The 447973-nt window shown below is 68.4% G+C and carries 443 protein-coding genes, 1 tRNA gene, 1 other RNA gene and 4 pseudogenes (2 of these 449 cut by a window edge); 251 read left to right on the forward strand and 198 right to left on the reverse strand.

Features of this window, described 5'->3' with window-relative positions; all coding sequences use genetic code 11:
• The 6 genes from ACGFIF_RS14770 to ACGFIF_RS14795 all read left to right on the forward strand — a co-directional run.
• A protein-coding gene (locus tag ACGFIF_RS14770; protein ID WP_393154786.1) for a type II secretion system F family protein crosses the window boundary here: on the forward strand, window positions 1-153 show its end. It extends 786 nt beyond the left edge of the window; only the last 153 of its 939 coding nucleotides appear in the window; its start codon lies beyond the left edge, outside the window; its stop codon occupies window positions 151-153.
• A 14-nt stretch (window positions 154-167) separates the two neighbouring features.
• Complete coding sequence (locus tag ACGFIF_RS14775) at window positions 168-365, forward strand: hypothetical protein (RefSeq protein WP_393154787.1); 198 nt, start codon at window positions 168-170, stop codon at window positions 363-365.
• Between the two features lie 53 nt (window positions 366-418).
• Window positions 419-772: a TadE/TadG family type IV pilus assembly protein gene (locus tag ACGFIF_RS14780; RefSeq protein ID WP_393154788.1), complete on the forward strand. Its 354-nt coding sequence runs from the start codon at window positions 419-421 to the stop codon at window positions 770-772.
• Window positions 773-864: 92 nt separating this feature from the next.
• Entirely contained in the window at window positions 865-1278 is a 414-nt protein-coding gene (locus tag ACGFIF_RS14785; RefSeq protein WP_393154789.1) for a hypothetical protein, read from the forward strand.
• A gap of 77 nt (window positions 1279-1355) precedes the next feature.
• Complete coding sequence (locus tag ACGFIF_RS14790; protein ID WP_393154790.1) at window positions 1356-1754, forward strand: pilus assembly protein TadG-related protein; 399 nt, start codon at window positions 1356-1358, stop codon at window positions 1752-1754.
• Between the two features lie 50 nt (window positions 1755-1804).
• Complete coding sequence (locus tag ACGFIF_RS14795; protein WP_393154791.1) at window positions 1805-2599, forward strand: SDR family NAD(P)-dependent oxidoreductase; 795 nt, start codon at window positions 1805-1807, stop codon at window positions 2597-2599.
• A 44-nt stretch (window positions 2600-2643) separates the two neighbouring features.
• Here the strand turns inward: ACGFIF_RS14795 and ACGFIF_RS14800 are convergent, their stop codons facing one another.
• On the reverse strand, window positions 2644-3471 hold the full coding sequence (locus ACGFIF_RS14800; RefSeq protein WP_393154792.1) for an SDR family oxidoreductase: 828 nt from the start codon (window positions 3469-3471) through the stop codon (window positions 2644-2646).
• Window positions 3472-3542: 71 nt separating this feature from the next.
• Here ACGFIF_RS14800 and ACGFIF_RS14805 point away from each other — a divergent pair, with 71 nt between their 5' ends.
• Genes ACGFIF_RS14805 through ACGFIF_RS14815 form a run of 3 tightly spaced genes read left to right on the forward strand, consistent with a single transcriptional unit; the run spans window position 3543 to window position 6107 of the window.
• Window positions 3543-4163, forward strand: coding sequence for a TetR/AcrR family transcriptional regulator (locus ACGFIF_RS14805; RefSeq protein WP_393154793.1), 621 nt, complete (start codon window positions 3543-3545; stop codon window positions 4161-4163).
• Between the two features lie 35 nt (window positions 4164-4198).
• Window positions 4199-5320 (forward strand): peptide chain release factor 2, encoded by a 1122-nt coding sequence (gene prfB, locus ACGFIF_RS14810; RefSeq protein WP_393154794.1) that lies wholly within the window; start codon window positions 4199-4201, stop codon window positions 5318-5320.
• A 7-nt stretch (window positions 5321-5327) separates the two neighbouring features.
• Window positions 5328-6107, forward strand: coding sequence for a pentapeptide repeat-containing protein (locus ACGFIF_RS14815; RefSeq protein ID WP_393154795.1), 780 nt, complete (start codon window positions 5328-5330; stop codon window positions 6105-6107).
• Window positions 6108-6119: 12 nt separating this feature from the next.
• Here ACGFIF_RS14815 and ACGFIF_RS14820 read toward each other — a convergent pair whose 3' ends face one another.
• On the reverse strand, window positions 6120-7550 hold the full coding sequence (locus ACGFIF_RS14820) for an MFS transporter (RefSeq protein ID WP_393154796.1): 1431 nt from the start codon (window positions 7548-7550) through the stop codon (window positions 6120-6122).
• A 102-nt stretch (window positions 7551-7652) separates the two neighbouring features.
• Between ACGFIF_RS14820 and ACGFIF_RS14825 the strand changes: the two genes are divergently transcribed.
• On the forward strand, window positions 7653-8540 hold the full coding sequence (locus ACGFIF_RS14825) for a helix-turn-helix transcriptional regulator (RefSeq protein ID WP_393154797.1): 888 nt from the start codon (window positions 7653-7655) through the stop codon (window positions 8538-8540).
• 36 nt (window positions 8541-8576) lie between these two features.
• Here ACGFIF_RS14825 and ACGFIF_RS14830 read toward each other — a convergent pair whose 3' ends face one another.
• From ACGFIF_RS14830 to ACGFIF_RS14840, 3 genes are all read right to left on the reverse strand, one after another.
• Window positions 8577-8741: a hypothetical protein gene (locus ACGFIF_RS14830; protein WP_393154798.1), complete on the reverse strand. Its 165-nt coding sequence runs from the start codon at window positions 8739-8741 to the stop codon at window positions 8577-8579.
• 343 nt (window positions 8742-9084) lie between these two features.
• Window positions 9085-10323, reverse strand: a complete 1239-nt coding sequence (locus ACGFIF_RS14835; RefSeq protein ID WP_393154799.1) for a cellulase family glycosylhydrolase — start codon at window positions 10321-10323, stop codon at window positions 9085-9087.
• Between the two features lie 139 nt (window positions 10324-10462).
• Window positions 10463-11371 carry a LysR family transcriptional regulator gene (locus ACGFIF_RS14840; RefSeq protein WP_393154800.1) on the reverse strand — a complete coding sequence of 303 codons (909 nt, stop codon included), beginning with the start codon at window positions 11369-11371 and terminating at the stop codon, window positions 10463-10465.
• A 73-nt stretch (window positions 11372-11444) separates the two neighbouring features.
• Here ACGFIF_RS14840 and ACGFIF_RS14845 point away from each other — a divergent pair, with 73 nt between their 5' ends.
• Window positions 11445-12353, forward strand: a complete 909-nt coding sequence (locus ACGFIF_RS14845; RefSeq protein WP_393154801.1) for an EamA family transporter — start codon at window positions 11445-11447, stop codon at window positions 12351-12353.
• Here ACGFIF_RS14845 and ACGFIF_RS14850 read toward each other — a convergent pair.
• Window positions 12339-12974 (reverse strand): flavin reductase family protein, encoded by a 636-nt coding sequence (locus ACGFIF_RS14850; RefSeq protein WP_393154802.1) that lies wholly within the window; start codon window positions 12972-12974, stop codon window positions 12339-12341. The genes ACGFIF_RS14845 and ACGFIF_RS14850 overlap by 15 nt on opposite strands.
• Window positions 12975-13007: 33 nt before the next feature.
• On the opposite strand from ACGFIF_RS14850, the gene ACGFIF_RS14855 reads away from it, so the two are divergent.
• Together ACGFIF_RS14855 and ACGFIF_RS14860 are read left to right on the forward strand one after the other, a co-directional pair.
• Window positions 13008-14015, forward strand: coding sequence for a proteinase inhibitor I4 serpin (locus ACGFIF_RS14855; RefSeq protein ID WP_393154803.1), 1008 nt, complete (start codon window positions 13008-13010; stop codon window positions 14013-14015).
• 106 nt (window positions 14016-14121) lie between these two features.
• Window positions 14122-15240 carry a serpin family protein gene (locus tag ACGFIF_RS14860; protein ID WP_393154804.1) on the forward strand — a complete coding sequence of 373 codons (1119 nt, stop codon included), beginning with the start codon at window positions 14122-14124 and terminating at the stop codon, window positions 15238-15240.
• Here ACGFIF_RS14860 and ACGFIF_RS14865 read toward each other — a convergent pair.
• A complete protein-coding gene (locus tag ACGFIF_RS14865) occupies window positions 15212-15925 on the reverse strand; it encodes a TIGR03943 family putative permease subunit (RefSeq protein WP_393154805.1) in 714 nt (237 codons plus the stop codon). The two genes, ACGFIF_RS14860 and ACGFIF_RS14865, sit on opposite strands and share 29 nt — an antisense overlap.
• Window positions 15922-16947, reverse strand: a complete 1026-nt coding sequence (locus ACGFIF_RS14870) for a permease (RefSeq protein WP_393154806.1) — start codon at window positions 16945-16947, stop codon at window positions 15922-15924. Before ACGFIF_RS14870 ends, ACGFIF_RS14865 begins: the two co-directional genes overlap by 4 nt.
• A gap of 106 nt (window positions 16948-17053) precedes the next feature.
• Here ACGFIF_RS14870 and ACGFIF_RS14875 point away from each other — a divergent pair, with 106 nt between their 5' ends.
• Window positions 17054-18241: a serpin family protein gene (locus ACGFIF_RS14875; RefSeq protein ID WP_393154807.1), complete on the forward strand. Its 1188-nt coding sequence runs from the start codon at window positions 17054-17056 to the stop codon at window positions 18239-18241.
• Here ACGFIF_RS14875 and ACGFIF_RS14880 read toward each other — a convergent pair.
• Together ACGFIF_RS14880 and ACGFIF_RS14885 are read right to left on the reverse strand one after the other, a co-directional pair.
• A complete protein-coding gene (locus ACGFIF_RS14880) occupies window positions 18222-18770 on the reverse strand; it encodes a TetR/AcrR family transcriptional regulator (protein ID WP_393154808.1) in 549 nt (182 codons plus the stop codon). The two genes, ACGFIF_RS14875 and ACGFIF_RS14880, sit on opposite strands and share 20 nt — an antisense overlap.
• Window positions 18760-19176 (reverse strand): SRPBCC family protein, encoded by a 417-nt coding sequence (locus ACGFIF_RS14885; RefSeq protein ID WP_393154809.1) that lies wholly within the window; start codon window positions 19174-19176, stop codon window positions 18760-18762. The genes ACGFIF_RS14880 and ACGFIF_RS14885 overlap by 11 nt, the downstream gene beginning before the upstream one ends.
• Window positions 19177-19259: 83 nt before the next feature.
• Here ACGFIF_RS14885 and ACGFIF_RS14890 point away from each other — a divergent pair, with 83 nt between their 5' ends.
• The 5 genes from ACGFIF_RS14890 (at window position 19260) to ACGFIF_RS14910 (ending at window position 23532) form a co-directional block, all read left to right on the forward strand.
• Complete coding sequence (locus ACGFIF_RS14890) at window positions 19260-19454, forward strand: hypothetical protein (protein ID WP_393154810.1); 195 nt, start codon at window positions 19260-19262, stop codon at window positions 19452-19454.
• Between the two features lie 21 nt (window positions 19455-19475).
• On the forward strand, window positions 19476-20153 hold the full coding sequence (locus tag ACGFIF_RS14895) for a PhzF family phenazine biosynthesis protein (RefSeq protein WP_393154811.1): 678 nt from the start codon (window positions 19476-19478) through the stop codon (window positions 20151-20153).
• Window positions 20154-20242: 89 nt separating this feature from the next.
• A complete protein-coding gene (locus ACGFIF_RS14900) occupies window positions 20243-21085 on the forward strand; it encodes a nitrilase-related carbon-nitrogen hydrolase (RefSeq protein WP_337005540.1) in 843 nt (280 codons plus the stop codon).
• Window positions 21086-21116: 31 nt separating this feature from the next.
• Entirely contained in the window at window positions 21117-22523 is a 1407-nt protein-coding gene (gene hydA / locus ACGFIF_RS14905; RefSeq protein WP_393154812.1) for a dihydropyrimidinase, read from the forward strand.
• A 13-nt stretch (window positions 22524-22536) separates the two neighbouring features.
• Window positions 22537-23532 carry a TIGR03842 family LLM class F420-dependent oxidoreductase gene (locus tag ACGFIF_RS14910; RefSeq protein WP_393154813.1) on the forward strand — a complete coding sequence of 332 codons (996 nt, stop codon included), beginning with the start codon at window positions 22537-22539 and terminating at the stop codon, window positions 23530-23532.
• Here the strand turns inward: ACGFIF_RS14910 and ACGFIF_RS14915 are convergent.
• Window positions 23513-23809, reverse strand: coding sequence for a hypothetical protein (locus ACGFIF_RS14915; protein ID WP_393154814.1), 297 nt, complete (start codon window positions 23807-23809; stop codon window positions 23513-23515). The genes ACGFIF_RS14910 and ACGFIF_RS14915 overlap by 20 nt on opposite strands.
• 5 nt (window positions 23810-23814) lie before the next feature.
• Complete coding sequence (locus ACGFIF_RS14920) at window positions 23815-25101, reverse strand: ABC transporter substrate-binding protein (protein WP_393154815.1); 1287 nt, start codon at window positions 25099-25101, stop codon at window positions 23815-23817.
• Window positions 25102-25859: 758 nt separating this feature from the next.
• Between ACGFIF_RS14920 and ACGFIF_RS14925 the strand changes: the two are divergent.
• Window positions 25860-26405: pseudogene (locus ACGFIF_RS14925) on the forward strand (MFS transporter); the annotation flags it as partial.
• A 48-nt stretch (window positions 26406-26453) separates the two neighbouring features.
• Here ACGFIF_RS14925 and ACGFIF_RS14930 read toward each other — a convergent pair.
• A complete protein-coding gene (locus tag ACGFIF_RS14930; RefSeq protein WP_393154816.1) occupies window positions 26454-27497 on the reverse strand; it encodes a carbohydrate kinase family protein in 1044 nt (347 codons plus the stop codon).
• A 128-nt stretch (window positions 27498-27625) separates the two neighbouring features.
• Between ACGFIF_RS14930 and ACGFIF_RS14935 the strand changes: the two genes are divergently transcribed.
• The 10 genes from ACGFIF_RS14935 (at window position 27626) to ssrA (ending at window position 34664) form a co-directional block, all read left to right on the forward strand.
• Entirely contained in the window at window positions 27626-28006 is a 381-nt protein-coding gene (locus ACGFIF_RS14935; RefSeq protein WP_393154817.1) for a hypothetical protein, read from the forward strand.
• A complete protein-coding gene (locus tag ACGFIF_RS14940; protein WP_393154818.1) occupies window positions 27999-28163 on the forward strand; it encodes a hypothetical protein in 165 nt (54 codons plus the stop codon). The genes ACGFIF_RS14935 and ACGFIF_RS14940 overlap by 8 nt, the downstream gene beginning before the upstream one ends.
• A 106-nt stretch (window positions 28164-28269) precedes the next feature.
• The gene (locus ACGFIF_RS14945) at window positions 28270-28836 is read left to right on the forward strand and encodes a CGNR zinc finger domain-containing protein (RefSeq protein ID WP_393154819.1); all 567 of its coding nucleotides are present in this window, start codon (window positions 28270-28272) and stop codon (window positions 28834-28836) included.
• Complete coding sequence (locus tag ACGFIF_RS14950) at window positions 28833-29666, forward strand: alpha/beta fold hydrolase (RefSeq protein ID WP_393154820.1); 834 nt, start codon at window positions 28833-28835, stop codon at window positions 29664-29666. Before ACGFIF_RS14945 ends, ACGFIF_RS14950 begins: the two co-directional genes overlap by 4 nt.
• 209 nt (window positions 29667-29875) lie before the next feature.
• Entirely contained in the window at window positions 29876-30565 is a 690-nt protein-coding gene (gene ftsE, locus ACGFIF_RS14955) for a cell division ATP-binding protein FtsE (protein WP_077013482.1), read from the forward strand.
• A 19-nt stretch (window positions 30566-30584) separates the two neighbouring features.
• Complete coding sequence (gene ftsX / locus ACGFIF_RS14960; RefSeq protein WP_393154821.1) at window positions 30585-31496, forward strand: permease-like cell division protein FtsX; 912 nt, start codon at window positions 30585-30587, stop codon at window positions 31494-31496.
• Window positions 31497-31757: 261 nt separating this feature from the next.
• Window positions 31758-33014, forward strand: a complete 1257-nt coding sequence (locus ACGFIF_RS14965; RefSeq protein WP_393154822.1) for a peptidoglycan DD-metalloendopeptidase family protein — start codon at window positions 31758-31760, stop codon at window positions 33012-33014.
• 21 nt (window positions 33015-33035) lie between these two features.
• Window positions 33036-33512: an SsrA-binding protein SmpB gene (gene smpB, locus ACGFIF_RS14970; protein ID WP_393154823.1), complete on the forward strand. Its 477-nt coding sequence runs from the start codon at window positions 33036-33038 to the stop codon at window positions 33510-33512.
• 95 nt (window positions 33513-33607) lie between these two features.
• Window positions 33608-34168, forward strand: a complete 561-nt coding sequence (locus tag ACGFIF_RS14975; protein ID WP_393154824.1) for a DUF1707 and DUF4870 domain-containing protein — start codon at window positions 33608-33610, stop codon at window positions 34166-34168.
• A 119-nt stretch (window positions 34169-34287) separates the two neighbouring features.
• Window positions 34288-34664, forward strand: a transfer-messenger RNA (tmRNA) gene (gene ssrA, locus ACGFIF_RS14980).
• An 85-nt stretch (window positions 34665-34749) separates the two neighbouring features.
• Here the strand turns inward: ssrA and ACGFIF_RS14985 are convergent.
• The 3 genes from ACGFIF_RS14985 to ACGFIF_RS14995 all read right to left on the reverse strand — a co-directional run bounded on the left by ACGFIF_RS14985 (window position 34750) and on the right by ACGFIF_RS14995 (window position 36665).
• Window positions 34750-35631, reverse strand: a complete 882-nt coding sequence (locus ACGFIF_RS14985) for an amidohydrolase family protein (RefSeq protein WP_393154825.1) — start codon at window positions 35629-35631, stop codon at window positions 34750-34752.
• Between the two features lie 111 nt (window positions 35632-35742).
• Window positions 35743-35937: a hypothetical protein gene (locus ACGFIF_RS14990; RefSeq protein WP_393154826.1), complete on the reverse strand. Its 195-nt coding sequence runs from the start codon at window positions 35935-35937 to the stop codon at window positions 35743-35745.
• A 92-nt stretch (window positions 35938-36029) separates the two neighbouring features.
• Window positions 36030-36665 carry a GntR family transcriptional regulator gene (locus ACGFIF_RS14995; protein WP_393154827.1) on the reverse strand — a complete coding sequence of 212 codons (636 nt, stop codon included), beginning with the start codon at window positions 36663-36665 and terminating at the stop codon, window positions 36030-36032.
• A 162-nt stretch (window positions 36666-36827) separates the two neighbouring features.
• Here ACGFIF_RS14995 and ACGFIF_RS15000 point away from each other — a divergent pair, with 162 nt between their 5' ends.
• Window positions 36828-38276 carry an alpha-amylase family protein gene (locus ACGFIF_RS15000; protein WP_393154828.1) on the forward strand — a complete coding sequence of 483 codons (1449 nt, stop codon included), beginning with the start codon at window positions 36828-36830 and terminating at the stop codon, window positions 38274-38276.
• A gap of 27 nt (window positions 38277-38303) precedes the next feature.
• On the opposite strand, the gene ACGFIF_RS15005 is transcribed toward ACGFIF_RS15000, so the two are convergent.
• From ACGFIF_RS15005 to ACGFIF_RS15035, 7 genes are all read right to left on the reverse strand, one after another.
• On the reverse strand, window positions 38304-39554 hold the full coding sequence (locus ACGFIF_RS15005; RefSeq protein WP_393154829.1) for an aminotransferase class V-fold PLP-dependent enzyme: 1251 nt from the start codon (window positions 39552-39554) through the stop codon (window positions 38304-38306).
• Between the two features lie 48 nt (window positions 39555-39602).
• A complete protein-coding gene (locus tag ACGFIF_RS15010; RefSeq protein ID WP_393154830.1) occupies window positions 39603-40856 on the reverse strand; it encodes an RNA polymerase sigma factor in 1254 nt (417 codons plus the stop codon).
• Window positions 40853-41260, reverse strand: coding sequence for a YciI family protein (locus tag ACGFIF_RS15015; RefSeq protein WP_393154831.1), 408 nt, complete (start codon window positions 41258-41260; stop codon window positions 40853-40855). Before ACGFIF_RS15015 ends, ACGFIF_RS15010 begins: the two co-directional genes overlap by 4 nt.
• Window positions 41250-41681, reverse strand: a complete 432-nt coding sequence (locus ACGFIF_RS15020) for a hypothetical protein (protein WP_393154832.1) — start codon at window positions 41679-41681, stop codon at window positions 41250-41252. The genes ACGFIF_RS15015 and ACGFIF_RS15020 overlap by 11 nt, the downstream gene beginning before the upstream one ends.
• 26 nt (window positions 41682-41707) lie before the next feature.
• Window positions 41708-42124, reverse strand: a complete 417-nt coding sequence (locus tag ACGFIF_RS15025) for a DoxX family protein (RefSeq protein ID WP_393154833.1) — start codon at window positions 42122-42124, stop codon at window positions 41708-41710.
• 173 nt (window positions 42125-42297) lie between these two features.
• Entirely contained in the window at window positions 42298-43254 is a 957-nt protein-coding gene (locus tag ACGFIF_RS15030) for a hypothetical protein (protein WP_393154834.1), read from the reverse strand.
• A 181-nt stretch (window positions 43255-43435) separates the two neighbouring features.
• Window positions 43436-43984: a carboxymuconolactone decarboxylase family protein gene (locus ACGFIF_RS15035; RefSeq protein WP_393154835.1), complete on the reverse strand. Its 549-nt coding sequence runs from the start codon at window positions 43982-43984 to the stop codon at window positions 43436-43438.
• Between the two features lie 71 nt (window positions 43985-44055).
• Here ACGFIF_RS15035 and ACGFIF_RS15040 point away from each other — a divergent pair, with 71 nt between their 5' ends.
• Window positions 44056-44394 (forward strand): winged helix-turn-helix transcriptional regulator, encoded by a 339-nt coding sequence (locus ACGFIF_RS15040; RefSeq protein WP_393154836.1) that lies wholly within the window; start codon window positions 44056-44058, stop codon window positions 44392-44394.
• A gap of 4 nt (window positions 44395-44398) precedes the next feature.
• Here ACGFIF_RS15040 and ACGFIF_RS15045 read toward each other — a convergent pair whose 3' ends face one another.
• Window positions 44399-45493, reverse strand: a complete 1095-nt coding sequence (locus ACGFIF_RS15045) for an epoxide hydrolase family protein (protein WP_393154837.1) — start codon at window positions 45491-45493, stop codon at window positions 44399-44401.
• 42 nt (window positions 45494-45535) lie between these two features.
• Entirely contained in the window at window positions 45536-45895 is a 360-nt protein-coding gene (locus ACGFIF_RS15050) for a nuclear transport factor 2 family protein (protein ID WP_393154838.1), read from the reverse strand.
• A 127-nt stretch (window positions 45896-46022) separates the two neighbouring features.
• On the opposite strand from ACGFIF_RS15050, the gene ACGFIF_RS15055 reads away from it, so the two are divergent.
• Window positions 46023-46517 carry a hypothetical protein gene (locus ACGFIF_RS15055; protein WP_393154839.1) on the forward strand — a complete coding sequence of 165 codons (495 nt, stop codon included), beginning with the start codon at window positions 46023-46025 and terminating at the stop codon, window positions 46515-46517.
• Here the strand turns inward: ACGFIF_RS15055 and ACGFIF_RS15060 are convergent.
• The 4 genes from ACGFIF_RS15060 to ACGFIF_RS15075 are packed head-to-tail and all read right to left on the reverse strand — an operon-like array spanning window position 46507 to window position 50457.
• Window positions 46507-47457 (reverse strand): NADPH:quinone reductase, encoded by a 951-nt coding sequence (locus ACGFIF_RS15060; RefSeq protein WP_393154840.1) that lies wholly within the window; start codon window positions 47455-47457, stop codon window positions 46507-46509. The two genes, ACGFIF_RS15055 and ACGFIF_RS15060, sit on opposite strands and share 11 nt — an antisense overlap.
• Window positions 47454-47918 carry a pyridoxamine 5'-phosphate oxidase family protein gene (locus tag ACGFIF_RS15065; protein WP_393154841.1) on the reverse strand — a complete coding sequence of 155 codons (465 nt, stop codon included), beginning with the start codon at window positions 47916-47918 and terminating at the stop codon, window positions 47454-47456. Before ACGFIF_RS15065 ends, ACGFIF_RS15060 begins: the two co-directional genes overlap by 4 nt.
• The gene (locus ACGFIF_RS15070) at window positions 47908-49302 is read right to left on the reverse strand and encodes an MFS transporter (protein WP_393154842.1); all 1395 of its coding nucleotides are present in this window, start codon (window positions 49300-49302) and stop codon (window positions 47908-47910) included. The genes ACGFIF_RS15065 and ACGFIF_RS15070 overlap by 11 nt, the downstream gene beginning before the upstream one ends.
• Before the next feature lie 15 nt (window positions 49303-49317).
• Window positions 49318-50457, reverse strand: a complete 1140-nt coding sequence (locus ACGFIF_RS15075) for an FAD-dependent monooxygenase (RefSeq protein WP_393154843.1) — start codon at window positions 50455-50457, stop codon at window positions 49318-49320.
• 69 nt (window positions 50458-50526) lie between these two features.
• Between ACGFIF_RS15075 and ACGFIF_RS15080 the strand changes: the two genes are divergently transcribed.
• Window positions 50527-51294 carry an IclR family transcriptional regulator gene (locus tag ACGFIF_RS15080; RefSeq protein WP_393154844.1) on the forward strand — a complete coding sequence of 256 codons (768 nt, stop codon included), beginning with the start codon at window positions 50527-50529 and terminating at the stop codon, window positions 51292-51294.
• Here the strand turns inward: ACGFIF_RS15080 and ACGFIF_RS15085 are convergent.
• From ACGFIF_RS15085 to ACGFIF_RS15095, 3 genes are all read right to left on the reverse strand, one after another.
• On the reverse strand, window positions 51280-52491 hold the full coding sequence (locus ACGFIF_RS15085) for an epoxide hydrolase family protein (RefSeq protein WP_393154845.1): 1212 nt from the start codon (window positions 52489-52491) through the stop codon (window positions 51280-51282). The two genes, ACGFIF_RS15080 and ACGFIF_RS15085, sit on opposite strands and share 15 nt — an antisense overlap.
• A 7-nt stretch (window positions 52492-52498) precedes the next feature.
• Window positions 52499-52927 (reverse strand): MarR family winged helix-turn-helix transcriptional regulator, encoded by a 429-nt coding sequence (locus ACGFIF_RS15090; RefSeq protein ID WP_393154846.1) that lies wholly within the window; start codon window positions 52925-52927, stop codon window positions 52499-52501.
• Between the two features lie 70 nt (window positions 52928-52997).
• On the reverse strand, window positions 52998-54038 hold the full coding sequence (locus ACGFIF_RS15095; RefSeq protein WP_393155490.1) for a hypothetical protein: 1041 nt from the start codon (window positions 54036-54038) through the stop codon (window positions 52998-53000).
• Between the two features lie 563 nt (window positions 54039-54601).
• Here ACGFIF_RS15095 and ACGFIF_RS15100 point away from each other — a divergent pair.
• On the forward strand, window positions 54602-54778 hold the full coding sequence (locus ACGFIF_RS15100) for a hypothetical protein (RefSeq protein ID WP_393155491.1): 177 nt from the start codon (window positions 54602-54604) through the stop codon (window positions 54776-54778).
• Between the two features lie 463 nt (window positions 54779-55241).
• On the opposite strand, the pseudogene ACGFIF_RS15105 reads toward ACGFIF_RS15100, so the two are convergent.
• From ACGFIF_RS15105 to ACGFIF_RS15120, 4 genes and pseudogenes are all read right to left on the reverse strand, one after another.
• Window positions 55242-55448: pseudogene (locus tag ACGFIF_RS15105) on the reverse strand (FHA domain-containing protein); the annotation flags it as partial.
• 164 nt (window positions 55449-55612) lie between these two features.
• On the reverse strand, window positions 55613-56764 hold the full coding sequence (locus ACGFIF_RS15110) for a hypothetical protein (protein WP_393154847.1): 1152 nt from the start codon (window positions 56762-56764) through the stop codon (window positions 55613-55615).
• A gap of 244 nt (window positions 56765-57008) precedes the next feature.
• Complete coding sequence (locus ACGFIF_RS15115) at window positions 57009-57734, reverse strand: hypothetical protein (protein ID WP_393154848.1); 726 nt, start codon at window positions 57732-57734, stop codon at window positions 57009-57011.
• The gene (locus ACGFIF_RS15120; protein WP_393154849.1) at window positions 57731-58312 is read right to left on the reverse strand and encodes an ArsR/SmtB family transcription factor; all 582 of its coding nucleotides are present in this window, start codon (window positions 58310-58312) and stop codon (window positions 57731-57733) included. Before ACGFIF_RS15120 ends, ACGFIF_RS15115 begins: the two co-directional genes overlap by 4 nt.
• 188 nt (window positions 58313-58500) lie before the next feature.
• On the opposite strand from ACGFIF_RS15120, the gene ACGFIF_RS15125 reads away from it, so the two are divergent.
• The 7 genes from ACGFIF_RS15125 to ACGFIF_RS15155 all read left to right on the forward strand — a co-directional run bounded on the left by ACGFIF_RS15125 (window position 58501) and on the right by ACGFIF_RS15155 (window position 66328).
• Window positions 58501-60624 carry an alpha-galactosidase gene (locus ACGFIF_RS15125; RefSeq protein WP_393154850.1) on the forward strand — a complete coding sequence of 708 codons (2124 nt, stop codon included), beginning with the start codon at window positions 58501-58503 and terminating at the stop codon, window positions 60622-60624.
• 44 nt (window positions 60625-60668) lie between these two features.
• On the forward strand, window positions 60669-61613 hold the full coding sequence (locus ACGFIF_RS15130) for a carbohydrate ABC transporter permease (RefSeq protein WP_393154851.1): 945 nt from the start codon (window positions 60669-60671) through the stop codon (window positions 61611-61613).
• Window positions 61610-62491: a carbohydrate ABC transporter permease gene (locus ACGFIF_RS15135; protein WP_393154852.1), complete on the forward strand. Its 882-nt coding sequence runs from the start codon at window positions 61610-61612 to the stop codon at window positions 62489-62491. Before ACGFIF_RS15130 ends, ACGFIF_RS15135 begins: the two co-directional genes overlap by 4 nt.
• Before the next feature lie 10 nt (window positions 62492-62501).
• Complete coding sequence (locus ACGFIF_RS15140) at window positions 62502-63857, forward strand: extracellular solute-binding protein (RefSeq protein WP_393154853.1); 1356 nt, start codon at window positions 62502-62504, stop codon at window positions 63855-63857.
• A gap of 170 nt (window positions 63858-64027) precedes the next feature.
• Window positions 64028-64465, forward strand: a complete 438-nt coding sequence (locus ACGFIF_RS15145) for a DUF1707 domain-containing protein (RefSeq protein ID WP_393154854.1) — start codon at window positions 64028-64030, stop codon at window positions 64463-64465.
• Window positions 64462-64878 carry a hypothetical protein gene (locus ACGFIF_RS15150; RefSeq protein WP_393154855.1) on the forward strand — a complete coding sequence of 139 codons (417 nt, stop codon included), beginning with the start codon at window positions 64462-64464 and terminating at the stop codon, window positions 64876-64878. The genes ACGFIF_RS15145 and ACGFIF_RS15150 overlap by 4 nt, the downstream gene beginning before the upstream one ends.
• Window positions 64871-66328: a multicopper oxidase family protein gene (locus ACGFIF_RS15155; RefSeq protein ID WP_393154856.1), complete on the forward strand. Its 1458-nt coding sequence runs from the start codon at window positions 64871-64873 to the stop codon at window positions 66326-66328. Before ACGFIF_RS15150 ends, ACGFIF_RS15155 begins: the two co-directional genes overlap by 8 nt.
• Before the next feature lie 4 nt (window positions 66329-66332).
• Here ACGFIF_RS15155 and ACGFIF_RS15160 read toward each other — a convergent pair whose 3' ends face one another.
• The 6 genes from ACGFIF_RS15160 to ACGFIF_RS15185 form a co-directional block, all read right to left on the reverse strand.
• Complete coding sequence (locus ACGFIF_RS15160; RefSeq protein ID WP_393154857.1) at window positions 66333-66551, reverse strand: hypothetical protein; 219 nt, start codon at window positions 66549-66551, stop codon at window positions 66333-66335.
• A gap of 83 nt (window positions 66552-66634) precedes the next feature.
• On the reverse strand, window positions 66635-67735 hold the full coding sequence (locus ACGFIF_RS15165) for a sulfite oxidase (protein ID WP_393154858.1): 1101 nt from the start codon (window positions 67733-67735) through the stop codon (window positions 66635-66637).
• Between the two features lie 84 nt (window positions 67736-67819).
• The gene (locus tag ACGFIF_RS15170) at window positions 67820-68428 is read right to left on the reverse strand and encodes a response regulator (protein ID WP_393154859.1); all 609 of its coding nucleotides are present in this window, start codon (window positions 68426-68428) and stop codon (window positions 67820-67822) included.
• Window positions 68425-69558 (reverse strand): sensor histidine kinase, encoded by a 1134-nt coding sequence (locus ACGFIF_RS15175; protein ID WP_393154860.1) that lies wholly within the window; start codon window positions 69556-69558, stop codon window positions 68425-68427. Before ACGFIF_RS15175 ends, ACGFIF_RS15170 begins: the two co-directional genes overlap by 4 nt.
• 24 nt (window positions 69559-69582) lie before the next feature.
• Window positions 69583-70317: an ABC transporter permease gene (locus ACGFIF_RS15180; RefSeq protein ID WP_393154861.1), complete on the reverse strand. Its 735-nt coding sequence runs from the start codon at window positions 70315-70317 to the stop codon at window positions 69583-69585.
• Window positions 70314-71213: an ABC transporter ATP-binding protein gene (locus tag ACGFIF_RS15185; RefSeq protein WP_393154862.1), complete on the reverse strand. Its 900-nt coding sequence runs from the start codon at window positions 71211-71213 to the stop codon at window positions 70314-70316. The genes ACGFIF_RS15180 and ACGFIF_RS15185 overlap by 4 nt, the downstream gene beginning before the upstream one ends.
• 379 nt (window positions 71214-71592) lie before the next feature.
• Here ACGFIF_RS15185 and ACGFIF_RS15190 point away from each other — a divergent pair, with 379 nt between their 5' ends.
• Both ACGFIF_RS15190 and ACGFIF_RS15195 read left to right on the forward strand, forming a co-directional pair.
• Window positions 71593-72360 (forward strand): endonuclease/exonuclease/phosphatase family protein, encoded by a 768-nt coding sequence (locus ACGFIF_RS15190; RefSeq protein ID WP_393154863.1) that lies wholly within the window; start codon window positions 71593-71595, stop codon window positions 72358-72360.
• Window positions 72361-72494: 134 nt separating this feature from the next.
• A complete protein-coding gene (locus ACGFIF_RS15195; RefSeq protein ID WP_393154864.1) occupies window positions 72495-72617 on the forward strand; it encodes a hypothetical protein in 123 nt (40 codons plus the stop codon).
• On the opposite strand, the gene ACGFIF_RS15200 is transcribed toward ACGFIF_RS15195, so the two are convergent.
• The 3 genes from ACGFIF_RS15200 to ACGFIF_RS15210 all read right to left on the reverse strand — a co-directional run bounded on the left by ACGFIF_RS15200 (window position 72614) and on the right by ACGFIF_RS15210 (window position 73975).
• Window positions 72614-73048 (reverse strand): PIN domain-containing protein, encoded by a 435-nt coding sequence (locus tag ACGFIF_RS15200; protein ID WP_393154865.1) that lies wholly within the window; start codon window positions 73046-73048, stop codon window positions 72614-72616. The genes ACGFIF_RS15195 and ACGFIF_RS15200 overlap by 4 nt on opposite strands.
• A complete protein-coding gene (locus tag ACGFIF_RS15205) occupies window positions 73045-73254 on the reverse strand; it encodes a type II toxin-antitoxin system VapB family antitoxin (protein WP_393154866.1) in 210 nt (69 codons plus the stop codon). The genes ACGFIF_RS15200 and ACGFIF_RS15205 overlap by 4 nt, the downstream gene beginning before the upstream one ends.
• A 106-nt stretch (window positions 73255-73360) precedes the next feature.
• Complete coding sequence (locus tag ACGFIF_RS15210; protein WP_393154867.1) at window positions 73361-73975, reverse strand: TetR/AcrR family transcriptional regulator; 615 nt, start codon at window positions 73973-73975, stop codon at window positions 73361-73363.
• A gap of 213 nt (window positions 73976-74188) precedes the next feature.
• On the opposite strand from ACGFIF_RS15210, the gene ACGFIF_RS15215 reads away from it, so the two are divergent.
• The 3 genes from ACGFIF_RS15215 to ACGFIF_RS15225 are packed head-to-tail and all read left to right on the forward strand — an operon-like array spanning window position 74189 to window position 77241.
• A complete protein-coding gene (locus tag ACGFIF_RS15215) occupies window positions 74189-75652 on the forward strand; it encodes a flavin-containing monooxygenase (protein WP_393154868.1) in 1464 nt (487 codons plus the stop codon).
• Between the two features lie 57 nt (window positions 75653-75709).
• Window positions 75710-77041 carry a hypothetical protein gene (locus ACGFIF_RS15220; RefSeq protein ID WP_393154869.1) on the forward strand — a complete coding sequence of 444 codons (1332 nt, stop codon included), beginning with the start codon at window positions 75710-75712 and terminating at the stop codon, window positions 77039-77041.
• A complete protein-coding gene (locus tag ACGFIF_RS15225) occupies window positions 77038-77241 on the forward strand; it encodes a hypothetical protein (RefSeq protein WP_393154870.1) in 204 nt (67 codons plus the stop codon). The genes ACGFIF_RS15220 and ACGFIF_RS15225 overlap by 4 nt, the downstream gene beginning before the upstream one ends.
• An 81-nt stretch (window positions 77242-77322) precedes the next feature.
• Here ACGFIF_RS15225 and ACGFIF_RS15230 read toward each other — a convergent pair whose 3' ends face one another.
• The 4 genes from ACGFIF_RS15230 to ACGFIF_RS15245 form a co-directional block, all read right to left on the reverse strand.
• Window positions 77323-77541 carry a hypothetical protein gene (locus ACGFIF_RS15230; RefSeq protein WP_393154871.1) on the reverse strand — a complete coding sequence of 73 codons (219 nt, stop codon included), beginning with the start codon at window positions 77539-77541 and terminating at the stop codon, window positions 77323-77325.
• Window positions 77542-77883: 342 nt separating this feature from the next.
• On the reverse strand, window positions 77884-78699 hold the full coding sequence (locus ACGFIF_RS15235) for a dihydrodipicolinate synthase family protein (RefSeq protein WP_393154873.1): 816 nt from the start codon (window positions 78697-78699) through the stop codon (window positions 77884-77886).
• A 65-nt stretch (window positions 78700-78764) separates the two neighbouring features.
• Entirely contained in the window at window positions 78765-79394 is a 630-nt protein-coding gene (locus tag ACGFIF_RS15240; RefSeq protein ID WP_393154874.1) for a CBS domain-containing protein, read from the reverse strand.
• 64 nt (window positions 79395-79458) lie between these two features.
• Window positions 79459-80211 carry a MerR family transcriptional regulator gene (locus ACGFIF_RS15245; protein WP_393154875.1) on the reverse strand — a complete coding sequence of 251 codons (753 nt, stop codon included), beginning with the start codon at window positions 80209-80211 and terminating at the stop codon, window positions 79459-79461.
• 100 nt (window positions 80212-80311) lie between these two features.
• On the opposite strand from ACGFIF_RS15245, the gene ACGFIF_RS15250 reads away from it, so the two are divergent.
• Genes ACGFIF_RS15250 through ACGFIF_RS15260 form a run of 3 tightly spaced genes read left to right on the forward strand, consistent with a single transcriptional unit; the run spans window position 80312 to window position 84268 of the window.
• On the forward strand, window positions 80312-82135 hold the full coding sequence (locus ACGFIF_RS15250) for a hypothetical protein (protein WP_393154876.1): 1824 nt from the start codon (window positions 80312-80314) through the stop codon (window positions 82133-82135).
• Window positions 82132-83073 carry an alpha/beta fold hydrolase gene (locus ACGFIF_RS15255; RefSeq protein WP_393154877.1) on the forward strand — a complete coding sequence of 314 codons (942 nt, stop codon included), beginning with the start codon at window positions 82132-82134 and terminating at the stop codon, window positions 83071-83073. Before ACGFIF_RS15250 ends, ACGFIF_RS15255 begins: the two co-directional genes overlap by 4 nt.
• Window positions 83074-83119: 46 nt before the next feature.
• Window positions 83120-84268, forward strand: a complete 1149-nt coding sequence (locus tag ACGFIF_RS15260; protein ID WP_393154878.1) for a CaiB/BaiF CoA transferase family protein — start codon at window positions 83120-83122, stop codon at window positions 84266-84268.
• On the opposite strand, the gene ACGFIF_RS15265 is transcribed toward ACGFIF_RS15260, so the two are convergent.
• Genes ACGFIF_RS15265 through ACGFIF_RS15275 form a run of 3 tightly spaced genes read right to left on the reverse strand, consistent with a single transcriptional unit; the run spans window position 84243 to window position 86582 of the window.
• Window positions 84243-85295, reverse strand: a complete 1053-nt coding sequence (locus ACGFIF_RS15265) for a LacI family DNA-binding transcriptional regulator (RefSeq protein WP_393154879.1) — start codon at window positions 85293-85295, stop codon at window positions 84243-84245. The genes ACGFIF_RS15260 and ACGFIF_RS15265 overlap by 26 nt on opposite strands.
• A 20-nt stretch (window positions 85296-85315) precedes the next feature.
• Window positions 85316-85633 (reverse strand): hypothetical protein, encoded by a 318-nt coding sequence (locus ACGFIF_RS15270; RefSeq protein WP_393154880.1) that lies wholly within the window; start codon window positions 85631-85633, stop codon window positions 85316-85318.
• 4 nt (window positions 85634-85637) lie between these two features.
• Window positions 85638-86582, reverse strand: a complete 945-nt coding sequence (locus tag ACGFIF_RS15275) for a DUF6772 family protein (protein ID WP_393154881.1) — start codon at window positions 86580-86582, stop codon at window positions 85638-85640.
• A 199-nt stretch (window positions 86583-86781) separates the two neighbouring features.
• Between ACGFIF_RS15275 and ACGFIF_RS15280 the strand changes: the two genes are divergently transcribed.
• From ACGFIF_RS15280 to ACGFIF_RS15330, 11 genes are all read left to right on the forward strand, one after another.
• Complete coding sequence (locus ACGFIF_RS15280) at window positions 86782-87471, forward strand: helix-turn-helix domain-containing protein (RefSeq protein WP_393154883.1); 690 nt, start codon at window positions 86782-86784, stop codon at window positions 87469-87471.
• The gene (gene nikB, locus ACGFIF_RS15285) at window positions 87471-88397 is read left to right on the forward strand and encodes a nickel ABC transporter permease (RefSeq protein ID WP_393154885.1); all 927 of its coding nucleotides are present in this window, start codon (window positions 87471-87473) and stop codon (window positions 88395-88397) included. The genes ACGFIF_RS15280 and nikB overlap by 1 nt, the downstream gene beginning before the upstream one ends.
• Window positions 88398-88410: 13 nt before the next feature.
• Entirely contained in the window at window positions 88411-89286 is an 876-nt protein-coding gene (locus ACGFIF_RS15290; protein ID WP_393154887.1) for an ABC transporter permease, read from the forward strand.
• Window positions 89287-90276, forward strand: coding sequence for an ABC transporter ATP-binding protein (locus ACGFIF_RS15295; protein WP_393154889.1), 990 nt, complete (start codon window positions 89287-89289; stop codon window positions 90274-90276).
• Entirely contained in the window at window positions 90266-91306 is a 1041-nt protein-coding gene (locus ACGFIF_RS15300) for an ABC transporter ATP-binding protein (RefSeq protein WP_393154891.1), read from the forward strand. The genes ACGFIF_RS15295 and ACGFIF_RS15300 overlap by 11 nt, the downstream gene beginning before the upstream one ends.
• The gene (locus ACGFIF_RS15305) at window positions 91303-91938 is read left to right on the forward strand and encodes a histidine phosphatase family protein (protein ID WP_393154893.1); all 636 of its coding nucleotides are present in this window, start codon (window positions 91303-91305) and stop codon (window positions 91936-91938) included. The genes ACGFIF_RS15300 and ACGFIF_RS15305 overlap by 4 nt, the downstream gene beginning before the upstream one ends.
• Window positions 91935-92714: an endonuclease/exonuclease/phosphatase family protein gene (locus ACGFIF_RS15310; protein ID WP_393154895.1), complete on the forward strand. Its 780-nt coding sequence runs from the start codon at window positions 91935-91937 to the stop codon at window positions 92712-92714. Before ACGFIF_RS15305 ends, ACGFIF_RS15310 begins: the two co-directional genes overlap by 4 nt.
• 28 nt (window positions 92715-92742) lie before the next feature.
• Window positions 92743-94251, forward strand: coding sequence for an ABC transporter substrate-binding protein (locus ACGFIF_RS15315; protein WP_393154897.1), 1509 nt, complete (start codon window positions 92743-92745; stop codon window positions 94249-94251).
• Window positions 94252-94503: 252 nt separating this feature from the next.
• A complete protein-coding gene (locus tag ACGFIF_RS15320) occupies window positions 94504-96078 on the forward strand; it encodes a sugar ABC transporter ATP-binding protein (RefSeq protein ID WP_393154898.1) in 1575 nt (524 codons plus the stop codon).
• Window positions 96075-97106, forward strand: coding sequence for an ABC transporter permease (locus ACGFIF_RS15325; protein ID WP_393154900.1), 1032 nt, complete (start codon window positions 96075-96077; stop codon window positions 97104-97106). The genes ACGFIF_RS15320 and ACGFIF_RS15325 overlap by 4 nt, the downstream gene beginning before the upstream one ends.
• 12 nt (window positions 97107-97118) lie before the next feature.
• On the forward strand, window positions 97119-98126 hold the full coding sequence (locus ACGFIF_RS15330) for a substrate-binding domain-containing protein (RefSeq protein WP_393154902.1): 1008 nt from the start codon (window positions 97119-97121) through the stop codon (window positions 98124-98126).
• Between the two features lie 100 nt (window positions 98127-98226).
• Here ACGFIF_RS15330 and ACGFIF_RS15335 read toward each other — a convergent pair whose 3' ends face one another.
• The gene (locus tag ACGFIF_RS15335; RefSeq protein ID WP_393154904.1) at window positions 98227-99222 is read right to left on the reverse strand and encodes a LacI family DNA-binding transcriptional regulator; all 996 of its coding nucleotides are present in this window, start codon (window positions 99220-99222) and stop codon (window positions 98227-98229) included.
• A 118-nt stretch (window positions 99223-99340) separates the two neighbouring features.
• Between ACGFIF_RS15335 and ACGFIF_RS15340 the strand changes: the two genes are divergently transcribed.
• From ACGFIF_RS15340 to ACGFIF_RS15350, 3 genes are read left to right on the forward strand one after another with little or no spacing between them, the layout of a single operon-like run.
• A complete protein-coding gene (locus ACGFIF_RS15340) occupies window positions 99341-100771 on the forward strand; it encodes an NAD-dependent malic enzyme (RefSeq protein WP_393154906.1) in 1431 nt (476 codons plus the stop codon).
• Window positions 100771-101148, forward strand: a complete 378-nt coding sequence (locus ACGFIF_RS15345) for a VanZ family protein (protein ID WP_393154908.1) — start codon at window positions 100771-100773, stop codon at window positions 101146-101148. The genes ACGFIF_RS15340 and ACGFIF_RS15345 overlap by 1 nt, the downstream gene beginning before the upstream one ends.
• A 7-nt stretch (window positions 101149-101155) precedes the next feature.
• Complete coding sequence (locus ACGFIF_RS15350; RefSeq protein ID WP_132211073.1) at window positions 101156-101713, forward strand: YqgE/AlgH family protein; 558 nt, start codon at window positions 101156-101158, stop codon at window positions 101711-101713.
• A gap of 39 nt (window positions 101714-101752) precedes the next feature.
• On the opposite strand, the gene ACGFIF_RS15355 is transcribed toward ACGFIF_RS15350, so the two are convergent.
• The gene (locus tag ACGFIF_RS15355) at window positions 101753-102025 is read right to left on the reverse strand and encodes a DUF3039 domain-containing protein (protein ID WP_393154910.1); all 273 of its coding nucleotides are present in this window, start codon (window positions 102023-102025) and stop codon (window positions 101753-101755) included.
• Between the two features lie 139 nt (window positions 102026-102164).
• Here ACGFIF_RS15355 and ACGFIF_RS15360 point away from each other — a divergent pair, with 139 nt between their 5' ends.
• Window positions 102165-103961 carry a DEAD/DEAH box helicase gene (locus tag ACGFIF_RS15360; protein ID WP_393154912.1) on the forward strand — a complete coding sequence of 599 codons (1797 nt, stop codon included), beginning with the start codon at window positions 102165-102167 and terminating at the stop codon, window positions 103959-103961.
• Between the two features lie 199 nt (window positions 103962-104160).
• The gene (locus ACGFIF_RS15365; protein ID WP_393154913.1) at window positions 104161-107523 is read left to right on the forward strand and encodes a CARDB domain-containing protein; all 3363 of its coding nucleotides are present in this window, start codon (window positions 104161-104163) and stop codon (window positions 107521-107523) included.
• Window positions 107524-107723: 200 nt separating this feature from the next.
• Here ACGFIF_RS15365 and ACGFIF_RS15370 read toward each other — a convergent pair whose 3' ends face one another.
• Complete coding sequence (locus tag ACGFIF_RS15370; protein WP_393154914.1) at window positions 107724-108566, reverse strand: helix-turn-helix transcriptional regulator; 843 nt, start codon at window positions 108564-108566, stop codon at window positions 107724-107726.
• Between the two features lie 101 nt (window positions 108567-108667).
• Between ACGFIF_RS15370 and ACGFIF_RS15375 the strand changes: the two genes are divergently transcribed.
• Window positions 108668-109396, forward strand: a complete 729-nt coding sequence (locus ACGFIF_RS15375) for an SDR family oxidoreductase (RefSeq protein ID WP_393154915.1) — start codon at window positions 108668-108670, stop codon at window positions 109394-109396.
• 9 nt (window positions 109397-109405) lie between these two features.
• Here the strand turns inward: ACGFIF_RS15375 and ACGFIF_RS15380 are convergent, their stop codons facing one another.
• Both ACGFIF_RS15380 and ACGFIF_RS15385 read right to left on the reverse strand, forming a co-directional pair.
• The gene (locus ACGFIF_RS15380) at window positions 109406-109951 is read right to left on the reverse strand and encodes an NUDIX hydrolase family protein (protein ID WP_132211067.1); all 546 of its coding nucleotides are present in this window, start codon (window positions 109949-109951) and stop codon (window positions 109406-109408) included.
• A 69-nt stretch (window positions 109952-110020) separates the two neighbouring features.
• Window positions 110021-110674 (reverse strand): helix-turn-helix domain-containing protein, encoded by a 654-nt coding sequence (locus ACGFIF_RS15385; RefSeq protein WP_393154916.1) that lies wholly within the window; start codon window positions 110672-110674, stop codon window positions 110021-110023.
• A gap of 111 nt (window positions 110675-110785) precedes the next feature.
• On the opposite strand from ACGFIF_RS15385, the gene ACGFIF_RS15390 reads away from it, so the two are divergent.
• Together ACGFIF_RS15390 and ACGFIF_RS15395 are read left to right on the forward strand one after the other, a co-directional pair.
• Entirely contained in the window at window positions 110786-111547 is a 762-nt protein-coding gene (locus ACGFIF_RS15390; RefSeq protein WP_393154918.1) for a phytanoyl-CoA dioxygenase family protein, read from the forward strand.
• Window positions 111548-111578: 31 nt separating this feature from the next.
• Window positions 111579-112811 (forward strand): MFS transporter, encoded by a 1233-nt coding sequence (locus ACGFIF_RS15395; RefSeq protein WP_393154919.1) that lies wholly within the window; start codon window positions 111579-111581, stop codon window positions 112809-112811.
• Between the two features lie 27 nt (window positions 112812-112838).
• On the opposite strand, the gene ACGFIF_RS15400 is transcribed toward ACGFIF_RS15395, so the two are convergent.
• Window positions 112839-113639, reverse strand: a complete 801-nt coding sequence (locus tag ACGFIF_RS15400) for a hypothetical protein (protein WP_393154921.1) — start codon at window positions 113637-113639, stop codon at window positions 112839-112841.
• 55 nt (window positions 113640-113694) lie between these two features.
• On the opposite strand from ACGFIF_RS15400, the gene ACGFIF_RS15405 reads away from it, so the two are divergent.
• Complete coding sequence (locus tag ACGFIF_RS15405) at window positions 113695-114339, forward strand: IclR family transcriptional regulator (protein WP_132150562.1); 645 nt, start codon at window positions 113695-113697, stop codon at window positions 114337-114339.
• Here the strand turns inward: ACGFIF_RS15405 and ACGFIF_RS15410 are convergent.
• Complete coding sequence (locus tag ACGFIF_RS15410; RefSeq protein ID WP_393154923.1) at window positions 114336-114806, reverse strand: Lrp/AsnC family transcriptional regulator; 471 nt, start codon at window positions 114804-114806, stop codon at window positions 114336-114338. The two genes, ACGFIF_RS15405 and ACGFIF_RS15410, sit on opposite strands and share 4 nt — an antisense overlap.
• Before the next feature lie 150 nt (window positions 114807-114956).
• On the opposite strand from ACGFIF_RS15410, the gene hppD reads away from it, so the two are divergent.
• From hppD to ACGFIF_RS15440, 6 genes are all read left to right on the forward strand, one after another.
• Entirely contained in the window at window positions 114957-116159 is a 1203-nt protein-coding gene (gene hppD, locus ACGFIF_RS15415; protein WP_393154925.1) for a 4-hydroxyphenylpyruvate dioxygenase, read from the forward strand.
• Between the two features lie 205 nt (window positions 116160-116364).
• Window positions 116365-116838 carry a hypothetical protein gene (locus ACGFIF_RS15420; RefSeq protein WP_393154927.1) on the forward strand — a complete coding sequence of 158 codons (474 nt, stop codon included), beginning with the start codon at window positions 116365-116367 and terminating at the stop codon, window positions 116836-116838.
• 67 nt (window positions 116839-116905) lie between these two features.
• Entirely contained in the window at window positions 116906-118282 is a 1377-nt protein-coding gene (locus tag ACGFIF_RS15425; protein WP_393154928.1) for an FAD-binding oxidoreductase, read from the forward strand.
• A 207-nt stretch (window positions 118283-118489) separates the two neighbouring features.
• A complete protein-coding gene (locus tag ACGFIF_RS15430; RefSeq protein WP_393154930.1) occupies window positions 118490-119086 on the forward strand; it encodes a hypothetical protein in 597 nt (198 codons plus the stop codon).
• Window positions 119087-119092: 6 nt separating this feature from the next.
• The gene (gene cseB / locus ACGFIF_RS15435) at window positions 119093-119791 is read left to right on the forward strand and encodes a two-component system response regulator CseB (protein WP_393154932.1); all 699 of its coding nucleotides are present in this window, start codon (window positions 119093-119095) and stop codon (window positions 119789-119791) included.
• 42 nt (window positions 119792-119833) lie between these two features.
• Window positions 119834-121078 (forward strand): ATP-binding protein, encoded by a 1245-nt coding sequence (locus ACGFIF_RS15440; RefSeq protein ID WP_393154934.1) that lies wholly within the window; start codon window positions 119834-119836, stop codon window positions 121076-121078.
• A gap of 140 nt (window positions 121079-121218) precedes the next feature.
• Here the strand turns inward: ACGFIF_RS15440 and ACGFIF_RS15445 are convergent, their stop codons facing one another.
• The 3 genes from ACGFIF_RS15445 to ACGFIF_RS15455 all read right to left on the reverse strand — a co-directional run bounded on the left by ACGFIF_RS15445 (window position 121219) and on the right by ACGFIF_RS15455 (window position 127173).
• The gene (locus ACGFIF_RS15445; RefSeq protein WP_393154936.1) at window positions 121219-124989 is read right to left on the reverse strand and encodes an endo-alpha-N-acetylgalactosaminidase family protein; all 3771 of its coding nucleotides are present in this window, start codon (window positions 124987-124989) and stop codon (window positions 121219-121221) included.
• 121 nt (window positions 124990-125110) lie between these two features.
• Window positions 125111-126310 (reverse strand): fumarylacetoacetase, encoded by a 1200-nt coding sequence (gene fahA, locus ACGFIF_RS15450; RefSeq protein WP_393155474.1) that lies wholly within the window; start codon window positions 126308-126310, stop codon window positions 125111-125113.
• 8 nt (window positions 126311-126318) lie between these two features.
• The gene (locus ACGFIF_RS15455) at window positions 126319-127173 is read right to left on the reverse strand and encodes a hypothetical protein (RefSeq protein ID WP_393154938.1); all 855 of its coding nucleotides are present in this window, start codon (window positions 127171-127173) and stop codon (window positions 126319-126321) included.
• A gap of 74 nt (window positions 127174-127247) precedes the next feature.
• On the opposite strand from ACGFIF_RS15455, the gene ACGFIF_RS15460 reads away from it, so the two are divergent.
• Both ACGFIF_RS15460 and ACGFIF_RS15465 read left to right on the forward strand, forming a co-directional pair.
• Window positions 127248-128441, forward strand: a complete 1194-nt coding sequence (locus ACGFIF_RS15460; protein WP_393154940.1) for a homogentisate 1,2-dioxygenase — start codon at window positions 127248-127250, stop codon at window positions 128439-128441.
• 37 nt (window positions 128442-128478) lie between these two features.
• Complete coding sequence (locus ACGFIF_RS15465; protein WP_393154942.1) at window positions 128479-129093, forward strand: hypothetical protein; 615 nt, start codon at window positions 128479-128481, stop codon at window positions 129091-129093.
• 15 nt (window positions 129094-129108) lie between these two features.
• Here the strand turns inward: ACGFIF_RS15465 and ACGFIF_RS15470 are convergent, their stop codons facing one another.
• Window positions 129109-129906, reverse strand: coding sequence for a polysaccharide deacetylase family protein (locus tag ACGFIF_RS15470; protein ID WP_393154944.1), 798 nt, complete (start codon window positions 129904-129906; stop codon window positions 129109-129111).
• A 140-nt stretch (window positions 129907-130046) separates the two neighbouring features.
• Between ACGFIF_RS15470 and ACGFIF_RS15475 the strand changes: the two genes are divergently transcribed.
• The 3 genes from ACGFIF_RS15475 to ACGFIF_RS15485 all read left to right on the forward strand — a co-directional run bounded on the left by ACGFIF_RS15475 (window position 130047) and on the right by ACGFIF_RS15485 (window position 133324).
• Window positions 130047-131855: a bifunctional metallophosphatase/5'-nucleotidase gene (locus ACGFIF_RS15475; RefSeq protein WP_393154946.1), complete on the forward strand. Its 1809-nt coding sequence runs from the start codon at window positions 130047-130049 to the stop codon at window positions 131853-131855.
• Between the two features lie 87 nt (window positions 131856-131942).
• On the forward strand, window positions 131943-132491 hold the full coding sequence (locus ACGFIF_RS15480) for an RNA polymerase sigma factor (protein ID WP_393154948.1): 549 nt from the start codon (window positions 131943-131945) through the stop codon (window positions 132489-132491).
• On the forward strand, window positions 132488-133324 hold the full coding sequence (locus ACGFIF_RS15485) for a hypothetical protein (RefSeq protein ID WP_393154949.1): 837 nt from the start codon (window positions 132488-132490) through the stop codon (window positions 133322-133324). Before ACGFIF_RS15480 ends, ACGFIF_RS15485 begins: the two co-directional genes overlap by 4 nt.
• 40 nt (window positions 133325-133364) lie before the next feature.
• Here ACGFIF_RS15485 and ACGFIF_RS15490 read toward each other — a convergent pair whose 3' ends face one another.
• The gene (locus ACGFIF_RS15490; RefSeq protein ID WP_393154950.1) at window positions 133365-134342 is read right to left on the reverse strand and encodes a hypothetical protein; all 978 of its coding nucleotides are present in this window, start codon (window positions 134340-134342) and stop codon (window positions 133365-133367) included.
• A gap of 96 nt (window positions 134343-134438) precedes the next feature.
• Here ACGFIF_RS15490 and ACGFIF_RS15495 point away from each other — a divergent pair, with 96 nt between their 5' ends.
• The 4 genes and pseudogenes from ACGFIF_RS15495 to ACGFIF_RS15510 all read left to right on the forward strand — a co-directional run bounded on the left by ACGFIF_RS15495 (window position 134439) and on the right by ACGFIF_RS15510 (window position 138186).
• Window positions 134439-135134, forward strand: a complete 696-nt coding sequence (locus ACGFIF_RS15495; RefSeq protein ID WP_393154952.1) for a FadR/GntR family transcriptional regulator — start codon at window positions 134439-134441, stop codon at window positions 135132-135134.
• On the forward strand, window positions 135131-135874 hold the full coding sequence (locus ACGFIF_RS15500) for a creatininase family protein (protein WP_393154953.1): 744 nt from the start codon (window positions 135131-135133) through the stop codon (window positions 135872-135874). Before ACGFIF_RS15495 ends, ACGFIF_RS15500 begins: the two co-directional genes overlap by 4 nt.
• A 210-nt stretch (window positions 135875-136084) precedes the next feature.
• Window positions 136085-136591, forward strand: a complete 507-nt coding sequence (locus ACGFIF_RS15505) for an alpha/beta hydrolase family esterase (protein WP_393154954.1) — start codon at window positions 136085-136087, stop codon at window positions 136589-136591.
• A 219-nt stretch (window positions 136592-136810) separates the two neighbouring features.
• Window positions 136811-138186, forward strand: a pseudogene (locus ACGFIF_RS15510) (AbgT family transporter).
• Here ACGFIF_RS15510 and ACGFIF_RS15515 read toward each other — a convergent pair.
• Complete coding sequence (locus ACGFIF_RS15515; RefSeq protein WP_393154955.1) at window positions 138179-138757, reverse strand: nicotinamidase; 579 nt, start codon at window positions 138755-138757, stop codon at window positions 138179-138181. The pseudogene ACGFIF_RS15510 and the gene ACGFIF_RS15515 overlap by 8 nt on opposite strands.
• Before the next feature lie 174 nt (window positions 138758-138931).
• Here ACGFIF_RS15515 and ACGFIF_RS15520 point away from each other — a divergent pair, with 174 nt between their 5' ends.
• On the forward strand, window positions 138932-140449 hold the full coding sequence (locus tag ACGFIF_RS15520; RefSeq protein WP_393154956.1) for a fibronectin type III domain-containing protein: 1518 nt from the start codon (window positions 138932-138934) through the stop codon (window positions 140447-140449).
• On the opposite strand, the gene ACGFIF_RS15525 is transcribed toward ACGFIF_RS15520, so the two are convergent.
• From ACGFIF_RS15525 to ACGFIF_RS15535, 3 genes are all read right to left on the reverse strand, one after another.
• Complete coding sequence (locus ACGFIF_RS15525; protein ID WP_393154957.1) at window positions 140446-141225, reverse strand: SDR family NAD(P)-dependent oxidoreductase; 780 nt, start codon at window positions 141223-141225, stop codon at window positions 140446-140448. The two genes, ACGFIF_RS15520 and ACGFIF_RS15525, sit on opposite strands and share 4 nt — an antisense overlap.
• Window positions 141226-141294: 69 nt before the next feature.
• A complete protein-coding gene (locus ACGFIF_RS15530) occupies window positions 141295-141966 on the reverse strand; it encodes a response regulator (RefSeq protein WP_393154958.1) in 672 nt (223 codons plus the stop codon).
• Window positions 141963-143081 carry a sensor histidine kinase gene (locus ACGFIF_RS15535; protein ID WP_393154959.1) on the reverse strand — a complete coding sequence of 373 codons (1119 nt, stop codon included), beginning with the start codon at window positions 143079-143081 and terminating at the stop codon, window positions 141963-141965. Before ACGFIF_RS15535 ends, ACGFIF_RS15530 begins: the two co-directional genes overlap by 4 nt.
• A gap of 213 nt (window positions 143082-143294) precedes the next feature.
• On the opposite strand from ACGFIF_RS15535, the gene ACGFIF_RS15540 reads away from it, so the two are divergent.
• The 7 genes from ACGFIF_RS15540 (at window position 143295) to ACGFIF_RS15570 (ending at window position 148567) form a co-directional block, all read left to right on the forward strand.
• Window positions 143295-143753, forward strand: a complete 459-nt coding sequence (locus ACGFIF_RS15540) for a hypothetical protein (protein WP_393154960.1) — start codon at window positions 143295-143297, stop codon at window positions 143751-143753.
• Window positions 143750-144307: a CGNR zinc finger domain-containing protein gene (locus ACGFIF_RS15545; protein WP_393154962.1), complete on the forward strand. Its 558-nt coding sequence runs from the start codon at window positions 143750-143752 to the stop codon at window positions 144305-144307. Before ACGFIF_RS15540 ends, ACGFIF_RS15545 begins: the two co-directional genes overlap by 4 nt.
• A 144-nt stretch (window positions 144308-144451) precedes the next feature.
• A complete protein-coding gene (locus tag ACGFIF_RS15550; protein WP_393154963.1) occupies window positions 144452-145675 on the forward strand; it encodes an MFS transporter in 1224 nt (407 codons plus the stop codon).
• A complete protein-coding gene (locus ACGFIF_RS15555; protein ID WP_393154965.1) occupies window positions 145672-146175 on the forward strand; it encodes an AAA family ATPase in 504 nt (167 codons plus the stop codon). Before ACGFIF_RS15550 ends, ACGFIF_RS15555 begins: the two co-directional genes overlap by 4 nt.
• A gap of 425 nt (window positions 146176-146600) precedes the next feature.
• Entirely contained in the window at window positions 146601-147248 is a 648-nt protein-coding gene (locus ACGFIF_RS15560) for a FadR/GntR family transcriptional regulator (RefSeq protein ID WP_393154966.1), read from the forward strand.
• A 14-nt stretch (window positions 147249-147262) separates the two neighbouring features.
• Window positions 147263-148009 carry a sulfite exporter TauE/SafE family protein gene (locus tag ACGFIF_RS15565; protein WP_393154968.1) on the forward strand — a complete coding sequence of 249 codons (747 nt, stop codon included), beginning with the start codon at window positions 147263-147265 and terminating at the stop codon, window positions 148007-148009.
• A 42-nt stretch (window positions 148010-148051) separates the two neighbouring features.
• Window positions 148052-148567 (forward strand): NUDIX hydrolase, encoded by a 516-nt coding sequence (locus ACGFIF_RS15570; RefSeq protein ID WP_393154969.1) that lies wholly within the window; start codon window positions 148052-148054, stop codon window positions 148565-148567.
• A gap of 4 nt (window positions 148568-148571) precedes the next feature.
• Here ACGFIF_RS15570 and ACGFIF_RS15575 read toward each other — a convergent pair whose 3' ends face one another.
• Window positions 148572-149570: an ElyC/SanA/YdcF family protein gene (locus tag ACGFIF_RS15575; RefSeq protein WP_393154970.1), complete on the reverse strand. Its 999-nt coding sequence runs from the start codon at window positions 149568-149570 to the stop codon at window positions 148572-148574.
• Window positions 149571-149645: 75 nt separating this feature from the next.
• Entirely contained in the window at window positions 149646-150662 is a 1017-nt protein-coding gene (locus tag ACGFIF_RS15580; protein WP_393154971.1) for a hypothetical protein, read from the reverse strand.
• 23 nt (window positions 150663-150685) lie between these two features.
• Between ACGFIF_RS15580 and ACGFIF_RS15585 the strand changes: the two genes are divergently transcribed.
• From ACGFIF_RS15585 to ACGFIF_RS15595, 3 genes are all read left to right on the forward strand, one after another.
• Window positions 150686-151675 (forward strand): arabinogalactan endo-beta-1,4-galactanase, encoded by a 990-nt coding sequence (locus ACGFIF_RS15585; protein WP_393154973.1) that lies wholly within the window; start codon window positions 150686-150688, stop codon window positions 151673-151675.
• Window positions 151676-151747: 72 nt separating this feature from the next.
• A complete protein-coding gene (locus tag ACGFIF_RS15590) occupies window positions 151748-152992 on the forward strand; it encodes a D-arabinono-1,4-lactone oxidase (protein WP_393154975.1) in 1245 nt (414 codons plus the stop codon).
• Window positions 152993-153110: 118 nt separating this feature from the next.
• Window positions 153111-154478 (forward strand): PepSY-associated TM helix domain-containing protein, encoded by a 1368-nt coding sequence (locus ACGFIF_RS15595; RefSeq protein WP_393154976.1) that lies wholly within the window; start codon window positions 153111-153113, stop codon window positions 154476-154478.
• Here ACGFIF_RS15595 and ACGFIF_RS15600 read toward each other — a convergent pair.
• Window positions 154467-154970, reverse strand: a complete 504-nt coding sequence (locus ACGFIF_RS15600) for a MarR family winged helix-turn-helix transcriptional regulator (RefSeq protein WP_393154978.1) — start codon at window positions 154968-154970, stop codon at window positions 154467-154469. The two genes, ACGFIF_RS15595 and ACGFIF_RS15600, sit on opposite strands and share 12 nt — an antisense overlap.
• Window positions 154967-156256 (reverse strand): nicotinate phosphoribosyltransferase, encoded by a 1290-nt coding sequence (locus tag ACGFIF_RS15605; RefSeq protein ID WP_393155476.1) that lies wholly within the window; start codon window positions 156254-156256, stop codon window positions 154967-154969. The genes ACGFIF_RS15600 and ACGFIF_RS15605 overlap by 4 nt, the downstream gene beginning before the upstream one ends.
• 106 nt (window positions 156257-156362) lie before the next feature.
• Between ACGFIF_RS15605 and clpS the strand changes: the two genes are divergently transcribed.
• From clpS to ACGFIF_RS15645, 8 genes are all read left to right on the forward strand, one after another.
• Window positions 156363-156650 carry an ATP-dependent Clp protease adapter ClpS gene (clpS, locus tag ACGFIF_RS15610; RefSeq protein ID WP_132211019.1) on the forward strand — a complete coding sequence of 96 codons (288 nt, stop codon included), beginning with the start codon at window positions 156363-156365 and terminating at the stop codon, window positions 156648-156650.
• Window positions 156647-157198, forward strand: coding sequence for a DUF2017 domain-containing protein (locus tag ACGFIF_RS15615; RefSeq protein ID WP_393154980.1), 552 nt, complete (start codon window positions 156647-156649; stop codon window positions 157196-157198). Before clpS ends, ACGFIF_RS15615 begins: the two co-directional genes overlap by 4 nt.
• A complete protein-coding gene (gene ileS, locus ACGFIF_RS15620) occupies window positions 157199-160312 on the forward strand; it encodes an isoleucine--tRNA ligase (RefSeq protein WP_393154982.1) in 3114 nt (1037 codons plus the stop codon).
• A 10-nt stretch (window positions 160313-160322) separates the two neighbouring features.
• Entirely contained in the window at window positions 160323-161300 is a 978-nt protein-coding gene (locus tag ACGFIF_RS15625; RefSeq protein WP_393154983.1) for an aldo/keto reductase, read from the forward strand.
• Window positions 161301-161371: 71 nt separating this feature from the next.
• Window positions 161372-161842 (forward strand): Mov34/MPN/PAD-1 family protein, encoded by a 471-nt coding sequence (locus ACGFIF_RS15630; protein WP_393154984.1) that lies wholly within the window; start codon window positions 161372-161374, stop codon window positions 161840-161842.
• 2 nt (window positions 161843-161844) lie between these two features.
• Window positions 161845-162123 (forward strand): MoaD/ThiS family protein, encoded by a 279-nt coding sequence (locus ACGFIF_RS15635; RefSeq protein WP_393154986.1) that lies wholly within the window; start codon window positions 161845-161847, stop codon window positions 162121-162123.
• A gap of 16 nt (window positions 162124-162139) precedes the next feature.
• On the forward strand, window positions 162140-163087 hold the full coding sequence (locus tag ACGFIF_RS15640) for a PLP-dependent cysteine synthase family protein (RefSeq protein ID WP_393154987.1): 948 nt from the start codon (window positions 162140-162142) through the stop codon (window positions 163085-163087).
• A 91-nt stretch (window positions 163088-163178) separates the two neighbouring features.
• Window positions 163179-163382 (forward strand): hypothetical protein, encoded by a 204-nt coding sequence (locus ACGFIF_RS15645; RefSeq protein WP_393154988.1) that lies wholly within the window; start codon window positions 163179-163181, stop codon window positions 163380-163382.
• Between the two features lie 148 nt (window positions 163383-163530).
• Here the strand turns inward: ACGFIF_RS15645 and ACGFIF_RS15650 are convergent, their stop codons facing one another.
• Complete coding sequence (locus ACGFIF_RS15650) at window positions 163531-163890, reverse strand: hypothetical protein (protein ID WP_393154990.1); 360 nt, start codon at window positions 163888-163890, stop codon at window positions 163531-163533.
• Window positions 163891-164092: 202 nt separating this feature from the next.
• Here ACGFIF_RS15650 and murI point away from each other — a divergent pair, with 202 nt between their 5' ends.
• From murI to ACGFIF_RS15680, 6 genes are all read left to right on the forward strand, one after another.
• Complete coding sequence (gene murI / locus ACGFIF_RS15655) at window positions 164093-164896, forward strand: glutamate racemase (protein WP_393154992.1); 804 nt, start codon at window positions 164093-164095, stop codon at window positions 164894-164896.
• A 184-nt stretch (window positions 164897-165080) separates the two neighbouring features.
• Complete coding sequence (locus ACGFIF_RS15660) at window positions 165081-165827, forward strand: MBL fold metallo-hydrolase (RefSeq protein WP_393154994.1); 747 nt, start codon at window positions 165081-165083, stop codon at window positions 165825-165827.
• Window positions 165808-166653 (forward strand): alpha/beta fold hydrolase, encoded by an 846-nt coding sequence (locus ACGFIF_RS15665; protein ID WP_393154995.1) that lies wholly within the window; start codon window positions 165808-165810, stop codon window positions 166651-166653. Before ACGFIF_RS15660 ends, ACGFIF_RS15665 begins: the two co-directional genes overlap by 20 nt.
• A 114-nt stretch (window positions 166654-166767) precedes the next feature.
• The gene (locus ACGFIF_RS15670) at window positions 166768-167031 is read left to right on the forward strand and encodes a hypothetical protein (protein ID WP_393154996.1); all 264 of its coding nucleotides are present in this window, start codon (window positions 166768-166770) and stop codon (window positions 167029-167031) included.
• Window positions 167028-168953: a TOMM precursor leader peptide-binding protein gene (locus tag ACGFIF_RS15675; RefSeq protein ID WP_393154998.1), complete on the forward strand. Its 1926-nt coding sequence runs from the start codon at window positions 167028-167030 to the stop codon at window positions 168951-168953. The genes ACGFIF_RS15670 and ACGFIF_RS15675 overlap by 4 nt, the downstream gene beginning before the upstream one ends.
• 9 nt (window positions 168954-168962) lie before the next feature.
• Complete coding sequence (locus ACGFIF_RS15680) at window positions 168963-169754, forward strand: SagB/ThcOx family dehydrogenase (RefSeq protein WP_393154999.1); 792 nt, start codon at window positions 168963-168965, stop codon at window positions 169752-169754.
• Here ACGFIF_RS15680 and ACGFIF_RS15685 read toward each other — a convergent pair.
• The 6 genes from ACGFIF_RS15685 to ACGFIF_RS15710 form a co-directional block, all read right to left on the reverse strand.
• Entirely contained in the window at window positions 169751-172723 is a 2973-nt protein-coding gene (locus ACGFIF_RS15685) for an AAA family ATPase (RefSeq protein WP_393155001.1), read from the reverse strand. The genes ACGFIF_RS15680 and ACGFIF_RS15685 overlap by 4 nt on opposite strands.
• 99 nt (window positions 172724-172822) lie before the next feature.
• Window positions 172823-173302, reverse strand: a complete 480-nt coding sequence (locus tag ACGFIF_RS15690) for a hypothetical protein (RefSeq protein WP_393155002.1) — start codon at window positions 173300-173302, stop codon at window positions 172823-172825.
• A gap of 139 nt (window positions 173303-173441) precedes the next feature.
• Window positions 173442-174029, reverse strand: a complete 588-nt coding sequence (locus ACGFIF_RS15695; protein ID WP_393155004.1) for a hypothetical protein — start codon at window positions 174027-174029, stop codon at window positions 173442-173444.
• Window positions 174030-174031: 2 nt separating this feature from the next.
• Window positions 174032-174637, reverse strand: coding sequence for an RdgB/HAM1 family non-canonical purine NTP pyrophosphatase (gene rdgB, locus ACGFIF_RS15700; protein WP_393155005.1), 606 nt, complete (start codon window positions 174635-174637; stop codon window positions 174032-174034).
• Window positions 174638-174752: 115 nt separating this feature from the next.
• The gene (gene rph, locus ACGFIF_RS15705) at window positions 174753-175469 is read right to left on the reverse strand and encodes a ribonuclease PH (protein ID WP_393155006.1); all 717 of its coding nucleotides are present in this window, start codon (window positions 175467-175469) and stop codon (window positions 174753-174755) included.
• A 10-nt stretch (window positions 175470-175479) separates the two neighbouring features.
• The gene (locus tag ACGFIF_RS15710) at window positions 175480-176310 is read right to left on the reverse strand and encodes an SGNH/GDSL hydrolase family protein (RefSeq protein ID WP_393155008.1); all 831 of its coding nucleotides are present in this window, start codon (window positions 176308-176310) and stop codon (window positions 175480-175482) included.
• Window positions 176311-176456: 146 nt separating this feature from the next.
• On the opposite strand from ACGFIF_RS15710, the gene ACGFIF_RS15715 reads away from it, so the two are divergent.
• On the forward strand, window positions 176457-177629 hold the full coding sequence (locus ACGFIF_RS15715) for a Gfo/Idh/MocA family protein (RefSeq protein ID WP_393155010.1): 1173 nt from the start codon (window positions 176457-176459) through the stop codon (window positions 177627-177629).
• A gap of 167 nt (window positions 177630-177796) precedes the next feature.
• Window positions 177797-178645 (forward strand): SAM hydroxide adenosyltransferase, encoded by an 849-nt coding sequence (locus tag ACGFIF_RS15720; protein WP_393155011.1) that lies wholly within the window; start codon window positions 177797-177799, stop codon window positions 178643-178645.
• A 19-nt stretch (window positions 178646-178664) separates the two neighbouring features.
• Here ACGFIF_RS15720 and ACGFIF_RS15725 read toward each other — a convergent pair.
• The 3 genes from ACGFIF_RS15725 to bcp all read right to left on the reverse strand — a co-directional run bounded on the left by ACGFIF_RS15725 (window position 178665) and on the right by bcp (window position 181274).
• Window positions 178665-178745, reverse strand: a tRNA-Leu gene (locus ACGFIF_RS15725).
• 50 nt (window positions 178746-178795) lie between these two features.
• Window positions 178796-180433, reverse strand: coding sequence for a substrate-binding domain-containing protein (locus ACGFIF_RS15730; protein ID WP_393155013.1), 1638 nt, complete (start codon window positions 180431-180433; stop codon window positions 178796-178798).
• A 373-nt stretch (window positions 180434-180806) separates the two neighbouring features.
• A complete protein-coding gene (gene bcp / locus ACGFIF_RS15735; protein WP_393155014.1) occupies window positions 180807-181274 on the reverse strand; it encodes a thioredoxin-dependent thiol peroxidase in 468 nt (155 codons plus the stop codon).
• A 192-nt stretch (window positions 181275-181466) separates the two neighbouring features.
• Between bcp and ACGFIF_RS15740 the strand changes: the two genes are divergently transcribed.
• The 6 genes from ACGFIF_RS15740 (at window position 181467) to ACGFIF_RS15765 (ending at window position 186494) form a co-directional block, all read left to right on the forward strand.
• Entirely contained in the window at window positions 181467-182972 is a 1506-nt protein-coding gene (locus ACGFIF_RS15740) for a circularly permuted type 2 ATP-grasp protein (RefSeq protein ID WP_393155478.1), read from the forward strand.
• 16 nt (window positions 182973-182988) lie between these two features.
• The gene (locus ACGFIF_RS15745) at window positions 182989-183933 is read left to right on the forward strand and encodes an alpha-E domain-containing protein (protein ID WP_393155016.1); all 945 of its coding nucleotides are present in this window, start codon (window positions 182989-182991) and stop codon (window positions 183931-183933) included.
• Window positions 183930-184772 carry a transglutaminase domain-containing protein gene (locus tag ACGFIF_RS15750; protein WP_393155017.1) on the forward strand — a complete coding sequence of 281 codons (843 nt, stop codon included), beginning with the start codon at window positions 183930-183932 and terminating at the stop codon, window positions 184770-184772. Before ACGFIF_RS15745 ends, ACGFIF_RS15750 begins: the two co-directional genes overlap by 4 nt.
• Window positions 184773-184776: 4 nt before the next feature.
• Window positions 184777-185820: a glucose 1-dehydrogenase gene (locus ACGFIF_RS15755; RefSeq protein WP_393155018.1), complete on the forward strand. Its 1044-nt coding sequence runs from the start codon at window positions 184777-184779 to the stop codon at window positions 185818-185820.
• A 75-nt stretch (window positions 185821-185895) separates the two neighbouring features.
• The gene (locus ACGFIF_RS15760) at window positions 185896-186159 is read left to right on the forward strand and encodes a DUF3618 domain-containing protein (protein ID WP_393155020.1); all 264 of its coding nucleotides are present in this window, start codon (window positions 185896-185898) and stop codon (window positions 186157-186159) included.
• A 41-nt stretch (window positions 186160-186200) separates the two neighbouring features.
• Window positions 186201-186494, forward strand: a complete 294-nt coding sequence (locus tag ACGFIF_RS15765; protein WP_199237081.1) for a co-chaperone GroES — start codon at window positions 186201-186203, stop codon at window positions 186492-186494.
• A 3-nt stretch (window positions 186495-186497) separates the two neighbouring features.
• On the opposite strand, the gene ACGFIF_RS15770 is transcribed toward ACGFIF_RS15765, so the two are convergent.
• The 4 genes from ACGFIF_RS15770 to ACGFIF_RS15785 all read right to left on the reverse strand — a co-directional run bounded on the left by ACGFIF_RS15770 (window position 186498) and on the right by ACGFIF_RS15785 (window position 189814).
• Window positions 186498-187580, reverse strand: a complete 1083-nt coding sequence (locus ACGFIF_RS15770) for an amidohydrolase family protein (protein ID WP_393155021.1) — start codon at window positions 187578-187580, stop codon at window positions 186498-186500.
• A gap of 35 nt (window positions 187581-187615) precedes the next feature.
• Window positions 187616-188701, reverse strand: coding sequence for an FAD-dependent oxidoreductase (locus ACGFIF_RS15775; RefSeq protein WP_393155022.1), 1086 nt, complete (start codon window positions 188699-188701; stop codon window positions 187616-187618).
• On the reverse strand, window positions 188698-189351 hold the full coding sequence (locus tag ACGFIF_RS15780; RefSeq protein WP_393155024.1) for an FMN-binding negative transcriptional regulator: 654 nt from the start codon (window positions 189349-189351) through the stop codon (window positions 188698-188700). Before ACGFIF_RS15780 ends, ACGFIF_RS15775 begins: the two co-directional genes overlap by 4 nt.
• A gap of 85 nt (window positions 189352-189436) precedes the next feature.
• Window positions 189437-189814, reverse strand: coding sequence for a DoxX family protein (locus ACGFIF_RS15785; protein WP_393155025.1), 378 nt, complete (start codon window positions 189812-189814; stop codon window positions 189437-189439).
• Between the two features lie 87 nt (window positions 189815-189901).
• Between ACGFIF_RS15785 and ACGFIF_RS15790 the strand changes: the two genes are divergently transcribed.
• The 9 genes from ACGFIF_RS15790 to ACGFIF_RS15830 all read left to right on the forward strand — a co-directional run bounded on the left by ACGFIF_RS15790 (window position 189902) and on the right by ACGFIF_RS15830 (window position 198561).
• Window positions 189902-190372, forward strand: coding sequence for a MarR family winged helix-turn-helix transcriptional regulator (locus tag ACGFIF_RS15790; protein WP_393155026.1), 471 nt, complete (start codon window positions 189902-189904; stop codon window positions 190370-190372).
• Window positions 190373-190412: 40 nt separating this feature from the next.
• The gene (locus tag ACGFIF_RS15795) at window positions 190413-191009 is read left to right on the forward strand and encodes a TetR/AcrR family transcriptional regulator (RefSeq protein ID WP_393155028.1); all 597 of its coding nucleotides are present in this window, start codon (window positions 190413-190415) and stop codon (window positions 191007-191009) included.
• A gap of 30 nt (window positions 191010-191039) precedes the next feature.
• Window positions 191040-191942 (forward strand): alpha/beta fold hydrolase, encoded by a 903-nt coding sequence (locus ACGFIF_RS15800; protein WP_393155029.1) that lies wholly within the window; start codon window positions 191040-191042, stop codon window positions 191940-191942.
• Complete coding sequence (gene dapC / locus ACGFIF_RS15805) at window positions 191942-193042, forward strand: succinyldiaminopimelate transaminase (RefSeq protein ID WP_393155479.1); 1101 nt, start codon at window positions 191942-191944, stop codon at window positions 193040-193042. Before ACGFIF_RS15800 ends, dapC begins: the two co-directional genes overlap by 1 nt.
• Window positions 193043-193150: 108 nt before the next feature.
• Window positions 193151-194533: a M15 family metallopeptidase gene (locus ACGFIF_RS15810; protein ID WP_393155030.1), complete on the forward strand. Its 1383-nt coding sequence runs from the start codon at window positions 193151-193153 to the stop codon at window positions 194531-194533.
• Window positions 194530-195306: a hypothetical protein gene (locus ACGFIF_RS15815; RefSeq protein ID WP_393155031.1), complete on the forward strand. Its 777-nt coding sequence runs from the start codon at window positions 194530-194532 to the stop codon at window positions 195304-195306. The genes ACGFIF_RS15810 and ACGFIF_RS15815 overlap by 4 nt, the downstream gene beginning before the upstream one ends.
• A 45-nt stretch (window positions 195307-195351) precedes the next feature.
• Entirely contained in the window at window positions 195352-196506 is a 1155-nt protein-coding gene (locus ACGFIF_RS15820) for an amino acid deaminase/aldolase (protein ID WP_393155033.1), read from the forward strand.
• Entirely contained in the window at window positions 196503-197801 is a 1299-nt protein-coding gene (locus ACGFIF_RS15825; protein WP_393155035.1) for a D-arabinono-1,4-lactone oxidase, read from the forward strand. Before ACGFIF_RS15820 ends, ACGFIF_RS15825 begins: the two co-directional genes overlap by 4 nt.
• 40 nt (window positions 197802-197841) lie before the next feature.
• Window positions 197842-198561, forward strand: coding sequence for a PIG-L deacetylase family protein (locus ACGFIF_RS15830; protein WP_393155037.1), 720 nt, complete (start codon window positions 197842-197844; stop codon window positions 198559-198561).
• 73 nt (window positions 198562-198634) lie between these two features.
• On the opposite strand, the gene ACGFIF_RS15835 is transcribed toward ACGFIF_RS15830, so the two are convergent.
• The 4 genes from ACGFIF_RS15835 to gndA all read right to left on the reverse strand — a co-directional run bounded on the left by ACGFIF_RS15835 (window position 198635) and on the right by gndA (window position 201966).
• Window positions 198635-199039: a hypothetical protein gene (locus ACGFIF_RS15835; protein ID WP_393155039.1), complete on the reverse strand. Its 405-nt coding sequence runs from the start codon at window positions 199037-199039 to the stop codon at window positions 198635-198637.
• Between the two features lie 70 nt (window positions 199040-199109).
• Window positions 199110-199646 (reverse strand): DUF6817 domain-containing protein, encoded by a 537-nt coding sequence (locus ACGFIF_RS15840; RefSeq protein WP_393155040.1) that lies wholly within the window; start codon window positions 199644-199646, stop codon window positions 199110-199112.
• 275 nt (window positions 199647-199921) lie between these two features.
• On the reverse strand, window positions 199922-200353 hold the full coding sequence (locus tag ACGFIF_RS15845) for a DUF6319 family protein (RefSeq protein ID WP_393155041.1): 432 nt from the start codon (window positions 200351-200353) through the stop codon (window positions 199922-199924).
• A gap of 173 nt (window positions 200354-200526) precedes the next feature.
• Entirely contained in the window at window positions 200527-201966 is a 1440-nt protein-coding gene (gene gndA / locus ACGFIF_RS15850) for an NADP-dependent phosphogluconate dehydrogenase (protein WP_393155042.1), read from the reverse strand.
• A 234-nt stretch (window positions 201967-202200) separates the two neighbouring features.
• On the opposite strand from gndA, the gene ACGFIF_RS15855 reads away from it, so the two are divergent.
• Genes ACGFIF_RS15855 through ACGFIF_RS15865 form a run of 3 tightly spaced genes read left to right on the forward strand, consistent with a single transcriptional unit; the run spans window position 202201 to window position 207509 of the window.
• Window positions 202201-205320, forward strand: a complete 3120-nt coding sequence (locus ACGFIF_RS15855; RefSeq protein ID WP_393155044.1) for a DUF2961 domain-containing protein — start codon at window positions 202201-202203, stop codon at window positions 205318-205320.
• Window positions 205317-206963 carry a glycoside hydrolase gene (locus ACGFIF_RS15860; protein ID WP_393155045.1) on the forward strand — a complete coding sequence of 549 codons (1647 nt, stop codon included), beginning with the start codon at window positions 205317-205319 and terminating at the stop codon, window positions 206961-206963. Before ACGFIF_RS15855 ends, ACGFIF_RS15860 begins: the two co-directional genes overlap by 4 nt.
• 9 nt (window positions 206964-206972) lie before the next feature.
• The gene (locus tag ACGFIF_RS15865) at window positions 206973-207509 is read left to right on the forward strand and encodes an isochorismatase family protein (RefSeq protein WP_393155047.1); all 537 of its coding nucleotides are present in this window, start codon (window positions 206973-206975) and stop codon (window positions 207507-207509) included.
• Here the strand turns inward: ACGFIF_RS15865 and ACGFIF_RS15870 are convergent.
• From ACGFIF_RS15870 to tyrS, 3 genes are read right to left on the reverse strand one after another with little or no spacing between them, the layout of a single operon-like run.
• Window positions 207492-208340: an NAD(P)H-binding protein gene (locus ACGFIF_RS15870; RefSeq protein ID WP_393155048.1), complete on the reverse strand. Its 849-nt coding sequence runs from the start codon at window positions 208338-208340 to the stop codon at window positions 207492-207494. The two genes, ACGFIF_RS15865 and ACGFIF_RS15870, sit on opposite strands and share 18 nt — an antisense overlap.
• A complete protein-coding gene (locus ACGFIF_RS15875) occupies window positions 208337-209536 on the reverse strand; it encodes an aminoglycoside phosphotransferase family protein (RefSeq protein ID WP_393155050.1) in 1200 nt (399 codons plus the stop codon). The genes ACGFIF_RS15870 and ACGFIF_RS15875 overlap by 4 nt, the downstream gene beginning before the upstream one ends.
• Window positions 209537-209578: 42 nt before the next feature.
• Window positions 209579-210781, reverse strand: a complete 1203-nt coding sequence (tyrS, locus tag ACGFIF_RS15880; RefSeq protein ID WP_393155051.1) for a tyrosine--tRNA ligase — start codon at window positions 210779-210781, stop codon at window positions 209579-209581.
• Between the two features lie 220 nt (window positions 210782-211001).
• On the opposite strand from tyrS, the gene idi reads away from it, so the two are divergent.
• Entirely contained in the window at window positions 211002-211562 is a 561-nt protein-coding gene (idi, locus tag ACGFIF_RS15885) for an isopentenyl-diphosphate Delta-isomerase (RefSeq protein ID WP_393155053.1), read from the forward strand.
• Here the strand turns inward: idi and ACGFIF_RS15890 are convergent.
• The 5 genes from ACGFIF_RS15890 to ACGFIF_RS15910 form a co-directional block, all read right to left on the reverse strand.
• Entirely contained in the window at window positions 211557-212456 is a 900-nt protein-coding gene (locus ACGFIF_RS15890; protein ID WP_393155055.1) for an NAD(P)/FAD-dependent oxidoreductase, read from the reverse strand. The two genes, idi and ACGFIF_RS15890, sit on opposite strands and share 6 nt — an antisense overlap.
• Window positions 212457-212496: 40 nt before the next feature.
• Window positions 212497-213489: a 2-dehydropantoate 2-reductase gene (locus ACGFIF_RS15895; protein WP_393155057.1), complete on the reverse strand. Its 993-nt coding sequence runs from the start codon at window positions 213487-213489 to the stop codon at window positions 212497-212499.
• 13 nt (window positions 213490-213502) lie between these two features.
• Window positions 213503-213961 (reverse strand): MarR family winged helix-turn-helix transcriptional regulator, encoded by a 459-nt coding sequence (locus ACGFIF_RS15900; protein ID WP_393155059.1) that lies wholly within the window; start codon window positions 213959-213961, stop codon window positions 213503-213505.
• A gap of 193 nt (window positions 213962-214154) precedes the next feature.
• Window positions 214155-215564, reverse strand: coding sequence for an ATP-binding protein (locus ACGFIF_RS15905; protein WP_393155060.1), 1410 nt, complete (start codon window positions 215562-215564; stop codon window positions 214155-214157).
• A gap of 2 nt (window positions 215565-215566) precedes the next feature.
• On the reverse strand, window positions 215567-216250 hold the full coding sequence (locus ACGFIF_RS15910) for a response regulator (protein WP_393155062.1): 684 nt from the start codon (window positions 216248-216250) through the stop codon (window positions 215567-215569).
• A gap of 370 nt (window positions 216251-216620) precedes the next feature.
• Here ACGFIF_RS15910 and ACGFIF_RS15915 point away from each other — a divergent pair, with 370 nt between their 5' ends.
• From ACGFIF_RS15915 to ACGFIF_RS15940, 6 genes are all read left to right on the forward strand, one after another.
• A complete protein-coding gene (locus ACGFIF_RS15915; protein ID WP_393155064.1) occupies window positions 216621-218375 on the forward strand; it encodes an ABC transporter substrate-binding protein in 1755 nt (584 codons plus the stop codon).
• A gap of 237 nt (window positions 218376-218612) precedes the next feature.
• Window positions 218613-219590 carry an ABC transporter ATP-binding protein gene (locus ACGFIF_RS15920; RefSeq protein WP_393155066.1) on the forward strand — a complete coding sequence of 326 codons (978 nt, stop codon included), beginning with the start codon at window positions 218613-218615 and terminating at the stop codon, window positions 219588-219590.
• Between the two features lie 211 nt (window positions 219591-219801).
• Window positions 219802-220815, forward strand: a complete 1014-nt coding sequence (locus tag ACGFIF_RS15925; protein ID WP_393155068.1) for an ABC transporter ATP-binding protein — start codon at window positions 219802-219804, stop codon at window positions 220813-220815.
• Between the two features lie 118 nt (window positions 220816-220933).
• Window positions 220934-221860: an ABC transporter permease gene (locus ACGFIF_RS15930; protein WP_393155070.1), complete on the forward strand. Its 927-nt coding sequence runs from the start codon at window positions 220934-220936 to the stop codon at window positions 221858-221860.
• 67 nt (window positions 221861-221927) lie between these two features.
• Window positions 221928-222887 (forward strand): ABC transporter permease, encoded by a 960-nt coding sequence (locus ACGFIF_RS15935; RefSeq protein WP_393155072.1) that lies wholly within the window; start codon window positions 221928-221930, stop codon window positions 222885-222887.
• A 189-nt stretch (window positions 222888-223076) separates the two neighbouring features.
• Window positions 223077-224675 carry an ABC-F family ATP-binding cassette domain-containing protein gene (locus ACGFIF_RS15940; protein WP_393155074.1) on the forward strand — a complete coding sequence of 533 codons (1599 nt, stop codon included), beginning with the start codon at window positions 223077-223079 and terminating at the stop codon, window positions 224673-224675.
• A 27-nt stretch (window positions 224676-224702) separates the two neighbouring features.
• Here ACGFIF_RS15940 and ACGFIF_RS15945 read toward each other — a convergent pair whose 3' ends face one another.
• Complete coding sequence (locus ACGFIF_RS15945) at window positions 224703-224990, reverse strand: DUF1905 domain-containing protein (RefSeq protein ID WP_393155076.1); 288 nt, start codon at window positions 224988-224990, stop codon at window positions 224703-224705.
• Window positions 224991-225067: 77 nt separating this feature from the next.
• Between ACGFIF_RS15945 and ACGFIF_RS15950 the strand changes: the two genes are divergently transcribed.
• The gene (locus ACGFIF_RS15950; protein WP_393155077.1) at window positions 225068-225580 is read left to right on the forward strand and encodes a GNAT family N-acetyltransferase; all 513 of its coding nucleotides are present in this window, start codon (window positions 225068-225070) and stop codon (window positions 225578-225580) included.
• On the opposite strand, the gene ACGFIF_RS15955 is transcribed toward ACGFIF_RS15950, so the two are convergent.
• The gene (locus tag ACGFIF_RS15955; RefSeq protein WP_393155079.1) at window positions 225534-226520 is read right to left on the reverse strand and encodes a cation diffusion facilitator family transporter; all 987 of its coding nucleotides are present in this window, start codon (window positions 226518-226520) and stop codon (window positions 225534-225536) included. The genes ACGFIF_RS15950 and ACGFIF_RS15955 overlap by 47 nt on opposite strands.
• Window positions 226521-226757: 237 nt before the next feature.
• A complete protein-coding gene (locus tag ACGFIF_RS15960; RefSeq protein WP_393155081.1) occupies window positions 226758-227162 on the reverse strand; it encodes an ArsR/SmtB family transcription factor in 405 nt (134 codons plus the stop codon).
• Between the two features lie 58 nt (window positions 227163-227220).
• On the opposite strand from ACGFIF_RS15960, the gene ACGFIF_RS15965 reads away from it, so the two are divergent.
• The 4 genes from ACGFIF_RS15965 to ACGFIF_RS15980 all read left to right on the forward strand — a co-directional run bounded on the left by ACGFIF_RS15965 (window position 227221) and on the right by ACGFIF_RS15980 (window position 230175).
• Window positions 227221-227724, forward strand: a complete 504-nt coding sequence (locus ACGFIF_RS15965; protein ID WP_393155082.1) for a DinB family protein — start codon at window positions 227221-227223, stop codon at window positions 227722-227724.
• Window positions 227725-227949: 225 nt separating this feature from the next.
• Window positions 227950-228240 (forward strand): hypothetical protein, encoded by a 291-nt coding sequence (locus tag ACGFIF_RS15970; protein WP_393155083.1) that lies wholly within the window; start codon window positions 227950-227952, stop codon window positions 228238-228240.
• A 41-nt stretch (window positions 228241-228281) separates the two neighbouring features.
• Window positions 228282-229439 (forward strand): epoxide hydrolase family protein, encoded by a 1158-nt coding sequence (locus ACGFIF_RS15975; protein WP_393155084.1) that lies wholly within the window; start codon window positions 228282-228284, stop codon window positions 229437-229439.
• A gap of 109 nt (window positions 229440-229548) precedes the next feature.
• A complete protein-coding gene (locus tag ACGFIF_RS15980; RefSeq protein WP_393155086.1) occupies window positions 229549-230175 on the forward strand; it encodes a DUF2461 domain-containing protein in 627 nt (208 codons plus the stop codon).
• A 2-nt stretch (window positions 230176-230177) separates the two neighbouring features.
• Here the strand turns inward: ACGFIF_RS15980 and ACGFIF_RS15985 are convergent, their stop codons facing one another.
• A complete protein-coding gene (locus ACGFIF_RS15985) occupies window positions 230178-231050 on the reverse strand; it encodes a helix-turn-helix domain-containing protein (protein ID WP_393155088.1) in 873 nt (290 codons plus the stop codon).
• A gap of 451 nt (window positions 231051-231501) precedes the next feature.
• Between ACGFIF_RS15985 and ACGFIF_RS15990 the strand changes: the two genes are divergently transcribed.
• Window positions 231502-231693 carry a hypothetical protein gene (locus ACGFIF_RS15990; protein ID WP_393155089.1) on the forward strand — a complete coding sequence of 64 codons (192 nt, stop codon included), beginning with the start codon at window positions 231502-231504 and terminating at the stop codon, window positions 231691-231693.
• A gap of 29 nt (window positions 231694-231722) precedes the next feature.
• Window positions 231723-231908 (forward strand): hypothetical protein, encoded by a 186-nt coding sequence (locus ACGFIF_RS15995; RefSeq protein WP_132210946.1) that lies wholly within the window; start codon window positions 231723-231725, stop codon window positions 231906-231908.
• 225 nt (window positions 231909-232133) lie between these two features.
• Here ACGFIF_RS15995 and ACGFIF_RS16000 read toward each other — a convergent pair whose 3' ends face one another.
• Window positions 232134-232367, reverse strand: a complete 234-nt coding sequence (locus ACGFIF_RS16000) for a DUF397 domain-containing protein (protein ID WP_132210945.1) — start codon at window positions 232365-232367, stop codon at window positions 232134-232136.
• A gap of 541 nt (window positions 232368-232908) precedes the next feature.
• Here ACGFIF_RS16000 and ACGFIF_RS16005 point away from each other — a divergent pair.
• Window positions 232909-233736, forward strand: coding sequence for an SAM-dependent methyltransferase (locus tag ACGFIF_RS16005; protein ID WP_393155091.1), 828 nt, complete (start codon window positions 232909-232911; stop codon window positions 233734-233736).
• Between the two features lie 78 nt (window positions 233737-233814).
• Here the strand turns inward: ACGFIF_RS16005 and ACGFIF_RS16010 are convergent, their stop codons facing one another.
• Window positions 233815-235302 carry an FAD-dependent oxidoreductase gene (locus tag ACGFIF_RS16010; protein WP_393155093.1) on the reverse strand — a complete coding sequence of 496 codons (1488 nt, stop codon included), beginning with the start codon at window positions 235300-235302 and terminating at the stop codon, window positions 233815-233817.
• Between the two features lie 28 nt (window positions 235303-235330).
• On the reverse strand, window positions 235331-235765 hold the full coding sequence (locus ACGFIF_RS16015) for an SRPBCC family protein (protein WP_393155094.1): 435 nt from the start codon (window positions 235763-235765) through the stop codon (window positions 235331-235333).
• A 132-nt stretch (window positions 235766-235897) separates the two neighbouring features.
• Between ACGFIF_RS16015 and ACGFIF_RS16020 the strand changes: the two genes are divergently transcribed.
• The 5 genes from ACGFIF_RS16020 (at window position 235898) to ACGFIF_RS16040 (ending at window position 239293) form a co-directional block, all read left to right on the forward strand.
• Window positions 235898-236374: an Hsp20/alpha crystallin family protein gene (locus tag ACGFIF_RS16020; protein ID WP_393155095.1), complete on the forward strand. Its 477-nt coding sequence runs from the start codon at window positions 235898-235900 to the stop codon at window positions 236372-236374.
• Between the two features lie 14 nt (window positions 236375-236388).
• Entirely contained in the window at window positions 236389-237033 is a 645-nt protein-coding gene (locus ACGFIF_RS16025; RefSeq protein WP_393155096.1) for a hypothetical protein, read from the forward strand.
• Window positions 237034-237047: 14 nt separating this feature from the next.
• Window positions 237048-237443, forward strand: a complete 396-nt coding sequence (locus ACGFIF_RS16030) for a VOC family protein (RefSeq protein ID WP_393155098.1) — start codon at window positions 237048-237050, stop codon at window positions 237441-237443.
• 205 nt (window positions 237444-237648) lie between these two features.
• Complete coding sequence (locus ACGFIF_RS16035; protein ID WP_393155099.1) at window positions 237649-238383, forward strand: sigma-70 family RNA polymerase sigma factor; 735 nt, start codon at window positions 237649-237651, stop codon at window positions 238381-238383.
• A gap of 142 nt (window positions 238384-238525) precedes the next feature.
• Window positions 238526-239293: a hypothetical protein gene (locus ACGFIF_RS16040; protein ID WP_393155101.1), complete on the forward strand. Its 768-nt coding sequence runs from the start codon at window positions 238526-238528 to the stop codon at window positions 239291-239293.
• On the opposite strand, the gene ACGFIF_RS16045 is transcribed toward ACGFIF_RS16040, so the two are convergent.
• The gene (locus ACGFIF_RS16045) at window positions 239290-240744 is read right to left on the reverse strand and encodes an alpha/beta hydrolase (RefSeq protein WP_393155103.1); all 1455 of its coding nucleotides are present in this window, start codon (window positions 240742-240744) and stop codon (window positions 239290-239292) included. The genes ACGFIF_RS16040 and ACGFIF_RS16045 overlap by 4 nt on opposite strands.
• Before the next feature lie 117 nt (window positions 240745-240861).
• Here ACGFIF_RS16045 and ACGFIF_RS16050 point away from each other — a divergent pair, with 117 nt between their 5' ends.
• From ACGFIF_RS16050 to ACGFIF_RS16070, 5 genes are all read left to right on the forward strand, one after another.
• On the forward strand, window positions 240862-241971 hold the full coding sequence (locus ACGFIF_RS16050) for an NAD(P)/FAD-dependent oxidoreductase (RefSeq protein WP_393155105.1): 1110 nt from the start codon (window positions 240862-240864) through the stop codon (window positions 241969-241971).
• Between the two features lie 92 nt (window positions 241972-242063).
• Window positions 242064-242477 carry a hypothetical protein gene (locus ACGFIF_RS16055; protein WP_393155107.1) on the forward strand — a complete coding sequence of 138 codons (414 nt, stop codon included), beginning with the start codon at window positions 242064-242066 and terminating at the stop codon, window positions 242475-242477.
• Window positions 242474-242842: a YciI family protein gene (locus ACGFIF_RS16060; RefSeq protein WP_393155108.1), complete on the forward strand. Its 369-nt coding sequence runs from the start codon at window positions 242474-242476 to the stop codon at window positions 242840-242842. Before ACGFIF_RS16055 ends, ACGFIF_RS16060 begins: the two co-directional genes overlap by 4 nt.
• A complete protein-coding gene (locus tag ACGFIF_RS16065) occupies window positions 242839-244038 on the forward strand; it encodes an RNA polymerase sigma factor (protein WP_393155109.1) in 1200 nt (399 codons plus the stop codon). Before ACGFIF_RS16060 ends, ACGFIF_RS16065 begins: the two co-directional genes overlap by 4 nt.
• A gap of 12 nt (window positions 244039-244050) precedes the next feature.
• On the forward strand, window positions 244051-245112 hold the full coding sequence (locus tag ACGFIF_RS16070) for an NAD(P)-dependent oxidoreductase (protein ID WP_393155111.1): 1062 nt from the start codon (window positions 244051-244053) through the stop codon (window positions 245110-245112).
• Here the strand turns inward: ACGFIF_RS16070 and ACGFIF_RS16075 are convergent.
• The gene (locus ACGFIF_RS16075; protein ID WP_393155113.1) at window positions 245105-246013 is read right to left on the reverse strand and encodes a MarR family transcriptional regulator; all 909 of its coding nucleotides are present in this window, start codon (window positions 246011-246013) and stop codon (window positions 245105-245107) included. The genes ACGFIF_RS16070 and ACGFIF_RS16075 overlap by 8 nt on opposite strands.
• A gap of 193 nt (window positions 246014-246206) precedes the next feature.
• Here ACGFIF_RS16075 and ACGFIF_RS16080 point away from each other — a divergent pair, with 193 nt between their 5' ends.
• From ACGFIF_RS16080 to ACGFIF_RS16100, 5 genes are all read left to right on the forward strand, one after another.
• A complete protein-coding gene (locus tag ACGFIF_RS16080) occupies window positions 246207-247094 on the forward strand; it encodes an ABC transporter ATP-binding protein (RefSeq protein ID WP_393155114.1) in 888 nt (295 codons plus the stop codon).
• Window positions 247091-247933: an ABC transporter permease gene (locus tag ACGFIF_RS16085; RefSeq protein ID WP_393155116.1), complete on the forward strand. Its 843-nt coding sequence runs from the start codon at window positions 247091-247093 to the stop codon at window positions 247931-247933. Before ACGFIF_RS16080 ends, ACGFIF_RS16085 begins: the two co-directional genes overlap by 4 nt.
• Window positions 247934-248089: 156 nt before the next feature.
• Window positions 248090-249094: a zinc-dependent alcohol dehydrogenase family protein gene (locus tag ACGFIF_RS16090; protein WP_393155117.1), complete on the forward strand. Its 1005-nt coding sequence runs from the start codon at window positions 248090-248092 to the stop codon at window positions 249092-249094.
• A gap of 258 nt (window positions 249095-249352) precedes the next feature.
• On the forward strand, window positions 249353-249616 hold the full coding sequence (locus tag ACGFIF_RS16095; protein ID WP_393155119.1) for a hypothetical protein: 264 nt from the start codon (window positions 249353-249355) through the stop codon (window positions 249614-249616).
• A gap of 56 nt (window positions 249617-249672) precedes the next feature.
• A complete protein-coding gene (locus tag ACGFIF_RS16100; protein WP_393155120.1) occupies window positions 249673-250491 on the forward strand; it encodes a MerR family transcriptional regulator in 819 nt (272 codons plus the stop codon).
• Here the strand turns inward: ACGFIF_RS16100 and ACGFIF_RS16105 are convergent.
• The 5 genes from ACGFIF_RS16105 to ACGFIF_RS16125 all read right to left on the reverse strand — a co-directional run bounded on the left by ACGFIF_RS16105 (window position 250475) and on the right by ACGFIF_RS16125 (window position 256095).
• The gene (locus ACGFIF_RS16105; protein WP_393155122.1) at window positions 250475-251998 is read right to left on the reverse strand and encodes an alpha-N-arabinofuranosidase; all 1524 of its coding nucleotides are present in this window, start codon (window positions 251996-251998) and stop codon (window positions 250475-250477) included. The genes ACGFIF_RS16100 and ACGFIF_RS16105 overlap by 17 nt on opposite strands.
• 27 nt (window positions 251999-252025) lie before the next feature.
• Window positions 252026-252958, reverse strand: coding sequence for a hypothetical protein (locus ACGFIF_RS16110; RefSeq protein WP_393155123.1), 933 nt, complete (start codon window positions 252956-252958; stop codon window positions 252026-252028).
• Between the two features lie 118 nt (window positions 252959-253076).
• Entirely contained in the window at window positions 253077-253895 is an 819-nt protein-coding gene (locus tag ACGFIF_RS16115) for a carbohydrate ABC transporter permease (RefSeq protein ID WP_393155125.1), read from the reverse strand.
• The gene (locus tag ACGFIF_RS16120; RefSeq protein ID WP_393155127.1) at window positions 253892-254854 is read right to left on the reverse strand and encodes a carbohydrate ABC transporter permease; all 963 of its coding nucleotides are present in this window, start codon (window positions 254852-254854) and stop codon (window positions 253892-253894) included. Before ACGFIF_RS16120 ends, ACGFIF_RS16115 begins: the two co-directional genes overlap by 4 nt.
• A complete protein-coding gene (locus tag ACGFIF_RS16125; protein WP_393155129.1) occupies window positions 254851-256095 on the reverse strand; it encodes an ABC transporter substrate-binding protein in 1245 nt (414 codons plus the stop codon). The genes ACGFIF_RS16120 and ACGFIF_RS16125 overlap by 4 nt, the downstream gene beginning before the upstream one ends.
• A 32-nt stretch (window positions 256096-256127) precedes the next feature.
• On the opposite strand from ACGFIF_RS16125, the gene ACGFIF_RS16130 reads away from it, so the two are divergent.
• Window positions 256128-257153, forward strand: a complete 1026-nt coding sequence (locus tag ACGFIF_RS16130; RefSeq protein WP_393155130.1) for a LacI family DNA-binding transcriptional regulator — start codon at window positions 256128-256130, stop codon at window positions 257151-257153.
• A gap of 242 nt (window positions 257154-257395) precedes the next feature.
• Here ACGFIF_RS16130 and ACGFIF_RS16135 read toward each other — a convergent pair whose 3' ends face one another.
• The 5 genes from ACGFIF_RS16135 to ACGFIF_RS16155 form a co-directional block, all read right to left on the reverse strand.
• Window positions 257396-257686 carry a hypothetical protein gene (locus ACGFIF_RS16135; RefSeq protein ID WP_393155131.1) on the reverse strand — a complete coding sequence of 97 codons (291 nt, stop codon included), beginning with the start codon at window positions 257684-257686 and terminating at the stop codon, window positions 257396-257398.
• Window positions 257687-257748: 62 nt separating this feature from the next.
• Complete coding sequence (locus ACGFIF_RS16140) at window positions 257749-258726, reverse strand: aldo/keto reductase (protein WP_393155133.1); 978 nt, start codon at window positions 258724-258726, stop codon at window positions 257749-257751.
• 71 nt (window positions 258727-258797) lie between these two features.
• Window positions 258798-259199: a VOC family protein gene (locus ACGFIF_RS16145; RefSeq protein ID WP_393155134.1), complete on the reverse strand. Its 402-nt coding sequence runs from the start codon at window positions 259197-259199 to the stop codon at window positions 258798-258800.
• A 34-nt stretch (window positions 259200-259233) separates the two neighbouring features.
• Window positions 259234-259740 (reverse strand): SRPBCC family protein, encoded by a 507-nt coding sequence (locus ACGFIF_RS16150; protein WP_393155136.1) that lies wholly within the window; start codon window positions 259738-259740, stop codon window positions 259234-259236.
• On the reverse strand, window positions 259737-260309 hold the full coding sequence (locus tag ACGFIF_RS16155) for a TetR/AcrR family transcriptional regulator (RefSeq protein WP_393155138.1): 573 nt from the start codon (window positions 260307-260309) through the stop codon (window positions 259737-259739). The genes ACGFIF_RS16150 and ACGFIF_RS16155 overlap by 4 nt, the downstream gene beginning before the upstream one ends.
• 130 nt (window positions 260310-260439) lie before the next feature.
• Between ACGFIF_RS16155 and ACGFIF_RS16160 the strand changes: the two genes are divergently transcribed.
• From ACGFIF_RS16160 to ACGFIF_RS16170, 3 genes are read left to right on the forward strand one after another with little or no spacing between them, the layout of a single operon-like run.
• Entirely contained in the window at window positions 260440-261666 is a 1227-nt protein-coding gene (locus tag ACGFIF_RS16160) for an MFS transporter (RefSeq protein WP_393155139.1), read from the forward strand.
• Between the two features lie 19 nt (window positions 261667-261685).
• The gene (locus ACGFIF_RS16165) at window positions 261686-262165 is read left to right on the forward strand and encodes a MarR family winged helix-turn-helix transcriptional regulator (RefSeq protein ID WP_393155141.1); all 480 of its coding nucleotides are present in this window, start codon (window positions 261686-261688) and stop codon (window positions 262163-262165) included.
• Window positions 262162-263403 (forward strand): MFS transporter, encoded by a 1242-nt coding sequence (locus tag ACGFIF_RS16170; protein WP_393155142.1) that lies wholly within the window; start codon window positions 262162-262164, stop codon window positions 263401-263403. Before ACGFIF_RS16165 ends, ACGFIF_RS16170 begins: the two co-directional genes overlap by 4 nt.
• A gap of 5 nt (window positions 263404-263408) precedes the next feature.
• On the opposite strand, the gene ACGFIF_RS16175 is transcribed toward ACGFIF_RS16170, so the two are convergent.
• The 3 genes from ACGFIF_RS16175 to ACGFIF_RS16185 are packed head-to-tail and all read right to left on the reverse strand — an operon-like array spanning window position 263409 to window position 265735.
• Window positions 263409-264356, reverse strand: coding sequence for a formylglycine-generating enzyme family protein (locus ACGFIF_RS16175; protein WP_393155143.1), 948 nt, complete (start codon window positions 264354-264356; stop codon window positions 263409-263411).
• A gap of 22 nt (window positions 264357-264378) precedes the next feature.
• Complete coding sequence (locus ACGFIF_RS16180; RefSeq protein WP_393155145.1) at window positions 264379-265245, reverse strand: LLM class flavin-dependent oxidoreductase; 867 nt, start codon at window positions 265243-265245, stop codon at window positions 264379-264381.
• Between the two features lie 40 nt (window positions 265246-265285).
• The gene (locus ACGFIF_RS16185) at window positions 265286-265735 is read right to left on the reverse strand and encodes a GNAT family N-acetyltransferase (RefSeq protein WP_393155146.1); all 450 of its coding nucleotides are present in this window, start codon (window positions 265733-265735) and stop codon (window positions 265286-265288) included.
• Between the two features lie 26 nt (window positions 265736-265761).
• Between ACGFIF_RS16185 and ACGFIF_RS16190 the strand changes: the two genes are divergently transcribed.
• The gene (locus ACGFIF_RS16190; RefSeq protein ID WP_393155147.1) at window positions 265762-266400 is read left to right on the forward strand and encodes a hypothetical protein; all 639 of its coding nucleotides are present in this window, start codon (window positions 265762-265764) and stop codon (window positions 266398-266400) included.
• Window positions 266401-266983: 583 nt separating this feature from the next.
• Here ACGFIF_RS16190 and ACGFIF_RS16195 read toward each other — a convergent pair.
• From ACGFIF_RS16195 to ACGFIF_RS16220, 6 genes are all read right to left on the reverse strand, one after another.
• Window positions 266984-268312 (reverse strand): MFS transporter, encoded by a 1329-nt coding sequence (locus ACGFIF_RS16195; protein ID WP_393155149.1) that lies wholly within the window; start codon window positions 268310-268312, stop codon window positions 266984-266986.
• 24 nt (window positions 268313-268336) lie between these two features.
• Window positions 268337-269269, reverse strand: coding sequence for a class I SAM-dependent methyltransferase (locus ACGFIF_RS16200; protein WP_393155151.1), 933 nt, complete (start codon window positions 269267-269269; stop codon window positions 268337-268339).
• 46 nt (window positions 269270-269315) lie between these two features.
• Window positions 269316-270470 (reverse strand): aKG-HExxH-type peptide beta-hydroxylase, encoded by a 1155-nt coding sequence (locus tag ACGFIF_RS16205; RefSeq protein ID WP_393155153.1) that lies wholly within the window; start codon window positions 270468-270470, stop codon window positions 269316-269318.
• The gene (locus ACGFIF_RS16210; RefSeq protein ID WP_393155154.1) at window positions 270467-271687 is read right to left on the reverse strand and encodes a SagB/ThcOx family dehydrogenase; all 1221 of its coding nucleotides are present in this window, start codon (window positions 271685-271687) and stop codon (window positions 270467-270469) included. Before ACGFIF_RS16210 ends, ACGFIF_RS16205 begins: the two co-directional genes overlap by 4 nt.
• Complete coding sequence (locus ACGFIF_RS16215; RefSeq protein WP_393155156.1) at window positions 271687-272859, reverse strand: SagB/ThcOx family dehydrogenase; 1173 nt, start codon at window positions 272857-272859, stop codon at window positions 271687-271689. Before ACGFIF_RS16215 ends, ACGFIF_RS16210 begins: the two co-directional genes overlap by 1 nt.
• A gap of 844 nt (window positions 272860-273703) precedes the next feature.
• Entirely contained in the window at window positions 273704-274414 is a 711-nt protein-coding gene (locus ACGFIF_RS16220) for a 2OG-Fe(II) oxygenase (protein ID WP_393155158.1), read from the reverse strand.
• A gap of 175 nt (window positions 274415-274589) precedes the next feature.
• Between ACGFIF_RS16220 and ACGFIF_RS16225 the strand changes: the two genes are divergently transcribed.
• Window positions 274590-275429, forward strand: coding sequence for a hypothetical protein (locus ACGFIF_RS16225; protein WP_393155160.1), 840 nt, complete (start codon window positions 274590-274592; stop codon window positions 275427-275429).
• A gap of 285 nt (window positions 275430-275714) precedes the next feature.
• A complete protein-coding gene (locus tag ACGFIF_RS16230) occupies window positions 275715-276644 on the forward strand; it encodes a LysR family transcriptional regulator (RefSeq protein WP_393155161.1) in 930 nt (309 codons plus the stop codon).
• Here ACGFIF_RS16230 and ACGFIF_RS16235 read toward each other — a convergent pair.
• The 3 genes from ACGFIF_RS16235 to ACGFIF_RS16245 are packed head-to-tail and all read right to left on the reverse strand — an operon-like array spanning window position 276553 to window position 278591.
• A complete protein-coding gene (locus tag ACGFIF_RS16235; protein ID WP_393155163.1) occupies window positions 276553-277491 on the reverse strand; it encodes an alpha/beta hydrolase in 939 nt (312 codons plus the stop codon). The genes ACGFIF_RS16230 and ACGFIF_RS16235 overlap by 92 nt on opposite strands.
• Window positions 277488-278021, reverse strand: coding sequence for a hypothetical protein (locus ACGFIF_RS16240; protein ID WP_393155164.1), 534 nt, complete (start codon window positions 278019-278021; stop codon window positions 277488-277490). The genes ACGFIF_RS16235 and ACGFIF_RS16240 overlap by 4 nt, the downstream gene beginning before the upstream one ends.
• Window positions 278022-278045: 24 nt before the next feature.
• A complete protein-coding gene (locus ACGFIF_RS16245) occupies window positions 278046-278591 on the reverse strand; it encodes a CGNR zinc finger domain-containing protein (RefSeq protein WP_393155165.1) in 546 nt (181 codons plus the stop codon).
• A gap of 57 nt (window positions 278592-278648) precedes the next feature.
• Between ACGFIF_RS16245 and ACGFIF_RS16250 the strand changes: the two genes are divergently transcribed.
• Window positions 278649-279563, forward strand: a complete 915-nt coding sequence (locus ACGFIF_RS16250; protein WP_393155167.1) for a 2-dehydropantoate 2-reductase — start codon at window positions 278649-278651, stop codon at window positions 279561-279563.
• A 165-nt stretch (window positions 279564-279728) separates the two neighbouring features.
• Here the strand turns inward: ACGFIF_RS16250 and ACGFIF_RS16255 are convergent, their stop codons facing one another.
• Window positions 279729-280364 carry a hypothetical protein gene (locus ACGFIF_RS16255; RefSeq protein ID WP_393155168.1) on the reverse strand — a complete coding sequence of 212 codons (636 nt, stop codon included), beginning with the start codon at window positions 280362-280364 and terminating at the stop codon, window positions 279729-279731.
• 154 nt (window positions 280365-280518) lie between these two features.
• Between ACGFIF_RS16255 and ACGFIF_RS16260 the strand changes: the two genes are divergently transcribed.
• Both ACGFIF_RS16260 and ACGFIF_RS16265 read left to right on the forward strand, forming a co-directional pair.
• Entirely contained in the window at window positions 280519-282486 is a 1968-nt protein-coding gene (locus ACGFIF_RS16260) for a histidine kinase (protein WP_393155170.1), read from the forward strand.
• A complete protein-coding gene (locus ACGFIF_RS16265) occupies window positions 282474-283118 on the forward strand; it encodes a LuxR C-terminal-related transcriptional regulator (protein ID WP_393155172.1) in 645 nt (214 codons plus the stop codon). The genes ACGFIF_RS16260 and ACGFIF_RS16265 overlap by 13 nt, the downstream gene beginning before the upstream one ends.
• Before the next feature lie 3 nt (window positions 283119-283121).
• Here ACGFIF_RS16265 and ACGFIF_RS16270 read toward each other — a convergent pair whose 3' ends face one another.
• Window positions 283122-283625 (reverse strand): hypothetical protein, encoded by a 504-nt coding sequence (locus ACGFIF_RS16270; protein WP_393155174.1) that lies wholly within the window; start codon window positions 283623-283625, stop codon window positions 283122-283124.
• Between the two features lie 123 nt (window positions 283626-283748).
• On the opposite strand from ACGFIF_RS16270, the gene ACGFIF_RS16275 reads away from it, so the two are divergent.
• Window positions 283749-283925: a hypothetical protein gene (locus ACGFIF_RS16275; protein WP_393155175.1), complete on the forward strand. Its 177-nt coding sequence runs from the start codon at window positions 283749-283751 to the stop codon at window positions 283923-283925.
• 20 nt (window positions 283926-283945) lie between these two features.
• On the opposite strand, the gene ACGFIF_RS16280 is transcribed toward ACGFIF_RS16275, so the two are convergent.
• On the reverse strand, window positions 283946-284434 hold the full coding sequence (locus ACGFIF_RS16280; RefSeq protein ID WP_393155177.1) for a hypothetical protein: 489 nt from the start codon (window positions 284432-284434) through the stop codon (window positions 283946-283948).
• A gap of 131 nt (window positions 284435-284565) precedes the next feature.
• On the opposite strand from ACGFIF_RS16280, the gene ACGFIF_RS16285 reads away from it, so the two are divergent.
• From ACGFIF_RS16285 to ACGFIF_RS16310, 6 genes are all read left to right on the forward strand, one after another.
• Window positions 284566-285282, forward strand: a complete 717-nt coding sequence (locus ACGFIF_RS16285; protein ID WP_393155179.1) for a FadR/GntR family transcriptional regulator — start codon at window positions 284566-284568, stop codon at window positions 285280-285282.
• A gap of 303 nt (window positions 285283-285585) precedes the next feature.
• Window positions 285586-286845 carry an ABC transporter substrate-binding protein gene (locus tag ACGFIF_RS16290; protein ID WP_393155180.1) on the forward strand — a complete coding sequence of 420 codons (1260 nt, stop codon included), beginning with the start codon at window positions 285586-285588 and terminating at the stop codon, window positions 286843-286845.
• Window positions 286845-287732: a carbohydrate ABC transporter permease gene (locus tag ACGFIF_RS16295; RefSeq protein WP_393155182.1), complete on the forward strand. Its 888-nt coding sequence runs from the start codon at window positions 286845-286847 to the stop codon at window positions 287730-287732. Before ACGFIF_RS16290 ends, ACGFIF_RS16295 begins: the two co-directional genes overlap by 1 nt.
• The gene (locus ACGFIF_RS16300; protein WP_393155183.1) at window positions 287732-288661 is read left to right on the forward strand and encodes a carbohydrate ABC transporter permease; all 930 of its coding nucleotides are present in this window, start codon (window positions 287732-287734) and stop codon (window positions 288659-288661) included. The genes ACGFIF_RS16295 and ACGFIF_RS16300 overlap by 1 nt, the downstream gene beginning before the upstream one ends.
• A 23-nt stretch (window positions 288662-288684) precedes the next feature.
• Complete coding sequence (locus ACGFIF_RS16305) at window positions 288685-291123, forward strand: beta-galactosidase (protein ID WP_393155481.1); 2439 nt, start codon at window positions 288685-288687, stop codon at window positions 291121-291123.
• A gap of 10 nt (window positions 291124-291133) precedes the next feature.
• The gene (locus ACGFIF_RS16310; protein WP_393155185.1) at window positions 291134-292417 is read left to right on the forward strand and encodes an ROK family protein; all 1284 of its coding nucleotides are present in this window, start codon (window positions 291134-291136) and stop codon (window positions 292415-292417) included.
• Here ACGFIF_RS16310 and ACGFIF_RS16315 read toward each other — a convergent pair.
• Window positions 292414-294255 carry an ABC transporter ATP-binding protein gene (locus ACGFIF_RS16315; RefSeq protein WP_393155187.1) on the reverse strand — a complete coding sequence of 614 codons (1842 nt, stop codon included), beginning with the start codon at window positions 294253-294255 and terminating at the stop codon, window positions 292414-292416. The genes ACGFIF_RS16310 and ACGFIF_RS16315 overlap by 4 nt on opposite strands.
• A gap of 138 nt (window positions 294256-294393) precedes the next feature.
• Here ACGFIF_RS16315 and ACGFIF_RS16320 point away from each other — a divergent pair, with 138 nt between their 5' ends.
• Window positions 294394-294813: a MarR family winged helix-turn-helix transcriptional regulator gene (locus ACGFIF_RS16320; RefSeq protein ID WP_393155189.1), complete on the forward strand. Its 420-nt coding sequence runs from the start codon at window positions 294394-294396 to the stop codon at window positions 294811-294813.
• A 1253-nt stretch (window positions 294814-296066) separates the two neighbouring features.
• Window positions 296067-296510, forward strand: a complete 444-nt coding sequence (locus ACGFIF_RS16325) for a hypothetical protein (RefSeq protein WP_393155190.1) — start codon at window positions 296067-296069, stop codon at window positions 296508-296510.
• A 532-nt stretch (window positions 296511-297042) separates the two neighbouring features.
• Here the strand turns inward: ACGFIF_RS16325 and ACGFIF_RS16330 are convergent.
• Entirely contained in the window at window positions 297043-297948 is a 906-nt protein-coding gene (locus tag ACGFIF_RS16330; protein WP_393155191.1) for a helix-turn-helix domain-containing protein, read from the reverse strand.
• Window positions 297949-298097: 149 nt separating this feature from the next.
• Window positions 298098-298655 carry a hypothetical protein gene (locus ACGFIF_RS16335; protein ID WP_393155192.1) on the reverse strand — a complete coding sequence of 186 codons (558 nt, stop codon included), beginning with the start codon at window positions 298653-298655 and terminating at the stop codon, window positions 298098-298100.
• Here ACGFIF_RS16335 and ACGFIF_RS16340 point away from each other — a divergent pair, their 5' ends adjacent.
• Together ACGFIF_RS16340 and ACGFIF_RS16345 are read left to right on the forward strand one after the other, a co-directional pair.
• On the forward strand, window positions 298656-299732 hold the full coding sequence (locus ACGFIF_RS16340; protein WP_393155193.1) for a restriction endonuclease: 1077 nt from the start codon (window positions 298656-298658) through the stop codon (window positions 299730-299732).
• A gap of 331 nt (window positions 299733-300063) precedes the next feature.
• Window positions 300064-301554: an FGGY-family carbohydrate kinase gene (locus ACGFIF_RS16345; protein WP_393155194.1), complete on the forward strand. Its 1491-nt coding sequence runs from the start codon at window positions 300064-300066 to the stop codon at window positions 301552-301554.
• A gap of 45 nt (window positions 301555-301599) precedes the next feature.
• Here the strand turns inward: ACGFIF_RS16345 and ACGFIF_RS16350 are convergent, their stop codons facing one another.
• A complete protein-coding gene (locus ACGFIF_RS16350) occupies window positions 301600-302334 on the reverse strand; it encodes an SDR family NAD(P)-dependent oxidoreductase (protein WP_393155196.1) in 735 nt (244 codons plus the stop codon).
• A 153-nt stretch (window positions 302335-302487) separates the two neighbouring features.
• Here ACGFIF_RS16350 and ACGFIF_RS16355 point away from each other — a divergent pair, with 153 nt between their 5' ends.
• Window positions 302488-303420, forward strand: a complete 933-nt coding sequence (locus ACGFIF_RS16355) for a phosphotransferase (protein ID WP_393155197.1) — start codon at window positions 302488-302490, stop codon at window positions 303418-303420.
• Window positions 303421-303594: 174 nt separating this feature from the next.
• Here ACGFIF_RS16355 and ACGFIF_RS16360 read toward each other — a convergent pair whose 3' ends face one another.
• Together ACGFIF_RS16360 and ACGFIF_RS16365 are read right to left on the reverse strand one after the other, a co-directional pair.
• Window positions 303595-305535 carry a prolyl oligopeptidase family serine peptidase gene (locus ACGFIF_RS16360; RefSeq protein ID WP_393155199.1) on the reverse strand — a complete coding sequence of 647 codons (1941 nt, stop codon included), beginning with the start codon at window positions 305533-305535 and terminating at the stop codon, window positions 303595-303597.
• 58 nt (window positions 305536-305593) lie between these two features.
• Window positions 305594-306367, reverse strand: coding sequence for a maleate cis-trans isomerase (locus ACGFIF_RS16365; RefSeq protein ID WP_393155200.1), 774 nt, complete (start codon window positions 306365-306367; stop codon window positions 305594-305596).
• 100 nt (window positions 306368-306467) lie between these two features.
• Between ACGFIF_RS16365 and ACGFIF_RS16370 the strand changes: the two genes are divergently transcribed.
• On the forward strand, window positions 306468-308039 hold the full coding sequence (locus ACGFIF_RS16370) for a serine/threonine-protein kinase (protein ID WP_393155202.1): 1572 nt from the start codon (window positions 306468-306470) through the stop codon (window positions 308037-308039).
• A gap of 26 nt (window positions 308040-308065) precedes the next feature.
• Here the strand turns inward: ACGFIF_RS16370 and ACGFIF_RS16375 are convergent, their stop codons facing one another.
• Entirely contained in the window at window positions 308066-309532 is a 1467-nt protein-coding gene (locus tag ACGFIF_RS16375) for an amidohydrolase (protein WP_393155203.1), read from the reverse strand.
• Between the two features lie 82 nt (window positions 309533-309614).
• Window positions 309615-311285 carry a PucR family transcriptional regulator gene (locus tag ACGFIF_RS16380; RefSeq protein ID WP_393155204.1) on the reverse strand — a complete coding sequence of 557 codons (1671 nt, stop codon included), beginning with the start codon at window positions 311283-311285 and terminating at the stop codon, window positions 309615-309617.
• 145 nt (window positions 311286-311430) lie between these two features.
• Between ACGFIF_RS16380 and ACGFIF_RS16385 the strand changes: the two genes are divergently transcribed.
• The 3 genes from ACGFIF_RS16385 (at window position 311431) to ACGFIF_RS16395 (ending at window position 314934) form a co-directional block, all read left to right on the forward strand.
• Window positions 311431-312786 (forward strand): M14 family zinc carboxypeptidase, encoded by a 1356-nt coding sequence (locus tag ACGFIF_RS16385; protein WP_393155205.1) that lies wholly within the window; start codon window positions 311431-311433, stop codon window positions 312784-312786.
• A complete protein-coding gene (gene fes / locus ACGFIF_RS16390; RefSeq protein WP_393155207.1) occupies window positions 312783-313970 on the forward strand; it encodes an enterochelin esterase in 1188 nt (395 codons plus the stop codon). The genes ACGFIF_RS16385 and fes overlap by 4 nt, the downstream gene beginning before the upstream one ends.
• 73 nt (window positions 313971-314043) lie before the next feature.
• Complete coding sequence (locus tag ACGFIF_RS16395) at window positions 314044-314934, forward strand: fibronectin type III domain-containing protein (RefSeq protein ID WP_393155209.1); 891 nt, start codon at window positions 314044-314046, stop codon at window positions 314932-314934.
• 81 nt (window positions 314935-315015) lie between these two features.
• Here ACGFIF_RS16395 and ACGFIF_RS16400 read toward each other — a convergent pair whose 3' ends face one another.
• Entirely contained in the window at window positions 315016-316209 is a 1194-nt protein-coding gene (locus tag ACGFIF_RS16400; protein ID WP_393155210.1) for an amidohydrolase, read from the reverse strand.
• A gap of 144 nt (window positions 316210-316353) precedes the next feature.
• On the opposite strand from ACGFIF_RS16400, the gene ACGFIF_RS16405 reads away from it, so the two are divergent.
• From ACGFIF_RS16405 to pepN, 6 genes are read left to right on the forward strand one after another with little or no spacing between them, the layout of a single operon-like run.
• A complete protein-coding gene (locus tag ACGFIF_RS16405) occupies window positions 316354-317922 on the forward strand; it encodes an ABC transporter substrate-binding protein (RefSeq protein WP_393155211.1) in 1569 nt (522 codons plus the stop codon).
• A 2-nt stretch (window positions 317923-317924) separates the two neighbouring features.
• Complete coding sequence (locus tag ACGFIF_RS16410) at window positions 317925-318863, forward strand: ABC transporter permease (RefSeq protein ID WP_393155213.1); 939 nt, start codon at window positions 317925-317927, stop codon at window positions 318861-318863.
• Window positions 318847-319713 carry an ABC transporter permease gene (locus ACGFIF_RS16415; RefSeq protein ID WP_393155214.1) on the forward strand — a complete coding sequence of 289 codons (867 nt, stop codon included), beginning with the start codon at window positions 318847-318849 and terminating at the stop codon, window positions 319711-319713. The genes ACGFIF_RS16410 and ACGFIF_RS16415 overlap by 17 nt, the downstream gene beginning before the upstream one ends.
• Window positions 319710-320714 carry an ABC transporter ATP-binding protein gene (locus ACGFIF_RS16420; RefSeq protein ID WP_393155215.1) on the forward strand — a complete coding sequence of 335 codons (1005 nt, stop codon included), beginning with the start codon at window positions 319710-319712 and terminating at the stop codon, window positions 320712-320714. Before ACGFIF_RS16415 ends, ACGFIF_RS16420 begins: the two co-directional genes overlap by 4 nt.
• The gene (locus tag ACGFIF_RS16425; protein WP_393155217.1) at window positions 320714-321688 is read left to right on the forward strand and encodes an ABC transporter ATP-binding protein; all 975 of its coding nucleotides are present in this window, start codon (window positions 320714-320716) and stop codon (window positions 321686-321688) included. The genes ACGFIF_RS16420 and ACGFIF_RS16425 overlap by 1 nt, the downstream gene beginning before the upstream one ends.
• On the forward strand, window positions 321672-324077 hold the full coding sequence (gene pepN, locus ACGFIF_RS16430; protein WP_393155219.1) for an aminopeptidase N: 2406 nt from the start codon (window positions 321672-321674) through the stop codon (window positions 324075-324077). Before ACGFIF_RS16425 ends, pepN begins: the two co-directional genes overlap by 17 nt.
• On the opposite strand, the gene ACGFIF_RS16435 is transcribed toward pepN, so the two are convergent.
• Genes ACGFIF_RS16435 through ACGFIF_RS16445 form a run of 3 tightly spaced genes read right to left on the reverse strand, consistent with a single transcriptional unit; the run spans window position 323974 to window position 326001 of the window.
• Window positions 323974-324954, reverse strand: coding sequence for a TIGR03619 family F420-dependent LLM class oxidoreductase (locus ACGFIF_RS16435; protein ID WP_393155221.1), 981 nt, complete (start codon window positions 324952-324954; stop codon window positions 323974-323976). The genes pepN and ACGFIF_RS16435 overlap by 104 nt on opposite strands.
• On the reverse strand, window positions 324951-325406 hold the full coding sequence (locus ACGFIF_RS16440) for a nucleoside deaminase (RefSeq protein ID WP_393155223.1): 456 nt from the start codon (window positions 325404-325406) through the stop codon (window positions 324951-324953). Before ACGFIF_RS16440 ends, ACGFIF_RS16435 begins: the two co-directional genes overlap by 4 nt.
• Before the next feature lie 16 nt (window positions 325407-325422).
• Window positions 325423-326001, reverse strand: a complete 579-nt coding sequence (locus ACGFIF_RS16445; RefSeq protein WP_393155225.1) for a TetR/AcrR family transcriptional regulator — start codon at window positions 325999-326001, stop codon at window positions 325423-325425.
• Between the two features lie 79 nt (window positions 326002-326080).
• Here ACGFIF_RS16445 and ACGFIF_RS16450 point away from each other — a divergent pair, with 79 nt between their 5' ends.
• Window positions 326081-326533, forward strand: a complete 453-nt coding sequence (locus ACGFIF_RS16450; protein ID WP_393155227.1) for a pyridoxamine 5'-phosphate oxidase family protein — start codon at window positions 326081-326083, stop codon at window positions 326531-326533.
• A 125-nt stretch (window positions 326534-326658) separates the two neighbouring features.
• Here the strand turns inward: ACGFIF_RS16450 and ACGFIF_RS16455 are convergent, their stop codons facing one another.
• The 3 genes from ACGFIF_RS16455 to ACGFIF_RS16465 form a co-directional block, all read right to left on the reverse strand.
• A complete protein-coding gene (locus tag ACGFIF_RS16455; protein WP_393155229.1) occupies window positions 326659-327366 on the reverse strand; it encodes a hypothetical protein in 708 nt (235 codons plus the stop codon).
• On the reverse strand, window positions 327363-328307 hold the full coding sequence (locus tag ACGFIF_RS16460; protein ID WP_393155231.1) for an extracellular solute-binding protein: 945 nt from the start codon (window positions 328305-328307) through the stop codon (window positions 327363-327365). Before ACGFIF_RS16460 ends, ACGFIF_RS16455 begins: the two co-directional genes overlap by 4 nt.
• Window positions 328308-328449: 142 nt before the next feature.
• Window positions 328450-329469, reverse strand: coding sequence for a LacI family DNA-binding transcriptional regulator (locus tag ACGFIF_RS16465; protein ID WP_393155232.1), 1020 nt, complete (start codon window positions 329467-329469; stop codon window positions 328450-328452).
• 111 nt (window positions 329470-329580) lie between these two features.
• On the opposite strand from ACGFIF_RS16465, the gene ACGFIF_RS16470 reads away from it, so the two are divergent.
• The 4 genes from ACGFIF_RS16470 to ACGFIF_RS16485 are packed head-to-tail and all read left to right on the forward strand — an operon-like array spanning window position 329581 to window position 334684.
• A complete protein-coding gene (locus ACGFIF_RS16470; RefSeq protein ID WP_393155234.1) occupies window positions 329581-330954 on the forward strand; it encodes an ABC transporter substrate-binding protein in 1374 nt (457 codons plus the stop codon).
• The gene (locus tag ACGFIF_RS16475; RefSeq protein WP_393155235.1) at window positions 330954-331868 is read left to right on the forward strand and encodes a carbohydrate ABC transporter permease; all 915 of its coding nucleotides are present in this window, start codon (window positions 330954-330956) and stop codon (window positions 331866-331868) included. The genes ACGFIF_RS16470 and ACGFIF_RS16475 overlap by 1 nt, the downstream gene beginning before the upstream one ends.
• Window positions 331865-332707 (forward strand): carbohydrate ABC transporter permease, encoded by an 843-nt coding sequence (locus ACGFIF_RS16480; RefSeq protein WP_393155237.1) that lies wholly within the window; start codon window positions 331865-331867, stop codon window positions 332705-332707. Before ACGFIF_RS16475 ends, ACGFIF_RS16480 begins: the two co-directional genes overlap by 4 nt.
• Before the next feature lie 24 nt (window positions 332708-332731).
• Window positions 332732-334684, forward strand: a complete 1953-nt coding sequence (locus tag ACGFIF_RS16485) for a glycoside hydrolase family 2 protein (RefSeq protein WP_393155239.1) — start codon at window positions 332732-332734, stop codon at window positions 334682-334684.
• Between the two features lie 187 nt (window positions 334685-334871).
• Here the strand turns inward: ACGFIF_RS16485 and ACGFIF_RS16490 are convergent, their stop codons facing one another.
• A complete protein-coding gene (locus tag ACGFIF_RS16490) occupies window positions 334872-335039 on the reverse strand; it encodes a hypothetical protein (RefSeq protein WP_393155240.1) in 168 nt (55 codons plus the stop codon).
• 128 nt (window positions 335040-335167) lie between these two features.
• Between ACGFIF_RS16490 and ACGFIF_RS16495 the strand changes: the two genes are divergently transcribed.
• On the forward strand, window positions 335168-336370 hold the full coding sequence (locus ACGFIF_RS16495) for a ricin-type beta-trefoil lectin domain protein (RefSeq protein WP_393155241.1): 1203 nt from the start codon (window positions 335168-335170) through the stop codon (window positions 336368-336370).
• Window positions 336371-336431: 61 nt separating this feature from the next.
• On the opposite strand, the gene ACGFIF_RS16500 is transcribed toward ACGFIF_RS16495, so the two are convergent.
• From ACGFIF_RS16500 to ACGFIF_RS16545, 10 genes are all read right to left on the reverse strand, one after another.
• Entirely contained in the window at window positions 336432-336635 is a 204-nt protein-coding gene (locus ACGFIF_RS16500) for an antitoxin (RefSeq protein ID WP_393155243.1), read from the reverse strand.
• 154 nt (window positions 336636-336789) lie between these two features.
• Window positions 336790-337545, reverse strand: a complete 756-nt coding sequence (locus ACGFIF_RS16505; protein ID WP_393155245.1) for an isocitrate lyase/phosphoenolpyruvate mutase family protein — start codon at window positions 337543-337545, stop codon at window positions 336790-336792.
• Window positions 337546-337558: 13 nt separating this feature from the next.
• On the reverse strand, window positions 337559-338506 hold the full coding sequence (locus tag ACGFIF_RS16510; protein WP_393155246.1) for a sigma-70 family RNA polymerase sigma factor: 948 nt from the start codon (window positions 338504-338506) through the stop codon (window positions 337559-337561).
• Window positions 338503-339897, reverse strand: coding sequence for a DHA2 family efflux MFS transporter permease subunit (locus ACGFIF_RS16515; protein WP_393155247.1), 1395 nt, complete (start codon window positions 339895-339897; stop codon window positions 338503-338505). The genes ACGFIF_RS16510 and ACGFIF_RS16515 overlap by 4 nt, the downstream gene beginning before the upstream one ends.
• Before the next feature lie 76 nt (window positions 339898-339973).
• A complete protein-coding gene (locus tag ACGFIF_RS16520; protein WP_393155248.1) occupies window positions 339974-340981 on the reverse strand; it encodes a zinc-binding dehydrogenase in 1008 nt (335 codons plus the stop codon).
• A gap of 24 nt (window positions 340982-341005) precedes the next feature.
• Entirely contained in the window at window positions 341006-342370 is a 1365-nt protein-coding gene (locus ACGFIF_RS16525; protein WP_393155250.1) for an MFS transporter, read from the reverse strand.
• Between the two features lie 20 nt (window positions 342371-342390).
• Window positions 342391-343875 (reverse strand): mannitol dehydrogenase family protein, encoded by a 1485-nt coding sequence (locus tag ACGFIF_RS16530; RefSeq protein ID WP_393155251.1) that lies wholly within the window; start codon window positions 343873-343875, stop codon window positions 342391-342393.
• Window positions 343876-343880: 5 nt separating this feature from the next.
• A complete protein-coding gene (gene manD / locus ACGFIF_RS16535) occupies window positions 343881-345098 on the reverse strand; it encodes a D-mannonate dehydratase ManD (RefSeq protein ID WP_393155253.1) in 1218 nt (405 codons plus the stop codon).
• Between the two features lie 10 nt (window positions 345099-345108).
• Window positions 345109-346071, reverse strand: coding sequence for a 2-hydroxyacid dehydrogenase (locus ACGFIF_RS16540; RefSeq protein ID WP_393155254.1), 963 nt, complete (start codon window positions 346069-346071; stop codon window positions 345109-345111).
• The gene (locus ACGFIF_RS16545) at window positions 346068-347096 is read right to left on the reverse strand and encodes a LacI family DNA-binding transcriptional regulator (RefSeq protein ID WP_393155256.1); all 1029 of its coding nucleotides are present in this window, start codon (window positions 347094-347096) and stop codon (window positions 346068-346070) included. Before ACGFIF_RS16545 ends, ACGFIF_RS16540 begins: the two co-directional genes overlap by 4 nt.
• Before the next feature lie 145 nt (window positions 347097-347241).
• Here ACGFIF_RS16545 and ACGFIF_RS16550 point away from each other — a divergent pair, with 145 nt between their 5' ends.
• Window positions 347242-350082 (forward strand): glycosyl hydrolase, encoded by a 2841-nt coding sequence (locus tag ACGFIF_RS16550; RefSeq protein ID WP_393155257.1) that lies wholly within the window; start codon window positions 347242-347244, stop codon window positions 350080-350082.
• A gap of 245 nt (window positions 350083-350327) precedes the next feature.
• Window positions 350328-351851: a DUF222 domain-containing protein gene (locus ACGFIF_RS16555; protein WP_393155259.1), complete on the forward strand. Its 1524-nt coding sequence runs from the start codon at window positions 350328-350330 to the stop codon at window positions 351849-351851.
• An 11-nt stretch (window positions 351852-351862) separates the two neighbouring features.
• Here the strand turns inward: ACGFIF_RS16555 and ACGFIF_RS16560 are convergent, their stop codons facing one another.
• The 4 genes from ACGFIF_RS16560 to ACGFIF_RS16575 form a co-directional block, all read right to left on the reverse strand.
• Window positions 351863-352582 carry an anti-sigma factor domain-containing protein gene (locus ACGFIF_RS16560; RefSeq protein WP_393155260.1) on the reverse strand — a complete coding sequence of 240 codons (720 nt, stop codon included), beginning with the start codon at window positions 352580-352582 and terminating at the stop codon, window positions 351863-351865.
• Entirely contained in the window at window positions 352579-353190 is a 612-nt protein-coding gene (gene sigK / locus ACGFIF_RS16565) for an ECF RNA polymerase sigma factor SigK (protein WP_393155262.1), read from the reverse strand. Before sigK ends, ACGFIF_RS16560 begins: the two co-directional genes overlap by 4 nt.
• A 2-nt stretch (window positions 353191-353192) precedes the next feature.
• Window positions 353193-353828 carry a fasciclin domain-containing protein gene (locus ACGFIF_RS16570; RefSeq protein ID WP_393155264.1) on the reverse strand — a complete coding sequence of 212 codons (636 nt, stop codon included), beginning with the start codon at window positions 353826-353828 and terminating at the stop codon, window positions 353193-353195.
• 75 nt (window positions 353829-353903) lie between these two features.
• Entirely contained in the window at window positions 353904-355436 is a 1533-nt protein-coding gene (locus ACGFIF_RS16575; protein ID WP_393155266.1) for a molybdopterin-dependent oxidoreductase, read from the reverse strand.
• Window positions 355437-355560: 124 nt separating this feature from the next.
• Here ACGFIF_RS16575 and ACGFIF_RS16580 point away from each other — a divergent pair, with 124 nt between their 5' ends.
• Both ACGFIF_RS16580 and ACGFIF_RS16585 read left to right on the forward strand, forming a co-directional pair.
• On the forward strand, window positions 355561-356076 hold the full coding sequence (locus ACGFIF_RS16580) for a CBS domain-containing protein (protein WP_393155268.1): 516 nt from the start codon (window positions 355561-355563) through the stop codon (window positions 356074-356076).
• A 3-nt stretch (window positions 356077-356079) separates the two neighbouring features.
• On the forward strand, window positions 356080-357366 hold the full coding sequence (locus ACGFIF_RS16585; protein WP_393155269.1) for an SLC13 family permease: 1287 nt from the start codon (window positions 356080-356082) through the stop codon (window positions 357364-357366).
• Here ACGFIF_RS16585 and ACGFIF_RS16590 read toward each other — a convergent pair.
• Window positions 357354-357854, reverse strand: a complete 501-nt coding sequence (locus ACGFIF_RS16590; RefSeq protein WP_393155271.1) for an SPFH domain-containing protein — start codon at window positions 357852-357854, stop codon at window positions 357354-357356. The genes ACGFIF_RS16585 and ACGFIF_RS16590 overlap by 13 nt on opposite strands.
• A gap of 193 nt (window positions 357855-358047) precedes the next feature.
• Here ACGFIF_RS16590 and ACGFIF_RS16595 point away from each other — a divergent pair, with 193 nt between their 5' ends.
• Both ACGFIF_RS16595 and ACGFIF_RS16600 read left to right on the forward strand, forming a co-directional pair.
• Entirely contained in the window at window positions 358048-358995 is a 948-nt protein-coding gene (locus tag ACGFIF_RS16595; RefSeq protein ID WP_393155272.1) for a histidine kinase, read from the forward strand.
• Window positions 358992-359636, forward strand: coding sequence for a response regulator (locus ACGFIF_RS16600; RefSeq protein WP_393155274.1), 645 nt, complete (start codon window positions 358992-358994; stop codon window positions 359634-359636). Before ACGFIF_RS16595 ends, ACGFIF_RS16600 begins: the two co-directional genes overlap by 4 nt.
• 29 nt (window positions 359637-359665) lie before the next feature.
• Here ACGFIF_RS16600 and ACGFIF_RS16605 read toward each other — a convergent pair whose 3' ends face one another.
• From ACGFIF_RS16605 to ACGFIF_RS16635, 7 genes are all read right to left on the reverse strand, one after another.
• Complete coding sequence (locus tag ACGFIF_RS16605) at window positions 359666-360106, reverse strand: PaaI family thioesterase (RefSeq protein WP_393155276.1); 441 nt, start codon at window positions 360104-360106, stop codon at window positions 359666-359668.
• A 15-nt stretch (window positions 360107-360121) separates the two neighbouring features.
• Window positions 360122-360988 (reverse strand): sugar phosphate isomerase/epimerase family protein, encoded by an 867-nt coding sequence (locus tag ACGFIF_RS16610; protein ID WP_393155278.1) that lies wholly within the window; start codon window positions 360986-360988, stop codon window positions 360122-360124.
• Window positions 360985-361983, reverse strand: a complete 999-nt coding sequence (locus ACGFIF_RS16615) for a sugar phosphate isomerase/epimerase family protein (protein WP_393155279.1) — start codon at window positions 361981-361983, stop codon at window positions 360985-360987. The genes ACGFIF_RS16610 and ACGFIF_RS16615 overlap by 4 nt, the downstream gene beginning before the upstream one ends.
• Window positions 361984-361994: 11 nt before the next feature.
• Window positions 361995-363167 (reverse strand): Gfo/Idh/MocA family protein, encoded by a 1173-nt coding sequence (locus tag ACGFIF_RS16620; protein WP_393155281.1) that lies wholly within the window; start codon window positions 363165-363167, stop codon window positions 361995-361997.
• On the reverse strand, window positions 363164-363973 hold the full coding sequence (locus ACGFIF_RS16625) for an ATP-binding cassette domain-containing protein (protein ID WP_393155283.1): 810 nt from the start codon (window positions 363971-363973) through the stop codon (window positions 363164-363166). The genes ACGFIF_RS16620 and ACGFIF_RS16625 overlap by 4 nt, the downstream gene beginning before the upstream one ends.
• 2 nt (window positions 363974-363975) lie before the next feature.
• A complete protein-coding gene (locus ACGFIF_RS16630) occupies window positions 363976-365037 on the reverse strand; it encodes an ABC transporter permease (protein ID WP_393155285.1) in 1062 nt (353 codons plus the stop codon).
• Between the two features lie 136 nt (window positions 365038-365173).
• Window positions 365174-366229: a sugar ABC transporter substrate-binding protein gene (locus ACGFIF_RS16635; RefSeq protein ID WP_393155287.1), complete on the reverse strand. Its 1056-nt coding sequence runs from the start codon at window positions 366227-366229 to the stop codon at window positions 365174-365176.
• A gap of 272 nt (window positions 366230-366501) precedes the next feature.
• Between ACGFIF_RS16635 and ACGFIF_RS16640 the strand changes: the two genes are divergently transcribed.
• Entirely contained in the window at window positions 366502-367518 is a 1017-nt protein-coding gene (locus ACGFIF_RS16640; protein ID WP_393155289.1) for a LacI family DNA-binding transcriptional regulator, read from the forward strand.
• 23 nt (window positions 367519-367541) lie between these two features.
• Here the strand turns inward: ACGFIF_RS16640 and ACGFIF_RS16645 are convergent, their stop codons facing one another.
• The 8 genes from ACGFIF_RS16645 to ACGFIF_RS16680 all read right to left on the reverse strand — a co-directional run bounded on the left by ACGFIF_RS16645 (window position 367542) and on the right by ACGFIF_RS16680 (window position 376099).
• The gene (locus ACGFIF_RS16645; RefSeq protein WP_393155290.1) at window positions 367542-370418 is read right to left on the reverse strand and encodes a CBM35 domain-containing protein; all 2877 of its coding nucleotides are present in this window, start codon (window positions 370416-370418) and stop codon (window positions 367542-367544) included.
• A 93-nt stretch (window positions 370419-370511) separates the two neighbouring features.
• Window positions 370512-371717, reverse strand: coding sequence for an ROK family protein (locus ACGFIF_RS16650; RefSeq protein WP_393155292.1), 1206 nt, complete (start codon window positions 371715-371717; stop codon window positions 370512-370514).
• Window positions 371718-371786: 69 nt separating this feature from the next.
• Window positions 371787-372182: an SRPBCC family protein gene (locus tag ACGFIF_RS16655; protein WP_393155294.1), complete on the reverse strand. Its 396-nt coding sequence runs from the start codon at window positions 372180-372182 to the stop codon at window positions 371787-371789.
• A 59-nt stretch (window positions 372183-372241) separates the two neighbouring features.
• A complete protein-coding gene (locus tag ACGFIF_RS16660; protein ID WP_393155295.1) occupies window positions 372242-373246 on the reverse strand; it encodes an aldo/keto reductase in 1005 nt (334 codons plus the stop codon).
• Between the two features lie 98 nt (window positions 373247-373344).
• On the reverse strand, window positions 373345-374148 hold the full coding sequence (locus ACGFIF_RS16665) for an anti-sigma factor domain-containing protein (protein WP_393155296.1): 804 nt from the start codon (window positions 374146-374148) through the stop codon (window positions 373345-373347).
• A complete protein-coding gene (locus ACGFIF_RS16670) occupies window positions 374135-374695 on the reverse strand; it encodes an RNA polymerase sigma factor (RefSeq protein WP_393155298.1) in 561 nt (186 codons plus the stop codon). Before ACGFIF_RS16670 ends, ACGFIF_RS16665 begins: the two co-directional genes overlap by 14 nt.
• 34 nt (window positions 374696-374729) lie before the next feature.
• Window positions 374730-375296, reverse strand: a complete 567-nt coding sequence (locus tag ACGFIF_RS16675) for a class F sortase (RefSeq protein ID WP_393155300.1) — start codon at window positions 375294-375296, stop codon at window positions 374730-374732.
• A complete protein-coding gene (locus tag ACGFIF_RS16680; RefSeq protein WP_393155302.1) occupies window positions 375293-376099 on the reverse strand; it encodes a DUF4397 domain-containing protein in 807 nt (268 codons plus the stop codon). Before ACGFIF_RS16680 ends, ACGFIF_RS16675 begins: the two co-directional genes overlap by 4 nt.
• A gap of 134 nt (window positions 376100-376233) precedes the next feature.
• Here ACGFIF_RS16680 and ACGFIF_RS16685 point away from each other — a divergent pair, with 134 nt between their 5' ends.
• The 3 genes from ACGFIF_RS16685 to ACGFIF_RS16695 are packed head-to-tail and all read left to right on the forward strand — an operon-like array spanning window position 376234 to window position 379099.
• Window positions 376234-377490 (forward strand): NAD(P)/FAD-dependent oxidoreductase, encoded by a 1257-nt coding sequence (locus ACGFIF_RS16685; protein ID WP_393155303.1) that lies wholly within the window; start codon window positions 376234-376236, stop codon window positions 377488-377490.
• Window positions 377484-378377: a DUF1365 family protein gene (locus ACGFIF_RS16690; RefSeq protein WP_393155305.1), complete on the forward strand. Its 894-nt coding sequence runs from the start codon at window positions 377484-377486 to the stop codon at window positions 378375-378377. The genes ACGFIF_RS16685 and ACGFIF_RS16690 overlap by 7 nt, the downstream gene beginning before the upstream one ends.
• Window positions 378368-379099, forward strand: a complete 732-nt coding sequence (locus tag ACGFIF_RS16695; RefSeq protein ID WP_393155306.1) for an SDR family NAD(P)-dependent oxidoreductase — start codon at window positions 378368-378370, stop codon at window positions 379097-379099. The genes ACGFIF_RS16690 and ACGFIF_RS16695 overlap by 10 nt, the downstream gene beginning before the upstream one ends.
• Here the strand turns inward: ACGFIF_RS16695 and ACGFIF_RS16700 are convergent.
• A complete protein-coding gene (locus tag ACGFIF_RS16700; RefSeq protein ID WP_393155307.1) occupies window positions 379096-379962 on the reverse strand; it encodes a serine/threonine-protein kinase in 867 nt (288 codons plus the stop codon). The two genes, ACGFIF_RS16695 and ACGFIF_RS16700, sit on opposite strands and share 4 nt — an antisense overlap.
• 118 nt (window positions 379963-380080) lie before the next feature.
• The gene (locus ACGFIF_RS16705) at window positions 380081-381829 is read right to left on the reverse strand and encodes an ABC transporter ATP-binding protein (protein WP_393155308.1); all 1749 of its coding nucleotides are present in this window, start codon (window positions 381827-381829) and stop codon (window positions 380081-380083) included.
• Window positions 381830-381933: 104 nt separating this feature from the next.
• On the opposite strand from ACGFIF_RS16705, the gene ACGFIF_RS16710 reads away from it, so the two are divergent.
• The 4 genes from ACGFIF_RS16710 to ACGFIF_RS16725 all read left to right on the forward strand — a co-directional run bounded on the left by ACGFIF_RS16710 (window position 381934) and on the right by ACGFIF_RS16725 (window position 385639).
• Window positions 381934-383256, forward strand: a complete 1323-nt coding sequence (locus ACGFIF_RS16710) for a sensor histidine kinase (RefSeq protein ID WP_393155310.1) — start codon at window positions 381934-381936, stop codon at window positions 383254-383256.
• Window positions 383253-383870: a response regulator gene (locus tag ACGFIF_RS16715; protein ID WP_393155312.1), complete on the forward strand. Its 618-nt coding sequence runs from the start codon at window positions 383253-383255 to the stop codon at window positions 383868-383870. The genes ACGFIF_RS16710 and ACGFIF_RS16715 overlap by 4 nt, the downstream gene beginning before the upstream one ends.
• A gap of 55 nt (window positions 383871-383925) precedes the next feature.
• Window positions 383926-384408: a hypothetical protein gene (locus tag ACGFIF_RS16720; protein ID WP_393155313.1), complete on the forward strand. Its 483-nt coding sequence runs from the start codon at window positions 383926-383928 to the stop codon at window positions 384406-384408.
• A gap of 283 nt (window positions 384409-384691) precedes the next feature.
• Window positions 384692-385639 carry a hypothetical protein gene (locus ACGFIF_RS16725; protein ID WP_393155314.1) on the forward strand — a complete coding sequence of 316 codons (948 nt, stop codon included), beginning with the start codon at window positions 384692-384694 and terminating at the stop codon, window positions 385637-385639.
• Window positions 385640-385696: 57 nt separating this feature from the next.
• On the opposite strand, the gene lpdA is transcribed toward ACGFIF_RS16725, so the two are convergent.
• Genes lpdA through pdhA form a run of 4 tightly spaced genes read right to left on the reverse strand, consistent with a single transcriptional unit; the run spans window position 385697 to window position 390309 of the window.
• Complete coding sequence (gene lpdA / locus ACGFIF_RS16730) at window positions 385697-387079, reverse strand: dihydrolipoyl dehydrogenase (RefSeq protein WP_393155315.1); 1383 nt, start codon at window positions 387077-387079, stop codon at window positions 385697-385699.
• Entirely contained in the window at window positions 387061-388299 is a 1239-nt protein-coding gene (locus tag ACGFIF_RS16735; protein WP_393155316.1) for a dihydrolipoamide acetyltransferase family protein, read from the reverse strand. The genes lpdA and ACGFIF_RS16735 overlap by 19 nt, the downstream gene beginning before the upstream one ends.
• A gap of 13 nt (window positions 388300-388312) precedes the next feature.
• Window positions 388313-389305 (reverse strand): alpha-ketoacid dehydrogenase subunit beta, encoded by a 993-nt coding sequence (locus ACGFIF_RS16740; RefSeq protein WP_393155318.1) that lies wholly within the window; start codon window positions 389303-389305, stop codon window positions 388313-388315.
• The gene (gene pdhA, locus ACGFIF_RS16745) at window positions 389302-390309 is read right to left on the reverse strand and encodes a pyruvate dehydrogenase (acetyl-transferring) E1 component subunit alpha (protein ID WP_393155319.1); all 1008 of its coding nucleotides are present in this window, start codon (window positions 390307-390309) and stop codon (window positions 389302-389304) included. The genes ACGFIF_RS16740 and pdhA overlap by 4 nt, the downstream gene beginning before the upstream one ends.
• A gap of 105 nt (window positions 390310-390414) precedes the next feature.
• On the opposite strand from pdhA, the gene ACGFIF_RS16750 reads away from it, so the two are divergent.
• The 8 genes from ACGFIF_RS16750 (at window position 390415) to glsA (ending at window position 401394) form a co-directional block, all read left to right on the forward strand.
• A complete protein-coding gene (locus ACGFIF_RS16750) occupies window positions 390415-391005 on the forward strand; it encodes a TetR/AcrR family transcriptional regulator (RefSeq protein ID WP_393155321.1) in 591 nt (196 codons plus the stop codon).
• 27 nt (window positions 391006-391032) lie between these two features.
• Window positions 391033-391536 carry a hypothetical protein gene (locus ACGFIF_RS16755; RefSeq protein WP_393155322.1) on the forward strand — a complete coding sequence of 168 codons (504 nt, stop codon included), beginning with the start codon at window positions 391033-391035 and terminating at the stop codon, window positions 391534-391536.
• Window positions 391537-391631: 95 nt separating this feature from the next.
• Window positions 391632-392483 carry a c-type cytochrome gene (locus tag ACGFIF_RS16760; RefSeq protein WP_393155323.1) on the forward strand — a complete coding sequence of 284 codons (852 nt, stop codon included), beginning with the start codon at window positions 391632-391634 and terminating at the stop codon, window positions 392481-392483.
• 112 nt (window positions 392484-392595) lie between these two features.
• Window positions 392596-395259 (forward strand): LuxR C-terminal-related transcriptional regulator, encoded by a 2664-nt coding sequence (locus tag ACGFIF_RS16765; protein WP_393155325.1) that lies wholly within the window; start codon window positions 392596-392598, stop codon window positions 395257-395259.
• A 143-nt stretch (window positions 395260-395402) separates the two neighbouring features.
• Entirely contained in the window at window positions 395403-396923 is a 1521-nt protein-coding gene (locus ACGFIF_RS16770; protein WP_393155327.1) for a leucyl aminopeptidase family protein, read from the forward strand.
• On the forward strand, window positions 396920-398593 hold the full coding sequence (locus tag ACGFIF_RS16775; protein WP_393155328.1) for an AbgT family transporter: 1674 nt from the start codon (window positions 396920-396922) through the stop codon (window positions 398591-398593). The genes ACGFIF_RS16770 and ACGFIF_RS16775 overlap by 4 nt, the downstream gene beginning before the upstream one ends.
• Window positions 398586-400382 (forward strand): SLC13 family permease, encoded by a 1797-nt coding sequence (locus tag ACGFIF_RS16780; RefSeq protein ID WP_393155329.1) that lies wholly within the window; start codon window positions 398586-398588, stop codon window positions 400380-400382. The genes ACGFIF_RS16775 and ACGFIF_RS16780 overlap by 8 nt, the downstream gene beginning before the upstream one ends.
• A 1-nt stretch (window position 400383) precedes the next feature.
• Window positions 400384-401394: a glutaminase A gene (gene glsA / locus ACGFIF_RS16785; protein ID WP_393155330.1), complete on the forward strand. Its 1011-nt coding sequence runs from the start codon at window positions 400384-400386 to the stop codon at window positions 401392-401394.
• Here the strand turns inward: glsA and ACGFIF_RS16790 are convergent.
• Both ACGFIF_RS16790 and ACGFIF_RS16795 read right to left on the reverse strand, forming a co-directional pair.
• Complete coding sequence (locus ACGFIF_RS16790; RefSeq protein ID WP_393155332.1) at window positions 401375-402520, reverse strand: S1C family serine protease; 1146 nt, start codon at window positions 402518-402520, stop codon at window positions 401375-401377. The two genes, glsA and ACGFIF_RS16790, sit on opposite strands and share 20 nt — an antisense overlap.
• Before the next feature lie 20 nt (window positions 402521-402540).
• On the reverse strand, window positions 402541-404532 hold the full coding sequence (locus ACGFIF_RS16795) for a hypothetical protein (protein ID WP_393155333.1): 1992 nt from the start codon (window positions 404530-404532) through the stop codon (window positions 402541-402543).
• Window positions 404533-404685: 153 nt separating this feature from the next.
• Between ACGFIF_RS16795 and ACGFIF_RS16800 the strand changes: the two genes are divergently transcribed.
• From ACGFIF_RS16800 to ACGFIF_RS16815, 4 genes are all read left to right on the forward strand, one after another.
• Complete coding sequence (locus ACGFIF_RS16800; RefSeq protein ID WP_393155334.1) at window positions 404686-405114, forward strand: DUF6325 family protein; 429 nt, start codon at window positions 404686-404688, stop codon at window positions 405112-405114.
• Window positions 405115-405125: 11 nt separating this feature from the next.
• On the forward strand, window positions 405126-405386 hold the full coding sequence (locus tag ACGFIF_RS16805; RefSeq protein WP_393155335.1) for an SHOCT domain-containing protein: 261 nt from the start codon (window positions 405126-405128) through the stop codon (window positions 405384-405386).
• A 90-nt stretch (window positions 405387-405476) separates the two neighbouring features.
• On the forward strand, window positions 405477-405698 hold the full coding sequence (locus ACGFIF_RS16810; protein WP_393155337.1) for a hypothetical protein: 222 nt from the start codon (window positions 405477-405479) through the stop codon (window positions 405696-405698).
• A 94-nt stretch (window positions 405699-405792) separates the two neighbouring features.
• The gene (locus ACGFIF_RS16815; protein WP_393155339.1) at window positions 405793-406470 is read left to right on the forward strand and encodes a GAP family protein; all 678 of its coding nucleotides are present in this window, start codon (window positions 405793-405795) and stop codon (window positions 406468-406470) included.
• A 5-nt stretch (window positions 406471-406475) separates the two neighbouring features.
• Here the strand turns inward: ACGFIF_RS16815 and ACGFIF_RS16820 are convergent, their stop codons facing one another.
• The gene (locus ACGFIF_RS16820) at window positions 406476-406970 is read right to left on the reverse strand and encodes a DUF1269 domain-containing protein (RefSeq protein WP_393155340.1); all 495 of its coding nucleotides are present in this window, start codon (window positions 406968-406970) and stop codon (window positions 406476-406478) included.
• Window positions 406971-407154: 184 nt separating this feature from the next.
• Between ACGFIF_RS16820 and ACGFIF_RS16825 the strand changes: the two genes are divergently transcribed.
• The 10 genes from ACGFIF_RS16825 to ACGFIF_RS16870 are packed head-to-tail and all read left to right on the forward strand — an operon-like array spanning window position 407155 to window position 418443.
• Window positions 407155-408018: an FAD binding domain-containing protein gene (locus ACGFIF_RS16825; protein WP_393155341.1), complete on the forward strand. Its 864-nt coding sequence runs from the start codon at window positions 407155-407157 to the stop codon at window positions 408016-408018.
• Window positions 408011-408514 (forward strand): (2Fe-2S)-binding protein, encoded by a 504-nt coding sequence (locus ACGFIF_RS16830; RefSeq protein ID WP_393155343.1) that lies wholly within the window; start codon window positions 408011-408013, stop codon window positions 408512-408514. The genes ACGFIF_RS16825 and ACGFIF_RS16830 overlap by 8 nt, the downstream gene beginning before the upstream one ends.
• A complete protein-coding gene (locus tag ACGFIF_RS16835) occupies window positions 408507-410915 on the forward strand; it encodes a xanthine dehydrogenase family protein molybdopterin-binding subunit (RefSeq protein WP_393155345.1) in 2409 nt (802 codons plus the stop codon). The genes ACGFIF_RS16830 and ACGFIF_RS16835 overlap by 8 nt, the downstream gene beginning before the upstream one ends.
• The gene (locus ACGFIF_RS16840; RefSeq protein WP_393155347.1) at window positions 410915-411778 is read left to right on the forward strand and encodes a branched-chain amino acid ABC transporter permease; all 864 of its coding nucleotides are present in this window, start codon (window positions 410915-410917) and stop codon (window positions 411776-411778) included. Before ACGFIF_RS16835 ends, ACGFIF_RS16840 begins: the two co-directional genes overlap by 1 nt.
• Window positions 411778-413952, forward strand: a complete 2175-nt coding sequence (locus ACGFIF_RS16845) for an ABC transporter substrate-binding protein (protein WP_393155349.1) — start codon at window positions 411778-411780, stop codon at window positions 413950-413952. The genes ACGFIF_RS16840 and ACGFIF_RS16845 overlap by 1 nt, the downstream gene beginning before the upstream one ends.
• Window positions 413949-414638 (forward strand): ABC transporter ATP-binding protein, encoded by a 690-nt coding sequence (locus ACGFIF_RS16850; protein WP_393155350.1) that lies wholly within the window; start codon window positions 413949-413951, stop codon window positions 414636-414638. Before ACGFIF_RS16845 ends, ACGFIF_RS16850 begins: the two co-directional genes overlap by 4 nt.
• A complete protein-coding gene (locus ACGFIF_RS16855) occupies window positions 414635-415333 on the forward strand; it encodes an ABC transporter ATP-binding protein (RefSeq protein WP_393155351.1) in 699 nt (232 codons plus the stop codon). Before ACGFIF_RS16850 ends, ACGFIF_RS16855 begins: the two co-directional genes overlap by 4 nt.
• A gap of 11 nt (window positions 415334-415344) precedes the next feature.
• Window positions 415345-416841, forward strand: coding sequence for a CoA-acylating methylmalonate-semialdehyde dehydrogenase (locus ACGFIF_RS16860; RefSeq protein WP_393155482.1), 1497 nt, complete (start codon window positions 415345-415347; stop codon window positions 416839-416841).
• Window positions 416838-417614 (forward strand): SRPBCC family protein, encoded by a 777-nt coding sequence (locus ACGFIF_RS16865; protein ID WP_393155352.1) that lies wholly within the window; start codon window positions 416838-416840, stop codon window positions 417612-417614. The genes ACGFIF_RS16860 and ACGFIF_RS16865 overlap by 4 nt, the downstream gene beginning before the upstream one ends.
• A gap of 7 nt (window positions 417615-417621) precedes the next feature.
• Window positions 417622-418443 (forward strand): IclR family transcriptional regulator, encoded by an 822-nt coding sequence (locus ACGFIF_RS16870; protein ID WP_393155353.1) that lies wholly within the window; start codon window positions 417622-417624, stop codon window positions 418441-418443.
• A gap of 21 nt (window positions 418444-418464) precedes the next feature.
• Here ACGFIF_RS16870 and ACGFIF_RS16875 read toward each other — a convergent pair whose 3' ends face one another.
• The gene (locus ACGFIF_RS16875; protein ID WP_393155355.1) at window positions 418465-419442 is read right to left on the reverse strand and encodes a hypothetical protein; all 978 of its coding nucleotides are present in this window, start codon (window positions 419440-419442) and stop codon (window positions 418465-418467) included.
• Window positions 419439-419762: a hypothetical protein gene (locus tag ACGFIF_RS16880; protein WP_393155356.1), complete on the reverse strand. Its 324-nt coding sequence runs from the start codon at window positions 419760-419762 to the stop codon at window positions 419439-419441. Before ACGFIF_RS16880 ends, ACGFIF_RS16875 begins: the two co-directional genes overlap by 4 nt.
• A gap of 177 nt (window positions 419763-419939) precedes the next feature.
• On the opposite strand from ACGFIF_RS16880, the gene ACGFIF_RS16885 reads away from it, so the two are divergent.
• Window positions 419940-424088, forward strand: coding sequence for a CHAT domain-containing protein (locus tag ACGFIF_RS16885; RefSeq protein ID WP_393155358.1), 4149 nt, complete (start codon window positions 419940-419942; stop codon window positions 424086-424088).
• Window positions 424089-424094: 6 nt separating this feature from the next.
• On the opposite strand, the gene ACGFIF_RS16890 is transcribed toward ACGFIF_RS16885, so the two are convergent.
• Together ACGFIF_RS16890 and ACGFIF_RS16895 are read right to left on the reverse strand one after the other, a co-directional pair.
• Window positions 424095-424781: an alpha/beta hydrolase gene (locus ACGFIF_RS16890; protein WP_393155359.1), complete on the reverse strand. Its 687-nt coding sequence runs from the start codon at window positions 424779-424781 to the stop codon at window positions 424095-424097.
• A gap of 63 nt (window positions 424782-424844) precedes the next feature.
• Entirely contained in the window at window positions 424845-425357 is a 513-nt protein-coding gene (locus ACGFIF_RS16895; RefSeq protein WP_393155361.1) for a MarR family winged helix-turn-helix transcriptional regulator, read from the reverse strand.
• A gap of 91 nt (window positions 425358-425448) precedes the next feature.
• Between ACGFIF_RS16895 and ACGFIF_RS16900 the strand changes: the two genes are divergently transcribed.
• Genes ACGFIF_RS16900 through ACGFIF_RS16925 form a run of 6 tightly spaced genes read left to right on the forward strand, consistent with a single transcriptional unit; the run spans window position 425449 to window position 432755 of the window.
• Window positions 425449-426918, forward strand: a complete 1470-nt coding sequence (locus ACGFIF_RS16900) for an MFS transporter (protein ID WP_393155362.1) — start codon at window positions 425449-425451, stop codon at window positions 426916-426918.
• 13 nt (window positions 426919-426931) lie between these two features.
• Window positions 426932-428308, forward strand: coding sequence for a cytochrome ubiquinol oxidase subunit I (locus tag ACGFIF_RS16905; RefSeq protein ID WP_393155363.1), 1377 nt, complete (start codon window positions 426932-426934; stop codon window positions 428306-428308).
• Complete coding sequence (locus tag ACGFIF_RS16910) at window positions 428308-429318, forward strand: cytochrome d ubiquinol oxidase subunit II (protein ID WP_393155365.1); 1011 nt, start codon at window positions 428308-428310, stop codon at window positions 429316-429318. Before ACGFIF_RS16905 ends, ACGFIF_RS16910 begins: the two co-directional genes overlap by 1 nt.
• The gene (locus ACGFIF_RS16915; protein ID WP_393155367.1) at window positions 429315-429548 is read left to right on the forward strand and encodes a hypothetical protein; all 234 of its coding nucleotides are present in this window, start codon (window positions 429315-429317) and stop codon (window positions 429546-429548) included. Before ACGFIF_RS16910 ends, ACGFIF_RS16915 begins: the two co-directional genes overlap by 4 nt.
• Window positions 429538-431235 (forward strand): ATP-binding cassette domain-containing protein, encoded by a 1698-nt coding sequence (locus ACGFIF_RS16920; RefSeq protein WP_393155369.1) that lies wholly within the window; start codon window positions 429538-429540, stop codon window positions 431233-431235. Before ACGFIF_RS16915 ends, ACGFIF_RS16920 begins: the two co-directional genes overlap by 11 nt.
• Window positions 431232-432755 carry an ATP-binding cassette domain-containing protein gene (locus ACGFIF_RS16925; protein WP_393155371.1) on the forward strand — a complete coding sequence of 508 codons (1524 nt, stop codon included), beginning with the start codon at window positions 431232-431234 and terminating at the stop codon, window positions 432753-432755. Before ACGFIF_RS16920 ends, ACGFIF_RS16925 begins: the two co-directional genes overlap by 4 nt.
• A gap of 48 nt (window positions 432756-432803) precedes the next feature.
• Here ACGFIF_RS16925 and ACGFIF_RS16930 read toward each other — a convergent pair whose 3' ends face one another.
• Window positions 432804-433880, reverse strand: a complete 1077-nt coding sequence (locus tag ACGFIF_RS16930; RefSeq protein ID WP_393155373.1) for a hypothetical protein — start codon at window positions 433878-433880, stop codon at window positions 432804-432806.
• A gap of 119 nt (window positions 433881-433999) precedes the next feature.
• Here ACGFIF_RS16930 and ACGFIF_RS16935 point away from each other — a divergent pair, with 119 nt between their 5' ends.
• Window positions 434000-434809: a GNAT family N-acetyltransferase gene (locus ACGFIF_RS16935; protein WP_393155374.1), complete on the forward strand. Its 810-nt coding sequence runs from the start codon at window positions 434000-434002 to the stop codon at window positions 434807-434809.
• Between the two features lie 214 nt (window positions 434810-435023).
• Here ACGFIF_RS16935 and ACGFIF_RS16940 read toward each other — a convergent pair whose 3' ends face one another.
• From ACGFIF_RS16940 to ACGFIF_RS16950, 3 genes are all read right to left on the reverse strand, one after another.
• Window positions 435024-435428, reverse strand: a complete 405-nt coding sequence (locus ACGFIF_RS16940; protein ID WP_393155376.1) for a hypothetical protein — start codon at window positions 435426-435428, stop codon at window positions 435024-435026.
• The gene (locus ACGFIF_RS16945; RefSeq protein WP_393155378.1) at window positions 435428-437731 is read right to left on the reverse strand and encodes a CehA/McbA family metallohydrolase; all 2304 of its coding nucleotides are present in this window, start codon (window positions 437729-437731) and stop codon (window positions 435428-435430) included. Before ACGFIF_RS16945 ends, ACGFIF_RS16940 begins: the two co-directional genes overlap by 1 nt.
• Before the next feature lie 320 nt (window positions 437732-438051).
• Window positions 438052-438396, reverse strand: coding sequence for a hypothetical protein (locus ACGFIF_RS16950; RefSeq protein WP_393155380.1), 345 nt, complete (start codon window positions 438394-438396; stop codon window positions 438052-438054).
• Window positions 438397-438482: 86 nt separating this feature from the next.
• On the opposite strand from ACGFIF_RS16950, the gene ACGFIF_RS16955 reads away from it, so the two are divergent.
• From ACGFIF_RS16955 to ACGFIF_RS16970, 4 genes and pseudogenes are all read left to right on the forward strand, one after another.
• Window positions 438483-439643 carry a BTAD domain-containing putative transcriptional regulator gene (locus tag ACGFIF_RS16955; protein ID WP_393155382.1) on the forward strand — a complete coding sequence of 387 codons (1161 nt, stop codon included), beginning with the start codon at window positions 438483-438485 and terminating at the stop codon, window positions 439641-439643.
• Window positions 439627-439728: pseudogene (locus ACGFIF_RS16960) on the forward strand (hypothetical protein); the annotation flags it as partial. The gene ACGFIF_RS16955 and the pseudogene ACGFIF_RS16960, both read left to right, overlap by 17 nt.
• 36 nt (window positions 439729-439764) lie before the next feature.
• Entirely contained in the window at window positions 439765-440847 is a 1083-nt protein-coding gene (locus ACGFIF_RS16965; RefSeq protein ID WP_393155484.1) for a WD40 repeat domain-containing protein, read from the forward strand.
• Between the two features lie 333 nt (window positions 440848-441180).
• Window positions 441181-443019: an FAD-dependent oxidoreductase gene (locus ACGFIF_RS16970; protein ID WP_393155384.1), complete on the forward strand. Its 1839-nt coding sequence runs from the start codon at window positions 441181-441183 to the stop codon at window positions 443017-443019.
• Between the two features lie 6 nt (window positions 443020-443025).
• Here ACGFIF_RS16970 and ACGFIF_RS16975 read toward each other — a convergent pair whose 3' ends face one another.
• Window positions 443026-443604, reverse strand: coding sequence for a TetR/AcrR family transcriptional regulator (locus ACGFIF_RS16975; RefSeq protein WP_393155386.1), 579 nt, complete (start codon window positions 443602-443604; stop codon window positions 443026-443028).
• A 94-nt stretch (window positions 443605-443698) separates the two neighbouring features.
• Here ACGFIF_RS16975 and ACGFIF_RS16980 point away from each other — a divergent pair, with 94 nt between their 5' ends.
• Complete coding sequence (locus tag ACGFIF_RS16980; RefSeq protein ID WP_393155388.1) at window positions 443699-443860, forward strand: hypothetical protein; 162 nt, start codon at window positions 443699-443701, stop codon at window positions 443858-443860.
• 102 nt (window positions 443861-443962) lie between these two features.
• A complete protein-coding gene (locus ACGFIF_RS16985; protein WP_393155389.1) occupies window positions 443963-444088 on the forward strand; it encodes a hypothetical protein in 126 nt (41 codons plus the stop codon).
• Window positions 444089-444114: 26 nt separating this feature from the next.
• On the opposite strand, the gene ACGFIF_RS16990 is transcribed toward ACGFIF_RS16985, so the two are convergent.
• On the reverse strand, window positions 444115-444618 hold the full coding sequence (locus tag ACGFIF_RS16990; protein WP_393155391.1) for a MarR family winged helix-turn-helix transcriptional regulator: 504 nt from the start codon (window positions 444616-444618) through the stop codon (window positions 444115-444117).
• 97 nt (window positions 444619-444715) lie between these two features.
• Between ACGFIF_RS16990 and ACGFIF_RS16995 the strand changes: the two genes are divergently transcribed.
• The gene (locus ACGFIF_RS16995; protein WP_393155393.1) at window positions 444716-445288 is read left to right on the forward strand and encodes an NADPH-dependent F420 reductase; all 573 of its coding nucleotides are present in this window, start codon (window positions 444716-444718) and stop codon (window positions 445286-445288) included.
• Window positions 445289-445406: 118 nt separating this feature from the next.
• On the opposite strand, the gene ACGFIF_RS17000 is transcribed toward ACGFIF_RS16995, so the two are convergent.
• Complete coding sequence (locus ACGFIF_RS17000; RefSeq protein ID WP_393155395.1) at window positions 445407-446492, reverse strand: LacI family DNA-binding transcriptional regulator; 1086 nt, start codon at window positions 446490-446492, stop codon at window positions 445407-445409.
• A 143-nt stretch (window positions 446493-446635) separates the two neighbouring features.
• On the opposite strand from ACGFIF_RS17000, the gene ACGFIF_RS17005 reads away from it, so the two are divergent.
• Complete coding sequence (locus tag ACGFIF_RS17005; RefSeq protein WP_393155397.1) at window positions 446636-447940, forward strand: ABC transporter substrate-binding protein; 1305 nt, start codon at window positions 446636-446638, stop codon at window positions 447938-447940.
• Window position 447941: 1 nt separating this feature from the next.
• Window positions 447942-447973 carry the 5' end (the start) of a carbohydrate ABC transporter permease gene (locus tag ACGFIF_RS17010; protein ID WP_393155398.1) on the forward strand. Its footprint extends 886 nt past the window's final position, so only the first 32 of its 918 coding nucleotides appear in the window; its start codon is at window positions 447942-447944; its stop codon lies beyond the right edge, outside the window.

Consider the following 447973-nt stretch of genomic DNA (forward strand, 5'->3'; position numbering starts at 1 on the left):
GACATTCGTGAGGCCGGGCGGCGTGAGTTGATCGAATCCGGTGCGCGCCGGGAAGTCGCCATGATGATCCCGGTGGTGTTCCTCGTGCTGCCGGTGACCATCGCTTTCGCCTTCTATCCAGGCGCTGTCGGAATCCGGCTGATCGCCGGATGAACTGAGGAGAGGTCATGCCGTTACTGCTGACGAAACTGTTCGTGGCGCTGGTCCTGACGCCACGCCCCGCACGAAAGGAGCGCGGCGACGTCCCCGGCTGGGTACTCATCACCGTGATGACCGCCGGCCTGGTCGTCGCCATCTGGGCCATTGCCGGCCCCCAGCTGTCCAAGATGCTCCAAGACGCCCTGAGCTCCGTCACCAACAAGTGACCCACCACCTGCAACTCGGCCACGCGAGGCGGCGCGGGGAGCATGGGTCGGCAGTGGTGGAGTTCGTGCTGGTCTCGATGCTCGTCGTGCCCCTGTTTCTGGGGATTCTGCAGGTCGGGTTGTACCTGTACGTGCGGAACACCGTGGTGGCCGCGGCCTCGGAGGGAGCGCATTACGCGGCGGTGCTGAATCGAGGACCGGCGGACGGCGAGGCGCGGACGCGGGAGTTGGTCGACGGGGTGGTGAACGACCAGTTGATCGACTCGGTGGTGGCTGAGGAAACCGACGTTGCCGGGCAGCCTGGTGTGCGGGTCGTGGTGAAGGCGCACATGCCGCCGCTCGGTTTGTGGGGACCCGGTGTCGAGTTCAGCGTCGAGGGGCACGCGGTCAAGGAGACCGGCGAATGAGCCCGCTCGCGGCCGGCGGTGCGTGGTCGTGTCGCGTGCGTCGGGCGGGGTGGATCTTTCGGCCCCGGCGGGGTGAGCGGGGGAATGCGGTCGTGGAGTTTTCCTGGCTGGCGTTGTTGTTGATGGTGCCGTTGGTTTACGTGATGTTGGCGGTGTTCGACGTCCAGCGGGCGTCGTACGGCGCGACGGCGGCGACTCGGGCGGCGGGGCGGGCGTTCATGATCGTGCCGGCCGGAGTGTCGGAGGACGAGGCGCGGGCGCGCGCGTTCGAGGCGGCGCGGCTGGCGATGCGGGACCAAGGGATGGAGCTCAGCTCCGACCAGTTGAGCATCAGTTGCAACCCCGCATGCCTGGAGCCGGGGTCGACGGTCACCGTCACGCTGAACACCGAAGTCCCGCTGCCACTCATCCCCGATGCCCTCGGCGGCGAGCCTCCGGCCGTCCACATCAGCGCGTCCCACACCGAGCCGTACGGCGACTACCGCGAAGCCAAAGGCACCGGATGAGCGCGCCGAGGAGCCGGGGCCGGAGGCGCGCCGACGAGATCCGACAGGCGACTGCCCGCGCCGATGAGCGCGGGCAGATGACCGTGCTGATCATCGGGTTCATGGCGATCGTGTTGTTGATGATCGTTGTGGTGACGGACATCTCGAGGGTGTTCCTGGTACGGCGAGACCTCGATGCGACTGCGGATGGCGCCGTACTGGCGGCGGCGAACGGCCTAGCCGCGATCTACGCGCAGCCCGCGGCGGACGGGAACGCGGAGATCGATCCGGACGAGGCGCGCCGGCTGACGGCGGAGTACCTGGATCAGGTTGCCGCTAGCAACAGGTTTGACGGGCTGGACTGGTCGGCGGACGTCGCGGGTACGACGGTCACGGTGCGGCTGACCTCGACCGTCGACCTGCCGTTCGAACCGCCCGGCTGGCAAGGATCCGCCGACATCGCCGCCGAAGCCGCCGCCATCGTCCCCATCCGCTGACCCCGGCGCGCCCGCCGGTTGACGTCCGGCGGGTCGGGCACTGTGGGGAGATGGAGATCGAGCTGAGCGGACGACGCGCGCTGGTTTCGGGGTCCAGTCAGGGGATCGGGCTGGCGATCGCGACGGAGTTGGCGCGGGCCGGTGCCGCCGTGGTGGTGAACGGGCGCGGCGACGAGAAGACCCAGGCAGCTGCGGATGAGGTCAGGACGGCGGCGCCGGGAGCCGAGGTGCTCGCGGTGGCGGCGGATCTGGCGTCCGCGGAGGGGGCGGAGGCGCTGCGGGATCAGGTAGGTGAGTTGGACATCCTGGTCAACAATCTGGGGATCTTCGGCGCGAAGCCGGTGCTCGAGATCGACGACGACGAATGGCGGCGGTACTTCGAGGTGAACGTACTGTCCGCGGTGCGGCTGATCCGGATGTACCTGCCGGGGATGATGGATCGCGGGTTCGGCCGGGTGATGAACATCGCGAGCGACTCCGCCGTGGTGACGCCGGTCGAGATGGTGCACTACGGGATGACGAAGACGGCGCTGCTGGCGGTGACGCGCGGCTACGCGAAGGCGGCCGCGGGCACGGGCGTGACGATCAACTCGGTGATGGCCGGGCCTACGCACACTCCGGGCGTGGAGGACTTCGTGCACGAGTTGGTCGGAGACGAGCTGCCGTGGGACGAGGCGCAGAGCCGGTTCATGAAGGAGCACCGGCCGTACTCGTTGATCCAGCGACTGATCGAGCCGCCCGAGATCGGCAACCTGGTCGTCTACCTCAGCTCCGAGCACGCCTCCGCCACCACCGGCGGCGCCGTCCGGGTCGACGGCGGCTACATCGACTCGATCCTCCCCTGACCCCAACCGAGGTACGCCGGGTGCACCCGCGCGCGGGTGGTGCGTCAGTTCAGGCCGCGCGTGTCAAGCGAAGACAGTGCGGTTGTCCTCGAGCCAGGTGGTGAAGGGGCGGGCCGGGTGCCGCGTGAGGAGTTCGACGGTGGGCTCGATCGGGTGGGGGACGCCGACGCGGGAGGCCCAGTAAGACAGCAGGGTTCGAGTTGGGCAGGGTTGCGCATGGTGGCGGCGAGTTCGGTGCGAGCCTGGTCGGGGGTGAGGTCGATCGCGTGGATGGGGTCCCCGGTGACTTCGGTGATGAGCTGGATCTGGCGGCGGCGCGTCATCGATTCGGGGCCGGTGAGGGCGTAGGCGCGGCCGTCGTGGCCGTTGCCGGGGCCGTCGAGGAGGACGCGGAGCGCGGCGTCGGCGATGTCCTGCTCGTGGATCGGTGCTTCCTCGGCGTCGAGGTACGGCAGGCGGATCTGACCGGTCGCGCGGACCTGGTAGGCCCAGAACCTCGCGTTGCTCATGAACGTGCCCGGCTGCAGGACGGTCGTGGCGTACGCGCCGCTGCCGATGATGCGTTCGGTCTCGGCGTGCGGGTCGCCGGGGTGGTCGGCGTGCGACGCCATCGAGGAGAGCAGTACGACCTGCTTCACCCCGGCGGCCTCGGCTGCCGCGACGAACGCCGGCGCTGAGGCCGGGTCGGCGTACAGGAAGACCTGACTGATGTCCTGCAGCGCCGGTCCCGGGTCGCTTGGGTCGTACACAACAGCATTCGGTACGGCGGATGGCTCGCGGCTCGCGATGCGGAGTGGCTGACCGGACGCCGTGAGTGCGGCGATGACAGCACGGGCGATGGTGCCGCGAGCACCGGTGACGAGAATCGTCATTTGACTAACTCCAAAAGTGTAGTGACTACAAGATTGGATGAAGTAAAGCATCCTGCTCTACGCTCTGTCGAATGGAAGGCCGGCGGGAGCGGAAGAAGCAGCAGACGCGGCAGGCGATCTCGGACGTGGCGACCGCGCTGTTCCTGGAGCGCGGGTTCGACGCGGTGACGGTCGCGGAGGTGGCGCGCGCTGCGGATGTCGCCGTACAGACGGTGTTCAACCACTTCCCGACCAAGGAGGACCTGTTCTTCGACGAGCAGGGCTGGTGGCAGGGCCCGGCGCGGGCGATCCGCGCGGCGAGTGACGGGTCGGATCCGGTGGACCTGCTGGAGGCGTACTACCTGGGCGAGATCCGCGAGCGGCTGGAGGCGGGGCATCTGGCCACCTGGAAGCAGTTCGTCCGCACGATCGAGGGCAGCCCGGCGCTGCTGGCGCGCCGCCGGTTGAATGCCGCGGAGATGGAGACGTTGCTGACCGAGGCGCTCGCGGAGCGGGATCCTGACCACCTGACGAGCCGGTTGATCGCCGCGCAGTACGCGGCCGCCCAGAAAGTGCTGGAAGAAGAACTGATCCGGCTGTTGCCGGACGAAGCGACGGCGGGTCAGCTGAAGCAGGTGCAGGCAGCGTTGGAGCAGGCGGTCGGGCAGGTGTTCGGCGTGCTGCGCCACGGTTTGAGCGGGGAATTGGTTTAACGGCAACCACCCACTAGCGGGTACGCTGCTTGGTTGTGGCTGGACTGGATTTTGACGCCGAGCTCAAGCAGCTCGACGCGACGCTGACCTCGATCGAGAAGGTGCTCGATCTCGATGCCCTGCGCTCGGAGATCGCCGACCTCGGCGAGCAGGTCGCCGCGCCCGACCTGTGGGACGACCAGGCGAACGCGCAGAAGGTGACGTCGCGGCTGTCCAGCCTGCAGGCCGATGTGGACCGGGTGACCGCGTTGCGTAGCCGGATCGACGACCTCGGCGTCCTGGTCGAGCTCGCCCGGGAAGAGAACGACGCGGACGCCCTGGCCGAGACGGAGAAGGAGATCGGCTCGCTGGCCAAGGCGATCCAGTCGCTCGAGGTCCGCACGCTGCTGTCCGGTGAGTACGACGAACGTGAGGCTCTCGTCACGATCCGCTCCGGCGCCGGTGGTGTCGACGCCGCGGACTTCGCTGAGATGCTGCAGCGGATGTACCTGCGCTGGGCCGAGCGGCACGGTTACGCCACCGAGGTGTACGACACGTCGTACGCCGAGGAGGCCGGGCTCAAGTCGACCACGTTCGGGGTCAAGGCGCCGTACGCGTACGGGACGTTGAGTGTGGAGTCGGGGACGCACCGGTTGGTCCGGATCTCGCCGTTCGACAACCAGGGCCGCCGGCAGACCTCGTTCGCCGCGGTCGAGGTGGTCCCGGTGCTGGAGCAGACCGACGAGATCGACGTACCCGAGGAAGAGCTGCGGATCGACGTGTACCGGTCGTCCGGGCCGGGTGGTCAGAGCGTCAACACGACCGACTCCGCGGTCCGGATCACGCACATCCCGACCGGCACCGTGGTGTCCTGCCAGAACGAGAAGTCCCAGCTGCAGAACAAGGCCTCCGCGATGGTGATCCTGAAGGCCAAGTTGCTGGCGCTGAAGAAGGCCGAGGAGCGGGCCCAGATCGACGCGCTGCGCGGTGACGTGCAGGGTTCGTGGGGTGACCAGATGCGGTCGTACGTGCTGCACCCGTACCAGATGGTGAAGGACCTGCGCACGCAGTACGAGTCCGGTAACACCTCCGGCGTCTTCGACGGTGAGATCGACGACTTCATCGAGGCCGGCATCCGCTGGCGCCGCACCGGCCAAACGGTTGCTGAGCAGAACTAGTGCTCCGATGCGGGGCACTGATCTCCGCGCCGACTGCGGTAGCTGCTTCGGTCTCTGCTGTGTCGCGCTGACGTTCAGTAAGTCGGCGGACTTCGCGATCGACAAGGCCGCGGGTGAGCCGTGCCCGAACCTCGACGACAGCTTCCGCTGCTCGATCCACAGCAAGCTGCGGCCGGCGGGCTTCCAGGGCTGCACGGTGTACGACTGCTTCGGCGCCGGGCAGGAGATCTCGCGGCGGGCCGGTCGGAGCTGGCGCGAGCAGCCGGGGCAGCAGATGTTCGCGGCGCTGCCGATCCTGCGGCAGTTGCACGAGCTGCTGTGGTATCTCGCTGAAGCCCTTGAAAACAAGGCCTCCCAGCCGATCCGAGCCGAGCTCGGCAAGGCGGCCGATCGGGTCGAAGAGGTCAGTCGTACGGCGGACCTCACCACCGTCGACGTGATCGCGGAACGGGCGGCCGTCAACGAGTTGCTGCTCAAGACCAGCCAGCTCGTCCGCGGCAAGCAGAGCAAGAAGAAGGAACGCCGCGGCGCCGACCTGATCGGGGCCCGCCTCCGCGGTGCCGACCTGCGGAAGGCCAACCTCCGCGGCGCCTACCTGATCGGCGCGGACCTCCGCGGCGCCGATCTTCGCCAGGCCGACGTCATCGGCGCCGATCTCCGCGACGCCGATCTGCGCGGCGCAGACCTGACCGGAGCGTTGTTCCTGACGCAGTCTCAAGTCAACGCCGCGCAAGGTGATCGCGCGACGAAGCTGCCGGAAGCCGTCACCCGCCCGTCGCACTGGTGACGGCCCCAGGCCTCACGGGCGTGAGCGCAGCTGGTGCGTGACCGGCGTCATCAGCAGTGAGACGGCGGTGATGGCCAGCGCCACCGCTGCGAGTGCCCCGCCCTGTCCCCAGGACGTCCCGGCGAGCGCGAGGTACGCCGTACCGACAGTGGCTGCACCGAGTGCGAGACAGGTCTGCTGGCTGGTGAGCAGGATGCCGCTGCCCAGTCCGGCTTGAGCCGGCGGGACCTGGCTGACCACGACACCCATCAGCGGCACCATGACCAGGCCGCTGCCGAAACCGGCGATCAGCATGGGTACGGCGAGCTTCCAGGGGTTCACGTCCGGCCACAGGGTGAGGGCCACGAGAGCGAGTACGGCGTACCCGACCGCCTGGACGAGCCAGCCGCGCAGGATGAGGCCGGCGCCGTACCGCTGCTGCAGCCGTGGCCCGTAGATCGAGGTGATGAGGAACCCGACGGCCATCGGCAGCAGGCTCAGACCGCCTTCCAGTGGGGACATGCGCGCCTCGCCCTGGGTGGCGAGGGCGAACACGAACATGAAGCCGCCGAACGTGGTGAAGAACGCGACCGCGAGCAGCAAACCGATCCGCATCGCGCGGAGCCGCAGTACCGTCGGCGGGATCAGTGGCGCCTGTCCGGACTGCTCTGCGCGGTGCTGGTGTAGGCCGAGCACCGCAACGGCCGGGATGGTTGCAGCGAGGCAGAGCCACGTCCAGAGCGGCCAGCCGAGTGGCCGGCCCTCTGTGAGGGGCAGGAGCAGCAGCACAAGCGTCAGCGCGATTAGTGCGGCGCCGACGAGGTCCACGCGATGTGCCTGGTTCGCTTTGGTCTCTGGGAGCAGCCGGATCGCGGCAGCCACGGCCAGGATGCCCACCGGGACGTTGACGAGGAACACCGCACGCCAGCTGAGCCCGAACACGTCAGCTTCGACCAGTACACCGCCGAGGATCTGACCGAGGGCAGCCGCGGCTCCACCGGCCACACCGAACATGGCCATCGCTCGCGCGCGGTGTTCGCCGGTCAGCAGGCTGGTGATGGATGCCAGCACCTGTGGGGTCATGGCGGCCGCGGCCGCACCCTGTACGACGCGAGCGGCCAGCAGGACGCCGATGGTCGGGGCGATGGCGCAGATCAGGGACATCACGGTGAAGCCGGTCAGCCCGATCAGGAACAGGCGCTTGCGGCCGAAACCGTCGCCGAGCCGGCCGCCGACCACCAGCAGCGTGGCGTTGGCGATGCCGTAGCTGCCGACGACGAGTTGGAGCTCGCCGGAGGAGGCGTGCAGATCCGAGCCGATCGCGGGCAGGGCGACGTTGATGATGAAGAAGGAGAGCATCGGCAGGAAGGCGCCGAAGAGGAGGGTCGTGAGTGCCACCGGTCCCAGTGGCGACGCGGTGGCGCGTGGCCGGGCGGCGACCTGAGTGGCGGAGAGCTCTGTCATGCGAACCATCCTGCGCCGGCCCGGATGCTGGTAGTGAGAGTCTGCTTATCCTGGTATTCACAGCACCTGGAACCAGCCTCCAGGTCGGTCCACCATAGAAGGGTGAGCACCTTGAACACCCTCCCACCCAGCACCGACACTTCCGCCACCGTGCCAGAGGTGGGCAAGGAGGTACAGCGGCGAGAGCTCGGGGTGTTCCTGCGGAGCCGGCGTGAGCGGATCCGGCCGGAGGAGGTCGGGCTCGCGCCGGGCGGGCGGCGGCGGACGCCGGGGCTGCGGCGGGAGGAGGTCGCGCTGCTCGCCGGTGTGGGCGTCACCTGGTACACGTGGCTCGAGCAGGGGCGGGACATCAACGTGTCGGTGCAGGTGCTCGAGGCGGTCTCGAACACGCTGCGGCTCGACCGCCTCGAGCGCAACCACCTGTACACGCTGGCCGGTGTCCAGCTCGGCCCGACGCGTGGTGAGTGCGCGGCCCTGCCCCAGTCGATCCAGAAGATGCTCGACGCCGTCTCGCCGTACCCGGCGGTGGTGGTGAACGCGCGCTACGACGTACTGGCGTTCAACGACGCCTACTGCAAGGTCGTCCTGGATCTGCGGGAGGTGCCGGTCGAGGAGCGCAACATGCTGTGGCTCAGCTTCGTGTCGACGGAGTGGCGGTGCAGTTTCGTCGACTCGCTGTCGATGAAGGTGCACATGGTTGCTGGGTATCGGGCCGCGCTGGCGGATCACCTGGGTGAGCCGGAGTGGCAGGACCTGACCCAGCGGCTGGTGGCCGGCTCACCGCTGTTCGCCGAGCTCTGGGAGCGGTACGAGGTGGCCGAGCCGAGCACCCGGATCAAGCTGCTGGAGCACCCGAAGGCCGGGCTGCTGCGGGTCGAGCCCGCCATCCTGTGGCTCTCCCAGCTCGGCCACCTCCGCGCCAACGTCTACACAGCCGCCGACGAGGACACGGAGGCGAAGCTCCGTGCCCTCGTCGGGGTCGACAGCTGAGGGCGGTCAGCTGAAGCCTGCTCGGTCGAAGCCCGGTCAGCTGACCGGGATCCCCGGGTTGGTCAGGGCGCGGCCGCCGGTGACGGTGTTGCTGCGGTCGATGGTGACCTTGCAGCTGGACGCGTTGTAGTTGGTGATGTCGAACGCGTACCGGCCACTCCCGGTGGCGCCGTTCAGGTCGGACTTGTTCCCGCGGAACACCGTCCCGCAACCCCAGCCGGACTGCTGGGTGTGCGTCTCGAACCCGTTGTTGGTGGTGTTCTTCCCAGTGTTGTTCTCGATAACGTAGTTGTTGCCTTTGACATCGATCCAGCTGTCGTCGTAGTTCGCGCCGGTGAGTCCACGGCCGTCGAAGGTGTTCCCGGCGACCCGTCCGCGCTGCCGACGTACACCCCTTCGCCCATCCCGCGGCCGTCGTTGCCGGTGTCGTAGATGCGCGAGTTGCGGATCACGCCGTAGGTGCTGCTGTTGCGGAAGTGCACACCCTCCATGTCGAGTCCGTGCACCGTGACCCCGTCGATCGTGACCCGGGAGGCGCGGTCGATCATGATGCCCTTCTGACCTCCCGTCCGTTCGCCGAACCGGTCAGCGTGATCGGTGCGGACGAGGTGCCGGAGACCGTGGTCTTGAAGTTGCCGGTGTAGGTGCCGTCGGCAAGCTTGATCGTGTCACCGGGTTTGACGCTGGTCAGTGCCGACTTCAGCTGAGCCGCCGTACTGACATTGATGGTCGCCTCCGGCGCGGGGCTGTCAGTCGGGAAGTCGTCGGCGGTACGGATCCGGTCCCGGACCCAGACTCCGGCCGGCTTCAGCACCGAAGTACCGGTGAAGTTGTTGCCCGCGCAGACGTTCGCCTTGAACACCGCGCCGCTGCGGAAGTCGTCGGAGAAGTTCCAGTTGGTCCAGCCGATCTTCTGGCCGGCCAGGAAGTCCAGGTACTTCTGCGACCAGGTGAAGTCGTTGCCGCCGTCACCGGTGTAGGTCTGGGTGCCGAACTCGGTGACGAACAGCGGGATCTTGTCGGCGGCCCGCGACAGGGCGTCGAAGTACTCCTGTTGGTGCGACGCCGCGTAGAAGTGGAACGTGTACATCAGGTTCGACGCGTTGACCGGGTTGTTGACGATGTCGGATTCGCTGCGGCCGTCGGAGACGCCGAGGGAGGCCCAGCCGTGGGTGCCGACGAAGATGACGCCGTCGGGGTCCTTGGCCCGGATCACCGGCACCATCTGCTCGGCGTACGACTTGATCCCGGCCCAGTTGACGTTGTTCGGCTCGTTGGCGATGTCGTAGATGATGTTCTTCTTGTCCTTGTGCCGGTCGGCGATCTCGGTGAAGAACGTCTTGGCCCGGGACAGGTTGTAGTTCGGGTCGCCCGGGTCGAGCTGGTGCCAGTCGACCAGCGCGTACAGGCCGCGCCGGGTCGCCTCCTCGATGTAGTTGTGGACCAGGTCGGTGAACCGGCGCGGGTCGGTCTCGTAGCCGCCCTCCTGCACGTACAGCGAGATGCGCAGGATGTCGGCGTTCCAGTCGTAGGCGAGCGCGTCGAGCGAGGCGGTCTTGACGCACTGGGAGTACCACTGGATGCCGTGCGTGCTCATACCGCGCAGCTGGATCGGCTGGTTGTACTGGTTGCAGAGCTTGGTGCCGCAGACGTGCAGCTGCCCATTGATCGAGACCGGGGTGTCGGCGGCGGTGGCATCCGGCGCGACCGGGGCCGCGGACGCCTGGGTGGGGACGAGGGTGGCTGCGGCCAGCAGAATGCCGGCCGCCAGGGAGCGGATCATGAACTGCCTCCTACTGCGTCGGGGCGGGGACGAAGTTGGGGACTGCCTGTGATGGTTAGGAAGGTTTCCTATTAGTTCATCGGAACTTAGCGACCCTGCGGAACGCTGTCAACCGGTCGCGCGATGTGATCACACTCGATCATGCCGTGTCCCGATCCGGCCAGGCCGACTTGAGTGTCGACAGGGTCACGGCGATCGCCGGACGGCGTGAGGTGGTCGTCCGCCAGACGGCGTACAGGCGACGGCTCGGCGCCGGTTGCAGCGGTACGACGACCACCTCGTCCGGGACCGGTCCACGGCCGAGCCGGGGGAGCAGGCCGATGCCGATGCCCCGGGCAAGCATCGCCAGCTGGGTCTGGTACTCGGCAACCGAGTAGGCGACGTCCGGCTCGACGCCGGCCCGGCGCATGGTCCGGATCAGCCACTCGTGGCAGATCGAGCCGGCCGGCTGGCAGATCCAGCGTTCGCCGACCAGGTCCTCGGCGCGGACGAACTCCTTGCCCGCCAGCCGATGCGTAGCCGGGACGAGGACGTCGGCCGGATCGGAGCCGAGCTTCACCCGGGACAGTCTCTCGGGCAGGCTGAGCGGTGTGTTGTGCCAGTCGTGCACCACCGCGACATGGATCTCGCCCCGGTTGACCGCGGCAACCGCCTCGAACGGATCGACTTCGGTGACGCGGACGTCGAGCGCCGGATTCTCGTCGAGCAGCCGTGACAACGCCGCAGGCAGCAGCCCGCGGGCAGCGGTCGGAAAGGCTGCGATCGCGAGGGTCCCGATCGCCTGGCCGCGCTGCTCTTCCAGGGTTAGCTCCGCGTCCTCGACCAGCTCCAGGACCCGGGAAGCCGTCGCTGCCAACTGCTGCGCGGCGTCGGTCAGCACGATCCCACGGCCACGCCGCTCGACCAGGACCGTGCGGGTCTCGCGCTCCAGCTTGGCCAGCTGCTGCGACACCGCCGACGGGGTGTAGCCGAGCACCTCGGCGGCGCGGTTCACCGACCCGTAGAGCGCCACGGCGTGCAGGGCCCGGAGCCGGCCGAGGTCGATCATTTAGCACTCCTACATCGAAGGCGGTAGAAATCGGTGCTGGTCCTTAAGTGTAGTCCCGCCGAGACTGGATCGCATGAAGCCTCGGGACCTGCTGCTCGCACTCGCCGTCGTCGTCGCCTGGGGCGTGAACTTCGTCGTCATCGAGGTCGGCCTGGAGAACTTCCCGCCGCTGCTGTTCTCCGCGTTGCGGTTCTTCTTCGCCGCGGTCCCGGCGATTTTCATCCTCGGCCGGCCGCGGGTCGCCTGGCGGTACGTGATCGCGGTCGGTCTCGCGCTCGGCGTGGCCAAGTTCGGCCTGCTGTTCATCGCGATGGACCGTGGCGTCCCGGCCGGCCTGTCGTCGCTGGTGCTGCAGAGTCAGGTGATCTTCACGGTCCTGTTCGCGATCGTCGTACTGCGGGAGCGGCCGCGGAGCACTCAGGTGATCGGGATCCTGGTCGCGTGCGCCGGGATGGTGCTCATCATGCTGGATCGGGGCCTGTCGGCACCGCTCGGTGCACTGTCCCTGGTCATCGTTGCCGGTGCGTGCTGGGGCGTCTCGAACACCGTGACCCGGCACGCGAAGCCCCAAGACACGTTGCGCTTCATGATCTGGGTCAGCGCGGTGGCCGTCGTACCGCTGCTGCTTCTGTCGCTCCTCACCGAAGGGCCGCGGGCGGACCTGGATGCACTGCGCGGGATCGACCTGACCGGGGTCGGCGCCCTCGCTTACCTGGCGTTCGTCGCGACCCTGTTCGGCTTCGGCGTCTGGGGATACCTGCTGCGTCAGTACGACGCCAGCATCGTGGCACCGTTCTCGCTGCTGGTTCCCGTGGTCGGCATGGGCACGGCCTGGCTGCTGCGCGGCGAGGCGATCGGTGTCCAGCAGGCCGTCGCCGCGGTCCTGATCATCGGTGGGATGGCCTGCACGGTGATCCCTCGCCGGACCCCGCGAACGACGGAGTCCGACGAGCGGATCACCACCCAGCTAGCGAGCCGGTAGCGGCATCGGCGGCATCTGCCAGCCACGGGCCAGCGAGGACGCGTACGCCGGTGAGCCGCCGGCGAAGTACTCGGTGAACTTCATGATCAGCGGATCCCACCGCAGCGGATCGATGTAGCGGTCGTTGCTCATCAGCAGGTCCTCGCGGACATGTACCCGCTCGATCTTCATCTCCAGTGCCCGCAGGTTCGACTCCGGACCGCCCACCTCGTGGATCGCCTCGATCCGGCCCTCGAGGTTGATCGGGCTCTCCAGCACCGCATCCACGTCGACCAGGTCGCTCGCGGCGCGGGTCAGTCCGGCCGCGCCGAACTTGTCCGGCTCGTACCGGTAGCCGCGGGTGCGCTTGGCGTCCGACATCTCCGTCGAGCCGGTGAGCAGGGCGATCCGGTCGAGTGCGGCCACCATGTCCGGATCGACCAGGTTGAGCACAGCTTCCGGGCGCTCGGTGAGGTTCTTGACCGTCTGCGAGCTCGCACTCATCCCGAGCATCGCGGTGTACCCGAGCCACCAGGCGGACGACATCGGGCCGAGGTTCGTGCTGCCGTCCGGATTGCGCGAGCTGATCAGGACGACCGGCGTACCGAAATAGAGGACCTTGGGTTCAACAGTTCGCTTCACGGTGGTGGAACGGTGATGGGCGAGGACGTGTGAGTGGACGCTCACCAAGTCAGTCGGCTGACCGCTCGCTGGATCGAGAAGCTCTCCGGCGAGGACAGCACTGTCGTCTCCGGACTCGGCGTCCGGCCGCTCCTTGCCCTCCTCTCGCAGCTGGCCGACGGCCCGGCCCGCGCCGAGCTCACCGAAGCAGCAGGAGGGCCGTACGACGGACTGCTGCAGACTCCCGAACTTCGGATGGCCCTCGGACTGTGGACCCGGCCGGACATCCCGCTGCAACCCGGTGTGGACCGACTGTTGCCGCCGGAAGTGCGTGGACAGCTGACGGATCAGGCGGCCCTCGATGCCTGGGTGGTCGAGCAGACGGGCGGTCTGCTGAAGCGGATGCCGGTCACCCTGACCGACGATGTGCTGCTGGTGCTCGCGTCCGCGCTGGCGCTGCAGACCAAGTGGGCGCTGCCCTTCAACGAGTACCCGCGCGGTGAGCGGCGTTGGCTCAGCCGGGCTGACCACGACCTCGAGAGCGTGCGTGTGTACGACGGTCCGGCCGGTCCGCTGACTGTGGTGACGGTCGTCGGGACCGGGGAGTTCGACGTACGACTGATCGCGGGTGAGCCCGGTCGTGGGCGTGGCGCCGTACTGGCTGCTGCTCTCGAGCTGAGTGGCGACGCGGTGACCGGTGCCGAACTGCTGGCCGGTGCCTCGTCCTCACGGTGGAAGCGGTTGTTCTCGAGTGAGCGGCCGGCGCCCGCGGTCGAGGTGATCGATTCGATGTCGCCGGTGCCGACGGTGGTGTTGTCGATGCCGTACTTCGAGGTCGACGCGGAGCACGATCTGCTCGAGCATGCCGAGGTGTTCGGGTTGCAGTCGGCAACGGACCGGAGTCGTGGGCACTTTCCTGGTCTGAGTCCGTTCCCGCTTGCGGTGAGTCAGGCCAAGCAGGCGGTGATGGCGCGGTTCTCCGCTACCGGGTTCGAGGCGGCCGCGGTGACTGCGATGGCGATGGCGGCCGGGTCCGCGCCGATGCCGGGTGGGAGGCGCTGAAGGTGTCGCTGGACCAGCCGTTCGGCTTCATCGCCGTCCATCGGTCGACCGGGATTCCTGTCGTCGCCGGGTGGGTGAACTACTCGTAAGGGGCGACGATGGGTGAGTGGATGCTGACCAAGTCGGTCGCCTGACCGCTCGCTGGGTCGAGAGTCTCCCCGGCGAGGGAAGCACTGTTGTCTCCGGCCTCGGTGTCTGGCCGCTGCTCGCGATCCTCGCCGAGGTCGCCGACGAACCCGCCCGCACCGAGCTCGCCGAGGCGGCCGGTGGTCCGTACGCCGGCCTGCTGCAGGCCCCGGAACTCCGGATCGCCCTCGGTCTCTGGACCCGCCCGGACATCCCGCTCCAGCCGGATCTGGACCGCCTTGTCCCGCCGGAGGTTCGCGGCGTTCTCACCGATCAGGCCACCCTGGACGCCTGGGTGACCGAGAAGACCGGCGGTCTGTTGAACCGCATGCCGATCGAACTCACCTCCGATCTGCTGCTGTTACTGGCCTCCGCTCTCGCGCTCGAGACCACCTGGAGACTCCCGTTCGGGGAAGGAGGGCGTCCGGTCGGCGACGTGCTCAAACGGTGGCTGTCGCGGTTGGACCACGACCTGGAGACGATCCGGCGATTCGACACAGCGGTCGGCCCGCTGACCGCTGTCACCGTTCGTGGCGTCGGTGAGTTCGACGTCCGGCTGTTCGTCGGCCGGCCTGATCGTGCGCGGAACGCCGTACTGGCTGCTGCTCTCCGAGTGACCGGTGAGGGAGTCGGGGCTGCGGAACTGCTGCGTGGTGTGGAGTCTCCTGCGGTGGTGGTGGTCGAGACGAGCAGGCCCGAACCGTCCCTGCATCTCTCTCTGCCCTACTTCGAGGTCAGGGCCAGCCACGATCTGCTGTCGCAGCGGGAGATCTTCGGTCTGAAGACGGCGACCGACTGCACCCGCGGACACTTCCCCGGGCTGAGCCCGGCGCCGTTGTGCGTGACGGACGCGCAACAAACCGCGATGGCCGAGTTCTCGGCGAGAGGCTTCAAGGCCGCCGCTGTCACGGCGATCGGGATGTCTGCCTCCGGGAGGGTGCCGGAGCCCGGCCGGGCGTTGTCCGTGGACCTCGACCAACCGTTCGCCTTCATCGCCGTGCATCGCCCGACCGGGATTCCCGTGGTGGCCGGCTGGGTTGCGGCCGATGCGTACCGGGACGCCGAGCGACCTACTCGTAGGGGTTCGCGGGGGCGGTGACCGGCTTGACCGTGTCCACGGTGAGCGCGGCGACGTCGCCGTCGGCGCGTTTGGTCGGCTCGGCCCATTGGCCGGTGACGGTGACCCACTGGTTCTTCGGTGGCGCGGCCTGGCCGCGGGCCTCGACCATGAACGCCGTACCGTCGGCGACGCAGCAGGTCAGGCCGATGCGGGTCACGTACCAGGTGCCGTTCTTGGCCGGGGTGACGAAGCCGGTCAGCTGGAACGCGCGACCCTTCATGCTCTCCTTCTCCCAGACCGCCCAGACGGAGTAGTCCCGGACGGCCAGCGCCACCGGGGTGTCGCCCTGGGAGTTGTTGGACAGCCAGGAGTTGCTCTTCGGATCGGCCGGTTTGGCCGCGACCGGGGACTGCCGTTGCGCCGCGTCCGCGCCGAGGGCGGGCGGGTCGACGACGAGCAGCGCGAAGATCGGGACCAGCAACAACCAGGCCGCCCGCGGCAGGCCGTGATGCCCATGCCCGTCGTCAGCATGCTCGGTGGCCGGCTTCTTGCGCGTGTCCGCGAGTACGTCGAACACCGCAAGCGCGATCAGGATCAGCCCAGCCGCCAGCAGCATCCACCGCATCCCGGGCTTCACATACCGCAGATAAGTGTTCGACGTCGCGAGCTGCACCACCGCTGCCCCGACAAACACAACCACCAGCCCAGCAACGTTGCGCCTCACAGCAACCACCATCCGACGAGGAGACTGGCCAGGATTGCGACCACGAAGGTGGCCGGTGCGAATCGGATGGCGAACTTCGGGCCGAAGGTGCCGGTCTGCAGGGCGATCAGCTTCACGTCCACGATCGGTCCGACCACCATGAACGCGAGCCGTGCGGTCAGCGAGAACTGGGTCAGGCTGGCCGCCACGAACGCGTCCGCCTCGGAGCAGATCGCGAGCAGTACGGCGAGCAGCCCGAGGATCAGCACGGACAGCAGCAGGTTGCCGGCCACTTGGTCGAGCCAACTGCGCGGTACGACGACGTTCAGCGTGGCCGCCGCGGCTGCGCCGATGACCAGGAACCCACCGGCGTGCAGGAAGTCGTGCAGCATCGAGGACCGGAACACGTCGAACTTGCTTGTGCCCTCCGCATGCCGGTTCTTCGGCATCCGCAGCCACGAACCGCCCTTACCGGTGGCCAACCACAACCACCCGAGAATCATTGACACGCCGAGCGAGGTCACCGCGCGTGCGACCACCACCTTCGGCTGTCCGGGGAACGCGACCGCCGTGGACGCGAGGACGACCGGGTTGATCGCCGGCGCGGACAGCAGGAACGCGAGTGCGGCGGCCGGCGTGACGCCGCGGTTCATCAACGCGGCCGACACGGGCACCGACGCACATTCGCAGCCGGGCAGGATGACGCCTGACGTGCTCGCGACCGGTACGGCGAGGGCCGGGTGCTTGGGCAACGCCTTCGCGAAGAAGGACGCCGGGATGAACGCTGTGAGCGCGGCCGACAGCAGGACGCCGAGGACCAGGAACGGCATCGCCTGGACCGTGACGCCGACGAACATCGTCGCCCAGGTCCGGATCCCGTCGTCGGAGAACACCCCGGCGAAGATCCGCCGCCCGAACAACGCCAGCCCGACCAGCAGGATCAGGGTCGCCGTGAACGCGATCGACGACCCGGCCGACTCCTTCTTTTCGGCGTCCGGCGGCGGAGAGTCGACAGGTGGTGGGGCGGTCGGATTGGCCGTCATGGGCGGCATACTGACACAACGCAGTGCGTCTGAACGAGGACTCACCGCACTCGTGAAATGAAAATCAGCGTCATTCCGGCGAATACTGATGTGGCAGGGTGGACGTATGGATGCCGACGTCGTGCGCGCAGTCAACGAACTCACCGCCCGCTGGGCTCGCAGCCTGCCGGCCGGCAACACCGTCGTGTCCGGGCTCGGCCTGTGGCCGCTGCTCGCGATCCTCGCGACGGCCGCCGACGAACCCGGGCGTGCCGAGCTCGCGGAGGCGGCCGCGGTCGCCGCCGACCAGGGATCCGGACAGGCGCTCGCGCTGATCCAGGCGATCGAGGGGTCGGACGATCTGAACGCGGCGCTGGGCGTCTGGGTCAGTGAGCAGCTGAAGCTCGCGGAGTCGTTCGACAGCGTGATGCCGGCGCCACTGGTCGGCAGGCTGACCGGTGACGCGTCCGTCGACAAGCCGAAGCTCGATGCCTGGGCCGCTGAGCACACCAACGACCTGATCCGGGAGATGCCGATCGAGGTCACCCCCGACCTGATGCTGGTGCTCGCGTCGGCGCTGTCGTTGCGGACGACCTGGGTCACCCCGTTCAAGGAACTGGTCCGGCGCTTCCACGACGGCCCCTGGTCGGGCGGCTCGTGGCACTGGCTGGAGCGGGTCGACGACTCCCTCGACGCCGTACGACGACACGAACACCCGGGCGCGGCGTGGCTGACCACGATCACAGTTCCCGGCGACGCGGATGTCGACGTACTGCTAGGCATCGGTCAGCCTCAGATTCCGCAGGCCGACGTCTTGGCGGCGCTGATCGAGGTCGCGGCTCAGCCGACCGACGGCGTACCCGGGACCCGGTTGATCGAGCAGGGCGAGCCCGGCTTCGAGGTCGCGCCGGGGGTGAAGATCGGACAGACCACCGCGCCGCGGCCGGATCTGAAGCTGTCGCTGCCGTCGTTCAACGTTGAGACCGAGCATGATCTGCTGGCGTCGCGTGAGCTGTTCGGGCTGAGCGCAGTGACGACGGATCCTGGTGGGCACGGTCATTTCAGCGCGATCAGCCCGGTGCCGCTCGCCGTCGGACAGGCGAAGCAGAAGGTGCTGGCGCGGTTCTTCGCGACCGGGTTCGAGGCCGCGGCCGTGACGGCGGTGGGCTTGATGCGGACCTCGATGCCGACCCAGCAGGCCCGCCGGCTCGAGGTGACGTTGGATCGGCCGTTCGGGTTCGTCGCCGTACTGCGGGAATCGCGGCTGCCGGTCGTGGCCGGCTGGGTCGAGACGCCTACTGAGCCGGGAGACTGAACAGCCGGTTGAGCAGCGCGGACGCCTCGTCGACCGCGTCGCGGTCGCCGGTCAGGAGCAGGTCGAACAGCAGGCCGCGGGAGGCGGCCAGACCGAGCCGGGCGTACGCCGGTGCCGCGTCGGGATCGATGCCGGCCCGGATACAGAGCTCGATCAGCGGGGGGAGCCAGACGTTGATCAGGTCCGCCTTGAGCGCCTCGGTGTGCGGCAGATCCTGCATCGCGTGGGCCGAGAGTTCGAAGAACAGCGGGCCGTAGATCAGTGTCGCCTCGGTGACGCGCCGCCAGAACTCTTCGGCCTGCTCGGCGATCGGCCGGTCGGTCCGGGTGAGCGTCGCGAGCAGGTCGCGCTGCTGCTGTTCGACCGTGCGGACGACTTCGGCGAGCAATCCCTCGCGGGAGCCGAAGTGGTAGATCAGCATCCGGTGGCTGGTCCCGATCGACATCGCGATACTGCGCAGGCTCGCGTCACCGATCCCGTTCTTCGCGAAATGCTCGACGGCATCGCCGAGCAAAGAATCACGACTCACTGACCTGCTTCAGCTTCTCGGTTTCCGTGGCGATGTAGCGCCGGGTGAGACCGGCGTACAGCTTGCCGAACAGCCAGCCGAGCGGGCCCTCCTGGATGATCGTGGCGGTCGCGACCGTGCCTTCCGGCGTACTCACGACCCGGTGACCGCCGGTCGTCTTGATCCCGGGAGCCTTCGAGACCCATTCGAAGTACTCACCTTCCTTGAGCTCGGTCACCTCCCAGATCGCGACCGGGAGCTTCGGCTGGCGGATCCGCGTCCGGGCGCCGAGGTGGATGCGGCCCTCGTCGAGCCGCTCGACCGAGTCGATGGTCGGCGTCCACTCGGGCCACCGCTCGACGTCGCTGAAGACCTGCCAGACCCGCTCGGGCGGAGCCTGGATCGTGCTGGAGTGATCGAAGCGCATGTACCAAATGGTACATCAGGTCTTCGTGAGGTTCCACGGGTGGTCGGCGGCCCCGGTCGCGGCGCCAGGTAGGGTCTGGGGCCATGGCTGAGCAGAACGTCCCGCAGAACGTCCAGAACGAGCAGGACCCGGGCGCGAACACCCAGATGTTCCGTGCCTTCGTCAACGAGGGTCAGGCGGAGGCGACCACCGAACCGAAGCTCAACGGCCGCGTCCTCGCCTTCGTCGGCGCAGCCGTCGTGCTGATCGCCGTCGTCGCCGCGATCGTCGTCTTCTGACCTGACCGCGGTTCACCGACTTTGACCGCGGTTCACGTCGACGTCGTCCGGGTCTTCGTCGACCCCGACGGCCGTTTCGGCAACCCCCTGGCCATCATCGACGGTGCCCTGGTCCCGCCCGCCGATCGGCAGCGCGTCGCCGCTGAGCTCGGCTACAGCGAGACCGTGTACGTCGACGACGCCACGACCGGCACGATCCGGATCTTCACCGCCACCGGCGAGATGGCCTTCGCCGGCCACCCCACCGTCGGCATCGCGTGGTGGCTCCAGTCGCAGGGCGTCGACACCCCGATGCTGCGCGTCCCCGCCGGTGACATCCCCGTCACCCGCGACGGCGATCTCGTCTCCGTCCGTGCCGACACGACCTGGGGCAGCACGTGGGACTGGCGCCAACTCGACACCTCGTACGACGTCCTGACCGCTGACCCCACGTCGTACTCAGCCGGTCACACCTTTCTCTGGGCCTGGCAGGACGAGCCCGCCGGCACCATCCGGGCCCGAGCCTTCGCCCCCGCCATGGGCATCACCGAAGACGAAGCCACCGGCTCCGCCGTCACCCAGCTGACCGCTCAACTAACCCGCGACCTCCTGGTCATCCAAGGCGCCGGCTCCCACCTCCACACCACCTGGCACCCGCCCACCCATGCCAGCGTCGGCGGCCGGGTCGTCCCCACCGCCTCCCGCACCATCACGATCTGACTGCCCGTTCGCGCCCGGATTTCGGCATCCGTTGACCTTTGTGGGGGGTCGGATGGAGCATGGGTGCTCGGCTAGTGGTGGGAGGGTTGATGGCGGAGGTTGTCAGGGCTGCGTTGGTGCAGACGTCGTGGACTGGGGACAAGGAGTCCATGATCAAGGCGCACGAGGAGTATGCGCGGCAGGCCGCCGCGGCCGGTGCGCGGGTGATCTGCTTCCAGGAGTTGTTCTACGGGCCGTATTTCTGCCAGCTCCAGGACACCGAGTACTACGAGTACGCCGAATCCGTGCCGGGGCCGACGACCGAGCGGTTCGCCGCGCTGGCCAAGGAGCTCGGGATGGTGATGGTGCTCCCGGTGTACGAGCAGGAGCAGCCGGGCGTGCTGTACAACACGGCCGCCGTGATCGATGCTGACGGCAAGTACCTGGGCAAGTACCGGAAGAACCACATCCCGCAGGTGAAGGGGTTCTGGGAGAAGTTCTACTTCCGCCCGGGCAACCTCGGGTATCCGATCTTCGACACCGCGGTCGGCCGGATCGGGGTCTACATCTGCTACGACCGGCACTTCCCGGAGGGCTGGCGCGCCCTCGGGCTGGCCGGGGCGAAGATCGTGTTCAACCCGTCCGCGACCAGCCGCGGGCTCTCGGCGTACCTGTGGAAGCTGGAGCAGCCCGCGAGTGCGGTGGCGAACGAGTACTTCATCGGCGCGATCAACCGGGTCGGGATCGAGTCCGACTTCGGTGACAACGACTTCTACGGTACGTCGTACTTCGTCGACCCCGAGGGCAAGTTCGTCGGTGAGGTCGGGCACGACCACGATCCGGAACTGATCGTCCGGGACCTGGACCTGAGCCTGCTGGACACGGTCCGGGACCGCTGGCAGTTCTACCGCGACCGCCGCCCGGACGCGTACGGCGACCTGACCAAACCGTAGGGACCGAACCGCTCAAAGGGGAGTGGCAGAGATGTCGTTGCTGGTCAAGGGTGGGACCGTCGTCGGGCCGACCGGGACGCAGGTCGCCGACGTCCTGGTCCAGGGCGAGAAGATCGTCGCACTGCTGGATCCGTCGTTCAGCCAGACGATCACGCCGGACGAGGTGATCGATGCCGCCGGCAAGTATGTGATCCCGGGCGGGATCGACGCCCACACGCACATGGAGCTGCCGTTCGGCGGCACCGCGGCGAGTGACACGTTCGACACCGGGACCCGGGCCGCGGCCTGGGGTGGTACGACGACCATCATCGACTTCGCCGTCCAGCGCACCGGCGAGGTGGTCCAGGACGGGCTGGCCGCCTGGCATGCGAAGGCCGACGGCAACTGTCACATCGACTATGCCTTCCACATGATCCTGGGCGGTGTCGACAACGACTCGCTGAAGGCGATGGACCAACTGGTCTCGGACGAGGGTGTGACCAGTTTCAAGCTGTTCATGGCCTATCCGGGCGTCTTCTACTCCGACGACGGCCAGGTGCTGCGGGCGATGCAGACCGCGCGGGAGAACGGCGCGATGATCATGATGCACGCCGAGAACGGCATCGCGATCGACGTCCTGGTGCAGCAGGCGCTGGCCCGCGGCGAGACCGACCCGATTTACCACGGCATCACCCGGCCGGCCGCGCTCGAGGCGGAGGCGACCAACCGGGCGATCGCGCTCGCCGAGGTCGCGCAGGACTGCCCGCTCTACATCGTCCACCTGTCTGCCAGTCAGGCGCTGGAGCACGTCGCCGAGGCGCGTGACGCCGGCCGGAACGTGTTCGCCGAGACCTGCCCGCAGTACCTGTACCTGACGCTCGAGGACCAGCTCGGCGCACCCGGCTTCGAGGGCGCGAAATGGGTCTGCTCGACGCCGCTGCGGAGCAAGCACGAGTCGCACGCGAAGGACCTGTGGAAGGGTTTGCGGAGCAACGATCTGGCGATCGTGTCGACCGACCACTGCCCGTTCTGCATGAAGGACCAGAAGGAGCTCGGCGTCGGCGACTTCTCCAAGATCCCGAACGGGATCGGTGGCGTCGAGCACCGGGTCGACCTGATCTACCAAGGTGTGGTGGACGGCCAGCTGTCGCTGGAGCGCTGGGTGGAGACGATCGCGACCACGCCGGCCCGGATGTTCGGGCTCTATCCGCAGAAGGGGATCGTTGCCCCCGGCTCCGATGCCGACCTGGTCGTGTACGACCCGAACGCGACCACCCGGATCAGCGTCGACACCCATCACATGAACATGGACTACTCGGCGTACGAAGGGGTCGAGATCAAGGGCCGGGTGGGCACCGTGATCTCGCGCGGCGAGGTGATCGTGGCTGACGGCAACTACCATGGCCGGAAGGGCCGGGGGACGTTCCTGAAGCGCGGCCTGTCGTCGTACTTGATGTAAAGGGGAAACAGCCGTGGACTTCGGAGTGGTGTTCCAGTGCGATCCGCCCGCGTCCACGGTCGTGGACCTGGCGGGCAAGGCGGAGGTCGCGGGGTTCGACTACGTGTGGACGTTCGACTCGCACCTGCTCTGGCAGGAGCCGTTCGTCATCTACAGCCAGATCCTGGCGACCACCGAGCGGGTGATCGTCGGCCCGATGGTGACGAACCCGGGGACCCGGGACTGGACCGTGATCGCGTCCCAGTTCGCCACCCTGAACGAGATGTTCGGGAACCGGACGATCTGCGGGATCGGCCGCGGTGACTCAGCGCTGCGCACGCTCGGCGCCAAGCCGGGGACCATCGATGAGATGAAGCAGTGCGTCGACGTGGTCCGGTCGCTGGCCCGCGGCGAGACGGTCGAGTACCGCGGCCAGCAGCTCAAGTTCGCCTGGGTCGAGAACGGCGCGCTGGACGTCTGGGTTGCGGCGTACGGCCCGAAGGCACTGGCCGCGACCGGTCAGGTCGGCGACGGGTACATCCTGCAGCTCGCCGACCCGGATATCGCCGAGTGGATGATCGGGGCGGTACGACGTTCCGCCGAGGAGGCCGGCCGTGATCCGGCGGCGATCAAGTTCTGTGTCGCGGCACCGGCGTACGTCGGGGACGATCTGGACCACCAGCGCGAGCAGACCCGATGGTTCGGTGGCATGGTCGGCAACCACGTGGCCGATATCGTCGCCCGGTACGGCGCCTCTGGGGCCGTGCCGAAAGCGCTGACCGACTACATCGAGGGCCGCAAGGGCTACGACTACGCCGAGCACGGTCGCGCCGGCAACACCCACACCGACTTCGTCCCGGACGAGGTGGTGGACCGGTTCTGCATCCTCGGCCCGGTCGAGAACCACCTGTCCCGGCTGGCGGAGCTGAAGGCGCTCGGCGTCGACCAGTTCGCCGTCTACCTGCAGCACGACGCCAAGGAAGAGACCCTCCAGGCGTACGGGAAAGACATCATTCCGCACGCACGCTGAGTCGGCCGCACGGGCCGACGACACCGCGTCCTTCATTGCCCACGGCCACGATCGTGGTCAGCTCGCGGGCGCCTTCGGCCCGGGCGCGGCCGAGGGCGACGAGCTCCGCGCACGGTCCGCCGGTGAAGTGGTAGAGGTTGATCCCGGCGTACATCCGTCCGTCCACGCCCCGCACCGCGGCCATCGTGTAGACGCCGTCCGGTCCGTCCGTGTTCTCGTCGACGGTACGCCGGGCCAGCTCGATCAGCTCCCGGTCGTCGTCGGTCAATGGCTGCACGGCAATCATCCGGCGATGCGTTTCAGCTCGGCCTGCACCACGGACTTGACTGACTTGATCTCGGTCGCTGGGTCGCTGCCGCTGCGGATGATTCGGTTGAGGGCGTCGGAGTACGCCGTACTGGACTTCGGCGACCACAGGAGCGGCGTCTGCGCGTGCCCGTTCTCGTTGACGAACTTCGCCGCGTCGGCGGCCGGACCGGACTTCAGCTTGTCCGCCTTCGCCGCCAGGGTCTTGCGGGCCGGGATGTGGAAACCGTACGACTGCGCCCAGTCGAGCTGCTTGTCGGTCTGGTCGACCCACAGCCACTTGACGAACTTCTTCGCCGCGTCGACGTTCTTCGACTTCGCGTTCACGAGCGACCCGTAGGCGCCGACCGGGACGCTCGGGGCGCCGGTGGTGGCGTTCAGCTTGGGCCAGGGGAGTACGCCGAAGTCGGCTGCGTACGTCTTCTCGATCGCCGGGAGGGTCCACAGGCCGGTGAACTGCATCGCGGTCAGACCCTGGGTGAACGCGGACGGGTCGGACCAGTCGGTCGGTGCCCCGAGCAACAGACTCTTCGAGGTGAACAGCTCGCGCAGTTTGCGCAGCGACTCCACCGCCGCCGGGTCGTCGAAGCCGAACTGGTTGTCCTCGGTCAGGTAGTCCAGCCCGGCCGACCAGAGCGCGGGGCCGCCGAGGATGCCGACACCGCCGTCGTTGCCGACGAACAGGCCCTTCACCTTGTCTGTGGTCAGCTTCTTCGCGGCCGCGAGCAGCTCGTCGACGGTCTGCGGCGGCTGGACGCCGGCCGCGCTGAGCAGGCTCTTGCGGTAGACGAGCAGTTGCATGTCGGTGACCTGCGGGATCGCGTACAGCTTGTCCTGGTACGTCACCCGCTTGATCAGCGACGGCGTGAAGTCGGCCTTGGTGGCGTCGTCGAGCAGGTCGGTCAGGTCGACCACCTGGCCGCCCTTGATCATGTCGATGGTGGGACCGTTGACGTACTCGAAGACGTCCGGCCCGTTGTCGGTCAGCAGTGTCGCCGCGGTCTTCTTGTCGTAGTCGCCGGGCGACCACTGCACGGTCACGGTCGCGTCCGCGTACTCCTTCGCGTACCGCTCGACCGCCTGCTGCGTTCCGGCCTCGCCGTACTGGTGATACCACTGCGACAACGCCGGCTTGTCTCCACTCGACCCGCCGGAGCCGGTGTCCCGTCCGGTGTTCGACCCACACCCGGCGACCGCCATCGCCGCCAGTCCACCACCGACCGCGAGAAACTTCCGCCTGGTGACCCCAGAACCCACCAACATCTCGCCGTACCTCCACACTCCGGCGCGGTCCCACAGCCCGCACTCCAACCGACGACCCTACGACTCCCTGGGCTGTCGATCGCGTATCCTCTGGGGCATGTTCTGCTCCTGTGACTAGAGACGGCTCCTGCGTTTCGCGCAGTCCGAGCCCATTCCCGTCTGCGCGGCGTCCTGTGTGGGCGTCGTGAGTCTCTAGGAGCCTTCTCTTGTCCGGCACAGTTCGTGCCGGGAGCTACCGTGATGTGCTGCTGTTGCCGTCTGCGCTGCGCACGTTCGTGCCGGCGCTGCTCGGCCGGCTGTCCTACGGTCTGCTCCCGTTGTCTTTGCTTTTCACTGTTCAGCAGTCCACCGACTCGTTCGCGACGGCTGGTGCGGCGGTCGCGTTGTTCGGCCTGGCATCGCTGTCGATGCCCTACAAGGCCCGGCTCGTCGACCGGTTCAGTCAGCGGCGCGTGCTCCCGGTCCTCGCGGTCGGCTGTTCTGTTGCTCTGCTCGTCATCGCCTTGTGGACCAGCAACCTCGTAGCGGTTGGTGTGGCGGGACTTCTCGCGCCACCGCTGGGACCGTCGATGCGGTCGAACTGGCGGCTGCTCACCGAAGGGTCGGCCCTGAAGGAACGGGCCTACGCGTTGGACGCTGTCTGCGAGGAGTCCCTGTTCCTCGGTGGTCCGCTGCTCGTCGGCGTACTGATCAGCGTGGTGTCCGCACCTGCGGCCCTCGTCTGCTCCGCGAGCCTGATGCTCGTCGGCACCCTCGCGATGGTGACCAGTCCGGTCGCCAAGCACACCACGGTGGCACCTGCGACTCGCCATCCTCTCGGACCGCTGGTCATCCCCGGCCTGCGTCGGATTCTGCTGGTCATCCTGGTCACGGCGTCTGGGATCAGCGTCGCCTACCTCTGCGTGGCCGGAGTCGCGCAGGGTGCCGGCAGTCCCGGTGCGGCCGGGTACGTCGAAGCCGCGATCGGACTCGGCAGCGTGGTCGGCGGGCTGCTCTGGGCTCGGCGTAACCACACTCGGCCGTGGTCGGCTCATCTCAGCGGGCTGATCGCCGTACTGGCTGTCGGACTGCTTGCGGCATCCTTCGCGACCAACCTGGTCGTGCTCGGGGTCGTGATGGCAGCTGCGGGCGTGGCCGTGGCGCCGCTGTTCGTGGTGTCCTACTTGGCCGCCGACACCGTCACACCGCCGTACCAGCGCACCGAGGCGAGCACCTGGATCAACACCGCCAACAATCTCGGCAGCTCGGCCGGGGCGGCGCTCGCCGGGTTGGCGATCGACCGGACCACTCCGTCATACGGGTTCCTGGCGGGCGGCGTACTGCTTGCTCTCGTTGCCGCGGCAGTCGGGCTGTCAGGCGTCCGACAGGCGCGCAATGGTGGCGGAGGCCCGGCGGACGATGGGGACCGGACCCTCGGGGAGGACGTCGCCGATGAAGCTGTAGTGGCGGAGCACCTCTGGGTCGACACCGCCGGGGCGATGCCGGCTGTGGTCGCGGACCCAGTCGATGATGTCGCCCCAGCCCGGAGCGGCGAGCGAACCGCCGAAGTGCTGCACGGACAGGCCCGCGCACAGGTTGCCGAAGGCCAGCCGGTGGGCCAGCGGCCAGCCGCGGAGGGTGCCCAGGACCAGTGAGGCGAGGAAGACGTCGCCGGCCCCGGTCGGGTCGTACGAGCGCACGGGCAGCGCCGGGACCTGCTCCTCCTCGCCGGTGGTCGAGTCGATCGCCAGTACGCCGTCGGCCCCGTTGGTCACCACAGCCAGCGGGACCCGCTCGGCCAGCTTGTGCAGCGCGGCCTTCGGCGTGTCGGTCCGGGTGTACGCCATCGCCTCGCTCGCGTTCGGCGTGAACGCGTGGAAGCCCTCCAGTACGTCGAGTACGGCGGGTGACCACTGGTCGGTCGGGTCCCAGCCGACGTCGCCGAACAGCAGCGCGCCGGACTGCATCGCCTCGAGCGTCCAGCCGGGCAGTTCGTCCTCGACCGGGACGATCGCGGAACGGGTCTTCAGGCCCGGACCGACCAGCTTGCTCGGGTCACCGGGCGCCTCGTGCGCGTGCGTCACCATCGCCCGGTCCCGGTCGAGTGACATCGAGACGGTGACCGGGGAATGCCAGTGGCCGATCCGGCGGGAGTGGGACAGGTCCACTCCCTCCTGGTCGACCAGGGTCCGCCAGCAGAAGTCGGCGTACACGTCGTCGCCGAACACCGAGGCCAGCCCGGTCTTCAGGCCGAGCCTGCTGGCGGCGATGGCGAAGTTCGCGACCCCGCCGGGGCACGACCCCATCCCCTCCGCGAAGATCTCGGTGCCGGTGGCCGGGGCCGACTCCAGTCCGGTCAGCACGATGTCGAGGAACACGGTCCCCTGTACGAACACGTCGTAGCCGTCGTCCTCCATACGGTGACACTGCTCCTTGTCAGACTGGCTGCTCTGTCGGTGGCGGGTGGAATGCTTCCCTTCGTAACATCTTCGACCGGTCATCACCATGGAATTGGGAGGACGTGTATGCGCGCCGGGGTGTGTCCGTGATTCCGACCTGGATCTCGGTGGTCGGTGTCGTCGTGACCGTGCTGAGCCCGTTCCTGGCCCTCGGCGGTGTCGCCCTGGGGGCGTACCTGACCCGTAAGTCCGATCGCGAGCTGGATGTCTGGCGGCACCGCGAGGAGACGATGCGGATGGTTCGGTGGGCGGTGGAGCAGATTCTCGAGGGCACGGAGGCCGGGACGGACGCCGGTGTCGTCACGCTCCGCTCGCTGATGCGGTCGGAACTGTTACAGCCGGAGGACTACGACCTGGTCGCCGCGCTGACCGCCTCCGTCGCGATCGACCGCGTCGGCCAGGCAACCTATGCTGATATTGCGGAGGCAGACACCGAGGTCGTCGAGGGAGACGGTGAGCATGGCTGACAAGAAGACCGTGAAGGTCTCCCGCCAGGTCGTCGAGTTGGCCCGTCTCCACGTCGAGGCCGCCCGCCGAGCCGGCCGCAAACCCGAACCAGGCCTCGCCCGCATTGCCGACGCCCGCCCCGACAACGGCAACGGCACCGCCCCGGCTCCCGCCTGACCCACCCGGCTCACGGCCGCGACGCGGCCCACCGTGCGTCGACGCGGGCTCACCTGCTGTGCTGCGGTCTCTTGATGTAACTATCTGAGCCAGTTACATTCGTGTCGTGGGTGTCGATGAGTTCCGGTTCTCGACCGGCAGCCTGGCGACGGACTTCGTCGCTACCGTCGGGCGACGACTGGCGGGCGGACACGAACGGCTGACCAGCGCGTCCCGATTGGCGGACTGGTTGGAGCTCGAAGGCCTGGCGACAGACAGCTCTGTGACCGAGCAGTCACTCCGGCAATCGCGGGAACTGCGAGAGGCGATGTACCGCGTCCTGACCGCCCGCCTGTCGAAGGCGCCCGTCGAACGAGCCGATGTGGAACTGATCAACCACCATGCCGACGCAGGGGCGGTGGTTCCTCAGCTCCGCCTCGACGACCCTTTCGGTACGCCGATCCACACACCGGATCCCGTCGGCACCGCCTTCGCCGCCATCGCACAGGATGTCATCGACCTGGTCGTCGGCCCGCGATCCGAGAGCTTGCGGGCCTGTGAGGCCGCGGACTGCGGAATGCTCTATCTCGACCAGTCGCAGGCTCGCAACCGGCGCTGGTGCTCGATGAAGGACTGCGGCAACCGGGCCAAGGTCGCGGCCCACCGTGCCCGCAGGAAGGACACCACTCGATGACGATTCGGCACGAACGCGTCCAGACCTCTGGAACGACGCTGCACACCGTCATCGCCGGCGCCGGGCCCGCGATCGTGCTGCTGCACGGCTGGCCCGTGAGCTGGTATCACTGGCGAGACCTGATCCCGATTCTGGCGCGGAGGTTCACCGTCATCGCGCCCGATCTTCGCGGACTCGGCGACTCCGACCGGCCACTCGGCAGCTACGACAAGCGGACCCTCGCTGCGGACATCGCAGAGCTGACCGAACAACTCGGCGTCGACCGATGCGCGGTGGCCGGCCACGACTTCGGCGGCTCGGTCGCCGTCGCCCTGGCCGCGGACAACCCGGACAAGGTGACTCATCTGATCATCGAGGAGGAGCTGCTGGCGGGCTGCCCGGTGCCGCCCGATCTGGTCAGCTCGCGGTACCCGCGGTGGCACAACGCGTTCCATGCGGTTCCGGACGTTCCCGAGATCCTCATCAACGGCAAGGAGCGCGAGCACCTCGGCCTGTTCTGGAACCTGACCGCGGGCAGGACGCCCATGCCTGCCCATGCCATCGCCGAGTATGAGCGGACGTACCTGTCTCCGGGCGCGCTCCGAGTGGGTCTCGCCTACTACCGATCCGCCCCGGTCGACGCCGAACTGAGCCGCCGGACCAGCCTTCACCCGCTGACCATCCCGACTCTCACCATCGCCGGCGACACTGCGATGGCCACAGCCGTGGAGGCATCGGTTCGCCAAGTAGCCACCGACGTGACCGCAGCGGTCATCTCCGACTGCGGGCACTACCCCGCCGAGGAACATCCCGGGCAGGTGGCGGCACTCATCGACAGGTTCCTCGCCTGACAGCTCCGGCCCGCGGAGTACGTCGTACGGTCGTTTGAGTCTGGTGCGGCGTACGACCGGCTATCGGACGTGGGCGTACGGTGCGGCACGTCTGGTCGGCGGCACGCCCGGGAGCCCCTACACTGATCGACGGCCGCTCCGGTGGCGTACGGTCTCCTCGTGGTTACCGTTGCGTCGCTCCCTGTTCCCGACCACGGCCGGATGATCCCGTGATCCGTTTCGAGAATGTGTCCAAGACGTACGAGGGCCAGTCCAAGGCCGCTCTGCTGAACGTCAACGTCGAGATCGAGAAGGGCGAGTTCGTCTTCCTGGTCGGCACCTCCGGGTCCGGCAAGTCGACGTTCCTTCGTCTGGTCCTGCGTGAGCACCGGACGTCCAAGGGTCACATCATGGTGGCCGGCAAGGACCTGAATCGGCTGGCCAGCTGGCGGATCCCGCAGATGCGGCGCCAGATCGGCACCGTCTTCCAGGACTTCCGGCTGCTGCCGAACAAGACCGTCGCCGAGAACGTGGCGTTCGCCCTGCAGGTGATCGGCAAGCCCCGCTCGCACATCCGCAAGACGGTGCCCGAGGTGCTGGAGCTGGTCGGCCTGGACGGCAAGGAGGACCGGCTCCCCGACGAGCTGTCCGGCGGTGAGCAGCAGCGGGTCGCGATCGCGCGGGCGTTCGTGAACCGGCCGATGATCCTGATCGCCGACGAGCCGACCGGAAACCTCGACCCCGGTACGTCGGTCGGCATCATGAAGCTGCTGGACCGGATCAACCGCACCGGGACGACGGTTGTGATGGCCACCCACGACGTGTCGATCGTCGACCAGATGCGCAAGCGCGTGATCGAGCTGGAGAACGGTCATGTCGTCCGCGACGAGTCGCGCGGCGTCTACGGCTACCAGCACTGAGACCAGGGACTACTGACTGATGCGCTTGAACTACATCCTCTCCGACCTCGGGATCGGGCTGAAGCGGAACCTGTCGATGACGATCGCGGTCGTCGTCACCATCTGGGTCTCGCTGTCGCTGTTCGGCAGCGCGCTGCTCGCCCGCGAGCAGGTCGAGCTGATGAAGGGCAACTGGTACGACAAGATCCAGATCTCGGTCTTCCTCTGCACCAAGGACTCCGGCGGCCGCGGCTGCTCGGGCACCGAGGTGACCCAGGAGCAGAAGAACCGGATCCGCCAGGTGATCGAGTCGAACCCGGACACCGCGCCGGACGGCGTCTTCGGCGAGTCGAAGAAGGAAGCGTTCGACCAGTTCAAGAAGCTGTACAAGGACTCGCCGATCGTCAGCACGGTCACCGAGGACCAGATGCAGGAGTCCTTCCGGGTCAAGCTGAAGGATCCACAGCGCTACCAGAACCTGGTCAGCGCGGTGGCCGGCCTGCCGGGTGTCGACACCGTCCAGGACCTCAGACAGTATCTGGATCCGTTGTTCAAGGCCCTCAACGGATTGCAGGTCGGGGCCTTGGTCGCGGCCGGTCTCCTGCTGGTCGCCGCCCTGATGCAGATCTCGAACACGATCCGGCTGGCGGCGTACGCGCGCAGACGGGAGATAGGCATCATGCGCCTGGTGGGCGCGTCGAACTTCTATATCCAGCTGCCGTTCCTGCTCGAAGCGGTCCTGGCAGCACTCATCGGCGCGATCCTTGCCTGCGGCACCTTGTGGGTCGGGGTGTACTTCGTCGTCATGCAGCGGGCCCAGGAGACGTTCCGGGTCTGGCAGTGGGTCGGCGCCACCGAGACCTTCCGCGCCACGCTCATCATGGTCGTGGTCGGCCTGGTGCTCGCCGTGGTCCCGACATTCCTGACAACGCGGAAATACCTCAAAGTCTGACCCAGGTGATCTATCGTGCGGTAACAGGAGTAACAGCAATCACTCCTGTACCGCACGACAACTTCATCCAGAGCAAGGGGTCGACCTGTGGTCCCGCACTTCCCCGGTGCGAACCCGCGTCAGCGGGGGAGCATCAAGCGAGACGACAGCACCGGCACCTCCGCCACACCGCGCCCGCGATCACGCACGAGACCGCAGGGCCGGCAGACGGTCGTCGCCGCATGCTGCCTTGTCCTGTCCCTGTCCGCCGGAGTCCTGGCGGTGGTGTCGCCTGCTCAGGCGGACCCACCGGATCCAGCCGCCAAGAAGAAGCAACTCGACTCGCAGATCGACCAGTCCAAGGCCGATCTCGCCGCCGCGTCCGACCAGCTCGGCAGGTCCGCTGCCGCCTACAACGTGGCCGAGGCGAAGTACCAGGCCGTCCAGGTCCGGTACGCCGTTGCCCAGGGCAAACTCGCGGCCGCGAAAGCAGCCGATGCGGTTGCCGCGGGCAAGCTCCGGGCCGCTGAACAGGCCCTGCGGGCGGCGGTCGCCGACGTGGAGGCGGGCGAGAAGCTGATCGTTGAGAAGCGGGCCCTGGCGGGCCGGGCGGTCCGGTCGGCGTACCAGCAGCAGAACAGCCTGGTCGGGTTGTCGATCGCGCTCCGCGGCGCGTCGCCGGCGGACATCGCCACCGGGATGCAGGTCCAGCGCAACGTGTTCGGCATCCAGGGCAATGCGATCAATGATCTGAACACCGCGCAGGCGCAGCTGGTGAGCAAGCGGGCGAAGGTCGCGCAGGCCGAGAAGGCCGCCGAGGCGGCCCGGGCCGAGGCCGCGCGGACGGTGCGGCAGGTGACCGAGCTGACCAAGCAGGTGGCCGCGGACAGGGCCGAGGCCGCTGTGGTGACCCAGGCCCGGCTGGTCGCCTACAAGGCCGCCGAGAAGGAGAAGAACTCCGAGCTGGCGCAGTACAACGCGCTGCTGCGGGAGCGGAACCGGGTCGAGCAGCTCCTGATCGCCCGCGCCCGCGCCGAGAAGGCCGCCGCGGCCCGCCGGAAGGCGGCTCGGGAGAAGGCCGAGCGGGAGAAGGCCCGGAAGGAGAACCGTCCGCCGCGGCCGGTTCCGGACGCCCCCGATGACAACGGGCGGCTGAGCTACCCGATCAACAGCTACGTGACGTCACCGTTCGGCATGCGGTTCCACCCGGTTCTGCACTACTGGAAGCTGCACGACGGGACCGACTTCGGCGGCGGCTGCGGTACGCCGATCCGCGCGGCGGCCAGCGGGGTCGTCACGGACCGGTACTACAACGGCGGCTACGGGAACCGGGTGTTCATCTCGCACGGGGTGATCGACGGCTCCTCCGTCACCACCGTCTACAACCACCTGTCCCGCTACAAGGCCCGGGTCGGCGAGCGCGTCAGCCGGGGCGAGATCATCGGGTACGTCGGCACCACCGGGTACTCCACCGGCTGCCACCTGCACTTCATGGTCTACCAGGACGGCCGGGTGGTTAATCCGATGAAGTGGCTCTGAACTGTCTGAGATACTGGTCGGATGGTGAAAGAGACCGGCCGGAAACCGATCGCGCAGAACCGTAAGGCGCGACACGACTACCACATCGAGGACGTGGTGGAGGCCGGACTCGTGCTGACCGGGACCGAGGTCAAGTCCCTGCGGCAGGGCCGGGCCTCCCTGGTCGACGCGTTCGCGGCGGTCCGGGGTCACGAGCTGTGGCTGCAGGGGATGCACATCCCCGAGTACAAGCACGGCACCTGGACCAACCACGAGCCGCGCCGTACTCGCAAGCTGCTGCTGCACAAGGACGAGCTGCAGAAGCTGATCCGCGCCGTCGAGCAGCAGGGTGTGTCGGTGATCCCGCTGTCGCTGTACTTCAAGGACGGGTACGCGAAGGTCGAGCTCGGCACCGGGCGCGGTAAGAAGGACTACGACAAGCGGCAGGCCCTGGCCGAGCGCCAGGCGAGCCGCGAGGCCCAGCGGGCCCTGTCCGACCGTCGCCGCGGCGGTCGCTGAGCTTTTCTCCCGGGGCGGTGGGCTGGGGTCGGGTCAGGGGCTGGTGGGGGCTGCACCCGATGGGGTGAGCGGCCTTCGGCGCGCAGAGTGGAGACATGTCCACTTCAGACCTGCTGGTGACGCCGGCCCAACGGGACCGAGCCGTCGAGATCCTCAAAGAAATGTACGCCGACGGCCGGCTGGACCACGGCGAGTTCGACACCCGGCTGGAACTGGCGCTCAAGGCCCGCACCCGGGCCGAGCTGAACGCCACGTTCAACGGGCTGGTTTCGCGGCCGGTTCCGACGTACGCGCCGGCTGCCTTCACCCGGCCCGCACCGGTGCAGCGCTACACCGGGGACGGTCGTGGGATGGGGACCGTGGCCCACTGGCTCGGGTACCCGACCTTCTTCGTCGGCCCGGCGATCGTGGTCGCGACGTCCGGTCAGAAGAACCCGGCGGTGCGCAAGCACGCGGTCGAGGCGTTGAACTTCCAGCTGAGCGCGTTCGGCGCGTTCGCGCTGCTGGGGATCATCACCGGGGTGACGGAGGGGTTCACCGGGTTCTTGTTCCCGCTGCTCGGCATTCTCTGGTTCGTCCTCACCGGTATCGGCGGCCTCGCCACCGCGATCGGCTCCAACTTCCGCTACCCGTTCACGCTCCGGCTGATCAAGTAACCCTTGGTAGCCGAGTCCTGGGGAGACAGGGGAATCCCAGGTGCGGGTGGCTTGTTGGGCTTGATAGTGTGGATCTTCCACCGCCCTTCGGGGTCCGGTGGGAGTTTGAAAACTCAACAGGGGGTGAACGGTTTCGACTTTGGACGTTAGTTCCAAGGGAAGCGGGCCGAGGATCCAGGGTTATCTCGTAAACGATCTCTGGAAACCAATAACTGCCAACGCTAAGCGCAGTAGCTTCGCTCTCGCCGCCTGACGGCCTGAGCACTTAAAGAAGCGGTCAGCCCGGGGATGCTTCCGACCCGGTTCCTGGCCTCAGCTAGGAAGCTTGCTCCACTAGCCCGGTCACGGGGCTGGTGTGGGACATCAACAGTGACTGAGCCTGTCAGCGACGTGTCTGTGAGAGCGCTGGGGCTGAGAAAACGACTAACAGACTGCGCCCGGAGAAGCCTTGAAGCAACGCCGAAGGACGCGGGTTCGATTCCCGCCACCTCCACCCCTAGCCAGAAGGCCGGCCCCACCAGGGACCGGCCTTCAGCATTTTCCGACGCAGCCGCCCGGGGCTTCCTCCAACTGCGGCGGACTCACACGAGAAGTTCGCCGTTGTGTACGACGAGGCGGCCGCCGGCGAGGACTGTTTCGCGGTGGGGAGCGCGGACCAGGGCGTCTGGGGCGTTCTCGGCGTCGAGGAGTACGACGTCTGCGCGTGAGCCGGGTGTGAGGGTGTGGCTGTCGCGGTGGACGAATGGCGCGGCTGCGGTGGTTGCGAGTTCGACGGCGTACGCGAGTTCCTCGTCAGTGCGTAGTCCGTGCAGGCGGGCGAAGCCGCGGGCGATCTGCAGGAGGTCGCCGTCGCCGTACGGCGACCACAGGTCGCGGATGCCGTCGGTTCCGAGTCCGACTGCGACACCGGCGTCCTGCATCGCCCGCCACGGCAGTGGCGCCGACCGGACGGGCGACACCGTCGTCCACGAGATCCCGGCCGCTCCGAGCTGCTCGACGAGTTGGGCCTGCCGCGTTGGGGTCAGCTCGCCGAGCGCGAACCCGTGCGACACGTTCACCTTGCCCTGGAGACCGGTGCCCCGGGTTCGCTCGATGATCAGCTCGTACTGGAACGCGCCGAGCTCACCGCCGTCGTGCAAGTGGATGTCGATCCCGACCCCACGCCGTCCGGCGATCTCGAAGAGCGCGTCCAGCTGGCCGACCGGGTCGCGGTCGATGGACGCCGGGTCGAGGCCGCCGATGCTGGTCGCTCCTTCGGCCGCGGCCTGGTCCAGGAGCTCGAGTACGCCGGGTCGCCGGAGTACGCCGTCCTGCGGAAACGCGACGATCTCCACCTGCACCGCATCGCCCAGGGCCGCGGCGGCCTCGCGCACGTTGGCGATACCGCGCAGTCCGACGCCGAGATCCACGTCGACGTGCGTGCGCGTCGCGGTCGTCCCGTGCCGGAGGAACTCGCGGAGCACCGCGATGGTGCCGGCCGTGCTCGGGATGCCGTACTTGTCTCGCTCGGCCCGTTCGTGCGCGATCCGGCCCTGGGTCGTCGGCTCGCCGCCGTACGAGACCCACGGCTGCCCTCACCAGCTCTTGTCCACGTGGGCGTGCGCGTTCACCAAGCCCGGGAGGGCGAGCAGGCCGCGCCCGTCGATGTGCTGGCCGTCCGCTACTGCGGTGCCGGCCGGGACGACGTCCGCGATCACGCCGTCGACGATCACCAGATCAACCGGCGCGCCACCCCACGGACGCACGTTGGCAAGAAGCGAGGAGGTCATGCAGCAATGGTATACCAAAGCCATCCCAACCCGAATCGCTTTGCCCCACCAGCCTCTGTCGCTTGATGATCTGTTCCAACCGGTTGGTATACCTAGTTTCTCCGAGTGTGGCGCTGCAGCGCCTGCGAGAGCTCCAGATGCTCACCGACGAGACGCTCCACCTCGGCGCCATCCCGGTTCGCGATGGCGGCGTACAACCCTTCGTGCTGATCCGCGACCGCCATCAGGTCGTCGTGCTGCGCGAGCAGCCAGCGCATCCGGCTGCGCAGCGGACGTTCGACCTCGACGAGCAACTCGTTCGACGCAAGTTCCGTCACGATCTCGTGGAAGTCCGCGGCCCGGCGCCGGGCCAGCACGGCATCGTTCGCGCGCGCCGCCGCAAGGTGTTCATCCAGGGCTCGGCGGAGCCGATCCAGCCCGTCCCGGGTACGCCGCTCGGCGGCCAGCCGGAACGTCAGTGGTTCGAACGCCGCGCGCACCTCGTTCAGATCGGCGATGTCGGAGTCGGTGAACTCACGAACCACGGCCCAGGATCGGGGTCGCAACGTCACCAGCCCTTCGGCGACGAGCGCCTTGAGCGCGTCCCGCACCGGCACCCGGCTCACACCCAGTCCGTCGGCCACGTCACGTTCCACCAGTCGGTCGCCCGGAGCTCGGAGTCCGTCGAGGATCTCGTCCCGCAGCAGGCGTGTGACCCGCTCCGACTCGGACTCCAGGTTCCCGCTCATGAGACTCCACTCAGTTTGGTATACCGCTCCCAGCATGCCTGAACGTCGCCGGACCCGGTCGTCCGCCTCTCCGTCGTCCGGGAAGTGCACATCTGTGCCGCGTTACCGGCCCTGCACATCTGGGGCATCGCCTAGCTGTGTGCAACTGGTTGAATGCGCGTCGTGAGAATTCTCCGGTGGCAAACCAGTCGGAAAGTCCTGGCCGCTCTCGCTGTGCTGGCGGTTCTGCCCGTCGCCACGCCGGCCGCGGCGGCGCCGCCGGGACAGCGTGATGTCATCGTCCAGCTGTTCGAGTGGAACTGGACCTCAGTCGCGCGCGAGTGCGGCGAAGTGCTCGGCCCGAAGGGGTACGGAGCGGTCCAGGTCTCGCCGCCGCAGGAACACGTCGTTCTGCCTGCGGCCGGTTATCCGTGGTGGCAGGACTACCAACCGGTGAGCTACAAGCTCGACAGCACGCGGCGTGGCACCCGGAGCGAATTCGTCGCCATGGCGAACAGCTGTCACGCTGCCGGCGTCAAGGTGTACGTCGATGCCGTGATCAACCACATGACCGGCGGCTCGTCCGGTGGTACTGGCAGCGCGGGGTCGTCGTACAGCCACTACGACTACCCCGGGACCTATCAGGTCCAGGACTTTCATCACTGCGGGCGGAACGGGAACGACGACATCGTCAACTACGGTGACCGCTACGAGGTGCAGAACTGCGAACTCGTCGATCTGGCCGACCTGGCGACCGGGAGCGACTACGTGCGCGGCCGGATCGCGGCGTACCTGAACGATCTGCTCGCGATCGGTGTGGACGGTTTCCGGCTCGACGCCTCCAAGCACATGCCCGCCGAGGACATCGCCGCGATCAAGTCCCGGCTCTCGCGGCCGGCGTACCTGTATCAGGAAGTCATCCACGGTGCGGGCGAACCGATCACTCCGGAGGAGTACGTCGGCAACGGCGATGTGCTCGAGTTCCGGTACGGGAAGGATCTCGCCAAGATCTTCAACACCGAGCGGCTCGCCTACCTGCGGACCTTCGCCTCGCCGCTGGCGTCGGATCGTGCGGTCGTGTTCACCGACAACCACGACACTCAGCGGGGGAGCGGGGTCCTGACGTTCCGGGACAACGGTCGCTACGCCATGGCGAACGCCTTCATGCTGGCGTGGACGTACGGGACGCCGAAGGTGATGTCGAGCTACGAATACAGTTCCAACGATCAGGGTCCGCCGTCGACGAGTGCTGGGCAGACGGTCGACACGACCTGTTTCACCAACCGCTGGCGGTGCGAGCATCAATGGCGAGTGATCGCCAACATGGTCGGCTTCCACAACAGCGTCCGCGGTACGTCGGTCACCGACTGGTGGGACAACGGCAACGACGCGATCGCCTTCGGACGTGGGGACAAGGGCTATCTGATCCTGAACGACGAAGGCTCGGCGCTGACCGGCCGGAGCTTCCACACGAGCCTGCCGGCCGGCGTGTACTGCGACGTCTTTCACGGTGACTACTCACCGGGCTCGTGCACGGGACCGACGTACACGGTCGACTCCTCCGGCTGGTTCCGGGCAGACGTGGCCCGTCAGGACGGACTCGCCTTGCACGCGGGCGCCAAGGTCTCGTGACGTCTGAGCAGCTCGAACCGCGCCGGCTCAGGTGATCGAGGCAACAGCCTTGATGACACGCTCGACCTCGTCGGGCGTGTTGACGATGCCCGGTCCGAAGCGCAGAAGGGGATCGTCGTACGGCGTCACGCTGGCGACGACGGCGTGATCGCGACGAAGAGTGGCCGCTGCCTGGTGCGGTGCGACTCCCTCGATCGAGCACATGACCAGACCAGCGGACATCTCGGCCTGCCTGGGCGTGATCAGTGTGACCGAGGGGATACCGGCCAGGCCGTCCTTCAGCCGAGTGGCGAGCTCGGTGATGCGTGCCGCGATCCTGGATCTGCCGATCGCGGCATGGAAGTCGAAGGCTTCTGCCAGTGCCCAGCGGTGCTCGGCCGTGTGATAGCCACCGGGGGTCGCCAGTCGGCCAGGGGCATCGGGCCGGGAGAAGCTGGGGATGACCGGCGAGATCGCGTCCCAGGCCCGCGCCCACAGCACACCGGTACCGCGCGGACCGTGCAGCCACTTGTGGGTCCCGGTGGTGAAGAAGTCGCAGCCGAGGTCGGCCACTCTCGTGTCCACGGCACCGAAGCCGTGCACTCCGTCGACGAGGACGAGCGCGCGGTCGGCCGGTGCGCGGGTGGAGTTCACGGTGCGCACCAATGCGGTGATGTCGGCGACGGGCAGCCGGACACCGGTGGACGAATGAACCCAGGTGATGACGATGAACCGGGTCTGCGGCCCGATCGCCGCCTTCAGCCTCGCGACCACATCACCCGCGGTTGCGGTCGCCGGAGCGTCGTACAGCCGCACGCGGCGTACTCGGGTGCCGGTTCGGGCACTCAGCTTCTGGAGCGCGTCGTAGGTACCGAAGAAGTCGTGCTCGGTGGTGACGACGTCCTGGCCGGGCTTGAGCTTGATCCCGGCACACACAAGCCCGGTTCCCATCGTGGTGCTGTCGGTCAGCGCGATGTCCCCGGGATCGGCGCCGAGATACGCACCGGCAGCCGTGCGCACCTTCTCCTCGAATTCGATGTCGTGCTCGACGTAGCCGGCCGGATCGAGGTCGAGGCCCGCGCGATGACGATCGATCGCCTCCCGCACCGGCGCCGGGTGGGAGGCGAACAGGAACGACGCGAAATGCGCCAGCTTCGGGTCGAGTGCGAACTGGGCCCGCACCGACTCCCAGTCAGCCGGATCGAACTGTCGTGACGGCGTAGGGGTATCCGCCGAACACCCGGTCAGCGCGACACCGTACGCCACCCCCGCGCCGAGCACCGCCCGTCTGCGAATCATCTCCCGTTGATACACCAGCACCAAGACGTTGACCAGACGGCCGGATGATCAGCCGAGCTGGGCGGCGCGGTTGCGGAGGTACCGCTGCTCCGGGGCACTCGTGGTTCGTTTCGCGGCGTCGGCATAAGCCTGCCGGGCAGCCCCGAGGTCACCCGACTGCTCGAGCAGATGGGCGCGGACCGCGGACAGCCGGTGGTGGTCCGCAATCTTCGGGTCCGCGGCCAGCTCGTCGAGGAGTTGGAGACCGGCGACCGGTCCGTGCAGCATCGCCACGGCGACCGCGGAGTTCAGCCGGACCATCGGATCGGCGGAGATCCGGACCAGAACGTCGTACAGAGCAACGATTTGCCGCCAGTCGGTGTCCGCGAAGCTGTCAGCCTCGGCATGGACGGCGGCGATGGCGCCCTGCAGTTGGTACGGCCCGGGACGGTGCCGCGGCAGGACCTCCTCGAGCAAGCCGATGCCCTCGGCGATCATGGCCCGGTCCCATCGCGTTCGGTCCTGCTCGGCGAGCGGGATCAGATCGCCGGCCGGCCCGGTTCGCGCCGTACGGCGAGCGTGGGTGAGCAGCATCAGGGCCAGCAGGCCGCCGACCTCCGACTCGGACGCAAGCCTTGCCCAGAGCAGCCGGGTCAGCCGGATCGCTTCGGCGGCGAGCTCGACCCGTTGCAGCGCCGGGCCCGAAGAGGCGGCGTAGCCCTCGTTGAAGATCAGGTAGAGCACCTGCATCACCACGTCGAGACGCTTGCGCCGTTCCGGTCCCTCGGGAAGCCGGAATCTGGCTCCGGACTGCTGGATCCGTTGCTTGGCGCGGCTGATCCGCTGGGCGACCGTGGCCTCGGGAAGCAACAGGGCGCGGGCGATCTCGGCAGTTGTCAGGCCGCCGACCGCGCGCAGGGTCAGCGTCAGCTGGCTGGCCGGCTGTACGTCGGGGTGACAGCACAGGAACATGATCACCAGAGTGTCGTCCTGGTCGGCCGTGCCGGCGCTGTCGGCGGGCGGGCCGAGGAGATCGTCAGGCAGTTGCCTGGTGGCGTCCAGGTGTTCCCGCCGCCGTCTGGCCTGCTCACTCCGCAACAGGTCGGTCATCCGGCGGGCCGCGACAGTCGTCAGCCAAGCCGGCGGGTTCGGTGGGATCCCGTCGGCCTTCCATCCTGTTGCCGCGGCCAGCAAAGCCTCCTGCACCGCGTCCTCGGCGACGTCGAACCGGCCGAACCGGCGGGTGATCGCAGCGAGGACCCGCGGCGCGTGCTCGCGCAGCAGGTCCTCGATACGGACGGCCGGGTCCGGTTCCACGCTCACATCTCCTGGCCGCCCTGGTCCATCACCGGCCGCAGCTCAACTCGGGTCTCGACCAGGGCGGAGAACCGCGCCGCCAGTTCGACTGCCCGGTCGTGCGACTCGACGTCGATGATCCCGAAGCCGGCCAGCACTTCCTTCGCCTCGGCGTACGGGCCGTCGGAGGCGACCGGGCGGCCGTCGACGATCTCGATCGTCATCGTGTGGGAGGGATCGGCCAGCCCGAAGCCGGTGACCAGTTCGCCGTTGGCGGCCAACTCGCCGTAGAACTCACCCATCGCCTGGAAGTGGGCGTCGATCTGTTCCTGGGACCAGGTGGCCTCGCGTCCGCCGAGACCCAGCGTGTCCCAGGCCGACTCGTCCCCGAAGGTCATGATCATGTACTTCACCGGTACTTCACCGGTCATCACCGTCCCTGCGCGTCATGGTCGACTCGTAGCCGCCGCCCGGCCACTGCCAGGCGCCGGTGTTGACTGTGTAGTCGGCGTTGAACTCGCCTACGAACCTGGCCGGGGAGTCCGTGTCGCCGAACCAGATCGTGAGCGTGCTGCCGATCAGTTCGTAGGTGTACTCCAGGATCTTGCCGTTGGTACCGAAGAAATGGGATCGGAGTCTACCGCTGTCGGCGTCCAGGCCGATGTACTCGATTCCCCGGCCCTCGTCGCCGAGGTCGATCCGCTGGACGATGAAGTTGCCGCCGTCGAACCACTCGTAGCTGACGGTTCCGCTGCTGCTGGGGCCGCTGACCGTCCAGTGACCGATGAGTGGCGCCAGGGTCTGCAGGGCCTCAGCCGGTGATTTCTCGGTGGCGGGTCGGTGTTCGGACATGGTTCCTCCTCAGGTGTGAACGGCTGTCAGCGACGGACGAGGGCGGCGAGCTGCACCCGGCGGCTGCCGGCCATGACGCCGGCCACGGCTGCGAAGATCAATGGCATGGCGGGCGCGATGCCGAGCACGAAGATGTTGGTGACGACCGCACCGGCCATCAGGGCGATCAGCCCGGTCGCGGCCAGTCCTGCCAGCCGTGGGACCAGCAGGCCGACACCACCGGCGATCTCCAGGACTCCGGCCAGCAGCCGGAGCCAGTGCCCCGCTCCGATGTCGTCGAACAGCGCGACCATCTGCTCGATGCCGAGGAGTTTGCCCGCACCACCGGCGATGAACTGCGCCGCCAAGGCGACCTGGATGACCAGCACGGCCGCTCTCCGGGCTCGCGCCGAACGGTTGCCGGTCGCGGGACGGTCGGTCGGCCGGATGTCGATGTGGGTCATGATGCGCTCCGATTCTCGAGGTGTGACTTCACCCCGTCATCGGAGCCGCCCGGCCGTTCTCGACAGCCGGGCGGAAATTCCTCGAGATTTGTCGCCAACGACAACCGGGGACGCCGCGGGTGCGGCGTCCCCGGTGTACGGGTCCTGCTCAGCAGGTGGCTGGAACCTGTCGGTTACTCGCCGACCAGCTGGTCGTAGTGCGTGGTGAACGAGACGTGGTTCACGCCGTTGAAGACGGCCGGGATCTTGCCGTAGGCCGTGATCGCGGTCGCCGTGCCGTTCGCCTTGCTCATGGCGTACTGGTAGCCGGACTGGGTGTTGTGGTCAACGGCAACGATGAGCGAGCCGCCGCGAGTGCCACAGCCCTGGACGACGAGCGACTCGTAGGCTGCCCAGCCGGAGCTGCGGATCAGCTTCAGGACCGGCTTGGTGGACGCCGAGACCGGGATCCGGACCGTCCAGAGCGCGCCGGCGTTCGTCGTCATCAGCAGGGTGTCGTACGTCGCGGTCTCGCTGATCACGGTCATCGTCTTGAAGCCGCGGAAGCCCGGGAAGGACCCCAGCGACTTGAAGCCGGCGCCGATCATCGCGTAGCGGTACAGGCTGCCGTTGGTGTTCAGGCCGTACAGGTACGCGTGCCGGGGCTGCGCGACGCTGTAGTTGGACGTGGCGATGGACCTGAAGCTCGTCCAGCCCGTGCCGACCTTCTTGAAGGTCGGCACCGGGGCACCCTCCTCCGGCAGGTACGTCGTGTGCCGGTACAGGTTCGAGCCCTGCAGGAACAGGCCGTACATGTAGTACTGGGTGCCGGTGGCGTTCACCGCGCCGTACCAGGTCGCGTTGGTGCGGGTGGCGACGTAGTTGAACGGCTCGTACGTCACGGCCCGCGGCGGCTTCGCCGCGGTGACGTCCGCGTCCTGCACGGTGCCGGCCGCAGTGGGCCAGCCGACCCAGCTGATGCACGGGCCCGCGGCCGCTGCCGACTTCGCCTGCGGCATCAGCTCGCCGGCGATCTTCGACGCCATCGACGGCCTCGGCTCGGGCGTTCCGGCGGTGGCCGGAGCAGACGACACGGACACGGCGACCAGACCGAGTCCGGCCGCAGCGAGCGCAAGGCGCTGCAATTTCATCAAGGAGTCCCCCTCCAGGGCAAAGGAAAGTCTCGGTCAGCCCGAGACGGAGGTCACCCTACCTGGCATCGCCGACATCCGCGTTACTTTTGCACCTTCGTGCAACAGTCGCCGTACCGGAGTCACGACACCGCTGATCCGGCCGTAACGCTGGCTCCACTCTCAGCGATAACAGGAGGTGTCAGCCGGGGTACTGCGCCGCCCACGGTTCGTTGGCCAGGTGTACGGCGTTGGCGACGTAGCTGATCGATTGGTACCAGCCGGCCAGGACGAGGATCTCCAGTAGTTGCTGGGTGTTGTAGTGGCTGCTGAGGGCTTGCCAGGTCTCGTCGGTGAGGTGGGCGGTGGCGTGGAGTTCGTTGATTGCTTGGAGTAGGGCTTGGTGTTGGGGGGACCAGGGGGCGTCGTCGCCGGTGACGGTGGCTTGGAGTTGGGCTGGGGTCAGGCCTACCTGGTTGGCGAAGGTGGTGGCGTGGACGGTCCACTCGTAGGGGCAGTTGGACAGGGCGCAGACGCGGGCGATGACGATCTCGCGGTCCAGGGCGGGGAGTTCACCGTGGCCCAGCAGGCCGGCGCCGAGGACTCGCATGCGGGACGCCAGGTCGGGGTGATGCTGGAGCAGGCGGAACAGGGCGAGGGGTTCCTGGGTCACGCCGGGTGGCATCCATTTGCGGAGGGCCTCGGCGACGTCCGGCGGGTACGGCGGGGTGAGCGGTTCGATGCGGGGCATGGTCACCTCCTGAGTGCTTCGGATTTCGAACCACTATGATGCTTCGGAAAGAGAAGCGCAAGGAGGTGGCGATGCCGGACCAGCCTCGTCCGGGTGTACCGGTTCGTGGTTCGACGACCGGGCGGCCACTGATGGCGGCGCTCGATCTGCTCGGGCAGCGGTGGACGTTGCGGGTGATCTGGGAACTGCGCACCGACGCACTGGGTTTCCGTGAACTCCAGCGCCGCTGCGGGCAGATGTCGTCGAGCGTCCTGAGCACCCGCCTCGCCGCCCTGACCGGAGCCGCCATCGTCTCCCTGGACGATGACGGCTACTACTTGACCCCGCTCGGCAAGGACCTCATCACCGCCCTGCGCCCCCTGCAGTCCTGGGCCGAGGACTGGGAGAAATCCCTGCCGGAGGAGGCCTGACCGGTCAGGCGAGACCGGTGAAGAACGCTTGGAGATCCTCGGCGTAGTTGGTTGGGTTGCTCATGGCAATGAAGTGGTGACCGGCCGGGTTGGTCTCCGGCCAGTGGGTGATGGTGTTGGTGCGGGCGGCCAGCCGGCGGATCCCGGGTGCGCCGCTGTACACGCCGGTGGGGACGAGTTTCTGACCTTCGGGCCACAGTGGGCCGGTGGCGTCGTAGTACGGGAGTGCCGAGGATCCGAACGTTGCGGTGAACCAGTACACACTCAGGTTCGTCAGGAACAGATCGCGGTCGATCGCCTTCTCGAGCGGTTCGCCGCTGGCGTTGAACTCGTGGAACTTCTGCGTCATCCACGCGAGCGCGGCGACCGGTGAGTCGTTCCACCCGTAGGCGAAGGTCTGCGGCGCCGTACTCAACAGCGCGTGGTGGTCGACGCCGTGCATCCAGTCCGCGTTCATCAGCTCAGCGAACGCGGCCTGCTCCTCCTCGTTCAGCTCGGGCAGGTCAGCTTCGGTCGGAAAACCCAGGCCGCCCGTGATGTACACGCCGACCACATGCGACGGATCCGCCTTCGCGACTTCCGGTGCGACGTACGCGCCGAAGTCCCCGCCCTGTACGCCGTACCGCTCATAGCCGAGGCGACGCATCAGTTCGGCCCAGACCTGTCCCACTCGGGCGGCACTCCAGCCGGTGTCTCGCGGTGCCGCCGAGAATCCGAACCCGGGAACGGACGGCACCACCACGTCGAAGCCTCGGGACGTGAGCGGCCCGATCAGCTCGGTGAACTCGACGAACGAGTTCGGCCAGCCGTGGCTGAGGAGCAGCGGCAGGGCATCCGGCCGCCCGGAGCGGACGTGCAGGAAGTGGATGTCCAGACCCTCGATCTCGGTCAGGTACTGCGGGAACTCGTTCAACCGTGCCTCGGCAGCGCGCCAGTCGTACCCGGTCTGCCAGTAGCTCGCCAGCTCCCGGAGCTTGCTCACCGGAACCCCGCGGCTCCACCCGTCGCCGGGGAGCTGCGGGGTCCAGCGAGTGTTCCCCAACCGGGCGGCCAGGTCGTCCAACGAGGCCTGCGGGATGTCGATGCGAAAAGGTCTCATGGAGACGACGCTACGGACAGTAGAGGACAGGTCACGTCCTCTTCACAGCATGCCGTGAACCGTCTCAGTGACAGGTTGTACGACGTCCCAGTGTTCGACGATCTGGTGGTCGACAAAGCGCCAGAGGTCGACGACGGCCTCGCCCTCGGGGTTGTCCGGTGTGGTCATCAGGTAATGCATCACGACGTACTCGTCGTCGGCGATGACCCGACGCAGGTCGAGCTGGGCGCCGGCGACCGGGGCCCGGGCGATGAACTCGATGAAGGCGTCGCGCCCGGACGGGTTGCCGGGGCTGTGTTCGACGAAGTCCTCGTGGAGGAGCGGTCGCAGGACCTCGATGTTGCCGTTGGCAAACTCCTGGAACGCGTGCTGGGCGAGTTGCTTGTTCTCCATGGCTCTCATGGCACCGACAGTCTCTGACGCGGGGTCATGCTGTCGATTACAAGGGTGGTAATCGCGAGGCCGATCGTACGCCGGAGATACTCGACGGCATGTCCCACGACAGGCCGGTCGGCGTACTGCTCAGAGAGTGGCGCCACCGCAGGAAGCTGAGCCAGCTCGACCTCGCGATCCAGGCCGACGTATCCACCCGTCATGTCTCATCCTTGCCAACAACGCACTCGACGTCTTCCTCGACGGGGTCGACCCCGAGCTGCTGAAACCGCCGATCCACATGATGCGCCTCGGCCTGCATCCCGACGGGTTCGCGAAGCGGATCCGCAACCTCGCCCAGGTCCGCGGTTACCTGCTACCGCGCCTGGCCCGCCAGGCCGCGAACACCCGCGACGCCGAGCTGCACAGCCTGTACGACGAACTGATTGCCTACGGCCCTGATCACGACGACCCGCCACCCGACCCCGCCGACATCGCCCTCCCGATCCGCATCCGCCACCGCGGCACCGACCTCTGCTTCATCAACGCCATCACCACCTTCGGCACCCCGTTCGACATCACCCTCGAAGAGATCGCGGTCGAGACCTATCTCCCCGCCGACACCGAGACGGCTGAGTTCTTCAAACGGTGAGCAGGATGCGGCCGCGGACGCCGGCCTCCATCTGACGGTGCGCTTCGGCAGCCGCCGACAACGGAAGTGACGGCCGCGTCCGGGCGCGCAGGCGTTTCACCGCCAGCTGATCATTGATCAACTTGGCCGCCTCCGCGAGGTCGCCGGTCGACGCGTTGCTGATCACGAACCCCCGGATGCTGGCGTCGCGGGTGTAGAGCGCACCCATCGGCAGCACCGGCCGCGCCGCCATTCCGGCCAGCGCGATGATGCGTCCTCCCTGCGCCAGCAGTGGTACGGCGGTCTCCAGGTCGTGCCGACCCGAGTTGTCGATCCACAGGTCGTACGCAGCAGCGGGTACGTCGTCGTGATAGTCGAAGACCTGATCGGCCCCGCAACTCAAACACCAGTCGAAGTCATCCGGTGAACACGAAGCAACAACCCGAGCCCCGGCCGCGGCGGCCAACTGGACCAATGCACTTCCGACACCGCCACCCGCACCCAGCACGAGAACAGTCTCACCAGGCGCCAGCGACCCATTGCGGAACAGCCCCAGGTACGCCGTCGCCGCCGTATGCAGCACCGGGACAGCCTCCGAAGCGTTGACTCCGTCCGGTAAGCGATACAGCCGATCACGCGGTACGACGGCGAACTCCGCGAACGACCCCTGCCGTCCGTCATGACCGAGACTGTTGCACCACACCCGATCCCCGGTCGCAAACTCCTCGACCGAGGACCTGACCACCGTCCCCACCAGATCCCGCCCGATCACGAACGGGAACGGCGTACTGGTCGCATACGCCCCCGACCGGACGAACGTGTCGACGTGGTTGACCGCGACGACCTCGACCTTCACCAGTACGTCGGTCGGACCCGGCGACGGCACCGGGAGTTCGCCGTACTGGATGACATCGGGCGATCCGTGCGCCGTGATGTACGCCGTCCGCATCGTGTCCGTCATCGGCCGGCTCCGCGCACCGCGTCGTACCGCGCGATCCAGGCCTTCGTGAGCTCGGCCTCGTCGGCGCCGCCGAACGTGTACGCCGGGGAAAGGATCGGCAGCGCCCGCTCGACCCGGATGAGCACGGCCTGGTTCGCGGGGTATCCGGGCCCGTTGATCGAGAGCAGCCAGGCGTTCAGTTCCTCGTACGACGGCTCGCCCGGCGGCACGATCGTCGCGGTTCCCTTGAACCGGTAGCCGCGCCGGCGGAACACGTCGATCGTGTTCACCTCGATCCGCGGGTCGGCGGCCAGGTTGCGCATCGTGTTCGGCGAGGCGATGTCCATGAAGATCAGGTGGTCGTCGTCGTACACCCGCAGCGATCCCTTCGGCGACAGGTTCGGCGAGCCGTCCGGGCAGACCGTCGCGACGAAGGACAGCATCGCCTGCTCGACGATCATCCGCATGTCATCAGTGATCACGGGCACTTCCTTCTCCTTCGAGTGAGCGCGGGCGGCCGGACAGGGGCAGGCCGACCATCGAGCCGGACAGCAGATCGGCGTCCTGTTTCGCCGCCGGAGCACCGAGATCGACCTCGCGGGTCTCGGGCCCGACGTAGGCGCCGAGCGCGATCAGCAGCCCGCCGCCGGCGAGGAACACCAGCGGTGTCAGTTCGTACGGCATCACGGTCGCCAGGCCTTCCTGGTAGAAGGCGTAGAACGCCGGCACGATCACCGCGGTGGTGTACCCGAGACCGTAGCCACTGGAACGGATCCCGGTGTGGAACCGCTCGATGATGTAGGTCGTCACGACCGCGAACGTCGACACCACCACGACGACCAGCGCGATCGTCACCAGCGCGATCGCGACGCCACCGGAAACCTTGCCTCGGGCAATCAACCAGAACAGCAGCGGCGAGAGCACGGTGGTGGCGGCACCCTGCAGGAGGAAGAACGGACGCCGGCCGATCAGCTGTGACAGCGATCCGGCGAGCAGGTACGTGCCGATCAGGACGGCGTATGCGACGACGAGGATGAGAGTGACCGTGCTGACCGGCAGCTTCGTTCGCAGTACGCCGGGCAGCACCGCGCCGACCATGTTGAACGCCAGCCAGACGCCGGACATCAGCGTGAACACCTGCAGGAACCCGCGCAGGTTCGGGCCCTGGAACAGCTCTCGCAGCGGGTGCTGCGCTTCGCTCTTCCGGTTCTTCCACACCGGCGACTCGTCCACATTTCGGTGGTACCAGAGTGCCCAGGCGAGTGCCAGTAGCCCGCCGATCACGAACGGGATCCGCCAGCCCCAGGTCACGTACGGCGTACCGAGACCGCCGGCCGGGACGAGTTCGAGCAGTACGACGGTGATCAGCGCGATCGAGCAGTAGGCCGCCGGGAATCCGGTCATGATGATGGCGCCGTACAAGCCGCGCTTGCGGGCGGGTGAGTGCTCCAAGGCCAGTGGCGCAGCCGCGGTGTACTGGCCGCCGAGGAAGATGCCGTCGGTGAATCGCAGCAGGATCAGCGCGATGATCGCGATCATGCCGACCTGCTGGTACCCGGGCAGCGCGGCGATCGCCAGCGTGGTCAGGCCGAAGCCGATCAGCGACGTCTGGGTCGTCCGCTTCCGGCCGGACTTGTCGCTGAGGCGGCCGAAGATCAGGGCGCCCAGCGGGCGGCCGAGCAGGGTGGCCGCGAACACCACGGCGGTCAGGATCCGGTTGGCCGCGGGGGAGATGTCGTCGGGTGCGAAGTACACCGCGGCCGGAGCCAGCGCGACGATCGGCAGGTATACGTCGAACATGTCGACGTAGAGGCCGACCTGCGCGCCGAGGAGAGGTTTACGGGCGTTGCGGGGTGGTGCGCTCATGGGATGAACCTCCGGTCAGACGCCGTACAGCCAGTCGATGGGGGAATGGTCGGAGCGATCGCGGGTGCGCATCAGCTCGTTGCGCAGCAGTCGGGCGGTACCCTCGACGTGCCAGATCTCGCCCCAGATCCGGGCGGTGCGCTGGGTCCGCGCGGTGCGTGGGGCGCGGATGTTCTGGGTTTCCTCGAGGACGGCGGGCCAGTCGTGGTCCCGCCGGTGTTTGACCGCCTGGTCGGTCAGGACCTGCGCGTCCTCCAAGGCCTGGCAGGCTCCCTGGGCCAGGTACTGCAGCATCGGATGCGCGGCGTCGCCGAGGAGGCCGATCCGGCCGTGTGACCAGGTTGCCGTCGGCAACCGATCGGTCATCGGCCAGTTGCGGTCCCGCCACAACGATCCGAGTCCCGCGCGGACCGCCTCGCAGCAGTCCGCGAAGGCCTGGTCCAGCCCAGCCGGCCTGCCCTTGGTCCGGAAGACGGCGACCTGGTTGATCAGGTCGCCGCGGCGCAGTGGGTACTGCACCAGGTGGCAGTCGGGACCCAGCCAGGCGACGACACTGCGCTGGTCCACGGATTCGGGTGCCTCGTCGGCCGGCATCGTGCCCCGGTACGCGACGAAGCCGGAGTCGATCTTCTCGTCACCGACGATCGTGCTCCGCAGCCCGGAGTCCACACCGTCGAGTCCGAGCACGACCTCGCTGCCGAAGGTGGTGCCGTTGGTACACACGGTCTGCGCACGATCGGCGTCCAGGTGGACATCGGCCACCTCGTGACCGGTCAGGAGATCGACCCCTGCCTCCTTGCAGGCGGTCAGCAGTACGTCGTGCAGATCGCTCCGATGCACGACGACGTACGGCGCCTGGTAGCGGCGGCGGAACTCCGCACCGAGGTCCAGACTGGTGAGCACCCGCCCGTCCACCGCATCGCGCAGGATGAGCTGCTCCGGCAGAACGCCGCGGTCGATGATGTCGTCGAGCAGACCCCAGTCGCGCAGCAGGCGGGTCGCGTTGGGACCCAGTTGCAGCCCCGCACCCACCTCGCCGAAACGGTCGGCGCGCTCCAGCAGCCGGACGCCGAAACCGTTGCGGGCCAAGCCGTTCGCGACCGCGAGACCGCCGATACCGCCACCGACGACTACTACCTCGGACTGGTTGTCCATCTCGTTGCCTCCCTGGTCGGGTGCCACGAATCTAGAAGCCGGTTCTGCACAGCGGTATGGTTTTCTGCTATGAAGAACAAGCCGCCGTATCCGCTGTCCTCCGTCGACAACGCGTTGCGGCTGATCCACATGCTGCGCGACGAGGGCGAGCTGCGCCTGAGCGACGCCGCCGACGAGCTCGGAGTCGGGCGGTCCACGGCCCACCGGCTGCTGTCGATGCTTGTGTACCGCGACTTCGCCGTACAGGACGAGACGAGTCGGACCTACCTGCCCGGAGCCGCGCTGTCGGCCGGGCCGTTGAACGGGCAGACGCGGAACCAGGAACTCCGGCGGCTGCTGATGCCGCACCTGGAGCGGCTCTGCCATCAGGTCGACGAGTCGGTGAACCTGATGGTGCGGGTCGGCACCCACACCCGGTTCCTCGCCACAGTGGAGGCCCGGCAGGTGCTGCACGTCGGCGATCGGCAGGGAACGGTGCTGCCGGCCCACGAATCGTCCGGCGGTAAGGCGCTGCTCGCCGAGCTTCCGGACGACCACCTCGCCGAGCTGTATCTGCGAGGGCCGGAGCCGGTGCTCGGGGAGGCCGAGTTCGGCCGGCTCACCCGCGATGTCGCTCAGACGCGGCGGTGCGGTTACGCCCTCAACCTTGAGGCGACGGAGGCCGGGATCTGCGCGATCGGCCGGGTGGTCCGGGACAGCGACGGCGTGGCGATCGCGGCCATGACCATCAGCGCGCCGACCGTCCGGTTCCCGGCCGAGCGGATCGATCCACTGGCCAAGGCCCTCGCGGCAACCGCGGCGCGAGCCGGTCGCGACCTGCCATCAGGCCTCGGCTGAGCGGTTCCGGAAGGTCCGGCGGAGGTCTTCGGTCCACTCGGTCGGGAGCTCCCAAGGGATGAAGTGACCGCCGGCGGGGTGCGCGGTCAGGTTGACGTGGTTGTACCAGGGGGCGCGGTCGCTGGACAGGAAGTGCTCGATACGTTGCTCGGGCGTGGTGACGCCGGGTGGGTTCTCGTAGCCGACGAAGGTGATGCCGGTCGGCGCCTCGATGACCGGTTGGCGGTCGTGCGACGGCGTCCAGGGGTAGCGATTGTTGTTGGCGTACGTGCGGATCGAGGTGTCGATCGCGTTGCCGGCCCAGTAGATCGTGGCGTGCGTGAGTACGTCGTCCTTGCTGAACACATCTCCGTCCGTCCACTTCGCCCACCGCTCCAGCATCCACGCGAGCATCCCGGCGGGTGAGTCGGCCAGACCGAAGCCGAGTGTGCTCGGGTCGAGCACGTGGGTCGCCAGGTGGGACGCGAAACGTCGGTCCAGTTCGACGATCCGATTGTGGACAATCGGCGGCAGGTTCTCCGGGATCGGGTGACCGCCGCTGAAGTCCCAGGCCCGGTCGCCGGTGAAGAACGAGAGCTTCAGCCCCGAACCGATGTGGATCCCGTACAGCTCGTCGGCGTACTTGTGGCCGAGCTGTCCGGTGACGAGCGCGCCGACGTCACAGCCACCGGCGGCGTACTTGGGGAAGCCGAGGACGCCGGTCATCAGCTCGTGCCAGATGTCGGCGATCTTCCAGAAGTTCATGTCCGGCTGGTTCGTCAGCGGCGTGGAGAACCCGAACCCGGGCAGCGACGGCACGATCACGTCGAACGCGTCGACCGGATCACCGCCGTACGACGCGGGGTCGGCGAGCGGATCGATCACCTTCGACCAGTGCCAGAACGTCCACGGCCAGCCGTGACTCAGGATCAGCGGGGTCGGATCCGGACCGACCCCGGCCTTGCGCATGAAGTGCACCGGAACGCCGCCGACGTCGACGCGGTACTGCTCGTACTCGTTCATCGCCCGCTCGGCCTTGCGCCAGTCGAACCCGTCGGCCCAGTACTCGACGAGCTCCTGCAGGTCGGTACGACGTACGCCGTAGAAGCCGTCCTCGTTACCGGCGTCGAGCGGCCACTTGGTCATGGTCAGCCGGCGTCGCAGGTCGTCGAGCACCTCGTCCGGCACGTGGATCGGGGTCTGTTCCAGGTTCTTCATAGTTGCCTCAGGCATCTTCGGCGGCGATCTCGGTCAGGCGGGTCAGGACGTGCATCGAGGAGGCGAGGACGGCGCGCTCGTCGTCGGTCAGCTGGTCGACCAGGTCGGTCAGCCTCGCGACGCGGTTCGCGTGCCGGGAGTGGACGATCTGGCGGCCCTCGCGGGTGAGCGACAGCAACATCGCGCGGCCGTCGGTCGGGTCCGGGCGACGCTCGATCAGACCGTCCTGCTCGAGTTTGGCGACCAGGCTGGTCAATGCGGGCTGTTTGAGCTGCTCGGTCTTGAGCAGGTCCGTCAACCGCATCGGCCCGCCGCGCGACAGCGTGTGCAGCACCGACAGCGTCGAGAAGTTGAACCTCCGCACCGACGGCAACCGGATGAAGATCGTGGTGAAGTCCTCGATCACCGTCGTCAGCCGATCCACATCCAGCGCCACCCGGAGGACTATATCAATTTTCGATGTAACCCGGTAGCTGGTGGTCCTGCCGCGGCACGTAGGTAGTGCGTTAGTTGCTGAGGGCCAGGCCGGGGACAGCGATCGGTGCGTCGCCTGATTTCAGCGTGAGGGTGGCGACGGTGAGGCCTTCGGGCAGGTGGCCGGTGAAGGTGATCGTGCCGCGCTCGACACTGCCGGCGGCGATCGAGTCGGTCCACTGACTGCGGAACCCGTCGGGCTTCAGCGAGTTCCCGTCCTCGCCGGTGAAGGCGGCCTGGCCCTCGAGCGGGAGGGACAGTGTCTGGTCGCCGCCGTTGCTCACCGCGACCTCGACCCGGGTGAAGTGGCTGGTGTACGTGACGTTCTCGACGGTGACGGTGAGGCCGGCGGTGGTCTTGGCGACGGGTTTGATCAAACGATCCTGGCCCGATTCCTTGCCGGTGATGTAGCCGGCGAAGTACTCGACTCCCGCGGTGAGCGCGAACCCGCCGACACCGACGCCGAGCAGTACGACGACGATCGCGACGATCACCGGTACGTCGAGCCGACCGCCGGCCGGCCGGTTCTCGGAGGAGAACCCGTCGATGAGGGCGACAACCATCGCGGCGATCAGCGCGATCGCCGGCGGTACCAGCCACCGCAGGGGGCCACCGGCGCCGTCGGCGAAGAACGTCGCGACCAGGTTGATCAGCAAGCCGAGGCCCAGTACGGCGGCCGCGACCAGCAGGACGCGAACCAGCCGGACGTAGCCCGGTGGTGCCGGCTCAGTTGCCGGCTTCCGCCGTACGGGCGGCTCTGGCTGACGGGTAGGCGGACTCGCTTGCTCCTGTTGCTCGAAGGCTGAATCAGGCCAGCCGGCCGACTCGGCCCAGTTCGCCTGACCGCCTTCCGGCTGCGTCAGAGCGGGCCGCTTCGTTGTCGACCAAGGTGACCGCGCCGGCTCCGGATTGTCCGCCGACGGATAAGCAGCCCAAGCCGCCCCACCCGCCGATCCGCCATCCTCATCAACCCACCCAACCCGGGCCCCACCAACCCACTCCCCGCCTACACCCTCGCCACCGGCAAGCTGACCGGCCCCCGGGCCGCCATCCCACTCCGCCCCCTCAGACACCCCAATCCAAACCTCATCAGGCCCACCAGCATCCCGACCGTCGTAGGCCCACTCCACCCGCCCACCCTCGGGTCCAGCACCCGGGCCGGCGTCGGGGCCATCGGCCCACTCCTCGTGGCCACCCTCGGCGCCAGCGCTCCGGCCGGCGTCGGGGCCGTCAGCCCACTCCTCGCGCGCAGCGGCTCGGCTGTCATCGGGGTTGTTGGCCCACCCGGCGCGCTCGCCCTCGGCGCCAGCGCTCCGACCGGCCTCGGGAGTGTCGGCCCACTCGCCTTGCCCACCGTCGGGGGTGCCTGGCGCAGCCTGATCCGGCGAGCCGGCGGCGCTGGCTGCTCCGGCCTGAGCCGGGCGAGCGGTGGGCTGGTTCTGCGCGGGGTGAGTTGTCGGTGACGGGCTGCTGGCTGCAAAGCCTGCTTCCGACGGTGCGCCGGCGTTCGCGGGGCTCGGACCGGAGCGGTCTGCCCGGCTCGGCGCCGGTGGAACGGCAGGTGCACCGCCAGCCGCAGCCCCCGGAGCTCCGGGGGCGTCCGCTGGCTCTGTGCGGCGCGGCGCGGGTGAAGGAGGTGGTGCGGAAGACGGGCCACCGGCTGCAAGACCCGGCCCGGACGCGGCGCCGCCGGAGTCTGGCGGGTTCGGAGCGGATCTGTCTGCGTGGGGTGGAGGGGGTGGAGGGGAAGCTGCGCCGTCAGCAACAGGACCCGGAGTGCCAGCCGCTGCGCCAGCGGCCAGGCCCGCTGTAGCGCCGGGCGCGGATGCGGGGTTCGGGGTGGAGCGATCCGACCGGCTTGGCGGGAGTGGAGCGGAGGCTGCATCGCCAGTAGCAGGACCCTGGGCACCGCCCGCCGCTGTACCAGCCGCGAGGCCCGCTGCGGCACCGGTGGCGTGCGCGGGGTCTGGGGTGGAGTGGTCCGCTCGGCTTGGCGGGAGTGGAGGGGAGGCTGCACCGCCAGCAGCAGGACTCGGAGCGCCGGCCGCCAGGCCTGCTGCGCCCGCGCCGGTGCCGGCTGCCAGGCCTGCTGCGCCTGCCGAGTCCGCCGCGCCTGCCGCGCCTGCGGGGCTGGACGGAGCGCCGTTGGGCTGGCTGGAAGGGGGCGGGGCCGCGGGAGGGTGGTGCTGGTCGGGGGCGGGGGTTGCCTCGGTGGGTTCGTGGAAGGTGAGGGCAGAGCGGCCGATCTGGATGCGGTCGCCCTCGGTGAGGGGGGTGGGGGCGGCGAGGCGGCGGCCGTTGAGGGCGGTGCCGTTGCGGGACTCGTCGACGAGGGTCCACGTCGTACCGGAGCGGTTCAGCCGGGCGTGGATGCGGGAGATCTGGTCGTCCGACGGCAGCCTGATGTCGGCGTTCGAGCCGCGGCCGATGGTGATCGTGTCGCTGTCGGCAGGCAGCGTCCAGCGCTGCGAACCGAGCGACACCGCGAATTCGGTTTCCAACTAACACCCCACCACGCAGCCAACCCGTCTGCGCGATTGTGCCTGCCCGACCCACCCCGGGTCCAGACCGCCCCGCCCCCATGAGCCTCGTCACACCCGTTCACGCCTACGGCGGCCCGCGGACGAGCCGCCGTAGGCGTCAGTTGTCAGTTGAGGGTCATGCGCGGCTCGCCGTTCAGCAGACCCGTGCCGGAGATGGTGCAGGTGCCGCCACGGTTCTGGGTGTAGGCCTGGCGCACGCAGGAGCGGGTGGCCAGTTGGGCCCAGTAGTTGGGGTGGAGGGATTCCTGGAGGTAGTAGTTGGAGCCGACCGTGGTCACCGTGCGGATCTGGTTGATCCACTCGGTCCTGTCGACCGCGGTCGATTGGGTCCAGGAGCTCAGGCCGACCTCTTCGTACAGGCCGACCGTCTTCTCACACAGCCGCCTGCCGTTGAACGCTGACTGCAGTTCGAGTACTCGCGCGTTGGTCACCCCCGACTGGCCGATCGCCGCCCGGACCGTGTTGTTGATGGTGGTGAGCGCGGTGCTGTTCGCCCAGTCGGCGTCCGCGTTCCAGAAGCCGCAGCCGCCGACGCTCTGCCGGCTGTAACCGCTCTGGCTGTACCGGATCCCGCTGCCGGGCGGAAGCGGCGACGGATAGGTCTGCACGAGCAGCGTCCACCCACTGTCGGAGTAGCCGGCGTTCTGCATGGCGGTACGGACGTTCTGGAACGCGGCCGCGATCCGGCCTCGGACGGCGGTCACGTTGGCGGCGGTGAAGTTCGCGACCACCGAGGAGTCGTCCTTGCAGTAGTCCGGGTTCCAGGACGGCGACAGCAGGAAGTCGGTCACGCATTGGGTCACGATCGAGGCGAAGTTGAAGTCGTTGCCGCCGATCGACACGACCACCTGTTTCACGTTGTGGTTCGCGGCGAACTGCTGCAGCATCTTGGCCTGGCCGAGGCGCCCGGCCCCGTCGTCGTAGAAGTCGATCCCCGGCTTGAAGTAGTCGCCGGTGCTGGTCGTGGTGCGGGCACCTGAGCAGGCCAGGTTCAGCCCGCCGACGCCGCCACCGATGTATGCCTCGGCCGAGCGGCTGCGGTGGCACCTCGGGATCAGCTCGGCGGTACCGCTCGCGTTGTCGTGGTACGCGTGCGCGCCGAGCGCGTCGGCCGGGGCTTCGGAGTTGTTCGAGCTGCCGGCCCAGCGACCGGCCTCACCCGAGATGTACGAGTCGCCGACGGTCACGACGTACGGCGTACCGGACCCGGGGCCATCGGCCTGCGCCGGGGTTGCGACCAGGCCGAGCCCAGCCATGGAGAGCACGAGAACCGCGGATACCGAAAAAGAGCGGGGCGGAATCTTCACCGGAAGGCCTCTCTCACCAGAGGTCGGTGACCGCCCGGACCCCCGTGCCGGTCACCGTGGCGAGAATGTACTCCCGAGTAATCACCCAAAGGTAGACCGAGAGTACTGGCACCTTTGCGCCCTGTCACCGCGGTGTCAGCGGGCGGTGTCAGCGGGCGGTATCAGGGGGCGAGCCAGTACTCCCGGCTCGCCGTCACCCGCCGAGGTCGAGTGGGGTCGGGTAACGCTCCTCCCACCATGCCTTCCACCGGGCGTCGAGAGAGTCGCGGTCGACGTCGCCGTACATGCTCAGGATCGCCATCGAGGCGCCGTCCGGCTTCTTCTCCGACGGCGGGATGTGGCTGAGAACGAGTAGCCCGTTGCCCCAGCCGTCGACGGTCAGGCCGACCTGGTGCTCGGAGGTGAACCACACCTGTCCCTTGGCCGGCTCACCGATCAGATCCAGCTCGTACGGCGTATCGTCCGGCTGCGGATCGACCCCCAGTTCGGCGATCGGGGAGCGGGCGCCGGCGCCCGAGTAGAACAGCGTCCGCCGCGGCTCGCCCGGGTGAAACTCCATCGCGAACCGCAGTTGGTGCAGGAACGTGATCCAGCCCTCGGTGACGTCGTCGTAGTACGCGTCCCACTCGGGATTCGCGCCGTACGGCGCCCTGGTCAGGGCGATCCGCGATCCGCCCTCGACCGCCTCGACCACGAACTCGTCGCCGTTACCGAGGGTGAGGATCCCACTCGCCGCGTCGGCCGTGACCTGGGTGAAGTAGATCAGGTCGATCTCCTCCTCCAGGCCCGGACCGCCCTCGGTGCCCTCGTACTCCCAGCCGTGCCAGTGCCGGATCTTGTCCTTGTTTCGCATCGCGTCCCACACCGCCTCGACCGGCGCGGCCACGGTCACCACGATCCGCGGTCCGTCCTCACTCATGCGTTCTCTCCCGTGTCCTCGGTACGGCGGGCCGCCGGATGGCCGCCCGCGATCAGCCGGTAGGGGCGACCGTCCTCGGTGTCGAACTCCTCGACGGTCCGCCGGATCGCCTCCGTCAGCGCGTCGGTGAACCGGTGCACGTCGCCCGGCTCGCCGAACCGCACCTCCGCCTCGAGGGTGAAGGTGAGCAGTCGCTTGCCCGCGGCATCGGCTTTGCTCTGCATCCGGGCCACGTCCCGAACGGTGCCGGCGGCAACGTCGACCAGGTGCTCGGCGGCGTACTGGTCCTGGATCGTGCTGAACGCGCGGCCCATCACCGCCGGGTCGACCACCAGGGTCGCGGCGGACGCGCGCAGGATCCGCTCGGTGAACCCGCGCCGCTGCCGCTCCTCGACCAGCTCGATCAGACCGGCCTTCTCCAGCTCGCGGAGGTGGTAGTTCACCCGCTGCCGGGGCAGCTCGAGCGCGGCCGCGAGCTGGGTCGCCGACGAGGGTTCCCGGAGCAGGTCGAGCAGCTGCCGCCGGATCGGCGACAGCGCCATCCGAACCTTCTCCGGCTCCTCCATATAGCGCAGCACGCCTTCAGATTCCACTTGACAGGAAAATTTGTCAATAGCCCCGCCTCTCCGTCTGAGCCGTGGATAACGGTTGCACGATGCGCGGACAGGCTTAGGCTACTTACTTAACTTCGTGAAGCATTGACATCCGGGCTGGCGGGGTAAATAGTTCCGTCCTGAAATCAATCAGAAAGCAGAGTGAATCAACAGTGTCGAACATCGAGGTGCTGCAGCTCCGGGCTGCCGGGGTCAGTCTGGTGCTGGACTGCTCTGGTCCCGCCCTTCCGTCCGTCCTGCACTGGGGCGCGGATCTCGGCGAGCTGACCGGGAAAGCTCTGCTGGAACTGAGGCGTGGGGCCGGTGCGGTGCAGACCGGCAACGGCCTCGACGACAACCTTCCGGTCGCGATCGTGCCGGAGTACGCGGCCGGCTGGTTCGGCCTGCCGGGCCTGAGCGGCCACCGCGACGGCCGGGACTTCTCGGCGAGCTTCCGGCTGACCAGCGTCGCGCAGACCGGCAACACCGTGCAGGTGGACGCCGAGGACCCCGAGGCCGCGCTGACGATCCGCCTCACCATCGAGCTGACCGACTCCGGCCTGGTCCGGGCCAAGGCGGATCTGACCAACGCGGGCGAGTCGCCGTACACGGTGGACGGGCTGGTGCTCGCGCTGCCGGTCCCGACCGAGGCGACCGAACTGCTCGACATGACCGGCCGGCACATCGGTGAGCGGCACCCGCAGCGGCACGAGTTCACCCAGGGCGCGCACATCCGGGACAATCGCCGCGGCCGCACCGGCGCCGACGCCACCCTGCTGCTGATCGCCGGTACGCCGGGCTTCGACTTCGGCACCGGCGAGATCTGGGCCGTGCACACCGCCTGGAGCGGCAACCACCGGTCCTACGCCGAGCGCGGCATGAGCGGGTACGGCGTGGTCGGCGGCGGCGAACTGCTGCTGCCCGGCGAAGGACGGCTGGAAGCACAGGGCACCTACAGCACGCCGTGGATCTACGGCTCGTACGGCGTCGGCCTCGACCGGCTGTCGGCCCGCTTCCACGAGTTCCTGCGGGCCCGGGACAACCACCCGCAGATCGAGCGTCCCGTCGTACTGAACACCTGGGAAGCGGTCTACTTCGACCTCGACCTGGACAAGCTGAAGGCGCTCGCGGACGCGGCCGCCGAGGTCGGCGCCGAGCGGTTCGTGCTGGACGACGGGTGGTTCCGCGGCCGGCGGGACGACCACGCCGGGCTCGGCGACTGGTACGTCGACGAGGAGATCTGGCCCAAGGGTCTGCACCCGCTGGTCGACCACGTGACGGGCCTCGGCCTGCAGTTCGGCCTCTGGGTCGAGCCGGAGATGGTGAACCCGGACTCCGACCTGGCCCGGGAGCACCCCGACTGGATTCTTGCCACCGGCAACCGGATGCCGCCGACCGCGCGGCACCAGCAGGGCCTCAACCTCGGTGTCCCGGGGGCGTACGACTACATCCTCGAGCGGCTCGACGCGCTGCTGAACGAGTACGACATCGCGTACCTGAAGTGGGACCACAACCGCGACTTCGTCGACGGCGGCAACCAGCTGACCGGGACGGCCGGCATCCACGCGCAGACGCTCGCGGTGTACCGGCTGATCGACGAGCTGAAACTGCGGCACCCGGGGCTGGAGATCGAGTCCTGCTCGTCCGGCGGCGCCCGCGTCGACCTCGGCATCCTGGAGCGCACCGACCGGGTCTGGGGCAGCGACAGCAACGACGCGCTCGAGCGCCAGAAGATCCAGCGCTACACCCAACTGCTGCTGCCGCCGGAGTTGATCGGCTGCCACGTCGGCCCGCCGCGGGCGCACACCACCGGCCGCACCCAGGCGCTCTCGTTCCGCGCGATCACCGCGCTGTTCGGCCACTTCGGCATCGAGTGGGACATCGCGTCCGCGAGTAGCGAGGAGCGCGAGGAACTGGCCGGCTGGGTTGCCCTGCACAAGGAACTCCGGCCGCTGCTGCACACCGGCCGCGTGGTCCGCGCTGACCGCGGTCCGAACGACTTCCTGCTGCACGGCGTCGTCGCGCAGGACGGCTCGCGCGCGGTGTACGCCGCCGTACAACTGACCCAGTCGATCACCTCGGCCGTCGGCCGGGTCCGGCTGCCCGGTCTCGACCCGAACCGGACCTACCGGGTGAACAAGACGGCGACACCCGGACCGGAGTCGCGCGCGGTGTCCTGGTGGACCGACGGCGGTCAGGTGGAGCTGAACGGCGCAGCACTCGCCACGGTCGGGGTGCAGATCCCGGCCCAGTGGCCCGAGCACGCGATCTTGCTGGATGTGACTGCGATCGACTAGCCGTCCAGGAGCTAGCCGGATCGCCGACCGAGAAGGAGATCCCCGTGACCGTGACCACCAACGCACCGCCCGACAAGAGACGAAGTCACGGGGAGGTTGCTTCGCCGCCCACCAGGCGGCGAAGCCTCGGGGACCTGAAGGTCGCGATGATCTTCCTGGCTCCGGCGACCCTCGGTTTCGTCGTGTTCTACATCTGGCCGACGTTGCGCGGTGCCTACCTGAGCTTCACCGAGTACAGCCTGCTGTCCGCGCCGAACTTCAACGGCCTGGCGAACTACGAACGGATGATTCAGGACAGCTTCTTCTGGAACGCGCTGGTGGTCACGGTCGAGTACGTCGTGATCAACATCGGGGTCCAGACGGTCCTGGCGGTGGGCATCGCGATGCTGATGTACCGGCTGACCCAGTCGATCACGGTCCGGGCGGTGGTGCTGCTGCCGTACCTGATCGCGAACGTGGTGGTCGCGCTGGTCTGGTACTGGATGCTCGACTTCCAGGTCGGCATCGTGAACCAGGGGCTGACGTACGTCGGGATCGACCCGGTCGCCTTCTTCGGCGAGTCCCAGTGGGCGATCCCGACCATCGCCGGCATCAACGTCTGGCGGCACATGGGCTACACCGCGCTGCTGGTGTTCGCCGGCTTGCAGATGATCCCGAAGTACGTCTACGAGGCCGCCGAGGTGGACGGATCGACGGAGTGGAAGACGTTCTGGCGGATCACGCTGCCGCTGCTGCGGCCCGTTCTGGTGATGGTCCTGGTGGTCACCATGATCGGTTCGTTCCAGATCTTCGACACGGTCGCCGTGACCACGCAGGGCGGTCCGATCAACGCGACCCGGGTCATCTACTACTACATCTACGAGCGGGCGTTCACCCGGTTCGACTTCGGCTACGCCTCCGCGATGGCGATGGTGCTGTTCGCGATCCTCGCGGTGGTCTCGCTGGTGCAGTTGCGGCTGCTGCGGGCGAAGGAGAGTGACCTGGCATGAGAAAGGAATTCAACGTCGGCCGCACGGTCGCGTGGGCCTGCCTGATCGTGCTGATGCTGGTCACGATCTTCCCGTTCTACTGGATGTTGCGGACGGCACTGTCCGACAACACCCAGCTCCCCGGCCACCCGAATTCATTGCTCCCGGTGGAGACCACCCTGGGCGCGTTCAAGCGAGTGCTCGGACTGTCGACGATCGAGGAGGCGCAGGCCCAGGGCGGCTCCGGCGCGGCCGTCAACTTCTGGCTGTACCTGCGCAACTCGTTGATCGTGGCAACGGTCACGACGATCTGCCAGGTGTTCTTCAGCGCGATGGCGGCGTACGCGTTCGCCCGGCTGCGCTGGCCCGGCCGGGACAAGGTGTTCGCGCTGTTCCTGGCCGCGCTGATGGTGCCGCCGATCTTCACCACGCTGCCGAACTTCGCGCTGATCAAGAACCTCGGGCTGCTGAACAGCTTCGCCGGCATCATCCTGCCGGGAGCGTTCATGACGCCGTTCGCGATCTTCTTCCTGCGCCAGTTCTTCCTCGGCATCAACCGGGAACTGGAGGAGGCGGCGATGATCGACGGCGCCGGGCACCGGAAGATCTTCTTCGGGCTGATCATCCCGATGAGTGGGGCGCCGATCGCCACGCTGGCGATCCTGACCTACATCAACTCCTGGAACGACTACTTCTGGCCGTTGCTGGTCGGCCAGCAGGAGAACGTCCGGGTGCTGACGGTCGCCCTCGGCGTGTTCCGCTCGCAGACGCCGCAGGGCGGGCCGGACTGGGCCGGGTTGATGGCCGCCGCCCTGATCGCGGCGCTGCCGATGATCATCTTGTTCTGCCTGTTCGCCAAGAAGATCACCAACTCCATCGGTTTCTCCGGGATCAAGTGAGGTGCCCCCGATGAGCATGACGAGACGCACCCTGCTGAAGGCAGGACTGGCCGGTCTGGCTGCCTCGGCGGTTGCCGGATGCAACAACGGCGCCGCGGCTCGCGGCGAAGGCGAGGTCATCTACTGGCTGTGGGACTCTGCCCAGCTGCCGATGTACACCGAGTGCGCGAAGGTGTTCCACGAGCAGAACCCGCAGTACTCCGTGAAGATCGAGCAGTACGGCTGGAACGACTACTGGTCCAAGCTGGTGACCGGGTTCATCTCCGACACCGCGCCGGACGTGTTCACCGGGCACTCGTCGAAGTACCCGCTGTTCGCGGACAAGGGCCAGGTGCTGCCGATCGACGACTTCGTCGCCAAGGACAACGTCGACCTGAGCATCTACCAGAAGGGTCTGGCGGATCGGTGGATCGGGGCCGACGGCAAGCGGTACGGGCTGCCGAAGGACTGGGACACCGAGGTCTACTTCTACAACAGCGCGTTCACCGAGGCGGCCGGGATCAGCACCGAGCAGCTGAACTCGATGACCTGGAACCCGCAGGACGGCGGCACCTTCGAGGAGATCGTCCGCCGGCTGACGGTGGACTCCAAGGGCCGCCGCGGCGACCAGCCCGGGTTCGACAAGGACGACGTCAAGGTCTACGGACTCGGGTACGCCGACGCCGGCGGGGGCGACGGTCAGACCAGCTGGAGCTGGTACGCCGCGATCAACGGCTGGAAGTACTCCGAGGGCGAGCCGTGGGGGACGAAGTTCTTCTACGGCGACCCGAAGTTCACCGACACGATCGGCTGGTGGCGCGGCCTCATCACCAAGGGGTACATGCCGACGTACGCGCAGGCGAAGTCCGGGGTGGACGTCACCACGAGCTTCGGTGCGGGCAAGTACGGGATGACCCCGAACGGTTCCTGGATGCTCGGGACGTACGGCGGGCTGAAGCAGGTGAAGACCAAACTGGCCCGGCTGCCGATCGGCCCGATCGGGAAGCGGATGTCGATGATGAACGGCCTCGCGGACACCATCTGGGCCGGGACGACCCGGCGGGAGGCGTCCTGGGCCTGGGTGAAGTTCCTCGGCTCGCAGACCGCGCAGGACATCGTCGCCAAGGCGGGAGTGGTGTTCCCGGCGGTCGCTGCGAGCATGCCGGCGGCGAAGGCGGCGTTCGCCAAGGGCGGCTGGGACGTCACGCCGTTCCTGGAACCGGTCGAGGCGGGTGACGTCTTCCCGTACCCGGCCAACCCGAACGCGGCGGACGTGACCGCGGTGATGACGCCGGCGATGGACGCGGTGATGTCCTTCGAGGCCGAACCGGCGTCACTGGCCAAGGCCAACGACGATGTGAACCAGATTCTCTCGGCGAACGCCTGAGGGTTTCCCCGGGGCCCGTCTACGCCCGGGGGAGTACGTCGTACTGCGTCCGAGGGCGCAGAGTGCTCCCCCGGGGGTAGGTGAGGTGTCGCCGCCGAGGCGACGCGGTGAGGGGGGTCCGGACGACACGATCGGTGCAGTCGAAAACTGCGACCACACCGAGGAGTGTCATGACCGAGGAGAAGCCGGGCGGACCGATCCGCATCGGCGACAAGGAACGCGAGGACGCGGTCAAGCGTCTGGGCGAGCACTACGAAGCCGGCCGGCTCACCGCCGAGGAGCACACCGAGCGGATCGGCCGCGCGCTGGAAGCCAAGACCGACGCCGACCTGGCCGCACTGTTCTCGGACCTCCCGAGTACGTCGGGACAGGAGAAGCCACATGCCGATCGACCTGATGCGGCTTTCGGGTTCGACCGGCCGGCGTGGGCGGCGCGGAGTCCGTTCGGGAAGATCCCGTTTCCGCTGCTGACCGCGTTGGCCGCGATCGCGCTGATCGCCTCGATCGGCTGCGTGGTGGGTGGCGGGCACCCGCCTGTCCTGCCGCTACTGCTGATCGTGGCCGCGGTGGTCATCGCGCGTAAGCGCCGGCAGGAGCGTCGGGCATGAGGGCGGCCTACCGGGTCCTCAGCCTGGCCATCGCGATCGCCGTCGTACTCCAGGTCGCGGCGATCGCGCTGGCCGGGTTCACCGTGTCGAAGGACGCCGGTGACGGGGTCACGATCGGGGCGGACTACAGCAACTTCGGCCAGAGCTACCACAGCATCGCCGGTACGGCGATCGGGCTGGTCGCGCTGATCCTGCTGATCGTGTCCTTCCTGACCGACGTCCCGCGCGGCCGGTCGCTGGCCGGGATCATCGTCGGCCTGGTCGCGGTCCAGTTCGCCCTCGCGGTGGTGTCGTTCGGCATCCCGGCGCTGGGCGTCCTGCACGGCATCAACGGCCTGGCCATCGCCGGCGTTGCGGGAGCCGCGGCCCGTCGATCGACCGAAACACCGGCGCAGCAGACGGCCAATGTCTGACAAGAAGCGGCTGCGCGGGCGACTGATCGCCCTGGGGGTGACCCTGGCGGTGCTGGCACCGCTGGGGTACCTCTGGGCGACCAGCCTGGTGCCCAACGACTACTCGGCCGCGGAGATGGGGTACGCCGACTACGGCGGCGGACCGATGTCGGGCGGGCACTCGGGTGGGCACGCGCATCACGGTCGGACGAGCGTCGCCGATCTCACCGGGCCGAAGACCGGGACACCGGATGTCGACGTCACGTTGACCGCCCGGAAGACGAAGTACCAACTCGCCAGCGGTGAGACCGTCGACGGGTACACCCTCAACGGGACCTCGCCGGGGCCGCTCATCCGCGCGAAGCTGGGCGACCTGGTCCAGGTGACGCTGGTGAACGACAACGTGCCGGACGGGGCGACGCTGCACTGGCACGGCATCGACGTACCGAACGCCGAGGACGGTGTCGCCGGCGTGACCCAGGACTCCGTACCGATCGGTGGGAAGCACGTCTACCGCTTCATGGCCGACCAGGCGGGCACGTACTGGTACCACTCGCATCAGGTGTCCAGCGAACAGGTGAGGGGCGGCCTCTTCGGCACGATCGTGATCGCACCCGAACAGCCCGGTGAGGTCATCGCGGCGATTCACACGTACGACGGGAAGCGCACGATCAACGGGCGGACGGGCACCCAGCAAGTGGAGATGGCCGCGGGTACGACGGCTTGGGTGCGAGTGATCAACACTGACAATGCGATCCTGCGGGTCGGGCTGATCGGAACGCCGTACAAGGTGGTGGCGGTCGACGGGCGGGATGTGAACGGGCCGACGCCGGTGACCGCGGCGTTCCCGTTGGCGGCCGGGGCACGGGTGGATCTGGAGGCGGTCGTCCCGGCGAACGGGTTGCGGCTCGTGGCCGGTGCCGCGACCGTGTCGCTGGGGATCGGTGCGAACCCGCCGACGGGGGAGCTGCCGCTGGAGACGGTTGATCTGCTGTCGTACGGAACTCCGACCGCGCTGAGCTTCGACCCGGCGAAGGCGGACCGCAACTTCGAGTACCGGATCGGCCGGCGGCCCGGGTTCCTCGACGGTGTGCCGGGGTTGTGGTGGACGATCAACGGGCACAAGTTCCCCGACGTACCGATGTACATGGTTGCCGAGGGCGACGTCGTACGGATGAAGATCTCCAACACCAGCGGCCAGGCGCATCCGATGCATCTGCACGGGCATCACGCGGTCGTGCTGTCGCGCAACGGTGTCGCCGCGACCGGGTCACGCTGGTGGGTCGACACCCTCGAGGTCGGCAACGACGAGACGTACGAGATCGCCTTCCTGGCCGACAATCCCGGTCTCTGGATGGACCACTGTCACAACCTCCCGCACGCGTCGGAGGGGCTGATGACGCACCTGATGTACGAGGGTGTCAGTACGCCGTACCGCATCGGCGGACCGTCGCACAACGAGCCGGAGTGAAGGCCTAGGACGCTTGCTCCTCGAGTCGGGTCATGTGGGCCAGGTGCAGTGCCGCGATCCGCGCGCAGGCCGCGTCGATCGCGGCGCGCTGGGACTCGTAGGAACCGCACCAGAAGGGGTTGTCCGGCTGTGGATCGAGTTCGTCGTCGACGTCGGCGTACCACTCGTCCGCCGTACGGAACACCCGTGCGTGCAGATGCACCTCAGTGCCCAGCTCGTTCACCGCACCACTCCTGGAGTGAGACCGTGTACGTCTCCAGAATGAAACGGCGTACCCGCGGATCGGGCGAACGACACGCGGTTGGTTCAGGTGACCAGGACGGTGATCCGCTGGGCGGTGTTGTTGGCGAAGCCGCCGCGGTTCCACTCCGCCTCGATCGGTTGCTCGCGACCACTCGCGTCGTGCGCGCGGACGGTGAGGACATGCTCGCCGGGAGTGGCGTCCCAGTCATAGCTGAAGGCCCGCCAGGCGAGCTCGTCGTTGCCAGCAGCATCTAGTTTGGCGAGATGCCAGCTGACGCCGGCGTCGACGCTGATCTCGACCCGCTCGATCGGTGCCCAGCCGGACCAGGCCCGGCCCTGCAGCGTGACGGTGCCGGAGGCAACGAAACGGTGACGGCTCATGAAGTCCGGGAAGCCGGGCGGGATCAGCAGCGCCCGCGGCTCGATCCGGGTCACCGGCTCACCGGGGTTGTCCTCGGGGGTCTTGCGGATCCGGTACGCCACCGCGTTCTGGAACCCGTTGAATTCGCGGTCGATCAGCTCGATCGACCGCAACCACTTCACACTCGCCATCCCGTACCACCCGGGGACGACGAGGCGCAGCGGATAACCGTGTTGCGGCGGCAACGGCTGACCGTTCATCTCCCAGGCGACGATCGCACCGGAGTCGATCGCCTCGGTCACCGACAGCCCGCGCTGGTAGTCCTGCTCGACACCGCGCTCGACGCCGTGGTCCGCGCCGGTGAACACGACGTCCACCGCGTCCTCGCGAATCCCCGCCGACCGCAACAGATCCGACAGCAGCACCCCGGTCCATTCCGCCGTGCCGACGGCTTCGTTCAGCCATGGCTGGCTGATCGGTCGCGGCTGCAACGCGGCTCGTCCGTTGCCCGCGCACTCCAAGGTGACGCGCACGGTCCGACGGCCCATCGCCCGCAACTCGGTCAGTCCGAACGACAACGGTTGCTCGACGCATCCGTCGATCGTGAGCCGCCAGTTGGCCGCGTTCGTCGCCGGAATGTCGTAGTGCACCAGGACGTAGTGCAGTCCCGGCGGCGTCACGTCGTACCGCAGCCCCTCCAGCGGCATCCCGTGATTCCGTGCCGCCAGCTGCAGCTCGTCACCGGTGATCCCCTCACCGGTGTCAGCCAATCGCCCCCGCACGCTGAATTGCTCGATCGACATCGTGATCCCCTCCCCTCGTCCAACCCTAGTGGGCCAGCGGGCTTGAGGACACTGCTAGGTCGTGTCCGGCCGTCCGGACACGACCTAGAGCCAGCCGTTGTCCAGGGCAATCCGGGCGGCCTCGGCGCGAGTGCGGGCGCCGGTCTTGCCGATGGCGGCGGAGAGGTGGTTGCGGACGGTGCCCTCGGAAAGGTGGAGCTCCTTGGCGATGTCGGCGACGGTCCCGCCCTCGCGGGCCGCCCGCAGTACGTCGGACTCCCGGGCCGTGAGCGGGCTCGTACCGGCGACGAGCGTCTCGGCGGCCAGCGAGGGGTCGACCACCCGGAGTCCCTGATGCACCCGTCGTACGGCGTCTGCCAGCTGGGCCGCAGGCGTGTCCTTGACGACGAAACCGGCCGCACCCGCCTCCATCGCTCGCCGCAAGTAGCCGGGCCGGCCGAAGGTGGTGACCATCAGGATCCGCACACCGGGTACGGCGGCCCGCAGCGCGGCGGCCGCCTCGATCCCATCCAGCCCCGGCATCTCGACGTCGAGGAGGGCGACGTCGGGCTTGGACGCCTGAGCGGCCGCGATCACCTCGTCACCGCGACCGACCTCGGCCACCACTTCGAGATCGGGCTCGAGGTCCAGCAGCGCGGCCAGCGCCCCACGAACCAGTGCCTGATCATCTGCGATCAGCAGTCGAATGCTCACGGTCCCACCCTGACAGCCAGGCGGAAACCGCCCTCAGGGGCCTGCCCGACCTGCACGCTCGCGCCGGCCTGGTCCGCCCGTTCCCGCAACCCCATCAGCCCATGACCGGACGCACCGCCACCGGGCGTTGGTCCTTTGCCGTCGTCCAGTACTTCGATCTGCGTAGCGCTCAGCCGGATCGTGCACCGCTTCGCGCCCGAATGCCGTACGACGTTCGTCACGCCCTCTCGCACCACCCAGGCGAACAGCTCACGGTTCTCCTCCGGCACCTCGTCCATCGTGGTCGGCAGGTCGGCCTTGATCTCCGCCGCCTTCAACGCGGCCCGCGCCGACACCAGCTCGCCGGCGAGGCTCAGCTCGCGATACCCCGCGACGGCAGCCCGTACGTCGGCCAGCGCCGCCCGGGCCAGACTCTCCACATCGGCGACCTCTGCGCTCGCCCGCTCGGGGTTGGCAGCGATCAGGCGACCGGCCAACTCGGCCTTGACCGTGATGACGGTCAGCGAGTGCCCGAGGATGTCGTGCAGGTCCCGGGCGAACCGGTTCCGCTCCTCCTGGACGGCCAGCTCGGCCATGTCCGCCCGCGTCTTGGCGAGCTCGATGCTGCGCTGGATCGCCCGCCGCATCCCGAACACGGCCAGCGTGCCGAGGAAGATTGCGAACCCGTAGCTGTTGTCCGTCGTCCAGCCCGGCACCACCCGCATCGACAACTCGGCTCCGGCGAGTAGCGCGGCCGCGATCGCCAAGGCCAGCTTGAGGTCCAGGTACATCATCGCGACCGCCGCGATGTACACCAGGCAGGTCAGCGCCTGCTGCCCGGCCGACGGGAACATCAGGAACATCAGGCCGAGCATCCCGGCCAGGTAGATCAGGCGCTGCCAGGTCGGCTGTCCGCCGGCCTGCATGCCGGCCCAGCGGATCCAGCCGAAGAAGCCGAGATAGCTGATCGCGAACAGGAACAGCGCGGCGAAGCCGACCATCTGGGCGATCCCGGTGCCGTGCTCGAGGATCGCCTGGAACACGTTGACCAGGTAGAACAACCAGATCCCGGCCGCCAGCCAACCCCACCGGCGCGGCCCGGCGGAGTCACGCTCCGCCAGGCCGTCGAACAGCGTCGGTGTCCTCGTCACGCTGGTCACGCTAATGCACAGACTTCAGGCGCGGGCGGTGTCGGCCCGGAACCGGCGCAGGCCGATGATGCCGAGTACGACGGTCCACCCGAGCAGCACCATCAGCGCGTGGGTGTCCAGACCGCTCTGCGTCAGCGCACTGCGGGAGGTCTGACCGGTCCAGTACGCCGGGGTCAGCTGGGCGATGTGCTTCATCAAGGACGGCATCTGGTCCACCGGCAGCCAGAGTCCGCCGAAGGCCGCGATCAGCATCGTGGACAGACCGGTGATCGGCTGCACACTGTCCGGCTTGGCGAGGTACCCGATGACGAGGCCGAGAGCGGCGAACGGGAGCGCGCCGAGCCAGGACACCAGCGCGACGGAAGCCCACTGGCCGGCGCTCAGGTGCACGTGGCCGAAGACCATCCCGGACACGAACACCACCAGCAGCGGCGGCAATGCGAGCAGCAGCGACAGGATCACCTTCGTGGTCACGTAGGCCTGCGGCTTCAGCGGAGTGAGCCGCAGCGTGCGGTTCCAGCCGCCGTCGCGTTCGGCCGCGATCACACCGCCGCTGCTCATCGCCGCGGACATCGAGCCGAACATCGCCATACTCACCATTACGTAGGCGACCGCCGAGATCCCGCCCTCGCTGGCGTCCTTCGGCAGCGTCACGCCGAAGATCACGAACAGCACCAGGGGCATCAGGATCGAGAAGATCAGCACCCGCCGGTTCCGCAGGGTGCGACGGATATCAAAGATCAGATAGTCGCGGTTCATGCCAGGGTCTCCTGTTCGGCACCGATCGCCAGGACGGCGTCCTCGAGGTCGGCGGAAGTCACTTCGATGTCGTGCGCCCGGGTGTTGCCGAGCAGGTAGCGCAGGGTGTCGTCCGAGTCGGCGCACTGCAGCAGCACCACGTCACCGCGGGTCTCGACGTTCCGTACGCCGGGCAGGGACGCCAGATTCGCCAGGTCGGCGCCGGGGACGGTCGCCCGGATCGTCCGGCCGGACACACTCGCCTTGATCTGCGCGGCGGTGCCGTCGGCAACGACCTTGCCGTTGCGCATCAGCACGACGCGATCGGCGTACGCGTCGGCCTCCTCCAGGTAGTGGGTGGCGAACAGGACGGTCCGGCCGCGCGCGGTCTCGGCGTGCATCGACGCCCAGAAGTCGCGCCGGGCCTCGACGTCCATCCCGGTGGTCGGCTCGTCCAGCACGATCAGGTCGGGCTGCGGGATGATCGCCATCGCGAACCGCACCCGCTGCTTCTGCCCGCCGGACAGGCCCTTCATCTTCCGGTCCGCCAGGTCGCCGATCCCGGCCCGGTCGAGTGCCTCGGCCACCGGCATCGGGTCCTTGTGCAGCCCGGCGACCAGGTTCACCAGCTCGCCGACCTTGGCGTCCTCGATGATGCCGCCGCTCTGCAGCATCACCCCGACCTGACCCTGTCCGATCGCGTCGACGGGCGTACCGCCGTACACCTGGACGGTGCCCTGGTCCGGCCGGACCAGGCCGAGCAGCATCTCGATCGTGGTCGACTTGCCGGCCCCGTTCGGACCCAGCAACGCCACCACCTCGCCGGTCCGGATGCTCAGATCCACCCCGGCGACCGCCTGCACCGCCCCATACTTCTTGGTCACGCCCTTCAGGCTGACCGCAGTCTGTGTCGTCATACCGAAAAGGTTCGCCGGGTCCGGCGTCCCACCCCTGGATCGGCCGTCACGACGTACCCATGACATCCGTCAGCCGGCTTTCGGGGTCGGTCCTCAGGGGTTCTCCCCGGGGGACGAGAACACGCGAAAGGACACCGCTACGCGGCGGCTGTGTTGGTTGCCGCCTTCGGCGGTGGGCGTGGGGTGGGGTCAGGGGTGGGTGTGGTTGGCGTCAGGCGCTGTGGAGGAGGTGTCTGCGGGGTTGACCGGGCGGGGACCGAGAGCGAGGGATCCCGGGGAACCATTGTGGCGACAGGCAGAACTCGGTTGTTCTGTTGGGGATGGGGGGTTGTGGGTGGGGTGGGGTGGGAACGGCGGGGGTATGAGTGTGCTGCGGGTGATGACGTGGAATGTGTGGTGGCGGTTCGGGTCGATGTGGGTTGCGCGGCACGAGGCGATTGCGCAGACCTTGCTTCTGGCGAACTCCGATGTCATCGCGTTGCAGGAGGTTTGGGGGACCAGGGCAACGAATCAGGTGGCCGCGCTCGGTGCGGAGCTCGGGCTGCACGGTGCGTACGCCGGTCCGTCGTACCCGCCGGCCACGGACGTGGCGCGGGACCCGCGGGACGCCGGAGTCGAGGTAGGCATCGGGCTGCTGAGTCGGTGGGAGATCACCGGCTGGCGCGTGGTGCGGATGCCTGCTCGGCATCGCGCGTTCGATCCGGTGGCCGTTGTCGCGACGATTGCGCATCCGGTTGCGCCGTTGCATGTCGTGGTGGGGTGCCTCGAGTACGACCCGGCGTACAACGACGATCGGTTGGCGCAGGCGGCGTTGCTGGCTGAGCTTGCGACGGATCCGGCGTTGGACGGTCCGCTGCCGGTTGTCGTCGCGGGCGATCTGAACGCGCCGGCGGGCAGCCCGTTGCTGCGGCCGCTGGCCGACGTACTGACTGATGCGTGGGTGGCCGGGAATGGTGATCCGGCTGTGGTGACGGCGCCTGCCGAAGCCGGTCCGGAACTGCTGGGGCAACGGATCGACCACGTGTACTTCCGCCCTGGGATGTTCAACCGCCCTGTCACGGTCACCGAAACCTCGGCACCCGGTGATGCGGTCGACGGCGTCACGCCGTCCGACCATCGGGCCGTGCTCTGCGCGCTCGAGTTCTGAGCGTCTTGCACTTGGTTCAAGCGTCGGTATGGTCTGGACTTGAACTTAGTGCAGGGTGGCGGGGTGATGGCTGTTTCGGTGGTTGTGGCGGCCGGGCTGCAGGGTGAACCTGGGCAACCGCCGTCAACAACGCCATGTTCCTCGGCGCAACCGCCCAACGCTCCCCCGACTTCGCCACCAACATGCTGACCCAGGCCGAAACCGCCATCAACCAACTCGGCAAACTCCTGTCGTCCGGGCAGGCAACCAACACCTAGTCCAGCGAACCCCGGGGCGCCACCCACAGGTGGGGCTGCCCGGTGACGGCGGCGATGTGCTCGAAGTCGGCGTCGTAGTGCAGCACCACCGCGCCGTGCTGTTCGGCGACGGCGGCGGTTAGTACGTTCAGAGCACGGGCAGCTCTGTGCATGTTGCGAGCGGCCATGCGAGTTTGGATGTCGCGAGCCCGCTCAGCTACGGGCTCCGTGAGCGGCAGCGTCACATAGAGAGATCGGCGTCGCTCGGCGATGGCCTTCAGGTCTGCTTGGTTTCGGCCTGAATATCCAGCCCGCAGGTCGAGGGTGACGCAGGTGGCGGCAGCGCGGTCCGCGATGAGACCAGCGATCAGCCTCTGCACCGACGGGAGCCCGCTCCGAACAGCCACCGAAGTATCGATGAGGTAGAGCTTGCCTGTACCGGACGGGCTCAACGATCGGCCTCGCGCATGACCTCGACATTGCCGATGTCCGGACCGACGCCGAACGCGTACGGGTCGTCCAGCAGTGCCTCGATCCGTTGGCGCCGTCTGGCCACGAACTCGAGGGCGGCGTTCACCGTGTCCTTCTTCGTCACAGTCCCCAGCTCCCTCGCCGCCAACGCCAATGCCTCGTCATCCACGTCGATCACCGTCTTCATGTCTCGACGATATCTTCGGGTATATATACGCCCACAGAGCTGGATATACAAATTCACTGAATCGTTGTCGATCTCGAGGTTGCGAGTGGTAGCCGGGGCGCGTGGGTCAGGTGGCGCGAAGGGTTTGGAGGCCTTGCCAGAGGAGGTCTTGGAGGGTTCGGGCGACCTTTTCGGGGGAGGGTGGGGCGGGGATGCGGCTGCGCCAGATGGCGAGGCGTTCGGTGGCGCCGGAGATGGATTGGGCGACGATCTGGATCTCGTCCTCGTCGGCGGTGCGGCCGGGTGGGAGGTTCATCCGGACCATGGCGGCGATGAGTTCGATGAAGGCGGCGCGGACCTCGTCGGTGGCCGCGCCGGCGGGGCCGGCGGCTGGGCTCATTCCGAGCATTCCCTCGTCGATGAGGACCGACCACGCCTGGGGGTGGTCGTCGAGGAACTCGAACCAGGCGACGAAGCCGGCGTACAGCGCGTCCTCCGCGTCCGGGGCGGCCATCACCGCGTCGGACACGGTGTCGAGCAACTGGATGCGGAGCCGGGCCAGGCAGGCGAGGAACAGTCCGTCCTTGGAGCCGTAGTACTGGTAGATCAGGGGCTTCGACACCCCGACCTCAGCAGCCACGTCGTCCATCGACGTGCCCTGATAACCCCGCTCCCCGAAAATCCGCTCCGCCGCCTCCAGGATCTCCCGCTCCCGAGCCCGCCGATCCCGCCGCCGCTTCACTGGCGCGGCGCCTACCTGCGTACCCTCGCCCGCGCCAACCGCGTGTGTTTCAGGGGAGGCGCCGGGCTTTTCGGGGGCTTCTGGGGTTGGGGTTGGAGGGGCGGATTCCTGGGTTGGGGGTGCGTTGTGGGTGGGGGAGGTCACCTTGCGAGTCTAACTGACTCCGAGTAACTTACTCGGAGTAAGTTCGGGTCGGCAGGCTGGAGGATCGCGATGGGGCAGGACAGTGCGCACCACCGGATCGTTGTGGTGGGGACCGGCTTTGCGGGGATCGGGATGGCTGTTCGGTTGAAGCAGGCCGGGTATGACGACTTCGTGGTGCTGGAGCGGGCCCAGGACGTCGGCGGGACCTGGCGGGACAACACCTACCCGGGCTGCCGGTGTGATGTGCCGTCGCATCTGTACTCGTTCTCCTTCGCGCCGAACCCGGAGTGGTCGTCGACGTTCTCGCCGCAACCCGAGATCGAGGACTACCTCCGCAACGTCACCGACCGGTTCGGGATCCGCCCGCACATCCGCTTCGGCCACGCGGTCGAGAAGGCGGACTGGGAGGACGGTCAGTGGCGGATCCGCACCAGCCAGGGTGAGTTCACCGCCCAGCTCCTCCTGTCCGGGATGGGCCCGCTCGCGGAACCGTCGTACCCGAAGTTGCAAGGGATCGAGTCGTTCGAGGGGGAGGTCTTCCACTCGGCGCAGTGGGACCACGACCTCGACTTCAGCGGTCGCAAGGTGGCGGTGATCGGGACCGGGGCGTCGGCGATCCAGTTCGTGCCGGCGATCCAGCCCGAGGTCGAGGAACTGCACCTGTTCCAGCGCACTCCGCCGTGGGTGATGCCGCGGCCGGACCGCAAGATCACCGCCGTGGAGAAGGCCGTCTTCCGCCGCTTTCCCCTGGCCCAGAAGGCGATGCGGGCCGCTGTCTACTGGGGCCGCGAGTCGATGGTGCTCGGCTTCGCCAAGCTGCCGGCGATCATGAAGCAGGCGCAGAAGGTCGCCGAGAAGCACCTCGAGCGGCAGGTCCGCGACCCGCTGCTGCGGGCCAAGCTGACGCCGGACTTCACCCTCGGCTGCAAGCGTGTGCTGATCTCCGACGACTACTACCCGGCGATCGTGCAGCCCAACGTCGAGGTGATCACTGATCAGATCGCGGAGGTGACCCCGACCGGGATCGTCACCGGGGACGGCGTGAAGCACGAGGTCGACACGATCATCTACGGCACCGGGTTCCGGGTCACCGATCTGCCGGTGATGGACCTGGTGCACGGCCGGGACGGCGTCTCCCTGCGCGAGGCCTGGTCGGACGGGATGGAGGCCCATCTCGGTACGGCGGTCGCCGGCTTCCCGAACTTCTTCCTGCTGATCGGCCCGAACACCGGGCTCGGGCACAGCTCGATGGTGTTCATGATCGAGTCGCAGATCGCCTACATCCTGGACGCGCTGAAGGTGATGGACGCCGAAGGGCTGCGGCAGGTCGAGGTCCGGCCGGAGGTGCAGTGCGCGTTCGTCGACGGTGTCCGGTCCTCGATGCGGAACACGGTCTGGACCCGCGGCGGCTGCACGAGTTGGTACCTGGACTCGGAGGGCCGCAACACCACCCTCTGGCCGTCGTTCACCTTCCGGTTCCGGCAGTTGACCAGGCGGTTCGACGCGGGCGAGTATCAGACTCTCGCTATGTGACATCGCTCGTGTTACATTCGATCAGTCAGATAGCCGGCTGATCGGAGCGGTGCCGTGGTGGAACTGCTGATTCCGCTGCACGGGCTCGGTGGCCGCGGCGACCTGCCGGTTCCGCTGTGGCTGGCGATCTACTCCGCCGGTGCCGCGGTGGCCGTCTCGTTCTTCGCGCTGGCCGCGTTCTGGTCCCGGCCGCGGTTCGAAGTTACTGCTGGTAAGTCGCTGAACCGGCTGACTCGGATTGTCGACAATCGACTCACCCGATCGCTGCTCAAGCTGACCGGGGTGGCGGCGCTCGCCTTGATGCTCGGCGCCGCGTGGTTCGGCAGTAGCTCACCGGCGCTCAACCCGGCACCGACCTGGCTCTACGTGTGGATCTGGGTCGGCATCATCCCGCTCTCGCTGCTGTGCGGCCCGATCTGGCGACTCGCGAACCCGTTCCGCACGATCGCGGGACTTGTGCGGAGGACGCCGTACCTGCGCGGGGCGTCGTACCGGAAATTTCCCGACGGGATCGCCTACTGGCCGGCGGTCGCCGGGCTGGCCGGCTTCCTCTGGCTGGAGCTCGCGTATCCGGCGGGCTCCGAACCGCTCGTCGTCGCGATCTTCGTGACCGGCTACGCGATGGTGAATGTTGCCGCAGGCATCGTCTATGGACCGGCCTGGTTCCGGATCGGCGACAGCTTCGAGGTGTACGCCGAGGTCCTCGCGCGACTCAGTCCGCTGGGCCGTGGCGCCGACGGTCGCCTGGTACTGCGGAACCCGCTGGCCGGCCTGGCGACGCTGCCGCAGGAACCAGGAATCGTCGGCCTGCTGTGTTTGTTGCTCGGATCAACGGCCTTCGACGGGATCTCCCGCTGGTCGGCGTGGACGCAGCTGACCGGCGACCTCAGTAGGACGCAGCACATCGTCGTACACACGCTCGGTCTGATCACAGCGGTGGCGATTGTGTCGGTGCTGTTCGTGCTCGCGGCACGGACGACCGGGATGGCACGAGTGCGGCCCGGCGCGGTCGGGCGGGCCGGGTTGCCGGGGGCGTTCATGCATTCGCTGGTGCCGATCGCGATCGGGTACGCCGTGGCGCACTACTTCTCGTTCGCGATGTTCCAAGGCCAGGAAGGCGTGCTGCTCGCGACCGATCCGTTCGGGCGCGGCTGGGACTTGCTCGGGATCGGTGGGACGCGGATCGACTACGCGTTCCTCGGCACCGGTGTGATCGCGGGGGTCCAGATCGGTGCGATCGTGCTCGGACACGTACTTGGGGTCGTGTCCGCGCATGATCGTGCTGCCGAGCTGTTCCGGCGCCGGCAGTTGCGGCGGGCGCAGTACCCGATGCTCGCCGCGATGGTCGCCTTCACGGCCGGCGGGATCGCGTTGGTGACGGCATCATGATCGCCCTGCACCTGGGCGGCATCCCCGAGACCGCGATGGTGCTCGGCCCGATCCTGTTGATCGTCGCCTTCATCCGCATCGCCCGCCGCAACGAGGCCACACTCCCCGACGACGAGTACGACGAGTACGACGACTGGGACGCCGACCTGGGCGACCTCCCCACCCGCGACCCGCAGACCGAGAAACGCGCCGAGGTCTGATCCACCGCGGCACCCACGACTCGACCTCCAGTCGGTCTACCTGGCCGGCTGACGGCACCGGCCGGCCGCTGTCACTGACTCTCAAGCGGCCAGGAGGGTGTACTGCTCGTCAACGCGGGCCAGGTGCTGGCTGGTGGCGAACTCGGCGAGTTGGGTGCAGCCGGCGGTGATGGCGTCGTGGAGGGTCGGCCACTGGTCGACACACCAGTACGGGTTGTCGGGCTGGCGGTCGTTGTCGTCGTCGATGTCGGCGCACCAGCCGCCGGTGAAGGCGCGGTGGACGTGCAGTCTGAGCTTCATGGTCGTGCTGGTTTCTCGGGGGACTTTGGGCGGGTGGGCAGGATCAGAACGGCAGCGGCCGGCCTGACGGGGTGCGAAGATCAATGGTCTTCGTGGTGCGGCGCGTACGCAGTGGTCTGCGGCGAAGCTGGATCTGTCGGCTCATCGTTCCGGTCCTGCCTGTGCGGGAGGCGGTTTCGCCCTGTGGTTGGTTAGAACAACATCCCAAGTCTTTGGTTCGCGCACATGCGGAAAACTACCGATATCGATACCTACGCAGCCCTTAGGTACCCCTCGGGCCGCACTGAGGGTCAGGGGAGGGTCCTTAGTCGGGATCGCAGCCAGTAGTGTGATGGTCACAGCTCAGAGCAGCCTGGCCAAGGCTGCGCGGCGCTCGGCAACCGGTGGGTCGATCGCCATTCGGCAGCGGCCGCCAGGGAGGCCCTGGAGATCCAGTAGGTGCTTGATGTTGGCGATGCTGCCCTGGACCGTCTCCACCGCTGACTCGACCGTCGGCTGCGCGCTGTAGCCGCTGAGGAGTTGGGCGAAAAGCCCGGGCAGGGCACCGGCGTTGCCGGAGACGATTCCGGTGCCGCCGGCAATCATCACGTCGGGGAGCTCGGCGTCGTTACCGGACCAGACCTCGAAGTCTGGTGGGGTCCCGTCGGCGTACGCGCGGACGACGTCCGTCCCGGCACCGCTGACTTTCACCCCGACGATGCCGTCGATGGTGGCGAGCTTGCCCAGCAGCGACGGCGGTACGACGGTGCCGGCGAGCGCGGTGAACACGTACACGTAGACCGCCGCGCCGTCCGCGGCCGCGGCACAACGCTCGAAGTGTTCGACAACGCGCTGAGGCCCGGCCGGGACGAAGTACGGCGTGATGACGGCCAGCCGCTCGGCACCGCGCCGCCGGGCCTCCGCCGTCAACCGGACGGCCTGCCGGGTCGTCGCAGCGCCGACATGAGCGATCACCCGCGCAGGTCCGGCCGTGTCGAGCGCGGTCGAGATCACGTCGAGCCGCTCGCCGTCGTCGAGCGCCGGGAACTCGCCGTTGGTCCCGGCGACGAACACCGCCGGGACCCCACCATCGATCACGTGCTCGACCAGCGCCCGCACTCCGCCGAGATCCACCTCCGCGGAACGGTCGAACGGCGTGGTCAGCGCGGCTGCGATCATGGCGGATCCTCTCCAGGGGCGGATCCATCACGATAGTCGACTGCAATCGATTGAATACGGCGATCTCAGAAGCCGGTGATGGCGAGATCGTCCAGGTCGTAGGTCAGGTTGTTGTGGACGGCAACGACGCCGGGAATGCGGGCGACGGCGTACGAGGCGTGTTCGGTCCGGCTGCGGAAGGTGAGGGTGCCGTTGAGGGTGACGACGCCGTGGTCGACGTGCACGGTGACGGTGTCCGGGGGACGATCGATCAGGGCGCGGACCTCGGCGGCGATGCTGCCGTCGGACCGTTGGTAGACGCTCAGCAGGTGGTGCGCTGTGAGTACGCCGATCAGCCGCATCGCCGGGTCGACGACGCACAGCAGTGGCTGCGACGACCCGGCCAGCCGTGCCGCCGCGCGGTCGAGGTGCGCATCGCCGTACACCGTCTCGGGTGGTCCGGTCATCAGCTCGCCCGCGGTCCGGGCCGCCGACTGACGCCACCGGGCCCGCGCCTTGGACCCACCCAGGATCGGACGCGGATCATGACCGCCGTGGAACTCCAGGTTCGTCAACAAGGCCTCACTCGGCACGATGCCGACCGGCCGCTCCGCTTCGTCCACGACCGGGACCGCACCCGCGTCAGCCGCCAGCAAGGCGCAGACAGTGTCCCTGAACGCGGTCTCCCGCCGAACCGCCACCACGGTGCGATCCATCACGTCTGAAACCCGAAGTTCCCCCATACCGCCCACACCCCTCAAGCACTTCGAGAATACCGCTCTATCCGGTGGAGGGCAGCGTCTTGGGGTCCAGACCCAGCTCTTCGTAGGCGACGACTTCGATCTCCCGGGCCATGGCTTCGCGGAAGGCGGCGACCAGGGCCTGGCCGGCCAGCGGGATGATGTTCTCGAGGGTGCGCTGGATCTCGGGCCAGCCGTCGGCGGGCAGGCCGGCGTCGGCGAACTCGCGCCAGACGGTGCTGCGGAACAGTTCGACGTAGATCTTGGCGACCGCGTCGGCCTGGGTGAAGAGCTTGGGCAGCATCTCGAAGATCGCCTGCATCGGGACGCCGAGTTTGATCACCTCGAGACCGGTGCGGAGCAGGTCGGGGTTGGGGATTCGCAGCTTGCCGTCCTCCTGCCGCTCGGCGATCCCGAGCTCGACCAGCCGGGCGATCACCGTCGGGTCGTGCGGTACGCCGGCCCGCTCGGCCAGCTGGTACTCGTCCAGGACCTCCGGCTCGGACGGCGTCCACGGGTTCACCAGGGTCTCGAAGACGCCGAGCGCCATCGCGCCGTCCGGGAGCTCGCTCATCATTCGCTCGACCGCGGCCAGCGTGTAGCCCTTGCCGAGCAGCTCCTGGACCAGCGTGAGCCTCGCCACGTGGTCGGCGCCGTAGTACCCGGTCCGGCCGACCAGCCGCGGCGGCGGGATCAGGCCGCGCCCGGCGTACGCGCGCACGTTGCGGACCGTCATGCCCACCTTGGCGGCGAGCTGATCGACGGTGAGCTCGTCCGGCATCTGTGCTTCCACGCTTGACAGTCTTCCAGACTCCACGTTACATAGAAGATGTAACATCAGCCATGGCGCATGCGTGATGTCCTGAACCTATGGTCGCGAAGGAGCACCACAGATGGCGGTCCCGTTGGCAACCACCGGTACGGCGACGTTCGACCAGATCGCGATCGTCACCGGGCTCGTCTCGCTGCTGTACCTCGCCCTCGCCGTGCTCCTGTGGCGGGAGCGGACCGGGCGCGTCACGCTGGTAGGACGACTTGCGGACACCATTGGGAGACTGGACGGAGTCCCCCGATGGGCCGCGCTGACGCCGTACCTGCACGCGGTCTCACTGCTGGCCTGCGCCTTCGGCGTCTGGTGGGACATCGCGGTGCACATCGCCCGCGGCCGCGACACCGGCCCGTTCGGGACGCCGGCGCACTACCCGATCTTCTTCGGCATCCTCGGCGTGATCGTGTCCGGCGTCCTGCCGATCGCACTCGCCCGCAAGCCGCTTCCCGCCCGCACGATCAAGCTGACGAAGGGGTGGCGGATCCCGTGCAGCGCCGCCCTCGTCACGGTCTGCGGCACGTTCGCGCTGGTCGGCTTCCCGTTGGACGACGTGTGGCACCGCCTCTTCGGTGAGGACGTCACGCTGTGGGGGCCGACCCACCTGCTGATGATCGGCGGGGTGGTGTTCTCGATCTTCGCGCGCTTGCTGGCGCTCGCCGAGGTGGAGCAACTCCTCGGCATCAACAAGCGCCGCCTGTTCCAGGAGATCGTCGCGGTCGGCGCGTTGCTGATCGCGTGGGACCTGTTCAGCACCGAGTTCAACTACGGCGTACCGCAGTTCCCGCTGGTCCTGCACCCGATCCTGATCGCGTTCGGCGCCGCGCTGGCCTTCACCGTCCTGCGCGCCCGGCGTGGTCCGGGTACGACGTTCGCCGCGCTGGCCGTCTACCTGGTGATCCGTGCCGGGATCGCCTGGGCGGTGGACCAGCCGCTCGGTGGGATCCTCGGTCACTTCCCGCTGCTGATCGTCGAGGCGGTCCTGGTCGAGGGGGTCGCGTTTGCCCTGGGCAACAAGAACCGCTTCCGCCTCGGGATCGTCGCCGGCGCGCTGATCGGCACGGTCGGCGTGATCGCGGAGTACGCCTGGAGCCAGATCTGGATGCCGATCCCGTGGCCGTCGTCGACGCTCCCGTCGGCACTCGGGTACGGCGTCGTGACCGGGATCGGAGCCGGGATGGTTGGTGCCTGGCTCGCGACCCGTTATGCCGAGGTCGCCGGTGACGAGCGGGCGACGGGCATTCGGCAGGCGCGTCCGGTGGCGGTCCGCCGTACGCATCAACTCGGGGCCGTGGGTCTGGCCGTCGTACTCGGGACGGTGTTCTTCTGTGTGCCGCGGTCAGCCGAGCCGGGTGTGTCCGCGACGGTGTCGTTGGAGCGGGTGGCCACGGGGGCCGAGCAGACGGCGTACGTGACGGTCAAGCTGCAGCCGGACGACGCGGCCGAGGGTGCGCGGTGGTTCGAGGCGATGGCCTGGCAGGGTGGCGGGTTCCTGACCCACCGGATGGTGAAGGTTGCTGACGGCACCTACCGGTCGGCGGACGCGCTGCCGATGTTCGGCAAGTGGAAGTCGATGATCCGGTTGCACACCGGTCAGCGGGACCTGGTGTCGATGTGGGTGTACGCGCCGGAGGACGCCGCGATCGCGAAGCCTGCCGTGCAGGTGTCGGACGGGCAGACGGTCGAGTTCATCGACGAACAGCAGGTGCTGCGGCGCGAGGAGCGGACGGACGTGCCACGATGGATGTGGAACGGCGGCTACGCCCTGCTCGGCGTGGTCGGCCTGCTGGAGATCGCCGGGATCACCTGGCTGGTCGGACGCGGCGCCCGCGGTGGGCGTCTGCGGGCCGCCCACCTGGCGGCCGGTGAGCGTGAACGGGAGACTGCGTGACGATCCAGGCGGAACGGTCGGAGGTGACCACGACCGACGGCGTACGTCTGAATGTGGAGACCATCGGGCCTGACAATGCGCCCGTGACCGTGCTGCTCGTGCACGGGTGGACCTGCTCGACGCGGTCGTGGCACAACCAGGTCGAGGCGCTGCCGCAGATCCTCGGGCAGAACGCCGTACGCGTCGTCACCTACGACCACCGCGGTCACGGCCGGTCGGGTGCCGGGCCCTCGGGGTCGCAGCGGATCGAGCAGTTGGCCGATGACCTGGTCACGGTCCTGGACGCGGTCGGCGGCGACGGTCCGATCGTGTACGCCGGTCATTCGATGGGCGGGATGACCTTGATGGCGCTCGCGGACGAGCGACCGGAGCTGTTCGGCTCGCGGATCGCCGCGGCGGCCTTGGTCAGTACGACGTCCGGCCAGGCCAGCTCAGGTGCGTTCGGTATCCCCAACCGGTTCGACTCAGCGGCAGTGGCCTTTGCGCCGCGGGCGGTGAACCTCGTGGGTGCGCGGATCGAGCGCAAAGCCCAGCGCGCTGCACTCACCGGACGACGGGGACTTGGGCTGGCTGCTGCCCGCCTGCAGCGGCCGGCGCTGCGCCAGGTCGTGTTCGGGAAGAAGGTGGACCCCGCCGAGGTGGACCTCTTCCTGGAAGACCTCGCGGTCGTGCCGGGCCCGTCGTACGGCGGCTTCTTCGAGGCGATCCTGCAGCACGACCGCGGTCACGCGCTGAAGGTCCTCGACCAGCTTCCGGTCGAGATCATGCACGGCACCCGCGACCGCCTCCTCCCACCCCGCCACGCGAACCGGATGGCCGCGGAGCTCCCCTCCGCCCGCCTCTGGATGTACCCGGGCGCCGGTCACATGCTCATGCAGGAGCGCCCCCGAGATGTGACGCATCGCCTCGCCTCGCTGGCCCGCAAGGTCCGCGGCTGAGAATCGCGTCACGGCTGGGACGAGCGATCTCGCCTAGGGTGACGGGGTGCAGAACCTGCTTTCGGATGTTGTCGTCGTCGACCTGACCCGGGCGCTGGCCGGTCCCCATGCCGCCATGATGCTCGGGGATCTCGGCGCGCGGGTGATCAAGGTGGAGACACCCGAGGGCGGGGACGACAGCCGGGGCTGGGGTCCGCCGTTCGTCGAGGGTGAGTCGACGTACTACCTGTCGGCCAATCGGAACAAGGAGTCGGTGACGGCTGACCTGAAGTCGGAGGACGGTCGCGCCTTCCTGACGAAGTTGGTCCGACGGGCCGACGTACTGATCGAGAACTTCCGGCCCGGTGTGCTGGACCGGCTCGGGTTCTCCACGGGGCGGCTGCACGAGCTCAATCCGGGCCTGGTGATCCTGTCGATCACCGGATTCGGGCACGACGGACCGGACGGCGGACGGGCCGGGTACGACCAGATCGCGCAGGGCGAGGGTGGTCTGATGAGCATCACCGGCGCGGTCGAGCCGACCAAGGTCGGCGTACCGATCGCCGATCTCCTGGCCGGGATGTACGGCGCCTATGGAGCGGTGGCCGCTCTGCACGAGCGATCGATCACCGGGAAGGGCCGCGTCGTCCGGACGAGCCTGCTCGCGTCGGTGGTCGGCGTGCACGCGTTCCATGGGACGAAGTGGACGGTCGCGGGCGAGTTGCCCGAGCGCGTCGGCAACCACCATGCGCAGATCGCGCCGTACGGGCTGTATCGGACGCAGGACGACATCGTGCAGGTCGCGGTCGGGAGTGAAGGCCAGTGGCGGACTTTCGCGCCGATCGTCGGACTGGATCCGGCCGACGAACGGTTCGCGGTGAACTCGGCCCGGGTGGCGCATCGGCCGGCCCTCACGGCCGCCATCGAAGCCGCCTTTGCGCAACACAAGGCCGACGTGTGGCTGGAAAGGCTTGCGGACAAGGGGATTCCGGCCGGGAAGGTACGCGACTTCCAGCAGGTCTACGAGTGGGAGCAGACCCTGTCCCAGGGACTGTTGATCGACGTCGAGCACCCGACGCTCGGCAAGATCCAGCTGCCCGGTCCGCCACTGCGCTTCGACGACCAGCCGTACGCCGGTGCGCGCGAGACCAACCTGGCACCGCCGCGACTCGGCGAGCACAACGAGTCGATCAGAGCCTGGCTGGACTCAGAGTAGACGCGCGGACCACGAGCTCCGGGCGGATCAACGTCTTGCGCGGACGCTCGGACGTGCTGCTCCGGAGGCGCTGCAGCAGCAGGTCGACGGCCGTCGTGCCCACCTCGGCTGCCGGGAGGCGGACAGTGGTGAGGGGCGTCTGCAAGTAGCCGGCGTAGGGGTGGTCGCCGTACCCGGTGATCGCCACATCGTCGGGAACGGCGAGACCTTGCTCGGCGAGCAGACGCAGGAGGCCCAGAGCGAAGTAGTCGTTTCCCGTCACGATGGCGTCCGGATGGCCATCGGTCAGGAGGGTCTGGGCGAAGCGGTAGGCCTCTTCGGGCTGCCAGGGCAGCGCGAGGGAGTCGTAGCGCTTGGTCGGCACCGCGCGGATTGTGTCCTCGGAGACCTTGAGGCCGGCGTCCGACATCGCGCGGCGGAAGCCGGCCACCCGGTCGGCCGTGGTCGTGATCGGCAGGTCTTCTTCGAGCACCAGCAGACGACGAGCGCCGCCGGCGATCAGGTGGCTGGTCGCCTCGTAGCTGCCGCGTTCGTTGTCGACCCCGACCATGTCGCAGTCGAGCTCGGGCACGTCACGGTTGACGAACACCAGCGGGATGCCGGCGTCGCGGACCCGGCGCCAGTGGTCCCACTCGGCTTGCACCGGTACGACCACGGCGCCGTCGACCGCGGACCGCAGCAGCGCCTCGGTGGCGCGCTGCTCGTTCTCCGCGCTCTCGTCGGTGACGAGCAGCAGCAGCGAGTACCCCTGGGCGCGGACCCGGAGCTCGATGCTGCTGATCAGCTGGGCGTAGAACGGGTTGGACGGGTTGGTGATGACGAGGCCCAGCGTCATCGCCGAGCCGAGCACGAGCGACCGCGCCAGCGTGTTCGGCACGTAGCCGATCCGGGCCGCCTCGGCCTGCACGGCCGCACGCGTCTTCGGACTCACACTGTCCTTGTCGCCGAGCGCCCGCGACACCGTGTTCACCGACAGCCCGAGCGCTGTCGCGATGTCGCGCAACGTCGCGCGCCGCGCCTCCGTCATCTTGAACCCCCTCGAGCAGCTTAAGCCTTCACGGCCAGGTGGATCCGCACCTGGACGGAGCCCTCGACAGTAGCGCGTAGCCGCAGCCAGTGGCCGAACGCGGTGACCGGCCAGCTGATCAGTTTTCCGGGGTCGACGACGTGCTCGGTTCCGTCGAGGTCGCACCAGGTGATGCCGTCCGGTGAGACCTGGGTGACATAGGTCGCCGTACCGTCGCCGCCGACGTGCTGGACGAACCAGCGCGCCTCACCGGCCCAGGCGACCTCGTACGGCTCGGTGGCGAAGCGGGCGTCGAACGTGGTGTCGCGTTCCAGCACCGCGGTCATGGACTGTCGCATGGGCCTACCAATCAACCGAGATGAGGACGGAGTCGAGGAAGAGGAAGTTCCGGACGCTGCTGTGGGTGCGGACCGAGAAGTAGAAGTTCAGCAGGTTCTCCAGCGTCTCGTAGCGTTCCTGGTACGGCGGAACCGGTACGTCGCGCATGTCCATCACCCGGTCGTTGACCTGCAGCTCGACGTTCTTGCGCGCGTCGGTGTCGACCAGCCAGCGCAGGTAGTGCCAGTTCACCTTGGTCGGGACCTCGTTGTAGCAGAGCTCCTGCGGTTCGCCGAAGGCCTGCCAGTCCTCCGGGTTCGGGGCGGTGAAGTCGGCGGCGTACTCGAGTTTGACCTTGCCCTCGAAGTGCTCGCGCGGGGTCGGCTCAGGCACGGTCGGGGCCATCCAGCGGCGGGTGAAGCGGTTGTCCAGATCGGTGTTCTGGTACCGAGCGACCGTGTGGTAGCGCAGTCCGCCGTCACCGCACAGGTCGGTGGCGACGGTGAACGCGCCGAACTGCGCCTCGGACGGGTGGGTGTTGCCGTCCCACCGCACGTCGCCGAAGCTGTCCAGCTCCGCGCCGCCGCCCAGGGTCGCCTCGGACTTGAAGGCGAAGTACGTCTCCAGTTGGACCAGGCCGCGGCCGCTCATCGTGAGCCGGCGGATGGCCACCGCGGTGTGGCCCTTGTACGGCCGGGTGGCGAGTTTGAGCGCATAGGTACCGCTGAGGGCACCGTGGGTGCCGATGTCGAAGAAATTGCAGGCCGACAGCTGTGGCGGCCGGAAGTCGCGCATGTGGTCGTCGACCGTGCTGAGGTCGCCGCGGCCGTTGTAGTTGCCGAGCAACTCGCACCAGCCGTGCGTCCCGCTGTCGAACTCGTCGAACGCCAGGATGCGCGGCAGCGGCGAGAACTTGGACAGACGCGGATCGGCGGCCAGCAGCGCGGCGCGCACATCGGATGTCGTCACGCAAAGCCTCCCAAGGCGGATCAGGTGGATGGTTGGTGACGTTAACGTTCACGGGAATTGGCCGTCAATCGGTTGTTTCGCCCTGAGCAACGCTGGTCTATTGACACTCAAATATCACGCTTCTACGGTGCATTAACGCTACCGTTAACGTTCACGGTGCGATCCGCTCTACTTTCTGCTCGAAAGAGGTCGCCCAGACATGCAGTCGCTGAGCCGTGCCCTCACCGTGCTGGCCGAGCTGAACCGCGAAGACCGGGCGTACGGCGTGACCGAGCTGGCCGTCACCGTCGGCCTGCACAAGAGCACCGTGCACCGCATCCTCGCGACGTTCTGCGAGCACGGCCTGGCGGATCGGGTCGACGACCACCGGTACACCGCCGTCGACGGGCTTGCGGCGTTGCGACGTACCGCGGAACGCCGCACCGGATCATCGTTGGCAGACCTGGGCGGCCGCCTCGGCCGGCTGGTCGTACTCGCGAAGCCGCTGCCGAAGAGCGCCGGGACGGTGCTGCAGGTCGCCGCCGTCGCAGGCGCCGGTGGCTCGCACGGCGACCGGCTCGGCGGCGCCGGCGGGTCGCCCGGTATTCTCCCCGTCCAACCGGGGCACGCGGTGTCGCTCCGACGGAGCGCCCTCGGTCGCGCCTACTTGTCCGCGCTTCCTACCGACCAGGTGACCGGCACTCCAGATCTGCTCGACGCGTTGCAGCGTGTCCGGGTGAGCGGCTTCGCGCACAACTCCAAGCCGGTGGCGTCGCTGCCGCGGATGGTCGCCGTACCGGTGTTGGACAACGCCGGGCGGTGTGCGGGGGCGCTCGGTGCGGAGCTGATCCAGGCCGGTTCGATCGAGGAGGTACGGCGCGTGGTGTCGGTATTGCGGAGCGGCGTCTGATGGGGGCGTACGTCGTCCGGCGGTTGTTCTTCTCGCTGTTCGTGCTGTGGGGCGCGGTGACGATCATATTCGTCGTACTGCGCTTGGTGCCCGGCGACCCGGCGTACATCATGCTCGGGCCCGACGCGGACCAGGCCCAGGTCGACGCACTGCGAGCGCAGCTCGGGCTCGACCACTCGCTGATCCAGCAGTACGCGACGTACCTGGCGAACGTCGTCCACCTGGACTTCGGGCAGTCGTTCCGGCTGAACGCGGACTCGATGAGCCTTGTCCTGCAACGGGTTCCGGCTACGATCCAGCTCGCCTCGACCGCGCTGCTGCTGTCGTTGCTGATCGGGCTGCCGCTCGGGGTGATCGCGGCGCTGCGGGCGAACAGCTGGGTGGATCGGAGCATCTCGGTGTTCTCGCTGATGGGTCAGTCGACACCGTCGTTCTGGCTCGGGATCGTGCTGATCTTGGTGTTCGCGCGTGGTCTGCAGGTGTTGCCGAGCGCCGGCTCCGGGACGTGGGCGCATCTCGTCCTGCCGACGATCACCCTCGCCCTGCCGTTCCTGGCGATCCTGGTGCGGGTCACCCGCAGCGGTCTGCTCGAGGTCGTGCACGAGGGATACGTGCAGACGGCCCGGGCGAAGGGTCTCGGCGAGGGGATCGTGGTCCTCGTCCACGCGCTGCGGAACGCGCTGATCCCGATCGTCACCGTGGTCGGCCTGCAGTTCGGCGCGTTGCTCGGCGGCACCGTGATCGTCGAGACCGTGTTCGCCTGGCCGGGTGTCGGCCGGTTGCTGATCGACTCGATCGGCCGCCGCGACTACGGCGTGGTCCAGGCCTCGATCTTGCTGGTGGCAACCATCTTCGTCTTCATCAATCTGCTCGTGGACCTGCTCTACGGCTTCCTGGACCCGCGGGTCCGCCTGGCTGGTGACTGAAGTGGCAGTCGACGTGAGAACAACAGCCCTCCCGGTCGTGCGCAGCCGGCGCCGGGGGCGGGCCGGCTCGGCCCGGATCCGATTCGGCTTCGCGGTGATCTCCGTGTACGTCGTGGCCGCGATCTTCGGACCGTGGCTGGTCCGGTACAACCCGGTCGACACCCGGACCGCGGACCGGCTGCGGCCGCCGTTCAGCCGGCTGTCCGACGGGTCGTTCGCGATCTTCGGCACCGACCAGGTCGGCCAGGATCTGCTCGCCCAGATGTTGCAGGGGGCGAGGATCTCGATCGCGGTCGGGCTGGCGACCCTGGTGCTGGCCGGCACGATCGGGATCACGATCGGACTGGCCGCCGGGTACTTCGGCGGCTGGCTGGACGGCGTACTGATGCGCGTGGCCGACATCCAGCTGGCGTTTCCCTCGATCCTGCTGGCGATCTTCATCGCCGCGCTGCTCGGTCCCTCGGTGGTGAACGTGGTGATCGTGCTGGCGGTGTCGAACTGGGTCACGTTCGCCCGGGTCGCGCGCGGTCAGGCCTTGGCCACGCGGCGGCGTGAGTTCGTCGACGCGTCCCGGACGCTGGGCGCGGGCACGTGGCGGTTGATCTCGCGCTGTGTGTTGCCGGCCTGTGTGGCGCCGGTGCTGGTGGTGGCGACGGTGGAGATCGGGCACGTCATTCTGGCCGAGGCGTCGCTGAGCTTCCTCGGGTTGGGTACGCCGGCCAGTACGCCGAGCTGGGGTGTGACGATCGCGAACGGGCGCAACTACCTCGCCGACGCGTGGTGGATCTCGACCGTGCCGGGGATCGCGCTGGCCTTCCTGGTGGTCTCGCTCGGCGTCCTCGGTGACGCGTTGCGCGACCGCTACGACCCGCGGCTGAGGAGTCTGTGAATGAGTGTCCTCTTGAGAGTCCGCGACCTGCGGGTCGAGTTCGCCACGTCCGGTGGCACGGTGACTGCGGTCGACGGCGCGTCCTTCGAGGTCGGTGCCGGTGAAACCGTTGCGCTGCTGGGCGAATCGGGCAGCGGGAAGAGTGTCACCGCCCAGGCCGTGATGGGCATCGTGCCCAAACCGGCGGGCCGGATCACCAGCGGGTCCATCGAGTACGACGGCCGCGACCTGCTGGCACCCGGTACGGCGAAGGGCCTGCGCGGGCGTGAGATCGCGATGGTGTTCCAGGACCCGTTGAGCTCGCTGAACCCGGTGTTCCGGGTCGGTGCGCAGATCGGGGAGATGTTCCGCCGCCACCGGGGCGCGTCTCGTCGGGACGCCCGGGCGGCCGCGTTGGACCTGATGAAGCGCGTCGGGATTCCGGCGGCGTCGAAGCGGCTGGACGACTATCCGCATCAGTTCTCCGGCGGGATGCGGCAGCGGGTGATGATCGCGATGGCGCTGGCGTTGTCGCCGCGGCTGCTGATCGCGGACGAGCCGACGACCGCGCTCGACGTCACCGTGCAGGCACAGATCATGGACCTGCTCACCCGGTTGCAGGCCGAGGAGGGCATGTCGCTCGTGCTGATCACGCACGACCTCGGCGTGGTCGCGGACGTGGCCGACCGCGTCGTACTGATGTACGCCGGTCGCGTCGTCGAGATCGGCCCGATCCGCGAGGTCTACGAACACAGCGGTCATCCGTACACCGCCGGCCTGATGGGCTCGGTCCCGATCCTCGACGGTCCCCGCGAACGCTTGACGCCCATTCAGGGGGCGCCGCCGGACCTACTCGATCTGCCGTCCGGTTGCTCGTTCCGCCCGCGCTGCCGCTACGCAGACGGGCTATGCGCGGAGCAGGAGCCCGTGCTGCTGACCCTCTCCGGTCGCCCCGACAACCATCGCGCGGCCTGCCACCACCCGGAAGGAGTCCTGACCGATGTCCGCTGAGACACCGCTGCCGACCGCCGCTTCCGTGCCAGGCGAGACACCTCTCCTTTCCGTGCGCGATCTGCACACCTCCTTTCCACTGCGGTCTGCGGTGCTTCGCCGTACGGTCGGACAGATCCAAGCGGTCGCGGGTGTGTCCTTCGACATCCCGGCCGGTGGGACGCTCGGCCTGGTCGGGGAGTCCGGGTCGGGCAAGTCGACCGTGGCGCGGACCATCATCGGGCTGGAGAAGGCCCGCTCGGGCAGCATCCTGTTCGAGGGCGAGGAGCTGACCTCGTTGCCCAAGGCCTCCATGCGGCGGGTCCGCCGGCAGTTGCAGATGATCTTCCAGGATCCCTACGCGTCGTTGAACCCGCGCGCGACCGTCGAGCAGATCATCAGCGAGGCCTGGGAGATCCACCCGGACGTCGTACCGCGCAACCGCTTCCGGGTCGAGGTGCGTGAACTACTCGAACGGGTCGGCCTGAACCCGGACCATGCGCAGCGGTACCCACACCAGTTCTCCGGCGGTCAACGGCAGCGGATCGGGATCGCCCGGGCGCTGGCGTTGCGGCCGAAGCTGGTGATCTGCGACGAGGCGGTGTCGGCGCTCGACGTGTCCGTGCAGGCACAGGTGCTCAACCTGCTCGCGGATCTGCGCCGCGATCTGGGCCTCGCGTACCTGTTCATCGCGCACGACCTGTCCGTCGTCCGTCATATCTCTGATCAAGTCGCGGTGATGTATCTCGGCCGGGTGGTGGAGACGGCGACTCAAGACGAGTTGTTCAACCGGCCGTTGCATCCGTACACGCAGGCGCTGTTGTCCGCCGTACCGGATCCGAAACCGTGGGACAGGCCGGCTCGCGAGCCGATCATCATCGGTGGCGATGTGCCTTCACCGGCGGATCCGCCATCCGGCTGCCGCTTCCGCACTCGCTGCTGGAAGGCCGACGACGTCTGCGCCCGCGACGAGCCATCACTGGAGACGCGACTGGACCTGCATCCGGCCGCGTGCCACTTCGCCGCCGAGCTTGCGGGGGCGGGCCGATGACCGAACTTGTGCTGCTCCGGCATGGCGAGTCGTTGTGGAACGCCGAGGACAGATACCAGGGCCAGCAGGGCACAGGCCTGAGTCCACTCGGACACCACCAGGCGAAGCTGGCGGCGGAGTACTTGCTGACCACCGGGCCGTTTGATCAGATCGTCGCGAGTGATCTGCAACGGGTGGGCGAGACCCTGCAGCCCTACCTGGACAGCCAGGACCAACCGCAGGTGCGCATCGACAAACGGTGGCGCGAGATCGACGTCGGGACCTGGGGTGGGCGGACGTTCGCCGACGTCCTGGCCGAGGAGCCCGAGGTCGTCAAGGCCTTCGCCCGCGGCGAAGATGTCGCGCGGGGTGGTGGCGAAACCTTTGCCCAGTTGAGAGAACGGGTGTGGGACGCGATCCGCGACATCGCCGAGGCCGGCGCTCACCGGGTGCTCGTCGTGACGCACGGCGGGCCGATCCGGGTCGCGACCGCCTCGACGTTGCGGCTGCCTCCGGGCGGCGAGGTGTCGCTGGACCCACCGGTGAACTGCTCGCTGACGACTGTCCAGGTCGACGACTTACTCGCGGTAACAACGCTGACCGCCTACAACGCGCCGACGTCGACCGGCGCCGGATCCGGAGACGCCCCATGACGATTGCCTTGAGCAACTTCAGTTTCGTGGCCATGACCTACAACCTGTGGTCCGAGTTCCACCTCGACAACCGGCGGGACGCGTTGACGGCGCTGTTCACGACCCGTCCGCCGGATCTGCTCGCCGTACAGGAACTCCGTCCGAGCACCCGCAAGCTGCTCGACGACGCGCTGCCGGACCACGATCGCGTGGACGGAACGGCGGGCTGGGAGACCCAGAGCAACCTGTGGTGGCGGCGCGATCTGTTCACGCCGATCGAGTCCGGTGCCGAGGATGTCGGCATTCTCTCGCCCGACGCGCGCCTGTTCTGGGTCCGGCTGCGCTCGGCCGACGGCCACGAACTGACGTTCAGTACGGCGCACCTGACCTGGCCCGGGCATCCGGACGAGCGGGCCGATCTCGGCAACCGCCGGGTCGGTCAGGCCCGGGCTGTCGCGGAGGCCCTGGAACGGTTGGCGGGCAACGGTGCGTGCCTGTTCACCGTCGACATCAACGACATCGGCCCACCGCAGTGGGAACTCGGCAATGCCGGGTTCCTGGACAGTTTCACCGCACTCGGCCGGCACTCCCCGGTGACCCACCCGGTGGTGCCGACGGTGGCGACCGGTCCGATCGGGACCCGCCTGTCACCGCTCGCCTCACCACCGAAGGCGATCGACTGGATCTTCGCCCGCGGCCCGCTCGCCGCCCGGACCAGCGAGGTCGTCGAGTTCTTCCACGACGGCCGCGCCCCCTCCGACCACTACCCGGTCGCCGCCACCTACACGTTTACGTGAGAGCCCTGCCCTGCAAAGGAGAACCCCTGTGTTGAGGAAGCGAATCGTCGGGGCGCTGGCCGTCCTGACCACCGTGGCGGCCGGGCTGAGTGCCTGTTCGCCGGCGAGTGAACCGAGCAGTGGTGAGCAGGTCCTGCGGTACGCACCGGCGATGTTCCCGGTGTCGCTCGACACCCACAAGTTCGCCGGTGAGGAGGCGGTGCAGACCGCGATCCAGCAGATCATGGAGCCGCTGGTCCGGGTCGACGACGGCAAGATCGTCCCGGTGCTGGCCACCTCCTGGGAGAACCCCGACCCGACCACGTGGGTGTTCAAGCTGCGCACCGGGGCGAAGTTCTCCGACGGTACGCCGTTCGCCGCGAAGGACGTGGTGGCGTCGTACGAACGGCACAAGAAGCTCGACGGCCCGCTCGTCCCGCTCTACGCGACCGTGACGTCGTTCGCCGCGACCGACGACCAGACCGTGACAGTGAAGACGAGCAAGCCGCTCGGCACGCTGCTGAGTTCGCTGACGCTGCTGTTCATCGGGCCGGCCGACAAGATCAACGCCGACGGGTTCTTCAACAAGCCGATCGGGACCGGGCCGTTCCAGGTCACGTCGTTCCAGCCCGACGAGAAGCTCGAGCTCGCGGCCAACTCGTCGTACTGGGACGGTGCGCCGCAACTGAGCAAGCTGGAGTTCGTGAACATCCCGGAGGTCGCCGGGCGGATCACCGCGCTGGAGAACGGCGAGGTCGACGTACTCACGCAGATCCCGCCGGACCAGGTCGGATCGGTCAAGAGCAGCGATGGGATCAGTTACTCGACGACGCCGAGTTGGACGTACTACTTCGACTGGTTCAACTCGAACCGGAAGCCGTTCGACGACAAGCGGGTCCGGCAGGCGATGTGGCACGCGCTGAACCTGGAGAACACGGTCAAGGATCTGTTCGGCGATCTCGCCACGCCGGCGCAGGCGCCGCTCGCGCAGGGGGTGATCGGTGCGCCGAAGCTCACGCCGTACACCTACGACCCGGCGAAGGCGAAGCAGTTGCTCACCGAGGCGGGGTACCCGAACGGGTTCAGTACGTCGATGCAGTGGCCGCTGGAGGGTGGTCCGAACATCCGGGCGCTGGCGCAGGCGATGATCTCGGACTGGGCCAAGATCGGCGTCACCGTGAAGCCGCTGGAGAAGGAACGCGCCCAGTGGCTGGAGGACTTCGGCAAGCTCAACTGGGACATGAACCTGCAGACCAACGTCACCGGCACCGGCGACGCCGACTACACGCTGGCCCGCCTGTACGTCTGCACCGCCAAACGCAACGGCTACTGCAACCCGGCCCTGGACAACCTGCTGCTACAGGCCCGCTCGTCGGTAGACCAGGCCGAGCGCCCCAAGCTCTACCAGGAAGCCGGCCAGATCCTCTGGTCCGACGCAGTAGGCATCTTCCCCGCCGACCTAGCCTCCAACTCCGCCGTCCGCTCCAGAGTCCAAAACTTCCTCATGCCCCCCAGCGGCCGCCCCCTGTTCACAAAGGTCACCGTCTCCGGCAGCTGACCCCCGCGCGGTGCGCGGGCTCCCCCGGCTCCCCGCGCTCCAGCGCACACGACACACCGCGCACCACGCACACCGCGCTGGTCCGCGCGTTCATTTCCCGCCGCTCGTCGCCCCCAGGGCGACGGGCGGCGGTGCTTTTCCATCCACGTCGAATAGTCACGGCTCGGGGTGGAGGAGTGGTTAGGGGTTGACGCACGCTGGAGAAGGTTCTAACGTCCGGGAAATCGATTACTCGGGGTGTGCGGAGGTGTTATGGCCGGGGGCGTCGGCCTGGTCCGGATGTCCGGGATCGGGAAGCGGTACGGCGGGGTGCAGGCGTGCCGGGAGGTCGACTTCACCCTCGGCGCGGGCGAGGTACACGCGTTGCTGGGGGAGAACGGCGCCGGCAAGAGCACGTTGATGAAGATCCTGTCCGGTGACGTCACCGACTACGACGGCACGATCGAGATCAACGGCGACCCCGTCCACTTCGGCGGACCCACCGATGCGCAGGCGGCCGGCATCGCGATGATCCACCAGGAGCTCGACCTGGTCCCCGGCTTGTCCGTCGCCGACAACATCTTCCTCGGCCGCGAACTCCGTACGAAGCTCCACACCGTCGACCGCCGCCGGATGGACCGTGAGTCCCGCGCCCTCCTCGAACGCAGCGGCGTCCGGCTCGACCCGCGCCGGCCGGTCGGTGAGTTGCGAGTCGGCGAGCAGCAACTCGTCACCATCGCGAAGGCGATCTCCCTCGACGCCCGCGTCCTGATCATGGACGAGCCGACCTCTGCCCTCACCACCTCGGAGGTCGAGCGCCTCTTCGACGTCATCCGCGAGCTCCGCAGGTCCGGGGTCGGCATCGTCTACATCTCGCACCGGATGGAGGAGATCGCCAAGGTCGCCGACCGCGCGACCGTACTGCGCAACGGCCAGATCGTGACCAGCTTCGACCCGCGCAAGCTGAGCACCGCCGAGGTGGTCGAGGCGATGGTCGGACGCCCGGTGCAGACCATGTTCACCACCCCCGACGCCGACACCGGCGACGAACTCCTCCGGGTCGACAACCTCGCCTTGAAGGCCCGCCGCCCGCGACCCGGCCGCCGCGACCCCGAAGGCATCTCGCTGACCGTCCGCTCCGGCGAAATCGTCGGCCTGGCCGGCCTGCTCGGCGCCGGGCGCACCGAACTCCTCGAGACCCTGTACGGCGTCGCACCCGCAGGCGCCCAGTCCGGCCGGATCGTCCTGCAGGGCAAGGAGATCCGACCTAGACGACCACGCCAGGCACTGGCTCATGGCATCGGGTTTGTCCCCGAAGATCGTCGTACGTCGGGGCTCGTCCTGTTCCACTCGATCCTCGCGAACACGGTCGTCTCGAGCCTGCCGTCGTACGGTCGGCTGGGCGTGATCGCGCGCCGGATGGAACGCGCCGCATCCGTCAGGATGGCCGACCGGCTGCGGCTGAAGTTCGGGCGATTGCAGGACGACGTCGGCACGCTGTCCGGCGGCAACCAGCAGAAGGTCGTGTTCGGCCGGATGCTGCTGACCGAGCCGAAGCTCCTGCTGCTCGACGAACCCACGCGGGGTGTCGACGTCGGCGCCAAGGCCGAGATCTACCGGCTGCTCGGTGAGCTCGCCGGCCAGGGCCTCGGCGTCCTGCTCGCCTCGTCCGAGCTGCCGGAGCTGATCGGCGTCTGCGATCGGGTCGTCGTCCTGCGGGACGGGCGCGACGTCGCGTCGTTCAGTACGGCGGACTCCGGCGAGGGGGATCTGCTCGCCGCCGCGATGGGAGAAGGCGCGACCTTCGAGAAATTGTTGACAGCCGAGGAAGTCGGAGGGGCGCAGTGACCGACCTACAGGACAAGCCGGCCGCGGCGACACCGGTGGAGAAGTCCGCGGGTGGCGTGGTCGCGACGCTGTTCCGGTTCCAGAGTGTGTTCGGGCTGCTGGCGGTCTTCGTCGCGGCGATCATCTTCTCGCCGCGCAAGGACGGCGAGATCCTGTTCATCAGTGCGGACAACCTGGCCAACGTGGTCCGGGCGGTGTCCGAGATCGGCATCATCGCGGTCGGGATGACGTTCGTGATCCTGATCGGCGGGATCGACCTGTCGGTCGGCGCGGTGCTCGGACTGGCCGCGGTCGGATCCGCCGTCCTCATGGTCGAGAACGACTGGGGTTTCCTGCCGTCGGTCCTGCTGGTGCTCGCGATCGGCCTGGTCTTCGGTGCGCTGCAAGGTGTCGCGACCGCGATGATCGGCATCCAGTCGTTCATCGTGACCCTGGCCGGCCTGCAGATAGCCCGTGGCCTGGCCCGGATCTGGTCCGGCGGGCAGGGCGTCGCGATCTCGTACGGCGACGGGCCGAACGAGGCACCGGAGTCGTTCGCGATCCTCGGCGAACGCACCTTCGGCGGACTGGTCCCGATCCCGGTGCTGATCTTCGCCGTGGTCGCGATCGCGGCCGTCGTGTTCCTGCGGGTCAGTGCGTTCTCCCGGCATCTGTACGCCGTCGGCGGCAACGAGAAGGCGGCCCGGCTGTCCGGCGTACCGGTGGTGCGGGTGAAGATCGCGGTCTTCGCCATCTGCGGACTGCTTGCGTCGCTGGCCGGCGTGGTGCACGCCGTCCAGCTGAACCAGGGCAGCCCGAACGACGGGATCGGCTACGAGCTCGACGCGATCGCCGCCGTGGTGATCGGCGGGACCAGCCTGGCCGGCGGCCGCGGCTCGGTGGCCGGCACGGTCGCGGGTGCGCTGCTGCTCGGCGTACTGAACAACATCCTTGCCCTGAACAACATCGACTCCAACATCCAGCTGCTGATCAAGGGACTCGTGATCGTTGCCGCGGCCGCGCTGCAGCGACTCCGTCCCGCCTCGTGAGGAAGGTTCCCGATGCGCTCTCTCAAGATTCCCCTCGCCGCCGCGGCCGTTGCCGCCCTGGTGCTCGCCGGCTGTGGGACGACCAGCGAACGGACCGCCGACGCGCCGTCCGACGGGGCGTCCAAGTCCTGTAAGGGTGCCGACGGCAAGTACACGATCGGGATGAGCCAGGCGAACGTGGCCGAGCCGTACCGGCAGCGGATGGACGACGACATCGAATCCAGCGCTGCGGCCGTGCCGCAGTTCGACGTGAAGTTCGCCGACGCCGCGCAGGACAACGCCAAACAGGTCGCGGACGTGGAGAACTACATCACCCAGCAGATCGACCTGCTGATCATCAGCCCGAACGAGGCCAAACCGCTGACCGCGGTGGTGAAGAAGGCGTTCGACAAGGGCATCCCGGTGATCGTGCTGGACCGCAAGGTCGAGGGTGACGCGTACACCGGCTTCATCGGCGGCGACAACGTGCAGATCGGCTCCGAGGCGGGCAAGTACGTCGCCGAGAAACTGCTGCCGCAGGGCGGGAACATCGTGGAGCTGAAGGGTCTGGCCGGTGCGACCCCGCAGGCCGAGCGGCACCAGGGCTTCGTGGACGCGATCAAGGCGAACCCGAAGATCAAGATCGTCGCCGACGCCAGCGGCGACTGGTTGCGGGAGAAGGGCCAGGCGCAGATGGACGCGCTGCTGAAGGCCAACCCGAAGATCGACGTGGTCTACGCGCACAACGACCCGATGGCCGAGGGGGCGTACCTGGCGGCGAAGGCGGTCGGCCGGGAGAAGGAGATGAAGTTCCTCGGCATCGACGCGCTGCCGATTCCGTCCGGTGGCATCAAGGCGGTCGAACAGGGCCGGCTGAGCGCGACCTTCACTTACCCGACCAACGGCAAGGAAGCGATCGCCGCCGCGAAGAAGCTCCTGGTCGACTGCGGCACGATCGAGAAGTCCCAGATCCTCCCCACCCGCCTGATCGACAAGGAGAACGCCGGCAAGATCTACGCCGAGGAGAACCCGACCGGTTGAGGCTGGGTGCAGCAGGTGGGTGGTGAGTGGAGCGCCGCCCACCACCCGGCGCGAGCCGGATGACGTGGGGTGGGGGAGCGCCAGGCCTCCACCCCACCACTTACTTCCGGTGGGAGCTGGCTCGTTCCTGGAGGCGGGCTCCTAGGGTTGTGGTGGTCGGTGGCCGGGTGTTGTCGGCGATCCTTGCCAGCAGGAGGCGGGCGGCCACTGCTCCGATCTCGTAGGCGGGTTGGGCTACGACGGACAGGGGCGGGTCCACCAGCTCGGCCCAGGGCGCGTCGTCGAAGGCGACCAGACCCACGTCGCGGCCGGGGCGGATCTGCAGCTCCTGGAGGGCCTGCAGCACGCCGACCGCCATCGCGCTGTTGGCGATCAGCAATGCGTTCGGGGGCTCGGACTGGCGCAGGAGCTCGAGTGCGGCTCGACGTGCGCCCGCTGCCTTGTACTCGGTACGCCGTACCAGTCGAGGACTGCCCCGGTGCTTGGCCGCCCTGAGCGCGTCCCGGTAGCCGGCCAGGCGGTCGTCGGCCGTGCGTACGCCGGACGGCCCGGTGATGCACCCGATCCGTTCGTAGCCTTGGGCAACCAAATGCGTGGTGGCCTGCCGGGCCGCGAGCCGGGTGTCGACCAGGACCACATCGCTGTCCTGTCCGGGCAGCGGCCGGTCCACCGCGACGTACGCCGTCCCGCGGCCGGCCAGTTTCGCCACGCTGGTCGTCGTACCGCTGGGGGACAGGATCACCCCGGCGACGCGCTCCTGGATGGCGATGTCGATGTAGCGGTTCTCCTTCTCCGCGTTCTCGTCGGAGTTGCACAGCACGACCGAGTAGCCGACCTCGTGGGCCACGTCCTCGACGCCGCGGGCGATCGCGGTGAAGAACGGGTTCTCCACGTCGGAGATGATCAGCGCGACGACGGCGGCTTCCTGGCGGCGCAGGTTCCGCGCCGGGCCGTTCGGCTGGTAACCGAGCTCGTCCGCGGCCTTCCGGACCCGGGCGACCAGGTCGCGGTCGACCGTCGACTTCCCGTTCAGCGCCCGGGAGACGGTCGCCGTGGACACCCCGGCCCGCGCCGCCACGTCGCTGATCGTCGCCACGACTCCTCCCTTCGCTGAGGGAACACTAACTTCTGAGTAATGGATTACCCAGCAATCTGCCGTGCACTTTACGAACACAACCTTCGGGTGTTACCAGTGGCGTGAGAGGATCACCCGCGTGACTGCCTTGCCGAGTGTTTCGTACTCCATCACCGTTCGCCTCGAGGTGCCCGCGGGTGGCTCGACGGTGAGCAAGCTGACGACCGCGGTCGAGCAGGCCGGCGGTCTGGTCACCGCACTCGACGTGACCGCGTCCGGTCACGAGCGGCTGCGGATCGACGTCACCTGCGCCGCCGCCGACACCGAGCACGCCGGCCGGCTGGTCGAGGCGATGCGCGCCGTACCGGGTGTCGAGATCGCCCGGGTGTCGGACCGGACCTTCCTGATGCACCTCGGCGGCAAGATCTCGATGGAGGCCAAGCACCCGATCCGCAACCGTGACGACCTGTCGATGATCTACACGCCCGGTGTCGCGCGGGTCTGCCTGGCGATCGCGGCCAACCCCGACGACGCGCGCCGGCTGACCATAAAGCGCAACAGTGTCGCGGTCGTCACTGACGGTTCCGCCGTTCTCGGGCTGGGCAACATCGGCCCGAAGGCCGCGCTGCCGGTGATGGAGGGCAAGGCGGCGCTGTTCAAGCGGTTCGCCGGGATCGACGCCTGGCCGCTGTGCCTGGACACCCAGGACCCGGACGAGATCGTCCAGATCGTCAAGGCCATCGCCCCCGGTTTCGCGGGGATCAACCTGGAGGACATCTCCGCGCCGCGCTGCTTCGAGATCGAGGCCAGGTTGCGCGAGGAGCTGGACATCCCGGTCTTCCACGACGACCAGCACGGGACGGCGGTCGTCGTCCTCGGCGCGCTCTACAACGCGCTGCGGGTGGTCAGCAAGGACATCAGCAACGTGCGGGTGGTGCTGTCCGGTGCGGGCGCGGCCGGTACGGCGATCCTGAAGCTGCTGCTCGCGGCCGGGGTGAAGGACACGATCGTGGCCGACGTCGCAGGTGTCATCCACCTGGACCGCGAAGGCCTCTCGCCGGAGCTGCGCTGGATCGCGGAGAACACCAACGCGGCGAGGTACAGCGGCGACCTGAAGGGCGCGCTGGCCGGGGCGGACGTGTTCATCGGGGTGTCGGCACCGAACATCCTGACCGGTGCGGACATCGCCACCATGAACGACGACTCGATCGTGTTCGCGCTGGCCAACCCGGTGCCGGAGGTCGACCCGTCGGAGGCCGGCGAGCACGCGGCAGTGGTGGCCACCGGCCGGAGCGACTTCCCGAACCAGATCAACAACGTACTGGTCTTCCCGGGTGTGTTCCGGGGTCTGCTGGACGCCCAGTCGTCGAAGGTGTCGATCGAGATGGAGCTGGCCGCCGCGAAGGCGCTGGCCGGCGTCGTCACCGACGACGAGCTGAACGCGACCTACATCGTGCCGAGCGTCTTCCACCCCGAGGTGCACAACATGGTGGCGCACGCGGTCCGGGACGCCGCGGGCGGCAAGGCCCCGGCGCACGAGACCTACCCGGACGACACACCGAGCCTGTAATGACTGTCACGGTGGCGGGGGCGACCGGCTCGCGGAGGAAGATCTGGCTGTGGCGGATCGGCTTCGTCGCGGCCGTGGCGCTGCAGTTGTACGGCGTCTACGCGCCGAGGGAGGCCGGTCCGCATGTCGGGATCCCTGGCATCGACAAGGTCGCGCACCTCTTCCTGTTCGGGTCGGTCGCGTTCCTCGGGCTGATGGTGCGGATCCCGGCGCGCTGGTTGCTCGGCGCACTGGTCGCGAACGCGATCGTCAGCGAACTGGTGCAGTACTGGGTGCTGCCGCAACGCGACGGAGACCCGTTCGATGTCCTTGCGGACCTCGCCGGGGTGGCCATTGGTGCTTGGCTGGCCTTCCGTGTGATCCGTCGTACGCCATGATGGGGGGATGACGGCCTCGACCCTGACCGGTTCGCTGCTGGTGGCGACACCGCTACTCGACGAGCCGCCCTTCCGCCGGTCGGTGATCCTGCTGCTCGATCACGACGACGACGGCGCTCTCGGGGTGGTGGTGAACCGCGCGGCCGATCTGGCCGTCGACCGGGTGCTCCCGGACTGGTCCACCACCGTGAACGAACCCGGGGTGCTCTTCATGGGCGGTCCGGTCGGCACCGACAGCGCACTCGCCGTCGCCGAGGTGATCGAGTCGGCCGACCCACCGGGGTGGCGGGAGTGCTTCGGCCGGATCGGGCTGATCGATCTCGACGTACCGCCGGCGCTGCTGGAGGGCGCGATCCAGCGGATGCGCATCTTCGCCGGGTACGCCGGCTGGTCCAGCGGGCAACTCGAGGGTGAGATCACCGAGGGTGCCTGGTACGTCGTCGAGTCCGAACCCGACGACGTGTTCAGCCTGCACCCGGACGGGCTGTGGCGCCGGGTGCTGCGCCGCCAGAACGATCAGATGGCGTATCTGGCGACGTACCCGGACGACCCGACCCAGAACTGACCGGGCGGGGATCCGCCCGGCCGTCCACCGGCCGGGACGCTACTCGTCGTCGCCGCCCTTGTCGTCACCCGGGTTCAGCGACTCCCAGATCTCCTTGCACTCCGGGCAGACCGGGAACCGTTGCGGATCCCGGCTCGGCACCCACACCTTGCCGCACAGCGCGACCACCGGCGTACCCATCACCATCGCCTCGGTCAGCTTGTCCTTCGGCACATAGTGCGAGAACCGCTCGTGATCGCCGGGCTCTGCCGGCGCCGGCTGCGTCCGCTCGTCGACGACCGTCTCGGCCCCGGGGGTCAGCTGCGTACTCATGCCCCCGAGTGTAGGCCGCCACGCCCGGGATCCCCCGAACTTTCTCCTGTGGCTGCCCGCTCTCCGACACGCCGCTCTGATCTTGTCGGAGAAGTCAGGTAACGTTCCTGCCCGGCCGACAGTCGACTATCGGGGGAGTATGCCGTCCGTGGATTCGCACGCGCCAGTGACACCAGCCGTGCTACCTCCGGCCTACCCGGACCGCGCTGCGTGGGGTACCGCGAGCAAGCTGCGGGCCTGGCAGGCGGAGGCACTCAAGCTCTATCTCGACAGCCAGCCCAGGGACTTCCTCGCGGTGGCGACACCGGGAGCCGGCAAGACCACGTTCGCGCTCACGGTGGCCGCCGAGCTGCTGCACCGGCGGGTGATCGAGCGGATCACCGTGGTGACGCCGACCGAGCACCTCAAGGTCCAGTGGGCCGAGGCGGCCGACCGGGCCGGGATCGCGATTGACCCGGCGTTCGCCGGCCGGCGCGGGAAGACCAACAAGGACTTCCAGGGCGTCGCGGTGACCTACGCGGGAATCGCGGTGAACCCGCTGGCCTTCCGGGTCCGGACCGAGCGGTTCAAGACGCTGGTGATCCTGGACGAGGTGCACCACGGCGGCGACGCGCTGAGCTGGGGTGACGGCGTCCGGGAGGCGTTCGAGCCTGCCGCGCGGCGGCTGTGCCTGACCGGTACGCCGTTCCGCAGCGACGACAACCCGATCCCGTTCGTCACCTACGAGCACGGCCCGGACGGTGCCGCGCGGAGCAAGGCGGACTACACCTACGGCTACGGTCACGCGCTGCGCGATCACGTCGTACGCCCGGTGATCTTCATGTCGTACTCCGGCGAGATGCGGTGGCGGACCAAGGCCGGTGACGAGGTCGCGGCGCGGCTGGGTGAGCCGCTGACCAAGGATCTGACCGCCCAGGCTCTGCGTACGGCGCTCGACCCGGCCGGCGAGTGGATGCCGGCCGTGCTGGCGGCCGCGGACAAGCGGCTGACCGAGGTACGGCGGCACATGCCGGACGCCGGTGCTCTGGTCATCTCCGGCGACCAGAACACGGCCCGCGCGTACGCGAAGACGCTGCGCGAGCTGACCGGCGAGGCGCCGACCGTCGTCCTGTCCGACGAGAAGTCGGCCAGCAAGAAGATCGCGAAGTTCTCCGAGGGCGACTCGCGGTGGATGGTCGCGGTCCGGATGGTGAGTGAGGGCGTGGACGTGCCGCGGCTCGCGGTCGGTGTGTACGCGACGCCGACGTCGACGCCGCTGTTCTTCGCGCAGGCGGTCGGCCGGTTCGTGCGGGCCCGGAAGCGGGGTGAGACGGCGTCGGTGTTCGTGCCGTCGGTGACCCGGCTGCTGAGCTTCGCCGCCGAGATGGAGGTCGAGCGCGACCACGTGCTCGGCCGGAAGAACTCGAACGAGGACGGCGACATCTTCGCGCTCGAGGACGACCTGCTCGCGAAGGCGAACCAGACCGAGGGCGCCAGCGACGAGTTGGAGGCCAAGTTCGAGGCGCTCGGCTCGGACGCGAGTTTCGACCGGGTGGTGTTCGACGGCGGCGACTACGGGACCGGCGGCGACCAGGCCTCCGACGAGGAGCTGGACTTCCTCGGGTTGCCGGGCCTGCTGGAGCCGGACCAGGTCCGCGACTTGCTCCGCAAGCGGCAGGCGAAGTCGATCGCGGCGCAGAAGCGGTCCCAGCGCGGGTCGGACCGTGAGGACCCGACGCCGACCGAGCTGGCGACGCACGAGCAGATCGCGCTGCTGAGACGGGAGCTGAACGGTCTGGTCGCCGCCTGGCACCACCGCACCGGCCAGCCGCACGGCGTCATCCACAACGACCTGCGCCGCAAGCTCGGCGGCCCTGCCGCGGCCCATGCGTCCTCCACCCAGCTCAAGGAACGCATCGAGCTCATCCGCGACTGGGCCAGCCAGCGCCGGGCCTGACGCTCCGGCCGGTAACACCCCACCCTCGAGGGTGGGATGTTTCGTCTACGGTCGCGGCGAAGTGTTGACGAACCGATCGGGGCAGTGCAATCTCTGACTACCGCCCCGCAAGAAGTTAGCAAGATCCTGCAATTTCAATAGACCTCTTGTCGGTGTGGCACCCGTCCGTCCCCCCGCCCGAACGACGGAGGACCACCGCATGCCTCGGAAGAACCAGCCCGCCTGGCGGCTCCTGGTCGGTTTGCTCGCGGCCGCGCTCATCGCGGCCGGACTACTGCCCGGATCCGCAACAGCAGCTGTCACCGCCAATCTCGCCAAGACCCTGTCGGCCGGCAGTTCGCTCGGTGCGTACCCGAGCGGCAACGCCGCCGACGGCAACCAGAACTCGTACTGGGAGAGCGCCAACAGCGCCCTCCCGCAGTGGATCCAGGCCGACCTCGGTGCCGTCACCGACGTCAACCAGGTCACCCTGAAGCTGCCCGCCTCCTGGGGTGCCCGAACCCAGACCCTCACCGTCCAGGGCAGCACAAACGGGACGTCGTTCAGCACCGTCGTCGGCAGTACGGCGTACAACTTCGCGCCGGCTGCGAACAACACGGTCACCATCGACTTCGCCACCACGTCGGCCCGCTACGTCCGGCTGACCGTTACGGCGAACACCGGCTGGCCGGCCGCCCAACTGTCGGAGTTCGACCTGGCCGGGCCTGGTGGCGGGCCGGTCGAGCCTCCGACCGGTACGAATCTCGCGGCGGGCAAGCCGATCGAGGCATCGTCGTCCGCGTTCGACTTCGTCGCCACCAACGCGAACGACAGCAGTATCAGTACCTATTGGGAGTCCAACGGCTACCCGGCCACGCTGACCGTCAAGCTCGGCGCGAACGCCGACCTCAGCTCGGTCGTGGTGAAGCTCAACCCGGACCCGATCTGGGGGCCGCGGACGCAGAGCATCCAGGTGCTCGGCCGGGAGCAGTCCGCCACCGGCTTCACCTCGCTGGTCGCGCGGACCGACTACCAGTTCAGCCCGTCCGGCAACCAGAACTCGATCACCATCCCGGCCACCGGCCGGTACGCCGACATCCGGCTGCAGTTCTTCAGCAACACCGGCGCGCCCGGCGGCCAGGTCGCCGACTTCCAGGTCTTCGGTACGGCGGCGCCGAACCCGGACCTCGTGGTCACCTCGGTCACCTGGAGCCCGGCCAACCCGACCGAGACCACGCCGGTCACCTTGTCGGCCACGGTCAAGAACTCCGGCACCGCGGCCGCGCCGGCGAGCAGTCTGAACTTCCTCCTCGGCGGCTCGGTCGCCGGCACGGCCTCCGTCGGCGCACTCGCGGCCGGCGCCTCGGCCACCGTCACCGCCAACGCCGGGACCCGTGCCCAAGGCAACTACACGGTCGCCGCGGTGGCCGATCCCACCAACGCGGTCGTCGAGCAGAGCGACAGCAACAACACGCTCGAGTCACCGACCCAGCTGACCGTCGGTCAGGCAGCCGGCCCGGACCTCCAGGTCACCGGGATCACCTCCAACCCGGCCAACCCGGCACCCGGCGCCCAGGTCTCGTTCACCGTGGCCGTGAACAACCGCGGTACGGCGGCCTCCGGGGCGACCAGCGTCACCCGGCTCACCGTCGGCACCACCACGCTGAACACGAACACCGCCTCGATCGCGGCAGGTGCGAGCGTGACCGTCGCGATGACCGGGACCTGGACGGCGACCCACGGCGGCGCCACCCTGACCGCGATCGCCGACGCGACCAACGCCGTTGCCGAGACCAACGAAACCAACAACTCGCTCAGCCGGTCGATCGTGGTCGGCCGCGGGGCCGCGCTGCCGTACACGTCGTACGAGGCGGAAGCCGCCGACTACAACGGCACGTTGCTCACCGCGGATGCGCTGCGGACCTTCGGGCACACCAACTTCGCCACCGAGTCGTCCGGCCGGCAGTCGGTCCGGCTGAACTCGACCGGCCAGTTCGTCGAGTTCACCTCGACCGTGCCGACCAACTCGATCGTGGTCCGCAACTCGATCCCCGACTCGGCCAACGGGCAGGGCCTCGAGGCCACCATCAGTCTGTACGTCAACGGCGTCTACAAGCAGAAGCTGAACCTGTCATCGCGGCACAGCTGGCTCTACGGCAACAGCGACGGGCCGGAGTCGCTGACCAACACCCCCGGCGGTGACGCGCGCCGCCTCTTCGACGAGTCGCACGCGCTGCTCGGTACGTCGTACCCGGTCGGCACCAAGTTCAAGTTGCAGCGCGACTCCGGCGACACCGCCGGGTTCTACATCATCGACACGATCGACCTCGAGCAGGTCGCCCCGGCACTCAGCCAGCCGTCCGGCTGTACGTCGATCACCCAGTACGGCGCGGTGCCGAACGACGGGATCGACGACGCGGACGCGATCCAGCGGGCTGTGACCGACGACCAGAACGGCGTGATCGGCTGTGTCTGGATCCCGGCCGGTCAGTGGCGGCAGGAGAAGAAGATCCTCACCGACGACCCGTTGAACCGCGGCCAGTACAACCAGGTCGGGATCAGCAACGCCACCATCCGCGGCGCGGGGATGTGGCACTCCCAGCTCTACTCGACCATCGAGCCGCAGAACGCCGGCGGTATCAACCATCCGCACGAGGGCAACTTCGGGTTCGACATCGACAAGAACGTGCAGCTGTCCGACATCGCGATCTTCGGCTCCGGCCGGATCCGTGGCGGTGACGGGAACGCCGAGGGCGGCGTCGGGCTGAACGGCCGGTTCGGGACCGGGACGAAGATCAGCAACGTCTGGATCGAGCACGCGAACGTCGGGGTCTGGGTCGGCCGCGATTACGACAACATCCAGGAGCTGTGGGGTCCGGGCGACGGACTCGAGTTCAGCGGGATGCGGATCCGCGACACCTACGCCGACGGCATCAACTTCGCCAACGGCACCCGCAACTCCACGGTGTTCAACTCGTCCTTCCGGACCACCGGCGACGACGCGCTGGCGGTCTGGGCGAGCAAGTACGTCAAGGACCAGTCGGTCGACATCGGCCACGACAACGCGTTCACGAACAACACGATCCAGCTGCCGTGGCGGGCCAACGGCATCGCGATCTACGGCGGTTACGGCAACAGGATCGAGAACAACCTGATCTACGACACGATGAACTACCCCGGCATCATGCTGGCGACCGATCACGACCCGCTGCCGTTCTCGGGGACGACGCTGATCGCCAACAACGCGCTCTACCGCTGTGGCGGGGTGTTCTGGAACGAGGACCAGGAGTTCGGTGCGATCACGCTGTTCCCGGCGAACCTGCCGATCCCCGGCGTGACGATCCGCGACACCGAGATCCACGATTCGACGTACGACGGGATCCAGTTCAAGACCGGCGGCGGTGAGATGCCGAACGTGGCGCTCACCAATGTCCGGATCGACAAGTCGAACAACGGCTCCGGCATCCTCGCGATGGGCGGCGCGCGCGGCAACGCGGTGCTCAGCAACGTCACCGTCACGAACTCCCGCGACGGCGACATCGTCAAGGAACCCGGCTCCACCTTCACCTTCACCGGCCAGTAGCCCCGGCGCCGTCACCGACCAGCAACTCCGGCACCTTCACCGACCGGCACCTCCGGCAACGTCACCGGCCGGCAGCCCCGGCTCGGTGGCTTCCCGAGCCCCCGCACCCCGTCCATGGTGCGGGGGCTCACCCCTTTCGAGTGCGGGCTCGCCCGTTCCTGACGCTCTGTTACGCCGGCGGATCCGGCCACGGCGGGTGCTTACGGGACGGACATCGTCTGGGTGCCGATGACGCCGAGGAGGCGCATGGCGTGGTCGGAGGGTGAGCCCGGCTCCGCGGTGTAGAGGACGACGCGCTGGTCGCGGTCGGGGACGACCAGGACCTCGCAGATCACGTCGATCCGGCCGACCACGGGGTGATAGATCATCTGGCACAGGCTCTGCTGCCTGGACACGTCGTGGAACGACCAGATCTTGGCGAACTCCGCGCTGCCCGCGCACAGGTCCGCGATCAATTCTGCGATCGCCGGGTCGTTCGGATACCTGCCGGTCGCCGCCCGCAGGTCCGCCGCGGTCTCGAAGGCGAAGTCGTGGGTCGCCCGCTCGCCGAACCGCTCGGCCTGCCGATCGCCGTGCAGGAACCGCAGCCGGAGCAGGTTGCGCTCCTTCACCGGCAGAGCGGAGAAGTCCGTGATCAGCGCGGCGGACATCGGGTTCCACGCGAGTACGTCGTACTTCGCGTCGAGGACCAGGGCCGGCACGTCGAGCCGCGACAGCATCCGCAGGATGCCGACCCGCACGTCACTCGGCGGGCCGGGCGGCGGGCCGGGCTGTTCACCGGCGAGGCGGAACAGGTGGTCGCGCTCGTCGTCGCTCAGCCGCAGCGCCCGGGCGAGCCCGGTGAGCACCGGGCGGGACGGGCGTGGACCGCGACCCTGCTCGAGCCGGGTGTAGTAGTCGGTCGACATGGTGGCCAGGCTCGCGACCTCCTCCCGGCGCAGCCCGGGCGTCCGCCGCCGCAGGCCGGCGGGCAGGCCGACATCGGCGGGCTTCAACGCCTCCCGCCGTACTCGTAAGAACTCCGCGAGCTGTCCCCGATCCATGACCCAAGGATTCCAGCCGCCGCAAACCCCAACCAGGGACTGTCAGTCCCAGGTTCAGCTCACTCTGCCTGAGTACGGCGATCGCCCGCAGCCTGGACCGCATGGACACGAACAAGATCGCGCTCGTCACGGGCGCCAACAAAGGCATCGGCAAGGAGATCGCACGTCAGCTCGGGGCGGCCGGGTTCACCGTGCTGGCCGGATCCCGGGACCTCACCCGCGGTGAGGTCGCCGCGAAGGAGCTGGTTGCCGAGGGCTACGAAGCGGTAGCGGTTCAACTGGAGGTGACCGACGACAGCTCGGTGCGGGCAGCGGCCGGCTGGATCGAGGAGACGTACGGGCGGCTCGACGTCCTGGTGAACAACGCGGCCGTCATCCCGGCCGGCGACGACGCGGTGTCGCGGGTGCCGGGCGACGTACTGCGGGAGGCGTTCGCGACGAATGTGATCGGGCTGGTCGGCGTGACCCAGGCGATGCTGCCGTTGCTGCGGACGGCGGAGCAGGCGCGGATCGTGAACCTGTCGACCTCGCTGGCGTCGTTCGAGCTGGTCGGCGATCCGGAGTCGCGGATGTCGACGATCCTGACCTTGGGCTACAACGCGTCCAAGGCGGCGGTGAACATGGTGACCGTGATGCTGGCCAACGAGCTGCGCGGCACCGGGATCCTGGTGAACGCGGCCGATCCCGGCAACTGCGCCACCGACATGGGTGGCTGGGACGCGCCACGCACACCACAACAGGGTGCGGCTGTTGCGGTGCGGTTCGCGACGCTCGGCGCCGACGGGCCGACCGGCGAGGTGCACGCCGAGGAGGGACGGTTGCCCTGGTGAGCGGGGTCCTCAGACCAGGGCGCCGGACCAGGCGAGGGCCTGCTTGAGGAGTTGGCCGCGGCCACCTTCGAGGTCGGCCAGCAGGCTCGGCTCGAGGGCTTCCTTCGGAGTCAGCCAGGTCAGTTCGAGCGCGTCCTGACGCGGGTTGCACTCGCCGGTCACCGGTACGACGTAGACGAGGGCGACGGCGTGCTGACGCGGGTCGTGCAACGGGGTGACACCGGGTAGCGGGAAGTATTCGGCGACGGTGAACGGGACCGGGCTGACCGGCAGCCGGGGGAACGCGGCCGGGCCGAGATCCTTCTCGATGTTGCGCTGCAGGGCGTCGCGGATCGACTCTCCGTGGAAGACCCGTCCCGACACCAGCGTCCGGGTGATCTGGCCGGTCGCGGCCGATCCGCGCAGCAGCACCCCGACGTGCTCGATCTGCCCGGCGGCATCGACGCGGGTCGGGACGGCCTCGACGTACAGGATCGGCACCCGTGAACGGGTCTCTTCGAGCGCGAACTCGGACAGCCAACCGGGGTTCGGGTCAGGGGTGCGAAGGGAACTCATGGTGACATCTTTGCCCACCGCCCCGAGCGCCCGCTCGTCCAGCCCTGCGTCCGCGCGTCGCCGCCGGTGCTACGGGCGGAAGGTCGCGCGGTAGCGGGACGGGCTGAGGCCGAAGACGGCGTGGAAGCGTCGGCTGGCATGACTGGGGTCGTGCCAGCCGACCGTCGCGCCGATGGTCGCGATCGGCAGGTCGGTCTCGATCAGCAGGCCGGCGGCACGCTCGGCGCGGATCCGGTTCAGGTAGGCCATCGGCGAGATCCCGGCGGTCCGGCCGAACAGGCGGATCAGGTAGCTGGGCGCGAGGTTCACCGCCGCGGCCAGCCGGTCCAGCGTCCACGGTTCGTCGATACTTGCCTCCAGCAACCTCATCGCGTGCTGGACGGCCGGGTGCGCCGGGTACGGCGCCTTGTCGCCCGGGATGAGGGCTCCGGACAGGAAGGCGAAGATGTCCGCCCCGAGATAGGCGTTGCGCACCACCAGGCCGTCGCAGTCGGTGTATCCGTGCCACTCACCTGGCCGGAGCACGACGACCGAGTCGCGCTGGAGCGGCACCTCGCCGGCGGCCGAGAGGTGGATGCCCCGCCCGGCCAGGACGACGGCGATCTCGAAGAACGCGTGACTGTGCGGTGCCACGTCGGCCACGAGCTCGAGCCGCTCACCGGCGACCGGCAGACGCTGGTCGGGGAAGACCTCGCTGCTGAGGACCTCGTGCACGTCGATCACTCCGTCAGGTCAAGATCAGTCAAGTATCGGTCAACGGTTGCCTGTCGCCTCGAACCGATCCGGGCGAGGCTGGAACGACCAACCTGGCCACGGATTCCGAGGAGCCGATCGATGACCACCACCGACCCTACGACAGCCGTCACCCTGGACGACGAGACCATTTCGGCCTATCGCCGCGACGGCGTCGTCCGGATCCGGAACATCATCAGCGCCGACGAGGCGGCCCGGTTCCGGGACGCGGCCACGGCGGCGACCAGGACCGCTGAGGACAACTTCACCGGCTCGGCGATCTTCAACCAGTACGTCAACATCTGGCGACAGGACGACGTACTCCGCGAACTCACCCTGGACACACGGCTCGCCGCCGCGGCAACCGCGCTGGCCGGGGTGCCGCTGCGGCTGTGGCACGACCAGTTGCTGATCAAGCCTCCGCACAACGGCGCGGCGACCGAGTTCCACCAGGATGCGCCGTACTGGCCGCACGGTGGTTCGCGGCACTCGTTGTCGGCGTGGGTGGCGCTGGTCGACGTACCGGTGGAGCGGGGGTGCATGACCTTCATCCCGGGGTCGCACGACCACCAGGATCTGCGCCGGCAGGATCTGTCCGACTCCGACGACCTGTTCCGGGCCTCGCCCGACCTGCGCTGGGAGGAGCGCTTGACGATCCCGCTGCGGGCCGGTGACTGCACCTTCCACAACGCGTACCTGGCGCACTCCGCGACGCCGAACCTGACCGACGACCCGCGGATCGCGCACGTGGCGATCTACATCGACGCCGAGACGACGTACACGGGAGCCGGCCATGTCGTCACCGACGGGCTCGGGCTGACCGTCGGTGAACCGCTCGACCACGAGCTGTTCCCTCGGGTCTGAGTATTTTCACACCGTGACATAAGTTGTCAGGGTGCGTCTGCTCACTGACATCCGGCCGCTGCGCGAGTCTGCCGACTTCCGCCGGTTGTGGGTCGGATCGACGGTGTCGCAGCTCGGCCAGCAGATGACCGCGGTGACGGTGTCGATCCAGGTGTACGCACTGACCAATTCCACCTTCGCGGTCGGGTTGGTCGGGCTGTGCTCACTGGTTCCGCTGATCGTGTTCGGGCTGTACGGCGGGGCGATGGCCGACGCGATCGACCGTCGTACCCTCGCTCTCGCCTCGTCGGCCGGGCTCTGGCTGCTGTCGATGGTCCTGGTGCTGCAGTCCCAATTGCACTGGAACCAGGTGTGGGTCCTGTACGCCGTGGTCGCCTGCCAGTCGGCGTGCTTCGCGGTGAACAACCCGGCCCGGTCGGCGATCATCCCGCGGCTGATCCGGCCGGCGTTGCTGCCGGCCGCGAACACGCTCAGCCAGGCCGCGTTCAACCTGGGCTTCACCGCCGGGCCGCTGCTGGGCGCGGCGGTGATCGCCTGGCACGGGTTCGCGGCGGCGTACCTGATCGACGTACTGACCTTCACGGCGGCGCTCTACGCGTTGTTCCGGCTGCCGTCGGTGCCGCCGACGGGTGACGTCCGCCGGGCCGGGCTGCGGTCGGTGCTCGAAGGGTTCACCTTCCTGCGGGCGGCGCCGGCGCTGCTGGCGACGTTCCTGGCGGACATCCTGGCGATGGTGTTCGCCCAGCCGCGGGCGCTGTTCCCGGCGGTCGCGGGCGCGTTCTTCGGTGGGGGAGTCAAGACGGTCGGCCTGCTCCAGGCGGCTCCGGCGATCGGGGCGCTGGTCGGCGTGCTCTTCTCCGGCTGGGTGAGCCGGGTACGACGTCAAGGCGTGGCCATCGTGGTGGCGATCACGGTCTACGCCGCGGCGGTCGGACTGTTCGGGCTGTCCCGGACGATCTGGCTGGGGGTCGCGCTGCTCGCGTTGTCGGGGGCGGCCGACATGGTCAGCTCGGCGTACCGGAACACGGTCCTGCAGTCGGCCGCACCGGACGCGATGCGCGGCCGGCTCCAGGGTGTCTTCATCGTGGTCGTGGCCGGCGGGCCACGCCTGGGTGACTTCGTCGCGGGTACGACGGCATCCCTCACCACCCCGACGATCGCGCTCCTCGGCGGCGCGGCCGTCTGCATCGCCGGACTGCTGCTGCTTCTCGCCCGGAACCGGCCGTTCCGGGAGTACGACTCGAGGACCCGCGCGCTCAGCTAGGTCGCGGGACCACCGGACGCGACCTGCTCAGCCGCCGGTGACGAGCTTCTTCACCACGGTCGGCCAGGAGTCCACATCCGGGTTGATCCGCTCCATCGGCTGGTCGTCGACGGTGACCACCTTCCGGTCGCCGAGCGGCTTCTTCAGCTTGAACGCCGTGAGCGAGATGTTGTCCTCGTTCGGGCACGGCTGGTTGGCGTCGACCAGGACCACGACCTTGTCGTCCTCCTCCGTGATCCGCAGGTCGAGGTTGCAGCTCAGGCCGGTCCCGACCAGCAGGTCGGCCTCGTCGTACTCGGGTGCGTTCTGGATCCAGCGCAGGTACGTCGGCTTCTTCTTGTGCACCACCTGGTACGCCTTGACCGGCTGCTGCGTGTCCTCGACCGTCGTGCCCTGGCCGTCGCCGAAGAAGCTGCCGTAGATCATGTTGATACACGGGTCCTCGGCCGGCTTGCCGTCGTTCGCACCCCACGCCTTGGCTGCCTGGTAGCAGGCGTTCGCCTCCCGGTTGAGGGAGACGTTGAAACCGAACAGGGCGACAGCGGCGGCCACCAGGGTGGCGGCGAGCATCCGCCGCGACTTGATCTGCTGCGGGCCGAGGATGCCGGCCGGTCGCTGGGCGTGCTCACCCGGTTGCTGACTCTGCGCTTGATTCTGGGCCTGATTCTGCGCTTCGTTCGGGGCCGTTTCCTGGTCCTCGGGGAACTGCCGGAACAGCGCCAGGATCGAGCTGGTCCACTGCGGATTGATCAGCGTCGGGATCGCGTAGAGCAGGATCAGCCCGATGATGACGGCGATGGCGGGGAGGAGCGCCCAGTAATTTCGCACGGCAGCAAGATACGGGGCCATCGGGCCGTGCCCGAAAAACGGATACGCTTCGGAGGTGCCCGCAGAGACGTCCCAGACCCTCGACCGGGGACTCACCGTCCTCGAGTTGCTCGCGGACGCCCCGGACGGCCTGTCGATCACGGAGCTGGCCGCCGCCCTGGGGGTCAGCCGCACTGTGGTCTATCGCCTGGTGAACACGCTGGAACTGCATCGGCTGGTCCGGCGCGACAGTGAGGGCCGGGCTCGCCTCGGTCTCGCCGTCCTGCACTACAGCCGCCGCGTTCAGCCCACGCTTCGTGACGCTGCGTTGCCGGTACTGCGCTCGCTCGCGGAGGACACCGGTGCCACCGCCCACCTCACGGTCGCGGATGGTGACGAAGCCCTGGCCATCGCGGTCATCGAGCCGAGCTGGACCGACTTCCACGTGTCGTACCGGATGGGGTCGCGGCACGCGCTCGACCAGGGTGCCGCCGGCAAGGCGATCCTGGCCGGCCGCCGCAAACCCGACCCGGCCGGCCGGCCGTTCGTCGTCACCTCCGGCGAACTCCAGGCCGGCGCCCAAGGCGTCTCCTCCCCGGTCCTCGGCGTCCCCGGCGTCGAGGCGTCCATCGGCGTCGTGGTTCTCGGGAAACTGGACCGCGACTTCGTCGGCCCCCGAGTAGCCCGCGCCGCGGTGGAAGTCGCCAAACGTCTCGCCTAACCCTTGGTGGCTGCCTCGACCAGGGGAAGCACTCTGTGCTGGATCTGCTCGGCGAGCGCGATCACCGTGGAGGCGCGCTGGATGCCCTGGACGATGACCACCTGGTCGATGACGCGTTGGAGATCGGCGTTCGAGCGGGCCACGATGCGGCACCAGAGGTCTTCGGCACCGGTGATGGTGTGGACCTCGAGGACCTCGGGGATGCGGGCGAGCGCCTCGGCGACGGTCGTGTGACCTGAGCCCTGCTCGATCTGCAGCGTCGCGAACGCCGTCACCGGGTATCCGATCGCCGTGGTGTCGATATCCGGCCCCCACCCGCGCACCACCCCGTCGCGCTGCAACCGGTCCAGCCGCGCCTGCACCGTCCCGCGCGCGACCCCCAGTCGCCGCGACGCCTCCAGCACGCCGACCCGCGGCTCGGCCGCGAACAGCCCCAGGATCCGGGCGTCCAGCGCATCCACCGCCATACCAAGCCTCCTGAGGTGGTCAGCCTGACCAAATGGTCCAGCAACGACCCCACAATACTGCACAACCTGCCCACTGAAATATGGAACTGTTGCGCAATCTGCCCCCCTCCGACAGGCTCAGCGGCACGAACCCGAATCGGGAGGACCACGATGACCAGCACCGACCTCACCCCCGCAGAGCTCGACGCCGATCTCGACCTCGACCAGTTGAAGCAGCTCGTCGGCCTGGTGCCGTACGACGAGAGCACCGACCCGTTCCCGGTCACCGCGATGGACGCGGTGGTCTTCGTGGTCGGCAACGCCACCCAGACCGCGAAGTACTACCAGCTCGCCTTCGGGATGGACCTGGTCGCGTACTCCGGCCCCGAGACGGGCAACAAGGACAACAAGGTGTTCGTGCTCAAGGCAGGTTCGGCCCGCTTCGTCATCACCGGCGGGGTCAGCCCGAAGAGCCCGCTGCTCGACCACCACCGCCGGCACGGCGACGGCGTGGCCGACCTCGCGCTCGAGGTCCCGGACGTGGACAAGTGCATCGAGCACGCCCGCACGCAGGGCGCCGTCGTCCTCGAGGAGCCGAACGACGTCACCGACGAGCACGGCACCATCCGGCGGGCCGCGATCGCGGCGTACGGCGACACCCGGCACACCTTGATCGACCGGAGCAGGTACAACGGTCCGTACCTGCCCGGGTTCGTTGCCGCGACCACCCAGGTGACCCGGCCCGAGGGTCACCCGAAGCGGCTGTTCCAGGCGGTCGACCACGTGGTCGGCAACGTCGAGCTCGGCAAGATGGACGAGTGGGTCGGGTTCTACAACAAGGTGATGGGCTTCGTGAACATGGCGGAGTTCATCGGCGACGACATCGCCACCGACTACTCGGCGCTGATGAGCAAGGTGGTGGCCAACGGCAATCACCGGGTCAAGTTCCCGCTGAACGAGCCGGCCATCGCGAAGAAGAAGTCGCAGATCGATGAGTTCCTGGAGTTCTACGACGGCGCCGGCGCCCAGCACATCGCACTGGCGACCAACGACATCCTGCGCACCGTCGACATCATGCGGGCCAACGGCGTCGAGTTCCTCAACACGCCGGACTCGTACTACGACGACCCGGAGCTGCGGGCCCGGATCGGCCAGGTGCGGGTGTCGATCGAGGAGCTGAAGACGCGCGGCATCCTCGTCGACCGCGACGAGGACGGCTACCTGCTGCAGATCTTCACCAAGCCGATCGGCGACCGGCCGACGGTGTTCTACGAACTGATCGAGCGGCACGGCTCGCTCGGCTTCGGCAAGGGCAACTTCAAGGCCCTGTTCGAGGCCATCGAGCGCGAACAAGAGCGCCGCGGCAACCTTTAGTCCTTCGGCTGCTCAGGAGGTGTCCCGGCACCTCCTGAGCAGCCTGTGGCCGGTTAAGCGGTTACCCCCAGGGCAAACCTTGCCGGGAGCAACTGCATACGGCGTGTCGCCGTCCGATTACCGGAATGACTGTTGGGGCAGGGGCTGTTCGCGTAGTGTGCCCGGTGAATGTGCGTCGGGGCGTACATTCAGGAAGGGTTTCGTCATGAAGACACTGGGCATTCTGCTCAGCACCGCGGGCCTGGCCGGGGTGGGCGCGTTCGCCCTCGCCGCGACGCCGGCCCAGGCGGCCGAAGCCGCCGCCTGCTCGGGTGCGAAGTCCATCTCGTCGGCACCGATGCTGCGCGACCACAAACCACCCAGCTGGGGCACGGTCCGCCTCGTCCGGGACAACTGTTACCAGTACTGGGCCGAGGTCACGATGGCGTCGCCGATGCCGGCCAACGCGAAGGCGAACGCCTACCTGGTCCAGTACGGCGGGGCCAACAACGGGCGGGTGCTCAGCTGTGACAGCAGCGGCGGCAACGGCTCGGTGGTGAAGGGCCAGCGGACCTGCCGGACACCGAAGGTGAGGGCGACCGCGGGCAGTATCACCTTCGTCGCGATCGGCCGCGAGTTCCACAACTACGGCGGCGGCTACGAGGAGATCTCGGAGAACTCCACCTCCCGCACCCGCTGACGACCCTGTCCTGATCCGGACACCCAGCCGTGCGCACAACCGCTCGGTAATCATTAGGCTCGACCGTATGAGTGACGTTGTCGAGCAGCTACGGCAGGCGTTGCCGCCGGAAGCGTTGGTGACGGACCCGGATCGGATGGAGAGTTTCCGGTACGACCGGGCGATGTTCTGCCCGGCCGGGATGCCGCTCGCCGTCGTCCTGGCCCGGGAGACGGCCCACGTGCAGGCCGCGGTGCGGATCGCGGCCGGCGCGGGCGTGCCCGTCGTACCGCAGGGAGCCCGGTCGGGGCTGTCCGGGGCCGCGAACGCGCTCGACGGCTGCATCGTGATCTCGCTGGAGAAGATGGACCGGATCCTGGCGATCGAGCCGGTCGACCGGTACGTCGTCACCCAGCCCGGGGTGTTCAACGCCGTCCTGTCCCGCGCGGTCGCCGTGCAGGGACTGTTCTACCCACCGGACCCGTCCAGCTGGGAGTTCTGCTCGATCGGCGGCAACCTGTCCACGAACTCCGGCGGCCTGTGCTGCGTGAAGTACGGCGTGACGACGGACTACGTGCTCGGGCTCGAAGTGGTCCTGGCCGACGGACGGGTGCTGCGGACCGGCCGTCGTACCGTCAAGGGTGTCGCGGGTTACGACCTGACCAAGCTGATCGTCGGCAGCGAGGGCACGCTCGGCATCATCACCGAGGCGACGCTGGCGCTGCGCCCGCAGGCGGCCCGGCCGCGGACGATGGCGGCGCTGTTCGACACGAGTGTCGCCGCCGGTCAGGCGATCACCGAGATCATCCGCAGCGGCGTGTCGTTGAGTCTGCTGGAGATCATGGACCGGACCACGATCGCCGCGGTGAACCAGTACAAGCGGATGGACCTGCCGACCGAGGCGGCCGCGATGCTGCTGGCCCAGTCGGACGCGGGCGGTGAGGCCGGCGCGGCCGATGTCGCGGCGGTGGCCAAGCTGTGCCGCGACCACGGCGCGATCGAGTGCATCGAGGCGGACGACCCGGCCGAGGGCGAGCTGCTGCTGGAGGCCCGGCGGGCGGCGCTGATCGCGCTCGACCAGCTCGGTACGACGATGATCGACGACGTCTGTGTGCCCCGCTCCCGGCTGGCGGAGTTCATCGGGATGACCGAGGCGTGCGCGACCGAGCTCGACATCACCGTCGGTGTGCTCGGGCACGCCGGCGACGGCAACATGCACCCGACCGTGGTGTTCGACGCCTCCGACCCCGGCCAGGCCGAGCGGGCGCAGCAGGCGTTCGACCGGATCATGGAGATCGGTCTCGAGCTCGGCGGCACGATCACCGGTGAGCACGGTGTCGGCGTACTGAAGCGGGCCTGGCTGGCCGAGGAGATCGGCCCGGTCGCGATCGACGTCCACCGCGCGATCAAGGCCGCGCTGGATCCGGGCAACATCCTGAATCCGGGCAAGGTGGTTGCGGAGTGAGGAACGACGGCGGCGGCGATCGGGCGCTGTGATCCAACCGCAACGGAACTGCCGAGGCCATTCGACGTCCATGGCCGTCGAATGTGACGTCCGGCCAGCACTATGGAAGGTAGTTGTCTGAATCTCCCGGGGGAATCGATGAGGCAGGGTAGGAGGCGCCCTATGCGCATGTGGCGATCCGCCTCCCCTGCCGCGGTACGTCGTGCCATGCTCCCCGCCCTGGTCACGCTGATCGCACTGGTCGGCCTGTCCGCCTGCGCGAACGGCGGCGGCCTGCGGGTCGAGGGCGCCGACCCGGCGCCGAGCACTGCCACCGAGACCTCCCCGCCTTCGGTGATGGGTACCACCGAAGGGGTCGCGCCGGAGCCGAAACGGACGCCCGAGGTGGCCGTCGACCTGGCCCAGGTGCGGCTCAAACTGCTCGCCGACAAGCACCTGCCGGACATCTCCCGACGCGTGCTGGTGAAATGCTCGGTGATTTCGCGTTGCCTGAGCAGGGGTAAGTCCGTTGATGTTATGCACAACGGAACACCTCAGCAGATCGTCTTGATCCACACCTTGGAAGGCTACGTCTTCGGCTTCTTCCTGATCGCGCTCGAACCGGCCGGTCCGCGGCCGATTTGGAGTTTGAAGGTCGATCAGCCGACGATCAACGCCAGCCCGCAGGGCGATCTGGTGGTCGAGTCGAAGGTCTACGCTCTCGACGACAAGGTCTGCTGCCCGTCAGGTCGGCGGGCCGAGGTCTACCGTTGGAACGGCCGGCAGATGACCAAGGTGAGCTCGACGGACCAAAAGGGAGACTGAAGTTCGGTGGTACCGGAAGAACCGGCAGCGCGCATCCTCATGGTCGAGGACGACGCGGTGATCCGTGAGGCAACCCAGTTGACCCTCGAGCGGCACGGCTACGACGTGACCACGGCCGAAGACGGCCTGGAGGCGATCGAGCGTTTCGAGAAGATCCATCCGGATGTGGTGATGCTCGACATCATGCTGCCCGGACTGGACGGGATCTCGGTGTGCCGCCGGATCCGCGAGACCAGCACGGTCCCGATCGTGATGGTGTCGGCCCGCGGTGACGCGCTCGACGTCGTCCTCGGACTGGAGGCGGGCGCCGACGACTATGTGACCAAACCCTTCGACACCCAGGTCCTGGTGGCCCGGCTGCGCGCGGTGATGCGGCGTGCGGTGGCCGACCCGGAGCGACCGGCTCCCGCGGCCGGATCGGGCGTGGAGTCGTTCGGCGATCTGGAGCTGGACCGGGAGGCGCTGGAGGTACGACGGGGTGGTGCGACCGTCCAGCTCACGCCGACCGAGCTCAAGCTGCTGATCGAGTTCGCCAACAACCCTGGTGTCGTACTCAGCCGGTCCACCCTGCTGCAGCGGGTCTGGGACTACGAGTGGGGCGGCGACGGCCGGCTCGTCGACGTCCACCTGCAGCGGTTGCGGACCAAGATCGGCGCGGACCGGATCGAGACGGTCCGCGGATTCGGGTACAAGCTGCGGGCATAGTGTCCTCCGACGCAAGCACATCGACTGACGGAGGGCACTGACGTGGGACTGCGCGGGAAGCTCGGTCTGATCTTCCTGCTGGTGTCCTCGCTCGCGATCCTGGTGCTCTGCGTCGCCGTCTACACCCAGGCCCAGTCGGCCCGGCTGGACCGGACGCGGAGTTTCGCCGACGAGCGGATCCAGCTGGCCGCGTCGGCCTACGACCGCGACGGCGTACCGGTGTTCGGGTCGAAGCTGGACGACCCGGACCTGCCGCCGCAGTTGCGGGACGCGGTGCTGCAGGGCAAGCGGGCGACGTTCAAGACCGGGTCGCCGAACGCGAAGATGTGGGCCGCGGTCGGGGTCAAGGACGGCAAGATCCTGTCGATCGTGCAGGACTACGACACCAGCGACGACTCGATGAACGCGCTCCGGAAGGCGCTCATCCTGGGCGGGATCGGCACCGTCGGCCTGGTCGCCCTGGTCAGCGTGATCCTGGCCGGCAGCCTCTCGAAGCGGATCGTCGCGGTCGCGGGTACGGCGCGCCGGATCGCGGCCGGGGACCTGGACGCGTCGGCGGCCGAGGCGATCGGCAAGGGCAAGGACGAGGTGCAGTCGCTCGCGAACGCCCTGGACACGATGGCCAGTTCGCTGCGCGGCCAACTGGAAGCCGAGCGCCGGTTCACCGCGGACGTCGCGCATGACCTGCGGACGCCGGTGACCGGGCTGACCACCGCCGCCGAGTTGCTGCCACCCGGCCGCCCGAGCGAGCTGGTCCGGGACCGGGCCAAGGTGCTGCGGCGGCTGGTCGAGGACCTGCTCGAGATCGCGCGGTTCGACTCAGGTGTGGAGCAGGCGGATCTCGAGCTGGTCGGGCTGGGTGCCTTCGTCGGCTCGGCTGTCGGTCGGTTGCGGATGCAGCAGTCGCTCGACCCGGACAGTGTGGTGGTCCACCAGATCGGCCCGGACGTGACGGTGTCGACCGACTCGCGCCGGATCGAGCGGATCCTGGCCAACCTGATCGTCAACGGGTTGCGGCACGGCAAACCTCCGATCGAGGTCACGGTCTCCGGCCGGACTGTCGAGGTGGTTGACTATGGCAACGGTTATCCGGAGGAGTTGATTGCCGAGGGCCCACGTCGGTTCCGGTCCGGGATGGCCGAGCGCGGTGTCGGCCACGGTCTCGGCCTGACCATCGCGGCCGGTCACGCGAAGGTGCTCGGCGCCGAACTGACCTTCGGGGAAGCACCCGGGGGCGGCGCCCTTGCCCGTCTGGTCCTCCCGTCCGGACCTGAGACGGAGTCCTAACACAACTATTCGTTGACTGGTCGCGTCTTCCCTCACGTCGGGTTCGCCGGCGCCCCTGCAGGCCAACGCGGCCCATCACCAAGTAGGACAAGCGAACGGCGCCACTTCCCAAGGGGCGGGAAGTGGCGCCGTTTCACCGGCTAGCGAGTGCCGTAGACGTTCAGCTCGGCAGCCGATCCGAAGACCGCGCCGTTCAGTGAACTTGTTCCGACGAACTTCACGAAGCGCCCGGGTTTGGTGGTGAAGCTCACCCGTTGGGTGGCCGTCGAGTTCGGGAACTCACCGGTCGCCACCGGCGTACCCCACGTCTGCCCGTCGGCGCTGACGTAGATCTCGTAACCCTTGAACATCCCGTTCGTCCCACTCTGCCGCGGCAGGTAGCTGAACCCGTCGACCTGGTACGTCGATCCGAGGTCGAGCGTGATGTGGTGCGGGAATCCGGCCGGTGGCGAGACCTGGGACCAGGCGGAATGCCAGAGTGTGCTGGGGTTTCCGTCCAGTGCCTCGGTCGCGGCACCACCGGTGGCGACGTCCTCACTGCTCACGTCGGCCACCGTGATCCGGGATTGCGGCACGATCCCCGGCGGCAGGACGGTCGCCTCCGTGGTGATCGTCGCCTGACCACCCGTTGCCGTCAGCACGTACTTGCCCTCCGGTGTCCCGGCCGGCGGTGTCACGTCCCAGCTTGTCGTCACACTGGCGCCTGGGGCAACCGTTGCGTGAGTGGCCGGTGTCGTCGCCGCGACAGTCCAGCCGTCCGGTGCGGCCAGTGCCATCGTGATGTTGTTGACGGCAACGACATCGTTGTTGGTGAAGGTGGTGACGAGGGTGTTCGCTTCGCCGGAGACCAGCCCGTTCACCCCGGAGACCGCGATCGACGTGCAGTCGGCCGCCTCGGACGACGGACCGAGGTCGGTGACGGCGAAGTCGTCCATGATGAAGTCGGCCTGGTCACCGCCACCGGACAGCTTGCTCAGGCCGACCCAGTAGTCGCCGCCGCAACCGGCGACGAACTCCTGGCTGAACGTCGCCTTGGTCCGGTGCTCACCGATCGGTGTCGCCCGGACTTCAATTGAGGATGGCACCTGCACCGACTCCGGCCGGTCGACGCCTTGCACCCAGGCGTACTGCCCGGCACGACCACTCGCGTAGTCGAAGCTGACCTTGTACTTGTGGCCCGGCTGGAAGTTCACCGTCCACGGCGCGGTGCGGTAGACGAGGCCCTCGTTCTCCTCGTGGGACTTCAGCGACCAGTCGCCGTCGAGTACGTCGTCGACCAGCTTCCCGTTCCAGCCGGCCTGCGTGTACGGCGCGTGCTTCTTCGCCAGGCTGGTCCGCGGGTCGGTGACACCACCGGAATCCCCCTTCACGAACGGGCCCCAGCCTTGGTCCACATTCTCGAAGTCCTCGACCAGACCGGCCGCCGGGCGCTCGGTCTCGACCACGCGAACGTCGTCGATCCGGACCTTGACGTTCCCCGCGGCTGCTCCGATGACAAGGTTCGCGCTGTTGCCCTTGGCATTGAAGACGGCACGGACACGCTGGTAGTAGGCGTCGTGTTTGTCGTCCGAGGCAACCATGTTCTGCGCGGTCGACCGGGTGATCGTGTTGCTCACGCCGTCGACGGACACCGTGGTCTTGCGGGACTTGCCGGGCTCGATCTCGATCCACGCGGAGGCGCTGTAGGTGCGACCCGGCGTGAGACCGGTGATGCGCTGGCGGAGGGCGGACGCCTGCGTGCCCAGCGACGCGACGTGCTGGCCGTTCTCCAGGGTGTCGATCTTCGCGGAGCCGCTGACGTTCCAGGCGTTGAGGTTGCCGGCGTTGAAGCCGGGGTCCTGCAGGTGAGTGCCTTCGCCCCACGCGGCAGGTTTCGGCGCCGGCGCCGCGTCGGGGTAGAGGACGTAGGGCTGACCGGCTGCCGCGTCGAGCGTGATGGCGCCATGGCGGACGGGTGCGGTCGCGACCTTGACTCGGCCGGTGTCAGTCAGCTTGTACACCGCGAACTTGGAGGCACCGGACAGGGAGGACGGGACCTGCCAGGTGGTGGCGCCGCCGGCCGGGTTGTAGTGGTAGAGCTTCTTGTCGTTGTCCCACGGCAGCAGGTACCTGTCGCCGTCGAGCACCTTCGCGGTGCCGACGTACACGGTCCGACTGCCGTTCTCGACCGTGCCGCGGACGCCGCCGGTGAAGCTGATGTCGGTGCTGTTCCAGTCGGTGATCTGCTGCTGCTGGAGGAACTTGGCCGGCAGGTTCTTCCGCCAGATGTTGGCGTAGAAGGCGTTCCAGTCGGTCTCGCCGGTCCAGCCCTCGAACTCGACCAGGCTGGTCTGGCCGAGGATCGGGTCGTTGTTCCAGACGTCCTTCTCGTGGTTGCGGACGAACCGGATGATGGTGCTGTTCAGGCCCTTGTTGGTCGCGCCGCCGTAGTCGAGGTCGTTGGCCCAGTGCGACCACAGGGAGGTGCGCTCGTGCCGGTCGGCCCACTCGGTCGCGATCTGCCAGCCCTGGTCGGCGAGCTGCCGGGTCAGGCCGTCGGCGAGCCAGCCGGACTGGTAGTACACGTCGATGTACAGCTCCTGCAGGTTCTTGTCCGTCTCGTCGCGGAGCTGCTGGAACCGCTTGACGATGTTGCCGGAGGCGAGATCAGGGCGCTGCTTGATGTAGTAGCTCTGGTTGAGCCAGTTCCAGCCCTTGGCGTTCTTGTCGACCAAGACCTCGCTGAAGGCATTCGCCTCCGGGTACGACTCGGTCGCGTTCACGTGCACACCGAATGCGGCGTTCCAGCTCTTGCCCTTCGTCAGCAGGGTGTTGAGGTCGGCGAGTCCGCCGGCGCGGGTGTTGTAGTTGCCGCCGTAGTCCGGGTGGGCCGAGTCGTGGCCCTCGCTGCCGTAGCCCTTGAGCACCGCCATCTGGCCGAGGCCGTCGGTGGCCAGCGAGATCCGCTTCACGTCGTCGAGGGTGCGCAGGAACGGGTGCGTGGCCTGGCTGGCGAAGTTGAACGGGATGTGCGTGACGACGCGGTCCTTGACCTGGTCGCCACCCTTCGGCTCGGTCATGATCGAGCGGAACGCGATCGCGCCGTCCTGCCAGTCGACGGTCTTGTCCTTGTTCGCGTCCGGGGTGACGACCACCTTCGCCCAGGGGAGAGGCTCCGTGTACGGCGACGTGTCGGCCCGGTAGGTCCATTGGCCGCTCCAGACGCCGACGCGCGTACTGCCGTCGGCGGCCTTGCGGGCGCGGTGCCAGAACCGGGCGCCGTCGTCGACGGACTGGCCGGACGGCTTGTCGTAGACCGAGTTCGACTCGATCCCGGCCGCGAGCCCGCTGGTGTTCACGAACGCGTACGCCGCTCCGGTCGCCGAGGGCTCGGCCGGTGTCGCCGAGGTGATCGGCGTGATCTTGTCCGCGGTTCGCGTCGAGTCAGGGTCCAGCGTGGTGAACGCGGTGGTCGCCCCGGCGTTGCCGCTGGCGACCGAGACGAGGTCATGGTCGGGGATGTCGATCGTGTGCACCCGGGATGCTTCGGTGTCGCGGACGGCGTCGATCGTGAACGTCGTCACCCGGCCGGCGACGCTCAGACTCGCGTCGAGTTCGACTCCCGGGAGCGCGTCGAAGGCCAGTTTGTACGACGCGGTGCCGCCGCTGACCGTGGCCGGCGCGGCCAGGTGAGCCGTCCGCGCGACGCCGTCGATGGTGACGGTCGAGATGGCGTCCGGTTGGCCGCCGAGCGACTGGCCGGACGCGTTGTCGACGTACTGGATCACGCGGGGGAATTCGGCTCCCACGGTGACCGTCAAGTCGTTCGACCGCAGGGTCAGCTCACCGGCGGCGTGCGCTCCCACGGGCACACTCAGCAAACCGGCAGCCAGCGCTACAGCCAGTACCCCATACCCCACTGAACGTTTCATGCGCAGAAAGTTCGCACGTAACCGCTAACTCGTCAAGAGAAACGAACAGTTATGAACAAGATCAGCCTCGCCTTCGGCTCGGCGGGGTGGGGGCGGCCGCGCCCTCGATGGGCGGGTGGCGTTAGCCGGGGATGATCTTTCCGGAGACCTCCCCGAGGCCCAGGCGGGTGCCGTCGGTGGCTGTTGCCCAAGCGGTGATGGTGACCTGGTCGCCGTCCTCGAGGAAGGTGTGTTCCTTGCCGTCGAGGAGGAGAGGTTCGCGGCCGCCCCAGGTGAGCTCGATGAAGGAGCCGCGCTGGTCCTTCCCGGGGCCGCTGATGGTGCCGGAGGCGTAGAGGTCGCCGGTGCGGACGGACGCGCCGTTGACGGTCATGTGGGCGAGCATCTGGGCGGGCGACCAGTAGGTCTCCTTGTACTGCGGGCAGCTCACCCGATGACCGTTCAGCAGCACCTCGAAGGTGATGTCGTAGTTCTGCAGCTTCTGGCCGGCCAGATAGGGCAGAACCGGCGGGTCCTGAGGCGGCAGCGGTACGGCGGACGCCGCGAGCGCGTCCAGCGACACCACCCAGGGTGAGATCGAGGTGGCGAACGACTTGCCGAGGAACGGCCCGAGCGGGACGTACTCCCAGGCCTGCAGATCGCGGGCGGACCAGTCGTTCACCAGCACCACGCCGTACACGTGCTCCTCGAACGCGTCGACCGGGATCGGCTTGCCCAACTGCGACGGCGTACCGACGACGTACCCGAGCTCGACCTCGATGTCGAGCCGCTGTGACGGACCGTACGTCGGAGCGGTCGCGTCCGGCGCCTTGCGCTGACCCGACGGGCGGACGATATCGGTGCCGCTGGCAACGATCGTGCCGGAGCGGCCGTGGTAGCCGACCGGGAGGTGTTTCCAGTTCGGCAGCAGCGGTTCGGAGTCGGGGCGGAACAGCCGGCCGAGGTTGGTCGCGTGGTGCTCGGAGGCGTAGAAGTCGACGTAGTCGCCGACCGCGAACGGGAGTTGCATGGTCACCGCGGACTGCGGGATCAGGTGCGGTTCGACCGCGTCCCGATCGTTCGGGTTGCGGACCAGGTCGAGCAGCCAGTCCCGGGTGGCGCGCCAGGCCGGGCGGCCGTGGGCGAGGAAGTCGTTCAGCGACGGCCGGGCGAACAGTTGCGAGCCGTCCAGCATCTGCGCGGACGCGACCGGGGCGAGATCGATGATGTGGTCGCCGATCGCGGCGCCCACCCGCGGCTCCTCGTCGCCGAGCCGGAACACGCCGAGCGGCAGGTTGTCCGGCCCGAACGGGGAGTTCGCGGGCAGATCTATCCAGGTCACTGCGCTGCTCACACGGTCTCCAGAAGCCTTAGCGTGGTGAGGTCGTGGCGGGGTTCTTCGATGCTGCAGGAGCCGAACGAGGTGAACCACCGGCGGGTGCCGGCCGCCTGGTCCTCGGTCAGCTCGCCGGCCCGTGCGGCGAGTGCGTCTCCGTCTCGCGAGGCCAGTACGGCGGCCACCTCGTCCAGCGAGGCGCCGTCGAGGGACGCCCGGGTGGCGAGCAGCACGTTGAGGAACCCGTGATGCTCGAAACCGGTGTCCGACGCCGTGTGCCGGACGGCGTTGTGCAGACCGGCCGTGCACTTGAAGGCGACCTCGCGGTCCAGGCACGCGGTGATGAACGCCGCGACCTGGCCCTCCGTCGGGAACAACGACGCATCGAGCCCGCCGGTCCGCAGTTTGGCGGCGTACCCGGCGTCGGCGACCACGTCGAGAGCGCGCTCCCAGGCACCGTCCAGGCCGACCTCGACGAACGCGTTCTCCTCGTCCAGGCAGTCGTCACAGGCCCTGACCACCCGGAGTGCGTTGCGGGACAGGTCGTCCTCGTTCCGCAGCCGGACCTCGACCGCTTTCACCTCGATGTGGGTGGATCGGTCGCCGTACCGGACCGCGGGCTCGATCCCGCCGGCGCCGCCGGTGATGACGACCATGACCTCGAGCGGGCCGGGGCCGGTGCGGGCGGCCTCCGCGGCGACCTTCATCAGGTCCTCGTCGGTGCAGACGAACGATCCGACCAGGTCGGCGTACGCCGACTGACGATGCACCCGGTGCGCGGCGACCGCCTCGGTCAGGGGCAGATCCCCGGGCGGGAACATCGCGGCGTCGTCGACCAGGTGCCGGAACAGGGCAGGGACGGTTGACATGGGTCCGAGCCTAACGGATGCTTTCGGTAAGCGGACGCAAGCGTTCGACTATCGTACACCCTGGAGCAGGAGCAATGACGTTCTACCGGCAGGTCGGGCAGGTTCCGCCGAAGCGGCACACACAGTTCCGGAAACCGGACGGCGGGCTGTACTACGAGGAGCTGATGGGGGAGGAGGGGTTCTCATCGGACTCGTCGCTGCTCTACCACGCCGGCGTACCGTCCGCGATCGTCGATTCGCAGGTGTGGGCGCTGCCCGACCTCGCCACCGTCGCGAACCACCCGCTCACGCCGCGGCACCTGAAACTGCATGACCTCTTCGCCGACACATCGAAGAGCAACGCGGTGGAGGACCGCCGGCTGGTGCTCGGCAACGGTGACGTCCGGATCTCGTACGTCGTCGCCGAGCAGCCGTCGCCGTACTACCGCAACGCCATCGGTGACGAGTGTGTGTACGTCGAGAAGGGCACAGCCACCGTCGAGACCGTGTTCGGCGTACTGAACGCGGTCGAGGGCGACTACGTGATCATCCCGCGGGCGACCACGCATCGCTGGCTACCGGGGGAGAACGGTGTCCACGCCTACTGCATCGAGGCGAACTCGCACATCGCTCCGCCGAAGCGGTATCTGTCCCGGTACGGGCAGTTCCTGGAGCACGCGCCGTACTGCGAACGGGACCTGCACGCGGCCGCCGAGCCGTTGGTTGTGGAGGGCAATGACGTCGAGGTGCTGGTGAAGCACCGTGGTAGTGGTCCCGGTGGCATCGTCGGCAGCCGGATGACGTACGCGACACATCCGTTCGACGTGGTCGGGTGGGACGGGTGTCTGTACCCGTACACGTTCAACGTGAGCGACTACGAGCCGATCACCGGGCGGATCCACCAGCCGCCGCCGGTGCACCAGGTGTTCGAGGGGCACAACTTCGTCGTCTGCAACTTCGTACCGCGGAAGGTCGACTACCACCCGCTGTCGGTGCCGGTGCCGTACTACCACTCGAACGTCGACTCCGACGAGGTGATGTTCTACTGCGGCGGCGACTACGAGGCGCGCAAGGGCTCGGGTATCGGCCTCGGCTCGATCTCGCTGCACCCGGGCGGTTACGCGCACGGTCCGCAGCCGTCCGCGATCGAGGCCTCCCTCGGTGCCGAGCGGTTCGAGGAGCTCGCGGTGATGGTCGACACGTTCCGCCCGCTGGAACTCGGCGAGGGTGGTACGGCGGTCGACGACGGCGTCTACGCCTGGACCTGGGCCGGCCGCCGCCGCGACTGACCCGACGCTGGACGGGATCCTGTGGGATTCTGGGGCGGTGAGTGAGGACGGGTCATTTGTCGTGGGCATCGACCGTGAGGCGCTGCTGCGGCGGCGGGAGATCGTCCGGAAGGTGCAACGGCGCGGTGCGTGGGTGACGCTGGCGATCGGTGCAGTCGGCATCATTGCCGCCCTCTACGCGCTGATCGCCTTCCAGGGCGCGGGTCTGTGGCCGTTCGCGTTGCTGCTGATCGCGGCGATGGCTCCGCTGGTCATCAGCACGGTCCTCGTCCTCCGGCTCCAGGCCGAGCGGCAACGCTGGTACGACACCAACCAACTGCAACCGGTCGCCATGCGGATGTCCCCGAAGGCACTCGAGTTGGCCTGCGAGGGAGCGGCGTACCCGGTCGTCCTGCCGTGGCCGACGGTGAAGGGGTTCCGCCAGGAGAAGCTCTTCGGCCAGTACGCGCTGGAGCTCGAGTTGGCTCCAGGCGTGGGTGCGACGACCGCCGGCGTACGCGGACTGGACCAGCCGGCGGTCCGCACTGTGGTCAAGCCGAACCCGCTTCTCCGTCCGACCGGACTGTTCCTGGTGAAGGCGCTCGACCAACCGGTCCACGTCATCGACCAAGCCCTGAAGCACTTCTCCGGCGGCCGCGCCGGCGTCAGTTGACGGGCAGGCAGTTCGCTAGCAGGGCAGGGCGACGTACCGGTAACCCTGGCGGGTGAGCTTGGTCAGCGCGCTGTCCAGGGCGGCGACGGTTTCGGAGCGGTTGCCGCCGCCGTCGTGCATCAGGATGATCGCGCCCGGCCGGGCTCCCTGCAGGATGGCTCGCTCGATCTTCGCCGTACCGGGCTTCGACCAGTCCAGGGTGTCGACGTCCCAGAGCACCTCGCGCTGGTGGTACGACGCCGCGACCGCCGCGACGTGCGCGTTCGTGTCCCGGAACGGCGGCCGGAAGCATTTCGACCTCACCCCGGTCAGGATCTCCTGGCGCATCTTGGCCGCCGGGAGCTTGGTCAGCATCGGGTGGTCCCAGGTGTGGTTGCCGATCCGGTGACCGGCGGCCCGGGTGAGCGCGACCAGGTCGGGATGCGCTGCCGCCTCCCGGCCGAGGACGAAGAACGTCGCGTTGGCCTGGTGTTTCGCCAGTACCTGCAGGACCTTCGGCGTCCACTCCTGCTGCGGACCGTCGTCGAAGGTCAGGTAGAGGACCTTGCCGTGTTTGGTCAGGTTCCAGTCGTCCGGCGTGGCCGTGGTCGACGTACGGCGCTGCTGCCGCGGGCGCTGTTGTTGCTGCTTGCGCGGCCCGGCCGGGGCCGGCTGACGGACGGCCGGGATGGCCAGCGGCGCATGGGCCGATGCCTTGACGACAGGGGCAGCGCTGGTGATCGGGTCATCGGCCGGTTCGGCGGCCTGGGCGAGAACGGCACCGCAGAGGAGGGCGGCGACCAACGGCAGAAACTTGGCGGGCGGCCTGGTCATGACGGGCATCTTCTCGTGTCGCCCGGTTCAACCTGGGCATCGGGTCGGCGCGTGTCGCCCGTATCGTGTGCGGTCCAGGCCGGCGATCCCGGCCCGACCCGACACGGTGACGCGGACGGATGAGCGGTGAGCGGACGACGATGACGAGACGAACAGTGATCGGCGGCGCGGCCGCCCTGGCCGCGGCCGGATTCCAGACGGTTCCCGCGTACGCCGGACACGAGAAGACCATCCGGCTGACGGTGATGGGGACGACCGACCTGCACGGCAACGTCTTCAACTGGGACTACTTCAAGAACGCCGAGTACGACGACTCCGCCCACAACGACATCGGGTTGGCCAAGGTCTCCACCCTGGTCACCGCGGTCCGGGACCGGGTCGCCGCCGACCGGCGCGCACCCAGCCCCCTGTTGCTGGACGCCGGCGACACCATCCAGGGCACCCCGCTGTCGTACTACTTCGCCAGGATCGAGCCCATCACCGGCGGCCACCTGCACCCGATGGCCGCCGCGATGAACGAGATCGGGTACGACGCCGCGGCCCTGGGCAACCACGAGTTCAACTACGGCCTCGACATCATCCGGAAGTTCCAGCGGCAACTGGGCTTCCCGCTGCTCGGCGCGAACGCCCAGGACTGGACCACCGGTCTGCCGGTCTTCCCGCCGTACGTGCTGAAGCGGGTGCACGTGCCGGGCGAGAAGCCGATCACCGTCGGCATCCTCGGCCTGACCAACCCGGGGATCGCGATCTGGGACAAGGCCGTGGTCGAGGACAAGATCAAGTTCGGCGGCGTCGTCGAGCAGGCGTTGGTCTGGGTGCCGCGGGTCCGCAAGGCCGGTGCCGACGTGGTGATCGTCGCCGTGCACTCCGGGATGGACCTGTCCTCGTCGTACGGCGACGCCCTGCCGGTGCCCGAGAACGCCGCGGCCCTGATGGTCGAGACCGTCCCCGGCATCGACGCCGTCCTGGTCGGGCACGCGCACCAGGAGATCCCCGAGCGGCTGGTCACGAACAAGGAGACCGGCGAGCAGGCGGTACTGACCGAGCCGCTCAAGTGGGGGATGCGGCTCTCGCTGATCGACCTCGACCTGCGCAAGGAGCGCGGCCGGTGGAAGGTCGTCGGCCGGCATGCCCAGGTGCTGAACGCGAACACCGTCGACGCCGACCCGAAGGTGGTCGCCGCACTGCAGCAGGACCACGACACGGTGATCGAGTACGTCAACTCCAAGATCGGCACCTGCACGGAGGCGATGTCGGCCGCGACGGCTCCGTGGGAGGACACCGCCGCGCTGGACTTCGTCAACTTCATCCAGGCCGACGCGGTCGCGAAGGCCCTGGTGGGCACGCCGCAGGCCTCGCTGCCGGTGCTGGCGATCGCGGCGCCCTTCAACCGGGCGGCCGCGATCCCGGCCGGTGACGTCTCGATCCGCGACGTCGCCGGGCTGTACGTCTTCGACAACACGCTGCTCGGCGTGACGATGACGGGGACGCAGGTCCGCGAGTACCTGGAGTTCTCCGCGCAGTACTTCAAGCTGATCAGCGGGACCGGGCCGTTCACGTCCGACCAGGTCACCAACGCGCCGACGCCGACCGCGCCGATCGGGACGCCGGACTACAACTACGACATCCTCGGCGGGCTGACGAAGCCGCTCGCGTACAAGATCGACATCGCCAAGCCGGTCGGCTCGCGGATCACCGATCTCACCTACGACGGGGACGCGGTGGCGGCGGACCAGCAGTTCATCGTGGCCGTCAACAACTATCGCCAGTCCGGCGGCGGCAACTTCCCGCACATCAAGACGGCCCCGGTCGTGTACAACCGGCAGGTCGAGATCCGGCAGCTGATGATCGACTACGTGATCGCCACCGGGACGGTCGATCCGTCCGCGTTCCACACCGGCGACTGGTCGCTGGTCTCCGGCGGTGCCCCCATCATCGTCAACCGTTGATGTAATCAACCGCCGTACCCGGACACAAACCGGGGTATGACGCGATCACTCACGATGACCCGGCTGGGGTCTGGGGAGGTCAGACCGATGTCCGAGTCTCCCCCGGACCTCCGCCTGGTCCGCTTCGAGGACCTGTTCACCTGTCACCACGACGCCGTCCTGCGGTACGTCGTACGCCGCCTCGACCTCCGCGACGACGCGGCCGATCTGGTGGCCGAGACGTTCCTGATCGCCTGGCGGCGACTGGACGACGTACCGGAGGGCCAGGCTTTGCCGTGGCTGTACGGCGTCGCGCGGCGGGTGCTGGCCAATCACCGCCGGGGCGAGACGCGGCGGCACGGCTTGGCGGACAAGCTGCGTGACGACCTGCGGGCGATGACGGCGGTGTCCGAGCCGAGCTTCGAGCTGCAGTACGCCGCCGAGGCGTTCCGGCAACTGTCCGACGCCGACCGGGAACTGCTGTCGCTGGTCGCGTGGGAGGGGCTCGACACAGCTCAGATCGCCGCGGCCCTCGGGTGTTCCCGCGGCACGGCCGCCGTACGCCTGCACCGCGCTCGCCGCCGCCTCGAACGGCTGATCGACCACTCCACTTCCGGCCGCGCGACGGCCGTTCCCGCGCGAGGAGAACAAGCATGAGCAAGCCAGACACTCTCGACCTGCTCCGGCAGCTCGACCCGACCTCCGGTGACGATCCGGCCGGTGCGGTCAGCGAGACGACGCGCACCGAGCTGCTCAGCAGCATCACCGCCTCCGACCCCTTTCCCGCCCGCGCTCGGACTCGACGGTCCCGACCGGTGGTCCGCCGGCTTGTGCCGGTGCTGGCTGCCGCCGCTGTCATCGCGGCCGTCGCGGTCACCGTCGTCCAGCTGCCGGGCGACTCCCGGCAGGAGGCGCTCGGGCCGGCTCTGTCCTTCACCACCGAAGGAAAGTTCCTGAAGGTCCGCATCGTCGATCCCGAGGCGGACTCGGCCCGCTTCAACCAGGAGTTCAAGGACCACGGCCTGGACATCAAGCTCAGGCTGGTCCCGTCGTCCCCGTCCGCCGTCGGCCGGCACCTCGCGGCCGTCTTCAGCCCGGGCGCGAAGAACATCGAGACAACCCTTTATCCGGCCGGTTGCGACGCCCCGCCGACCTATCCGTGCGTCCCCGAGTTCACCATCCCGCTCGACTACAAGGGCCAGGCCGAGCTGGCGATCGGCCGCGCCGCGAAGCCGGGGGAGAAGTACACCCTCGCCGGTCAGATCGACGGCAAGGGTGAGCCGCTGCAGGGCGTGAAGTACGGCGGGATGACGGTCGGCGCGGTGGTGAAGATCCTCGAGCAGCGCGGCTACACGGTCCCGGAGTACCGCGTCACCACCGGCCGGCAGACCGAGACCCGGATGGCCGTCCCGCCGACCTGGATCGTCGGTGGGGCCTTCGCGCTGAATTCGAAGCAGGTCGTCCTGTTCGCCGCACCCCCCAAACGCTGACACCGAGCTGACCTCACCTGAGCCCGTCGCCTGGACCGGCTCAGGTGAGCCATTCGCAGAAGCCGCAGTCGGCGGAGTCCGCGGCCAGTGGCCAGGCGGATCGCGGCTCCAGGGAGCGCGCGATCTGCTCGGCTCTGGCGTCGTGCCACCGCTGGACGTCGCCGCCGTACGTCCCGGACCTGACGTAGGCCCACTGGCGTTCCTCCGCGTGGACGAAGTACCGGGTCTCGCCCTGCGCACCACGGGCCTGCCACAGGTTCGGTTCGAGCTCCGCGCACTGCGTGACGGCACCGTCTCTCAGATCGTCGAAGCCGGTGCACGGGCGCTGGTCGGGGGCGAGGGTGCGGATGCTGACCTCGATGTCCGCGATCCGGGAACCATCGGAGACCGGCTCGAACACCAAGTAGTCGATGCCGGTGCTGGAGTAGCCCACGCTGTACGGCCAGGTGCCGTCCAGGTCGGTCTGCAGGGGTCGTTCGACGACGGATTCGATCCGCTCCTGCTCCGACCGCACACTGAACAGCTTCGCACCGGCGGGAAGGCCGGCGAACACCACACAGAGGATCGCGATCAGGACCGACGTGAGCGTCGGCCGGCTCCACTGCCGGTGTTCGCCTCCAACCGGCTGGTCACGCTGGGACCGGTAGCAGCTGTTGACCACGGCGGCGCCGGCGAACACGACGGCGGCGAGGAAGAGGAACAGGTGAGCCTGCCCGAGCGTGAGCCCCCACACCGCCCGCAGCAGCAACAGGAGCGCTGCCGCGGCGCCGACACCGAAGATCGCTCCGGCCCGCAGGCGGATCGAGAGGACGACGACGGCGATCGCCGCGACACCCCCACCGGCGAAGACGCCGTACGCCACGCCTTCCAGGAAGGCCAGACACTCCTCGTCGAACGAGCACCCCCGTGACGACACCTTCCCCACGACCACTCCGGTGACCACACCGGCCCCGAGTCCGATTCCGAGGGCGCTGACGACACTGAGGGCGGCCGCGGCCGACTGACTGCGTTGCTTCACGGCAGCACGTTATGGGCCGCTGCGGTCCACCCGCCTGAGCAGAACTACTCGCACGAGGCCTTGACCAACAGAAAGGCTAAGTGATTTAGACAGTTTGTGAGTTACTCAATTGGCGAGGCGCCACCCAGCCTGTCCGACCGGTTGACCGAGTCCATTCTCGACATCATCCGGGCGGGCGGGCTGGGTCCTGGGGACGCGATTCCGTCGGCCCGGGAGTTGGCCAAGCGGTTCGCGATCACGACGCCGACGGTCCGCGAGGCGCTGCGGAAGCTGGAGGCGACCGGGGCGGTGGAGTTCCGGCACGGTTCCGGGACGTACGTCGGGCCGACGATCAACAACGTCGTCCTGGCGAACCCGCACCGCCCGCCGATCACCAAGGCGTCGGTGCTGCAGCTGATCAGCGCTCGCCTGGTGATCGAGCCGGCCATCGCCGCCCAGTCCGCCACCGCTCGGCAGCCGGAGAACCTGGAGCGGCTCGAGGCCGCGGTCACCAATGCGCTCATCCCGCCGGGCGGTCCGCCGTTCGCCTTGAACTTCCACGTCGAGCTGGCGGCCGCGTCCGGCAACCCGCTGCTGCAGGAGGTCTTGGCTTCCCTCCTGAAGGTGCGGGTCCGCGAGCAGCAGCAGATCCGTGCGCTGTACGACAACCGCGAGCGCGATCACACCGAGCACCAGGCGATCGTGGCGGCGGTCCGGGCGCAGGACACCGAGCGGGCCGAGCGCCTCACCCGCGAGCATCTGGACAACATTCGCCAGGCTGTCGAGGCTGCTGACTTTCCGGAGTTGTCATGAGGCTGGCGGATATGACGACCGACGAGGCGGCCGAGGCCGTACGGCGCTCGCCGCTGGTGATCATCCCGGTCGGGGCGCAGGAGCAGCACGGCGGCGGGATGGCGATGGCCACCGACTCCGTGCGGGCGGTCGGCGTCGCCGAACTGGTGGCCGAGCGGCTGGCCGGTCGCGCCGTCGTCGCACCGGTCGTCCCGTACGGCGTCTCGCCGCACCACATGGCCTTCGCCGGGACTGTGACGTTGTCCCCGGCAACTTTCATGAACGTGATGCGGGACGTGATCGCCGGCCTGCGGGGACACGGCTGGTGGCAGTTCCTGGTCGTCACCGGACACGGCGGCAACAACGCCGCGCTGTCCGTGCTCGCGCAGGAGTACGTGCGCGAGGATCTCACCTTCGCCTGGACGCCGATCACCTCTGTGGTGTCCGACCTGATCGTGGACGTCAGTGAGGTCCACGGTCACGCCGGCGAGGCCGAGACCGCGCAACTGCTGTACCTCGCCCCGGAACTCGTCCAGGCCGACCGCCTGGAGCCCGGCGCCACCAGGCTCGACGAACTGACCACACCGGCCCGGCTGTCCCGGCAGGCGCGTGGGCCGCGCATGTCCGTCGGGTTCGACGCGTATCACAAGCGTGGCGTGCTGGGAGATCCCCGCCGTGCCACTGCCGAGGACGGCCGACTCCTGGTCGAGACGGCCGCCGACCGCATAGCCGCCTTCGCCGACGACCTGCTCTCGGCCTGACACAAATCCCCTTCACACTGGATCCCGCCCGATCCAGGCGCGAGCCTGCCCGCCCGCAGGCCGCCTGCCCCTGAGGAGGCACCCTGATGAACCTCGCACGCCCTCGAACCCTCGGCGCTGCTGATCGCGGCCGGCCTGTTGACGATCGGGTTGCCCTCGGCAACCGCGGTCGCTTCGGCTGCTCGCAGTACCGGTTGCGGCAAGCAAGCAATGTCCACCGGCGACTACGAGGTGGTGAGCGGTGGTATCACTCGCACCTACCGGCTGCACGTCCCGGAGAAGTACACCGCCGTCGGTGACGAGAACAAGCAGGCGTGGCAGGGAGCGCCGTACTCGGCTGCCGGTGTCGACGACGTCAAGTTCACCGCCGACCTGCTGGACAAGCTGGAAGGTGAGCTCTGTGTCGACACGGATGCCGTCTACGCGGCCGGCAAGTCGAACGGCGCCGGGTTCACCGCGATCCTCGCCTGCGAGCTGGCCGACCGGATCGCCGCGATCGCTCCGGTGGCGGGTGCGTTCTACCAGCCGGGCAAGCGATGCGCGCCGAGCCGGCCGGTCCCGGTACTCGATATCCACGGCACCGGCGACACCACGATCCCGTCCGGCGGAGACGTCAGCGCGACCTGCCGAGTGTGCAGACCTGGGTCCGCGACTGGTCGGTCCGCAACCACTGCGACCCGGATCCACGGGTCTCGCAGCAGGGTGACGATGTACTGAAGTACACCTACAGGGGTTGCGCGGCGGACGTCGTACACGTTGCTGTGACTGATGGCGGACACTCGTGGCCCGGGTCTGATGCGTCGTCCGGGCCGGGATACGTGACCCAGACGTTCGAGGCGCATGAGCTGATCGGTGCGTTCTTCAAGGCACACAAGCTGAGGTCATGACATGGCGACGACCACCGACGTGAAGGAGCTGCCACGCCTGGTCCGGGCGATGGCGGTGATCGAGCGGGTCGGCAACGCGCAGCCGCATCCGTTCTGGTTGTTCTGGATCCTGTCCGCGATCCTCGCCGTGGTGAGCGCGATCCTGGCCGCGCTGGACGTGTCCGTGCCGTCGGCTGATGCTGTGCCGAAGGACGGCAAGACGGTCGCGGTGCAGAACCTGCTGTCCGGTGACGGTCTGCAGATGGCGGTGTCGACGGCGATCTCGAACTTCGCCGAGTTCCCGCCGATGGTGACGATCGTGGTCGTGATCATGGGGGTCGCGCTGGCCGAGCGGACCGGGTTCCTGCAGGCGGTGATGCGGGTCAGCGTGTCCCGGGTACCGCATTCGATGGTGGTGTTCGCGGTCGCGTTCGCCGGCACGATGGCGCATGTCGCGTCGGCCGCGGCGTACATCATCCTGGTGCCGCTCGGCGGGCTCGCCTTCCGCGCGGTCGGCCGGTCGACCCGGACGCCTACATCTCGCCGCTGTCGAACTGGTTCTTCAACATCGCCTCGTCGGTGCTGCTGGCGCTGGTGATCACGCTGGTGACCCGGCTGGTGCTGAGCAAACGGACCGACCTCGACGCCGACCCGGACGCGCCTGGTGACGATCCGGACCAGTTGAACCTGTCGGCGGCCGAGCGGACCGGTCTGCGCCGGGCCGGGATCGTGTTCCTGCTCGCGGCCGCCGCGATAGTCGCCGTACTGGTGCCGCAGAGCTCACCGCTGCGCGGCGAGAACGGCAGCATCGTCGAGTCCCCGTTCCTGGACGGGATCGCAATGGTGGTCGCCGTGCTGTTCGGGCTGGTCGGGATCGCGTACGGCGTGACCGTGAAGGCGATCGAGCAGGCGGCCGACGTACCGAAGCTGATGGCCGAAGGGATCAGGCAGATGGCGCCGGTCCTGGTGCTGTTCTTCGCGATCGCGCAGTTCCTGGCCTACTTCTCCTGGAGCCGGATCGGGGACCTGCTCTCGGCGGAGTCGGCCCGGGTGCTCGGCGACCTCGGGGCGCCGACGATCGTGATCTTCCTCGGCATCGTGGCGCTGCTGACACTGATCAACGTGCTGGTGACGAGCGGGTCGGCGATGTGGTCGCTGACCGCGCCGATCCTGGTGCCGATGATGCTGTTGCTGAACGTGCCGGCCGAGACCACCCAGGCGTTGTTCCGGATCGCCGACTCGGGCTCGACCGCGATCACGCCGATGAGCCCGTACTTCGTGATGGCGCTCGGGTCCCTGCAGCGTTACCGGAAGGACGCCGGCGTGGGGACGCTGGACTCGTACACGGTCCCGTTGGCGGTCTCGATGACGATCGCCTGGACGCTGCTGTTCCTTGCCTGGTGGGCGCTGGGCATCCCGCTCGGCCCGGGGGCTCCGGTCAGGTGAGGGTGACGCCGGCGGCGCGGAGCTCGGACAGCGCCTGCTCGGTGGTGCCCGGGGCGACGCCCGCGGTCAGCTCGGTCAGGACCGTCGTACTGAAGCCTGCCTGCCGGGCGTCGAGGGCGGTCGCGCGGACGCAGTAGTCGGTGGCGATACCGCACACGTCGACGTCGGTGACGCCCTTGTCGCGTAGCCAGTCGGCGAGCGCGCGGCCGTCCCCGTGGGACTTGCCCTCGAAACCCGAGTAGGCGGCCGCGTACTCGCCCTTGTCGAAGATCGCGTCGAACGGCTGCGGGTCCATGTTCGGGTGGAAGCTGACGCCGTCGGTGCCGGCCACGCAGTGCCGCGGCCAGGAGTGAACGAAGTCGGGCTCGACGGAGAAGTGGTCGCCCGGGTCGATGTGGTGGTCCCGGGTGGCCACGACGTACTCGTACTGCTTGTCCGCCGGCTCGGCCTCGTACCACTTGTGCAGCAGTTCGCCGATCCGGAACGCAACGTCCGCTCCACCGCTGACGGCCAGGCTCCCGCCCTCGCAGAAGTCGTTCTGCACGTCAACCACAATCAGTGCCCGGCCCATCGCGACGCTCCTTCTCCAGGGTGTCCTGTGCCCACGGTACAAGCGTGACTCCTGGGGCACGCCCAGCGCACGCCGTGGGTGCGCTTTCGACTCGGCCTGAGCTGACAGTTATCGTGTGGTGGCACATAGTCACAGCGCTCGATGTCACGGGTGGCGAGTCCCGGGGGATTCTTGATGAAGAAGGCAGTACTGGCCGTGGTCACGGCGGCAGCCGTGGTCGCAGCGGCCCTGGTCCCGTCCGGCCGTCCGGTCGAGGCGGCGACGCCGGGATTCGGCTCGGCCGTGTCCGCGGTCAAACAGGTGTCGTGGCAGACCAACGACAGCGTGAACGCGCTCGCGGTCGCCGGTACCACCGTGTTCGCCGGCGGGCTGTTCACCCGGATCCGGCCGCCCGGCAAGGCGGTGGGTCAGGGCGACGCGGCCCGGACCTACATTGCGGCGTTCAACCGCAGCACCGGGGCACCGACCAGGTTCGCACCGAAGCTCAACGGCCCCGTCTGGAGTATCGCCACCAGTCCGGACGGCAAGTGGGTCGTGATCGGCGGAGACTTCACCAGCGTGAACGGGCAGTCGCGCAAGCGCATCGCCATGTTCAGTGTTGCCACCGGCGGCCTGGTGGCCGGCTGGGATCCGGCGGTCAACTTCCGGGTCGCGGCGCTGGCGGTCGCCGGCAACAGCGTCTACCTGGGCGGCTCGTTCGGCAAGGTGGACAAGGCGGTCCGCAATCGCCTGGCCGCGGTCACTCTGAACACCGGCGCCCTGCTGCCCTGGAACCCGGACGCGGACGACGACGTGCACGCCATCGACCTGTCGGACGACAGCAAGCGCGTCTTCGTCGGCGGTGGTTTCGAGACCCTGCAGGGCGAGCCGCACCACGCACTCGCGATGCTGAACACCACGACCGGCGCCGCGTACGCGATGCCGGCCGCCGCGGTCATCCCGGTGAAGACACCTGACTGCGACAGCCGGGTCAAGGACATCGACACTCTCGGCAACAAGGTCTTCGCCGGGAACGCGGGCGCCGGTCCCGGCTGCTACGACGGCGTGATCGCCGCCGATGCGACGACCGGCAAGCTGTTGTGGCAGAGCAAGTGCCTGGGCGCGACCGAGGCGGTCAAGGCGATGGGCAACTGGGTCTACAAGGGTTCGCATGCCCACGACTGCAGCAGGGACGGTGGCTTCCCCGACAAGACCGGTATGCACCATCTGCTGGTCCACAGCGCACTCAACGGCAAACTCGGCCCGTGGTACCCGAACACCGACGCAGGCGGCGAGACCCTGGTCGGACCGCTGGCGTTCGCGTCCGGCGGCAACGACCTGTGGGCGGGCGGTGACTTCACCGAGGTGAACGGCGTACCGCAGCAAGGTTTGACCCGGTTCACCAACGCGCCCGGCGGTGCCCGGCCGGGTCTGCCGGCGGCTCCGAAGGTGTCCAGCACCCGGGTCCACCGGGCGACGGTCAGCTTCCCCACGGTGGTCGACGTCGACAACATCTCGTTGACCTACACGCTGTACCGCGGCAAGACGAAGGTCGGCTCCTGGAACCGCTACTCCTACTCCTGGACGAAGCCGACCGTCACGACGTTCGCCGACTCCGGCCTGACGAGCGGCCAGTCGGTCGCCTATCGCGTCGAGGTGACCGATGGCCGCAACGTCAGGAAGAGTGCGACCGCCGCGGTCAGGATCCGCTAGCCGGGGATCAGTTGACCGCCGGTGACGTGGAGGATCTCGCCCTGGATCGCGGTGGTCCGGGGTGAGGTCAGGAAGAGGATGGCGTTCGCGACATCGGTCGTGTCCGGCAGTTTGCGGGCGCTGAACGTCGACGCGAGCTGATCGAGCGCGGGCTTCGGGATCACCCGGTGCTCGCCGTTCTCCAGCGTGATCCCAGGCATCACGATGTTGACCAGTACGCCGTCCTTGCCCAGATCGTGCTGGACACTCGCGACCAGGCCGTGCAGTCCGGCCTTCGCGGCGCCGTACGGCCAGGCCCCGGGCAGGCCGCGCTCGGCCAAGTCGGTCGAGATCAGCACGAGCCGGCCATGCTCCGACCGTCGCAACGCCGGCGCCACCTGCTGCACCAGGTGATAGTTGCCCTCGAGGTTGGCGCGCATCACCGGCACCCACCACTCGGGTTCCCCGTCCTCGATCCGCTCCGGCCGCTCGTGGAACCCGGCGTTGCCCCAGTTCACCGCGTTCGCCACCACCACATCCAGCCCGCCCCACCGGCTGATCGTGGCGTTCACGGCGGCCGCGATCGCCTCCGGCTCGTTCAGATCCATCGGTACGACGTACGCCGTACCGCCGGCGGCCTCGATCTCCTCGGCCACTCCCTCGGCGACGTCCTTCTGTGAGTTGTACGTGATCGCGACCTTCGCGCCCTCCCGGCCGTACTCGATCGCGGCCTCCCGGCCGATCCCCGACGACCCGCCGGTCACCAGTACGGCCGCATCCCTCAACCCGAGTTCCATGACATACCCTTCATGTAGTTAGTCGGCTAATCACAAAACTTAGCCGTCTAACTACTTCCAGGCAAGTGACTACCGGCGGCGTGGTTGCACCAGGCCTGATTCGTAGGCGGCGATGACCAGTTGGGCGCGGTCGCGGGCCTGGAGTTTGGCGAGCAGGTGGCCGATGTGGGTCTTCACGGTGCCGTGGCCGACGTGCAGGTGGTCGCAGATCTCCTTGTTGGACAGGCCGCGGGCGATCAGGGCGAGGACCTCGCGTTCGCGGTCGGTGACGCCGTCGAGCCCGTGCAGTGGTGACTGTCCGGGCTCGGCCAGTCGGGCGAACTCCGCGATCAGGCGGCGGGTGATCGACGGGGCGAGCAGTCCTTCGCCGGCCGCGACGACTTTGATTGCCTGGAGCAACTCAGTTGGCGGGACGTCCTTCAGCAGGAATCCACTCGCGCCGGCCCGCAGAGCGGCGTACACGGAATCGTCCAGGTCGAACATCGTCAGGATCAGCACGCGTACCCCGGCCGTCTCGGCCGACGCGCAGAGCTGCCGGGTCGCCTCGATCCCGTCCAATCGCGGCATCCGGACATCCATCAGTACGACGTCCGGCCGGTCCCGCCGCGCGAGTTCGACTGCCTCCACCCCGTCCGCGGCCTCGCCGACCGTGACGAGGCCGGGAGTCGTGTCGATCAGCACCCGGAAGCTCCCGCGCAACAACGCCTGGTCGTCCGCCACCAGGACGCGGATGTCGCTCACGCCCTCACTCCGGCCCGCTGACAGGGCAGTCGTACGACGACCTCGAACCCGCGACCCGATCGCGGTCCGGCCCGGAACGAACCGTCGTACATGCTCACCCTCTCCCTGATCCCGATCAGCCCATGTCCTTCCGTGACGGTCCCGCCCACGCCGTCGTCGGTCACTGCCACGTGGACGGCGTAGGCGTCGCCGGAAACGTGCACTCGGCAACGACTGGCTCGAGCGTGTCGGGTCACGTTGGTCAGACACTCCTGGACGATGCGGTGGACCGCCAACTCCACCGCCTCGGGCAGCGGCTCGGTCACTTCGACGACGAGGTCGACCTGTACGCCGGTGGACTCGACCAGCGCGGCCATGTCCGGGAGGGCGGACAGTCCGGCGGTCGGCGGCTCGTCCGTCGTCCGCAGGAGGCTGAGCATGTGGCGCAGTTCGACCAGTGCGTCGCGGCTCGTGGTCTCGATCACCGACAAGGCGTCGGAGACCTCGTCCGGCCGGACGTGCAGGACGTGGTTGGCGACGCCGGCCTTGACCGCGATCAGACCCATGCTGTGGGCAACGACGTCGTGGAGTTCCCGCGCGATCCGCAGCCGTTCGTCCGACACGGCCTGCTCGGCCAGGGCGCGCGCGGCCTGGATCGCGGCCGCTCGCCGGTCCCTCACCACGCGGCCGAGCATCCACGCGCCGTACATTCCGGCCAGGCCGGACAGCACCAGCACGACATCCGTCGAACCCTGTGGCGAGCCTCCGGTGGTGACGGCGAAGAGGAGTACGACGAGACCGGTCGCGCCGGCCGTGCTGATCAGGCGACTGGTTGCCGGGGGACGTGTTGGCGAGCGCGTGAGGCCGACGACGTACAGGACGTATGAGGCAGCAAGGAGCGGGTCGCGGAGTGCGTGGGTGGCGACGGCCAGCACTGAGAGGATGAGTACGGCCGCGAGGGCGGGCATCGGCCAGATCCGTCGTACTGCGACCGGTACGGCGAGGGCCACCGTCAGGAGGACGGTCCACGGCGGTGGGTCGGCAGGGGTCATGAACACGAGCAGACCGGCGTACACGACAGCTACGAGGCAGTCGGCGGCGATCTGTTGCCGCCGGGTCAACGCGGACTCCGTCACCCACCGAACCTAACCGACCGGGCACCTCGTCACATCGGACCCAGGTCTGTCGGCCCGCCGTCCGATGCGCGCCGCGCTGATCCGCGCCAGCGTCGGCGGCATGCTCAAACCACTCTCGCTCGTACGGCGGCTTCCTGGCGCAGGCCTACGCCTCTCGAGATGCGCTGCTGAATTTCGTTGACACCTGTTAAATAGCTTTACTAGTGTCGCGGGATGATCAAGGGACCGCACCAGCCGCGCACCATCAGCTACCTCGGTCTGCGCAAGGAGAACGGCTGGCGGATGAAGTACTACGGCATCGCCAGGGACGGCGGGCGGCCTGGTGCGGCTCTGGTCTCGGCCGCGGAACGAGCGGTGGAGCAACTGCCGACGTACCTCGATGACGACGAGTCGTACGGCGTCGGTTTCTGCATCGTCCATGAGGCCGGCGCACGGTCCTACGTGCTGGTCGACTGGTGGGCCGCGCAGAACGAGATCCACCAGCGGTTGCTCTCGGCGCCGGGCGACGTACCCGACGAGCTCGCCCCGCATCCGAGCGCCGCGATCGGCTGCGTCTGGGAGCTCGCCGTCACCGACTTCGAGCGCCGAGCCTGGCTCCAACACGTCCTCGCCAACCCGGACGGCCCGGACATGGACGCCTACCTCGAGGCGACGTTCGAAGCGAAACTATGACCGCCCTGCCGGCCGACGTCGAGCTGATCCACGGCTTCGTCAACACGCTCGACCTGCGCGAGTTCCGCCTCCACGGCGCGCGACTTCGCAGTCATGACGCGCTGGACACCCCGGGCGCACTCGGCGAATGGTTGCGCGACCACGGCCTCCTCGAACGCGGACGAGTCATCAGGACCGACCTCGATCGGGCGCTCCGCCTCCGAACCTCCCTCCGCGACAGCACCAGGCAGACGTCAGGCACTCCAACCCGCCTGACCGACGTCGGACTCGCCGTCTCGGTCCAACAAGGCACCGGCGTCACCCTCACCCCGTCAGGCACCGCTGTCGACGCGGCCCTCACCAGGATCCTCATCACCGCCGCCGACCTGACCGCCCGCGGCCTCTGGCCCCGCCTGAAAATGTGCCCGGCCGACGACTGTCACTGGATCTTCTACGACCAGTCCCGCCCCGCCCGAGCCCGCTGGTGCTCCCCCCAACGCTGCGGCAACCGTAACAAGACCCGCACCTACCGCGAACGCCGTAATCCAGTTGGCCGGGTCGGCCAGGCTGGTTAGGGTGCAGGGGAGTCGAGATCTTCGAGGAGTTGGGCATGGTCGGGCAACCGGGCACGCGCTGACCTAGCTGTCATCGCGTGCTGCTTTCGGTAGAGCGGCACGGTTTTCTCCTGCCCGGATTCGGGCTCACTCGAAGGACTCCTCGTGTCGCTGCCGTCGCGCGCGCCCAGCCTGTGGGCTGATCGTGATTTCCGCAAGCTCTGGATCGGCCAGAGCGCCTCGTTGTTCGCCGTTCATGCCGGCCAGGTGACGCTGCCGCTGGTCGCGGTCGTGTCGCTCGGTGCCAGTGCCGCGCAGCTCGGTGGGCTCCGGGCCGCGCAGCAGGTGCCGATCCTGCTGTTCTCCCTGTTCGTCGGCGTCCTGGTCGACCGTTGGCGAGCCCGCACCATGATGGTGTACGCCGACTTCGGCCGAGCCGTCCTGCTCGGTCTGGTCCCGATCGCGTGGACGCTCGGACTGCCGTTCCTGTACGTCGTCGCCTTCGTCGGCGGAGTGTTCAGCGTCTGCTTCGACGTCGCGTGCCAGGCGTCGTTCCCGCGACTGGTCCAGCGCGATCAGCTTGCCCAGGGCAACAGCATCCTGGAGAGCAGCAAGTCGGTGGCGCAGATCTCCGGGCCCGCCGTCGGCGGCGGCCTGGTGTCGTTGCTGACAGCACCTTTCGCTGTCCTGGCAAGTGCCTTCTTCTTCGTCATCTCGTTCCTGTCGATCTGGCGTATCCGCGACCTCGACGCGGTTCCCTCGAGCCCGTCCGGTGGCATCCGGGACGGGCTGCGGATGGTGCTGGGAGACGGCTCGCTCCGTGCGGTGGCGGTGGCGACGTGTGTCTATCAGTTCTTCTTCACCGCCCTGATGACCGTGTACCTCCTGTTCCTCTCCCGCTCACTGGAGTTGCCGGGCGCGGCCATGGGGGTGGTCCTGGCCGCGTTCGGGCCGGGCGCGCTGGTCGGCTCACTGCTCTCGGGCTGGATGCCCCGCTGGTTCGGCTACGGCCGCGTCGTCGTCTTCGCCGCCCTCATCTCCGACCTGGCGATGCTCTGTACGTCGGTCCTCCACGGCTCCAGCGCCGCCACTATCGCCGCCCTGATCGCGATCAACTTCCTGTACGGCGTCTTCAGCCAGACCGTCGACGTCGCCATCACGGCCATCCGGCAAGCCATCACCCCGTTACCCCTCCAGGGCCGAGTGGTGGCCACCATCAACTTCCTCGGCATGGGCCTGACCCCAGTAGGTGCTCTGTTGGGCGGCACAGCAGCCGGCCTGCTAGGCATCCGCACCGCCCTGATCGTCACCATCGTCGGCCTCTTCCTCTCCCCGCTGTCGCTGAGCTTGTCCCCGTTGGCACGGCTGGGTCATAGCCTGACGCGATGAGGCGAATCCTGGTGACGGGCGTATCAGGCGTAGGCAAGTCGACGGCTGTGGAACGGCTGGCCGGGCAGGGCTATCGGGCGGTCGATCTCGATTCGCCCGAATGGTCGGAGTGGGTGGACAGCCCGGACGGGGTAGGTCCGTCACCGCTGCAGCCGGGAAAGGACTGGGTGTGGCGGGTGGACCGGGTGCGGGAGTTGCTGGCCGAGAACGGCCACGGTGTGCTGTTCGTCAGCGGCTGCGCGCCGAACCTTGGCGTGTTCCGGGACCGCTTCGACGGCGTCGTACTGCTGAGTGTGCAGGCCGATGTAATGGCCGAACGGCTCGCTCACCGGACCACCAACAGCTACGGGAAACACCCGGAGGAGCTCGCCCGAAGCCTCGAGTTCAAGGAGACGGTTGAGCCACTGCTCCGAGCCACCGCGGATCTCGAGCTCGACGGGGCCGCGCCACTCGATCAGGTGGTCGCGGAGATCGTCCGGTTCGCCGGCGTCACTCGGTGAGTTCGGCGAGGCGGGTGCGGAGGGTGGCTGAGCGAGGCGGCGCGAACTCGTCGGTGATGGCCAGGGCTTGTTCGAGGTATCGACGGCCTTCCGGCGATCGCCGGTGGCGGCGGCGTGGTCGGACAGGCCTTCGAGGGCGGAGGCCAGATAGAGGTGATCCTTGTCGCCGCTCGCACCACTCGCCACGTATTCGAACGTGTCGCGGGAGCCGTCGGCGTCGCCGATCGCCAGCCGAATCGTCCACTGGGTCGGGATCTGACCAGCGGCGGAAACGTAAGGTGATGCTCTGGTTATAGTATTTGGCTCAATGGCCTAGCCAATAGCCCAATGAGCCAGTTGTCAATAAGGTGGGACCTATGGACTCGCCGCCCTCTAACCGACTGGTACCGCCCCGTCCGGTGTTGCGGTCACGCCTGTATGAGCAGGTGGCCGATCAGATCTCCGCCTGGATCAAGGAGAACGGTCTGCTGCCGGGTGACCGGCTGCCGCCGGAGCGGGAACTGGCCCAGCGGCTCGGGGTGAGCCGGGCGACGCTGAGCCAGGCGCTGGTGGCACTCGAGGTGATCGGTGTGGTGGTGGTCCGGCACGGTGACGGGACGGTGCTGACCGAGCGGGCCCGGACCGGCCCGGTGATCGAGGCGATCCGGGCGCACGCCGACCGGTTGCCGGAGATCATCGAGGCCCGCGACGCGCTCGAGTCGAAGCTGGCCGCGCTGGCGGCGGTACGCCGTACCGACGCCGATCTGGCCGCGATCCGGGCGGCACTCGAGCAGATGGAACGCGAGATCGAGGCCGGCGGGCGCGGGGTGGAGGCGGACGAGCAGTTCCACGGCGCGATCACCGCGGCGGCGCGTTCGGAGTTGCTCACGCAGATGATGGCGGCGATCCACGACCTGATCCGGGAGACCCGGTTGGAGTCGTTGTCGCAGCCGGGCCGGCCGCGCGAGTCGTTGGCCGGTCACCAGCGAGTGGCGGACGCGATCGCCGCCGGTGATCCGGACGCCGCCACTCAGGCGATGCACGAGCACGTCATGCTCGTGTCGGACGTCGCGCTCCTTCGTGAGCAGCCGTGACGGGTCCTGAGCATGTGGCTGTCATTGCTGCGGGGCTCGGCGCCGGCGTACTGACGTCGACGGTCGGGGTGGCATCGCTGCTCAGCTTCCCGGTGCTGATCGCGCTCGGGATCCCGCCGGTCGTCGCGAACGCGTCGAACACGCTCGGCCTGCTGCCGGCCGCGATGAGCGGTTCGTTCGGGTATCGCCGCGAGTTGCGCGAGGTACGCCGGCCCACGACGCTCGCGGTCATCCTGACCTGTGCCATCGGGGCGATCGGTGGTGCGGCGCTGCTGCTGGCCCTGCCACCGGGAGTGTTCGCGGCGGTCGCGCCGTGGCTGATCCTGTTGACCTGCCTGATCGTCGGCGTCCAGCCGTGGATCACGAAGTGGCTCCGGTCGCGGCACGAGGAGCCGCAGGGCGAGCGGACGACGATGACTCCGGCGACCACGTTCTTCGCGGCGCTGACCGGTGTGTACGGCGGGTACTTCGGCGCCGGCGCGGGCGTGATGATGATGGCCGTGCTCGGTCTCGGCTTGGATCTCGACCTGCGGATCGTCAACGCGCTCAAGACTCTCGCCCTGCTGGCCGCGAACCTCGTCGCCGGTCTGATCTTCGTCTTCGTCGCCGACCTCGACCTGACCGTGGCCGGCCTCCTCGCCGTCGGCTCCGTCGTCGGCGGCTATGTCGGCTCGCACATCGGCCGCCGCCTGCCGGCCACGCTGCTCCGCGTCCTCATCGTCCTGGCCGGTATCACCGCCGCGGTCCTGATGCTGCGCTAGTGCCGCGTTATGCTCAGACGTCTTCTGCTGGGGAGGAGTTCGATGACCGCGCTGCCGAACGATCTGCCGATCGTCGAGCGGGACGTGGTCCGGCTCGTCGTCCGGGACAGCCAGGACCGGATCCTGCTGTTCCACACCCGTGAGCTGTCCGCGCCGGAGCTGGGCGTGTGGTGGGAGCTGCCCGGTGGCGGCATCGACGAGGGCGAGACCTACCTGGACGCCGCGGTGCGGGAACTGCACGAGGAGACCGGGATCATCGTGACCCCGGAGCAGGTGGGCACGCCGACCTGGCGACGTACGGCGGCTTTCCGTCATCGCGACGCGCGGCATCTCCAGCACGAGGTGGTCTGCGAGGTGCGGCTCGACGTACCGGGGCCGGACGTCGACGAGGCCGGGCGGTTCGACGACGAGAAAGAGGACTACTTCGACTTCCGCTGGTGGCCGATCGCCGAGGTCGTGGCCAGCCAGGAGGCCTTCTACCCGCGCAACGTGCCGGGCCTGCTGACCCGCTTCCTGGCGGGCGAGGAGATCGACGAGCCGTTCGAGCTCTGGTCCTGATCCGTCAGAGGTGCTGGGTGAGGGCGGCGGCTGCGATCACCAGGCAGATGACGCCGTTCAGGTAGCGGTGGGTGTAGAGGATGGCGACGAACTCACGGATGGTTGCCGTCGGCCAATAGTACGCGGCGGTGGGGGAGCCGATGACCTGGCCGTTGACCTTGGCCTTGCGCGCGGTGAGGGCGGCCCGGAAGGCGTGGAAGTTGTTCGTCACGATCAGGCAGCGGTACTTCGGCCGCTCGGCGACCATGAGTTCGCGGCTGAACGTCAGGTTCTCCCACGTGCTCGTCGACCGGTCCTCGCGCAGTACCCGCTCCGCCGGGACACCGCGTTCGATCAGGTACGACGCCATCGCATGCGACTCGGGGAGGTCCTCGTCCGCGCCCTGACCGCCCGAGGTGATGATCATCGGTGACCGGCCCTTGCGCAGCGCCCGGTCGTACACCTGCTTCGCGCGGTCCAGTCGGCTCGCCAGCAGCGGCGGGACCCGGGAGCCGCGCAGCCCGGAGCCGAGCACGACGATGAAGTCGACCTTCCGCGAGGAACGGACCCGGCTGTAGACGAACGCGTACGCGAGGAAGCAGACGAACAGGAACGAGATGTAGGTCAGGACGCCGATCAGGATCGACCGAACCGCCGCGAGCGGCTCCCAGCCGATCTTCTGCACGGCCAGGCCGAAGATGATGAAGCCGATGATGCCGAGACCCGCGGCGAGGGAGAGCAGGTTCGCCGGGCGGCGGCCCTCGCGGCGGAGCATGGTGACACCGTTGATCACCAGGAACACGGCGAGGACCGCGATGGCCAGCGGGATCGCGACCAGGATCGCGACCACGAGCAGCCGGGCGGCGGTGTCCGAGACGGACTCGAGCGCGAAGATCACGCCGAGGCCGGCGAACATCAGCGTCAGCACCAGGAAGATGCCGTTGCGGAACAGCCGCCGGTCCCGCCAGAAGCTGACGGCGAAGATCAGGAACCAGAACCCGGCAACCCCGAAGGAGAACATCATCGGGAGACATCAAAGCATGGGGACAGCGCAACGGCGCCGCACCGAAGGGGCGCGGCGCCGTTGTCGGGAACAGACTCAGACCAGGCCGGTCAGCGACGAGATCGAGGCCTTGTGCAGGCGGGTGATCACGTTCTTGGTCTTCGGGTCGGAACGGTACTTGTAGGCACCCGACTCGAACACCAGGTAGGCGCGACCGCCGAACTCGGTCAGGCCCTCGGACATGCTCGGCGCCCGGAAGCAGGACAGCTTCGCCTTGTCCAGGTCCGGCTGGCCGCGCTTGACGACGTACAGGTTGCTCAGCTTGTCCCGGCCGAACGACGTGCTGTAGATGAAGTGGCCCTTGGTGACGAGCAGGCCCTGCGTCTTGGTCGGGACCTCCCAGGCGCGGTTGACCGTGACGAGGGTGCCGTTGGACTTGATCTTGTACTCGTACATCTTGTCCCGGCCCTTGTCGTTGAACTTCCCGGCCCACAGCGAGTCGCCGTAGCTGGTCAGGAACGACGCGCCGTACACCTTGCGCTCGGAGCCGACCGCGCTCACGAACGGAGTGCCGGACTCCTTCATCTTGGCCGCCAGCGTGGACAGCTTGTACTTGCGGATGCCGTTGGTGCTGCCCTGGACGAAGGCCCAGCCGTACGCGGTGGTGATCCCGCCGCCGTGCGTCTCCGCGATCTCGACGTCGCCGACGACCTTGTTGGTGGCCGGGTCGATACCGACGATGATCGACTTCCTGCCGGGGTGGTACATCGTCACCAGCAGCAGGTTCTTCTTGCCGGACCAGTTCCACCAGGTGCCGATGCCCTGCGGGATGTAGGACCCGAGCCGGGGCAGCGAGGCGCTGTTGCTGAACCGGGTGTCGTACTTGTTCGAGGCCGACGGCCCGTCGTAGAAGTCCTTGCTGCCCGCCTTGGTGTCGCAGCTGATCGCGCGGGTCGCCGATACGTCGGACGCAGCGGTGGCCGCGGAGGTGGTGGCGGCCTGGGAGGACTCGGGGCCGTTGACCGCGACCGTGATCGCGGTGCCGGTGGCCAGGACACCCGCCAGGCCGAGGGCGGTGAAGACCCGGCGGCGGGAGAAGGTGACGCGCGACATGTGTTCCTCTCGAACGGAATTAGTTGCCGTCACCACCGTATTCTCCGGGGAGGTCAGGTGGACCTGCCGTCCGCGGCCTGGCGAAGAACGAGGCCTTCGGGGCGACGTACTCCGATGCACAGGGCCGGCCCGGGGACGCGGTGAGGATCCTGGCCGGGGCCGGGATCAACCTCGGCCGGTTGAAGGTCTGGGTCGACCCGGCCGACGGCCAGGGCATCCCGGCTGCCTGGCGCGACTTGACGCCGACGCAGTTGGCGGACGCGGTGGCTGCGCACACCCGCGACGTACTGCACGCCTTGAAGAAGGCCGGCGCGACCGCGGACTACGTTCAGGTCGGCAACGAGATCAACCCCGGCATGCTCTGGCCGTGGGGACAGACCTGGGACGTCGATCCGTCCGACGAGGTCGTGGGCGCCCAGTGGGACAACCTGGCGTCGTTCCTGACCGCCGGCGCACGGGCGGTGAAGGCGGTCGATCGGTCGACGAAGGTGCTGGTGCATCTGACCAACATCAACAACGGCATCGACAGCCTGACCTGGTGGTTCGACGAGGTGGTCGCCCGGAACGTCCCGTTCGACCTGATCGGGCTGTCGTACTACGGCTACTGGCACGGCAGCCTGGCCGACCTGCAGGAGGCGATCACCACGTTGTCGAGCCGGTACGACCGCGACGTACTGAACGTCGAGACGGCGTACCCGTTCACGTTGGCCGACGACACGCCTGCCTTCGAGAACATCATTCGGGATCCTGGTCAGCTCGTCCCCGGGTATCCCGCGACGCCGGCCGGCCAGTCGGCGGCGTACCGGGCGGTGCAGGACGCGGTCGCCGCGGCCGAAGGCGGCCGCGGGATCGGCACTGTCTACTGGGAGCCGGCCTGGACGTCGGTTGCCGGCGCCGGCTGGGACCCCGCGGATCCGTCCTCCGGCAACGCCTGGGAGAACCAGGCACTCTTCGATTTCACCGGCAAACTGCTCCCCGCCGCCCGAAACCTTTCGCTGCTCTCCAAGGGATAAGACCCAGCGGCCCGGCTCCGCGCGATGTGCGAGAGTCGGGGCCGGAGCGCCGTACGAGAGAAGGAGCCGGCGATGACGCAGCTCACCAACTGGGCCGGGAACATCAGCTTCGGGAGTCCGCTCGAGCGGCCGAAGTCTGTGCCCGAGTTGCAGGAACTCGTCGCCGGCAGCGAGAAGGTTCGCGTCCTCGGTACCGGGCACTCGTTCAACCCGATCGCCGACAGCACCGGCACCCTGGTCACCGTCGCGGACCTGCCGCAGGTGATCGAGGTCGGCGACGGCGGGGTCACGGTCTCGGCCGGGCTCCGGTACGGCGAGATCACGGCGGCGCTGCAGTCGCAGGGACTCGCGCTGCACAACCTCGGCTCGCTGCCGCACATCTCGGTCGCGGGGGCGTGCTCGACCGGTACGCACGGCTCCGGTGACACCAACGGCCCGCTCGCCGACGCGGTCAACGCGATCACCTTCGTCAACGCGGCCGGCGAGCTCGTCACGCTGACCCGCGATGACGCCGACTTCGCCGGCTCGATCGTCTCCCTCGGCGCGCTCGGCGTGACGGTCAGCCTCACGCTCGACGTGCAACCGTCGTACGAGATCAGCCAGGTCGTGTACGACGGCCTGCCGGTGGACCGGCTCGGAAGCGACTTCGCCGAGGTGATGAGCATTGCGTACAGCGTCAGTGCGTTCACCGACTGGGTCGACCCGGACGTGATGGTGTGGCGCAAGCAGCGTGCCGGTGCACCGATCGAGACCGACTGGCTCGGTGCGCACGTCGCCGACGGACCCCGGCACCCGATCAAGGGGATGCCGGCCGACTACGCGACCCAGCAGGGCGGCGTACCGGGGCCGTGGAACGAGCGGCTGCCACACTTCCGCCTGGAGTTCACCCCGAGCAACGGCGACGAGCTGCAGTCGGAGTACTTCGTACCGCGCGAGAAGGCGGCCGAGGCCTTCGAGGTACTGCGCGCCCTGGGCAACCAGATTGCGCCGGTCATCCAGGTGTCCGAGGTACGTACGATCGCCGCCGACGAGCTCTGGCTGAGCCCGAGCCAGGGCCGCGACACCGTCGCCCTGCACTTCACCTGGATCCAGGACGAGGCCGCCGTACTCCCGGTCGTGACCGCCCTCGAGGACGCCATCAACCCGCTGGGTGCCCGGCCGCACTGGGGCAAGGTGTTCGCGGCAGACGCCGCCTACCTGCGTTTCGCCTACCCGAAGGTTGCCGACTTCATCGAACTGGCGGCGAAGTACGACCCGGACGGGACGTTCCGCAATCCCTATCTGGACAAGTACCTGCCTCTCAGCTCGCGGGGGTAAGGGAGAGCAAAGAGAAACGTGACAGCAACCGGAGTGGTTGTCGGTGGCAACACGTGGCCGTCACAGTGACTCCATGCTTCGGATCGCTGACACTCTGTCTCGATACAGGCCGCTGCTTGTGCGATTGCACTTCTATGCGGGGATCCTGGTCGGCCCGTTCCTCCTCCTGACGGCGCTGACCGGGTTCCTCTACGCGCTGGCTCCGCAGCTCGAGAACGCGCTGTACCGGGACACGATGTTCGTCGAGAGCTCCGGTACGACGGTGCCGGTCAGCCAGCAGGTGACGGCCGCCCGCGAGCGCCAGCCGGAGGGCACGCTGGTCGCCGTCCGACCGGCTGCCGGGCCGGGAGACACGACGCGGGTGCTCTTCGACGTGCCCGGTCTCGGTGAGTCGGAACGCCTTGCGGTGTTCGTGAATCCGGGCAACGCCGCGGTCACCGGCGAACTGGTTGCCTATGGCTCCAGTGGCGCGTTGCCGTTCCGCACCTGGTTGTCGCATCTGCATCGGAGCATGCACCTCGGCGAGCCCGGTCGCATCTACAGCGAGCTGGCCGCGTCGTGGTTGTGGCTGGTCGCCCTGGCGGGATTGGTGCTGTGGTGGACAGGTCGTCGTACCGGATCTCGGTGGCGGGTGGAGCGGTCCGGGAGCGCCCGGCGCAGAACGTTGTCCTGGCACGGGGTCCTCGGGACGTGGGTGATCCTGGGGATGCTGTTCCTGTCGGCGACCGGCCTCACCTGGTCACGGTTCGCCGGGGAGAACGTGTCGGAGCTGCGAGCCTCGCTGGACTGGAAGACGCCCACGGTCAGTACGGCGCTCACCGACGCCGACCACGCTGGTCACGAAGGACACACGTTCCCCGGCGGCGACGTCGACCCGGCGGCCGAGGAGTGGGACCAGACGCTGCAGTCCGCCCGCTCGGCCCAGTTGGACGGTCCGGTGGAGATCGCGGCGCCGAAGAAGGCCGGTACGTCGTTCGTCGTCCAGGAGATCGGGAAGGCGTGGCCGACCCAGGCCGACGCGGTCGCGGTCGATCCGATGTCGGGGAAGGTGGTCGACGTGGTCCGGTTCGCCGACTACCCGATCGCGGCGAAGCTGTCGCGGTGGGGGATCGACGCGCACATGGGCATGCTGTTCGGCCTGGTCAACCAGGCCCTGCTGCTGATCGTCGCCGGGACGATCGTGGCGATGGTGATCTGGGGCTACCGGATGTGGTGGCTGCGCCGGCCGACGCGAGGTCATGTACTGCGATTCGGTCGCCCGGCCCGGCGTGGTGCGTGGCGGGAGATCCCGGTGCTCGCGGTGGTTGCGCTGCTTGCCCTGGCGGTGGGGGTGGGGTTGTTCCTGCCGTTGCTCGGCATCAGCCTGGCTGCGTTCGTAGTGATCGATCTGCTGATCGGCTTCTACCGCTGGCGGAAGGCCGGAGCACCACCGCAGGAGGACGCTGCGGTCGAGCCTGCCGAAGAATCCGACGAGCTACTCGTGTGAGATCGGCTCGAGGGTCGTGGTGATGGTCCAGAGCAGGTTGCGGAGCACTCGGCGTTCCTCGGGCGTGAGCTTGGCCAGCGCTCGCCGGCCGGCCTGCGCGTAGACCTCGTTGACCGTGTGGGCGAGCTCCACGCCGCGGTCGGTGAGCTCGATGCTGACCTGCCGGGCATCCGTCGAGTTCTTCACCCGGCGGACCAGGCCGGCGGCCTCCATCCGCTGGGTGGTCTTGGTCGCGGTCGGGACCTCGACGTCCAGCACCTTCGCGAGCTGCGCGACCGGGAGCGATCCGTGGTGCAGGAGCTTGGCCAGCACCAACTCCTGCCCGGTGTGCAGGCCGGTGCCGGCCAGCTCCTCACTGACTGCCTTCCGGGCCGCCCGGTCCGCGAACCGCAGCGCGATCAGTACATCCGCCTCGCTGGCCGGCGCGTCGGCCGGCCATGCTGACTCCGTCCCCGTCCCGCCGCCCGGGTCGGCCTTGGCCTCGGTGCTCACGCGTGACTCCGGGGCAGGAACGGGTTCCGCGCGTCGTAGTCGCCGATGTACTCGGTCGGGATCGCGGGCTCGCCGCGGCTCAGCTGACTGGCGTAGCGGGGGAGCTCGTCGCGGACCTTCAGGTGGTGGGCCTGCGCCTCCTCCGGGGTACTGCGGCCGACGATCTTGCCACCCTCGACCAGCGGCTTCAGCAGCTCGCGGTCGTCGCCGTCGTCGGTCGGCGGCTCGCCGACGCCGATCAGCTCGACCTCGGCCACGCCGGTCGCCGAGCGCCGGCGCAGCGCCCACTTGCGGCCGCCGATGGAGATCTTGTCCGGGCTCCTCTTCGCCACCGGGAGCAGCTTGCCGTCCGCGTCCTCGCGGGCGACCAGCTTGTAGACGAACCCGCTGGTCGGGTAGCCGCTCCCGGTCACCAGCGAGGTCCCCACGCCGTACCCGTCGACCGGCGCCGGGGCGAGCGCGGCGATCTGGAACTCGTCCAGGTCGCTGGTCACGATGATCCGGGTCTTGGTCGCGCCGAGCGAGTCGAGCTGCTCGCGGACCTGGCCGGCCAGCGACGGCAGGTCGCCGGAGTCGAGCCGGACCGCGCCCAGCTCCGGCCCGGTGATGCCGATCGCGGTCCGGACCGCCTCGGCCACGTCGTAGGTGTCCACCAGCAGCGTGGTTCCCTTGCCGAGGGCATCGACCTGGGAGGTGAACGCGTCCCGCTCCCGGTCGTGCAACAGGGTGAACGAGTGCGCCGCCGTACCGGTGCTGGGGATGCCGTGCCGGCGGGCCGCCTCCAGGTTCGACGTGGCGCTGAAACCGCCGATGTAGGCCGCCAGCGCGGCCGCGACCGCGGACTCCTCGTGGGTCCGGCGCGAACCCATCTCGATACACGGCCGGCCGCCGGCCCACCAGGTCATCCGGGAGGCGGCCGAGGCGACCGCGGAATCGTGGTTCAGGATGGACAAGAAAACGGTTTCCAGCAGCACCGCCTCGGCGAAACTGGACTCCACCACCAGCACCGGTGAGCCGGGGAAATAGATCTCCCCGTCGGCGTAGCCGGAGACGTCACCGGTGAACCGGTAGTCCGCCAGCCAATCCCGGGTAGCCTGGTCCACGACACCCCGGTCGGCCAGGAACGCGATCGTTTGCTCGTCGAAGCGGAACCGGTCGAGCGCGTCGAGCAGCCGGTTCACGCCGGCCACCACGCCGTACCGGCGGCCGTCCGGCAACCGGCGGGCGAACAGCTCGAAGACCGATCGGCGATGCGCCGTGCCGTCGGCCAGACTGGCCTGCAGCATGGTCAGCTCGTAGTGGTCTGTGAGAAGAGCGGTCGAGTCCGTCCCTGCGTGAGTCACAAGGGCAGCCTATTGCGAACCGAGAACCGATGATGGAGAGAATGGACAGGTGAGCACCGCACCAAGCGAACTCGAGAGCCCCGAGGTCGACGAGGCGATCGAGCTGAGCCCACCGTGGGTGACGATCGTCTGGAACGATCCGGTCAACCTGATGGACTACGTCACCTTTGTCTTCCAGACCTATTTCGGCTACTCCAAGCAGAAGGCCGAGAAGTTGATGATGCAGGTCCACACCGACGGGAAGTCGGCGGTCTCCAACGGCAACCGCGAGGCGATGGAACGCGACGTCGAGGCGATGCACTCTTACGGCCTGTGGGCCACCTGCGAGAAGTCGTGACGCGGTTCCGCAAGCGCCGCAAGACCGTCGTCGTCAGTTTCGCCGAGCACGAGGCCGACATCCTGGCGAACCTGCTCCGCAACCTGGTCGAGCTCCTGTACGACGGGCTGCCACCGCGTGCGACCGAGTCCAGTGACCCGCTGGCCGCGCTGCTGGACAGCGACGGGCCGACCTCGCCGCCGGAGGACGTCGTACTGCAGCGGCTGCTGCCGGACGCCTACAAGCAGGACGACATGGCGTCCGCGGAGTTCCGCCGCTTCACCGAGCGCGGCCTGCGCGACGGCAAGATCACCGACGCCAAGCGGGTCCTGTCCGCGCTGGAGGAGTCCGGCGCCGACGAGATCGCCCTCGAACCCGACGAGCAACTGTCCTGGCTCCGCGCCCTCAACGACCTCCGCCTGGCCATCGGCACCCGCCTGGACATCAAGGAAGAGGACGACTACGCCACCTGGGAGAAACTCCCCGACGACGACCCCCGCCGCCTCACCTACGACCTCTACGACTGGCTCGGATACCTCCAATCAGCTCTGCTGCATAACATGCGTTGAGTGAGCTATCCGAAGACCGGCCGAGGCCGCCTGACTGCTAGTCCGAGCTTTCCGGGGATTGAGCGGGGGGTGCTCGAGTACTGGGACGGGGACGGGACGTTCCAGGCGTCGGTGGAGGGGCGGGCGGCGGGGGAGGACGGGGCGAACGAGTTCGTCTTCTACGACGGGCCGCCGTTCGCGAACGGGTTGCCGCACTACGGGCATCTGCTCACCGGGTACGTGAAGGACGTCGTCCCGCGGTACCAGACGATGCGTGGGCGCCGGGTGGAGCGGCGGTTCGGGTGGGACACGCACGGGCTGCCGGCCGAGCTGGAGGCGCAGCGGGTGCTCGGGCTGAAGACGAAGGCCGACATCCTCGAGCTCGGGATCGAGAAGTTCAACGAGGCGTGCCGCGCGTCGGTGCTCAAGTACACCGGTGAGTGGCGCAGCTACGTCACCCGGCAGGCCCGCTGGGTCGACTTCGAGAACGACTACAAGACGCTCAACCGCGACTACATGGAGTCGGTGATCTGGGCGTTCAAGACGCTCTACGACAAGGGCCTGGTCTACGAGGGCCTGCGCGTCCTGCCGTACTGCTGGAACGACGAGACCCCGCTGTCCAACCACGAGCTGCGGATGGACGACGACGTCTACCAGCCGCGCCAGGACCCGTCGATCACGATCGCGGTCGAGCTGGAGACCGGCGAACGCCTGCTCGCCTGGACGACCACCCCGTGGACCCTGCCGAGCAACCTGGCGATGGCGGTCGGCCCGGATGTCGACTACGTGGTCGTGAACGACGCCGAGGGCCGCCCGACGATCCTGGCCGAGGCGCGGCTCGCGGCGTACGCCGGGGTGCACGGCGACTTCGCCGGCCTCGGGACCGAGGTGCTCCGCCGGCTGAAGGGGTCGGAGCTGCTCGGGCTGCGCTACACGCCGCTGTTCGGCTTCCTCGCCGACACCGAGCGGTGGGGGACCCAGAAGGCGTTCCAGGTGATCGCGGCCCAGCACGTCACCACCGACGACGGTACGGGCGTCGTCCACCTGGCGCCCGCGTACGGCGAGGAGGACCAGATCGCCTGTGAGGCGGTCGGGATCCCGACCCTGCTGACCGTCGACGACGGGGCGCGGTTCACCAGCGTCGTACCGCCGTACCAGGGGATGCATGTCTTCGACGCGAACCGGCAGATCATCCGCGATCTGCGCGCGGCCGGGTCGCTGGTGCGCGAGGACAGCTACGTGCACAGCTACCCGCACTGCTGGCGGTGCCGGAACCCGCTGATCTACAAGGCGGTGTCGAGCTGGTTCGTCGAGGTGACCCGGATCCGGGACCGGATGGTCGAGCTGAACGAGCAGATCACCTGGGTCCCCGAGCACGTCAAACACGGTCAGTTCGGCAAGTGGCTGTCGAACGCGCGGGACTGGTCGATCAGCCGGAACCGGTTCTGGGGCAGCCCGATCCCGGTCTGGCGCTCGGACGACCCGGCGTACCCGCGGATCGACGTGTACGGGTCGATCGAGGAGCTCGAGCGCGACTTCGGCGTCCCGGTGCCCGATCTGCACCGCCCGTACGTCGACCAGCTGACCCGGCCGAACCCGGACGATCCGACCGGGAAGTCGACGATGCGCCGGGTGCCGGACGTCCTGGACGTGTGGTTCGACTCGGGGTCGATGAGTTTCGCGCAGGTGCACTACCCGTTCGAGAACACCTCGTGGTTCGAGCATCACTTCCCGGGCGACTTCATCGTCGAGTACATCGGGCAGACCCGCGGCTGGTTCTACACGATGCACATCCTGTCCACCGCGCTGTTCGACCGGCCGGCCTTCTCGTCCTGCCTGAGCCACGGCATCGTGCTGGGCAGCGACGGGCAGAAGATGAGCAAGTCGCTGCGCAACTACCCGGACGTGTCCGAGGTGTTCGACCGCGACGGCGCGGACGCGATGCGCTGGTTCCTGATGTCGAGCCCGATCCTGCGCGGCGGCAACCTGGTCGTCACCGAGGAGGGCATCCGCGACGGGGTGCGCCAGGTGATGATCCCGCTGTGGAACGCGTGGTACTTCTTCGCCTTGTACGCGAACGCCGGCGGCGCCTCGGGCTCCACGTCGACGGACTCGCCGGACCTACTGGACCGGTACCTGCTGGCCAAGTTGCGGGTGTTCGTCGACGACGTGCAGGCCCGGCTGGACCGGTACGAGGTCGCGGCCGCCTGTGAGTCCGTCGTCGGCTATGTCGAGGTGCTGACGAACTGGTACATCCGGCGGTCGCGGGACCGCTTCTGGGCCGGCTCACCCGAGGCGATCGACACCCTCTACACCACGCTCGAGGTGCTGACCCGGACCGTCGCCCCACTGCTGCCGCTGACGACCGAGGAGATCTGGCGGGGACTCACCGGCGGCCGATCGGTACATCTCACCGACTGGCCTTCGGTCGACGAACTGCCCGACGACCCGGACCTGGTCGCGCGGATGGATCGGGTGCGCGAGATCTGCTCGGTGGCGTCGTCGATCCGCAAGTCCGAAGGGATCCGCGGCCGGCAGCCGTTGCAGTCGTTGACGGTGGCAACGGCTGACGCCGGGGCGTTGACGTCGTTGGTGCCGCTGATCCAGGCCGAAGTCAACGTGCGCGACGTCGTACTGGCGTCGGCGGATGCGGTCGACGCGCCGGTGTCGCAGCGGCTGACGGTGAACGCGCGGGCGGCCGGTCCGCGGCTCGGACGCGAGGTCCAATCGGTGATCAAGGCGTCCAAGAGCGGTGACTGGTCGGTCTCTGCCGAGGGTGTCGTCGTTGCCGGTGGCATCGAGTTGGTGGACGGCGAGTACACGCTGGAGACCACGTTGGCCGAGGGCGGTACGGCGAGCGGCCTGCTGAGCGGCGGCGGATTCGTCGTACTGGACACGAGGGTGACGCCGGAGTTGGCGGCCGAAGGTGTTGCGCGGGATGTGATCCGGGCGGTCCAGCAGGCCCGGCGCGATGCCGGGCTGGAGGTGACCGACCGGATGCGGCTGCGGTTGACCGCGGACGCGGCCGTGCTCGCCGCCGTCGAGGCTCATCGCGAGCTGATCATGGGCGAGACGCTGGCTCTCGAAGTCGACCTCGAGGAGGGTCCTGAACTGCTGGTCAGCGTGACTGCCTAGGGTGGGCGCCATGGAGACGCGCAGGCTTGGTCGGACCGGTCGGGATGTGGGTGTGGTCGGGCTCGGTGCCTGGCAGCTGGGCGCCGACTGGGGCTCGGTGGACGAGAGCGACGCACTCGCTGTGCTGCGCACGGCGGTCGAGGGTGGGGTCACCTTCATCGACACCGCGGACGTGTACGGCGACGGGCGTAGCGAGCGCCTGGTCGGGCAGGTGCTCAAGGAGCACGATGCCCTGACCGTGGCGACCAAGATGGGCCGCCGGGTCGAGCAGGTCCCGGCGAACTACAACCTCGAGGCGTTCCGGGCCTGGAACGACCGGTCGCGGGCCAATCTCGGGGTCGACACGATCGATCTGGTCCAGCTGCACTGCCCGCCGACGCCGGTGTACTCGACCGATGCGGTGTTCGACGCGCTCGACGAGCTGGTCGCGGAAGGCCGCATCGCGTCGTACGGCGTGAGCGTCGAGACCTGCGCCGAGGCGCTCACCGCGATCGCGCGGCCGAACGTCGCGTCGGTCCAGATCATCCTGAACGCCTTCCGGCTGAAGCCGCTCGACGAGGTGCTGCCCGCGGCCCGTGAAGCGGGCGTCGGCATCATCGCGCGGGTGCCGCTGGCGAGCGGTCTGCTCTCCGGCAAGTACGACGAGAACACTGTGTTCGGAGCCGATGATCACCGCACCTACAACCGGCACGGCGAGTCGTTCGACGTCGGTGAGACCTTCTCCGGTGTCGACTTCGGCACCGGCCTGGAGGCCGTCCGCCGGCTGATGCCCTGGCTCCCGGCCGGCGCGACGATGGCCCAGTTCGCCCTCCGCTGGATCCTCGACCAGTCCGGCGTCACCGTTGTCATCCCCGGCGCCCGCAACCCCGGCCAGGTCGCCGGCAACCTGGCCGCCGCCGAACTCTCCCCACTCTCAACGGACCAGTTGGCCGCCGTACAGCAGACGTACGACGACCTGATCCGCCCGCAGATCCACGGTCGCTGGTAGCGCTCTGTCCGCATAGTGGACCGAGACCCGGGTTGGCGGGACCGGTCCGGCCGCCCCCGTACCGTTGAGTCGTGCTGATCATCGAGAGTGCGACGTACGACGCGATCGTCGCGCACGCCCGCCGGGACCACCCGGACGAGGCGTGCGGGGTGGTGGCCGGGCCGGCCGGCTCCGACCGGGCGACGCGGTTCATTCCGATGCTCAACGCGGCGATGTCGCCGACGTTCTACGAGTTCGACTCGGGCGACCTGCTCCGGTTGTACAAGGAGATGGACGAGCGGGACGAGGAGCCGGTGGTGATCTACCACTCACACACCGCGACCGAGGCGTACCCGTCCCGCACCGACATCAAGCTGGCCCAGGAGCCCGGCGCCCACTACGTGCTGGTGTCGACCCGTGACGGTGCGGAGTCCCCGGCGTACGACGGCCCGGTCGAGTTCCGGTCGTACCGGATCATCGACGGTGAGGTCGTGGAAGAAGAAGTGCGCGTGGTTGGTTCTTATGAAGCTGTGTCTTTTGAAGAGGTCAAAGGAGAGAAATAGAGATGGCGATCGAACTGCGCGTACCAACGATTCTGCGCACCTACACCGGTGGTGAGAAGGCGGTGAACGGCGCCGGCGCCACGCTGGCCGAGTTCATCGACGACGTGAACGGCACCCACCCGGGCCTGAAGGAGCGCATCGTCGAGGGTGAGCCGGAGGAACTGCGCCGGTTCGTCAACGTGTACGTGAACGACGAGGACGTCCGCTTCACCGGCGGCCTGCAGACCGGTGTCAAGGACGGCGACGTGGTCGTCGTACTGCCCGCCGTCGCCGGCGGCTGACCACAAAGGACAGGTCATGCGCTTCGACAGCCTGCTGGACTCGGTCGGGGGTACGCCGCTGGTCGGGCTGCCCAAGCTCTCACCCTCGGCCGATGTCCGGCTCTGGGCCAAGCTGGAGGACCACAACCCGACCGGCTCGATCAAGGACCGGGCCGCGCTGCGGATGCTGCTCGACGCCGAGAAGGACGGCCGGCTCCGGCCGGGCAACACGATCCTGGAGCCGACGTCCGGCAACACCGGGATCTCGCTGGCGATGGCGGCCAAGCTGCGCGGCTACCGGATGGTCTGCGTGATGCCGGAGAACACCTCCGAGGAGCGCCGGCAGATCCTGCGGATGTGGGGTGTCGAGATCATCTCCTCCCCGGCCGCGGGCGGTTCGAACGAAGCGGTCCGGGTGGCCAAGCAGGTCGCCGAGGAGCACCCGGACTGGGTGATGCTCTACCAGTACGGCAACCCGTCGAACGCGGCCGCGCACTACGACGGCACCGCGCGGGAGATCTTCGCCGACCTCCCGTCCGTCACCCATTTCGTGGCCGGCCTCGGGACCACCGGCACGCTGATGGGCGCCGGCCGGTTCTTCCGCGAGCACAAGCCCGAGGTGCGGATCGTCGCGGCCGAGCCCCGGTACGGCGAGCTCGTCTACGGGCTGCGCAACCTCGACGAGGGTTTCGTCCCCGAGTTGTACGACGAGACGCTGATCGACGCCCGGTTCTCGGTCGGGCCGCGGGATGCCGTCCGGCGGGTGCGTGAACTGCTCGACAACGAGGGCATCTTCGCCGGCATCTCGACCGGCGCGATCCTGCACGCCGCGCTCGGCCAGGCGGCCAAGTGCGTGCGCGACGGCGAGTCCGCGGATATCGCGTTCGTGGTCGCCGACGGCGGCTGGAAGTACCTGTCCACCGGCGCCTACGAGGGCACCATCGACGAGGCCGAGGACCGCCTCGAAGGTCAGCTCTGGGCCTGATTCCCACCTCCCTGGGACGGTTCGTCCCTGGTGGCCGGGACGCTGGGACGCCCAAGGTCGAAACATTCCGTTTCGACCCTGGGAGGGGACCATGTCCACCACGAAGACCAGCGCACCGCCGCTGCGGACCCGGATCGAACTGGAGCCGGACCTGACCGTCGTCGGCGAGGCAGGTTCGGGGCCGGAAGCGGTGGAGGTGGTGGAGCGGCTCGCGCCGGACGTGGTCGTCGTCGATCTGAACCTGCCCGGGATGCCGCGGGTCTGGGTGACCCGACATGACACCGCGCAGGCCTGAATCCGGCGGCGAGTGAGCCGTCGGACTGCTGAGCCCGGCGGGGGCGAGCCGTCGGGGTGAGGTCACCGGGTGGGCTGGCGGAGGGCCCGGCCCGGCCTGGGTGCCTTTGTTGCTGTCGGCACCTGATGCTGGATTACGTCATTGCCGCCTACGGTTGCTTGAAGAGGATCTTGCGCCCGAGTCGTGGGTGAACCCCACGGCCCTTGCAGCTGTTGCACGGGCGCTGCGCGTAGCTGAACAGCGCGCCGCGGTGCCGTCCGGCGCCTTTGCAACGGTTGCATTTGGCGTTCGGGTGCAGGGACAGCGAGACGACGTACAGAGCGAACGCCGCCATGGCCAGCACGAGCATCATCCCGGTCGGCCCGAGGGACGCCGCGATATCTGCCCACGTGCTGTTGGTGTCCGCAGCCTGACCAGCGGCCTGCCCCGCGGCCGTGGCGTTGTCCGGTTGCGGATTCGGTGCGGTGGTGGTGCTCAGCACCACCGCGATGTGGTGCGCCAGGTTCATGGCATCACGAGGGGCGGTCGAACAAACATCGCTCCAGAGTGGCGCGCATCACGCGAAAAGGCAATTCCGGAGAGTAAAGATGTGGATAAGTCCGGCGTGTCGGTTGCGCATCTTAGGTAAGCCTCGCTTCAGGACTGCCCGCTGCCGGACCTGTCCACAGCCGCCCGGTGGGAGCCGGTGGCCTTCCGGATAAGCTGCAGCCGTGGCAGACGCACCGGTGGGGATCTTCGATTCAGGCTTCGGGGGACTCACAGTCGCCCGGGCGGTGCTCGACCAGCTGCCGCACGAGCCGATCCTCTACCTGGGCGACACCGCCCGGCAGCCGTACGGTCCCAAGCCGATCGCCGAGGTCCGTGAGTACGCACTGGAGTGTCTCGACCACCTGGTCGAGGCGGGCGTGAAGATGCTGGTGATCGCGTGCAACTCGGCCAGTGCCGCGATGCTCCGGGACGCTCGAGAGCGGTACGACGTACCGGTCGTCGAAGTGATCCTGCCGGCCGCCCGTCGCGCCGTCGCCGCGACCCGGAACCAGCGCGTCGGTGTCATCTGCACCCGGGCGACCGCAGCCTCATTGGCGTACGAGGACGGCTTCGCCGCCGCGCCGCAGATCGAGCTGTTCACCCAGGCCTGCCCGAAGTTCGTCGACTTCGTCGAGTCCGGCGTGACGTCCGGACCGGAGCTCCTCGAGGCCGCCCACGAGTACCTGGACCCCCTGGTCGAGGCCGGCGTCGACACCCTCATCCTCGGCTGCACCCACTACCCGTTGCTGACCGGCGTGATCTCCTACGTGATGGGCGACAACGTCACCCTGGTCAGCAGCGCCGAGGAGTGCGCCAAGGACGTGTACGGCGTGCTGACCAAGACCGGCCTGCTCCGCCCGGACCACCTGCCCGAGCCGCGGCACCGCTTCGTCACCACCGGCAGCCCGGCCGAGTTCGCCGCCATCGGTTCCCGCTTCCTCGGCCCGGTCCTGTCCGGCGTCGACCAGTTCGCCTGGATCCGCTGAGCCACGCCTTGTCGCGGGCTGGAGCCGGTGTGACGGGTATCGCACCGGGGTGTTGTCCGCGGCACCAGATCCGGTCGTGCTGTGCGTGAAATCACTGCCAGGCAACTGGATCAGCGCTTCGGTGACGTTGCGTACGCCACCGGCTTCCCTGCGAACGGGGCAACCCGCCGGTAATGTTCCAGCTATGAAGCTCACCGTGCTCGGCTGCTCCGGGTCCGTCCCCGGGCCGGACTCGGCCGCCTCGAGCTATCTGGTCACCGCCGAGGGGTTCAACCTGATCCTCGACCTCGGCAGTGGCGCGCTCGGCTCGCTCCAGCGGCATCTCGCCGTCACGGAGATCGGTGCGATCGGCCTGTCCCACCTGCATCCTGACCACTGTATGGACCTGTGCGGTCTGTACGTCTCGGCCAAGTACGCGCCCGGGGCACCGATTCCGCGGATCCCCGTCCACGGTCCACCCGGGACGGCGTACCGGATGGCGCTGGCGTACGACCTGCCGCTCGATCCGGGGATGGAGGAGGAGCTGGAATTCCATACCTGGCACGATGTTCAGCAGATCGGGCCCTTCACCGTCCGGACCGCGCCGATGGTGCATCCGGTACCGGCGTACGCGATTCGTGTTGAGCACGGCAACAAATCGCTCGTCTACACCGGCGACACCGGCCCGAACGAGGCCCTGGTCGAGCTCGCCCGCGGCGCCGACCTGCTGCTGTCCGAAGCGGCCTTGCCGGACAACGATCCGCACAACCCGACCGACCTCCACCTCACGCCCGCCGATGCCGGCGAACAGGCCAAGAAGGCCGGCGTGAAACGCCTCGTCATCACCCACGTCCCGCCCTGGTACGACCGCGAGACCCAAGCCGAGAACGCCCGCAAGACCTACTCCGGCCCGGTCGAGCTCGCCACCCCGCATGCCGTTTTCGACATCTGACGGCGTGCGGTTGTGGACCGCAACCACCGGCACGGCGACCTCCGCCGTACCGGTCGTGATCCTGCACGGCGGCCCCGGCCTGTGGGACGACCACGCGGTCCTCGCGGAGATGATCGACGACCTGACCGTCGTCCACCGCTTCGACCAGCGAGGGTGCGGACGTTCGGATCCGTCGGACCTGCAGACGATGCAGCGCTTGGCTCAGGACATCGACGAACTGCGCTCTCATTGGCGACACGAGCGGATCATGGTCGTCGGCCATTCCTTCGGTGCGACACTCGCGCTGGTGTACGCGGCGTCGTACCCGGATCACGTCGCGGGCGTCGTCTACCTCGACGGCGTCGGCATCGGTGACTGGCGGACGGCGTACCACGAGGAACACCGCCGCCGGACGACGCCGGCCCAACGTGATCGCCTGGACGCGTTGTCCGGGGCGGATCGCACCGCGGCGGAGGAGATCGAGTTCCGCGTCCTCTCGTGGTTCACCGATCATGCGGACCAGTCGATGGCGATGGCCTGGGCGCTGGAGAGTGCTTCGGTCGATCTTCCGATCAACTTCGCGGCGAACAGCGCGCTCGGTGCGGAGATCAAGTCGTGGCCCGCTGATCACGTTGCCGGCCTCGCGGCGTCGCTGCCGATGCACGTGACCTACCTCCACGGCGACGGGGATCCGCGGCCGGCTTCCGCCGTACAAGAGCTGGCTGCGCACACGCCGCACCACACCTTCCACTTGGTGCACAACGCCGGACACTCACCGTGGCGCGAGCAACCCGAAGTGGTGCGTGGTCTGCTCCGGGGCGTGGTTCTGCCCTCCGGCGCCTTGTGATGTCTCGACGCACCGGCTGATACTCGAAGTGAATCGGTCCGGGGCCGACGGTTCGTGTTGGGGTGGAGAACACAGGGGGATCGCCTGGCTGCCCGGTTGATGGGAGGGGGAGCTATGGCTGTTCCGGAGTTGGATGACCTCAAGAGCCGGATCCACGAGCTGCGGCAGCAGTTGGACACGGTGACGGACGACGAGTGGCGGGCCTACGTCAAAGTCCGCGACATGCTGGCGCTCGACCCGGGGCTCGGACCCGATGATCCGCTCGCGCGCGTGGTGCGGTGCGCGATGCTGGGCATCTTCGAGACGTCCGGGGATTCGGGCACCTTCGGCGAGTACGACGCAGGCGCGGTCCAGCGGTTCGCAAACCTCGGCGAATGACCTTGCGCGTCGTCCTGATCGGGCGTGCGGAGGTCACCGAGGCGGTCGGTACGGCGCTGGCCGGGCCGTCCGACCGCGTGGTACGGGCGCCGTACCCGCGGCAGCGTGACGACCTGCCGGCGGTGATGGCGGGTGCGGAGCTCGTCGTCGCCGCCGACGACGGCGCGCTACCGGTCCTGCACTCGTGGGTCAACACGGTCGGACTGCGGTCGGGTGTGCCGGCCGTGCATGCCGCCGTACGGGGTGCCCGGGCAACGATCGGTCCGCTGGTGCTGCCGGGCGAGGGCCCGTGCTACCTGTGCTGGCGGATGCGCGCGCTGGCGTGCGAGGACGACTTCGCCAAGGCGATGGCGCTCGAGGAGGAACTCGCTGCACGCCGGTTGCCGGACGCCGCTACACGACCCGTGCTGCCGGCACTGCTGCCGATGATCACGGACGCGCTGCTGACGGAGCTGTCCGTGGCACCGCGGCTTGCCGCCGGCGTGCTGACGCTCGACGCGCTACGCGGCACCGAGCAGCTGCATCCGGTGCTACCACGTCCGGACTGCCCGGCGTGTGCGAAGGACCGCCGACCTCCTGCCGTGGCTGATCGAGCCACCGACCTCAACGGAGCCGACCAGCGGGCGGTCGATCGGCTCTGCGGTGTCGTCCGCGTGGTGGAGGTGATACCAAAAGACGTCGACGAGCCCGAGCGACCGTTCGTCGTCCGGGCCGAACTGGCGAACGCTCACTTCCGCACCGGACGCGATGCCTTCGTGTCCTGCTCGGGTAAGGGCTGGACTCGCGAGGAAGCTCGCGACAGCGCGCTCGGCGAGGCCCTCGAACGGTACGCCGCGATGACGTGGCGACCCGAGCGCAGGATCAGTTCGACGTACGACGGCCTGGATCGGCCCGGCGTGCATCCGCGGGACCTGGTGTTGTTCGCCGACCACCAGTACGACGCGGTGCCGTTCCAACCGTGGCGACCGGAGACCGAACTCGAGTGGGTGCCGGCGCAGTCGTTGGTGACCGGCCAGGAGGTCTGGATCCCCTTGCTGGCAACGCATCTGGGCTACCGGCCGCCGGCCACGGCCGCCCTGTTCCCCGCAACGTCGAACGGGTTCGCGGCCGGCCTGGACCTGGCCGGCGCAACCCTGCGGGCGTTGCTGGAAGTGATCGAGCGGGATGCCTTCGCGATCGCCTGGTCGCATCGATTGCCCGGTCGTTGCGTGGCCGCAGCCGACGTCCCGGACGAACAGGTCCGCGCGATCGCGGCGACCCACGCACGCCGTGGTGTCGAGCTGGTCGTGCACCTGCTCCCGACCGACACAGCCGCCGCGGTCGTCCTGGCCGTCGCGTGGTCCGAACGGGCACCGGCCGCCGTGATCGGCGTCGCCGCCGCGCTGGAGCCGGTCGCCGCCGCCCGGGCCGCCGTACTGGAGGTCGCGCAGGTGCGGCCGCTGCTGCGCAGCCGGCTCCGGTTGCCCGCTGTCCGGACCCGGATGGCCGAGCTGGCCGCCGCACCGGCCAGGGTCGCGACGCTCGACGACCACGATCTGGTGTACGCCGACCCGGGTGCCGCCGCGACCGGGATGCGCTTCCTCCGTGAGAGCCCGCGGACGCCGTGGCCGGCCGTCGGCACCCGCCCAGCCGGGCGCGACCCGATGGATGCCCAGAGCAACGACAACCTCCAGTCCTTGGTCCGGTCGCTGGCCGCGGTGGCGCCGGACGTGCTTGCCGTCGACGTCACCCCGCCCGATGTGGCCGACCTCGGAGTCCGGGTGGTACGCGGTCTGGTACCGGGCTTCGTACCGATCTGGTTCGGTGCCGACCAGGCCCGGCTCGGCGGATCCCGGCTGCTGGAGATGCCGGCCCGAATCGGCCTGCGACCCCGACCGACACGGGTGGACGAGCTGAACCTCACCCCACACCCGCTGGCGTAAGGACAGCCGATGTCCGACACCTTCCGCACCGATCAGCCGCTGGCCTGGACCTACCACCGAGGTACGGCGGGCCGACCGCTCACCGCCCCCGACACGGTCTCGTCACCGCAGCCCGGTCGAGAGGACCCGACCGCACCGTGGGTCCCCTTGCCCCCCGGCGTACCGATCGACACGCCGTTGGACGGGTTGGTCCGCGACCGGGTGTCGTGCCGCGCATTTCAGGACCGGCCGATCAGTCTCCCGGAGTTCGCCACCCTGTTGCGGATCGGGTACGGCACCACCGGAGTGACCGACGATGGTCCGCTCTACGTGGTCGACCGAGCCGTGCCGTCCGGCGGGGGGCTGTACCCGCTCGAACTCAGTGTGGTGGTGCGGTCGGTGGACGGCCTGCCCGCCGGGATCTATCACTATGTTCCGCTCGCCGATGGTCTGGAGCGGGTCAGCGACGGTGCGGTACCGGGGTCACTGGTCACCCACCTGTTCCTTGGCCAGCCGTGGGCGGCCGAGGCCGCCGTCGTCCTGGTGCTGTCCGCCGTCTGTGCGCGCAGCCTGCTCAAGTACGGCGATCGCGGCTACCGCTACCTGTTGCTGGAAGCGGGGCACGTGGCGCAGAACCTCGTCCTCGCGGCGACCGGGCTCGACCTGGGGGCCGTCAATCTCGGCGGCTTCCTCGACAACGAACTGTCCGGGTTGCTTCACCTCGACCTCGAGTCCGAGATCGTTCTGTACGGCACCGCCGTCGGTAGCCCGTCGTCCGCAGACCGCACCGGCCGCCGCGCGCTCGGCCGGCTGGACGGTTAGTCCGCCGCCGATCGGCCGAGCCGGATGGCGAGGGCGGCCACCTCGCGGCGGGACGAGGTCCCGGTCTTGTGCAGCAGGTTCGAGACATGCACGCTGACCGTCTTCTCACTGATGAACAGCGCTTTCGCGATCTCGGCGTACGTTCGGCCGGCGACCAAATGGGAGAGCACCTCCTGCTCCCGCTTCGTCAGCGAACTGAGGCGGGCCGGTACGTCGGGCAGCTCAGCCGGCTCCTGGAGAGGGATGCCGCCGAGAGCGGCCAGCGCCTCCACCTGGTCCCGTAACGGAATCGCGCCGACCTCGGCCGCGAACCGGTGCGCGGACCTCAGCGGTTCGGCGACGACGTTCCGAGACGCGCCCTCGCCGTGCAGGGCCTGCGCCCACCGCCACGACGCGACGGCTTCGTCCCACCGCAGTCCCGCGGCGTCGCACCGGCGTACCGCTTCCTCCCACTCGGCCGAGGTGGGCGACTCAGCTGCGTACCTTGCGCTCTCGGCCGTGAACAGAGCCTGCATCGCAGGTTGGATCAGGTCGGTCGGACCGCCGGCCTTGAAGGCCGAAGGCTGCATCCCGCGGCGCGCGGTGAGCAGTTCGTCGAAGGCTGCTTGCGTCGTTCGCACGGCGTCGCTGTCACCCTGGTCCCTCGCGGCTTCCATCAGATCGGCCGCCACGCGCGCTCCCCACACCAGCATCTCGTCGGCGTCGCGGGTATCGGCGTACTGCGTGCCGATCGTTCGCGTCAACAGGTCGAGGGCCTGTTCGGGTCGGCCGGTGGCCAGCAGGTACTCGGCCAGGACAGGCTGCGCGTACAAGCCCGCCCGGTTCTCCAGCTCCGGCATCAGCTCCTTGGCGCGCTGCACATGCATCCCCGCCGGGTTCGGACTTCCGGTGCGTACCGACAACGAGGCCGCGCTCAGCCGGACCATGGCACCGGCGTTCGGCAGGCCGGCCAGGGAAAGGCCGTCGCGAATGACGTCGGTGCTCTCCGGCAGGCGTCCGAACATCAGGAGGTGATGGGACAGCAGCCCGGCGGCGAAGGCCGCGACCGACAGGGCTCCTTCGTCGAGGGCGAACGCGAGGAACCTCCGGCACGGCTCGAGGCATTCCAGCAGCCGGCCGCGCCGGCTCAGGTAGTTCTGCCGGATCGCGAGCATCCGCCAGATCAGATCCGGCTCGCCGGTCTGCTCGGCGAAACGCAGGCCGGTGGCGGTGTCCTGATCGGAGCGTTCGCCGTGGACGTCCGCGTTGCCACGGGCTGCATACGCGAGGCTGAGCGCTGCCTTGGACCCGGACCGTTGAGCGGCCTGCACCGCCTCCTCGGCGTACCGCCTGGACAGCTCGAGCTCGTTGTTCCACCACTGACACCAACTGAGGTAGGCCAGGGCTTCGGCGTACTCCTCGCTGTCCGGAAACCTCCGGCTCAGCTCGACCGCGTGCTGTGCCTCGGCGACCGGTCGCCCGTTGGTTCGACCCGTTGCCCAGGCCGCGTCGGCCCATCGCCTCAGCATCCGGCCGGCCCGCAGCGGATCCGTGCGCTCGTCGACGAGTTCGAGCGCACGGCTCCAGGTGCGGAAGCTCGCCTCGCCGTCGCCGACCAGGTCGTTGGCCCGCGCGACCCGCTCCAGCAGGCCTACCTCCTCGACCACCCGGTCGCTCTCACCACCGTGGACGGTCGGCCACAGGCGCGCGGCGCGGCGCAGATGCACCGCCTCCTCACGCCGAGCGTGGATCCCGCCGGCGAGGTCAGCCGCCCGCAGCGACGCTTCGAGACAGGAATCCAGGTCGTGGGCGGCCTCGTAGTGCAGCGCCAGGTCGCCCTGTCGCTGGACCTCGTCGAGGCCCGTCGCCGGACGGGATTCGATCGCCTTGGCCCACGCGGCGTGCATCGGTCCCGCCTCGCCGGGGACGAAGGTGGCATACAGGACCTCGGCCAGCAACGGGTGCCGGAACCAGCAGGTCTCGGCATCCCGCGCCACACTGATCCCGGTGTTCGTCGCCGCGGCCAGCGCGCTGGTCACCGCGCCGGGCCCGATCCCACACGCTGCGGCGACCTCAGTCAGGTCGTCGATCGACGTAGGCCGCCCGGCGACCGCCAGCAGCCGCATCACGTCCCGCGCCGGCGCCGGGAGCCGATGCCAGGCGGCGAGCAATGCCCCCGTCAGCTCGGCCGGCAGACCGGCGGGCAACGCGTCGGCGGTCACGGTGACTCCCTCGAGGAGCAGTTCGCTGAGATAGGGGTTGCCGTCGGATCGCCGTACGACGTCGTCCACGAGCCCACGGCGAGGACGGCCACCCAGCAGCATCGCGACCTGCTGCTCGGTCTCGTCCCGGCTCAGCCGGTCCAGCCTGACGTCACTCACGGACGGAAGCCGGCGGAGATCCGCCAGCCAGCTGTGCATCGGGTGACCGGTGAAGAGCTCCTCGTCCCGGAAGGTGGTCAGAATCGCCAGCCGCTGCCTGCGGAAACCGGCCACCAGGTAGGCGAGGGCGTCGCGTGACGCCGGATCGGCCCACTGCACATCGTCCACGACCAGCACCGTCGGCCGGTGCCTGGCGATCGCCATCACCAGCGCGTCGACCACCGACAAGAGCCGGACCCCGTGGTCGAACGCGTACCCGCCCAGCGCGGGCAACAGCTCGGCCGCGGCCGGGACGGCTTCGAGCACCTCGGCCAGCTCATCAGGCTCGGCCGACTCGGTCCAACCCTCCAGCGCACCGACCAGCGGACCGTACGGCGAATCCACCGCGCCGAAGCGAACGCATCGGCCCCACAAGACGGCAACGCCCAGTTCCGCGGCCTCGTCACAGACGGCTCCGACCAGGCGGGTCTTGCCCACACCGGCCTCTCCGTGCACGAACACCGCACACGGTCGTCCTTCGGCCGCTGCCCGAACCGCCGCACCGAGGACTTCGCGTTCCTCGACCCGACCGGCGATACCGGGAGCGCCGGTGGCTGCTCCCCCTCCCACACCGCCCAGTCTGCCGTCGGCAACCCCGGACTGTCTGTACCCGCTGTCCGGCGTGCGTGACCGCGCCGGACAGCGGATACCTCCTGTGGGGGAGTGCGGTTAGCTGGCCAGCCGCTGGTGACGCCGGAACACCCACATCGCGCCGAAGGCGACTCCGGCACCACCGAGGGCGGATGCGCCGGCCTGCAGGACCGCGGCCGTCGCGTCATCGTTGTCCGACGTGCTCGCCGCCGAGGCTGCCTGCACGGGCTGCACGGGGGTCACGCCGTACCTCGAGTCGTAGTTCCGCCGCACGTCCTGGGTTGCGGCACCTGGATAGCCGGCACCTTCATCCGGCCAGGTCGTCGATCCGGACCCGGTCGCGGCACCCGGGTAGCCGGAGCCTTCGTCCGGCCAGGTCGTCGACCCGGTCCCGGTCGCTGCGCCCGGGTAGCCGGAGCCTTCGTCCGGCCAGGCGTTCAGCTCGGCCGAGACGCCTGGCCGCGGGTCCTTCGGGTCGGCCGACGCCTCGGTCGCGGTAACGGCGAGTGCACCCATGGCAACTGCGGACAGTGCGAGGGCTGACCACCTGCGGTTCATGATTCCTCCAGTGAGACCGTTGCGGCGGGATCGCCGCTTCCATCTCACAGTCGGCCCGCAGGCCACCCGGCCACATCGGAGTCAACCCCTCAGAAACCGCCCAGAACCCCTCAGATCCGGGCGCGGGTCCGGGGCCGGATCAGCCGAGGGAGTCCAGGTACGCCGTGCCGCGCGGGCTCAGCTCGTAGCCGACTTCGAGGCTGTGGGTGAGGCCGAGGTTCTTGAGTTTGCGGACGTCCAGTTTGAAGGGGGCGGTCTCGCGGCCCAGCTCGGTGGCGAGGTCGGCGGCCCGGGTCGCAGGCTTCGACTGGATCAGCCGGAGAGTGTCGGCGGTCCAGGCACCGTGGTTGCTGAGCTCGTCGAACTTCGCCAACCGCGCCATCAGGTCGTCGAGATCCTCGGGCGACAGGGTGGACTGCGCGGCCAGTTGTTCGCGCGGGTCCGGGCCCTCGACCAGGTGGAACTTGATCAGGAAGGTGGGCCAGTCCTCGTTGCCGCGCAGGCGCCGGCGGACGTCCTTGGCGTTGCGCCGGTCCGCGGCCGCGACATCGGCGTCGTTGTCGGCGATCAGGTCCGGGTTGACCTCACGGACGCTGTCGATCTCGATCCGGCCGGCGTTGGTGCGGTAGATCCGCCCCTCGACCACCCGCGCCTCGGCCCACCGCCGGTACGCCGTGGTGATCCTGCCTGCCTCGACCCCGTCCCGATCCGATCCGGCGAACAACATGGTTACTCTCCCAGTGCCTTCGCGACGATCGGGGCGAGCGCGCGCAACGCCTTGCCCCGGTGACTGATCGCGTCCTTCTCCTCGATCGACAGTTCCGCCGTCGTCCGGTCGTAGCCCTCGGCGGCGAACAGGACGTCGTACCCGAAACCGCCGGTGCCGCGCAGTTCCCGGATCACCGAGCCGCGCATCTCGCCGATCACGATCTCGTCCTCGGCATCGGGCCGGACGAAGGCGACGGCCGCGATGAACGACGCGCCGCGCCGCTCGTCCGGTACGTCTTCCAGCTGCCCGAGCAGCAGCAGGTTGTTCGCGTGGTTGTCCTTCGCCGGCCCGGACCAGCGCGCCGACAGCACACCGGGCATCCCGTTCAGCGCGTCCACACAGATCCCGCTGTCGTCCGCGATCGACGGCAGTCCGGTCGCCACCATCGCCGCGTGCGCCTTCAGCAGCGCGTTGCCCTCGAACGTCGGCTCGGTCTCGGCCGGCTCCTGGTACGGCGGTACGTCGCCCAGGCCGAGCACCTCGATACCGGGCACGATCGGGGTCAGGATGCGCCGCAGTTCCTCGAGCTTCTTCTTGTTGTTCGACGCGAGAAGGACCCTGGTCATGGGGCCTCCCGGCCTGGACTGAGGAGTGGAGGGAGCGAAGCGACTGGAGCGACGAGGGAAGGCCGGGAGTCAAAGCCCCATGACCCGCCGCGCGGCAGCGCGGCATCGAACACAGTCACGCGAGGGCCTCCTGCTGCAGCTTGGTCAGCTCCGCGCAGCCCGCAGTACCGATCTCCAGCAGGCTGTCCAGCTCGGCGCGGTCGAACGGCGCGCCCTCGGCGGTGCCCTGCACCTCGATGAACCGGCCGTCGCCGGTCATCACCAGATTCATGTCGGTCTCGGCCCGGACGTCCTCCTCGTAGCAGAGGTCGAGCATCGGGCTGCCGTCGATGATGCCGACCGAGACCGCGGCGACCGAGCCGGTCAGCGGCTCGCTCTTCAGCAGCTTGCGGTCGCGCAGGTACGACACCGCGTCCGCGAGAGCGACGTAGGCGCCGGTGATCGCGGCGGTCCGGGTGCCACCGTCGGCCTGCAGTACGTCGCAGTCGAGCAGGATGGTGTTCTCGCCGAGCGCTTTGTAGTCGATCACGGCCCGCAGCGACCGCCCGATCAGCCGGGAGATCTCGTGCGTCCGGCCGCCGATCCGGCCCTTCACCGACTCGCGGTCCGAGCGGGTGTTCGTCGACCGCGGCAGCATCGCGTACTCCGCGCTGACCCAGCCGAGCCCGGAGCCCTTCCGCCACCGCGGCACGCCCTCGGTCACACTCGCCGCACACAGCACCCGGGTGCGGCCGAACTCGACCAGCACCGAGCCCTCGGCATGGTCGAGCCACTTCCGGGTCAGGGTCACCGGTCGAAGCTGATCCGACGTCCGTCCATCGATACGCGCCATGCCTCAGACCCTATGCCTCCAGGCGCTGGACCTCCGCATTGGTCGGCGGCCGGAGCTGACTGACCGCCATCCGGGCGGCCCACGGCGTCAGGTCTCCGGCCCGCCGGCCGAGCCACGGGACGCCCTCGCGGACCAGCCAGACCGTGTCCGCCCACTTACTCGGTGGCGTGGACGCACAGTCCAGCTCGGGTGGTACGTCGATCCGCAGCCCGCGCCGAGCCAGTTCGTCGGCGAACCCGCGGGCCAGCCGCCGGTGACCACGCTCACCCGGGTGCAGCCGGTCGACGCTCCAGAAGTCCCGGCGGTACACCTCCGGGTAGTCGGCCATGTCCAGCCGGATCCCGCCGTACTTCGTGTGCAGGTCGTCGTACGCGAGATTGACCTGCTCGATCCGCTGCCACAGCGGGCGGCGCAGCCACGAGGGCAGGCCGAACACCTGGCCGTGGTCGTGGAACCGCACGGTGAGCAGCAGCGCGCCGCGGGCGGTCAGCTGTTCGGCACAGAGTTGCAGGCAGTCGCGGATCCGGCCGGAGTCGAAGGTGGAGCGCAGGGTGTCGTTGACCCCGACGATGAGTGAGGCGATGTCGATCGGACCGGTCGACACGGCGTCGGGCAGTTGCTCGGTCGCCACAGCGGGGGCGGTGGCGCCGCTGGTCGCGAAGTTGGAGAACGTCACACGGTGGGAACTGGCCAGGGAGTCGGCGAGCAGCGAGGCCCAGCCCCGCCACCCTTCGCCCGGGCGCGCGCCGGCACCGGAGAGGTCGGTCGTACTGCTGCCGTTCATCGGGTCCCCGACACCCACGGTGGTCGAGTCCCCCAGTGCCACATAGTGGAGGCTCACATTCCGTCATGGTGACGTCACTGGACGAGCCGCCGGTGTTGCCCGGATGACGAGTGGGGCAATTCCAGCTGGAGGACGGGTGATTGAAGGACGGAAGTGCGCGGAGTTAGGGTGATACAAACAACTATGTGCAGGAGATGCCTGGAATGACTGATCTTCGGTTCGGTGTGGTGGGTCTCGGTGCCCGGAGCCGCATCGCGCAGTACGCCCACCGGCCCGGCGAAGGTTCCGAGGTTGTCGCGCTCGCCGACCCGGCCGCCGCCTCGCGGGACGCGGCACAGGTGCTGTACCCGGACGCCACCACCCACGCCGACCACACCGAGCTGCTCGACCAGAAACTCGACGGAGTCTTCCTGACCACGCCGGACGACCTGCACGAGGACCCGGCGATCGACTTCCTCCGGGCCGGTGTGTCGGTGTTCGTCGAGAAGCCGCTCGCGATCACCACCTCCGGTTGCGACCGCGTGCTGCAGGCGGCGTACGACAGCGGTGCACGGTTGTACGTCGGCCACAACATGCGGCACATGCCCGTCGTGCTGACGATGCGCGAACTCATCCAGGCCGGCGCGATCGGCGAGGTGAAGGCGATCTGGTGCCGGCACTTCGTCGGTCACGGCGGCGACTACTACTTCAAGGACTGGCACGCCGATCGGCGTCGTACCACCGGCCTGCTGTTGCAGAAGGGTGCCCATGACATCGATGTGATGCACTGGCTGGCCGGCGGGTACACCACCCGCGTGAACGCGATGGGCGCGCTCACCCTGTACGGCGGGATCGAGGACCGGCTCGACCGTTCCGAGCAGCGCTTCGGTGACTTCGTGTCCCAGGACAACTGGCCGCCGCTGTCGCAGCAGGGGATGGCGCCGGTGATGGACGTCGAGGACATCTCGATGGCGAATCTCCTGCTGGACAACGGGATCTACGTCACCTACCAGCAGTGCCACTACACGCCGGACTACTGGCGCAACTACACGGTGATCGGCACCGAGGGGCGGCTGGAGAACTTCGGCGACAGCCCGGGTGGTGTGGTGAAGGTGTGGAACAGCAAGCGGTCCGGGTACCGCGAGGACGCCGATCTGGTGGTCGACATCCCGGACGCCGACGGCGGTCACGCCGGCGCGGATCCGCGGCTGGTCGACGAGTACATCCGGTTCGTCCGCGAGGGTGGTGCGACGCTGACGTCGCCGGTCGCGGCGCGCGCCGCGGTGGCCGCCGGCTACGCCGCGACGACGTCCCTGCGCGACAACGGCACCCCGATCGACATCCCGCCGATGGACCCGGCCCTGGTCACCTACTTCGAGAACGGCCAGGCCCGGTGAGGGTGCTACCATCCCGATCGTGACCTGGTACGCCGCTATGCGAATGCTGAGCCCTCGATGCGGAGGACTCTAGCGGCGCGCGCACACTGACGCTTGCAGCGAGAGAGGCCCCCGGTGTCGGGGGCCTCTCTTTTTCGTCCCAGCTGCAAACATCTCCAGGAGCACGCATGTACCCGATCACCTACATCACCGACTGTTCCGACGGGAACGCCCGGGCCCGGCTCAGCACCCGTATCGGTGCCCTGTTCGGTCAGTCGCCGACCATCGTGGCCGCCGACGGCCCTGATCCGGAGGCCTTCGCGGCCCTCACTCTGCTGGACTGTCTGAGATCCACGGAATCCTTGGGCGAGGACGGTCATCCGACCATTACGTTGCTCAACATCGCGCCTCGCGACGGCGCTTGGCCCAACGGCGTCCCGTTCTGCTACTTCTGGTACGGCGAACACCTCGTCGCCAGCACCTTCAACGCCCGCGCCTTGGAGCTGGTACGCCGGGAACTCGACGTCCAGAAGGTGTTCGTCACCGATATTCGCGAGGTGCTGGCCTCAGCGTCCTGGACGAACCTCACGCCGGCTGAAGTGGACAGGATCGCGGACACCCAGTTCCGCAGCCTCTGGTATCTCCCGCTGCTCGCCAAGTGGATCGCCGACGACCGCCCGGTCCCGTCGACGCCGACCGTCGTACCACTCACCCGGGACGAGCCGCCGACCGTCAGCGTCATCGACAACTTCGGCAACTGCAAACTCAACTGCCACCCCGCCGCCGTGGGCTTCACCCTCGGCGCGTCATTCGCGATCGCCCATCGCACCGCCGACGGCACCATCACCCACACCGACGTCACCTGCTACCCGCACCTGACCGCCGTCCCGCGGAACGCCCCAGGCCTGATCCCCGGCAGCTCCGGCACCGGCTACCTGGAACTGGTCATCCGCGGCGCCTCCGCCGCCCAGGCCTTCAACCTCCGGCCCGGCGACACACCTCTTCGCACCGACGATGCGACCGTCGGCGCCGGCTGAAGTCGCCGGTGAAGCGGGGTGCCAGAGGCGGGATTTGAACCCGCACGCCCGAGGGCACCGGCACCTAAAGCCGGCGTGTCTGCCGTTCCACCACTCTGGCTGTGGGAGTCGCCTCCCCTTGCGGAGACATCCTAGGGGAGGCGACTCGGGTCAGCGGCTCTGGAGGGCGTCGATGAAGACCTGGCGCAGGTCCGACGGGTTGCGCGCGACGTAGCTCTGGCCACCGGTGGCCGCGGCGAGGGCGCGGAGTTCCTCGGCGTTCGCCTCCGGACCCATGCCGAGAGCGATGATCCGGACCGGGCGGGCCGGGTCGCGCAGGCCCTTGAGGGTCTGCACGGTCTGCTCCAGCGTCGGGCTGCCGGGGTCGTCGTTCTTGCCGTCGGTGAACAGCAGGATCGAGTTGACCGCGCTCGAGTCGTACTGCTGCCGGACCGCACGGACCGCGGCGATCGCGGTGTCGTACAGGCCGGTGCTGCCGTTCGGGATCGGGCGCTGGATCTTCAGGTTGTCCAGGATCTTCTTGCGCTGCCGGTCCGACAGCGGCGCGATCGGGACGAGTTCCTTGTAGTCGGCATCGTCCGGACCGATCTTGGTCGAGAAGGTCCACAGGCCGAGCGACGCGCTGTTCGGGAACAGCGACAGGCCGCCGCCGGCCGCCTCGATGGTCAGCTGCATCCGGGTCTTCTTGCCGACCACCTCCGCCATCGAGCCGGAGATGTCGATCACCGCGAGCGAGTGGGTCGACAGCGACAGCCGGGTCCAGTTGAGCAGCGTCTTGTCGACCGTCTCGCCGTTCGGCTTGGCCAGCTGGGTGATGTCGCCGACGCCGCGCCCGCCGCTGAGCGGGCTCGACTGCGCGTCCCGGAAGCCGGCGGTGTCGCGGGCCTGGCTGGAGCTGTCGGAGAGCAGTTCGGCCGCGAGCGCCTTGGCGGCGTCGGTGGCCTGCTCGGTGTCCGACTTGGCCGTGACCACGACCGGGTAGTCCAGCGACAGCGTGCCGGTGCCCGGCACGATCGCCCGGAGCTGGGCGTCCGGGTGGTCGTCCTGGTACTTCACGAAGCTCTGCTCCGACGCCGGTACGACGACCTTGCTGCCGTCTTGATCGGCGCGGCCGAACAGGGCGTTCGGGTCGGTGAACGGCTTGGCCATCGAGCCGAGCCGCTGCGCCAGCGGCACGACCACCGAGGCGACCTGGGTGTCGGACGCCGACGTCCGCTGCCGCTCCGACTGGACCGCGAGCAGCGCGAGCGCACCCGGGGACGTGCTCAGCGGGTCCAGCAGGGCCGGCTCGCTGGGAAGGTTGAAGGCGCGCAGCCAGGACGAGGTGTCGGCGAAGTTGGTGCTCCGTCCGACCAGCACCAGCGGTGAGGACGCGACCGACGGTACGGCGACGGTCGGCACGCTCTGACCGTCGTCGGCCTGGGCGACCCAGAGTGAGGAGTCCGGGATCCACAGGTCGGGACGGTTGTCGCTGTTGGCCGCGAGATCCTGGGCGACCTTCGCCGAGGGAGCCGCGCTGATGGTGAACTGCAGACACGGAGTTCCGTCGTCGCCGCCCTTGGTGGCCAGCGACTTGGCCGCCGACTCCAGTGACGACTGCAGTTCGGGCGTGGTGCTGAGCGACACCTGGGTGGGGTCGTCGCACGACTGGCTGCCGCCGCCGAGGAAGCCGTCGGCTCCCGCCTCGGACCCGAAGGACCGGACGACGAACACGGCGCCCAGCGAGATCACCAGAAGCCCGACCGCGGTGATGTACACCGAACGGCGGTTGTTGTTACTTCGCGTCACCGCAGAGGAATGTTTTCCCATCGCGGCAGGTCCCTCCCTCCCAGAGGCTGACTGCGCGCGCAGATTACCCGGTTTCGGCTGGTCAGGGCCAAGGTCGCAGTGTTCCTGGACACAGCTGCCGGTGGACCGCAACCGAACGCCGACGCTCCTGGGAGTACCGGTCTTTCACAGGAACGCTGGAAAATTCACCGACGGTAGTCCTGCCACTCCGATCCGGTGAGATCTTGGTGTGACCCAAATCACATCGTATTGATCGCTCAAACGACCGTTCCATGGACCGTGCCCATGAAACGGTCGAAGGTTTCCCTCCGGGGACGGTGCTGACAAGGTTGTCTTTTCACCGCCGCGGACGGCTGACGCGGGCGGCCGCGGCTTAGAGGCCGAGATCGCGGCGGAGCTTGGCGACGTGGCCGGTGGCCTTGACGTTGTACTGGGCGACGGCGATCTTGCCGGCCGGGTCGACGACGAAGGTGGACCGGATCACGCCGGTGACCTTCTTGCCGTACATCGTCTTCTCGCCGAACGCGCCGTACGCCGTCAGCACCTCTTTGTCGGGGTCGCTCAGCAGCGGGAAGGTCACCCCGTCGCGGTCGCGGAACTTGGCCAGCTTCGCCGGCTTGTCCGGTGAGATGCCCAGCACGGCGTACCCGGCGGCCTGGAGGGAGTCGAGCGAGTCGCGGAAGTCGCACGCCTGCTTGGTGCAGCCCGGCGTCATCGCGGCCGGGTAGAAGTAGACGATCACGTTCTTGCCGCGCAGGTCCTTCAGCGCGACCTCGTTGCCGTCGGCATCGGGAAGAGTGAATTCAGGTGCGTTGTCACCGACGGACAGACGTTCGCTCATCAGGCCCCTCCACGAATCGATTGACTGTCGGCAATGTTACGTGCGGGAAAACTGCCAGGCGTTCCGGGTGCGAGCGTGGCGTTCGTGGGTCAAGATGCGCAGATGAGCCGCGCATCTTCCCGCCCCGCGGGCCCACAGTTGTTCGACGGGTATCTCGACCCGCGGCGCCCGCACGCCGGTGCGTACGACGAGATGTTCGACCCGGTGGACGGAGTCCGTACGGCGTACAAGCGGCTGCACGACTCGCTCAAGCCACTGCAGCCAGGGGACCTGACCACCAGGGCCGAGGCGCTGGACCGGGCTCTGGTCGACCAGGGCATCACCTTCAGCCTGTCCGGTGAGGAGCGGCCGTTCCCGCTGGACCTGGTGCCACGGGTGATCACGGCCTCGGAGTGGTCGCGGCTGGAGCGAGGCATCGTGCAGCGGGTCAGGGCGCTGGAGGCGTTTCTGGCCGACATCTACGGGCCACAGCAGATCGTGGCGGACGGCGTACTGCCGCGGCGGCTCATCACCTCGTGCGAGCACTTCCACCGGCAGGCGGCCGGCATCGCCCCGCCGAACGGCGTCCGGATCCATGTGGCCGGCATCGACGTGGTCCGCGACGAGCAGGGCGACTTCCGGGTGCTGGAGGACAACCTGCGCAGCCCGTCCGGGGTGTCGTACGTGATGGAGAACCGCCGGACGATGACACGGGTGTTCCCGGACCTGTTCGCCAAGCACCGGGTCCGTGCGGTGGGCGACTACGCGGTCCACCTGCTCAGAGCGTTGAGAGCCGCGGCTCCAGCGAGTGCGACCGACCCGAACGTCGTCGTACTCACACCGGGCGTCTACAACTCGGCGTACTTCGAGCACTCGCTGCTGGCGCGGCAGATGGGGGTGGAGCTGGTCGAGGGGCGTGACCTGTTCGCCCGCAACAACGTGATCTACCTGCGGACCACTGAGGGCGAGCAGCGGGTGGATGTGATCTACCGGCGGATAGATGACGAGTTCCTGGACCCGGTGCAGTTCGTACCGGACTCCGTGCTCGGTGTCGCGGGCCTGGTGAACGCGGCGCGGGCGGGCAACGTGGTGATCGCCAACGCGATCGGCAACGGCGTCGGTGACGACAAGCTGATCTACACGTACCTCCCGGAGATCCTCAAGTACTACCTGGGTGAGACCCCACTGCTGCCGAACGTGGACACCTTCCGCTGCTGGTTGCCCACTGAGCAGGCGGAGGTGCTGGACCGGTTGGACGAGCTCGTGACGAAGCCTGTCGAGGGCTCTGGTGGCTACGGCATCGTCTTCGGACCGGATGCCTCGCCCAAGGAGCTCCAGGCCCAGCGCCGCCGGATCCGGACCAATCCACGGGGCTGGATCGCGCAGCCCGTCGTACAGCTGTCCACTGTGCCTACCAAGGTCGGTGAGCGGTTGCAGCCGAGGCATGTGGACCTGCGGCCGTTCGCGGTGAACGACGGCGAGGACGTGTTCGTGCTGCCGGGTGGACTGACCCGGGTGGCGATTCCCGAGGGCAGTCTGATCGTGAACTCGTCTCAGGGCGGTGGGTCCAAGGACACCTGGGTGCTGGCGCCCAGAGCCTCCGATGACGCCGAACTGCGTGGCCGTGGGCTGGGTGCGGCAGGCATCAAGTCCGACGAGGCCTCGACACCGGAGCGCGGTCCTGAACTGAACGTCGCCCAACAGCAGCAGCAACAGTGATGGGGAGGTGCTGACGATGCTCGCACGCAACGCCGAGTCGCTGTACTGGATCGGCCGGTACGTCGAACGTGCGGACGACACCGCGCGGATCCTCGACGTGTCGGTGCACCAACTGCTCGAGGACGCGACAGTCGACGCCGACAGTGCGAGCCGCACGCTGCTGTCGGTCCTCGGCATCACTCCGCCCGACGGCACCCCGTTGGACGTCTGGGGGCTGACCGAACTGGTGGCGATGTCGCCGGAGTCCGGTTCGATCGTGTCCTCGATCGAGAGTGCCCGGGAGAACACCCGGGTGGCGCGTGAGGTGGTGTCCAGCGAGCTGTGGCAGTGCATCAACGCGATGTGGAACGCCGTACCCGAGCGGCAGCGTGCTGCGCGTCGAGTGGGGCCGCACGAGTTCTTCACCTTCGTGGAGGACCGGGCCGCGATGTTCGCCGGGCTGGCGGACTCCACCATGAGCCGGGACGACGGCTGGCGGTTCCTGGTGCTGGGGCGGTCGGTGGAGCGGGTGGACATGATCGTCCGGCTCCTGATGTCCCGTGTGGGTGACAAGCCGACGTCGCCCGGCTGGGTGACCGTACTGCGCTCTGCGGGTGCTCATGACACGTATCTGCGGACGTATCGCGGTGCACTGGACGCCTCGCGCGTCGTGCAGTTCCTGCTGCTGGACAGGCTGTTCCCGCGTTCTGCCTTCCATGCACTGATGCAAGCCGAGTCCTGCCTGGAAGCACTCGACCATGGCCCGTCTGCCAGGATCGGCGCCGGTGCGGAGGCCTCACGGCTGCTGGGGAAGGCGAGGAGCGAGCTGGAGTTCCTGCGACCGGCTGAGCTGCTGGACGACCTCACTGGCCGGCTGCAGACGTTGCAGACCACAGTGCGCGAGGTGGGCGAGGCCGTGTCGCGGCAGTACTTCCACGCCGTGCCGTGGATCGAGTGGAACAACGCGGAGGTGAACCTGTGAACTGGAGACTTCGGGTGGTTCACACCACCGGCTACCGTTACGCGACGGCAGTTACACAGTCTTACAACGAAGCCCGGCTCACACCGCGCAGCGACGACCGGCAGAACCTCATGGTCGCCCGGCTCGAGACACTGCCGGCCACCAGGGCCTACAAGTACGTGGACTACTGGGGCACCGAGGTCAACGCCTTCGACCTGCACACCCCACACACCGAGCTGAAGGTCGTGGCGGCGTCTGTGGTGGAGACGACCGAGCAACCGCCCCCAGCAGTCGAGGCGACCTGGTCCCAGGTCCGCTCGGCGGAGTCCCTCGACAGGTACGCCGAGTACCTCGAGTGGACCACCTACGTGCCGAAGAACCGTGAGCTGGCCGCGGTAGCCCGGTCGTTGCGCAAGGGCCTGACCCCGCAGGAGACCGTGCTGGCAGTGTCCAAGTGGGTGCACGGCACGCTGAAGTACCAGCGTGGCACCACGGGAGTGCACTCGTCCGCCATCGACGCGTGGCAGGCGGGGGAGGGCGTGTGCCAGGACTACGCGCACCTCACGCTCGCCATGCTGCGTGCGGTCGGCGTACCCGCCCGATACGTCTCCGGCTACCTCCACACCGAGCCCGACGCCGCGGTGGGCGAGACGGTCGTGGGAGAGAGCCACGCCTGGGTAGAGGCCTGGACCGGCGACTGGTGGGGTTTCGACCCGACCAACGACCTCCCGATCGGTCACCGGCACGTCTGGGTGGCCACCGGCCGCGACTACGGCGACGTCTCTCCGCTGAAGGGCATCTACTCGGGCGGCGCGGCGACTGCTATCGAGGTGACGGTCGACATGACACGGTTAGCCTGACCGTATGCGGGCGATGACAGTGACGACGGGGAAAGCTGACTCAGCCGCGGTAGGGGAGGTCGGCGAGCCACCGGCGACGGATGGTTCGGTTCTGGTCGAGGGACTGCTCACTGGGATCTGTGGCACGGATGTCGAGCTGGTCTCCGGAGCGTTCGGAAGCGGCAGACCGGGCTCAGACAAACTCGTGATCGGCCATGAGTCGCTCGGACGGGTCCTGGAGGCGCCGGACGGCTCCGGCTTCAGCCCGGGTGACCTGGTGGCCGGTGTGGTCCGCAGACCGGACCCTGAGCCCTGTCCGGCCTGTGCACGCGGTGAGTGGGATTTCTGCCGCAACGGCCGGTACACCGAGCGCGGCATCAAGGAGATGGACGGGTATGGCGCCGAGCGCTGGCGAGTTGATCCGTACTTCGCCGCACCGGTCCCGCAGCAGCTCGGCCACCTCGGCGTACTCGTGGAGCCCGCCAGCATTCTCGCGAAGGCCTGGGAGCAGGTGGACCGGGTCGCCTCGCGGTCGTGGTTCGGGCCGGAGCACGTGCTCGTCACCGGGGCCGGTCCGATCGGTCTGCTCGCCGCTCTGATCGCGACACAGCGCGGGTACGCCGTACACGTCCTGGACCGGGTCAAGGACGGGCCGAAGCCTGAGTTGGTGCAAGCACTCGGTGGGACGTATCTCACCGACCTGGCAGACCTGACTGTCACGCCGGACGTGGTGATCGAGGCGACCGGGTCCGGCCAGGTCGTGTTCGACTGCGCCTCGCTGCTCGGACCGGCCGGGGTCATGTGCCTGACCGGCATCTCGCCCGGCCCCGCGACGATCGACGTACAGCTGGATGCTCTGACCCGCCAACTGGTCGTCCGCAACGCCGCGCTGGTGGGCACTGTGAACGCGGCCAAACGGCACTACGCGGACGCGGTCGACATCCTCCAGGCGGCCGACAAGAGCTGGCTGGAGCGGCTGATCACCCGGACCGTACCGCTGTCCGACTGGCCCGGCGCTCTGGTCCGGGAACCGGATGACATCAAGGTGGTCGTCGACTTACAGGCATGACCTGCGAGGATGGAGTCAGCAGGGCAGGCCCGGCCATCCCGGGGCAGCCCCCAGGAACGAAGGGAGCGTCGACAGGTGTCGGACACGCAGGCTCGGACCCCCGAGCAGATCGAGGCGGACATCGCCGCCACCCGCGCGCGACTGGCCTCGACCGTGGACGAACTGGTCGACCGTGCGCACCCGAAGAACGTGGCGAAGCGGCAGGTCGAGCAGGCGAAGGCGCAGGTGTTCGACGAGCGCGGCCAGCTGCGGACGCAGAAGATCGTCGCGGTCGGCGGTGCCGCGGTCGGCGTGCTCGCCGTCCTGCTGCTGATCCGCCGGCTGGTGGGTCGCCGGTGACTCCTCGCAAGCGGCTGTCCGACGACAAACTGCCGATCCGGATGCTGCACGACCGGGTACTGGTCTCCCTCGAGGCGGAGGGGGAGCGGAAGTCCTCGGCCGGCATCCTGATCCCGGCCACCGCGCAGATGGGCCGCCGGCTCGCCTGGGCGAAGGTGGTCGCGATCGGCGCCAACGTGCGCACGGTCGAGGTGGACGACCGGGTCCTGTTCGACCCGGAGGATCGGGCCGAGGTCGAGGTCCGCGGCGACGACTACATCCTGCTGCGCGAGCGCGACCTGCACGCGGTCGCGGCCGGCCGCCTCGAGGACGGCCAGACCGGCCTCTACCTCTAGGCCTCACCCGATCCGGTACAGCCGCTGGGCGTTCTCGCGACCCCACAGTGTCGCCACGCGTAGAGCGTCCTTGGCAGACCAGTCACCGTGCTCCACGAAGCCACCGAGCACAGATGTGACCGCACGCCGCCACACCGCGGCTCCGAGGTAGTGCAGCTCCGCCGGTCCCCACGCGTCGGAGGAGTAGAGCACCTTCGCGAACGGCGCGAGCTCCAGCCCTTCCGCGAGTACGGCCGCCGCCCGCGCCCCGACGTACATGGTGGTGAGGCCTAGGTCGAAACTGACGTGGGGGAAGGCGTGTGCGAGGTACCCGGCCTCACGGTGGAAGGGGTAGCAGTGCAGCAACACCACCTGTGCGCCGAGTGGCTCGACCAGACGGAGCCACTCGGTCAGCAGCAACGGGTCAGCCTTCCGCAACTGCAGGTCCGGGTCACCGAAGCCGACGTGCAGCTGTAGCGGCAGCCCACGTCGCGCACCCGTCCACAGTAGCCAGCGCAGCAGCACCGGGTCAGTGACACGTGCAGCGCCCGACGCGTACCAGCGATCCAGAGCAGTCAGTACGTCCGCAGCACTCGGCTCAGCCGGATCGAAGTCGAACCCGTGCCGATACGCCACGATGCTCTTCAGCCCGACAGCCCCGGCAGTCCGCTCCTCGAGTCGCCGTACCAGCGCATCAGGTACGGCGGTCACCGAGGACTCCTGTGAAGCGACGTACTCCAGCTCGGACTCCAGTCGCACCACCTCGTGCGCGCGGGAGCCACTCAGCTTGGCCAGCTCGTCGACATCGGTCACTGCATCACCCAGATAACCGGTATCGACCAGGTAGTCGCTCACACCGGCAGCACCGAGGAAGAGTCGATTCACCGCCTCCGCACCCAGCTGGGACCGCGCAGCCAGGTAGTCGTCCGCTGAAGCGTGCGGAGCCAGTCCTAGCAGTGGTGCGCAGTACCGCCGGATCGCCAAGCCCAGTTGAGAGTCGAACGTCGACATCCACGGTGGGACCGGCCGGTCCGACTCGGTGATCAGCTGCTCGAAACCGGCCCGGTCCAGCGGTCCTTTGATGGCGCCGTGGACGTGATGATCCACCAGCGACAGGCTTGCGATGTGGTCGCCGAGCATTGCTACTCGCCCACATGGCTGCTGAGCCGGAAGCGGGACGGCACCGTTCCCTCGCCGGTGACCAGGCCACGGACATACTCGCCGATCAGCGGCACGAATTTGAACCCCTGGCCGCAGAACCCGACAGCGACAGTGATCGGCCCGACCCGGTCGATGACGAAGTTGTCGGTCGGTGTGTTGTCGTACAGACAGCTGATCGCCGTCGACCGACTGGCGTCCAGGCCGGGGAACCACTCCTCGACGTACCGCAGCAGCTCGGCATCCAACTTCGGCTCCACTGCGAAGTCCCGCGTGTCCGGATCGACGACCGGCCCGGTGGCGTGCAGGCCGACCTTCACACCGGATCCCGCCTCGAACAGCCCGTAGCTCACCTTGGGAACTTCGGCTCCGGCGCGCCAGTGCACGAAACTCGGCCAGTCCAGGTCGTCCGACACCGGCGCGAAGAACCGCGGCTGCTCCTGCGTCACCTTGAACGGCGGCAACTGCACCAACCCGGTCAGCAGTTTCGGAGCCCACGCGCCTGCGGTCACCACGACCTGCCGAGCCTGCACCGCCCCACCAGGTACGTCGAGCTCGACCAGGTCATCGTGAATCTTCAGCCCCTGCACTGGTGACTGGTCCCGGAACTCGGCATTCGCCACTCGCTGCAGTGCGCTGACAGTGCGCTCGGCGTACAGACGTCCCGAACCAGGCTGGTACAACACCGGGCCTTCGAACCGTATGCCGGGCCAGCGCTCGGCCGCCTCTTCCGGGCTGAGCACCTGGCCGTCGGCGCTGTGGAGCTCTTTGAATGTCTCGATGGTCGCGTCATCGATGCCGTGATCGATCCCGCCGGTCACCTCGAACAGCGTCTCGCCGGACTCGTCCTCGAGCTCTCGCCACAACCCGCGAGCCTGCTCGGTCAGCCGGGCGACCTCGGCGTTGTCCGCGGCCGGCCGGAACAGCCGGGTCCCGCCGTGCGATCCACCCCGGACATGGCCCAACTCGTACTGCTCGAGGACGACGACCTCACGCCCGGCGGCCGCCAACGCCCGTGCAGCCGCCGACCCCATCGCCCCCGCGCCGACCACTGCCACGTCGTAGGTCATCGCTCACCCCTCACCCGGCCTTCATCGTCGTACCGAGCCTTCATCAAGCCTTCGACCATTTGGTGGTCCGTGCGCGGCGAGTCGTGCAGGGCGGCCATCGTCCCGACCCGATCGCCTTCGGTCCGGTTCTGACCCATCTTCACCTTCGCGGTCACCTGCTCGACCCGCAAGGTGAACGCCTGCAGCTCCGGCAGCAACTCGGTCGTCTGGTCCCGGGCCCATTCGTCCACGCGCCACCGCGCCTTCTGATCACCCGGGTTCAGCGCCTGCTCGTGGTCCTGGACCAGCCGCATCAGATGCGCCCGGACGGCGTCCGGATCGTCGAGCGGCTCCGCCTGCCCGCGCAGCTCGATCGCGACGAAGTTGTACGTCGGCAGCCCACGGCTCGCGTACCAGGCCGGGCTCACGTACACCGACGGGCCGAGCACGCTGATCAGGATCCGGGCCCGCTGCCGGATCGACTCGGCGAACGGGTCGCGACCGGCCACGTGCGCCACGATCTGGAGTCCGCCGTCCTGCCGTACCTGGACCGGGACGTGCGCGATCCGCAGCTCAGGCTGGTCCGTCACCAGGGTGGCGAACGGCTGCGCCTCGATCAGCCGGGCCACCTCGTCGAGGTCGGGTTCGGCATAGTCCGGGTCGACGTACATGCGCGCGCTCCGTTCGGTTGCTTGACGCACCGAGTATCCGCGAGCCGGCCCGGCTCGACTTCGTGGATCGCGACAACATCGGGGGCTAGAAGCTGTTGGGGCCGAACCTGAAGACGGCGACGATCACCGCGAGGATCAGCAGGACGGCGTTGATGACGACCGGCTGCGGCTCCTTGCGGCGGGCGTGGGTGATGGCCGCGCCGAGCATCAGGACGGCGAGACCGGTGGCGGCGAGCGGGACCAGGATCGGGGCGATGTCGAGGACGGCGGGCAGGATCAGGCCGAGGGCGCCGAGCACCTCGGCGGCGCCGATCAGCTTGATCGCCGGGGCGGAGAAGTCCTCGGTCCACTTCATGTTCGGGTTGGCCATCAGGCTCCGCCGGGGCTGGGTCAGCTTGGTCGCGCCCGCGGCCAGGAACAGCGCTGCCAGCAGACCCGCGATGATCCACAGAAAGACGTTCATTGTCCACTCGCAGTCATTGGTTGACGTTTCAACCCAAAGCTAGACCCGGATGACTTGAAGCGTCAACTAATGCCGTAAAATGCGGTCATGGAAGACGGGGTGCGGTGGCTGGAAGAGGATGAGCTCGCGACCTGGATGGCGCTGGCCGCCCTCCTGTTCAAGCTGCCGGGCGTGCTCGACTACCAACTCCAGCGTGACTCGGAGCTGAGTCACTTCGAGTACCTGGTGCTCGCCGGGCTGTCCGAGTCGCCCGGTCGCTCGCGCCGGATGAGTGACCTGGCCGGCTTCGCGAACGGCTCGCTGTCGCGGCTGTCCCATGTGGTCAAGCGCCTCGAGCAACGCGGCTTCGTCGAACGCCGTCCCGCCGACGACGACGGCCGCATCACCGTCGCCACCATCACCGACACCGGCTACGAAGTCCTGGTGGCCGCCGCTCCCGGCCATGTGGCGACCGTTCGCGAGTACGTCATCGACGCCCTGACGCCCGAGCAGCTCGCGCAACTGAAGACCATCGCCGACCAGATCCTCACCAAGGTCGATCCGGGCAAGTCCTGCTAACCGCTTGCCCTGGAGCGAACGTTCGTGCTTTTATCATGAGGTGAGTAAGGGCGAGGAGACTCGGGCTGCTGCGCTGGATGAGGCAGCACGGGTGGTGAGTGCGACCGGGTTGAACGGGCTCACCATCGGGCTGCTGGCCGACCGGATGCAGCTGTCGAAGAGCGGGCTCTTCGCCCACTTCCGGTCCAAGGAGCAGCTTCAGGTCGCGGTGGTCGAGCGGGCGTCCGAGTTGTTCGCCGAGCGGGTCGTCCGGCCGGCCCTCCAGACTCCACGCGGTGAACCGCGCCTGCGTGAGCTCTTCGACCGCAAGCTCCGCTGGGACAACGGCGACCTCGCTCTCCCCGGCGGATGCTTCTTCGCCAGCGTCTCCGCCGAGCTCGACGACGCACCCCCGAGCCCGGTCCGCGACCGCGTGGTGAGCGCCGAGCGCGACTACGCCGACCTGCTCGCCAACGTGTTCCGGACCGGCATCAGCGAAGGCCATTTCCGCCCCGACGCCGATCCCGAGCAGTACGCCTTCGACATCAGAGGCGTGCTGCTGTCGTACCACCACGCCAGCCGGCTGCTGGCCGACCCCAAGGCCGAGGATCGAGCGCGCACCGCCTTCGAGGCGCTCCTCCGGGCGGCCCGCATCTGAACCCCTGCTGAACGATCTGGAGAAGACCTCATGGCGGCCAAGAAAAGCACGAACGTTCGGTCCTTGATCCTCGCATTCGGCCTGCTCGAACGCATCGCCCCCGCGGTCGGCACCCGGATGCTCAGCCGGCTCTGGTTCCGCGTCCCCGTCGTTCCGGCGAAGGTGCGCCGTCCGCGCGGCGAGCTCCCGACACCGACCCCGTTCGAGGTCGCGGCCATCCGCGGTCAGTCGTACGGCGACGGGCCGGCGATCTACCTCGTCCACGGTTGGGGTGGCTGGGGCCTCCAGCTCGCGGCGCACATCCAGCCGCTCGTCGACGCGGGCTTCCGGGTGATCGCGTACGACGCGCCAAGCCACGGCGACTCTGCTCCGGGGCGCGAGGGCAAGGGCACGTCCACCCTCCTCGAGCTCGCCGACGCACTGAAGGCGGTGGTCGCCGCACAGGGACCGGCGTACGGCGTGGTCGCGCACTCGCTCGGTGCGCCGGCGACGGCCCTCGCGATGCGCGACGGGCTCGACGTGGAGCGGGTCGTCTTCATCGCGACGGCGACCGACTTCACCGAGACGCTCGACCAGATGGAGGCGTTCCTCGGCTTCGGGCCGCGGATCCGGGCCGGGTTCCTGCGCCGGTTCGCGGCCCGCTTCGGTCCGATGGACTCGTTCCGGATGGACGCGGTGATTCCCGCTGCCGCCGCTCGTCGCCCGCTGCCTCCGCTGCTGCTGGTCCACGATCGCTCCGACACCGAGACGTCGTACCAGGGCAGTGTCGAGGTCGCCGATCGCTGGCCGGGTGCCCGCCTCGAAACCAGCGAGGGCCTGGGTCACCGCCGGGTGCTCCGCGACCCCGACCTGGTGAAGAAGGCCGTCGTGTTTCTCGCGGAGCGGGCGCCCGCCGCCCGGCGATCCGGCCGGCAGGAGAGAATGCGGGGGTGATCTTCGAGACCTCCAGCCGGTTGCCGGATTTTCCGTGGGACAAGCTCGCGCCGTACAAGCAGAAGGCGGCCGCGCATCCTGACGGGATCGTGGACCTGTCCATCGGTAGCCCGGTCGACCCGGTGCCGGACCTGATCAAGAAGGCGCTCGCGGACGCGGCCGAGGCGCCGGCGTACCCGACCACCATCGGTACGTCGGCCGTGCGGCAGGCGGCCGTGGACTGGCTGGCGCGGCGTCTCGACGTATCCGGGGTGGACCCGCAGACCGGCGTACTGCCCGTGATCGGCACCAAGGAGCTGATCATGCTGCTGCCGACGCTGCTCGGGATCGGCGCCGGCGACACCCTGCTCATCCCGGACCTCGCGTACCCGACGTACGAGGCCGGCGCGGCATTGGCCCGGGCAACGAGTGTGCCGATCGCCGATCCGACGACGTACGACGGTCCAGTCCGGGTCGCGTACCTCAACTCGCCGCGGAACCCGTCCGGTGAGATCACCCCGCCGGAGGACCTGCGCCGCGCCGTCGAGTGGGCCCGGGCGAACGACGTACTGCTGGTCAGCGACGAGTGCTACACCGAGTTCGGCTGGGACGCGCGGCCGGTGTCGGTGCTGCACCCGGACGTGTCGGGTGGCAGCTTCGACAACCTGCTGGCGGTGCACTCGCTGTCCAAGCGGTCCAACCTCGCTGGGTACCGCGGCGGCTTCGTGGCCGGTGACGAGACGGTCGTCGCCGAGCTGCTCGCGGTCCGCAAGCACGCCGGTCTGATGGTGCCGTCGCCGATCCAGGCCGCGATGGCGGCCGGGTTCTCCGATGATGCGCACGTCGAGGAGCAGCGTGAGCGCTACCTGCGGCGCCGGTCGGTACTGCGTGACGCCCTGACGGACGCCGGCTGGGTCATCACCCTGTCCAACGGCAGCCTGTACCTGTGGGCCGAGCACCCCGACTTCGACTCCTACGGCTCGGTGGGCGCGCTCGCGGACCGCGGCATCCTGGTCGCACCGGGAGCTTTCTACGGCACGGCGGGGGAGCGGCACATCCGCGTGGCCCTCACCGGCACCGACGAGCGCATCGACGCCGCGGTGAAAAGATTGCAGGAATAACAGAACTTCCGGTTGTTGTGTGACGTCTTTCTCTTCGACTGCTTCTTTAATGGGTAAGTAGCGGTGGGGGGACCTGGCTGGTCCCGGTGAGGGGAAAGGGACGTGCGGATGATGTGGCGAGCCTTCGGGGTGGGGATGACGGCGATGCTGCTGGCGGCCGGGTTGCACGTGCCCGGCGCCGCGGCGGATCCGACGCCGTCCACTCCTTCGACCTCAGCTCCTTCGACGTCGAAGGAGCTGACCGAGACACCGCCGACAACGGCGGCCGAGGAGCCGACTCCGACGCCGACTCCAACCCCCACACCGACGCCGACCCCAACGCCGACGCCGACGCCAACTCCGACGAGGACGGCCGCCGCGGACTGGTCGATCACGCTGGACAAGCCGGCCGCGTCGTGGGAGGACCGGCCGACGGTGTTCACCGGCAAGATCAGCCAGCCGATCACGGGCTCGTACATCACGCTCTGGCAGCGGGTCCCGGGCGCCTGGGTGCTGCGCGCCTCGACTCGGACCACGACCGGCGGTGTCTACAAGTTCACCTACGTGTCGGCCACGCCGGGCACGTGGGCCTTCCGGACCATGATCGGTGTCAAGGCGGAGACCGCGCTGGCGATCTCGGACTACCAGTTGTCGAACATCCAGGACCGCAAGATCGTGCTCAACACCCCGGCGCCGTGGTACGCGACGCTGACCGGCGCCTCCGTCACCGGCCGGATGACGCCGGCCGAGCCGGGTAAGGAACTCGCGCTGCAGGACTACCTCGGCAGCGGCAAGTGGCGGCTGCTCGCGATCGGCACAATGGATGCTGCAGGCAACTTCCGGCTGCGGGTCCCGGACGACGTCCCGGCGACCCGGACCGTGCGCGTGGTGACCCGCTGGGTGACCCAGCCCCTGATGGAGTACTCCGGCCTCGCCACCATCGTGGTCAAGGCCGCCCTGAACCCCAAGGTGTACGCCGTTACGGCCGCGATGGTCCCGTACACGTACCGGGCCGGTTGCCCGGTCAAGCCGTCGTCACTGCGGTTGCTCCAGCTGAACTACTGGGGTTTCGACGGCAAGGTCCACCGGGGTGAGTTGATCGTGCGGGATGCCGCCGTGCAGAAGATGATCACGGTCTGGACGTCGACGTTCGCGGCCAAGTTCCCGATCCGGCAGATGCGGCGGGTGGACCGGTTCGGCGGTAGCGACATCAAGTCGATGGCGGCCGACAACACCTCCGTCTTCAACTGCCGTCGGGTCACCGGCAACCCGTATGCGCTGTCGCCGCACTCGTACGGCTGGGCCATCGACATCAACACCGTCGAGAACCCGTACCTGGCTGCGAACGGCGTCTGGTACCCGTCCAACGGCCTGGCTTACCGCAACCGCTCCGTGTCCCGACCCGGCATGCTCTTCTCGAGCAGCACCGCCACGAAGGCTCTGATTGCCCAGGGCTACTTCTGGGGCGCCGGCTGGAGCAAACCCGACTACCAGCACTTCCAACCGCGATGAAAGCCGTAGCTGCTGCTGCGCTGTTGTCGGTGCTGCTGGTGGGGTGCAGCTCCGACAAGAGTCCGCAGGCGGCCACGACTCCGGGGCCGACCATCCCCGAGACGGTCGGTGGGACCGTGCCGGTGCCTACCAACACCCTGAGCACCGCCAAGCCGACGGACGCTGCGGTGCCGCCTGAGCTGCCGGAGGAGGCCACTGCGCCGCCTCCGGCGACCGCTGGGCCGCTCAGTGCGCGCAACCTGCCTGCGCCCGACAAGCTGGGTGCGGGCTGGAAGGCGTACGTGGACCCGGGTGGTGCCGAGGAGGGGTTCCTGGGCAACCAGACGTGGACCCGGCGGCGTGAGCCGCATCAGGCCGCTTATGAGGCGTTGCCGCTCGGTTGCGCCGGCCAACTCCCGTCCGGCTCCTTGCCGGTCCCGCAGTACGCGCTGCAAGGCGCCTACCGCACTGCGGACGCCAAGCCCGGCACTGCGCTGCTCCTGCGTTTCACAGACGCTGCCAAGGCGTCGGCGTACCGCACCGGCTACCAGGCGCGGATGGCAGCGTGCGGCGAGGGCGGTGACCTCAGTGTGAAGCAGTTGTGGACGGAGGACGCCGCAGCAGCCGCAGTACGACGCTATGCGGGTGACGAGGCCGAGCAGTACGTCGATGTGTCGGTGGTGCGGGGGTCTACGGTCGCACTGCTCGCTGCGGCTTCCGCCCAGGCTGACAGCCAGTCCGACTGGGCGCACGGCGTCGTACAGGCTCTGGATGCTGTGATCGACTCCCCGTAGAGAAGTTGTATTACCTTTCAGTATTTCTTGTCCTACACTCCCGTTATGGGTGACTTCGACCGGTATGCCCGCCTGACCGCGGACCTCGACGCGCCGTTCGCGGTGGTCGACCTGGCCGCCTTCCGGCGAAACGCGGACGACCTGGTCCGCCGGGCCGCGGGGACGCCGATCCGGATCGCGTCCAAGTCGGTCCGCTGCCGCGCGCTCATCGCCGCAGCACTCGAGCGGCCCGGGTTCCACGGCGTGATGAGCTACGCCCTGCCCGAGGCGCTCTGGCTGGCCCGCAACGGCGTCGACGACATCCTGCTCGGCTATCCGACCACCCACCGGACCGCCCTGCGCTCTCTGGCCGAGGACCCCGAGGCCGCCGCCCGGATCACGCTGATGATCGACTCACCCGAGCACTTGGCCTTCATCAAGTCCGTCACCGCCGGCGGCGCCCGGATCCGGGTGTGCCTCGATGTGGACGCCTCGTTGCACGTGTTCGGGCAGCATCTCGGCGTACGTCGTTCGCCGCTCCGGACTCCGGACGACGTCGCCGGACTCGCCCGCAAGGTGGTCGCCGACGACGCCTTCGAGTTGGTCGGCGTGATGTTCTACGAGGCCCAGATCGCCGGACTCCCCGACACCTCGCCGGCCGTCCGCTGGGTCAAGCGCCGCTCGGCCGCCGAGCTCGCCGACCGGCGCGGCGCCGTCGTCGACGCGCTCAAGCAGTTCGCGCCGATGCGACTCGTCAACAGCGGCGGCACCGGCAGCCTCGAGATCAGCAGCGCCGACCCCGTCGTCACCGAGGTCACCGCCGGCTCCGGTCTCTACGGCCCGACCCTCTTCGACAAGTACGACGTCTTCCAGCCGGCGCCCGCGGTCGCCTACGCGCTCGACGTCGTACGGCGTCCTGCTCCGCGCATCGCCACCCTCTTCGGCGGCGGCTATGTGGCCTCCGGGCCGGCGAAGAAGTCGCGGCTGCCGTTGCCGACGTGGCCGGCCGGACTGAAGCTGCTGGGCACCGAAGGTGCCGGAGAAGTGCAGACTCCGGTCCTTGGGAGTTCCGTCGACGGGCTGCATCTTGGAGACCGGGTCTGGATGCGCTATGCGAAGGCGGGCGAGATGCTGGAGCGGTTCGATGTCGTGTACGCGATCGACGGTGCCGGGCTGACCGAGCTCGCGACGTACCGGGGTGAGGGGAAGAACTTCGGATGAGCACCTGGCGGAACTGGTCGGGCACCGAGTCGGCGACCGGCGTGGAGCTGCTCCGCCCGACCTCGGCCGACGAGCTCGCGGCCGCGGTGAAGTCGGCCGCCGAGCAGGGCAAGAAGCTCAAAGCGGTCGGCTCGGGCCACTCGTTCACCGGCTGCTCGGTGCCCGAACAGGTGATGATCCGGCTGGACGGCCTGTCCTCGATCACCAACGCCGACAAGGAGTCCGGCCGCGTCACGGTCGGCGCCGGGACCAGCCTGCACAAGCTCAATGCCGGCCTGGCCGCCTTCGACCTGGCGATGGGGAACCTCGGCGACATCGACAAACAGACCATCTCCGGTGCGATCTCCACCGGCACCCACGGCACCGGCGCGCGCCTCGGCGGTCTCGCGACCCAGGTCGTCGCGCTCGATCTGGTCACCGCTGACGGCTCGATGCTGCACTGCTCCGCGGAGGAGAACGCGGACGTCTTCGACGCGGCCCGCGTCTCGGTCGGCGCGCTCGGTGTGATCACCTCGCTCACCCTGCAGTGCGTGCCGGCGTTCCTGCTGCGTGCGCAGGAGATGCCGCTGCCGCTGTCCGAGGTCCTGTCCGGCTTCGACGATCTTGCCGACGGCAACGACCACTTCGAGTTCTACTGGTTCCCGCACACCGACATCGCGCTGACCAAGCGGAACAACCGGGTCGCGGCCGGCGTCGGCCCGTCCCCGGTCGGCCGGATCCGCGGCTGGGTCGACGACGAACTGCTGTCCAACAAGGTGTTCGAGCTGACCAACCGGCTCGCGGCCCGGCGGCCCGGTCTGGTTCCCCGGATCAACCGGGTCGCGTCGCGCGCGTTGTCGGCCCGCGAGTACGTCGACGCGTCGTACAAGGTCTTCTGCTCCGAACGCAACGTGGTGTTCCGCGAGTCCGAGTACGCCGTACCCCGCGAGCACGTGGTCGAGGTCATCCGCCGCCTCCGCGACTGGATCGATGCCTCGGGCTCACACATCCCGTTCCCGATCGAGGTCCGGGTCGCCGCCGCGGACGACATCTGGCTGTCCACCGCCTACGGCCGCGACACCGCCTACATCGCCATCCACCAGTACCACCGCCTGGCCCACGACGCCTACTTCCGCGCCTTCGAACGCATCGTCGCCGGCTACAACGCCCGCCCGCACTGGGGCAAACTCCACACCCTGACCACCCCGGACCTCCGCACCCGCTACCCCCGCTACAACGACTTCCTCGCGATCCGAGACCGCCTCGACCCGAACGGGACATTCAGCAACCCCTACACCCGCCAAGTCTTCGGGTAATGCCGTTCACGGAAGGGTGGCGAGCGGCTAGCCTGCGGGGATGAATGTGGAGAAGCTGGAACCGGTGGCGGAGGACTGGCACAAGGCGCTGGCGATTGTCGCGCATCCGGACGATCTGGAGTTCGGGTCGGCGGCGGCGGTCGCGCGATGGACCCGGCAGGGCAAGGAGGTCGTCTACTGCCTGCTCACCTCGGGTGAGGCGGGGATCGACGGCGTCGCCCCGGACGAGTGCGGACCGCTGCGCGAGGCCGAGCAGATCGAGTCCTCGCGGATCGTGGGGGTGTCGGCCGTCGAGTTCCTCGGGCAGCCGGACGGCACGATCGAGTACGGCGTCGCGCTCCGCCGGGTGATCACCGCGGTGATCCGGCGTCACCAGCCCGAGATCGTGATCACCAACAACCTCCGCGACACCTGGGACGGCGACGTACTGCTCAACCAGGCCGACCACATGAACACCGGCCGCGCCACCCTCGACGCGGTCCGCGACGCGGCCAACCGCTGGATCTTCCCCGACACCGGCGAGCGCTGGAACGGCGTACGCCAGGTCTGGGCCTCCGGCTCACCCAACTCCCGCCACGCCGCCGACACCACCGACACGTTCGACATCGGCGTCGAGTCCCTCCGCGCTCACAAGGCCTACATCGAAGGCCTCAACTGGCCCGACTTCGACCCGGCCGAGTTCCTGGAAGGCATCAGCCGCACCACGGGCACCCGCCTGGGCACCAAATTCGCCGCCCCCTTCGAGGTCTTCACCCCGTAACAGCTCCGCCCGACGAGCCTCAGGCGCCGCCGCTCGGCCCAGGACCGAGCGGCGCCTCACGCGCGAACTGCGTTCAGTCCTTGGGAAGGTCGAGGGCTGCGTTGAGGTGGGGTGGGTTGGGAGCCGGGCGGCGGGGTTCGCGGTCGCCGGAGGGGTCGCCTGGCGGTGGGGTGTGCCAGGAACGCACCAACGTCCTGCCCTTGCGGGAGAGGCGATGCAGGTCGATCTGCTGGATCTGGCTCGCCGGAATGCCTAGCTGCGCGAGACTCCGGTTCGCCATGGTGCAGGCGAAGTCGTGCTTGCGTGGGGAGAGCTTGTGCTGCAGGACGACGGCGATCGCCCCGTCGGGCAGAGGCTCGACCCGCTGGAAACGCATCCCCTTGTCGAGGGCATGAGACCTGAACGCAAGCGCCAGGAAGTCGGTGTCGGACAGTCGACCATCGGTCCTTGCGCGCGCAACCACTTCATACCTGGCCATGGTTCGATCATCCGTCGGCGCGAACTCATTTTCCAGGAACGCGGGGTGGCAGCTAGCTGCCGGTACGACGTCAGAGCTGGAGGAGGCGGTTCGCGTCGGCCAGGACCGCGGGGGAGGCGAGGGACTGCCAGCGGGGGATCTGGTCCTGGAGGAACGGCCGGAGCTTGGGCGCCAGGGCGGGGGCGTGCTCGAGGACGTCGAGCTCGTTCACGATGGTGAGGTCGACGAAGTCGCGGAGGTCGGCGCCGGAGAGTTCCTCGGACGTGCCGGTGAAGCGGTCGGTGACGGTGTGGTGCTCGGCGAGGTCGCGCCAGGTGGTCTCGCGTTCGCAGGAGCCGTAGCGGTAGACGATCAGCTCGGCCTCGGGACCGATCACGGCCTCCAGGACCGGGCGTTCCTGCTGCCAGTCGAACAGGTGGGTGGGGAACCCATCGGTTCCGTACGCCGCGTGCGCGAGGCCGGCCAGGACCAGGGTGTCGGAGGCGCCGAGAGTGGTCAGGCGCTTGGCGACGCGGTGGAGGTGGACGTACAGGCTGCCGCCCGCGTGCTCGAGCTCGTCGGCGCCACGCACCAGCAGCAGCGATCCCATGTCCTGGAAAGCGCTCATCTGACCCCTTCATCCGGAGTGGCCAGGGCCCAGCAGGAACGGCCCAGGCAATCACGGTAAGGCTTCCTTCACCCCCTCGCCCAGACATCCGGCGCGGCGGGTTCGTCACATTTCTTCAGGTCTGGGAGGTGCCGCTGCCGCTGTCATCGTTGTCGGGTGCGGGGAGCTGTCGTTTGGTGCTCTCCACCCTCGTGCGGGAGGAGCGCACGAGATCCGTCGCAGCGAACGGGTGGAAAGCACCAAACGACAGCAGCTATGAAGCAGGCCGGCGGAGGCTAGTCGGCGAGGTCCGCCAGGGCCTTGCGGGCTGCTTCGAGTTCCGCTTCGAGGGCGGCGACCTTTGCGGCCTGCTGCTCGCGGGCGGCTTCGATGACCTCGTCGATCGGGGTGGAGAGGTCTTCGTGGAGCTCCTTGGCGGCGCGGGACACCGCGGCGGCCGCGACGGCGAGGCCGCGGGCCAGGTAGGTGCTGCCCTGCTTGAGCTCGGCGTGCCACTCGCCGTCGGCGGTGCCGGTGACGGTCAGCGTCAGCTCGAGGGTCTTGGTCTTCTTGCCGGCCGCCTTCTTGGCCGGGGCCTTCTTCGGCTTCTCGGCCTCGACAGCAGCGTCCGCGACCGGGCCGGCGTCGGGTGCCGAGGTCGGGGCGGGTGCTTCGGGAGTGTCGAGGGCGTCGGACGGCGCTTCTACTGCCAGAGTGTCTACGGTCATCGTTGCGGCGATCTCCTTCTGAACATCGCCCGCCGTGAGCGGGCTGGCGCTGAGCGTCTATTAGAACATATGTTCGACACTCAAGCCAATCCAGCCCCACCAGCAACAAGTGGTGGCCCACCAGCAACACAAGAGCCGGGCCCGGCACCTGCCAGGCCCGGCTCAGTGCTACCTCAGGCTTGCGACTCGGACCGGTCGCCGGACCATTCGAGGTGGAACGTGCCTTCGCGGTCCGTACGGCGGTACGTGTGAGCGCCGAAGAGGTCCCGCAGACCCTGGATGAGGGCGGCCGGCAGCCGCTCCGCGCGCAGTCCGTCGTAGTACGAGAGCGATGCCGAGAACCCAGGTGCCGGCACGCCGACCGAGGCCGCAGTCGCGACCACTCGCCGCCAAGCCTCCTGACCACCCGAGATGGCTTCCTTGAAGTAGTCGTCGACGAGCAGCGACGGCAGATCCGCGTTCCGGTCGTACGCCTCCTTGATGCGGTCCAGGAAACGGGCCCGAATGATGCACCCGCCGCGCCAGATCGTCGCCATCGCACCGAGGTCGATGTTCCAGCCGTACTGGTCGCTCGCCGCCCGGATCGCATCGAACCCCTGCGCGTACGCGACCAGCTTCGACGCGTACAGCGCATGCCGCACGTCGTCGATGAACGCGTCCCGATCCACATCCGCCTTCGCTTCGGCCGGCCCCGGCAGCACGCCGGCCGCAGCAGACCGCCGTACGACGTCACCCGACAGGGACCGGGCGAACACGGCCTCGGCCATGCCGCTCACCGGGATACCGAGGTCGAGTGCGGACTGCACGGTCCACCGGCCGGTGCCCTTCTGTTCGGCCTGGTCCAGTACGACGTCCACGAACGGCCCACCGGTGGTCGGGTCGACCTGGCTGAGGACCTCCGCGGTGATCTCGATCAGGAACGACTCGAGGTCGCCGCTGTTCCAGTCCCGGAACACGTCGGCCAGCTCGGCCGGGGACAGTCCGAGCACGTGCCGGAGCAGGTCGTACGCCTCGGCGATCAGCTGCATGTCGGCGTACTCGATGCCGTTGTGCAGCATCTTCACGAAGTGGCCGGCGCCGTCCGGGCCGACGTGCACGCAGCAGGGCTCGCCGTTCACGTGTGCGGAGATCTTGGTCAGCATCGGCTCGAGTGCGGCGTACGACTCCGGCGAGCCGCCCGGCATGATGCTCGGGCCGTTCAGCGCGCCCTCCTCGCCGCCGGACACGCCGCTGCCGACGAAGTGCAGGCCCTTCTCGCGCAGCGCGGTCTCGCGGCGCCGGGTGTCGGCGAAGTGCGCGTTGCCGGCGTCGACGACGATGTCGCCCTCGTCCAGCAGCGGCACCAGTTCGTCGATGACCGCGTCGGTGGGCTCGCCGGCCTTGACCATGATGATGATCTTCCGCGGCTGCTCCAGCGACTCGACCAGCGCGGGCAGGTCGGCGGCGGGGACGAACTCGCCCTCGTGGCCGAACTCCTTGATCAGGGCGTCCGTCCGGGACTGCGACCGGTTGTGGACGGCGACACGGAACCCGTTGCGCGCCAGGTTCCGGGCCAGGTTGCGGCCCATCACCGCGAGGCCGGTGACGGCGATCTGGGCTGGAGCAGAACTCATCGAATCTCCCGCTGGTCAGTGTGGTGTCGGGTCCCAGTCTGTCCCGACCGGCAACCGCGTGATCCGGCGGGCCCGGCCAGTGGGACGGTCAGGTAATTGCGCACGAGGTCTTCTCAACCACCCGACAGCGGTGGTAAACATCTCAGAAATCGATTTCCCACGAAGTCGGAAGGCCGCCCAATGCTCCGTCGTGTTGCCACGCTCGCCCTCAGTGCGTTGCTTGTCCTCCCTGTTGTGACAACCCCAGGTACGGCATCCGCCGCGCCGGCCACGGCCAACGGTCCGGTCGGCTGGGACGTGTACCGGAACCTCGACCGGTTGCCCGAGCTGCAGACCGGCGTACGGACCAAGCAGTTCTCCAGTTTCGGCCGGGACGGCACCAACAACGACGGCTTCGACGGTAAGTACTCCTGCCTGCGGACCAGCGCCGCCGGTTGTGTCATCGCCGAGGACGAAGGACCCGGCGAGGTCGGCACGATCTGGTTCACCCGGGACGACGGCAACGTCACCAAGACGGGCACGATCACGATCGAGCTCGACGGCCAGCAGGTGATCCACACGTCGCTGCAGGACCTGGTCGACGGCAAGCTCGGCGCGCCGTTCGTCTTCCCGCTGGTCGCGAACGCCAAGGAGACCAGCGGCGGCGTCTACATCCGGGTGCCGATGCCGTACCAGCGCTCGATGCGTATCACCACCCAGAGCAACCCGTACTTCTACCACGTCGGCTACCGCGAGTTCCCGGACGCGACCGGTCTCCGCACCTTCGACCCGGCCGACAAGGCCGAGGACGTCATCGCCCTGCTCAAGGCGGCCGGCACCAAGGACCCCAAGCCTGCGCAACCCGGCGCACAGAGCAAGGCCACCGACCTGAACGTTGCCCCCGGCAAACGCGTCACGCTGGCCGACGCCAACGGACCGGGTGAGCTCAGCGCACTCAGGCTCAAGCTGCCCGAGGTCGTCGGCCTGGATCTCCAGTCCTTCGCCGACGACGGCCGGGCGTTCACCGGCGGCAGCAAGTTCACGGTGAAGATCGACCCGGCCAACACCGGTGTGAAGCTGATCCGCCGGATGGACCTGCGGATCGGCAACCAGCGGGCGAAGGTGCTGGTCGACGGCGCCGAGGCCGGCGAGTGGGCTCCGCTGAAGGCGGAAGGTGCGCAGTGGCACGACCAGGTCGTCGACCTGCCGGCCGAACTTACTGCCGGTAAGTCGCAGCTCACCATCACCAACGAGTTCATTTCGTCCGACCTCGACTTCAACGAGTTCACCTACTGGGCCGACTCGATCGTCGGCGGTGCGGCGAAGCGCACCGACACCCTCGACCTCGGACCGAACCACGTCGCCGACGAGCAGGCCCACGGCTACGTGATCACCCAGCAGAACTGGAGCGGGTCGCACGCGATGGCGTACGCCGCGACCGAGGAGGACGCGGCCCGGGTCAAGCCGTCCGACTCACTGCTGGCCGGCGTCCGCGTGCAGGTGACGATCGACGGCCAGAAGCGGGTCGACGCCCCGATCGGCGAGTTCTTCGGCTCCGGCCTCGGCGAGAACCCGGTCCGGTCGCTGTTCTTCGCGATGGACCCCGACGGCTGGTACTCCGCCTGGTGGCCGATGCCGTACGCCGGCCGCGCCACGGTCACCCTGGTGAACGCATCGTCGTACCGGCTGACCGGGCAGGCCGAGGTCACCACGGCGCGAGACGCGCGCAAGGCCGTGGACCTGCTGACCGGCAAGACCGGATACTTCACCGCGATCTCGGCGCGCGGCGAGACCACACAGGGCCGCGACTGGACGTTCGCGGACGTCACCGGGCGCGGGAAGTTCGTCGGCGTCTCCCAGACGATGGAAGGGTTGCTTGCCGATGGCAACACTCGCGGCTACCTCGAGGGTGACGAGCGGGTGTCCGTCGACGGCGAGCGCACCCCGGCGATCCACGGCACCGGGACGGAGGACTACTACGAGTCGGGCTGGTACTTCAACGCCGGCACCTACTCGACCCCGTTCCACGGCAACTCGGCGCACGAGGTCAAGGCCGGGTTCTGCACCTACGAGTGCGACGGCGCGTGGCGATTGCACATCACCGACTCGATCGGGTTCCAGAACCACCTCGACTTCACCATCGAGCACGGCCAGCAGGACGACCACCCGGCGATCTACGGCTCGACCGCGTTCCTCTACACCGCGGCGAAGTTCGGTGCCCGCGAGACCGATCGAATCGACACCGGCTCGGCGGCGAGCCGGCAGCAGCACGGGTACGTCGACAGCTCGGCGCAGACGTACGACGTGACGTCGGTGTACGAAGGTGAACACGACGACACGATCCTGACCGACCAGGTCCGGGCCACCGCACAACCGATCCGCTTCAGCACAACCATCGACCCGGCCAACCGCGGCGTGACGTTGCGCAGGACCAGCGATCAGAACGCGCCCGGCCAGTCCGCCAAGGTGATTGTCAACGGCAATGACGCGGGGACCTGGTTGCAGCCGCTCGGCAACGATCGGCAACGCTGGCTGGACGACAACTACCAGTTGCCCCCGGCTCTCACTTTCGGCCGGACCAAGCTCGACATCGAACTCCGGCCGACCGGACCCAGCTGGACGGCGTCGGCGTACGTCGTACAGTCCCTCGTCCTCCCGTACGACGACAAGCGCGCGCCCGGCCCGGTTGCTGCGGTCACCGCGACCGGGCGGACGAACAACGCGATCGACGTCAGTTGGGCTGACACGGCCGACGAGAGCGGGATCGCGCGGTACAACGTCTATGGGGCGAAGGCAGGTAGCCCCGAGAAACTGATCGGGACCAGCCCGCTGCCGGGTTTCGTCCACCGCGACCTCGGGCTGCACGAGACCTGGACGTATCGAGTCGCCGCCGTCGATCTCGCCGGCAACATCGGCCGGAAGTCTGCTGCCGCGCAGGCGACCACCGGCAACACCTCACGGGTTGAGGGCGAGTCGATGCTGCCGCCGATCTCGTCGACCGTTCCGGTCGACCCCCAGGGCAACTGCTGTGGGGTGGAGTGGTCGAACGGCACGCAGGCCTGGATCCACGGCACCAAGGCCGGAGACAAGGCCGTCTTCGGGTTCGCCGTTCCGACGACGGGCTCCTACGACGTGTCGACCGTCCTGACGAAGGCTGCCGACTACGGGATTGTCGACATTCAGATCGATGACCGTGCCCCGGTCAGCTTCGACGGCTACGTGGCATCCGGTGTCAGCACGCACGAGGTCGACCTCGGCACCGCGCAACTTACTGCCGGTAACCACCAGGTGAGCCTCACACTGACCGGCAAGAATCCAGCCGCGACCGGCTATCTCGTCGGACTCGACCTCCTCGACCTGGTGCTGAACTCATGATCCGCAAACTTCTCGCCGCAGTGGCCGGCCTTGCTGTCCTCGCTGCGCCACTGCAGGCTTCGGCGTCACCCGCGCGGGTCCGGATCACGCCGTACGTGAAGGTCGACAAGGTGGTTGTCGCCGGCCCGTTCGCCAAGGTCTACGACCCGGGCGTGGGGGAGACCGAGCCGTGGTACTACAACGACCACACCCTGGTACAGGACCGGGCTACCGGCACCTGGCACGTGTACGCGATCACGCACGCGGAGCCGGCCAACCCGCTCGACGAGAAGAGCTTCGGCCACGCCACCGCACCGACGCCGAACGGTCCGTGGACGAAGCAGCCGCCGGCGTTGATCGCCGATCCGGCCGCGGGTGAGAGCCACATCTGGGCCCCGTACGTGCTGTACGACGCGGGCACCTACTACATGTTCTACGCCGCGGGCACGCCGGACCACACGGCGTACCGGATGCACCTGGCGACGTCGACCGATCTCGTGCATTGGACCCGGGATGCGGCGGCCAACCCGCTGTTCACCGACGGCTTCGACGGGCGGGACCCGATGGTGCACAAGGTCGGCGACCAGTGGGTGATGTATTACACGGCCAACTCGACACCGGCCGGCGGGAACCACATCGTTGCCTACCGCACCAGTACCGACCTGAGGCACTGGAGCGACCGCCGTACTGCCTTCGAGCACCCGGCGACCGGCACGTTCGGCGGTCCGACGGAGTCGCCGTTCGTCGTCCAGCGCGGCTCCGACTGGTACCTGTTCGTCTGTTGTGACGGTGGCTACGAGTCGACCAAGGTCTACAAGAGCAAGGATCCGCTGCACTTCACCATCGATCAGCTGGTCGGGACGATCCCGGCGCATGCGGCCGAGGTCGTGCAGGACGGTCAGGAGTGGTACGTCACCGGAGCCGGGTGGGGTAAGGGCGGTCTGTTCGTCGCGCCGCTCGACTTCGCCAAGGTGCAGGTGACGAAGGGGCGCGTGGTGAGTACGGCGCATTACCGGGCGACGATCGAGACCAGCCCGCGTGCGGCCCTCACCAGTCTCGAGGTCGACCCGGCCGGCCGCGGTGACTACCGTCCGGCCCTGGACTCGACCGGACGCTCCACCGCGCCGTACCTGGCGGTCGGGAACTTCGGCGCCACCGACCTCAGCGGCCCCGCCGCCCGGGTGGATGCCGGCCGCTCGTCGTTGAAACTGCGCGGCATCTCCTTCGGCGACGAGCCGGTCTCGGCGGACTGGTCGTTCGACTTCGGCCCGACCACGTTCGACACCCGGCTCGACTGGACCGTGCACGGTGCCACGAACGCACCGGTCTGGGAGGTTGCGCTGAACGTCGACTCGGCGTTGGCTGACCAGGGTGACCCCGGAGGCTTCGGGCGGACGGGCGATGTTGCCGGCCTACCGCGGTGGTCGATGGCGACAGGTCCCGGTCTCAGTGTCGTGACGGCGTACCGGGCGGGCTCGGCCTGGTCCGCGGACAACCACTGGTACGACTCGTCGAACGGCGGGGTCGCCTGGCAACCGCTCTGGCAACCGGGCGGGCGGCCGCTCCCACCGGGTGCGTACGACGGTGGCCGTTGGCGACTCGGTTTCTCCGGCACCGAGCGGGACATCACCTTCGCCGAGAGCTTGGCAGCCGGCCTGAACTAGGGTCGGGGTATGACCGAGCTCAAGCTGGACCCTCGGAGTACCGCGTTGGTTCTGATCGACCTGATGCCGCGGATCGTGGCGCTCGAGACAGCGCCACTGACCGGGCCTGAGGTGCTCAAGCGGTGCGTGGCGCTGGCGAAGGCGACACGGTCCGTCGGCGGGTTGGTCGTGAACGTGCGGGTGGAACGGCCCGGGGTCGAGCTGCAGCCGGAGGGCAGTGGGTTCGCGGACGGGGCGCAGCCGGAGCCGGGGGATCTGGAGATCGTCAAGCGGACGATCGGCGCGTTCGGGCGGACCACGCTGGACCACGAGTTGCAGACCCGCGGGATCGAGACCGTCGCGCTGGCCGGGATCGCGACCAACTTCGGTGTCGAGTCGACCGGGCGGGCCGCGGACGACCTCGGCTACGACACGCTCTACATCGCGGATGCGATGACCGGGCTCGACGGTCATGCGCACGAATTCGCCGTATCCACCGTCTTCCCCAGGCTCGGCACGGTCTGCTCCGGCACCGAGTACGTCGCCGCGCTAAGCCCGTCCGCCTGATCGGACCTCCCCGAACAGCGCGGCGTTCTCGCGGGTCCAGGTCTGCAGGGTGCGGGGTGGGTGGCCGGTGACTTCTTCGACGGTGTTGTTGACGGTGGTTTCGTCGATGAGGGCGTCGGCGAAGAAGGATTCGATGGCGGCGGCGTACTGCGGGGGCATCGAGGCCTGCAGGTCGTCGTGGGTTTCCGCCCGGGTCATCGGGTACGACGTGAGCGGGCGGCCGATCGCTTGGGCCAGGATGTCGACCTGCTCCGGGGGAGTGAGGGCGACCGGGCCGGTGAGGCGATGGATGGTGCCGGCGTGGTCCTCGGCGAACGAGCAGACCGCGACGTCGGCGATGTCGAGTGGATGGATTGTCGAGATCGGCACGTCGGGAAACTGCACCCGGACCACATCGCCCGCACGCAGTTGGTCCAGCCAGCGCAGTGTGTTGGACATGAAGGAGTTCGGCCGCAGGAACGTCCACTCGAGCCCGGACGCCGTAACCGCTTCCTCGGCAGCGTGGTGGTACGCGGCGATCGCGTTCGAGGTGTCCGCGCTGTCCAGCGAACTGCTCGACAACAGGACGACCTTGCGAACTCCCGCCCGTACGGCGTTGTCCAGCAACTCCTCGACCCGGTCGTACCCACTCAGCAGGAATATCCCCGACACACCGGACAGTGCGTCGACGAACGACTCCGGTCGATTCAGATCGCCGTACACCGCCTCGATCCCACCCGGCAGCGCGATCTCCTTGCGCACCAGCGCCCGCCCGGCGATCCCCGAGGCAGCCAGCGCCTGCACGACCGCGCCACTCGCATTCCCGCTCGCACCCGTCACCAGAACCGTCATCCAGTCACACTCCTCTCGCGGAGACCGTAAGCCTCGACAGCCGCTTGGAGCTCCGTGCGCGGGTCGTCTTCGTGGTAGATGCGTTCGGCGGGTTCGATGTTGTCGAGGAAGCGCTGGTACATGATCGCGTAGAGCAGATGAACCAGGACGGCCGTCGGCGGCAGGGCGCGCTCGGGATCGGCGTCCGGTACGTGGTCTTTCCAGGCGGTGGTCCAGACCTCCAGAGCGTGGACACGCTTGGCCTCCGGCAGCCAGCCGGTCAGGCGCTGGATGTCCGTCGCAGGGTGGCCGATGAAGGTGTCGGCCCAGTCGACGATCGCCCGGGCCGTCCCGTCCGAGCGCCAGTTGCCCGGATGGAAGTCGCCGTGAACCAACGTGATCGGCAACCCGGCTGTGTCCAACTCGGCGATGATCGACGGGAGCTTGCTGAGCAGATGCTCGACCTCCGATCGAAGCCGCGCGGACAGTGGCACGACTGACAGCAGGCGTTCGACCTCGGCCGCCAGCTCACCCGGCAGCAGTCGCGGCGCGCTCAGTTCGCCGACCTCGGCGGTGAGTTGAGTTTGGACCGCGACCCAGCGGTTGACCACGTTCTCAACCGTTGCCTCGTCCGGTTCCCAGCAGTCGTTTCCCGGTGCGTGAGCGAGTAGCGACCAGCGGTGCTCCATCGACTTTCCGAGCACGGTCGGCGCAAGTGTCTCGTCGTACCGCTGGACGTGCTCGATGATGTCCGCGTCCACACTCGCGAACCGGCTCGTCGCCTTGGCCCACGCGCCCGGGAAGCGCAGCAGGCAGGACAGATTCCACGTCTTCACCTGCACCGGCTCGACCGGTCCGAGGAACGATCGCGCCCACTCGACGATCCGCTCCGGCCCGTCCACCTCGGCCCAGGTCGACCGGAGCGGATGTGGTGCGACGATCGCGTCCCACCCGTCGTACGGCGTCTCGTCGAGCACCCCGGATCGCGGTTCGCCCATCGCCTGCACGTGGTACACGATCCGCCCACCACGACCGATCTCGGCCTCGTCCGCGTGCACCAACCGCAGTACGACGGTCCGCACCCCGAGCAACTCGTCGAGCCGCCGGGTAACCCCCTCCACCTCCGACCACCAAGCCGGCTCCACCTCGAACCCCGGCGCGCGCCCCACGAACCGGGCCCCCACACTCACCAACGCCTCAACCCACTTCGTCTCCACCCGCTCAGTCTGACCACCCACCCACCCCTCGTCTCCCGGTTTTCACGCCTTGCGGAGGCGATGCCAGGTGCGGCGGCCTGATTTGAGGAGTACGTCGGACGCCAACGAGACGGTCTGGTCGGGGTCGTCCACGCGGGTCCCGTTGATGGTGACGGCGCCCTGGCGGATCAGGCGGCGGAGTTCGGATCTGCTGTCGGTCGGGCGGGCGGCCTCGAGCAACTCGAGGGTTGTCGGGGCCGGACTCGTGATCGTCACCTCCGGGATGTCGGTCGGTTGGTGGCCTTCGGAGAAGGTCCGGGTGAAGGACTCGAGTTCGGTCCGGGCGGTGCCGGCGCCGTGGTAGCGGGTGACGACAGCCGCGGCGAGGCGGAGTTTTGCGTCGCGGGCGGGTGGGCCGCCGGTCGCCGCGGCCGATCCGAGGGCGGCGACGGTGTCGAGGGAGAGTTCGGTGTAGACGCGGGCATAGTCCTCCACCAGCGAGTCGGGAATGCTCATCAGCTTGCCGAACTTGTCCCGCGGGGTGTCCGTGAGCGCGACGTAGTTCTGCAGCGACTTCGACTGTTTCGCCCGGCCGTCGATCCCCGGTGTGATCGTCGTCGTGATCACCACCTGAGGCGGCGCACCGAGGCGTTGCTGAAAATGCCGGCCGAGTTGCTCGTTGAACAGTTGGTCCGACCCGACGATGGTGAGATCGCTCTGCATCGCGAAGCTGTCGTACCCCTGCAGCACCGGGTACACCAGTTCGTGCACCGCGATCTCCCGCCCCGCCGCGACCCGCTCGCGGAACATGTCCCGAGCCATCAACTGAGCCTGGGTGACCTGCCCGAACAGACTCAACAGCTCCGCCACCCGCATCCCGTCGTACCACTCGGAATTGCGTCGGACCTCGAACGCCGACGGATCGGTCCGCAGGACGATCGACACCTGCTCGACAAACGACTGCGCGTTCGCCTCGATCTCCTCCGGCGTCAGCACCGGCCTGGTCTCGGATCGCCCGGTCGGGTCGCCGACGCGGGTGGTGAGGTCGCCGAGCAGGAACACGACCTGATGGCCGAGGTCCTGCAGTTGCCGCATCATCCACAGGTTGACCGCGTGCCCGAGGTGGAGATCGGGTGCGGTGCAGTCGACGCCGTACTTGATCCGCAGCGGCCGCCCGGACGCGAGCCGTTCGAGCAACTCGGCCTCACCGACGATGGTTTCGGTGGTACGACGTAACCGGTCGACCACCGCGCTTGGTTCGATCATGGGTTCCTCTCAGGACAGGAGGCACCCGCGCAGAACGCCTCCGGCGACGGAAAAGGCAGGAACCGGACGGTTCCTGCCTCGGAGGCTCTGGGTGGAGCGAGTTGTGGGGACTACCGAATGCCGGCCCCTCCCAGAGCCGGTCGATACGCCACCAATCGCTTGATCACGAGGACAGGCTAACAGGCCGGAGCCGCTGCGGGCATCGGGTTAGGCTCCAGGTGTGACGGAGGAGCGGGTAGTGCTGCTGGACCAGGCCGGCCGGGCGATCGGGACGGAGGCCAAGGCAACGGTCCACCACGCGGCGACCCCGCTGCACCTGGCCTTCTCCAGCTATGTGGTCGACGAGGCCGGCCGGGTGCTGATCACCCAACGGGCGTTCGGCAAGCCGACCTGGCCCGGCGCCTGGACGAACAGTTGCTGTGGGCATCCACTTCCCGGTGAGCCGGTGGTGGATGCGGTACGACGGCGCCTCGTCGACGAACTCGGGATCGTCGCGGACCGGATCGACCTGGTGCTGCCCGAGTTCCGCTACCGCGCCGAGATGCCGACCGGCGTGGTCGAGAACGAGCTCTGTCCCGTCTACCGCGTCAACTGGACCGGTGAACCCACGCTCAATCCCGACGAAGTGGCGTCGTACCGCTGGATCTCCTGGCCCCTGGACTTCCCGGATCTGTCTCCGTGGTGCGTCCTGCAACTCGACGAACTCGCCAAGCTCGGCCGAAGCCCACGCGACTGGCCGATCGCGGATCCGGCCACCCTCCCACCGGCCGCGCGGCTATGAGCTGAGGTCGCGCTCGAGCAGATCCGCGTGCAGTGCGACGGCAGTCGTGCTCGCTTGACCCGCCGCGCCGATCGCGAACAGGCTGGGCACGGCAGTCGTTCCGACGGCATAAACACCTGGCACGGTGGTCCGCCCACCTTCGTCGACCACCACTGCGCCGTCGACGAGCCGGCAGCCTAGCCGGGCAGCCAGTTCGCTCTGTTGATGCTGGCGAACGACCACGAACAATGCCCGGGGAAGCAGCGCCTCGCCCCCACTCAGTACGACGCGCACGTCAGCCTGTCGTGGTTGCACAGCTTCGACCTTCTCGGTCCGGATCGTCACCCCGGCCTTGCCCAGACGAGCCAGATGATCGCCGGTGAGCTCGTCACCATCGGTGCACAGCACAACGTCGTTGCTCCAGCGGCTGAGCAGCAATGCGCGGGTGACCGATCGGTCCGGCATTCCGCGCATGCCGAGCTGTACCAACGGTTGGTCACGGACCTCCCAGCCGTGACAGTGCGGGCAGGCGACCACCAACCGCCCCCACGCCGCCGCGACACCGGGCACGTCCGGCAGTTCGTCGCGCAACCCGGTCGCGAGCACAACCGCCCGCGCCCGCACACGCTGACCGTCGACCGTGCCGACCACGAAGCCGTCGTCGACGGTGATGTCGCCGACTCGAGCGGCCTTCACCTCGGCGCCGTACGCGCGGGCCTGCCGACGACCGGCCGCGAGCAGTTCAGCCGGTGACGGATCTTCCGCGCCGAGATAGTTGTGCACATGCGAAGCGGTGCGGTTGCGGGCGTGGTCGTCGTCGAAGAGCACCACGCGGAGCTGCGCTCGCGCGAGTGTCAGTGCGGCCTGAAGTCCCGCCACACTTCCGCCGACCACGGCTACGTCATATCCGTTCATTATCCGAGAATACTCGTCTCATAAAGCGAGACGCGCAGAACTACCCCTGCAACTCCCGCAGGAGATCCGGGCCTGACCACGGGTGGCGGTCGAGTTCGGCGGCGCGGATCAGCGCGACGAGTTTGGCGTTGACCGGGGCGGAGCGGTTGAGGGACTCGGCCAGGCGGACGACTTCGCCGTTGAGGTAGTCGATCTCGGTGGTGCGACCGGCCTCGAGGTCTTCCCACATCGACGTACGGGCCAGCGGATCGATGGCCAGCATCTTGGCGGCGAGGCGGCGGAAGAGGAAGTCGGGCAGGCGCAGGATCGCCGGGAAGCGGTGCATCGGGACCGGCAGCAGCTTAGCCGGCGTGATGCCGCCGGTGTCGAGCAGTGCGAGGGTCTCGGCCTGAGCGGCAGCCAGACACCGGCGATAGGAACGCTGCGACAACTCGTCCCGCAACGGCAGATCGGACAGCGCGTTGATCGGATTGTTCAAGTTCAGCAGGAGTTTCGCCCATTGCACCGGCAGGATGTCGTCGTGCTGCGTGAGCGGCAGTCCGGCCTTGGCGAACGCGTCGACGTACGGCGCCAGCCCAGGATGACGCTGGATGTCGAGCGCGCCCTCGGTGCCCTGGTGGAACACGCCGCCACCACGATTCAGCACGTTGAACGGAACCATCCCGGTCACCACGACCTGGTCCGTCAACCGTTTCCGCAGCAGTTCCGCGTTGCGTACGCCGTTCTGGAAACTGACAACCATCGCGCCAGGCTTCAGTACCTCGGCCAGCTCACCGGCCGCGCTCTCCGTCGCAGCTGACTTCACCGTCACCAACACCAGATCAGCCTCGGCGGCCGCATCCGGCGACGTCTCGTACCGGACGTCGGGAACCCGAAGGTCCGCGCCGAGATAGTCCGTCAGCCGCAGCCCGTGCTCGGCCACCTCGTCCGCCATCCGCTGCCGCCCGACGAAGGTCACCGGAGTCCCGGTCGCCGCCAGCCGCCCGCCGACATAGCACCCGATCCCACCCGCGCCGTACACCACGATCGCCATTCGCACGCCCTCCTCAAGAATTGTCGGACCGAATCGCCGTGCGATCGGGTAGTGCACCCGTCTGGCCGGTCAGTTCCCCGAGCATGGTCCACAAGTCCTCGAACCGCTCGTGACCGAGCTTCGCCTCCCACTCGTCGAGCAGGTCGGCGATGGCGTCGTGGATCTGCCGCTCCAGCTTCCGGCCGGCCGGGGTCAGTCGCACCCGCTTGGCTCGTGGATCGGCCGGATCGGCCTCGCGGACCAGGTATCCGTGCCGCTCGAGATGGGTGACCAACTCGTGCATCGACTGCTTCGTCATCCCCGCGTGCACGGCCAGCTCGGCGGTGTGTGACCCGTCGATCCCGCCGAACCGGAACAGCTGCAGGTGCGCCGGCCGCAGCTCCGGATGGCGCGGCCCGACCTGAGCCAGTACGGCGGCCAGCGCCTGGTCGAACGCGAGGCGGAGCAGACCGAAGTAGCGCGGCGTTGACATGAGGGTCAGGCTACCTGACCGTCAGGGTCAGACAACCCGGCGATGCGCGGGGTGTTGTTCGAGCTGGAGTCGGTGTTGCCGGAGGCAACCACCCTGCTGGCCGGCGAGGGGATGACCGATCGGGTCGAGCTCGTCGCGGGCGACTTCTTCGCCCAGGTCCCGGCCGGGTATACGCCGCACTACTCGAAGCAATCTAAGTCGTCTTGGCGGGGAGTTCGACGACGAAGCGGGCGCCGCCGCCGGGCCGGTCGGTGACCTGGATCGTGCCGTGGTGCCATTGGACGTGACGGGCGACGATGGCCAGACCGAGGCCGACGCCGCGGCTGCGGTTGCTGGTCTCGCCGCGGCCGAAGCGTTCGAAGATCCGGTCGCGGTCATCGACGGGGATGCCTGGACCGGCGTCGTCGACGGTGATCACGACCCCCAGGCCGCCGGCTTCGACGCCGACGCCCTTGCAACCGCCGGCGTGGTCCTCGGCGTTCTCGACCAGGTTGGCGATGACTCGCTCGAGCCGACGCTTGTCCGCCTGCAAGGTGAGGCTTTCGGCGTCCGGCTCGACGGTCGTCACGTCCCGGCCGGCGGTCGCGTTCGCCGCGGCGCGGACGAGATCGGCGATCCGGACGATCTCCCGGCTGCCCTGGTCACCGCCGTCGTCCCGGGAGATCTCGAGCAGGTCGATCACCAGCCGGCGGAACCGGTCGAGATCGTCACCGAGCAACTCGACCGGCTCACGGACCGGGCCCGGCAGCTCGGCCCGGTGGTTCTGGATCAGCTGCATCGAGTTCAGCATCGTCATCAACGGCGTTCGGAGCTCGTGACTCACGTCCCCGGCGAACCGCGCGTCCGCCGCCACGCGTCGCTCCAGGTTCGCCGCGGTCTGGTTGAACGATCGCGCCAGACCACCCAGGTCGCGGTCGTTCTCGACGTGCAACCGCGCATCCAACTGCCCGCGCGCCACGGCGTCTGCCACCCGCGTCAGCGCGGCCAGTGGTCGCAGCGCCACGGTGCTCGCGAGCCGTCCGACGGCCAGGCCGATCAACGCCGCAACGACCGCCGCCGAAACCAGCGTGATCTTCAACGTCTGCAGTGTGTTGTCGAGGCTCTCGAGTGGATGCCACTCGAAGAACGCCTCCCCAGGCCCTCGCATCGGTACGCCGACCGCGAGCACCTGCTGACCGCTGACGGTGATCCGGCGGTGCGCCGCGGTGCCGTTGCGGACCGTGTCGATCAGATCCGCGGGCAGGTCGGACGGCTTCCCGGTCAGTGAGTACCAGCGGCCGTCGTAGTACACCATCGAGGACGCCGAGTCGGTGGACGGCAGGCTGTTCAGCAGGTCGATCACACTGACATCCGGCTTGAGCGTCGGGTCGCCGCACTCGACGCGCTCCTGGCCGGACCGGCAGGGCAGCGGTGGGCCGAACAGGCCGTACTGGAAGGCCGCCGCGTTGTCGGACGTCGTCACCATCGCGGAGGACTGGCGCTGCTCGGTGAGGTACTCCGAGAGCACACTCCAGGTGACGAGCGCGAGCACCGAGGACAGGCCGAGCGCGAGCAGGCCGTAGGCCACCATCACCCGCCCCCGCAGGCTGAACCTCCGCCGCACGGTCAGCTCACCAGTCGGTAGCCCAGGCCGCGGGCGGTGACCAGATGCTTCGGGCTGGCCGGGTCGTGCTCGATCTTCAGCCGCAGCCGGCGGATGTGCACGTCGACGATCCGGCTGTCCCCGAAGTACCCGTAACCCCACACCTTGGACAGCAACTGCTCCCGGCTCAGCACCTTGCCCTCGGCGCCGGCCAGCTCGGCCAGCAGCTTGAACTCGGTCCGGGTCAACGGCAGCACCGTGTCGCCGCGCGAGACCTCGGCGCCGGCCACGTCGATCCGAAGATCGCCGACCACCAGCAGGTCCGACTGCCGCGCGTTGGCCGGCTCGACCCGCCGCAGCAACGCCCGGATCCGGGCCGACAACTCCTTGGCCACCAGCGGCTTGGTGACGTAGTCGTCCGCACCCGCCTCCAGCCCGGCGACCACGTCGTGACTGTCGGTCCGCGCGGTCACCATGATGACCGGCACGTCACTGGTACGGCGGATCTCGCGGCAGACCGTGAATCCGTCGCGGTCCGGCAGCATCAGGTCCAGCAGCACCACGTCCGGCGGCTCGCGGCGCAGCGCGGCGAGAGCGTCGTACCCGTTGGCCGCCTCGGCGACCTGGTATCCCTCGTCCTCCAGGGCGAGCCGCAGTACCCGCCGGATGCGCGGTTCGTCGTCGACCAACAGCAGGCTGTGTGCCACCGGTCCAGTGTGGCCTACGGAAGGCCCACACAACGGTGACTTCTGTCATGACTTCGTCATCTTGGCGCGGGCCCGGGGTGACAAGGCCTTGACGGTTCTGTGACCGCGCCTCCAGGCGGCGCCGCGAGTCCTAACTTCGGCGCTATCGAGTCCTGGAGGAGGACCAATGGCAAGTGTGCTGAGTCGAACGTTCGCGCGCATCTCCGACGCCCAGGCAGGCACCTCGCGGCGTTGGAGAAGCAGCCACGATGAACCCCGCATCGAGGCAGCTTCTCCGCCTTGCGATGCACCTACCTGGACGCCGGAGCTGCAGCACGAACGTTCGACTCAGCACACTCGAAGACGGCTGGCGGCAGTATCCCTTGCCGCCGTGGCGACGCTCATGCTCGCCGCATGCAACAGTGGTGGCGGATCACCGTCCGGATCCGGCAGTACCGCAGCCACGCCGGTCACCGGCGGAACCCTGAACATGCTCGGGGCCGGCGATGTCGACTACATGGATCCGAACCTCAGCTACTATTCGGTCGGCTACCTCAACCTGCGGATGTGGAGCAGGCAACTGTTCACCTACCCGGCCGACCCCGGTGGCAAGAACACCAGCCCGGTCGCGGACCTCGCCACCGAGCTCCCGACCGCCGCGAACGGCGGGATCAGCGCGGACGGCAAGACGTACACGATCAAGATCCGGCCCGGGGCGAAGTGGAACACGACTCCGGCCCGCCAGGTGACCGCCGCCGATCTGGTCCGCGGCGTCAAGCGGACCGCGAACCCGGTGCAGCCGTTCGGTGGCATCCCGGACTTCGCCGACCTGATCGTCGGGTACAAGGCGTTCGCGGACGGCTTCACCAAGGTGGCGAAGACCCCGGCCGCGATCCAGGCCTACATCGACAAGACGCCGCTTCCCGGAGTGGTCGCCAAGGACGACACGACGGTCGTCTTCACGCTGAACCAGCCGGCGTCGTACTTCGTCGACATGCTGACCCTGCCGGCCTTCTCGCCGGCCCCGGTCGAGGCGCTCAAGTACCTCCCCGCCAGCACGGAGCTGGGCAACAACTTCCCGTCCGACGGCCCGTACAAGGTCGACTCGTGGGTGCCGACCAAGTCGATCACGTACTCCCGCAACCCCGCCTGGGACCCGTCCACCGATCCGGTCCGCAAGGCGTACGTCGACAAGATCGTGGTGAACGAGACGGTCACCCAGGACTCCGTCCAGCAGCAGCTGCAAACCGGCACCCAGACCGCCGACATGGAGTTCGACGTCGCGCCGCCGCCGTCCCAGCTGCCCGCGCTGCAGGCCAAGAAGGACCCGAACCTGACGATCGGCGACACCGCAAGCTCGAACCCGTACGTCATCTACAACACCGTCTCGCCGAACAACAACAAGGCGCTGGAGAACCCCAAGGTGCGGCAGGCGATCAGCTACGCGATCAACCGCGACCACATCCTGCAGGTGCTCGGCGGCAAGACCCTCAACCCACCGCTGACCCACGTCCTGCCGGACGTGATCATCGGCTCCAAGCCCAACGATCCGTACCCGTACGACCCGGACAAGGCCAAGCAGTTGCTCGCCGAGGCCGGCTATCCCCACCTGACGCTGAAGTTCCTGTACCGGAACGCGACCGAGGGCAGCAGCAAGACGTTCCAGACGGTCCAGCAGGACCTGTCCAAGGCCGGCATCACCGTCACCGGCGTGCCGTCGCCGAACGCGGACTTCTACGTGAAGTACCTGCAGGTGCCGAGTGTGGCCCAGCGCGGTGTCTGGGACCTGTCGCTGGCCGGCTGGGGTGCGGACTGGTACGGCAACGCGGCACTCTCGTTCTTCAACCCGCTGTTCTCGGGTGAGCCGTCGTTCCCGCCGGTCGGCAGCAACTTCGGTCTCTACAACGACCCGGAGACCAACGCGCTGATCAAGCAGGCGGCCTCCGCGCCGACGCAGGACGCGGCCGCCGAGCTCTGGGCGAAGGCCGACGCCAGGGTGATGGACCAAGCCGCCTTCTACCCGCTGACCAACAACAAGCAGGCGAACTACCACGCCGCCCATGTCCACAACGCCGTCTACGTCCCGTCGATGCAGAACTACGACCCGACCAACGTATGGCTCGACAAGGACAAGCAGGGCGGCTGACAGTGCTTTTGGCCGGGCCTTCGGCGCCGGCGTGGTCATGGGGCCTTGGCTCCCGGCCTTCCCTCGTCATTCCAGTCGCTGTGCATATTGGCACGCCTCCGGCGCGCCGGGTCATGGGGCCTTGGTTCCCGGCCTTCCCTCGTCACTCCGGTCGCTGCGCTCCCTCCGCTCCTCAGTCCAGGCCGGGGGCCCCATGACCGGGCTCCCTCCACTCCTCAGTCCAGGCCGGGAGGCCCCATGACCCTGCTTGAAGTAAGGGACCTCAGGGTCTCCTTCGACACCCCGGACGGCACCGTCCGCGCCGTCCGGGGCCTGTCGTTCGACGTCGAGGCCGGACAGACCCTGGCGGTGGTGGGCGAGTCCGGCTCGGGCAAGAGCGTCGCCACCCAGACCATCACCGGTCTGACCCGCGGCGCCCAGGTCTCCGGTACGGCGTACTTCGACGGAACCGACCTGATCAGTGCCGATCAGGCGACGTTGCGCCGGCTGCGTGGGGACCAGATCGGGATGATCTTCCAGGACCCGCTGTCCAGCCTGCACCCGCACTACCGGATCGGCTGGCAGATCGTGGAGATGATCCGCGCGCACGACCGGATGATCAGCAAGTCGGCGGCCCGGCAGCGGGCCGCCGACCTGCTCACCCTGGTCGGCATACCGCGGGCGGCGGAGCGGATCGACGACTATCCGCACCAGTTCTCCGGCGGGATGCGGCAACGGGTGATGATCGCGATGGCGATGGCGCTCGACCCGGCGCTGCTGATCGCCGACGAGCCGACCACCGCGCTGGACGTGACCGTGCAGGCCCAGGTGCTGAACGTGATGCGCCGGCTGCAGGACCAGTTCGGTACGGCGATCATCCTGATCACCCACGATCTCGGCGTGGTGGCCGAGATGGCCGACGACGTGGTGGTGATGTACGCCGGCGCGGTGATGGAACGGGCACCGCGCCGCGACATCTTCTACCGCAACCATCACCCATATACGCAAGGGCTGCTGGCCTCCCTGCCAGCGCGCAGCGAGGACCGGCTGACTCCGATCCCGGGTAGTCCGCCGAGCCCGATCAGCCTGCCCGCCGGGTGCCCGTTCGCGTCCCGCTGCCCGCACGTCTTCGACAAGTGCGTGGAGACGCCGCCGCTGACTGATGTCGGCGGTGACCCCCGGCACCAGTCGGCGTGCTGGCTCCCTCACGATGTAAGCGAGGCGATTGCGTCTTGACGTCCTCCCACCGCCCGAAGGCAGGGGATTTCAACCCGTTTGGGTTGAGGTTCGCGGTTCTCAGCTTTGCCCTACTGCGCAAGAAGGCTCCCCGCGCTGCCACGGCCCGCCCGGCCGCGGTTGTCGCTGGTCCTGCAAGTGTCGGTTGCTTGGCTATCGCAACCACTGAGGACGCTATCCGACGCAACCGACAAAACCCGAAGGGTAGGAGATGAACGACGTACTGCTGCGGGTGGAGGACGTCCGGAAGGAGTTCCCCACTCATTCCCGGGAGGTGGTCCGGGCGGTCGACGGTGTCTCCCTCGAGGTTCGCAAGGGCGAGACTCTCGGGCTGGTCGGTGAGACCGGCTGCGGCAAGTCGACGCTGGCCCGCTGCATGGCTCATCTGTACGACGTGACGTCCGGCTCGGTGTGGTTCGACGGTACCGAGATCAGCACGTTGTCGCGGAAGGCGATGCGGCCGGTCCGCCGGGAGATCCAGGTGATCTTCCAGGACCCGTACGGCTCGCTGAACCCGCGCCGCCGGGTCGGCTCGATCATCGGCGACCCGTTCAGCATCCACGGCATCGCGTCGGGTGCGGAACGGAAGAAGAAGGTCCAGGAGTTGATGGAGCTGGTCGGGCTGAATCCCGAGCACTACAACAGGTTCCCGGCCGAGTTCTCCGGTGGGCAGCGGCAGCGGATCGGGGTCGCCCGGGCGCTGGCGCTGCGGCCGAAACTGGTGATCTGCGACGAACCGGTGTCGGCGCTGGACGTGTCGATCCAGGCACAGATCATCAACCTGCTGGCGGATCTGCAGCGGGAGTTCGATCTGACCTACGTGTTCATCTCGCACGACCTGTCCGTGGTCCGGCACGTCAGCGACCGGATCGCGGTGATGTACCTGGGCAAGATCGCCGAGCTCGCACCGACCAGGGAGTTGTTCGGCCAGACCCGGCATCCCTACACCCGGGCATTGTTGTCCGCGCTGCCGGTGGCGGATCCGGACACGGCCGACAGTCGCGAGCAGATCATCCTCGGTGGTGACATCCCGGCCGCGACGAACCCGCCGGAGGGGTGCAGGTTCCACACGCGGTGCCCGAAGGCCCGGGCCGACTGCGCCGCAGGGGAGCCGCCGCTGGTCGCCGTACTGGACGATGCCGTCGAGCATCGGACCGCGTGCATCCACCCGTTGACGATCGGCGAGGACCTGTCCACCGCCGTACCGGACCTGAAGGCATCATGACTGTGCTTTTGGCCGGGCCTCCGGCGCCGGCGGGGTCATGGGGCCCTGGCTCCCGGCCTTCCCTCGTCACTCCAGTCGCTTCGCTCCCTCCGCTCCTCAGTCCAGGCCGGGAGGCCCCATGACCACGGCGATCAACCTGGTCGACACCACCGCGGAGGCGCCGGCGATCGAGGGGCGTAGTCCGTTTGTGCTGGCCTTGCGGCGGTTGCGCAAGGACAAGGTGGCGATGATCTCGCTCGTCGTGATCGCGCTGATCGTGCTGATGGCGGTCTTCGCGCCGGTGTTCGCGGCCGTCACCGGGCATCCGCCGAACGAGCAGTACCGCGACATCGGGTTGACACCGGACGGGTTGCCGCGCGGGCCGAACGGGACGTTCTGGCTGGGGACCGACGACCTCGGCCGCGACATCCTGGTGCGGATCGCGTACGGCGCTCGCGTGTCCCTGCTGGTCGGAGTCTTCGCGACCGCGATCACCGTGGTGGTCGGCGTCGTCCTCGGGCTGGCGGCGGGGTTCCTCGGTGGACTGGTCGACACCGTGCTGGCGCGGCTGATCGACGTGGTGCTGTCGGTGCCGTTCCTGCTGGTGGCGATCGCGTTGGTGTCGGTCACCGGCCCGAGCCTGACGGTGACGGTGATGGTGATCGGGTTCTTCAGTTGGGCGTCGGTGGCCCGGATCGTGCGCGGTCAGGTGCTGTCGCTGCGGGAACGGGAGTTCGTCGAAGCGGCACGTTCGCTGGGTGCGGGGGACAGCCGGATCATGTTCGTCGACATCCTGCCGAACGTGCTGGCGCCGGTGATCGTCTACACCACGCTGCTGATCCCGGTGGTGATCGTGACCCAGGCGACGCTGTCGTTCCTCGGGCTCGGCCTGCCGCCGCCGACCGCGGACTGGGGCGGGATGATCAGCGCGTCGCAGAACTACTACACGACCGCGTGGTGGTTCATCCTCTTCCCCGGTCTGGCGCTGCTGATCACCACGCTGGCCTTCAACCTGTTCGGTGACGGCGTCCGGGACGCCTTCGACCCCCGCGCGGATCGGAGCTAGTGATGGCGTTGTTCGGCTGGGGCAACTACTGGATGGACAGCTCCAACGGTGATGCGAGGAGGCGGCGATGGCTCTTTTTCTGATCCGCCGGATCGGCCACGGGATCCTGGTTCTCTGGCTCATCACGGTGGCCGTGTTCGCGCTGTTCTTCGTTGCTCCGAGCAACGTTGCGCAGACACTGGCCGGGCGGCAGGCGACGCCGGAGACGATCGCGTTGGTGAAGCACCGGCTCGGGCTGGACCTGCCGGTCTGGAAGCAGTACCTGCACTTCCTCGAGAACGCGGTGCAGGGCAATCTCGGGTACGACTACTACCACCAGGTGCCGGTGACCACGATCATCGGGCAGGCGTTGCCGATCACGGTGTCGCTCGCGCTCGGCGCCGCCGTACTGTGGTTGCTGCTCGGGGTCTTCAACGGGGTGATCTCGGCGGTGCATCCCCGGTCACTGGCGGATCGCGGGCTGACGTTGTTCTCGTTGTTCTTCTACTCGTTCCCGTCGTTCCTGCTCGGGTTGCTGCTGCTGTACTTCCTGTACTTCCGGCTCACCCTGGCAGGGTTCCACTGGTTCCCAGCCGGCGGGTACTCGGCGCTGGGTGCGGGGATCGGGCCGTGGTTCCAGCATCTGTTCCTGCCGTGGATCGCGCTGGCTTTGTTGCTGGCGGCCACATATACGCGGTTGACCCGCGGTTCGATGCTCGACGTACTGGGTGAGGACTACATCCGTACGGCGCGGTCGAAAGGTATCCGCGAGAGCCGCGTCATCGTCCGCCACGGTCTGCGCAGTGCGATGACGCCGGTGGTCACCCAGTTCGGCATCGACCTCGGCCAGCTGATCGGCGGTGTCGTCGTCATCGAAACCGTCTTCAGCCTCCCCGGCCTGGGCCAGACCGCAGTCACCGCCATCAATCAGCAAGACCTGCCCGTCATCATCGGCATCGTCCTGTTCGCCTCAGCCGCCGTAGTTGTAGCCAACATCCTGGTAGACATCGCCTACGCCACCCTGGACCCCAGAGTCCGCCTCCACTAACCACCGTTCCCGGGGGAGCGCACCCCGGAGCAGCCCCTCCGGGGGTGGAGCTGCTCCGGGGCCTGGTTAATCAGTTGGCGGCTCTCCGGGGTCGTTTTACTCTGGGCGTATGGCTACTTGCCTCTGTGTCTAGCTGCGGACTCGCTTCCACACCTGAAGTGCGTCCACTAGCTATCACGGAGAGTAACCATGATCACCGTTCGCGGTGTAGATATTCGCGTCGGCGCCCACCTGCTGCTGTCCGACCTCTCGTTCCACCTCAGCCCCGGCGACCGCGTCGGGCTCGTCGGCCGTAACGGTGCCGGCAAGACCACCCTGATGAAGACCCTGGCCGGCGAAGACCGTCCGGCGTCCGGTTCCATCAGCGTGGCCGGCTCCGTCGGCTACCTGCCGCAGGACCCGCGCGCCGCTGACCCCGACCTCACCGTCACGGCCCGGATCCTGTCGGCCCGCGGGCTCGACGTCGCCGTACGCAACCTCCGCAAGGCAGAAGCCGCGATGAGCACCGCGGTCGGCGAAGCCCAGGAGCGCGCGATGGCGGCGTACGCCCGGGCCGAGGCGCAGTTCCAGGCCGGCGGTGGTTACGCGGCCGAGGCGGAGGCGGCCCGGCTCGCGGCCGGCGTCGGCCTGCCCAACCGCGCCCTCGAGCAGCCGGTCGGCGAACTGTCCGGCGGTCAGCGGCGCCGGGTCGAGCTGGCCCGGATCCTGTTCGCGCAGCACGACACGTTGCTGCTCGACGAGCCGACCAACCACCTGGACGCCGACTCGGTGCTGTGGTTGCGCCAGTTCCTGCTCGGCTACCCGGGCGGCCTGGTCGTCATCAGCCACGACCGTGAGTTGCTCGCGGCAACGGTCAACCGGGTCTTCCACCTGGATCCGCAGCGGACCACGATCGACGTCCACAACACCGGCTGGGCGAAGTACCTCGAACAGCTGGAGCTCGACGAGCGCCGCCGTACCCGCGAACGCAACACGGCGGAACGCAAGGCGGCGGTCCTGCACGCCCAGGCGGCGAAGATGCAGGCCGGTGCCAACACGGCCGTTGCCGCGCGCAACATGGCGCGGCGGGCGGACAAGCTGCTCTCCGAGCTCGAGCCGGTACGACGTGCCGCCCGGGTGGCACGGATCCGGCTGCCCGAACCGGCGCCGTCCGGGAAGACACCGCTCAGCGCCACCGGTCTGAAGAAGGCGTACGGCGGCCTCCAGGTGCTGGACGGGGTCGACCTGGCCGTGGACCGGGGGAGTCGCGTCGTCATCCTCGGGCTGAACGGCGCCGGCAAGACCACGCTGCTCCGGTTGCTCGCCGGTCGTGAGGAGCCGGACGGCGGCAAGGTCGTGCCGGGTCACGGGCTGCGGCTCGGGTACTTCGCCCAGGAGCACGACACCCTGGATCTGGCCGGCACCGTCCGGCAGAACCTGGCGTCGGTCGCGCCCGGCCTGACCGACGGTGAGGTCCGGAACGTGCTCGGCTCGTTCCTGTTCAGCGGCGACGACGCGGAGAAGCCGGCCCACGTGCTGTCCGGCGGCGAGAAGACCCGCCTGGCACTGGCCGGGTTGGTCCACTCCGGCGCCAACGTCCTGCTCCTGGACGAGCCGACCAACAACCTGGACCCGGCGTCCCGCGACGAGGTCCTCGGCGCGGTCGGCAGCTACCCCGGCGCGATCGTCATGGTCACCCACGACGAGGGCGCCATCGAGGCCCTCCGCCCCGACCGGGTGCTGATCCTGCCGGACGCCACCGAGGACCTCTGGACCGACGACTACCTGGACTTGGTCTCACTCGCGTAGCCCGGACCGCCTCGGCTGACTGGCGCGTCAGCCGAGGCGCTCCTCGAGGTGCACGGTGATCTCGTCGCCGGGCTCCTTGCCGATCAGGTCCCGCAGCGTGCCTTTCACCGGGAGTTTGTGGGTGCCGTCGCCGAGCGCCATGAACGAGCTCTCGAACGGGTGGCCGTCCATGGTGCCGCGGACCTTGACCAGGCCGCGGGTGCCGAAGTACGCGGCCGAACCCGGCATCTGCAGGTAGGTCCAGCCGCCCTTCGCGTCGCTCTTCAGCAGCGGTGCGGTGAACGTCTTGTCCAGCTTTCCGGTCTTCTTGGTCATGGTGAGCTCCTCTCGGATGGTGCCGTCACCTACTAGGTAGAGACCGATCAGCGGTTTTCGACATCTATTGTTGACCGGTGATCGAGATCCGCCAGGCGGGGCACTCCGCCGTCCCTGACGTACTGGCTCTGCTGGACGGGGCGACCGAGTGGCTGGTGGCTCAGGGGCGGACCGATCAGTGGGGCATCGAGCCGCATTCGACGAATCCGCGGCGGATCGCGCAGATCACCGACTTCGCCGCCGACGGCGGGTTGTGGCTGGCCGAGGCCGACGGGCGGGTGGTTGGTGCCCTCGCCGTGGGTACGGCGTTGCCGTACGTGCCGGCCGCGGACGAGCCGGAGCTGTACGTGCGCCTATTGGTGACCGATCGGGCGTCGGCCGGTCAGGGCATCGGCGCGCTGTTGCTGGACCATGCGCGAGAGCTGGCGCGCGCCGCCGGCGTCGGGCTGCTGCGGGTGGACTGTTTCGCGGGCGGCGACGGTGCGCTGGTCCGGTACTACGAGAAGCAGGGCTTCACCCGGGAGGCGGAGTTCGCCGTACCGGTCAATGATTCGGAATGGCCGGGTCAGATCCTCTTCCAGCGGCTGTGACGGAGCGGTGCACAGTGCCGTGGGCATCGCTGCAGTGCGCGTCGACCTCGTCGCCGGTGGCGTGATCGACCTGCAGGGTCGAGTGGGTCAGCTGGTGCCGTTCGGCCAGTAGCGCCTCGATCTGGACCCGGATCTGGTGGCAGTCGAGCCCTTCCGCGACCAGGATGTGGGCCGACGCGGCCGGTTCGCCGGAGGTGATCTCCCAGACGTGCAGATCGTGGACCTCGACCACACCTTCGACCGCGCACAGCTCGGCGCCGAGGGCCTGCGGGTCGAGGTTGACCGGTGCGGCCTCGAGGAAGATCCGGCCGGAGTCGCGGACCAGCGAGACGCCGGCCTTCAGCATCAGCGCGGCGACCACCAGCGCGGCGATCGCGTCGGCGCGGGCGAAGCCGGTGACCAGGACGACGAGACCCGCGATCGCGGTGGCGATGAACGCGAACAGATCGTTCAGGATGTGCTGGAACGCACCCTCGACGTTCAGGCTGCTGCGGTTCGCCTTGCTGATCAGCCAGGTGGCGAACAGGTTCACCACGATGCCGACCACACCGGTGATCAGCACCAGGCCACCCTTCACCTCGGGCGGATCGATCATCCGGACGATCGCCTCGTAGACGAAGTACGCCGCGAGCAGCAGCAACGTGATGCCGTTGGCCTGCGCGGACAGGATCTCGACCCGCTTCAGGCCGTACGTGAACCCACCGGCCGGCGGACGGGCCGCCAGCCGGATCGCGATCAGGGCCAGCACGATCGCGATCGCGTCGGTGAGCATGTGCGCCGCGTCGGTGATCAGCGCCAGCGAGCCGGCCGCGATACCGACGACCACCTCGGCCGCCATGAACCCGACGATCAGCGCGAGGGCGCCGCTCAGCAGCTTCCGGTCCGCCTCGGAGCTCACCCCGTGCCCATGACCGTGTCCGTGCCCTGCTTCGGCGGTCATGGGGCCTCCCGGCCTGGACTGAGGAGTGGAGGGAGCCCGGTCATGGGGCCCCCGGCCTGGACTGAGGAACGGAGGGAGCGCAGCGACCGGAGCGACGAGGGAAGGCCGGGAACCAAGGCCCCATGACCCGGCGCGCCGGAGGCGTGCCAATATGCACAGCGACTGGAGCGACGAGGGAAGGCCGGGAGCAACAGCCCCATGACCCTGCCGGCGCCGGAGGCCCGGCCAAAAGCACCGTCATGCGTCCGACCGCTCGGGGTGAATGGCGTCGGTGTGCTCCGTGTGCGCGACGGCGAGGTCGACGAGCATCCGGACGTGCGCGTCGTCCAGGCGGTAGTACGCCATCCGGCCATCCCTCCGTACGGCGACCACCCGGTGCGCGCGGAGCAGCCGCAGCGCGTGTGACGTCGCGGACTCGCTCATCCCGGTGACAGCCGCGAGATCGCAGACGCAGAGCTCCCCGTCGAGCAGCGCGACCAGCAACTTCAGCCGCCGCGGGTCGCCGAGCAGGCTGAACACATCAGCCGTGTCGACCACGTCGTCCTCGGCGGGCATCCTGGCATTGACGCTCGCCACCCGATCCGGATCCACGAGCTTCACGTTGCAAGCATCCACACTCTGCACATCTGCAGAACTCTTCATACGTCGAGCCTAGGCCATCCGGTCGCGACACGCCAAGCGGCCCCGGGACACTGTGCTCATGACCGACTACCCGCAGGTGGCCGCCGACGAGCGCACGACGCTGGAGCAGTTCCTGGACTTTCACCGGGCGGAGGTGGTGCGGGCGCTGGAGGGAGTGACGGACCAGGAGGCGGCCAGCCAGATGTTGCCGGCTACTGAGTTGACCGTCGGCGGGATCGTGAAGCATCTGGCGGCGATGGAGGACCTGTGGTTCAGCCACAAGTTGCTCGACGCCCCGAGCGCGGAGCCGTGGCGGTCGGCGCGGTTCGACCAGGATCCGGACTGGGAGTTCCACTCGGCGGCCGACGACTCGGTGGCCGAAATCCGGGAGCTCTATCTCACCGCGTGCGAGGCCAGTCGGCAGATCACCGCCCGGGTCGAGTCGCTCGACGTACTGGCGGCTCGGGCTTCGTTCGGGGACCAGTTGGTGAGTCTGCGGTGGATCTACCTGCACATGATCGAGGAGACCGCGCAGCACCGCGGTCACCTCGATCTGCTGCTGGATGCGATCCGTCAGAAGTAGCCGCGGAGGTCCGGCTACGAAGGGGTGCGTGATCGGGGTCACAGCGCGCGCTGAGACGATCGTCACCACCGGTCATGTCCTGAGTAAGGACTGTGTGAAGAATCAGTGCTGACTGCCTGCTCGGGTGTGGAGGATCCGGCGCCGGACCGTAAGTTCGATCAGGGTGGTCAGTCGAGGGTCAGGAGTGAACGAAGTGCAACGGGGCTCACGGGGCGTGCCGTCGGCATGCCCACGATCAGCGGTGCCTGGATCGCCGTGACGACGCTGAACAAGATTCTCGCCATCGCCGGAGTGGTTCTCCTGCTCGGCGGAGTGGCGCTCGGCTTCCGGTCGGTCTCGGCCGGCGGCACCGACTGCGGTTCCGCGTTCCAGCCGGCCGCGGGGATCACCCCGATGGCGTGCGACAACGCCCTGAACGGGGCCGGCACGCTGGTGACCATCGTGATCAGTGCGGGCGTGCTCTGCCTGATCGCCGCGGCGGCCGTGAAGGTGGTCCGCGACAAGGTCCGCGCCTGAATTCAGGTGCGGTACGGCGGCCGCCGCGTCAGGCTGCTGAGGTGAGTATCGAACCGTTCCGGCTGGACGTGCCGGAGAGCGACCTGGCGGACCTGCGCGCACGGCTGGACCTGACCCGCTGGCCGGACGAACTGCCTGGCGTCGGCTGGGCGTACGGCGTACCGAAGGACTATCTCCAGGAACTCGTCGCGTACTGGCGTCACGACTACGACTGGCGCAAGGCCGAGAAGCGGTTGAACGAGTGGCCGCAGTACACGACCACCATCGACGGCGCGAACGTGCACTTCGCCCACATCCGTTCGCCCGACCCGGACGCGACACCGCTGATCCTCACCCACGGCTGGCCGGGGTCGATCGTCGAGTTCACCGACATCGCCGGTCCGCTGTCCGATCCTCGCGCGTACGGCGGCGATCCGGCCGACGCCTTCCACCTGGTGATCCCGAGCATCCCCGGCTTCGCCCTGTCCGGGCCGACCCGCGAGACCGGCTGGGAGTTCATGCGCGTCGCCCGGGCCTGGTCCGAACTGATGACCCGCTTGGGCTACGACCGGTACGGCGTACAAGGTGGCGACTGGGGTGCCGGGATCTCACGGGAAGTCGGGCGGATCGACGCCGCCCGGGTGATCGGCGTACACCTCAATCTCATCCCCGGCGCCGGAGCGACCTCCGAACCGACACCGGAGGAGTTGGAACCGCTCGACCCGGCCGAGCGTGAACGCACCTGGGCGTCATGGCGGCGGCAGTCGGAGTGGTTGAAGGAGCGGCAGGGGTACGCCGACCTGCAGTCGACGCGACCGCAGACCGTGGCCTACGCCCTCACCGACTCACCGGTCGGCCAGCTGGCGTGGATCGCCGAGAAGTTCGAGGAATGGACGGATCCGGCGAGCACGGTCGACCGCGACCTGCTGCTCACCAACGTGATGCTCTATTGGCTCACCCGGACGGCGGGATCGGCGGGACGCATCTACTACGAACGCGCGCACGCGCCGTACTGGGGCCAACCGCCTGAGCCGTCGAGCACCCCGACCGCGCTCCTGGATCTCGCCCACGACAACTTCATCCCGCTGCGCCACCGTGTCGCCGGCACCGACAACATCGTTCGCTGGACCAGTCACCCGCACGGCGGCCACTTCGCCGCCCTCGAGCAGCCTCAGCTCCTGGCCGAGGACATCCGAGCCTTCTTCCGCAGCCTGAGGTGAGCGGTGCGCCGGCATGCGCCAGGTTGTTGCCGGCGCACCTGATCGGTTGGCAGACCCTCCCGGTACCCCACGCGGCGCGGACGCAATCAGGCCGATCTATCGTGGCGGCATGAGCTTCACCGGATTCCCGGCCGCTGCGCTGGATTTCTACGACGACCTCGAGATGGACAACACCAAGACGTTCTGGACGGCCAACAAGCACGTCTACGAGGAGTCGGTCCGCGTCCCGATGGCGGCGCTGCTGGCGGAGCTCGAGGAGGAGTTCGGTCCGGCGAAGCTGTTCCGGCCGTACCGCGACGTCCGGTTCGCCAAGGACAAGACGCCGTACAAGACCCACCAGGGTGCGTTCATCGACGTCGCGCCGGCCACCGGCTGGTACGTGCAGATCTCCGCGCCGGGCGTCCGGGTCGCGGCCGGTTTCTACGAGGCGAGCTCGGAGCGGCTCGGCCGGGTCCGGGCGGCGATCGACGACGACCGCCGCGGCAAGCAGCTCGAGCGCCTGCTGGCCGACCTCACCGCGGCCGGCTGGGAGGTCGGTGGCGACCGGCTGAAGACGAGTCCGCGCGGCTACGACCCCGACCACCCGCGGATCGAGCTGCTCCGGCACAAATCCCTGACGGTCGCGAAGTCCTACGGCTTCGAGCCGGTGATCCACACGCCGGAGCTCGCGCAGCTGGTCCGCGCCGATTGGCAGGCGACCAAGCCACTGGTCACCTGGCTGATCGACAACAGCTGACGTCAGTCGTCGTAGTCGCGCAGGATCCGGGCCAGGATGTCGCGCGTCTTGTTCGGCGGCGGGGCCGCGACGCACAGAGCTTCCATGGTGGCCGTGTACCGGTCGAGGTCCTCGAGCTTGTCCAGGTACAGCGCACTGGTGAGGTGCTCGATGTAGACGATGTCCGGCAGGTCCTGCTCGGGGAAACGCAGAATGCTGTACGCACCGCCGGTCGCGGCGTGACCGCCACCGTCGAACTCCATCACCTGGAGCGTCAGGTTCGGCAGGTGGGTGGCCTCGAGCAGGTGCTCCAGCTGCAGGCGCATCGCCTTCACCCCGCCGATCGGCCGGCGCAGCACCGACTCGTCGACGACCGCCCACAGCCGCACCGGGTCAGGCCGGCGGAGGATCTCCTGCCGGTTCACCCGCAGCGCGACGCGGCGCTCGACCTCCTCGGCCGGGATCAGACCGCGGCCGAGCTGGACGACGGCGCGCACGTACTCCGGCGTCTGCAGCAGACCCGGGACGAACTGCAGCTCATAGGTACGGATCAGCTGGGCGGCTGACTCGAGGTCCAGATAGGAGTGGAACCAGCTGGGCAGTACGTCGCCGAAGCGGTGCCACCAGCCGGGGTTGTTCGCGTCGCGGGCCAGCGCCAGCAGCCGGTCGCGCTCCTCGCCGTCGTCCAGACCGTAGAGAGTGAGGAGGTCGCTGACGTCGCGCTCCTTGAAGCCGACACGGCCGAGCTCCATCCGGCTGACCTTGGACTCCGACGAACGGATCTCCCAGCCTGCGTCGGAGCGGCTGATCCCCGCCGCATCCCGCATCCTCCGCAGATGCGCTCCGAGGATGATCCGAAGCGCAGTCGGCCCGCTCTGCGCGCCCGACTCGGTCACACCCACCTCCCACGGCCCCCAGCAGCTCAGATCAGCGGCGACATCGCCCGCAGGGAGACATCATCGCATGGACGAACGGCAATCTGCCGAAGTTCTTACATATCGCCGCGCACCGCTCGCAACCTGGTCACGGAGTGTAGTGCCGAACGAGTCCACCAACGCCATTTTGTTAGGACAAATCGACCGGCTCAACCTCCGCCGAACACTGTTCGACGGGCCTTGGGGGGACCGTCCGCAGGCGGAAAACGAGGTTTTCGGGTCACGAACTGGAAAACGTGCGGATGCACGTGCATCGGGCGCTTGCATTCGTAGCGTGCCGACGCCATGATTGATTCATGCACAGAAGGTGAGCTGAATCTCGCGAAACGTGACATCGCGTGATCCGGCAGGCCGGTCCTACAGACCGCTGGTGGCGCAAGCGCCGGCACGACTGGTTGGGGAACCCGAGTCGATGAACGACGACGACAGTGAGGCAGCCGAGCGCACCGCCGACGTGAGCGGACGCGCGCCCGACGAGCTGACCGAGCGGGAGATCCAGGAACTGGTTGCGCGTTGCCCTGAGCAACAGCGTTGGGCCTTCGAGGGCTGGTTGCGCGGCGTGCGTCACCTCGACGGCGACCCGATCGTGAGCCTGGCCCCATGACCACCGACAGAGCAGCAGGAGGCAGAAAAATGGTGCGGATCTGGCTGGGAGACCACCTGATCGCCGAGTATGTCGCCGAGCCCGACCGTGCCTCGCGGTACCAGCGGGTGATGACGCCGAAGTTCACCGGTTTGCGAATCACCGTTGACAATTCGGCCGGCGGTACGGCGTCCGAGCTGCCGAGTGAGCAGCTCTGGCCGCTCACCGTCCAGTAGTCCGCACCCGCCCCGGGTAACACCAAGGCCGACCCTCGCCGGAGGGTCGGCCTTCGTCGTTCTCAGGCACTTGGTACGGCGCTCGATCGGTCGCGGCGGCGACCCACGCCGGAGTCCGCGGCGATGGCCGTACACAGCGGTGTGCCGCCCTCCTGAAGAACCGCAGACAGGAAGAGGCCCCTTCGTCACTCGCCTGGCGAAGGGGCCTCTTGCTTTCCGGTTTGGTCAGACGAGGTACTCGAACTCCCCGTCGTGAACGCCGCCGAGGAACGCCTCGATCTCGGCTTTGGTGAACACCAGCGCCGGTCCGTCGGTGTGACGCGAGTTCCGCATCGCCACACCGCCGCCCGGAAGCTTCGCGACCTCTACGCAGTTGCCGTTCGGCCCACTCCGCTGACTCTTCCGCCAGATCAGCCCGCTCATCGCGTCGCCGGGCATGCCGTTGTAGACAGCAGTCATCAGCTGCACCTTCCGTACGTCTTTGGCATATGCACGTGCATTTGGCCTTGCATTTGCATCGTACACGTTTGGCGCCGATGTGTCCGCCCCGTTACGCCGCGTGGTTGAACACGCCGTGTCGCCCCCTGCCTGGTCGCCGCTCGTGACCGTTTTCCGCCGGTACGACGCCCAAAGCCGGAGGAGTCGTGAGCCGGGCCGGGACGCAGTACTCGAGAGCGCCGGAAGACACAGCACTCGGGATGCCGGTGAGAGGTGGCCGAGAGGCGGCCGGAGGAGTAGTACTGACGCTGTACTACTGCGGGGCCGGTAGGACTGCCGGCGATTGGGCGGCGCGCGGAGGGGGAAGGTTGTCGGTGAAGTTCCTGCAAGCGACTGATTTGTCAGGACCTTCGGGTGATCCGAAAAGGCTTCCCTGCTTGACGAATCAGGTAGTTCGGCCGACATTCGGACCAACACACGCGCAGTGCCGAACCAGTGCTCCAACAGGTCCGCAACTGCCCTACTCTTACTTCCAAGATTCCCCGACACGAAGGCTGCGCCGATGGCGACTTCCGACGCTCCGGATCCCAACCCGGAGTTCGACACTTCCCAACCGACCATCGCTCGCGTCTACGACGCCCTGCTTGGTGGCAAGGACAACTTCGCCGCCGACCGGGAAGGCGCGGCGCTCTACCTGAAGTACGTCCCGGACGCCGGTCGCTGTGCGATCGAGAACCGGGAGGCCCTGGTCAAGGGTGTTCACTACCTGGCCCGCACGGCCGGTATCGACCAGTTCCTCGACATCGGCAGCGGTCTGCCGACGCAGAAGAACACCCACGAGGCGGCGCAGGAGATCAATCCGAACGCCAAGGTCGCCTACGTCGACAACGACCCGATCGTGCTGGCGCACGGCCGGGCGCTGCTGGCGACCAACAACAGCACCATCGTGGTCACCTCGGACCTGCGCCGGCCGCAGGAGATCCTCGACAACGAGGAGATCAAGAACCACCTGGACTTCAGCCGTCCGATCGCGCTGATGGTCGTCGGGATTCACATGCACTTCCACGACGACGAGAAGCCGGACGAGTGGGTCCGGACGCTGATGAACGCGCTCGTCCCGGGCAGCTACCTGTTCATCACCGACTTCGTCGACACCGGTGAGCCGCTGCAGAAGGGGATGGAGCGGGCCGGCCTGGAGAGCCTCGGCAACGGGTGGATCCGGACCCCGGAGCGGATCGAGCAGCACTTCCTCGGCATGCCGCTGGTCCCGCCGGGCCTGGACTTCCTGGCCCGCTGGTTCCCGGAGGACCCCGACGCCGACATCCCGGCGGTGGAGGACCTGCAGCCGTACCAGCGGATCCTGATGGCGGGTATCGCCAAGAAGGGCTGACCGCTTCAGCGATCACGCTGACCACCTCAGCGACCACGAAGGCGCGCGTCCCACTCCGGGACGCGCGCCTTGCGCGTGTCAGCTCGGGATGTCGAGTGGTTTCGTGGTCGGGCCGTCGAGGACCGCGCCGGTGTAGGTGAAGCGGGAGCCGTGGCAGTTGCAGTCCCAGGTGGTGTCGGCCGGGTTCCAATGCAGCGGACAGCCGAGATGGGTGCAGACCGGGCGGACGGTGTGGAGCTTGCCGTCGTGGTCGCGGTAGGCGCCGACGGTACCGCCCTCGTCGAGGGTGAGCAGACCGCCTTGCCCGACCTCGAGGTGGTCGAGGCCGCCCTTCAGTCGGTCCAGGTGGCCGGTCGCGAACTCCTTGCCGACGTGGAGGTTGTCCTTCACCAGTTTGGCCACGGCCTGGACGTCGCCGATGCGGCCGGCGTCGTACAGCTTGGCCGAAGGGTTGTGGCGGTCGAGGATGAGGTCGCGGAGGATGCCGGCGGCGACGGTTCCGTTGCTCAGTCCCCACTTGTGCATACCGGTGGCGACCAGCATCGGCGTCCCCGGCGCCTTGCCGACGAAGGGGAGCAGGTCGGGTGTGCCGTAGTCGTGGGCGGACCAGCGGTAATCGGGGACGGCGTCGTAGCCCCACGCCGCTCCGACCCAGTCGATCAGACCTTGATAGGTCGACTCGGGGTCGCTCTCTTCGTTGCTACCGACAACGATCAGCCCGTTCGGGCCGCCGCCGGGCCACGGGCGGGTCGACCGCACCGGTGAGTCGACGGAGATCGCCATACCGGGCGGTGCTTCGACCGGCAGCCGTACGGCGATGCCGGAGGACCGGCTCGGCCGGGTCCGGGCGAAGTACCCGCCGGTGAGCCCGATCGGCAGCAGGGTCGCGATGACGGCGTGGTTGGCACGGACCAACGGTCCTTGGGCGGTCACTGCCTGGATGTCGTGGTCGGTGTTGAGCTCGTTCACCCGGCTGTTCTCGAAGATCCGGCCGCCGGCCTGGGTGAATGCCGTCGCGAGACCGGCCAGGTAGCGGGCCGGATGCAGTTGGAGCTGATCGTCGAAACGGACCGCCTCGGCGATCTTCACGGGCAGGCCGACTTCCTCCGGGTCGACGAAGCGGGCCGGGAGTCCGAGCGCGGCCGCGACATCGGCCTCGCGACGCAGCGGTGAATCGGGGACGGCGGAGTAGACGAAGGCCGGCGTACGGGCGAGTTCGCAGTCGATACCGTGCCGGTGCACCAGGGCGGCGACCTCTTCGACGGCGGCCTGGTTCGCGGCCGCGTACTCGCCGGCCTTGCCGGGACCGTGCCGGTCGAGCAGGTTCGCGTAGATCGCGCCGTGCTGCGAGGTGACCTTGCCGGTGGTGTTGCCGCTCGTCCGCCCGCCGACGCGACCGGCTTCCAGCACGACGACGTCCGCGCCCTCCTGCTGGAGGTACAGCGCGGTGGTCAGTCCGATCACGCCACCGCCGACCACCACGACGTCGGCGTGCTTGTCAGCCCGGATCCCGTCGTACTCCGGGATCGTTGCGGTCGCCAGCCACACGGAACCTTGCGTCGTCATGCGTTTCCGGTACCCGCCTGCCCCGATCTCAATGGTTCTTCTCGGCCAGCAGAGCCAGCCGGCGGAGGGTCTCGTGGTTGCGAATCCGCAGGATCGGGTCGATCAGGCTCTGGGGGACGGCGGCCGCTGGTCCCTTCACGGCTTGCTCCCGCATCACCAGGTGGCAGTCGCCGCCGCGGTCGGTGGCGACGAACTCGACCTGGCCCTCGCCGGTCGGCCAGGCGCGGACGCGTAACTGCAGAAAGCGCAGCGGTTCGTACTGCAGGACCGTCGTGCTGTCGTCGATCACCAGCGGCCAGACGCCGACCGAGTGGTGCAGGCTGTACCCGGGCTGCGGGAACCCCTCCTCGACAGCGCGCACCCGGGACGCCCCGGCCACCCAGGCGGCGTAGGTCCAGCCATCCGTCAGGATCGCGAACACCTCGGCCACCGGCGCCCGGATCAACCACTCGTTTTCCGCCATGGTGAACCGGTACCCACGCGGATGCGGTGTCAATGGCTCGATGACAGAGTACTTGTCAACGGAACGATGACATGCTAGATAAGTCAGTGCGTGTTGACAGACGGACTGTCAATGGACCTGGAGGTGGAGACGATGTTGATGCGCACTGACCCGTTCCGGGAGTTCGACCGGTTGGCCCAGCAGTTGACCGGCGCGGTGACGCCGGGCACGTGGTCGCGACCGAGCCCGATGCCGATGGACGCCTACCGGTCGGGTGACGAGTTCGTGATCGTGTTCGATCTGCCCGGGGTGAGCCAGGACGCGATCGACCTCGACGTCGAGCGGAACGTGCTGACGGTGAAGGCCGAGCGTCGTCCGGGGGCCCTGGACGAGGGCGTCGAGATGCAGGTGGCCGAGCGGCCGCTCGGGGTCTTCTCCCGGCAACTGTTCCTCGGCGACACCCTCGACGCCGAGCGGATCAGCGCGTCGTACGAGAACGGCGTCCTGACCGTGAAGATCCCGGTCGCGGCGCAGGCCAAGCCGCGCAAGATCGCCATCGCCGGCGGCGAGTCCGGCGGCCGGACCGTGACCGGTGAGACGGTCGGCGACACCAGACAGATCGACGCCTGACTCCAGGAGGTCAGATGCCGCAGCCTGACGCCGATGCCCGCACTCCGGCCGCGGCTCTCGAGTACCTGGTGGACGCGCTGGGGAGGCTGCCTTCCGCCTCGAACGTCCCCGAGGCGGAGGCTCCTCCCGCCGCGGACGAGTTGCTGGAAGCGCTGGTGCGGCTGCGTGAGTTGCGCGAGCAGCTGAGCGGCTGGGAGCCGCGGTTGATCGAGGCGGCCCGGGCCGCGGGCATCAGTTGGATCCAACTGGCGCCCGCGCTCGGGGTCACCAGTAGGCAGGCGGCCGAACGGCGCTATCTGCGGCTCAATCCCCACGCGTCTCAACCAGAGCTGAACCGTGAGCAGCGGGTGCAGGCCGCACGGGACCAGCGGGCCGGCGATCGAGCGGTCGCGGTCTGGGCCCAGGACAACGCGGCCGATCTTCGCCGGCTGGCCGGGCAGGTCGCGGCACTCGACGGACTCGACGGTCAGGCACAGGCGAGTGTCGACGCCGTTCACGATGCCCTCGGCAACAACGACTCAGCTGCACTGCTCGAACCGCTGGCCGCCGCGGGCGAGCAGCTCACGAAGGACCACCCGGCGCTGGCCGGCCGCATCTCGGAGGTCGGGGCCCGCACCGACGAGGCCCGCCAATCAGGACAGAACCGCCAGCACCGCTGAAAGGGAGTTGACTGATGAGACTGCTCTTCGAACTTCGTCCGGTCGAACACCTGGAAGCCAGCGTGGACTACTACCGGGAGCTCGGTCTGGAGCCGATCGCCTGGCCGAGTGACGACACCGCCCTGCTCGGGCCGCGCGGTCAGCAGTCGACCATCGCCCTGGTCAGGGATCCCGCCGAGGGCGCGCTCGGCACCGGCGGCGTGTACGACGTCGGAGACATCGACACCTTCTTCGAGCATCATCGCGCGCTCGACTGGCTGCTCAGCCCGGCCGACAGCCCACTCGGCCGGTACGCCGTCTTCGCCGACCGCACCGGTACCGCGATCCGCCTCCTCGACCCGGCACCCGGCGAGACACGCCCGTCGTCGGCGAACGCCCGGCACGGCGCAGCTGCGAGCCTGGTGGCGTAGATCACGCTCGCCTCAGCGCCTGGGCGCATGAAGTGTGGAGTTGTGGGTACAGAGCTGTCGCAGGCATGACCGTGGTCCAGATACGTGCCACGCCGTGACAGACAGTCGCGAGGTCATACCAATGGTTACCAGTCCTACTGAAGTTCCCGTTCATTGTTCGACCGCAGCCGATCGGGCTGCGAGGGAAGCAGCCACTCGCCAACTGATGGAACGCAGGGCTGCGAGCAGCGACGAAGCCGAGCGGCAACAGCTGCTCGAAGAGGTGGTCGAGCTCAACATCGAGATGGCCCGGGGGATCGCACGCCGCTTTCGCGGCCGTGGCGCCGAGGCCGATGACCTCGAGCAGGTCGCGTATCTGGGCCTGGTGAAAGCCGCTCACCATTACCGGCTCGACGCCGACACGCCGTTCATCGGGTTCGCCATCCCGACCATCCGGGGCGAGGTGAAACGCTACTTCCGCGACTGCGCGTGGACTGTCCGGATCCCGCGCCGGCTGCAGGAGATGCAGGGCACCATCGCGACCAAGCTGCCGCTGCTCGAGCAGCAGCTGAACCGCGAGCCGACCCCGGCCGAGATCGCCGAGCACCTCGACGTCGAGGTCTCCGAGGTCGAGCAGGCGCTGGCTGCGAAGGGCTGTTTCAACGTGCTGTCGCTGGACCGGCCGTCCGATGTCGACGCCGAGCTGACGCTGGCCGATGTCGTCGCCGACGTCGAGGACGTCACCATCGACCAGCTGGAGACGGTGGAGATGCTGCAGCCGGTGCTCGAGGAGCTCGGCCCGCGCGAGCGGCGCATCCTGCAGTTGCGGTTCATCGAGGGCTGGACCCAGTCCGAGATCGGCCGCGACATCGGTGTCAGCCAGATGCAGGTCTCCCGCGTTCTGCGCAAGATCCTGGACGACCTTCGCGCCAGACTCACCCGTCTCCCGGCCGCCGCGTAGGCCCTGTCGCCCGGGTGGCCACCACCCCACCCGGGCCCGGCCGGCTCTCGTTGCTCCGGTCAACCGGAGACTCGCGGACGCCCGGATGTCACTCTCGGTGCGGAGTACCTGCACAATTGGGAGAGAGCGAGGGGATGGATCGGTGGTTCTGGCGTTCCGGATGATCAGGACGGTGCCCGCGGACGCGGTTGCCATCGTGCGGTCGTATCCGCCGATGGTGGTGTGTTTCGCGGCCGCGTTGACCGGGACCGCCCTGGTCTTCGACGTGTTCTATCTGGCGGCCAGCCCCGGACTCACGCTCGCGCTGGTCTACACCGTGCCGGTGCTGGCCGGGCTGATCGCCGGTCTGGTCGCGGCGGCCGACGATGTCGGCCTGGAGCGCCCGGTGCTGCTCCGCACGGTCGGCGTGGCAGTTGCCTTCGGCATCACCAATGCGGTGGTGGTCGCGATGATCGCCGCGATGCGCCGGACCGATCCGTCGAACTGGTCGGCCGGCGGTCAGGCGGTGCTGTTCGCCGGATTCACAGTCCTGGCGGTCGCGGTCGCGATCGTTGCCTGTCGCAAGCTGATCGACGCGCTCGGCCTCGAGCTCCGCACCAAGCTGCCGCGCCGCCGGGTCCGCGTCCCGGTCGCCGCGGTGGCGTTGGCGGCACCCGCGCCGCGAGTGAGCAAGGAGTCGGCCGCCCGCGCCAAGCCCGCGCCGGCCCAGGCGCCACCACCGCCACCGCCGGACGACGAGGAGACCATCCACATCTTCGTTCCGCCGCCGCCGAAGATCGTGGATCTCGACGAGGCCCGTCCGGTCACCTCGTGGTCGGAGTCCACCGGCCACGCCGACCGGCTGGTTCCGCGTCCGCGTCGTACGTCGTCCCGTCGTGCGCACAAGCCTGGTAAGCGTCCGGGGACCTAGCAGGTGAGGTCGGTGGCCGGGAGCCGGCCGCTGACGAGATACGCGACCACCCGGTCGTCGACGCAATCGTTGCCGTATTCACCGAAGATGCCGTGCTTGCGGGCGTTCTTCAGGGTCAGCAGGCGCGCCGCGGTCAAGCCCTTCTGCAGTTGGGCGGCGTTCGCGTAGATCGCGCGCGGGTCGCCGTCGGCCGCGACGATCAGGGCTGGTTCGGTGTTCGCGATCCGGGTTGGCGGCTCCTGTGGCCGCACCGGCCAGAAGGCGCACGGCGAGATCATCCGGGTGAGCGAACCGAAGTACGGCTCCTCGCGCCGGTGCTTCTGGATGTCGCGCCAGTACACCTGTGGGTCGCGTGGCACTGCCACATCGCCGCACGCGATCGCGGCCTGCCCACTCACGAGCTGCGACAGCGCCGGTGTCAGCAAGGCGTCGAGGAACTGCCCGAGTTCGGCACCGGGCTCCACTGGTGCGTTGGTGGCCTTCAGCAACGTTTGTACGAACGTCGTGTAGACCGCCCGGGCCGGATCGCGGTCATCGGCCAGCGGTCCGAACAACACCATCGGCACGGAGCCGTCGTCGAGGGTGTGCTTGCCGATCCGCAGTCCCTTGCCGGCCGCCGCTCGATAGATCCGGTCGACCTTCGCCAGCACCTGCGCGGTCGACGTACCCAACTGGTACGTCGTGTTCCGCGCGGCTGCCCAGGACGCCCAGTCGCGGAGCGCGGCCTCGTTCGCCGGACCCATGCCGCGGAGGAGCCGCGGCCCGTACGTCGCCGGATCCATCGGCCCGTCCAGCACGACGCGATCGGTCCGGCCCGGGAACAGCTGCAGGTAGACCGAGCCGAGATAGGTGCCGTACGAGTAGCCGAGGTACGAGATCTTGTGCTCGCCGAGTGCGATCCGGACCTGGTCGATGTCCCGGGCGGTGTTTCGGGTGTTGACGTACTGCAGCACCGATCCCGCGTTGTCCGCACACCGCGCGGCGATGTCGGCCTGCAACGTCGTCGCGCGCCGGAACGACGTCTTGTCGCTGCCGCCAGACCACGGCCAGCCCGCGACCGGCAGCTTGCAGTCCACCGGCGTACTGCGGCCGACGAACCGTGGGTCCAGCCCGATCAGGTCGTACCGCGACCCGGCCTCCTTCATCGTGACCCGCAGTCGCAACGGCATGCTCAGTCCCGGGCCGCCCGGTCCGCCGTCGTTGAGCACCATCGCGCCGATCCGGTCGCCGGTCGCCTTCAGTCGCGACATCGCGATGGTGATCTTCGGCCCGTCAGGCCGGCTGTAGTCCAGCGGCACCTTCAGCTCACCGCACTCCGCCCCGGCGCGATCCAGCTCGGCGCCCTCGGCGTCGGCCGGGTTGAGCTGACAGTGGTGCCATCGAATGGTGGGTGGCTCTTCCGCGGCGGCCGTCGTACCCGACAGCAGCGCCAACACCAGCAGCAGTTTCATCGGTCCTCCCTCGAAGTCACCACCGACGCTAGGGATTCGCATGCCCCGGCACAGTGCCTCTGAGACCCGCCCTGAGGTCGCGTCCGCGCTACCCATCCGGCTGCGACACTGGACGTTGTGTGGGATCTGGTGGTGATCGGGGCCGGACCTGCCGGGGCCTCCGCGGCGCTCGGGGCGTTGGCGGTCGATCCCACCTTGTCGGTGCTGATGCTGGATCGGCACGACTTCCCACGGGACAAGGCGTGTGGGGACGGGATCGCGCCGCACGTGTTCGACCTGCTGGCCGAGGTCGGTGTCACCGGGATCGTCGATGATTGGACACCGGTACGACGGTTCGCGCTGACCCGCGGTGAGGTCGGGGTCGACCGGGACATGGCCCGGCCGAACTGGGTGGTGCCGCGGACCGTGTTCGACCAGCGCCTCGCGGACGCGGCTCAGGCGGCGGGTGCCGACCTCATCCGCCGACGGATCCGCGGCATCCAGCTCGCGAAACGGTCCATCACCGTTGACGGCGACCTCGAGGCCCGGTTCGTCGTCGGTGCGGATGGCGCGCACTCCGTCGTACGGCGGGATCTCGGGGTGAAGGCGGGGCCGGTGGCGCTCGCGATCCGTGGGTACGCGCCGACGCCGCCGGGGCGCGCCGCGAGTCAGGTGGTCGCGTACGGTCCGGGGCGGCAGCCGTCGTACGCGTGGTCCTTCGATCGCGGCGACGGCTGGTCGAACGTCGGGTACGGCGAACAGCTCACGACCGGCCGCCCGACCCGGGCGGACTTGCTCGCAAATCTCGAGGCGCTGCTGCCGGGGGCGACCGATGGCGGGAAGTCCTGGTGGGGTCATCACCTGCCGTTGTCGACCTGGTTCTGGCATCCGCAGCCGGGGCCGGTGATGCTGGCCGGTGACGCGGCCGGGCTGATCAACCCGATGACCGGTGAGGGCATCTACTACGCCGTCGCGACCGGTCTCCTGGCCGGCCGTGCGGTCGCCGAGGCTCTGCACAAGGACAGTACGGATGCCGGTACGTCGTACCGCCGGCAGACGAACCGGCTGCTCGGCAAGCACCTCCGGCACACCGCGCTCACCGCACAGCTCACCCGCTCCGGCCGCATCCTCGACGCGGGTATCCGCGCCGCCGCGGCCGACCAGGCGATCTTCGACGACCTGGTCGAGCTGGGCCTGGCCGACGGACTGATCACCCGGCGCCTCCTGCGAGCGCTTGTCAGTTCGTAGAAAAAGATTCTGCGGACGATGTCGAAACGGTCCCGAGAGCTTCGAGGTAGCGGTGCAAGCAAGTGAAACCGGCTACTGAAGGGACCGGAACGATGAGCGACGAACTGAAGCGACTGGACCGTCTGGTGGGGACCTGGGAGGTCTCCGGCGGTGCGATCGGTACGACCACCTACGAGTGGATGGACGGTGGTCACTTCCTGATCCAGCGTGGGTTGCTCGAACAGCACGGACACCAGGTGCGCTTCACCGAGATGATCGGCCACGAGCACAAGTTCGGCGAGGAGCCGGGCACCGACATCCAGTCCCGGGTGTACGACGCCGAGGGCAACACGCTCGACTACGTCTACGAGCTCGAGGGCGACGTGCTGACGATCTGGGGCGGGTTCAAGGGCTCGCCGGCCTACTTCCGCGGCACGTTCAGCACGGACGGCGACCGGCTGGCCGGGGACTGGGTCTACCCTGGCGGCGGCGGTTACCAGGCAACGTTGGTGCGGAGGGCCTCATGAAGTATCTGCTGCTCGCCTACACCGGCCAGGAGGGCTGGGACACGGTGGACGTGACCAGCCCGGAGTTCCTCGCCGCGTGCAAGTTCTACGAGGATCTGGCCGCCGAGCTGACCGGGACCGGCGAGCTGGTGAGCACCGAGGGACTGGCGCATCCGGCCTTGTCCCGCACAGTGCGCAAGGGCCCGGACGGGCCGGTCGCCAGTGAGGGCCCGTTCGCGGAGTCCAAGGAAGTGCTGGCGAGCTTCGCGATCGTCGACTGCGACAGCCACGACCGGGCGATGTCCATCGCCTCCCGCATCAGTGACGCGGTCGGCGACACGGTGGAGGTCCGCCCGATCATGGAAGGTCCGCCCGAGCCCTCATGACCGGGCCAGTCACGACCGAGCATGTCTGGCGGGATCTCACCCCTCAGGTGCTGGGTGCGCTGGTCCGGCGGTACGGGCACTTCGAGTCGTGTGAGGACGCGGTCCAGGAGGCGCTGCTGGTCGCCGCCGAGCAGTGGCCGAGGGAAGGCATCCCGGTCGAGCCGAGGAGTTGGCTCATCCGGGTTGCCTCCCGGCGGCTGATCGACATCCTCCGGAACGAGGAGGCCCGCCGGCACCGGGAGGACGCCGTACGGACTCCGGATCTGGCTCCGGAGCCGGCAGCGGCCGCGGACGATTCGCTCACCCTGCTGTTCCTCTGCTGTCATCCCGAGCTGTCCACGGCGTCGCAGATCGCGCTCACGTTGCGCGCGGTCGGCGGTCTGACCACGACCGAGATCGCCGGTGCGTTGCTGACGCCCGAGCCGACCATGGGTCAGCGCATCAGCCGAGCCAAGAAGACGGTTCGCGGTACGCCGTTCCGGCTGCCGGCGGAGTACGACGAGCGCCTGGCCGCCGTACTGCAGGTGCTGTACCTGATCTTCAACGAGGGCTACACCGGTACGGCGGGGGAGCGGCTCGAGCGGGTCGAACTCGCGGACGAGGCGATCAGGCTGACCCGGATGCTGCACGCACTACTGCCGGACGACGGTGAGGTCGCCGGCCTCCTCGCGCTGATGCTGCTCACGGACGCGCGGCGTGCGGCCCGGACGACCCCGGACGGTCGACTCGTACCGCTGGATGAGCAGGACCGCACGCAATGGGATCAGGCCGCCATCGCCGAAGGGACCGAGCTGATCACCCGGGCGATGTCGACGACCCAGCTCGGGCCGTATCAGCTCCAGGCGGCAATCGCCGCCGTCCACAGCGAGGCGACCACGGCGGCTGACACCGACTGGCCGCAGATCCTCGGCCTCTACAACCTGCTCGAAGCCCACCTCGACAGCCCGGTCGTCACCCTCAATCGCGCCGTCGCGACCGCCAAGGTCCACGGGCCGTCCGCCGGTCTGGCCTTGCTCGACATCTTGCGGGACGACGAGCGCGTCACCCGGTCACATCGCTATCCCGCCGTACGGGCGCATCTCCTGGAGCTCCAGGGGGACGCCGCCGCGGCCGCGGAGCTCTACCTCGAGGCGGCCAAGCTCACCACCAACACCCCTGAGCAGCGCTACCTCAGGAACCGCGCGCGCCGCCTGTGACATCGTGGGCGGGTGGAGCTTCCGAAGACGGCATGGCAAGGGGTTGAGCTCGAGCAGCGGCTTGCTTGGGCGCGGCGGTGGATGCAGCGGACCGCAGCAGCGGCCGAGCGGCTGCCGGACCTTTCCGCGGTGCGACTGGCCGTCACCGCGCACATCGATCTGAAGTCGGCGCTGTTCCTCCGGGCGTTCCGGATCGCCCGGGCCGAGGTGATCCTGCATCCGGCCGACCCGGCGACCACACGGGACGACGTACGCCGTCTGGTCGAGACTTGGGGGATCGAGGTCACCAGTCCGGCTGCCTGTGTCGAGTGGGGTCCGACGCACACCGTCGAGATGGGTGGCGACGTGGTGGTCGAGGCGACGGCGCGCGGGTACGACGGCGTGGTCGCGGGCATCGAGATGACCCGGACCGGGCTCAACCGGGTCGCCGGGCTGGCGTTGACCCATCCGGTGTTCGACCTGGACGCCGTACCGGTGAAGAACCAGTTGCACAACCGGTTCGCAGTCGGCTCGAGCACCTGGCACACCGTGCTCGCGCGCACCCAGCTCTCGTTGCACGGCCTCGCCGTTCTGGTCGTCGGGTACGGCGAAGTCGGCGGGGGACTCGCCCGTACGGCGCGCAGCCTCGGGGCGATCGTGCAGGTCGCCGAGCTGGATCCGGGTCGCGCGCTGGTCGCGTCGTACGACGGGTTCGAGGTGGTGGACCGGATCGGGGACCGGGCCGACATCGTCGTCACCGCGACTGGCCGGACCGGGACCGTCTCAGCCGAGGTGATCGCCGGCTTGAAGGACGGGTGCTTGCTGGTCAACGCCGGGCACTCCGCCGAAGAGATCGACCTTGATGCCCTGGGCAATGGTCAGGATGTAGTTCCGGCAGTGACGAGTCATCGGGTCGGTGGACGCGAGATCCTGCTGTTCGCCGGCGGGCATGTGGCCAATCTGGCGGCGGGCGACGGCGACAGTCTGAACGCGTTCGACATCACCGCCGCACTGATCGTCGACTCGGCCGGCTGGCTGGTGGCCCATGGCAACGAGTTTCCGGCCGGCCTGCATCCTTACCCAGGGCCTAGCTGAGCCGGGCCAGTTGGTCCGGGGTGAGCCGGGTCGGCGTCGGGATCGCGGTGTAGGTGTCCGGCGTCGGCTGATGGAGGACGATCGGGTCGGTGTACTCGGCGTACTTCGTCGCGTTGGCGAGGGCGTCCGTGATGCGTGTGGGCGGCCAGTCGAGGGCGGTGGCGAGCTCGGCCGCGGTGAGTGGGCGGGCCGCGTGCAGGAGCGCTGCGAGTGCGGTGAAGGCGTCGTCGATGACCTCGAAGCCGGGACCGCCGGCCATGTCTTCGCCGAGGCGGTGGAAGAAGTCGGCCATCGCGGTCAGGCGAACCCCGGCCGGGGTGTCCGGCCCGAGCAGACTCGCGCCCTCGGCGGCGGTCTCGGCCCAGTTCAGGTTGGTGCGGGCGCTTACCTTCCAAGCCTGCGTCCAGACGTCCTCGGCGACGATGTAGTGCTGGAGCCGGCGCCGCGGATCGGGTTCGCGGTACACCATGCCGACGTGTTCGAGGTAGCCGACGGCCTTGGAGATCGACGCAGGGGAGACGCGGAGCTCCCGGACGAGATCGGCTGCGGTGAGGCTGCGGGAATCCGTTGTGTACAACAAGGCCAGGACTCGCGATGCCATCCGTGGCAGCCCGCCGTCCACCATCATCGTCGCGAACCGCTCCACGAACTCCCGCACCTGCTGGTCGAGTCCTGACAGCGGTTCGGTGTCACTGGTACGCCGGCGCCGGGCCCGCGAGGTGGTCGCGTAGTGCGCGTGGTCGGCCCGGTAGCCGTGCGCGCCGCCGTTGCGGGTGACTTCGCGGCTGATGGTCGAGGTCGGCCGCTCCAGTTGCCGGGCGATCTCGGCGTACCCGAGGCCGGCCGCCAGCCCGGTCGCGATCTCGCGCCGGTCATCGTGCGTCAGCCTGCCTCCCGGCATCGATCCCTCCTCGGTGCGTTCAGCATCAGCTCATTGCAACGTTGTCAACCTCGGTTGCGTTCAGTCTCATCGTCATTGCACAGCTTGCCAGATTTTCGCTGGAAATACAGCGGTTCAGCGTCGCTTTGGATTGCCGGTCGATTGAACGCAACGTAGCTTTCAGACATTCGTGAACGACAGAAGGGAGCTGCCCATGGTGCTGGCGGTCGACGGCCTGCGGATGCGCTACGGCAGTACGGAGATCCTGCACGACGTCTCGTTTCAGGCCCGGCACGGCGAGGTCGTCGCACTGCTCGGCCCGAACGGCGCGGGCAAGAGCACGACCATCGAGATTCTCGAGGGGTTCCGGCTGCGCTCGGCCGGGACGGTCGAGGTGCTCGGGGTCGATCCGGCCCAGGGCGACGAGCGGTGGCGATCGAGACTCGGCATCGTGCTGCAGTCGTGGCGCGACCACGGCAACTGGCGGGTGCGCGAGCTGTTGCACCACCTCGGCACGTATTACGCGCCGTACTCCACCAGCACGATCGACCGGCCCTGGGAGACCGGCGAGCTGCTGGCCGCCGCCGGTCTCACCGAGCACGCGGACCAGAAGGTCAAGACGCTGTCCGGCGGCCAACGGCGTCGCCTGGATGTCGCGATCGGGATCGTCGGCCGGCCCGAGTTGCTGTTCCTGGACGAGCCGACGACCGGCTTCGATCCGCAGGCCCGGCACGAGTTCCATGACCTGGTACGACGCCTCGCCGCCGAGTACCAGACCACGATCCTGCTGACTACTCACGACCTCGACGAGGCCAGCAAACTCGCGGATCGCATCCTGATCCTCACCGACGGCCGGATCGTCGCGGCCGGTTCACCCGGCGAGCTCACCACACTGATCGCCGGCGAGGACGAGGTCCGCTGGAGCATCGACGGCCAACACTTCCGCAAGTCCACCGCCGACTCGACCGAGTTCGTCCGCGGCCTCTTCACGCAGTACGGCGCTGCCGTCCGCGAACTCGAAGTACGCCGTGCCTCCCTTGAAGACACCTATCTCGCGCTGGTACGCGACAGCCTTGCCAGTGGAAGGGAGCAGGCGGCATGAGAGCCGTTGCCATCCGGGCCGGCTGGCGCCGCGGCCTGATCGAACTGCGCCAGTCCTTCACGAACGGGCCGGAGCTGCTCAGCCACTTCCTCTGGCCGGTGCTGATGCTGGTCGCGCTGTTCTTCCTGCGGGACCGGGACTTCGGCTCGACCGGGTTCCTGCTCGGTGCGTTCGCGTTGCCGAGCATCCTGGGAATGAACGCGGCGATGGGCATGGTCAGTATGAGCCAGCAGCTGACCGCGGATCGCGAGGACGGCACGTTGCTGCGCGCCAAGGCAACCCCGAACGGAATGCTCGGCTTCCTCGTCGGCAAGGTCGTCTCGGTGGCCGGCGGGCTGCTCGCCGACCTGGCCATCCTGCTGATCCCTGGCCTGCTCATCGTGGACGGGCTTGCGCTCGGTTCGGCCGGCGGCTGGCTCACGCTGGTCTGGGTGCTGCTGCTCGGGATGGTCGCGACGTTGCCGCTCGGCGCGATCCTGGGCTCGGTCTTCACCACCGCCCGATCGCAGGGGCTGATCCAGCTGCCGGTCCTAGGCCTGATCGCGATCTCCGGCATCTTCTACCCGATCACGGCGCTGCCGAGCTGGCTGGAGTGGATCGGCCAGCTCAGCCCGATCTACTGGATGGGCCTCGGCATGCGCTCGGCGCTGCTGCCCGACGGTGCGGTCGTGGTTGAGATCGGCGCCTCCTGGCGGCATCTGGAGACGGCTGCGGTCCTCGGGGTCTGGGCGGTGATCGGGCTGGCGGTCGCACCCGTCGTACTGCGCCGGATGGCCCGGCGGGAGTCCGGCTCCAAGGTCGCCGAGCGGCGGGAACGGGCGCTGCAGCGGGTCGCCTGACCGGTGAAAGCGTTGTGAAAGGGCTCGTGAGCCCGTCCGCTCCCCGGACGAGCGCACCCAGCACCCTGACCACCCGGAGCCGGACGAGGAGGAGCCGTGGTGGCGCCGGGAGACCGGCGGATGACCACCGCCCAGAGGTTCTGAGATGGTCAGTAGATGGGCGACCAGATGGACGTGTGGGCGGTGGAGCGGCCGGGCCCGATCGACGGCGGGCCGTTGCGGCGCGTACGTCGTACTGTGCCGGAACCGGAGCCGGGAGAAGTGCTGGTCAAGGTGGAGGCGTGTGGGATCTGCCGGACCGATCTGCATCTGTGTGAGGGCGATCTGGAGCCGCGGCGGCCGGGTGTGGTTCCGGGGCATCAGGCCGTCGGGTTGGTCGTCGGTGGCGGGGCTGAGCGGTTCGCGGCGGGGGATCGGGTCGGGATCGCGTGGCTGCGGGGGACCTGTGGGGTGTGCGAGTTCTGCCGCGCGGGATCCGAGAACCTGTGCCCGCGGTCGTCGTACACGGGCTGGGACGCGGACGGCGGTTTCGCCGAGTACGCCGTCGTGCCGCAGGACTACGCGTACGCGCTGCCGACCGATCGCTCGGCCGTCGAACTGGCGCCGTTCCTGTGCGCCGGGATCATCGGCTACCGGTCGTTGCTGCGGGCGAATCTGCCGCCGGGCGGGCGGCTGGGGATCTACGGCTTCGGTTCGAGCGCCCACCTGACGGCGCAACTGGCGACCGCGCAAGGTGCCGAGTTGTTCGTGATGACCCGCGGCGAGCGGAATCGGGAGCTGGCCCGCTCACTCGGCGCTGCGTACGTCGGTGAGACGGCAGACCGGCCGCCCGTCCCGCTGGACTCGGCCATCGTGTTCGCCCCGGCCGGCGAGGTCGTGCTGTACGCCCTGGAGGCGGTCAGACCCGGCGGCACTGTGTCGGTGGCGGGGATCCATCTGAGCGACATACCGGTGCTCAATTACGAGCGGCACCTGTTCCGTGAGCGGGATCTGCGCAGCGTCACCTCGAACACCCGCCGCGACGGCGAGGAGCTCTTCCGGCTCGTCGAGCGGCTGCCGGTCAGTGCGCACACGACCGTTGTCCCGTTCGAGGAGGTGGACCGGGCGCTGTCGGACCTGGCGCACGGACGCGCGGCGGGTTCACTCGTTGCCGTGCGGTGAACGCCTTCCCCGCCCACCACCCCGCTCAGGCCCGCTTGAACGCTTCGGGCGACTTAATCGTTAGAACTGGGTGAAGATTCAATCCGGGGTCGGGTCCGGACTTCAGGGGTGAGGACTAGCTGCGTTAGATTTGATCAAATCTCACCGGCCTACCAGGGAGTGTGAACGCCATATGCGAGGTCTGACCAGGCACGCATGGTCGGTCCTTGCGGCTGCCGTTCCCGAGGCCCTCCGGCCCACAATGCAGCGAGACGGGCAGTGCTGAGCAAGGTTCTCGGCGCGGTGGGTGTGATCCTGCTGATCGCCGGGGTGGTGTTCGCCGTCCGGCCGGTCATGGTCGACGGCCGGGACTGCGGTTCGGTCTTCCAGTCGGAGAAGGGCATCACGCCGATGCAGTGCGACTCACGCCTGGAGAGCCGCGGCAACCTGGTCATCGGCTTCGGTACCAGCGGATTCGCCCTGATCCTCACCGGCTTCGCCGTCGCCGCGATCCGCGACCGCCGCACCCGCGTTCCCTCCTGACCCGGTCCGGGGCACAGTGTTGACCTTCACACTGTGTCAAGCCGGAAGGTGGTCGCATGTTCACCATCGGGGACTTCGCGGCGTTCGGGCAGGTGTCTGCCCGGATGCTCCGGCACTATGACGCGATCGGGTTGCTCCGGCCGGCGGTCGTCGACGAGGCGAGCGGGTACCGCTACTACTCGGCGGACCAGCTCAGCCGGCTGAACCGGATCATCGCGCTGAAGGATCTCGGCTTCAGCCTGCAGCAGGTGCACGAGATCGTCGACGCCAAGCTGAGCGCCGAGGAACTGCGCGGCATGCTGCGGCTGCGGCACGCCCAGCTCGAGGACGAGCTGGCCCGGAGCGCATCCCGGTTGGTCAGTGTCGAGGCGAGGCTCCGGCTGATCGAGAAGGAAGGTCACATGCCCACCGAAGACGTCGTCCTGAAACGCATCGCCCCGGCCAGGGTCGCCGAACTGAGCGCGATCTCCAAGAGTTACGACGGCGAGGACATCGGCCCGGTCATCCAGCCGCTGTTCGGCCAGCTGATGGAGCGGCTCGGTGCCGCCGGCGTGATGCCGGCCGGCTCCCCGCTCGCGTACTACGAGGATGCCGACGACGACCAGATCCTCGTCCACGCCGCCGTACCCGTCGACGCCGGCACGATCGCCGACGTCGACGTGCACGAACTACCCGAACTCGCCCAGGCCGCGACCATCGTGCACCAGGGCGACATGATGGAGGCCGATCGCAGCATGCAGACGCTGGCCCGCTGGATCGAGGACAACGGCTACCGCAGTCACGGGTACGCCCGCGAGGTCACTCTGCAGTTCGACCCGGAGAACCCCGCCAACTGGGTGCACGAGTTCCAGATCCTGGTCACAAATCCAGACTGACGGTCGCGAAGGAGTGCGGCGGAAGCGTGACCCGCAGACCACGCGGGTCCGCTTCCAGCGCGGTCAGCGGCACCGGAGCCACCACGGTGTCGGTGGTCGTGTTGTACGACTGCGGCTTCGATGCCGTCAGCAACCGTCCGGCCGGGTTGCGGATCTCCGCACCGCGCAGATCCAGGATCACATCGGCCGGCGAGCCCGGGTCCAGGTTGCTGACCGAGATCAGCGCCTTGCCGTCCTTCACACTCGCCGACGCGGACAGCAGCTCCATCGTCTTGCCGTCCAGCTCGTACGGCTCCGGCTGCTCGACCAGGTGCACCGGAACCGCCGTCGCCTCGTGGTGCCCCTTGTTCATCTCGAACACGTGGTACGTCGGGGTGAGCACGAGACCACCGTCGTCGTCGGTGAGCAGCATCGCCTGCAGCACGTTGACGGTCTGCGCGATGTTCGCCATCACCAGCCGCTCCGCGTGCCGGTGGAACACGTCGAAGTGCAGGCTCGCGACCAGCGCGTCGCGCATCGCGTTCTGCTGGAACAGGAACCCGGGGTTCGTCCCCGGCTCGACGTCCCACCAGGTGCCCCACTCGTCCAGCACCAGGCCGACCTTGCGGTCGGGGTCGTACGCGTCCATCACCGCCGAGTGACCGCGGATCACCCGCTCGATGTCCTGCGCCTTGATGATGGTCCGGTAGTAGTCGTCCAGGTCGAACTCGGTGGCCCGGCCCTTGCTCGCCCAGGTCCCGGCGATCGTGTAGTAGTGGAACGAGATCGCCTGGAAGATGTTCTTCGGGTCGCGACCGCAGCCCAGACAGCTGATCGCCTTCATCAGCGCCTCGGTCCAGTTCAGGTCGTCGTCCGACGCCCCCGCCGCGATCCGGTAGAGCTTGTTGTCCCCGTGGTCCCGGCAGAAGGTGGCGTAGCGCCGGGCCAGGTCGGCGTACGCCTCGGCCCGCATGTTGCCGCCGCACCCCCAGGTCTCGTTGCCGACACCCCAGAACGGCACCTTCCACGGCTCGTCGCGGCCGTTCGCCTTGCGCAGCCGGACCATCGGGCTGTCACCGTCACGGGTCAGGTACTCGACCCATTCGCTCATCTCCTGGACGGTCCCGCTGCCGACGTTGCCGTTCACGTACGGGTCGGCGCCGAGCAGTTCGCACAGTGCCATGAACTCGTGGGTGCCGAAGTGGTTGTTCTCCTCGACGTTGCCCCAGTGGGTGTTGATCATCGACGGGCGCTCGGCCTTGGGGCCGATCCCGTCCTTCCAGTGGTACTCGTCCGCGAAGCAGCCACCCGGCCAGCGCAGGTTGGGGATGTTCAGCGCCTTCAAGGCCTCGACCACGTCGAGCCGGATACCGCCCTCGTTCGGCAGGCCGGAGTCCTCCCCGACGTAGAAACCGCCGTAGATGCAGCGTCCCAGGTGCTCGGCGAAATGGCCGTACAGGTGCCGGCTGATGGTCGGACCGGAAACGTCCAGATCGATCACGACCCGCGACGACGATGCCTTGGACAAACTGAGTCTCCTTGTTTTCTTGGTGTTTCAGACTGTACGACGCAGGTCCAATGCGACCGGCGCGTCGCGGTCACAGCTGAGCCGGTCACCCTCGGCGCGGAGCACCGCGACGTGGACGTCGGTCAGCCGGTGCGGGTCGACCACGCTGTCGACAGTTCCGGCGGTTCGGTGGGTGAAGTAGAAGATCCAGCCGACCTCGAGTCCGTTCTCGTCCCGGCCCACCACGACATCCGCGTGATGACCGACGCCACGGTCGGCCGACCGATCGTCGAGGATCTGGCCGGCCCGCTCCCAGGTGGTCAGATCGCGCGACCGGTACACGGCCTGACCGCGCCACTCGTCGGTGATCATCCAGTAGAAGTCACCGAGCCGGAAGACGTTCGGCCCTTCGTGCGGAGCCCCACTGATCACCTGGACCGGAGTCGACCACTCGCTGAGGTCCGGCGAGTCCACCGACCAGGTGGTCGATCCGTGCGCCTCGTCCTTGTACCAGAGTCGCCAACCACCACCGGGCAACTCATGGGCGCACGCGTCGATGACCCGGTCCGACGAGAGCGGCAGCACACTGTCGTACCGCCAGTCGATCAGGTCGGTCGACGTGTGATGCAGGATCGATCGCGGATGACCCTCCCAACGGTCCGGTACGCCGGGGATGTAGCTGGTGAACATGTGATAGCGATCGCCGGCGCGGATCACCTCCGGCGCCCACAGCGTGTTGCGGCCGGGATGGGGATCGAGACCGGCCGCGACCCCGTCGTACGTCCAGGTCAGACCGCCGTCGACGGACCGGGCCACGCCGATGTCGGTGCCGTGCACCCAGCGGCTGCCGCCGTCGGGTTCGCGGGCCCGGCGCTGGGTGTAGAACATCCACCACGATCCGTCCGCCCCGGCGATCACGGCCGGATCGGTCGGCGCCAGGTGCACCGGATCGGAGTACAAAGGCGAGGGGGCCAGGGTCATGGGGCCTCCCGGCCTGGACTGAGGAGTGTAGGGAGCGAAGCGACCGGAGCGACGAGGGAAGGCCGGGAGTCAAAGCCCCATGACCACGCCGGCGCCGGAGGCCCGGCCAAAAGCACCGTCACGATTTCACGCTTCCCGCCAGCAGACCGTCGACGATGTGGCGCTGGGTGAGGATGAAGAACACCACCATCGGGACCAGGACCAGCACGCTCATGGTCATGAACCCCGGCCAGTCCGTCGAGAACTCGCCGACCGACCGGTAGACCTGCAGCACCAGGGTGGCGTTCTCCGGTGAGCTGAGGAACACGCTCGGCGTGATGAAGTCGTTCCAGATCCACATCGTCTGGAAGACGCCGACGGTGGCCAGGATCGGCCGGATCAGCGGCAGCACGATCCGCCAGTAGATCTGGAACGGCCCGGCGCCGTCGATCCGGGCCGCCTCGATGATCTCGAACGGCAGCCGGCTGATGTACCCCTGGATCAGGAAGTAGCAGAAGATCGCGCCACCGGTGTAGATCACCACCAGCCCGCGCAAGGTGTCGACCAGTTCGACGTCGACCAGCATCCGGTAGAGCGGGATCAGCGTCGACTGCCCCGGCACGATGAACCCGAGCAGCAGCAATGCGCCGAAGAACCGGTTGAACCGGCTGGCCCGCATCGCCATCGCGTACGCCGCGGTCGAACCGATGAACAGCATCACCACGATCGAGGCGACCGTGACGATCAGCGTGTTCACGAAACTCCGCCCGAGCGGCACCGTCTCGAAGATCTGCTGGTAGTTGCCCAGGAACAGCTTGCCCGGCAGCGCCAACGGCGACTGGGTCATCTCCTCCTGCGTCTTCAGCGTGTTGACGACGATGTAGTACAGCGGTACGCCGACCAGACACGCCAACCCGATCATCACCACACTGGTGATCGGAGACCGTCGTTGCTTCACAGCACCCTCCGTTCGATGCGGCGGGAGACCCACAGTTGCGCGACGGCGACCAGGCCGACCGCGATGGTGAACAGCACCGCCAAGGCCGAGGCCAGCCCGTACCGCCCCTGCGCGACACCGCTGGTGATGATCGACTGCGTGATCGTGTACGTCGCATAGCCCGGACCGCCCTTGGTCAGGGTGTACGGCAGGTCGTAGACCTTGAGCCCGCCGGTCATCAGCAGGAAGTTGCTGATGACAATGGCCGGGGTGAGCAACGGCAGCGTGATGTGGAAGAACTGCTGCCTGGCCGACGCGCCGTCGATGGTGGCCACCTCGTAGTAGTCCGCCGGGATCGACTGCAGATACGCGAGATAGAGCACCGCGTGCCAGCCGGCGCCGCCCCAGACGGCGACCACGATCACCGAGACCCGGGCCAGCGTCGCATCCGACAGGAACGGGTACGGCCCGGCGTTGAACAGACTGTCCAGCACCGAGTTCAGCACGCCGGAGCCCAGCGGCGACAGGATGTAGCCCCAGACCAGGCCGAGGATCGCGATACTCGGGATCGCCGGGAAGAAGAACACCGACCGGACGAAGTTCCGGGCGAAGAACTTCTTGTTCAGTACGACGGCCAGCGGGATCGCGACCACCGTGATCAGGACCGCCGTACCGATGGTGAAGGCCAGGGTGAAGCCGAGCCCGGCCAGCATGGACGGATCGGTCAGCACCTTGCCGTAGTTCGACAACCCGACGAACTTCACGTCGGCCGAGTAGCCGGTGAAGTCGGTGAAACTCCAGTAGAACGTCTGCGTCAGCGGCACCACCAGGAGCACCACGAAGACCAGCGCGACCGGGACCAGGAACAGCTGGTTCGCGGAGGTCTCGCGGGCCCGCGACAAGCTGAACCGCGGTGGCCGGCCGGCCCCGGCCGGGACCTCGGTGGAGGTCTCGGCCGGAGCGATCAGGCCAGCGGTCACGACGTACTCGCAAGCTTCGTGTCGAGGGCGTTCGCGACCTGTTCAGGCGACGCCTTGCCCTGGACCAGCAACTGCAGTTGCGCGGTCGCCTCGACGTTGAGGATGTCCTCGGCCCGCTTCCAGGCGATCTGCGGCAGGTACACGTTGCCGGCCCGGACGTCCTTGACGATCGGGCTCAGCGCCGGGTCGAGCTTCGGCTCGAAGTCGGTGGTGACGGTGATCGCGCCGGTTGCCTTCTGGTACAGCGCCATCGCCTCAGGCGTGTCCAGGAAGGCGAGGAACTTCTCCGCCGCCTCGGGGTTCTTCGCCTTGGAGTTGATCGCGTAGCCCGGGCTGGCCGCGCCGGCCAGGTACGGCTTGCCGCCGCTGATCCCGGGGATCGGCGCCATCTCGATGTTCAGCTTCGGCGCCGCCTTCCGGACGCCGGGCACGTCCCACGGACCCGCGACCATCATGGCGACCTTGCCGGTGGCGAACTCGGTCCGGACCTGGTCACCAGTCAGGCCGACCGCGCCGCGGGTGACGAGCCCTTCGGTCCACAGCCGCGACCACTGCGTCAGCGGTTCGACCCAGTAGTCCTTGAACTTCGCGGAACCGTCGAAGATCTTCGTGTCCATCGTGTCGCCGGTGGACGCGTTCTGGGCACCGAGGAAGGCCGACAACGGTGTCGACATGGCCTGCACGGACTCCAGGTACGGCGTGACGCCGGCGTCCTTCAACTTGTGGCACAGGGCAAGGAACTCGTCCCAGGTCTGCGGGATCGTGGTCGCTCCGGCCTTCGCCAGCAGGTCCTTGTTGTAGAGCACCCCGGCACCCCAGGACGCGACCGACATCCCGTACACGGCGCCGTCCGGGCCGGAATACGTGGTCTGGTTGAACTTCGGCACGTTCTTCAGGAACGGCTTGTCCTTCAGATCGACGACATGCTTGCCGTTGATCAGGTTGGTCTTGTTCTCCGCGGCGATGGCGAACACGTCGGCCGCCGTACCGGCGAGAATCCGCGACTGCAGGGTGGAGATGTACTCCGCCACCGGCGGGGCGTTGGAGAACTCGACCTTGACGCCGGGGTTCTGCTCCTCGAACTTCGCGATCACCGGCTTCATCGTCTCTTCGCCGTCCCAGGAGAAGAACGTCAGCTTCTTGTTGTCGTCACCACCGCTCCCCGGCGTGCCGCCACAGGCGGCGATCGGAAGGGCGAGTGCGACGGCCGCGAGTGCGGCCAGGGTGCGGCGCTTTCTCATCGCAACTCCAGAAGGTGTTTAAGGTATGGATCATGAAGAAGGCATCCACCGTGGTGACGATGGCCGATGTGGCGCGGTCCGCGGGGGTGTCCACGATGACCGTTTCGAACGTGATCAATGGCCGGCCGCGCGTGGGCGCGGCGACCCGGGAACGGGTGCTGGCTGCGATCAGCGACCTCGGGTACCAGGTGAACCTGGCCGCCCGGCACCTGCGCGCGGGCCGTACCGGGGTGATCGGCCTCGCGGTTCCGGAACTCGAACGCCCGTACTTCGCCCAGCTGGCCGGCCGGCTCGCCGACCGGTTCGAGGCGCACGGACTGCGGATCGTGATGGAGCGCACCGGCGCCAGCCGCGAGGGCGAACTGGACGCGGTCGCCTTCTCCCGGCTGCGGATGTACGACGGCTTGATCCTCAGCGTGGTCGACATCGACCCGGCCGAGCTGACCCAGATCCGCACCGACGCACCGGTGGTGATGATCGGCGAACGGGCGCTGCCGTCGCGGTTCGACCACGTGATGATGGACAACGTCGACGGCGCCCGGCAGGCGACCGCGCATCTGCTCGCCGCCGGGGCCCGGCGCGTCGCGATGCTCGGCGGCAACCCCGACTGGACGGCGAACATGCCGGCCCTGCGGGCCGAGGGCTACGCGGCCGCGCACACCGAGGCCGGCGTACCGATGGACCCGGAGCTGACCGTCCGGTGCAACTTCCGGCTGCAGGACGGGTACGACGCGATCCGGTCGCTGCTCGATCGCGGGATCCGCTTCGACGCCGTGTTCGCGCTGACCGATGTGGTTGCCATGGGCGCCCTTCGCGCCCTGGCCGATGCCGGGCTGCGGATCCCGGACGACGTCCAGGTGGTCGGCTTCGACGACATCGACGAGGCGTCGTACCTGGTCCCGTCGCTGTCCACGGTCAACCCGGGCCACGAGGAGATGGCCGACACGATCACGTCGCTGCTCATCGCCCAGATCAACGGTGGGCCGACCGGCGATCCGAAGGAACTGATCGTGCCCGCCCAACTGGTCCAGCGCGGCACGACCACACCGGCCGGCTGACCGCACAACAGACCTCATCAGGACTCCCGGGGGTGGGGTGTTCCTCAGAGGTATATCGATAAACCTAACCAGTCGGCAAGAGGTTGACCGCAGCGAGTTTCCGGCCGGGCGTGCTGGATCGGGGCCGGGCGCCGGGGTGGATCCGGCCTGATCCGGCGCCGGGATCGGGCCGATTCAGGCGTGGCTCAGCCCGGCGCCGCCGCCTGTTGGGCGAGAACGCCGGGCTGGTCTTTGGGGTGCTGTCAGCTGCTCATGGTGGGCTCACCCGAGCGGCCGGTCATCCGGTCCCGGGCAGCCATTGCCATACCTCGGCCGCGGCTCGACATGCCGTTCATGCCTTGCGCGGCGTGTGCGGACTTGTCCCGCAGTTTGGCTCGCCGTGCGCGGCCTCGCTCCGGGTCCATCAGGTACTCGGTCACCATCCCGGCGCAGACGCCGGCAACGGTCAGCCCAGCGGTCTTGAGGAACGGACGCCCGTGATCCTGCACCGCGATACCGCGGCGCCGGGTACTGCGGTCGACGATCAGTCGCATCGTGTCTCACCCTCTCGATGGTCGCTCACCGACCGGGTACCCATTCCGGCGAAGGGGATGCGTCACCGCCCGAGCAGCGTGGCGATCTCCGTCATCTGGTCCTCACGCAGCGGCCCGAACTCCATCGCCCGCGCGTTCTCCTCGGCCTGGGCGACAGTGCGGAAGCCCGGGATCGGAACCGTCCGCGGGCTACGAGCCCACAGCCACGCGAGCGCACCCTGCGCCAGCGTCCGGCCGTCGCTCTCGAGTACGTCGCGGATCGCGGAGACCTTGTCCCACCATTCCGGTGTGGGTACGCCGCCCTTGCCGAAGTACCGGAGCCAGGACGGCGGCAGGGTGCGGATGTCCGCACCGGTGGCCGGCCGGTTCGCGTCGCGGCGCCCGAGGAGGCCCATACCCAAAGGCGTTCGGTTGATGCTGGCCAGGTCGGCGCGCTCGCAGAGTGCGAAGAACTCCGGCGCATCGTGCAGGACACTGGCCTCGTGCTGCACCGCCGAGCAGTGCTTGCCCTCAGCAAAGAACTCCGCGCTGCTCACGGTGTCCGTGCTCCAGGCGTAGCTGCGGATCAGTCCTTCGCGGACGAGCTCCTCACACGCCTCACGCAGCGGCTGCGCCACCTCGTTGGTCGTGTCGAAGTGCAACTGATAGACGTCGATGTAGTCGGTCCCGAGCCGCTCGAGTGACGCCCGGACAGCCTTGTGCACGTACTCCGCCGACTTGTCCTGGTGGTGCATGACCGCGGTCGACTCATCGAAGGTGTTACCCCACTTGGTCGCGATGACCACCTGGTCCCGGATGCCCTCGAGCGCCTTGCCCAGCACCCTTTCGCTGTGCCCGGCGCCGTACACGTCGGCTGTGTCGAAGAACGTCACACCGAGCTCGACGGCCCGGCGGATCGCCCGCACCGACTCGTCGTCGTCGACCTCACCCCACCCCAGCGGCTCGCCGGCCGGATTCGCGAACGGCCCACCGATGGCCCAGCACCCGAACCCCACCGGGCTGACCTCGATCCCAACTCGTCCCAATACACGTTTCTCCATACTTCAACCCAACCAGCGGGCACCCCATCCGTCCAATGAATCTTTTCCGCATAGTTGATGCATGGCGCGCATCAATCTGCCTGGTTCACACCGGTGACCGTCCCACGGTCGTCAGTGGTGTAAAGACCCTTGGACAGATCCAGGAGCACCAGAGCGTTGCCGAACGGGTCCTCGACCACAGCACATCGCCCGACCGGGATGTCGAAGGGTGCCATGACCAGCCGCCCACCTCGGCTCGCGATCTGTTCAGCGGCCTGGTCGGCCGAGTCCACCAGCCAGCTCGGCGCGTAGTCGAGCTCGGTCGCCAGCACGAGCTCCGTCTCGCTGTCGGGTAACCGCAGTCCTGCCTGCCCGATCTCGTCGTTCCGCCACAGCAATTCGTGCCCGAGTTGGTCGCGGTAGAACGCCAGCCCACTGTCCAGGTCCGGCACCCGCACGGTTACTGCATCCACCGTCCGCAGCAGTCCACTCATGAGCCCAGCCTCCGGCATGCCGCCGACAAAGTGGTCAGCCCGCGGCGCGGGCGGCCAGAGCCTGGTTCATCGCGACGAACTGGGGCTTGATGGTGTCCGTCAGCATGGACCTGGTGAACGGGATCGCCGCGCCGCGGAACGTCTCCTCGTGGATCAGCCGGGTCCGGCCGCCGGGCAGTTCCTCCAGCCGGAACGCGTGCTCACCGTCGAAGATCCCGCCGAACGCGATCTTGCCGATCCAGCGCAGTTCCTTGTTCGGCTCGACCGCGAGGAGCTCGGGGGTGAACGTGGTCTCCTTGCCCTCGGTGTCGCGGAGCACGTTGGTGATCGTGGCGCCGGCCGTCAGCTCACCGGTCGACGAGATGATGAACGGGTTCCACTCCGGGTACGCCTCCCGGTCGGTGAGCACCTTCCAGACCCGCTCCGGAGTCGCGTCCACCTCGAGCTCGGTGTGCAGCACGAACGGCCGGACGATCGTGTAGACGGTGTAGCCGGCCACCAGTACGACGATGGTGCCGAGGGCAACCAACAGCTTCTTCATGAGTGCTCCAGATCGGGTCCGAGGGTGCTGAGCACCAGCTCCCTCACGTAGGCGGAAGTGATCGGCTCCCCGGTGATGAGAAGCCGGTAGTACAGCGGCCCGACGAGCTGGTCGACCAGTACGGCGGGGGAGGCGTGCCCGTTGACAAGCCCGTCCTGCTGGGCTTGTGCGACGACCGCGGTGACAGCGGCGTGCCGCTCGCCCCACAGGGCGCGGACGCTCTCGCTGACCCGCGGTTCGCGCGCGGCCGCGGCGGCCAGGTCGGCGATCAGAGTCGTCGGTACGGCGGTCAGCGTCGAAGCGATCGTGGTGACGAGATCGGTGAGGTCGTGCCGTGGATCGCCGCTCGGCTCGAACGGTACGGCGGCACGCAGGCCGGCGATCATCGCGATGACCAGTTCGGCCTTGCTCGGCCAGCGCCGGTAGATCGTGGTCTTGGCGACCCCGGCCCGCTCCGCGACCCGGTCGACCGACATCCCGTCGTACCCACGCAACCGCATCTCGGCCATGGCGGCCTCCAGCACCCGCCCCTCCACCCCGACATCCCGAGGCCGCCCACGTCCCACCATCGCCCCTCATTCCGCTACCGCAGTATCGAAAAGACAGTAACCCGCGCCGCTGATTTACGCAACCGCGGTAGCGAAATCCTCGCTTGAAACACTGACATGGCTTGGCAGTGTTGGTTGCGAGGCTGGTCCGGTGCTCGGATCTCATCGGCTGCTGTTGCCGGCCGCCTTCATCACGTCTCTCGGGAACAACATCCAGTTGATCGGCGCCGCGTTGCTGCTCGTGCAGGCGCGTGGCTCGATGCTGGATGTCGGCTGGCTGTTCATCGCGGTGGCGGTGCCGCAGGCGGTGTTGTCGCCGTACTTCGGTCGCCTCGCGGACCGGTTCGATCGGCGTCGGCTGTGGGTGGGGTGTGATGTGGTGAGTGCCGTCGCCGCGCTCTGCCTGCCGATCGGGCTGGCGGTCGGAGCGCCCCAGCAGACCCTCGTCTACGCCAGCAACTTCGCGCTCGCGGTCGTCGCGGCGTTGTTCGTGCCGGCGAGCGCCGCTTTGGTGCGGGAGCGGGTGCCCGCACCGGAGCTGCGCCGGTTCAACGCGCAGTACGAGATCGCGTTGCAGTGCGGCATGTTGCTGTCGGCATCGATCGGCGGATTCGCCCTGCAGTACTTCGGCTCCACGCCGCTGTTCGTGTTCAACGCGATCACGTTCGTTGCCTCGGGCCTGCTCGTCCTCGCGGTCGGACGTGGCGCTCGTCGTACCACCGCACCCGTCGAGGAGTTGCGTCCGGCAATCACGCCGAACCGCCACGAGCTGCCTCTTGGTGCGCTCGCGTTGCTCTACGGCCAGGGGCTTGTGGTGGTGACGGTCTTCAATGCGTTGTTGCCGGTTCTGGTCGTCGGTGAATGGCATCGTGGTGCGGCGGTCGTCGGGGTCGTCGATGCGCTGGGTGGTGCCGGGTTCCTGCTGGCCGCGATGGTCTATCGGCGTGTCGCCGTACGGTTCGGAGATCTGCGGGTGGCGCTGGCCGGGTTCGTTGCCGGTAATGCCTTGCTGGTGCTGCAGCCGTTGTTCGGCGTCAGTGTGTTGATGGGGCTCGTCCTGGTCGGTGCGCTCGTCTTCGGTCAGGCGCGGATCGCGACCCGGTCGTTGCTGATGACGTCGGTCGACGAGTCCCGGGTCGGCCATGCGTTCGGTGTCGCCAACGGGTACGGGCTCGCGGCCACCGTCGTGGTCATGCTGATCGCGTCGGTCGTCACCGGTCGCACCGACACCCGCTACGGCTTCGCGACCCTGGTCGCGATCAGCCTCGCCGCCGCAATCCTGGCCGCCGTCTGGATCCGCCGGTCGACCGCTGACCGCCGGGCCGCGCCTCACGGCCCTGTGGCGGGTCCGCGGAGCAAAGTGACAGAACTTATATAAGTGCTGTTACGATGCGGTCATGGACGATCCGAGTGAGCAGAGTCAGTGGCGCAGCCTGCATCAGCTGCTGGCGCGGATGGATGCCGAGATCGGGAGTATCTACACCGAGCGGCAGGTCAAGGGACTGAAGCCGAGCTTCGTGATGGAGCTGCTCCGGCTGCACGCCAAGGGCCCGATGACGATCACCGAGTTGGCCGAGTCGGTGGGCCGCACCCACTCGGCCCTGAGCCAGAAGGTCTCCGCGATGCGCACCGCCGGCCTGGTCCGGACCGTGCAGGGTGCGGATGCCCGCAGCAAGAAGGTCGCTCTGACCGCGAAGGCCAAGGGCATCATCGAGCTGTTGGCGGCCGAGTGGCGAGCGACCGAGGCGGCGATCACCGAGCTCGAGGCCGAGCTCCCGTATCCGATGACCCAAGTGGTCCGCGACGTCGAGGAAGCCCTGGCGCGCAAGAGCTTCCACGACCGCATCGCCGAGAAGCTCGAGCAGCAGCACAGATGAAGGCCCGGCATGCGCTGATCGATCTGGAGCCGTTGCGGGCATCGCGCCCGTTCCGGCGGCTGTGGGCGGGGCAGGTGCTGTCGACGTTCGGTGGACAGCTCGCGTTCGTTGCGGTGATGTTCCAGGTGTGGGATCAGACGTCGAGTGCGGCGTGGACCGGTGCGGTCGGGTTGTCGCAGGCGTTGCCGTTGATCGTGCTCGGGTTGTTCGCGGGTGCGGCGGTCGATCGGGTCGAGCGGCGGCGGTTCTACCTGATCACGATCAGCGGGCAGGTGGTCGTCTCGGCGTTGATGGCGAGCCAGTTGGTGATCGGGCTGGTGCCGGTCGGCGTACTGCTGGGGCTCGTCGCGGCGCAGGCCGCGTTCGGGGCCGCAGGCGGGCCGGTGGCGCGGACTGTGATTCCGCAGTTGCTGCCGCGCGAGTTGCTCGCCGGCGGGATCGCGCTCAACCGGATCGCGTTCCAGGGTGCGATGCTGATCGGGCCGGCCCTCGGCGGACTGATCGTGAACGCGTGGGGTGTCGGGGTCTGCTACCTGATCGACTGTCTGAGTTTCCTCGCCGCGCTCTACGGCGTGCTCGGTCTGCCGAAGATGCACGTCGAGGCCGTTGCCCGCCCGGGTCTGCGCGGGGTGCGGGACGGGTTGGCGTTCGTGGTGTCGACGCCGGTGATCCGGGGTGCACTGATCACGGACCTCGCGGCGACGGTGATGGCGATGCCGATCAGCCTGTTCCCGGTGATCAACGCCGAGCGGTTCGGCAATGATCCGCGGACGCTGGGGTTGTTCCTGACCGCGATCGCGGTCGGCGGTGTGACGACGTCCGTCCTGTCCGGTTCGTTCACCCGGCTGCCGCGACCAGGGGTGGTGATGCTGGTCGGCTCGATGGGATGGGGGATCGCTCTTGCGCTCTTCGCGTTCTCGCCCACACCGTGGGTCGCGCTCGCCTTCCTCGCGCTGGCCGGCGCCGCGGACACCGTCTCGGTCGTCTCCCGCAGCACGATCGTCCAGCTTCACACCCCCAACGAACTCCTCGGCCGCGTCAGCGCCGCCGAACAGATCGTCGGCCAGGCCGGCCCCGACCTCGGCAACCTCCGCGGCGGCCTCGTGGCCCAAGCAAGCTCGCCCGTGATCGCCCTCGCCTCAGGCGCGTTCCTCTGCATCGCTGCCGTGGCCGCGGTCGCTGCGACCACCCCAGGTCTCCGCACTGCCACGACTCGCGACCGCACCACCGCAGCCTGAGCCGATCAGGCCACAGTGCGGAAGCCGGCGTTGCCCATCGAGGACTCCGGGGTGTTCGACGAGCGGGCGGCGTTGCGATAGCGGTTGCAGTACGAGTCGTGGCAGAGGTAGGAACCGCCGCGCATCACCCGGCCCGCGCCGAGGGACGGGCCGCGCGGGTCCTCGTCCGGGGAGAACTTGTAGTACCGCGGGCCGAACCAGTCGGCACACCACTCCCACACGTTGCCGACCGTCTGCCACAGGCCGTAGCCGTTCGGCTCGAAGGTCCGCACCGGCGCGGTGGTGAGGAAGCCGTCGTCCAGGTTGTTGCGCTCCGGGAACACGCCCTGCCAGATATTGCAGCGCCACTCGCCGTCGTCGCCGATCAACTCGTCGCCCCAGGGATACCGCGCGCCCTCGAGCCCGCCGCGGGATGCGAACTCCCACTCGGCCTCCGTCGGCAGGCGCCGGCCGGCCCACGAGCAGTACGCGACTGCGTCGTTCCAGCTCACGTGGACGACGGGATGGTCCTCGAGCCCGTCGAGATCGGACCTGCCGCCGCCCGGATGCCGCCAGTCGGCACCGCGCACTCCGGCCCACCACGGCGTCCCGGCCGCAGGCCCCATCAGGTCGCCCGGATCTGTCTGCAACGCCAGGTGGAACACAGCGGAGAAGCCGAAGGTCTCCGCCTCGGTCCGATACCCTGTGTCGTGGGTGAAGCGCGCGAAGTCACGGTTCGTCACTGACGTCGCGTCGATGCTGAACGGCTGGATTCGCACCTGGTGGATCGGCACCTCACCGTCGCCGGGATTGCCGTCGCCATAGCCGTCACCCATCGCGAACACGCCACCGTCCAGCACGATCTGCTCGACATCGTGCCCCCCGGTCGCGGCGGCCGGAGCAGGCGGCGGGGTCGACCCGATCCCCACCACCGGCCGCGACGGCGCGCAGCAGGACGGCTGTTCCTCACTCATGGACCCAGGATCTCAAACAACGTCACAAAGTCGGTGGGCCCTGCTCGATCCGGCGGAGGACCGGGTCCAGTTGGTAGAAGTCGTTGCCTCGGATGAGTTGGCGCTCGTCCCACCAGGTGGCGCCGGCTTCGGCCAGCGGCTCGATGACGGAGCGGTGGTCGGCCGGGTCGGTGATGCCGCCGACGATGACGTCGTACGGCGTGTCGGCGGCCTCCTCGCCGCGGAGCTCACGCAGGTAGCTCATCAGGTCGCGGAGCTCCTCGACCGGCGGGGCGACACCGTGGTTCGCGCTCAGGAACAGCGGTACGGCGCCGTCCCAGCGCGCGGCCCGTCGCATCGGGGTCTTGCGCGGCCAGTAGCCGGCGATCCAGACCGGCGGACGCGGACGCTGCACCGTTGCCGGAAGCAACGTCACGTCGTCGACGCGGTAGTGACGACCGTCGTGGTTCACCTGGTCTCCCGACCAGTAGCGCGCCAGCAGGTCGAGTCCTTCGTCGAGTCGCTCGGCCAGCACCTTCGGATCGGTCTCGTCGCCGAAACTGCCGAACTCGTCGTCGATCGGACCACCCAGGCCCGCACCGAAGATGACCCGACCGCCGCTCATCGCGTCCAGCGTTGCGACCTGCCGCGCGAGCTGCTCCGGCCGCCGCCGGGCCACCGGCGTCACCAGGGGCCCGAGCTTGATCCGCGACGTCGCCAGCGCAGCCGCCGTCAGCAGCATCCACGGATCCCCGAACGCCTGCCCCTGCCGCTGCTGCTTGCTGTGGACGACGTGGTCCCAGACGAACAGCCCGTCCCACCCCGCCTCCTCGGCCGCCTGAGCAACCCGCGCAACGGTCCGAGCATCCGCGAAGTCCCCGAAGTTGGGAATATTGATCGAGAAGCGCACTCTCGCATCCTCCCCTCTCACGCCGACACCAGCAATCGGGTTACCCGGGTTGAGGCGCTAGGCGCAACTCGATGAACGGGATGGTGTCGCCCGGTAGCAGATAGGTCTCGACCTCGGTGAAGCCGTGGGACTTGGCGAACCGTAGGCCGTCCTCGTTGGTTGCGAGGATGTGGGTCTCGATGCCGTCGCTGCTGAGTTCGCGACCGCGGGCGAGGCTGCGCTCGTAGATCGCCGAGCCGTAGCCCTGCCGCCGGTGGTCCGGCAGGACGCGGGCGATCACAGTCGCGGCGGTGGTCTCGTCCGATGGCGGGCGGACGGTTGAGCATCCGATCAGGACATCACCGGCGTACGCGACCTCGAGCACGTGGCGCTCGACGCGCTCCCGGATGTCGTCGACGGACAACGGCGCCGTCGGAATGATCTCGTTGTGCACTCGCTGCCAGTCCAGCAACGTCGCATCGCTCACCGGCACGATCCGCAGCTCAGTCACCGCTCGAGTCTAGTAGCGTCCGTGTCGTGCGCATCCTGTTTGTGGGGAACAGCTTTACGGCCCGGAACAACCTGCCCGGGCTGCTCACCGGGTTGGCTGGGGCGCGGGGGATCGAGGTCGAGCACAAGCTGATCCAGGCCGGCGGTGCGTCACTGCGACAGCACCTGAATGCCGGGAAGGCGCTCGACGCGATCGCGACCGGCGGGTTCGAGGTCGTCGTACTGCAGGAGCAGAGCACGTTGCCGATCAAGAGTCCGGCGCGGTTCCGGGAGGGCGCGCGCGACTTCGACGCCGCGATCAAGGAAGCAGGCGCGCGGACCGCGCTCTACCTGACGTGGGCCCGGCGGAACGCCCCCGAATCCCAGCAGGCTTTGACCTCCGCGTACGCCGGTAGTGCGGCAGAGCTCGGCGCCACGCTCATCCCGGTCGGCCCGGTCTGGGAACGCTTCCTCAGCACGCACGACCAGCCGGTGCTGCACGACAAGGACAACAGCCACCCGGCGTTGGCGGGCAGCTATCTCGCCGCCTGCGTGTTTCTCATCGCGCTCCTGCAGGAGGATCCGGTCGGGATCAACGTGCCGGTAAAGGGCCTGGATGCGGACACCGCGGCCCTCCTCCGCCAGTCCGCCTGGGACATCTGCGAATCCCTAACCACGACCGAATAACCGCCCAAAGGTCACCGCCTTCGGCGGCGGCTGTTCTTTGGCGCCTTCGGCGGCACGCCCGACCACCATCCGGCCGAAGCTGATCGGCGACGGGGATGTGCGGCCGGCAGCAAGGAACTCTGGACACCGCCAGAAGTGTGCAAATTGCGTGGTGACCTTTGCGGGAATGCGGCCGGATGAAGTCCCGACCGGATCTGCGCATCCCGTCGGGAGACACTCGGACATCGAAGTCCACCGCTGCGCCGTCTCCGCCGGAATGCCGCGGTGGGTCACTCGATTGCTGCCCCCCACGGTCGTGTCGCTGCATCGGAGCAAGGGCGGCCGCACACGAGATGGCTGGCTAGCCGATGGTGACCACGCCGTCCTCGTTCATTGCGCGGTCGATCTTGACGGGCTGGCCGGGTCCGCCGAGCACCAAATACATGACCCGCCTCCACGTCACCGCTGGCGCCAACCTCGACAGATATCAAGCATCTACTGACGACAGCACGTCAAACTCACTCTGAGCCCATACGCCGGTGAAGTCACTGGTTCCAGGCAAGAGTCGGCGGCTCGACGTCGGCGCGATCTGCGGGCGTTGGACTCATTCGGTTGTTGTCGACCGTGGTCGCTCCTCAGCTGAGATCCGCAGGTTTCGCACCTCGAGCGAGAGCAGCGGTAGCAGGCACAGGGCGATGAGTAGTGCGCCGACGTAGATCCAGGTCGCGCGAAGGCCGGCCACGAGTGCTATCGGGCCGGCTATCGAGTAGAGAACAGTGCGGAGCGACCAGGAGACCAGCGAGTCGTATGAGCTGACTCGGGCACGGAAGTCGGGCAGCACGGCGGACTGGAGCACGGTGTTCCACAGAGCGTTGAACCACTGTATGGATGCGCCGGCGATGACTGCGGCAGCGAGGACGAGCCATTGCGGGGCGCGCAAGCCGATCGTGAACACGAGGGGAGTTGAGAGCACGAGGATCAAGAACCCGCCACGCAGCGGATGGACGAACTCCAGTTTCATGGCGATCGCCGCGCCGCCAATCAGTCCTAGGCCGACGCAGGACATGACGAGGCCCCATGCCGCGCTTCCGCCGAGCCACTCGACGGCGCTGACAGGCCCGACGACGGAGATGCAGGCGACGAATACAGCGCCATACATCCCGCCAAAGATGATGCCGATCCCAATCGATGGGCGAGATCGGAGTTCAGCCCAGCCACCTCTGAAGCTGTGCAGCAGGCCAGGCTCGGCAGGTTCACGACTGATCGGTAGAACCCTGTGCAGTGACCAGAGGAAGGCAAAGCTGACGACGAACGTCGCGGCATCGATGGCGACGACGATGCCGGCTCCGAAGCTCGCGATGGCGTATCCGCCGGCTGCAGGAGCGCCGATGAACGCAATACCGAGTGCGAGGAACAGAGCCGAGTTCGCGGCTTGTAGCTGGTCTTTCTCGACGGTCCTGGGGACAAGCGCGTCAAGCGACGGCATCTGGAAGGCGGATCCGACGCCGTACAGGATCTGGCTGGCCACAATCAAGCCGATCGAGGCGTGCTGCGTCAGCAGCAGCGCAGCAAGTCCGGCCTGAGCCGCGCCCTGGACGAGGTCAGAGAACATCAGCACTGAGGTGGGAGACACTCGATCGGCGAGAATGCCTCCGAGGAGTACCAACAGGATAAGAGGGATGACCCGAGCCGTCAGGGCAAAACCGACGTCCGCGGACGATCCGCCAGCCTCCAGAACTGCGAAGGCGACCGCGATCGGCGACACCGAGTCACCGATGTAGGAGATCAGTCTCGCATTGAAGAGGAGTCGGAACTCGCGCCGGCGAAGCAGCGTTGTCAGGCTCGTGGCTGCTGTCGGCCTCCACCACCGGCTCAGCAGACGGCGAGCCCTGCGTCTCGTGGTTTGTGGCGTCGGCACTGTCTCAGCCTCCATGGCCGCGGCATCAATCTGCCGCGCTCACGCTGCCTTTACTGCCGTGAGGTAGGCAAACGATCGAATCCGCCTCGGCACGTCGCCACGCTCGACCATCGGCCGGAGTCGGTCCTCGACGGTCGTCATGTCTTCGGCATCGAGTGCGCCAGAGATGGTTTCGCCGATCGTTGGCCCCCAAGGGCGCGGCCGCGACGCGAGGAACGCGGACCAGTCCGTCAACACACCGGCGTTGGTCGTGAATCGAAGGTCGACGTCGACACTGGCGTCGGCCAAGCCGGCCATGTCGGCCCAGACCAGGAGATCGATCTCGTCGAATGCCGATTGGTCGGAGCCTACCTCTGTCCAGGTTCGCAACCACGCCTCAATGTCGGCTGCCGCCTTGTCGAGGTCCGGAACGACGTAGCCGAATATTGTCGGTGCGCCATCCGCGAGTTGCCGCACGTGAATCGTCTCGAAGAGAGATAGCCGTCCACCTGGTCGCAGGACGCGAGCAATGGCGGCGAATGCAGCGGCGGGGTCTGCGATGTAGCAAAGCACCGACCGTGCGGTCGCGGCATTCGCGGACTCGCTCTCCACACCCGCGAGGTCTTGAGCGTCGGCGACGGCAAAGGAACACCTGTCCGCTACTCCGAGCTGCTCGCTTCGCCGTACGCACTCGTCGATGAGCCCGGAGGACAAGTCGTTGAATATGACCCGGCCTCCCTCACCGAGTCGCTCCAGTGCTCCGAAGCCGACGAAACCGGTGCCAGTGCCGATGTCCAACACCACATCGTCGGGCCGGAGGCGTGCACGATCGAGAAGACGGTCCCGGATTGGTGCCAGTGCAGCAGAGCTGCGTCGCTCGGCGGTCTGGTCGCCGCCGAGGCGGTCATGTGTCCACCATTGGCACCAGCGGTCGTCAGTCGTCTGGGTTATCGAGGCCGGCGCCGTCTCGGTTCTGTCCGCCGAAACTTCCACGTGCACACCTCCTTTGGTGCGGAGTAGAGCCTGACTCAGTTCAGAATCAGATCGGACCGAGTGCGAAGGTTCCGTCGTCGAGTGCCATCGTTTGGTGCATCAACCATTGACACAGTCGACGGCCTCGTGGGCTGAGCATCGGCTCACCGACTTCCACTACACGCAAGCCGAGGTAGTGCGCTCGCCTGCCCGACACAGACTGCATCTGAGCCAGCTCGGTCATCGGGTGGCTGTTGCCAGACCTGCGGACTCGGGCACTTGCGGCAAATGCTGTGAGGTGAGCGTAAACATGGAAGGCAAAGAGCGCTCGCCCCAGAATCCATTCATTGGGCGGGGCGTTCCAGGGTGAGGCAACCATCGGGAAGTCGTCGCCGGCGATCTCGGCGCGCACCATCGAGGAGATGAGGTGGAGATCGAGGAGTTTGTGGTGCAGTGCCTCGTGCAGCAGCGCATCCGCGGTCGTCCACATGGAGTCGAGCGACCGCTCAGACAGGAAGATCGTTCCAGGAAACTGTCGGTGGCTCATACTCTTGAACGTGCAATCGTCTGTCACGATGCACAACGTGGGCGCGTGGGCGAACACACCGGACGCGAGTTCAGGGACGACCGCGCAGAGCGTGGTCAATGCCGCCTGCAGCGCGTCCATATGCTGAGGGGTGGGGCTTAGCACATTGTCCTCAGGATGCTCGCTGTCGTGAATGAACTCACGGAACATGCGCCAGAAGGCCGAGGACACAGACGAATCCATCACATTCGGGCTGAGAACATGCACAGTATCGGAGATAGCGGGCGGACCAATCCGCCACGTCCCGGTCATCGCCGCGACGATGGGAAGCTGCGGCATGGCCTCGCCCGTTGAGTACTGGTCTGACCCACCTGCAAGTGAATCGAGAACTTCGGTGAGAAGTTCAGCGAGTGCGCAGTCCGGGGCAACCGTGCCGGCGTGAGCCTCATCCGAGAGGGCTTGCTCCGTTGCGCTTCTGATGACCGGGTCTCGCTCGAGGATGCACAACCAATCCAACGGGAGCCTGGAAACTCGATCCTGCAATGGAGGGTCGAGGTATCTGCTTAGCGACTGTGCGCCGGAGGCCAGGACTGCGAGGGCTCGTGAAACGATCGACGGCGAGTAGCCAAACTCATCATCCTCAGCGAAACTTCGCAGTACTGAGTCTAGTTGTGTTTCTTCGGTCAACAAGGTCATGGGAGTTCCTCAGGTTCGTGACCCGCTGGCTCAGGGTCCGGCTCGCGGTGCCGTGACCTGGAACCTCCGACGGCAATCAGGTACGTAGGATCCTGCTCGCCAGGTTTCACGTGAAGGAGGTCAACGAGACGGTCGTCGTCGATGGCCGGCGTGACGAAGGATCGCAGTCCCATGCCGGTCGCGACGAGGAGTGCGGTTTGTGCGAACCCTCCGACATCGTAGTGAGCCATGCGATAGAAGTGCGACGTCCGATACTTCCACATGTACTGAGCCCAGTTGATGGACAGGATCAACACAGCCGGCGCCCCGTCGGCAAAGTCGACGCCCCACAGGAGCTCGGACACGGCCTTCAATGGATATTCGGGTTGCCCCACTGATACCAGTGCATGACGATGAGGGCTGTACCGGAAAAGCCATCGACCACCCATTCCTGCTGCCGATGCTTGTACTGGATCGAAGACCACGTGCACGGTCAGGAACGGATAGGCGTCGCCGACCTTGCCCGATTCAGACGCGACGCGCGTTGCGTAGTACCGCGCTGAGTCCACGACTGCGATTCGACGGAACGACCAATGGAGGATCGTTGACAGCTCGTCGAGGTCGATCGACGTGCGCGCGAAGTTGCGGCAGGTTCTCCGCGCCCGCAGCACGTCGCGGAGGTCTGGGGCACTGAACTGCTGTGCGGGAGCCGGCAAGGCTACCTCCTGCGGATGCTCCGGATCATCGACGCTCGGCCGTGGTTCGTCCGGTACGACGAGCTTGTCGACGTGGTAGAAGGTGTAGACCTCTGCCCCTTCTGGATACACGTGTCGCCACCGCAAACCGCGTGTTGCGCGATGGAAGGTCAGCGCATCTCCCCAGCCGAGCCGTCGCCAGGTTTCCTCCGCTGCCGTTGGCGTTCGGTGCTGCGGCGACAGCAGGCCATAACGGACGAAGACGTCGAGCAGGTGACTCGCATCGTGCGGAGTCAGCGCCAGCCTCTCAGTCGCGTTCGCAACGAACGTTGCGCCTTGGATCGGAGATGGCAAGGTCATGACCCATTGTGCGAGCGTCGGCGAATCGGTCACGAACTCCTCGCGTAGGGAACCCTCACCCCAGACAAGCTGCAGGTTCCCAGGCGCCTCGAGCGATGGCCGGACGAGCAACCCGGGATCTACGACCAGCCAGAGCTCAGCCAGCTCATCGAAACGGACGGACTCCTCGACTGCGGTAACCATCAGACAACACCTCCCATCCCGAGAGCCAAGGCCATCACCGGAAGCTCGTCGCAATCGTCGGACAGTGCCAGCATGTCGGAGACCGCGGCGTCGTTGATCGCGTACGACGAATAGACCTGCGCATTCGTCAAAGCTCCGGTGAGGCAGGCGGTCTGGATCGCGTGGCCGACCTCGATCAGCACCATGCGGTACGAGCGAGGGTAGCGGTACTTCCAGTTGTGGCGGAACCAGCGCACCGTCATGAAGAGAACTGCTGACGCCGTCTCGATGCCTGGCTTCTGGAAACAGGCGTCGTTCATGGGATCAAGTGCAGAGGCGCCGTTGACGGGAACCAGAACATGCGAGCCGGGGTTGTAGTGATAGATCCCCGGCGCGAGCCCGTGGACATCCCTTGCGGCAAGGTAGACCTCGATTGGGTGCCGAGCTCCGCCAGATGGATAGGACTTGAGGAGATGCGGCCCGAGGAAGGCATCATCAACCTCATGCTGGACACCGAACGCTGCGCCGAGCAGCTGCACAACGTCGTTCAGCTCGACGCCCGAATGGTTGAAGTAGGCAACCGGCCAATTGTCCAGAAGCGCCTTTTCGAGTGTCACACGAGGACCGGACAGTTCCTTGGGCTGGCGCAGCGGAATCGTCTCCCGTCCCTCGTACTCCTTGTACGGGGACGGCTGCGGACCAATGTTCCTGGCGTCCGCGACGAGTTCATCGATCAGGTCGCGGAATTGCTCGGTGTCGTAGGCCATGAAGCTGTCGCCGTGAAAGGAAGCGTGGAAGTCGAACGCATCTCGCCAGCCCCAGGCTTCCCACTGCCGGCCGGACTCGCGGAGCTTGGCTGCATCCGCACCACTCACTAGGACTTGGGCCTCTATCAAGAGTTCGCACAGCTTGTGTGCGCCTGACGGCTCTACTTCGAGTTGTTGGGCAACGGATCTCTCCAAGTCGTCGAGGGGCGCAGCTGACACCGACAGCAGCCACGTGAGGATGCCTCCCGAGTCGTCGCCGTCGATGTCGTAGATCTGTCGAGTCGCTCCTTGACCCGCCGCGACGGCAAAACAACCGCCGTCGGTCGATCGTCTTTCGGCGCGAAAAAGTGGTGAGAGCTCAAACGTCTCTGCTGTGGCCCCTTGTGCCGTGACTCCGGCTGGGGCGAGGGCATCTGCTCGAGTCATGGTGCTTGCAGCCTCCAAGCGCAACACCGGGCAACTCACGTCGGAGATCTCAGGCGGCAGCCTTCGCGACGCTGCGGCATTCTTGATGGCACCAAGGGCCGGCCCATGATGACTGGCCCTTGGTGACCGGGCCGTCGATGCAACGGCGATTGCTCGCTACTTGCTGTGCCCGAGCGTTTGAACAGGCTTGGGGTCGCTCTGGTAGGAGCGTGTCAACGTGAACTGGCCACTGGGCGTCTCGAACGTCGCCTGGTAGGAGCGCCTGCGGTCCTCTTCCCTCGTGAGCTTGTCTTTCTCTGTGAGACGGTCACTTGACACAATCTTCTCCTTCCTGTAAAAGCTTCGGACCGTACGCGGGCCCCCACCCATTGTCAAGCGTCCAGCGCGTCGAGTGACGACCTTTTTGGACTAGACGCGTATTAGTCGGATATCGAACGACGGCGCTCAGACGCGGCGGTTTCGTCGCGTACGCGCCTCCGGAGCCTGTTAGGCCGGTGACACCCTGACCTACCTGGTGTGGAGGGGCCGAACGGCCCGGTGTCCTGCCCGACCAGCCGGCACGGCGTTCGTATTCGGCGACCTCTGGACGCAGTCGTCAGCAACCGCCTCGGTTGGCGACCGGAGTTAGTGGATGGGCCGCTGGTAACCCGGTGCTGAACCTGTCTATGCAACGTCGCCGACCAGCGCGCTTCTGTCGTCGCGCGATCGGTCGCTGGCAACTGTCCGCGTTGGTTCCCACCGATCACACCAGCTCACGTCATGGTCGGCGGGTCGCCGGCGGAGCCGGCCAAAAGAACAGCCGCCGCCGAAGGCGGTGTCCTTTGGTCTGTTCCCTCGACCGACCTCACTTGGCGTCGTGGAAGACCAGGCCGAGGGTGTGGCGGTGGCCGGTGTGGATGGGGGAGACGCCGTGGCGGACGGGGGCGGCGGACCAGCCGCGGGCTGACTTGACTGGGCGGTCGCGGGTGGTGAAGACGAGGCCGTGGCCGTGGGGGATGAGTGTGGCGGTGCCGCGGGACTGGGCGCGTGGGCGTTGTTCGACGAGGAGGAACTCGCCGCCGGTGTGGTCGACGCCGGGGTCGTTGAGGTTGATGACGACCTGTAGGGGGAAGACCTTGTCGCCGTACAGGTCCCGGTGCAGGGCGTTCCAGTCGCCGGGGCCGTAGCGGAGCAGGATCGGCGTCGGGCGGCTCTGGCCGGCGCGGTGGCAGATCTCGAGCCATTCGTCCAACGTGTCCGGCCACTCGGCGTCGCGGCCGAGTTTCTCGTACCAGTCCCGTGCTATTGGCAACAATCTCGGATACAGGGCCTGCCGCAGCGACTCCACCGCCTCCGGGAACGGCGCGTCGAAGTACCGGTACTCACCCTCGCCGAACCGATGCCGGGCCATGTTGATGGTCGCCCGGAACCGCTCCGCGTCGTCGTACAGGCCGGCGATGTGACCCGCCTCGGCCGGGGTCACCAACTGCGGCAGCAGCGCGCGCCCCAGGTCGTTCACCTCGGTCGCCACCTGGTCCCAGTCCGCCTTCGCCACCCGTCGCGCAAATTTGTCCATACCTATGGAACGGCGTGGAGCCCAGGTCTGTGAGATCGGGGAGCGGCGGACGTCTTGACGAGAGGTCGGGTGCGGAGCGACGGTGGGGGGAGAAGCGGGTGGGCATTTGACGGGTATGGCGGAGAGCGGTTGGGGACCGTATCGGCGCGGCTGGCGGACAGCCGTGGTGATACTGGTGTCGCTCGGCCTCGTGACGGCGGTCGTGTTCGTCGGATGGTCGACCAACGTGGTCGCGTTCCTGATGGGCGGGACGCTGGTGGCCTCGGTGTATCTGAGTGTCGGGCTGGCGCAGGAGAAGCAGCCGTCCGAGCTGATTCGGGTCGTCCTGCGGTGGGCCGCCCGGGCGGGTGCCTGCGTGGTGGCGATCGTCGGGTACGCGACCGCGATCGGGATGGGCACGCTCTGGCTGCTCCTGCTCATTGCCGTCACCTCACCGGCCCTGGTGACCTGGCTCTGGCCACAAGCACCCAAGCCTGTACGGCGACCTGACGCCGCTCGCGAACCTCGTGCCGACCCGACCCCAACGACAGACCTGCCCCCGACGACGAACCAGAACTCGACGCAGGACCACACCCCGGCGATCGACCGGACGCCAAAACCCGACCGCACGCCGAAGCCCGACCGGACGCCACAGCCCGACCGGAAGTCGAAGCCCGAGCGGCAACCGAGGGCAGAGCGGAAGGCCAAGCCCGAGCGGAAGGCGAAGAAGCTGCCGAACCCCGAGCCGCCACCACCTCCGGAACCGGTAGCACCGAAGGCACCCGGGCCGGTGAACGTGACCGACCTCAGCGACGACGACCTCTGCCTGGCCTGGCGACGCAGCTTCACCGAACTCCAGGGCTGTACGACGGACGAGCAGCGCCTCGCCGTGATCACCGCGCGCAACGCCTATCTCGACGAACTCGAACGCCGCGCCCCGGACGCGTTCGCGCAGTGGCTCGAATCCGGTCCCCGCGCCGCCGGCAACCCGGCTCGGTTCTTCAGCCCGCGCGCCAATCACGGCGACCCGGACTGAGCTGTGTCTGCAACTCCATGCTGCGGGCGACAGGAGCGTCGAAGCCGTCAGCCGGGTGAGCCGAAGTGTCCTCACTCTGGAACAACCAGGGCCTGAATCCGGCCGCCCGCGCCGCGACAAGGTTGGTCGGGCGCTCTGTCGCCGACACCTAGCCTGTCCCACCGCTCATCCGTCGACAGCAACCCCCAGCGTGCACCGTCCCCTTTTCTCATCAGCAGCCTGCCGTCCTGGGGTTACATGCGTCCAATGACATTGTCGGCGTGAACGCATAGATACCATCGATCCATGCTCGATCTTGTCCGGCTTCGCGTGCTTGCCGCGGTCGCCGCGCACGGGTCCGTGACCGGCGCGGCGCAGGCGTTGCACTACACCCAGCCGACGGTCAGTCATCACCTCGCGCGGTTGGAGGCGGCGACCGGCGCGCGGCTGGTGCAGAAGGTGGGCCGTGGTATCCGGCTCACCCCCGAAGGCCAGGTGCTCGCGCGCCGCGCGGCCGAGATCATCGGCCGGGTCGACGCGGCCGACGCCGAGTTGGCCGCGCTGATCGGGCTGGAGGTCGGCCGGGTCCGCCTCGGCGCGTTCACCTCGGCACTGACGGTGCTGGTCCCGTCGGCCGCGGCCGAGCTCCGCCGGCGGCATCCCAACATCGAGTTGGAACTCACCGATGTCCATCCGGTCGTCGCGCAGCAGCAGCTCCGCGACGGGGTTCTCGATCTGGCGATCATCTTCCGGTACGACGACGAGCCGCCGAGTGACGGTATTCGGTACACGTACCTGCTCGACGACCCGGTGTACCTGCTCAGTCGTCGTACCGGAGAGAAGCTGACCGACCACCGGGAGTCCGACTGGATCGCGGGCTGTGTGCATTGTCGGCAGGAGTTCGTCGAGCTCTGCGCCGAGGCCGGTTTCACGCCGCGGATCGCGTACACGAGTGACGACATCATGGTGAAGCAGGCCTTCGTCGCGAACGGCCTCGGCGTCACCACGACGCCAGGGCTGGCCCTGCGCTCGCACCGCGCGGAAGGGATCAAGGCGACCAAGGTCGGCGCCGCACGCCACATCTACCTCGCGACGTACGGCGAACCACCCGACCCGCCGGCCACGGCGGCGTTCGTCGAAGCGCTCAAGCAGGCTGCCCCGGAAAGGACTCCCGGAGGTCGGAAGCGATCAGTTCGATCGCGTGCCGCGCCGCAGACAACACCGCCGGGAAGTTGAGGAACGCGTGCATGGTGTCGGCGTACTCGACCAGTCGCACCGGTACGTCGTCCGCCTCGAGCCGAGCCGCGTAGTTCCGGGCGTCGTCCCGCAGCGGATCGCGACCCGCGGCGAGGAGCAGTGCCGGCGGCAGGCCTTTGAGCGTCTCGGCCCGCAGCGGTACGGCGGTCGCCGGGAGCTCCCCGGCCGGGAAGTACTGCGTTGACGACCAGCCGCCGGGGGCAATGCTGAGGAACGTCCCGTCGAAGAGTCGGTACGACTCGGTGTCGCGGTCGACGTCGAGGCTGGGATAGCAGAGGATCTGGCGGTCGGGGAGCGGCCGTCCTTCGTCCCGCGCGAGCAAGCACGCACCGGCAGCGAGGGCGGCCCCCGCGCTCTGGCCGCCGACCGCGATCCGGCCGTCGCCGTTGAGCTCTCCTTGGTGGTCACGGATCCAGTCGAGGGTGTCGCGGACGTCGTGCAACCCTGCTGGATAAGGGTGTTCGGGTGCGAGCCGATAGTTGAGCGAGACAACGATGACGTTGCCTGCGGCAGCGATTCCGGACGTCGCGTGCTCGATGTCGCGCAGATGACCGCCGATGAACCCGCCGCCGTGCAGCCACAGCAGCACCGGCCTCGGCTCGTCGGTCGCGGGGTGGTAGATCCGGGCCTGAAGGCCGCCGATGGTGACGTCCTTGGGTCGGGTGTTCGGATCACACAGGCCGGCAAGCGCAGGGTCGGGGAGTTCTTCCCGGTCGAGGAGCAGCGCTTGGTAGGGATCGAGTTCGGATCCTGCCGGCTCGGCCGCGAAGCGGGCGAGCAGGGCGTCGGTCTCGGCCTTGAAGGCGGGCAGGTTCACGATGCTCATGCCGGGACCTGCGCCGGGTTGAGGTGGCGGGCGGCGTGGCCGAACAGCGCGCCGTCGGGTGGTGTTGCCGCGTATTCGGCCAGCGCTCCGATGCCACCGTCGTACCCGCCGCCGGTCGACGGGTCGTTCCACGACGTCTCGTCGTACTGCTGGATCTCCGCGACGAGGGCGTCGGCGACGCTGTGGAATCGGTGCAGGAGCAGCTCGGACGGGATGTGCCGGCCCGCCTCGACGCCGCCGACGTTGAGGGCGCTGCCCGCGTCCGCCGTCTCCCAGCGTGGGTCGAGACTCCAGTGGAGTCGCCCGGCGGCCGCGTCACGCAGTACGGCGAGAGTGATCTCGTCCCACATCAGAATGTGCGCGGTCAGATCGTGCAACGAGTCGCAGAAATGCCCGAGCGGTCCGGACACCACCTGGTACGGCGCCCGGAGCTCAGCCTCACTCAATCCGTCCCTCCGGTCCAGCAAGAGCTGGTGATCCGCCCGCACCAGTCGAGCCGCCTCGGCCGGAGAAGTCGTCGATGTACGCATGCCCCGAGCCAACCAGTCCGTGCACTACTCCCGGCCTGAATTGACGGAAGTCCTCAATCCATCGCGGTACTGGCTCATTTTCGCGCGGGCGCCGCACTTGTTCATCGAGCACCAGCGCCGGCGCCCGGCCCGGCTCTCGTCGACGAACAGCAGCGAGCAGTCGTCGGCAGCGCACATGTGGAGGCGCTCGCGGAGCGGGCCGGCGAGCAACTCGATCGCGTCGCGGGCGAGAACGGTCAGGAGACCGCTCGCATCCGTCGCCGGACGCTCCAGAGTGAGGTCGGGAGTCAGCCGAGGGCCGGGGAGTGGACGGCTGCTCCAGCGGTTGACCACGTCCACGTCGAGCGCCGTACCGGTGAAGAGGCCGTAGAGGGCTTCGCGCAGTTCGATGGCCTGGCTGTAGGAGCGCGGGGAGACGTCGACGAGGTCGTCGGACAAGCCGGCGTCACGGAACCAGCGGGACAGGTCCGACGGCGCCGGGATGCGCTCGAAGGGTCCCTGCAGGCGTTTGCCGAGGGTGGCGGTGAAGTTCACCGACGGGCGGCCGCCGACCCAGGTAAAGCTCGTCATGCCGGCCAGGCTACCATCGCTGTTACCAGACAAACCGGTAACAGTGGGGTGGAGCAGATGACGACGGTTGCGGTGGTCGGAGCGGGCGGGGTCGGCGGGTACTTCGGTGGCCGGCTGGCCCAGGCCGGGCACGAGGTCAGCTTCGTTGCGCGAGGCAAGCACCTGGAGGCGATCCGGGCCGATGGGTTGGCGGTGCGGAGTGTGGCCGGTGACTTCGACGTCACGCCGGTGCGGGCGACCGCGGATGCGGCCGAGATCGGGCCGGCCGACTACGTCCTCGTCTGCGTGAAGACCTGGCAGCTTGCCGACGCGATCACCGCGATCGAGCCGCTGGTCGGCAGCCAGACCGCGATCGTGACTGTGCAGAACGGCGTCGAGGCGCCGGATCAGGTGGCGGCGGTGTACGGACGCGAGGCGGTCCTGCCCGGTGCCGCGGAGGTGATCGCGTACGTCGAGAGCCCGGGGATCATCCGCCACCTCGGCGGACCGGGCCGACTGACGTTCGCCGAGTGGGACAACCAGCCCACGCCGCGCACGGAGTGGTTGCGCACAGCCTTCGTCGACGGAGGACTGAAGGCGGTCGTCTCCGCGGACATCTGGGCCGGCCTGTGGACCAAGTTCCTGTCCGTCATCCCCAGCGGCGGCCTCGGTACGGCGACCGGCGCCGGGTACGGCGTACTGCGCTCCCGACCCGGCACCCGCGAACTCCTCACCCAGGCGACGACCGAGATCCGCGACGTCGCCCTTGCCCTCGGCATCAACCTGCCGGCGGACGTCGTACCCAAGACCCTTGCCTGGATCGACAGCCTGCCCGCCGACGGGACCACGTCCCTCCAACGGGACATCCTCGCGGGTCGCCCGAACGAGTTGGAGGCGTGGACCGGCGCGGTCGTCCGCCTGGGCGACCGCGCCGGTGTCCCCACCCCCGTCAACAGCTTCCTCTACGAGATCGCAGCCGCCCGTGCGGCCTGACCAGGGCACGTCTCTCAATTCCCTGCGTGCTGCGCGGCGCTCGGCGGGCACATCGCCGCGTTGGAGGGCGAGGCACGGAGAACCCCACTCCGAGCCTCGCCCTCCGCCTTGCGCTGCGCTCCGCCGAGCACCTGCTCGCTACTGCAGGGAATTGAGAGACGCACCCTAGTGGTCGATCCTGGCCCGGAGGCGGGCGACGCGCTCGGCCGGGGCCTCGTCGGTCGGCAGGGTGTAGACGGCCAGGTAGAGGATGCAGAGGCTGATGCCGTAGATGGCGACGCCTGCGGCCAGCGCCCCGGTGAAGCTGAGGCCGATCATCACCAAGGCCCAGAGGCCGGCGCCGAGCGGGACGTAGCGACGCCACCCGTGCCAGCTGCCTGAGCGCAGCACGGAGATGCCGGCGACGATCAGCCCGACCGCGGTGAGGGTGACGCCGAGACCGAACATGGCGCCGACGAGCTGCGGTCCGGTCTCGTCCAGCCGCTGGTCGGCGAACGGGATCGTCGCGAACTCCGCGACGAAGAAGATGAACGTCCCCACCAGGGCGAGCACGCTGCCGACCCGTGCGCCCCGGCCGCTGACGCTGCGGGCGAACGCGACCATACCCAGGAACACCAGCAGGTGGAAGGCGGCGAATACGATGGAGACCGGGACCAGCGCGTCACTGCTCCACGGGTAGCTCCACATCTCGTCGGAGACGTCCGACGCCGGCTGGATCACCGCCGCGACGAAGAGGCCGGACACGGCCGTCAGTGTGCCGCCCGCCAGTCCGACGGCGGCAAGCTTGCGAATGTCGTTCATGGTTTCCCCACCTCTCGAAGGTTCTTCGACGGTAGGAATCCGTGGCCGCCGCGCACATCGGCGCCAGTACGATCGTTCCCGCAGTGGCTCTGCGCGGCCCGGCGTAAGTACCAGCACTGTTGGCGGCGCGGCCCGGCGCTGCCACGATGGTGGCGTGGGTGGGAGGAGCCGACGGCCGGTCCCGGCCGTGCTGTTCGGGGCGACGGTGATCACGGAGATCGCGGCGCTCGTCCTGTCCTGGCGCCTCGAACCGGTGTACGACACTCTCCTGTACGTCGTCTTCGCCCTGTCCACCGTGGGTGCCGGGGCGCTGATCGCCCAGCGCCACCCGGAGAATCCGATCGGCTGGCTGTTCTGTGGCTTCGGCCTGCTCAACGCGATCACCGCAGACCTGGCCCAAGGCTGGGGACTCCGGGCCGCCGCCGAGGGGTGGCCGGCAGGTCCGTTCGCCGAGTGGATCGTCACGATGAGCTGGCTGGTGAGCGGCTTCGGCTGGACGCTCACGTTCCTGCTCTTCCCGACCGGCAGACTGCCGGGCCCGAACTGGCGGCCGCTGCCGTGGATCGGTGCGGTCGGCCTCGTCCTGAGCACGGTCGGCTGGTCACTGAGCCCTGATCGCGGCCAGGACTTCGTGGGTGGTCGCAACCCGTGGGCGGTCGAGTCGCTGCCGACCGGCGTGCTGGTGGCGGTCGGGCTGCCATTGTTCCTCGGCTCGCTGATGGCCGCCGTTCTCTCGCTCGCCGTCCGCTTCCGGCGGTCGCGCGGTGTCGAACGCCAGCAACTCAAGTGGTTCGTGCTCGCGGCGTCGATCGCCGGTGTGGTTCTTCCGACGGTGTTCCCGCTCTGGTACGTCACCCCGGTCGCCGGCGTCCTCGCCGCGCTCGCCCTCTCCGCACTACCGTTGGCCGTCTGCGCGGCGATCCTGCGGTATCGCCTCTACGACATCGATCTGTTCATCAGCCGCACGGTCGCCTACGCCACGCTCACCGTGTTGCTCGGCGCGGCGTACGTCGTCCTGATCATTGCCCTCGGCACCTTGTTCGGCCGGGGCTCGGCCTGGGCCACGGCCGCGGCGACGGTGGTGTGCGCGATCCTGTTCCGCCCGTTGCGCGGCCGGATCCAGGACGCGGTCGACCGCCGTTTCAACCGGTCCCGGTACGACGCCCTGCACCGGATGGCCGCCTTCCTCGACGACGTCCGGTCCGGCCGGCGTCCACCCGAGGACGTGCAGACGGTCCTCCGCGAGATCCTCGCCGACCCCGGTCTGGAGCTGCTGGTCTTCCTGCCGGAGAGCCAGCGGTACGTCGACCTGGCCGGGAACACCCGCGACGAGGCCGCCGACGACCGGCACCGGATCGCGATCGAACGCGGCGACCAGCCGATCGGCATCGTTGTACACGACAGCACGGCTGAGCTCAGCCCCGAGTTGCTCCGGCGCGTGGTCGAGGGCGGCGGGCTGGCGGTCGAGATCGCCCGGTTGCGCGCGGAGCTACGGCTGCAACTGTCCGAGGTCAAGGCATCCCGGGCCCGGATCGTTGCCGCCGGCCACGCAGAGCGTCGCCGGATCGAACGCGACCTGCACGACGGCGCCCAGCAGCGGCTCGTGTCCATCGGCCTGGCGCTGCGGCACGCCCAGCACCAGCTGGGCTCGGCACCCGCTGCCGCCGGCGCGACGCTCGACAAAGCGGTCGCCGAGGTGAGTGTCGCGATCGGCGAGCTGCGGGTGCTGGCTCGCGGTCTGCCGCCAACCCAGCTGGACGCCGGTCTCGCGCCGGCGTTCCATGACCTCGCGCGCCGGGCTCCGTTGCCGGTGTCGGTCGACGTACCCGAGGAGCGATTCGACTCAGGTGTCGAGGCGGCGGCGTACTTCATCTGCTGCGAAGGGCTGACCAACGCCGTCAAGCATGCCAACGCGACGCGCGTCGATCTCACCGCCCGCCGGCGACAGCACAGCCTGCTGGTGACGGTGGTGGACGACGGTGTCGGCGGTGCGTCCGCCGGCGCGAGCACCGGTCTCAGCGGGCTGGCCGATCGGGTCGCGGCGCTCGGCGGGGACTTCCGCATCGACAGCGAGCCAGGTCGCGGGACGACGCTCACCGCGGAGCTGCCATGCGGATCGTGATCGCGGAGGACCAGGTGCTGCTGCGCGAAGGGTTGAAGATGCTCTTCGTCGACGGCGGGCACGAGGTGGTCGCGACACTGGGTGACGCCGATGGGTTGCTTGCGGCTGTGGCGACGTACCAGCCGGATCTCGTGGTGGCGGACATCCGGATGCCGCCGACGTTCAGCGACGAAGGGGCGCGGGCGGCGGAGGCGGTGAAGAGTGCGCATCCGGACGTCGGCGTACTGCTGTTGTCCCAGCACATCGAGACGACGCATGTGGTTGGTCTCGTGTCGCTGGGCGGATTCGGTTACCTGCTGAAGGATCGGGTGCTCGACGTCGGCGAGTTCCTGGCGTCGGCCGAGCGGGTTGCCCGTGGTGGATCGGCCCTGGATCCGCAGGTCGTGGCCGGGCTGGTCGCTCGGCGTGGGGACAGCGATCCGCTGGCTGTGTTGACCGATCGGGAACGGCACGTGCTCGAGTTGATGGCCGAGGGTCTCACGAACAGCGGGATCGCGCGGCGGCTGTTCCTCAGTGAACGTACGGTCGAAGCGCACGTCCGGCATGTGTTCACCAAGCTCGCGCTCCCCGAGTCCGAGGACGGTCATCGCCGCGTGCTCGCCGTACTGACCCATCTCAGCGCGGCGCGATAGGGCTCACTCCAGGCCGAGGTCCTGCAGGACGTCTGCCACCGGTCGTCCGGGCGGGGCCGCGCTGGTGAGGCCGCGGATGCAGCCGGTCATGACCATGCGGAAGTACGCACTGTTGATCTGGGGGAGCTCAGCGTGGGCGGCCGCGAGTACTTCGTCCGTGGCCAGGAGTGCGTAGACCTTCTCGAGCTCACGGGTGTGCTGACCCTCGTGGTACGGGCGATGGCGTTCCTCCGCGGCGGTGAGGTTTGATCGCGAGCGAGGCGACCGTGCCGACATCACCACAGCCCCGGCCGGGCTGTACCCGCGCCGGCCGAGGGCCGCGATCGCCTCACGCTGCAGTCGTACGCCGGAAGCACCCCGCGGGAACAGCGATTGCATGTACGACGCCAGCCCGGGGTGATCGAGGGTGAACGAGCGGAGCTGCTGTGCGAACGAGAGCAGATGCGCCTCGATGTCCTCGAGCGTGATCTGCGCCTGCCGGCCACCGGTCTTCGGCCTGCCTGCCACGACCCTACCTTGATGAGTGACGGCGGCCGACGACGCGTAACGGCTCGTATCTAAGTTAGTACCATAACTTAGGGCGGTAAGCGCATCTTCCTGGTCGCCGGCACCAGCCCGGGCGGCGACCCGATGAACTACAGCCAGGAGAACCAGGTGCTGGCCGGGCACCGCGAGTTCCGCGCCGCCCTGGACGCGGCCGGCATCCCGCACGAGTGGCGCGAGGAGCCGGGCGGCCACGAGATCCGCGGGCCGAAGTTCGCCGAGGACATCGACGGCATCGTCGCCCACCTCCGCAAGGCGGGCTGACCCGAGCCGGCGCCGCGCCCTCAGTGGCGCGGCACCCGCTTGCGCCTGACCTGGTCGACCACGATCAGAACGGTGCCGAGGGCACCGAACAGGGCGAACGAGCCGAGCGCCGCGAAGGCCGGGCCGAGGAAGGTCCCGGCGGTGTGGCGGCGACCGGCGAAGTAGGTCGCGTTCTGGTCGGTGCAGCTGACCTCGACCGTCTGCGCGGGCACCTCCTCGACCGAGTGGGCGACCACGTAGTACACGTCGCCGGCGTCGTCGAACTGCTCGGACCGCGATGGTTCCTCCAGTGCGATCGCGGTGCCGCTCGCGTCCTTCGCCGTACAGGTCTGACCGGCGCCGCGTTCCGACGCGAAGATCGTCAACCCGGTCCCGTCGAGCGCGACCGGGCCGTTGCCGATCGGTGTCGGCGCCCCGGGGATGCTGCGGACCAGTTGTACGCCGAAGTACCCACTCACCACGAACGCCACCACGAAACAGCCGATCCCGACCCAACCCAGTTTCCGCATCCGCGAAGGCTAGTCGATTGAGCCCACCGCCCCGGGGAACCGGCAGGAACCTCCTTGCTCTCGGTGCCCTCGGGCAGGTCCGCGACGGTGTCTGCGTGTTGTCCCCGGCGCCACCGGGAGACAATGGGCGAATGAGTAGTCCAGCCGGTGGCTCGCAGACCGATGTGGTCGTCCAAGGCATCAAACAGATGATCGTGGACGGCACCCTGAAGGCCGGCGACAAACTGCCGATCGAGAAGGTCCTCGGCGAGTCGCTCGGCGTCTCCCGCGGCCCGCTGCGTGAGGCCGTCCGTGCCTTGTCGATCATGGGGGTGCTGGAGACCAGGCAGGGCGACGGTACGTACGTCACCGCGCTCGACCCCTCGTTGCTGCTGGCCCCGATGGGCTTCGTCGTCGACCTGCAGAACCGCAGCGGCGCTCACCATCTGCACGCCGTACGACGCATGCTCGAGACCGAGGCGGCCGCGCAGGCCGCCAGTCGCATCACCTCGGAGGCGCTGCAAGCGGCCGAGGCCGCACTCGATCGCGCCGAGGCCGAGCTCACGCGTGCCGGGGGACCGGACCACGAGGCGATCATCGACAGCGACATCGCCTTCCACCGGTTGATCGCCGAGGCGTCCGGCAACCCGGTGCTCGAGGCTCTGATCGAGGCGCTCAGCGGTCGCACCGTGCGCGGCCGGCTGTGGCGTTCGATCAGCCAAACGGGTGCCGACGAGGCAACCCACGCCGAACACCGCGCCATCCTGGCGGCCCTCGCCGACCACGACGCCGACCGCGCCCGGGCCCGGATGGCCGCGCACCTCTTCGCGGTCGAGGACTACCTCCGCGACCGTCCACCCGCTCTCTGACGCCTGCCTCCGCACCCGCGCGTCGCGCCGCCTGAGCCCGCCCCCGCGCCCACGCGTCGCGCCGCCTGATGCCTGTTTCCGCGCCCGCGCGCCCGCCCGCGAGCGGCTGCCGCAGTACGCCGCGGGGCGGAGGTCACGGTTTGGGTTTCTGCGGTTCAAGGTCTTGTCAGTGGTTATTCCAATGGTTAGTTTAACCGCCACTTGAACCCAAGGGTGCCGCCAGAGTCGCCCTGCCGCCGGGTTCGCAAGGCTTGGAGGAACACGATGGACGGGACGCAGCTTTCGCGTCGGGGTTTTCTCGGAATGGGTCTGGCCGCGGGCGTCATCACGCTGACCGCGTGCGGATCGGACAGTGACGACAAGGGTTCTACGTCGGGTAACGCCACCGCCGCCAACCTGGTGATGACGGTGTGGGGCGGGGAGAACGACAAGACGACGTACCAGAAGCGGATCGACCTGCTGGTCAAGAAGTTCCCCGAACTGAAGGTGACGCTGCAGCTGATCCCGAACGACGGGTACGCGCAGAAGGTCCAGACGATGATTGCCGGGGGCAAGGGCCCGGACATCATGCAGGTGGCCGAGAGCGTCAACGTCTACTCGAGCAAGAACCAGATCCAGCCGCTGGACGAGCTGGCCTCGAAGGCCGGGATCGACCTGGAGAAGCGGTTCGGCTCGATCGGCAAGCTGTACTCGTACCAGGACAAGGTCTACGCGATCCCGGACCGCTCCGGCGCGATGATCGTCTTCTACAACAAGACGCTGTTCGATGCCAAGGGCATCAAGGCGCCGAGTGCGGACTGGACCTGGGACGACGCGCTCAGCGCGTTCAAGGAGCTGACCGTTCCGGGCAAGCAGTGGGGTTACGCAGGTTCCGGCTGGTGGGCGCAGTGGTGGAGCTTCGTGTACCAGAACGGCGGCAAGATCATCGACGACAGCGGCAAGCCCGCGGTCGCCAGCGACGAGGTGATCGAGGCGCTCCAGTGGGCCGGTGACCTGATCTTCAAGCACGGCGTCGTACCCACCCAGAAGCAGTACGCCGACATGGGCGCCGACGTCGGCGGGGACGCGGCGTTCGCCAACGGCAAGGTGGCGGTCAACACCACCGGGTTCTGGGGGATCAGCGGCCTGACCAAGTCCAAGATCGAGTGGGACATCGCCCCGCTGTGGAAGGGCAAGGAGCAGGCGGTGACCGCGTTCGGCAGCGGCCTGGCCGTCTCCCGGACCGCGAAGAACCCCGAGGCGGCCTTGAAGGCGATCGACTTCCTCACCTCGCCGGAGGCACAGCAGCAGATCATCGCCACCGGCCAGGACGTGCCGGCCAACATCGAGGTGCAGAAGAGCGAGGCGTTCCTGAAGCCGGCCTGGATGACCAAGCCGGTGAACATGGACGTGTTCGGCGAGTCCAGTGACTTCGTCTACCGGGCGCCGTTCATCCCGGCCTGGAACGAGATGCAGAAGGCGTTCGACGACGGGCTGGCCGACTTCTGGCTGGGCAAGCAGGACGCGCGGACCGCGCTGACCGCGATCCAGAAGCGGCTCGAGACCATCGTCAAGCCGGGCTGATGTCGAGGTTGCGCCGCCGCGAGGCGTTGTGGTTCTACCTGTTCGCGTCGCCGTGGATCATCGGCTTCGTCGTGTTCCTGCTCGGACCGATGATCGCCTCGATCTACTTCTCGCTGACCGACTGGGACTCGTTCACCCCGCCGAAGTTCGTCGGGCTGGAGAACTACACCCGGCTGCTGACCGAGGACCCGGTGTTCTGGAAGGCGTTGTGGAACACGTTCTACTACGCCGCGATCTCGGTCCCGCTCGGGCTCGGGATCGGCCTGTGGCTGGCGAACCTGCTGAACAAGCAGGTTCGCCTCCGCAAGGTGTTCCGGACGCTGATCTACCTGCCGACGCTGGTACCGCTGGTCGCGACGGCGATGATCTTCAAGATGGTGCTCGCGCCGTCGGGTCCGGTGAACGACGTGCTCGGGGTGTTCGGCATCCCGGGCCCGTCGTGGCTGCTGGAAGCGATCTGGGTGAAACCGGCGCTGATCCTGCTGTCCGTGTGGGGTGCCGGCGGGGCGACCGTACTGTTGCTCGCGGCCATGAAGGGCATCCCGCGGGAGCTCTACGAGGCGGCCGAGGTGGACGGCGCGGGACCGTTCCGGCAGTTCTGGAGCATCACCTTCCCGCAGTTGACCCCGATCATCTTCTTCAACCTGATCATGGGGCTGATCGGGGCGTTCCAGGTGTTCTCCCAGGTCTACATCCTGACCAAGGGCGGGCCGAACAACGCCAGCCAGATGATGGTCCCGATGCTGTTCGACGAGGCGTTCTCCTTCTACCACATGGGGTACGCGTCGGCGCTGTCGTGGCTGTTGTTCGCCGTCATCCTGGTGTTCACGCTGCTCGCCTTCCGCACCGCCCGGCGCTGGGTGTTCTACGAGACCGAGGTGAAGTGATGGCCACCGTCATCTCCGCTGCCGCACCGCCGCAGCAGGAGCCGCACCCCGAGCCGGAGCGGACCCCGGGCAAGGAACGGATCCTCAGGGTGTTCCGGGCGACGCCGTTCAGCTATGCCACCTTGATCATCGTGTCCGCGGTGCTGTCCGTACCGCTGGTGTTCGTGGTGTCGATCGCGCTGTCCAGCGACCAGACCGTGAACGCGAACACCTTCACGATCCTCCCGCGCGAGTTCCACTGGGAGAACTTCACCCGGGTGTTCAGCACCGACCTGCCGATGCAGCGATTCCTGCTGAACTCGGTCATCATCTCGACCGGTGCGGTGATCGGGCAGGTGCTGTCCAGCGGCCTGGTCGGCTACGCGTTCGCGCGGTTGCGGGCCCCGGGCAAGAACGCCCTGTTCATCATCGTGCTGGCGACCATGATGATCCCGGCCCAGATCACGATGATCCCGCAGTTCATCCTGTTCAAGGAGCTCGGCTGGGTGAACACCTACCTGCCGCTGATCGTGCCGAACTTCTTCTCCAACGCGTTCAACGTCTTCCTGGTCCGGCAGTTCGTGTCCCGGCTGCCGAGTGAGATCGACGAGGCCGCGATGGTGGACGGCCTCGGCTTCTTCGGCATCTACCGCCGGATCATGCTGCCGATGCTCAGCCCGGTGCTGATCGCGATCGGCATCTTCACGCTGACCGCGACCTGGGGCGACTTCATGGGTCCGTTGATCTACCTCAACGACGAGACCAAGATGCCGCTCGCACTGGGCGTGCAGTACATCACCAGTACGTCGGCGGCACTGCAAGCACCACCGTGGAACCTGGTCATGGTCGGGTCGATCCTGCTCACCCTGCCGATGATCCTGGTCTACTACCTGGGACAGCGGTACCTGTACGAGATGGACATCAGCGGCGGCAGCGCGGGGGTCAAGTGAACGCAGTGTCAACGGCAGTGTCAATGGATGCTCGCGGCATCCGGATCGATGGGCAGCCACAGGTCGTGCTGTGTGCGTCGCTGTTCTACTTCCGGTTGCCCCGGGAGCAGTGGCGGGCACGGCTCGACCAGGTCAAGGCGTCGGGCTACACGTGTGTGGACGTGTACCTGCCGTGGAACTTCCACGAGTTGGCGCCGGGCCGCTGGTCGTTCGACGGCCGGCGCGACGTGGCCGCGTTCCTCGATCTCGCACACGAGGCCGGGTTGCACGTCATCGCCCGGCCCGGTCCGTACATCTGTTCGGAGTGGGACGGCGGTGCGTTGCCGGCCTGGCTCGGTCTCGATCCCTCGTTGCAGGTGCGCCAGAACGAACCCCGCTTCCTCGCGGGGGTGTCGGAATGGTTCGACCAGGTGCTGCCGATCCTCGCGGCCCGTCAGTACGGCGCCGGTGGCGCGATCGTCATGGTCCAGCTGGAGAACGAGCTCGATTTCTTCGACTGCGAGGACCGCACCGGCTACATCACCGCGCTGCGCGACCAGGCCGTTGCCCACGGCATCACGGTGCCGTTGATCGCCTGCGCCGGTCAGGGTGATCTGTTCGGTGCCACCGGCAACGTGCAGGACGTCGTACCCGCGTGCAACTTCTACCCGAACGACGACTCGCCGCACATTGAGGCAGAGGTACGGCGGTATGCCGAACTGCTCGCGGATCGCGGGTTGCCGTTGCTGATCACCGAGACGAACCGGCGGCACCGGACGCTGCGACGGTTGCTGGCCAGTGGTGCGTCGCTGATCGCGCCGTACCTGCAGGCGTCGGGGTGGAACTTCGGCTACACGCCGTCGAGCGGCAACTGGGGTCAGCCCGGCAACTTCATGAGCCACGGATACGACTTCGGTGGTTACGTGTCGTCGACGGGGACCGAGCGGCCCGAGTACGCCGAGGCGCAGGTGTTGGCGCGTGTCCTGGATGCGCTGGGATCGCGGTTGGCGCTCGCGACGTCGGCCGGGTCCGTCGAGATCCGGGCCGACTTCCCGACCACCTCGTCGCCGTCGGTGCTCGACCTCGACGGTGGCGGGCAGCTGGTCGCCGTACCGAACCTCGGTACGACGGATGGCCGGGCGATCGTCAATGGTGTCTCCGTCGCGGTCGCGGCGGACTCGTGTCCGTTGATGCTGGTCGGCTTGCCGCTGCGGGACAAGACGTTGACGCTGGCCTCCGCCGATCTGGTCGAGCTGTCGGACGACGGGTTGACCTTCTCGTCCAAGGTTCCGGTCACTGTTGTCATCGGCAACACACCGGTGGAGATCGCTGTCGGCGGCAGCCTGGTCGTGGACGGGGTGCCGGTCAGCGTGGAGGCGCCGGCGGACGTCGTGCCGCCGGAGCAGACGGCTCCGCGCGACGTGACTGCTGTCCGGCGACGGGAGGCTCAGGCTCCGGGCAAGCCGGCCGGTACGCATGAGCTTCCGCCGACGTTGGAGTCGCTCGGGGTCTATCGAGGCCGCGGGACCTACACGGCGACGGCCGATCTGACCGGTGTCGACGAACTGCTCCTCGTCGGGGCGTCCGACATTGTGGATCTGTCGGTCGGTGGGCGGGTTCAAACGCTTGCTGGTTTCGGTGCCACGGAACGGATCGACGTCCGTGAGCTCACCGGCGACATTCACGCGACGGTGGAGATCTGGGGGCACGCGAACTTCGACGACGCGCGCCTGCCATCGCTCAAGCTCGGCGCTCTGCGGGGCCTCGGCTCGCTGTGGACGATTGTCGACACCGAGGATTTCTCCGCGTTGTGGACGGTGGAGGGTCACTGGGCGGGCGAGCCGGCACCGCTGCGCGGCCTCACCGGCTGGAGCAGCACCCGCGTCGGTACGCCGATCACGTACACCCGCCGCGTCGACTCCTCGTCGTCGACCGCGCTCCACCTGAAGGGCGTCCGCGAGCCGGTCAGCGTGACGGTCGGCGACGGCGAGCCGGTGACGGTCCACACCGAGAACCCGTGGGTGCTGTTGCCCGCCGGGACCAAGCAGGTCTCGGTGACCGTGCCGCACCACCCGAGTGGTGGCGGTCTCCGCGCCGAGCTGCTCACTGTGCAGCCGGTGACCGACTGGACGTGCGCCGTACAGGATGACGAACTGCTGACCGCCTTCGCTCAGCAGCGAGGTCCTGGGGTTGAGGTCGAGCTGCCGCTGACTCTCGAGCCGGGGGAGGAGGTCTGGCTCGACGTACAGCTTCCAACGTTGCAGAATGGATCGGTTGTCCGGCCCGAGGGCACGCAGGTGCGCGTCACCGGCTGGGCTTCGGGGGAGTGCATCGGGCGGGTCTGGACCGGCGAGCGTCCGGCCTTCTCCGGTGGTGATCCCGACGTACTGTGGATTCCGCCGGGATGGTCGGGACTGACGCTGCTGGTCAGGGGCGTCGACGGTCCGGGCACTCCGGAGCTACGCACGCTGCGAGTTGATTGAGGGGGCAAGGTTGCCGAGGCAGACGTCTCGTGATCTGCGCAACGAGAGCCGGTTCGAGGTCCTGCATGCGCTGTTCTCGCTCGGTCCGTCGACCCGGCAGGAGATCGCGAAGCACACGGGGCTGAGTACGGCGACCGTCGCCACCCTGGTGACCCAGTTCCTGGCCGAGGGCGTGCTGCGGATCGCGACGGTCGAGCAGAACACGGTCGGCCGCCCGTACGAGCGGCTCAGCATCGATCCCGACCGCGGCCGCATCATCGGGATCGACGTGGCCGAGACGTACGTCGACGCGACCGTGTACGACGTCACCCTCGGCCCGCTCGGCCAGAGCGAGGTCGCCCTGGACGAGCACGAGAACGACCCGGCGTACGTCGTCGACGGCATCGTCCGCGCGATCAAGGCGGCGGTCGAGGCCAGCGACACCCGGCGCGACCACATCATCGGCGCCGGCGTGAGCATGCCCGGCCAGGTCCGCCCGGACGCCGGGGTCTCGGTGTTCGCGCCGAACTGGGACTGGCACGACGTCAAGATCGAGGAACTGCTCGAGGAACGCCTCGGCATGCCGGTGTACGTCGACAACCCGCTGAAGGCGGTCGCACTGTCGGAGATGTGGTTCGGGGTCGGCCGGGAGACGAAGACGATGGCCGTGGTCAACCTCGGCACCGGTGTCGGCGCGGGGATCGCGATCGACGGTTCGCTGCTGCGCGGGGCAGCCAACAACGCGGGCGAGTGGGGTCACACCCTGCTGCAGTTGGACGGCCGGCAGTGCCGGTGCGGCCGACGCGGCTGCGTCGAGGCCTATCTCGGGGTCCACGGCCTGGAGATGTCGCTGGCGGAGATCGATCCGGATCATCCGGCGCTCCGGCAGCCGTTGCAGCGCGGGTTCGTCGACGCCGTGGCCGAAGGACTCGCCAGTGACGACCCGGCGTTGCTGGAGCTAGCCCGTCGTACGTCGCACTACCTGGCGGCGTCGCTCGGTGACCTGGTCAATCTGCTGAACATCTCGCATGTGACCCTCACCGGGTGGACCACCAAGGCACTGGCTCAGTGGCTGCTTCCCGCCGTACGGGATGAACTGCCTGAGCATGTGCTGCCGGGCTCGCTGCCGGGGCTGACTGTCGAGGCGTCGCGCGTCCCGGGCAACGCGGTGGCGCTCGGGATGGCGACGTTCACGCTGGAGCAGTTCCTGGGTGCGCTGGGGCTGGCCAGTCCGGCGAGCGCGCCGGGCACCCGCCGCCGGCTGCGCGCACCCGCCAACGCGAAGGCCGGCGTCAAGGCCAAGGCCAAGGCTTAGGCGGCCTTCTCGAACTGGGTGGTGTAGAGCTCGGCGTACAGGCCGCCGGCGGCGAGCAGTTCGTCGTGGGTGCCGCGTTCGCGGATCCGGCCGTCGTCCAGGACGAGGATCGTGTCCGCGTTGCGGATTGTCGACAATCGGTGGGCGATGACCAGCGACGTACGCCCGGTCAGGGCGTTCGCGAGCGCGGCCTGAACGGCGGCCTCCGACTCCGAGTCGAGGTGCGCGGTGGCCTCGTCGAGGATCACGATCGACGGCGCCTTGAGCAGCAGCCGGGCGATCGCGAGCCGCTGCCGTTCGCCGCCGGACAACCGGTAGCCGCGGTCGCCGACCACTGTGTCGAGGCCGTCGGGCAGGCTGTTGATCAGCGGCGCGATCTGGGCCGCTTCCAATGCTGCGCGGAGGTCGGCCTCGGTGGCGTCCGGGCGGGCCAGCAACAGGTTGGAGCGGATCGTGTCGTGGTACATGTGCGAATCCTGCGTCACTACGCCGATCACGGATCGCAGTGAGCGCTGGGTGACCTCGCGGACGTCGTGGCCGCCGACCAGCAAGGCTCCGCCGGTCACGTCGTACATCCGGGAGACCAGCGACGCGAGGGTCGTCTTGCCGGCGCCGGACGGGCCGACGACGGCGACCAGTTGACCGGGCTCGACGGTGAAGCTGACGTCCTTGAGCACTTCCTCGCCGGTCTCGGCGGACAGGGTCGCGACGGACTCGAGCGAGGCGAGGGACACGTCCGCGGCCGACGGGTAGTGGAAGGACACGTGCTCGAACTCGATCGACGGCTCGACCGTTGCCGGGAGCTCCTTCGCGTCCTTGCGGTCGGCAACCATCGGCGGGAGGTCGAGCACCTCGAGCACGCGCTCGAAGCTGACCAGCGTCGTCATCACGTCGACCTGGATGTTGGACAGTGCGGTGAGCGGGCCGTAGAGCCGGTTGAGGTAGGCGGTCAGTGCGACGACCGTACCGATCCCGAGTGCGCCCTGGACGGCGAACACACCGCCGACGCCGTACACGAGAGCCACGGCGAGCGCGGCGACGAGGGTGAGCGAGACGCGGAAGATCCCGGCGTACATTGCGGTGGTGACGCCGATGTCGCGGACCCGCGACGCCTTGCCGGCGAAATCCTTCGACGAGTCCTCGGTCCGCCCGAACACCTTCGCCAGTACGGCGCCGGCGACGTTGAACCGCTCGGTCATCGTCTGGGCCATCGTCGCGTTCAGGCGGTACGTCTCGGCGGTTGCCTCACGCAACCGGCCGGCGATCAGTCTTGCGGGCAGGATGAACAGCGGCAGCAGGACCAGCGCGAGCAGGGTGATCTGCCACGACATCACGAACATGGCGGCGAGGACGAGGGCGACGCTGAGCAGGTTGCTGACCACGTTCGACAGGGTCGAGGTGAAGGCCTGCTGGGCGCCGAGGACGTCACCGTTCAGGCGCTGGATCAGCGCGCCGGTCTGGGTCCGGCTGAAGAACGCGACCGGCAACTGCTGGACGTGGTCGAACACCTGGGTGCGCAGGTCGTACACGAGACCTTCGCCGATCCGCGCGGAGAACCAGCGCTCGGCCAGCGTGATCGTGCCGGCGAAGACCGCCAGCAGTGCGACGACGAGTGACAGCCAGACGACCACCTGGGTGTCGCCGGGGACGATGCCGCGGTCGATGATCTCGCGGAACAGCAGCGGGGTGGCGGCGCCGCTGGCCGCGTCGATCGCGACCAGGACCAGGAAGACGGCCAGATAGCGGCGGTAGGGGACGGCGAACTTGAGGATCCGGCGCAAGGTGCCGGCGGACAGTTTGCGGTTGCGGACCGAGGAGTCCTTCAGCAGCGATCGCATCGCGCGACCACCGCCGCCTCCTCCGCCCGGGAGCCCTGAGATCTGTGACATAGGAGCCTTTCGCTCGGGGAGCAGATATACTGAGGTTAGCTCACTATGAGCTAAACTCACAAGATGACTACCGACTAGGCTCTGCTCGTGCCCGCACCGGAAGACACCGCTGAACAGATCGCAGCGCTCCTCGACGGCCTCGTCCGCCGCCAGCGCCGCGCATCGAAGGCGGACCTCGACGTCACCCACGGACAGCTGCGGGTCCTGCGCACCCTCGACAACGCCGACCGCGCCCTCCGGCTCAGCGAGCTCGCCAACCAACTCGGCATCGTCCCGCGATCGGCGACCTCGGTGGTTGACGACCTGGAAGCGGCCGGCCTGGTCGCCCGCAAACCCGACCCGGACGACCGGCGCGCGACGCTGGTCGACCTCACGCCGGCTGGGGCGAAAGTCCTTGCCACCATCCGGCGCCTCCGGCGCGACGCCATGGTCTCCCTGGTCGAACGGCTCGAAGCCGGCGAGCAGGCCGAGTTGCTGCGCCTGCTGACTCGGCTGTCTGACGAGTAGCCCTCGCAGCCTGCTTCGCGCGCTCCTCCGTCGCGTGCTTCGCCGGCAGCCCCGCCCGCCCTCTAGAGCCTTGGTCAAGCCACCACTGGTCGACTTGAGCCTGCGCAGCTTCGAGATCCGCCTTCTAACATCGCCAGTCCCCTCAGTTACGCACCACGAATAGCACCACGCTTGACCTGCATAGGAGGCCGAGAATGTGCGAAATTCCGCTGGCCCGTGGGGCTGAGGCGCGCGCATTGCGCTGAGTGGAATTTCGCGCCACCGATCACGCTGCTCGGCGGGCGTCAGGTGCAGCAGTGGCGACGGCCAGCACGCCTGAGGCCTCCGGCCCTCGGGATCGAAGTTCAGCGAGGAAAGATGGAGCGCATTTGAGGTTCGACGGGCATGAACTCGGCTGATCGAGCCACACTACGGCGATCCACTGCGCCTCGGCAGGAGGATTTGGGACGTCCCAGTGGATCGTCCATGTCCCGTCGGTCCTCGCTGTGGTGGTTGGGGACACCAACCACGCGTCGCCAGCCAATCGGGGGGTCGCATCGGAGTCAGGCGGTGGCCGCCGGGCAACGACGAAGATCCATGAAGCCTTCCTAGGCATGTTCCGTGCGGTGCCTGTGAACTCGTAGCGCCGGCCTGGCGGAGGCGGCAATGGCCTTTCGGACCAGGAGGTAATGGCGATCTCGGGCCCGTCCGGGGCCGACTTGCTCGATGTGGATTCGGACGGTTCCACCGCACTTGGCTGTGTGCCGCCTTGACCTGCGAGCCCGATGAAGGCAACCGCGATGCTCGCAAGCGCGGCGACCGCCGCGGCCAACAACGCCTGCCAGCTCTCCAGGTGCCGTCTCTTTGTATGAGCCTTCGTCGCCTTCGCCATAGCTTCCGACCCCCGGGCCCCGCCCTTGTGAGAGATGCCTCCCCTTCAGGCATTGTCTCTCAACGCCCGAGCTTCTGCGGGGGCTTTCGGAAGGTCACTTGGCGACGATGACAACGCCCCGGATATGGCGTGTGCTGCAGATCAAGGCCGGCGCGGACCCGGACTGCGGGCGGCGCTCGGCACTGTCCACGCCGGATCCCACCAACACGACACTTCGCCGGCCACTCAATCCAACTACCGATGACCGAGTGTCTGGCGCATAACCGCTGGCTAGCCCGTCGCCCGCGGCGCCTGTCGTACAGCCACCACGGCCCACATGAAGCGCGCTGGAGGCGTCCGTACTCCACCTAGACCGGGACCGAGGCCCGCGAGAGGATGACTCATGGAAACCGCGGCCCTGATCGTTGCGATTGTTGCCCTTGCGGTGAGCCTGAGCGCGTTCGTCTTTGAGCTGATCAGTCGACGACGTCAGTTACTGCTCACGATCTACGACAAGCTCCTGGAGACCGAACAGCAACGCGGAAGACGTCTGGTATATGAACTGGCGGAGTCTGGAACTTCATATGAGAGTCTGGATGAATCGTCGCGTGACTGTGTCAATCACGCTCTGTCGACGCTCAACGTTCTTGGGTTCCTCTACGAACGTCGGTATGTGCCGCGCCATGACTCTCTCTTGCTTTGGGGTCCTGCAGCATCACGTGCTCGCCGCTCCGCGCAGATCTGTGGATTCCTAGATTATTGGGACAAGAAGTCCGAAGGGCCCGTCGCGCCATACCTCAGAAAATTCGCAGCAGCTGCTGAGAGCATTGATAACAGGTCCTCGTGAGAACTCAAATCGCACGAGGACAGCTGCACCCAGCGCAACTAGCCCTGACCAGGAGGATGCCTCGGACTCTCCGTGCCGAGCGGTAGGACTCAGCCGGATTCTCGCACTGCATGGCTTGGCCCGACATACTAAGCGGTGTCAGGAAGCTTGCGAAGTCGGGCCAGTGGGTCCGGCGTGGCTCGCACCCACCAGATCGCGACGATGTCGGCTCGGCCTTCCGCAGTGTGAGCACCGGCTTCGCGACGAATCGTAGGGTTCAGCTGTCGCCTGTGTCTTGAGTCATCACATCGGTGCCCCAATCGAGCCTGCGACGCGCGGTTCTGAGATCTGTGGCCCGGTTGCGCCCGCTGTCGATGCAACGGGGCCTCGGGCGAGTCCGAACAGTCGGCAGCCTGCGCTTCGTACGTCAATAGCAGAACCGCGGCCGGCCCATGCGCCTCAACTCGCGTCTCCTCGATGCTGGGTGGGCTGCAGGCGAAGCACGCGACGAGGAGCGCGCGTAGCAGGCTGCGAGAGCTGCTCCCTCCGACAACTAACGGTTGCTCATCCACCGGATCGGGTCACCGCTGTCGAGGTCGGTGAAACCCTCGTCGGCCAAGGCGCCGGCGACCAAAATGCGGCGATGGGCCGCGAACGTGAGCACATGTCCGATCACCGCCCCGAACGTGTAGATCTCGACCGTCTCACCCGGGCAGACGATCAGTTCATCCAGCCGCCCTTCGTCGCAGACCGAGCGCACCTGTTCCAGGAACTCGGGACCAGCCACGGCCAGCTGACTGCGCAGCTCGGCAATCGATGGCTGCTCCTCGGCGCCGAACTCGTAGGGTCGACCGGCGATCGCCGCGCTCCACATCTCCAACTGCGTCACCAGTCGCGCGAGCAGTCGCCGTACCGTCGGATCGTCGTCGACGCCTTCGACGGACAGCTCGATCGGTGCGTCGAGCCTTTCGGCGGGCAGTGTCGCGGCCCGCGTCATCAGCTCGCCCACGAACCACACGTGGTGCTCGACCATCCGGGTCAGGATGTCCATCGAACTCACCTTCTTCCTGGCCGGTACGCGAATCCCGGCCGGTGGATGGAAGTGGACGCCGCTCGGCGCCCCGACCTGCAACCGCGTCGGCTGCCGCCGCCACGCAGCCGGCGCGACCCCGTAGGTCCGGGTGAAGGCGCGAGTGAACGACTCGTGCGTCCCATACCCAGCCTCAACAGCAACATCGAGGATCGACGACGTTGTCGTCAGCAACCGGTACGCCGCCCGCTCCAACAGCACCCGCCGCCGCAACCGCCCCGGCGACTCACCCGCCGCAGCCGCCACCACCCGATCCAAATGAAACCGCGACAACCCGACCCGCCGCGCCAGCTCCTCTCCGTCAACATCGGCGTCGTCCAGCGCCCCGGCCACCACGCCGAGAAAAGCGTCGAACGCGTCGATCCCCATCACCCCATCGTGCCAAGGTGACCGCCGTCCGCGCTTGACCGGAATTGCTCCAAACCCCGGCACACGGAGACGCGCCGGGACTTCTGCGTTGGCAGAGAGTCGACACCTACAGTGAGATTGCGGACTAGCTGAGTCACCGAACGTTTGATTCAGGGGGAGCGATGGGGCGTCGCAGAGGTTTCTTCGCCGAGCTGGAACATCAGCGAAACCTGCAGCAGCGGCAGGCCGCCCGCGAGCAGAAGGAACGTGAGCGCCTCGTGGCCCAAGCGCGCCGGGAGGGAGAGCGCCTGGCCCGGGAGGCGGAACGGGCCGACAAGCAGGCTGCCAGGGAGGCGGCGGCAAGGTACCTCCAGGCAAGGCAGGCCGAGGTCAACGCATTGAACAGTGACCTGACCGCACGCATCGGCGAGCTTGAGTCGGTTCTCGTCAGCAGCCTTCACCGGTCGGCTCGAGTCCCCTTCGCCGCGCTCCGGAGGACTCCGGAGCTTCCTCGCTTCGAGCCCGGTCCGCTGGCCACACCGATACCGCCGCCGATCTGGGAACAGTTCGCTCCTACGCTGGCGGGCGCCGTGCAGCGGATGTTCAAGAAGCAACAGCTCGAGCGTGCCGCGTTGGAGGCGCGAGCCAGGTTCGAACAGGCCCAGGCACGGCATCAGGCCGATGAGGTCAACCGGCAGCAGCGTCTCAGACAAGCTGAGCAGCGACACATGGCTGAAGTTGCCGCCGCCCGGCGCCGGGCTGATGAGGCCAACGCGAAGGTCGACGCGTTCGAACAGGCCTACAAGAAGCGGCAGCCGGAAGCGGTGAACGACTACTTGGAGTTGACGCTCGAATCGCGGACGCTCCCGACCGGTGTTCCTGCTGATGTGGAGGTTGCCTATCAGCCGGACATTCATCGGCTCCTTGTGGTGATGGAGCTTCCGGGCGTCGACGTCATCCCGCCGGAGATTGAGCATCGCTACGTTCGGGCGAAGGATGAGATCGCTGCGAAGCCCCGGCCGGCACGAGAGATCAACCAGCGCTACAGCGATCTGGTCGCCCAACTGGTGCTCCGCACCATGCGGGACGTGTTCGATGTCGCAAGCAAGGATCTCGTCAGCGAGGTTGCTGTCAGCGCGCATGTCTCCACCCGGAATCGGGCCACCGGCAAACCCGAGCAACCCTGCCTGATCAGCCTGATCACAACCCGCGAACAGTTCGGCGATCTGGTGCTGACGGACCTGGATCCAGGCCAGTGTCTCCGCCATCTGAACGCTTTGGTCTCCAAGCATCCTTGGGATCTCGAGGCCGTTCGCCCGGTCTTCGATCCGGACCTGTCCCGGTACAAGTTCGTCGATGCACATGATGCCGCGTCCGGTCTGGACAGTCGACGCGTCCTTCTCGACCTCGACCCCACCGAGTTCGAGCACCTCGTTCGGCAGTTGTTCGAGGCGATGGGACTGAAGTCGTGGGTGACCCAGGCTTCCCGTGACGATGGAGTGGACGGCGTCGCCGTGAACGAGGATCCGATCATGGGCGGTGTCTGTGTCATCCAGGCCAAGCGATACCGCGGGGTCGTCTCTACCGAGGCTGTTCGAGCTCTCGCGGGCGTGATGGGTCAGTTGAAGGCGAGCCGGGGAGTTCTGGTCACCACTTCGTGGTTCGGCAAGCAGTCCCACGAGTTCGCCACCGAACACGGCCGGATTCAGTTGATCGAAGGCACCCACCTCAAGCACATGCTGCAAGAGCACCTCGGCCTCGACGTCGTCATCGGCGAACTCAAGGGCGGGCTCAGACGATCTTGAGCGAGTGAGAACGTGGTGCCGAAGCCCTGGAAGCTCAACTGATTCAAGGCGGCTGGCGTGGTCGTTGCGGCTCCTGACCAGTGCACATCTGCAGTCGATCGGTGACCCGCAACACAGTCGGCTCCGGGCACCACGCCGGCCTGCGATCACCCGTGGTCGATTGAGCGAGCACCGCGAGCGCACCCCAGCGAGTAGCGCGAGCGCACTCAGCGAAGCAGCGCGAGCGCGAAAGGGCGGGTGGGGCTCCCGGCGCAGCACTCATTAGGAGCGCGCGTAGCAGGCTGCGAGGGCTACCTTATCCGCACTGCTCCCCGGACGGAAGGCTGGCCGCATGAACTACGTCATCGGAGTGGACATCGGCACGGGGAGTACCAAGGCTGTCTTGACCACCCTCGACGGCACGGTGAAGGCGGCTGCGCGCCGGGATCACGCGCCGAGCCTCCCGCAGCCGGGCTGGGCGGAGATGGACGCCGAGCGCGACTGGTGGGGCGACGTCGCCGACGTACTGCAGGAGCTGACCTCGGCGGGTGACCGGATCCTGGCTGTCTGCGTCTCAGGGCTCGGGCCGTGCGTCGTACAGGCCGACGACGACCTGCGACCGCGGCGACCGGCCATCCTGTATGGCGTCGACACGCGGGCGACACGGGAGATCACCGAGATCACTGAGCAACTCGGAGCCGACGCGATCCTCGAGCGGTGTGGGAAAGACCTGTCCAGTCAGGCGATCGGGCCCAAGCTGGCCTGGTTGCGCCGGGAGGCCGGCAGCGAGTGGCAACCGACGGACCGGTGGTTCAGTGCGCACACGTACGTCGTCGCGCGGCTGACGGGTGAGTGGGTGCTCGACCACCACACGGCCAGTCAGTGCGACCCCTTCTACGACATCCGCAAGCAGGAGTGGGCGACGGACTGGGTCGGGGAGGTGCTGCCCGGTCTGGCACTTCCAAGACTGGTGTGGCCTTCGCAGCAGGTCGGGGTCGTGCAGAGCGAGGCAGCCGCCGCGACCGGGTTGGCTGAGGGTACGCCGGTCGTGGCGGGCACGGTCGACGCATGGGCCGAGGCGTTCAGCGTCGGCGTACGGCGTCCTGGCGATCTGATGCTGATGTACGGCTCCACCATGTTCTTCGTGCAGGTGTTGACAGCGCCGACGAGTGTGCGCGGGCTGTGGACCACGTCGGGCGTCGAGCCGTCGTCGCACACGCTGGCAGCAGGTATGGCGACGTCCGGCACCATCGCCACCTGGCTGCAGGATCTGACCGGTGGTGTGCCGTTCGAGACGCTCGTCGCTGAGGCTGCTGCGGTTCCGGCGGGTAGTGAGGGGTTGGTGATGCTCCCGTACTTCAGTGGGGAGCGGACACCGATCTACGATCCGCTGGCGCGTGGCGTCATCGCCGGACTGACTCTGCGGCATCGACGTGGTCATCTGCTGCGAGCGGCGTACGAGGGAATCGCCTGTGGGGTAAGGCAGATCGTCGGTGCGTTCGAGGAGGCGGCCGGGCAGCCGACACGTATCGTGGCGGTCGGCGGCGGTACGCAGGGCGGGCTTTGGACGCAGATCGTGAGTGATGTGTGCGGGCTGGAGCAGCAGGTGCCGGCGCAGACGATCGGAGCGTCGTACGGCGATGCTTTGCTCGCGGCGATCGGAGTCGGTCTCGTCCCGCCGGAGACCGACTGGGCCCGGCTGGATCACACGGTCGGACCGGATCCGTCCACGGCGACCGCGTACTCGACACTGTTCCGGACCTTCACCGAGCTGTACCCGGCGACGCGTCCTCAGGTGCACCGGCTGGCGCGTTCGGTGCGATCCACGGACGACACGGAATAACGTCGCGATCGGCCGGAAGCAGCCACTGCCCGCGGAGGCGGCCCGTCAGCTGAGGTCCTTGATGTGCAGGACGGTGCCGTTGGGGACGTCGCGGTCGAGCAACGACCAAATCGTCCGGGCGACATCCTCCGGTTTCGCCAGTCCGCCGTGTGCCTCCAGATCGCGGAAGCGATAAGCCTCCGGGAACTGTTCGTCACTGGACTCCCGGAGCTCGGCCTGCATCGAGGTGTCGATCGCACCCGGTGCGACCGAGAGGACCCGGCACCCCGGATGCCGGCGTTGCTGTTCCAGGCCGACCGCTCGGACCCACTGGTCGATCGCCGCCTTGCCGGCTCCGTAGCTGGACTCGCCCTCGTGCGGTCGTTGGCTCGCACCCGATGACACCATGATGAGGTGCTGCTCGTAGTCGTGGCCGGCGACCGCGCGCAGGAACGAGTGTCCGAGGACCTGCGCGGCCGCCGAATTGAGCAGCACGTTCCGCGTGTACTCCGCGGTGTCGGTCGTACCGGCGGGACCCAACGGTGTCAGCGTGGCGGCGTTGTGGATGAAGACCACCGTGTCGCCGTCGAAGCCGGCCAGCCGGCGGCGGAAGTCCGCCTCGACGACCGGCCAGCACGCCGGGTCGGCGAGGTCGACCGCGACGTGCTGTGTTCCCGGCGTACCGCCGCGGCGGGAGAGGTCGACGATCTCCGCGTCGCCGATCAGCGTCGCCGCGAGCGCGGCACCGAGACCGGCTGAAGCTCCCGAGATCCACACCAGCATCCGGCGGATCGCCGTCATGGGCGGGACTCCGGTCCGGTCCGGTGACAGCGTGGCACGCCAAAGTCACTCATGTGCAGTTCCCCCCTGCAGTTGTGCGTCCCCCGAGCAGCAACCCAATTGCAGCTTACTTGCTAGGTTGGGTGGCCCGGTCCCGGATGACGGAGAGCGTTCGTGTACCTACCGACAGCGGACGTGATCGCCGCCGCCTTCGATCTCGGTGCGCCGGCCGGCGAGCTCGTGCTGGTCCGTCGGGGCGATACGGATACCTGGCGCTTGGAGACGGGGTCGGGCAGCTATTTCGTGAAGGGCTACTGGCCGTCCACGGGCGGTCAGTTCACCTCCGGCGGTCTGCTCGACCAGCTCGCAGTGGCGATGTCTTTCGAGCAGCGCGCGCTGTCGGCCGGTATCGCCCTGGCCGAGCCGGTGCCGCCGGTCGATCCGGTGCTCGGCTGGGTGACGCGGATCGAGGATCGGCTGTTCCGCGTGCATCGGTGGATCGAGAGTCGGGCGATCCGACCCGAGGACGACATCGCCGAATGGCTCGGCCGGACGCTGGCGATGGTCCACCAGTTGCAGCCACTGGATCAGGTCGGTCTGCCGGAGTGGTGGCGTGCGGCGATCAGGCCGCGATCCGACTGGGAGGAGTGGTTCACCGAGGCGCGACAGCGGAGTGAGCCGTGGTCGGTGCGGGCCTGGGAACGGTTGCCGCGGATCCTCGAGTTGACCGCCCGGATCGAGGAGGTGTGCGAGACCGCGCCGGACGTCGTGATGACGCATGGCGATGTCAAGTCCCACAACCTACTAATGACGGCGAGCGGCCCGGTGCTGATCGACTGGGACAGTGTGCGGTCCGACAGCGCTGCGCTGGAGGCGGGTCGGATGGCTCACATGTTCGGCACCAAGACGCTCGACGCGTACGTCGCGGCCGGCGGCGACATCACCTGGGCCGGCAACGACCTGAACCTCAGCGTCGTCCGCAACCAACTACAAGGCATCTTCGAACGCATCCTGGTCCTGCTCGACCGCATCCCGCCACCCCGCTGGATGGCAGACCGCGACGAGATCAGTCAGCAGTTGATCGAGTCACTCGACCGCCTCGGCTGATCGACCCGGCGTCACCGCAGCCCACTCCGGCATCCACGCCACCCGGCACCACCCGCAGTCATTCCGCGAGCAGCGCGAGCACACCCAGCGAGCATTGCGAGCGCAAAATGGGTGGGTGGGGCTGCGGGCGTAGCACGCGACGGAGGAGCGCGCGGAGCAGGCTGCGAGGGGTGCTCAGGTGAGGTGTTGTTGGAGGAAGGCTAGCTCGCGGTGGAGGAGGTTTTCGATGGTGCTGGGGTTGGTGAGGCCGTGTCCTTCGCCTGGGAGGAGGACCAGTTCGTGGGGTTTGCCGAGAGCGTTGAGTGCGCCGGAGAAGCGGATCGCGTGGGTGGCCCAGACGTTGGTGTCGGCCAGACCCTGGATCATCAGGAGTGGGCGGTCGAGGTTGGCGGCATAGGGGAGATGCGACGTACGGCGGTACACCTCGGCGTTGCTGTCCGGGTGGCCGAGGTACCGCTCCTTCCAGTAGGTGTCGTAGCCGCGCTGGTCAGTGAGGGCGGCTCCGCCGATCGCGGCGTGGAAGACGTCCGGCCGATGCAGGACCGCGCCGATCGACAGGTACCCGCCGTAGCTCCAGCCACGGATCGCGACCCGATCGAGGTCCAGGTCGCCGTACCTCTCCGCAAGAGAGCGCAGGGCCTCGATCTGGTCGTCGAGCACCGGCTCGAGGATGTCGCCGACGGTCGCCCGGTCGAAGGCCGGGCCGCGCCCCGGGGTGCCGCGGCCGTCGGTGCTGAGGACGATGAACCCGTGCTCGGCGAACCACTGCGAGACCAGGTGCTGCGGCGGCCGGTACTTCAGCGCCATCTGTACTCCTGGACCGCCGTACGGCGTCAGCAGGACCGGAAGCTTCGACGATCCCGGCTCGTGCCAGGACGGCCGGAACACCGCGGTCAGCAACTCCTTCGGCCCCGACCTGACGAACTCGACCCGCAGGGCCAGCACCGGCTCTTCCTCGAACGACTCCAGCGCCTGCCCGTTCACCGTGATCCGCCGGCCGGCCAGGGTCCGCGAGTCGATCACAATCGTGCCGTCGGCAACCAATCCGCTGTGGACGCCGGGCTCCTCGGTGAGCCGCCGGACGGCGCCGTCCCAGACATACAGGTGGACCTCGGTCGGATCGGTCTGGGCCAGGAACGTCACCGTCTCACCGCTGACCTCGCGGAGCTCGTCGACCTGCAGGCCCGGTGGCGTCACCACTTCGTCGCCGATCACCAGCCGGTACGTGTCACAGGCCTGATCCCGCTCGATCCACACCAGCCGGCCGGACGCGGTCTGCGCCGGCGTCTGCTCCGGTACGGCGACGAACTGCGGATCCGTCACCTCGCGCACCAGCGTGGTCCGGCCCGATCCGGGATCCACCTCGAGCACCTGCACACACCGCTGATCCCTTGTCTGTACGACGATCAGCGGCCGCTCGACCGTCCACCCGGCGCGGACCATGTACTCGAACCGTTGCCGATCCCACTGCACCTCACGCTGTGCACCGTCGAGGTCGAGTACGAACAACCGGACGTCCGCGTTCGGCGTCCCGGCGGCCGGGTAGCGGAACGGCCGCGCCTCCGACGTCGGATCGGCCGGATCCGCGAGATACCGCAACTGGACCTGGCTCTCGTCCACCCGCGCGGCCAGGATCCGCTGCCCGTCAGGTGACCACCACAGACCCTCGCCGCGTCCCATCGACATCCAGGCACTGAACTCGGCCAGCCCCCAGAACACGTTCTCGTCGTCGTCCTCGGCAAGCACCCGCTCGCCGCTCCCGTCGACACCGATAACCCGCAGCGCCCGGTCCCGGACGAAAGCGACGGTCTTCCCGGTCGGATCGATCCGAGCCGCGGCCACCTCCTCGATCGGCAGCTGATCGAACAGCTCACCGACGAGGTCCGCCACGAACGCGTCCCGCTCCCGCAACACGACCAGGATCGACTCACTCGCGTGGTACGACGTGGCCGGTCCGACTCGCCGCTCACGCTTCGACTGAACGTCGTACGCCCAAAGTGCGTCGTCTCGTAGGAACACGACGAACCGCCCCGCCCCGACGACCTCCAGGTGACTGGGCACACCGGCCCTGAACCGCTTGGTCCGGACAAGTTGCCCCGGCAGATCCGCAACCACCCCAGCACCTCCCACGCGACAGGGCGGCCAGTCTGCCAGACCGCGGGCCCTTCCGAACCTAAACCCGCTCTGGGGCGAAGAGTTCGCCGTAGTGGGTGGGAGTTGCTGCCGAACCGGCTGCCTGCAGCAGGCCCCAGAGAAGTGAGGAATTGGCAGTGAGGACCGGGCGGCGGAGGTCCTGTTCGAGGGCGGAGATGATGCCGACGCTGCGGAAGCCGTTGCCGCCGATGAAGACGGCGTCGGCCTCGTCCGGTGTGTGCTTCGTGATCCAGGCGAACAGTTCGGACGGGTTGATGCTGCGCTGGCTGCTCGGTAGACCGCAGGGTGCGTGGACGACGACGTCCAACCCCTGCGAGATGAAGTAGTCGGCCCCGAGACGGTTGAGCTCGGCATCGAACCAGGGTGGATCGTAGAGCGCGATCCGGCGGGCATTCAGCTTCTTGAGCCCGGCCACGGCCGACGCGCACGTCGCGACGACCGGGATACCCGCGCTGTGCTGCATCAGCCGGTCGAGCGCCTTCTGCTCACCATCCGCGCCGACGACGTACGCCGAACTGGTGAACCCGATGCCGATGGCAGCCAGTGGTGCGGCCGCCAGCAGGGACACGGCTTCGTCGATGTACGGCGGCTCGACGAATGCCTGGACCGGCGCCAGCGGGATGGTCGGATCCATCACTCCGCCGGTCGTCATCGCCCCGAACGGAACCCGCGCCGCGTGCACGCGCACCCCCTCCGGAGCCATCGCCTGCAACTCGGACTCCGGCCCGACATCACCGTGCGGTGTCAGCACCCCGAGCCGAACCCGAACGTCCCACCCATCCGGCTGCCACATCATCCGCTCCTTCCCCCTGCTTCGATTGTGCGCCGACATCACGGGCAGGTGAACCCTGGACCCTCGGCGAACAGTAGGCTGAGGTGTGCATCGTGGTGACTTGATCGCTGGGCGTTACGAGCTGGTCGCAAGGCTCTGCCGGGGCGGTATGGGCGAGGTCTGGACCTGCCGGGATCGTGAGCTCCGCCGGGATGTGGCCGTCAAGTTCCTGGCCCTGGACGACGCCGTCACCCCCGACCTCGTACAGCGCTTCGACCGGGAAGCCGTCGCCGCCGCGCAGATCAACCACCCGAACGTGGTCGCTCTCCACGACCGCGGCGTCGACAAGGACCACCTCTATCTGGTGATGGAGCGAGTCGAGGGTGCGACGCTCGCCGCGCACCTCCGCTCGTCCGGCCCGTTGGCGCCCGGACGGGCCCTGGAGATCGCGCAGGAGATCTGTGCCGCGTTGGTCGCCGCGCACAAGGCGCACGTCATCCACTACGACATCAAGCCGCTCAACGTGATGCTCACCGCGGACGACCGGGTCAAGGTGGTCGACTTCGGCATCGCCGGGTTCGTGCAGACCACCTTCACGGTCGCGCGCTCGGCCGATCTCCCGACCGCGGGCACGCCGGAGTACGGCGCCCCCGAGCAGTTCGGCACCGAGCGCGGCGACGAACGCTCCGACCTGTACGCGTTGGGCGGCGTGCTGTTCACGCTGCTGACCGCCCAGCCGCCGTTCACCGGTCCGAACGGCTTCGCCGTCGTACAGCGCAAGCTGACTGAGCCGGCTCTTTCGGTCGCCTCGCTGCGGCCGGACCTCCCGCCGGCAGTGGTGCATCTGGTCGACGACCTGTTGCGACGTGACCCGGACCAGCGCCCGCAGAAGGCCGCCGAGGTCCTTGAGCGGATCGCCCGACTTCGCACCGCTCTCGACGTACTGGACCTGTCCGACGCGACCACTGTCGTTGCCAAGGGCCCCGACTTCGTCCAGCCCACCAGGCGCATGCCGGGGAACGACGGTTCGTTCGAGATCGGGTGGGGCGAGGACGCGCGCTCCGGCGGCCGCAGCGTGTGGCTCACCGTGGCTGTCTGGTTCTGCTGGCTGCTCTTGCTGTTCTTCGTGATCATGTCGTACGTGATGCCGTCGATCTACGGCAGCGTCGACTGGAAGCCGGGTGCCTGGATCGACTTCCTGCTGCATTCGCCGGCCGATGGACGCCAGATCTCGGTCGTCGGCATCATCGGCAGCCTGATCCTCGCCCTGGTGGTGACGAGGCTGGCCGGCCGGCCGCGCGTGACCCAGCCGTGGTCGCTGCGGGTCGGCCCGGACGGCATCACCACGACCGACGCGAGCGGCGCGACCGCTGCGACCGGGCCGTCCGGTCGCCGGACGTTCACGTGGAACCACGTCAAGATGGTCACGCTGGAGGAGATCCGGGTGAAGATGCTGAACCGCCCGTCCGGGGTCCACATTCGCTTCACCCAGGACGCGCCGTTCTCCGGCCGCTTCCGGCCCGCGGGCTGGAGCCACTCGCAGTTCCCCCTTGTCCGGCCGGACGGCAGCATCCCGCTGTGCGTCCTCGGCCCGCTGACCGAGGACCAGCACGCCGACCTCACCGCAGCTCTCAACCGCCACGCGGGCAACCGGTGGCACCCCGAGATCGGCTACCTCGACGGCGCCCTCTAGCCCCTAGCCCTCTAGCCCTCAGCTCTCTAGTCCTCGGCCCGGTGACTGAACCTGCCGGCGACCAGTGTCGCCAGGACCGGGAGGGTGCGCAGGTCGGGATTGGAGAGGTGGATCGGGTCGTCGGGGAGCAGGACGAGGTCGGCCGGGTCTCCGACGCTGATCGTCGTACGGCCGGCGGTGGCTGCTTCGAGGGCGGCGTTCAGCGGGATCCCCTGTTCGACGTGCCAGGGTGCGCGGTCGTCGTCGGTGCGGTGGACGGCGTCGGCGATGGCGTGCCAGGGATCTGGTTCCGAGACCGGGGCGTCGGAACCGAACTCCAGGGTCGCGCCGGCGCGGAGGAGTGAGCCGTAGGGGAAGGCGGTCGCGGTCCGGCCGGGCCAGTGCCGGTCGGCGACGTCACGGTCGCTCATCGCATGCTGGGGTTGGACCGAGGTGACCAGACCGGGCCGGGCGAACCGGGGTGCGTCCTCGGGCCGGACGAGCTGGGCGTGTTCGATCCGGCCGGTGCAGGCGACGCGTTCGAAGGCGTTCAGGGCGATCGTGTTGGCATGGTCGCCGATCGCGTGCACGGCCGGCGCCAGCCCGTTGCGGGAGGCAACGGTCATCAACCGGACCAGTTCCTCCTCGTCGATCAGCAGCAACCCGTGCTTCTCCCCGGCAACGGCCTCCGGATAAGGGTCGTGACAGTACGCAGTCCGAGTGTTGAGCGAACCATCTGCGACCAGCTTGAACGGCCCGACCTCGATCAGATCCCGGAGTACGTCGCCGGTGTGCAACCCGCGCTCGATGGTCTCGTCCAGCCACGGTTTCCACACCGACGCCTTCACCCGCAGCGGTACGGCGCCTTGCTCGGCGCGGCGCATCCAGTCGGTCCGATTGTCGGCGTACTCGAAATCGACGATCGAGGTGATCCCGCGCGCCGCCGCGGCTGCGGTTGCCTCGAGCACCCATCGGTCCACCAGCTCGGGCGCGACGTCGCGGGAGAGTTCGTAGTTGAGGTCGATGCAATCCTGTTCCCGCAGTACGCCGGTCTCGTGGTCCCGACCGAGCCGGGACAGCAACGCGGGGCTGAGCCAGATCGCATGCAGATCCTGGCTGATCACCGCCACCTGGACGCCGGGCATCGCGGATTCCAGCAGGTCCTTGTGTGGCGGCGTACTCCACAACCCGTCCCGGAACCCGTGGGCCATCACGACCTCACCGTTCACCGGCGCCGACCGCCCGCGGAGAGCCGTAGCGATGAGCTCGACCGTCTCGGCGGGGGAGTGAGCACGCTGTACGTCGATCCGGCGCCGGCGTTCGGCCCACTGCGCGCTGTGCACGTGGCCGTCGACCAGGCCGGGCATGAGGGTGGCGCCCGGGTGGTGAAGGACGTCATCGCCGGATCCCGGTCGAAGATCGCCGATCTCGACCACGCGACCGCCGTCGATGCGGACGTCGGTGATCGGTCCACCGCTGCCGAGCCGAACCTGCTGGAAGGTGATGGGCTGCATGCCGAGAACGGTAGGCAGCCGGCCCGGCCCGGACATCGTCGTCAGCCAACGAAACGGCACGGCCGGTTGTCGTCCTCGACAGTCAGCCCAGGAGACGCAGGAGCCGGAGCTGGAGCCAGATCGCGAGGACCTGATCGCCGTCGTCGAGGGCCAGGTCGAAGAGTGCCTCCACCCGGCGGATGCGGTAGCGCATGGTGTTCTCGTGGATGTTGAGCTTCTCGGCGGCCCGGACGACATCCCCGAACGAACTCAGATAGACCAGCAGGCTCTCGGCGTACACCGTCCCGTGGGCGGCATCGTGCTCCAGGATCGCTCGCACCGGACCGAGCAGCTGACTCTGGTCCGCGGCACCCTGCTCAGCCACCGTCCGCAACACGACCTCGGTCCGGACCTGCTCGACACTGGCCACCCTCGTCGACGCATCACCCCGCCCGGTCAGCACGGCCAGCACCCGATCCGCCATCGCTCGCGACTCGGCGACCTCGGCCAGCCCGGATGCACACGTCCCGATCCCGACCAGCACGTTGAGTCGCCCGGACCGCTCGATTGTCGCGGCCAGATCCTCGGCCAGCTTCAGCAGCCGGGGTGACGGCTCGTCCGTCGTCCGCGTGGGAAGGAAGGCATAGACGACGCCGGAGTCCGTCACGCACAACGCGCTCGAGTGCCAGGCCTCGCAGTACAGCGTGACCAGGTCGACGATCCTCGCCGCCGCCAGGATCGGCTCGACGTCGTCGCCGGTGGGTGCGATGACCAGTACGACGCTCGGCGTCTCGGCCTTCACCCCCAGCTGGGCCGCGGCACTCCGGGGAGCGATCGCGCCGTCGAGCAGCAGCCGGAGCGCCTCGGTGCGCTGGGCCCGTTCGGGATCGCGTTGACCGCGGGCGCGGAGCAGATGCAGTGCGGTCGCCTTGGCCGCATCGGCGAGGACGAGTTCGGCCCGGGCCACGATCGGGGGACGGTCGGTCAGCACCCAGATCAGGCCGAGCGCCTCGGTGCCGGCCCGGACCGCGCACGCCAGCCGGCTCGCGTACTCGGGGGTCGGGCTCTCGAAGTACACCGGGCTCTCGGACCGCAGTACGGCCTGATACTCCTCGTAGTTCGTCGGCCGTTCCGGTGTCTGGCGGCCGAGGATGCCGAGTCGGCGGATCTCGTCGATCTCCTGGTGCGGCAGGTTCGAGTACGCGATCACCCGGCCGGTCGGGTCCTCGATGGTGATCGCGCCGCCGATCGAAGACGCGATCGCATTCGCCAGCGCGAACAGGTCTCCGACCCCGATCGAGGTGAACCGGTCGGTGTCGTCGGAGAACGCGGGCGCCTTGCTCGACGTGATCAGCGCGTCCAGGTGCCGCCAGGCCATCTCGTCCGGCGTACTCAGCAACGCGATCCCGGCCTCGTCGGCCACGTGGGCCAGCCCGATCAGGTCGTCACCGAAGGCCTTCACGACGACTGCGCGATAACCCGCCGTTCCAGCGCTGCGGATGGTGTCGAGGGTCTGCGGGTGGGCGGCACGGCTCCCGGTCAGCAGCAGTACGCCGTCGTCCGCGGGTGGCACCGGCTCGCCAGGACCGTGGACGACGACCTCGCCGAGCTGCTCGCCCAGGCGGCCGGCGTCGGCGACCAGGTGCAGGGCGTGCCGGCCGAGTGTGTCCAGGATCCCGCTCAACGTCCGGTCGGCGGCATCCGTGGGTGGTTCGACGGGCACCACAAAGGTGGCCGACGGAATTGACTCCGCGGGGCTGACCGAACCGTGCATACATCGAGAATAGGCCCGTCGCACCGAGATGCTTTGTCGAATCCGACAAAGCGGCCGCTTCAGCTGGTGGATCCCACCGAGGCCGCCCGTGGTCGCCCCGGCGACGATGAGAACCCCCGTCCGGACGACCCGAGGAGTCGACAACGTGCTGCCCGCGTGGCTGGAAGCCGAACTGGAATCGGTACCCGAGATCGAGGTGTTCAGCACCGCCGACGAGCTGGTCGAAGGGCTCCGCGCGCTGGCCGAGCGCCACCCCGGCGTCACGTCCCTGCGCCGGGTCGGGACCTCGGGGCTCGGCGACCCGTTGCTCTGCCTGACCATCGGCAACGCGTCGCAGAATGCCCTGGTCTTCGGGTTGCCGCACCCGAACGAGCCGATCGGCGGCCTGAGCGCGCTGCACCTGGCCCGCCGGCTGTGCGAGGACGCCGAGCTGCGGGACCGACTCGGGCACCGCTGGCACGTGATCGCGTGCATCGATCCGGACGGGCTCCGGCTGAACGAGGGCTGGCTCAAGGGCCCGCTCACCCGCGAGCACTACGCGCGGAACTTCTACCGGCCGGCCGGCGACGAGCAGATCGAATGGACCTTCCCGCTCGACTACAAGACGGCGTACTTCGACGACGTCCTGCCGGAGACCGCGGCGCTGATGCGGCTGATCGATCAGCTGCGGCCGACGTTGATGTGCTCGCTGCACAACACCGAGCTGGGCGGCGTGTACTACTACCTGTCCAGGCCGGAGCCGGGACTGCACGGCGTACTGCAGGAGATCCCGTCGCGGCTCGGGCTGAGCCTGGACCGCGGTGAGCCGGAGTCGCCGTCGATCGCGCAGTACGCCGACGGGATCTTCAAGATGCCGGACATCGAGACGATCTACGACTACTACGTCGAGCACGGCGATCCGTTGCCGGAGTCGTTCGGCGGGAACAGCAGTCACTCGTACGCGCGGCCGTACGGGACGCTCACGTTGCTCAGCGAGTTGCCGTACTGGGACGACGCCCGGGTGAGTGACGCTTCGCCGTCGGCCACGTCGTACGCGGATGCGTTGCGCGAGCAGGCGGCCGGATTCCGGGACCTGGTCGGGTGGATGGAGGAGATCCTCGCGGCGACCGATGCGGACTTGAGCAGTGGGTCGGCGTTCGTGCGGGCGAGCCGGTTCTTCGCGCGGATCATGGCGCCCTCGCCGGACAGCATGGAGAAGCGGGCCGCGGAGCCGGAGTCGCAACGCCCGGCCACCGTCGCCGAGCTCGCGTCGCTGCAGGACTCCGTGCACATGTTCCGCCTGCGGTACGCCGGGATGCTGTTGCGAGCGCTCGACGCCGAGGTCGGCATCGGCAACGCGACTCCGGCGATCCGGACCGCGCGGACCCGGCTGGCGGCGCAGTACGACGCGTGGGTTGCCGAGGACAAGGCCGCCGGCAGCGCCGAACCGATCCCGATCCGTTCTCTGGTCGCGACGCAGTACGCCGCTCTGATCGCCACCGCCGAGTACTTGCGGCGATGAGGATCCAGCAACTCCGTGAGGAGCTCGCCGCCGGTCCTGTGGACGGTGTCCTGGCTCGCTTCTGGGCCGAGGTCGCTCTGGTCGGCACGCCGCTGGTCGAGCCGTACGACGCGGAGCACCGCCTGGTCACCTTCCTGTGGAAGGAGGAGGCGCCGATCGACACCGTCGTGGTGATCGGCGGCCCGGCGCTGTGGTGGGAGATTCCTGACAACCAGCTGGAGCACATTCCTGGCACCGACGTCTGGTTTCGCAGCTACGTCACCCGGGCCGACCTCCGCGGCAGATACGTCCTCTCACCGAACGACTCCCTCAAACCGTTGGAAACAGCCGGCACCACCGCCGCCGTCACCCGAAACGCCACCTTCGTCCCGGACCCCTTCAACCGCGCGCCCTTCACCCTTCCCGAGATCCCGGGCGACTCCGTGAGCCCTGCCCAACACTTCTCCACTTTCGCTCTCGACCAGGCAACACCGCGTGCGTGGGCCGCGCCGCGCCCCGAGGTGCCGCGCGGCACGGTGACCGACACAACGCTCGACGAACGACGCATCTGGTGGTGGCAGTCGGTCCCGCGGGTGGAGGATCCCGCACTCCTGATCCTCCTGGACGGCAGGGACTGGACGGAGGCCCTGCCGATCTTCCCGACGCTCGACAACCTGGTGGCCGAGGGGTTGCTTCCGCCGTTGGTCGCGGTCTTGCCGGACAGTGTTGACTTTGCGACCCGAGCTCGGGAACTGCCTTGTAATGAAGGGTTCGCGGAGTTCCTGGCGGACGAGTTGGTGCCGTGGGCAAGGAAGCTGACCGGCGCGACGGACGACCCGCGGCGTACGGTGATCGCCGGGAAGAGCTACGGCGGATTGGCCTCGGTGTTCGCCGGACTGCGTCGGCCTGATGTGTTCGGGAACGTGATCGCACAGTCGGGTTCGTTCTGGTGGGCTCCACCGGGTGAGTCGCCGGAGTGGCTACTGCGTCAGGTCGACAGCGAGTTGCCGGTGCGGTTCTGTCTGGACGTCGGGTTGCAGGAAGGCGACTGGATGATTCCCCAGACCAAGCGGTTGGCTGCAGCACTGACGCCGTACGCCGAGGACGTGCTGTACCGCGAGTACAACGGCGGCCATGACCTCACTTGCTGGCTGGCCGAACTACCCACCGAGCTTCAGTGGGCTTATGGCAGCCCTTGGCGTTGAACTTCAGCCGGCACTACCCCGTTCAGGTTAGTGAGGGACCTCTGAGCCGTCGCCCACCGAAGGAGCGTCACCGATGCGGATCACTTCGCGCATGGTCGTAGCGTTCGTCACCTGCCTCATCGCTGGGGTGGTCTCGGCGCCCGCGGCCAACGCCGCCGACACCGTGCCGCCCACGTCACCCTCCAACGTTCGGGTGCTCGCCACCGGCCCCAGCACCGTGACGATCTCGTTCACCGGCTCGACCGACAACGTCGGGCTGAAGTGGTACGTCGTACGGGTCGGTGGCCGCGAGCAGGCCACGACCTCACCGAGCTCGACCCAGGTCGGCGGACTTCTGTCGAACACGAGCTACTCCCTCACGGTGGTCGCGGTCGACAAGGCAGGCAACGTGTCAGTGCCGAGCGCGCCGGTCACGTTCACCACCACAGCATGGCCCTCGCCGACCGGACTTCGGGTGACGAGCAGCGCCGGCGGTACCGTCAGCCTCGCGTGGAACCGGCCGGCGAACATGGACCCGTATCGGTACCTGATCTACGACTCCGGCCGGCCCGAGGCAGCCGCGAAGACCGAAACGGTGACGATGCAGCGCCTCACCGGAGGCACCCACACGTTCACCGTCAAGGCGATGCACTCGAACCAGGACGTCTCGCCGCCGAGCACCTCGGTGACGGTGACGGTGCCACCCAGAAGTACCGATGTGACCGCGCCGAGCGCTCCGGGCAACCCGACGATCTTCCTCCCCGAGGAAGGCGATGAGCTGACGACCTGGACCGCGTCCACAGACGCGACCGATCCGTCGTCGAGCCTCACCTACGACATGCTGCAGAGCTGGGCCGGCGACCTGTTCACGGTGCGCTACGCCGTCACAGGCACACAAGTCTCCGGCTTCTTCGTCGCCGCAGTCAGAGCAGTCGACCCAGCCGGCAACCGCTCCGCCCCCGCTCTGACGACTGTGCTCTGGTAGGCCGGTTCCACACGTAGGCTCGCTCGCTGTGGAGCACCCGGACTTCGCCGAGATGCCGCTGATCGACACCGTGCTGGTTTCCTAAGTCCACCACTCGGTGCCGTTGATGAATCCGGTCCGGTGGGTGTTGTTCCAGCGGAAGACTTCCTGGCCGCGAATGAAGGCTTGTTCTGCTCGTTGCATCGGGTCCAAGGGGTCGCCGGACCAGATGCAGAGGTCGGCGTCCTTGCCGGGGACGAGTGAGCCGATGCGGTCCGCTACGCCGAGGACGCGGGCGGGGTTGAGGGTGATCGCGCGGAACGCGACGTCACGGTCCAGGCCTTCGCGGACGGCGTACGCGGCCTGGACGTGGAGGAGGTTGGCGGGGATCACCGGGTGGTCGGTGACCAGGGACAGTTCGATGCCGGCCTCGGCGAGGAGGCGGGCGTTGCGGAAGGCGCGGTTGCGGAGCTCGACCTTGCCGCGGCCGACGATCAGCGGGCCGAGCAGCACCGGGATGCCATGCTCGACGAGTACGTCGGCGACGAGATGTGCCTCGGTGCCGTGATCCACCACGAGGTCGTACCCGAACTCGTCGGCCAGTCGCACCGCCGTGAGAATGTCGTCCGCCCGATGACAGTGCTGCCGCCACGGGATCTCCCGCCGCAACACCCGCGCCAGCGCTTCCTTCCCCAGATCGATCGCCGGACGAGACGCCGTACGGCGGGCCTCGTCGTACTCACGTGCCTCGGCCAGCGCCTGCCGGATCACCGCGGCGATACCCATCCGGGTCGACGGCAGCCGTCCCGCGTCGCCGTAATGCTTCTTGGGGTTCTCGCCGAGCGCCGACTTCATCCCGGCCGGCGACCGCAGCACCATCTCGTCGACGGACCGTCCCGCGCACCGGATCGCGACCGTCTCGCCCGCGATCGGATTGCACGAGCCGGGATTCACCCCGACCGCCAGCACTCCACCGCCGATCGCGTCCCGAAACCCGTGGTCCAGATGGTTGATCGCGTCGAGCGCCCGCAGCTGCGCCGTGACCGGCGCGGTCGCCTCGTCGTGGTCGTCACCCGCCAAGCCCTCGCCCTCCTCGAGCGTGCCCATGTGCGTGTGCGCGTCGACGAACCCCGGCAGCACCCACCGCCCCCGCGCATCAACCACTTCGGCACCAGGCGGTACGGCGACCTCCGCGCCGACAGCCGTGATCCGTCCGTTCTGGATCAGCACAGTGCCACCGACAACAGGTGATCCCTCGACCGGAACCACCGTTCCACCCACGATTGCCGTCTGCATCGAGTCATCGTGGCCGAGTCGCCGTCCGAGTGGGCTGTCGATGACGACAACATCGGCGAAGCCTTTCTGATCTCTCCGATAAGGCTGGTTGTTCCCGGCCACGCGGAGGATGTTGCCGACCGAGCCATGGGAGGCACGAACCACATGAAGAATCCACGTAGACGCCTGACGGCCGCCCTCGCCGTGCTCGGCCTGGTGCTGGCGGGGTGCGCGGGTGAGAGCTCCGCCACCGACGACAGTGGCACGTTCTCGGTCGGCGTACCGACGTTCTTCGTCCAGAACCTGACGCCAGGCAGCTCCGGCAGCAGCTACGTCGACTACGCGATCTGGTCGCCGCTGACCCGGGTCGACGGTCAGAGCGGCGAGCTGGAGATGCTGGTCGCCGACTCGATCGAGTCGACCGACAACGTCACCTGGACGGTGAAGCTGAAGAGCGGCTGGACCTTCCACGACGGCAGCCCGGTCACCGCCAAGTCGTTCGCCGACTCCTGGAACGCGACCGCGCTCGGCGCGAACGCCCTCACCGGCAACGCGAGTATGGCGATCTTCCAGGGCTACACCGCGATGAACCCGCCGAAGGGCACGGCGCCAGCGAAGACGCTGTCCGGCGTCCAGGTCGTCGACGACTCGACGCTCGAGCTCACGCTGAACAAGCCCAACGCGCTACTCCCGTACGTCCTGTCCGCGACCGCATTCGCGCCGCTGCCGGAGAGCGCAACCAAGGACCTGAAGGCGTTCGGCACGCACCCGATCGGGAACGGTCCGTTCAAGACCAGTGGCTGGGAGGCCGGGGCCCAGGAGATCAAGCTCGAGCGGTACGACGGCTACGCCGGTACGAAGGCAGCCGCGGCCGGCGTCGACGTGCGCGTGTACCAGCAGACCGGCGCGATCTACACCGACTTCCAGGCCGGCACGATCGACCTCGCGCTGCTCGACGGCGCGGACCTGTCCAAGGCCAAGAAGGACACCCCCGACCAGGTCGTCGACGTCCAGTACCCGGCGATCGTCTACCTGAGTTTCCCCTTGTACGACAGCAGGTTCGCCAACCCCGAACTGCGCAAGGCGATCTCGATGGCGATCGACCGCGAAGCGATCGTGAAGTCGCTGCTGGCCGGCAACGCCAAGGCCGCGACCGGACTCGCACCGCCCACGCTGACCGGCGGCGGTGAGGCGAAGTGCGAGAGCTGCACCTACGACCCGCAGAAGGCGAAGGCGACGCTGCAGGCGGCCGGCGGCTGGAACGGCCCGATGGTGCTCTACACCTACCAGGACCCGACCAACGAGAAGGTCCTGCATGCGATCGCCAACCAGCTCAGGACGAACCTCGGCATCGCCAACGTCACCTTCGAGGCGCAGCCGATCGCGCAGCTGTACGAAGGCTTCGCCGGCAAGGCGGTCAAGGGCCCGAGCCTGCTGTACTCCGGTTCGCCGTACCCGCACATCTACGCGATGGCCGACCAGATGTTCTCCACCGGCGCACCGCTGAACGTGACCGGCTACGACTCGAAGTCGTTCACCGGACTGCTCGGTCAGGCCGCATCGAGTAAGGACACGACCGCGTTGGCCAAGCAGGCGGCTGAGCAGGCGCTGACCGACGTACCGGTGGCTCCGCTCTACTGGCCGATGGGTGGTCTGGTTCATTCCGAGCGGCTGAGCGACGTGGTACCGGAGGTCCTTGGCGGTGCCCGGCTGGCGGTCGTCAAGGCGGGCTGACGATGACCGGCTACGTGCTCCGGCGGCTGGCCGGAATGGTCCCGGTCGTGATCGGTACGACGCTGCTCATCTTCGCCGCGGTCTACGCCTTGCCGGGTGATCCGATCAAGGCGCTGGCCGGACCGGGAAGGGTGTTGTCGCCATCGGTCGAGGATGCGTTGCGGGAGCGGTTCCATCTCGATCAGCCGCTCTGGGCGCAGTACGGGCACTACCTGAGCGGCCTGGTCCGCGGCGACCTGGGCATCGACCTGCAGGGTCACGAGGTCTCCGCGCTGGTCGCCCGGGCCTGGCCGTACACCCTGCAACTCGGGCTGACGGCGTGGGCGATCATGGCGATCGTCGGCATCTCGCTCGGCACGTACGCCGGGATGCGGCAGGGCGGCGCGGTCGACTGGGTGGTGCTCACCGCGACCACCGTGGTCGTCGGGCTGCCGTACTTCGTGATCGCGTACGTCGCCCAGATCGTGCTCGGCGTCAACCTCGGCTGGTTCCCGACGTCCGGGGTACGCGAAGGCTGGCCGGCCAGTTATTTGATGCCGGCCACGGTTCTCGCGCTGTTCGGCATCCCGGAGCTGGTCCGGCTGACCCGGGCCAGCATCGTCGAGAACCGGTACGCCGACTACGTCGACACCGCGGTCGCGAAAGGTCTGCCGCATCGGATGATCGTGGTCCGGCACATCCTGCGGAACTCGCTGGTCCCGGTGGTGTCGGTGCTCGGGCTGAGCCTCGGCTACATGGTCAGCGGCACGGTGCTGATCGAGGGCATCTTCAACATCCCGGGCCTCGGGTACGTCGTCTTCAACGGGATCTCGCAGCAGAACGGGCCGGTCGTGGTCGGCGTCTGCAGTCTGCTGGTGCTCGTCTACCTGTTCATCAACCTGCTCGTGGACATCGTCTACGGGCTACTCGACCCGAGGATCAGCCTTGCCGGCCGCCGTTGAGACCCCGACCGTCGCCACCGTCCCGGTCCGGCGTCGCCGGCTGCTGCGCAAACCCAGGATCGCGATTCCGGCGGGCGTGGTGCTGATGGTCCTGCTGGTGGCCGCCGTCCCGGGGCTGTTCACCCAGACCGATCCGCGGGCGTGCGATCTCAACAACAGTGGGCTCGGGCCGGTCGCCGGGCACCCGTTCGGCTTCGACATCCAGGGCTGCGACCTGTACAGCAACGTTGTCCACGGCACCCGTTCGTCGGTGACGATCGGGTTCACCGTGACGGCGGGCTGTGTGCTGATCGCGTTGGTGCTCGGGTGTCTGGCGGCCTACTACCGGGGCTTCGTGGACACGGTCGTGAGCCGCACGATGGACATCTTCTTCGGATTCCCGGCGCTGGTCGGGCAGGTGGTCATCCTCAGCACGTTGCATCAGCGCAACGTCGTGGTGGTGTCCGCGGTGCTGATCCTGTTCGCCTGGCCGGCGATGACGCGGCTGATGCGATCGGCCGCGCTGGCGACCGTCGACCTGGACTTCGTGAAGGCGGCGCGCGGGCTCGGCGCCGGGCCGGTTCGGGTGATCGTGCGGCACGTGCTGCCGAACTCGTTCGCGCCGATCCTGGCGGTTGCCAGCCTCGGCATCGGCGGGATGATCACCGCGGAGTCGGCGCTGACGTTCCTCGGGGTCGGGTTGCGGGCGCCGTCGATCTCGTGGGGTGTTCAGCTCAACCAGGCGCAGGACTCGTTCAGCGAGCACCCGCACCTGCTGCTGTTCCCGTCGTTGTTCCTGTCCGTCACCGTGCTGGCGTTCGTGATGCTGGGCGACGCCCTGCGGGATGCCTTCGATCCGAGGTCGCGATGAAGACAATGGACTCCCTACCCGACGCGCAGCTCGCCGCTCCGGTGCTCGAGGTCTCGGACCTGAGCGTGGAGTTCCGGACCGCTCGCGGCTGGGGCGTTGCTGTCGATGGCGTTGATCTCTCCTTGCGCCCAGGCCGGACCTTGGCCGTACTCGGTGAGTCCGGATCGGGGAAGAGCGCGACCGCACGAGCGATCATGGGCGTGCTGCCGGCCCAGGTCGGGCGGGTCAGTCGCGGGCAGGTCGTTCTGCACGGTCGCGACATCCTGCAGTTGCCCGCGGAGGAACGTCGTACTGTCCGTGGCGCGCAGGTCGGCATGGTGTTCCAGGACGCGTTGTCCGCGCTGAACCCGGTGCTGCCGGTCGGCTACCAGATCGGCGAGGGCTGCCGGGTGCACCTAGGGATGTCCCGACGCGCGGCGCGGCAGCGGGCGATCGAGCTGCTCGAGCTGGTCGGCATTCCGGACGCGCGGCGGCGGGTGAACGACTACCCGCATCAGTTCTCCGGCGGGATGCGGCAGCGGGTGATGATCGCGACCGCGCTGGCCGCCGACCCGGAGATCCTGATCGCCGACGAACCGACGACCGCCCTCGACGTCACCGTGCAGGCGCAGATCCTGCAGTTGCTGGCGAAACTCCAGGCCGATCGGCAGATGAGCCTGATGCTGATCACCCACGACATGGGCGTGGTCGCCGGGATGGCCGACGACATCCTGGTCATGTACGCCGGTCGCGTCGTCGAGCAGGGCCCGGCGGACAAGGTGTTCGACGCGCCGGCGCATCCGTACACGCGGGCGTTACTGGACTCGATCTGCACGCCCGAGCAGAAGGGCAAACCGCTCCGCGTGATCAGCGGTCAGCCACCGGACCTGGGCAATCTGCCGTCCGGCTGTGCCTTCCGCACCCGCTGCCCGCAGGCGGTCGAACTCTGTAAGACAAGTCCACCCGTCATGCAGGTGTCACACGATCACTTCGGTAGATGTCATGTCGCGGGAGGTGCCTGATGACCACCGTCCTGCGGGCTTCCGGCGTACGACGGACCTATCGCATCGGCGGCCCGTTGAGCCGAGGGCTGGTGCGCGCGGTCGATGGGGTGAACCTGGAGTTGCAGGCGGGGGAGACCCTCGGCATCGTCGGCGAGTCCGGCTCCGGGAAGTCGACGCTGGCGCAGCTGCTCGTCGGGATGGAACGTCCGACCGACGGCACGATCGACCTGCTGGGGGAGCCACTGCACCTGATGCGCGGTCGTCGCCTGCGGCAGGCGCGGCGGGACATCCAGTTGGTCCACCAGGACCCGTACACGTCGCTGAATCCGCGGATGACGATCGGTGCGATCGTCCAGGAGCCGCTGGAGATCCATCCGGACGTGGTGCCGCGAGCCAAGCGTCGTACGGCGGTCGCCGAGTTGCTGGAGATGGTCGGGCTGAACCCGGATCATCTGGAGCGGTTGCCGCACCAGTTCTCCGGTGGCCAACGGCAACGAGTCGGGATCGCCCGGGCGTTGGCGTTGCGGCCGAAGGTGCTGGTGTGTGACGAGCCGGTGTCGGCGCTCGACGTGTCGGTGCAGGCGCAGATCATCAACCTGCTGGAGCGGCTGCAACGTGAGCTGGGGCTGGCGTACGTCTTCATCGCGCACGATCTCGCGGTGGTGCAGCACATCGCGGACCGGGTCGCGGTGATGTACCTCGGCCGCTTCGTGGAGGAGGGCGGCTACGAGCAGGTGTACGAGCAGCCGCGTCATCCGTACACCAAGGCGTTGCTGGCCGCCGTACCGCAGCCGGATCGGTCGGCTCGGCACCGACCGCTGGAACTGGTCCTGCAGGGTGAGCCGCCGAGCCCGCTGAATCCACCGTCCGGCTGTCATTTCCGGACCCGCTGTTGGCAGGTGCAGGACCGTTGCTCGGTCGATGATCCGGCTCTGCAGCGTGGTGTGGCCTGTCACTATCCATTGGGGGAGATCCATGCTGGCCGATCCTGAGACCACCACCGGCGGCTTGACCGCGGCCGAGGCGGCAGCGCGATCCGCTGTCGTCTCGGTGCGGGCCTATCAGGTCTCACTGGACCTGACCGAGCTGCTCGAGACCGACGTGTTCAGTTCGCGTACGGTGATCGAGTTCGAGTACGACGGCGTCGGCGGACCCGGGATGACCTGGGTCGACCTGGTCGCCGCCGAGGTCGTGGCCGTCGAGCTGGACGGTACGACGCTGGATCCGGACGAGGTTGTCCGGGGCAACCGGATTCGCATCGGTCCGCTGGGTGGACGGCATCGGCTGGACGTGGTCGCCCGGCAGCGGACCGACGTACCCGGACGTGGGTTGTCGCGGAGTGTCGACAATCAGGATGTCTACGTGTGGACGCAGTTCCAGCCGTTCGACGCGCGGCGGATGTTCGCGTGTTTCGACCAGCCGGACCTGAAGGCGACGTTCGCGTGCACCGTCCGGGCGCCGCTGGAGTGGTCGTGTGTGAGCAATCGGGTCGAGTCGTCGGTGATCGAGGACGGCGACGCGGCGATCTGGACGTTCCCGCCGACGGTCCCGCTGCCGACGTACGCGACGGCTGTGTGCGCCGGGCCGTTCCACGTCGTCCGGTCGGCCGGAATGGCCTTGTACGCAAGGCGATCGCTGGCCGCGCCGCTCGAGCGCAACGCGGCCGAGCTGTTCGCGTTGAGCCGACGCGGGCTCGAGCTGTTCGAGCAGACCTTCGGCCTGGCGTACGACGGTGACTCCTACGACCACGTGTTCCTGCCGGACCAGGCCGGTGCGATGGAGAATCACGGGTGCGTGACGTGGAACGACCAGGTGATCTACCGGTCCGAACCGACCGCCGAACAGCGGCGTCGGCGGGCGCTGGTGTTGTTTCACGAGATGGCGCACATGTGGTTCGGCAACCTGGTCACCCCGCGATGGTGGGACGGGTTGTGGCTCAGCGAGTCCTTCGCGGACTGGGCCGCGGTGTGGGCGGGTGCTGAGCTCGGAGTACTCGACAGCCGCTGGTCGGTGGCGATGGCACTGGAGAAGGAACGAGCCACGGACGCGGACCAGTTGTCGTCGACGCATCCGGTCAGCCGACCGGTGCCGGACCTGGCCGCGGCGGAGGCGAACTTCGACGCGATCACCTATGCCAAGGGTGCGTGCATGCTGCGCCAGTTGGTCGAGCAGGTCGGCGAGGAGGCCTTCCTCACCGGGCTGCGGGACTACTTCCGACTGCATGCTGGAGGCAACGGCAGTCTGGCCGCGCTGCTCGCCGCGCTCCAGCCGTTCGCCGCGATCGACCTGGCCGCGTGGTCCCGCGAATGGCTGGAATCGAGCGGTATCAACACGCTCTCCCTGCGAACCACCAGCGAGGACGGGCACTACACCTCCGCGGTCCTGGTCCAGTCGGACCCACCACGGCGTCACAAGCTCTCGATCGGCGATCACCTCGTCGAGATCACTGGAGCACGGACCGACATACCGGCGCTGGTCGGAAAGCCCACGGCCGACTTGCTGTTGCTCGACGCGACCGATGCGACGTACGCGCTACTGCGGCCCGACGATGCGCACACGTTGATCAAGACGGCCCACACGTTGACCGACCTGGTCGCGCGCTCGGTGGCCCGGCGTACCGTCCGAGGGCTTCTGCGCGACGCGACCATCCCGGCCGCGGATGTCGTCGAGTACGTGGCCCGATCGCTGGTCACCGAGAAGGACCTGACCCAGTTGAAGGCACTCACCACCCTGGGCGCCGACGCCGCGGGGCCGTCCGCGCCGCCCGCCCAGCGCGAGTCGCTCGAACGACGACTCGCCGGTGCCTGCCTCGAAGCACTCGAAGCCGCAACGGGCGACCACTGGCTGGTCCTTGTCGAAGGCCTCGCCGACTTCGCCGATGAGTTGCCGTTGCTGGACTCGCTCCTCGCCGACGACCTGCCCCAGACGATCCGGTGGCGGCTGATCACCCGGCGGGTCGCGCTCGGGCTTGCCGATGACACCGCCGCCGAGCTGGCCCGCGACCATGATCCGGATGCGCAGTGGCACGCCGCCGCGGCCCGGGCGGCGGCTCCGACACCGGAAGCGAAGCGCGCAGCACTTGACCTCATGCTCACCGCGCCCGGCGTCCCGGTGTCGGCGTTGCGGAGCTTCGGCCAAGCGTTCTGGCAACCGCGTCAGAGCGCCGTACTGGCGGGCTTCCCGATGCGTTTCCTGGATCGGCTGCCGGCCTTCGGCGAGCAGGCCGGTTGGCCGGCCGCTCAACGGGCGGTGCTGTACGCGTTCCCGACGGTCGGCATCACCGACGCCTTTCTGGCCCGCGCCGTCGATCTCGACGTACCGCTGCTGCTCCGTCGAGCCCTGACCGACCAGGCCGAGCAGGCGGCCCGGCGACGGGGCTAGGGCTTGAGGGCTGCGATCTGCTCGAGGATGCGCCAGTCCTCTTCCGCGGTACGGCGTACGTCCGGGCTGATGTAGGTGTCCAGTACGACGTACTCCGCGCCCAGCTCGGCGAGGCCGGCCAGGTCTGCCCGGATCTGGTCGAGTGATCCCTCGCCGAGCACTCGGTCGTCGTCGGCCAGTTCACTCGTGGGATGGGCCCGGATCCGCGGGCAAGGGCCGGTGCCGTAGCGCCCGCTTCAGCCGCGGCGGCTCGCAACATCGGCATTCCCTTGTCGCGCAGCCAGTGTGGATGCGGGTTGATCGGATGCCAGGCGTCACCGTGCTGGATCGCCCGCCGGATCGCGGCCCGCCCGGCCCCGCCGACCCACACCGGCGGGCTTCGGTCCGGCCGCGGTCCGGTGTGGATCTCGTCGTACGGCGCATAGGGTCCGGGCGACGAGGTGACGTCGTTGCTCCAGGCAGCCACGATCGCGGCCAGGTACTCGTCGGTGATGGCTCCGCGACGGTCGAACGGTACGCCGAGTGCGGCGTACTCCTGCTCGGACCAGCCCGACCCGACACCGAGCACGAACCGGCCGTTGCTGAAGTGGGCCAGGTTCGCGCCGACCCGGGCGGTCTGTAGCGGGTGACGGTAGGGGAGGACCATGACCGATGTGCCGAACTCGAGTCGCGTGGTGTGCGCCGCGAGCCAGGTGATCGTGGTGAGCGGGTCGTAGAACGGGACCGGGTAGAGGGCCTGCACCTCGGGCGCGAGGGCGAGGTGGTCGGAGATCATCGCCAGTGCGAACCCGGAATCCTCGGCGAACCGCGCCCAGCCGAGCAACGACTCCGGCGTGGTGCCGGGACCGTAGTTGAGCAGGTTCAGCCCGAGCTTCACCGTCGGCTCTCCAGGAAGGCGGTGAACGGCTCGCGTGCTTCGGCCAGCTCGATCTGCTCGATCCGGCCGGGATCGAGTTGGCGGGCGGCTGCCTGGATGTCGAACAGCACGGGTGCGAACGGCGTCCCGAGATCCGGCACCCATTCCTTCGGGGCCGCATAGACGATCCGGTCGATCTCGGCCGCGATCGCGACCGTGTGGCAGATCGGGCACGGCTCGCAGCTCGTGTAGAGCGTCGTACCGGTCAGCGTGATCGTCCCGAGCTCCCGGCACGCAGCCCGTACGGCGACCACCTCGCCGTGGGCGGTGGGGTCGTTGTCCGCCAAGGACGTGTTCACTCCGGTCGCGACGACGTCCGCGCCGTTCGCGATCACCGCACCAAACGGTAACTGTCCTTCGGCCCCGTTCACCCGCGCCAACTCGATGGCCTGTCGCAACAACGAAAGATCCATGGGCTGACGCTACCGGCTAAGCGCCGCTCGCGACCGTCACCACCAGGTCCGCGGCCCGGTTGGTGAGCTCGCGGCGGCTGGTTGCGCCGGCGTGGATCTGCAGGGCGACGCCGTCGAGGACCGAGGTGATCAGCCGGGCCCGGGCGGCGACCTCCGCGTCACGCAACCCGGGGGAGACCCGGCGGACCAGGACGCCGAGCTCGCGGTAGAAGGTCTCGTAGATCTCGCGGTTGAGCTCGCGGAATCGCTCGTGGTGGTAGGCGAGCAACGACATGGTTCCGAAGATGCTGCCGGCGCCGGTGGTCCAGTTCCGGACGAGCGCGCGGGCGGCGGTCTTCAGGCCTTCGGCCGACTCGACGGTCGTCGCCTGCCGGACAGCCTCGAGGTCGTGGTCGAACTCGGCCCGGATGACCGCCTCGAGCAGATCGTCGCGGGTGGCGAAGTAGTACTGCAGGTTCCCGAGTTTCATCTCCGCCTTGGCCGCGACCCGGCGCAGCACGAACTGGTCGAACCCCTCCTCGACCAGCAGGTCACGCGCGGTCGCCAGTACCGCGTCGCGCCGGGTCTGGCCGCGCTGGCTCAGCGAGCTGCTCATGGACAGGCAGTCTACCGCTCTAGGTCAATGACCTAGTATGGGTCATTGACCTAGAAATGAACCGATGAAGGGAACCTCCATGCCAGACCGCATGACCGTCGCCGAGCGCGAGGCGTTCCTGTCCGACGTCCGGGTCGGCGTCCTCAGCGTCGCGTCGGACCGGCCCGACCGGGCGCCGATCAGTGCGCCCGTGTGGTACGACTACAGCGCCGGGACCGGCGTCGTCACGATCATGATGAACGCGAGTTCGCGCAAGGGTGTGGCGCTCGAGGCCGCCCAGCGGTTCGTTCTCGTCGTGCAGTCCGAGACGCTCCCGTACCGCTATGTGACCGTCGAGGGCCCGCTGTCCGAAGTACGGCGTCCCGACACCGAGAAGGACCTGCTCCCGCTGGCCGTCCGCTACCTCGGCGAAGAAGGCGGCCGCGCGTACGCGAAAGGCTGGGAGGAAGCCGGTGCCGCAGCCACCGACCTCGTCTACATCATGAAGCCAACCCACTGGAACACAGCCGACTTCACCAACGACCTCGCTTGACGCCGTCGTCCAGCAAGCCAAGCGAGTGAAGGGTGCGCTCCTCTCACTCCCACCCCGAGCGAAGGACCTCACCCCGCCCCGAGCGAAGAACCTCACCCGCCCCGAGCGAAGCGAGGGGCGGGTGCTTATCCGTGCTTGTCCTTGTAGCGTTGGCGGGCCGTGTTGACGAGCTCCAAGTAACGCTTCGATCCCTTGGCCTCGAGCTCCTGCTGGAAGGCGTCCCACTCGGTGAGAGGCTTCCGCCCAAGGATGAACTCGAGCGTGCGGCGATCGACAGTGTCCTTCAGCGGCGTCGTGAGCAGCGTGACCTGCTCGCGTTCGGCGTCCGAGAGCGGTGCAGGTGGACTCTCGGGCGCCGGCTTGCGACTCGACAGCGTGGCCTGCTGGAACGCCACTTCCTCGTCCGACTGCATCGAGCGTTCCAGTTCGGTCGTCAGACCGTCCTGCAGCGCGTTCAGGGCGAAGCCGTAGTCGCGCTCCAGATCCTTCTTGGCGCCTGGGTTCAGACTCAGGTAGCCGATCCCGTCCGCGAGCTTCCGCTTACGCGCGGCATCCTTCGTGTAGGTGACACCCTCGACACCCCACTTGACGAACTCCTTCGCCGCCTTGTCGTAGCAGAGCCAGTCGACGAACTGCAGCATGGCGACGAAGTTCGGGTGCTTGCGGGCCTCGGCGCTGATCATGAAGCCGTGCCACAGCCGCCCGCCGCCCATCAGCGGACCCGCGGGCCCGGCCGGCTGCACGATCTTGGTGATCTTGTACTTGCCAGGGCCGAGCAGTTGATCCATCTGCCGCCGCCAGAGCGGGATGTTGCCGGAGTTCCCGTTCGTCACCAGTGACTTGCCGGTGACGAACTTCCGCTCGGCCAGCTCGGTGGCCTGGTGTACGACTCCGGATCCATCAGACCGTCGGCGATCAGGCTGTGGAAGAACGTGACCAGGTCCTTGTGCTGCGAGGTGGCCGGCCCGTACACGAAGCTGTCGGTGGCCGGGTCGAAGACCATGCCGTTGCCGAAGCCCCAGCCTGCCCGCGTCCCGAACGACACCGCGGCGAAGTTCAGCGTGGAGTTGCCCTGGTAGTTGTCCGAGAACGGATACATCCCGGGGTTCTTGTCCTTCAGTCCGCGCAGCGCGGTCCGGACCTCGTCCCAGGTCTGCGGTACGGCGATGCCGGCCTGCTCGAACCGGTCGGCTCTGATCGTCAGACTGAAGTCCGGATTGCGATCCTGGAACATCCCGGGCAGCAGGTAGTAGCGACCGTCCTCCTGACGCATCCGGTCGAGGTCGGCCTGCAGCCCGTACTCCTCGACCCGGGCCCGGAAGTTCGGCATCAAATGCACGTAGTCGCTCACCGGCAGGATCGCACCGGACGAGGTGAGCGAGCTTTCCTCACCGACATACGTGAGCGGGATCAGCAGCGGTGCGTCGCCGGCGCTGATCTGCAGGCTGCGCTTGCTGATGTAGTCGCTCAGCGGGACGACCCTCGCTTCGAGTTTGACCCGGGTGCGCTTGGTGATCTCCTTCCAGACCATCCAGTCCTTGCGGTACGGCACCTCCGGCCACTCGGGGAAGAACGTGCTGAAGGTGAGGTCCTCGGTGGCGGTGAACTGCTGACCGGCGGTGAAGTCGGTCATCGCCCCCTTCGACACCTCGGCCAGATCGCCGGCCTCGCCGGCCGATCCGCTCCCGTCGCATCCGGTGGCGCCGACGGCGGCCACGGCCAGGCCGGCTTTGAGCAGAGTCCGGCGGGCGAGGCCGGTGCGTGAGTCGGTCATGATTCCTCCGAGGCGGCCCGAAACTATCGAGACCATGTCGAGACTTGCTGGAATCTATGCGCATAACATTCGCGTGTCAGGCAAGGTATAGCGTCTCGGGGCGCCTGTGAAGAGCGGTGCGGAAATCCGATAGTTTCGACGCTCAGTGCATCGCGGAGCCGGTCGTACTCTCGCGGACCACCAGGTCGTAGTCGGCCGCGACCTCGGCCGGTGCGGACTCGTCGCCGTCGAGGCGGCCGAGCAGGAGCTGGACGGCGTGCTTGGCGATCTGGGTCTTGTCCGGCCGGATGGTGGTGAGGCTGGGCGTGCTGTAGCGGCCGTCCTCGATGTCGTCGAAACCGACGAGGGCGATGTCCTCGGGCACGCGGAGGCCGCGGCTGAGGATCGTGCGCAGGGCGCCCAGCGCGAGCAGGTCGTTGTAGCAGAAGACGGCGTCCGGGGGATCGGGCAACGCGAGCAGGTCGGCCATCGCGGCGGCGCCGTCGGCGCGGTGGAAGAACTCGGTGGGCCGGATCAGCTCCGGGATGACCTCCAGACCGGCGGCACGCAAAGCGTTGCGATATCCCTGGGTTCGCAGCTGGCCGGTCTGGCGACTCTCGTCGGACTGGTCGCCGATCGCGGCGATCCGCTGCCGGCTGAGGTCGATCAGGTGCCGGGTGGCGAGCTCCGCGGCGCCGACGTTGTCGACCATGATGTGGTCGAGTCCGCCCTGGACCACGCGCTCACCCAGCAGCACCACCGGCGTAGAGGACGGCCGGTCGCGCAAATCGGCACCGCCCAGCGCGAGCGGGTTGAAGATCAGCCCGTCGAACATCGCCGCCCGGCTGCCGCGCATCACCAACTCCCGCTCGCGGACCGGGTCGGCGTCGGTCTGGTCCACGACGACCGTGTAGCCGGCGGCCGCCGCCTGCTCGATCACGGCCCGGGTCAGCTCGGCGAAGTACGGTACGTCGAGCTCGGGCAGGACCAGCGCGATCAGCCCGGAGCGCCCGCGCCGCAGCGTCCGGGCGACCGCGTTCGGCTGGTAGCCGAGCTCGTCGAGCGCGCGCTGCACCCGCGCCCGCGTCTCCGGCGCGACCTGGGGGAAGTCGTTGACGACGTTCGACACGGTCCGGACCGAGACGCCGGCTCGTTCGGCGACTTCACGCAGTGTGGCGGGCACTGGGTACCTCTTCCCGGTCGATGAACTCTTGACACTTGCAACGTTGCAAGTTTAGCTTTCCCAGCATCGTTTGCAACGTTGCAAGCCCCAGCAAAGTCATGAGGACGCGACATGACCCATCACCTTTCAGTCCCGACGCTCTCAGGTCAGGTTTCCCGCCGGACCGTGCTCCGGGGCGCTGGTGCCGCCCTGGTGGCCGGTGGCCTCGGCGCCTGCGCCCCGGGCAACACCACCGGCAGCAGCCCGCTGCCCACCAGCAGTGCGAGCACGCCGCCGTCCGGTGAGATCACCATCTGGGACCGCACCGGCGACCTGTTCAAGGTGTTCGACAAGGCGATCGCGACCTTCACCGCGAAGTACCCGCAGGTGAAGGTCAACCACCTCGCCGTCGACATCAACGCCAAGCTCCCGGCCACGCTGATCAGCGGTGCCGGTGTCCCCGACGGTGCCTTCTACGACGACGCGCTGCTGACCGGTGTCGCACCGCATCTGCACGACCTCAGTCAGCTGATCGAGCGGTACAAGCCGGACATCGCGCCGTACAAGCTGGGCGTGGTCACCGTCGACGGCAAGGTCGTCGCGGTCCCGTGGGACCTCGACCCCGGACTGCTGTTCTACCGCGAGGACATCGTCACCCAGGCCGGCGTCGACCCGGCGAGCCTGACCACGTACGACGCCCTGCTCGGCGCCGCCACGACGGTCCGGGACAAGTTCCCCAAGGCCCGGCCGATCCATCTGGAGAACGACCAGTTCCTGGCCCAGTTGTGGGTCGACATGTTCGCCAACCAGCAGGGCGGCGCGATGGTCGATGCCCAGGGCAAACTCACGATCGACTCCGATCCCTACCGCAAGACGCTCACCTGGCTGGACACAGTCCGCTCCGAAGGCCTGGGGACGCTGGCGAAGTACACCCAGCCGACCGATCTGCAGACCCAGGACAACGGCACCCAGGTGTTCGTGCCGTGGGCGCAGTGGTTCGTGTTCGCGCCGCAGCAGTTGCTGAAAGCAAGCAAGGGCAAGTGGCGGGCGATGGCGCTGCCCGCTTGGCAGGCGGGCGGTCCGCGGGCGGGCGTGATGGGCGGCTCGTCGTTCGTCATCCCGGCCAAGTCGAAGAATCCGGAGCTGGCCTGGCGGCTGTACGAGCACCTCGTCTTCAGCAAGGAGGGCTACACCGCGGTCTACGGGCCGAACGACGTGTACCCGGGTGGCCTGAACACCTCAATCCCGTCGTACCTCCCGGCCCTCGATCCGAACACTCCGCTGTTCAAGCCGATCGACGCGCTCGGCGGCCAGGACCTGTGGAAGGTGGCGGTCGAGGCCGGCAAGCAGGTCCCCGGCGGGTACACGATCCCGACCTGGTGGGGCAAGGCGGTCGACTACTTCGGCGTCAACGTGCAGAAGCTGCTCGCCGGACAGATGAGCCCGGACGAGGTGCTCAAGACGTCGGCGACCCAGATCCAGAAGAACCTGATGGGGCCCAGTTGATGGTGACCGTCACCGAAGCGGCCGGCACCCGGCGGGAGGCGCGTCCGGTACGACGCCGCCGTCGGGTCAAGGCCGCACCCTACCTGTTCGTCGCACCGTTCGTCCTGATCTTCGCGGCGTTCAGCGCCTACCCGATCTTCTTCGCACTCCAGTTGAGTTTCACCAACTGGAAGGGCGCCGGCGTCCTGGAGTTCATCGGGATCGCGAACTACCGGTTCCTGCTGGCCAGTCCGGACTTCTGGCAGTCGATGGCGACGTCCGGTGCGCTGTGGCTGCTCGTCGTACCGGCGCAGGTGCTGCTCGCGTTGACGATCGCGGTGGCGTTGCGCAAGGCAAGGTTTCGCGGGCTGTTCAGTGCCGCGCTGATCGCGCCGTTCGTGACGCCGCTGGTGGCGATGGCGCAGGTCTGGATCATCTTGTTCGACAAGGACTTCGGCGCGGTCAACCACGGTCTGACCTCACTCGGTCTGCCGGCGGTCGGCTGGCTGACGACGTCGATCTGGGCCAAGGTGACGGTAGCGCTGCTGGTCCTCTGGAGGACGACCGGGTACGCCGTGATCCTGCTGATGGCCGGGTTGTCGTCGATCCCGTCCGATGTGTACGAGGCGGCCCGGATCGACGGAGCGGGCGCATGGCATCAGTTCTGGTCGATCACGGTGCCGCTGGTCACCCGGACGTTGAGCTTCGTCGTGGTGATCGGGACGCTGACCGTGTTCCAGTTGTTCGCCGAGCCGTACGTCGTGACCGGCGGCGGACCATTCAACGGCACCCGGACCGCCGGGCTCTACCTGTACAAGCACATCACCAACTCCGACCTCGGACTCGGTGCCGCGAACTCGATGCTGCTCGTGGTGATGGTGCTCGCCCTGTCACTCGCCTCCATCCGGCTACTGCGTTCGAGGGAGGACCGATGAAACTCGGTGTCGTTGGACGCTATGGACTGCTGACTGTGGCCGGTGTGATCAGTCTGGCGCCGTTGTTGTGGATGATGGTCTCGTCGCTGAAACCCGGTGGGGACATCATCGCCCGGCCGTTCAGCTTCGATCCAGGTCAGCTGACGCTGCACAACTTCCGGGCGATGCTGGACACGATCCCGATCGAGACCGGCTTCCGGAACACCGCGATCGTCGTCCTGATCAAGGGCGCGCTGACGATGATCTTCTGCCCGATGGCCGGGTTCGCGTTCGCGAAGTACGACTTCCCCGGCAAGCGGCTGCTGTTCGGGACCGTGCTGGCCACGTTGATGCTGCCGACCCTGGTGCTGCTGATCCCGCTGTTGCTGGAGATGAGTCAGCTCCGCTGGGTCAGCACGTTCCAGGCGCTGATCCTGCCCGGTGCGATCGACGCCTTCGGGGTGTTCTGGATGCGTCAGGTGATCATGTCCATCCCGGACGAACTCCTCGACGCGGCCCGGGTCGATGGGGCCGGTGAGCTGCGGATCTTCGCGAGCATCGTGCTCCCGGTGATCCGGCCGGGTCTGGCGGCACTCGGCGTACTGACCTTCATCAACATCTACAACGACTTCGTCTGGCCGGTTGTGGCGGTGAACGACGAGCAGCACCAGACCCTGCAGGTGATGCTCTCCGCCTTGGCGCAGAACATCCGCTCCGGTCAGCTCGGCGCCGACTGGACCAGCGTCTGGGGCCAGCTGCTCGCCGCCAGCACCATCGCCGCGATCCCGGTGCTCATCGTCTTCATCGTCCTGCAACGTCACCTGATCAAGGGCGTCATGGCCGGCAGCCTCAAAGGCTGACGCACCCCACTTGGAGAACCAATCGTGAACACACCTCGTCCCGAATACCCCCGCCCGCACTTCGATCGCTCGGCGCACTGGCTGAACCTCAACGGGGAGTGGGACTTCGCCGCCGACCCTGACGACCTGGGGCACGGCGCCGGCTGGCAACAGCCGGACAGTTGGCCGTCCATTGACGGTACGTCGACCATCGTCGTCCCATTCCCGTGGGAACACCCAGCCTCGGGTGTGCTCGAGCATTGGCTCCCGACCGCCTGGTATCGCCGGCGGATCGAGCGGCCGGCGGAGTGGGCCGGTCAGCAGACGGTTCTGCACTTCGGCGCTGTACATCATCACGCGAGTGTCTGGGTCAACGGTCGGCTCGCGGTCGAACATGAAGGTGGTTACCTGCCCTTCGAGGCCGACATCACCGACCTGCTCGACTCCGATGGCGGCGGGACTCTCGTCGTCCGGGTGCACGCTCCGGTGGACAAGCGGTTCATCCCGCACGGCAAGCAGCGGAGTATGCCGGCCGACGACTACGACGGTTGTGCGTTCACCCCGTCCAGCGGGATCTGGCAGACCGTGTGGCTCGAGCCGCGGCCGGCGTCGTACATCTCCCACCTGTCGCTCCGGCCCACGCCCGAACTCGACGGCATCGAGGTGTCGCTCGTCGGTCCGTCACCGGTACGGATCGAGATCCCCGGCGTCGTCGTCCGCGAGTACGACGAGCTGACCGGGCCGGTCACGCTGCCGATCCCGGAGCCGCGGCTGTGGAGCCCGGAGGATCCGCACCTGTACGACGTCGTGGTCACCGCCGGCGAGGACTCGGTCCGTGGGTACACCGGGCTGCGTCGGATCGAGTGGCAGGGCAACAACCTGCTGCTGAACGGCGTACCGACGTACGTGCGTGGTGTGCTGGACCAGGGCTTCTGGCCGACCGGCGGTCACACCGCGCCGACCGATGACGCCCTGAAGCAGGACATCGTGCTGGCGCGCGAGGCCGGGTTCAACCTGGTCCGGAAGCATCTGAAGCTGGAGGACCCGCGGTGGCTGTACTGGGCCGACAAGCTCGGCATGCTGGTGTGGGCCGAGCCGCCGTCCACCGGGCGCTTCACTCCTGAAGCCGTCGCTGCCTTCGAAGAGGTGGCGGCTGGGATGGTCGGGCGCGACAGCAACCATCCGAGCATCGTCATCTGGGGCGCGTACAACGAGGAGTGGGGACTCGACTGGGACGTGCCGGGTGACGAGGCGAAACAGGACGCGGTACGGCGTGCCTACCGGATCATCCGTGATTCGGATCCGACGCGGCCGGTCGTGGACAACTCGGGCTGGGCGCATGTCGAGACCGATCTGGTCGACTGGCACTACTACGACGACAACCTCGGGTCGTGGGCTGCCGTCGTCGATCGGTTGGTGAACACCGCGGACGGGGCCTTCCCGGTCCGGCTCGGGCCGGAGTTCGTCGCGGAGAAGGCGATCGCGGCTCCCGGCTTCGATGGTTCGGAGCTGATCCAGCTCAATGGTGAGTACGGTGGCGGGTCGACCAGCGTCGAGCGTGGATGGCATCTGCGCTGGCAGACCCAGGAGTTGCGCCGGCACGCGCGGAACGCCGGCTACATCTACACCGAGCTGTACGACATCGAGCACGAGACTGTCGGCATCTACACGTACGACCGGCGGACCAAGGATCTCGGTGGCGCGCGACCGTCCGACGTCCACGCGGAGACCACCCTCGTCATCGACCTGAGGCCGGAGGCGCCCGGACGCGATCTGGTCGTGACCGGCTCGGGGATCGTTCCGGTCCGGATCTCTCATCACGGCCGGGAGCCGTTGCTCGGCACGTTGCACTGGGCGACGGGCTCCGCGCCCGTCGATGCCAAACCTTTCGTCGTCACCGACCCGATCGAGGTCGAGGCGACACCGGGTCGGCTGCGGTTGTGGGTGACCGACTCGGAGGGTGCTGTCGTCGCGAGGAGTTTTGTCGACATCGCCTGAGTCCACGGGGACCTTCGCTCGATCCGCCTATCAGAGGAGGTTTCATGTCCATTCGTCGACTGGCCAGAGTACTGGTTGCCGTCGGCCTGATCGCCGGCGGTCTCGCGGCCGCTCCGGCGACTGCGGCTCCGCCGGGGCAGGTGCTCTACAGCCCCAACCTCACCACCTATCCGAACGCCGACGCCAGCTACCCGCGGGCGATCCGGCTCGCCCATGACGGAAGCGGCGGCGCGACCGTGCTGGCGACGTTTGCCCGCCGCAACGAATCCGGTCCGAGTACGTTCCCGATCTTCCGCAGTACCAACGGCGGAGCGAGCTTCGGTGCCACGCCGATCAGTACGATCAGCTCCCACACGGCGGGCTGGGATCTTGGTGCGCCGGTCATCTACGAGGTGCCGCGAACCGCGAACGGGCTCAACCAGGGCGACCTGCTCGCCGCCGGTACGGTGTCACGAAGGCAACTTCACCGCGCAGAAGATCGAGGTGTTCAAGAGCACCGACCACGGCGCAAGCTGGCAGTACCTGTCGAACTGCACCCAGACCAGCGGCCTGCCGAACACCATCGGTCACGGCATCTGGGAGCCGTGGTTCCTGCTCGCGCCGAACAACACGCTGGCGTGTTTCATCTCCGACGAACGGCCGGCCGGGTCGCCGACCAACAACCAGATCATCGGTCATTACACCTCGACCAACGGCGGCGTGACCTGGAGCGGCAGCATCACCCCGGATGTCGCGTTCCCGAGCGACAACCTGGCCCGGCCGGGGATGTCGATCATCACCACTCTGCCGAACGGGCAGTTCATGATGACGTACGAACTCTGCCGCGACGCGACCAACGCGGACCACGCGTGCGAGGTGTACATCAAGACCAGTGCGGACGGTCTCAACTGGGCGCCGACCAACCACCCCGGCACGCTGGTCCAGACGAGTGACGGCCGCCATCTGCTCCATACGCCGTACATCGCCTGGGTGCCTGGTGGTGGACCGAACGGGACGCTGTTGTTGTCCGGGCAGCGTGTGGTGACCGGACCGACCGGCAACAAGGCGGTGATGGCGGAGTCGGGATCGGTCGTGTTCGCGAACAAGTCGCTGGGCAGCGGGAGCTGGACCGAGCTCGAGGCGCCCGTCAATGTCAATCCCACCGGCAGTTATGGTCCTGGTGCCCCGGGCTGCCCGGGCTACAGCTCGCCGATCATCCCGGCGGCCGGCGGTACGTCGTTCCTCTACCTGGCGGCGACGTGGCTCGGCACCGGCAACCAGTGTCAGGTGCGGTTCGGGACCGGCGTCGTCGGTGGACCGACCGGCGCGATCACCGGTCCGGCCGGGGCCGGGAAGTGTCTCGACGTGGACACCAACACCGCGGTCAACGGGAATCTCGTGCAGTTGTGGACATGTAGCGGCGTACCAGGTCAGCAGTGGACCAGGATGGCCGACGGCAGGATCCAGTCCTTCGGCAAGTGCCTGGACATCGTCGGCAACGGTACGGCGAACTTCACCAAGGTCCAGCTGTGGGACTGCGGACCCGCCGGCGGCCAGATCTGGCAGCCACAGGCCAATGGTTCGTTGCTGAATCCTCAGTCAGGACGCTGTCTGGACAGCCCTGGTGGCGCCACGGCGGACGGGACCGACCTGCAGATCTACGACTGCAACGGTCTTGATCCGCAGAAGTGGAACGTTCCGGCGTAGAACGAGCGAGCGGCCGCGGGCCTGAACGCCTGCGGCCGCTCGGCGTCAGCTCAGCGGTCGACTACTGGATGTCGTCGTCCTGGCCGTCCAGGCCGTCGAGCCGGTCCTTGGCGAAGTCCGTGCCCTGGGCGATCTTGTCGCCGTGCTCGCCGCCGGTCTTCTCGTTCGCGAACTCGCCGGCCTTGTCCAGGCCCTCGCTCACCTTGTCGCCGTGCTCGTCGACGGCCTCGGTGGCCTTGTCGCGCAGGTTGTCGAACATACCCATCGTCTTTCCCCGTTCTTTCGATGGTTGCTTGGACTACCTATCCGTTCCTACCCGATCCGGCCGATCCCACACAAGGACTCCGCCCCGGTGTTGTTCCCCCGTTCACCCGACAACATTGTGTCGAGATTGAAGAAATCGGGCTCGCGAGCGGACCTCAGGCGGTGAACGGGTTCCGGCCGGAGCTGATGGCCGGAAGGATGTCTCCGGCCAGCTTGGTGTAGGTGTGGCGTTGGACCATGGGGCCGAAGGTGACGCGGGCGACGCCGAGGTCGGTGAGCTCGGCGACGGAGCGGTCGCCCTGGCCGTAGCTGACGTTCACCGGTCCGGCGATCTCCTTGACCAGGGTCTGGATGACGTCGGGATCGCTGGTGCCGATGGGGTAGACGCAGTCGGCGCCGGCCGCGAGATAGCGGGCGGCCCGGTCGATCGCGGCCCGGAGTTGTTCCGCGGGTGAACCGGCGCGCCGGATGAACGTGTCGATCCGTGCATTGATCACCAGGTCCGAGCCGGCCGCGGCCCGGACCGCGGCCAGGAGGTCCGCCTGTTCGGACGGGTCGATCATGGCGCCGGTCGATGGCTCCGAGTCCTCGAGGTTGAGTCCGACGGCGCCGGTCGCGGTGAAGCGTTCGACGAGCTCGGCCGCGGTGAGCCGGTAACCGCGCTCGAAGTCGACGGTGACCGGGACGGACACCGAGTGCGCGATCCGCGTGGCCGCGCTCAGTACTTCGTCGACCGGTGCCTGTTCGCCGTCGTCGTACCCGAGGATGGTGGCGGTCGCGAAGCTGCTCGTCGCGACCGCCGGAAAGCCTGCCTGTTCGACCATCCGGGCCGAGGCGGCGTCCCAGGCGTTCGGCAGGACGACCGGTGTGCCGGGCACGTGCAGATCCCGGAGTGTGGTTGCCAATGACATCGAATTCTCCGTCTCAACGGGAGTGAACGAGGGGGAGCCCGAACGCCGGGAACAGCGTGGGCCGGTGGAAGGCCAGGACGGCCGAGATGCCGTCCTTGGTCACGGTCAGGACCTTGATCGAGTGCGCGTGGTACTGCCCGTCCTCGCCGTGGATGTACAGGGCGAACGCGGGCTGTCCGTTGGCCGACGTCTCGACCAGGATCCGTCGGTCCGGACCGGGCCGGAGCTTGGCGTCCAGCAGCCGGAGGACGTCGTTCCGTCCGCTGAACCAGGTCGGGATCGGTGGCATCTCCCACCGCGTGTCCGCGGTGAGCAGCCCTTCGAGGGTGGCGAGATCCTTGCTCTCGAGGGCGGTCGAGAACTGATCCAGGAGGTGACGTCGGGCCGGCTCGTCCGGCTCGCTGAGGTCCTCCTCTGCCGGTCGTAACCGCGCCAGCTCCGCCCGAGCGCGCTGCAGTGAGCTGTTGACCGCGGCCGTCGTGGTGTCGAGCAGGGTGGCGACCTCCGTGGCCGGCCAGGTCAGCACCTCACGCAGGATCAGGACGGCGCGCTGCCGCGGCGGGAGGTGTTGCATCGCGGCGACCACCGCCAGCCGCAGACTCTGCCGGTCGCCCACGATGGTGGCGGGGTCAGCGCCGAGGAGGTGATCCGGGAACGGTTCCAACCAGGTCACCTCGAGCGCGTGCGGCTGGAGCTCGTCCGGATCGTTGCCGGGAGCACCGAGCGCGGACGGCACCATTCGGCGGCTGCTGTGCTGCAGGACGTTCAGGCACACGTTGGTGGCGATCCGGTACAGCCAGGTCTTGACCGACGAGCGCTGCTCGAAGCCCGCCTGTCCGCGCCAGGCCCGCAGGTACGTGTCCTGCACCGCGTCCTCCGCGTCGTGCAGCGACCCCAGCATTCGGTAACAGTGCGCAACCAGACCAGCCCGATGCTGCGCGAACTCCTCCTCCAGATTCATCCCACCTCCTCCATCGCCTTGGGGACGACCAATCCGCTGGTACGGCGTCGTGCACTGATGCCGAGGCCCGCCAGGGCCCCGAGCAACGACAGTACGCCGCAACCCGCAAGCGCCCGGGTGAAACCGTGACCGGTGTACCCGCCGGCGGACGCGAACACGGACCCGAGTACGGCGACACCGGCGGCTCCACCGAGTTGCCGGGTCATGCTGTAGACCCCGGATGCGATCCCCACCGCCTCCTGCGGCAAGGCCCCCATGGCCGCACTCTGCGCGGCCGGCATCGCCAGCGAGATGCCGCAGCCGGTGACCACGAGCGGCGCGACGAGGGCGGAGTACTGGCCGGTGTTGTGCGCGGCCTCGCTGACCCAGAACAGGCCGAGGGTCTGCAGCGCCATCCCGATCACCACCAGCGGACGCTCGCCGACGCGATCGACGAGGCGGCCGGCGATCGGACCGACGACGAAGAGCGTGGCTGTCCACGGCAACAGTTGCAGACCCGCGGCGAAGGGAGCTGAGCCGAGCACCGCCTGCATGTACTGCGACAGGAAGAACACCGCGCTGAAGAGCGCGGCACTGAGGAAGAAGCCGGCCGCGTTCGCCGCGGTGAAGGTCCGGTGGCGGAAGTAGCCGAGCGGCACCATCGGGTGAGCCGATCGTCCCTCCCAGGCGCCGAAGGCGGCGAGCAGGACGACACCGGCCGCGAACGAGCCGAGCACTTCGGCGCTCGACCACCCGGCCGCCTCACCGTGGACGACTCCCCAGACCAGCCCGAGCACCGCGAGGCTGATCAGAACGGCGCCGACCAGGTCGATCCGCCGGGACGGGCCGGTGCTTTCGGGGACCTTCCGCAGTACCAGGGGGATCGCGATCAGGCCGACCGGCACGTTGATCCAGAAGATCCACTGCCAGGCGAGCCCTTCGGTCACCGCGCCGCCGATCATCGGACCACCCAGCACCGCGATGCCGGTGACGCCACTGAAGATGCCGATCGCCTGTCCGCGCCGCTCGGGCGGGAACGCCGCACCGAGAAGTCCCATCGCCAGCGGCATCACCACGGCCGCGCCGGCACCTTGGACGGTCCGCGCCGCGATCAGCCAGGGCAGCGAGGTGGCCAGTGCGCAGGCCACGGACGCGACCGTGAACAGCGCCAGCCCACCCACGTACGTACGCCGCCGGCCCCAGCGGTCACCGATCGCTGCCGCGGTCATCAGCAGCATCGCGAAACTCAATCCATAGGCGTTGACCGTCCACTCCAGCTGCTCGGCCGAAGCGCCGAGGTCGGCTCGGATGGTGGTGAGCGCGGCCGCCACCACCAGGACGTCCAGCGCCACCATGACCGACCCCAGCGAGGCCAGTCCCAACACCCACCGCTGCTCACTCGTCGTACGCACAGACTCTCCAGGATTCGCTCTCACGTGGTGTAGACCGTGCGCGACCCCGGAACTCATCGGTGCGATGAGCAGGAATTCACCAGAGGGAGACGAGGACTTTGCCGGAGGTGTTGGAGTCCTTGGCGACGGCGAAGGCCTCGACGGCCTGGTTCGCGGGGAACTCGTGGGTGACGACCTGCTCGAGCTGCGGGGTGGTGTCGAGCAGGTCGACGGCGTGGTCGATCTCGTCGTTGAAGCGCATCGTGCCGCGGAGTTGGAGCTCCCGGGAGACGAGCGGGGAGAGGTTCACCGGGCGGGCCTCGTTGAGCGGGATGCCCACGAGTACGACGACTGCGGCGCGCCGGGCCGCGTCGAGCGCGCCCGTGATGGCGGCCGGGATACCCGTGCACTCCAGTACGACGTCGAAATGCGCGGACGGGACGTCGTGCGCGCCGATCTGGATCGTGTCGTGGACGCCGAGCTCTCGGGCGCGCCGGAGCGGACCGGGGAGGACATCGGTCGACACCACCTCGGTGGCGCCGAGGGCCAACGCGCCCGCGGCGGTCAGCAGGCCGATGGCGCCGGAGCCGGACACCAGCACCCGCTTGCCCTTGACCCCACCCGCGATGGCGATGGCGTGCAACCCGACGGCGAGTGGCTCGGCGAGGGCTGCGCGGCGGAGTGGCAGCGTGGCGGGCAGGATCCGGAGCATGTCCTTGCGCACGACCAGGAACTCGCTCATACCGCCCTGGGTGTGCGGCCAGGTGGAGGCGCTGCCGAGGTAGGCGCCGTTGGGCCAGAGGTGCGGGCGATCCTCGATCCCCGGCTCGGGGGTGCCGAAGGTGGCGGGATGGATGGTCACCGGCGTCCCGGGCGCGAGCTCGCCGGACGGGTCGAGGTCGACCGTGCCGGAGAGCTCGTGCCCGGGGACGAGCGGTTCGCGGACGACGAACTCACCGTTCGCGCCCTCGTTGTAGTAGTGCAGGTCGGAGCCGCAGATGCCGCCGTACGCCATCCGGAGACGCACCTGGTCCAAGTCCGGAGCGGGAGTGGGGAGCTCGGTCTCGACGAGCTCGAGCTTGGCCTGGATGACGATGGCCTTCATGGCTCTCCTCTGCGGTGGAACAGGTCAGGCGGCGGTTGGTGCCAGTGTGCGGTCGGTGGCGTTCTCCGGTGCGAGCAGGTCCCGGTCCCGGGTCTCCGGCGCCTTCAGCGCGGCCCCGAACGTCACCGCCATCGCGAGCGTCATGTAGATCGCGACCGGCACCCACGAGTCGAAGGCGCCCAGCAGCGCGACTGCGATCAGCGGGGCGAAACCGCCACCGAGGACCGCGGCGAACTCACGGCCGAGGGTGACCCCGGCGTACCGGTAGCGGCTGCCGAACATCTCCGGGAAGTAGCTCATCGTCACCGCGACCCCGCCCTGGCAGGCGAAGACGAAGCCGACGATCATGGCCAGATAGATGATGGTGAGATTTCCGGTGCTCAGGGCAAGGAAGGTCGGGAACGGCAGCACCAGCAGCAGTCCGGCGATCCCGAGGAACACCGTCCGCCGGCCGAACAGGTCGGACAGATACCCGAGCACGATCGCGCCGAGACCGCCGAAAAGCGCGCCGACCAGGAGGATCTCCGGCACTGTCTGGGCGTCGATCTTCACCGTGCCCTTGAGGTAGGAGGCCATGAACACCTGGTAGGTGTACGACTGCACGCTCAGCCCGACCGTCATCAGGGTCACCAGGGCGACCGCCTTCTTCCCGTTGCGGAACACCTCCCGCACCGGCGCCGCGGCGGCGACCCGCTCGGCCTTGATCTCGGTGAAGACAGGGGTCTCCTTCAGCTTCCGCCGCAGGATGTACGCCGCCACCGTGACGAACGCGCTGCTCAGGAAGACCAACCGCCAACCCCACGACAGCAGTTGCTCCTCCGGCAGGAGCTGGACCAGCGCCCACGCTCCGGCGCCGAGCGCGGTCCCCGCTGCCGCGCCGGTCATGATCAGCGCAGCCAGCCGGCCGCGACGACCAACCGCCGCGGTCTCGGTCAGCAGCGTGGCGCCGCCGGACTGCTCGGCGCCCGCGCCGAAGCCCTGGAGGAACCGGCTGAGCACCAGCAGGATCGGCGCCCAGACACCCACGCTCTCGTACGTCGGCAGCACGCCGATCGCCATGGTCGAAATGCCCATCAGGGTCAACGTGGCCACCAGGATCCACTTGCGCCCGAGGCGATCGCCGTACCGCGAGAAGAAGAAGCCGCCGAGCGGGCGGGCGCAGAAGCCGACCGCGTAGGCGCTGAAGCTGGCCAGCAGGCCGGCCGTGGGCGAGATGTTCGGGAAGAACAGGGTGCTGAAGACCAGCGCGGAGGCGGTGCCGTAGATGACGAAGTCGTACTGTTCGAGGGCGGTGCCGATCAGGCCGGCGAGGGCGGCGCGGCGGACTTCCTGGCGGGGCGGTTCCGGCTGGGCCGTGGCCGTGGTGGCCGGGGTGGAGACTGATTCCATGGCGGATCCTCTGGGATACGTCAGGCCGCGGGCGATGCCTGCGGCTGGTGAGGGGTGCGGGAGCGCGCGGCCTGACGGGCGGCGGCTCGGACGCCGTCGGTGCTGATGACGGCGACGTACTCGGCGATGCGCTGGACGAATTGGTTGCTCTCAGCAAGCTCAGTGGGAAAGACCTGGGTGCAGGTCTTCCGGACCAGATCCGTCAGGTTGACGGCACTCGTCGCGAGGGTGGCAAGACGGTCGCGGGCCGGGTCGACCATGGCGTGGGCGTGCGGCCCGGGATCGAAGCCTGGCAGCGGTACGACGCAGCACAGCCAGGCGGCGATCGTCAGAGCGAGATGCTCGGGCATGACGCCCTGGTCCAGCAACCGCAGCGCCGGCTGCGGGACACGTTGCGGGAGCTTGACGGACCCGTCGGTGCCGACCTGCTGGGTCCGATGACCGAGGGCGCCGTTCGACCACCGCTGGAAGAGCGATTCGACGTACGCCTCGACGTCGAAACCGTGCGGCAGGGTGATGCTGGGCAGGTATTCGTCCTCGAGTACGGCGCGGGCGGCGTACTCGATGAAGTCCTGGGCCCGTGATTCGGGGATGGTCGCGCGGCCGTCCAGCGCGCCGAGGTACGCGATCAGCGAGTGGGTGCCGTTGAGCAGCCGCAGCTTGATCAGCTCGTACGCCTCGACCTCGTCGGAGAAGACCGCGCCGGCCCGCTCCCACGCCGGGCGCCCGGCGGCGAAGCGATCCTCCATCACCCACATCGTGAACGGCTCGGCCGGGACCGGGCTGCGGTCGTCGACGCCGAGAAGCTCGTACGCCGTCGCGCGGTAGGCATCCGTGGTCGCGGGCACGATCCGGTCGACCATCGAGTTCGGGTAGGTGACGAATTCGGCGACCCAGTCGGCGGCCGGACTGTTCGCTGCCTGGAGGAACTCGAGGATCAGGCGGCGGGTTTGCGTGCCGTTCGACTGCATGTTGTCGCAGCTCAGCACAGTGATCGGGCGGCGATGGGTGGCGGCCCGCGCTTCGAGTGCGCGGGCGATCTGCCCGATGACGGTGACCGGCGTGCTGCCGGTGAGGTCACTGACGACGCCCGGGTGGTTCAGGGCGAGTCGGTGGCTGCTCGGGTCCATGCAGTACCCGTGCTCGGTCACGGTCAGGGACACGATGCGGGTGTCCTCGGCTTCGATCGCGCCGACGACGGCCGCGGGATCGTGGGCGGCGACGATGGCGCCGGTGTGGACGCCGGGCACGCTGATCGACGAACCGTCGGGCGACAGCTCCAGCACGGAGTAGAGCCCGTCCTGGTCATTCAGAGCATCAGCAACCGATGCCGAGCGGCTGGCGACGCCGAGGATTCCCCAGTCGCCGGCTTGTGCTGTGTAGACCGCCTGGTGCGCGCGGTGGAAGTTGCCGAGTCCGAGATGGACGATGCCGGTGGTGGACGGCTTGTGGTCGAGGGTGAGCAGGTGCCGCGGAACAGAACGGCGGCTCAGGGTCGGAGACACATCGATCACCAGTCGGTCATGGCGCCGTCGACACTGCGCGCAACGGGCAGGTAGGCGGGCTCGTAAGGGAACTTGGCGGCCAGTTCCTCGTCGACCTCGACGCCCAGGCCCGGTGCCTCGCCCGGGTGGAGGTAGCCGTCGGCGAAGGACCAGGAATGCGGGAACACCTCGTGCGCCAGCGGGTCGTAGCCCATGTACTCCTGGATGGCGAAGTTGTGCGTCGACAGACCGAGGTGGACGCTCGCACCGAAGGAGACCGGCGAGACGTCGGACGGTCCGTGCGGTGCGGCCCGGACCTGATACACATCGGCCAGCGCGAAGATCTTGCGCAGGTGGCTGATGCCGCCCGCGTGCGCGGCCGCGACCCGGATGAAGTCGATCAGCTGCTCGGTGATCAGATCCTTGCAGTCGTAGATCGTGTTGAAGACCTCGCCGATCGCCAGCGGTGTGGTCGTGTGCTGACGAACGAGTCGCAAGGCGTCCTGGTTCTCCGCCGGAGTGACGTCCTCGAGCCAGAACAGGTCCGCCGGCTCGAGCGCCTTCCCGAGCCGTGCCGCCTGCTGCGGGCTCAATCGGTGATGAGCGTCGTGCAACAGCGCGAGCTCAGGACCGACGTGTTCGCGGACCGCGGTCAGCACGGACGGGGCGTGCCGCAGGTACGCGTCGGTGTCCCACGACTCCACGACCGGAGCCGTCCCACGACTGGCCGGCTCGTATCCGTGGGCGTCGCGATGAACGCCGTACACAGTCTCGAGGCCTGGTACGCCGGACTGCGCTCGGACTGCCCGGAATCCGTCCTGGCGGCGGGCATCCACAGCGTCGAGCAACTCCGGGAGTTCCCACGCTGATGCGTGGGTGTAGGCGAGGATGCGGTCGCGTACCGCACCGCCGAGCAGCTGGTACACGGGCATGCCGGCCGCCTTGCCCTTGATGTCCCACAGGGCGAGGTCGACGGCGCTGATGGCGGCCATCGTGATCGGCCCGCGGCGCCAGTACGCCCCGCGGTACAGATACTGCCAGGTGTCCTCGATCCGCGCCGGGTCGATGCCGACCAGCAAGGGGTTGATGTGGTCGCGCAAGTAGGACGCGACGGCGAGTTCGCGGCCGTTGACGGTGGCGTCGCCGTACCCGACGAGGCCGTCGGCGGTCCGGAGTTTGAGCGTGACGTAGTTGCGGCCGGGGCTGGTGACGATGACGTCGGCCCCGATGATGCGATCGGTCATAGGAATGCCTTCAGAGTTGTACGACGTTGCGCAGCTCGTTGCCCTGGGCAAGAGCCGTGATGTTGGCCGCGATGTCCTGGACGCGGCCGAGGAAGGTCTGCCGGGTGATGCCGGACAGGTGGGGAGTCAGCAGGACGTTGTCGAGCTCGCCGAACGGTGCGTCGGCGGGTTTACCCAGGCCGTCGGGGCCCGGGTAGGAGTACCAGACGTCGAGGGCGGCGCCGCGGATGGTCCTGTCGCGCAGGGCGTCGTACAGGGCCTGTTCCTGGACGAGCGGACCACGCGCCACATTGACCAGTACGCCGTCGCGACCGAGCCTCTCGAGTTCGATGGCGCCGATGAGGCCACGGGTGGCGTCGGTCAGTGGGGCGGAGACGACGAGGGCGTCGGATTCGTCCAGTAGGCGGGGGAGTTGCGAGGTGTCGCCGGCCCAGTTGAGGCCCTCGGCGTCAGCTCGGCCTGATCCTGTCACCGCTTGGCCTTGGGCGCCGAAGGCACGCAGTACGCGCCAGGTGGCGCGGCCGATGTGGCCGAGACCGACGAAGCCGATCGACGCGCTGGCCAGCGACTGCGGTTGGGGGAGGGTGGCGTCGTACACCGGGGAGAGCCAGCGGCCTTGGCGGAGCGCGGCGTCGGCCTGCGGGAGCTGGCGGCGGAGCGCGATCAGGGCCCAGACGATGTACTCGGCGATCGAGTCCTCGTGGTTGTAGGTGTTCGCGAGGATGATGCCGTCGAGGGCCTTCGGGTCGATGCGGTCCGTGCCGGCGCCCGCGACCTGGACGAGCCGGATGCCGGGCGCGACAGCCGCCATCTCCTGGCTGAACGCCGGACCGACCAGGACGTCGGCGTTCGGGAGAGCCTCGAGAACTGTGTCCGGTGTTGTTGCCCAGACTGTCTCGGTGTCTGCGGGCAGCAGGGCCTCGAGTTCATCGCTGAGCGGCTGGAGGTTCGGGTCGGTGATGACGACTCTCATGCGTCGCTCCGTCCGCGACGGGCCGGTGTCCAGCCGGAGACCGGGCCGGTGCTCTGGCGGACCACGAGCTGCGTGGGCAGCGTGACCGAGCGTGGTACGACCGGCGCCTCGGCGGTCAGGTTCTGGTGCAGCATGTCGACGCTCACCACGCCGGCGCGCGACATCGGGGTCTGGATGCTCGTCAGCGTGGGCCGGCTCACCTCGGCCAACGGGGTGTCGTCGATGCCGACGATGCTGAGATCGGTGGGGACTTCCACGCCGAGCGCTGCCGCGCCGGACATGATGCCGAGTGCCATCAGGTCGTTGTGGGCGATCACCGCGGTGGCCCCGGACGCGACCACGCTGGCCGCCGCGGCTTGACCACCGGCCATCGTTTCGGCCTGCCAGCCGAGCAGTTCGAGGTCGATGTCCGCGTCCTCCGCGAGTCGCTGGAGGGCCTCGACCCGGTTCTGGTTCGACCAGGACAGCGGCGAACCCTGGGCATAGGCGACGTGCTCATGACCGAGGACGCGCAGGTACTCCAGCGCCTGCCGCAGGCCGTCGGCCGCATCGGGTACGACGCTGTTCGTCTCCGCCGAGGTGCGGTTGACCAGGACGAGGGGCGTGTCGCCGCACAGCTCGACGATGTCGTGCGCCGGCAATCGGGGTGAGCAGACGATGAAGCCGTCGACCCGCTCGTGCAGCTCGCCGAGGATCTCGCGCTCCCGGTCCGGGCTGCCGTCGGTGTCGGTCAGCACGATGGTCTGCCGCCGGTTCCACCCGTGCGCCTGAGCGGCCTTGACGAAGCTGGCGAACACCGGGTTGCCGATGTCCGGGACGATCATCGCCACCGTGGCCGAGCGGGTCGGCAGCGTCGCGGACCGGGAGCGGCGGCCGGACGAGGCGACGTACCCGATCTCCTCCGCGGCGGTGATGATCCGGCGCAGGGTGTCCCGGCCGATCCGGTCCGGGTCGCTGAAGGCCCGGGAGGCGGTCGACAACGAGACACCCGCGCGATGCGCGACGTCGGTCAGGGTTGGGTTCACGGATCGGCTCCCGGGTGGATTTCCAAGGTTTCGGCAATGTTGCGGCAAGTTGCGCAAACATGTCAAGAGGTTGTCCTGCGCTGGGTTGAGGCGAAACCCCGCTTGGTCTGGCGGAGTCAGCCGCGCTGGTTGAGTATTTCTATTCATGGGTGAACAGATCGGCAGGCGTAGGTTTCTCGTCACCGCGACCGCCGCCGGGGCTGCGGTGATGGCTGGTCCGGGCTTTGGTGAGCAGGCGTCAGCGGCAGGGTCGGCTCCGGGTGGAGCGCTCGCGGCTGGGGTGTCGGGTGGCTGGGCTGATTGGTTCGCGCGGCCCGGCGCGGTGGTGCGGCCGAAGGTGCGGTGGTGGTGGCCGGACGGGCTGGTCGATCCGGCCGAGATTCGCTGCGAGGTGGATCAGTTGGCGGCCGCCGGATTCGGGGGTGCGGAGATCGCGGCTGTGCACCACTCGATCGAGGACAAGTCGGTGCTGGATCCGGTCGGGCACGGCTGGGGCTCGGCGGCCTGGGTCGTCGGGGTCGAGGCCGCGCTCGACCAAGCGGAGCGACAAGGGCTCACGATCGACCTGACCATCGGTCCGTCCTGGCCGGCCGCCGTACCGACGATCACGCCGGACCACGAGGCAGCGGTCAAGGAGTTGCAGTACGGCGTGGTCCAGGTCGTTGCTGGGGGCTCCTATTCCGGTCCGCCTCCGGAGCCGGTGAACGCGAGTGACGCCGTACCGAAGCTGCTCAAGGTGGCGGCATGGCGGCTCAACCCGGCGTACTCGTCGTCGGATGCCGTTGGCTTCGACATCGATTCGTATGTCGAGGTGGCTGTCACCGACGGGTCGGTCAGTTGGACGTCGCCCGCTGACGGGACCTGGTTGCTGTTCGCGTTCTGGGAAAGGGGGAGTGGGCAACAACCGGAATCCGGGCCACACACCTCGCCCGAGTCTTATGTCGTCGACCACTTCTCGGCTGCCGGCGCTCGGGCGGTGATCGACTACTGGGAACGGCAGCTGCTCACGCCGACGACACGGCGGCTGCTGCGGAAGTCGGGTGGTGCGTTGTTCGAGGACTCCATCGAATTGGAGACCAGCGGACTGAACTGGACTCCGGCGCTGCCGGAGGAGTTTGCGCGCCGGCGTGGGTACGACGTCTGGCCGTACCTGCCGGCGATCGTGCGCAATGACGAGGCCGAGGTGTTCCAGAGCGAGGCCGTGGTCACGCGGCATGTGCGGCACGACTATTGGCTGACCGTCTCCGACCTGTTCGCAGAGCGCCACTTCTCGGCACTCACGAAGTGGGCGCACTCGCTCGGGCTGGAATTCCGTTGCCAGCCGTACGGGTTGGAGACCGACTCGATCTCCGCGGCCGCGATCGTCGACATTCCGGAGGGTGAGTCGCTCGGGTTCCGGAACCTCGACGACTACCGGGCACTGGCCGGCGGGCGAGACCTCGGCGGCCGGAAGGTGTTGTCGTGTGAGGCGGGTGCCTACCAGGGCGGTGCGTACGGGACGACGTGGAAGAAGCTCCTGCTCACGTTGGGTGGGGCGTATGCGGCCGGGCTGAACCAGACCGTGCTGCACGGGTTCTCGTATGCCTCCGCGCCTGGGGCTGAGTGGCCGCGGTTTGCTGCGTTCACGCCGTACGACGGGAGGCAGGGGTACTCCGAGTCGTGGGGTCCACGGCAACCAACGTGGCGGCATGTGCCTGCGGTGACGGGGTATCTGGGCCGGATCCATCAGGTGCTGCAGACCGGCACGTCGCGGATCGACGTCGCCGCGTTCCGGCAGAAGGGGTACACGAAGACTGGTATCGGCGTCGGGTGGTTCACTGCGAGTGGTGTGCCGGTCGGGTGGACGCACCAGATGGTGTCGGCACCGTTGCTGGACCTGGATCGTGCGGTGGTTCGCGACGGGCGGCTCGCACCGGACGGGCCGTCGTACAAGGTCTTGTTTGTGGAGGGTGACCGGTTCGCGGGGAACGAGGCGACGCTGCCGGTCGAGACCGCGCGGAAGCTGTTGTCGTTCGCCCGTGCTGAGTTGGCGGTGGTGTTTCTCGGCAGCGGCTGGTCGGCGGCGACTGTGCCCGGAGTGGGGGAGAGTGCCGTACTGCGTGAGGTGCTGGCCGAGCTGTTCGCGGAGCCGCGGGTGCGGGTCGTTGCCGAGCTGACGCAGGTGCCGGTGGCGCTGGCAGAGCTCGGTGTCAGTCCTGACGTGTCACATCCGACGTCGACGTTGCTCAACCATCACCGGGTCGAGCACGGCGATGACTATTACTACTTGGTCAACGGGAAGCACGCCGAGTCGGTGAAGCCTCCGGTGGCCACGATCGACCATGACGTCACGTTCACTCGGTCGCAGCGCAACGCCGTACCGTTCCGGCTCGATCCTTGGACCGGTGCTGTCGCGCAGATCGGGGAGTACGTCGAAGACGGTGATCGCGTGACGATCCGCATCACGCTGAAGCCGGGCGAGGCGACGATCATCGCGTTCCGGCCGGGTCGGCGGGGAGAGCGGCCGGCAGCGCCCCAGCGAGCGTCCGACGCCGGTGCAGCGCTCGCTCCCATTCCCCTCGAGTCCTGGCAACTGGACGTCGAGTCGTACCTGCCTGGACCAACCCCGACCGAGACCATCATCCATCGCCACCGTGTCTCGCTCGACGCCCTCGCTCCCTGGTCGGCGATCCCGGGGCTCGAGGACGTGTCCGGTGTAGGCCGCTACACCACCGCCGTCGACCTCGACACCACCACCGCGCGCCTCGACCTGGGTGAGGTCTTCGACACCGCCCAAGTCACCGTCAACGGCCACCGCCTGCCCCCGGTCAACCTCCTCAACCCGGTCGTCGACCTCACCGGCCACCTACGCCGCGGCCGGAACACCATCCAGGTGGAGGTGGCCACCACTCTCCTCAACCGCCTCCGCGTGACCCAGCCAACCGTCTACTCCGGACCCCGTCAGAACTACGGTCTGCTCGGCCCGGTCCACCTGATCCCGCGTTAGTCGAGGACCGCGAACGCGCGCCGATCCAACCGGTCCGGCACTTCCTCCAAGCCCATGCAGCCACGTATCGGCAAGGGTTGCTGCCGGGTGCGGTGCCGGCAATGAGACCGTCCTGCCCGTCCATGGACATCTGGTGCATATCGCGATTGGAGGATGTGCCGGATGTGACGTTTGCCCTTGTGGATAAGGCCTTATGGGATCAACGCGACTTGTTCTGGCATGCAATCGAACGTATGCTCGGTTGCATGTTTGAAGGTGATCTGGATGAGCTCGGCACCGCGGACCTGCTGGTCGCGGTGTCGGAGTTCGACCTGGTCGAGGAACGTGCCGCGGTCCGCAAACTCGAGGCCGCGCTCGCCTACGCCGACCGCAATGCGGTGGTGTACGGCGGTGCGGACGGTGAACAGCTGCCCGGCGCGGAGCAGCTCAGGGTGTACGGCGGTGACGGGTGCCCGGGGGTGGCTGAGTTCGCGCCGATCGAGTTCGGCGCGGTGATGCGGATGTCGGCCGGCGCCGCGGCGTCGTTCCTGGGTGAGGCGTTGGCGTTGCGGCATCGGCTTCCGCGGATCTGGGCCGCGGTCCTGGCCGGGAATGCCGTGCCTTGGCGGGCGCGCAAGGTCGCCCGGGCGTGTCTGTCGCTGTCGGTGGAGGCGGCCGCGATCGTCGACGGCCGGGTCGTCGGCATCGTCAACAGCGTCACCCCGTCGAAGCTCGCGACCATTGTGAAGGCTGCGGTGTGGGAGGCCGACCCCGAACTGGCCACGGCCCAGGCCGAAGCGGCCGCAAGGGAACGCGGCGTGTTTGTCGGTCCCTCCGATGACCATGGCACGAAGCGGCTCTGGGTCCGTGCGGCTGCCGGTGACGTGATCCGCTTCGACGCCACTATCGACGACCTTGCCCGCGCCTTGAAGACCCTCGGCGACACCGATTCCCTCGATGCGCGGCGCGCGAAGGCCGTCGGCTGGATCGCCGACCCCGCCGCCGCCCACCAACTCCTCGAAGTCGCCCGCTACCTCGCCCGCAGCTTCCCGCACATCACCACTCGCGACGTCGCCGCCGGCAGCGCCTCTGGACCGGATGATGGGTGCGGGCCGGACGCTCCTCGGCCGTCTGGCCACGCGAGTGCTTCGGGTGCCGCAGGCGGCAGGGGTGACGAGGAGGCGTTCACGCGGCGGATGCTGGCTGGTTCGCTCCCGGCGCGGCTCGCGGCGATCAAGCAGGACGCCTACAGCCACGGTCTCGGCGCGGGTAGCGGGGGCCGAGGCAGTCGGCACACGCTGTACGTGCATCTCACCGACAAGGCGCTTGCTGGCGGCAACGGTGTGCTGCGCGTCGAAGAGTTGGGGCCGTTGCTCCTCAGTCAGTTGGGCGAGCTGCTCGGCCATGACCAGATCGTGGTCAAGCCCGTCATCGATCTGCACGACCAAGTCAGCGTTCACAGTTACGAGATTCCGGACCGGATCCGGGAGAGAGTCCGGTTGCGGCATCCGGTCGGCATGTTCCCCTACAGCGCCGCCGAAGCCACCACCCGGATGGACCAAGACCACATCGTGCCCTACGACCGCGCCGGACCGCCTGGGCAAACGAGTATGGACAACCTCATACCGCAAGGCCGCCTCCACCACCGCGCCAAGACCTTCGGCGGCTGGAGATGCCGGAGGCTGCCCACCGGCGCCATCGAATGGACCAGCCCCCACGGCTTCCAATTCCACGTCGACCACACCGGTACGCGCCCGCTTCCACCGCTCAACAAGGCCGACCGAACCTGACGCCTAAACAGTCAGGCCATCGGGATGATCGCCGCGGCCGGGAGCGTCGGTGCAGGGGAGCCGCCCTCGGGTTCGACGGTGAGGCCGAAGGCCACGCTGCCGGTGACGGAGCCGTCGACGACCGTGGTGAGGTCCCCGGAGGCCAGACCGACGGAGTGGGCGGTCCGGTTCGGGTCGATCATCCAGAGCTGCCAGGTCCGGTCGGCCGGGAGTTCCGGAAGGTCACGGAGTACGACGACCGCGGCGTCGGCGCCGGCCGACGTCACGACCGTGGCCTGACCGCCGCCCTTGACCGGCCCGTGGACGGTGCGGGCATCTGGCTGCGCGAGTACGGCGGCCATCCGGTCGTTGGCCTGGACGGCCTCCTGCTTGCCGCGGTACTGGTCGATCGCGACGCCACCGGTGCCTGCGACCGCCAGCGCGGCGGCGGCGAGCGCGAGGACGGAACGGCGGCTGAACCGGCGGCGGGCGAGTTCGTCCTTGCCGCCGGGGACGAGCGGAGGCTGCTGGCGGATGTGGCCGATCGCGGACATCACGTCGGTCTTGAGGGCCGGCGGTGGTGGCGCGGCGACCTGGGTGGCGAGTTTGACCGCGGCCTCGCGGAGCTCGGCGACCTCGGTGGTGCAGAAGGCGCACACGGTGAGGTGCTGCTCGAACCGGGCGCGTTCGTCGTCGGGCAGTGCATCGAGGACGTAAGGCCCGGTGAGGGTGTGCACGTCGGTCTCGGTCATGACGTTGCCCCCTTGGTGGTTCCGAGGCAGTCGCGGAGCCGGATCAGGCCGTCGCGCATTCTCGCCTTGATGGTCGGCAGTTTCGCATCGAGTCGCTGGGCCACTTCAGGGTAGGTGTACCCCTCGTAGTAGGCCAGCGAGATCGACTCACGTTGCAGGTCGGTCAGGGTGTCGAGGCAACGGCGTACCTGTTCGACCTCGAGCCGGGTGGTGACGGTGTCGGAGACCTGGTCGAAGTCGATCTCGGCGGACCGGGCGCCGACCAGCTCGGTCCGGTCGGACGCGGCCTGTTCGGACCGGACCCGGTCGACGGCCCGGCGGTGCGCGATGGTGAGGATCCACGCGTGCGCCGAGCCGCGGGCGGCGTCGTACCGGGTGGCGGTCCGCCAGACGTCGAGCATGACTTCCTGGGTCACTTCTTCGGACTGCGCCGGGTTGCGCAGGATCCGTCGTACCAGGCCGAACACCCACGGCGTGACACGGTCGTACAGGGTGCTGAACGCAGCCGTGTCACCGCGGGCGGTCCGGACCAGGAGGTCGCCGTCACTGACCTCGCCCGGCCGGGTGTGGAACCCGGCGGGCCAGGGCAGGGGGGTCGGATCGTTCATGATCAGGCAGCCGGCGGCATCAAGACCGAGTCGATCAGGTACACGGTGGCATTGGCGGTCTTCACGCCGCCGCAGATGACCGCGGCGTCGTTGACCTTGAGGCTGTCGCCCGAACCGGTGACGGTGACCTCCTGCTTCTCCACAGTCACATGCTTGCCTACAACGGCCGCCGGGTCGAGCTGTCCGGGGATCACGTGGTAGGTCAGGATCTTGGTCAGCAGGGCGTCGTTCGTCTTGAGCGTGTTCACGGTGGCCGCGGGGATCTTGGCGAACGCCGTGTCGACCGGGGCGAAGACGGTGAACTCACCGCCGTTGAGCGTGGACACCAGGTCGACCTTCGGGTTCAGCTTGCCCGACACCGCCGAGACGAGGGTCGTCAGCAGCGGGTTGCCGGAGGCGGCGGTGGCCAGCGGCGCGGCCGCCATGCCGTCGATCGAACCGGCGCCGGAAGGGTTGGCCTTCGCGTAGTCGGCGCAGCCCGGACCGACCAGCCCGGCGGCGCCGGCCATCGACGGCGTCGCGCTCGGGGTCTGGGCGGCCGGCGTACCGGCGGCTCCGGAGTCGTCGTCGCTGCCGCACGCGGTGGTCGCGAAGGCGAGGGCCAGGGCGGACAGGGCGATGCCGATGTGCTTACGCATGAGGGTTCTCTTTCTCGACGGGGGTTGCTGTCACGAGTACTTCGGAACCGCTCCGCTACCGGATGGGTCGATCTTTCAGTCGACCATGACGACAGTGTTGTGCAGCCCGGCGGAGCCATTGGGACGCGGCGGAGCCGACCGCGCGGTCTGGACGTTGCCGTCGGCATCGGTCGCGCGGACGGTGAGTTTGTGCATGCCTGGAACAGCGGTCCACTGGAACCTCCATTGGCGCCAGGTGTCGATGGTGTCTTCGGCCGCCAGGACGGCGGGTTGCCAGGGACCGTCGTCGACCTGGACCTCGACCTTGGCGATGCCTCGGTGCTGTGTCCAGGCGACGCCGGCCGCGACCGCCGGGCCGGCCTTGATGGTCGCGAACCCCTTGGGGACGTCGATCCGCGACGCCGTCTTGATCGGTGCCTCGACCGCCCAGCCGCGATCGGTCCAGTACGCACTGAAGTCCTGGAACCGGGTCACCTCGACGTCGACGATCCACTTCGTCGCCGACACGTAGCCGTAGAGACCCGGCACCACCATCCGGACCGGGAAACCGTGCTCGAACGGCAGCGGTTCGCCGTTCATCGCGACCGCGAAGATCGCGTCGCGGCCGTCGGTGAGCGCGGTCAGCGGCGTACCGATGGTGAGCCCATCGATGCTGGTCGACTTCACCGCGTCCGCACCGGCGCGGACGCCGGCCTCGGCGAGCACATCGGCGATCGGTACGCCGATCCAGCGGGCGTTGCCGACGTACGGCCCACCGACCTCGTTGGATACGCAGGTCAGGGTGATGTCCCGCTCGATCAACCGCCGGTCCAGCAGGTCCGCGAACGACAGCCGGAGCTCCTTGCCGACCATCCCGTGAACGCGCAACTCCCAGTCGGCCGGGTCGATCCGCGGCACTTCCAGCAACGTGTCTACGCGGTAGAACTTGGGATTCGGCGTGACGAACCGGCTCACTCCAGGTACGTCGACCTGCACGCCGGACGGGAGTGGTCGTGCGGCATCGGTCGGACGTGGCAGGCGGACCTTCGCTCGCACCGCTTCACCGGGTCCGAACGACGCCACCCGGGTGGTAGCGAAAGCGCCGGCGCCTACTACGGCCAGTGCAGAGACGGTGAGCAGGAACCTGCGCCGGTCGAAGCCCTCGGGCTGCTCGGCCGGCTGGGGCTGTCGTGCTGAGCGGGTGACGAGAGCCATCGCGACGACAGCTGTCACCAGCGTGACCGCTGCCGGCAGCAGCCGTTCGGCGACCCCCGTAGCCGCCGAACGGCTGAAGATGGCGAACACCAGCCCGACCAGACCCAGCAGGAAGGCGATGCCGACCGCAACCGGCTGCCTTCGACGTCCGATCACGCCGGCGACCGCTGCCACCAGGGCCAGCACCACACAGATGCCCAGGCGGAGTAGTGGACGGTCCGCCGTACCCAACTCGCGCACGGCGAAGTCCTTCACCGGACCCGGGGCCCAGTCGATCACCTGTACTCCGACCGCATCGACGGGCCACGGTCCACCCGTCACCGCCGCAACGAGGTACCCGATCGCCAAGGCCACCCCGGCCGCGATGACACCGCCCGCGGCGGCCGCGGCGTGATGACTCCACCTGTTGCGCATGACAGTCGTTCGGCGCCGGCGACCGGATAGATGGGTGCTGGACCCCATGGAGGGGGTGAGTCGGCGCAACAAGACTGAAGACACAGATTGAGCCGCTCCGAGCCGGCGCGCCAGGGAGGTCCTCGTGAGCAGTGTCGAAGCGGTCGGCCGGACCGGACAGGACGGTGCGATGCGAGCACGGGATATCGCTGTCAGCTTGCCCACGGTCACTGTGCGGGACCCCGTGCTGAAGGCGGTCCAGATCATGGCGGTCGGTCGGCTGCCGGGTCTGATCGTGGTCGACGACGCCGGCCGGCCGATGGCCGTGCTACCCGGTACGCAGGTCCTGCGGCTGAGCATTCCGGCTGCCTTCCAGGACGACCCGATGCTGGCGCGGACGCTCGACGAGGGATCGGCGGACTCCTTCTGGTCCGAGCTGGGCAGCCTGACCGTCGGCGACTGTCTGCCGCGTCCACCGGCCCGGCCGGCCACGGTCGCGACGGATTCGACCCTGCTGGAGATCGCCGCGCTGATGTCGCGGGTCCGGAGTCCGCTGGTCGCTGTGACCGGCGCCGACGGTGTCCTGACCGGCGCGATCACGTTGGAGCGATTGCTGACGAGTCTGGCCGTGACCGGACTCGGTGACCCGTCGACGGGGTGACGTGTGAGGCCACTCGTCGCGCTGGGGATCTTCGGCTTGGCGTTCTTCTACATCGCGACCGAGAAGGCCAACAAGGTCAAGGTGGTCCTGATCGGTGCCGCCGGCATGCTGCTGCTCGGGCTCGCACCCGGCACCGAGGTGTTCTACTCCGAGCACGAGGGGATCGACTGGAACGTCATCTTCCTGCTGCTCGGCATGATGATCGTGATCGGCATCATCAAGCAGACCGGGGTGTTCGACTACCTGGGCATCTGGGCGGCGAAGCGGTCCCGCGGCGAGCCGTACCGGCTGATGGTGATGCTGATGGCGATCACCGCGATCGCCTCTCCGTTCCTGGACAACGTCACCACCATCATGCTGGTCGCGCCGGTCACCATCGTGGTCTGCGAGCGGCTGCGGATCCCGCCGCAGCCGTATCTCATCGCCGAGGTGCTGGCCTCCAACATCGGTGGCGCCGCGACGCTGATCGGTGATCCGCCGAACATCATCATCGGCAGCCGGGCCGGCCTGACCTTCAACGACTTCCTGGTACACATGGCGCCGATCGTGGTGATCGTGTTCGGGCTGTTCGTCGTCCTGTCGAGGTTCCTGTTCCGTAAGAGCTTCCGGTACAACCCGGAGCAGGTCGCGGCGGTGCTCGCGCTGCAGGAGAAGCGGGCGATCCGGGACCCCTGGCTGCTGGCCCGGTGCCTGGCCGTGCTGGCGGTGATGATCGTCGGGTTCTCGCTGCACTCGGTGCTCCATCTCGAGCCGTCGCTGGTCGCGCTGATCGGGGCCGGGGCGATGATGCTGGTCTCGGGTGCGGACGTGACCGACGTACTGCGCGAGGTCGAATGGGCGACCCTGGTCTTCTTCATGGGGCTGTTCGTGATGGTCGCCGGCCTGGTCCACACCGGCGTGATCGGGGCGATCGGTGACTGGGCGGTGGCGGCGATCGGCGACGAGTTCCTGCTGGCCGCGACCGCGTTGCTGTTCGGCTCCGGCGTACTGGGGGCGTTCTTCGACAACATCCCGTACGTCGCCGCCATGACGCCGGTCGTGGAGGGCGTGGTCGAGCAGGCGCCGGATCCGCAGACCGGGCAGGCCTTGTGGTGGGCGTTCGCGCTCGGCGCGGACTTCGGCGGCAACGGTACGGCGGTTGCCGCGAGCGCCAATGTGGTTGCCCTCGGCATCGCTTCGCGCAGCGGCCACCACATCACGTTCTGGCAGTTCACCCGCTACGGCATCGTGGTGACGGCGCTGAGTATCGCGCTCGCCTGGGTGTACGTCTGGCTCCGCTACTTCGTCTGAGCGGCGGCAGCAGTGACAGCGGCGAGCACACAAGCGGTCAGTTCGATCTCGATCCGGTCGATCCGGAGGTCGACGAGCCGTACGCCGGGGACCTCGATCGCAGCGCGGCTGTGGCCGTCGTCATGGCCGTCGTCATGGCCGTGGTCGTGGCCGGGCAGGTCGGTGAGCGAGATCAGGTCGGTCCGGCTGACCAGGCGGACGAGGGCGCGCTCGGTCTCGTCCGCGGCCACGTCCAGAACGTCGGGACTCGTTTCGGCCGCCCGAGCGGGGTCGACGACGCGCAGCGCCAGTTCGCCCCAGAGCCGGACGTCGACGCCCTCGGCGGAGCGGCCGGTCACGGCCAGTGGCAGCCGGAGCGTCTCTCGCCTGAGTGGGACGCACCGCTCGAGGCACGGAATCCAGACCGTCAGGCCGGACTCGGCGATCCGGACGGCGCGGCCGGAGCGCAGGACGACGATCCAGTGGCCCTTCGGCACCAACCGAACCATGTCAGCTCCCAAAGCTGGTGGTGCGGCGGGACGCCGGCCGGCAATCCCTCGGCTCACCGGCGCGTCCCGCCACCTCTTCAGTCTGTCCGGAGGCTCGCGGCGGCGGTATGAGTGCTACCACCCACTTCCGGCCGGTTGCGTGGACACTGCGCAAGCCGTTGGGGAAGCTGGAAGGGTGAGATCGGAAGCGGGAATGCCTCTGTACTGGCGGGTTTGCCTGATCAACGGGCTGGTGTTCGTCGCCGGGACGGTCGCCTTGGCCTTCGCTCCCGTCACCGTCTCGACCCGGGTGCTGGTCTCCGAGGCGATCGTTCTCGTGCTCGGGCTGGTGGGTATCGTCGCGCTGAACTCGGCGCTGTTGCGGACCAGCCTGGCACCCCTGGACCGGCTGATTCGACTGATGGAGACCGTCGACCTGCAGAAGCCCGGCCGGCGCCTGCCCGAGTCCGGCAGCGGCGCGGTAGGGCAGTTGGTCCGGGGCTTCAACGCCATGCTCGGGCGGCTGGAGACCGAGCGCGGGCGCAGCAACGCGATGGCGCTGGCCGCGCAGGAGGCGGAGCGGCACCGGATCGCCCAGGAGTTGCACGACGAGATCGGCCAGGGGCTGACGGCGATGCTGCTGAGCCTGAAGCAACTGTCGGATCGCGTGCCGCCCGAGGCGCGGGACGACGTACTGGAGATTCAGGAGACGGCCCGGGCGACGCTGGACGAGGTCAGGGGAGTGGCCCGGCGGCTGCGGCCCGGCGTCCTCGAGGATCTCGGGTTGCACAGTGCGCTGGCCGCCCTCGCGACCGAGTTCTCCTCCCGCGGGCTGTTCGTGCAGCGTGTCTTCTCACCCGGCCTGCCGGAGCTCGGTTCGGAGCGGGAGTTGGTCGTCTACCGGGTCGCGCAGGAGGCCCTGACCAACGTGGCCCGGCACTCCCGCGCACGGACTGTCAAGCTCTCCCTGCGGCGGCAAGGTACGGCGGTGGTCCTCGCCGTGGACGACGACGGGCAGGGCCTGCGCGGTGCTGAGGAAGGGACCGGAATCCGCGGGATGCGTGAGCGGGCGCTGCTGATCGGTGCGAAGCTCGCGGTCAGCTCCGGAGAGCTGGGCGGTACGTCGGTCCGCCTCACGGTGCCGCTGGAGCCGGCCCGATGATCCGCATCCTGCTGGCCGACGACCATGCCCTGGTACGCCGCGGGGTCCGGCTGATCCTCGACAGCGAGCCGGACCTGCAGGTCGTCGCCGAAGCGGGTGACGGCGCCGAGGCCGTCGAGGCGTTCCGGACGACGGAAATCGACCTGGCCGTCCTCGATGTCGCGATGCCGCGGATGACCGGGCTGCAGGCCGCGCGGGAGTTGTCCCGCCGCCGCGAACCGCCACGGATGCTGATGCTGTCGATGTACGACAACGAGCAGTACTTCTTCGCGGCGTTGAAGGCCGGTGCCTGCGGCTACGTGCTGAAGTCCGTTGCCGACCGCGACCTGGTCGGCGCCTGTCGCGCTGCCGGCCGGGGCGAGTCGTTCCTCTACCCGGGCGTGATGAGCACGCTGGTACGCGACTATCTCGACCGGGTCCGGCGCGGTGAGCGAGTGCCGGGCCAGGTGCTCACGCCGCGTGAGGACGAGGTGGTCAAGCTCATCGCCGAAGGCCACTCCACGAAGGAGATCGCCGCCGCCCTGACCATCAGCCCGAAGACCGTCGAACGGCATCGTGCCAACATCCTGCAGAAACTCGGGATGCGCGACCGCACCGAGCTGACCCGCTACGCCATCCGGGCCGGTCTGATCGAACCCTGACCCGCCGAGTCCTACACCGGCTGCCCGAGTTAGCGCTCCGGGCGCTTGTCCACGCGGATCAACGTCTGCTGACCTGACGCGACCAGCGACTTCTCCGCACCCCGGACACCGAAGACCTCCAAGCGGCACACGGTCAGGGTGCGTCCCGATCTCAGCACCGTCCCCACTGCTTCGAGGTGATCGCCTTCGGCCGGAGCCAGCAGGTTGATCTTGTACTCGACCGTGAGGACCGAGCTGTCCTCGGGGAACAATGTGTACGCCGCATAGCCACCAGCGCTGTCCGCGATCGCGCTGGTGGCACCCGCGTGGAAGTACCCGTGCTGCTGCGTGACTTCGGGCCGGCTGGGAAGAACGATGTGCACCCGGCCGGGCGCGATCTCCGAGAGCCGGGCGCCCAGATGATGCATCAGCCCCTGGCGCTCGAAACTGTCCCTGACCCGCTCCCGCACCTCAGGTGCCGCCTCCTCCATGTCAGGTGACTGTACTCACCAAGCGCTCACGTACTGGTCGATGGTCTCGCGCATGTACGTCGACGAGTCGCGGGCGCGGTCCTCCCAGGCGAAGACGCAGGACGTCATGATCGTGTCGTCGCGGCCGCCGAAGCCAAGTTTGCCGAGCGTGGTGAAGAAGGTGTCCCAGTCGACCTCGCCCTGGCCGATGTCGAGGTGCTGGTGGATCCGGGCGGTCGAGCCGGGTGGGTTGACGATGTAGCGCAGGCCGGACGAGGCCCGGTGGTCGAAGGAGTCGGCGAGATGCAACTGGGTCAGCAGCGGGCCGGCGTACTGCATGATCTCCACCATGTTGCCGCCCATGTGGAACGTGTGCGGGGCGCAGTACAGGAAGGACACCAGTGGGCTGTTGATACCGCGGATCAGGTCGACGGCGACCAGGCCGTCCTCGACGAAGTCGTCGGGGTGCGGCTCCAGGCGCAACTCCACGCCTTCGCGTTCGAAGACCGGGAGGAGCTCCTCCATCGACTTCCAGAACATCCCCTCGCTCCGGCTCGCCTGCTCCGGCCGGCCGTTGAACTCGGAGTTCATCACCCGGCAGTCGAGGTCGACGGTGAGTTGGATGGCGCGTTTCCAGTACCGGACCGCGGCCTGCCGCTCGTCCTCGTCAGGCCCGGACCAGCGGTAGAGCGGTAGGTGTGAGGCGACCTTCACGCCGGCCGCGTCGAGGGCCTTCTTGAACGCCTGCACCGTTGCGTCGTCCGCGCGTGGGTGCAGGAAGAACGGGGTGAAGTCCTCGCGGGGTGACAGCTCGATGTACTCGTAGCCCAGGTCGGCGACGAGACCGGGGAGCTCGAGGAGCGGCGTTGTACGGAACATGTAGGGGTCGAGGGCAACCTTCATTCGAGTACCCCGGCCTTCTCCGCGGCGGTGATCAAGTTGTCGGCGGCGAACTTCAGGCCCTCGATCTGGCCGAACGACGCGTCCTCGTGCTCGATGTTCACCGGCAGTTGTGGGTTCACCGTGTGGAGCGCGGTCAGGAACCGGGCCCAGAAGTCGACGTCGTGGCCGCGACCGACGGCGACGAACGACCAGCCCGGGACAGCGGGCCAACGGGTGACGGTGTAGCGGCCGCCGAGGCCGATGGGTTCCTCCTCGGCCAGGATCCATTCGAACCGGTCGTCCAGGACGCCGTTGATCGCGGCGGTCTCGTGGATGAGCGTGTCCTTCGCGGCGGCGAAGAACACCAGTTCGCCCAGCTCCTCGATGGCCCGGACCGGATCGATGTGCTGCCAGAACAGATGGCTCGGGTCCAGCTCCGCGCCGATGTGGGTCGCGTTGGTCCGCTCGACGAGTCGCTTCAACGTGGCCGGGTTGAAGACGAGGTTGTGCGGGTGCATCTCGATCGCTACGCGTACGTCGTACTCCGCCGCGAGTGCCTCGATCCCGGTCCAGAACGGTACGGCCACCTCGTCCCACTGGTAGTCGAGCGTCTCCCTGTAGACGCTGTCCCAGGGGATGACGGTCCACGACGGCCGGGTGCCGCCGGGTTCGGCGGCGGGGAGCCCGGACATCGTGATGACGGTCTTGATGCCGAGCAGGCCGGCCAGCTTGATGGTGCGTCTGAGGTCGTCGCCATGGGTGATCTCGGGGTCGGGGTGGAGCGGGTTGCCGTTGCAGTTCAGGGCGGTGAGTTCGATGCCGTACTTCGCGAACACGGCCAGGTACTCCTCGCGTGCCGTCGCGCTCTCCAGGAGTTGCTCGACCGGCAGGTGCGGCGTACCGATGAAACCACCGGCGTTCACCTCGACGCTGGTCAGGCCGAGGTCGCGCAGGATCTCCAGCGCCTCGTCGAGGGACTTGTCGTGCAGGCAGGCGGTGTAGGCGCCGAGCTTCATGAAGGGTCCTTTCAGATCAGGGAGACGGCCTGGCCGTGGTTGAGCGCGGACTGGGTGACGGCGGCGAGGATCTCGAGGTTGTGCAGACCGTCGGCCAGCGACGGCACCGGCGGTAGCTTGCCGATCCCCGCGACCTGGTCCAGGAACGCGCGGGCCTGCCAGGCGAACAGCTCGTTCTGGCCGTGGCCGACCGAGGGGAAGTCCATCGGGATGCCCTTGTCGATACCAGGGTGCTGCGGACCGATGAGCACGGACCGGAAGCCGTTGGTCTTCCCGTCCGGCCCGTGGTCGGCGAAGGCGAACTCACCCGGCCGGTTCAGGTCGAAGGCCGCCGCGCCGTCGGCGGCGAAGATCTCGAACCCGAGCCCGTTCGGCAGGCCGTGCGAGATCCGGCTGATGGAGAAGGTGCCGACCGCACCACTGGCGAAGGTGGCCGTGAACGTCGCGATGTCCTCGTTCTCCACCGGCTCCACCGTGTCGCCGACCGCGCCTGCCGCGTGCCCGACGGTTGCGCCCAGCGGCACCGGACGCTCAGTGGTGAACGTCTGGAAGACCGCGCCACTGACGCTGGCGATCGGACCGCACAGGTACTCGCCGAGGTCGACCATGTGGCTGCCGATATCGGCCAGAGCACCCGAACCGGGACCGCCCTTGTAGCGCCAGCTCATCGGGTTGCCCGGGTTCTGGGCGTAGTCGCACCAGTAGTGGCCGTTGAAGTGTCGCACCGGCCCGATCGCCGCGAGCTGTTCGCGGATTGCGTTGATTCCCGGCGTACGACGGAACGAGAAGCCGACCGCCGACACGGTGTCCGCTGCCTCGGCCGCGGCGACCATGGCCTTGGCGTCGTCGACCGAGGGGGCGAGTGGCTTCTCGCACAGCACATGTTTGCCAGCGGCAAGCAACGCCTCGACCACCGGCCGGTGCAACTCGTTGGCAATGGCAACGGAAACCACGTCGATGTCCGGCGATTCCACGATCGCCTGCCAGGAGGTCTCCGCCCGCTGGTAGCCGAAGCGTTTGGCTCCGTCGACGGCGAACGGTTCATGCGCGTCGGCGATCGCGACCAGTCGAATGTCGGGCAGGTCGAGGTCGTAGAGCTGGGAGGCGGCACGATAGCCGGCCGCGTGCGCACGGCCGACCATGCCCGCACCGATCACCGCCACGCCGAGGGAGTTCTGAGTCACAGCTGTCCTGCCTTCGCTTCGGTGGTCGTGAATGCTTCGATCTCGGCCTCGAGTTCGGCCATCGCCTCACCACCGGCCATCAGGTCGGTGATCTCCTCCCGGGTCCGTTCGCCCTTGCGGAAGTCCGCGGCCAGCGAGCCCCGGATCAGGACGGCGAAGTGGTCGCCGACCGTCATCGCATGCGTGACGTGGTGCGTGACCAGCACGACCGCGATGCCCTTCTGGCGCGCCTGCATGATGATCCGCAGGACGTGGGCGGCCTCCTTCACCCCGAGCGCCGCGGTGGGCTCGTCGAGGATGAGCAGCTTGGCGCCGAAGTACACGGCCCGCGCGATCGCCAGCGCCTGCCGCTCACCACCGGACAGTCCGCCGACCAGACGGTCTCCGTCGGTCACCCGGGTGATGCCGAGACTCTGCATCTCGCGGACGGCGACTCCACCGGCGTACTTCCGGTCGAAGCGGCGGAACGGTCCACGCCACTTGGTCGGCTCCGAGCCGACGAAGAACGAGCGCCCGATCGACATCAGCGGGAACGTGCCGCCGAACTGGTGGACGGTCGCGATGCCGTGCGCACTTGCGTCCCGCGGGCTCCGGAACACGACCGTCTCGCCGTTGGCCTGGATCACCCCGGAGCTGGGCTGGTGCACACCGGACAGGATCTTGATCAGCGTCGACTTGCCGGCGCCGTTGTCACCGAGCAGACAGAGCACCTCACCCGGATGCACGCGCAGCGAGATATCCGTCAGGACGTCGGTCGCGCCGAACGACTTGCAGACGTCGCTCAGTTCGAGCAGTGGTGCCGTCATGGTCAGCCCTTCCTCTTCGTGCGAGGCGCATGGGACAGAGCCATCCGCCGGAACGTGTTGTTCATCAGGACGGCGGCCAGGATCAGCACACCGAGGATCAGCGCGGCCCAGTCGGAGTTCCAGCCGGTGTAGTAGATGCCCTGGCTGACGATCGCGAAGGTGAGCGTGCCGAGCACGATGCCGAGGACCGAGCCGTAGCCACCGGTCAGCAGCACACCGCCGATGACGACCGCGATGATCGAGTTGAAGACGAACGACTGGCCGTTCGCCACCTGGGCGCTGTTGTAGAGCATGGTCTGGATGATCCCGACCGTCGCGGCTCCGAGCCCGGAGGCCATGAAGAGCGAGATCTTCACGCCCTGGACCGGGATGCCGGTGGCGCGGGCGCTCTCCTTGTCGCCGCCGACGGCGAAGACCCAGTTGCCGTACGGGCTGACGTGCAGCAGCCAGCCGACCACGATGACCGCGGCGATCCACCAGAAGATCGCGACCTCGAACTTGCCGCCGACCAGCGTGCCCAGCAGTTGCTTGGCCGGTGCGCCGGGGTCGATGGCGACGCTCGTCGTACCGGTGATGACCCGGGACAGGCCGAGGGTGAGGCCGGAGAGTCCGGACAAGGTGGCGAGGGTGACGATGAAGGACGGGACGTTCGTCCGGGTCACCAGCAGGCCGTTCAGGAAGCCGACGGCCAGGCCGAGCGCGAGCGCGGCCACGATGCCGACGATCACCGGCGCTCCCCAGTAGCCGGAGATGATCGCGACCGTCATCGAACTCGACGCCAGGACCGAGCCGACGGACAGATCCAGCTCACCCGCGACCATCAGCAGGCCGACCGGGATCGCGATGATGCCGAGTTCGGCGGCGACGTTGAGCCAGCTCGCGGCACCGCCGGCGGAGAGGAACTGCCCGCCGCCGAAGATCGCGAAGAACACGAAGACGCTGATCGTGCCGATCAGTGCGCCGGTCTCCGGCCGGCGGGCCAGGTCGCCGACCGACGCCCCGGATCGGGCGCCGTACCCGGCCTGCGATTTCGCCGGCGAGGGTTCGGCCAATTGGACTGTCATGGGGATTACCACCTTCGAATGGGTACGTCGTGGCGAGTGGTGGCCGGAGTGGTACGGCCGGAGTGATTGGGGGGCGACGGGGCCGGTGGCAGAGTGGCCCCGTCGCCGTTCAGGGGGCCGGCGGACGCCGGCCAGGTCAGCGGACGCCGGCCTTCGCGCCGGCGATCGCCGAGTCGACGTTGTCCGCGCTGATGATGGCCGGGCCGGTGAGCAGCGGGCGCTGCGGTAGCTCGAGGCCGTACTTGAGGTAGCCGTTGGCCATCGAGACCGCCAGATAGCCCTGCATGTACGGCTGCTGGTCGATCGAGAACAGTTGCTTGCCGGTCTTGATCCGGCTGAGCTGCGACTCGTCCATGTCGAACGTGCCGAGCTTGACCTTGTCGCCGAGACCGGCCTGCTGGATTCCGCTGGCGGCGCTGTCGGCGTCCTGGGTGCTGATGGTCACGACGCCGTCGATGGTGTCGTCCTTCAGCAGGGCCGCCTTGATGCCCTGCGCGACCGCGGTCGGGTTGCCGAAGTTGGACGACGGCATCGGCAGTTGCTTCGAGGTACCGCCGCCGGCCTTGACCCCGTCCGCGACACCGCGGCAGCGCGACTCGGTGTTCGCCGCGCCCGGCAGCGTGTTGACGCAGAGCACGTTCGTGGCGCCCTGCTTGCCCAGGAACTCGCCGCCCGCCTTGCCCGCGGTGTATTCGTCGCTGCCGATGTAGTTGAGGGCGCCGAGCCGCTCCGCCGCCTCGATACCGCCCGCGTTGTAAAGAATCAGCGGGACGCCTTTGGTGACGACGCGCTTGAAGGCGGCGTCCTCGGCCTCGGGCACCCAGTCCGGCCCGATCACCGCGGTCGCGCCCTGGCTGAGTGCGGAGTCGATCAGCTTGGCCGCGTCCGGGCCGAGGTTGTCGTAGTTCTGCGGTCCGAGGAAGGTCACCGAGCCGCCCTGGGCCTGGACCACCTTGGCCGCGTCGTCGACGCCGCGCTTCACCTTCGACCAGAACGGGTCGTCCGACTTGCCGCCGATGACGAAGATCGCGGTCTTCCCGGTGGCCGCGGCCGCATCGACCGCGGTGCCGGCGTCGGCATCGGCGGCATTCGACGTGCTGCCGGAGGGTTTGCCGCTGTTGCAGGCGCTGGTGAGGAGCAAGGCCGCCACCGCGACCGCGCCGAGAGCCGTGCGGGCCCATCTGGTGCGCATGTGTGATCCCTTCCTGGAGTCCGGCCGCGGCCCTTCGGCAACGCGGCCGGATCTGTTGCTGGGGTGTGGCGCCAGTCACCAGGGAACCGACACATTTCGGCGCTGTCAATACTTTGTAACAACATTTTAGAGCGCTCTAGAAGTTCCGTCGTTGTAATCTTCTATAGCGCTCTAGAGCCATTGACCTAGAGCGCTATAGGTAGCATGCTCGGACGGTACTGCCGTGCTTGCGCTACGGTGAGCCGACGCTGGTGACCGGGAGGTGGTGGGACGTGGCGGACGAGCAGCCGTGGCCGCGCCGCCGCGTCACGCTCGCGGACGTCGCCCGGCGTGCGGGCGTCTCACCGGCACTGGTCTCGATCGTCATGCGGGACGCACCGGGCGCGAGTGAGCAGAGCCGGCAGCGGATCCTCGCGGTCGCGGAGCAACTCGGGTACCGCCCGGATGTGCGGGCCCGGGCGCTGGCCAGTCTCAAGGCGCACACGATCGGCGTTCTCTTCGGACGCGCGGGCCGGTTCCACCTGGAGCTCATCGACGGTCTCTACACGGCGGCCGAGGAGCGCGGCTGGGATCTCGTCCTCAGCGCGCTCACCACCAGCCGGGACGAGAAGCGCGCGCTGGCCTCACTCCACGACTTCCGGTTCGACGCCCTGATCATGCTGGGCCCACCGGTCGCCGAGCCGATGCTGGCCGGCAACGTGCCGCTCGTGGTGATGGGCTGGCACGTCGACCATCCCGCTGTCGACATCGTGCGTACCTCGGACGAGCACGGCATGGCGTTGGCGGTGCAGCATCTGGTCGACCTGGGGCACCGCCGGATCGCCCATCTCCAGGGCGGGGACGGGCTGGTCGCGGTCTCCCGTCGCGACGCGTATGTGAAGGCCATGCGCGCCCATCGCCTGACCAAGGAGATCCGCGTCGTCCGGTGTGACGGTGAGGACCAGCTCGACGGGCAGCGCGCGGCCCGGGCGATCCTCGACGACGCCGCCGAGTTGCCGACGGCCGTCATCGCCTTCAACGACGACATCGCCGCTGCCGCGATGAGCGTGCTCGGCCAGCAGGGCATCGACGTCCCCGGTGACATCTCGATCATCGGCTTCGACGACAGCGCCCTGGCCCACGGCCCCGGCATCGACCTCACCAGCGTGCAACAGCTACCCCAGGAGATGGCCCGCCTGGCGGTCGACCGCATCATCGCCCGCTCGGCCGGCGACACCGTACCCGACCGCGAGCTCGTCCTCGAGCCCGACCTCGTCATCCGCTCGACTTCCGGTCCCGCGCCCGGTTGAGTCGGGCGCGGGACCGGCCCCCGTCAGCCGAGGGAGATGCGGTCCAGGTCGGGCGCTGAGTCTTCGGTGTTGAAGATTCGGATGGTGTTGGCGCCGGCGTTGAGCTGCACGGGCACGGTGACCGTTTGGACGGTTGCGTTGCCGATGCCGGTGACCGAGGCCTCGACCGGTGTCCCACCGTTGACGGAGACGAAGTACGAGCGCGTTCCGTTCACGGTGTAGTCGAGGTAGAGCGTGTACTGGCCGGCCTGGTCCACGGTCACGTCCGGGAAGATCACGTGTGCGTCGTCCGAACCACCGAGGTTGCGGACCTTCTGGCTGCCCGAGCAGGCCGAGCAGTTCGTGATGCCGGCGCTGCCGATCTGGTTGAGCGAGCTCTCGGCCTCGCGCATGAACAGCCGGTCCGCCGGACGGACCTGGATCGGGATCACCTTCGACACCTTCTTCGGCATCCCGACCGTCTCGAACGTGACCTCGACCGGCACTTGCACCGGACCGGTCTGGCCACCGGACGGACCGGTGAGTTGCCAGGAACCAGCAATTGTCTGACCAGTACGCAATCCAGACTTGGTGACCGGACTGCCAGTCACCGTCCAGCCGGACGGCGCGACCGGCGTCATCCGGACGTTGTCGACCGAATCCTCGTCCAGCCGCAGCTCGGCCGAGACATCCACCGACTGCTGCCCTGGACCGACCCAGACCACACCCGACGGCTTCACCGTCATCGTCGTCTTCGGCACGTACGACGCCGGCGGCATCGGACCCACGGCGATCCGGTCGAGGGCCGCCGTACCAGACACCTGGATCGTGTTCGAACCAGCCTTCAGTGGTACGGCGATCGCCGTACTGCCGGGGACGTCGGGGTTGCCCGCGTCCAGCGAAGCCTTGATCGGCGCACCGCCGTTGACGCTGACCGAGAACGAGCCCGCGGCTGACGTCGTACCGTCGAGTTGCAGTCGGTAGGTGCCGTCGGTGGGCGCCTCGACTCCTTGATAGGTGACGCTGCCGTGGTCGAGGCCGGTGACCTGGGCGGAGCCGGAGCAGGCAGCGCAGGGCTCGATGCGAGCCTTGCCGCTGAGGATGTTGTCCCGGGACTCCGCCTCGAGCGGCAGTGGGTTCGACAGCTTGGTCGGGTAGCCGTACCCGACCTTGATCTCGTCGATCCGGAGCTGCCGGTAGAAGGGCGGCGCCTGCGGACCGGACCAGGTGTTCAGCACGTCGAGCTTGATGTACCGCGCAATCTGGTTGCCGATGTCAACGAACTGCACACCACGCCGGCTCGGCATCGCGCTGGTCCGCACGGACTTCCAGTGCTTGCCGTCGACGCTCACCGACACTGTGTAGTCCTTGATCCGCGCGGAGTCTTCGGGCCGGCCGAAGGATTCCCGCGCGTGGGTCGGTGACCACTCCGTCTGGTTCACCGCCAGGTACGTCGCCTTGCGCGCCTGGCCGAGGTCGAGTGTCACCGAGACCGGGAGCTGGCCTTTGGCGTCCCAATAGCTCGGGTAGCTGCCGTCCACCAGGGTGGACGCATCGGTGCCCGCGGTGGCCGTCGCCTTCAGGATCGACTGCGGGTAGAGACCCTCCTGCCCGGCCGTGGTCACTTTGAAGACGGTGTCGTAGGTGTTCCAGTCGGTGATGCCCAGGATGCTGAGATAGCCGCCGGACTGGTTGAAGCGCAACTGCTTGCCGGTCCGGACATCCGTGACCCCGGTCACCCGGTAGCCGTTGTCCCGAAGCCTCACCAGGTCCTGCGACTTCGGCTTGGTCAGTACGTGCAGGTACTGCGTGCGCGCGTTGTCGGCGAGAGTGATGACGCCGTGCGCGCCGTCGTTCCAGAATCCCGGCTGCATCCCGCCGTACAGGTACCCGCCGCCGTTCGTCTTCTCCAACGAGGACCAGATCGGCGGCAGCCACTGAGCCATGAAGTCGTTGAAGTTCTCCTGCTGGGGCGGGAACTTGCCGTTCACCATCGCGGTCTCGGCCATCAGCGACTTGATCGAGGAGCCCGCGTTGGCGACGTACCGGCCGACGCTCAGGCCGTAGTCGACCGCGCTGTCGTTGCCGTCGTACCACCACTGACCGACGGTCGGCAGTTTGTAGTCCGCCTCGACCAGCCGCGGCATCGGGGTGAAGGTCGCCTGCGGGTAGTCGTACGCCGGCGTGATGCCCGTCTTCTGCTCGTTGCTGACGGTGTCCATGATCGGCGTGTCTTCGTTGTTGTTGCTGAGCAGCCAGGTCGGACGCTTCTCCCGGATCTGCTCGTAGAGCCCGTTGCGTTCCCAGTAGGCGTTGTCGTTGTCGATCCAGAAGCCGGACAGGTCGGGGTAGTTGTCCATCACCTCGTGGAACAGGTCGTAGCTGTACATCCCGAAACCGTCCCGCGTGGTCAGATCCACCTGCTGGCCCTTGTGCGCCGAATAGGCCGCCGAATCGAGCGTCTGGACGCCGGGCACCTCGTTGTGCCACTGCGGATCGTCGGTCATGTAGAGCAGGATGTGGACGCCCTTGGCCTTGCCGGCGGCGACCAGTTCGCCCAGGAAGTCTCGTTGGGTGGAGCAACTACCCGGGATGGCCGACGGCCACGGCCTGGCGTAGCCGAGCCGGCTGTGGAAGGTGGCCAGCACGATGTACGACGCGTGCAGCTTGCGGGCCTCGTCGACCCAGTAGTCGGCGCTCCAGCCGCCGGCGGTGACATCGCGCTCCCAGGAGGCGCAGTCGGTGTGGCGGGGCGCGGTGAACATGCCCCAGTGCAGGAACAGCCCGGCGGTGGAGTCGCGCAGCCACTGCTGACGCGGATGCTCCACCTCCGCGTGGGCGGGGGTGGTGCCGAGCATGGCGGAGAGCAGGGCCAGGACAAGGGTGACGGCGCGCAGCCGCCGAGGTAGTCGATGGGCCATCGGCTTCTCTCATCTCCGGAAGGGCGGTGGGAAATTATGGCAACTAGCTTGCCTATTGAGAGATCCGATCTTTTCAACGTCCCGGTGTCCGGGTCAAGACCCGGGCACCGTCAGCAGGTCGGCGATCACCGTGTCCAGCGCCATCCGGGCGGCGCCGAGGGCGACCGAGTCGGCGCCCATCGTCGAGGTGATGACCTCGAGCGGGACCAGCGTCAGCTTGGCCAGCTCACGCCGGAACGGTTCGGCGATGATCGCGCCGCCGCGCGACATGCCGCCGCCGAGCACAATCACCTCAGGGTCGACGGCCAGCGCGAGCACGGCCGCGCCGCGGGCGAGCGCCTCGGCGAACTCGATCAGCACTGCCAGGCTCTCCGGGTCCTGCCGCGCCGCCGAGGTGATCACCAACTCGCCTTCGCGGCCGGGTCCAACGCCCTGCTCGTCGGCCAATACGGCGCCCCGGGCGTGCAGTCGAGCCATCGCCGCTTCCCAGCCCAGCATCGGGAACACGCCGATCTCACCGGCCGCGCCATGCCGGCCCTGGTGCACCTGCCCGCCGATCAGTACGCCCGCGCCGGCACGGTGACCGGCGAACATGTAGACGATGTCCCGATGCTCGCGCGCCGCACCCTTCCAGTGCTCGGCCAATGCTGCGAGCTTCACGTCATTCGCCACGGCCACGGGCTTTCCGAGCCCGGCCGACAGCTCGCCGGCCACGTCGATCTCGGTGAAACCGGGCAGCGAGTACGGCGCCAGACCCGAGCCGAACGGTCCTTCGCGGACATCGTGCACACCCTCGGCGGCCCGGAGCGCACCGGTCACCCCGCAGGCGATCCCGGTGATATCGGCCGGACTGAGGTCGGCCTGGGCCCAGCTGTCGCGGGCGGCCTCGACCGCCGCCCGCACGCGATCGACCGCCGGCAGCTCGGGGTCGAGTTCCACACGATGGGTCGCAAGCGTTCTGCCGCGCAGGTCGGTGACCACGGCCATCGCCTTGTGTGCGCCGATGTCCAGGCCGCTCACGTACCCGGACTCGGCCCGGAATCGGAAGTAGCGCGCCGGCCGCCCGGCGCCGCGAGCCTCCGGCTGGCGGGGTGGGGTCGTCTCCTCGACCCGGCCCTCGGAGAGCAGCTCGGCGAGCAGGTCCTCGGCCGTCGGCCGGGAGACACCGACGACAGTGCGGAGCTCCCGCAGCGTCAGCGGCTCCGACTCGACGAAGGCGCCCAGGGCGGCGGCCAGGTTCAGCCTGCGCAACAGCGACGAATCGCCCATCCGCCCGCCGACGGCTCTGTCGTGACTCATCCGATGACTCGCCCTACGCTCGGCCGATTCTGCTAAATGGCCTGCATATTATCACCGGAGCGGGCTGATTCAGCGGCCTTCGAGCAGGTTCTTGAGCGTCAGCAGATCAGCCTGTACGGCGCTCGCGTCACGGTCGAAGTCGTCGTCGGTCATACCGGGCCGCCGGCGGATGGTGAAGACGACCTCGGAGCCGTCGCCGTCCGGGATGACCCGCATCGGATTGTAGACGGTTTCGCCCGACGGCAAGGTCACGTCGTGGTCCAGGACGCCGTACTCGTTGCTCTCGGCAAACGTGACGACGACCCGTCCCATCGGTGACTCGGCGACCCAGTCGCCGTCGACCTGCTCGATCGACCCGCCCAGCCCGGCCGCCCACTCGGGCACGTTGGCCGGGTTGGAGGCGTACGCGTAGACGTCCTGGGCGGGCCGATCGATGTGTGTGCTGAGGTGTCGTGAGGTGCTCATGCCCCCGACGTTAGCGAGCTGTCGCCAGGCCGGTCTTGAACGAATCGGCCATCTGACCGTCAGGCGCCGGCGTTGTCGAGGCGGTCGAGCTGGTCCTCGCTGAGCTTGATGTCGCCCGCCGCCAGGGCGGTCTCGAGCTGCTCGGGCGTGCGCGGGCCGATCAGCGTGATCAGTTCGGGATCGGTCCGGTGGAGCAGCCAGCTGATGACGAGCTGGTTCGGGGTGACGTCCAGCTCGGCGGCCACCTCGGTGAGTACGGCGAGTCTCGCCTCCGCGTCCGGACCGGCGTACGACGACATGATCTGATGGCCCTCGCGTTTGGCCGGATCGTCGTAGATGCCCTTCAGGATCGGCGAGTACGCCACCAGGGTCAGGTCGTCGTTGGCGCGCAGATAGTCGACCTGCTCATCGTCGACAATCGACAAGGTGTTCACGCCGGCCTTCGGGCGCAGGTACGAGTGCTCCTCCTGGACCGCGACCGGCATCGGCCAGCCGTTCTTCTCGGCCAGCGCGCGGATGCGCTCGAGCCGCCAGGTCCGGACGTTCGACCAGCCGATGTACCGGGCTTTGCCTGCGGCAACGATCTCGGCGAGCGCCGACAACGTCTCCTCCAGCGGCGTGGACCGATCGTCGACGTGGACGTAGTACAGATCGACGTGGTCCGTGCCCAGCCGGCGCAGGCTGTCGTCGATCGCGTGCCGCAGGGTGTCGCCGCCGGCGCCCACCCACTGTGCGGCCATCGTCTCCCAGCTGCCGTCCCCGGTCCGGATCGGCTCCGGGTCGCGGACCCACGCACTGCCCTTGGTGGACAGGAAGATCTCGTCGCGCTTCCCACTCTTCGCCAGCCACCGCCCGAGGAGCTCCTCGCTCTCGCCACCGGTGAAGTCCGGCCCGGGCCACCAGGCGTAGCAGTCGGCGGTGTCGATGAACGTCCCGCCGGCCTCCAGGTACCGCTCGAGCATCCCGACCGACGTCGGCTCATCGGTCGACGTACCCATCAGCATGGCCCCCAGTGCCAACTGACTGACCTGCTCCCCGGTCCGCCCCAACCCGACGCTTCGCATGACATCCTCCTCGCGGTGAACTTTTACCTGCGAGGCTAGGTACGACACAGTTCATTCGTCCAATGCCAATGTTCGGGCTAGTTCATGCGTACGACGTATCAACCCGGCAGCGTGCCCCGGACGATGCTGTCGCGGGAGTGGACCGGGTTGCCGTCGTTCGGCTCGAGCGAGACATCGACGATGAGATAGCCCTGGCTGGTCAGGTTGTCCGGGATCCGGAAGGTGTCGGCCTGACCGGGGTCGAGGACGCCGAGTGACACCATCCGCTGGCCGTCGGAGTTGATCAGCCAGAGTTCGTAGTACCCGGTCTCCGCGCTCAGGCCGGTGACGGAGACCTGCAGTTCGTTGCCGGCCTGGATCAGGTCGGCGGTGCCGCTGCCGGACTTGCCGGGCAACGGTTCGAGCCGGACCGCGGCGACCGGTGCCGGTTGCTCGTCGACGGCGAGGAGACCTGCGGCACCGAGGCCGATCCCGATGCCCAGGACCGCGGCCACACTCGCGGCCAGCGCCAGCACGCCACGGCCGTAGGTACGTCGCCGCGTGGCCGCCGGCTCACTGCCGCCGGCGGCTTCAGGCCCGTTTGCCCGCCCGATCTCGGGCCCACGCCCAGGCCCAATCCCGGGCCCACGCCCGGGCCCGGGCTGGGGCTCAGTCCCTGGCTCGGGCTCGGCGGCGGTGGTGGTGGCCGGAGCGAGTTCGAGGTCGGCGGAGATGCGATCCCAGACCTGGGTGGGCGGGGTGGCCAGCTCGGGTGTCTCGCCCAGTTCCACGGACAGCTCCCGCAGTTCCGCGAGGGCCTCCTGGCAGCGAGCGCAGGTCGCGAGGTGGTCAGCTGCGTCCGGCTCGGGTTCGGTTCCGTCCAGGGCCCACTGAGCCAGGACTTCCTCGTCAAGATGCGTCACTGTTCACCTCCTTCAGCCTGTCCCGCAGATACAGCAAACCTCGTCGCGCGTGACTCTTCACTGTGCCGAGTGGAAGGTTCAGTTGCGCCGCGATCTGCGGGTAGGTCTGGTCGTCGTAGAAAGCCAGCCGGAGGATGGTCCGGCGTGGCTCGTCGATCCGGTCCAGCTCGTCGGCCAGCAGCACCCGGTCCACGAGTTGGTCATCAGCCGCCGGCTGCGGCGGCAGGGTCTCGCCGACCGCGGCGGCGTTGCGGCGGTCGCGGCTGCGGGCCTCGAGTCGGTCCGCGATCCGGTGCCGGGTGATCCCGGTCAGCCAGGAGCCCAGGCTTCCCGAGGCCGGATCGAACCTCTCCCGGCTCCGCCAGGCCGAGACGAATACCTGCTGGGTGACGTCCTCGGCGTCGTGCTGGTCACCCAGGACGCGGATCGCCAGCGTGTAGACCAGGCGTGACCAGCGCCGGTAGGCAGCGGCGAGGCTATCCTCGCGTCCCTCGGCGAAGCCCTTGGCGATCTCGGCCGGCGAGGGCTCGCCGGCGATGCTGGTCACGGCTCGGACTCTAGCCGGAGCGGTCGCCGAGACGTCAGATCCGCGTCGCACTGACGACCAGGTTCTGCTGATATCCGCCGTTGTCCGGCTCATAGCGTCCGCCGCAGGTGATGATCCGGAGCCGGGGAGTTCCGGCCCGGTCGAAGAGGTCCGCGAGGGCCAGGCGCCGTTTGGGGACCTCGCGGACCTGGTCGACGCGGTACGTCGTACTGCGTCCGTCGTACGACGAGATCCGGATCAGCTGACCGGTCCGGAGCTTGCGCAGCCGGACCAGCGGACCCACGCCGTACTGCTTGCTGTCGAGATGGCCGCCGAGGACCACCGCGCCCTGGACGTCGGCGGGACCGGGACCGAAGCGGTACCAGCCGATCGTCGCCGGATCGGGCGGTAACTCCATCTGGCCGTCGGCGGCGACACCGACGGCCCGGACCGGTACGTCGATCCCGACGGACTTCACCACCAGGCGCACCGGCGCAGGCGTCGGGGCGACCGTTGGTACGGCGGCATCGTGCGTGCGGACTGTGGCCGGAAGCCACCGGCAGCCCGCGGTCGCGAGGAGTGTGGCCGCCACGAGGACGGCCACACCACGTGCATGACTCACGAGCGCACCCGAAGGGCGACCGCACCGCCACCGACCAGCGCCAGAGCGAGCAGACCGGCAGCAACGGCCGGCCAGACGGGCTGCTGCTGCGCGGCTGCCTGGCCTCCGGTGCCACCCGGGACGCCGGACGGGTTGCCGTGCAGGCCGGAGATGGACTGGACCGCGAGCTTCAGGTTCTTGGACTGTGCACTGCCCCACGCGTAGACGATGGTGTTCGTGCCCTCCTTCAGGTTGAGGTCGGCCGGGCCGAGGGCGACCGTCGTCGTACCGGCAAGGACCACGTCGGCCTTGACCGTCCCGGCCGGCAGATCGGCCTTCGCCTGCTTGGGATTGGTCAGGTCGGTGAAGACAGGTTTCCCGCCGGCCCGCACGTCGACAGCCGGTGCGGCTGCGGTGTGCCGGACCGTCAGCCTGGCCTGTCCCGCGGCCAGCTTCGACGTGTCGTTGACGAACGGCGTCAGTACCGGCTTGCCACCGGCATTGAGATGCGCGACCACAGTCACGTTGGCTCCACCGGGTACGGCGACGTCGTTCGCCTGGATGAGTGCGGCGCTCTGGCCGGCCGCCGTGACCTTGAGGTCGTAGTCACCCTCGGGCAGCTCGAGTGGGTCGGTGAGAGTGCCGGGCTTGAAGTTGGAGAGCAGTTTCTTGCCGTTGGCGTAGACGTCGACGGTAGCGCCGGGGACGCCATGCAGCACCGAGACGGTCGCGGTTGCGGCCGGTGCGGCCTGGGCGCTCGCTACCGGGACACCGGCGAGCAGCAGACCTGCGCTGATCACTGCGGCGAACTCGCGGACAGACATCGAACCCTCCTAGGGGTCGGGGTGTGTGTCTGTCTCTTCCGCCGCGACCCCTCCCGCGGATGCATCGGATCTGGGTGCATCCGCGGAGTGGGTTGCGGCGGAAGTACGAGGAACCACGCGTGAGGAGCTCAGCTATGGAAGGACACCGTCCGTCCGTCGCCGTCATCGGTTCGGGAGTATCCGGGCTGACCGCGGCCTATGTGCTGCGGCACACCCACCGGGTCACCGTGTTCGAGGCCGACAGCCGGCCCGGCGGTCATGCGCACACGCACGAGGTCACCGATCGGGCCGGCCGGACGCATCAGGTCGACTCCGGATTCATCGTCCACAACGAGCGAACCTATCCGCAGTTGCGCAGGCTCTTCGGCGAGCTCGGCATCGCGACGCGACCGACGGAGATGTCGATGAGCGTCCACTGCGACGGCTGCGGTCTCGAGTACGCCGGGGGCCGGGGCCTCTCGGCGATGCTCGGGCGGCAGATTGTCAACAATCGGTTCGTCCGACTGCTGACCGAGGTACGACGCTTCCACCGCGAGGCGCGCCGGGTGCTCGCGACCGGTGACGACGGCTGCACCTGGGCCGGGTTCCTCCGGTCGAACGACTTCTCGCCGTACTTCGTCCGGCACTTCGCGATCCCGCTGGTCTCCTGCGTGTGGTCCTGCGGCTCGGGGCCGGCCGGCCGTTATCCCGCGCTGTACCTGTTCCGCTTCCTCGACCATCACGGGATGTTGAGCGTCGGCGACTCGCCGTCCTGGCGGACGGTCGTCGGCGGATCCCGGACGTACGTCGACGAGATCGTCGCGCGGATCGGCGACGTCCGGACGAGTTCGCCGGCGCGCGCCGTCCTGCGGCATGACGACGGTGTCTCGGTGTTCACCGCGAGCCGCTGTCTCGAATTCGATCGCCTGGTGATGGCAACGCACGCCGACACCGCGCTCGACCTGCTCGCCGACGTGACTCCGGCGGAGAAGTCGCTGCTCGGCGCGTTCAGCTACTCGGTGAACCCGGCGTGGCTGCACACCGACCCGGCCGTGCTGCCGGCGAGGCCGCGAGCGCGGGCTTCATGGAACTACCGGATGCGTGACTGTCAGGCCGATGAGCCGCAGGTGCTGGTGAGCTACTGGATGAACCGTCTCCAGGACCTCGATGCGGCCGACCAGTATCTGGTGACGCTGAATCCGGAGGGCTGGGTCGATCCCGCGACAGTGGTGAGCCGGATGACGTACGCGCACCCGGTCTTCACCCCGGGCTCGGTGGCGGCCGGTCGTTTCCTCCAGGACGAGGGCGGGCCGAGGCTGGCGTTCGCCGGCGCCCATCTCGGCTGGGGATTCCACGAGGACGGTTGCCGGTCCGGGGTCGCGGCCGCGGCGCGGTTCGGTGTCCGGTGGTGAGAGTGCCGGGCGTCCCCGCGATCGTGCCGGGCGTCCCCGCGATCGTGCCGGGGCGCGTGAGCCACAGCCGGCGAGGGCCGAAGCGGCATCGGTTCCGCTACCGGACGTACCAGTGGCTGGTCGACCTCGACGATCTGCCGGATCACCGGTCGCTCGCGTCGTTCCGGGTGGCTGATCACCTGGGCGATGCGTCCCGCTCGCTGCGGGAGAATGTGGCGGCCTTCGCGGCCGCCCGCGGCGAAGTGCTCGAGTCGGGGGACCGCGTCCTGATGCTGGCGAACGCACGCAGTCTCGGGTACGTCTTCAACCCACTCACGGTCTTCTGGTGCCTCGGCCCGGCGGAGGAGCCGCGCTGGGTGATCCTCGAGGTCCACAACACGTACGGAGAACGCCACGCCTACCTGGCTCGCCCGGACCGGTTCTCGCTGCGCAAGGAGTTCTACGTCTCGCCGTTCTTCGCAGTGAACGGCCAGTACGACGTGACGCTCCGGCTCGACCGGGATCGGATCAACGTCGTGATCGATCTGAGCCAGCACGGATCGCGCGTCTTCAGCGCCACCTTCGCCGGCCGCCCGCGTCCGGTCCGCCGTACGACTCTGCTCGTGGCCGCACTCGTTCCGTATCAGGTCTGGGCTCTGATCCGCCTCCACGGCATCTGGCTCTGGCTACGCCGGCTGCCGGTTGTCCGCCGTACCCCACGCTCCGGTTCTGGCGGGAGCGGTTCACCGCGGGCGGACGAGATCGCCGGGCTCGGGTTCGACGCGGTGTTCCGGCGGATGTGGGAGTTCTACCTGGCGTACTCGGAGGCGGGTTTCCGCTCCGGGTACCTGGGGGTGTCTCAGTTCGCGTTGGTACGGCGACAGAGGAGGAATCGACCGTGGAGCTGACCGGGCGTCGTACTTGGATCGTCGGAGCGTCGTCGGGGATCGGCGCCGCGCTGGCGCGTGAGCTGGCGGATCGCGGCGCGCGGGTTGCTGTGTCGGCGCGTCGCGTGTCCGAGCTGCAGGACGTGGCGGCCGGGCGGATGGCCGTGGTTCCGGTCGACATCACCGATGCCGAGGCGGTGCGGCAGGCGGCGGATCGTGTCGTCGAGGAGCTCGGCGGACTGGACATCGTCGTCCTGAGTGCCGGCTACTGGAAGCAGCTGAAGGAGTTCGACGCCGAGTCGTTCCAGCGTCATCTCGACGTCAACCTGTCCGGTATGGCGCACTGCCTCGACGCCGTGATCCCGCGTCTCCAGGCCGCCCACGCCGGCCTGATCGTCGGGATCGCCTCGGTCGCCGGGTACCGCGGTCTGCCCGGCGCGGAGGCCTACGGCGCGACCAAGGCCGCTCAGATCAACCTCCTCGAAGCCCTCCGCGCCAACCTCCGCCCGGACGGCATCAACGTCGTCACCGTCTGCCCCGGTTTCGTCGCCACCGAGATGACCCGCTCCAACTCCTTCCCGATGCCGTTCATCATTTCCGCTCCGCGCGCCGCCCGGGAGATTGCCGACGGCATCGAACGCCGCACCACCCGCATCACTTTCCCCTGGCAGATGGCGTGGCTGGCAAGGCTGGCGAAGATCGTCCCCGACAACCTCTGGACCCGCCTCCTCGCACGAAGTTAGCTGTCGGCATGAGCCTGGCGGAGCTTGGTGGCAGCTTGCCCCACACCTTTACCGCGGGTTGCGAAGCGGTCGAGCCAGTTGGGCCAGGGCCGCAGGTCGCCGGCTGCGGCGGCGAGGGCGATGAGAGCTTCCGTGGTGGTGCCGCGGAGGACGGGATCTGTGTCGGTGAGACGCGCCAGGAGGGTCGTCAGGTCTGACGTTGGCTGGTGGGCGTCGAGGTCGCCGGCCTCGAGGAGGGTTTGGCCGAGGCTGTAGATATCCATGGCGACCGAGACCGGGGTGCAGGCCTCTTGGTCAGGAGAGGCGTAGCCGACAGTGCCGACCGGGTGGCCTGCTGGTTGGGGGCTGCCGATCGCGCGGGCGGTGCCGAAGTCGATGAGAATGGGACGGCCGTCGCAGAGGACGACGTTGTCCGGCTTGACGTCCAGGTGGGCGAGGCCGCGGTCGTGCAGCGTCATCAGGGCTGGAAGTACTTGCGCACCGAGGAGTGCGACCTCGTTCTCGGGCAGGGCGCCGTGCTCGTCGAGTTCGTCGGCAAGCGTCGGGCCGTCGACGTACTCGAGCAGGAGGTGCGGGATCGTGTCGTCGCTTCCGTCCAGGAGCAGCTGCGGAAGGGCCGGGTGCCAGGTGCCGGCAAGTGCGGCGGTCTCGCGCCGGAGGGCCTTCACCGCCCGCGGATGGTTGAGCTGGTGGGGCCGGACGACCTTCAGTACGGCGGGCGCCCACAGCTCGACCGACCAGACCAGCCACGTCTCGCACCGGTGACCGACGCCGAGTCGTTCGATGGCGAGTGTGCCGGCGGGGAGTTCGCACCCCTCGGCCCAATCCCAGACGGCCAACCCGTCCTCAGTGTCAACAATCATCACGTCGACAGCCCTTCTCGAGGATGGCCCGCCGGCGTCGGGTCGGCGCCGGCGGGCCGGGAGCGGTCAGTAGCGCGAACGGCTACGTGAACGGCTACGGCTGCGGGAACGAGAACGGCTACGGGACCGTCCGCGGCCGCGGTGCATGACCGGCTTGATGCGGAGCATGGTTGTCACCTCCTTCCGGTCGGCTGGAGTGGCTCCCGTGCGGGAGCAGGGTGACGACCCGGTCGGCGATGGCGGCCAGATCGCGGTCATGGGTGACGAGCAGGACCGTGCGATGGGTCGTGGTGGTCCGGATGGCCTCGACCACCGCGGCGGCCGAGGCCGGGTCGAGGGAAGAGGTCGGCTCGTCCAGCAGCACCATGGGCGCGGGCGAGACCGCGGCCCGGGCGATCGCGACCCGGCGGCGCTGACCGCCCGACAGCCGGACGCCGCCCTCGCCCAGCGGAGTGTCGTAGCCGAACAGCAGACGGTCGGTGAACTCGTCGACCAGGGCCGCCCGGCCGGCCGCGACCACGCCCGCCCGGGTGGCGTCCTGGTTGCCAAAGGCAATGTTCTCGGCGATGGTCGCGTCCAGCAGCCAGGGGGCCTGCGGGACGAACGCGAAGCGCTCCCGCAGACTCCGCTGGGTGCAGTCGCGCAGGTCCACCCCATCGATCGTGATCCGCCCGGCGTCGACGTCGTACAGGCGGAGCAGGAGGTGCAGCACGGTGCTCTTGCCGATACCGCTCGGCCCCAGCAGGCAGATCGTCTCGCCGGCGTCGATGTCGAGGTCGAAATCCCTCAGCACCGGGTGCGCGGACTCGTAGCTGAAGCCGACGCTCTCGAAGCGCACGCCCGCTCGCAGCACCGGCGCCGGTCGTGCGCCGACCCGATCCACGACCGCTTCGTCACAGTCCAGCACCTCCTGCACCCGCGTCGCACTCGCACCGGCCTTCGCCAGTACGGCGGACAGCCGCGTCAACCCACGGACAGGCGAGTACAGGTCGCGCAGATACGCCAGCACCACCAGCAGTTGCCCGGTCGTCAGCGCACCGGTCAGCACGTGGCGACCGCCGACGACCAGCACCAGCGCGGCGCCGATCGCGAGTACGCCGTCGGCCACCGGAGTCCATCGCGCATCCACGCCAATCGCTCGCTGCTCCACCTCCAGGACGGCGCGGTTCCGCGCACCGAAGATCGTCGCGGCCCGATCGATCCGGCCGAACGCCTGCACGGCCCGCACGTTCCGCAACAGGTCGGTCGTTGCCCCGGCCAACCGTCCCGACTCGGCTCGGGCGTCCTGTTGCGCCGTACGGATGAGCCTGCGTTGACGCACTGCGAGAACCGCCAGCACGGGCACGACCGCCAGCCCGATCAGGGCGAGCTCCGGGTCGAAGACACACAGCAACGCGAGGACGCCGATGAGCATCACTGCGTCCGGCAAGAACGATGTGGTCACCGCGACGACTCCGTCGAGCACCCGGCCGACATCCGTGGTCAACCGGGACACGAGCTCGCCGCTGCGCATCCGGTCGTGCCAGCGCAGGGACCGTGTCATCGTCCGTTGGAACATCGTGGCGCGCAGCGACGCCCCGATCCGCTCGGCCGCACCCTCGGCAGCCTGCAGACTGGCCATGTCGAGCAGTCCGATCACCGTGGACAGCAGCACGCCGGCGAGCGCCGACAGAGCAAGCAGTACGACGGGGTCCAGGCCGGTCGCCGGCTCAGGAGCGAGCGCGTAGTCGACAGCCAACGCGAGCGGCCAGGGCCGCAACAGCACCGCTCCTACCCGCAGCACGACCAGGCCAGCCGCAGCCGCGAGTGCAGGACGTTGCACTCGGGCGGCAGGCCCAGCGATGGCGAGAGACAGCGGGAGCTTCATGTCCACCACGGTCGTCGTCAGCCGGTCGGGCCCGGTAGTGCACCTTGGTACTACGACTGTCGTCGGGCTGCGCCTGCACGGATGGCGCCTCTACCATCCGAGACATGAGACTGCGACGTTCGCGGAGTGATCGCGAGCCGATTTCGACAGTCGGCCTGCTGGTGCGGTTCACCGCGGCCGGTCTGATCGTGCTGCTGTCGCTCGCCGCGCTGATCGCGGTCGTGGCCCGCCAGGCCGGCGTCGAGCAGGCGACCGAGTCGGCCCGCCAGGTGACGTACGTGACCGCCCGTGGCGTCGTCGAGCCACGGCTGGACCCGGCCGTCGTCTCCGGTCAGCCCGCCGCACTGCGGGCATTCGACGCCGCGATGCGCCAGTACGTGCTGCAGGGCTCGCTGGTCCGCGTGAAGCTGTGGAACGCGGACGGCCGGGTCGTGTACTCCGACGAGCCACAGCTGATCGGCAAGCAGTTCCCGCTCGGCGCCGACGAGGCGGAAGCGCTACGGCTCCAGGGCAGTAGCGCCTCCGAGGTGAGCGACCTCAGCCGGCCGGAGAACCAGTTCGAGGTTCCTTATGGGAAGTTGCTCGAGGTGTACGTCGGTGTGCGGGGGACCAACGGTGAGCCGATGCTGTTCGAGGCGTACTTCCAGTACCAGGCCGTGACGGAGGCCGGTCAGGCCGCGTGGAAGCGGTTCGCTCCACCTGCGCTGGGTGCGTTGCTGGTGCTGGAGCTGGTGCAGATCCCGTTCGCGTGGTCGTTGGCTCGTCGGGTGCAGCGGCAACAGCGTGATCGGGAGCGGCTGCTGCGGCACGCCGTCGACGCGTCGGACGCGGAGCGTCGCCGGATCGCGGGGGAGCTGCACGATGGCGTCGTACAGGAGCTCACGGGGTTGAACTACGCCCTCGACGCGATGCGGCTCGGCAATCCGAGTGAGGGTCAGCGGGCTGAGCTGATCGCCGACAGCGCGGGTCGATTGCGGCAGAGCATCGGCTCACTGCGGTCGCTGCTGGTCGACATCTATCCGCCGAACCTCGCCGAGGAAGGACTGGCGTCGGCACTGGCCGAGCTCGCCGCTGCGCTCGAGCGGGCGGGCGTCGACGTACAACTGGAGACCGACGGCGCCGAGGATCTGCCCCCCGCGGCTGCGGCCTTGCTGTTCCGTACGGCGCAGGAAGTGGTTCGGAACGTGGCAGCGCACAGTGGGGCGCGGGGCGTGCTGATCAAGGCGGCCCGATCGGATGGCAGGGCTCTCCTGGTGATCGACGACGACGGGCGCGGGTTCGACGAGTCGCGACTCGATGAGCGCAGCAGCAACGGGCACCTCGGGCTACGCTCGATCGGCGACCTGCTGGCCGAATCGGGGGGCAGGCTGACAGTCCGGGCCGCTCCGGGCCAGGGGACACGGGTGGAAGCCGAGGTGCCGGTGTGATCAAGGTGCTGATCGTCGACGATCACGCGATCGTCCGGACCGGACTGTCGCAGTTGCTCGGTACGGCGGACGACATCGAGCTGATCGGGGCCGCCGGCGACGGTGACGAGGCGGTGGCGATGGCGGCCGAGTTGCGGCCGGACGTCGTACTGATGGATCTGTCCATGCCCGGCACCGACGGGATCACGGCGACCGGGAGGATCGTTGCCGACAACCCCGAGGCGCATGTGCTCGTGCTGACCTCGTTCAGTGACCAGACGCGGATCCTGGACGCGCTGCAGGCGGGTGCGGAGGGATACTTGCTCAAGCACAGCGAGCCCGAGGTGATCCTGGCGGGGGTGCGCGAGATCGTGGCTGGTGGGTCGCCGCTGGATCCGAAGGCGGCGCGGGTGCTGCTCACGAACCGGCGCAGCCCGGGTCCGGAGACGAAGTTGACCGAGCGTGAGCAGGAGGTCCTGGACATGGTCGGCGCGGGGCTGCCGAACAAGACGATCGCCCGGCGGCTCGGCATCAGCGAGCGTACGGTCAAGGCGCATCTGACGAACGTGTACCAGCGACTGGGTGTCACCGATCGCACCCAGGCCGCGCTGTGGGCGCAACGCCAGCAGCGTTAGGTACTAGTACCAAGGTCCGATGGCGGGTGTCAGTCTCTTGGCAGAGGATCGAGGCATGGACTCGGAAGACGTGCGTCGCCGACCGGTCGTGCTGCAGACACGTGGCGACGACCCGCAGACGACGCGGCGGCCTTACCTCGCGTGGGTCGGCACCGGCCTGCTCGGGCTCGTGGCTGCGGCCGGTCTGGTAGCCGGTGGTACTGCGGTCTGGTCAGCCTTCGACCCTGGTACGCCGGGGCAGTCACCCGCGCCACTCTGGTTCCCCCCACCGGAGACCATCCGCCCGCAGAGCGACCGTGTCACCCCGACCCCCGACGACCACGGCGGCGACCGCACCCGCACCCCGAAGCCCACCGGAACCGAGTCAAGCAAGGGCACCAGCCGCACCACCGAGCCAGGCGACGACAAGAGCAGCGGCCGATCGACCACCGCGCCGAGCGACGACGAGAGCAGCGGCCGATCCACTACCGAGCCTGGCGACGACAACGGCGGCGATCGCTCCGGTAAGTCCACCGAGGACAACTCCGGCCGCGGCTAGACCGCGCTTCTCGCCGCTCTAGACCTGAGGGCTGGAGCTGGTGGGGTGACGTTTCCGGCGGCGTGGTGCTCTCGTCGTCCGCGGGTTCAGCGCGGCGGGAGCGGGTCCGCTGGGCGACGACCAGCAGGGTGGTGGAGGTGGCGACCAGGATCGAAAGCCGTTGCCGATAGCAACGTTCTGCGGGTCCGGAAGATATTTCGGCTGCTGTTGAACCGATCCTTCGGAGTGCACGTGTCCCGGGGCAAGACCACGAGATCACGCGTTCCAGACCACGGAGGATCTGATGAGGAAGTCCCTTGCTGCGACGATCACCGCCCTTGCCGCCGCACTGACGCTGACAGGATGCGGTGCGGCGTTCGCCGACAAGCCCGCCGGCGGCAGCACTCCAGCGGGGAACACACAGCCGGTCACCGAGCAGAACAACGCCCCGGCGAACGGTGCGCAGGCGGGAGCCGGCCAGGACGAGCCGAAGGTGCTGAAGGTCCAGCGGGTGCCCGGCCTCACGCCCATCGTGACCAGTGCGAGTGGGCGCACCGTGTACAGGTTCGACGACGACTCGGCGAACCCGTCGGCGTCGACCTGCTTCGACGCGTGTGCCAAGTTGTGGGAGCCGGTGCTGGCCGGATCCGGTGTCGAGATCGACGGCGGCGGAATCGATGAGCGCTTGATCGACACGATCGATCGTCCGGAGGGCAAGCAGGTCACGCTCAAGGGCTGGCCGCTGTACTACTTCAAGGACGATCTCAAGCTCGGCGAACTCGCCGGTCAGGGCCGTGGTGGACTGTGGTTCGCGGTCAACCCGCAAGGTGGCAAGGCGAAGTCGACGACGCAGACCGAGACGACGGCGCCGGTCCAGAAGGACGTGCAGACGTTGACCGTCAACGTGGTCGACGGATTCATGCCCTTCGTCACCAACCAGGCGGGCCGGACCATCTATCGCTTCGACAACGACTCCGCCAACCCGTCGCGTACCACCTGCTTCGACGAGTGCACGAAGAAGTGGGAACCGGTGCTGGCCGGCAAGAACGGGGTCAAGATCCTGAGCAAGAAGATCAACCGCGGCTCCGTCGGCACGATCGACCGCCCGGAAGGCAAGCAGCTCACCCTGAACGGCTGGCCGCTCTACTACTTCCACAAGGACAAGAAGCTCGGCCAGACCGCCGGCTACGGCGTCGGCAACGCCTGGTTCGCCATCGCCCCCGACGGCAAGAAGGCCCCGCGCTGCCCCTGATCCAACCACACCCCACCAGTGGCCGGCCGCCGCAAGGCGCCCGGCCACTGGTCTGTCCTAGTCGTGGAAATGGAGGGGCTTGCCGGCGAGGGCCAAGTGGGCTTCGCCGAGGGCTTCGGTCTGGGTGGGGTGGGCGTGCACGAGCGGTGCGACGTCGGCGGGGTAGGCCTCCCAGTTGTAGATCAGCTGGGCTTCGCCGATGAGTTCGCCGACGCGGGAGCCGACCATGTGCAGGCCGACCACGGCGCCGTCCTTGGCACGGACGAGTTTGACGAACCCGGCGGTTTTGAGGATCTGGCTCTTGCCGTTGCCGCCGAGGTTGTAGTTGAGGATGTCGACCTCGCCGTACTGCGCCCGGGCCTGCTCCTCGGTCAGGCCGACCGAGGCGACCTCGGGTTCGGAGTAGGTGACGCGGGGGATGCCGGCCTCGTCGATCGGGGTCGGGTTCAGTCCGGCGATGTGTTCGGCGACGAAGATGCCCTGCTGGAAGCCGCGGTGGGCGAGCTGCAGCCCGGGGACGATGTCGCCGACGGCGTAGACGCCGGGCACGCTGGTCAGCAGCGTGGCCGGGTCGACGGTGACGAAGCCACGGTCCAACGCGACGCCGACTTGTTCGTAGCCGAGGCCGGTGGTGTTGGGGCCGCGGCCGACCGCGACCAGGAGCACCTCGGCCTCGATCACCTCACCCCCGGCCACCGTCACCTTCACCCCGGACTCGGTGGTCGACACGGATTCGAAGGTGGTGGCGGTCTTGAAGGCGATCTTGCGTTTCCGGAACGCCCGCTCCAGGGTTTTGCTGCAGTCGGCGTCCTCGGCCGGGACCAGCCGGGGCAGCGCCTCGACGATGGTGACCTTGGTGCCGAACGAGGTCCACGCGGAGGCGAACTCCACCCCGATCACCCCACCCCCCAACACCACCGCGGACTCCGGCACCCGGTCCATCGTCAATGCGTGTTCGCTGGCGATGACCCGGTGCCCGTCCAGCTCCAGCCCCGGCAGCGACCGGGAATAGGACCCGGACGCGAGCACGATGTTCCGCCCGGTGTAGGTCGTGCCGGCGACATCGATGGTGGTGGGGGAGGTGAGGCGGCCTTCGCCCTCGATCACGGTGATGCCGCGGGCCTTGAGCTGGCCCTGCAGGCCTTTGAAGAGGCGGTCGACGACGCCGTCCTTGTACTTGTTCACCCCGCCCATGTCGACCCCCTCGAGCGTGGTCCGGACCCCGAACTGCTCACCCTCGCGCGCCGAATCGGCGACCTCGGCGGCGTGCAGCAGCGCCTTGGTCGGAATGCAGCCGCGGTGCAGACACGTCCCGCCGACCTTGTCCTTTTCCACCACCGCCACCGACAACCCCAGCGTCGCGGCCCGCAGCGCAGCGGCATAACCACCACTGCCACCACCAAGAATCACCAAGTCGTACGTCACGCCAGGATCAGCCATGGGTTCTCCAACAGGTCGGTGAGATCGGCCAGGAATCGCGCCCCGGCGGCGCCGTCGAGGATGCGGTGGTCGGCCGAGAGGGTGTAGCGCATCCGGGTGCGGGCGGCGATCGATCCGTCGTCGAGGACGACGGCTTCGCGGCGGGACGCTCCGACCGCGAGGATCGCCGCCTCGGGGGGATTGATGATCGCGGTGAACTGCTCGACGCCGTACATGCCGAGGTTGCTCACGGTGAAGGTTCCACCGGTCATCTCGTCGGCACTCAGTCGTCGCTGTCTCGCTCGTTCGGCCAGCTCCGTGGCCTCCTGCGCGATCACTCCGATCGACTTGCGGTCGACCTCGCGCAGTACGGGGACGAGGAGACCGTTGTCGACGGCAACGGCCAGTCCGATGTGGATCTCCCGGTGCCTGCGGAGGGAGTCGCCGGACAGGGAGGCGTTCACGTCGGGATGCATTTGCAGGGTGAGCGCGCAGGCGCGGACGATCAGGTCGTTGAGGCTGATCTTCTGGCGTCCTGCCGCGGTCAGTCGGCTGTTGAGCTCTGCCCGGAGCTCGACGAGTTGCTCCACGTCCGCCACAGCGGTGAGATAGAAGTGTGGCGCGGTGCGGGCGCTCTCGGCCAGTCGCCGGCCGCTGGCCCTGCGCAGCATGCCAAGAGGCACGTCTTCGCCCGAGTCTGGATTCTGCTCGGCGTACGGCGGCGGGGCGCTCACCGTGTCCGGTGTCGTGAATGCCTCGGCGGCCGCTCGGACGTCCGCGCGGATGATCCTTCCGCCAGGTCCGGTACCGGTCAGCGTTGCCAGATCCACGCCTAGTTCTTGTGCGTCCCGTCTGGCCAACGGGGAGGACGGGACGCGCTCGGTCGGCACGGCGGGACTCGGCGCAGCCGCGGACGCTGAAGAGCTCGGCGCAGCCGCGGACGCTGAAGAGCTCGGCGCAGCCGTGGGCGCTGAAGAGCTCGGCGCAGCCGAGGGTGCTGAATCTTCGTCGTCGCCCACGATCGCGATCGGTTGGCCGATGGCGGCTTCTTGGCCCTCGGCAACGATGATGCGGCTGAGGACACCGGATTCGTACGCCTCGTACTCCATCACCGCCTTGTCGGTCTCGATGTCGGCCAGGACCTCGCCGGCGGTGACGGTGTCGCCCGGCTGTTTGCGCCAGCCGGCGATGATGCCGGACTCCATCGTGTCCGACAGTCGTGGCATCAGGATCTTGCCCATGGTCCGTGTCCTCTCAGTGGAGCCGGCCGACGGCCGTGAGCGTCTGCCGGATCGCCGTCTCGACGTCGTCCGGCGAGGGCAGCGCGGCGGTCTCGAGGCTCTTGGCGTACGGCAGTGGTACCTCGGCCATCGCAACCCGCCGAACCGGTGCGTCGAGCTGGTCGAAAGCACCGTCGGAGATCGTCGCCGCGATCTCGGCACCGATTCCGTAGGTCAGCCAGTCGTCCTCGAGAACGACGGCGGCGTGGGTCTTGCGGACCGACCGGATCAGCGTCTCGCGGTCGAGCGGACGCAGACTCCGCAGATCGATGACCTCGGCATCGATACCGTCCTTCGCCAGCTCGTCGGCGACCTGGAGTCCGACCGCGGCCATCCGCGAGTAGCCGATCACGGTGATGCCGGTCCCGGATCTGGTCACCGCGGCGCGGCCGATCTCGGCCGGTACGTCGTCGTCCGGTACGTCGCCCTTCGTGTTGTAGAGCGCGAGATTCTCGAGGAACAGCACCGGATCGTCGTCCCGGATCGCCGCCAGCAAGAGCGCCTTCGCATCCGCCGGGCTGCTCGGTGCAACCACCTTCAGCCCGGGCACGAAGGCGTAGTACAGCTCGACGTTCTGCGAGTGGGTGGCGCCGAGTTGCTGGCCGCCGCCGCCCGGCGTCCGGATGACCATCGGGACACTGCTCTGCCCGCCGAACATGCCGTGGATCTTGGCGGCGTGGTTGACGATCTGGTCGAGTGCGAGCAGGGAGAAGTTGATCGTCATGATCTCGACGACGGGCCGCAGGCCGAGCATCGCCGCCCCGATCGCCGCGCCGGTGAACCCCTCCTCGGAGATCGGGGTGTCCCGGACGCGCTGCTCGCCGAACTCGGACAGCAGGCCGGCGGTGATCTTGTACGACCCCTCGAAGATGCCGATCTCCTCGCCGATCAGGAAGACCCGGTCGTCGCGGAGCATCTCGGCGCGCAGGGTGTCGTGGATCGCCTGGCGGTAGGACATGACCGTCATGCGCCGACCGCCGCGAACAAGGGCTGCGCCGGCAGCCGCCTCAGGTCATTCGGCACCGGTGTCGCGTAGTTGTAGTCGAACAACGTCTTGACGTCCGGTGCTGGGCTCGCGTCGGCGAAGCTCACCGCCGCGGCGATCTCCGCCGCGACCGATTCCTCCAGCCGGTCCTGATCTGCGGCAGTCATCGCGCCGTCGGTCAATAGCCGGTCCGCCAGCGCGAACAGCGGATCGGCGGCCCGGAGCGCGGCCGTCTCCTCCTTGCTCCGGTACGCCGCCGGGTCGACGACCGAGTGGCCGCGGAGCCGTGTACTGACGGTCTCCAGCAGGGTCGGGCGGCCCTCACGCGCGGCGGCGATGGCACGCTCGGCAGCCTCCCGGACCGCCGGCACATCGTTGCCGTCGACCCGTTCCCCGTCCATCCGGTACGACGCCGCGCGTTTGTACAACTCGGGTTCGGCCGACGACTGCTCCACGCTCGTGCCCATCCCGAGCTGGTTGTTGATCACGACGTAGACGATGGGCAGTTTCCACAGGGCGGCCAGGTTCAGCGACTCGTGGAAGGCGCCGATGTTCGTCGTACCGTCGCCCATGTGACACATGACCACCTCGTCGCCGCCTCGGTAGGCGATCGCCAGCGCGGCGCCGGTTGCGAGCGGCAACTGACCGCCGACGATCCCGTAGCCGCCGAGCAGCCGGGACTGGGCGTCGAAGAGATGCATCGAGCCGCCCCAGCCTTTGGACACGCCGTCGCTGCGGCCGTAGAGCTCGGCGAGGATCCGGCCGGGGTCGATGCCGCGAGCCAGGGCGTAGCCGTGTTCGCGGTAGTTGGTGAACAGGTAGTCGGTCGAACGGAGCGCGCCCATCAGGCCCACCACGGTGGCTTCCTCGCCGAGGTTCAGGTGGCAGTAGCCGCCGATCTTGGCCTCGGTGTAGGCGCGGGCGGCCCGTTCCTCGAACCGTCGGATCAGCAGCATCTGACGGTAGTAGCCGACCAGCTCGGACATGTTCGGATCTCCTCACCAGGGGACTGGGCCGCGGATCGTGGGTGTGTCGGGCCCACACCTAATGATACTAGACCGTATCATTTGCTCTGAGTGGAGGGAGAGCGGATGGACGACGTCGTGGGTGACGGGCCGCGCAAGCGTGGCCGGCCGACCCGGTCGGAGCGTGAGCAGCGGCGCGAGCAGATCCTCGACGCCGCCGTGCGCTTGTTCCTCGAGCACGGGTACGGGGGCGTGTCACTCGACCGGCTCGCCGCGGATGCGAAGGTCACCAAGCGGACGATCTACGTGTACGTCGGCGACAAGACCGCCGTGTTCACCGCGGTCGTCAGCCGGCTGAACCGCGACGTCCTGCCGGAAGGCGAGGTCGCGGACCTCGAAGCCATGGCGGTCCGGCTGGTGATGACGTTGCACTCCGACGTCGCGATCGGCCTGCACCGGATGGTGATCGCCGAGGTGAAGCAGTTTCCTGAGCTTGCGAAGAGTTTCTACGCAGCCGGTCCGCAGCGGTACATCGATGCGTTGGGCGAGTTGCTCGAAACCTCAGGGACGGAAGCCGAGCAGCTTTTTGCGCTGCTATTGGGTGAGCGGCACCGACGACGGTTGCTCGGCCTCGACCCGGCTCCGTCCCGCGCCGAAGCCGCCGAGCACGCCCAGGCAGCCTTGCAGGCTCTCGACCGGGGCGTGGGGCGGACGTAAGCTGCGGGTGGCTGCTAGGAGACTGCGATGAATCAAGGCTTGCTGAACTCATTGACAGATGCTGAGCGCCGCCTCGTGGCCGAGACCGAACGCGATGTGTTGAAGGGCCTGGACGAGGACGAGCTGCTGGACCTGCACCAGCGGATCCGGCGGGTCCGGACGAAGTACGTGAAGAACTACCGGCGCGGCGCGAGTGCTGCCGTCGCGCAGGCGGGCGGGCGGGGCAAGTCCTACCCCAGGAATCAACGGGACCGGGACAAGGCGGAAGTGTTCGAGACGGTGCTGGCACGGGTGAGCCGGGAGGTCGCGACGGCCGCCAAGCGAGCGTCGATGGACCTCCGCAGCGAGCGGATCGCGGCGGCGCGGTCGACCACCGGGGGCGGCGTGCCGGTTCCGGTCGACGGCGATCGTCCCGCGCCGGAGGGCAGTCGGCGGCCGCGCGCGACCAAGACCACTGGTGGACTGAAGAAGGACGCGTCGTCGCGGGCTGCCGGGGCTCGTCGCCAGGCCAAACGCGACGCGCGCGGGTGATGACGGAGGAGATGTCGGGGATCACCCGATTCGGGTGATCCAAGCGCTCGTGGGGTCGTGTCTGCTGGTTCCGCGGCAGCCGGGGAGGTGGGGAGATGCGCAGACTGGTCCGTGCCCCACGGCTGTTCCGGAGGGGCGGACTGGCCAAGGCCGCGGTGGTCGTCGCGGCGTTGGTGACGGTCGGCGCGACGTACGCCGTACTGGTGCCGAACGACGCGGCGGGTGCGGACGGGCCCCAGTCACAGCAGATCGAGGAAGGCCGGCGGCTGTTCGCGGTCGGTTGCTCGAGCTGCCACGGCCTGCACGCCGATGGCGCGTCGAACGGAGAAGGAGAGATGGCCGGCCCGTCGCTCATCGGCGTCGGCGCGGCCGCGGTCGACTTCCAGGTCAGCACGGGCCGGATGCCGGCCGTGCAGCCCGGTGCCCAGGTGCCGCAGAAGCCCCCGGTGTACACGACCGAGGAGATCGCGGCGTTGGCGGCGTACGTCGCCTCCCTCGGTCCCGGACCCGCGGTGCCGGCCGAGGAGGCGTACGACGTCAGCAACGCGACCCAGGAGGAGGTCGTCCAGGGTGGTGAACTGTTCCGGACGAACTGCACCGCCTGTCACAACTTCGCCGGTCGCGGTGGTGCGCTGCCGCACGGCCGCTACGCGCCGTCGCTGATGGAGACGACGCCGCGGAACATGTACCAGGCGATGCTGACCGGACCGCAGCAGATGCCTGTCTTCTCCGATCAGGTGCTCCTCCCGGAGGACAAGCGCGCCATCATCGCCTACCTCGTCAGCCTGCAGGAGACGAACGACCCGGGTGGCTTCGGACTGGGCCGGCTCGGGCCGGTGTCCGAAGGCCTGTGGGGATGGCTGGTCGGGATCGGTCTGCTGGTCGCCGTCGCGGTGTGGATCGGCGCCAAGGTTCCCACGGTCGGACGCCGGCAAACAAAGGATTGATTGCCCAGGGCACCCCTGCCGCGATCGGCGCGAACCAGTTAGTCTCGATATTTCGGAAGCAGGGAAGGGAAGGCGCAGAGCAGGGCACGTCGGCCACGGGAGGGGCGACGAGGTGACCACCCCGACGCCAGACCAAGCGCGCGAGACGTACCAGCGCCCGGCCGGAGGCAGTGTTCCACGGCCGCCGCGGACGCTGGTGACTCGTGAGCGGTTGCACTCTGCGCTCGACCTCGGCGTCCAGGCCCCGCTGACGCTGTTGATCGCGCCGGCCGGCACCGGCAAGACCGTCCTGCTGGCGGACTGGGTGGCACGCCGGCGACGGTCGGGTGAGGCCGTCACCTGGGTGCCCGGGCAGGCGCCCGGCTCGCTGGGGCAGACCATTCAGGAAGCGGTCGGCGCCGACCTGCCGAGTCCGCCGGATCCGATTGTCGTCGACGACGCTCACTTGTTGCCGGCGGCGACTGTTGCCGACCTGTCCCAGGTGCTGAAGAAGTCGCCGCACGCGGTCCGGCTCGTACTGGCCACCCGGTACGACCTCCCACTGCCGGTGCCCGAGCTCGAGTTGAGGGGCATGGCGTTGACGCTGCGGTCGGGGGATCTGCGCTTCAACGACGCCGAGGCCGCCGCACTCGTGCAGGCGCATGCCGACAAGGCCACGCCGGAAGACATCCAGTTGTTCCAGCAACAGACCGCCGGCTGGGCGGCAGCGCTGGTGCTCGCGGCCCGGACCCTCGCTGCTACCGGTGCCGCCGTGTGGCCCGTGGTCAACCAGCGGCCGGTGCTCGACGTGCTGCTTGGCGAGAGCCTGAGCACCCTCGACGACCGGGTGCACGCGATGCTGCTGAGCACCTTCGCGGCCACCGCCATGACCGCGCCCCTGGCCGTGATGCTCAGCGGTGAAGCCGATGCCGGTGCGATGCTTGCGGATCTCGCCGGCAACGGACTGCTGGTGACGGCCTACGCCGACGGCACTGCCGGCGAACCGCTGTATCAGTACCACCCGCTGCTCGTCGAGCTACTCCGGCGACGGGCGGCCGGCAGCTCCGACGACGCGCGGATCGTCGTCGCGGCGCACCGCCGGTCGGCGCTGTACTACGAGAACCGCGGCGACGGCGGGAGCGCACTGCGGAGCGCGTTGGGCGCCGACGACCCGGACCTGGTGGCCCGGATCCTGCTGGCGCACGGGCCGGAGATACTCGCCGCCGGCGACCTCGATCTCGTCACGGCGGGCTTCGAGGCCCTCCCGGACGGCTATCTCGCCGCCCGTCCCCACGTGATCGGCGTGCGCGGACTGCTGCGGCGCGCCTCCGGCGACGTGGCCGGAGCAATGATGGATGCGGCATCGGCCGACGATCTGGCCGGTACGACGGAAGGCCGGCCGCTGACCCCGGATGACGACGCGTTGGCGGCGGACGCCGTACTGCTGCGGCTGTGGGAATCCCGCTACGGCTGGTACGACGTCCAGACCGCGATCGGACGGGCGAGATCCCTGCTGACGCTGGATCCGGCGGACGGCGACGGCCGGCGTGGCGCCGTACTCGCGCCCGAGCGGCTGGCGTGGTTGCTGATCGAGCTTGCGGCGGCGGAGACCTGGGCCGACGAACTCGATGCTGCCCTCAGCCATCTGGACGAGGCGCTCGTGACGGCACGGATGGTGGGCCATACGCGGCTGGTCGCGGGCGGCCTCGCACACCGTGCCGTGGTGCAGTACGTCCGCGGCCAGGTGCAGAGCGCGGCCCAGTCGGCGCAGGCCGCCCTCGATGTGGTCGGAGAGCGGGGACTGCCGCTGGAGTACGCCGTCCGGGTGCACGTCGTGATGGGATTCGCGGCTGTGAGCCAGCTGGACCTGGACAGTGCATGGCAATGGCACAAACTCGTGGTCGCGACCGACGTGGCCGACTCGGACACAGTGGTGACGGCATTGCGCGCGGTCTTGCGGTCGGTGCTCCTGGTCGAGGACGGCCGGCTCGACGAGGCGCTGACGGAACTCACCAGCGATCCCGCGGCGGCCGGGCGCTTACCGTCGTTCCTGTCCCGGGACCTGGCCCTGTTGCGGTTCCGGCTGGCAGTTCTGGTCGGGGACCAGCCCGGCGTCGAGGCGCAGCTCAGGGAACTCGACCGGACCGGAAACACGACCGAGGCCGAGCTGGCCCGGGCCATCCTCTCGATCAACCGGGGCGACCTGCCGGCCACGGTGGCGATGATCGATCAGCAACTCAGCCGACCGGACCTGTACCTTCCGCTCGCGTCGTCGGCGGCCTCGTTCCGGACCGTCCTGCTGGCCCGCATGGGCGATGTGCCCGCTGCCGATGCCTCGCTGGTCGACACCCTGAACCGGGTGGCGCCGCAGCGCATCCTGCACGCGCTGATCCCGGCCGGTGGCGAACCGGCGTTCCTCGACCAGTTGCGCCGGCACCTCGCGAGTCCGAACCCGCATCCGTTCGCGGCCATCGCGCTCGACAAGCTGTCGGGTTACCGGGACGCATCGAGTGAGTCCGGCGGAATGACGCTGCTGGCGCGGACCAGGCCGGATGCGCACGCTTCGCCACCGCATCGCCTCGACGCCGTCGTGAACGGTGCGCGGATCCGGTTGACGGCCCGGGAGGCGGACGTGCTCGAGCAGCTCGCGCTCGGTAGCTCGTACACCGAGATCGCCCAGGCGCTGTACATCACCGAGAACACCGTCAAGACGCACCTGATGTCGCTCTACCGCAAGCTCGGGGTGGAGAAGCGATCCGCGGCCCTCCGGGTCGCCCGCACCGTCGGCCTGATCTAGCGCACCCGGCAGGTCACCCTAATCGGAGGAGGACGGCGACTCGGTCGATTGGTGAGATGGGGAGTCCAGCGCGGAGTGCGGACAAGCGAGTGCTTGGAGCGTGCGCCGAGGTGGGCTGCCGCGCTCCGGCCAGAGGAGATCTCGTGAACACGACCCCGGACGACTTCGATCCGATCCCTTCGACCCGGCAGCGAGTACCGGTCGGCGTCACCTCGTTGAAGCAGGCGGAGGCCGAGGTGGACGCGCTCGCCGTACCGGTTGCCCTCGGGGCGGAGCCGCGCGAGGAACTCGGGACGAACGCCGCCGGACTGGCGTCCGCGGGATTCACCGGAGAGCGTGGCCAGACGCTCGTTCAAGCGCGCTCGGAAGGCCCGGTCCGGGTCGCCGTGGGGACCGGTGCGCCCGACCAGATCGACGCCACCCTCGCACGCGATCTGGCGGCGGAGTTCGCCCGCGCCGTCCCGTGGCACAAGCGCCTCGCGATCGAGATCCCGTCCCGGGACCTGGGGATCTCCCGGGCCGAGTTCGCCCAGGCGGTGACCGAAGGGGTGCTGCTGGCCCGCTGGCGGTACTTCGTCGGCAAGGACGCTGACCGTGCTCCGCTCGAATCGCTGCTGCTGGTGGCGGCCGACGAGGACGCCGAAGAGGTCCGCAGAGGGGTCGAACGCGGTCGGACCATCGCCGCGGCGTACTGCCTGGGCCGGGACCTGGCCAACTGCCCGGCCACGACCCTGTCGGCGGCCCGGATGGCAGAGGTCGCGCTCGAGGTCGGTCCGCCGGCGGGTCTCGAGGTCGAGGTCTTCGACAAGGATCAGCTGATCGAGATGGGCTGCGGGGGTCTGCTCGGCGTCAACCGCGGAAGTGTGGAGCCGCCCCGGATGATCCGGCTCCGCTACCAGCCCGACGAGCCCACCGGCCGGATCGCACTGATCGGGAAGGGCGTCATGTACGACTCGGGCGGGATCAGCCTCAAACCGAGCGACGAGTCGCACGCCCAGATGAAGAACGACATGACCGGCGCCGCGGCCGTGCTCGCCTCGATGACCGCCTTGAAGGCGTTGGGATGTACGTCGGCGGTCACCGGCTATCTGATGTGCACCGACAACATGCCGTCGGGGTCGGCGATGAAGCTCGGTGACGTGTTGAGGATGCGCAACGGCAAGACGGTCGAGGTACTGAACACCGATGCCGAAGGGCGCCTGGTGATGGCCGACGCACTCGCGCTGGCCACGGAGGAGCCCGTTGACGCGATCGTCGACATCGCAACGCTGACCGGTGCCTGCCTGCGAACGTTCGGCGTAGACATCGCCGGCGTGATGGGGAACAACCCGGCCGTGGTGGAGCAGTTGCGGCGCGCGGGTGACGTCGTCGACGAACCCGTCTGGGAGCTGCCGCTGCACCGGCCGTACCGATCGCAGCTCGACTCGTCGATCGCCGACCTCACCAACATGGGCGGCGTGAACGCGGGATCCATCACCGCCGCGCTGTTCCTCGAGGAATTCGTCGACGGCCACCCGTGGGCCCATGTCGACATCGCGGGCACGGCTCAGGCTCCGGCGGCCAGGACGTGGCGGAACAAGGGCGCGACCGGCTTCGGCACCAAGCTGCTGATCGAGTTCGCCCTCGAGTTCACCCGTCCCAGCGAAGCCGGTTCCCGGTCATGAGCGCCGCCGCGGCCCCGGAGAAGCCGGTCAAGAAGAGCGGAATGCAACGGGTTCTCGACGGTATCGAGCGGGTCGGCAACAAGGTTCCACACCCGGCCCTGATCTTCCTGGGGCTCATCGTCCTGGTCATCGTCACCTCCCAGATCCTGTCCTGGGCCGGGACGAGTGTGACCACCGAGGTCGCCGAGCCGGCGACGGTCGAGGTCGGTCCCGAGTACCCCGGGGGAACGAGTGTCCCCGGCAACGACGCGCCCCCGGCGCCGCCCGTACCGGACTACGAGCTGCGCGAGGAGACGATCACCGCCGAGACCCTGCTGGACGGCGACGGCATCCGGTTCATGTTCACCACGGCTGTCCAGAACTTCAACGACTTCGGGGTCGTCGCCGTCATCCTGGTGGCGATGATCGGGGTCGGCGTCGCCGAGGAAGCCGGACTGATCGCGGCCCTGATCCGCAAGATGGTGAAGGTGGCGCCCAGGGGCGCGATCACCTTCATCATCGTCCTGCTCGGCGGCATCTCCAGCGTCGCGTCCGACGCCGGCTATCTCGTCCTCATCCCGCTGGGGGCGGCCGCGTTCGTCACGCTCGGGCGACATCCGCTGGCCGGTATCGCGGCGGCCTACGCCGGGGTCAGCGCGGCCTTCTTCGTGAACATCCTGATCACCCCGGCCGACGGCATCATCACGGAGGTCACGAACGAGACGATCGCTCTGGTCGCGCCCGACGTAAGTCTCAACGTCACTCACAACCTGTACTTCTCCATTGCTGCGACGCTGTTCTGCGCTGCGGTCATGACGCTGATCACCACGCGCATTCTCGAACCCAGGCTCGGCAAGTACGACGCGTCCGAAGCCCCGTCCGACGCCCCGGTCGATCATCAGCCCAGCGACGAGGAGATGGCGCTGGAGTCGCGCGGCCTGCGCTGGTCGGTCTACTACCTGCTGATCGCCATCGCCATCGTCTCGGCGCTGACCTTCATCCCGGGGGCGCCGCTGCGCAACCCCGAGACCGGCGAGATCTTCGGGAACTCGCCGTTCATGAGCAGCTTGCTCTTCATCATCTCGATGCTGTTCCTGGCGGCCGGTCTCGGGTACGGCCGGGGCGCGAAGTCCCTGACCGGCAGCACGAACGTGATCAACGCCATCGTGAAGACGTTCAACGGCCTCGGCGGACTGATCTTCCTGATGTTGCTGATCGCCCAGTTCATTGCCTACTTCAACTACACGAACATGTCGACGCTGGCCGCGACCGGACTGGCCGACCTGCTCGAGCGGGCCGACATCGGCGCCCTGCCATTGCTGATCGGCTTCATCCTGCTCGTCGCGATCATCGACCTGATCATGCCCGGGGTGATCCCGAAGTGGGCCATCCTGGCACCGATCTTCATCCCGCTGTTCTACCGGCTCGACATCGCGCCGCAGACCGTCATCGCGGCGTACCGGGTCGGCGACGGACCGGTCAACGTGATCACCCCGCTGATGGTCTACCTGCCGTTCATCGTGCTGGTCTGCCAGAAGTACCGGAAGTCTGCCGGGATGGGAACCGTGGTGTCGATGATGCTGCCGTACACCTTCATCGTGCTGATCACGTGGACGCTCTTCTACATCGCGTGGTACCTGATCGGGATCCCGTGGGGTCCGGACGCGCCAGTGCATCTGAGCCATGGATGACGGCACGCTGAGCCTGATCATTCTCGGGCTCGCCGTCGTTCTGTTCGTCTGGAACCGACTTCCCGTCGACGTCGTCGCCGTACTGGTCGCCCTGGCCCTGTGGGCGACCGGCGTGCTGGGATTCACCGCCGTACTCGCGGGCTTCGGCGACCCGGTCGTGATCTTCATCGCCACGCTGTTCGTGGTGAGCGAGGGCGTCGACTCCACCGGCGTGACCGCCTGGGCCGGCCAGACGATCGTGAGGTACGCCGGAACGACCCGGGTCCGGCTGTTGATCGCTGTCACGGGGTTGTGTGCGGTGTTGTCGGCCCTGATCACGCTCAACGGAGCGGTCGCGGCGCTGCTTCCGCTCGTGGTGATGCTCGCCGTCCGCGTCGGCCAACCGCCGTCGCGGATGCTGATGCCGTTGACCTTCGCCGGGAGCGCTGGATCCCTGCTGATGTTGACCGGTACACCCGTCAACATCATCGTCTCGGACGCGGCCAGTGATGCCGGCGCGGGAGCCTTCCCGTTCTTCTCCTTCGCCGTGGTCGGGCTCCCGCTCGTCATCGGCACCATTGCCATCTCGGTGCTCCTCGGTCCCAGGCTGCTGCCTGCCGCCCGGCCGGCGCATCCGACCGCGGATCTGTCCTTGCACGCCCAGACGCTCGACATCCACTACGCACTGCCGAACGGCTTCTACCGGCTGCGCGTGCAGGAACTGTCGCCGCTGCTCGGACTCGGTGTGCACGACCTAGACCTCACGCCGTACCCGGGGGTGGCGATCGTCGGCGTCCAGGACGAACGGGGACGGACCCGCGAGGACGCTGCCATCGATGTCGACGACGTCCTGGTGGTGACCGGCCCGTCGGAACAGGTCAGGAGTCTGACCTCCGACTCGCGGCTTGCGGTCAGCATGGAACCGACGCCGGTCGACAACCTCATGACGCGGGAGACCGGTGTCATCGAGGTCGTCATCCCGCCGCGGTCGTCACTCGTCGGCGAGACCGTCTTCCCGGGAATGCATCGAGGACGTGACCTGGTCATCATCGCCGTCCAGCGGATGGGCAAGGACCGCGGCAACAAACAGACCGAGTTGCACGAGGGCGATGCGATCCTGGTGCACGGCCCGTGGCCGGCTCTCGACGAGCTGACCCGGGACCGGGACGTCCTGCTGGTGGACTCGCCGGAACTCGTACGGCGCCAGGCCGTGCCCTGGGGTCCGAAGGCGTCGATCGCCGTCACCATCCTCGGTGCGATGGTCGTCCTGCTCGCGACCGGCGCTGTCCCGCCCGCGATGGCGGGACTGCTCGCCGCGACGGCGATGGTGCTGACGAAGGTCGTCGGACCGCGACAGGCCTATCGCGCCATCTCCTGGGAGATCGTCGTACTGATCGGTTCCCTGATTCCGTTGTCGGCCGCGATCGCGTCCAGCGGCGGCGCGGACCGGATCGCCGATCTGATCGTCGACGCGGTCGGGCCGGGCCGGCCGTACTTGTTGCTGCTGGCCCTCTTCGTGCTCACCGCGGCGCTGGGGCAGATGGTCAGCAACACCGCGACCGTGCTGATCGTGACGCCGATCGCCGTGGCGGCCGCCGAAGGAACCGGGACCAACGTGAAGCCGGTTCTGATGCTCATCGCCGTCGCCGGGGCGGCGGCGCTGCTGACTCCCATCTCCACGCCCGCGAACATGATGATCATGAGCCCGGCGGGGTACCGCTTCGGCGACTACTGGAAGCTCGGCCTTGTCGTGATGGCGTGGTGGCTGCTCACGGCGCTGGTGATCGTCCCACTCGTCTGGCCGTTCTGACATGCCGACCGCCGACAGGTACGTCTCCACCGGCGGGCTGCCCGTGGACACCACCGTCGCCGAGCTGGTCCAAGCGGCGTACGAGCGCTTTCGCGAGAACGGCGACGGGGTCGTGTCGGACGTGTATCCGGCGTTGACCCGGGTCGATCCGGATTCCTTCGGCGTCTGTGTGGCGGCCACCGACGGCCGCGTGTTCGAGGCGGGCGACTCCCGTCGGTCGTTCACGATCATGAGTGTCGCCAAACCGTTCGTGTTCGCGTGGACGTGTCAGGCGGTGGGTGTCGATGCGATTCGCAGCCTGGTCGGGGTGAATGCGACCGGGTTGCCGTTCAACTCAGTGCAGGCGGTCGAACAGGCGGCGGCGGGGCGGACCAATCCGATGGTGAATCCCGGGGCGATCGCGACGACCAGCCTGACACCGGGCAGGACCTTGGACGACCGCTGGCACTTCATCGTCGACGGTCTTTCCCGCTTCGCCGGGCGCGAGCTCCACCTGGACCAGGAAATGCTCGCGTCGGCGTTGGCCACGAACCACCGGAACCGGGCTTTGGCGGCTCTGCTCAGGAGTCTCGCCGGACTGGACGGTGATCCCGACGAAGCGACCGAGCTCTACACCCGGCAGAGCTGCCTCAGTGTCGCCGCCACGGACCTCGCGGTGATGGGCGCGACGCTGGCGGACGGCGGGGTCTGCCCGGTGACGCAGCAGCGGGTGGTCGATCCGGACGTCGCCCGCGTGACGCTCGCGGTGATGACGATCGCGGGTCTGTACGAAACGTCCGGCGACTGGCTGCTCGACGTCGGGGTTCCGGGCAAGAGCGGGATCGGTGGCGGCATCGTGACGGTCTCGCCTGGCAAGGGCGCGCTGGGAACCTTCGGACCACGGCTCGATCAGGCCGGCAACAGCGTCAAAGGCCAGCTGGCGGCTCAGTTCCTCGCCCGCCGGCTCGGCCTCGACCTGCTCGCCTCGCAGCCGGCGCCGCCGGTCGCCGGGGCTACGGTGCCGCCAACGTGAGGGTGGCGGTGGCCGTCGTACCGGCCCGCAGGTAGGTCAGCTCGAGGGTGTCGCCGACCTCGCGGGTCAGGGTCGCGACCACGATCTGCTCACTGCTGACGGCTGGTTCGTCGCCGACCTTGGTGATGATGTCGCCTGCCTTCATCCCGGCCTTCGCAGCAGGGCCCCCGGCGTCGACCGCGAGGACGAAGAGTCCGGTCGGCGTACCCGCCGCCTGGGCGACCGCGGGCGGGATCTCCTGGACCTGAAGGCCGGTCGTCGGGTGACCCGGCCGGCCGGTGAGGACGAGTTCGTCGGCGATCGGCTTCGCCAGGTCCACCGGGATCGCGAAGCCGAGGCCGACGCTTCCGCCGCCGCTGACGCCGGAGGCGTTCGGGACGGTGGCAATCGCGGCGTTGACTCCGACCAGGCTTCCCGCGCAGTCGACCAGGGCGCCTCCGCTGTTGCCGGGATTGATCGCCGCGTCGGTCTGGATGGCGCCGATCAGGTGATGGGTCACCCCGTCACCCGGGACCGGTACATAGCGATCGAGGGCACTGACGATGCCGGAGGTGACCGTACTGGCGAGGCCGAGCGGCGCGCCGAGGGCGACGACGGGCTGGCCGACCCGGAGCGATGACGACGACCCGAGGTCGATCAGGGGATAGTTCTCCGCGGAGTCCGCGGCCTTGAGGACCGCCAGGTCGGTACTGGGATCACGGCCGACGATCGCGGCGTCGGAGCTGTTGCCGTCGCTGTACTGGACCGACACGCTGCCACCGGCACCGGCGGCGACCGAGATGACGTGGTCGTTGGTGAGGATGTACCCACCCTCCTTGAAGATCTGCCCCGACCCGGTCCCGGCCTGGGCACCACGGCGCGCCGAGATCGTCACGATCGAGGGCAGGACCTGGTCCGCCACCGGGGTCGCCGCGCACATCGCCGTCTCTGCGTCCGCCTGGCCGGTCGACGACGAGGCGCCGGCGGTGCTGCCGTCGCGCTGCACGGCGATGAAGATCAGTGCGGTGATGAGCGCACCGACGATCGCGCCGGCAATGATCGCGACCGGCAGGCGGTGGACCCATCCGAAGCGGCCCTGGCCGGTCGGGGGAGTGGCTACCGGCGGTTCGCCGTCGGGCTGGACCATCTCGACCTCCTCTGGCCCGCTCAGGAGTCGGAGCGCACCGATGGCAGGTCTTGCTCGACGCGCCCGTCGCCATCCTGAGAATAGGGTTGGCGTGCGTCCGGCAGTTCACCCGATCCAGGTGACTCCGGCATCGACACGGCGCGGTCGAAGTACAGGTACGCGACGGCCGCGGCGGCGACCGGCATCGCCAGGGCGAACAGCAGCGACGACAGCAGATTGATCAGCGTGGGCGACAGATCCGTGCCGAGCAGCAAGGTGATCCCGGCGACCGGCCCTGCCGCCAGACCAAGTCCGATGATGATCGCCAGCGGGACAGCGGTTCGCCACCACCGGCCCCGGACCAGAATCCGACTGCGCCTGAGCGCCGTACGTCCGGAGCAGCGTTCTGCCACCACGATCGGTACGGCGAACGCACGGCTCACCGCGTAGTAGATGGCCAGCGGGATCGTCGCGACGAAGATGGTGAGGGCGGCGATCACGACGACGTACTGCACGGCCGCGCGGGTCAATGGCCTCCAGTTCGACAGCACGTAGCGCATCGTGAGTGAGGCTGTCACCGGGACACCGCGGTCCAGGTGGTCGAGAGTCGCCGCGAGGGCTGCCAACAGCGCGAAGTACGTCGCGATGGTGAGGACCGTGACTACCAGCGCGATCAGAGAGGCCCAGAAGCCCGGCGCACTTTCGGTCGGAGCACCGAGGTCGGCAGGAGCGTCACGTCTGGCCACCTGCACCCGGGCAAGGATGACCGTCACCATGCCCAGGATGACGAATGCCGTTGCGAAGCCGGCGAACAGACCCGGTCGGGCCCGGAACAACCGCAGCGCGGCACTGACCGCTTGGCCCCAGGCCCGCCGCCTCCGGGCGGGCAGCGGATCAGCATCACTCCACCGCGTCCGGCTGGCCGCGAACCAGATCAGTACGACGAGCGCAGCGAGCACCAGACCGAGCAGCCAGGTCCGGTCGAGGGTCTCGCGGACCAGGTTCGATCCGGTCGCCACCGCCGTACAGAATGCGCCGGTACTGCTCGGCCCGAGCAACGTGCCGGCCGGCACGGTGGTGCTGTCGTCCCGCCAGGTCTCCTCGGCGTCCTGGATGGGTGTGGTCCACGAGTCCTTCATGTTCGGCCCGGTCGGTCCGTCGAAGAAGGACCGTTGCCGTTCGCCCCATCGGCCCTCGAAGGCCAGCCACGGATACTGCCGCACGTAGTCGGCGTGCGTCATCGGCACATAGGCGACGCGCGGTCTCAGGTCGGGTCCTGGATTCGTCGTGTCGTCACACCCCAGGCCCTCCGAGCCGCGACCGAGGTACAGGCGCCGGCCGAACTTGTTGGCGTGCGAACCCGCCGCGGGGTAGACGACCGGATGACTGCCGTCGACGATCTCCAGCTTGGCGTCGCCCCAGCGCGCTCGCTCGGCTCCGCCGTGCTGGCTGAACCCCACGGCGGTCGGGGTCGTGGTCAGAGCGGCCGCCGGGGTTGCCGCCTCGAAGACGAGCCGAATCGACTCCCAGTCGCCTTCGTGGGTGTTGTTGTAGTCGTTGAACACGTAGAAGAACCAGTACTCCAACGTGAGCTGCCCGGGGAATCCGGGATCCGAGGCGACATGGGCGTAGACGGTCGCCGGATGCGTGGCGTTGATGCGCGCCGACCACTCGGCATAGTCACAGCCGGGACGCAGGGGATCGCCGGGAAAGTCCAGGAAGTGGCCGGGGAAGCCGCGGCCGAGGTCCGTGCCTTCCGGCTGCGGCTTGACCAGGTCGGGCGGCCGCCACGGTCCGCGGAGCGCGACCTGCTGGTCACCCAGGACAGCCTCGACATCGGTGGGCTGAAACTGCTCGCCGTCCTCGCATCGCGACGAATCCTCCTGCAGCCTGACCACCGGGGCGTAGCGCTCGGCCAGCGTTTGCGCGGCGGTGTCGTCCGGGGATGCGGCCACGGCCTGGTCGGACAGGCAGAGGAGCATCAGCGTGATCAGGGCAGCCAACACCAGCGGCAGAACTCTTCTCCCCGTCATGTCGACAGCATGCGCCCGTTGAAACGATCCCGACACCATCCGACCCCGACCGGCCGACGCCGGCGAAGTCACCCGATCCGGGTGATGCGTCCGGTCCTGACTGCTTGGGACGGTGGCCGTCTCCTGGAGTACGGCGATGGAGTGGAGGCCCTGATGCCGGAGCAGGACGCCGAGCATGTTCTCGGTCCGATCGACCTGCTCGTGGTCGAGATTCCGCCGGCCGGTCCGGGGCCACGAGGATTCGGCGCGCTGCTGAACCTCGCGGAGCGGGATCTGGTCCGCATCCTCGACCTCGAGGTGGTGAGTAAGGCGGCCGATGGCGAGATGTCGCTGGTCACGCCGAGCGCTGCGCCTGAACTGTCCGCGCTGACGCCGTTCATCGGCGCTTCGTCGGGATTGCTGGACGCCGATGACATCCGCGAGGCGGGTGCCTTCATCGAGCCCGGCAACCTGGGGGTCGTCGTCATCTACGAGAACGAGTGGATCGTGTCGATGGAGGCCGCGCTCCGGGGCGAGGGCGCCCGGCTGGCCGCGACCGGACGGATTCCGGCCGCGGATTTCGAGGCGGCACTCGAGGACTGAGAGGAGCGACGATGAGACTGTTCAGGACCGCGGCGCGAACGGCCGTCGTTGCCGGGACGGCAGCCCGCGTCCACAACCGCGTCGCCGCCAGGCAGCAGGGAGCCTGGGCTGCGTCCACCGCCGCCGCGCCGCCCCGGGCCGTGACGTCATCCGGTCCGGACAGGTCGCCGGTGCTGCGGCAACTGAAGGAACTCGGTGAGTTGCGCGACCGTGGCGTACTCACAGACGCGGAGTTCGAGGCCGAGAAGGCCAAGATCCTGAACAGCACCTGACGGCAGGCCGCCCCGTCGCCCGAGAAGGGTGATGTGTCCCGGCGGCGGGCGCAGCAGAGTCGAGTCGACGGGCCGTGAAAGGGGCTTCCCATGGGCCACTACGTCATCCGCGTCAAGGGAACCCTGTCGCGCGACCTGACCGACGCGTTCCCTTCGCTGGCCGCCGATCCGGAACCGGCGCAGACCGTTCTGCATGGATACCTCGCCGATCAGGCCGCGCTGGCCGGCATCCTCAACCACCTCGACATGCTGGGCATCGACATCCTCGAGGTCATGCAGGTCCCGCCGTCCCGGCCGCCGGAAGATCCCTGAGCATTGCGCTGCGCCGGTTCTCCGTGGAGCCTTTCAGGTGCTGTGCGGGTGCTCGGAGACGACGACGTCCGCTCTACGAGGGAGAGTGGTCCAGTTGTGGCCCGTCGTTGGTGCGGTTCTTCCGCAGGCGATGGCGATCGCCTTGAGCCCGGTGCCGATGATCTGCATCGTGCTGGTGCTGATGTCCCCCCGACCGGTCCGGGCCGGGCTGAGCTTCGCCGTCGGCTGGGTCGGCGCCTTGGCGATCGCCGTCGGACTCGTCGCCTGGCTCACGGACACGGTCGCCGAGGACAACGGGGAGGCGGCGCGTGACGGCGTCGACCTCCTGCAGTTGGCAGTCGGCGTACTGTTCGCGGTTCTCGCGGTCAGGTACTGGCGTCGACGCCCGGAGCCTGGTGCGCCTCCACCTCGGCCGGCAATTGTCGATCGAATCGTGACAATGTCGGCACTCGGCCTGGTGCTGACGGGTGCCGGTGCGGTGCTGGCGAACTTCAAGAACCTTCCGCTGGTCCTGAGCGCCGGCAGCTACATCGGCGGAGCGGGCCTTGGTACTGCCTCCGCGATCGGCGCCGTGGTCGTCTTCGTCGTCGTGGCCTCGCTGACGGTTCTCGTTCCGCTGCTGGCGATTGCCGTCACCGGAGCGGAGAAGTCGGCGCGGACCCTGAAGTCCGTCGAGACCTGGCTCCTGACCAACCTGAACACGATCACCATCGTTCTGCTGACCGTGCTCTCCGCCGTCATGATCGGCAACGGCCTCGACCTGTTCCGCTGACGGCGTCACCCGCCGAACATCTCGCGCAACGCCGCCTCCTGCTCGCTCGACAGGTTCGACTGGATGAGCTCTGGTCGCCGCAGCCCGGTCGCCTCGAACGTCGCCTTCACCTTGTCCTGTACGACGTCACTGGTCATCAGGAACAGTGCCGACGTACCAGGAGTGACCTGGTCGCGAACGGCTTTGATGAAGTCGTCGTCGATCCCCACATCGGCCAGCGAACCGGCGATGGCGCCGGACGCGGCACCGATCGCGGCACCGGCGAACGGCATCAGGAAGATCATCCCGAAGAGCATCCCCCAGAACATGCCACCGATCGCCCCGACCCCGGTCAGATTGCGTAGTTGCCGAGTCTTGGGCCGGCGCTTCTCCGGCTGCCACGACACCGACGCGGCGTCGTGGATCTTGATCAGGTCCTGCTTGGCCAGCGCTTCCAGGGTTGCGATCGCCTGATTTGCCCCGTCCCAGCTCGCGAACTTCCACACCGTCAGCGTCGACATCGCCACTCCCTATCGCGCCCCACCCGACCCCCTCCACCCTGCGGTCCCCACCCCGGCGTCACCTCACCCCACCCGGGTGAGTGCCCGGCCGCGTGGTCTTGACAGTCACTACGACCGTCGCCAAACTCGGTGTTCAATACACGGAACTGCGTTCAGCATTTCGAACAAGCCGGAGGTCGTGGTCGTGAAACTGCCCGCGTTCGCGTACCAGCGCGTCGAGTCGCTCGAGGAGGCGACTGCGTTGCTGGCGAGGCACGGCGCGGACGCTCGGGTGCTGGCCGGCGGGCAGAGTCTGTTGCCGGTGATGGCGTTGCGGATGTCGCAGCCGGCGCTGCTCGTGGACATCACCAAAGCCGCTGACCTGGGCGGTCACGCCATCCGGAACGGGCGGGCGGTGATCTCGGCCGCCGTGACCGCCCGCACCGCCGAGCAGTCGGCCGGACATCCGCTGCTGACCGACTGCCTGGCCAAGGTCGGCCACGTCGAGATCCGCACCCGCGGGACCGTCTGCGGCGCGGTCGCGCACGCCGATCCGGCCGCCGAGATGCCCGCGCTGCTGTTGGCGCTGGACGGGGCTGTCAGGGTCGCGAGCGCCACCCGCAGACGCAAGGTGGTCGCCGCCGACTTCTTCCTCGGCCCCTACTTGACCGCGCTCGGAGAGGGTGAGCTGGTCGCCGGCGTCGAGCTGCCGGAGCTGGCCCCGACCGCACGGGCGTCCGTGCTCGAGATCGCCCGCCGCGATGGCGACTTCGCGCTGGTCGGCGTCATCACCGTGCTCGACGCCGGGCCGGACGGGCGCTGCACCGACGCCCGCATCGCCCTGTTCGGGGTGGCCGGCACCGCCAAGCGGGCCACGGTCGCCGAACAGGCACTGCTCGGGGCGGAACTGACCCCGCAGGTGCTGACCGAGGCCGCCGCACATGCGTTCGACGGCCTCGACGTACTCGGGGATCTGCACGGATCAGCGACGTACCGGCGCAAGGCCGGGGTTCGTCTCGTCGAGAAGTCACTGCGGGCAGCGCTACCTCTGGAGGTCACCCATGCGTGAGGCCAACGATCCGACACCCGTGTCTCTGACGGTGAACGGTCAGCGGGAGACCGCTCGGGTAACGCCGCGCACCACCGTCGCTGACTGCCTTCGGCACGAGCTCGGACTGACCGGCACGCACCTCGGCTGCGAGCACGGCGTGTGCGGCGCGTGCACGGTGCTGCTCGACGGCGCGCCGGTGCGGAGCTGCCTGACGCTTGCGGTGCAGGCCGACGGCGCCGCCGTCGAGACAGTCGAGGGCCTGGCCGAACGGGACGGCAATGAGGCGGTCCTGCATCCGCTGCAGGAGAAGTTCTGGAAGCACCAGGCGCTGCAATGCGGGTTCTGTACGCCGGGGTTCCTGATGGCCGGGGTCGTCGCCGTCGAGGAGGAGCCGACGATGTCGCGGGAGCGGATCCGGGAGCGGCTGTCCGGCAACATCTGCCGCTGCACCGGTTACCAGCCGATCGTCGACGCGGTCGCCGAGTACGCCGAGGAGCGGAGCCGGCATGAATGACTCGACGGCGATCGACACGTCGACGTGGGTCGGCCGACGGGTCCGGCGGGTCGAGGATCCCAAGATCCTGCTCGGCAAAGGGAAGTACGCCGACGACGTGACGCCGGCCCGCTGCCTGCACGCCGCCTTCGTCCGCGCGCCCCTCGCGCACGGCACGATCACCCGGCTCGACGTCGACGCGGCCCGCGCGCTCGACGGCGTCCACGCGGTGTTCACGGCCGACGACGTCAACAAGGTGTGCCGGTCGTGGAAGGGGCTGCTCGACTGGCCCGGGCTCGTGTCCGGCGACCAGCGGCCGCTCGCCACCGGAAAGGTCCACTATGTCGGCGAACCGGTCGCGATCGTCGTCGCCGAGAGCAGGGCGGTCGCCGAGGACGCGCTCGAGCTGGTCGAGGCGGAGTACGCCGAGCTGCCCGCGATCGTGGACGCGGTGGCCGCGGTGACGGCCGACTCGGTGTTCGTGCACGACGAGCTCGGCACGAACCTGGCCTTCGAGAGCACCTTCGGCAGCGGCGATGTGGCCGCGGCGTTCGCGGCGGCGGCCGAGGTCGTCGAGGTCGGCATCTCCACCGCCCGGCACACGGCGACCGCGATCGAGCCGCGCGGCGCGGTCGCCGAGTTCGATCCGACCGCGCGGTCGCTGACCGTGCGGTTGTCCACGCAGGCACCGCACATGCTGCAGTCGACGTTCGCCGAGCTGCTCAGCCTGCGCGAGTCGAACGTGCGGATCCTCACCGACGAGGTCGGCGGCGCGTTCGGCATGAAGGCGCACGTCTACCCGGACGAGCTGGCCACGTGTGCCGCGTCGATGCTGCTCGGCCGGCCGGTGAAGTGGATCCAGGACCGGGTGGAGGCGCTGCAGTCCGACACGCAGTCGCGCGACGAACGCGTCACGGCGGCGCTCGCGCTGTCCGAGGACGGCACGATCCTGGGGCTGCGCGCGGAGATCGTCAGCGATGGTGGCGCGTTCTCCGTCTATCCGCGCAGCATGGTGACCGAGGGCATCCAGGTCGCGACGATCATGCCCGGCCCGTACCGGATTCCGGCGTACGCCGGGCACCTGCGGGTCGCGATCACCAACAAGGCGCCGCTCGCGGTGTACCGCGGGGTCGGCCACCCGGTCGCGATCCTGGTCATGGAGGCGGTCCTCGACGAGGCCGCCCGGCGCTTGGCCATCGACGCAGGTGAGCTGCGCCGCCGCAACCTGATCGCCCCGGACGAACTGCCGTACACGTCGATCACCGGCCACGTCTACGACTCCGGCTCGCACCAGGAGTCCCTGGCCCGGCTGCTCGACCGCATCCCGGCGCGCGAACCGGCGCCCGGCCGGCTGCTCGGCGTCGGGATGTCGTGCTTCGTCGAGGTCACCGCGCCCGGCGTCGCGTTCTACGGCGCACGCGGCGCGCCGATCACCGCGCACGACCAGGTGGAGGTTCGCGTCGAGGCGGACGGCTCGGTGACCGTGCTGCTCGGCACGCCGGGTCAGGGGCAGGGCTTGCACACGACGGCCGCGCAAGTGGTCGCCGACCACCTCGGCGTCCCGTTCGACCGCATCACGGTGATCTCCGGCGACACGAAGACCGTCCCGCACGGGACCGGGGTGTGGGCATCTCGCTCCGCGGTGGTCAGCTCCGGCGCAGCGGCGTCGGCGGCCCGCGAGGTGCGGGACCGGGTGCTGGCGATCGCGGGGCACCTGCTCGAGATCGATCCGGGTGACCTCGAGCTGACGGACGGGTCGGTGCGGGCGACCGGCGTACCGACCGTCCGGATGGGAATCGACGAGGTCGCCGAGGCGGCGCACTGGCGGACGCACAAACTGCCGGAGGAGCTGCGGATCGGGCTGTCGGTGGTCGGTGAGTACGTCGGCCCGAACGTCACCTTCAACAACGGCGCGCACGCGGCGGTGGTGGAGGTCGAGGAGGACACCGGCATCGTCCACGTCGTCGACTACTACTGCGTCGAGGACTGCGGTGTCCTGATCAACCCGACCATCGTGGACGGACAGGTCCGCGGGGGCGTCGTGCAGGGCATCGGTGGCGCGCTGTACGAACGGCTGTACTACGACGAGAACGGGCAGCTGCTGACGTCCACGCTGCTCGACTACCTGCTGCCGACCGGTCCGGAGCTGCCGGACATCGACGTCACCCACATCGAGACTCCGAGCCCGAACACCATGCTCGGCACGAAAGGCGCAGGCGAGGCGGGCGCGGCAGGCGCGCCGGCCGCCGTGCACAACGCGGTCAACAACGCGCTGGCACAACGGAACGCGCGCGTGTGGCATCAACCCATCACCCCGGAACGGGTGCTGCGCGCTCTGGACGAGGCCGCGGGGGAGGAGTGGCCGGACGACCCGGACACACCGAGCCTCCCACCCCTACCCACCCTCCAGAAAGGACAGTGATGTCCGGGAGCGAGTTACTTCTCACCACGTTCAACGGCCTCAGTTTCGCCGGTCTGCTCTTCCTCGTCGCCAGCGGCTTCACGCTCATCTTCAGCCTGATGGGCGTGCTCAACCTGGCGCACGGCACCTTCTACCTCTGGGGCGGCTACCTCGGCCTGGTCACACTCGGCGCGACCGGCAGCTGGCTCGTGGCGCTGCTGGTCGGGGCGCTCGGCGTCGCGGTCGGCGGCGGCATCCTCGAACGCGTCGTCTACCGCCGGGTCCGTGGGCTGGAGCTGTCCGAGGTGCTGCTGTCGGTCGGCGTCTCCCTCGTGCTCGCCGACCTCGCGCTGGCCCGGTTCGGCGGCGACTCACTCACCATCGATCCGCCGGGCGCGCTCGCCGGCAGCGTCGCCCTGGGCGACTTCGTCGTACCGAAGTTCCGGCTCGCGGTGATCGTCGCCGCGCTCGTCGTCGCGATCGGGTTGTGGGTGCTGCTCAAACGCACCAGGGTCGGCGCGATCATCCGTGCCGGCGTCGACGACGAGGAGATGCTCGACGCGCTCGGCGTCAACGTGCGGCGAGTCGCGGCCGGTGTGTTCGTGCTCGGCGCGTTGCTGGCCGGCGCGAGCGGTGTCGTCGGCGGCGTCTTCTTCGGCGTCTACCCCGGCGCGGACGCCGAGATGCTGCTGTTCGCGCTGGTGGTCGTCGTGGTCGGCGGGCTGGGCAGCCTGCAGGGCGCGGTACTCGGCGCCCTCGCGGTCGGCCTGGTCTACAGCTTCGGTGTGACGCTGGCGTCCGACCTCCTCTACTTCATCTTGTTCGGACCGATGCTGCTCGTGCTGGTAGCGCGGCCGCGCGGACTTCTGGGCGGGAGGCTCTGATGTCCAATCTGATCTCCAAGAACGCGGCTGTCCTCGGCGCACTCGCTGTTGTGGGTCTGTTGGTTCCCTACGTCACCGGTCAGTACTGGGTCGGTATCGCCACCGAGGCGATCATCTTCGCGATCGTTGCCCTCGGCCTGAACGTCCTCATCGGGCACGCCGGGCTCGTCTCGGTCGGCCACGCCGGGCTGTTCGCGGTCAGCGCGTACACCGCGGCGCTGACCCAGACCCGCTACGACCTCGGCTTCCTCACGTCGGCGATCGTCGCGATCGCGGTCACCATCGCTGTCACCGCGATCTTCGCGATCGCCGCAGTACGCACCACCGCCATGTACTTCCTGATGATCACCCTCGCGACCGGCATGCTGATCTGGGGCCTCGCGCACCGGTATTCGGCGCTGACCGGCGGCGAGAACGGTGCGCTGTCCGGCATCCGGCCCGGCGGGTTCACCCAGTACTACCAGTACTACTGGCTCGTGCTTGCGGTGTTCGTCGTGGTCGCGGCCGCGTTGTGGCTGTTCCTCCGGTCCGGCGCCGGGATCCGCATCCGCGGTACTCGTGACAGCGCCGTACGGATGACCAGCATCGGCTACTCGCCGTCCGGGCAGCGGTTCGTCGCGTTCCTCGTGTCCGGCGCGGTCACCGCGATCGCCGGGGTGCTCTACGCCGGCTACTACCCGGTGGTCAGCCCGTCGACCGCGCACCTGTCCACGTCGATCCTCTTCATGCTGATGGTGATCGTCGGTGGCTCAGGCATGTTCCTCGGCCCCGCCCTCGGCGCGATCCTGCTGACCGTACTGCGGGCCGCGGTGTCCGCGGAGACCCCGCGCTGGCCGACGGTCATGGGCATCGTCCTGATCGTCGTGGTCCTGTTCGCCCGCAACGGCATCACCGGCACCGTCGCACAGTGGCTGAAGTCCCGGCGCGCCAAGAAGCTCGCGGCCACCGTCGCCGTCGCCGGTGCGCTGACCGCGTGTGCGCCCGCCCTCGCCACCGACGCCGACGCGGAACGGACCACCGGTCCGATCACCGTCGGGTACGTCGACAGTCTGTCCGGCGCCCTGGCCGGTGCCGGGCTGGACATGTTGCAAGGCACCCAGCTCTGGCTCGCCGAGCACGACAACAAGATGGCCGGCCGGGAGGTCGACCTGCTCGTCGAGGACGACCAGGGCTCGACGGAGACCGGCGTACAGGTCACCAAGCGGCTCGTCGAGCAGCGGCAGGCCGACCTGGTGATCGGCCCGCTCGCCGGCAACGTCGGCGTCGCGCTCGGCCGCTACGTCACCACCACCGATGTGCCGCTGGTCTACCCGATCCCCACGAGCGACGTCTTCGTCCACGACTCGTACCCGAACGTCTTCCCGGTCACCGGCACCGCACCGCAGTTCAACGTGCCGCTCGGTGAGTGGGCCGCGAAGGAGGGACACGACCGGGTCGTCACGATCTGCTCGGACTACACGTTCGGGCAAGAGGTGTGCGGCGGGTTCGCCAGTGGCCTCACCGCGTCGGGTGGCTCGCTGGCCGGTCAGCTGTGGCCGCCGCTGGGCAGTTCCGACTTCGCGCCGTTCATCTCGCAGCTGCGCCAATCCGACGCCGACGCCGTGTTCGTCGGGCTCATCGGCGCGGACAGCGTCAAGTTCCTCAAGGCGTGGCGGGACTTCGGCATGGACGGGCGGATGACACTGCTCGGCTCCGACCCGTCGTTCGACCAGGCCGTACTGCGTGGTGTCGGCAAGGCCGCGATGGGTCTGGTGTCGATCGGGCACTACGCCGAGGGTCGTGACTCGCCGGCGTCCAGCACGTTCGCCGCGGCGTTCCAGAAGAAGTACGGCAAGCTGCCGAGCTACTACGCGGCGAGCGGCTACCTCGCGGCCGACTGGACCGCCCGCGCGCTCGAAGCCAACGGCGGCAAGGTCGGCGACGCGACCGACTTCGTCCGGACGCTGCGCACGATCTCGTACGACGACAGCGTGTTCGGCCCGATCAGCGTCGACGACCGCGGCCAGCCGATCTACACGGTGTACCTGCGCAAGGTGAAGCCGGGCCCCGGCGGGCTGCCGTGGAACACGGTCACCGAAGAGTTCCCCGACGTCGGCGCCACCGGAGGACTGTCCTACGAGGAGTACCTGGACCGGCCCGTGTTCTCCCGCGAATACCAGGGGGCGACCAAATGACACTCACACTGACCGGCGTCGGCCGCGAGTACGGCGGCCTGCGCGCCATCGACGACGTCACGTTCGAGGTGCGGTCCGGCGAACGGGTCGGCGTGATCGGCCCGAACGGCGCCGGCAAGACCACGCTGTTCCGGGTCATCGCCGGCGGAGAGCGGGCCAGCAGCGGGAACCTGCGGTTCAACGATCGCGACATTTCCCGCAGCCCGGCCCGCCGTCGCGCCCGCATGGGCATCGGCCGCACGTTCCAGATCACCGCGCTGTTCACAACGCTGACCGTCGCGGAGAACCTGCGCCTCGCCGCGCGCGGCCGGCCGCTCGACGAGGTGGTCGAGCGGTTCGGGCTCTACGACTGGCTGGACACCGAGGTCGCCGACCTCGGCTACGGACAGCAGCGCATGGTCGAGTTGGCCGTCACGTTCGCGACCGGCGCGTCCGTGCTGCTGCTCGACGAACCGGCGGCCGGCCTCGGCGCGGCGGAGCGGGTCACCGTCTCCGACGCGATCCGCGACCTGCCGGACGACGTGACCGTGCTGCTCATCGAGCACGACATGGACCTCGTGCTCGGGCTGGTCGACCGGGTCCTGTGCCTGTCCAACGGAAAGCTCGTCGCGGACGCGCCGGCCGGCGAGATCCGGTCGCATGCGGCGGTCCGCGAGGTGTACCTCGGAAGTGGGGACGACGAATGAGCACCTTCACGGTGAGCGTGCTGTCCGCCGGCTACCAAGGGCATCCAGTGATCTCCGATGTCGCGCTGACCGTCGCGCAGGGCGAGGCGGTCGCACTCGCCGGCCGCAACGGCATGGGCAAGACCACGACCCTCAAAGCGTTGATGGCGCTCTCGTCGCCCCGCGTCACGGCCGGCAGCGTCCGGTTCGGCCAGACAGAGCTGGCCGGGCGCAAGCCACACGACGTTGCCAGGGCTGGGATCGGTTACGTGCCCCAGGGACGGCGAATCTTCCCGAGTCTCACCGTCAGCGAGCACCTCGATGTGGTCGCCCGGCCTGGGCCGTGGACGGTGGAGCGGGTGCACGGCCTGTTCCCGCGCCTCGCGGAACGGACCGGTCACCGCGCCGGCACGCTGTCCGGCGGCGAGCAGCAGATGCTCGCGATCGCGCGGGCGCTGATGACCAACCCTCGGCTGCTGTTGCTCGATGAGCCGAGCGAAGGGCTGGCGCCCCGCGTGGTCCGGCAGGTCGGCGACATCATCCGGCTCCTGCACGAGAGCGGGGTCGGCGTGCTGATCGCCGAGCAGGACCTGTCCATGGTGCGGCGGGTGTCCGACCGCGTGTATTTCATCGACCGCGGCAGCGTCGCCGCCGAGCTGCCAACCAGTGAGCTGTCCGAGCGGGACGACCTGCTCGACCGCTACCTCGGCGTGTGACGGGAAGGAACATCGTGAAGACGATCAACCACTACATCGGCGGCGGGCCCGTCGCCGAGGCGCCGCCTGAGTGGGCGGACGTCCACGACCCCGCGCTGGGCACGGTGTCCGGCCGGGTCGCGCTCGGCGGCGGCGAGACCGTCGTACGTGCCGTCCGGGTCGCCCGCGACGCGCAGACCGACTGGGGCGCGGCGTCCCTCGGCGCGCGGCAGCAGGTGCTGCTGGACTTCGTGCGGCTGGTGCAGGAGAACCGCGACGCGCTCGCGACGATGATCACGTCCGAGCACGGCAAGACGCTCACCGACGCGCACGGCGAGATCAACGCCGGCATTGATGTCGCGAAGTTCGCCTCCGGCATCCCGCACCTGATGAAGGGCGAGTTCAGCGAGAACGTGTCCCGCGGCATCGACACCTACTCGATCCGGCAGCCGCTCGGCGTGGTCGCCGGCATCACGCCGTTCAACTTTCCCGTCATGGTGCCGATGTGGATGTTCCCGATCGCGGTTGCCTGCGGTAATGCGTTCGTACTGAAGCCCTCGGAGAAGGACCCGTCGGCGTCGAACGAGTTGGCCGCACTGGCCGAACGGGCTGGTCTGCCGCCGGGCGTGCTCAACGTCGTACACGGTGGTGCCGACGCGGTGAACTCGATCCTGACGCACCCGGACATCGCCGCGGTCAGCTTCGTCGGGTCGACACCGATTGCCAGGCATGTGTACGAGACCGCCGCGGCGCACGGGAAACGCGTGCAGGCGTTGGGCGGCGCGAAGAACCACCTGGTGGTGCTGCCGGACGCGGACCTCGACGCGGCGGCCGACGCGTTGGTGTCCGCCGCGTACGGTTCGGCGGGGGAGCGGTGTATGGCGATCTCGGTCGCCGTCGCGGTCGGCGACATCGGCGACGCGTTGCGGGACAAGCTGGTCACCAGGATCGGCAAGCTGTCCGTGGTGGACGGTCGGGCCGCGGGTGCGGACATGGGCCCGCTGGTGACGGCCGAACACCTCGAGAAGGTGCGTGGGTACGTCGCCGCGGGTGTCGAGGCCGGCGCGCACCTGGTCGCCGACGGCAGGGCCGCCGACTTGCCTGCCGACGGCTACTTCCTCGCACCAACCCTGTTCGACCACGTCGACCCGTCGATGTCGATCTACCGCGACGAGATCTTCGGCCCGGTGCTGGTCATGCTCCGGGTCGACAGCCTCGACGGGGCGATCGGACTGGTGAACGCGAACGAGTACGGCAACGGCGTGTCCGTGTTCACCCGGGACGGCGTGGCCGCGCGGCGGTTCCAGCACGCGGTGCAGGTCGGCATGGTCGGCCTGAACGTGCCGATCCCGGTGCCCATCCCGTACTTCCCGTTCGGCGGCTGGAAGAAGTCCCTGTTCGGCGACGCGGGCCAGTACGGCGAGGACGGCGTACGGTTCTTCACCCGTCGCAAGGTCGTGACCAGTCGCTGGGCCGAGACCGGCGGCGGACTGGACCTGCGCTTCCCGGGGGCGGCGGCGGCATCGTGAAGCTGACACATGCGTTCGACGTGCGGTTGCCGGTGGAACAGGCGTGGCAGGTGCTCACCGACCTGGAACGGATCGCCCCGTGCGTGCCGGGCGTCCACCTGACCGAGGCCACCGATGACGTCTATCGCGGTGGCCTGAAGATCAAGGTTGGCCCGATCGCGGCGACGTACGAGGGTGAGGCCCGGTTCGTCGAACGCGACGTCGAGGCGTGGACGGTGGTGTGGCAGGCGTCGGGCCGCGAGACCCGCGGAAAGGGCGGCGCGTCGGCCACGGTCACCATGCGGTTGGAGCCGGTCGGGGCGGGCACCCACGTCGCCATCGATACCGACCTGTCGATCTCGGGCCGCCTGGCCCAGTTCGGCCGGGGCGTGATCGTCGAGATCAGCAACGGTCTGCTGAGCCAGTTCGTCACGACGCTGGAGAACGAGATCGCAGGCAACCGCGGCCCGGTCGCGGTGACGCCCCGCGCCGCGGCGCCCGCCACCACGAACGGCACCGCGCAGAAGGTCCAGAAGAAGACGCTGACGAACCTCGCCGCGGAGAACTGGCCGGACGACGCCCCGGTGACCGCTGACGATCTTGCCGGAGGCGATAGTGCCGCCGACGACTCCGAGCACGGCGCCGTCGCGCGCGGATTCGGTGGCGGCCGCACCGATCCCGACGGCCGCCTCGACCTGCTCCGTGCCGTGGCGCTGCCCATGGCCAAGCGAGTGGCACCAGTTCTCGCTCTGTTGGCGGGTGCGGTGTTACTGGTTCGAAGGCTTCGGCGATGATCATGGCGTGCCCGACGTCAGTGGGAAACCCACCGTGCCTGCCGTAGCCCGAGCCGCCCGCGCCCTGGAAGTGGTGTCGGACGCGCCGAACGGCCTGACCCTCAGCGAGATCGCACGCGCCATCGGAGCGCCGAAGAGCAGTTGCCTCTCGGTCTGCACCACTCTCGTCGAGGCGGGGCTGCTCGTGCGCTCCGACACCGGCAGCTACCTCCTCGGCTGGAAGCTGGTCCAGCTCGGCCGTGCCTACCTTGCCCGCTCCGACATTGCCACGGAGTTCCGCCGGGTCGACACCGAACTGGGCCTACTCCCGGAGGACACCATCCTGCTGTCCATCCTGGACGGCAGAAACGTCCTGTACGTCGGCACGCGACACGGCAGCCGCCCGGTCGGCGTGCACTACGAGATCGGCATGCGTCTCCCTGCCCACTGCACTGCCAGCGGCAAGTCCCTGCTCGCAGCTCTCCCCGTCGCCGAACTGGACGCCCTCTACGCCGACAACCAGTTCGACGTACTGACCCAGCACAGCATCGCCAACCGATCCCACCTGGACTGCGACCTCGAGAACATCCGCGCCCGCCACTACGCCATCGACGACGAGGAAACCGCCCTCGGCATGATCTGTGTCGGCGCCGCCGTCACCGACAGCTCCGGCCGCCCGGTGGGCGCATTGAGCGTGAGCATGGTCAAAGCAGCAGTCGACCAGAACCGAGGCAAACAAGCCGCCGAGTCCCTCCTGCGCCTGGCCCACACGCTGACCGCTCGCCTGGGCGGCCCGGTGCACGCCCCAGTGCCCGTCGACTCGCTGCCCCTACAGAACCGCCGCCCCTGACCGAGACGCTACGCGCGTCGGTCAATGGGCAAGTTGGTCCCGCTCCGGTTCGGACGCGACTACCGCCGGCGGCGCGGACTTGAGCAGCTCGTCGAACCGGTCGCCGGCGTCGGCGGGCAGCGGGCCGGCGTAGTCGAAGCCGAGGCGCTGCGCGAGGTCGCGGGCGTGAAGGCGGACGGCTGCCTCGACAAGCCGGGCATAGCTGTCCGTCGCGGCGCGGGTGCGCCGACGTGCGGTCAGTCCGAGCAGGGCCGCGATGATGGCGGCGGGCCACCACAAGTAGGTCAGCGGTGCATAGAGCACCGCCCACGCCCCGAGCTCGGTTGCCCGAGTCATGGCAGTCCGTGCCGCGGTGATCTCCTTCCGCGCCTCATCGGGAAGTATCAGCCACAGGTGCGGCCAGAGGAGGGCGAGGTCGAGCCGATGATCCCGGAGCAGCCGTACCGAGACGCCGTGGATCCGGTCACCGCTCCAGGTCGGCCGGTCCGGCCTTTCGATGGCGATCGACGACCTGACGTGGAGCGCGGCATGTCGCGTCTCCGGATCGAGCCGACGGTTCATCGCCATCGCGTGCGCTGCTTCGGCCCATCGAGTGCTGTATTCGCGGTGCGCCTCGTCCCACCGGCTCTGGCGCGCTCGAGTTCGGCGCCGCGCGACCCCGCGCGCCGGGCGCGGCCAGGACTGCCAGTCCGCCGCCAGCACCACCCGCTCGATCGCCGACCCAAGGACGCGAGCGACCAGTCCAACCGCCACGGACATGGCGAGCGCGGCCACCAGCAACACAACCTGGCCGCCAACGGTGTTGACCGCGGGATCATGCGCCCACTCGGTGATCCGGTGCACCAGCCGGGAAACATCCAGCGCGTGCGCCTGACCGACTGCCCGCGCGGTCGCCACGATCGCGAGAAACAGCGCGCCAGGCAGCGCCAGCAGGCCGAGCCACCTGTCGGCGAGGTCTTTGCCGAGCTGGCCACTGAACCCAGCGAGAATCCCGGTCACGGCGCGAGCGTCGTACGTCGGAGGGGAGCATCGGTCACGGCACAGAGTGGTACGTCGCCGCGGTCCGGCCAGGCGAAACGTGTGCACGGATGGCCGGCGCGCGGACACAGCAGGACGGGCTCTCGGGGGCGATCGCGGTGGATCCCGGCCAGCGTCGTCATCGACGCGTCCCGGTTGCGGCCGAACACACCGACGGCGTCCTGTGCCTGGCGCAACGTGCGGTGCACGGTTTCGAGCAGGTCGACCGGGTCTGCTCCGTCGCACAGGGCGGCGAGCAGTTCGTCGAACTGTCGCAGACCGTCCGCGGGGCCACGGGTCAAGGTGGCGCGGATCTGAGCGGTGTTCTCGCAGACATACGCGATGGCGTCAGCGACTTGCTCCGTCGACCTGTGACCGCGTCCCACTGACCTTCCCCAGAAGGTAGATTCCCGCGGTCCCAGCACCGCGAGCTGCCGCAATCGTACGCTAAGTCACAGTCGCCACACAGGAGGATCGGAATGGGATCTCGGGACGACCTGATCGAGCAACTCGGCGAGGTCCTGTCGCGAATCCGGGAGACCCTCGATCCATCGCCGGCGTTGGCGCCGGTTGTCGTGGCGGTGGCGGCGGACCTGGCGCGCAGCCTGGATGAACGACACTCCCTGGACGTCGAGGCCAGGTACGTGCTCGGCTGGCTGACGTGGCACCAGGCCGAGGCCCTGCCGGACTGGCAGCAGCAATCCGCGATCGACAACGCGCTGGAGCTGCTGTCCCCGGCGGCGAGCTTGATCGGTCAACTGGGGTTCCCCGAGCAGCTGCTGCCCGCACTCGGGGAGCTGGCCATGCCGGAGCTGACCGCCATGGTCGAACACGCGAGGGCGAGCCGCGACACGGCACTGCTGACGGAGGCGATCGTCCGATGCGGCCACGTGCTGGAAGCCGCTCCGGCGACACAACCGGAGATTGCCCGGCGGATGTCGTTCCTCGGGGTCGCACTGCTCACCCGGTTCCAGCAAACCGGTGACACCGAAGACATCGACAACGCGGTGGCTGCCGTCCGCCGGGCGGTGGAACTCGGCGACGGCGATCGCAACATCGACATGTACCTGTCGAATCTCTGCGCGATTCTCAAGACCCGCCACGAGCACACCCACGACGCACGGGATCTGGACGAGGCCATCGCCCTCGGGCGCCGGTCTGTTGCCGTGGCCACGGCGGACAAGCTGGCCGGCATGCTGTCGAACCTGAGCGCAGTGCTGCTGATGCGCTTCGACCTGACGAGCAGTCCGGACGATCTGGCCGAGGCGACCGACGCCGCCCGGCGTGCGGTCGCGACCGCACACACCGCTGATCCGAACCGGCCGGCCATGCTCAACAACCTCGCCAGGGCGCTGCACCAGGGTTTCACCCTCGGCGGCCCGGCAGCGGACCTGGACGAAGCCGTGCGGGCCGGGCGCCTTGCCGTGCAGGCCGGCGAGGGACAGCTCGACGCGGAGATGTTCCTGTCGAATCTCGAAGCCGTGTTGCGGAGCAGGTTCGACCTGAGCGGACGCGCGGAAGACCTGGACGAGGCCATCGTGGCCGCTCGCCGGCTTGTCTCGCTCACCCGGGTGAGCAGTCCCGTGCAAGCCGGCCGCCTGATCAGACTCGGTAGCGCGCTCCTGGCGCGGTACGGGAAGACGCACGTGGCTGCGGATCTGGACGAGGCCATAGCCGTGAGCCGCCGAGCAGCCGCCGGGCCGGCAGATGACCCGGGCCGGGTCTCCGCGGTGGAGTTGCTCGATCGAGGGCTGTCGGCGCGCTTCGAGAGCTCCGGCGTACCCGGTGATCAGGACGAAGCGATCGCTGCCCGGCGGACGATCGTCGAGGCCACCCTGGCCGGTGCCCCCGAGCGGAGCGAGCGTCTGTCCGGCGTTGCGTTCGCGCTGCTGGATCGCTTTCACAGAAGGAAGGATCCGCGAGATCTGGACGAGGTGGTCGACGCCCTCCGCGCTGCCGTGACGGCCGCGGCAACCGACATCGATCGGCTGTACTGCCTGTCGGATCTCTGCGGTGCATTGTTCATCCGCTACCCGCACCAGGACGGGCGCGGCGACCTGGACGAGGCCGCGAGCATCGCGCGCGACGTTGCCGTGTCGGCACTGCCCGAGCCACCACCGGGCGTGCTGCTCAACCTGGCGCACGTGCTGGACCAGCGCGCTCGGGTGGCGGCGGTGCTGGACGATCTCGACGCAGCGATCACCCTGGTACGACGCGCTGCCGCAGCGATCGCCACCGGCGGTCCGTCGTCGAGCCGTCGGCCCCGTGGATACATCCAGTTGCGTGCCTCGGACATCTGGGACGACCGGACCGGCCGGGACGAGCCCGGACATGCCGAGGTGTTGCGCCTGCTCAGCGCGTACCTGCTGCGGCGGTTCGAATGGACCGATGTGCCGGCCGACATCGACGAGGCGATCCGGACGCGACGCCAGGTGGTCGCGGTGACCAGCGGCGATGACGCCGAACACACCCGCGGCGTGATGTCGCTCAGCTACGCGCTCAAGGCCCGGTTCACCCGGACCGGCAATGGTCCGGACCTCGACGAAGCACTGGAGAACGGTCGGCGCGCGCTCGCGCACGATCCCGGCAACGCCCTCTTCCTCGTATCGGTGAGCGATACGTTGAGAATCCGGTTCGAGCAGCTCGGCGCCGAGCCTGACCTTGACGAGGCCATCGAGCTAGCCCGCCGCGCGACCGGGCTCCTGCCGGGGGACAGCGATCGCCGGGCGGATGCGTTCGCGAACCTCTCCGGGCTGCTGCGCGCCCGCTTCGACCTGCAGCCGTACTCCGGCGACATCGGCGAGGCAGTGGATGCCGCGCGTCAGGCCGTGCTGGCCGCGGGGGACGAAGACTTCGACCGACCGAAGTTGCTGCTCACCCTGGCGCGAGCGCTCGAAGTCCGGATCCGGGACACCGGCCGCCGTGGTTCCCGCGGCGAGACCGACCCCGGGGTCGATATCGAGGCGGACCGGTCGGAGGCGCTCCGCGTGCTCGCGGACCTCGTCGGCTGCGCCACGGCGGCACCGCGAATCCGGGTGGAGGGGGCCAAGATGGGCGCCTGGCTCGCGGTCGAGAATCGGGCCCCTGGCACCGAAGAGCTGGCGCTCGCCGCCGACCTGCTGGAATCCGCGGTTCATCTCGTGCCCGAAATCGCGCCACGCCGCATGCGCCACCACGAACAGCGGCACGCCATCCAGTCGGCCACCGGCCTCGCCGACAATGCCGCGGCGTTGGCGCTGCTCGCCCCGGGCCGCCCGGCGGAGCAACGCGCCGAGCGTGCACTGTCGTTGCTGGAAGCGGGGCGGGCGGTGCTCTTGAGCCAGCTCCTGGACACTCGAGGCGACCTGACCGATCTCCGGCAGGTTCGCCCCGACCTGGCGACCCGATTCACCGCGCTCCGCGAGCTGCTCGATCGGGACGCCGACCCGGCCATCCACGAGGGCGGGGACCGCATCGGAGCGGCCGCGGAGTTGACCGCGACGCTGCGAGAGATCCAGCGGCTGGACGGGTTCGCGACCTTCGCCCTTCCTCCGACCGCGGACGAGTTGCGTAGGGCGGCTGACCAGGGCCCGGTCGTCACGTTCAACGTCGCGTACGGCGGCCACGCACTCCTGCTCACCAAGGACGACATCACGGCACTACCGCTGCCGGCCCTGACGGCACCCGCGGTGATCGACCAAGTCAACGCGTTCCACGTCGCACTCCGCGAAGCGTACGATCCGGGCGCGGATCGCGTTGCGGCGCAAGGCGTCCTGACGGAGGTGCTCAAATGGCTCTGGGACAACGTCACCGGCCCGGTGCTCGATGCCCTCGGCTACCACGGGACTCTCGCCGATGATGCATCGTTGCCGCGGTTGTGGTGGGCACCCGGTGGATACCTCAGCCTGTTGCCGCTGCACGCTGCGGGGCACCACGACACCCCGGCAAGCGGGCGGACGGTGCTGGACCGAGTCGTGTCCTCCTACACCCCCACGATCAGAAGCCTGCGGCACGCTCGGCACCGGCAGGCAGCCGCCAATGCTGCCCCGAACCGCTCACTGATCATCGCCATGCCCGTCACTCCGGGGCTGTCGGAGCTGCGCAACGTCGTCACCGAAACCGAACTGCTGACCGGCATTCTGCCCAGCCCGCACATCCTGACCCGGCCCGATCGATACCAGGTCCTTGCGGAGCTGCCCCGCAATCGCATCGCGCACTTCGCCTGCCACGGGAGCTACGACATCGAGAACCCGGCGAACAGTCGACTCTTGTTGCACGACCACGAACAGAACCCACTGAGCGTCGGTGACCTCAGCGCCGTCAATCTCGACGGCGCACAACTGGCGTATCTCTCCGCCTGTCACACCGCCGTGAACTCGGCCGATCGCCTGCTGGATGAGGCGATGCACCTTGCCGGGGCCCTGCAGGCGGCCGGTTTCCCGCAGGTCGTCGGAACGTTGTGGGAGCTGGACGACGAAGTCGCGGTCGAGATCACCGAAGACTTCTATCGCGGGCTACGCATCCCGGGCACCGAGACTCTCGACCCCGCCCGCGCCGCGTACTCCCTGCACCGGGCTATCCGTGAGCAGCGCGACTGCTACCCCGGCACACCGTCCCTGTGGGCGTCGCACATGCACTTCGGCTCATGAGCGTGGTCATGCCTCGCCCAGGATGATCGGACGGAGCGACGGGAGATACCGGACGAACGGATCGCTCCGGAACGACAACGGGCCGGATCGGAGCAGCGTCGCGCCGAACTCCGGGCTGTCCGGCCGTGGACCGTGCACACCGGTCGGAGTGCCGTCACCGCCGACGTCGGCCGAGGTCGCATAGACCGGCCCGAAGGCCCGCAGCATCTCCGCCGTCTCGACACCGGCCGCCGGGCAGCCAAGGAACACCAACGCATCCGCGGTCAGACCGTGATCTCGTCCGGCGAATCCGGCGACCAGTCCGCCGTACCCTTGCGCGATCACCACCACCCTGGCCGCCTTCTTGTGGCGCCCGAAGGCTTCCGCCGTCACCGGCAGGCCGGCGAGGAAACTCGCGAGCCGAGGAACGCCCGGTACGGCGTACGCCGGGTCCCGAGCCTCCGCCGCCGTCTGAGGCGCCACGTAGTCGGCCCAGACAACCACCGAGATGTCGTCGTCGTCCGGCGCCACCGCGAGCCGGCGAAACAGATTCTCCGCCTGCTCCATCAGCCGGTCCAGGTGAAGCGGCCCAGTGCCGACACCAGGAACGATGACGACGACATACCGCGCATTGTCCGGGTTGTTCCGCGCGATGATCACACGCCCGTCTTCAGGATGAAACCCCAGCAACAAGATGCGATTGTCGTCCGACATGGCCGACAGTCTGCCCGCCCAGGAGTCCATCGCGGCTGTTGATGGCTGGATGACGCGGGCCGGCTAGGCCGGTGGGTGGCGGGAGGGGGACTGGGGGCGGGCCTTGACCAGGCCGTCCCTGATCGTGGTGAGCAGCGTGAGGGCTGCATCGAGGTGTGTGTCGTCGCCTGCGGCCTCACCAACGGCGGTCGCCCACTCGTGTCTCACCAGGGCGTAGTTGGCGCGGCCATGCTCTGTTGCGCTGACGGTGACGCCGCGGCCGTCGGCCGGGTTGGCCTGCCGCTCGATCAGGCCCTTGTGCTCCAGGCCACGCAGCGTCGTGGACAGGTTGGTGCGTTGAAGCCCGGTGGCGGCAGCGATCTGGCTGGGGGCGGCTGTGGCTTCGTCCTGGAGCAGGTAGCGCATCACCATGCCTTCGGACTGGGTCAAGCCGACCGCCTCCGCGTCCGTGTAACCGCGGTACTGGAGTTCCCTGCTGATGACCAGTGCCAGGTCGGCGAGGTCGGCCCAGCTCTGCTCGGCGGCTGATCTGCGGGCTCTCCGCGGGCTGCGCCGCGGCGATGGGTTCTTGGTCACATCGCCAGCATAGTTGATTGCCTGCCCATAGTTATGAGGACATACTAATTCTGGTCAGATAGTTATCACCTCATAGTTAATTGGAGAAGCAATGGCCGTCACTCTCTCCGCGCGGCAGGCCGGGCGTCCCTCGCCGCGCGCGGTTGCGCTCTCCGGTGGGCTGCACCCGGCGGGTGTGTTCTTCCTGCTCGCGGGCGCGTTCCTGCCGATCATGGATTTCTTCATCACCAACGTCGCGTTGCCGAGCATCGACGCATCCCTGCACGCCTCGGCCTCCGAACTCGAGCTGATCATCGCCGGGTACGGCGTCGCGTACGCCGCCCTGCTCGTCCTCGGCGGCCGGCTCGGCGACCGCTTCGGCCGGCACCGGATCTTTCTCGGCGCACTCGTCGGATTCATCGTGGCCTCGGCGGTGTGTGGCTTCGCGCCGACCGTCGGCGTACTGATCGCTGCCCGCATCGTGCAGGGCGCGACCGCTGCGTTGCTGGTCCCGCAGGTGCTTGCGACCTTCCATCACACGCTCGAGCACGAACGAAAGGCCCGAGCCCTCGCCCTGTACGGCGCAACGTCCGGTATCGCGGCCGTGGTCGGGCAACTCGTCGGCGGACTGCTGGTCAGCGCGGACATCGCCGGGATGTCCTGGCGGCCGATCTTCCTGGTCAACGTGCCGATCGGCCTGGTCGTACTCCTGGTCGCCGTCCGCATCGTGCCCAACACGCGCTCGGACCACCCGGTCGGCATTGACCTGCCCGGGACCGTGTTGTTCGCCGCGACGCTGACCGCCCTGCTGATCCCGCTCACCGAAGGCCACTCGCTGGGATGGCCGTGGTGGACGTGGGCGATGATCGGCCTCGCGGTCGTGATGGGCGCCATCACCATCGTGGTGGAGCGGCGCGCCGAGCAGCGTGGTCAGATCCCGCTGCTACCACCGTCGCTGCTCAAGCTGCCCTCGATGTCGCGCGGCCTGGTGATGGTGTTCGCGTTCAGCATCGGCTTCGGCGCGTTCATGTTCGTCTTCGCCCTGACCGTCCAGGACGGCCTCCACCAAGACGCACTCCATGGCGGCCTGGCGATCCTGCCGATGGCGGTGATGTTCTTTCTCGGTTCGCTGTTCGCGCCCCGGTTGATCGGCCGCTTCGGGCGGGCGGCGCTGTCGGCCGGCGCGGTCATCCAGTTCGTCGGTCTCGCCACACTGATCGCCGTCGTGGTCGATCGCTGGCCGCACGTCCACCTGTGGGACATGGCCGTCCCGCTCGCGTTGTCCGGAGCCGGTGGGTCGATGCTGTTCGCCGGCCTGTTCCGCAGTGTGCTGGCCGACGTACCGACTCATCTCGGCGGAGTCGGCAGCGGCGTACTGATCACCCTCCAGCAGAGCGGCCTCGCTCTCGGCGTGGCCACCCTCGGCACGCTCTACCTCGCCCGTGCCGAGCACAACACCCCGCACGCCTTCGCCACCGTCGAATCCGTGCAGATGGTCATCATCGCCCTGCTCGCCATCGGCGCCGCCGCCCTGCCGCGGTTCACCACGGCGGCCGCGGACGCGCCCGTACTCGACGCCTGACCGGAGAGTCGACATGAGTCTGCTCGATCTGTCGCGGTGGCAGTTCGTCATCACCGTGATGTTCCACATGACGTTCCCGGCCATCACGGTCGGGCTGTCGATCCTGCTGAGCGTCCTCTACGGGATGTACTGGAGGACTCGCAAGGCGGTCTATCTGCAGATGTTCCGGTTCTGGCGGCGCGTCTTCGCGGTCGGATTCGCGATCGGTGTCGTGGCCGGCATCGTCATCACCTTCGAGATGGGGCTGAACTGGGGCGTCTACGCGGCCAAGACCGGTCCGATCATCGGCCCGATCATCGGGATGGAGGTCGTCACGGCGTTCTTCGTCGAGGCCGGGTTCATCGGTGTCCTGCTGTACGGCGATGGCCGGGTCCGGCACGGCACGATGTTCGCCTCGACAGTGATGGTTGCTCTCGGCACGATTCTGTCCTCGACCTGGATCATCGCCGCCAATTCCTGGATGCAGACGCCGGCCGGGTTCGTCGTCCGCGACGGGCGGTTCGAGCCGACCGACTGGGTGGACACGATCTTCAACCCGTCGTTCGTCTGGCGGTGGCCGCACATGGTGCTCGCCGTCCTGATCTCCGCCGCCTTCTTCGTGGCCGGCATCGGCGCGTACTACCTGGTGAAGGGCCGGGCGTTGCCGTTCGCCCGCCGGTCCGTGTCCATCGCTCTGGGGATCGCGGCGATGCTGGTCCCGGTCCAGATCTTCGTCGGTGACCACACCGCCGGCGCGGTACTACCGCATCAGCTGTCCAAGCTCGAGGCCCTGGAAGGCAACTGGACAGAGGGCAACACCGGCTTCGTCCTCTTCGCGATCCCCGATCAGCAGGCCGAGCGCAATCTGGTGGAGCTGAACATCCCGTGCCTGGGCAGCGCGATCAACCGGGACCTCACCTGCAAGACGGCGATCCCCGGTCTGGACCTGACGCCCAAGGCCGATCGGCCGGACATGGCCGCGGTCTTCTGGGGTTTCCGGGTCATGTTCCTGGCCGCGCTGCTGATGTTCGGCACCGTCTTCACCGCGACGATCCTGCGCTTCCGCCGAAAACTGTGGACCTCGAGACGCTTCCACCGGTTCCTGCTCTGGACGACACCTGTGGGCATCCTCGCGATCCTGGGCGGCTGGGCCACCGCTGAGACGGGTCGTCAGCCGTGGGTCGTGTTCGGTCAGTTGCGCACCGCGGACGCGGTCTCGCACCTGGCGCCCGGCGAGCTCGTGTTCTCCGTGCTGGGCTTCTCGTTGCTGTACGTCGTGATGCTGGTCGCGTACATCGCCTACATCGTGCACACCGTGCGGATCGGCCCCGACCAGGTCGCCCCCGACGAACGACACCCGGCCCTCGACTCGGTACCAACGGCGAGTCTGGCCGGGGGAAGGGCGAACTGATGACCACGATCTGGTTCCTGCTCATCCTGCTGTGTCTGCTGATGTACGTCGTACTGGACGGCTACGACCTGGGTATCGGCATCGCCTCCTTGGCCGAACCGGACGCCAACCATCGACACGAGCTGCTCGAACAGGTCGCTCAGGCCTGGGACGGTAACGAGACCTGGCTGGTCCTGCTCGGGGTCAGCCTGTGGGCCGGCTTCCCGGCAGCCTTCGGCACGATCCTCCCGCACGCCTACCTGCCGGTGATCGTCATGTTGTTCGCGCTGATCGTTCGCGGGGTCAGTGTCGAGATGGCGTCACAGGCTCATCCCGCGCCTCGCTGGGAACGAGCGTTCGGCGTCGCCTCGCTGATCGCGGCGCTTGCTCAGGGCGTGGCCGTTGCGACCCTTACTGCGCACCTGACCGTGGTGCAGGGGGCATTCTCCGGTTCGCCGTTCGGCGCGATCAGCTGGTTCTCGGCGCTGTCCGCTGTGACCGTCGCCTGTGGCTATCTGGCACTGGGGTACGCCTACACGAAGTGGAAGGCGACCGGACAACTCCGTGCCCGAGCGGGCAGCCGCGGCGTGGTCAGCGCAGTCTTGGCGTCGTTGCTGGCTGTCGGGTGCCTGATCGCCGTGGGTGCGACCGCCACGCCGCTGAGCCTGCACGGTCCGGCGCGGGTCATCGCCTTCGCCGGGGTCCTACTGTTCGCCGTGGCCGGCGTGGTGATGAGTGTGACGACCTTGCGCCCGACCTCGCCGTACGACGGCCTCCCGCTCGCGGGCCTGGTCACCGTCGTCGTGGCCCTCGTCATTGCCTTGGTGCTGGCTCGCTATCCGGTGCTGGCCTCGCCGGACCTGACGCTCGCCAACACCTCGGCTCCGCCCGGCACACTGGCGTTCCTCGCGGTCGGGATCGGGCTCAACGTGCCACTGATCCTCTTCTACAACTGGTTCGCCCACCACGCCTTCCGAGGCAAGGCACCGGCCAACCATCTCTCCAACGGAACCACAGGAGGCGCCCGATGAGCGCTCGAACCCAGGTCGCACACCCAGTGCGCCGATTGCTCACCCGGACGGTGCTGACTGTTGTCGGAATCGTCGTCGCCTGGTTGCTCTACTGCGTCTGCCAGGGAATGTTCTCCGGCTATCCCAAGCATCACGGCCAGTTGCTGAGCACGCTGGGCATGCTCCTCATCGCCCTCACCGGCGGGATCGCCTGGATTGTCGACGAACACCGGATTCACGATGACGACTGACCAGGCCGGGACGGCAACTGTGGAAGCCCGCGAGTGGCTCGGCGCCGCCGCGACGCCGGGCCGTCGGTGGCTGCTCAGTGCCGCCGGCTGCCAGGCGCTGGAGACGGCGTTCACCATCGTCCAGTGGACTGGTTTGGCATTGGTCGCGGGCGATGTTCTGGCCGGCGATCGGCCGAGCTGGCTGGGATTGGGCGTCCTGTTCGGCGGTGGTCTCCTGGCGGCGGGAGCTACCTGGAGTACGGCGCGATTCCAGGCAGTCGGCCGCCAACGAATCGCTCACGCCCTTCGGCGGCGCTTGGTGGCCGGGCTGCTACCGGCCGGGCAGCGGGATGGAGAGCCGGATCCCGCGACGGCTGCACTCGCAACGGTGGAGTTGACCGACGACATCGCCGACTTCCATGCGCAGAGCACTCCCCAGCGACTGTCTGCTCCCGTGTCGATGGCACTGATCCTCAGTGTCACCGCGATGCTCCAGTGGCCGGCCGCCGTGATCCTGCTGCTGGCCAGCTTGCTCATCCCACTGAACCTGCGGCTCGCGGGCCTGTTCGCCAAGGAAGGCGCCGACGCCCAGGCGGCGGCCGGTGCAAGGCTCGCCGCCGTCGTCCTCGACAGCTTCCGCGGCCTGCAAACACTGCGGAACATCTCGGCGCTGGAACGTCGCCGTTCCGAGCTTGCCCGTGCGGCCGCCGATCTGAACGCCACCACCATCGCGGTCATCCGGCGGGCGTCGCTCTCCGGAGCGGTGATGGACGTCGTCATCACCTTCTCGATCGCGGCGAACGCGACGTACATCGGTCTCTCACTGCTCGGCTACGTGCGGATGGGCGCCGCGCCCGGCATGACGCTGTTCCGTGGCTTGCTCGCTCTGCTGGTCTGCCCGATGTATTTCCAGCCGCTGCGCGCCATGGCCGCCTCCTTCCACAGCAGGGAGCGGGCACTGTCTGCGGTACCGGCGATCAGTGGTTTCCTGGCCGAGCCTTCATCGAATGCCGAACGTGTATCGCCCGCCGGCGAACCCGTAACTGTTGTCCTGGACAACGTCTCTCTCCGCTTTCCCACGGCCGACGAGCCGACGCTGCGCGGACTGAACCTGACCGGCCAGGCGGGATCGTGGACGGCCGTGGCCGGACCGTCGGGCGCCGGCAAGACCACCTTGCTGTCGCTGATCGCCGGCGTACGCGCGCCCAGTCACGGGACCGTCCAGTGGCTGACCCCGACCGGTGCGTCGGCACCGTGGCTTGGCGGCTGTGCCTGGATCGGTCAGCAGACGGTGCTGCTTCCGGGATCGATCGGCGACAACATCCGGATCGGACGACCGGACGCCGGCCGGGCGGACCTCGAGCGGGCGGTCGCCGCGGCCGGGCTGGCCGAGGTCGTCGCACGACTTCCGCTGAGACTGGACACGCCGCTCGGGGAGGGCGGCTGGGGTCTGTCGACCGGCGAGGCGCGCCGCATCGCGATCGCCCGCGCGTTCCTCAGCGAGGCGGGTCTATGGGTCCTGGACGAGCCGACCGCGCACCTTGACGCGGACACGGAGGCTCAGCTCATCGTTGCCCTACGCAACGCTACCCGGGGCCGCACGGTCATCGTGGCGACGCACTCGACGGCCCTCGCCCGCTCCGCCGACCTCCTGTTCGGTCTGAGCGATGGGACGATCCACACCGTCCGGGAGGAGACGCGGGTATGAAAGCGAGGACACTCGCATCACTCGGGCTGCTACTGGCCGTTCTTGCGGAGGCTTGCTCTGTCGGGCTTCTCGGACTCTCCGGATGGTTCATCGCCGCTTCAGCCGTGGCCGGAGCCAGCGCTTACAGCGCGTTCTCCTACCTCGCGCCGAGCGGCGGGGTCCGCGCCTTCGCGCTGGGCAGGATCGCGACCGGGTATGCCAACCGGGTCGTCCTGCACGCCGCGGCGCAACGCCGGATCAGCGCGGCCAGGCTCGCCGTGTACGACCAAGCCGCGCGGTCCGAAGGCACTGCTTGGTCCGGTCAGTCGCTGGACCGGGTGATGGCCGACGCAGACACCACCGGCATGGCGCTCATGCAGGCCACTGCGCCCGTGGTCGTCGCCGCCGTGATGACCGTGGGAGGCTGCGTCGCGATCGTCTTCGCCGGCTATCCGCTCGCGGCGCTGACCTTGGCCGCAGCCGTGATCGCCTGTGCCGTGCTCGCCGTGGCTTCCGCGCGGCGGATGGATGACACGACCCGCACCCGTGGGCTGCTGCGGACCGAACTGGTGACCGCGGTCGAGGCATGGCCCGAGATGGCGTCACTGGGCGCCACAGACCAGCTGGCGCACCGCACTCTGCAACGGCTGGCCGCCTTCGAGAGCAGGCGAAACCGCCACGCGGCGACGACCGCGCACGCTCTGGGCGGCACGCGTGCAGTGACGGCTACCGCGCTGCTGCTCACCGTGCTGCTCACCGCGCGGTCCGGCGCCACGATCGCGACGGTGGTCTTCGTCGGTCTGCTCACCGCCGGTGTCATGGCCAACGCCGAGCGTCTGGTCACGGCCGCGAGCGTGTGGGTCCAGTCCCGCCAGGCCGAGGCCCACCTCGCGCCGGTCGGCGAGGACGAGACTCGCCGGCCAGAGGTTGCCCCAACCTTCCGGGCGACGTACGACGGTCGCCGCCTCGCAGTCTCCGGATACCTGCTGCCCGAGACGCCCACGCGGGATGCACGCGAGATCGCATTCGCCGTCTCCGCCGGCGAAACCCTTGTCATCACCGGCCCGTCCGGCAGCGGCAAGACCACACTCGTCACCGCCATCGCCACAGCGCTGCGGCGACAACCCGGTCCGGCCGTCGTCACCGCCGTACTGGCCGACGACTATCTGTTCACCGGGACGGTCGCCGACAACCTCCGTCTGGCCAACCCCACCGCATCCGACGCCGATGTCACGGATCTGCTAACCGCGATGGCTTTGCACCGCGCCGGAGTGGAGCCGCAAACCACCATCGGCGTCGGCGGGCGCAACCTGTCCGGCGGCGAACAGCGCCGACTCCACCTCGCCCGCGCCCTCGCCACCCAACCCGATGTCCTGCTCATCGACGAGCCGACGACCGGCCTGGACACCGCCACCGCCCGACAAGTCCTGCCCGCGGTACGGCGCCGGCTGCCTCGGGCCGTCCTGGTCGTCGCGATGCACGAACCGGCGGTCGACACGCAATCCCTCGGCCCCCACTGGACCACGGTGTCCGTCGAGTGAGGGCCCAGGGGGGCAGCGCTGAGGTCGAGGCCGACTCTGCGGGCTGGATCAGAGGCCGCGGATGTAGAAGACCTTGCTGACGCCCGAGTGGAAGTTGTAGCAGGTCGGGAAGTAGACGCGATACGGGATCAAACCCTTGTACGCCGGTTGGGCGGACACGGTGAACCGCCCGCTCTGCCGGATCGCGGCGGTGCTGACACCACGCCACTGGGACGCGCCGTACAGGCGTTGCAGAGTGACCTTGCAGGCCGCCGGTGAGCCGAGCACGTTGCCGTTGACCGGGACGATCGTCCCGACCGGGGCGCTGGTCTTCGACGGTGCCGCCGAGACGATCCCGGGCCGGGCGACGGCGATTCCCAGACCGCCGATGTCCAACGGTTTGCCGGGGATCCGCAGGCAGTTGACGGCTTCCGCGGCCGACGCCGGATAGGCCTTGGTGACGGTCCCGCTCGTACTGGTGCGGAGGAATTCGCCGGTGAGGGACTCGACGCACTGGCTGTCGACACCGAGCATCACCGCGAACCGGTTCGTGTAGGGCTTTCCGGTCGCCGAGTCGGTGACGGCCCAGGTGATCGAGTAGCCGGATCCGAACGGCACGAGCCGCGGGGTCACCGACGCGGTGATCTTCGGCTGGTGGTAGCCGGTGACGGCCAGCGCCGGTCCGTCGAACGGCGTCGGCTCGATCTCCGTCCCGTAGACGGTCATGCTGAACGGCCCCGTCGTCACTCCGATGACCTTGAAGGTGCCGTTGGCAGTCGAGGGAACGTTCACGACTCCGGCCCACTCGCCGTTCTGCGTGGTTCCTGACACCCGCGGCAGATCGGCCGAGACCAGGTACGTGAGCTTCCCGGTTCCGCTTGTCCGCTGCAGATGAGCCACCAGGGGGATGTTCGCGTTCAGCGGGTCGGCGGACTTGTAGCCGCCCTTGACCCTGACCCCTATCGGCACGGTGTTGAGCCCGGAGACCGCGACCGCGGTGCGGTTCAGGCTGACGTCGGTGATGGTCAGGTTCGGATCCGGTGCCGCCTGAGCGGACGGCATCGCTGCGAGCAACAGCCCCAGCAGTGGCGCTGTGAGGAGCGCCGCCAGTACTCGCCGAATGCCTCGGTTGTGAACATGCAACATCTCAGTGCCCTTCTTGTCTGCGCTCCTTGTTCAGCTAGATGCCGCGAGGTGCGGGGTTTGTTACTCACCACCGGGACACGACCGGCGTTACCGGCCGCGAGGGCGCCTAGCATCTGGCCATGGATCAGGAGTTCGTCGGCGAGGTCATCGAGTGGAAGACGTCGCTGTGGCCGAAGGACGGTGGCTACCTGCTTCCGTTGAAGGACGCCGTGCGCAAGCCCGAAGGACTCGATGCAGGCGACGCGGTGGACGTTCGGCTCACGTTCGACGCGCTGCCCCACAAACAGAAGCGACCCTCGGCCAAGCGAGTGCCCGTTCGCCGCCCGACCGGCTCGCGGGAGCCGGTCACCGCCGATCAACTCACGATCCGGCCGGCCAACCAGGCGGCTTGGGAGGACTTGCGGGCGGTCTTCGGCACGACCGGCGACACCGCACGGTGCTGGTGCCGGCGATTTCGGATGCTGCCCAAGGAGTCATGGGCGTCCGAGGGTCCCGAAGAGCTCGCCGCCCGGCTCCGCGACCAGACCGCCTGTGGCAACCGAACGGCACGGGCGACGAGCGGCCTGGTCGCGTACCTCGACGGCGAGCCCGTCGGCTGGTGCGCCGTCGCGCCGCGGGCGGACCACCCGAGGCTGCTCCGCGACTACCGCGTCCCCTGGCTGGGCCGCAACGAGGACAAGGCCGACACCACCGTCTGGGCCCTGACCTGCTTCGTCACCCGCGTCGGCTACCGGCGCCGAGGCGTCGGCCGCGCACTCGCCCGCGCCGCCGTCGGATTCGCGCGTGAACGCGGCGCCCGCGCCGTCGAGGGTTACCCGGACTTCGTCGACGGCGGATCCGTCGGCACTCTCGCGATGTTCGCCGATGCCGGCTTCGCCGAGGTGAGCCGCCCGGGCAACCGCCGCGCCGTCATGCGCATCGACTTCTGAGCCTTCTGGGCCCTGTCCGTTCGCCGGCTACTCTCACGGTGCGGGACCGGAGGCTTCGGCCCGCCTCCGCTACCTGACCGGCACCGGCAACGCCCCGATCGTCTACGAACTGTCGGTCTATCAGCGATGACCCGAACCTCGTGCTGGTACGAAGCCACCCTGACCGCCTTGACATCGATCCTCGGTGGAGTGGCGGCGGGCGGGGCTCGATGGGCTACCGGTCGGCGCGGAGGAGGAGGTGGATGGTGCTGTGGGTGGCGAGTCCGCCGAGGGCGGCAAGTGCGCGGAAGGTCAGGGGTATGTCGACGACGGTGGGGGCGTCGAAGTGGATTCGGAAGGCGAGGTCTTGGCGGTGTTGGCCGGTGAGTTCGTGTGGTGGTAGGTCGAGTTCGACGCCGGGGATCGGTTCGGTCTCGATGGCCAGCGGGCCGGTGACGAAGCCTTCGTTGATCAAGGTGACGTCGATGATGTGCCACTCGGCCGGGGTCAGTTTGCCGATGGGGGCGGTGGTTCGGGCGGCGTTGACTCGGGCCTCGGGGTTGATGGTGACCGCGATCGGTGCGTTGGTCTCGACGGGGCCGGAGCAGCCGCACGCGACTGCGTGGTGTGTCTGGTTCATCAGTCGGCCTCGCATTCGTCTCGCCGGGTGACGTAGATGGCTTGGGCGGCGTCGTACGCCTCGCGGGCGGCTGCGCGTTCGGTGTCTCGGATGAAGCCGGACTTGGCCTTCCAGAGGGCGTCGACGGAGTCGTGTAACCACTGGGCGCTGCGCCGGGAGGCTCGGATCGGTTGGCCGGCGATCTCGACAAAGATCGGCTGGGTGTGCACGCTGCGCAGGATCCGCATCGCTATCCAGGACGAGTTCTGCAGTGTCACGTCGAAGGCGACCTCGTGCTCATTGCCGTCGGCCGGTAGCTCTTGCGTTGCCGCCACGATGCCGTTCACCAGCACCTCGACCAGGACACTGCGGGTCCCGGCGATCCGCGCTCGTTCCAGGTGCCAGCCCATGGGGGCGCTGTAGACCGGGCGGCCTGTCGAAGGCGGGGGCGGTTGCTCGGGCAGCCAGGCCGCGACTGTCGCGCTGACCCGGACCGGGCCGGGTGTGGCCGCGGTGTGTTCGCGGCTGAGGTTGCTGTCGACGGCCAGGTCGAAGACGTGACTGCGGCCGTCACCGAAGTACGACGTACCTTCTCGCAGGCCGGTGATCCACGCCTCCAGCGCCTGTGCGCCTTGCGGTGGTTGGGCCAGTCGTACGTACGTGCGTCCGACGCCCGGGCCCTCGTCGTAGATACAGGGATAGTCGGTCTCGCCGAGCATCAGGGTGCGATAACCGACGTTGAGGAGGTGGTACCAGATGTTGAGCTCGGCGGCGGGGGCGAACTGGGTGCCGCACTGGAAGTCGGCGGCTCCGAGGGGTACGTCGACGATGATCTCGTTGGAGCCGATGCCTTGGAAGGACGGGATGAGGTAGTTGGGGAGTTCGTCGGTGCCGACCGCCAGGCCGATGCCGCAGTGTGCGTAGCCGACCAGCGCGTTCTGGGCGTGTCCCCAGCGCATGATCGGCAGGTTCCACGACGGCCAGTCCTCGATGATGCTGGTGCCGGGATAGTCCTGGTCGGTGAGCCCGAGCAGGATCACGTGACCGGAGTGGCTGGACGGGAAGCCGGACACCTCGACGTCGTACCGCAACAGACTCTCGCCGTCGCGATCGGTGGGCCGCGGGACCCACGTCATGCCCTGTGCTTCTTGCATGTCGGGGTATTCGAGCTCGGCCGGGGGACTGATCGACTTGCCACTGAAGAACTGCTTCTGGTGGTAATAGCACGGTGCCCACGCGAGCACACTGCCCAGCCACAGTCCCTCACCGCGGACGTGCCTGATCATCGTCTCCGGGGTCACGCCTTCGGTCGGGACGCTGTAGTGCGAGCACCCGCCGGCGTGGATGTGGGGGTCGCCCGAGTAGTAGCCGTGGCTCGCGGGGTCGATCCATCGGTCGAGTGGGATCGGGATCGTCGTGGTGCCGGAGTCGACGGTGGCCTCGAACCGGACGGGCCGGTACTCCGGGCCGCGCGCTGCGGAGATTTCGTACGGGCCATCGGGTAGCCGGATCACTTCGCCGGTCGCGCGGTACACGTGTTCGTGGAAGAACATGTCGGGAGCCAGCCGCATGCCCTTCGACGGGTACGAGCGTCCTTGCGCGTCGCGGACCGTGATCGCAGCCATGCAGCTACTTCCGTCAGGCTCGCGGACGTCGAACTGGATGTCGCGGGCCGGCGCGCACTCGAATTCGAACGACGCGGAGTGGTCCCGGTCCTCGAAGGACGTCCGGAAGCCGGCGACGCCCTCGGGTGACCGGCTCAGGCTGTGATGGTTGTGTCGGTCTGCGACGCCGAGCATCAACCCACCTGGCAGGGCGCCGCTGTCTCGGCTGTACAGGCTGATGACCTTGTATTCCACCTCGAGTCCGGACAGGACACCGGATGCCGCGATCTTCGCCTCCAGCCAGGCCGTCTTGATCCGCGGAACGCTGGTCAGCGAATCGTGCAGCGCGATCCGCGCGGCGTGGCTGACGTGGTCGATGACGCCGTACACGCCCTTGTTCATTGCGAACAGTTCCGCCTCGATCCGGTGCGGGTTCGCGACCCGGACCAGGAAGCTACGCCAGCCGTGCTGGACCAGCCGCGGCGGCGCCGCGCCGGGTGTGCACATCGTCAACCCCTGCTCGTCGATCCGCGCGTCGATCAGCACGAACGGCCGGAGCAACTGCTCGACCTCGCGAGACCGCTCCGCGTCACTCGTCGATCCGCCCACCGTGGACAGCCGGGCGGTCACGTCGGCCGGCAAGGGATCGCCGAGATCCTCCAGCGTCCGGACGGCGCGGGTCGCCGAGGCGAGCAGTGGCTGTGCGGCGGGTTCGGACATCTGACCTCCTGAAGGACGTGCTGCTGGGAAGCATTCCGGGCAATTCAGGACCGCGACATCCGAACCAGTACATCAGGTCATCAGCACCACTGCCGCCTGTGCTCACCTGTGAGTGGGACGATGCGTGCCTACGAACCCGAAGATGCCGAGCCGACCTGGGAGTCGTACTTCCGGGCGATTCGCGACACAGCGTCGAAGGACAACTCGTCGGAGCAGGTCGCCGCGGTCTGGCGTCCACGTGGTCCGACAATTGAGCGTCCGCCGGGCTGTCATGGCGGCCGGCGTCGGCGGACGCTGCTCGGTTTCTACTGTGTACAGCGTCAGGTGGAGTGCAGTGCCGAATGGTCGCGGCGGCGTTGCACGCCGAGGGTGATGCCGAGTCCGGCACCTCCGAGGGCGATGCCGCCGAGTGCGCCGAGCGCGACCGAGTTGGCGTCGAGTCCGCCTGATGGTTGCACTGGGATGCTCGGTTCCGGTGGTCCGGGGAGCGGCTCCGGGACCGACCAGGTGGGTTCCGGCGGTACACCGGCGTTGGCCGGCGTGGCCGCCCCGAGCACAGCCAGGCAGGCGGCGCCGGTGCAGACCGTCAGGCCAGACAGTGCTTTCGCGACGGTGCTCCGGTGCTTCCAAGTGCCGGTCCGTGAGGTGGTGACGTGGGTGGACATGACTTCTCCCTTTGCCTCGCGTCCGGCGGGACTCGCCTCTGTCGGTGGATCCGGGTGCGCCTGACGGTCGGTGATCTGGTTGTCGCATGGCGCGGTATCGCGGCGGCAAGGACCGGTATCGCGGCGGTATCGCGGCCATTGACCGCCGGTACGGTCGGGTCGACAGTCGAGATGTGGGTATCGCCGTTCTCGGCCCGCTCACGATCGAGGGGGAACAGAAGGTTCTCGGACGACGTGATCGCGTCGTGCTCGCAGCTCTGGCCGTGCACCCCGGAGAGGTGGTCAGCGCGGAGGCACTGGCCGACGTCTTGTGGGGCGAGCAGGTACCTCCGTCGGCAGCAAAGATCGTCCAGGGCTGCGTGGTCAGGCTCCGCAAGCTCCTCGGCAGCCACGCGATCGAGACCTCAGCGCTGGGTTACCGGTTGGCTGTCGCGGTCGAAGAGATCGACGCCCGGCGTTTCGAGCGCGCCGTCATCCGTGCTCGCGAGTTGCTGGCAGCTGACGACCCCGAGCGGGCTGCGCTGGTGCTGGCCGATGCGTTGACGTTGTGGCGGGGCCGGCCGCTGGCGGAGCTGGACGGGTGGGATCCGGCGCGAAGCGAAGCGGCGCGGCTGACCGAACTGCGGCACACGGCCGAGGAGCTGTACGTCGAGTCCGCCCTGCGGTCCGGTCAGCATGACCGGGTGTTGGCGAAGGCACAGGCGCTGGTGGTCGAGGCGCCGTTGCGGGCGGACGGGTTCTTCGGCCGGGACACCGACATCGCGGCGTGCCTGCACAAGCTTGCCGACGCCTCGGTGCTGGCGGTGGTGGGCCCGTCGGGGTGTGGCAAGTCGTCGCTGATCCGGGCCGGCGTCGCGGCCGCGTTGCGCCGGAACGGCAAGCAGGTAGTGGTGATGACGCCGGGGGTGCACCCGGTTGCCGCGCTCGCTGAGGCGATGCCCGGCACTGGGACGGCCGGACGGGCGCACGATGTACACGGGCTGGCCGGTGACGGCGTACGACACGGCGGCGGGCGAGCCGGTCTGGCGGCAACCGAACATACAGAGTTTCTCGATTTTCGATCTACGTCCGGACGGGAAACTGCTGGTGGGGGAGTTCCACGACTTCGACCAGAACAACACGATGTCCGTGCTCGACGCGCGGACCGGGCGGGAAGTCACCCGGCTTCGGGGGCACGTCGAGCAACCACGGGGAGTTCGCTTCTCCACCGACGGACGGCTGTTCGCGTCGGTGTCGCACGACGGTGAGGCAATCCTGTGGGACGCCACGACCTGGAAGCCTGTCGAGCGCTGGAAGACCTTCGAACAATCATGGACTGCCTCCTTCAGCCCGGACGGCCACCTCCTCTACACCGGCGGTGACGACGGGATGCTGCGCACCTGGGACCTGACTGGCCAGAACACTCTGCTGCGGAGAACCGGGACGGCAGGCGCGGGTCGGGCTTTCGCGCACGCCGACCTGTCGCCCGATGGCCGACGGGTGGCTTATCGGTGGCTCGTTGGAGAAGAAGGGTGGATCCGATTCGTCGACACAGCCACTGGTGCATCGACCCGCCCGCAGCGCCTCCCGGTTTACGAAGGCGAAGAGTCGCCTGGCGCGTGGAGTGCCGACGGCCGGCGCTACGCGAGCTTTGCGGGTTGCCAAGCCGTGTGCAAAGGCGGCGCAGTGAGTGAACTCGACACCACCACGGGCAGGATCATCAGAGAGCAGGGCATCATTGCGGACGAGATCTACTCGCTGGCATACATCAACAGGGACACAAGCCTCGTCGCCGGTGACTCCGCCGGCACGCTCACCCTGATCGACGCCGAGACATTGCGCCGCAGCGGAGGGCCCTACGACCTGCCGGCGGGCTGCTGCCTTGCCGTCTCCCAGGACGGTCGTTCGGCACTGCTCTTCCAGCAGACGGCGAACGGCGCGTCAGAACACTGGCGGGTCGCCGATGTGACCACAGGGCAGGTCCGTACCGAAGGAGACGTGGATTTCCGCGCACGGGACGCGGACTTCTCGCCCGACGGCCGCACAGTCGCGATCACCGGTCAGAGCGGCGAACTCGTCACGATCGAACTGGCGACCAGGACGCCGAAATCAAGCTCGACCGGGTTAGGCACCGAGGGCCTTCACGTGCGCTACTCCGACGACGGTTCCCGGCTGGTCACCGGTGCGCTCGACGGCGGGGTCAGCCTGTGGGACGCCAAGACCCTCCAACTGCTCGGCACCGTGCATGCGATCGTTGCCGGCGAGCCGGTCGTCGCGGCGGTGAACTTCTTCGAAGGCACCAACGACGTCATGATCGCCTCGTACGACGGCCAGATCTTCAAGTGGGACACCAACCAGAACCGTGCAGTCGAGCTCGCCTGCCAGATGGCCGGCCGGAACCTGACCACCGAGGAATGGTCGAAGTTCCTGCCCACTCAGCCGTTCCGGAAGGTCTGTCCGCAATTCCCATAGCGCGCCAAGCCGGTAGCCGTCCTCCCGACTGCCCCGACGTCGGGCACCGGTGCTGCCTCTGGTTCTCGTGCCCGACCGGGGTGTCGGCGACGGGGGTCGCCGAAGCGGAGATGCCGAAAGAACTCGTCTGCCTCGCGATGCACCCGATGGTTCCTGGGCGGTTGCCCTCCGGTGTGCTGTGGGGCGGGGGTTCAGCCTGCCGGGAATAGATGTCCGCCTATTTACGCTACAGCAGTTGTATCGGAAAAGCCTCGGAGCGATGCTGCCCTGAGGGAAGGCATTCGGGCCCTTCTCAACCGGGAGGGCAGATCGAAAGGATCGTAGGAGGACATCATGGTTGGCAGTTCGGTTCAGCATCGTGGCTCGATCGGGAGCGTGGCACAGCGCGGCATCCCGGACGAGGTGGACGTGGTCATCGTCGGCTCCGGTGGGGCGGGGCTGATGGCGGCACTCACCGCTGCGAAGGAGGGTGCGCGGGTCCTCGTCGTGGAGTCCCGGGAGATCGTCGGTGGCGCCACCGGGATCTCTGCGGGTGCGGCTTGGATCCCCAGCCACGGCTTCTCGACCAAGGACCTGAAGGTGAGTGACGACCTGGATCGGGCCCGGCGGTACATCTACGGCGAGGGTCGGGACAAGATTCTCGACCACGACCTGGTGGAGCAGTTCCTGCAGACGGGGCCGCATGTCGCCCGGTTCATCGAAGAGCACACCTCCTTCGGGTGGATCCCGACGATCTGGCCGGACTACCGGTCCGACATCGACGGCGCGTCGGTTGGCCGGGCCCTCTTTCCCGGCCCCTACTCGCCCGAGGGACTGGGCGAGGCCGCCAAGTTCGTGCGACCGGCCCTGACCACCGGCATGGCCAAGAATCCGCTCCCATTCTGGTTGCTGGGTGGGATCGGCATCGATGACGTCTGGCTTGCCGGCCCGGCACTGGTCGGAGCCCTGCTCGAGGCCGGCCTGCGCAACGGTGTCGACGTACGCGTCGAGGCGCCCGCGGTCCGGCTCGTCACGGATGAGCCGGGAGTGCACGGCGTTGTGGTCCGGGCCGATGGCGTCGAGCACACGGTGCGTGCCACCAAGGGGGTCGTGCTGGCCAGCGGCGGGTTCGAAAGCTCGCCCGAAGTCACGACCACCTATCTCGGCGCGCCGTTCGGCTTGCAGGTTTCCCCCAAGGGCCATGACGGCATCGCGGTGCAGTTGGCGCAGGAGGTAGGCGCTGATCTGACCGGTGTGGAGGACGCTTGGTGGATGCCCGGGGTGCAGTTGCCCGGTGAGGAACTGGAGGGCCGCCCGCTCAGTCGGGTGTTCCTGGGGGAGCGTGCGCTGCCGCACAGCATCATGGTGAACAGCAAGGGTGAGCGCTTCGCGAACGAGGCCCTCCCGTATGACCAGCTCGGGAAGATCATGCGAGAGACAGACCCGGAGACGGGCACCATGCCGAACGCCACGGCCTGGCTGATCTTCGATCAGACCTACTGGACGAAGTTCGGGATCTTCGGCATCACGCCGGGCGGAGAGGTACCCGACTACCTCCACCGCGCCGACACCCTGTCGGAGCTGGCAGCCAACATCGGGGTCGACGAGGTGGGGTTGCTCCGCACGGTCGATCGGTTCAACCCCGAGGCCGCACGCGCTCGCGACCCGCAGTTCAACCGCGGGAACACGATGTTCGACCGCTACTTCGGCGCGTTCTCTCCCTGGCTGGGCAAGAACTCGCCCGACGCGCGGTTCCCCGCTGCCACCGCAAAGGCCCGGATGGGCATTGCCGCGGCGATCGGACCGGTCGTGAGCAAGCTCGCGGGACGGGTCGCGAAGAAGAACGATCCCGAACGCGTACGTTCCATCGTCGTCGGGCCCCTGGCGAGGATCATCCGGCCCGTGCTGAAGAGCCCGAAGTCGAGCGTGCTGGGGCCGGTCGCCACCGCGCCGTACTACGCGCTCAAGGTCGAGGCCAGCGCCCTCGGCACCGTGGGTGGTCCGAAGACCGACGCACTAGGGCGCGCGCTGAACACCGAGGGCAAGGTCATTCCGGGTCTGTACGCCGCCGGCAACGCGGGAGGCGCACCCACGAAGGGGTTCTACGGAGGTGCCGGAGGGACGATCTCGCTGGGGCTGGTGTTCGGCTACCTGGCGGGCCGGGAAGCAGCGCGGCGACAGGAGACCGCCTGAGCAACCTCATCGGTGCGGTGTCACCGCGGGCGTCAGGAGTTCGATCGCGCGATCGGTCCATCCGTCGCGTGGCGATCCGAATCTGAGCACCTCTGCGAGGTACGCACCGACCAGCAGGCCGGCCAGTGTGTCGGGGTCCACGCTCGCGTCGAGTACGCCGGCCCGCACGTCGATGTTCATCAGATCGGTGACTGCGTTCAATCGGGCGGCCAGTCGTGCGCGGAGCGCCGAGGTGAAGTCGGGGTCGCTGTCGGCGATCACGGCGGCGGTGGCACCGCGGCCGAGTCCGTTCTCCAGCACGTCGCTGATCCCGTCGAGCACCCAGCGCAGCTTCTCGCCGACCGGGAGATCAGGTGCGAGAGGTGGCGGATCGACGAGCTGGTCGACCGTCGCCTTCATCAGCTCGTCCCGGCCGCGGTACCGGCGGTAGATGGTGGTACGAGCGACGCCGGATCGGGCCGCGACCGAATCGATGTTCACCGCGGCCGGGCCCTTGGTGCGCAGCAGCTCGAGGGCCGCGGCGCCGATGCGCTGGTCGACCGACTCGAGCCGCGGCCGGCCGCGGCCGTCCTTGGTAGTGGGCATGGCTTCGATCCCTTCGGAATAGATGCATATTCAATTACGCTACACCATCTGTAGCGATGAATCGTAGCGCTCTCGGCGCGGATGAGGAGGAGTGATGAGCACGATCGACGCGTGGATGCTGGCCCTGATCGGGGTGGCAACGCCCTTGATCTGTTTCGGTGGCCTCGGGTGGGCCTACCGGATGGAGCAGCGTGGTACTGCCAGGAAGAAGAAGGCGTCCGGCGCGCGGCGGACCAAGTACAGGGTCGGTCACTGATGGGCCGAGTACACCGCCGACCCCGCCGAGCGTGAACGGATCTACCGACGCCTGCTCGACGAGCGCGATCAGATCATCCGCCTCGGCCCGCAGTACCGGCTGATGGCCCGGAGCGAACAGGACCTGATGAGCCTTGTCGACCGCGCCCGCGCCAGCCACGACGCGGCCGTCGTACGCGGTGAAGCAGTCGCCGAGACCTGGCCGCCGCTACCCGCACCAACCAGCTGACCGAGCACAGGGACCGCCGTACGGCGTCAGCGGTCGGGGGAGGCGTCGTAGCGCCGGTACAGGCCGGCCATCTCGCCATCGGGATCCAGGGTGCTCAGGATCGAGTCGGCGATCGCGTTGAGCTGGGTGATCTGCTTGGGCGTCAGGACGTCGATGACGTGCTGTCTGACTGCGGCGACGTGACCCGGGGCACTTTCGCGCACCTTGTCCCAGCCTTCCGGAGTCAGTCGCGCGTTGGTGGCACGGGCATCCTCCGGGCACGGAAAGCGCTCGACGAGGTCTCGGTCCTCGAGTTTCCTGACGACGTGGGACAGCCGGGGGAGAGTGGCATTCGTCTGCAGCGCCAGCGATGTCATCCGCAGGGTGTGCTCCGGAGCCTCTGACAGCATCGCCAGGACGTAGTACTCGAAGTGCGTCAGCCCGGCGTCCCGCCGCAGTTGCGCGTCGAGAGCTCCGGGCAGGAGTTCGAGTACGGCGGCCAGCCGCACCCAGGCACTCAGCTGTGTCTCGTCGAGCCATCGTGTCGTCATGACGACCATTCTTGCAGCGATTGGTTGTCTCTACAACTATTTGGTGCTACAGTAATAGTTGTAGCGACAACCAATCAACGGTTATCAAGGAGTAGGCATGGCACACGTCAGCATCATCGGCACCGGAAACATGGGTCAGGCGATCGCGAGCGTCGTCTCCAAGGGCGGCAACACCGTCGAGCTGTTCGGCTCCGCGGACAAGGATCGGCGGATCACGGGTGAGATCGTCGTCCTGGCCGTGCCGTACCCGGCCGTGGCGCAGGTCATCGCCGAGCGCGGTGACCAGCTCGCCGGCAAGATCGTCGTCGACATCACGAACCCGCTGAACTTCGAGACCTTCGACTCGCTCGTCGTCCCCGCGGACAGTTCCGCGGCCGCCGAGATCGCGGCGGCACTGCCCCAGTCGCGGGTTCTCAAGGCGTTCAACACCACCTTCGCCGCGACCCTGGCCTCTGGTGCGGTCGGCGACATTCCGACGACGGTGTCTATCGCCGGCGACGACGCCGACGCGAAGGCATTGCTGTCCGGTGTCGTGTCCGCGGGCGGCCTGCGCGCAGTCGATGCCGGGCCCCTCAGCCGTGCTCGTGAACTCGAGGCGCTCGGCTTCCTCCAGCTCACCCTCGCGGTCGGCGAGAAGATCTCCTGGACCGGCGGTTTCGCCCTCGTCTGACCCCCAACGCATCGCGCCGACGCGGCCGAGCCAACCGCACGTTCAGCCCACCCCACCACCGTGGGGTGGGCTGAATGCGTTTGGACATCCATCACCCCACCACCTGCTTTGTCGGAGCCTAGGTGGACTCGGCTGCCGTGGTCGTTGGCCCGCTTGACTCGCGGATGACGAGTTCGTGGGGGACGGTGTAGACGCGGGCTGGATCTCGATTGCCCTGGATTCTGCTGATCAGGGCCTCGAACGTCCGGTCCGCCAGGAGGTCCAGATCCGTGGCGACGCTGCTCAGACTGGGCGAGAGATAGCGGCCGTCGACGATGTTGTCCCAGCCGATCACCGCCACGTCGTCGGGGACCCGGACCTGGTGCTCGATGAAGGTCCGGATGGCGCCGATGGCGAGCAGGTCGCTGGCGCAGACCACAGCGTCGACCTCGCCGATCCGGGGCAGCAACTGCTCCGCCATCGCCGCGCCCGTCTCCCGGCTGTACCGGTCGCATCGGAGCAGCCAGTCGTCTTGGCTCTCGAAGCCAAGTTCCTTCACGGCGGCCCGGAAGCCTTGGAGGCGGAGCTGGCCGACACTCGACGGCCGCGATGGATTGCCACCGACGTACGCGATCCGTCGCCGTCCGCCGTCGGCCAGGTGCTGTACGACGTCCCGGGCGGATTGCTCGTTGTCGATCGCGACGTAGTCCGCCGCGCCCTCACTGAGATGCTCACCGAGCAGGACCATCGGGGTGAACCGGCTCATCTCCGCCAGTCGCCGCGGGTCCACGGCCAGCGGACTGTAGATCACTCCGTCGATGCTGTTGCCGGGATATCCGGCGGCGGCACGGAGTTCGTGGTCGTCGCTGCGCCCGGTCTCGTCGGTGAAGACGGCGTACCCGCGCCGCTCTCCCGCCATGATCAAGGCGTGCGCCAACGCGCCCAGGTACGGCTCGTCGATCCGCGGCACGGCGAGCGCGACGATGTTGCTGCGGCCGCTCTGCAGCTGCCGCCCGACCAGTGATGGGGTGTAGCCCAGCTCGGCGATCGCGGCCTTGACCCGGGCCCGGGTCTCGGCTTTCACGTGGCGTCGCTCGTGGACGACATTGGTCACGGTCTTCAACGACACCCCGGCCAGTTCGGCGACATCCTTCAGCCGGGCAGGCCGAGCCGGCCTGCCGTTCGCGCCGGCGTCGACGTCCTTGCCGGCACGCACGTCGTCCATCGTTCTCCCTCCGACGACTTCAAAGACCTCAGAACGACATCTTGACAGAGCCGGTGAGCCACGGTCAGCATCAACTTCTAACGTTAGAAGTTCTAACGTTAGAAGTTTTGTCGACGCAGTGCCACCGACTACGGGAGTGGCTCGTGAAGAAGATCGCGTTCGTTGCCTCGGTCGTCCTGTCCGCCGGGACGCTGCTCGCCACCGCGGCGTGCACAGGCGGCGCCCCGGGCGCCGGCTCCGGGGACGTCCAGCAGGACACCAGTGAGCAGCAGGAGATCCGGTACATGATCGGCCAGCCGGAGGATCCGGCGGATCTCGAGCTGATCAAGTCCGACCTGAAGACGTTCGAATCGAAGAATCAGGGCATCACGGTGAAGCTCGACGTCATCCCGAGCGAGAACGTCCGGACCGTCCTGCAGACCCAGTTGCGGTCGGGGCAGGGCCCGGACGTCTTCGGCTACGACACCGGACCGGGATTCGCCGGCGCGCTGGCCAAGGCCGGACTGGTGTACGACCTGACCGCTGCGTACGACGAGCACAAGTGGCCGATCTACGACTTCGCGAAGAAGCGCGTCACCTTCGACGGCAAGATCGTTGGAGTGCCGAGCCAGATCGAGGAGGTCGGCATCTTCTACAACAAGACGTTGTTCGCGAAGTACGGCATCGCCGAGCCGAAGAACCTCCCCGAGCTGACCGCCGCGGCCGAGAAGCTGAAGCAGAACAACGTCGTCCCGTTCGCCGTCAGCGACAAGGAAGGCTGGCAGGGCGGCCACCTGCTGAGCATGTCGTTGTCGAGCGCCGTCGGGTCGAACGGCATGGACGACCTGCTGAACGGCCGTACGTCGTGGAACACTCAGCCGGTCGTGGACTCGCTGGCGGTCTGGAAGGACTGGAACGACAAGAAACTGCTGACCCCGTCACCGACCGCGGTCAGCTACGACAACGCGAACGCGCTGTTCTACTCCGGCAAGGCTGCGATGAACCCGACCGGCAGCTGGCTGGCCCTGGACATCGAGCGGAACGCCAAGTTCGACGTCGGCTTCATTCCGTTCCCGGCCAAGGACGGCGCGGGCATCTTCAGCGGCGGTCTCGGATCGGGCACCTTCGTGTCCGCCTCGACCACCAAGGCCGACGCGTCGATCAAGTTCCTGGACTACCTGCTCACCGCCGAACACGGCCGCTGGGCGGCGGAGAAGCTGCAGGACATCCCGGCGTACCCGATCGACACCAACGGGATGAAGGCGTCGCCCTTGTTCAAGCAGGTGCTGGACGACTCGGCCAAGATCGCCGACGGCACCGGTGACTTCGGGTACAACATCGACGTCCTGACCACCGATGTCTTCAACAACGCGATGTGGAAGGGGATCCAGGGCATCTTGAGCGGCCAGGCCGATGCGGCGCGGGTCGCGGCGCAGCTCCAGGCCGCCTACGAGAAGTCGGCCAAATAGGATGGGTGCCGTCAGCAACGTCCCTGCGGTCAC

The sequence above is a fragment of the Kribbella sp. NPDC049174 genome, from assembly GCF_043197365.1.
Taxonomy (GTDB): Bacteria; Actinomycetota; Actinomycetes; order Propionibacteriales; family Kribbellaceae; genus Kribbella.

What these genes read in the sequence shown, in the direction of transcription:
- ACGFIF_RS14775 (WP_393154787.1), top strand. Translation starts at nt 168, where the DNA reads ATGCCGTTACTGCTGACGAAACTGTTCGTGGCGCTGGTCCTGACGCCA.
- ACGFIF_RS14790 (WP_393154790.1), top strand. Translation starts at nt 1,356, where the DNA reads ATGACCGTGCTGATCATCGGGTTCATGGCGATCGTGTTGTTGATGATC.
- ACGFIF_RS14795 (WP_393154791.1), top strand. Translation starts at nt 1,805, where the DNA reads ATGGAGATCGAGCTGAGCGGACGACGCGCGCTGGTTTCGGGGTCCAGT.
- ACGFIF_RS14800 (WP_393154792.1), bottom strand. Translation starts at nt 3,471, where the DNA reads ATGACGATTCTCGTCACCGGTGCTCGCGGCACCATCGCCCGTGCTGTC.
- ACGFIF_RS14805 (WP_393154793.1), top strand. Translation starts at nt 3,543, where the DNA reads ATGGAAGGCCGGCGGGAGCGGAAGAAGCAGCAGACGCGGCAGGCGATC.
- ACGFIF_RS14815 (WP_393154795.1), top strand. Translation starts at nt 5,328, where the DNA reads ATGCGGGGCACTGATCTCCGCGCCGACTGCGGTAGCTGCTTCGGTCTC.
- ACGFIF_RS14820 (WP_393154796.1), bottom strand. Translation starts at nt 7,550, where the DNA reads ATGACAGAGCTCTCCGCCACTCAGGTCGCCGCCCGGCCACGCGCCACC.
- ACGFIF_RS14835 (WP_393154799.1), bottom strand. Translation starts at nt 10,323, where the DNA reads ATGATCCGCTCCCTGGCGGCCGGCATTCTGCTGGCCGCAGCCACCCTC.
- ACGFIF_RS14840 (WP_393154800.1), bottom strand. Translation starts at nt 11,371, where the DNA reads ATGATCGACCTCGGCCGGCTCCGGGCCCTGCACGCCGTGGCGCTCTAC.
- ACGFIF_RS14845 (WP_393154801.1), top strand. Translation starts at nt 11,445, where the DNA reads ATGAAGCCTCGGGACCTGCTGCTCGCACTCGCCGTCGTCGTCGCCTGG.
- ACGFIF_RS14870 (WP_393154806.1), bottom strand. Translation starts at nt 16,947, where the DNA reads ATGACGGCCAATCCGACCGCCCCACCACCTGTCGACTCTCCGCCGCCG.
- ACGFIF_RS14875 (WP_393154807.1), top strand. Translation starts at nt 17,054, where the DNA reads ATGGATGCCGACGTCGTGCGCGCAGTCAACGAACTCACCGCCCGCTGG.
- ACGFIF_RS14885 (WP_393154809.1), bottom strand. Translation starts at nt 19,176, where the DNA reads ATGCGCTTCGATCACTCCAGCACGATCCAGGCTCCGCCCGAGCGGGTC.
- ACGFIF_RS14890 (WP_393154810.1), top strand. Translation starts at nt 19,260, where the DNA reads ATGGCTGAGCAGAACGTCCCGCAGAACGTCCAGAACGAGCAGGACCCG.
- ACGFIF_RS14900 (WP_337005540.1), top strand. Translation starts at nt 20,243, where the DNA reads ATGGCGGAGGTTGTCAGGGCTGCGTTGGTGCAGACGTCGTGGACTGGG.
- hydA (WP_393154812.1), top strand. Translation starts at nt 21,117, where the DNA reads ATGTCGTTGCTGGTCAAGGGTGGGACCGTCGTCGGGCCGACCGGGACG.
- ACGFIF_RS14920 (WP_393154815.1), bottom strand. Translation starts at nt 25,101, where the DNA reads ATGTTGGTGGGTTCTGGGGTCACCAGGCGGAAGTTTCTCGCGGTCGGT.
- ACGFIF_RS14930 (WP_393154816.1), bottom strand. Translation starts at nt 27,497, where the DNA reads ATGGAGGACGACGGCTACGACGTGTTCGTACAGGGGACCGTGTTCCTC.
- ACGFIF_RS14940 (WP_393154818.1), top strand. Translation starts at nt 27,999, where the DNA reads ATGGCTGACAAGAAGACCGTGAAGGTCTCCCGCCAGGTCGTCGAGTTG.
- ACGFIF_RS14950 (WP_393154820.1), top strand. Translation starts at nt 28,833, where the DNA reads ATGACGATTCGGCACGAACGCGTCCAGACCTCTGGAACGACGCTGCAC.
- ftsX (WP_393154821.1), top strand. Translation starts at nt 30,585, where the DNA reads ATGCGCTTGAACTACATCCTCTCCGACCTCGGGATCGGGCTGAAGCGG.
- smpB (WP_393154823.1), top strand. Translation starts at nt 33,036, where the DNA reads ATGGTGAAAGAGACCGGCCGGAAACCGATCGCGCAGAACCGTAAGGCG.
- ACGFIF_RS14975 (WP_393154824.1), top strand. Translation starts at nt 33,608, where the DNA reads ATGTCCACTTCAGACCTGCTGGTGACGCCGGCCCAACGGGACCGAGCC.
- ACGFIF_RS14990 (WP_393154826.1), bottom strand. Translation starts at nt 35,937, where the DNA reads ATGACCTCCTCGCTTCTTGCCAACGTGCGTCCGTGGGGTGGCGCGCCG.
- ACGFIF_RS14995 (WP_393154827.1), bottom strand. Translation starts at nt 36,665, where the DNA reads ATGAGCGGGAACCTGGAGTCCGAGTCGGAGCGGGTCACACGCCTGCTG.
- ACGFIF_RS15005 (WP_393154829.1), bottom strand. Translation starts at nt 39,554, where the DNA reads ATGATTCGCAGACGGGCGGTGCTCGGCGCGGGGGTGGCGTACGGTGTC.
- ACGFIF_RS15015 (WP_393154831.1), bottom strand. Translation starts at nt 41,260, where the DNA reads ATGACCGGTGAAGTACCGGTGAAGTACATGATCATGACCTTCGGGGAC.
- ACGFIF_RS15020 (WP_393154832.1), bottom strand. Translation starts at nt 41,681, where the DNA reads ATGTCCGAACACCGACCCGCCACCGAGAAATCACCGGCTGAGGCCCTG.
- ACGFIF_RS15025 (WP_393154833.1), bottom strand. Translation starts at nt 42,124, where the DNA reads ATGACCCACATCGACATCCGGCCGACCGACCGTCCCGCGACCGGCAAC.
- ACGFIF_RS15030 (WP_393154834.1), bottom strand. Translation starts at nt 43,254, where the DNA reads ATGAAATTGCAGCGCCTTGCGCTCGCTGCGGCCGGACTCGGTCTGGTC.
- ACGFIF_RS15035 (WP_393154835.1), bottom strand. Translation starts at nt 43,984, where the DNA reads ATGCCCCGCATCGAACCGCTCACCCCGCCGTACCCGCCGGACGTCGCC.
- ACGFIF_RS15040 (WP_393154836.1), top strand. Translation starts at nt 44,056, where the DNA reads ATGCCGGACCAGCCTCGTCCGGGTGTACCGGTTCGTGGTTCGACGACC.
- ACGFIF_RS15045 (WP_393154837.1), bottom strand. Translation starts at nt 45,493, where the DNA reads ATGAGACCTTTTCGCATCGACATCCCGCAGGCCTCGTTGGACGACCTG.
- ACGFIF_RS15050 (WP_393154838.1), bottom strand. Translation starts at nt 45,895, where the DNA reads ATGAGAGCCATGGAGAACAAGCAACTCGCCCAGCACGCGTTCCAGGAG.
- ACGFIF_RS15060 (WP_393154840.1), bottom strand. Translation starts at nt 47,457, where the DNA reads ATGACGGACACGATGCGGACGGCGTACATCACGGCGCACGGATCGCCC.
- ACGFIF_RS15070 (WP_393154842.1), bottom strand. Translation starts at nt 49,302, where the DNA reads ATGAGCGCACCACCCCGCAACGCCCGTAAACCTCTCCTCGGCGCGCAG.
- ACGFIF_RS15075 (WP_393154843.1), bottom strand. Translation starts at nt 50,457, where the DNA reads ATGGACAACCAGTCCGAGGTAGTAGTCGTCGGTGGCGGTATCGGCGGT.
- ACGFIF_RS15080 (WP_393154844.1), top strand. Translation starts at nt 50,527, where the DNA reads ATGAAGAACAAGCCGCCGTATCCGCTGTCCTCCGTCGACAACGCGTTG.
- ACGFIF_RS15085 (WP_393154845.1), bottom strand. Translation starts at nt 52,491, where the DNA reads ATGAAGAACCTGGAACAGACCCCGATCCACGTGCCGGACGAGGTGCTC.
- ACGFIF_RS15110 (WP_393154847.1), bottom strand. Translation starts at nt 56,764, where the DNA reads ATGGCTGGGCTCGGCCTGGTCGCAACCCCGGCGCAGGCCGATGGCCCC.
- ACGFIF_RS15115 (WP_393154848.1), bottom strand. Translation starts at nt 57,734, where the DNA reads ATGAGTGAGGACGGACCGCGGATCGTGGTGACCGTGGCCGCGCCGGTC.
- ACGFIF_RS15135 (WP_393154852.1), top strand. Translation starts at nt 61,610, where the DNA reads ATGAGAAAGGAATTCAACGTCGGCCGCACGGTCGCGTGGGCCTGCCTG.
- ACGFIF_RS15140 (WP_393154853.1), top strand. Translation starts at nt 62,502, where the DNA reads ATGAGCATGACGAGACGCACCCTGCTGAAGGCAGGACTGGCCGGTCTG.
- ACGFIF_RS15145 (WP_393154854.1), top strand. Translation starts at nt 64,028, where the DNA reads ATGACCGAGGAGAAGCCGGGCGGACCGATCCGCATCGGCGACAAGGAA.
- ACGFIF_RS15150 (WP_393154855.1), top strand. Translation starts at nt 64,462, where the DNA reads ATGAGGGCGGCCTACCGGGTCCTCAGCCTGGCCATCGCGATCGCCGTC.
- ACGFIF_RS15155 (WP_393154856.1), top strand. Translation starts at nt 64,871, where the DNA reads ATGTCTGACAAGAAGCGGCTGCGCGGGCGACTGATCGCCCTGGGGGTG.
- ACGFIF_RS15165 (WP_393154858.1), bottom strand. Translation starts at nt 67,735, where the DNA reads ATGTCGATCGAGCAATTCAGCGTGCGGGGGCGATTGGCTGACACCGGT.
- ACGFIF_RS15180 (WP_393154861.1), bottom strand. Translation starts at nt 70,317, where the DNA reads ATGAACCGCGACTATCTGATCTTTGATATCCGTCGCACCCTGCGGAAC.
- ACGFIF_RS15185 (WP_393154862.1), bottom strand. Translation starts at nt 71,213, where the DNA reads ATGACGACACAGACTGCGGTCAGCCTGAAGGGCGTGACCAAGAAGTAT.
- ACGFIF_RS15190 (WP_393154863.1), top strand. Translation starts at nt 71,593, where the DNA reads ATGACGTGGAATGTGTGGTGGCGGTTCGGGTCGATGTGGGTTGCGCGG.
- ACGFIF_RS15195 (WP_393154864.1), top strand. Translation starts at nt 72,495, where the DNA reads ATGTTCCTCGGCGCAACCGCCCAACGCTCCCCCGACTTCGCCACCAAC.
- ACGFIF_RS15205 (WP_393154866.1), bottom strand. Translation starts at nt 73,254, where the DNA reads ATGAAGACGGTGATCGACGTGGATGACGAGGCATTGGCGTTGGCGGCG.
- ACGFIF_RS15215 (WP_393154868.1), top strand. Translation starts at nt 74,189, where the DNA reads ATGGGGCAGGACAGTGCGCACCACCGGATCGTTGTGGTGGGGACCGGC.
- ACGFIF_RS15225 (WP_393154870.1), top strand. Translation starts at nt 77,038, where the DNA reads ATGATCGCCCTGCACCTGGGCGGCATCCCCGAGACCGCGATGGTGCTC.
- ACGFIF_RS15230 (WP_393154871.1), bottom strand. Translation starts at nt 77,541, where the DNA reads ATGAAGCTCAGACTGCACGTCCACCGCGCCTTCACCGGCGGCTGGTGC.
- ACGFIF_RS15235 (WP_393154873.1), bottom strand. Translation starts at nt 78,699, where the DNA reads ATGATCGCAGCCGCGCTGACCACGCCGTTCGACCGTTCCGCGGAGGTG.
- ACGFIF_RS15240 (WP_393154874.1), bottom strand. Translation starts at nt 79,394, where the DNA reads ATGGATCGCACCGTGGTGGCGGTTCGGCGGGAGACCGCGTTCAGGGAC.
- ACGFIF_RS15250 (WP_393154876.1), top strand. Translation starts at nt 80,312, where the DNA reads ATGGCGGTCCCGTTGGCAACCACCGGTACGGCGACGTTCGACCAGATC.
- ACGFIF_RS15265 (WP_393154879.1), bottom strand. Translation starts at nt 85,295, where the DNA reads ATGACGGAGGCGCGGCGCGCGACGTTGCGCGACATCGCGACAGCGCTC.
- ACGFIF_RS15270 (WP_393154880.1), bottom strand. Translation starts at nt 85,633, where the DNA reads ATGCGACAGTCCATGACCGCGGTGCTGGAACGCGACACCACGTTCGAC.
- ACGFIF_RS15280 (WP_393154883.1), top strand. Translation starts at nt 86,782, where the DNA reads ATGCAGTCGCTGAGCCGTGCCCTCACCGTGCTGGCCGAGCTGAACCGC.
- nikB (WP_393154885.1), top strand. Translation starts at nt 87,471, where the DNA reads ATGGGGGCGTACGTCGTCCGGCGGTTGTTCTTCTCGCTGTTCGTGCTG.
- ACGFIF_RS15295 (WP_393154889.1), top strand. Translation starts at nt 89,287, where the DNA reads ATGAGTGTCCTCTTGAGAGTCCGCGACCTGCGGGTCGAGTTCGCCACG.
- ACGFIF_RS15300 (WP_393154891.1), top strand. Translation starts at nt 90,266, where the DNA reads ATGTCCGCTGAGACACCGCTGCCGACCGCCGCTTCCGTGCCAGGCGAG.
- ACGFIF_RS15305 (WP_393154893.1), top strand. Translation starts at nt 91,303, where the DNA reads ATGACCGAACTTGTGCTGCTCCGGCATGGCGAGTCGTTGTGGAACGCC.
- ACGFIF_RS15310 (WP_393154895.1), top strand. Translation starts at nt 91,935, where the DNA reads ATGACGATTGCCTTGAGCAACTTCAGTTTCGTGGCCATGACCTACAAC.
- ACGFIF_RS15320 (WP_393154898.1), top strand. Translation starts at nt 94,504, where the DNA reads ATGGCCGGGGGCGTCGGCCTGGTCCGGATGTCCGGGATCGGGAAGCGG.
- ACGFIF_RS15330 (WP_393154902.1), top strand. Translation starts at nt 97,119, where the DNA reads ATGCGCTCTCTCAAGATTCCCCTCGCCGCCGCGGCCGTTGCCGCCCTG.
- ACGFIF_RS15345 (WP_393154908.1), top strand. Translation starts at nt 100,771, where the DNA reads ATGACTGTCACGGTGGCGGGGGCGACCGGCTCGCGGAGGAAGATCTGG.
- ACGFIF_RS15350 (WP_132211073.1), top strand. Translation starts at nt 101,156, where the DNA reads ATGACGGCCTCGACCCTGACCGGTTCGCTGCTGGTGGCGACACCGCTA.
- ACGFIF_RS15355 (WP_393154910.1), bottom strand. Translation starts at nt 102,025, where the DNA reads ATGAGTACGCAGCTGACCCCCGGGGCCGAGACGGTCGTCGACGAGCGG.
- ACGFIF_RS15360 (WP_393154912.1), top strand. Translation starts at nt 102,165, where the DNA reads ATGCCGTCCGTGGATTCGCACGCGCCAGTGACACCAGCCGTGCTACCT.
- ACGFIF_RS15365 (WP_393154913.1), top strand. Translation starts at nt 104,161, where the DNA reads ATGCCTCGGAAGAACCAGCCCGCCTGGCGGCTCCTGGTCGGTTTGCTC.
- ACGFIF_RS15370 (WP_393154914.1), bottom strand. Translation starts at nt 108,566, where the DNA reads ATGGATCGGGGACAGCTCGCGGAGTTCTTACGAGTACGGCGGGAGGCG.
- ACGFIF_RS15375 (WP_393154915.1), top strand. Translation starts at nt 108,668, where the DNA reads ATGGACACGAACAAGATCGCGCTCGTCACGGGCGCCAACAAAGGCATC.
- ACGFIF_RS15380 (WP_132211067.1), bottom strand. Translation starts at nt 109,951, where the DNA reads ATGAGTTCCCTTCGCACCCCTGACCCGAACCCCGGTTGGCTGTCCGAG.
- ACGFIF_RS15390 (WP_393154918.1), top strand. Translation starts at nt 110,786, where the DNA reads ATGACCACCACCGACCCTACGACAGCCGTCACCCTGGACGACGAGACC.
- ACGFIF_RS15410 (WP_393154923.1), bottom strand. Translation starts at nt 114,806, where the DNA reads ATGGCGGTGGATGCGCTGGACGCCCGGATCCTGGGGCTGTTCGCGGCC.
- hppD (WP_393154925.1), top strand. Translation starts at nt 114,957, where the DNA reads ATGACCAGCACCGACCTCACCCCCGCAGAGCTCGACGCCGATCTCGAC.
- ACGFIF_RS15420 (WP_393154927.1), top strand. Translation starts at nt 116,365, where the DNA reads ATGAAGACACTGGGCATTCTGCTCAGCACCGCGGGCCTGGCCGGGGTG.
- ACGFIF_RS15425 (WP_393154928.1), top strand. Translation starts at nt 116,906, where the DNA reads ATGAGTGACGTTGTCGAGCAGCTACGGCAGGCGTTGCCGCCGGAAGCG.
- ACGFIF_RS15430 (WP_393154930.1), top strand. Translation starts at nt 118,490, where the DNA reads ATGCTCCCCGCCCTGGTCACGCTGATCGCACTGGTCGGCCTGTCCGCC.
- ACGFIF_RS15445 (WP_393154936.1), bottom strand. Translation starts at nt 124,989, where the DNA reads ATGAAACGTTCAGTGGGGTATGGGGTACTGGCTGTAGCGCTGGCTGCC.
- ACGFIF_RS15455 (WP_393154938.1), bottom strand. Translation starts at nt 127,173, where the DNA reads ATGTCAACCGTCCCTGCCCTGTTCCGGCACCTGGTCGACGACGCCGCG.
- ACGFIF_RS15460 (WP_393154940.1), top strand. Translation starts at nt 127,248, where the DNA reads ATGACGTTCTACCGGCAGGTCGGGCAGGTTCCGCCGAAGCGGCACACA.
- ACGFIF_RS15470 (WP_393154944.1), bottom strand. Translation starts at nt 129,906, where the DNA reads ATGACCAGGCCGCCCGCCAAGTTTCTGCCGTTGGTCGCCGCCCTCCTC.
- ACGFIF_RS15475 (WP_393154946.1), top strand. Translation starts at nt 130,047, where the DNA reads ATGACGAGACGAACAGTGATCGGCGGCGCGGCCGCCCTGGCCGCGGCC.
- ACGFIF_RS15480 (WP_393154948.1), top strand. Translation starts at nt 131,943, where the DNA reads ATGTCCGAGTCTCCCCCGGACCTCCGCCTGGTCCGCTTCGAGGACCTG.
- ACGFIF_RS15485 (WP_393154949.1), top strand. Translation starts at nt 132,488, where the DNA reads ATGAGCAAGCCAGACACTCTCGACCTGCTCCGGCAGCTCGACCCGACC.
- ACGFIF_RS15500 (WP_393154953.1), top strand. Translation starts at nt 135,131, where the DNA reads ATGAGGCTGGCGGATATGACGACCGACGAGGCGGCCGAGGCCGTACGG.
- ACGFIF_RS15505 (WP_393154954.1), top strand. Translation starts at nt 136,085, where the DNA reads ATGTCCACCGGCGACTACGAGGTGGTGAGCGGTGGTATCACTCGCACC.
- ACGFIF_RS15515 (WP_393154955.1), bottom strand. Translation starts at nt 138,757, where the DNA reads ATGGGCCGGGCACTGATTGTGGTTGACGTGCAGAACGACTTCTGCGAG.
- ACGFIF_RS15520 (WP_393154956.1), top strand. Translation starts at nt 138,932, where the DNA reads ATGAAGAAGGCAGTACTGGCCGTGGTCACGGCGGCAGCCGTGGTCGCA.
- ACGFIF_RS15525 (WP_393154957.1), bottom strand. Translation starts at nt 141,225, where the DNA reads ATGGAACTCGGGTTGAGGGATGCGGCCGTACTGGTGACCGGCGGGTCG.
- ACGFIF_RS15540 (WP_393154960.1), top strand. Translation starts at nt 143,295, where the DNA reads ATGATCAAGGGACCGCACCAGCCGCGCACCATCAGCTACCTCGGTCTG.
- ACGFIF_RS15545 (WP_393154962.1), top strand. Translation starts at nt 143,750, where the DNA reads ATGACCGCCCTGCCGGCCGACGTCGAGCTGATCCACGGCTTCGTCAAC.
- ACGFIF_RS15555 (WP_393154965.1), top strand. Translation starts at nt 145,672, where the DNA reads ATGAGGCGAATCCTGGTGACGGGCGTATCAGGCGTAGGCAAGTCGACG.
- ACGFIF_RS15570 (WP_393154969.1), top strand. Translation starts at nt 148,052, where the DNA reads ATGACCGCGCTGCCGAACGATCTGCCGATCGTCGAGCGGGACGTGGTC.
- ACGFIF_RS15575 (WP_393154970.1), bottom strand. Translation starts at nt 149,570, where the DNA reads ATGATGTTCTCCTTCGGGGTTGCCGGGTTCTGGTTCCTGATCTTCGCC.
- ACGFIF_RS15580 (WP_393154971.1), bottom strand. Translation starts at nt 150,662, where the DNA reads ATGTCGCGCGTCACCTTCTCCCGCCGCCGGGTCTTCACCGCCCTCGGC.
- ACGFIF_RS15590 (WP_393154975.1), top strand. Translation starts at nt 151,748, where the DNA reads ATGACGCAGCTCACCAACTGGGCCGGGAACATCAGCTTCGGGAGTCCG.
- ACGFIF_RS15605 (WP_393155476.1), bottom strand. Translation starts at nt 156,256, where the DNA reads ATGCTGCAGGCCAGTCTGGCCGACGGCACGGCGCATCGCCGATCGGTC.
- ACGFIF_RS15625 (WP_393154983.1), top strand. Translation starts at nt 160,323, where the DNA reads ATGGAGACGCGCAGGCTTGGTCGGACCGGTCGGGATGTGGGTGTGGTC.
- ACGFIF_RS15635 (WP_393154986.1), top strand. Translation starts at nt 161,845, where the DNA reads ATGGCGATCGAACTGCGCGTACCAACGATTCTGCGCACCTACACCGGT.
- ACGFIF_RS15640 (WP_393154987.1), top strand. Translation starts at nt 162,140, where the DNA reads ATGCGCTTCGACAGCCTGCTGGACTCGGTCGGGGGTACGCCGCTGGTC.
- ACGFIF_RS15645 (WP_393154988.1), top strand. Translation starts at nt 163,179, where the DNA reads ATGTCCACCACGAAGACCAGCGCACCGCCGCTGCGGACCCGGATCGAA.
- ACGFIF_RS15650 (WP_393154990.1), bottom strand. Translation starts at nt 163,890, where the DNA reads ATGAACCTGGCGCACCACATCGCGGTGGTGCTGAGCACCACCACCGCA.
- ACGFIF_RS15660 (WP_393154994.1), top strand. Translation starts at nt 165,081, where the DNA reads ATGAAGCTCACCGTGCTCGGCTGCTCCGGGTCCGTCCCCGGGCCGGAC.
- ACGFIF_RS15665 (WP_393154995.1), top strand. Translation starts at nt 165,808, where the DNA reads ATGCCGTTTTCGACATCTGACGGCGTGCGGTTGTGGACCGCAACCACC.
- ACGFIF_RS15670 (WP_393154996.1), top strand. Translation starts at nt 166,768, where the DNA reads ATGGCTGTTCCGGAGTTGGATGACCTCAAGAGCCGGATCCACGAGCTG.
- ACGFIF_RS15675 (WP_393154998.1), top strand. Translation starts at nt 167,028, where the DNA reads ATGACCTTGCGCGTCGTCCTGATCGGGCGTGCGGAGGTCACCGAGGCG.
- ACGFIF_RS15680 (WP_393154999.1), top strand. Translation starts at nt 168,963, where the DNA reads ATGTCCGACACCTTCCGCACCGATCAGCCGCTGGCCTGGACCTACCAC.
- ACGFIF_RS15690 (WP_393155002.1), bottom strand. Translation starts at nt 173,302, where the DNA reads ATGAACCGCAGGTGGTCAGCCCTCGCACTGTCCGCAGTTGCCATGGGT.
- ACGFIF_RS15695 (WP_393155004.1), bottom strand. Translation starts at nt 174,029, where the DNA reads ATGTTGTTCGCCGGATCGGATCGGGACGGGGTCGAGGCAGGCAGGATC.
- rdgB (WP_393155005.1), bottom strand. Translation starts at nt 174,637, where the DNA reads ATGACCAGGGTCCTTCTCGCGTCGAACAACAAGAAGAAGCTCGAGGAA.
- rph (WP_393155006.1), bottom strand. Translation starts at nt 175,469, where the DNA reads ATGGCGCGTATCGATGGACGGACGTCGGATCAGCTTCGACCGGTGACC.
- ACGFIF_RS15715 (WP_393155010.1), top strand. Translation starts at nt 176,457, where the DNA reads ATGACTGATCTTCGGTTCGGTGTGGTGGGTCTCGGTGCCCGGAGCCGC.
- ACGFIF_RS15720 (WP_393155011.1), top strand. Translation starts at nt 177,797, where the DNA reads ATGTACCCGATCACCTACATCACCGACTGTTCCGACGGGAACGCCCGG.
- bcp (WP_393155014.1), bottom strand. Translation starts at nt 181,274, where the DNA reads ATGAGCGAACGTCTGTCCGTCGGTGACAACGCACCTGAATTCACTCTT.
- ACGFIF_RS15740 (WP_393155478.1), top strand. Translation starts at nt 181,467, where the DNA reads ATGTTCGACCCGGTGGACGGAGTCCGTACGGCGTACAAGCGGCTGCAC.
- ACGFIF_RS15745 (WP_393155016.1), top strand. Translation starts at nt 182,989, where the DNA reads ATGCTCGCACGCAACGCCGAGTCGCTGTACTGGATCGGCCGGTACGTC.
- ACGFIF_RS15755 (WP_393155018.1), top strand. Translation starts at nt 184,777, where the DNA reads ATGCGGGCGATGACAGTGACGACGGGGAAAGCTGACTCAGCCGCGGTA.
- ACGFIF_RS15765 (WP_199237081.1), top strand. Translation starts at nt 186,201, where the DNA reads ATGCTGCACGACCGGGTACTGGTCTCCCTCGAGGCGGAGGGGGAGCGG.
- ACGFIF_RS15775 (WP_393155022.1), bottom strand. Translation starts at nt 188,701, where the DNA reads ATGACCTACGACGTGGCAGTGGTCGGCGCGGGGGCGATGGGGTCGGCG.
- ACGFIF_RS15780 (WP_393155024.1), bottom strand. Translation starts at nt 189,351, where the DNA reads ATGTACGTCGACCCGGACTATGCCGAACCCGACCTCGACGAGGTGGCC.
- ACGFIF_RS15785 (WP_393155025.1), bottom strand. Translation starts at nt 189,814, where the DNA reads ATGAACGTCTTTCTGTGGATCATCGCGGGTCTGCTGGCAGCGCTGTTC.
- ACGFIF_RS15790 (WP_393155026.1), top strand. Translation starts at nt 189,902, where the DNA reads ATGGAAGACGGGGTGCGGTGGCTGGAAGAGGATGAGCTCGCGACCTGG.
- ACGFIF_RS15800 (WP_393155029.1), top strand. Translation starts at nt 191,040, where the DNA reads ATGGCGGCCAAGAAAAGCACGAACGTTCGGTCCTTGATCCTCGCATTC.
- ACGFIF_RS15810 (WP_393155030.1), top strand. Translation starts at nt 193,151, where the DNA reads ATGATGTGGCGAGCCTTCGGGGTGGGGATGACGGCGATGCTGCTGGCG.
- ACGFIF_RS15815 (WP_393155031.1), top strand. Translation starts at nt 194,530, where the DNA reads ATGAAAGCCGTAGCTGCTGCTGCGCTGTTGTCGGTGCTGCTGGTGGGG.
- ACGFIF_RS15820 (WP_393155033.1), top strand. Translation starts at nt 195,352, where the DNA reads ATGGGTGACTTCGACCGGTATGCCCGCCTGACCGCGGACCTCGACGCG.
- ACGFIF_RS15825 (WP_393155035.1), top strand. Translation starts at nt 196,503, where the DNA reads ATGAGCACCTGGCGGAACTGGTCGGGCACCGAGTCGGCGACCGGCGTG.
- ACGFIF_RS15830 (WP_393155037.1), top strand. Translation starts at nt 197,842, where the DNA reads ATGAATGTGGAGAAGCTGGAACCGGTGGCGGAGGACTGGCACAAGGCG.
- ACGFIF_RS15835 (WP_393155039.1), bottom strand. Translation starts at nt 199,039, where the DNA reads ATGGCCAGGTATGAAGTGGTTGCGCGCGCAAGGACCGATGGTCGACTG.
- ACGFIF_RS15840 (WP_393155040.1), bottom strand. Translation starts at nt 199,646, where the DNA reads ATGAGCGCTTTCCAGGACATGGGATCGCTGCTGCTGGTGCGTGGCGCC.
- ACGFIF_RS15845 (WP_393155041.1), bottom strand. Translation starts at nt 200,353, where the DNA reads ATGACCGTAGACACTCTGGCAGTAGAAGCGCCGTCCGACGCCCTCGAC.
- gndA (WP_393155042.1), bottom strand. Translation starts at nt 201,966, where the DNA reads ATGAGTTCTGCTCCAGCCCAGATCGCCGTCACCGGCCTCGCGGTGATG.
- ACGFIF_RS15860 (WP_393155045.1), top strand. Translation starts at nt 205,317, where the DNA reads ATGATCCGCAAACTTCTCGCCGCAGTGGCCGGCCTTGCTGTCCTCGCT.
- ACGFIF_RS15865 (WP_393155047.1), top strand. Translation starts at nt 206,973, where the DNA reads ATGACCGAGCTCAAGCTGGACCCTCGGAGTACCGCGTTGGTTCTGATC.
- ACGFIF_RS15870 (WP_393155048.1), bottom strand. Translation starts at nt 208,340, where the DNA reads ATGACGGTTCTGGTGACGGGTGCGAGCGGGAATGCGAGTGGCGCGGTC.
- tyrS (WP_393155051.1), bottom strand. Translation starts at nt 210,781, where the DNA reads ATGATCGAACCAAGCGCGGTGGTCGACCGGTTACGTCGTACCACCGAA.
- ACGFIF_RS15890 (WP_393155055.1), bottom strand. Translation starts at nt 212,456, where the DNA reads ATGAACGGATATGACGTAGCCGTGGTCGGCGGAAGTGTGGCGGGACTT.
- ACGFIF_RS15895 (WP_393155057.1), bottom strand. Translation starts at nt 213,489, where the DNA reads ATGGCGATCGTGGTGTACGGCGCGGGTGGGATCGGGTGCTATGTCGGC.
- ACGFIF_RS15900 (WP_393155059.1), bottom strand. Translation starts at nt 213,961, where the DNA reads ATGTCAACGCCGCGCTACTTCGGTCTGCTCCGCCTCGCGTTCGACCAG.
- ACGFIF_RS15920 (WP_393155066.1), top strand. Translation starts at nt 218,613, where the DNA reads ATGACCCTGCTTGAAGTAAGGGACCTCAGGGTCTCCTTCGACACCCCG.
- ACGFIF_RS15925 (WP_393155068.1), top strand. Translation starts at nt 219,802, where the DNA reads ATGAACGACGTACTGCTGCGGGTGGAGGACGTCCGGAAGGAGTTCCCC.
- ACGFIF_RS15930 (WP_393155070.1), top strand. Translation starts at nt 220,934, where the DNA reads ATGACCACGGCGATCAACCTGGTCGACACCACCGCGGAGGCGCCGGCG.
- ACGFIF_RS15935 (WP_393155072.1), top strand. Translation starts at nt 221,928, where the DNA reads ATGGCTCTTTTTCTGATCCGCCGGATCGGCCACGGGATCCTGGTTCTC.
- ACGFIF_RS15940 (WP_393155074.1), top strand. Translation starts at nt 223,077, where the DNA reads ATGATCACCGTTCGCGGTGTAGATATTCGCGTCGGCGCCCACCTGCTG.
- ACGFIF_RS15945 (WP_393155076.1), bottom strand. Translation starts at nt 224,990, where the DNA reads ATGACCAAGAAGACCGGAAAGCTGGACAAGACGTTCACCGCACCGCTG.
- ACGFIF_RS15955 (WP_393155079.1), bottom strand. Translation starts at nt 226,520, where the DNA reads ATGACCGCCGAAGCAGGGCACGGACACGGTCATGGGCACGGGGTGAGC.
- ACGFIF_RS15960 (WP_393155081.1), bottom strand. Translation starts at nt 227,162, where the DNA reads ATGAAGAGTTCTGCAGATGTGCAGAGTGTGGATGCTTGCAACGTGAAG.
- ACGFIF_RS15965 (WP_393155082.1), top strand. Translation starts at nt 227,221, where the DNA reads ATGACCGACTACCCGCAGGTGGCCGCCGACGAGCGCACGACGCTGGAG.
- ACGFIF_RS15970 (WP_393155083.1), top strand. Translation starts at nt 227,950, where the DNA reads ATGCCCACGATCAGCGGTGCCTGGATCGCCGTGACGACGCTGAACAAG.
- ACGFIF_RS15980 (WP_393155086.1), top strand. Translation starts at nt 229,549, where the DNA reads ATGAGCTTCACCGGATTCCCGGCCGCTGCGCTGGATTTCTACGACGAC.
- ACGFIF_RS15990 (WP_393155089.1), top strand. Translation starts at nt 231,502, where the DNA reads ATGAACGACGACGACAGTGAGGCAGCCGAGCGCACCGCCGACGTGAGC.
- ACGFIF_RS15995 (WP_132210946.1), top strand. Translation starts at nt 231,723, where the DNA reads ATGGTGCGGATCTGGCTGGGAGACCACCTGATCGCCGAGTATGTCGCC.
- ACGFIF_RS16000 (WP_132210945.1), bottom strand. Translation starts at nt 232,367, where the DNA reads ATGACTGCTGTCTACAACGGCATGCCCGGCGACGCGATGAGCGGGCTG.
- ACGFIF_RS16005 (WP_393155091.1), top strand. Translation starts at nt 232,909, where the DNA reads ATGGCGACTTCCGACGCTCCGGATCCCAACCCGGAGTTCGACACTTCC.
- ACGFIF_RS16010 (WP_393155093.1), bottom strand. Translation starts at nt 235,302, where the DNA reads ATGACGACGCAAGGTTCCGTGTGGCTGGCGACCGCAACGATCCCGGAG.
- ACGFIF_RS16015 (WP_393155094.1), bottom strand. Translation starts at nt 235,765, where the DNA reads ATGGCGGAAAACGAGTGGTTGATCCGGGCGCCGGTGGCCGAGGTGTTC.
- ACGFIF_RS16020 (WP_393155095.1), top strand. Translation starts at nt 235,898, where the DNA reads ATGTTGATGCGCACTGACCCGTTCCGGGAGTTCGACCGGTTGGCCCAG.
- ACGFIF_RS16025 (WP_393155096.1), top strand. Translation starts at nt 236,389, where the DNA reads ATGCCGCAGCCTGACGCCGATGCCCGCACTCCGGCCGCGGCTCTCGAG.
- ACGFIF_RS16030 (WP_393155098.1), top strand. Translation starts at nt 237,048, where the DNA reads ATGAGACTGCTCTTCGAACTTCGTCCGGTCGAACACCTGGAAGCCAGC.
- ACGFIF_RS16035 (WP_393155099.1), top strand. Translation starts at nt 237,649, where the DNA reads ATGGAACGCAGGGCTGCGAGCAGCGACGAAGCCGAGCGGCAACAGCTG.
- ACGFIF_RS16045 (WP_393155103.1), bottom strand. Translation starts at nt 240,744, where the DNA reads ATGAAACTGCTGCTGGTGTTGGCGCTGCTGTCGGGTACGACGGCCGCC.
- ACGFIF_RS16055 (WP_393155107.1), top strand. Translation starts at nt 242,064, where the DNA reads ATGAGCGACGAACTGAAGCGACTGGACCGTCTGGTGGGGACCTGGGAG.
- ACGFIF_RS16060 (WP_393155108.1), top strand. Translation starts at nt 242,474, where the DNA reads ATGAAGTATCTGCTGCTCGCCTACACCGGCCAGGAGGGCTGGGACACG.
- ACGFIF_RS16065 (WP_393155109.1), top strand. Translation starts at nt 242,839, where the DNA reads ATGACCGGGCCAGTCACGACCGAGCATGTCTGGCGGGATCTCACCCCT.
- ACGFIF_RS16075 (WP_393155113.1), bottom strand. Translation starts at nt 246,013, where the DNA reads ATGCCGGGAGGCAGGCTGACGCACGATGACCGGCGCGAGATCGCGACC.
- ACGFIF_RS16080 (WP_393155114.1), top strand. Translation starts at nt 246,207, where the DNA reads ATGGTGCTGGCGGTCGACGGCCTGCGGATGCGCTACGGCAGTACGGAG.
- ACGFIF_RS16085 (WP_393155116.1), top strand. Translation starts at nt 247,091, where the DNA reads ATGAGAGCCGTTGCCATCCGGGCCGGCTGGCGCCGCGGCCTGATCGAA.
- ACGFIF_RS16090 (WP_393155117.1), top strand. Translation starts at nt 248,090, where the DNA reads ATGGGCGACCAGATGGACGTGTGGGCGGTGGAGCGGCCGGGCCCGATC.
- ACGFIF_RS16100 (WP_393155120.1), top strand. Translation starts at nt 249,673, where the DNA reads ATGTTCACCATCGGGGACTTCGCGGCGTTCGGGCAGGTGTCTGCCCGG.
- ACGFIF_RS16110 (WP_393155123.1), bottom strand. Translation starts at nt 252,958, where the DNA reads ATGACCCTGGCCCCCTCGCCTTTGTACTCCGATCCGGTGCACCTGGCG.
- ACGFIF_RS16125 (WP_393155129.1), bottom strand. Translation starts at nt 256,095, where the DNA reads ATGAGAAAGCGCCGCACCCTGGCCGCACTCGCGGCCGTCGCACTCGCC.
- ACGFIF_RS16130 (WP_393155130.1), top strand. Translation starts at nt 256,128, where the DNA reads ATGAAGAAGGCATCCACCGTGGTGACGATGGCCGATGTGGCGCGGTCC.
- ACGFIF_RS16135 (WP_393155131.1), bottom strand. Translation starts at nt 257,686, where the DNA reads ATGCGACTGATCGTCGACCGCAGTACCCGGCGCCGCGGTATCGCGGTG.
- ACGFIF_RS16140 (WP_393155133.1), bottom strand. Translation starts at nt 258,726, where the DNA reads ATGGAGAAACGTGTATTGGGACGAGTTGGGATCGAGGTCAGCCCGGTG.
- ACGFIF_RS16145 (WP_393155134.1), bottom strand. Translation starts at nt 259,199, where the DNA reads ATGAGTGGACTGCTGCGGACGGTGGATGCAGTAACCGTGCGGGTGCCG.
- ACGFIF_RS16150 (WP_393155136.1), bottom strand. Translation starts at nt 259,740, where the DNA reads ATGAAGAAGCTGTTGGTTGCCCTCGGCACCATCGTCGTACTGGTGGCC.
- ACGFIF_RS16155 (WP_393155138.1), bottom strand. Translation starts at nt 260,309, where the DNA reads ATGGTGGGACGTGGGCGGCCTCGGGATGTCGGGGTGGAGGGGCGGGTG.
- ACGFIF_RS16165 (WP_393155141.1), top strand. Translation starts at nt 261,686, where the DNA reads ATGGACGATCCGAGTGAGCAGAGTCAGTGGCGCAGCCTGCATCAGCTG.
- ACGFIF_RS16170 (WP_393155142.1), top strand. Translation starts at nt 262,162, where the DNA reads ATGAAGGCCCGGCATGCGCTGATCGATCTGGAGCCGTTGCGGGCATCG.
- ACGFIF_RS16175 (WP_393155143.1), bottom strand. Translation starts at nt 264,356, where the DNA reads ATGAGTGAGGAACAGCCGTCCTGCTGCGCGCCGTCGCGGCCGGTGGTG.
- ACGFIF_RS16195 (WP_393155149.1), bottom strand. Translation starts at nt 268,312, where the DNA reads ATGGAGGCTGAGACAGTGCCGACGCCACAAACCACGAGACGCAGGGCT.
- ACGFIF_RS16205 (WP_393155153.1), bottom strand. Translation starts at nt 270,470, where the DNA reads ATGACCTTGTTGACCGAAGAAACACAACTAGACTCAGTACTGCGAAGT.
- ACGFIF_RS16210 (WP_393155154.1), bottom strand. Translation starts at nt 271,687, where the DNA reads ATGGTTACCGCAGTCGAGGAGTCCGTCCGTTTCGATGAGCTGGCTGAG.
- ACGFIF_RS16215 (WP_393155156.1), bottom strand. Translation starts at nt 272,859, where the DNA reads ATGACTCGAGCAGATGCCCTCGCCCCAGCCGGAGTCACGGCACAAGGG.
- ACGFIF_RS16220 (WP_393155158.1), bottom strand. Translation starts at nt 274,414, where the DNA reads ATGGACAAATTTGCGCGACGGGTGGCGAAGGCGGACTGGGACCAGGTG.
- ACGFIF_RS16230 (WP_393155161.1), top strand. Translation starts at nt 275,715, where the DNA reads ATGCTCGATCTTGTCCGGCTTCGCGTGCTTGCCGCGGTCGCCGCGCAC.
- ACGFIF_RS16235 (WP_393155163.1), bottom strand. Translation starts at nt 277,491, where the DNA reads ATGAGCATCGTGAACCTGCCCGCCTTCAAGGCCGAGACCGACGCCCTG.
- ACGFIF_RS16240 (WP_393155164.1), bottom strand. Translation starts at nt 278,021, where the DNA reads ATGCGTACATCGACGACTTCTCCGGCCGAGGCGGCTCGACTGGTGCGG.
- ACGFIF_RS16245 (WP_393155165.1), bottom strand. Translation starts at nt 278,591, where the DNA reads ATGACGAGCTTTACCTGGGTCGGCGGCCGCCCGTCGGTGAACTTCACC.
- ACGFIF_RS16250 (WP_393155167.1), top strand. Translation starts at nt 278,649, where the DNA reads ATGACGACGGTTGCGGTGGTCGGAGCGGGCGGGGTCGGCGGGTACTTC.
- ACGFIF_RS16255 (WP_393155168.1), bottom strand. Translation starts at nt 280,364, where the DNA reads ATGAACGACATTCGCAAGCTTGCCGCCGTCGGACTGGCGGGCGGCACA.
- ACGFIF_RS16265 (WP_393155172.1), top strand. Translation starts at nt 282,474, where the DNA reads ATGCGGATCGTGATCGCGGAGGACCAGGTGCTGCTGCGCGAAGGGTTG.
- ACGFIF_RS16275 (WP_393155175.1), top strand. Translation starts at nt 283,749, where the DNA reads ATGAACTACAGCCAGGAGAACCAGGTGCTGGCCGGGCACCGCGAGTTC.
- ACGFIF_RS16280 (WP_393155177.1), bottom strand. Translation starts at nt 284,434, where the DNA reads ATGCGGAAACTGGGTTGGGTCGGGATCGGCTGTTTCGTGGTGGCGTTC.
- ACGFIF_RS16285 (WP_393155179.1), top strand. Translation starts at nt 284,566, where the DNA reads ATGAGTAGTCCAGCCGGTGGCTCGCAGACCGATGTGGTCGTCCAAGGC.
- ACGFIF_RS16290 (WP_393155180.1), top strand. Translation starts at nt 285,586, where the DNA reads ATGGGTCTGGCCGCGGGCGTCATCACGCTGACCGCGTGCGGATCGGAC.
- ACGFIF_RS16295 (WP_393155182.1), top strand. Translation starts at nt 286,845, where the DNA reads ATGTCGAGGTTGCGCCGCCGCGAGGCGTTGTGGTTCTACCTGTTCGCG.
- ACGFIF_RS16300 (WP_393155183.1), top strand. Translation starts at nt 287,732, where the DNA reads ATGGCCACCGTCATCTCCGCTGCCGCACCGCCGCAGCAGGAGCCGCAC.
- ACGFIF_RS16305 (WP_393155481.1), top strand. Translation starts at nt 288,685, where the DNA reads ATGGATGCTCGCGGCATCCGGATCGATGGGCAGCCACAGGTCGTGCTG.
- ACGFIF_RS16315 (WP_393155187.1), bottom strand. Translation starts at nt 294,255, where the DNA reads ATGCGATCGCTGCTGAAGGACTCCTCGGTCCGCAACCGCAAACTGTCC.
- ACGFIF_RS16325 (WP_393155190.1), top strand. Translation starts at nt 296,067, where the DNA reads ATGGAAACCGCGGCCCTGATCGTTGCGATTGTTGCCCTTGCGGTGAGC.
- ACGFIF_RS16330 (WP_393155191.1), bottom strand. Translation starts at nt 297,948, where the DNA reads ATGGGGATCGACGCGTTCGACGCTTTTCTCGGCGTGGTGGCCGGGGCG.
- ACGFIF_RS16340 (WP_393155193.1), top strand. Translation starts at nt 298,656, where the DNA reads ATGGCTGAAGTTGCCGCCGCCCGGCGCCGGGCTGATGAGGCCAACGCG.
- ACGFIF_RS16345 (WP_393155194.1), top strand. Translation starts at nt 300,064, where the DNA reads ATGAACTACGTCATCGGAGTGGACATCGGCACGGGGAGTACCAAGGCT.
- ACGFIF_RS16350 (WP_393155196.1), bottom strand. Translation starts at nt 302,334, where the DNA reads ATGACGGCGATCCGCCGGATGCTGGTGTGGATCTCGGGAGCTTCAGCC.
- ACGFIF_RS16365 (WP_393155200.1), bottom strand. Translation starts at nt 306,367, where the DNA reads ATGTGGCAGCCGGATGGGTGGGACGTTCGGGTTCGGCTCGGGGTGCTG.
- ACGFIF_RS16375 (WP_393155203.1), bottom strand. Translation starts at nt 309,532, where the DNA reads ATGCAGCCCATCACCTTCCAGCAGGTTCGGCTCGGCAGCGGTGGACCG.
- ACGFIF_RS16380 (WP_393155204.1), bottom strand. Translation starts at nt 311,285, where the DNA reads ATGCACGGTTCGGTCAGCCCCGCGGAGTCAATTCCGTCGGCCACCTTT.
- fes (WP_393155207.1), top strand. Translation starts at nt 312,783, where the DNA reads ATGAGGATCCAGCAACTCCGTGAGGAGCTCGCCGCCGGTCCTGTGGAC.
- ACGFIF_RS16395 (WP_393155209.1), top strand. Translation starts at nt 314,044, where the DNA reads ATGCGGATCACTTCGCGCATGGTCGTAGCGTTCGTCACCTGCCTCATC.
- ACGFIF_RS16400 (WP_393155210.1), bottom strand. Translation starts at nt 316,209, where the DNA reads ATGCAGACGGCAATCGTGGGTGGAACGGTGGTTCCGGTCGAGGGATCA.
- ACGFIF_RS16405 (WP_393155211.1), top strand. Translation starts at nt 316,354, where the DNA reads ATGAAGAATCCACGTAGACGCCTGACGGCCGCCCTCGCCGTGCTCGGC.
- ACGFIF_RS16410 (WP_393155213.1), top strand. Translation starts at nt 317,925, where the DNA reads ATGACCGGCTACGTGCTCCGGCGGCTGGCCGGAATGGTCCCGGTCGTG.
- ACGFIF_RS16420 (WP_393155215.1), top strand. Translation starts at nt 319,710, where the DNA reads ATGAAGACAATGGACTCCCTACCCGACGCGCAGCTCGCCGCTCCGGTG.
- ACGFIF_RS16425 (WP_393155217.1), top strand. Translation starts at nt 320,714, where the DNA reads ATGACCACCGTCCTGCGGGCTTCCGGCGTACGACGGACCTATCGCATC.
- pepN (WP_393155219.1), top strand. Translation starts at nt 321,672, where the DNA reads ATGCTGGCCGATCCTGAGACCACCACCGGCGGCTTGACCGCGGCCGAG.
- ACGFIF_RS16440 (WP_393155223.1), bottom strand. Translation starts at nt 325,406, where the DNA reads ATGGATCTTTCGTTGTTGCGACAGGCCATCGAGTTGGCGCGGGTGAAC.
- ACGFIF_RS16445 (WP_393155225.1), bottom strand. Translation starts at nt 326,001, where the DNA reads ATGAGCAGCTCGCTGAGCCAGCGCGGCCAGACCCGGCGCGACGCGGTA.
- ACGFIF_RS16450 (WP_393155227.1), top strand. Translation starts at nt 326,081, where the DNA reads ATGCCAGACCGCATGACCGTCGCCGAGCGCGAGGCGTTCCTGTCCGAC.
- ACGFIF_RS16460 (WP_393155231.1), bottom strand. Translation starts at nt 328,307, where the DNA reads ATGACCGACTCACGCACCGGCCTCGCCCGCCGGACTCTGCTCAAAGCC.
- ACGFIF_RS16470 (WP_393155234.1), top strand. Translation starts at nt 329,581, where the DNA reads ATGACCCATCACCTTTCAGTCCCGACGCTCTCAGGTCAGGTTTCCCGC.
- ACGFIF_RS16475 (WP_393155235.1), top strand. Translation starts at nt 330,954, where the DNA reads ATGGTGACCGTCACCGAAGCGGCCGGCACCCGGCGGGAGGCGCGTCCG.
- ACGFIF_RS16480 (WP_393155237.1), top strand. Translation starts at nt 331,865, where the DNA reads ATGAAACTCGGTGTCGTTGGACGCTATGGACTGCTGACTGTGGCCGGT.
- ACGFIF_RS16500 (WP_393155243.1), bottom strand. Translation starts at nt 336,635, where the DNA reads ATGGGTATGTTCGACAACCTGCGCGACAAGGCCACCGAGGCCGTCGAC.
- ACGFIF_RS16505 (WP_393155245.1), bottom strand. Translation starts at nt 337,545, where the DNA reads ATGTCATTGGCAACCACACTCCGGGATCTGCACGTGCCCGGCACACCG.
- ACGFIF_RS16510 (WP_393155246.1), bottom strand. Translation starts at nt 338,506, where the DNA reads ATGAATCTGGAGGAGGAGTTCGCGCAGCATCGGGCTGGTCTGGTTGCG.
- ACGFIF_RS16520 (WP_393155248.1), bottom strand. Translation starts at nt 340,981, where the DNA reads ATGAAGGCCATCGTCATCCAGGCCAAGCTCGAGCTCGTCGAGACCGAG.
- ACGFIF_RS16525 (WP_393155250.1), bottom strand. Translation starts at nt 342,370, where the DNA reads ATGGAATCAGTCTCCACCCCGGCCACCACGGCCACGGCCCAGCCGGAA.
- manD (WP_393155253.1), bottom strand. Translation starts at nt 345,098, where the DNA reads ATGACCGATCGCATCATCGGGGCCGACGTCATCGTCACCAGCCCCGGC.
- ACGFIF_RS16540 (WP_393155254.1), bottom strand. Translation starts at nt 346,071, where the DNA reads ATGAGAGTCGTCATCACCGACCCGAACCTCCAGCCGCTCAGCGATGAA.
- ACGFIF_RS16550 (WP_393155257.1), top strand. Translation starts at nt 347,242, where the DNA reads ATGGGTGAACAGATCGGCAGGCGTAGGTTTCTCGTCACCGCGACCGCC.
- ACGFIF_RS16555 (WP_393155259.1), top strand. Translation starts at nt 350,328, where the DNA reads ATGTTTGAAGGTGATCTGGATGAGCTCGGCACCGCGGACCTGCTGGTC.
- ACGFIF_RS16560 (WP_393155260.1), bottom strand. Translation starts at nt 352,582, where the DNA reads ATGACCGAGACCGACGTGCACACCCTCACCGGGCCTTACGTCCTCGAT.
- sigK (WP_393155262.1), bottom strand. Translation starts at nt 353,190, where the DNA reads ATGAACGATCCGACCCCCCTGCCCTGGCCCGCCGGGTTCCACACCCGG.
- ACGFIF_RS16570 (WP_393155264.1), bottom strand. Translation starts at nt 353,828, where the DNA reads ATGCGTAAGCACATCGGCATCGCCCTGTCCGCCCTGGCCCTCGCCTTC.
- ACGFIF_RS16575 (WP_393155266.1), bottom strand. Translation starts at nt 355,436, where the DNA reads ATGCGCAACAGGTGGAGTCATCACGCCGCGGCCGCCGCGGGCGGTGTC.
- ACGFIF_RS16590 (WP_393155271.1), bottom strand. Translation starts at nt 357,854, where the DNA reads ATGGTTCGGTTGGTGCCGAAGGGCCACTGGATCGTCGTCCTGCGCTCC.
- ACGFIF_RS16595 (WP_393155272.1), top strand. Translation starts at nt 358,048, where the DNA reads ATGCCTCTGTACTGGCGGGTTTGCCTGATCAACGGGCTGGTGTTCGTC.
- ACGFIF_RS16600 (WP_393155274.1), top strand. Translation starts at nt 358,992, where the DNA reads ATGATCCGCATCCTGCTGGCCGACGACCATGCCCTGGTACGCCGCGGG.
- ACGFIF_RS16605 (WP_393155276.1), bottom strand. Translation starts at nt 360,106, where the DNA reads ATGGAGGAGGCGGCACCTGAGGTGCGGGAGCGGGTCAGGGACAGTTTC.
- ACGFIF_RS16610 (WP_393155278.1), bottom strand. Translation starts at nt 360,988, where the DNA reads ATGAAGGTTGCCCTCGACCCCTACATGTTCCGTACAACGCCGCTCCTC.
- ACGFIF_RS16615 (WP_393155279.1), bottom strand. Translation starts at nt 361,983, where the DNA reads ATGAAGCTCGGCGCCTACACCGCCTGCCTGCACGACAAGTCCCTCGAC.
- ACGFIF_RS16625 (WP_393155283.1), bottom strand. Translation starts at nt 363,973, where the DNA reads ATGACGGCACCACTGCTCGAACTGAGCGACGTCTGCAAGTCGTTCGGC.
- ACGFIF_RS16630 (WP_393155285.1), bottom strand. Translation starts at nt 365,037, where the DNA reads ATGACAGTCCAATTGGCCGAACCCTCGCCGGCGAAATCGCAGGCCGGG.
- ACGFIF_RS16635 (WP_393155287.1), bottom strand. Translation starts at nt 366,229, where the DNA reads ATGCGCACCAGATGGGCCCGCACGGCTCTCGGCGCGGTCGCGGTGGCG.
- ACGFIF_RS16645 (WP_393155290.1), bottom strand. Translation starts at nt 370,418, where the DNA reads ATGGCCCATCGACTACCTCGGCGGCTGCGCGCCGTCACCCTTGTCCTG.
- ACGFIF_RS16650 (WP_393155292.1), bottom strand. Translation starts at nt 371,717, where the DNA reads ATGAGTCACGACAGAGCCGTCGGCGGGCGGATGGGCGATTCGTCGCTG.
- ACGFIF_RS16655 (WP_393155294.1), bottom strand. Translation starts at nt 372,182, where the DNA reads ATGAGCACCTCACGACACCTCAGCACACACATCGATCGGCCCGCCCAG.
- ACGFIF_RS16660 (WP_393155295.1), bottom strand. Translation starts at nt 373,246, where the DNA reads ATGCGAAGCGTCGGGTTGGGGCGGACCGGGGAGCAGGTCAGTCAGTTG.
- ACGFIF_RS16680 (WP_393155302.1), bottom strand. Translation starts at nt 376,099, where the DNA reads ATGTCTGTCCGCGAGTTCGCCGCAGTGATCAGCGCAGGTCTGCTGCTC.
- ACGFIF_RS16685 (WP_393155303.1), top strand. Translation starts at nt 376,234, where the DNA reads ATGGAAGGACACCGTCCGTCCGTCGCCGTCATCGGTTCGGGAGTATCC.
- ACGFIF_RS16700 (WP_393155307.1), bottom strand. Translation starts at nt 379,962, where the DNA reads ATGATTGTTGACACTGAGGACGGGTTGGCCGTCTGGGATTGGGCCGAG.
- ACGFIF_RS16705 (WP_393155308.1), bottom strand. Translation starts at nt 381,829, where the DNA reads ATGAAGCTCCCGCTGTCTCTCGCCATCGCTGGGCCTGCCGCCCGAGTG.
- ACGFIF_RS16710 (WP_393155310.1), top strand. Translation starts at nt 381,934, where the DNA reads ATGAGACTGCGACGTTCGCGGAGTGATCGCGAGCCGATTTCGACAGTC.
- ACGFIF_RS16720 (WP_393155313.1), top strand. Translation starts at nt 383,926, where the DNA reads ATGGACTCGGAAGACGTGCGTCGCCGACCGGTCGTGCTGCAGACACGT.
- ACGFIF_RS16725 (WP_393155314.1), top strand. Translation starts at nt 384,692, where the DNA reads ATGAGGAAGTCCCTTGCTGCGACGATCACCGCCCTTGCCGCCGCACTG.
- lpdA (WP_393155315.1), bottom strand. Translation starts at nt 387,079, where the DNA reads ATGGCTGATCCTGGCGTGACGTACGACTTGGTGATTCTTGGTGGTGGC.
- ACGFIF_RS16735 (WP_393155316.1), bottom strand. Translation starts at nt 388,299, where the DNA reads ATGGGCAAGATCCTGATGCCACGACTGTCGGACACGATGGAGTCCGGC.
- ACGFIF_RS16740 (WP_393155318.1), bottom strand. Translation starts at nt 389,305, where the DNA reads ATGACGGTCATGTCCTACCGCCAGGCGATCCACGACACCCTGCGCGCC.
- pdhA (WP_393155319.1), bottom strand. Translation starts at nt 390,309, where the DNA reads ATGTCCGAGCTGGTCGGCTACTACCGTCAGATGCTGCTGATCCGACGG.
- ACGFIF_RS16750 (WP_393155321.1), top strand. Translation starts at nt 390,415, where the DNA reads ATGGACGACGTCGTGGGTGACGGGCCGCGCAAGCGTGGCCGGCCGACC.
- ACGFIF_RS16755 (WP_393155322.1), top strand. Translation starts at nt 391,033, where the DNA reads ATGAATCAAGGCTTGCTGAACTCATTGACAGATGCTGAGCGCCGCCTC.
- ACGFIF_RS16760 (WP_393155323.1), top strand. Translation starts at nt 391,632, where the DNA reads ATGCGCAGACTGGTCCGTGCCCCACGGCTGTTCCGGAGGGGCGGACTG.
- ACGFIF_RS16775 (WP_393155328.1), top strand. Translation starts at nt 396,920, where the DNA reads ATGAGCGCCGCCGCGGCCCCGGAGAAGCCGGTCAAGAAGAGCGGAATG.
- ACGFIF_RS16780 (WP_393155329.1), top strand. Translation starts at nt 398,586, where the DNA reads ATGGATGACGGCACGCTGAGCCTGATCATTCTCGGGCTCGCCGTCGTT.
- glsA (WP_393155330.1), top strand. Translation starts at nt 400,384, where the DNA reads ATGCCGACCGCCGACAGGTACGTCTCCACCGGCGGGCTGCCCGTGGAC.
- ACGFIF_RS16790 (WP_393155332.1), bottom strand. Translation starts at nt 402,520, where the DNA reads ATGGTCCAGCCCGACGGCGAACCGCCGGTAGCCACTCCCCCGACCGGC.
- ACGFIF_RS16795 (WP_393155333.1), bottom strand. Translation starts at nt 404,532, where the DNA reads ATGACGGGGAGAAGAGTTCTGCCGCTGGTGTTGGCTGCCCTGATCACG.
- ACGFIF_RS16800 (WP_393155334.1), top strand. Translation starts at nt 404,686, where the DNA reads ATGCCGGAGCAGGACGCCGAGCATGTTCTCGGTCCGATCGACCTGCTC.
- ACGFIF_RS16805 (WP_393155335.1), top strand. Translation starts at nt 405,126, where the DNA reads ATGAGACTGTTCAGGACCGCGGCGCGAACGGCCGTCGTTGCCGGGACG.
- ACGFIF_RS16810 (WP_393155337.1), top strand. Translation starts at nt 405,477, where the DNA reads ATGGGCCACTACGTCATCCGCGTCAAGGGAACCCTGTCGCGCGACCTG.
- ACGFIF_RS16820 (WP_393155340.1), bottom strand. Translation starts at nt 406,970, where the DNA reads ATGTCGACGCTGACGGTGTGGAAGTTCGCGAGCTGGGACGGGGCAAAT.
- ACGFIF_RS16830 (WP_393155343.1), top strand. Translation starts at nt 408,011, where the DNA reads ATGCGTGAGGCCAACGATCCGACACCCGTGTCTCTGACGGTGAACGGT.
- ACGFIF_RS16835 (WP_393155345.1), top strand. Translation starts at nt 408,507, where the DNA reads ATGAATGACTCGACGGCGATCGACACGTCGACGTGGGTCGGCCGACGG.
- ACGFIF_RS16840 (WP_393155347.1), top strand. Translation starts at nt 410,915, where the DNA reads ATGTCCGGGAGCGAGTTACTTCTCACCACGTTCAACGGCCTCAGTTTC.
- ACGFIF_RS16845 (WP_393155349.1), top strand. Translation starts at nt 411,778, where the DNA reads ATGTCCAATCTGATCTCCAAGAACGCGGCTGTCCTCGGCGCACTCGCT.
- ACGFIF_RS16850 (WP_393155350.1), top strand. Translation starts at nt 413,949, where the DNA reads ATGACACTCACACTGACCGGCGTCGGCCGCGAGTACGGCGGCCTGCGC.
- ACGFIF_RS16855 (WP_393155351.1), top strand. Translation starts at nt 414,635, where the DNA reads ATGAGCACCTTCACGGTGAGCGTGCTGTCCGCCGGCTACCAAGGGCAT.
- ACGFIF_RS16885 (WP_393155358.1), top strand. Translation starts at nt 419,940, where the DNA reads ATGGGATCTCGGGACGACCTGATCGAGCAACTCGGCGAGGTCCTGTCG.
- ACGFIF_RS16890 (WP_393155359.1), bottom strand. Translation starts at nt 424,781, where the DNA reads ATGTCGGACGACAATCGCATCTTGTTGCTGGGGTTTCATCCTGAAGAC.
- ACGFIF_RS16900 (WP_393155362.1), top strand. Translation starts at nt 425,449, where the DNA reads ATGGCCGTCACTCTCTCCGCGCGGCAGGCCGGGCGTCCCTCGCCGCGC.
- ACGFIF_RS16905 (WP_393155363.1), top strand. Translation starts at nt 426,932, where the DNA reads ATGAGTCTGCTCGATCTGTCGCGGTGGCAGTTCGTCATCACCGTGATG.
- ACGFIF_RS16910 (WP_393155365.1), top strand. Translation starts at nt 428,308, where the DNA reads ATGACCACGATCTGGTTCCTGCTCATCCTGCTGTGTCTGCTGATGTAC.
- ACGFIF_RS16915 (WP_393155367.1), top strand. Translation starts at nt 429,315, where the DNA reads ATGAGCGCTCGAACCCAGGTCGCACACCCAGTGCGCCGATTGCTCACC.
- ACGFIF_RS16920 (WP_393155369.1), top strand. Translation starts at nt 429,538, where the DNA reads ATGACGACTGACCAGGCCGGGACGGCAACTGTGGAAGCCCGCGAGTGG.
- ACGFIF_RS16925 (WP_393155371.1), top strand. Translation starts at nt 431,232, where the DNA reads ATGAAAGCGAGGACACTCGCATCACTCGGGCTGCTACTGGCCGTTCTT.
- ACGFIF_RS16930 (WP_393155373.1), bottom strand. Translation starts at nt 433,880, where the DNA reads ATGTTGCATGTTCACAACCGAGGCATTCGGCGAGTACTGGCGGCGCTC.
- ACGFIF_RS16935 (WP_393155374.1), top strand. Translation starts at nt 434,000, where the DNA reads ATGGATCAGGAGTTCGTCGGCGAGGTCATCGAGTGGAAGACGTCGCTG.
- ACGFIF_RS16940 (WP_393155376.1), bottom strand. Translation starts at nt 435,428, where the DNA reads ATGAACCAGACACACCACGCAGTCGCGTGCGGCTGCTCCGGCCCCGTC.
- ACGFIF_RS16945 (WP_393155378.1), bottom strand. Translation starts at nt 437,731, where the DNA reads ATGTCCGAACCCGCCGCACAGCCACTGCTCGCCTCGGCGACCCGCGCC.
- ACGFIF_RS16950 (WP_393155380.1), bottom strand. Translation starts at nt 438,396, where the DNA reads ATGTCCACCCACGTCACCACCTCACGGACCGGCACTTGGAAGCACCGG.
- ACGFIF_RS16955 (WP_393155382.1), top strand. Translation starts at nt 438,483, where the DNA reads ATGGCGCGGTATCGCGGCGGCAAGGACCGGTATCGCGGCGGTATCGCG.
- ACGFIF_RS16965 (WP_393155484.1), top strand. Translation starts at nt 439,765, where the DNA reads ATGCTGCGCACCTGGGACCTGACTGGCCAGAACACTCTGCTGCGGAGA.
- ACGFIF_RS16970 (WP_393155384.1), top strand. Translation starts at nt 441,181, where the DNA reads ATGGTTGGCAGTTCGGTTCAGCATCGTGGCTCGATCGGGAGCGTGGCA.
- ACGFIF_RS16975 (WP_393155386.1), bottom strand. Translation starts at nt 443,604, where the DNA reads ATGCCCACTACCAAGGACGGCCGCGGCCGGCCGCGGCTCGAGTCGGTC.
- ACGFIF_RS16980 (WP_393155388.1), top strand. Translation starts at nt 443,699, where the DNA reads ATGAGCACGATCGACGCGTGGATGCTGGCCCTGATCGGGGTGGCAACG.
- ACGFIF_RS16985 (WP_393155389.1), top strand. Translation starts at nt 443,963, where the DNA reads ATGGCCCGGAGCGAACAGGACCTGATGAGCCTTGTCGACCGCGCCCGC.
- ACGFIF_RS16990 (WP_393155391.1), bottom strand. Translation starts at nt 444,618, where the DNA reads ATGACGACACGATGGCTCGACGAGACACAGCTGAGTGCCTGGGTGCGG.
- ACGFIF_RS16995 (WP_393155393.1), top strand. Translation starts at nt 444,716, where the DNA reads ATGGCACACGTCAGCATCATCGGCACCGGAAACATGGGTCAGGCGATC.
- ACGFIF_RS17000 (WP_393155395.1), bottom strand. Translation starts at nt 446,492, where the DNA reads ATGGACGACGTGCGTGCCGGCAAGGACGTCGACGCCGGCGCGAACGGC.